Raw genomic sequence first — 461,373 nt, 5'->3', positions numbered from 1 at the left:
GCAATTGGAAAAATTAATTAAGAACGTCACGTTAAATGGAGAGCGAAGTGACATAGTAATTGAAGATGGCAAGATAAAAGAGGTTACAACTGACAAGGTGGATTCTTCTTCAGATGTATATGACGCGAAGGGACTACTTTATTTGCCGACGCTAAACGATATGCACTGTCATCTGGATAAGCATCTTGTTGGTGAAAAATGGCGTTCTTTGCAGCCGTTTATAACGTTACCAGGGCAATTAACATTTGAAAAAAGCTTATTAGAAACAATGGAAAACTCTGTGCAAAAACGAGTAAAGATTATGGCGGAATTAATGTTGCAGCATGGCACAACGAAGATCCGTACTCATGTTGATGTCGATCCAGGTCTTGGGTTAAAACACCTCGAAGCTGTCACTTTGTTACGTGAAGAAATGCGTGGCAAGATGGAGATCGAAATTGTCGCTTTTCCACAACAAGGTTTGCTTTTATCGGATTCGGTAGCTGTGATGAAAGAAGCTTTACGAAATGGTGCTGATCTAGTTGGCGGCGTGGATCCAGGTGGTTTGGAGAAACGGTTGGATAGCAGTTTGGAAGCGATGTTTGATTTAGGGGCAGCATTTGATAAAGGAATCGATTTACATTTGCATGATCCGGGGCACTTAGGAAAGTACACGATAGACCGGGTTGCTGATTTAACAGAACAAACAGGGAAACAAGGGAAAGTGGCCGTCAGTCATGCCTACTGTTTAGGTATGTTAAGCGATGATGAATTAGAGGATACTTATCAAGCATTGCGAGAGAATGATATTTCGATAATTTCCAGTGTGCCAATCGACCGTCCGATGCCACGCCTACAATCGATGATCAATAATGAGCTCTCTTTTTTAGTAGGGACCGATAATATTCAAGATGCATGGTCACCTTATGGAGATGGAGATTTATTAAGAAGGGGATCGAGATTGGCTGAAAAAAATGGCTGGGTCACAGACGAACAGTTGATAGCAGCTTATTCCTATATAACGAGTCGTTCATTGGAACCAGTAATCGGGGAGAAAGCTGATTTTGTCTTAGTAGATGCGCAAAATATCCAACAGGCGATGGCAATTGTACCGAGAAGAGAAGCGGTTTTTGCAGGTGGAAATTTAATTGCTGAGAAGGGTGAATTACTGGATAATTGTCGTTAGAAAACTTTACGTACTGCAAGACATCGGAATGAAAGCAGCGTAAGCTAAAAGCAGCATATCAAGGTGTGATTTCTTAGCTGTCTCCTATCTGGTAAGACCGGTCATACCATTAAACCAATCGGGGGGATGACGATGATTGTAGTGAGTGAAACGGTACTAAAATTTTTGTTAGATTTTATTCGTAAAAAAGAACTGCAGGCTGGAGATAAATTACCTTCAGAGCGTGAATTGGTGCAATTGCTGGAGGTTGGCAGGTCTTCGGTCAGAGAAGCTTTGCAAACACTGGCTGAGCGCGGTATTGTGGAAAAGCAGCCGGGTAAAGGAGCGTACTTAAAAACCACGATACAGGACCAGGAACTAGATGAGTTAACAACCTGGATTCCTTCACTTGACGTGAACAAATCAATGGATCTTCTAGAATTTCGCAAAGGCGTGGAAGTGAAGATTACGTATTTGGCAGCAAAGAGAAGAAGTGAGGATGACCTGAGCAGGTTGGAGCAAGCTAACGAAGATTTGTTACGTTGTATTTCGAATGGTACGTCGATTATCGTTCCCGATTTGAACTTTCATGCTGCATTAGCATACGCTACCCATCATGATGTTATTGCCTCCGTCTATCACTCGGTCGTAGACAATTTTAAGAAAGTAAGAATGGAAATGGCGATTAATGACGATGTTGAGAATGCCCTTTACTATCATCAGGAAATTTTAAAAGCCGTAACAGAACAAGATTCGGAAAGAGCGGGATTATTCATGCAGCGGCATTTAGAAGATGTCCAATTTAACTACCGGAACATGTTATCAGAGTTGAATAACAAAGTGTTGCAAGAACAATAGCTTTTTAGTTTGTCATGACAATAGTGTGTGGGGGGATGAATCATGCTGGATCTGTTGTTTCATAACGTTACCATTCCTCACTCTTCAGAACGAATGGATGTAGGAGTTAGTGATGGAATCATTACGTATTTAGCGGAGACAGAGGATGAGGCTGCAATTGCCAAAGAAGTAATCGAAGCGGATGGAAATGTGCTTTTACCTGGTTTTGTAGAACCGCATATTCATTTAGATAAGGCCTATCTGTTAGATCAGATGGAGCAGGATGCTACTAATCTAACAGAAGCCATTCAATTTACAAGTGAATTAAAGAAATCTTTTACCAAAGAGGATATAAGAGAGCGATCAATTAAAGTGTTAGAGAAATGTATTGGATACGGTGTGACGCATTTAAGGTGTCATGTAGAAGTGGATCCAATTGTTGGTTTGAAGGGAATGGAAGTGTTATCAGATTTAAGGGAAACCTTTCGGGATCAATTGCAGATTCAGCTAGTAGCCTTTCCTCAGGAAGGGATTTTTAAGCAACCGGGGACGGCTGATTTAATGGAAAAAGCAATGTTGCTAGGTGCGGATGTTGTTGGTGGAATTCCTTACAATGATGACGATGCTGTGGAACATATTGATTTTGTGTTTGCATTAGCAGCTAAATGGAATAAACCTATTGATTTTCATGTTGATTTTTCAGATGATCCCACGCAGCTGGCGATTCGAGATATTGTGAAGCGGACGTTAGCATACGACTATCAAGGAAGAGTCTCAGTAGGACATCTGACATCACTCGCTTCAGTTCCTTATCATGAGGCCCAGCTGATAGCAGAAGATATAGCAGAAGCTGGCATCTCGGTGATGGCCTTACCGGCAACTGATTTATTCTTAAACGGCAGATCCGACCAAGAACGTGTCAGACGCGGTGTCACGCCCGTAAAGTTATTGATAGAAAAAGGAGTGAATGTCAGTTTCGGTACGAATAATATTCAAAATCCTTTTACACCATTCGGTACTGGTGATCCGTTAGATATTGCTTTATTGCTTGCACAGGTAGCCCAATTAGGAACCAAGCAAGATGCTGAATTATTGCTCGACATGGCCACAGTACATGCTGCCAAAGCGATTGGATTGGAGGAATATGGAATCGCACTGCATAACCAAGCCGATTTGATTCTCTTTGACACTACCAATCTCAGGCAGATTCTGTTAGAACGCCCTCCACGACAAACGGTCTGGAAGCGTGGAGTGAAACAAAGAGATAACAATAGTGATGAAAAAATGATTCATGTGGCACATGGAGCAGAGATTTAACATTCAAACGGAGATGTGGGCATATTGCACACATCTCCGTTTTTTATCACGGTGTTAACCGTTTATGATAGGGGGACGTTACTGCTAAAAAGCACCTGAGCCGCCGCCTCCACCACCGACTCCAGCTCCGCCACCTGCATTGCCACTACTTGTAGTAGCCGAAACGATGGTACCCGCTTTGTCAAATTCCTGGGTCATAGTACTAGCTATCAAAACTAACATCACTATGTCATTGGTTTGCGAGGTAGTGTCCGTTGTAGCGGGTCCGGTGAAGCTCTTGCTAAGGTGTTCGCTTTTCTTTTGCATTGCCTTATGTCCCGTACCAATCGCATAAATGTATGCCTGCATTTGCTGATCACTCATCCAGTCGTTCCACTCTTGTTCACTGATATTACTGTAATTGGAATGAAGTTGTTCCCATTGTTGTTTGATACGTACTCCTTCTACTGTTTTGGGCTGATAGATCATCGCGAACAGTATAAAGATGAGACTCAACATAATAGAGAAAACCATTGGCGTGAAAATAGAATGCACACCAAGAATGATACTGAATGGGATAAGGAAAAGACCGACAATTGCAGTCATCCAGCGCAAGCCTATCTGTTTGTCAATCAGCGCGTGTTTTTTTAGCTCTTTTTTTACAGCTTGGACCCACTTCTGATAATCACTGTGGTAGTCTGAGTGGTTGTGTTTATCTTGTACATAAGTGTCAAGAGCTGATAAGGAGAAAACACCATGATCACCTATTTTATGAAATAACCAATTTATTAAGATGCTTTCATGCTGGTAATCTTGCTTAGAATCGACACTGACAAATGTACGGTCACCATCTCGTTTGACATATCCTTTTCTAACAAGGTCTAGTAATGCCGCAACCAGCAAGTCACTTTTTGGCGACATATTTCTCATATAAAGTATGGTTGCAGGCAGACTCATGTTTGAATTTGGTAGAGATAGTAAAGAAGAAATGCTCCGTTCTGCTTCCAATAATCGACTTTGCTTTCTTCGCCACACCGTTATAAACAGCAGGAGTAAATATATCGTAACGCCACTTATTAAATATGGCGATATACGACTCAACATTTCCTTTCTATTTTCGTAGGCGGCCGCCTCTTCTGCTAATCTTATCTGATCAGCTTCCATCTCTTCGCGAATCGTGCCATCGAACATAGTGGAAGCAGCGAATAGTGATGCATCATAAGCTACTCGAATATCTCCATTTCTTCCGCTCGGCACTTCACCCATGGCGAAATGGACTACACCGTCTGGGGCGATAGTTGATGTTTCGTAAGCTTCATCATATCCTAAGGCGAGTGCGTCTCCAGTAGATTGGGGTGGATGAATGTAAATATCCATGTTGAGATAAGCAGACTCATTACTGTTGTCAAAGAATGGCCAGTAAAATTGTGCCAAATCCGTATATACTTCTACACCATTCGTAATCGTATAAGAAAGATCGATGCTAATCTTCTGGTCTGAACCACTTCGATAGATTTTATATAGATTTTCTTCCTGCTCCACCGTTAGTGCTGTGTTGTTCTCTGAAGCTTGGAAATCTATAATTTGTGTCTGTTCTTTCGGTATAAGTGCTCGGGTGATGCCATTAAACTCATCATCAAATTGATAGGTGTGCTGCTCGGTTACTTGCACATCACCGTTTTCCTGTAAGTAAGCGTTGATTTCAGTATTTTCTATCGAATAGTCCACAGCGAAGACGTGCTGTGGCAGTGCAAACATTGAAACAAGAATAGTCAGTAGTAACACCATTTTCTTCAAATCTTTCCAACTCCTCTCTCCTCTATATACGGACGAAAAGTATAAAAGGTTTCAACTGGTTGGTTCTGTCAGAATGTCATATAAGGCATTCCCATTTTTCATCACTAGATATGGGTCAACAGAACCGGTCACTATTCGATAAAGAAGCAACTAAGGTCTCTGGAATATTCTTATCATTATGATAAAATAGTGAGAATATTCTAGCTGTCAAGGAGTGATTCCATTGGTTTCTTTTGATGAGCAGTTAACGATATCTGAAAAAGAAAGCATGCACCACCATATTGTGGAATGTTCTTTTGAAACAACGGTCATTCATTCTGATCATACCATTCTCTACATAAATGAAGCTGGCGCTGAGTTTTTCGGCGGGAATAAAAAAGAAATAATTGGTGCGAATGTGGTGGAAGTATTTACCGAGGAATATCGGGATTTTATTGTACAGCGAATTTATAGAGGACAGGAAGATAAACAAGTTGGCAAATTAGTAGAAACAGCTGTGTACAGAATCGATGGTACCGTTGTCGAGGTAGAGCTTTTCTGTCATCCGGTTATGTATGGAGATACAGAAGCCATCCAATCAACGATTCGTGATATTACAGAGAAAAAACGGTTGGAAAAAGAATTGCACAAAGTGATGATGCCTTTTGTACCTGTCAAAGAAGGAATAGCTATTCTTCCACTTGTCGGTGAAATCGATGCTTTACGTTCTGCGTATCTTAAGGAAAATTTTTGTACATACTTTCAAAATGAAAAAGTGGAACATCTAATCATCGATGTTTCGGGAATATATGCGATGACGAGCGAAGTCATCGAACTTATGAATAAATTTGTAAAAATGTTAATGCTAATGGGAATAAAGACAATATGCACCGGAATCCGCCCGGAAATAGCCTGGAATATCGTGAGCACGAACTGCAATCAGTCCATGTTAAGCATTCCAACGATGGCGACTGTTAAAGAGGCTATTGACTATTTAGAATGAACAGCAAAAAAGCGCAAACTGCATGTGTGCAGTTTGCGCTTTTTTAGGATAGGGGGGATATCAATCTGTGTGGTGATGATTAATCGGAAAGGAATTAAAAGTGAGAAGCGTTGCACCGAGATTTGTCTTATTTAAAAAGAAAGGAGACAAATGTATGGTGTAGCCCGCTAGTTTTGTCTCCTTTTATAGAATCCGTACCATAGCGCATGTCAACTAGAATTGCGCAAGTCGTGGGGCACCACAGGAAGCGAAGAGATGGGGAGAAGGCATCTTCCCAGCATCACTCAGAATTCTTTTCTTGATTACGCAGGTTCTTATTCATTGATTCTTCTACCTTTTTATAATACCAATAGTAGCCAGTCCAAAATACTAGATAAATAATGATGAAAATGATAGTAGTCACTAGTATATCCGGTAGCTGCATCTTAATCCAGCCTGCGGAAAGTGCAATGATAAAATAGAAAAGGATGGACAGGGTGAAGTGAATAATCGTTTGCTGCAGTTGGCTCCAGCTATTATCTCCAAAAATAAACGAAGATAACCCAAAATAAATGCCTAAGATATACGAGCAAAGCATATAAAACCATATCTCTGAGACCGAAGTTTCCGTACCGGTCGACATGACAATGGTGATGGCAATGAACGTAATAATGCCTCCGAACGCTATTCCAACCATACTTCGTTTCAGTGCTTCTATAATCATCTTCTTACCCTCCCATAGCCAATCTATTTTTTATAGGTGTGACATATTTTCGTGAAATATATTCTTTACTTCCTGATTGAAAGTGAACACAGAGGTTGCCATTAAAGGACAACTCAAAGCTGACAATGTGATTAAGATTACCAATGACAGATTTAGAAAAACGCATAAAATTATAGGGGGCGAGAATCGATTCTATTTCGTAAAGTTTCATTCTGATTTCCAGTTTGCGATTTCCGATACATGCAAAAATCCGTCTGCTTTCGGCATACACAAATTCAATCTCACGCGGATCCAGCAGAACGGTTTGATCAGATTCGATTCCAAACAAACGTTTACGATTCCTGCCTTTAATGATTGCGATGATTTCTTCCAGTTCTTCTGTCCATTCATTCGTCTGAATCGTAATCAATGGTTCCGGATGATCTTCGTTAATATCGATATTTACTTTCATCATTCAGCCCCCTAATTAATTAACCTTTCGCTCTTTTTAAGAAACTTGGATAACCTAACCAAGCTATGATAAATCCAACTAAACTGAATCCCAGTAAAACAAGTAACGTTTGAAAAAGATCGAAAAGAAGAAGTGTGCCAGCCATTGCATCCTGAAATGCCTGATGCGCCCAATAATGTGGCAGGAATTGACTAATTTGCTGGATAAAAGCTGGCATCATCTCGATCGGAATCCAGAGGCCGCTTAGCACAGCCCCTCCCAGTGCGACTACTTGGGTTAACGCAATCCCCATATTCAGGCTTTTTACCAAGGTCGCCATTACTAATCCTGACCCGGTAACCATGATCGTTAAAAAAAGAAATAGCGTGACTAAATAAAGAGGTTGTTGTAATGGAATATCGTAAACTAATTTACCGAATATCGTTAATATCACGATTTGCAGCAAAACCAAAACCATATATGAAATCCATTTGCCCAGTAAGTAGAAATGAGATGGTAGAGAAGTACTGGCAATTCTTGCAATTATACCAATCTCACTATCTTTAATAAATGAATCTACCATGGAAATGATGATAAAAAAAACAAACATAATCGTATAGCCAGAGACAATAGAGACAATTACCTGTTGTTTCTCTGCTTCGGTCACTCCGGAAGTAAAAACGGAAATAAATAGTACCGTGAATATAATAGGTAGTAGTAATGTCCAAAATAACAAACCACGATCCTGAATGCTTTTCTTTAGTTCTTTCGTAATAATAGCATACATTTACATTCTCCTTTCGTTTTTGATAATAATTCCAATTATTTTTTCACAAAATCCAAATTCGTATTATACGTTCTTTTAGTTTGTAGAATTTATTTAATCTCTCAGTTGACTTCCGGTTAATGAGAAGAAAATGTCTTCCAAGCGTGGCTTTACTAGTTCAAGTCGTTCCAGTTCTCCGTGATGTCCCTGGCAGTTGCGGATGATTTGTTCTATTGAAGTGAGCGGGTTACTGGTCGTGATGACATAGCCGCCATCTTTCTCGATAACCGAATCTGTTTCGGAAAGAACAGCAGGTAAACATTCCTGTCCTTTTACATAAATGGATGGAACGGCATGTTTTTCAATTAAGCTTTCGATACGTCCTTTTTCGATAATTTCTCCATTGTCCATAAAGGCAGTTTCATCACATAGTTGCTCAATCTCTTCCATGTAGTGACTAGCGTATATAATCGTACATCCTTCCTTTTTTAATTGTTCGATCATGCTGAAAATATATCTTCTTGATTGGGGATCGATGCCGACAGTAGGTTCATCCATAATAATGAGGTTTGGTTGGTGGAGCAAGCCACAGCCAATATTTAATCTTCTTTTCATCCCTCCTGAAAAAGTACCAACCTTGTCTCTTCCTTGTTCGGTGAGTCCAATTTCGGATAAAACCTCATCAACCCGCTTAGTTAATCTTTTTCCTCGTAAGCCAGATAGTCTTCCGAAAAACAATAGATTGTCGTTTGCTGTTATTTTTTCTTCTAACGAAATTTCCTGGGGAATATACCCGATCCGAGTGTCGCTGCTGGCAAATTGAATGGCTCCGCTATAATTCTGAATAATGGAAGCGATAATTTTAAGCAAGGTTGATTTTCCAGCACCATTTGGTCCAACTAACCCATAGCAAGTGCCGCGAGGGATATGCATTGACACATTCGCTACAGCCTGATGTTTAGCATAGTATTTACTGATGTTATCTAACGTTAACAAAATCTGCACCACCTTTCTTATTTCTTTTAGTTTGCCAAAAGATTAATCGGAAAGGATCGGAATAAGAATAACATGTAGGGAATATTGCTTGAATTTGTATGTAGATGGTATGAAAAGATCTGGTAGTGTACATTATTTAAAAGAGTAACCGAAATGATTCGCCCATTGAATTTGTGATACACTTCAATAAGAAGTCAATCCTGGATTGTAAAAAGGCTAAGGAGTGAGAGAAAGTGAAGCTGATTCCTATCTATACAGAAAATATTAAAAATAGACGCAACCATACTATTTTCTTAGATTTAGAGAAACGAACAACGTATAAAGCATTACATAAAGAAGAAAAAACAAATCATACATATTATTGGATCGGCTTTTTCGTTGTGCTCGCAATTATGAGAGCTATAGAGAGTGTTCAACTTCATATTCCAACAGTAATATGTTTTGTAATAATCGGTATTGGCGTTATTTTAGGAGCGTGGGCAGGCAGGGTGTTTTACCAGAAATACATCTATGAAGAAATGACGGAGATTTATCTAACAGAGTCAATGGTCGAGCAATATATTGAACAAGGCAAAAAACTCTATCAATTTGAAATAGGAATTGTAGCTGGATGTTTTCTTGTGTTTTTAATTTTAGCGTTGGTTTTTATTCTGAATCAATCTTTGGTTGTCTTGTTTTTTTCGTTGTTTTTCTTTTTGATTTTTAGTGCCTATGTTTATCGCATGCCAATGGCAAGGATTAAACTTTATCACGGCGCTAACCGTCCGTAAATCTTCCACTGAATGAAGTCTCACTTTATAAACAGAAAGGAACGAACATGATGAAATTAGTAACAATCAGAAGTACTCTCCTCCATAGCAATGATCAACATTTGAAATGGAATAATTCATAATGCTAATACCAATATATCGAGAAGCGGATATTTACAGATTATTTTATGACCAGAAAGCAAACAGGCTTTATAAATTTTCTTATAGAAAAAAATCATCTGTTTTGTATATGGGACTTTTTCTTATTTTATTATACGGATCGAATGCTCTTAATAATTTATATCAACAGGCAGAGATTCCTTTAACAAATATTCTTTTGTGTTTGATCGCGCTGGCAGCTTGTTTTGGCATTGCAAAATATATGGATCACCAAACGTATGAACAAAGCAGCAAAAGTGGTTTGTATTTCGATAATGATACACTGAAACGATACGCGATAGAGGGTTTGCGACAATTCGAAATAGAATTATATGTTGGCATGTCATTGTCGGTTCTGATAATGACAGTTGGATTTAGTTTATTTCTGATTGTTAATCATTTAGTACTATTAGTTATCGGGTGTTTGGGATTAGTACGTGTTTGGATGTTTTTATTGACGAAGCCATTAAGACGATATCAGTTACTCCAGCAGTTTAAAGAAAAAGAAATCTATCTGTAAAAGATTTCGAGATGTATGTTGTGTGACAGCGTGGTAAAATAAAAGTAGAAACTTGATGGAGGTGGCGGTCATGGAATTCTCTACTTTATTTTTTACCCTTTTGTTTGTCTGTATCATGCAGATAGTGATTCCTTTCGTAGTGAAACGTACGGTGGTATTTGGCGTAACCATTCCATTAGAGGAAACAAGTAATCATACGGTGCGACAATATAAAAAACGGTATGCAGGTATAACCACTGTGATTGGACTTATAGTGCTTGCAAGCCTGATTCTGGTATTTCAAATGGAAGGTCTCAGTACAGATCAAATGGTACTGTTCGGCAGTTTTCTTCCTTTTGTCGTGTTGCTTGGAGGATTGTCACTTTATTTTTATTTCCATTTTAAAATGATGAAAGTAAAGAAAGCACGCAGTTGGTCCAAACAGTTAAAGCAAGCACAAATCGCTAATGATACAGAGCAGGCCACAGATGAAATGCTACCAGCTTTTGTGCAATTTATTCCGGTTATTGTTACGGCTGCAACGATAATCCTGACCATTCGATTATTTGATCAGCTTCCGGATCAGATTCCAACGCATTGGGGTCCGAATGGTCAGCCAGACGCATATAGTGATAAAACATGGCTGACAGCTTTAGGGTTGCCACTGATATTATTCGTGCTGCAAATAATGTTCTTCAGTATTCACACGTCCACCAGACGATCCGGGATGAAAGTGAATGCGGCACATTACACCTCTGCCAAACTGCGTCAATTACGATTACGTAAATATACCAGTTGGTTCCTCCTGGTGATCAATTTATTGATGACGATGCTGTTTACCTTTTTGCAATTGAATGTGTTGTATGAGAAGTTGTTCGGTAATATAGTGATGATATTGGTGCCACTAGGTTTTTTAATGCTTGTCTTGATCAGCACAATTCTTTTGGCAATCAAAGTAGGCAGTGTGGATTCTGATCTGGAAGGAAAAGTGCCGACTGATCAGAAGTCTGCTGATATTTACGACGATGATCACTACTGGAAAGCGGGTTTATTCTATTTTAATCCAAATGATAAATCGATATTTGTGGAAAAACGTTTTGGCATCGGCTGGTCGATCAATTTCGCCAATCCGGTCGGTTATTTGCTTGTGATCGTACCGGTTGTCATCATTTTAGTGGTATCTTTTTCGATGTAATACGATGTGAGAAGGGAGAGCAAATCATGCATAACTATATATATGATCTGTTTCGGATATGCTGTGATGCAGGTTCAGAGATAATGGATGTGTATGCAGACGATTTTGAAGTAGAAAAGAAGGATGACCAATCACCTTTAACGATGGCCGATAAACGGGCGCATCAAGTCATAGAAGAGGGATTGAAAAAATTAACAACAACGCTTCCTGTTTTAAGTGAAGAAGGGGAGCAGGTGCCATATGACACACGGAAAAACTGGGAGCAATTCTGGCTGGTGGATCCTTTGGACGGTACGAAAGAATTCGTCAAGAAAAATGGTGAATTCACTGTAAATATTGCGCTGATTGATAGGGGATATCCGCAATTGGGAGCCATCTATGCACCAGCCTTGGATACATTTTATTTTGGTGAAGAAGGCGTTGGTGCATATAAATTAGCTGATGCATCCAATGTCAAACCTGCTAATCTGGAGGAATTAATAAGTAAAAGCACTCCTCTCCCGGAAGTGCGCGATACGGAAGTGACTTATGTAGTGGCAAGCAGATCGCACATGTCGAAGGAGACAGAAGCTTTTATTGACAGTTTAGAAGGAGATGTGCAAGTGGTCTCTTCAGGCAGCTCGCTTAAATTTTGCCTGGTTGCAGAAGGAAAAGCGGATTATTATCCACGCTACGCTCCAACGATGGAATGGGATACAGGAGCGGGGCAGGCGATTGTCGAAGCAGCGGGTGGAACAGTAAAGCGTTTTGAAGATGATCAGCGATTTTACTATAATCGGGAAAATTTGCTGAATGGATGGTTCCTGGTAAGTAAATCATGATGGAGAAAAGGAGATGTCTATAGCAGGCATCTCTCTTTTAATGGATAATATTGAAGATCTACTTCCTTTGGCCTATAATGATAGTATTGTTATTTAACAACAAAGTATAAGGTAAGCTTTGGCATTCGTTAAAAAATGAAGCTTTTCTAATAAAACCGTTAAATAAAGTCAATAATTATCGTATTAATGTGAATAATGAAGGAGAATCCTTGTGAAAGAAAAGAAGAAAACACCGCTTTGGTTTAAAATTGTGATTGGTATATGCTTAATCTTTGTCCTTTCAATCGCTGGATATCTATATTCGATATATAGTAAAGCTCAGCAAACCGTCGATAATAAAGTACACCAGGAAGTGGAAACAATCGACACGAACTTGACTGAGAAAAAAGTGCAGGAACAGGAGCCACTAAACATACTTTTATTGGGTGTGGATGAAAGAAGTACGGACAGTGGACGCTCAGATGCGTTAATGGTACTCTCTTTGAAACCGGGTTCCAATGAAATGCAGCTCGTCAGTATTCCACGTGATACTCGAACAGAAATTGTCGGAAAAGGATATCAGGATAAAATCAATCATGCATATGCATACGGCGGCGTAGACACGTCAATTAATACAGTAGAAAATTTTCTCGATATTGATCTTGACTATTATGTTCAAATGAATATGGAAGGTTTATCGGATTTAGTCGATGCACTTGGTGGTATCACAGTAACGAATCAATTAGACTGGTATGATGAAGGTTATTATAAGGAAGGCTATCATTACCAAAAAGGTGAGATTCAAATGGACGGGCCTAAAACGATGGGCTATGTTCGCATGAGGCATTTAGACCAGAATGGTGATTTTGGCCGAACGGAAAGACAACGCCAGGTAATTAAGGCTATCATCGATAAAGGGGCAAGTTTTCAGTCAGCAGGTAAAATCAACGAATTGATAGATGTGCTTGGAAATAACGTGGTAACCAATATGAAATTTAATGATATGACGAATCTTTTTGCTAATTATCGTGATACGAGAAAGAAATTTGACAGTTATATGATGCAAGGACAAGGGACAAACATTGACGGTATATATTACTTGATTGTGGGTAGTGAAGAAGTCGAGAAGGTGCATGGTATGTTAGTGAAGGGTGGAGCATAAACCTATTATTATTTTGATAAATTTTAAAAATGTGATAACATGAGTTTGGTTATTTCATGATTTTTACATCACTGGAGGAATAAATATGAAAAAAGTCAGAAAGGCGATTATCCCCGCAGCTGGTTTGGGTACTCGTTTTTTGCCAGCCACAAAAGCAATGCCTAAGGAAATGTTGCCGATTGTGGATAAGCCAACCATACAATATATAATTGAAGAAGCAGTTGAATCTGGAATTGAAGATATTATCATTGTGACAGGTAAGGGTAAACGTGCCATTGAGGATCACTTTGATCATAATTTTGAATTAGAAGATAATCTGATGAAAAAAGGTAAATATGAATTATTAGAAAAAACTAAACAACCATCTAAAGTAGATTTACACTATATAAGACAAAAAGAACCTCTAGGATTAGGTCATGCTGTATGGTGTGCCCGTAAATTTATTGGTGATGAACCGTTTGCTGTTCTTCTAGGTGACGATATAGTAAAAGCGGAAAAACCCTGTTTACAGCAAATGATTGAGCAATATGAGCAATCTGGCGGTTCTATTCTGGGTGTGCAACAAGTACCTGAAAATGAAACACACCGTTACGGAATTGTAGATACGGCAAGTAAAGATGGTAATTTGTATGCTATAAATAATCTTGTCGAAAAGCCTGAAAAAGGTACAGCACCATCTAATTTAGCGATTATGGGTCGTTATGTCTTATCTCCGAAAATCTTCGGCTATTTAGATGCCAAGAAAATCGGAGCTGGCGGTGAAATTCAACTGACGGATGCGATCCAGCAATTAAATGAAAGTCAAAGTGTCTTTGCATACGATTTTGAAGGCAAACGCTTTGATGTTGGAGAAAAACTAGGTTTTATCCGTACGACTATTGAATTTGCGCTTGAGAATGAAGAAATTGGTGAAGATGTTTATCAAATACTTCAAGATTTAGTTCAGGAAAAAACGAAGTTATCATAAATAAAAAAACTTTCTTCTGTAACAGAGGGAAGTTTTTTTATTGTTAATAGACAAATGTGATACTATTAATAGAGTAAAACTCACTTGTTAATGTCATCAGGAATAATACTTATTCTTGAAAGGTGTGAAAAGATGAAAAAAGTTATGGTCGTTTTTGGGACAAGGCCGGAAGCAATAAAAATGTGTCCGTTAGTAAAAGAATTAGAGTCACGTAATAATTTGGAAACAATTGTATGTGTGACGGGTCAACATAAAGAGATGCTCCAGCAAGTGTTAGACGTGTTTGATATTGAACCTGACTTTAACTTGTCCATTATGAAAGAAAAACAGACACTGTTCGATGTGACAACGGCAATTTTGGACAAAATGAAAGCTGTACTGGACGAAGTGAAACCTGATGTTGTATTGGTACACGGTGATACATCCACGACATTTGTAACATCTTTAGCATGCTTCTATTCCCAAATCCCGGTCGGTCATGTCGAAGCTGGTTTAAGAACGTATAACATTTATTCGCCATATCCGGAAGAATTTAATCGTCAGGCGGTTGGGCTTGTAGCGAAATATAACTTTGCACCTACAGAAATGTCCCAAGAAAACTTGGTGAATGAAGGAAAAGATCCTGCTTCTATTTATGTAACAGGTAATACCGCTATTGATGCGTTACATACAACGGTACGTGAGGATTATAAGCATGAGCAGCTAGAATGGGCAAAAGACAGCCGATTAATCATGATTACTGCTCATCGACGAGAAAATCTCGGTGAACCGATGCGGAATATGTTTAGAGCGATTCAACGTATCATTGAGGAGCATGAGGATATCAAAGCAATCTATCCTATCCATATGAATCCGGTGGTCCGCGAGGCAGCTACTGAAATACTTGGAAATAATGATCGCGTTCGTATTATTGAACCATTAGAAGTTATAGATTTCCATAATTTCTTGTCGGCCTCCTACTTGATTTTGACAGACAGTGGTGGTATTCAGGAAGAAGCACCGAGTCTTGGAAAACCAGTACTTGTAATGCGTGACACGACAGAACGTCCAGAAGGTGTGGCAGCAGGTACATTAAAATTAGTTGGTACAGACGAAGAAAATATTTATAATAATTTTAAATTGCTGTTAGAGAATGATGAAGAATATCAAAAAATGAGCAAAGCCAGCAATCCGTATGGTGATGGTTATGCAAGTAAGCGTATTGCGGATATATTGGAAGTACATTAATTTTGAAAAAAAACCTGGGCTATTTTTAGTTAGCTCAGGTTTTTTTAGTCACTTGTCAAATGCAAGTAAATTTTTGTAAAATTACTTTTAAGATTATGTTAATATTCATCATAGCCAATAAAATTCCTCATAAAATAAAGTACAATGATCAGTAAGTAGTACTGGAGGGATGGAAATGAAGATCACCGTAGTTGGGATTGGGTATGTAGGCTTATCCAATGCTATATTACTTGCGCAACATCATGAAGTTACGGCGCTGGATATCAGTGAGGAAAGAGTGGGTCTGATTAATCTGCGAAAATCCCCTATTATAGATGAAGATATTGAATCTTACTTGGAAACAAAATCATTACAACTATTAGCAACAACTGATGAGAAGACTGCTTACAAGAACGCAGAAATCATCATCGTCTCAACGCCAACCAATTATGATCCTGATCGGAATTTTTTTGATACAAGTTCGGTAGAGAAGGTCGTTGCTGACATCATGAATATTAATGGAAATGCAACGATTATCATTAAATCAACTGTACCTGTTGGGTTTACGGCAGAGCTATGTAAACAACATCATACCGATAGGATTATTTTTTCTCCCGAATTCCTAAGGGAAGGACGGGCACTTTATGATAATTTATATCCATCTCGAATCGTGATTGGTGACAAGTCAGAGCGAGCGGAGATGTTTGCAACGTTATTAGTAGAAGGTGCTGAGAAAGAGGAGATTGAGGTACTGTATACCAATTCAACTGAAGCAGAAGCGGTTAAATTATTCGCGAATACGTATTTGGCGATGCGGGTTGCTTTTTTTAATGAATTGGATACATATGCGGAAGTGCGAGGACTCGACAGCAAACAAATTATTGAAGGGGTCAGCCTTGATCCGAGAATTGGCAACCATTATAATAATCCGTCGTTTGGCTATGGCGGTTATTGTTTACCAAAAGATACGAAGCAGCTGCTTGCCAATTATCAGGATGTGCCAAACAATATGATGCGGGCAGTAGTGGACGCGAACCAAACTCGAAAAGATCATGTTGCGAATCGAATAATGGAAAATCAACCACAAATCGTTGGTATTTATCGATTAACGATGAAAACTGATTCCGATAACTTCAGAGAATCTGCTATCCAAGGCGTGATGAGACGGATGTTGGAAAAGGGCATGCGAGTTGTCATCTATGAACCTACCATTGTGGAGAAACAGTTTTTTGACTGTGATGTCGAGCCTGATTTGGAACAATTCAAGGAATCGGTTGATGTGATCGTCGCCAATCGGGTAACAGAAGAACTGAAAAATTGTCTGAATAAGGTGTATACGCGTGATATTTTCTCACGCGACTAATGATGATCACTTTCTGTTGATGCGCAGAAAGTGATTTTCGTAGTGGGGGATAAACGTATGATAACTTCCTGATAAGTTTGACGTCTCACTTTATGGTAGAATCAAGAGAGAGTTGACGCAAGGAGATGGTTGGATGAAGTGTATCATTTTAGCGGCCGGATATGCCACAAGATTATACCCATTAACGAAGCATAAAGCAAAACCGTTGTTAGAAGTGGCAGGCAAGTCTATTTTGGAACGAATCATGGAAAAAGTCGAAGCAGTACCGGAAATTGATCAACTATATATTGTAACGAATGACAAGTTTGCCAAAAGCTTTCAAGACTGGACAAGTCATTATGATGGCAGGAAACCAATCAAGGTAATCAATGACAGAACGACCTCTAATGAAACTCGCCTCGGAGCCATCGGAGATATTCAATATGTCTTAGAGCACGAAGGGATAAAGGATGACCTATTGGTGCTTGCTGGTGATAATTTGTTTGATTTTCAATTAACAGATTTCGTCTCCTTTTTTATGGAGAAAGATAGCGATTGTATCAGCTGCCACGCACTTGACGATTTAGATGAACTCAAAAGAACTGGTGTTGTGGAAGTGTCAACGGATAGAAGGGTATTATCCTTCGAGGAAAAACCAAATATGCCAAAATCTCAGTTGGCAGCACCGCCTTTTTATCTGTATCGAAAAGAGACGTTGCCATTTTTTGTTACATATTTGCAAGAGGGAAATAACCCGGATGCACCGGGGCATTTTATTCCGTGGCTGATTGAGCATAAGGATGTATTTGCTTTTCAATTTGCGGGATATCGTTATGATATTGGTACGTTGGAGAGTTATGAGAAGGTGCAGAGGATGTTTGCTGAGTAAAGACAAGCGATCTTCCTCCTAAGGAGAAGATCGCTCTTCATCTATTTTTGGAAATTACTTAAAAAGGTGCTACTTTCTATTTAGATGAAGAAATAAATGCTGGTGTCATATGTTTAGAAAACAATCATTATATTGGAATTCCAAGCGCGGGTATTGATGTTAGCTAGAAAGACAAAGCGATGATTATATACGGAATGTAATAAGTGACTTTACAATATGAATAAATAAAGAAAGGGTGATTATATGCATAAGCTGAAAACCGCTATTTTATTCATGGTACTATGTATGGTTTTATTTGGTTGCAGCAATAATGAAAGCGCTTCTAATGAGGAGGGAGGTAACACAGGAGAAGGAAGTGAAGATTTAAATGAAATTACGATATATACGCCTCTGCACAGCGCAGAAACGCCTGATTCAAAAATGGAAGAGAAAATAGAAGAACTCACAGGTATTTCTCTTAATCTGCAATATATTCCCGCAAATAATTATCAGGATAGAATGAATACTTCATTTGCAACAGATAGTATGCCAGAGGTCGCAAACATTCCTATAGAGGGTATATATAAAGAGGCGATCCGAGACGGCCAATTTTGGGAGATAGAATCTTACTTAGATGAATTTGAGAATTTAAAAAAATTAAAAGAAGAAATTTTAGATAATACAAGAGTGGATGGAAAGTTATATTCTCTATACCAAGGTCGCCCTTTATCAAGACAAGGAATCATTTATCGTAAAGATTGGGCAGAAAATTTAGGATTAGATGCGCCACAAAGTACGGAAGAATTTTATGAAATGTTAAAACAATTTACTGAAAATGATCCTGATGGAAATGGTAAAGACGATACAATTGGATTAGCTGACAGAGGTGATTTGGCCTATGGATCTTTTAATACGATTGCGTCCTGGTTTAATACTCCGAATGAATGGGGAGAGAAAGATGGCCAATTATTACCTTCCTTTATGTTTCCAGAGTATCAGGAAACATTAGAGTTTATGAGAAAGCTGCATGAAAATGGATATATCAATCAAGATTTTCCTGTAACTAGTAAACCAGATCAACAAGATATGATTAAATCTGGTAAAGCAGGTGCCTATATTGGTTGTATGTGTGATGTAAGTGCTCTTCAAAGTGATGGTTCAGTTAATATTCCAAATATGAAATTAGATGTTTATAATCAAATAAAGGGCCCTAATGGAGAGTACCAAATATGGTCCATCCCTGGTTATAATCATCCTTATTTCTTTCCGAAATCTTCTGTGGAAACAGAGGAAGAATTAAAGGTCATCTTAGGATTTTTTGATAAATTAATGGAGCCTGAAATAGCGAACACTGTGTACTGGGGAATAGAAGGGGAACATTATGAAGTAGAAGATGGGAAAGCAGTGGCAATTGAGGATTCCGCGAAATTGGATAGGGAAGTCATTCCATATCAAACACTGGAGATAGGAGAACCTGAAACGAATGGAAGATATGAAGGGAGTTTTCCTTTAGAGGCAAGAGAGAAAGCAGATGATTTATTTAAAGATAATGAGGAGTATTTAATCAAGAATCCTACTATCACACTGGATTCTGAAACATATGATCTGAAGAGTGAAGAATTAAAAACGATTATGGTAGATGCAACTTTTAATTATATACTTGGAGAGATTGATGAAGAGGAATTTGATGAAGCTATCGAAAAGTGGAAAACATCTGGTGGAGAAGATGTGATAGAGGAATTTAACGTTTCATATAAAGAGAATTAATTTCATAAAATGAAAAAATAGCTGTGATAAGCAGCTATTTTTTTATATTTGAAGGGGAAGTGTGTACTTTTATGATAAACTGTTTTCATAAAGTTTATCCTGATGGGAGGCCAAGTATTGAAAAAAAGTTCCAAATTCTATATAAAACTTTTGTCATTTGCTTTGTTGCTTGGGATTATCCCTGTAGTAATAGTTGGGATTTTTTCTTATATTAATTCGGCGAACAGTATGCAAAAACAAGTAGAGAAAGAGAAATTACATAATGTCCTGCAGACACAATTGATGTATGAACAAGCTTTGAAACAAGTAGATCAATCATTAACAAACTTTGGCATGTCACTACTTAGTAACCAATTATTACAAGAGCCATTAGAACCCAATCAATTTCCATTGTACAGAAAATTAAAAACCGAAATGAATAATTTACAACGCTTTGATTCAGGTGTGACAGATATAGTTTTTATCAACAAAGATTATGAATGGATGGTTAGAAATAGAGGTTTAAAGCATTTGAATCAGAATGATCTTTCAGCTATTCAGGAAATGGAAGGACTTAATAGTACTTCAACCTGGTTACTTCAAGAAGAGCAACACTTAGGTGCAGAAGCACATGTTGCTACAAAATGTAAGCGTTATCTAGAAATGGTGAAAAGTTTACCTTTAAACAGTAGCCATGTAAAGGGATATGTTATTGCCATGCTTCCACTTTGTGAGTTGAATAAACGAATCTCTGTTGATGATGAGAAGGGCATGACTATCATAGTAAATGAGCAAAGTGAGGTTGTAATGTCTCATGGAGATGACAGTTTAGGTGAAACGTTTTTAAAAAATCAGTTATTAGAGAAAATAGATAGCCGCGATCAATCACAATTTTATATGCCATTGAATAAGAAAAGCTACTTAGTTACATATCGGAGGTCTAATTATAATAGCTGGATTTATATAAATTTGGTAAAGCTCGATGAAATAAAGGAATCATCTCACTCCATTGGTTTGTTTACATTAATGGTCTGTTTCATTATTTTGTTCGGATTAATTATTGTTGCTATTATTGGGTCTGGGAAATTGTACGCACCAATTGGGAGGGTAATTCTTTCATTGAAAGAAAAAACGGAAGATTCCACAGGTAGTAACTTTCGAGATGAGCTAGTAGAGATAGAAAATCATATTCAGTTGATTTCAGCGAAAAATGAAACATTGGAAGGTAAGATGAAATCTCAACATAGACAATTAAATCAGTTTTTCGTAAATAAGTTAATACAAGGTAAGGCCACTGAAAAAGAAATAAATGATAGAATGATAGAGGGTGAAAATGAGGAGTATACGGTTATAAGTATACGTATTGATTCATTTAAAGATACAGAGTTTATTCATCAGGATCAGGATATAATTCTTTTTGCTATTCAATCGATAGTGGAAGATGTAATCGATCAAAAACAATCATTACCTCCAGTAGTGATAGAGAATAAACAAGTAACAGTGTTAAGAACTACTGTTATGGAGGAATGTATCAAAAATGATCTAATCTGTTTTATCCAAGAAAAAATAAAATTGATCCTAAAAATACCGGTAAGTATAGGTGTAAGTAGTAGTTATCCAAATTTGAAAGAGTTACATATAGCTTACAAAGAAAGCGAGGTTTCACTTAGACAAACGTTAACCTTGGGGCAAGAAAAAATTATTTATTACGATACGATTCAGTCTTCTCCATTCGTAATAAACCTTTACCCTAAGCAGATTCAACATGAATTGTTTGATGCAATGAAGTCAAATAATAAACAATTAATAGATGAGAGATTAGCAGACATACTTGACCATATATTTGCTAGCAATATAAATGATGAACAGTATGAAATGGCAATTATTCGTCTTCTGAATAATTTATTCGAATTAGCAGAGAGTTTATTAATTGAAATGGATCTTAGAGATGAAAGTCACTCTCTGATTTATAAATTATACCAATTTAGTTCCAAAGAAGAAGTGGAAAGCTGGTTCAAAACGCATATGATTTATCCAATCATGGAAGCATTCAACCGAAGAGTTGGTGAGGAGTACCGTTCCATCTCAGATCAAGTTATCCATATTATTCAGACAGAATTTGATCAGGATTTAACTTTGGAAAGTGTAGCATTGCGCTTGCATTATAATACAAGTTATCTAAGTAGTTTGTTTAGAAAAGAAACGAATGTATCCTTTAGCGAATATCTTTCTCATTATCGGCTGGAGATGGCTAAAAAACTTTTGGAGGAGACTTCTATTTCTATTAAAGATATAGCAGAGCGACTACGTTATAATAATTCACAAAATTTTATACGATCCTTCCGAAAAAAAATAGGTGTTACTCCAGGGAAGTACCGAAAACAGAAAAAAGAAGTATAAAAATGAAAGAGCCCACCACTTATATGGATGGGCTCATATCATTATCCGTTATTCTGTTCCTTATAACCTTCTGTATACTCATCAATGACCTGTTGACCACCAGCTTCTTTCCAACGCTCGATCGCATCTTCAAAGCCTGCTTCGTCAAGTTGACCTAAGAAGTATTGGTAAGTTGCATCTTCCATGATTTGATTTAATGTTTCTGATTTTTCTGCCCATGTTGGTGATTCTAAGGAGGCGGTTGGGTCATGGACTAAGTGTTCATTGTTATCTTCATATAATTCATCGGCTTTTGCTCGTGGTTCATAGTCATAATAACCAGTGTAGCGGCCGTTTGTTTCAGGTTCACCAATTTCAAATGGTGTATATGGTCTAATTTCTAGATTGTACGCTTCTTCGTTATCTTCCTTCACTTTTGCAAAGCCATCCACCACTTCATAGTGTTCGCCTTCGACACCCCAGTATAGCAGGTTAGATCCTTCTGGTGTCATTAAGAAATCGAAGAAAGCGAGAATGCCTTTTAATTCTTCTTCTGTTTCTACTGACTGTTTAGGGAAAATCAGCATACTGCCATAGCCAGGAATTGAACGGGTGCGGTATTCGCCATCCGAACCTTCAATATGGTTGTGTACATCAAATTCTACATCTGGATTGATTGCAACGGCATCACTGTACATTGGCTCCACATCGCCCATCGTACCAATATAAACACCGGCTGTTCCATTTTTCAGAAGCTCCTGCTGGTCTGTTTTACTCGTTACAGGGGCATCTTTATTAATATAGCCCTTATCGAATAAGCTTTTGAAGTAATCCATCGCTTCACGGTATTCAGGGAACATGAACTGTGGCAGCAATTGCCCATCTTTTTCTCCCCACCTATTAGGGGCACCATGCCAGGTCGCGAAGTTTTCAAATGTTCCAAGGATTTCACGGTCTGTTAAACCGATCGTATCATCCTCTCCATTACCGTCTGGATCATCTTCGGTAAAGGCCCTCATCATTTCGTATAGTTCATCAAGATTTGTCGGGGCATCCAACCCTAGGTTATCTGCCCAGTCTTTACGGTAGATTAACCCTTGACGAGATAATGGACGTCCTGCGTAAAGCGTATAAATTTTGCCATCGATCATCGTATTTTTCAGAATATCTTTATTCAATTTATTTAAGTTAGGAAATTCCTCTAAATAGGGACCAATTTCCCAATACTGTCCATCGCGGACGGCATCTTTCTGTTGGTCAAGCGTGACATCTTTCAACAAAAACACATCTGGTAAGTTTCCAGTTGCGATCTGTGTGTTGAGCGTTTCTGCATAGTTGTTATCTGGTACCCATCGGATGTCTAACTCTGTATTTGTTTTCTCTTCTAACAGTTCTTCAAGACGACCGTCCGGGACTTCAGGGACGTGGAGGTTAAACATCATTGAAATTTCTTGTGGTTCATCGCTGCTGTTTTTTTCTGATTCATCTGTTGAGTCTGTTGAAGCGTTTTCATTTTTGGAACAAGCAAATAATAATACGGATAAACAAATTAATGAAAAGCAAAACATCATAACTCTTTTCTGTGTCATCCAAGGCACCCCTTTTTTTAAATATGAATTTATGAAAACGTTGTTAATAGTTTGGAGCGAAGAATCACTCCCCCTTTCCAGTATCCTTACTATATTTTATCAATCTGAAGCTTACATATTTTTACGATTTTCATCCAAAATGCTTACATTTTCTAATATATTACAATAGGCATAGGTCGTCTTTACCTTTCCATATCTTGGGCGATTCGGTATACTTAGAAGTAGATGAAGGAGGGATTGTGTTTGGCGCAAAAAGTGAACGTATCCTTGAGAAATCAGTCTTTTTATCTGGATTATTCCGGACCGCATAAAGCCGCGAAAGATATGCAGCATTTTCATCTTCACCAGGATTATGAGATTTTCTATATGCTGGAGGGGGAGAAGCTTTTTCTGATGGAAGGTGAACAGTTTATCGCTGAGAAGGATCAGATCGTGTTTATTGATAAAAACAGGTTGCATAAAACATTAATAACCGATCGCAATTATCAGCGGATTGTCATTAATTTTCGGGATAGTTTTCTATTAAAAGAAGATCAGTATTTACTAAAAGCACTGTTTAACAAAGGAGCCTTACTGTTGAAGGTGCCAAATGCGTCTATTTTCCGATTGCTTCTCGAGAGTATGGTGAAGGAGTATTACCTTGATAATCGGGACCGCCAGCGATATTTACAACTTTTACTAACACAATTCTTGATTGAATCCGAGCGTTTACTGCACATTCAACCTCAGCCTCAGGATAAACTGCGTCCTCATTCCCAGCAGCATGACACAGTCGATGCAATCATTACCTACATTAACGAACATTTTGCCGAAGATATTACCTTGTCGGTTCTTTCGGAGGAGTTTTTCCTGCACGAGCAATCGATCAGTAAATTATTTAAACAGACGATTGGATACCGCTTTACCGATTACTTGAATGCAGTAAGAATTTCGAATGCCAAGCAACTATTGATGGAAACCTCGATCAAGATCAATCAGATAACGAAGAAAGTGGGATATACCAACCATGTTCATTTTTGGCGTATTTTTAAAAAGATGACAGGCATGTCACCGAATGAGTTCAGGGAAGAGCATCAGGATAAATGTAAGCGTTTAATAGAGAAGGCATAAAAAAAGGTAATCTATCTGTTGTTAGAATGATAGTAACAATAGATGGAGGTGTCATATATGAAGAGTAATAAGCACTACAGGTGGCTGATCGTCGTAATTTTTGTTGTGATCATGTCCGCTGTGACTATGGAAGCAGTATACGCGCAAGCAAATGTACCTGCTTTTCCAGGAGCGGAAGGCGGTGGTAAATTCACATCTGGTGGTAGAGGATACGATGTATATGAAGTGACGACAACTGAAGATTACGGAGAAGGTGAAGCTGCGATTTCTGGTTCATTGCGGGAAGCTGTCAGTCAGGATAACCGGATGATAGTTTTTCGGGTGTCTGGCACAATTCAACTGGAACAGCCCTTAAATATTGCGAGAAAAAATATAACGATCGCTGGTCAAACAGCTCCTGGCGATGGGATTACAGTGGCAGGTTACGGGACTGAGATTAGTAATTCCGAAAATATAATCATCCGATATATGCGTTTTCGACCTGGAAGCACGAACCTGCATACCGAGTTTGACGCTTTTGGTGGCCGTGATATCAAAAATGCGATGATTGACCATGTGTCTGCCAGCTGGGGAATCGATGAGGCATTTTCTTTTTACCGAAATGAAAATACGACCGTTCAATGGAGTGTGATCAGTGAAAGTTTATTAATCTCAGGTCATACGAAAGGGAGACACGGCTATGGCGGGATTTGGGGTGGAGAAAATGCTACATTCGTAAATAATTTACTTGCCACTCATATTTCCCGTGTGCCGGCCCTAGGTAACACAGGGAATGAATTGCATCCTGTATCACATGCGGATATTGTAAACAATGTCATATACAACTGGGGCTTTAATTCAACCTATGGAGGGGAAAATCAGCAAAACAATATAATGAATAACTTTTATAAACCAGGTCCTGCGACATACGATAATGTCAGTCAGCGTATTATCAGTCCTGGTAGGGATGGACAGCCAGGATGGTTCTATATTGCAGACAATGTAATGGCTGGTAATAAGGCAGTTACCGAAAATAACATGCTAGGTGTCGAAAATATCAAAGAAGATGTTACGTTTGGAGAAAAGCCGTATCCTGTTGCTGGACATGACCAACTGGCTATTCGACCGGCAGAAACAGCTTATCAGGAGGTTCTGGATAAAGCGGGGGCAACATTGCCAAAGCGTGACCCGGTTGACGCGAGGGTTGTTCGTGATGTCAGAAATGGTACAGGACGTATTATTAATAATGAATGGGAAGTCGGTGGTTTTCCTGAGATGAAATCTTCGGAAGCACCAGTCGATTCCGACCATGATGGTATGCCTGATAAGTGGGAGAAAGCCAAGGGATTAAATCCTGATGACAGTGAAGATGGTAAAGCCATCACGTCTTCAGGCTATTCCAATCTTGAACTGTACTTGAATAGTTTAGCAGATATGGACCATGAAGCAGCCAATCCCGATGGTGTACTAGCTTCACCGCGAGCGCATAGTGTTCATAAGGCTGGTAAGGATATTCATTTTAATGTAAATCTAGAAAACAAGCATGAGATTGCTAGTGTTGAATATTATCGCAATGACGAGAAAATAGGGGAAGGTACAGGCAGATCGTTCGGCTTTACTTGGGAAGACGCACCGGATGGCACTTGGTATGTATCAGCCAAAATTACCGATAAGGATGGAAATGCTACACAAACCACTTCTGCTCCAATATACGTGAATACGATGCATCAGTCTGGCGAGTGGAAATCAAAGAATGTCGGTGACGTTGAAGTGAAAGGAAATGCAAGTATAGAAAATGGCCAATTGACGGTTAAAGGTACTGGACGAATAATCGAGGACAAGGATGCCTTCCAGTTCGCTTATCAGAAATTGAAAGGCGACGGCACGCTGACTGCAAGGATTTCCGATGTAACGAAATTAAATAATAATGCGATTTCTGGTTTAATGATTAGAGACGGGCTTTCGCCAGCTGCCAAAACCGCTATGATTAGTACTTCCGTAGTGAAAGCAGACCGACAGGATACGTTATTCGCTGTTCATTTTTCTTCCCGATCTGAGAAAGGTGGAACCATTATTGCACCAGGTGAAAATGATCGACCTGAAGAAAACGGTGTCCCGTCCCTGCTGAATACGACCATTCCCTATTGGCTCAAGATTGAACGAGTGGGAAATAGTTTAACCGGTTATGCATCTGAAGACGGTGAAGAATGGATAGAAGTTGGTACAAAGGAAATTGACATGAAGAAAAAGGTGTATATCGGTTTTGCAGTCGATGGCGCAAAGAATCCGAACGACTTGATTCATTATACGACTGCTACATTTAGTAATATTACGTTAGAAGAGGAATAAGGCGTTAAGGTTGGTCTTCGGTGTGGAGATCAGCCTTATTTTTTATCGGTTAAGAAAGAAAGTGCGGTCACAGCAGTAATCATATTGAATAGGAAGCTGATTCCCTATAATGTGGATTATGTCTAGCCATCGCTTCCAAGCATCCATATTGAGATATTTAATGTGCTGGGATACCGCTTCGGCCAACCACTCCTGCGGGGCACGGCTGAAGCCGTGCCCACAGGACGTGGAGCCTATTTCCGGAGCTTTGCAACGCAGGTAAAATATTTCAAAATGATCGTTTTGCTATACAGCCTTAGTTGACATAATCTATATTATAGGAGGTTGTTCATTAATGAAGTCAATTAGGACCGGGCGGGTTATGGCCGGTTTTTTTGTTTGCTATTTATTTTTCTTCATGCTTAAATGAAATGTGAACTTTTATTATTGGAGGAACAAATATGAGGGAACGCAATATAGCTCTTGCTTATATACTATGGTTTTTCCTTGGACAAATCGGTATTCACCGTTTTTACACGGGAAGAATTGCAAGTGGAATTACCCAACTTTTATTAGGTATCATTGGTTGGGGAACGACATGGCTCTTTATCGGCTGGATCCCACTCGTTTTCCTTTGGATATGGTTGTTTATCGATATTTTCCTGATACCGGGTATGTGTCGTCGACCGCGTTAAAAGCTATTGCTGTTATGCAATAGCTTTTTTTGTGAATAGAAAAAGTATATAAGTCTGACATTGTGGTGATTTTGATAGGTTTCATCAGCTTAGTAAAGTTCGGGAAGTATGACCCGCAGAAGTAGAGTGGTTAGACGGAGCGGTATTTCCGCACAGGAATCATTTCAAAATAAGCAGCTGACATAATCCGTATTAAAAAAAGTTGTATACACTTACGTTAGTGAAGACCGGGCAGGTGAAGAGTTTGTTTATGGTGGAAATTTATGTAACTTCTAGAAAGTGCTGTGGTACTTTTTTTTTGAAAGCAAGCTGATTAAAGGTGAGGAAGGTAAATCATTGACTGTAGATAGTGTATGTGAAGATTAATCCCTAAAGATTCATCTAATGGACAGAAATCTGGAGAAAAGTAAAAAGCTGTCCGTAAGAACGGATCTAACGGACAGAATTATGGAAAAAGGTAAAAAGCTGTCCATAAGAACGGATCTAACGGACAGAAATTCGGAAAAAGGTAAAAAGTTGTCCATAAGAACGGATCTAACGGACAGAAATTCGGAAAAAGGTAAAAAGTTGTCCATAAGAACGGATCTAACGGACAGAAATTCGGAAAAAGGTAAAAAGTTATCCATAAGAACGGATCTAACGGACAGAATTATGGAAAAAGGTAAAAAGTTGTCCATAAGAACGGATCTAACGGACAGAATTATGGAAAAAGGTAAAAAGTTGTCCATAAGAACGGATCTAACGGACAGAATTATGGAAAAAGGTAAAAAGTTGTCCATAAGAATGGATCTAACGGACAGAATCTTAGAAATAGGTAAAGAATTGTCCATTAGACCATTGCTTATTTTGTGCTCGCATTTTACATCTATCGTGCAGTGCCTGTGTTCCAACTTACCAGTCATAAATATAGCCGATCACGTCAAGCGCCTGATCAATTGTTTCGACGGTGACATTTGCTTTGTTAGACAATTCTTTTAATGGATGAATCAATGATTCCGGACGAATTAGAATAACAGGTTTGTTCATGGTGATTGCTGTGCTGGCATCCATCGCTGTGTTCCATTGTTTATAATTTTCACCGAATAATGCGATGACGATGTCGGATTTCTGCATTAAGACTTGTGTACGTAAATTGTTGATTGCAGAGGCGGCATCGTCTTTATAATAGTTGCCAGGCTGCTCTCCCAGTATATCTTCGCCAATGTTGTCGGATCGTTCATGGTTAGTTTGTGGGCCGACAAATGATAATGGTAATTCTTTTTGCTTTGCTCTTTTTTCTACTTCCAGGCGCCAGTCATCATGAATCTGACCAGCTAAATAAACAGTTAATTCCATCTGCTCACTCCTATTGAAAAAATTTCTTTCTTCTATCGTAATCAATATAAGCAATTACTTCAAAGAAAAGGGCTACGTTTAAAAAATACTTAAATCCCATTGCTTGGCTATGTGACGAATCAGTTTTATTCCTGCGATGCTATTACCTTGTTTATCAAGGGCTGGACCATAGACGCCAATGCCACACCCTTCAAGAAAAGGCAAGTTCTCTTCTCTTGCTCGTGGAGGAGCAATGGCAACAATCCCACCAGAGACACCACTTTTGGCAGGAATACCGACATATGCTGCGAACTTTCCAGAAGCATCATACATGCCGCACGTCAGCATCAATGACTTAGCTAAACGGGCAACCTGCTTGGGAATAAGTTCTGTCCCCGTTTTGGGATCCTTTCCGTCATTGGCTAAAATCATCCCTAAATGAGCCAAGTCTTTCAGCGAGATTTCGATCGAGCATTGTTTAAAATATGTTTCCAATGTCAATTCCAGCTGATCTGACTCGAGATAGCCCGTTTCAACAAGATAATAGCCAATCGCCCGATTTCGAATCGAAGTTTGCATCTCAGACTGAAAAACATCTATGTTTAAGGCAGGGCGGTAACCTAAAATATTTTCCAGCAGTTGAAGAAGAGGTTCTAGTTTCTCGGCAGATGTTTTTCCGGTTAATAGGGATGTCACGGTAATGGCACCAGCATTCACAAATGGATTAAACGGCTTCTTGATCTGCTTCATTTCTAAATGCATGATCGAATTAAATGCCTCGCCGGTCGGCTCTACGTCGACTCGATCGAGTACATAGGAAACACCTCTTTGCATACAAGCGACAATAAAGGTGAAAACTTTAGAAATACTTTGTATCGTAAAAGGAATATCGACATCGCCAGACTCAATGGTAACGCCGTTTGTTCCCATGATGGAAATGCCTAAGTGATTTTTATTTGCCTGCTGTAAAATGGGTATGTAGGAAGGGAGTTCTCCTTCTTTTGTATGTTTCCAATAAAACTTTACCCAGTCATCTACATAATTTTGCAGCCAGTCTTTTGTTAGTTTTGTATTTTGATTCATAGCTCCTTGGACCAAAAAATCACCTCATCTATTATTTACAAGTCAATGGAAAATAGTATGGTTTGTATCACTATTTTAACATTAAATTTAACTTATAAACTTGCGGGTCACTGTTTTCGAAAGTATTTTTTTACTTATATTTGGCGGCATTTCCTCCCTTTACTCCTATTTTTTATTTAAAAATAAAGAAACTAGCATTGATAAAAAGCAACCAAACATGGTATAAGTATAAAAGAAGCAAAGCTATCTTTGCTTCTATTTGAGTGGTTTGACCTGGCAACACAATGAGAGGATTGGAATATATGACAGATAATTTTTGGCGTGATTTACCGCGCCCGTTCTTTGTACTAGCACCAATGGAAGATGTGACGGATGTGGTGTTCCGCCATGTGGTGAGTGAAGCAGCCAGACCGGATGTATTTTTCACCGAGTTTACCAACACGGAGAGCTACTGTCATCCGGATGGAGAGGCTAGTGTACGTGGGCGCTTGACTTTTACAGAAGATGAACAGCCAATGGTGGCACATATATGGGGAGATAAACCCGAATTTTTTAGACAAATGAGTATCGGTATGGCGGAAAAAGGTTTTCGCGGTATTGATATTAATATGGGATGCCCAGCCCAAAATGTGGCAACAAACGGAAAGGGATGCGGTCTGATCAAACGTCCGGAAGTTGCAGCAGAGCTTATCCAAGCAGCAAAAGCAGGTGGATTACCTGTAAGCGTGAAGACAAGGCTAGGCTACACGGAGGTAGACGAATGGCACGACTGGCTCAAACACTTGTTGGAGCAAGATATCGTGAATCTTTCCATTCATCTCCGTACCAAAAAAGAAATGAGTAAGGTTGATGCGCATTGGGAACTGATTCCGGAAATTAAGAAACTTCGTGATGAAGTGGCGCCAGATACCTTGTTGACGATCAATGGTGACATCCCTGACCGTCAAACTGGTTTAGAGTTAGCGAATAAATATGGTGTCGATGGCGTTATGATAGGACGAGGTATTTTTACCAATCCATTTGCCTTTGAGAAAGAGCGAAAAGAACATACGAGTCAGGAATTGCTCGATCTCTTAAGAATGCATTTGGATCTCCATGATAAATACACAGAAATAGAGCCGCGTCTATTCAAACCGCTTCGTCGTTTCTTCAAAATATATGTCCGTGACTTTCGCGGGGCTAGTGAATTAAGAAATCAATTGATGGAGACAAAGTCAACCGATGAAGTACGCGCATTGCTCGATCAGTTTGAAACAAAATAATACGAATTTCTCATAATAGAAAAAAGAGCAGGGAATTCCCTGCTCTTTTTATGTTATATGTAGGAAAGCATAAAATTGCAGTCACAGCAGTAATCATATTGAACATGAAGCAGCGTTCCTATAATACGGATTATTATGTAAAGTACAGTTGTCTCACTTTGTGGCTATTTTGATAGTTATTATGTGCATAGCAAAGCTCCGGAAATAGGCTCCGCGTCCTGTGGGGTCGGGTTCAGCCTCCTCGCGAGCAGAAACCGCTCACTGCGGGGTCTTCACACACGACTGATCCCACGAAAGTCTCCGCCTATTTCCTACGCTAATGGGAAGTACTACAACGATTGGAACTGCTAGAAGCAGTGGTGCTAAGCAATGTAATTCATCAATTAAGGTGTAAATCTTGCAGATAGTGCATCATGTCCTAGCGGTCTTATAAATTGTGGAGCGGTATCCTAGCACATAAATTATTTCAAAATCTTACATAATCCATATTATAAGAAACTGTATATTATTTTGTGAGTTAGATCCGGTTGGGCTTTCCTGTTTTTTTTCTGAAAAAGTAGTTATCGAAGCTTTTTCTTCCCTTTCACGATAAATAATATCGTCACTAGAGGCAGGAGCGTCATGGCTATCATCCAGACAGAAGATGATTGGTCGTTTATATAATGTTTCGCCTCGTCCCCAATAAAGTAAATAAGAATCGGGATTGGAAAAAAACGAATGATCCGTCCGATGATAGAACCGATTAGAAACGGCAGGAAAGACATTTTTAAAGCACCGCCTAAAATCGCGAACACTTTAAAAGGGATCGGTGTAATACCAGCAATAATTAACGCGATGATCCCGTATTTATCGAATAACCTTTCTGCCTTAGTGATAGTCTTCTCGTTTATCCATCTGTGCAATAATGGTTTGCCGATATAGTAACCAAGCAGATAACCGAGCATAGCGCCTAAAATAGAGAAAAAAACGGTAATGCTTGCTAACCAAAAGGAGCTGTATGGATTAGTTCCTGATAATGGAATGAGGAATACGTCTGGTGGAATAACAAAAAAAGCTGATTCTGTAAATGCTGCAATAATGAGTCCCCATATTCCCAACTGTTCTAACATCTCCGTCATTTTTTGCAATGGCGATCCTCTTTTCTGAAATTACTACTTTAATAAAAACAGACCAAATCACATGTGATTTGGTCCGAGGATGTTTCTTCTGTTTATCACGGCGCTAATACCCGAACTTTATTTCTCCAGTTTTGCAATCCGGTCATCAAGTGGCGGGTGTGAAGAAAATAAGGAGAAAAAGCTGCTTTTGCTGCTGATTTTCATTGTTTGAACGGCAGAGTCATCCGAGTAATCTTTGACATTGGCACGGTCTACATGCATTTTTAATGAACGTAGGGCGTGGGCCATTTTGTCACGTCCTGCTAATGCTGCACCGCCATTGTCGGCATGATATTCACGATGACGGGAATACGCACTGACGACGAGACTGCCGAGAATCGAGAACAGAATCTGGAATACGATGATCGCAGCAAATTCGACGATCCATTGTAACTCCGAACGAACGAGACGAGAGACAGCGATCGCAATGATTCGAGAGAAAAAGACAACGAACGTGTTGACGATTCCCTGCAAGAGTGTCATCGTAACCATATCGCCATTCGACACGTGTGCTACTTCGTGAGCAATTACTCCTTCAATGGCATCATCATCCATGGAATGCAATAATCCACTTGAGACAGCGACGAGCGATCTTTTTTTCGATGGGCCGGTTGCGAATGCATTGACTTCCGGTGACTGATAAATGCCGACTTGCGGAGTGTGCCGTAATCCTGCTGCACGTGCTAGACGTTCTACTTTTTCATACACAATACGTTCTTCTGCATTTGCCGGACGATTTGGATCGATTACTTTCACTTTCATCATCATTTTGGCAATCCAACGGGACATAGCAAGTGAAATGAACGAGCCGGTGAAGCCGACTACCAGACTGAAGATCATCAGCGTTCCATAATCGATTTCGCCGTTTCCTAAACGGTAAGACCCGTTAATACCGGTGTATTGCGTGATGACAGACCAGACAATGACGATGGTAGTCATCACCAGAATATTCGTTAACAAAAACAATAAAAGACGTTTGCCCATTTATTATCCTCCCATTACAGCATAATTTGCTTCAATCATACCATATAAATAGAACATAAGCCTATTAGAATGGCTTTTTCTTTTGCCGATTTTACTATACGATTAGAGAAAGTAACATGCTGGGGGAATCGATCGTGATAAAAAAATGGCTGATCTTGATTATACCGCTTTTTATGCTTGTGATTTTTTTCTTTATCTTTTTTCAATTGCATCGGTTGCTCGTACTAGAACAATCACCGAAAAAGGTCGATGCCATAATAGTTTTGAGTGGTGGAACAGGAGACAGAGAAGCGGAAGCCGCAAAGCTCTATCATGAAGGATACAGTGATACGATTATTGTCACTGGTGCACTCGTTGGCTGGCAAACGTATACGTCAGATATTATGCGGGAGCATTTAATCAAGCTAGGTGTTCCGAATGATGCGATTTTTGATTATAAAGAAGTGACGAGTACCAGAGAAGAAGCGGAGCTGTCGATTCCGCTTTTACGAGAGCTGAGGGTGAACAGTTTGATGGTCGTGACCAATAAATATCATTCCGCACGGGCAACATGGATTTTTGAGCGAACATTGAAGAAGGAAGAGATCGAGGTTATCTCGGTACCGATTCGAGAGGATGTCTTTGACCGAAATTGGTGGAAGCAGCACGAGACTAGAAAACAAGGAGCTACCGAAGCATTGAAAGCTGTGTGGGAGTTGTTTCGCTTATAGAAAGAATATCTTATTTGAGAAATAGTGTCCTCTGTTACACGTTAGGATCACAGTTGAAAAAAAAAGCCAAAAGTGGGGAGCAGTGCTACAGCATTTGTATCGTTTAGCGAGAAAGGATCCAAAAATGGGAAGGAGTCACCCGAGATTTGTATCGTTTAGTGAGAAAGGAACCAAAAGTGAGAAGCTGTCACCCAAGATTTGTATTGTTTAGCGAGAAAGGAACCAAAAGTGGGAAGGTGTCATCCGAGATTTGTATCGTTTAGCGAGAAAGGATCCAAAAGTGAGAAGCGGTCACCCGAGATTTGTATCGTTTAGCGAGAAAGGAACCAAAAGTGGGAAGCTGTCACCCGAGATTTGTATCGTTTAGCGAGAAAGGAGCCAAAAGTGAGAAGCGGTCACCCGAGATTTGTATCGTTTAACGAGAAAGGATCCAAAAGTGGGAGCAGCTCAACAGGATTTTTAGCGTTAATATAGAAAGAAGACAAATGTTTGGTGTCGCAATTAGTATTTGTCTTCTTACAGAGCCATAGAGTTGGCCAACCACATTCCAGGCAGGACGAGAAGTGGTTGGCAGAAGGTGTGCAAGCACTCTTAGCGCAACAAGGATTCTGCTCCATCAATAAACATTTCTGTTCCGGTAATGTGACTCGCTTGTTCGGATGCGAGAAAGGTGACAAGGTCTGCTACTTGCTCCGGTTTTCCCGGGCCGTGCTCTAACGGTTTGTCACCTTCCGGGTATTCTACAGGGATGTTGATTTTTTCTAGTTCGGGTGTTTTCTCTGTGTTCTTGCCTATGTTCGTTTCAATTGCTCCGGGGCAAATAATATTGACCCTGATTTTGTATTGTGCCAATTCGAGCGCTGCCATTTTGCCGAAAGCCATTTGGCCAGCTTTTGACGTACTGTATGCAGCCATGCCGAAATTGGAGAAAATCCGGTTACCATTTACGGAGCTCGTGATGATAATACTTCCACCGCTATTTTTCATGAAGGGAATGGCATATTTTACGGTGTGGAAGGTTCCTTTTAAGTTGGTGTTAATGGTTTTGTCCCAATCTTCAGGTTTTAAGTCCTCGATTGGTGCTAGCACCCCGTTGATACCACCGTTGGCAAAAATAATATCAATCTGTCCCCAATGATCAGCCACTTCCTGCATTGCATCTGCTACCCGCTGATGATCCGATAGGTCTACATCTGCAATCATTGCCTCTCCGCCTAAGTCTGTGATGTCGTCTTTTACTAGTTCTGCCTGTTCTTCTTTCAGGTCCATTAGACAGACCTTCGCGCCTTCTTTCGCCAGTGCGATTGCTGAAGCACGACCGATGCCAGAACTTCCACCGGTAACTACAGCTACTTTGTCAGTAAAACGGTTATCCATTTTGCTTCCTCCTAGCTTTTTTCCATCCTATTCCCGATTATTTCGGATTTACACATATGTAGCACAGAAATAAAACCGGGGAGAAAAAAACTGCCCGGTTGTTATTGCATGATATTCTCGATTGCCTGTTTTTGCTGTTCGTAATCGCGTCGTACTAAATCCATTGCTCCCTCATCGTGCGTAACTTTTGCAGCTTGCTCAATCGAACGCTCTGCACGTTCCATCGAATGCCTGATTTGTTCTAAGATGTCATCATTAAGGTGACTTTGTGCTTGCTGGACGGCATGCTGTAGATGAAGAATGGATTGCTGTGCCTGTGCAAGCTGGTTCTGGTCCTGTAAACTGGAGATATTGTTTCCTTTTTCCAAGATGAATTCCTCCTTGATATAAGCGTACATTGTTTAATGTGCGATGGTGGAGGGATTTTATTCATCATTTGTCTAAATCATGAAGAGGGGTGTGATCACCATATTAACCAATCAACCATCATTTCTGATCCGAACTGCACGAGAAACAGATGCGAAGGAGTTAGTACAAGTCCGTTTGCAATTAGATGGCGAGACAGAAAATATGGATCGGCAAAAAGGGGAAGCGTATTTAGATGAAGCAGCGTTTACACAGCTGATTAGAGATGATTGTGAAAACGCACGCCATCTATTTTTAGTTGCTGAAAGGAATGGGATTATTGCAGGATTCTCGCGCTGTGAAGGTAATGAGTTAAAGCGCATGGCTCACAAGGTAGAGTTCGGAGTAGGTATATTAAGGGAATATTGGGGTTTTGGTATCGGCAGACAGCTTCTGGAACAATCGATTCAATGGGCCGGGGACCATGCAGATATAAAGAAAATGCAATTAAGTGTACTGCATACTAATGATAGAGCAATTGCCTTGTACAAAAAATTAGGTTTTGAAGTAGAAGGTGTATTGAAAAAGGACAAGCTGCTTTCGGATGGGAAGTACTATGATACTATATTGATGGGGAAATGGTTGAGATGAGTTAAAGGGTTGAACTTGTTTTGTTTCGATTAAAAACAAAGCAACCTGCCTCAGCAGGCTGCTTTGTCTAATTACTTATGATGGTTTTTATCACGCCCGAATAAGCGGTCGCCCGTTTCAATCGCTGGACGTGGTGCTTCTTGCATGTCATAACCTAGGAAGAAGCTTGTATGTGGCGGCTGATTGTAGCCGACATTCTGCCACGCAACGCCCATGCGGTAAACCGGATCGTGCATCAATGTGTAGATTTTTTCATCTGTTACATCTGTTGTCGTGTAAATCCGTAATGTTTCACTATCTCCTGACGGCCAGATCACTTCTTCGCGCCAGTCACCAAAAAGGTCCGCTTGAAGAGAAGGATTACCTTTCGTGTAATTGTTGGTCCGGGTTCCTTCAGGAGTTAACAGGTTGACGAGTTCATTTTTTTGATAATCCCATTTATCGATACGGCCAACGCCATATGGATCACTGCTGGAATCGAAGGTATGGTCAAGCAGTTCTCTGCCAAGATCGCCATCCCACCAGACCGCATGATTGACAGATCCTGGTGTTGATTCGGAGATGATATCACCATTAACCGCATGCAAGCCGGTTCCTTCACTTCCATCCCATGAGGCAGATGTCCAGAACTCTGCGCCTTGATAGCGCGGATCAATATCAGCAATTAAGCCCCTGCCGACATCTTTACGAACGTTGACGCCGTGAATTAATTCACCGGTTTCCGCGTCGCGAATCCCATAGCCGATCGGAATTTGCGTGTCTTCATGCGGCTGGAAAATTTCAAGCCCTGGACGATTGGGGTCAAAATCACTAGCATGCAGCGCATCACCATGGCCCCATTCAGTAGTGTAAAGCCCGGTGCCATCATCGTCGACAACCATAGCGCCATATATGATTTCGTCTTTACTGTCTTTATCAACATCCGCAATCGATAAACTGTGATTACCTTGTCCTGCGTAATCCTGGTTGCCCTCATCATCTGTATCAAATACCCATTGTCTGGTTAATTCGCCATCTCGCCAATTGTAGGCAGCGATCACTGTTCGAGTGTAATAACCGCGCGCCATAAGTATACTAGGGCGTTCGCCATCCAAGTAGGCAACTCCTGCTAAAAAGCGGTCTGCCCGGTTACCATAGTCGTCGCCCCAGTCGTTTAAGTTACCGCGCGGTGGATAATAATCTGTGGTTGTTAGTGCTTTCCCTGTTTCCCCTTCAAAAACGGTTAAATATTCCGGTCCTTGCAGCACATAACCACTGCTGTTACGCCAATCTGCATCAGCATCGCCAATTACAGTACCTTGTCCGTCAATAGTGCCATCTGCCGTTTTTAAAACCACTTCTGATTTGCCATTGCCATCAAAATCATAGACAAGAAACTGGGTATAGTGGGCACCTGCACGAATGTTTTTTCCAAGATCCATTCGCCATAATCTGGTTCCGTCTAATTCGTATGCATCCATGTATACATTTCCTGTATAGCCGGATTGTGAGTTGTCTTTTGAGTTGGACGGGTCCCATTTTAAAATAATTTCATATTCGCCGTCGCCATCGATATCACCAACACTGGCATCGTTGGCACTATACGTATAATCAACACCATCCGGAGTAGTACCGCCAGCTGGTTTATCCAGTGCTACACTTAAATAATTCTCTGACCAGACGTTTACTTCCTTGGTTATTTTGTCACCACTGCCTTTGATGATTTTCACTTGATAGGTAGAATCAGCAGTTCCATCTTCATCAAAAAAGTTGGTGCTGTCCTCGATTGGCTTTTTATTTACTTTCTTACCATCCCGGAAAAGGTTAAACTTGACGTCTGTCGGGTCGGTTCCAAGCATTTTCCAGCCAACATAAACGCCATCATCCGATTGTACGGCCACAAGTGCACGGTCCAATTGCTCCATTTGTCGTTTCTTCGCTTCTGTGACAGGAGATTCAACTGCATCAGTGTGATCGGAGATTCCTCCGGCATTGACTGCACGCACCTGATAATAATAGTGATTATAAGTCAAAATGGTGTCATCTGTGAAACTTGTTTCTGTGGTTGTTCCTATTTTTTCGAAATCAACCGTTGCTTCTGGATAATCATCAGGATTATATTTTGCTCGGTAAATATAATATAGCAGTGCGTCATCAGATGCTTCCCAGTCGACCGTTACTTGATCGATGGACGCATTTTCTACCGCCAGATTAGTTGGAGGTTGTGGTGCTGTTTCATTCTCTTTGATTAACGTGGCGGTAACTTCATTACTTTTATCCGATTCGATACCGGATGGATGAACGAGTGAAACGGCATAGGTGTATTCGTAACCGAGTTCAACGGAGGAATCAGTATACGTGTTTTCGCTTGTTTCATCGATTTTACTAAAGGAATCTTCATCTGCTGCCTTGCGATAGATGTTGTAGTGGCTCGCATTGTCATCTGCTTGCCATGACATGGTGACTGCACTATCTGCTGTATAGTTAATAGAATCAACGCTCAGGTTCTCTACTTGTGCTAATGGCACGATTTCCAGACCATTTATGCGACCATTCTCGCCAATATCAATCGTTAACTGGCCATCTGTAACCGTAATATTTTCAGTCAGCTCAGCGAATTCACCGCCACTGGATGTGATATTGCCATAATCTTCTCCATTGATCACGAAACTGGATCGATTAAAAGCAATCTCGTCCCCGGCAATGATTCTGACAAAATAGTCACCATTCGGAAGGTCCAGTTGGAAGGAATAGTCACTATTAATGACGAAGTCTCTTTTTAAGTCATCGGGATTACCACGGTCCCGAGTGTCAATGCTTTTACTTAAACCGTAGCCTCTGCTTTCCTCATAAACCGTGGTATTGGCAACTTGCGTATAGCCGTCTGCAACAGGACTGCCTTCTGAACCAAAGTCAAATAAATAGCTGTTGTCCTCTTCTGCTGCCTGGGACGGATTCACTGGTAAAAGTGCCGCAAGCAAAACGATAATAAGGATACTGGATATGTGTTTCATCTGATAAACTAACCTCCTAATTGATTTTTAGTTGCTGAGGGAACAGTGATGTTAGAGTGGAATGCACCTCCTTGTTAGAGAGAGTTGAAGTCATGGGACTAAAGTTTGATAACGCTTACATTTATGGGCGTGGAACCCATGACCTGCTTTTTGCTGCTGAGGGTCTGGATGCGATCATAGAGTAGGGCAGAAATAGAAAATAGTCAAGAGAAACACTGATATTTGAACGGAAAACACTGAAAATTGATGGTGAAGAACTTTGAAGTTTTATGGATGTGATAGAAATGTACTAAATATGGTTTAGGTTGTTTCGTGAGAGAGTTTTTGTGTTAAAAGAGTCATCATCCGCCTTAAAGAGATTTTTATCATGGTGCTAACCGTTTGTAAGACTCCCATTTCAAGCTTCGAGTATCACAGAGAAGCTAAGTGGGTGTAAACAGCCGCTAACCCCCTGATAAGCTTCACTTTATACAATTGATTACTTATGCATTTTCCAAAATAAAAAAAGTCCGGGCCATCAGAGGGAGATGGCTCGAACTTTAGGTGGTTGATGAACTTTAGCAATATAATTTTACTGAATCGATTGAAGTAATTGTTCCAAGCGAGGTCCTAAACCATCACCTGCTTCGATAGGATAGTCATATTCAATTACAAGCACATTTGCATCAATTTGTAATACATAGTAGCCGGTAGAAGATGAGTTGCTTTCAATGCTTTGAGCAATACTCGGATAAGGATATTCGTTATTCATATATTCTTGTTGTTCGTTAACATTTGTGTACTGTTCTTTATATTCAGTTTCGAGATTGTTTGCAATCTGGTCAATGGTGCTGTCTTCCATGACAGATAAAGTGAAGGATATAGGCATATCAGAATTATTGTTATGATGTCGTACTTTATTCCCTTCAATCGCATAATAATCTAATAATTCGGCGATTGAATAGGTGATACCATAAGGCTCCATTTGATAATTTTGTACCGAAATTTCACTTTCCATTCCTTCAAGCATAATCGTAGTAGTCTCTGTCCCAACCTGATCCACCTTAAACTCCTCAGGACTAACATTCTCTTCATCAGAGTCCGTATCCTCTTCTTCCGACTCTTGTTCTTCATCAAGAGTAGTCACATCTGCGGGATCTTTCCCTTCGTTTTCTCCGGGCTGACTTCTTTCGGATGAATGCTCTTCGGCCGGCATTGTTAAAGGTTGCTGTTGATTAATCATGCTGTAAACCAATATACCACACAGTAGAATCGCTGCTGCAGACGTAAACCAAATGATGGTGTGCTTTGCTTTGGAGCGGGCCTTCTTCTTTTTTGCATGTTTTTGCAGGGCCATTTTCATCTTCTCCTTTTGTGTATCATTGATTTTGGCATTTGATTTCAAGTCTTTTAACTCCTTTATTAAATCGTCTTCGTTATGACTCATAGTGAACCTCCTTTACATGCAATTTCAGTGCTTTTAATGCGCGGTGGAAAGTGACGCGTACTTTTGATTCGGTCCACCTCAGAATGCTGGCTGTTTCTGACACTGTCAATTCTTCGATGCCACGAAGGATAACCACATCACGGTAATCTTGTTTTAATTGGGCGATTGCCCGGTGCAACTCTAGTTTTCTCTCATTTAATAGATGTTTATCTTCTGGTGAGATATCTATTTTGTGTTCATACGTTTTGATTAATTTTCGCCAATCTTTGCGTTTTTGTTTTCTAGCTTCGTCGATTGCCAGATTTCGGGCGATCGAGATGAGCCAAGTTTTCGGACTGGCATCACCCTTGAATGAATCATAGCGGTCAATCGCTTTAATAAATACCTCTTGGACGAGATCTTCTACATCTGATGTGGAGGTGTAATAAATTAAAAAACGGTAGACATCATCTGCGTAAGCATCGAACCAATCGGTAATTAATTCTTCATCCATCTCTTAACCTCCTTGTTCTTTCATCTTCGCTGTTCTTACTTATTAGACGCATCAGGATTAGAAACATTACAGTTTTCGATAAAAATATCCGATATATTCGAAGTTAACGATAAACAAGTAGCTTGGTTGATCTATTAACATAATGATATGATACATAAGGAATCAATGGAAAGAGTAGGAGCGTTTATGATGAAAAAAACATCATTTTTACAAACATCAATGGAAACATTTCAATGGTTTATCTTTTTATTAGCAAGTTCAGTTGCCTTACCCATCGTAGTAGGAGCCATGTTTGAATTAAGTTTTCCGGAAATCGCTGGGTTGATGCAGCGGACCTTCTTTGTCGTGGGACTGGCTTCCTTTTTGCAGGCGATACTTGGTCATAAGATGCCGATTATGGAAGGACCTGCAGGGATCTGGATTAGTATTTTCTCAGTTATGGCTGCCACTGGCTTACAGAATGGAACAGCATATGGGGATACGTTACGTTTATTAGAAACGACCATGATCCTGACAGGGCTTTTCTTATTCTTGTTCGGTGCATTGAAGCTGACACAGTATGTCCTGCCAATCTTCACACCGTTAGTGACAGGTACTTTTTTCTTACTGTTAACCGTTCAGTTGAGCGGTACGTTTCTCGAGGGAATGCTCGGACTGCAAGGTGGATCCGAGAATATTCAAGTAAAAGAAGCATTGATTGCAACGTTAACGTTCATGATCGTGCTAGGATTATCGATTTTTTCAAAAGGATGGTTAAGTAATTATTCGATGATTATCGGTATATTTATCGGCTGGTTTATCTTCGTGATTGTCAACGGTGAGGCCCCGGTAGTGGGGGATGTGGCACTATTTGCATTGCCAGATGTGTTCGCATTTGGAATGCCGGAATTTAATATTAGTCTGATTCCGATAGCTTTTATTACAGCTGTTATTCTGCTTTCGAACATCGTCGCCTCTGTTGTGGCGGTTGATCAAATTTTAGGTAATAAAAATAACGATCGCAAAAAGGAGATTAATCGTGGAACGGTTGTCTTCGGACTCAATCACGGGTTAGCCGGCATGTTCTCAGCCATTGCCAATGTGCCACTGTCCACGTCTGCCGGTTTTATAGAATTGACTGGACAAAAACGGAAAACACCATTTATCTATGCATCTTTTCTATTAATGGTAATTGGATTCTTTCCGGTGATCGTCTCCTATATATCAAGCATTCCATCACCTATCGCTAATGCGGCCTTAATGGCATCGTTTATTCAGTTAGTAGGATTAGCGATCCGTAATGTTAACTACTATCCGCTTGATAACCGACGCGTCACGATTCTGGGGATTGCTTATCTGGTCGGGATGGGGACGATGTTTCTGCCAGCAGAGGTCTTCTCTGAATTACCGTTACTCGTACAGAATGTGATGAGCAATGGCCTGTTGGTCGGAACATTTTTAGTCATGATCATGGAGCAATTGTGGAAAGAAGAATCCAAATAGAAGCTCACAAAAAAAACAGGCCCTTTTTCGATCAGAAGGGCCTGCATTATAGCGCGTAGTGTTCGAATTTAGTAACGACTTAAAGTAAAAGCATTTCAATTGCCTATGGCTACTCTTCGAATCCAATCTTCTCTTTAAAATCATCCAAAGAATCGTCTGGTTTCACTTCTCTTCTGGGAATTTCATAGATGTTTGTGGTTCCAGGGACGACATCATCGGGATTGACGGTAAACGCCATATGAATACCGAGGTCTTTTAGTATACTGACCACTCTATTGTTGTATGCCCCGTATGGAGCGGCAAAGGCTTGTTTATTACCATCCAGATTGTAGATGCTAGTTGCAATATCTTTTTTGATAAGGTCGGAGGTCAAGGCGACTAAATAGGCTTTATCACGGTTGGTGCGTTTATGAAAATGATAAGTGTGGCTTTCGAACTCAAAAATGTCACAGCTGTTTTGCATATCTTCTAACGTGTAGTACTGATATTTACCGGGATCGTACTCGTAGTCCTCTTTTCTGACGGCGCCGGTTATGACAAAGCTTGCTGCATTAAATCCGTTGGCGCGAAGCGTAGGTGCCACCTCCAAAGTGTTTTCGATAAAACCATCATCGAATGTGAGGACAACACTCTTTTTCGGAATAGCCAACTTCCCAGCAATAAACATTTCTAATTCTTTTAACGTTAACGTCGTATATCCCTCTTCTTTTAAAAATTCAATCTGTTCCTGAAAATCGGACTGTAAAATCACTTCGGAAATTAAGTTTCCATTATACTGTTTATGGATTCTGCTGATGGAATCTTCCGGGACAATCCGATGATACATCAGGACTGTCACTTTCTCAGCTTTATCCTTCTTTGATACACCAAAATCACGAATTTCATCTGTCCAGCGTTGGCATTCATTGATATCAAAGGTTTCATTTCGTGGAAATAGCTCGCTGTCTGGCATAGCCATCGCAGGTTGACTGCATAGGAAGGACAATCCAATCATCATGAGAATCGTCTTTTTCATAGTGTTTGCTCCTTTTAACAAAGATGTAGCGATAGTTTCTGTAAAACAAACGTGTTTCATTCGAAATAAAAAATGCATGATTCCGGCAATGAACTGGAAACATTATCATGTTGTAAATTAGCTGTAAAAAGCTCTCTCATTTTATGGTAAAATAAAAGCTGAATAAAGGAGTGCATATCATGTTTAATGGAATTCATCACCTTGCAATTATTTGTTCCAATTATGCTGTTTCCAAGGATTTTTATATAAAAAAGCTAGGTTTTACTGAAATTCGTGAAGTATATCGTGAGGAGCGGAAGTCATACAAGTTGGATTTAGCGTTGAATGGGACTTATCTGCTCGAGTTATTTTCATTTCCGGATGCGCCTGAACGACCCAGTTATCCGGAAGCACAAGGTCTTCGTCATCTTGCTTTTACCGTGGACAACTTGGTAGAAACGGTGACACACCTGCAGAAACAAGGGATAGAAGTGGAAGGGATTAGAACGGACCCGATTACAGGGAAACGATTTACTTTTTTTCAAGATCCTGATCAATTACCTATCGAACTATACGAAAACTAGTCAGATACGTAGAAAAAGGAGGTGAAACTGTGCATAAAGAGATGAAAAAACTAGTAACGATACTGGTACTGATTACAGTTGTTTATTACATCCTGTTGACGTTGTTAGAAGGAGCTTCTTTTTGGCGGGAGATTGTGTCGACAACAGCACCGATAGTGGCAGTATGTATAAGTGGCAGATGGATTCATCAGGCCTACCGTCAGTCAGATCAAAGCCAGCAACGATTTTGGCTATGGATAGGTTTATCGATGGCAGCTTATGTGGTGGCCAACCTGACTTTACTTGCTGATATACTTTTGAGTGGGGGAAACAGTTTTCCGCTGCTGTCATTATTAGGTTGGTTTGTGACTTACAGTCTGTTATTGCTTGCCGTTTTACATAAGATTAAATTATTAGAAACAGATGTGTCGACGAGTCCGTTTTTGTTCAACATTTTCATCTTTATGATTTTTATCACAGTGATTTGTATACATTATCTTTTTCAACCGGTTATTTTCTACGCAGAACATTCGATTTTGATACAGGGAATTATTATTGCTTTGCAAGTTTGTTTATTAGTAATCATGTTCGGCATTACGACATTATACTATCTCATATTCTTCAGCAAACAAAGAGGAGCCATGGCATTTTTTATAGCAGGTGTATTTTTTCATATCTTGGCGATTATGTTTCTGGTGATTGCGGAAATGAATCAATGGCATGCTTGGTTTGATTTGATTGATGCAATATGGCTATTTTCCTTACTGTTGATTGGTACTTCAGGAAAACTGGTGCAACTTCAGCTGCCGACTGCAGATTGGAACTTCTTAAAAAACGAAGAACGGAAGGTTACGTTTTTCCCTTATTTGTCTGTGTTAGTACTGATGCTGTTCATGTTGCAGAGTTATCATTGGGAATGGAATGCACTAAGTCTCGGGTTAATGATTGTCTTTATCATGCTGGTAGCGAGGCAGCTGATGGTGATGAAAAAGAATACACAACTGGTTCGTGAATATCGTTATCTTGCTTATCACGATGCATTAACTGGACTGAAGAATCGTGTCAGTTTTACCGAAGAATCGAAGAAACTGCGTAAACAAGGGCAGCCGCTTGCTGTCCTGTTAATGGATCTCGATCGATTCAAGAACATTAATGACAGTCTGGGGCATCAAGCTGGTGACCAAGTTTTACTGGAAGCGGCAATACGTCTCCGTAAAGTTGTGACGGGAGGAGCGGAGGTATACCGGATTGGTGGTGATGAGTTTATTATGCTGGTTCCCGAAGCCTCCGTGGATAAAATGAGAGAAGTATCCAATGCGATATTGGCTGTCTTTTCCAGCCCCTTTCACCTGGAACAATATGAAGTTAGTTTAACTCCAAGTATTGGTATTAGCTTTTATCCGGAAGATGCGATGACGGAGGAACAGTTAATGAAGCATGCCGATGCCGCGATGTATCAGGCAAAGCGTCTCGGTAAGAATCGCTACTACTTTTTTGATGAAGTGTTGCATCGACGAATCATGCGTAAGCTGACCCTGGAAATGAAATTAGAAAAGGCGATCGTGGAAGAGCAATTTACAGTGGTATATCAGCCGATCGTCAGTCTGTCTTCGGATACGCCAGTTGGGGTGGAAGCACTGGTTAGATGGGTTCATCCGACAATGGGAGAAGTATCACCGACGGAATTCATCCCGATTGCCGAAGAAACTGGTCAAATACATAAAATTGGTGAATGGGTATTGCGCAAGGCATGTTACGATATAAAACAATTACATGAAGCAGGTTTTCATGACTTAACGGTGGCAGTCAATGTCTCGCCAAAACAATTGGAACGCCGTTTTGTAAAAACAGTGAAAACTGTCTTAGAAGAGACCGGATTACCCCCGCAATATCTCGAATTAGAAATCATTGAGAGCCTGATGCAAAACATTGATACGTCAAAAATGATTTTGCAGTCCTTACATGATGTAGGAATCGGCATTGTGATTGATGATTTCGGCACAGGATATTCATCCCTCTATCTGCTAAAAGAGCTGCCGATCGATAAATTAAAGGTCGATAAACATTTTATTAAAGGTGTAGAGGATAAAACCAGTTTAGCGATTGTTAAAACAATGATCGATATCGGTGCCAATCTTCATTTGAAAGTGGTAGCAGAAGGAATCGAAGCGGATTGGCAGCGAAATATTTTGCATCGGCTGGATTGTGATTATGGACAAGGGTATTATTACTCAGAGCCGGTATCTTTGATCGAACTAAAAAAGTATATCCGATCATAATAATGTAATCAAGTGGTTCTCGTTGTTATAATAGGGGTGGAGGGATTGGAAGTGAACTTCTTTAAACGCTTGTTCCAACCAAAAAAATGTGCAATGTGTGGCAAGAAACCAGTCAAACCGACTTATTATTATAACGATCAAGACCAAAAAGTGCCTGTCTGTTTCAAATGTGTGACGTATGCAGAGAGACGGGCTTTTCGAAAAGCGTAGAGTAGTGTAGCTCTACGTTTTTTTCCTTATACATTAGGAAATATAAAGTATTAGTGGACTAAGCTCTCGCTACAACACGAGGACTATAGTGAAGGAGGAATAGAAATGAAAGCAGTAATCGCAAAAGAACCAGGTGGAGCAGAGCAACTCACCTATGCTGAACAGAATGAGCCAACAGTAGCTCCAGGAGAAATGTTAATCGAAGTGCATGCAACAGCAATGAATCGTACCGATATTTTAAACCGTGAAGGGAAAATCGGTTATGCGGAGAATCCGATCATTGGTGTCGAGGTCGCTGGCGTTGTCATCAATCCGAATGGTCATGATCAGTTTACAGTAGGAGAACGGGTGATGGGATTAGTCAACGGTGGCGCCTACGCGGAGAAAGTAGCCATGCCTGTTGATCGGGCAATGAGTATTCCAGCCGAACTTTCGTTTGAACAGGCAGCAGCTATTCCGGAAGTGTTTTTGACCGCCTATCAAACACTTTATTGGATCGGAAAATTGCAGAAAGGTGAAACGGTTCTGATCCATGCCGGTGGAAGTGGCGTCGGTACGGCGGCAATTCAGTTAGCGAAGACACTGTCTGACGCGCGTGTTATTGTCACCGCTGGGTCGGAAGAGAAGTTGGCTGTTTGCAAAGAGCTAGGTGCCGATGTCGCAATTAATTACAAAACACAGTCCTTTGAGGAAGAAGTATTACAAGCGACTGACCAAAAAGGTGCCGATGTAATTCTTGACTTTGTCGGAGCGAATTATTGGCAGAAAAATTATCGCAGTATCGCTATCGATGGTCGCTGGGTGTTGATCGGCGTCTTAGGTGGCAGCAAAGTAGAATCGATTTCATTGATGGAACTGATGGCCAAACGGATTCAGCTTACCGGTACATTGTTAACGCCAAGAAGCGATCAATACAAAGCAGAACTATCCGATGACTTTCTGAAAAAGACAAGTGATTATTTTGAGAATAAGTCGATCAAACCGATAGTGGATCAAGTATTTCCAATAGAAGAAGTGGCAGATGCTCATCGCCATATGGAAGCCAACAAAAACATAGGTAAAATTATTTTAAAAGTACGATAAAGAGGAGGCTGCTGGTGTGACAGAATGTATGTTATGGAACCACGAGATAGTGGAAAGAAAGCCGGAAAATGCGCTCGTTTCGTTCGAGGACCGAGGCTATCAGTTTGGTGATGGCGTTTATGAAGTTATTCGGATCTATGATGGAAAGTTCCATGTGTTAGATTGGCATCTAGACCGCCTATTTTATTCGATGGAACAGCTAGCTATTCGTCCGCCTTTTACACGCACAGAGATCAAAGAGTTGTTGAAAAGATTGGTGGCGCAAAATAATTTTACAGCGGACGGCAAGTTGTATTTGCAAGTAACACGGGGGATGCAGCCACGTGATCACGTATATGACGAGGAACTGGATGCGATCTTTTATGCAACGGTGAACAAGTTCGATCAGCCGCTGGAAAAGTGGGAGAATGGCGTGCGTGTGACATTGCAGGAAGACATTCGCTGGCTCCGTTGTGATATAAAGTCACTGAATTTATTGGGAAATGTGCTCGCGAGAACGAAGGCACAGCGTAATGGATTTTACGAACCGCTTTTTTACCGTGATGGCATGGTCCGGGAATGTGGCGCGTCCAATTTTTACATGATAAAGGATGGAACGATTCATACTCACCCTGCTAATAACTATATCCTTGGCGGCATCACGAGGAAAAAAGTAATCAAGTTAGCGTCAGAGCTTGATATTCCGGTCGTAGAAGAAATGTTTAGTGTGGAGGAACTGCAAGAGGCAGATGAGTGTTTCCTGACTGCTACACCGATGGAAGTAGTGCCGGTGACACACATTGATGAGAATCAGGTTGGAAGTCATACGGTTGGACCTGTCACCAGACAGTTACAGCAATACTATCGCAAACGTGTCTATGACGATTTAGAATAATGTTCACAAAAAATGCCCACTTTTTAACAGAGTGGGCATCATTTTAAGGGAAAGTTTGTGATATAATGAACATATAAGAAAATAATGGGGTGAGCGTATGATGACGATGGTAGCTTTAACACCTATTTTGGCTGTTTTTCTATTTTTAGTATTGCTTCGAATGCCTGCGATGAAGGCGATGCCAATTAGTCTGGCAGTGACCGCTGTTCTTGCCTTTTTTTACTGGAAGGTTCCAGCCGTTCAGATTAGTGCATCCATTGTGGAAGGCGTTTTAATTGGTATTTCTATTTTATATATCGTGTTTGGTGCGATCTTATTGTTAAATACTTTACAGAAAAGTGGTGCCATTGATACCATTCGAGCTTTCTTTATGGGGGTCACACCGGATCGTCGCGTGCAGTTAATTCTGATTGCCTGGTTATTTGGCGCTTTTATTGAAGGATCTGCCGGATTTGGTACACCAGCGGCTATTGTGGCTCCCTTATTAGTCGTGCTGGGATTTCCACCATTAGCTGCCGTAGTGCTGGCCTTGATTGCAGACAGCAGTCCGGTTTCGTTTGGTGCGGTTGGAACGCCAATTATTGTCGGTGTTCAGCAAGGGTTAATGGAAGGCGGAGACATCGCTCCGTTAGCGGCTAATTTCTTAGGAGATACTTCGCTGGATACATACGCCAAAACAGTTGCCAGCCAGGTGATGCAGTTCGACCTAATCACTGGTACATTAATGCCTTTGATCATGGTCGTCATCCTCACCCGCTATTTCGGAAAAGAAAAATCATGGAAACAAGGCTTCGTGATCTGGCGTTTTGCTTTATTTGCTGGTCTAAGTTTCACTGTGCCAGCTTTTATCGTAGCGACCGTGATCGGTCCAGAGTTCCCATCTATTGTCGGTGGTCTGGTCGGATTGCTGCTTGTCCTTTTTGTGATTAAGCAAGGGTGGATGATGCCGAAATCGACTTGGGATTTTGCGGATCGGGGAACGTGGCCAGCTGGATGGTTAGGTGATCTGCCTATCGCTGATAAAGAAAAAACCGCTTCTATGTCGTTAGTAAAGGCGTGGGTTCCTTATGTTTTACTCGGTTTGTTATTAGTGCTCAGCAGGTTGAATGCACTTCCGTTTAAACAATGGCTGATAAGCGCTAAAATAGGTTGGGAAAATATTTTAGGAACGACGATATCGGCTGTCTTTGAACCATTATATTTACCTGGAACGATTTTTCTGGTTGTCGTTGCTGTCACCTTTTTTTATCACAAAATGAGTCTGAGCGCGTTCAGCCAAGCATTGTCTGTGTCTGGAAAAACGTTAATCGGTACGTCGATTACACTGTTCACCGCTGTTCCGATGGTGCGTATTTTTATTAATTCTGGTGTGAATCATGCTGGTTTGGAAAGCATGCCAGTCGAACTCGCCTATCAAGCGTCGGATTTATTAGGAGCCAGCTGGCCGTTAATGACGCCGTTTATTGGTGCGCTAGGTTCCTTTATCTCAGGTAGTGCGACCTTTAGTAACATGATGTTCTCCTTATTCCAGTTTTCCGTTGCCGATCATGCCGGCCTCGATCCGACCGAAATCGTCAGCCTGCAAGTTTTAGGTGCAAATGCAGGCAACATGATTTGCGTCGTCAATGTCGTGGCAGCAGCATCTGTCGTCGGATTAATCGGCAAAGAAGGTCAAATCATCCGCATGACACTCATCCCCATGGTGATCTATTCCGTTATCGCCAGCATATTGGCATTTCTCTGGTAAGCCTCACGAAAGTAGTGAGGTTTTGTTGTCAGTAAAGAAAGCAAAAAAGTGCAGTCACAGCAGTAATCAGATTGAAAATGAAATAGAGTTCCTATCATATGGATTATGTAAAGTGAAACTATCACACTTTGTGGTTATTTTGATAGTTATTATGTGCATAGCAAAGCTCCAGAAATAGGCTCCGCGTCCTGTGCGCACGGCTTCAGCTAGGCTACTACTTGAACAGCATCTGTGCTGCCTTGTGCCGAGGAAGCTCACTTCGAAGCGATACTTGCAGACGCAGGCACAAATGAAGTGGATCTTCAGCTCGTGCTGATTCCACGGGAGACTCCGTCTATTTCCTACGCTTTAGGGAAGTGCTACAACGTATGGAACAGCAAAAAGCAGTGGTTCTAGGCATAATGTTAATCACTCAGTTCCTGTTATATATACAGTGATCAACATGCTAGCTCTTACAAATGGTGTAGATTCCACATCCTAGCGTAGGCCAACCACGTAGACTCCCGCGGGATTATGCAGGCGCTGAAGATCCACTTTGTGAAGCGATCTTTCTTCACAAAGTTAGCTTCAGCCGTGCCCCGCAGGACGCGAAGTGGTTGGCTGGAGCGCTATGCCAGCACACGAAACATTTCAAAATGACGACTTCGAAGTTAGTTGACATAATCCATATTATAGGTAGTTGTAAAAATTAATTAGAACCGGGCGAGTTATGCCCGGTTTTTCTTTTTCTAATGAGGTAAGAATGCATAAAATAGAATAAGAAAAATCTATGCTAGCCATAAGAAAGCTTCTTCCTGTCCACTTGTTTTTGTATTACAATGTAAGAAAGTGTAAGATGTTGGAGGTTGCTATGGTTTGGATTCTTTGGGCTTTTTTATCAATCATAATGGTGACGACGCCTTTTCAAAATGGCTTGTATTTTGATACGGATTTTTACCCGATACATGTCATGATCTATTGCATGATGCTCGGATTGATCTTTCACCTGATTCGCACAAATCAACTCGCGGTTTGGCGATCATTCGCGTTTCTCTTAGTGATTCCGCTTTGTTATCTCGTGTCACTGATTCAGGCAGTCCATCCGCAAGGTGCCTTTGACATGCTGTTTCGCTGGACGATGTATATCAGTTTTTTTCTATTATTAATCTGGTGCATGAACAAAAGGCAAGCGCTGAAAACATTCATGCCTGTCATCTTCTATCTAACCGGGATCTTAATAATGCTGCATATGCTAGTCAATCATTGGGGACTGCTGCAAGGTCAATTCGTTACCTATCAGGGACGATTTGCGGGTGTATTTCAATATCCAAATACATTTGGCATGGTGATGGCTGCCTTTTATTTGTTCGGTCTGATCATGCTGTTGAAGCAACATCCTTGGTGGCTGGCATTATTATACGCGGTTCCTTTACCACTTTTTTTTGCTAGTTTTCTAGCATCGTACTCACGAGGGATGCTGCTTGTGTTTCCTCTGATTTGGCTGATTGGAATCTGCTTGCTTCCGTATCGGCAACAAGTACATTATGTGCTGGCATCCGTACTGACTATCGGCACAGGCTATCTGATATTCCCAACCTTCGATGTCATACCGGTACTGATCTTTTCCATTGTCAGTGGTCTGGTGTTAACACGGACAAAAACAATTCGAAAACAGTACCATCGTTTGCTTTTACCAGGACTCAGTATGCTGCTTCTCGTTCTGCTGCTAGCCGACTTGTCGAAAGAGGGCGTCGTGTACGAGCATCTTCCGGTTAACCTTCAGCAAAAGGTGACGAGTATCAGCAGCAGTTCCACTGCACAGGAGCGTCTGTTGATGTATGAGGATGCGCTCACTGCCAGTATGGATGCACCTCTGATCGGGCGTGGCGGTAATGCGTGGGAATCGATCTACCGCTATTATCAGCAAGTCCCATATCAAGCGAAAAAAATACATAATGAATACTTAGAAACGATAATAGATATAGGATATACAGGTTTCATTCTTGTCAGCATCATTTTTATATTTTTATTCATACAGATCTGGCAAAAACGGCATCAGGACCCACTTCATATTGCGGTGATTCTCAGTCTGTTAGTGATTTTTTTGCATAGTTTACTAGACTTTAACGCGGCATATGGCTTTATTGGGGTGATGGTCTGCTGGCTCGTTGCGATGGTACTTTATGATCTTAAAGTAAAGCATACATTGACTGTTCATCGACTAACCTTGATCATTTATATACTATTGCTAACCTTTACAACAGTATATAGTGCCCGCTTTTGGGTAGCAGAAAAAATCAATCCAGATACACCATCACGAGCGATTGCCCTTAATCCGTATCAAAAAAACTACTGGCTCGAGTTACGTACATCGTCGAAACAGGCGGCAGGATTGGTGAGAACCGAGCCAATGAATGCACAAGTCTGGTACCAGGCAGGGAAAATTCTAGAAACAGATCAGCAACGTGAACTAGCGCTCTCTTATTACCAAAAAGCGCTAACACTAGATCGTTATGATACATCGATTTATTATGCCATTATTTTTTTATCAGCCGAATTGGCATCAGATACGAATCAATCATTTTATGCACAAGAGGCGATCCAAACATACGAAAAAATGCAACAGGCAGTACAATATTTGAAAAATCATGATCAAGGAGAAGCGCATAACAATCGTGATTTTTTCATTACGGATGCTGTCAAAGAGGAAATAGAAAACCTGCAGTAAGTTAGTTATTGGTGGTATCATGAAACATGGAGGCAGACTCCATGATTTTTGCGTTTTAATGTAAGCGTTTTATAAAAAGGAGGTGATACACCATGAAAAGTCCTTTCTCATTTGATAATATCAGCTTAAAAAATCGGATTTCGCTCGTCTTTGCGATAAGTACTTTTTTGCTACTCATGTGTACCATCATTATTTCCTATCAGGCAATGTCGAATATTTTGACTAATAAATTACATGATACGTTCAGCAGCAATCTGAGACAAATACGACTTTCTATTGAGGACACGGTTGATGACCTGAATTATGTAGCCCAGCAAATTGCTTTTTCAGAAAATATCGGCTATAAACTGGAAAACTACTTACAATATCCGCCGTCCTTCGATAGAGTCAAAATGTATGAAGATATCAAAAACGAGATTAATGTTATTACTTTCAGTAACCCCGGGATTGGTCTGTCTTTACTGTATAACAAACAGCAGGATCATTACCTTTTTTATAATTATGGGGTCAAGCAGGAATTCTCGCTCAGTCATGATCCATTGCTGGCTGAGGGATATAACATGCATACCTATGGGCCGCATATCAGTATGGAAAAATACAAAGATAATTATGTGCTATCCACTTCACGACAATTAGATGTCCGTTTTTCGGACCAGATATATATTTATTTGGAGTCCAATCTGGATTTTACCAATGATTTATTGGAAGTTGGCAGTGTGATGAATAATGCCAATTACATGATGCTGGATGAGAATCATAACATTATATACAGTGAGAATGCCACATTTCCGCGAAACAGTACGTTTCCCAGTAACAAACAAGGCTTTGGAAAACAGAATGGATTCTACTGGTTCGAGGAATCTACGAAAAAAGGATGGAGTATTGTCGCTTTAATTCCAATTGCCGAATACAACCAGGAAATGAATCAATGGGCTATTCTTATGCTGTATATTGCGATTTTATTTGTACTTATCAGCCTCTTGGTGTCCTGGTTATTATGGAAGACATTATACAAACCAATGAATGAATTCCGTCACGAGATTAAATTAATGGGAGATAATAATTTTCATTCAGAGGTTGTAAATACGAAAATACCAGAATTCGTAGATTTAATTGATCATTTTCGAGATATGAGAGGCCAGATTGTCGCATTAATCCATGAGATTGAGAAAAAAGAAAGAATGCGTGCTGATTTGGAAGTGGAAAAGTTAAAACATCAGATCAATCCACATTTTTTAATGAACACATTGGATACGGCAAAATGGCTGGCGATTTCTGGTGATAAACAGGAGCTTACCAGTCTGTTAACGTCATTAAATAAACTGCTCCATTACAATATGGGGAAACTGGGGATACTCTCCACCTTACAAGACGAATTGGAGTCCATGCAGCAATACTTAGTGTTACAGCAAATAAGATATGATTTTGAATTTGAGACGTCGCTCTTTGTAAAAGAAGAAGTATTACAAGCACCTTTACCCCGCTTCATTTTGCAACCAATTGTTGAAAATGCTTTGTATCATGGGTTAGTAGATGAAGGCACGATTTCGATTACAGTAAAACTGGAGAGGTTACAGCTCGTCATAGACATTGCCGATGATGGCAAAGGAATGACACCACAACAAGTGGAAGAGCTGTTGCATAAGCAGACCATTAAGCAGACCAATCAAGGGATGGGCATTGGATTAAACTATGTCAAGCGAGTGCTGGAAAGGACGTACGGTGCTGATGCCAGGATGGAGATAGCCAGTCTTGTCGGAAAAGGGACGGTTGTAACATTACGAATACCATATATAAAGGGGGAGAAGGCGTGATTAACGTATTGATCGTCGAGGATGACAAGTTAGTGCGAAAAAGCTTTATTTCTGCTTTCAGGTGGCATGATTTTGATATGGAAGTGGTTGGGGATGCCAAGAACGGTAAAGTGGCCCTGGACTTTATCGAACAGCATGCGGTCGATTTAGTGATCACGGATTTGGCGATGCCGGTAATGTCCGGGATCGAACTAATTCGCGTTCTGCGGCAACAGTATCCGGACATATTTGTCGTGGTGCTTTCCTTACATCAGGATTTTGAATATATTCAAGAAGCGATGCGATTGGGTGCGATTGATTATATAGCAAAAATTGAGCTCGATGGGACAGATATGGACAATATTCTTGTTCGGATTCAGGATAGAATTGTACAGGAAACGCAGACTAGACACGGTGTTAAACAGCCATCTTCACCATCTTTCCGCAACGGTTATTTGATTCTCTCATACCAGCCACAGCTTGTATATGAGGTGTTGGAAGCTCAAATCCCTCAGGATCAAATGTATGCCTTGGAAGACGTTGCACTTGTCATTGACCAGCAGGCCATGTCATCAGCAGACATGCATCATCATTTATCTGCATGGAAGGGAAATTTGCCACCTGTCGTACTTATCTATCCCGAAAAATCATCACACAGATTGGATCTAAGAGCTACGAATTTGCAGCAGCTGCTCTTCTATGAAGTATCAGAGACAAAACGGCTAACGTCAAAAGCTTATCAGCAACTGCCAGTATTCGAAGCAATAACAGATCAGGAAATGGATCAATGGAAAGCACAATTACTGTCATGGGAATGGCTGACGGATCAAGAAGCCGTCCACGAGTTGCTTGGAGCGTTATATCAAGCTGCCCTGCCAAGCGCACAATTGCAGGAGCTCTTCCAATGGTTCGTTAGTGAAAGCAAGCGGCTTTACCGAGATATATTTCCGACGGACATCACAGCTCCTCATCCTGTTAATGCTTGGTGTGATATCGAGGCGTGGATGTACCAGGTCCAGCGTCAAATGTATACGACCGTATTTAGTCCGACTTATTCTGTTGAGACCAATCAATGTATTTTAAAGGCAGTTTCCATAATTGAGAAAGAGCTGGCTTCACCATTAACTGCTCAAGACGTTGCGTTACAGGTGAACATGAGCAGGAGTTATTTTTCCACCTGCTTTAAGGATATTGTCGGAGAGACGTTTCATGAATATGTCAGGATTGCCAGGATTAATAAAGCAAAGGATTATTTGATCTACACAAAGGAGAAAGTCGGTGTCATTTCAGAAAAAGTCGGCTATTCGGACATCAAATATTTTAGTAAAATGTTTCGCAAATCGACGGGGCAATTGCCAAGCGAATATCGAAAATGGCATAAAGTGAGACTTCAATCAGTGGGGGGGGATTGACCCCGCTGATTGCTAGTGAAACTTATCAGAAAGTTATCATCCGTGATAAAAGGGAGAAGGATGTTTCCTTCTAGTGTGGGAAATGTTGTTTCTGAAGTATGTGAAGTGAATGAAACAAAACATTTCCCCCCTTTTATTGAAAACATCCCTCTTATTGAATGCGTTTTCATTCGTGATATGATGAGGCTATGATCAAAAATAAATAGAAAAGAGGGGAAATGATGTTAAAGAAGATCTTTTTTTTATTATTATTTATTTTGCTGTTCACTGCTTGTTCGAATGAGGATGCCAGTAAGGATGAAACGGAGGATAAGGATCCATCATCTGACACACCTTCTGAGCCAGCGGATCCATTTGGGGTATATGAAGAGACGATCACAATTGCTATTGGTCAGGAAGTAGATCCGAGTGACACGAGCTTACAGGACGGTGACACACCGCTCGATAATCAATACACACGACATGTGAAAGAAAATCTGAATATTGAAGTCGAGCATGCTTTTACCGCCTCTCCTTCCAACTACGATCAGAAGGTAAGTTTAGCGATTGCCAGCAACGATTTGCCGGATGCGATGGTAGTGGGTCCTGTTGAATTAAGGCAATTAGTCGAGGCTGATCAAATTGCCGATTTAACCGATGTGTACGAGAATTATGCATCACCAGCTATTAAAGAGATTATCGACAGTTCTGGCGGGGTAGCACTAGAAAATGTCACATTTGATGGCAAGATCATGGCAATTCCTAATTCCCAGGCTAGTGCAGACGGTGTTCATAACCTTTGGATCAGACAAGACTGGTTAGATGAACTTGGCCTTGAGCCACCAAAAACGCTTGATGATTTGAAAAAGGTCGCAAAGGCATTTGTAGAAGAAGATCCGGATGGCAATGGGCAAGACGATACGATTGGTTTAGCCGGACCAGATACTTCCAACAAATTGTATGCAAACTTTTTAGAATCAACCAATAATTTATATGGGTTTGATGGGATCTTTTCTGCCTTGCATGCTTATCCAGGGTACTGGCTTGAAGGGGAAGATGGTGAGCTTGTCTATGGATCAACATTACCTGAAACAAAAGAAGCGTTGTCGTTTTTGCGAGATATGTACAGTGAAGGGCTGATCGATCCGGAAATTGGTGTAAGAGAAGATTCCGGTGAATCGGTGATTAGTGGAAATACAGGAATGTTCTTTGGTCCTTTCTGGATGCCATATGGTCCACTGACAGATGCCGTGACAAACAATCCTGATGCGAACTGGCAATCTTATGCACTGCCACTGGATGCGAATGGAGAATATACCCCGCATCTAAGCACAACGACGACGCAATTTGTAGTCGTGCGAAAAGATTACGAACATCCTGAAGCTGCGATGAAGATTTTAAATAATTTATTAGCAAATGAGTCTGAATTTGATCCAAGCATCGGTGGTCCTGGATTCTATCCGTTGCGTCTCGTATATGCACCGGCAGATGAGATGGAAGTAACAACGGTTGCGTTACGTGAAGTATTGGCAGGAACGAAGGAACCAGAAGATTTCTATGATATGCCAGCCTATAAACTGTTAAAGTCAGATGTCGATCATATTCATGAGATCAAACTGGAGCCATACGACAACATGGATATCGAGTATTGGGATCCACAAGCGAATTTAGGGCAATGGACGAGAGCGTATTCTGCCTTAGTAGGAACTGCACCGTTAGTGGATACAGAGATTAATGGCGTCAAGAGCGTGATCTATTCTCAAACGAAAACGATGGAGGATCGCTGGGTCAACTTGAAAAAAATAGAAGATGAAACCTTCCTGAAAATAATAATGGGTACCGAATCCTTAGATGCCTTTGATCAGTTTGTAGAAGACTGGAACAATCAAGGTGGCGAGCAAATTACAGAAGAAGTAGCAGACGTAGTAGCTAAATAAAGTGAGACTTTGATCAGTGGGGTGGGTTGACCACTGCTGATCATTAGCGAAACTTATCAGGGTATTAGCGTCTGTTTACTCCCACTTAGCCTCTTTGTGATAATCGAAGCTTGAAGTGGGAGTCATACAGACGGTTAGCACCGTGATAAATGGGAGCAAAGGCGTCGGATATACGGCGCCTTTTTATGAAAGGAGTACCTGGACATGAGAACGAAAGGATTTGCTAAACATTATTATTTGATGCTCTTACCCGGCTTTATATGGTTAATTTTATTTAGTATTGTGCCGATGTTCGGGATCGTGATCGCGTTTCAGAATTATAATCCGGGTCTAGGTGTATTTGGATCAGAATTCGTCGGTCTGGAAACATTTCGCTATATGTTTGAGCTCAATGATACGATGAATGTTTTTTTCAATACGATTTATATAGCCATTATGAAAATTGTCGGTAACCTCATTGTACCACTCGTATTTGCGTTAATGCTGAATGAAGTAAGGTACATGGGGCTAAAACGGTCGATTCAGACGATCGTATACTTACCACACTTTCTGTCATGGGTTATTCTAGGTGGCGTGCTGCTCGATATTTTTGCCTACGGTGGACCGATTAATCAGTTATTAGCTATGTTTGGTATCGATCCGGTTTTGTTTTTTGGCAGGGCTGATTTATTTCCGTTCCTTGTTGTCGGCAGTGATGTCTGGAAGGAATTTGGTTTCAATACCATCATTTACTTAGCGGCATTAACCGGCATAAATCCTGCATTATATGAAGCGGCGAGTATTGATGGCGCGTCCCGGCTGCGGCTGTTATGGCATGTCACATTGCCTGGCATCCGGACAACTGCTGTCTTGTTAGCGGTATTGAGTCTAGGAAACGTGCTGAATGCAGGGTTTGATCAAATTTTTAACTTATATAATCCGCTAGTGTATTCAAGTGGGGATATTATCGACACTTGGGTGTATCGTGCTGGCTTATTGAATTTGCAATATGAATTAGCGACTGCAGTAGGACTATTAAAATCAGTAGCAGGCTTTATGTTGATCAGTTTATCCTACTATCTCGCTTATCGATTTACGAATTACCGGATTTTCTAAGGAAGGAGGATGGATATGTTTAAGAGTAAGACGTTTTCTTCAAAAATGGTTGATATCATTCTAATTATTATACTAGTGGTGATCGCCATCACGTGTATATTGCCATTGTGGTATACCTTGGCATTATCATTAAGTTCGAAATCAGCGGCAGCAGCAGGGGCTGTCGGATTATGGCCGGTTGATTTTAATTTCAATTCCTATCAACAGCTGTTACAGGATAGTCAGTTTTTTAAATCGTTTTGGATTTCGGTTCAGCGGGTTGTGTTAGGTGCCGGATTAAATTTTATTATTGTGCCATTAATGGCGTACCCGTTATCGAAAACAGTTAAAGATTTTAAAGGTCGCAATGTCCTGATGTGGACTTTGATCTTTACGATGCTATTCAATGGCGGTTTAATTCCGTTATATTTGACCATCAAGGCATACGGTCTGATGAACAGTATTTGGGCGCTCGTGCTGGTCGGCGGGGCACAAACAATTGTCTTTAATATAATTTTAACGATTAACTTCTTTCGGAACCTGCCTTCGTCATTAGAAGAAGCGGCCTTGGTCGACGGTGCTGGCCCTTGGTATATTTTAACGAAGGTTTTTATTCCATTATCTGTACCCGTTCTTGCAACCATTTCGCTATTCAGCATTGTTTATCATTGGAACGAATTTCTCTACGGTTTGATTTTCATGACTAGAGAGGAATTTTATCCGTTGCAGACGTATATCCAGCAGTTAGTCGTCTCTGTTGACCCATCAACGATGACAGAGGATCAATATAAACGTTTAAGTGAATTATCCAATCGAACGTTGGATGCAGCCAAAATATTTATCGCGATGATTCCTGTTCTGCTCGTTTATCCATTTCTCCAGCGTTACTTTATTCACGGCATTACATTAGGTTCGGTAAAAGAGTAGGGAGGAGATATCGGTGGAACGACTTTATTACGCTAGTGTCTTTATACTGAGAATGGCTTACTTAAATGGATTGATGATCGTATTCAGTCTGATTGGCTGCGTAATCTTCGGTATTTTTCCAGCATTGACAGCTTTGTTTTTTATCGTGAGAAAATGGCAATTAGGCGACCATCACAGCCACACAGCCAGAACATTTTGGACTGTTTTTAAAGAAGAATTCCTGAGAAGTAATGCTATCGGATGGCTGTTCACGTTGATTGGCATGCTCTTGTATGTGAATTTGTCATTAGCAAATCTGCTGGAATCATCGCCGGTTCATCTCAGTTATTATCCGATTTTGACGGTGTTTATATTGTTTATCAGTATGTCTCTTCTGATTATTCCGGTTCATCTGCATTTCGAAGCATCGATGTGGGGGACTATTAAGCATACTTTTCTGTTTTTGTTTATTTCTCCAAAAAACACGATATTCGTGGCAGCAGCTTCCTTCCTGTTCTTTCTTGTGATGAGGACCATTCCAGGATTTATTCCGGTTGTTGGTGTCAGTGGATGTGCCTATATTATTATGTATTTTAGTCTTCGGATTTTTGACCAAGTGACATCGCTAACGGCAAATTCTTTAGAAAAAAAGGAAGCATAGATTATAAAGGGAAGAGAAGGTGATGGAAATCACCTTCTCTTTTTATTTATTTAGATGTTGTTGGCTGGAAATTTCGTTTTGTATTTTCTTTAACGTGCTTTAAGTCGTATTTCTTCTTCGGCATGGAAGTCCACTCCTTTGTGTTACTCCTCTCCTGTTTAGGTTGTGCAATAAAGATAAAATTATGAGAAACCTAAGAAATTTAATGAAAGCACTTACTTTTACTGCTGTTTTCGAGTAATCTGTAGTAAAGGATAAGTGTAGGAGAGGAGATAATGAAATGGTGAAAAGCAAAGACATTCAAATGAGAGACCCTTTTATTTATGTGGATCGTAAGAAGGGGAGATATTATTTATATGGCAGCACGGATAAAGATGTTTGGGGAAAGGGGACTGGATTTGACGTTTATACAAGTTCTGATTTAGAGAATTGGCAAGGTCCAATTGCTGCATTCCGTCCTGATTCTGACTTTTATTCGGAAGATAATTTCTGGGCACCAGAAGTCCATGAATATAAAGGATACTATTATTTATTTGCGACTTTTTTAGTAAAAGCAACGGGAAAACGAGGAACAGCGATTTTGAAGTCTGATTCGCTTACAGGTCCGTTTACACCTCATAGTCAAAACATTGTAACGCCTCACGATTGGTTTTCACTTGATGGCACTTTACATATAGATGATCAAGGAACACCATGGATGATATTCTGTCAGGAATGGATTCAAATTGGTGATGGAGCGATTTGTGCGGTTCGATTGAAGGATGATTTAACAGAAGCTGAAGGAGAGCCCATTACTCTTTTTAGCGCATCGGAGGCAAAGTGGCCGACCTCGTTTACAAAAGAAGAAGTGAATGCTCACGTCAATTATGTAACAGATGGACCGTATATTTACAAGGCATCCAACGGAGAATTGTTAATGTTATGGGCAAGCTTTGTCAAAAATGTGTATGCGCAAGGCGTTTCCCGTTCTGTTTCCGGCCTTATCACAGGGCCATGGAAACATGATGCAGACCCATTATTTACAAGTGATGGAGGTCATGGGATGTTATTTCATGATTTAGAAGGCACATTGCAATTGACCTTACACGCTCCCAATCAGACACCTGAAGAAAGACCGATATTTATAAAAATGGAAGAAAAGAATGGTGTGCTGCAGAAGTGCTAAAAATAATTCTACAAAGTTCAACGAATTATCGCAATTTTCCACAAAAAAATAATGACACACGATTCGAATATTGGTAAAATAGATGGTATGTTTTGAGGGAACAGTAATAGACTTTTGTTCTGTTGCTGTTTTTTTCTGCGTTTTTGGATAGGATAGATATTGTGGAGGTTATGATATGGAAGGAACGATATTTTCGCTGATTCCGGCAATATTGATGTTGGCATTAGTATTATTCACCAGAAGTATATTAATATCCTTGGGAACTGGGATTGTTGTCGGAGCGCTTCTTATACATGAATTTAATATTTGGAACAGTCTGCAACAGATTTGGCTTGTGTTTCGTGATATTTTCTATACGAGTGATGGTTTAAATTCAGGCAGTATTTACTTATTATTATTCTTACTTTTATTAGGGATCATGACGGTGATTATGACAGCATCTGGTGGAAGTAAGGCATTCGGTGATTGGGCAATTCATAAAGTGAAAACGAGAAGAGGCGCTCAGCTTGTTCCACCGATATTAGGTGTTATCATTTTTATCGATGATTATTTTAACAGCTTGGCGGTTGGACAAGTTTCGCGTCCTTTAACAGATCGTTATAAAATATCGAGAGCAAAGCTTGCTTATTTTATTGATTCAACTTCCGCACCGATCACGGTTGTGACACCAATTTCGAGTTGGGGTGCTTATATTATTGGTACGCTCGGTTCTATTTTTGCAGCGGCAGAGGTAACGAAGTTCCAGCCATTAGAGGCATTTGTCAAGATGATCCCTCTAAATATGTACGCATTCGCAGCATTGTTGTTGGTTTTATTAGTGGCACTGTTTAACATCAACATTGGGTCAATGCGTGTTCATGAACAGCGCGCGATCGATACAGGACATGTTACGGACCCGTTGAAGACAACGATGGCAGCAGATGTAGAAGAGAATGCAGTAATCAACAAAAATGGAACAATCGTCCATTTGCTAGTTCCGATTATTGTGTTGGTTGTTAGTACTATCGCTATGATGCTCTTCACTGGCTATCAAGCAACGGAAGGCAGTGCGACTTTATTGACTATGTTTGAAAATACCAACGTCAACCTATCACTGTTTACTGGGGGGGTAGTGGCAGTGGTGGTAGCTTTCGCGCTGTTTTTCACGCTAAAAGGAAAAAAATTATCGGCGATGAAAATTATCAAAGATGGTTCGATGTCCATGATGCCAGCTATTTATATTCTCGTGTTAGCCTGGATGATTGGCTCAATTATCGAAATCATTGATACGGGCGGTTACTTGGCATCACTTGTTGACCAAATTTCCTTTAACGTCGATTTCCTTGCCTTATTATTATTTATCATCGCTGGATTTATGGCACTAGCAACCGGTACTTCATGGGGAACGTTCGGTATTATGCTTCCCATTGCGGCACAAATTGCGATTGTCTATGATGTCGATCTTGTTTTACCAGCAATGGCAGCGGTGTTGGCAGGTTCTGTTTTTGGGGATCACTGTTCTCCAATTTCAGATACGTCGATTTTATCGTCCACAGGAGCGGGCGCCAACCATATGGACCACGTGCTCACACAGTTACCATACGCATTTATCAGTGCATGTGCAGCCGCAATCGGTTATCTAATTTATGGTTTAAGCGGTCTGACGTGGATCTCACTGCTGAGTACCTTAGTGGTAACTGTATTGGTAGCCATATTCTTTTTGTTCAGAATAAGAAAAAGTGAAATGGCATAGTCAAGCGATATAAGCAGTTATAATCTTAATAAAAGCCGAACCTGACACGAATAATGTTAGGTTCGGCTTTTTCTTTGTCAGTAAAGAAAGCACATAAGTACAGTTGCTGAATGGTCATTTTGAATTAGGTCCGGGTGGTTTATGCCCGTTTTTTCTTTAGGTTACGGTGGATGAATCAAAAACAGTCTTTTCTGTCTTCGCATTGATTTGTCGATGATGGATAGATAATGTACGCTTATTTTACTTTGTTGCTCTATATCTAATGTGTATCGGTTATCTTCAAGCGTAAGGTGCTTCGAAAGAGTGTGAACCGCCTGAAGTTTGGGCAAGTTCAAGTGTAAGCCGCATCGAAATAGAGTCAAACCCTTAAAGATCGAGCAAGTTCAAGCGTAAGGTGCATTGAATGAGCGTCAACCGCCTGAAGTTAGGCTATCTTCAAGCGGAATCCGCATCATCTCTCCATCAAACCTCTGAAGTCCACTCATCTTCATTCGAACAACTATCAAGTTTTGCCACGAACGCATAAAGGTTACTTTTCTTCATATAAAACGCTCCTCCACACATTCGGAAAGAATCCTTCACCTCTCATCATTTCAATTAATGATTATATTTTTTTCGCATCTGCACTGCCAAAGTAATGATACCAAGAAGAAGCAGAGATAATCCAAGTGACATCAAGTTGTACTGATTAGTAGCTGTATCGGGTAATCGATTTTGCTCTAAGTTGGTTGCATCAGTGGTCACTTGATCATTCGTGTCTTCATCTGTGTCAGTTAGATCAGTCGTTGTTTGAGTTGTTTCATTATTCATTTCGGAAGTGGTAGTCTGCTTTTGCTGATCGTTCTGCTCTTCTTCGGTTGTCTCATTCTCCTCCGTCGTTTCTTCTGTAGCAGAATTATCTGAAGGCGTTTCTGTTTCTTTCTCCGTATCATCAGTGCCTGCACCTGTATTATCTGTAACCGTTTCTTGTACAGACTGTACTTGCTCACCATTTTTTTCGATCGTATATTCGACAGTTTCTCCACTCCAGAAGTGGAAAGTCAAATTGGTTATACCGTCGTTCAATTCATTAAAGAAGTTATTTTTCAGTGTAATCGTTCCTGCGTCATAATCAGGAGAAAAAGTATATTCAAATTCTTTATAGGCAGTCCAATTTTGCGGACCAGCAATAGAGCCATCTTCGTAGTAAGCTTCCATCGTTGCTAATTTGTCACCGTTAAAGCTTGTCGGAATCTTCAAAGAAGCTGTTGTCCCTTCAGCGGACTGTAATTCTGGCTTTTGATAATTACGAACCTCAATATCCCAATTGTGTCCTTCATTAAAGGTAACGGAAATGGTAGCAGCATTGCCAAGTGAGTCGGCCGAAACGTATGTGCTTAGGAATTCGCTCGTAAACGTAATGCTGTTGTTGTTGATTTGATAGTCTGAGCCTTCCTGCAACAGCTGGTCATTCAGATATATGCCTTCAAACTGTTTGCCATGTAAATTAAAAGTAATGGTTCGATCTGTCACCGTTTCCTCTGGATTAAGATAAATAAAATTGTCATCAGGTACAGCAGAGCGAGTCGTCCAGCTTGTCTGGATCATATCAAAAAGAGCAGGGTCCGACCATGCAAGCGATTCACGTCCTAAGTGCTGTCCGTTATCCCAGAGCATATGAACAAAATCCTTCTGCTGGGCATAGTTCAACATATATTCGAAGAATTTTAATTTTTCCCCTTGTTGAATCACTTCTGTGTTTTGATCAAATCCAAGTAAGCCGTATTCGCCAATAATGACGGGGATACCGTTAGCGGTGAAGCTGTTGTGTACCCGGTCAAATACATCCTGAATTTCAGCTTTGGAATCCTCTTCAAAACGTGTGTAGCCGGCAATATTGACACTAAATGGCCAAAAGCCATAATAATGAACCGTTGCCATTATATTAGGATCCTCTAATTGTTGAATGAAACCGGACAAAGCATCCAACTTTTCCTGCTCAGCACCAGTGTTGATTGTCGGTAATACTAACGGTCGAACGTCATTGTTCCCACCAGAGGAACGGACAATTTCGTGAAAAGTGGTATTGAGTTCATCTAAATATTGCTGACTTTCTGTGGCGGTACCAGTGAATCTTGGTTCGTTAATGCTTTCGAACATAAGGTGGGTAGAATAATCTTTGAAGTGGTTGGCTAATTGGGTCCAGATTGCTTCATAACGAGCAACGGTCTGGTCATGATTGGATTGCATGCCGTACTCCATCCAAATCCAGGAGTCGTGATGGACATTAATCATTACGTATAGGTCTTCTTCTAATGCCCATTGCACAGTTTGATCGACGCGATCGAGAAAGTCTTGATCGATCTGATAGTCGCCATCTGTATCCATGCGTTGATCAAAAGTGATGGGGATTCGGATACTTTTAAATCCCTCTGCAGCAATTTTTTCAATCAATGCTTGCGAAACTAAAGGGTTTCCCCAGGCAGTTTCATCACTTCCGACCGCATCATAACTATTTCCCAAGTTCCATCCAGGCTGCATGTTCTCCGCATAGTTCTCCATATCGATACTTTCGGCTGCGTGTGTCTCTGCCATCGCGGTAATGGTGCAGACACTCCAGATGAGTACAGTTAAAATAGCTGTCTTCAAAAATAGATTCTTCAATAAAATTCCCTCCATCATTATATTGGAAAGCGCTTTCCTTTTAACAATGTATCATACTCACTATCAAACAAACACATCAAAATAAAGAGGTGTTTTACTGTGAAAATAAGACATTTTTTGAATGAAAATGAAATTTCGGGATAAAAGAACTAGTGAAACTGGAATTTTTTTCATGCATCAATAAATGCATCCTATCTGTTATATTTATAAATTTACAAAAAATTCACATAAACCACATAGTACATTAAAGGTGAAAATGTAGAATATAAGCTGAAAATGTAAAAAGGAGTGGAAAGATGAAGAAAACGTCGGTCTTATTATTAACAGCTATATTACTCATCATCAGTCCTGTCATAACTAGTGCCGCATCAAATATTACATACCATACAGAAAGTGATGAATCACTAGCGGTGGAATTACTTGGCCGTTATTCCAGTGGTGCGGAGATTGATGACGGAGGTACGGAAATCGTTGCCTATGATCCACACACGGCAAAAGCCTACTCTGTCAATGGTTCGGCGAAAACGTTAGACATTATTGATCTGTCGGTATTAGCGCAAGGAGATACAGAAATTCCGTTAGAAAAGCAAATTAAGCTTAGCGATTTTGGCGTTAATGCCGGAGATTTAACAAGTGTGGCAATTGATCCTGAGAGCAGATTTATTGCGATTGCTGTCCCTGCAGAAAATAAAGTAGATAACGGAAATGTCGTGATCATGTCTACGGATGGGGACGTCTTAACGACAGTGGAAGTGGGCGCGTTACCAGATATGGTGACGGTAACACCTGACGGCAATCATCTTTTGGTAGCGAATGAAGCAGAGCCTAGCGAGGATTATTCAGTTAACCCAGAAGGTTCTGTCACTATTATTGATGTGAGTGAGGGTGTAACACAAGGAGCAGTATTACCAACAAAGACCGCTTCTTTCTCAAATGAAATCGTAGAAGAGGGTGTTCGCAAGGTTCATCCTGATAGTACCTATGCACAAGATTTAGAGCCAGAGTACATTGTCGTTGATGATGCGAGCAACTATGCCTATGTCGTACTGCAAGAAGACAATGCGATGGCAAAGTTAAACATTGAAACAGGTGAATTTGTCACCGTTAAAAGTTTAGGTTATAAAGACTTCTCTGCTGGAGATAACAAACTGGATGCGTCGGATAAAGAGGACAAAATCAATATGCGTAATTGGCCAGTATTATCCATGTATCAGCCCGATGGAATGGATTTAATTGAAATGAACGGTAAATCATATATTCTTACTGCTAACGAAGGGGATGCTCAGGATTGGGATGGATTCTCTGAAGAAGCACGAGTAGAAGATCTTGTGGAAGATGACGCTTATCAATTAAATGCGGATCTTTATCAAGGATATACACAGAAAGAGCTAGATCAAATGGTAGAAGAAGGTTTGTTTGATAAAGAACAGCTTGGAAGATTAGGTACTTCCACTTCTCATCCTGTTAATGAAGACGGAAAATATGAAGCCATTTATGGATATGGCGCGCGATCCTTCTCTGTCTGGGATGCCGAAACGTTAGAATTAGTGTATGACAGTGGCTCTGAATTTGAAGAAAAAGTTGCTCAATTTATGCCGGAATATTTCCATAGTAACAATGATGAAGATTCCTTTGAGTCAAGAAGTGATGATAAGGGTGTCGAGCCCGAATCGGTGATTACCGGAGAAGTAGCAGGTACTACTTATGCTTTTGTTGGCTTAGAACGTCAAGGGGGCATCATGGTCTACGATATGACGAATCCAGCATCACCAAGCTTTGATAGTTATTTTTCTTCTCGAACATTCCAAGGACTTGATGCTGAAGTGGACGAGGCAAGTGGTGATGTAGCACCTGAAGGCTTAACGTTTATTAAAGCAGAAGACAGTCCGACAAATGAACCTATTTTGTTAGCTGCACATGAAGTAAGTGGAACAATTGCTGCTTATGAATTAGGTGTGTCTTCTCATGCAAGCTTACAAGAGTTAACCATTAACAATGGTGAATTAACGCCGGCATTTTCACCGGATCACTATGAGTATCAAGTAGAAGTAGGGCATGATGTAGATAGTATGCAAATCGCAGCAAGAACGAACTCTGCCGATGCCCATGTGTTGGTCAATGGGATGGATGCATCGGAGCCGGTAGCATTAGAGGACGGTGTGAATGCGATTAATGTAGATGTCGTAGCAGAAGACAGCTCCATCTCTACTTATCTGATTGTCGTCAATAAATTGATGGCACATAAAATCGAAGAGTTGAAAAAAGACGGTGACTGCTGGAAACTAGAAACCGATATTCAAACATTAGATGATAAGGCTACACTCGAATTGATCGTTCCGGATTCAGCAGAAACGCCAGATTTCATAACCTTTTCTGCTGAACAAATCCATCAGCTCAAGGAAAAAAACATTTCCGTAATGGTGAAAAAGTCTGATATACAACTGGCTTTCGATATGCTCTCATTCTCTTCCGAGGAAGCATTAACATTATCGATCGATAAAAAAGACGAAACTGCCTATAAAAATGGAGATCAAGCGCAAACAAATATAGTTGATTTGAGTTTCCAGCAATCTGGACAAGTCGTTTCTGAGTTTGTACATCCTGTTCAGTTGTCCTTTGCATTAGCTGAAAAAAAGAAAGACTCCGGAGTATATTATTGGGATGAGACAGCAGGTAACTGGTCATTAGAGGAAGCGGAATCGACTTATCACGATGGATGGCTGACAACTGTCGCGGAACATTTTAGTGTCTTTGCTGTCTTTCGTGCTTCTGATTTAGCAGAGGAACCGGCTGAGCCAGTCGATCCAGATGACAATGAAAACGAGCAGGTTGCAGAAGAACCAACTATCCCGCCAACTACAGATCATACAACGGATAACGAATTACCAGACACAGCTACAAATATGTACACGTTGATGGTTTTCGGAGGTATTTTGCTTCTGATAGGGATGGTTATTTTTGGAGTGAGATTGAAAAGAAAAAGTACACCATAATAAACAAAAGCCGTCACATGTTGTGTCGGCTTTTGTTTTTGAATGTAGGATTCTGTTTGTGAAAATAGAACTATTTATCCAGGACTAATAGAACAAAAGATTGTTAATAGCAATTCAGGAATATTTTTAGACCAATAATTCGTTATTCAAAAAGTGGGAATATATGCTATAATTCAAATTGAAAACGTTTTCTTTCATTAAATCGGAGGTGACCGGGTGATTGTAGAACAATTAGCAGCCGCTAAGCCATTTGTGGATGTACCAGCGTTTTCTATTCAACATAAAAGAGATAATCATACCATCAAAGAATTTCATTCACATCAAGGTTTTGAAATGGTTTGGGTCAAAGGAGGGGAAGCACAGTTTATATTCGAAGAGAAAGTCTTTCATCTGAAAAAAGGACATGTACTTTGCTTTAAAGGCAGTGAGCTTCATAAAGTACGATTACCTGATGACCAGGGCTATGAACGGGTAGTGATCATGTTTACAGATGATTTGTTTCCAGACACACAGCCAATTTATCAGGAATTTAAAGAGTTACTGGATAAACAGCCGACACCACATTTTTATCTTCAAATTGACACGCAAGGCTACGAAAGTTTTTCTCATATTATTCGGAAATTGCTGCAGGAAGAAATGTCACCAGAGAAATGGCAGCAACAACATGCATTGAATTTATATGTCACGGAATTATTATTGTTTTTAAGCCGTCGATTACATGCAGAAACAAATGAGATCAATCAACAACATCTTACCAATCCAATACAAACACAGGAAAAAATTTTAAGAGAAATTAATCTGATTTGGAATACAACCTGGCAACTGGAAGATTTAGCTGCAAGGCTCCATTTTAATAAATATTATTTGTGCCACTTTTTTAAAAAAGAATTTGGCATGACGATTCAGCAATACGTGCTGCAAAGAAGAATGTACGAAGCAAAAAAACTGTTAGTCGAAACCAATACGTCTATTGCGGACATTGCTGTACAAATTGGGTTTTCTACAGCATCTAACTTTATTAGATGTTTTAAGAAATATCAACAGGTCACACCAAAACAGTTTCGTAATCAGGGAAACTAGAAAGGAGGAAAAAGGAAGAAGTGTGACGGAAATTTGAGGAGGGAGACGAGAAAATGAACGTGAAACGAATAGGCAACATAGCGCTTATATGTATGTTATTAATAACAACGGTTTTTTCTTCAATGCCGGCAATGATTGTTAAAGCTGATGACAATTTTAACAACGTTGTTATCTATGAAGATAATTTTAACGAACAAACAACAGGTGAGGCACCAGAAGGACTTGAGCTAGGGGAGACTGGCGGTACAGTTACCATAGCAGAGGAGGAAGGAAATAAAAGTGTTCATTTAAATGACACGAGTGAAAGTGATTTTGTTTCTGTTTCGAAGTCATTTGAAGATTTAACAAATCAGGTGACAGTAGAAATGAAATTTATGCAGCCGGAATATACAAGTTCGACGAAAGTGATGCGCCTTAAAGGGGATAATACCGCTGTTATTCTCGAAACGAATAATAACCAGATTGGCTATCGCAATGGCGATAAATCTTATGACAATCTGGCTGAAGTGGAACCGGGGAAATGGTATAACATTAAGGTTGCTGTCGATTTAGCAAATAAGACAGCTGATGTAACTATTGACGGGGAGGCTGTGCTAGAAGGTGCTGAGCTTAATAGTGATGCAACTGTCATTAACTATTTCGAAACCTTTACTCCGGGAAGTAAAGCGTTAGGTCACTATATTGATGATCTTAAAATTTCTCATCTTGAACAAGAACAAGTAGAAGAAAAACCAGAAGCAGATGTTTCTCACTTATTCGATTTTAACAGTGATACTACAGGGGAAGCACCAGCAGACCTTACTGTGTCAGATGGTGGCGGGACGGTAAGTGTTGCTGACGTTCCTTCTGCTGAGAACAAAAGTGTGTTTCTGGATGATACCAGTGAAGAGACCAATGTGATTTTAAGTAAAAGCTTTGAGGATCTGGCTGGTGTAGTCACAGTGGAGGCAAACTTTATGCAGCCAAGCTATACAAGCTCAACTAAAGTATTGCGCATTAAAGGGGACGGAACACCAGTTATTATTGAAACAAAGAATAATAACATAACATATCGCACTGGTGATAATTATCAACCGTTAGTAGAGTTGCAGGAGAATACTTGGTATAAAGTAAAAGTGGAAATAAACGTAGATGAGCAGAAGGCAAATATCTATATTAATGATGAGTTAAAGTTAGAGAATGCGGAGTTAAATGAGCAGGTTTCTGTCGTTAATTTTGTAGAAAGTTTTACACCGAATAGTGGAACAGACGGTCATTATATCGATGACTTGAGCATTTCTGGTTTTTATCCGAAAGATCCGGAAGAACCAACAGATCCAGAGGAACCGACAGACCCGGAAGAGCCAACTGACCCGGAAACACCAGGTGAGAATGGTGCTGGTGACATTTATGAAGCAGAAGATGCAGAGCTAAGTGATGCGATTGTTGATAATCAGCACGTTGGCTTTACTGGTGATGGTTTTGTTGATTACAAACCAAATGCACCAGGTGGTTGGATTGAATGGGAGGTTGAGGTACCAGTTGCTGGAGAATATCGATTAGATTTCCGTTATGCACATGGTGGAACTGATCAGCGTCCAGCAGATATTAGTGTGAATGGAGAAGTAGTCGAAGAAGAGTTAGCGTTTGGGCCTTCAGGTGGCTGGACTACTTGGATCAATACGTCGACAAAAGTTCAGTTAGAAGCAGGCAAGAATGTTATTCGTGCAACAGGAGCAGGAGCAAGTGGTGGTGCGAATATTGATCATTTGCAAGTGTTGATGGAAGTAGATCAGACGTACGAAGCGGAAGATGCAACACTTGATACAGAGAAAGTTATTATTGACAACAAACATGTTGGCTTTACTGGAACTGGTTTTATCGACTTTAATCCGAATGCCCCTGGCAGCTGGGTAGAATGGACAGTTGATGTGCCGGTTGCAGGAGAGTATAACTTAGATTTTCGTTATGCACATGGTGGAACTGATCAGCGTCCGTCACAAATTAAAGTGAATGGTGAAGTAGTCGAAGAAGAATTAGCATTTGCCCCTTCAGGCGGATGGACCACGTGGGTAACTACCTCGACTAAAGCTGAACTGAATGCCGGTGAAAATGTCATTCGCGCAACAGGAGCAGGAGCAAGTGGTGGTGCCAATATTGACCATTTACGCGTTCACAATAAGAATGACGGTGGTAACGAAGGACCGATTGAGATAGAAGATTCAGAGGCAGAAGAAGTAGTTGGCGGCGTTCTGTTGAAGAAACTAAGGAAGTTAGGTATTGCTGTGGATCAGCTTCCGGGTGATGAGGAAGCCATAACAAGAATCGAATTTTTTGCACTTGTGAATCAAGCGTTAGGATATGTTCAGGAAGACCAGTTCAAAAATTTATCGAGTGATGAATCTGTTTGGGGTGTTTCTACGGATGAATGGTACGCATATGTACTAGAGTCTGCCAAAGCTTTAGGCTATGCCGATCAATTGGCAGCAGGTGACTCTATCCAAGCGGACAAGGAAATTACCGAACAAGAAGCAAAACAAATTATAGCTAATATACAGGATAATACGGCTGAAGCTGGATCTGAGCAAGCATTAACATGGGGAGAAGCGAAAACACTTGCTGCATCACTTCAATCGGAAAATGAAGATGCAACGGTTGAGATTGCTGGTGCTCATGCGATATCCAGTAACGTGTTAGCTGTTACGTTAAATGGTCATTTCGAAGATTTCACTTACTCTGATTTAGAAGTGGTCGTTCCTTCAAGAAAATGGGAACTGTTAGCGCCAGGGTTTGAAAATCTCCGCATTGATAAAGCAGCAAAAGTAACCAATCAATTTGGTCAAACGGTCATTTTGATGCACAGTCAGGATGAATGGAACGAATATGGGGAATATCCACAGGAATTTGAAGAAACAAGGTTTTCAGGCGATTTAGATACGGCCATTGAAGAAGCGGATAATTTACTGACATGGCAAATGGATCATGGTGGTTGGACGAAAAACTGGCCACATATTTATACACGTCCGTGGGATGGCGAAGAGTCCCGGTCTGAATGGGTAGAAGATGGTAAGGAACTTGGTACGATAGACAATGATGCAACCATTTCGGAAATTAAGTACATTGCACAGGTTTATCAGGAAACTAAGGATCCACGCTATAAAGAAAGTGTAGAAAAAGGACTAGAGTTTTTATTTGACTTGCAATATGACACAGGTGGATTTGCACAAGTTTTTCCACGTAGAGGAAATTACTCTGATTATGTCACATTTAATGACGAAGCAATGGTCAATGTGTTAGAGATGCTTGATCTGGTAGCACAGAAAAAATATCCATTTGATTCTGATTTAATCAGTGACGAGTATGTAATTAAATCGAAGGAATCGATTGAATCTGCAGTCGATTACATTTTGGAAGCGCAGATTGAGGTAGATGGCAAATTGACTGCATGGTGTGCACAGCATGATCCAGTTACGTATGAGGCAAGAGGAGCACGCGCCTATGAGCATCCATCGATTTCAGGTAGTGAATCGGTAGGGGTGATTCGTTATCTGATGTCCAGACCGCAAACAGAAGAGATTAATCAGGCAGTGGAAGCCGCATTAGCATGGCTGGATGAAGTGAAACTGGAAGATACACGATACATCAGTGGGGATCCAAACAACGAATATTTTGTAGAAGATGAGAACTCAACAGCTTGGTATCGTTTTTATGAGATCGGCACGAATGAACCAATTTTCTCTGGCCGTGATGGAGTCATCAAGCATGACATTATGGAAATCGAAGCAGAGCGTCGCAATGGCTATTCATGGGGTGGACATTGGGGTACGCAATTGCTGGAAACAGCACAACAGACAGGAAACTATGAGAATAAAGTTTTTGTACAGGTAAGCGGCACAGAATCCGCTACTGCTGATGGCAAAACGCTAGCACAGGATCAAGTGAAAACAGTGGAAGGTCAAACGAAACAAATTGGCGAAATTGACAGTGATCTTATCGTGGCAGAAGACGGATCAGGAGATTACGAAACTGTACAGGCAGCGATTGATGCCGTACCTGCTAACAACAGTAATCCGGTGACCATTTTTATAAAAGATGGCACATATAAGGAAGTTATCACGATTCCAGACAATAAACCATTCATCACACTATTAGGGGAAAGTGAAGAAAATACGATCCTTACTTACGATAATTATGCAGGTCGTGACAATGGTGTCGGTGGAACAATGGGTACAAGTGGAAGTGCCAGTATTTACTTAAGAGCGAACGATTTAATTGTCAAAAATATGACATTGGAAAATTCGTTTGATGAAAGCATTAATGTAGAAGGCAACCAGGCAGTTGCTGTCTATGCCAGCGGGGAACGTCAATATTTTGAAAATGTCCGGTTTATAGGTAATCAGGACACGTTATATACGCGTGATGGTACACAATATTACACCAATGTCTATATCGAAGGAGACGTAGATTTCATCTTTGGTGCAGCGAGTGTGGTAATCGAGGATTCCATTATTCATTCCTTGGATAGAGGATCTGATTCTAATAATGGTTATGTAACAGCTGCAAGTACGTTACTTGATGATGAATATGGAATGCTGATCAAGGATACGTCGTTCACGAGTGATGCACCTGATGGAACAGTCTATTTAGGCAGACCTTGGCCAGCAGGTGGAAATCCACAAGCTCGAGGCAGTGTGGTCATTATGGAAAGTGAATTAGGTGCCCACATTAAAGAAGAAGGCTGGACTTCGATGAGTGGACTCCAACCGGAAGAAGCGCGTCTTTATGAATATAAAAATGAAGGTCCTGGAGCAGTCATCAATGATTCACGTCGTCAGCTGACAGATGAAGAAGCAGAGATGTGGACTGTTCAAAACGTTCTGAAAGGCTGGGATCCATCCACAGTCGATCCGGATGACGGCGGAGACGGAGATGGCAACGGAGATGGAGACGGCAATGGAGATGGAGATGGCAACGGAGATGGAGATGGCAACGGAGATGGAGACGGCAGCGGAGACGGCAACGGAGATGGAGACGGCAACGGAGATGGAGACGGCAACGGAGATGGAGACGGCAACGGAGATGGAGATGGCAACGGAGATGGAGATGGCAACGGAGATGGAGATGGCAACGGAGATGGAGACGGCAACGGAGATGGAGATGGCAACGGAGATGGAGATGGCAACGGAGATGGAGATGGCAACGGAGATGGAGATGGCAATGGAGATGGAGACGGCAGCGGAGATGGAGATGACAGTGGAGATGGAAACGGCAGCGGAGATGGAGATGACAACCAAGCCGATAAAGAAATGACCGTCAATTTAAATGAAAAAACAGAAGTAAAGGCTGGTATGACTATAACTATTGCTGATTCAGCTACGTCAGTGAAGTTGCCAGATGACTTACCAGAAGGAACAACGGTAGTGATCCAAAAGGCTGACCCAGAGAAAACTGGTGATTTAGAAACAGCAGGTGATGTGTTTACCTTTGACTTTACGTTCCCGAAGGTTGCAGAAGATTATAGCGGAGAATTTGAATTATCTATGGGCTATGATGAAGCATCCTATCAAGCGGAGCAAGTCGCCGTTTATTACTTGAATGAATCGAATGGTAACTGGGAGGAAATTGGTGGAACAGTGAAAAATGGTCAGGTATCTGCGACAGTAAAGCATTTCTCTACTTATGGTGTGCTAGCTGAATTGGATGAAAGTAAAAATGATACAGGCAATAATAATGAAGAGGATGGCATGTTGCCTGATACGGCTACAAATATCTTTAACTGGATGTTGTCGAGTACCATTTTGCTCGCTCTCGGAATGGTTATATTGATCATAACTAGACAAAGAAAGAAAAATAAGATATAGTAATAAATAACTGTATATGGTGAATGTTTTCTAGGGTTCCGCAACGTACAGTTGGTCTGGTCCGAGAGAAAACTCACAGTATGATTACTGTGTCACGGAGGGATAAAAGCCTGGGAGAATTAATTTTCTCCCAGGTTTTTTATGGATTCAAGGAGGCGACAACATGTGGAAAGAGTGGTCTAAGATTATTGTAGCAGGTCTGTTTGAAGTAGGCTGGGTTATTGGTATTACACATGCAGGGACTGTATTGGAATGGACAGCGACAATCATAGCTATTGTGATTAGTTTTTATTTTCTGATTAATGCTGGAAAAGACATTCCGGTTGGTACTGCCTATGCTGTATTCGTCGGCTTGGGAACTGCAGGAACTGTCGTGTTAGATGTTCTGCTATTTGGTGCATCGATGTCATGGGCCAAAGGACTTCTGTTATTACTTCTATTAGCAGGTATAGCAGGATTGAAATTAGCTTCAGATGAAAAGGAGGTAAGTGACTGATGGCTTGGTTTATGTTAATAGCAGCAGGGCTTTTGGAGATGATCGCGGTAATTGGGATGAATCAGTGGCATAAAACGAAATCAAAGCTAAGCTTTTTCGTGATGATTTTCAGCTTCATCAGTAGCTTTTTCTTTCTTTACCTGGCATTACAAACGATACCGATGGGTGTAGGCTATGCTGTTTGGACTGGTATCGGTGCCGCTGGAGGGGCTTTGGTCGGCATGATTTGGTATAAAGAATCTGCCAATTTCAAACGAATCTTTTTCCTGATACTCATTATTGTAGCGGTTATTGGATTGAAATTAGTAGGTTAACCTCCGGTGGAAAGTGTCATATATCAGGTAGAAGCATAATTGGATAAGGTATAATAACGCTCAGATGAAAAATTCTGAGCGTTTTTTTGGGATAAAGTAAAGGGGGATGTACATAAAGCAAAAGCAGCATATTTCCATGTATTTTTCTCAATCGCCGATAAAGGAGCCAAAAGTAGAAGGAGAGCCCCTGAGATTTGTTGCGTTTCTCGATAAAGGAGCCAAAAGTAGAAAGAGAGCCCCTGAGATTTGTTGCGTTTCTCGATAAAGGAGCCAAAAGTAGAAAGAGAGCCCCTGAGATTTGTTGCGTTTCTCGATAAAGGAGCCAAAAGTAGAAAGAGAGCCCCGAGATTTGTTACGTTTCTCGATAAAGGAGCCAAAAGTAGAAAGAGAGCCCCGAGATTTGTTACGTTTCCCGATAAAGGAGCCAAAAGTAGAAGGAGAGCCCCTGAGATTTGTTACGTTTCCTCGATAAAGGAGCCAAAAGCAGGAAGAGTCCCGAGGATTTATCTCGTTCCTTTCTCTCATCACGAAACCAAACTATCGAAACATATCTACGCTTCAATACGAATAAAAAAGGATACGAAACCATGGATCGAATCCAGATTTCGCATCCTTTCTAATTGTCACGTCATTTATTCCACCGGCAATACATACAATAGTACAGCGAAAAAATGCATAATCGTACCGGCCAGCACAAACAGGTGCCAGAGGGCGTGATGGTATTTAAAGCCGCGCCATACATAAAATACAGCACCAACTGTATATAGAACACCGCCCAAGACAAGTAATCGTACACCGTTAGGGGCGAGCGTTTCTACGAGTGGATTCCAAGTGAATACGATAAGCCAGCCCATGATCACATACAGTATGGTAGAAAAGAAAAGAAATCGCTTGACGAAGAAAGCTTTGAACACCGTACCGCCAATCGCCAGTCCCCAAATGATCCCGAATAATGTCCAGCCTTCCCAGCCACGAACGATAACAAATAAAAATGGTGTATACGTACCGGCAATAAAAAAATAGATCGAGGAATGATCTAATATTTCAAACACATCTTTTGCCTTTCCTTTTGGTAAGCTGTGTAATAGGGTTGAAGATGTATAGAGTAATACCATGGTAACGCCGAATAAAGTGAAGCTGACGATATGCCATGGTGAGCCGTGTAAAGAAGAAAAGACGATTAAAAGCACCAGGCCGGCGATACTGAGTGCCATCCCGATTCCATGCGTAACGGAGTTAGCAATTTCTTCTTTTAGTGAAAATTCATGTGTGGAGCCCATTTGGACACGTTCCTTCCGTATAATTTCGAGTATATTCATATTATCAATTTTTTATTTTATAAATGCAAACGAATCACTTTGTTTTACCGTTGAACTTAGTTATAATGAAAGCGTAAACACACAATAGGGAGGTTGCAGAATGAAACAGGCATTAATTTTTCAAGGTGGTTGGCAAGGGCACGAGCCAGAAGATGTAGCTCATATTTTGGCAGGATTATTAGAAAAAGAAGATTATCAGGTGAAGATCACAGATACGTTACAAACATTGGCAGAAGATGATTTAACTCAGTATGATCTGATTGTGCCGAATTGGACACAGGGTACGATTGAGCAAGAGCAGCTTCAACCATTATTAAAAGCAGTGGAGCAGGGAACAGGATTGGCAGGACTTCATGGTGGAATGGGGGATTCCTTCCGGATGGAAGTCGATTATCAATTTATGGTTGGTGGCCAGTGGGTAGCGCATCCCGGCAATGATGGGGTGGAATATGATGTACATATTGTCGATGCGGACCACCCGCTTACTGAGGGAATGAAGGATTTTAAAGTCGTGTCTGAGCAATATTACATGCATGTCGATCCAGCCGTACAGGTACACGCAACGACAAGATTTCCAGTGGCAGAAGGACCCTACCAAACAAATGGTGAAGTAGATATGCCCGTTGTCTGGACGAAAAAATGGGGAAAAGGAAAGGTTTATTATTGCGGCTTAGGACACGTGGCAGAAATCGTCAAGATGCCAGAGGTATTGCAATTGATGAAAAACGGTTTTATTTGGGCCAGCAGATAGAGGAGGCGGAGGAAAATCATGAAAGTAGGTATTATTGGTTGTGGGAATATTAGTAAAATATATTTAGAAAATGCAACGCGATTTGCTAATTATTCGATTGAAGCGGTAGCAGATCTTGTACTGGAGAGAGCACAGGAACGTGCAGAACAATACCATATTCCGAAAGCGTATACAACGGAACAACTGTTAGATGACCCTGAAATTGATTTCGTCATTAATTTAACTATACCAGCTGTCCATGCTGAGATTGCAATCAAGGCATTAGAGAAAGGTAAGCATGTATATGGTGAAAAGCCGCTAGCTGTCTCATTAGAAGACGGCCAGCGCATGATCGAAACAGCGGAGGAAAAAGGGCTGATGATTGGTAATGCGCCAGATACTTTTCTTGGAGCAGGTATTCAGACTTCAAGAAAATTGATAGATGATGGATGGATTGGACGTCCGCTTTCCGCGACTGCGTTTATGATGATAGCCGGTCATGAACGCTGGCATCCCGATCCCGCATTTTACTATCAAGAAGGCGGGGGACCAATGTTCGATATGGGGCCTTATTACTTACATGCTCTCGTCAACTTATTAGGTCCAGTTGCCCGTGTCACCGGTTCAGCACAGATGGGCTACACAGAAAGAACGATTATGAGTCAGCCTAAATTCGGCGAATCGATAAAAGTAGAAACACCGACACAGATTAATAGTGTATTAGATTTTGAAAAAGGTCCCGTAGCATCCATGATCATGAGCTTTGATACCCATGCTCATCAGTTACCGCATATTGAAATATATGGAACAGAAGGTACATTATCAGTACCAGATCCGAATACGTTTGGTGGTCCCGTTTATCTAAGAAGACATGATCATAAGGAGTGGCAGGAGATTCCGTTATCACACGGTTTTTCTGATAACAGCAGAGGCTTAGGAGTAGCTGAAATGGTCGATGCCATTCAAGCTGGCAAATCAGCGAGAGCGAATGGTGATCTGTCCTATCATGTACTAGAAATTATGCATGGCATACTAAGCTCTTCTACAGAGGGGAAACACCAAGTGCTGTCAAGCAGCTGCGTACAGCCAGATGCCCTGCCAATAGGTTTTGATGAGAAACATTTTTTTTGTTAAATACCGGTAACAACGTGATTCACAACATAAATTATCAAAAATAAATCAATGAGGTGATGGATTGTGAAATTAGGTGTATTTGCGGTTCTATTTGGAGACAAATCATTGGAAGAAGCATTGGATAAGGTTCAGAATGCAGGATTAGAAACGGTAGAAATAGGTGCAGGAGGCTATCCAGGTAATGCACATTGCAACCCGGAGATTCTTCTGCAGGATGAACAAAAATTACAAGCATTCCAACAAGCATTTGAACAGCGGGGGATATCGATTAGTGCCTTAAGCTGTCACGGTAATCCCTTGCACCCAAATCAAGATATAGCATTACAGCATCATCATCAATTTGAACAAACGGTTTTATTAGCAGAAAAAATAGGCGTCGATACAGTAGTAACTTTTTCTGGTTGTCCGGGCGAATCGGAATATTCCCGTAATCCAGTGTGGGTGACAGCTGCCTGGCCAGATGACCATCCTGAAGTATTAGCATGGCAATGGGAAGAAAAGGTGATTCCATATTGGAAAGAGCAGCAAGCCTTTTTGCAGTCACATGGTGTAAGAGTGGCGATTGAGCCGCATCCAGGCTTTGTTGTTTATAATAACGAAACAGCATTAAAGTTGCGCGCATCTTGTGGCGAGCAAATAGGCGTCAATTTCGATCCCAGCCATTTGTATTGGCAACAAATGGACCCGGTAATCAGTATTAAAGAATTAGGTAAGCACAATGCCTTGTTTCATTTTCATGCAAAAGACACAGCTATTGATCCTGAAAATACGGCAGCTAATGGTGTATTGGATACAAAGCCATATAGTGATGAACTAAACCGTTCCTGGATTTTCCGTACGATCGGCTATGGACATGGTGAACAGGAATGGAAGCGAATCATTAGTGCATTGCAGCTCATCGGTTATCAAGGTGCAGTCAGTATCGAACATGAAGACAGCTTAATGTCAGTTGATGAAGGTTTTCAGAAGGCAGTTGATCTATTACAGAATTGCTTAATTAAAGAGAAGGTAGGTGAAATGTGGTGGGCGTAAAACCAAAGATCAGGATCGGAATGATTGGGTATCAATTTATGGGAAAAGCACATAGCCATGCGTATCGAGATTTGCCTTTTTATTTTGATAATCCGTTAGAACCTGAATTAACGGTGATTGCCGGTCGTAACGAAGAAGCAGTAAAAGAGGCCCAGCAAAAAATGGGCTGGTTAAGCTATGAAACAGACTGGCGTCGCGTATTAGAACGCGATGATGTAGACGTGATCGATATCGTAACACCGAATCATACGCATGCAGAAATCGCCATTGCTGCTGCTGAAGCGGGGAAGCATATTATTACAGAAAAACCATTGGCTTTAACGGTTGAGGAATCAGAAAGAATGCTCGAAGCAGTACAGAAGAATAACGTGAAGCATATGATTTGCCATAATTATCGCTTCGTTCCGGCGGTTCAAATGGCGAAGCAACTGATTGAGCAAGGTCGGATCGGACGAATCTTTCATTTCCGGGCCAATTATTTACAGGATTTTATTATTGACCCCAACTTCCCACTCGTTTGGCGTCTGAAGAAAGAAGTATCAGGTTCTGGTGCACTAGGCGACATCGGGGCGCACAGTATTGACTTAGCACGTTTTCTTGTAGGTGAGCTGAAGGAAGTAACCGCCATGATGGAAACTTTCATAAAAGAACGCCCTATCGGTGAAATGACAGGAGGTTTGAGTGCAAAAGGCGATAACTCCGAAATGGGAGAAGTTACAGTGGATGATGCAGTAGCGATCCTTGCCCGATTTGAAAATGGAACGTTCGGAACCTTTGAGGCAACCCGCTTTGCAGGTGGTAATCGCAACAAGAACAAATTCGAAATTAATGGTGAAAAAGGTTCGATTCGCTGGGATATGGAAAATATGAATAATCTCGAAGTCTACTTAGCAGATGATGAAACAGGTGTGCAAGGCTTCAGACTGATAAATTGTACCGAAGAAGTCCATCCTTATGCCGGCGCCTACTGGCCAGCTGGTCATATTATCGGTTATGAGCATACGTTTATTCATTTAATGGATGAATTTCTCAGAGGCATTCATGAGAACCGCCAACCTGTGCCAAACTTTGAAGATGGCGTCAAAAACCAGCGGATCCTGGCTGCAGTGGAACAATCTGCTCAGGAAAAGCGTTGGATAAGCCTATAACGAGCAAAAAAGTATTCCTCCGTGCTAGGGGAATACTTTTTTAATCAGACTAAAAAGTATAAAAGTGCAGTAACAGCAGTAATCATATGGAACAAGAAGGTGAGTTCCTATAATATGGATTATGTAAAGTAACCTCTTTATGCTTAGTAGTAATTTTGAAATGATTCATGTGCTGGGATACCGCTCCGGCCAACCACTTCGCGTCCTGCGGGCACGGCTGAAGCTAGGATACTACACGAATCACTTCTCTGCCGCCTTGCACCGAGGAAGCCTACTTCGAAGCGTTACTAGAAGACGCAGGTGCAGACGTTGTGGATCTTCAGCACCTGCCTGTCCCGCGGGAGTCTACGTGGTTGACCTACGCTAGGTTAGGGAATCTACAACTTCTGTAAGAGCTAGCATTTTGATCGTTGCATGTATAACAACACTTGAATGACTAAAATAATGCCTAGAACCACTGCTTTTTGATGTTCCATACGTTGTAGCACTTCCCTTAAGCGTAGGAAATAGGCGGAGACTCCTCATGCCTCAGCGCGAGCTGAAGATCCACTTAGTTTGTGCCTGCGTCTGAAAGTATAGCTTCGAAGTGAGCTTCCTCAGCACAAGGCAGCAAGGATGTAAATCAAGTAGTAGCCTAGCTGAAGCCGTGCCCACAGGACGCGGAGCCTATTTCCGGAGCTTTGCTAAGCAGATGATATCTATCAAAATTACCCACTATGTCAGACAGTGCTACTTTACATAATCCATATTATAAGAAGTTGTATACTACTCACATCAATTAGGACCGGCGAGTTATGCCCGGTTCTTAATATATTGTATCTTCTAAATATATTAAAAATTGCTAAAATATTCTATTAACATTAATCTATTTTACTCATAACTATGTTATAATGTGGAAGTGAAAGTAAGAATATAGAGATAGGATGTTGAGGGTGGAGACTAGATCGAATCGAAAGAAAATCAACAAAAAATGGTGGATATGGACACCAATTATAATTGTCGTTGTTTTGATTGCGGTTGTGGGAGGATATGCGTTATCGATTGTCAATAATGTAGAAGAGACATTTAATACGAAAATGCATGATCCGGTGGAATCTATTGATCAGGAGAAAGTAAAACAAAAAATGGATGCATCTGAGCCATTAAATATCTTGTTGTTAGGTGTTGACGAAAGAGGAAATGATGTCGGCAGATCTGATGCATTAATGGTATTAAATTTAAAACCTGAAACAGAAGAAATGCAATTAATCAGTATTCCACGGGATACTAGAACATTAATTGTCGGCAGAGGAGAACAAGATAAAATTAATCATGCCTATGCGTTTGGCGGTCCGGATATGTCGATTCAGACAGTTCAGCATTTTCTTGATATTGAAATTGATTATTTTGTTCGGGTCAATATGGAAGGATTACAAGAGTTAGTAGACGAACTAGGTACGATAACAGTCGATAATGAAATAGAATGGTCAGATGGTACATATCAATTTACCAATGGTCCAGTGGAAATGGATGGTGCGAAGACACTTGCCTATGTAAGAATGAGAAAGCAAGATCCAGCAGGTGATTTCGGCCGGACAGAACGTCAGCGGAAAGTGATCGAGGCGATCATTAATGATGGTGCTAATGTGGCAAATGTAACGAAGATTAACGAACTAATTAACATCATGGGCAATAATATGTCCACAAGCATCGATTTCAATGCGGTGAAGTCATTACTGGGCGGCTACACCAATACAAGAAAAAATATGAACAGTTATCAAATGCAAGGATCAGGAACGACCATAGATGGCATATACTACTATATTGTACCAGAAGAAGAAGTGGCAAAGGTACAAGCTATGATAAACAGCTAATACAGTACAGTATTAGCTGTTTTAGTTTTGTGTAAAGAATGTACGTCATGAAGGCGATTAAGAAAAGTTAAGTTGAAAGTAGGTTCTTATAATGCGAATTATGTTAGTGTTGCGACCATTTTAGTATATTGTTTCTGTTGGGATACGCTCCAGCCAACCATTCTGACGCCAACAATTTTTAAAGAGATTTACTAAGTAAATGAAATCTTTCAAAATGGCCATAATGTCAGCTAGTTCCACTTTACATAATCCGTATTATAGGAACTCAAACTTCATGTTTAATATGATTACTGCTGTGGCTATACTTATATACTTTTTGATAAAAAAAGTGAGGGGGATCCCTCACTTTTCCTCTTCATACTCATATTTTACTTCTTGTAAATCCTCATCAAATTCAACATGTAATTGATACCCTTTAAAATACCAGGCATCTGTATCCTCAATGAAAAATGTAATATTATCTATTTCTTTGGTCACCAAAGGCTCTTCGATTGGTTCATTTAATGCGAATGCAAGGGAGAATCCTTCGTGTATCGGGCTATAGCCACCGTATTTGGCTTGGAACTTAATCGTGCTTCCTTCTTTCACTTCTACTTCATCTTTGAACCATTGTAATGCTTTTTCAGATACTTTAATGTCCATGTTGATCCACTCCTTTGTCACTGACTCATTTTACACTCTTCCCTTTATGTACTAGATTTACACACATATAAAATATTTCCTGGGAAATTGTCGAAATAATAATAGATTGCAAAGTCTGTCGGATGATTGACAGTTTCACATTGAAGTGATTTTTGTTATACTAATGAAAGCAAAACATAAGACCGTGTAGCGGGGATGAATTTTAAGGGTGGTGTGAAGATGACAGTCCAATATACAAATTTTCGTGGTGATGAGTACTTTTTACACATGAAGAAAACTAGTGAAGGTAATCTTAATTATTACTTTAAAAAAGACGATCCGAATACTTCCGTTGACAGTATTCCTGAAGGATACGAAATATATGAACATCCAAATGGCCGTGTCTTTTTAACAAAGGAGAAAGAGCGGACCATTACTGATCAAGAAGTAAAAATTATTGAAGCAAGTATCAACAATTACAGTCCAATTAAAGATTGCAAACTTGATCCAAAAGGTGATAGTGTTTTTGTTTATACGTATGAAAATCCGGTACCATTCAATGAGAACCCATTAATTGTAGAGGCATTATCTGATCCGAAATACAAGACGTATGTCGAGCAATTATGCTTTACGATTATAAATAAAGAAACTAGAGAATTTATGGTGGAACGAAAATCCTATACGGGAGATAAGGGCCAGCATTGGCTATACTTAGAAGCTTCTACTGATTTGGAACATCTAACAGAAAAATATATGCAACACTTAGGTCAAGACAGTTACTTTGACTTAGATTCTATGTAAAGAAGAATGGGGCAAAAGGTGACCTAAACAAATCAATAGCCGAGCATAACACGAAATGTCATCAGACAAACGCGTTATGTTCGGCTTTTTCTTATGAACAAAGAAAGTATACACGTACAGTCATAGAAGTAATCATGCTAAATAGGAAAGTAGGATCTTATAATATGGATTATGTTAACTAGGGCTGTATGGCAAAATGGCCATTTTGATATATTTTATCTGCTTAGCAAAGCTCCGGAAATAGGCTCCGCGTCCTGTGGGGTCGGGTTCAGCCTCCTCGCGAGCAAAAATCGCTCACTGCGGGGTCTTCACACACGACTCATCCCACGGGAGTCTCCGCCTATTTCCTACGCTTAAGGAAGTTCTACAACGCATGGAACAGCTAGAAGCAGTGGTGCTAAGCAATGTATTTCATCAATTAAGGTGTAAATCTTGCAGATAGTGCTTCATATCCTAGCTGTCGCATAAATTGTGGAGCTATACATCAGCGGAGGCCAACCACGGAGACTCCCGCGGGATTGTGCAGGTGCTGGAGATCCACTTTGTGAAGTGTTCTTCTTCACAAAGTTAGCTCCAGCCGTGCCCCGCAGGACGCGGAGTGGTTGGACGGAGCGGTATCATACCACACATAATTTTTCAAAATGACCACTAAGCTGCTAGTTAACATAATCCATATTATAGGAAGTTGTTTATTAATGAAGTCAATTAGGTCTGGGCGGGTTATGCCCCGTTATCTCCTATTAGGATAGCACGAAATGTTGGGAAGTGAAGAAGTCTGATATAGAGACAATAAGTGTCACAAGTAGAAGAAATCAGCGGTTCTCTAATTTTGTAAACTTCCTAAGCCGCTAAACTGAGAATCTATGTTAAAATATGAAAGACATCACATATTCTCAGATAGCTAGTCAGACAAGGAGGTATTTCGATGGGAAAACAAGAATTTCGTAAAGCAATGGGGAAGTTTGCTACAGGGATTACCATTGTCACATCAGAATTTGGTGATGATGTTCATGGTATGACAGTCAATGCTTTTATGTCGGTATCCTTGGATCCGCAATTAATTACCATTTCTTTGGACCATAAAACCAACTTCTATAAAAACGCCGATAAAATTAAACGCATTGGTGTGAGTATACTGCGTGAGGAACAACAGGACGTTTCCATGATTTTTGCTAAACAGCTTGATCAATATTTTGATGATTTCACGAGACTCGATGGTATTCCGGTTATTAACAATGCACTCACTACATTAGCGTGTACAGTTGTGAACAATGTTGAAGCAGGAGACCATTTATTGCTGATTGCAGAAGTAGATGATATCAAGGTCGACGAAGGAAAACCAATTCTTTATTATAATAGTGGTTATCAGCGAATCGCAGAAGACTAGAAAGGTAACGAGTGAAAACAATGGGAATCTTATCAATTTTACGCAAAAGTGCAATCTTACCTAAAAAAGATGCGTTGTTCTGGCTGAATCGCGTCAGCATGAGAGATACGCTCGTTTATCTTTTTTTATTATTTTTTATTGTTTTTTTACCGAATGTTATTATTATGATCGCGGGCTATGAACAAGGGTATTCACAGGTTTCCTATAGTCAGTATTTGCTTCAGATCATCGTGTTTTATCCATTCTTTATGATGTTTTTAGTCGTTACAAGCATTTCGGCACTAGCGCTAGGCTCGCTGTTATTTCGCTGGATACTGCAACGGAAATTAGCGTATCAGCAGTTGTGGAAAATGACAGCATTCGCTTTATTATGGCCATTGCTCAGTTATCAAGTGCTCTACTTTATTTCGAAAGAACCGACGCTTGCTTTTCTCTTATGTGCAATACTTTTGTATATTATTGTCGTTAAGATGATTCTGAACTATCCAAAAAGAAAGAAATGAGGGAACTGCCTTGGCAAATAATGATTGGAAGATTAATCAAAGCACAACCACTCAGGTAGATCGGTTTAAGATTACCATTGATGAAGTGCTACTTGCTAATCAACAAACACATCAATTTTCTTATGTTCAATTTCGGGATGGTGTCTGTATTCTTGCTATAACGGAAGATGACCATGTCCTCATGCTGAAACAATATCGTCATCCTCTTCATTCCATTGAATTGGAATTTCCGGCTGGTATGATCGAGGAAGAGGAAGATCCGCTAATGGCAGCAAAAAGGGAATTGTTAGAGGAAACCGGCTATCAGTCCAATCAGTGGATTGCATTGGATTATTTTTATCCATCCGCTGGCTCGACAACGGAAAAGATCCATCTCTTCTTAGCTACGGATACGGTACGAATAGCGGAACAGGAATTGGAAGAATTAGAAGAGATTGAGCTGGAAAAAGTACCAATTGATCAATTTTACCAACTCGTCGAAAATGGGCAATTCCGACACGGAGCAGGACTCGCCTGCTGGGCACGATATTTGAGTATGGTGCGGAATTAAACAGTGAATAATGAAATTCAGAAAAAGAACCGGGCTTACATTCGCCCGGTTCTTTTTCTGAAAGCAGGAAAGTTTAAAAGCGCATTCACAGCAGTAATCATATGGAACATGAAGTTGAGTTCCTATAATATGGATTATGTAAACTAGCCATCGCTAGCCAAGCATCCATACTGAGATATTTAATGTGCTAGGATACCGCTCCGGCCAACCACTCCGTGCCCACAGGACGTGGAGCCTATTTCCGGAGCTTTACTAGTTAATGAAATCTATCAACATTACCACAATTTCAGACAGTTCTACTTTACATAATTTCATATTACAGCGATAGAAGGTATATGTTTACGAATAGCAAGAGATACTATCTAAAGTAATTTATATTAACATTAAATCGGGGCATTTCCGCAAATTTCGCTAAGTTCTATGTATAAATTTAACATAAGTTTACAAATGTTTTAACTTTGATTAATATTCATCTCCTATAGTTAATAGTGTACAAAAAAAGGAGGGAATAATGAATAATGGATCAAGGTCTTACAAGAAAGGTGTCTATTATACTTATATTCTTTTTAATATTCACCAACGTTTTCAGTTGCATACCAATCGCGAAGGCGAGTACGGAGCAAGTCCAGGTCGAACGTACAGATGAGCAAGTAACGGAAGATCAATCAGAAACAACGCCGAACAAAGAGGCTGAAGCTGTTGGAGAAGAACAAGAGAATAATGAACCTTCTGTTGCTGACTCAAAAGATTCAACAACAGAAAAAAGTGCAAAAACAGTAAACAAAGAAGAGAAAGTGACAAACGAAAATAAGGAAACTCCCCAATCAAGTGACAACCATACAAATCATGAAGCTTCCGATAACAAAGCAATAACCGAGGAAAAAGCCGAATCTACCACAGAGTCCACAGAGGAAAATGCTGCACAATCAGAAAATCCTGAAAAAGCCAATCAAGATGAAACGGTTACTAAACAAGCAAATAAGAATGAAAATCAGGTCACTAAAGAGGAAAAAACGAACGAAGTTCCAGTCGATACGATGGATTTTCAAACACTACCGGAACTCTTAATCACAGAAATAATGCCAAATAATAGTGGAACCGATCAATTTGAATATTTTGAAGTGTACAATAATAGTGATCAGACCGTGATGCTCGATTATTATACGATTGCACTACGGTATACAAACGAAGATACACCTGATAATCCGTTTACCTTCTCGGATGTCAGTATTTCACCCGGTCAAACACTCCTATTCTGGAATAATAATCATCATTTGACCATTGACCAGTTTAATGAACACTATCAAACAGATTTAACAGCCGACGATATAGTGATGTACAAAGGGACTAATCTTTACAATAATGGCCAACGAGGAATTGCATTAAAAGACGGAGAGGAAGATATAGTATCTGTCAGCTATTTAGCCGAGGATATAGCTTCTGGTAAAGTTGTAAATTATCAATATTCACCGGAGTCGACTGAAATGCTGAAGTATCAGAAGGTACAAGCACCGACACCTGGAACGATAGAATCTGCTCAGGTACCGGAACAAAAAGTGACCGTTGCGGAACATCAAGCACCTGTGATCGAACATACTCCTGTATCAGAAGCTGAACAAAGGCATGCACTGTCCATCGAAGCGAGTATAACCGATGATCAGGATAAGAGCGATGCTACATTATATTATCGAACTACGGGTGAGCCGACGTTTCAACAAATCAGTTTAGAATCAGAGGAAGATAATCGTTATTTAGCTGCAATCGAAGCGGAAAAGGTTACAGAAGGTGTTTTAGATTATTATATTTCTGTCACCGATTCCAATCACAGAGTGAGGATGCCGGAAGAAAAAGGACAAACTTTTCAAATGATGGTGGAATCAACTGAAGAAACAGAAGAAGATTTTCAAAACTATCCTCCACTATTAATCACAGAGATCTCACCCAATACTTCTGGTGGCGGAACCGATTACTTTGAATATTTCGAGCTTTATAACAATACGGATTCAACGTTATCTTTAAATCAATACGCCCAAATTTATTATTATACCGATTCAGGTAAAGAAGTATCCTTTCAAGTTCCATCTGTAGAAATGGATTCGAAGGAAATGCTCGTTTTTTGGAATAACAATGGCAATCATACATTGGCCGATTTTAATCAGCAATTTGCTACGAATTTATCGGAACAACAGGTGATCGAAGTGACTGATGAGAAGTTTCCAGGATTCTCTAATGGTGGAGAACGTGCTTTGATTATACGTGATGTCGATAATGAACAGGTAGTTTATGCCGATTATTTAGGTGAAGATAATGATAATAATGGTGGTGTCATCCAATACAAATATCCGAATCAAGGTACGGAGATGGCAAAGTGGGAATCATTAGCGAAAGCAACACCAGGTACAGTGAAAAAGCAACAAGTACCTGCCAATGTAGTAGAAGTAGCAGATAAAGAAGAAGACACGAACGCACTGGAAATTTCGCATGAACCTGTATCGTCGGCCGAAGCTTTTTCACCGGTTACTATTAAAGCAGCGATTTCTGACGATGAGGCGATCCCAAATGCGACCTTATATGTTAAAAATGCAACAACTGCTTATAAAAGCTTTGCAATGGAATCAAGTGCTACAGAACCAAATCAATATACAGCAACCATTCCCGGAGAACTGCTGGAAGGGGATGTGACCTATTATATTGAGGCTTCAGATGGCAGCAACCAAGAAACGACAGATGAATTTACGATTGCCGTACAGCAGCAAGAGGTAGATACGGAATCCTTACCTCCATTGCTCGTAACAGAGGTTGTTCCTGATTCTACTAATGTGGGCTCTGCGGATGGCTATGAGTATATAGAAGTCTACAATAATACGAATCAGCCTATTCCATTTGAACATTATAAACTGCAATATCGATATGGGACAGACCCTGAAAGTGATATTACCTGGCCATCTATTCCAGATAATCTAGTGATTCCAGCAGGTGAAACCCTTGTCTTTTGGATCATTAATGGTCAAAATAATGACAAAACAGTAGCAGATTTTAATGCGAATTATGGTTCTCAACTGGAAGAAGCCATCAATATCGTCCGGATAGAATCTGCAGGTATGGCCAATGGCAGCATGAGAGGATTAATTGTTGCTTCCAATGTTGGCAAAGAGCATGCCGTCGCCTATTATAACGATGAAGAAACAAATGACGATACAACGGCCAATAAAGGAATTGTCTATAAGTTTCCAACAGACAGTTCGAATCAAATGGAAAAAATAAGCTCCAACGAAAAAGATGCAACACCTGGTATGGTAGAAGCTTATCAAATTCCGTCTCAACCTGTATCTGTAGAAACAGACCAAACTGAGCCACAAATAAAGGACATTACCTATTTGGACTCTGTAACACAAACGGATGATTTGGATATAAAAGCAGAAGCTTCTGATCAAGAGGAACTTAAAACCGTTGCTGTCTATTATCGAACAGACGATGAAGCATTTAAAAAAGCTTTATTAGAAGAAGGCGACGAACAAGCTAAGTTTTCGCACCGCATTTATGCTCCGGAAATGATCGGTAAAAAAAGTGTTGATTATTATTTCGAAGCATCAGATGGAACGAATCTTGTTAAAACGGAAGTCAAAACGGTGACAATCGAAAATGATTTGGATACACGGCCAGTCCGTTTAAATGTTCAAGAGAATCAGGTTTTATCAAATACCTTCGTGTTAAAAGGGACTTCGACGACTGGTCAGCCAGATAATGTGCGAATGAAGATTGATGGTAACCAAGTAGAAAAGGATTTTCAAGCTGTTGAACATACTGCTTATTTGGCTTTTGAAGTAAGCGGTGTGAATACCTATTTCCAGAATGGTGTAACAATCGGCGACCAGGTTATTACGATTTTTGATGATTGGATTGCCCAGTGGGAAACGATTACTGTCCCTATAGATCCTTCCCATTTTGAAGTTGGCGACAATACCATTACAATCAGAGCAGGTAATAAAGCAAGTCCTTGGGAAGGTGATCCTGGCGAAAACCGTGATGACTACAATTTGCGTAATGTTCGCTTAGTTTTGGCAGATGGTACCGTGTTGACTGACGCAAATCATCAAGATCCAGAGCAAGTAATAGATATGGGAGACGATGGAACAGATCGGGTAGCAGAAGATTTTATCTTTACTGTTTCAGAAGAACATGCCCAATCTTTTGCATATGAATGGGATACTACAGAAGTAGCAGATGGTGAACATCAGATAGAAGTTGCTGATTCCAATCAGTCGTTAATGACTAAAGTACTTGTTGATAATACGGCTCCAATGATCAAAACGACGATTGAAAATAATCAAAGCTACAAAGGTGCGTTCACGATTGACGCCACGATAACGGATGAAGTAGCAGGAGTTGAAACGATCCGAACGATGCTCGACGGAAATGACATTACGCTACCATATGAAGCATCTACTGGAACATTGACACCAGGAGAACATGTGTTATCGGTCACAGCAACAGATAAAGCCGGAAATACGACGAATCGGGAAGTTACCTTTTTTACAGAGGATGAAAATCCAAACGATCCAACTGATGAATCAGTGATTGCAGATGGTGATCCCAAGCTGAAGGTTCGTGTCGAAGACCCTACTGGAGATAAAGTAGATGTCGGATTCTATCAAGGATATCAGTATACACCAGCAGATACAGACAATGTTACGTCTTATCTAGGTGCTGCACCGACAGAACCGCCGAATACGAATGATACATCAGATGCGAAAAAATTAGGCACAGCAGATATCGCATCGGTTTCAAAAAAAGATGGCGACTATTTAATAACAAATCATACAACAGCATTTCCATACCATCGTTTTGATGTCACGCTTGATGAGAGCATTGATGATAATGATACTGTTGAATTAGCTTGGACGGGACATTCATTAGAAGGTAGAAAAGTATCAATGTATGCCTGGAATGTCGAGACAGCACAGTGGGATTTGATTGATTATAAAATTGCTGGAGAAACAGACTTTGATTTGAAAGGGACGGTCAAGGTTTCATCTTACAGTGAAGATCATCAAATTCAAGTCATGATTCAAGATGAAATTCCTTCAACTAATGAGGAATATGATTATACGTTTGCCTGGTTGTCTGACACCCAGTATTATTCAGAGAGTTATCCTCATATTTATGATCGTCAAACGGATTGGATTGTCGAGAAACAAGAGGAAATGAAAATTGAGTATGTATTCCATAGTGGTGATTTGGTAGATGAAGCAGATAAGGAAGAACAATGGCTGAATGCAGATGGCTCAATGAAAAAATTAGACGATGCCAACATTCCATATGGAGTCCTTGCAGGGAATCATGATGTATTGCAAAAAACCGAAGATTACACAGAGTATTACAAATACTTTGGTGAAGACCGTTTTGCAGATGAATCCTATTATGGTGGCTCTTATTTAAACAATCGTGGACATTATGATCTTATTTCAGCTGGCGGCAATGACTATATCATGGTTTATCTAGGTTGGGGTATCGATGATGATGGTATTGCATGGGTCAATCAAGTGTTAAGTGAACATCCAGACCGAACAGCGATCTTAACATTCCATGAATATTTGCAAGCAACGGGAACAAGACATCCATTAGGGGAAAAAATATATCAGGAAGTAGTACTGCCAAATGAGAATGTCATAGCAGTTCTGTCTGGCCACTATCATGAAGCACAAACGTTAGTCGATGATATTGATGACGATGGTGATGGAGAAACAGATCGTCAAGTATACCAGATGTTAGCTGATTATCAAGCAGGTCCTGAAGGTGGACAAGGCTATATGCGGTTATTGCATTTTGATACGGATAATAATCGGGTACTGGTCAATACGTATTCCCCTTATTTAGATGATTATAATTATTATGATACAGACGAATATCCGAATAAGGATGAATTTGTGATTAATTTAGATTTAGAAGCAAAAGAGAAACAAGTAGCCACAGATTATTTTGCGGTTAATGTGTATACCGATAATGAAATTGATACGGTAGAAGATGTTGAAAGTGGTCAAACAGCGGAGGTAACTTGGACTGGGTTAACAGAAGGAGAACAATATTTCTGGTATGTCAATCTGAAAGATGGCTATACAGGCAGCACTCGTTCTTCCATATTCAGCTTTGTAAGAGGGGAGGATACTGGTGGTGAGATTGAACCAGAGCCAGATCCTGATACAGATCCTGATCCGGACCCAGATCCCGAACCAGAACCAGATACAGATCCTATTCCTGACCCGGATGACAATGGCGGGAATGATAACGGTGAGAGGGAACAAGAAGATCAACAGGACGCGAATGAAACAGATGATCGTGACGACAACGAACAAACAGAAATAGATACTGGCAGCGATTCCGGTTCTAACACAATTACCCCCTCCATGCCAGAAACAGCAACAAATATCTATAACTATCTCGTATTCAGCACTTTGCTGCTGATGATAGGAACAGCCTTACTCTGGCTGACAAGAAGAACGACAAAAGCATAACAAGAAAAACTGGTCCTAAATGAACCCACCGATTCACATTAGGACCAGTTTTTTTCCTCAGTCAAGATAGTATAAAAGTGCAGTCACAGCAGTAATCATATGGAACATGAAGTTTAGTTACTATAATATGGATTATGTAAACTAGCCGCTTTATGCTTAGTGGTAATTTTGAAATGATTCATGTCCTGCGGGGCACGGCTGAAGCTAGGCTACTACTAGAATTGCTTCTCTGCTGCCTTGCACCGAGGAAGCCTACTTCGAAGCGTTACTAGTAGACACAGGTGCAGACGTTGTGTATCTTCAGCGCCTGCCTGTCCCGCGGGAGTCTCCGTGGTTGGCCTACGCTAGGGATCAATGCTCTACAACTTTTGTAATTGCTAGCATATTGATTGCACCATAAATATCTGCTTTTGAATAACATTATGCCTAGAACCACTGCTTCTAGCTGTTCCATGCGTTGTAGAACTTCCTTAAGCGTAGCCTATTTCCGGAGCTTTGCTAAGCAGATCAAAAAAACAAAATGACCATTCTGCCATACAGCCCTAGTTTACATAATCCGGCAGTATAGCTAGTTGTATATAGTTTGTTAGTTAGGACTAGTTGGCCTTTTCCGATTTTTCTTCTACTTGGTACATACTAAAGTTTCCAACGGTAATAAAAAAGAAACCAAATGATTGATTTGGCTTCTTTTTGCTACTTATTGTCATACGATTAAATGTAAGCGCCCAATACTCAAGTATATAGAAAAATACCCAACACTGAGCTAAACTTAGACTTGAGATAGGTTAGCGAATGTGTTGGGTATGTTCATTTCGTTTCAGTTTCCTATTTTTTTGGCAGCGAGCTTGTACTGTCGGATGCCATGGCAAATAAGCTTCCAATTTCCCAGAATCGGCAAGGATATCTCGGTTTGGTAGTTCTTCAAGTAAATATGTAATATAGGTTTCCGGAATCAGGTTGTTTTGTTTCGCTGTTTCGATGAGACTCATGATAACGGCTGCTGCCTTTGCTCCTTCAAAGGTAGCGCTAAACAACCAATTTTTCCGACCTGTCACGAAAGCTTTCATCGCACGTTCTGCTCGATTGTTATCAAGCACTAATCGATCATCTTTTAATACCGTGCGGAAAGTAGCTTCATATTTCAGTGCATACTCAATGGCCGTTCCTAATTTACTGCCAGAGAGGACGGGTTGTGCACGCAACCAATCGAAGAAGTTATCCATTTCTGGTTGAAGGACTTCTTCTCGCTTTTTCAGCCGATCGTTCGGTGATAGCGATTCCCACGATCGTTCATATCGAAAGAACCGATCACAAGCTTCTACCCCTTGTCGACTTACCGCATCGGCCGGACAATCTTTCGGCATCGCTTCCCAGAATTTACGGCGTACATGCGCCCAACAGCCAGCTAATTCTGTCTTCTCTAAGGCTTGATAAGCGGACCACATATCACAATGGACATACCCCTTATAATGGGAAAGGAAGTCTTTGGCGACATGCGATCCCCGACTTGCATCATGATGATAAAGGGTGATGGGGTGCTCGCTATGTTTACCACTTAAAAAAGTCCAGTAATACGTCTTTTTTGTATCACTTTCCAATACGCGATAAGAGGTTTCATCCGCATGTAAGATATCTTGTTCCACCAGCTTTTCTTTTAATACCTGATAAAACGGTTCTAAGTAATATTGAGAGACTTTGATATGCCAGTTGGTAATATGTTGTCGCGTAATCGGTAGCCCCATCCGATGCCAATCCTCTTCTTGGCGGTACGCGGGTACTTTTAACGAAAATTTCTGATGAATGGTTTGGGCAATAATAGAGGCAGAACCCAAGCTATTATCCATCGGGGCTTTCGGAACAGGCGCTTTGACAATCTTATCAGTCATTCCTTTTTGAGAACAACCCTCACATTTATAGGCGTGTTGGTAGTGGACATGCCGGTTGAGCTCAGCTGGGATATAGACCAGTTCTTCTCGCACGGGATAACTTCCTATCTCTTTCATGGTTGTCTCACAAGTTGGGCATGCACAAGCATCCCCAACCAGTTCATGATGAACAGGATGTTCCGAAAATTGATGTAAAATAGTTTGTTTTCTGCCTTTAGACTTTTTTCGATGATATGTAATGGTTTCCTTTTCTTCTTCCAAGGGGACCGGTGCTTCCGGTGCGTCAAATAACGAAAGCTGGTTATCATCTGTGGGAATGGATTCTTTTGACTTTCCAAATAGCTTTTGCGTTAAGTACTCTGCTTGTTCACGCAACAATTTCATCTCATTCGCTTGATGAGCGAGTTGAGCCGTTAATTGGTCTATTTGTTTCGCTTGCGCTTGGATGACTTGCGTTAAAGCATCGACGGAACTCATACACGTTTCTCCCTCTTTCCATTGATACGTATAGTATATCAAAGGAAAGGAAACAAGGCGACCCAAACGTTAATAAAAGACACGGTTAGACGCCTCTTTTATCGGTGGATCTATAGCGAAGCCTCGCAGTAGCCAATCCACTTGTTGGGCCGTTAATGATCTCGCTTCTCTTATGGTTCGAGGCCATTTTAATTGGCCGTTCTCAAACCGCTTATACAGTAACCAAAAACCCTCCCCATCCCAATAGAGTGCTTTAAAGCGATCTTGTTTGTTCCCACAAAAGAAAAACAAAGCATCCTGGAATGGATCTAAGTCAAACTGTGATTGGACGGTATAAGCTAATGAATCAATGCCATAGCGCATATCCGTTTTACCACATACGATATAACATCTTTTCGCATCCTCTACATTTACAATCAATCCAAAACCTCCTATACAATTGTCTTAAGATAAGTGTATAGGAGAATGATTGGTTCTTATAGATACTTCGTTATTGGGCGCTTACGATTAAATGTAATACAATTTAAAGTTAATATCCTGATCATGGTTACCGAATTCGCGGCCAAATAATGTGACACCGCCAATGTTTTCGGCATCTTCTTTTACTTCTACACGAAACTTCCAGCCCTCGGAAGACGTATCTAAATCATGGATCGTGATATCTGACATTGGTTCACCATCCATATAGGTACCGTGTGACGTAATCCGGATGGTTTTTAACAAACCATATTGATTAAGATTATGCGGCCACCAGTCCGGATTATATTTTCCTCTGGTATCGGCAAAATCTCCTGGGCTTTGCCATGTACCCAGTTCCATATCATTCAGCGTGAAGGTGATATCAGATGGCCAAACCTCATTGGAAAATGGGAACTCAGATGATATTTCAAAGCTGATATCCATTTGTTGCAACTGATCCTCTTCATTCAAATAATTAGGCGTTTTATATTCGAGAAAACCTTGCGTAAACCACAGGATGCGTGCATCCATCCGTTGTGGGTCCATGAAAAATTTCGTCTGGTCTACAGGTCCGATGAAATCCTTCGTCGTTGCTAAGCCGCATGTAGGAACAACGTGATAGTCTGTATAGTGACCGACCGGAATCGCTGTCTCGTATGTAGCAAAGGAATGATAAATCTTTTTTGGGAAATTGATTTCAATATGGTCTACTTTTAAAATCGAGATTCGCTGCAGACCAGATTTACCTGGGATTTTTTCTGTTCGGATAATACCAGCTCGTTCTAATTTCTCAATATGTTTCGTAACAATCGGACTACTGATCCCCAATGCACTGGAAAGATCTTTGATATTCATTTTGTTCTTTGATAATAACTGGATGATTTCCAGTCTGACTTGACTAGCTAATGCTTCATATACGGGTAAGGATGATTGATCTATTTCTAATTGCATAAGTATCACCAACTACTTTCTACGTACTAAATTACAATATGTTAATTATCACACATAATGCGTTATATTTCTATCATAATATATTATGTCATATTTTGTAATGGTTTTCACGCCTTTCTCTAAAAATTCTTGTCTTATTCCTGTTTATTTTGGGTATAACAAAGGTAGGTATACAAAAAACGAGGTGATTATTTGGTATTATCCTTCATTATTTTAATTGTATTAATACTCATCAATGCATTTTTTGCCGCATCTGAAATCTCCTTAGTAGCATTAAATGATAATAAAATAAAAAAGAGAGCAGAGCAAGGCGATAAAAAATCAGAAAAGCTTCAAGCGTTGTTAGCAGAGCCTGGTCGTTTTCTAGCTACGATTCAAATTGGTATCACATTGGCAGGTTTTATGGCCAGTGCCTTCGCAGCAGACAGATTCGCAGGTCCATTAGCAGAATGGCTCGTTGATATCGGTGTTCCTGTATCCTTATCCTTGCTTCAGTCGATCGCGGTGGTAACCATTACGATTCTTTTGTCTTACTTTACACTCGTCATCGGGGAATTAGTACCAAAGCAATTGGCACTGCAAAAGGCCGAAGCGATTGCCTACAAAACCATCACACCACTTTCGATATTATTTAAAGTCAGTTTTCCTTTTGTCAAAATCCTGAATGTTTCCACCAATCTGATTGTGAAGATGTTTGGTGTCGACCCGAATGCGAAACAGGAAGAAGCGAACGAAGAAGAAATTCGGATGTTAGTCGATATTGGTGGGGAAAGAGGAACGATCGAGAATGACGAAAAAAGAATGATCCATAATATTTTTGAGTTTAATGATAAGACCGTTTCAGATGTAATGACACATCGAACCGATATTTCGGCGATAGATAAAGAAGATAGTACAGAAGAAATATTAACGATTATCAACGAAAAGCGATATACACGTTTTCCTGTTTACGATGGTGACATTGATCATATTGTCGGGATATTACATATCAAGGAGATGTTTACTTTTCTTCAGACAAAAGAAAACTCATGGCATCATCTCTTGCGTAAACCTTATTATGTGATGGAATCACAGCCAATTGATACGGCTTTCCAAGACATGAAAAAACATAATATCCATATTGCGATCGTCGTCGATGAATATGGTGGAATTGATGGATTAGTCACGATTGAGGATATGGTCGAAGAAATTGTCGGAGAAATATTAAGCGAACATCACCTGCCTGGTGAGGATGAATCAAGCAGCTTGAAGAAAGTGAATGAGCATCAGTATGAAGTAGAAGGAACAACGAATCTCTATTTATTAGAAGATGCCTTTCACCTGGAGTTACCATCTGAAGAATTTGAAACCGTTAATGGATTTATGGTAAACCAGCTAGGTTATATTCCAAAATTGGAAGAGCGACCGACGATTACGTATAAAAATGTCACCTTTAAAACAGTAGAGATGTCTGATTATCGAATTGAGAAAGTGTTGATTACGTTAGATGCAGGAGGGGAAAAAACGTGAGTACTTACCAAAAGTCCAAGCAAGAGATTTTGGAGAAATGGGAGGTTGAGCCTTCTTCAGGTTTATCAGATAATGAAGCCAGTAATCGGCTGGAGCAGGAAGGCTACAACGAAATTGCAGATAAAGAAAAAGTCCCGACATGGAAACTCTTTTTAGAAACATTTAAGGATGCGATGGTTGTCGTTCTCTTAATTGCTGCCATCGTTCAGCTTGTATTAGGAGAAATTATTGAGTCACTCATTATTTTTATCGTCATTTTGCTGAACTCTGTCATAAGTGTGGTGCAAACGAAAAAAGCAGAAAGTTCATTAGAAGCATTACGTGATATGTCAGCACCGGAAGCGAAAGTCATCCGAAATGGAACCAATCAGACAATTATGGCGAGAGAACTTGTTCCTGGAGATATTGTGTTGCTCGAAGCTGGTGATTATATTCCGGCGGATGGGCGTTTGATTGAAGCAGAATCGTTAAAAATAAATGAAGGTATGTTGACAGGGGAATCTAATGCCGTTGATAAAATGACTGAACCAATTACAGAAGAAGTGTCAATTGGTGATCAGACAAATATGGTTTTCTCCAGTTCATTAGTTGTTAATGGCCGTGGAACGTTTGTTGTAACAGCAACAGGGGAGAAGGCGAAAATCGGTAAAATTGCGGAAATGATCGAAACCGCTGAAGCGAAGGAAACACCGTTACAAAGAAAGCTGGATGACTTTAGTAAAAAGCTCGGCATTGTGATTTTGTTACTCTGTGTACTGATTTTTGCCGTTCAGGTTGGCCGATTATTCTTTAGTGATGCTGACGTCGATATGACGCAAGCTGTCCTCGATGCCTTGATGTTCTCGGTGGCGATAGCTGTTGCGGCGATTCCAGAAGCGTTACAATCAATTGTCACGATCGTATTATCGGTTGGTACCAACAAAATGGCAAAACAGCATGCAATCATTCGTCGTTTACCAGCTGTTGAAACTCTAGGCTCCACCAGTGTAATCTGTACAGACAAAACCGGTACACTGACGAAAAATCAAATGACGGTTACGGAAGCCTATCTCCCTGGAGTGAAAGACGCGTTTGATGGGGAGAAATGGACGAAGGCAGAGCAATTGCTGGTTCAAACGGCAGCATTATGTAACGATTCGTATATTAATGAAGACAATAACGAGATTGGTGATCCGACTGAAATTGCGCTGATTCGACTCGCGAATGAACAGAATGAGCCATATAAAGCATTGCGCGAAAATCATAGCCGTGAAGCAGAACTGCCATTTGATTCTGACCGGAAGATGATGTCCACGGTTCATACCATCAATGGAGAACGACTGATGCTGATCAAGGGTGGGCCAGATGTGATGCTCGACCGTGCCAGTTATTTGCTCTCAGGTGATGAAGAACAGTCACTAACAGATGAATGGAAAACAAAACTCGAGGAGCAGAATGAGAATTATTCCAGACAAGCATTACGTGTGTTAGCCTTTGGTTACAAAAAACTGGAAGAAGGGCAATCCATCTCATTAGACGATGAACAAGATTTTACCTTAATTGGCTTTACTGCCATGATGGATCCACCTCGTGACGCTGTTTACGGATCGATTAAAGAGGCGAAAAAGGCAGGAATTAAGCCTGTTATGATTACAGGTGATCATAAAACAACAGCAGAAGCAATCGGTAGAGATATCGGGTTGATGGGAGAAGATGATTTTGCTGTTACAGGTAAAGAGCTTGATAACATGTCTGAACAAGAATTAACGGAGAAATTAGAGCACATATCTGTCTATGCACGGGTTTCGCCGGAGAATAAAATCCGCATTGTGAAAGCATGGCAACAAAAAAATCAGATTACCGCCATGACAGGGGACGGAGTCAATGATGCACCCGCCTTAAAACAAGCCGATATTGGAATCGGAATGGGTAGTGGAACCGACGTGGCAAAAGATGCGGCAGCAATGATTTTAACCGATGATAACTTCGTATCGATCGTGAAAGCAGTCAGTGTCGGACGAACAGTGTTTGATAACATTAAGAAGTCAATCGCATATCTATTTGCTGGAAACTTAGGTGCTATCATTGCTATTCTGTTCGCAGTTATCATGAATTGGGCGAATCCTTTCACCGCCTTACAATTACTTTTTATTAATCTTGTCAATGATTCGTTACCAGCCATTGCGTTAGGGATGGAAAAATCAGAACCGAATGTGATGAAGCGAAAACCTCGAAAAATTGATGAGGGTATATTTGCAGGCGGCACAATGCGCTCTGTGATCATTCGTGGTTTGCTCATTGGTGTGGCGGTTATTATCTCACACTATATCGGTCTGCAGCATTCTGAAGAAATGGGCGTGGCGATGGCCTTTACAACACTTATTTTATCTCGTACGCTGCAAACCTTCCCGGCTAGATCCAACGTACAGACAGCATTTGGCGCTGGATTTTTTGAAAATAAGTATGTACTTGGTGCCGTCTTGGTTGGCTTTGTTTTATATGCCATTACGATCATGCCGTTCGCTAGAGATGTCTTTCATATTCCGGGAAGCTTCGGATGGAGTGAAATAGCTATTGCGACAGGCTTAGCCTTAGCGAGCGTAGTGCTGATGGAAGTAGTTAAGATGTTCCGAAATAAATAAGAACGAGAAGAAACAGACATCATTTCCTAGGTGTCTGTTTCTTTCGTCCCACAAACTTTCAAAATATGTTAAAATAAATGTAAAGGTTTTCATTTGTAGGAGTGGTGAATCGATGAAAGTGTTAGTGACCGGTGCGAATAGAGGTTTAGGATTGGCGTTAGTTCAACAGGGACTTGCACAAGGACATATTATGTTTGCAGCTGTCCGCTCGGTAGCGGACCAGCATATTAAAGGTTTACAGCAGTTAAAAGCTTCCTTCGAAGGCCAGCTGCGTATTCTCCATATGGACGTTACCAATGAAAAATCGATTAAACAGGCAGCAGATGCGGTAAAATGGACGGATCAATATTTAGATGTGGTCATCAATAATGCCGCTGTATTAAATGAACGTGAAGCCAAGATTGAGGAATTGGATATCCAGGCATGTTCGCATGCGTTCGACGTCAATACGCTTGGTCCCTTGCGTGTCGTTAAACATTTTCTGCCTTTGTTGAAAGTGGGCTTAGAAGAGCGAGTATCCGACACACAGGCAATTCTGAATATCAGCTCTGAAGCAGGCAGCATAACGAATACTGGACCTCTCGATTATCCATACGGAATGAGCAAAGCGGCATTAAATATGCTCACAGAAAAACTAAAACGTTATTTACAGCAAGACGACATTACCGTAATTTGCATCCATCCTGGCTGGATGCAAACCGATATGGGTGGAAATCAAGCACCAAAAGACCCAAACGAAACAGCAGCAAACCTCTATAACCTGCTGGTAAGAAGCAGGAATACCGAACCATACTCCTTTGTAGACGATTTAGGGCAGCAAATGCCACTGTAATAGGAAAAACATTAATAGGAGATACTAACACCTCAACATCGTAGTTGTGGTGTTTTTTTATATTAGGAAAATGCTTTTTCGAAATACGGTTCCCATATCTATTTAAGCTATCAGAGCGTGGGTTAGTGAATTTGACAATTTTCCCTGATTCGCGCATAGTTACATGGCTCTTTTCATAACTAAATATATATCCTTTCAATTCATTGAAGGAAAATAGTATAATGAGACTAAACAGAGAAAGGGGTAGTCATCATGATGCGTGCTTTAGTTTTACAATCGGATTTCGGAATAGAGGATGGTGCGGTTAGTGCCATGAAGGGTGTCGCACACGGTGTAAGTAAGGTCATCCCGATTTATGATAATACACATGATATACCACCATTCGATATTTGGGCAGCCTCTTATCGCTTGTTGCAGACTGTGGCTTATTGGCCAGTTCATACCGTTTTTGTATCTGTCGTAGATCCTGGAGTTGGTTCAGAACGAAAAAGTGTGGTGGTCAAAACGAACAGTGATCAGTTTATCGTAACGCCAGACAATGGCACATTAACACATATCGCCAAAAAAGTAGGGATCCAGGCAATTCGTGAAATCGATGAGAATGTCAATCGCTTGCCACAATCTGGCGCTTCTCATACCTTCCATGGTCGTGACATTTATGCCTATACTGGTGCTAGGTTAGCGGCAGGTGTCATCACATTCGATGAAGTAGGACCTGAATTACAAGTAGAAAATGTCGTCAACTTACCACTATATGAACCACAATGGAAAGAAGACAGTATATTAGGAACGATCGATATATTGGATGTGCGATTTGGTAATTTATGGACTAATATTCCGCGAGAGCTCTTTTTACAATTAGGAGTTGATTATGATCAAGCGGTGGAAATCGAAATAGTCAATAATGCCAGAAGTGTGTATCGTAATAAGATGACATTTGGTCGCTCTTTTGCAGCGATTCAGCTGGGAGAACCAGTGTTATATGTGAATTCTTTAGATAATATGGCAATTGCGATTAATCAAGGCTCATTTGCGAAAGCCTATAATATCGGAACCGGTTCGAATTGGAGAATTAATATTAAGAAAAAGAGTTAAGGGGATCAATCGATGTTCAGCTTTTTAACAGAATTAAAATACTTATTTAAAAGATTTGTCCTCATAGCTAATGTATTACCTGCGCTGTTAGGTTTTATCATTGCAGCTAAATATTATGACATTTCATTTATAGATTACCTGCTTCCTTTTGGTTTATTACTTGTGGGAAGCGGGATGCTGGTAGCCGGTGCATTAACGTTAAATAATTGGCTAGAGGCAGATGTCGATAAATTAATGGAACGAACAAAACAACGTCCAACTGTAACGGGTTCGTTATCATTAAAGACAATATTGGGGCTTGGGATAGCCCTGAGCATTATAGGACAAGCTATTTTATTTTTTATTAACTTGGAAGTAGCGATATATGGCTTTATTGGCTGGTACACATACGTTGTCGTCTATACCGTCTGGACAAAAAGAAAAGTGACATGGAATACACATGTCGGAAGTCTGTCCGGAGCCGTTACGCCGTTGATGGGATGGGCGGTCGTGGATAGCGCGATGCATCCGATTCCGCTCAGTCTGTTCGCGGTTATGTTTTTATGGCAAATGCCGCATACGTATGCGATCGCCATTCGCAAATATGATGATTATGCGAGAGCGGGATTAAAGATGCTCCCTGTCGTGAGAGGATATGATGTAACTGTAAGACGGACAAATATTTATCTTGGCTTACTCCTCTTGACCCCATTATTCGTGTCAGGGTTCAGCCTCATTTTTTATATCCTCCTCACGGTCGTTAATATCAGCTGGCTAGTCATTGGCTTAAGTGGATTTAAATGGTTACCGATTAAGAAATGGGCAAATCTGTTGTTTGTTAGTTCGCTTGCTTATTTACTAACGGTGTTTTTGCTATTTGTGCTATTTGTATAGATTTTGCTTAAGTGGCCATAAAACAGCTAAAAGTGGCCATAAAGTGAATGAAAGTGGCCATAAAACGTCAAAGAGTGGCCATAAAAGTATTCAAAGTGGCCATAAAACACTAAAAAGTGACCATAAAAAAACCGGAGCGTAATTAGCTCCGGTTTTTCTTATCAATCAAGAAAATATAAAAGTGCAGTCACAGCAGTAATCATATTAGACATGAAGTTGAATTCCTAAATATGGATTATGTCAACTAACAGCTTAGTAGTCATTTTGAAATATCTCATTTGATGGGATATCGCTCCGTCCAACCACTTCGCGTCCTGCGGGGCACGGCTGAAGCTAACTTTGTGAAGAAGGGCACTTCACAAAGTGGATCTCCAGCGCCTGCCTGTCCCGCGGGAGTCTACGTGGTTGGCCTACGCTAGAATTGTTACGCTACAACTGTTGTAAGAGATAGCATATTGACCGCTGTGTAATAGCAATTGTATGAATAACATAATGCTTAGAACTACTGCTTTTAGCTGTTCCATAGTTTGTAGCACTTCCCATAAGCGTAGGAAATAGGCGGAGACTCCTCATGCCTCAGCGCGAGCTGAAGATCCACTTCATTTGTGCCTGTGTCTGCAAGCATTGCTTCGAAGTGAGCTTCCTCGGCACAAGGCAGCACAGATGTAATTCAAGTAGTAGCCTAGCTGAAGCCGTGCCCACAGGACGCGGAACCTATTTCCGGAGCTTTGCTAAGCAGATAAACGATATCAAAATGACCTTTTTGCAATACAGCCTTTGTTTACATAATCCATATTATAGGTAGTTGTATAATTATTTTGTCAATTAGCTTAGGTTTTTCTTAATCATCATTATCTTTACGTGAGATGGAAATTATATCGCCGGTATAACCGTCAATTTCCAGCTCTACTTTTTCATTATCAGTAGTACGGATTTCAATTTCGTAATAGGTTTGCCCGTCGTCTTCATCCAATTCAAATTCAATAATCTCACCATCATATTCCTCTAATGCAATCGTTCTTGCTTCGTCGCTAGATATTAACGTTTGCTGGTTGGTAGACTGAGCAGTGTCATCGGAGGATTGATTGCTTGTTCTATCACCTTTTGAATCATCAGATGATTGGGTATTCGAGTTGTTTTCATCCGTATCATCAGCTGCGTCATCCTGTGATTGAGCATTGTCAGCTGTTGATTGATTGTTTACCATTTTTTGATCTAATTCCAGAATTTCTCCCGTTTCAGCATCAATGGTTAAATCGTAGTGACGATCCGTTCCTTCTATATCAATTTCATATACTTTTCGGTTATTCTCTTCTTCTAACTCAATTTCTTTGATTGTGCCAGAGAACTGGCTGGTTGCTTTTTCTTTCGCTTCATCCTCTGACAAATAAGCGCTTGCCTGATTGGATGTGAATTGAAGAATACCAAGGACAGTACCGACTACAACTAAACCTGTAAGAATAAAATAAAATGTTTTGTTTTTCATAACTCATCTCTCCTTTTCTTTGTTAGTTATAGTCTATCCAATCACGATGAGTTCAACGTGAGAGGAAAATGAGAATTTGATGAGAAAATGAATAGTGTTTTCTTATTTAGGAAGCTCTATTGTAAAGGTTGAACCATTGCCAGGTTGACTGTCCAACCTGATATTGCCACCGTGTAATTGCACGATCTGATGACAAATCGCAAGCCCCAATCCAGTACCGCCTGCTTGCCTGCTTCTTGCTTTATCAACACGATAAAATCGTTCAAATATCTGCTTTTGCTCCTCTTCTGCTAATCCTTCTCCTTGATCTGTAATCGAAAGGTATATATGGTCATCTGTCTCCTTAAGCAGAACAAGAACTTCCTCATCACTGTATTTACAAGCATTATCCATCACGATATAAACGGCCTGTTGAATTTTGGGCCGATCTGCACTGATCGTAATATCATTCGTAGTATGCTGGCTAAACTTCATTTCACGCTGATACGCCGTTGATAGCGAACGGACAACCTCCCGTGTCATTTCACTTATATTGATGGGTGTCATGTAGATGCTTTCCTGCCCCTGATTCTTTGCCAGAAGAAGCATTTGCTCAGTCAGATGTTTCATTCGTTCTGCTTCAGACAAAATCGCACCAGTCGCCTCATCAAATATTTCTGGTTTATCTTTTCCGCGTCGTTGTAATAATTCAGTGTAGCTCGTGATGACGGACAGGGGGGTACGTAATTCATGAGAAGCATCGGAAACAAACCGGTCTTGATTTTCGATATTTTCATTGATTCGTTCAATCATGGCATTATAAGCTTGCTGCATCTGGCTGATTTCATCGTTGTTTTTTTGATGGAGGGTTAACTTTTCCCATTTGCCATGATGAGGATTCTGCTTCATTTCAGTTGTAAGAGATTGTACCGGTTTTGTCACTAATCTGGCTAGATAATAGCCCGCAATAAGTGCAGGGATTAGCATTAAGCCAGCAGATAAATAGAGGACAATACGTAAAATGGACAAGCCATCCTCCATAGCGTATAATGCTTCACTGACTTGTAACGTCACTATTGAGCCGTCTGTCCAAATCAGAGGAACAGCAATTTGTGCATAAGGAACGCCATCTGCACCAGTCGCCAAACGTTGTTCCTCCGTTTTTGTATAATGGGAAGGCCAATCAAGAAATGACGTTTCTTTAGCTTTCTCATCTATCATCTCACCTTGTTCATCAATGATCCGAATCATGCTGTCAGCAGGAAGCAATGCTTGCAATAGTCTATCGTTTTCAATATTTGCTGTCTTATTTCTAGCAATGGCTTCCATAATATTTTCCACATCATTGTGAACTCGGTTTAATTCATTTTCGCTAACCCTGTTCTCATAAAGTAGATAGACGGCACTATTAATAATCAAAATCACAATTACGAGGAACATGGTTAAAAAGATTTGAATTTTTGTACGTAGTTTCATGATCTTGCATCCTTTATCGTATAACCTACGCCACGAATTGTCTGAATGGTATTTTTGTGAAAAGGTTTGTCGATTTTGTTGCGAAGGTAACGGATATACACATCAACAACATTGGTATCCCCTGCATAATCAAACCCCCATACGTGCTCAAGTAATTGTTCTCTCGTTAATACTTGATTTTGATGCTTTAATAAAAATACCAACAAATCGTATTCGCGTGGCGTCAGTTCGATTAGCTTTGTACTGCGCGTCACATCTCTTGCCTGCAAGTCGATCGATAAGTCGTCAAATCCCAGCAGATGTTCTTCGGTCTGATCTGGAACGGATTGTCGTAATTGAGCGCGAATTCTTGCTAGTAATTCTTCAATTTGAAAAGGTTTCGTTATGTAATCATTTGCGCCCAGGTCAAGACCAGACACTTTATCATGCACTTCACCTCTTGCCGTTAATAACAGAATAGGTGTCGTACTGTTCGTTTTCCGGTATCTTCGTAAGATCTCCAGTCCACTCATTCCCGGAAGCATAATATCTAACAAAAGTAAATCATAAGTATGTTGTTGCAACAGTTGGAAAGCAGACTGGCCGTCAAGCGCAGTAGTCGTTTGATAATTCTCATAGCCCAGCTCTAATTCCAGCACACGTGCCAGCTTTTCTTCGTCTTCCACGATAAGAATGTGGGTCATCCGTTCAACCTCCTTTTCCCCTAAATATAGCATATTTTTGGCTGTTTACCTATCGAGGCAAATCTTTTTCGTATTTTTTTCGTAAAGCGCTTAGATGTTCCAGGCGCGCGATATTTTGTTCTTTTTCTTTCATGCTGAGACTGAGGATCATATTTTCTATTAGAAGTGTTGGTGCCACCATCGAATGAAACTCGTTCGTATCCCCTCTGCTGGCAAACAAAGTAATGGTGGCAAGCGAGGTAAAGTCGGCAATTAATTGGTCTGTGATCATGATTGTCTGATAGTGGATCTCCCGTTGGTATTCGAGGACAATCTTTTCCTCAGGCAATAATCTTCCGAAGGCGAATAATACAACGACATCTTGATTGGTCAAATGGAGCAAGTCCTCTAGTATTTCATTACCATGATGTTCAATCAGGTGAATGGAGATTCCAAATCGCTTAATGCGGTAGACGAATAATTCGCCTAAACCTTTCGACGGACCGGTGGCAAGTACATACACTTTCTTCGCGCGAAACAAGCTGTCGATTGCTTGCTGGAATTTATCTGGCTGCAGGTTGTCGAATGTCTCCTGCAACAAGGAAATGCTTTTTTCCATCGTCAAGTACGTCTTTTGCTGGACAGGAGTGGACGAAATTCCTCTTATTTTTCGGGCAGGGGATACTTCTAATTCCTTTTTCATCTGTTGTTTAAAAGCTTTTAAATTCTGATAACCAATAACCGGCCAGAAACGAGAGACAGAGGCAATGCTGATACCAATTTCTGATGCAATTTCTTTCTCTGTCGAAAGTAATACTTGTTGCAGGTGCTTGGAGATGTAATTAGCAATTTTGATTTGATTTTGCGTTAAATCGGCTTTATCGACTTGTAACGGTACCATTCAAACCGCTCCTTTATCCTTAGTAAATAGTGTTTGCAACCAATTAGCTGCAATCATTGTAGCAAACAATCAAGTCTGTCAGAGCTTAATGATAAAAAATTTACACAATGATAATAAAAGTTAACAAATTTACATTCCCTTAACTTTTTTTGAATAGTAGGTTAATAATACAAGTCTACAATGAAAGTAACCAAATAAAGGAGGTAAGATCAATGGCTACATTAAACAAGCGTTACACACTAACACAGTCCCAGAAAATGATGGTATTTATTTTGTCGATGTCGTTGTATGGTTTATCGAACATGATTACAGAACTGGTGCCTAGTGCAAATCTTGGGCCAATTGAGTTTTCCATTGAGTATTTTGCATTTATCCCTTTGACCTTATGTATTCTGTTTCATCCTCTTTATGCTGCAATTGGAGCATCGCTTGGTGAAATAATTTTCGGAGAATTGATGCTCGGACAATTCGGCGGGTTTGGTGAGTTAGAGAAATTTATCGCCTTTTCCTTAGCCATGTATGTGGCGGGGACATTTGTCCGTGATCCGAAAAATCTCAAGCAGGTTGGAACAGCGGCGATGCTCGGTGTCGTTATTCATCAGGCGATCAGTTGTACCGTTGATATTATGAAAGTATGGGTCGGGGTAGAAGAATTAGAAGCCGTACCAGGACTAGCGGAAAGTGTTGTCGTGATTGAAGGGGTTTCTTTCTTAAATGATGTGTTATTTTCAGGGATCCTGTTCGCCCTGCTGCCAACATTATATTTAGTCCCTCGTTTATACGGAAAAATCGAGCCATTATTAGGAATGAAACCGAGAGATCGTCATGATCGTTATCCATTGAAAGAAGTAATGGGACCGCGCCTTGTTGCAACTGGAATTATTTTAGCGTGTGCTGCATTCCTTTTTGAATACTTATCAGAGGCAGGTTTCAATGTGGAGTGGGAAGCAGATTTTCTGGAAATGTACGGTGAAGGTTTCATTTGGATAAGCCTTGGTGCTGCTCTCCTTGTTGCGGTCATCACCATTAGCATTATGTTAAAGAAAAAATCTAACGTATCAGATCAACAGGAGGAAAAGATCCCATCATGACACATCAAATAGAAATAAAGGATGTTACGTTTCAATATCCGGGTGCAGAGGAGCCGGTATTACATAACGTAAATCTGACAATAGAAGAAGGGGATTTTGTAGCGGTATTAGGAGGCAATGGCAGTGGGAAATCGACCATGTGTAAATTGTTGAACGGTTTGATTCCTCATTATTATGTTGGAGACTTTTCCGGTGAAGTGTTAGTGGATGGCTTAAAAACAACAGATTATAAAGTCGCTGATCTTTCCCGTCATGTCGGCTATGTCTATCAGGATTTTGAAAATCAGATTGTCAGTCCACGAGTGTTGGAGGATGCCTGCTTTGCTCCTCTGCACTATGGACTTGCAGATTATCGTGAGCGTGCTTTGCATGCTCTCGATATTGTAGGGTTAACTGATTTGCAGGATTCATTTATCTGGCAGCTAAGTGGCGGTCAAAAGCACTTGCTCGCATTAGCTAGTATCTTGTCCTTAAATCCGGATATCATCATCATTGATGAACCGGTAGCACAGCTGGATCCCCGTCATGCAAAAGACATATATGATATTTTAGCAGAACTGAATCAGGTTCATGGCAAAACGATTATTGTGATTGAGCACCATACCGAATTTGTTGCGTCCTATGCAAAAAAAGTTGTGCTTCTGGAGAAAGGGACGGTCCATTTCGACTTGCCGGTAGAAGAGGCTTTGAACCAGGTAGAGACATTATTGAAGCATCAAATCTATCCGCCACAAGTAACACAAGCAGCTAACCTGACAGGAATGCAAGACACATTGCCGGTTACGTTAGATGGATGTGACAGCTGCTTCACTGGTCAGGAGCTTGCAATCGAATCGGTACCAGCTGATGTACCGAGGAAAAAAACAATTGTCACATATGATCATGTGTCTTTTGCCTATAAGACGATTACACGGGAAAAAAGACAAGTGCTTCACGATGTTAATTGTACGATTCATGAAGGAGATTATATTGCATTAGTCGGTAACAACGGCGCAGGGAAATCATCATTAATGCGCTTGATGACCGGTCTCGTCAAGCCAGCTGATGGTCAAGTCATGATTGATGGTGAAAATACGAGATCATTGCCGCCTGAATTTTTGGCAGAGAAGATCACTTATATTCATCAGAATCCTGAGCAAATGTTTATCGATGATTGTGTCGAAAAAGATGTAGCGTTCTATATGAAATCACGAAAAATCAAGGGCTATCAAGATTACGTACAATCGCTGCTCGAGCAATTTGAATTGACAGAGCTAAGAGAGCGGGACAGTCGTTTGTTAAGCGGTGGACAGCAACGTCGTGCATCCCTGGCGATTGGTGTCGGTATGCATCCGGAGATCATGCTGCTGGATGAACCGACTGCGAATCTGGATATCGCGACGAGAAAGCATATTACCAGATTGCTGGACGAATTAAAATCCCAGTTGAAGGCTGTTGTGATTGCAACACACGATATGCAATTAGCTTGTGAGTTTGCTAATCGAATCATTGTCATGCACAATGGCAGGATTATCCATGATGGGGACCGGGCGTCTGTATTTGAGAATTTTCGACTGTTAGAAAAAGCAGGTCTTGAAGCACCACAAATTTTTTCGTTATCTCAGCAGCTTGGTTGGCAACAGCCGGCCTATACCGTAGAGGAATTTGTCAATCGCTATCAGAGAGAGGAAGTTAGCAATGGAATATACGCGTAAATTTGCTGATAAATTATCGGTTGAACAAATGAAAATAGAGTTATTAAACACGGCATATGGTAATGATCATACTTTCCTGGCGAGATTAGATCCCAGAACCTTGTTTATCTGGTATCTCTTCTTCGGCATTGTCCCTTGGTTTCTCCATGATGTGAAGGTGCTGATCGGCATGTGTGCGTTTATGATCATCACCACGTATATGGCGAAGATCAGCCCGCTGATCATTTTTATTTTGTGTTTAGGTTTATTGGGCCAGGGTGGTTATCTTTTAATTGTTTCTTTCTTTTTTGGCGGGGATTTATCAACGATTCTACCATTGCTAGTGCTGACGCTTAAGTTATCGACGATTTCTTTGGCTAGCATCACGGTATTTTGTTCGATGAATCCAGATAAATTGAGTGATGGTTTGCTGAAAATTAAAGTGCCTGGTCAGGTTTCATTCAGTATCGCATACGGATACCGAATGCTCCCTACGTTACTTGAGGAATATCACCACGTGTTTCAATCGTTTCGTCTGCGTGGAAAAGCTCCGGAAAAACGTGGTTTCTTCTATATTAATTCGATTAGCTATTTTGTTAAAATCGCGATGTTTTCCTTTTATCCGTTGTTATTATCGACGGCTAAACGGGCTAGGACAACGGTGGAAGCATTAGAAACAAAAGGCAGCATGTATGGCTTTAATCATCCCGAAGTTCGCAAATTGAAGCTGGCTGCACTGAAGATGAAAAGAAATGATTATTTCTTTTTATTCGGATCAAGTGTGTATGTTTTCGCATTATTTATTTTACTATAGGAAGGTGTTTACAGATGATTATCGATTTTCACAGTCATGTTAAGATTTCAAAAAAATCAACATTTATGCCGGATTATTTTCGTGAAATGATGGCAGAAGCCAAACAGAATGGTTTAACGGCATTAGCTTTAACCGAACATTTTAATACGAGTCGTTTCATGGATATATATGATTTTTTGGATGCTAATTATACGTATATAAATGGTTATTATGATGTGGATGATTTAAAATTGTTTCCTGGAGTCGAAGTGGATGTCTCTGAAACGGGGCATATTCTACTGATAGGGAGCCGAGCAAATGTTATCGCAGTTCGTGAGGATTTAACAGGCAATTTGAAAAAAGATCAATTCATCGCTTTTGATCAATTGATGGATCTTGCTGATCAGTATGAGTTGCTGAAAATTGGCGGACACCCTTACCGTGACAGCACACCGCTAGCTCGAAATGTGTCACGCTCCCAGTTACAACGATTGGACGCGCTCGATTTAAACGGGAAGGATTTGTATGCAAAAGGCGTGGAGGCATGTAAGCAGGAATTACAGCAATTAGCTGATGAAATTGCACTGCCAATTGTAGGAGGCAGTGATACCCATCAGTTCTTACAATATGGCAGTATCCTCAACCACTTTTCTGCCGAATGCGAAACGAGCGAACAACTTAAAAGTGCGATCCAGCAAGGTCAATACCAGGTCCAGATTTCGGAACAATTACCTTTGAAAGTAAAATCAGCAACATTAGTAAAAAAATATATGAAGAAATATTTAAAGGAAGCGGAAGAAACAGTATCTATGTAACAAGTATGGGGCACAGGACAACTCTTGTGTCCTTCTGAATAAAACGAGTTGGAAACGCTGTCATTAATGAGAAAAGAAAAGGAACCAAAACTGGTAAGTAGAGCCACGAGATTTGTATCGTTTAACGAGAAAGAGAACAAAAGAGGGGAGCAGTCCGCATAGATTTGTATCGTTTAACGAGAAAGGGAACAAAAGAGGGAAGCAGTCTGCATAGATTTGTATCGTTTAACGAGAAAGGGAACAAAAGAGGGAAGCAGTCCGCATAGATTTGTATCGTTTAGCGAGAAAGGGAACAAAAGAGGGGAGCAGTCTGCATAGATTTGTATCGTTTAACGAGAAAGGGAACAAAAGAAGGAAGCAGTCCGCATTAGATAGTGCTTCATATCCTAGCTGTCGCATAAATTGTAGAGCTATAAATCAGCGGAGGCCAACCACGGAGACTCCCGCGGGATCAAGCAGGTGCTGAAGATCCACTTTGTGAAGCGCCCTTCTTCACAAAGTTAGCTTCAGCCGTGCCCCGCAGGACGCGGAGTGGTTGGTGGAGTAGCCGTCAAGGCTAAGAATCTAATGGAGTGAAAGTCTCCTGTCGTCAATTTGCCGATTCAGACGACTAGCATATCCAATGCGTGGGAAGGTAACGACCCACGTTCTGCTTGGAAGTAAACGCCACGGCGGCCTGTATTACGCAGAGAATACAAGGTCGGAACAGCCTGTGTGGCAAGCAAACCTAGAGGCCAAAAGGCTTTAACGAATACTGCAGCCCCGAAAATTCGCGCCTTTCTGAAGCTGTTGAAGGGATAAATGTTTTGCGCCGACCTGTTGCCAACTTGGGGAAGGCTGATATTCTATAGGAAGAAACGGTAATGAGCACTATAGAAGCAACCGGGGTAGGGGTTTTAGCATCTAGGGAAAGATTCTTAGAGATAACGACGGGAAGGTCCTACTTCTAGCAGGGACTAGCAACAACCTGCAAAGACCAATCCTTATAAGTTAACAGCGAAATAGGAATGGAAGATTTAGGATCGGCGGATGAGTCCGTAGTAGCAAAGAATGAAGGGTAATGCCTTCAGAGATAGAACAAGATTCTATCCCTGTCAAGGGTAACACCCAAGATAGGGCAAAGGGGCTCTGGATACTTGGCGGATTGTCTGGCAAAGTTGAACGCAGAGTCAACACAAAAAAAAAGCCTGAGACATTCACGTAGATAAGTAAACTCATTTAGTAATGGGTGAATGTTGGCTAGAACTTAAACCTAGATTAAATGAGGAAGGCATATTTATGATAGAGCCAAGGTCAGAACCGGACTCGGGAAATCCGACCGTCCGGGATCGTGGGGGGGCTACAGGAAACGTGATTCTACATGAATGCGCGCGCCTGTTTTCTACCCGACCGAAGCGGTATCCCAGCACATAAAATATCTCAACATGGATGCTTGGCTAGCGATGGCTTGTTTACATAACCCATATTATGGGAAGTTGTTTATTAATGAAGTCAATTAGGACCAGGCGGTTTATGCCTGGTTTTTCTATATAGTCAATTGATGTAAGTGAGCCAGAAGAATTGCTCCTATGTTTTATTACAAAAGTCTGCTATGCTATGGATAAAAAAGGAGTAAACATAAGGATGTCTCAATTCCCTAAAGTTGTTGCCTATTATTATAAACACTGGCATGAGTTTGAAATGTCGTTGCATCAGCATCAGGCGATGGAAATTATGTATGTGATCGATGGCAAATGTCAGGTGGAAGTCGATCAGCGTACGGTACAAATGCGGAAAGGCCAGTATATTTTTATTCAGAGTCAAGTAAAGCATCGTTTGATCATTGACAGGTCGCACCCGTGCAGGATGCTAAACATAGAATTCATTATTGAGGAAAGAGATGAAAGTTATATTTCTTTTGAGAAACTAGCGGGACAGTTGAATGGCCTTTGGGAGGCGAACAGAAGTCATTTACTTCTTAAGGATAACGAGTCAGTATTTTTCACCTTGCGTCAGTTAGTTCTCGAATTAGATCATCAATCTTCCGAAAACGAGCTCTTGATCGATAACTTGATCATCCAGCTCTTGATGTGGATGGCCCGCAATCAACGCGAGCTGGAAAGTGATGCGGATAACCAATATATTAAAAAAGCGTTAACGTTTATTCACGAATCATATGATACGGAAATAACGGTAACAGACATAGCCAATGTAACGCATCTTCACCCTAATTATCTCCATCGCATTTTTAAGCAATCACTGGGAAGTACGATTAATCAATATATCACTAAAGTCCGCATGGATAAGGCGAAAATGCTGTTAATTAATACAGGAATTCCGGTAACAGATATTGCAAATTATGTTGGGATGAATACCAGTCAGTATTTTAGTAGTACGTTTAAACGAAACACAGGATTATCACCATCGGCATATCGTGATCACTTTCGAGAGATCTAAAAGTTAGAATTTTATACATATTTACTGTAATACATTTCAAAATTTAAATCGCTTTCAACTTTTTCGTGCTAAGCTAACGGTAACGATAAAAAAAGGAGGAAGCAGTTATGTCTTTTAAAATTGCTTTTATAGGAGCAGGGAGTATTGGTTTTACAAGAGGATTACTGCGAGATGTATTGTCGGTGCCTGAATTTCAAGGAATCGATGTTGCTTTCACTGATATAAACGAACAAAATTTGGATATGGTAACGCAGCTGTGCCAACGGGATATTGATGAAAATGGCTTAGCTGTATCGATCAAGGCGACAACCGATCGAAAGGCTGCCCTGCAGGATGCTAAGTATATTTTTAACGTGGTCCGCATTGGTGGACTAGAGGCATTCGAGTATGATGTTGAAATTCCGTTGCAGTATGGCATTGATCAATGTGTGGGAGATACATTAAGTGCAGGCGGGATCATGTACGGGCAACGTGGAATTGCGGAAATGTTAGAAATTTGCAAAGATATTCGTGAGGTGGCTGCGGACGATGTGCTGCTGTTGAATTATGCGAATCCAATGGCGATGCTGACGTGGGCTTGTAACAAATACGGCGGTGTTCGGACAGTTGGTCTATGTCATGGTGTGCAAAATGGTCATAAACAAATTGCGGAAGCATTAGGCAGAAAGAAAGAAGAAGTAGATATTATTTGTGCTGGTATTAATCATCAAACCTGGTATATCGATGTCAAGACAGATGGCGCGGATCGCACGAATGAATTATTGGAAGCATTCGAACGTCATCCGGAGTATAAGCATACGGAAAAAGTAAGAATCGATATGCTAAAGCGGTTTGGTTATTTCAGTACCGAGTCGAATGGTCACTTAAGTGAATACCTACCCTGGTACCGAAAACGTCCGGAGGAAATCAGCGAATGGATTGATCTGAGCAGCTGGATCAATGGCGAGACTGGCGGTTATTTGCGTGTCTGTACGGAAGGACGTCATTGGTTTGAAACTGACTTTCCAAACTGGCTGCAGGAACCGGCGTTTGAATATAAGGCTGAAAATCGCGGAGAAGAGCACGGTTCCTATATTTTAGAAGGATTAGAGACTGGTCGTGTCTATCGTGGTCACTTTAATATGGTCAATAACGGCATTATTTCCAATTTACCAGATGATGCAATCATTGAAGCACCAGGATATGTAGACCGTAACGGGATCAACATGCCGGTAGTAGGTGAATTGCCGCTTGGGCCAGCAGCTGTGTGTAACAATAGTATCTCGGTTCAGCGACTGGCCGTTGAAGCAGCTGTTCATGGCGATGATTACTTGTTACGACAGGCAATGATGTTAGACCCATTAACTGGTGCGGTGTGTAATCCGAAGGAAATTTGGCAGCTAGTAGATGATATGCTGATCGCCCAAAAACAATGGCTTCCGCAATATCAAGCAGCCATTCAAGCAGCAGAACAACGAAAGCATTCTCAAGAGCGGATCCCAACAAAAAATTATCAGGGGGCAGCACGCTTAAAAGTTAAATCGGTAGAAGAAATGGCCCAAGATCGAGTAGCCGCCAATCAAAATGCCGGAGAAGCGGATAAAGGTAATTTTTGATTAACCATTGAAAAATAGGTATAGTGAAACCATCAGGAATGCCTGGTGGTTTTTCCTTTTGTTAAGGTTCCTATATGGATTATGTTTTAGCGGTCATTTTGAACTATTATGTGTGGTATAATGCTTTCTACCAACCACTTCGCGTCCCACGGGGCATATTTCCAGAGCTTTGCCAAGTAAATGAATCTTTCAAAATGATCGCAAAGTTGACATAAGCCATAGTACAGGCATTATTCAAGTTAGCTAGGATAAAGAAAATGCTTATTTTTAGCTGAAAGGAGACTGGAGATGAACATTATTCCGCTTGGTATTTGGGGAGGCTATCCAAAGGCGAACAGTGCCACTTCATCTTTCTTAATAGAGGAGGACGGCTTTTATTTATTGTTTGATTGTGGCAGTGGCGTGTTAAGCTCTTTGCAAAATCATGTTAACATTCAGCAGCTCGACGCAGTGATTATTACTCATTATCACCATGACCACATTGCCGATATCGGAGCCCTGCAATACGCGAAATTAATTCAAAATCAATTAGCAGGCAAGCCAAAAACGTTACCGGTTTATGCTCATAATCAGGATGAGCACTTTCAAACAATAACCTTTAAAGAACATATGAAAGCAGTGAACATTTCACATGCAAATCAAATAGGACCTTTTGCTATAGAGACAATCAAAACCAATCATTCCGCATTTTGCTTAGCTGTCAGAATTGAGGTTAACGGGAAATCCGTTGTATTTACAGCGGATACGGGGTGGGAGCCTGCCTTAATTGAATTCTCAAAAAAAGCAGACATGCTCATTTCCGAAGCAAATCTTTATTTGCCGTATGAAGGGCAAATTCCAGGTCATATGACAGGAAGACAGGCAGGTTTACTAGCGAAAGAAGCAGGTGTAGAGCAATTACTGTTAACCCATCTTCCGCATTTTGGAGAGACAGAGGACCTTGTTAAGGAAGCGCGACAGCATTTCACTAAACATGTGTCCTTGGCAGAACCGGGAAAGAATTATGTATTAGCATAAATAAAAGAAGTCACGCACCAGTTTGCATGACTTCTTTACATTATGGCAAGACCACAGGTTTCTTTTATCGCGGTGCTCTCAGTTGATGCCCGCCCAGTTGCTACGTTTCTATGCGAGCGTTTGGGGCTTTTCCTAAATTATTGTTTTGCTTCATAGCCAGCAGCGAAGATAGCAACCAGAAATGTAACACTTACACCTATTACTAATGCAAGACCCATGTGTATCCTCCTTTTATCAGATTATTATGTACGATTATTCTTCCCTTATTATAGCGAATCCCATTCCATTTGTGAAGGTTTTTAAATGATGGTTGCCCAATCTGGACATTTTAGCTGACATAGAGTGTCCAATTCTTTTTCGCGCATGTATTGATAAGAACTGGCATCTTTTAAATCCTGATCGACGTAGCCAGGATGGGTCATTACTTCGATGGTCGATGCTTCGCTTTGCCGGAGTTTTTCAAAAATGTCTAGACTGACCCCTTCTCCATAAAAATTAGTATACAAATCCGCTGTTAACAAAATCTCAGGAGTTGCACGCAATGATGGCACATATCTAACGGGAACTTGATAGTACTGCGCTAATTCCAGTATGATCGGTTGTAACGGTTCCCAGCCGTGAATATGATGATGACTGTCAAGATGGTGGAGTGGTAATCCTGTCTGCAAAAAAGCTTCGATTTGTGCCTGCCATTCAAGCTTAATGGCGTCTTGATCTGTAAGGCTTTCCTGAAGAAAAAATTTGCTATACTTGAAATCTCCATTAGATTTAGTCAGCCCAAGCAGATCATTTCGCAACGGCTTTCCCCAAGTTAATACTAAGTGAAGTCCAACGTTAAGCGAAGGCGTCTGTTTTGCCAATGTGACCGCATATTCGGTAGCCTTCGTGTTCATCATTAATGTAGTGGAGGAGACGACCCCATTTAAGTGAGCTTCAACTATTCCGTCAGTTACCCCTTTGGATAAGCCGAAATCATCCGCATTAAATAATATATCCATCACTACACCCTCCCTCAGATTATGATTCTTCTTTGTCCGGGTAATACCGTTCAATGACAAAATTGGTCTTATCTCCTCTGAAGTAGGATTGTGAGTATTCGATTTTTTTGCCTTCCTTATCCTCAGCAATCGTTTCAATATAAAAGCAAGGTAAGCCTGTTTCAGACTCTAAATAATAAGAGGTGCTTTCATCAGACAGTGTAATTTCTATATGCTCTGTTGTTTTGGCGATGTTTACCTTAAAATCCTTTTTTAATGCATTATATAATGAAGTTTCTGCTTGTTCTTTGGTTATACCAGGCGCAACATTCCAAGGAATATACGATATTTCATATTGAGTCGGGCTGTTGTTTGCCTTCCTGATCCGCTCAATCTTTTGGATGGGGTCATTTAATGGCACATCTAACGCTTGCTGCATGGTGGCATTGGCAGGAATAACAGATAATTGGTGTAAAACGATTTCTGCTGTTTTACCCTGAATTTCTAATTGATCTACGTACCTTTTGACTGTTTGCGATAGCGTTTGGCTCACTTTCTTATCAGCTACAAAAGTACCTCGTCCTTGAACTCTTTCCAAATAACCTTCAATGGTTAACTGGTTTAATGCTTCTCTGACCGTCGTTCGACTTACATCAAAATCGTTGCATAGCTCTAACTCAGTCGGGATTTTTTCTCCTTTTTGATACAATCCACTCTTTATGCGGGTAAGCAATTCATTTTTTATATAAGCATGTAAAGATTGTTTTTTCTCCATAATGTTCTCCTTCGAATTAATACAGTTACAAATAGTGTACTAGAAACAAATTTGTATGACAAGCAATAAAAGATCATGACAAATATTTTGTTTTAATAAGTTATATTTACGTTTTTTAGTTTGTATGATACATTTGTTTTAAAAAGTAGGTATAAATTCCATGAAGAAGAAAGGGTTTTTGTCATATGACGTTGAAATTAGTAGTAATAGGGGGAGGTTCCAGCTACACTCCCGAAATAATCGAAGGTGTGTTGAAACGTCATCATCAGTTACCTTTTACAGAAATTGTATTAGTAGATATTGAAGAAGGTAAAGAAAAGGTAACGATTATTGCCGAATTAGCAAAGCGAATGATCAAAGAAGCGAGAAATAATATAAATGTATGCTGGACGTTAGATTTGGAACATGCCTTGCAAGATGCAGACTTCGTTACCACTCAAATACGTGTCGGTGGACTCGATGCAAGAGAACGTGATGAACGAATCCCGTTAAGTCATGGTTTTATTGGCCAGGAGACTAATGGTGCAGGTGGGATATTAAAGGCTTTTCGGACGATTCCGGTAATGATACAAATTGCCGAAGCGGTTCACCGAATTTGTCCCCAAGCATGGATGATAAATTTTACGAATCCTGCTGGTATCATCACAGAAGCATTGTTGCAACATTCTCCCCACAAGAAGGTAATCGGTGTTTGCAACATTCCGTATCATATGAAGCAATCAGCAGCAGAAATATTGGAGGTAGATGCTGCTCAGGTTTCTCTCGAATTTATTGGATTGAATCATTTTGTATTTGGTCGTTGTGTGCAGATAAATGGCATAGATTATACAGAAGAACTAACCAAAAAATTAGATGATAATCATGTCACTTATTCACCCGCTAATATTATTCAATTAGATTGGTCTCAATCATTTATACGTAATATGAAACTGATACCGAACCCTTATCATCAGTATTATTATCAAACAAGGGACATGTTGGCAACGGAATGGAGAGCATACGAGAACGGAGAAACAAGAGCAAAAGCCGTGAAACAATTAGAAAAACAATTATTTTCCATTTACAAGGACCCTGCTTTAACGAAGAAACCTGAGCAACTAGAGGAAAGGGGCGGAGCTTTTTATAGTGAAGTGGCTTGTAGATTGATGGATTCCCTATATAATAATAGAAAAGACATTCAAACGGTAAATACCTTAAATAATGGTGCGATTAAAGAATTACCGGATAATGCAGTAATTGAAATTAATTGTAAGATAACCAAGAATGGTCCGAATCCCGTTGCGATAGGATCTTTGCCTGCTGCTGTAAAAGGTGACATTCTGCAAATGAAAGCTTTTGAGGAATTGGTAATTGCAGCAGGTATCTCAGGGAATTATCAGCAAGCATACCAAGCATTCCTTGCCAATCCGTTAATTAAAGATGAAAAGAGGACAAAAGCATTGTTAGACGAAATGCTTGCAGCGAATCTTAAGGAATTACCGCAATTTACGATTGGGGGTTAGAGAGATGAAGCGTTCCAAGAAGCAAGCTTTTATAGAGATAGCTGGAAAAATTGGTTCGCAACGACATCTGGTGGCTGTTCGAGATGGATTTGTTGCAGTGATGCCACTGGTTATTATCGGTTCATTGGCCATTTTAATTAATAATTTTCCGCCATTTGGAGACTTATCTCTGGTAGCTGGACTTAACACGATATTTGGAGAAGGGAATTGGCAACAAATTGGAGGAACAATTTGGAACGGAACTTTTGCAATACTAGGATTATTGGTAACGTGTACAATTGCCTACCATTTAGCGAAAAGCTATAATATAGATAGATTATCGGCATCGCTTATTTCTGTTGCCTGTTATATTATGCTTGTTCCAATAACGGATGATTTTGGACTGGATATGAATTGGCTCGGTACGCAAGGTTTGTTTGTTGGCATTATTGTTTCTTTAACGATAACAGAGTTATTTCGGATTTTGGTCACGAATTCGAAGTTTATTATCCGGATGCCGGAAGGAGTACCACCTGGAGTTACAAAGTCTTTTCGTGCTTTGGTTCCTGCTCTGATTATATTTAGTATCGTAGGATTGCTGCAAACTTTGTTAACAATATTGGCAGAAACGACGATTTTTGAAATTATCTATGCTGCTATGCAACAACCGATTCAAGGTTTAGGAAACTCGCTACCTGCTGCTATTTTTATTGCACTTTTAAATCAATTATTATGGTTTTTTGGTCTGCATGGTACGAATATAAGTGGTGCTATCACAGAGCCGGTATACATATCACTGGTAGAAAGAAATATTGCTTTATTCCAGACAGGTGTCTCTGCCTATGAGGTGCCGAATATTGTGACGAAGCCTTTTTTAGATTCCTTTATTTATATGGGGGGAATCGGTACAACGTTAGCCTTGCTTATAGCGATTTTTATTGTCGTACGTCATGAAAAAAAACATCCGTATCGTGAGATTGCAAAGGTTGCAGCACCTGCAAGTCTTTTTAATATCAATGAACCGGTTATCTTCGGTTTACCTGTTGTGTTGAACCCGATTATGTTCATTCCATTTATTCTGGCGCCGGTCGTGCTGACGATTATCTCTTATTTCGCCATGTATACCGGAATGGTGCCAAGGACGGTTGCCATTTTACCTTGGACGACGCCACCCGTTATTAGTGGCTATTTGGTAACAGGCGGCAGCTTGCGTGGTGTTATGTTACAACTAGTTAATTTAACAGTCGCTGTCTTTATTTATATACCTTTTTTAATGGCAGGAGTCAGAGCATATAAACAAAGGATGGAGGGATGATGTTGCTCGATGTACATGGACAAATGGAAAAGATAGCCTTTACGATCATTCTGCATGCTGGAAATGCCCGTTCGCTAGCGATAGAAGCTATTAAGCTAGCAAAAACAAATCAGTTGGCAGAAGCGGAAGACAAAATAAGAGAAGCAGAAGCGGAATTTATCAAAGCACACAATCAACAAACGATACTTCTGCAACAAGAAGCGGAAGCGGGATATAATCAACTGCCTCTAGTTCTGATTCACGCACAAGATCACTTGATGATGGCGATGACTGTAAAGGATTTAGCGGTAGAATTTATCGATATGTATCAAAGACTACATCATTTGGAGGGCGAGAAATGAAATTACTCTTAGTATGCTCAGCAGGAATGTCAACTTCGATCTTAGTAACTAAAATGCAACAGGCAGCTGCTGAAAAGGAAATGACAGCAGATATCCAAGCGATAGCAGAATCGGAATTGCAGCAGCATGTGGAAGGGGCTGATGTCGTATTAATTGGCCCACAAGTCCGCTATCTCGAAAAAAACATCCGACAAACAGTAGAACCATTCGGTGTGAAATGTGACGTCATGGATCAGTCAGCCTTCGGAATGATGAGAGGCGACCAACTTCTCGAACAAGCTCTGCAATTAATGAAATAAATGGATAGGGTGGTGATCGAGATCAATAGCAAAGAAGTCATATTAGATCAATTTAAAGCTTGTTACAACACTGACACTTGGTTTGTATCTTTGCAGACAGCTTTACAAGGACTATCTGCAGAACAAGCCTGTGATTATAGTAATATCTCAGTCCATTCTATCTTTGAAATTGTCAATCATCTATCTTTTTATAATGAACTGGAATTCAATCGTTTTAAGGGATTAGAAGATAATGTACAGATCTCTGGCAATAAGATGACATTTGAACCTTTGCCTGAAAAAAGTTGGGAACTGCTTGTAGAGGAATTATTTCAAACAATGGAACGTTGGCAGTCGGCAATCGAACAATCTGATGAGAAATATATCGAAAAAAATGCCGAAAGTTTGACGTACATCAATCTGCACAATGCCTATCATATTGGACAGATCGTATTTATTCGTAAAAGTCTAGGAAGATGGAATGAAAGCCAGGGTTTTGATTATAATGTTTGATTGACTTTGAGAGTAAGCAAAGCTTCTGAAAATTCTGTGGAACGCGGCTTGAGCCGTGCCCCGCAGGACGCGAAGTGATATCATTCCATAAATAATATTTCACATGATAATTGCTGTGAATGCATCTATATACTTTCTGGCAAATGAAAAAGCACAGAAATCCCGTGCCTTTTATCAGTTGTTATTCTGTTCTGACAATAATAGAATAGCTTGTTTCACATGTCCGCTAGTCTGGCTTAAAGCATTTTTCGCTTCTTCCAAGCTACAGCCTGTCTTAGCAATTAATAAGGAAAGCTTAATATCCTGATTCGTTTCCGCCATCAGTTGCTGTACTTCGTTTTCGGGAAGCATCGTGAGGTCTGCGAGCATAGCTTCAGCACGTTTCACCAGTTTCTTGTTTACTAATTGCATGTCTACCATTTCGTTCTGATATACCTTTCCAAGTCGTACCATAACAGCTGTTGATATCCTATTGATCACCATTTTTTGAGCGGTTCCGGCTTTCAATCTTGTAGAACCCCTGATGATTTCAGGTCCAACTACTAATTCGATAGCAATGTCACTGATTTCAGAAGATATCGTTTCATGGTTGCAGCTGATGGAGATAGTGGAAGCTCCTATATGCCGAGCGTATGTTAAGGCAGATACAGAGTATGGGGTGGACCCGCTTGCGCTGATACCAATAACCACATCTTTACTGTTAAAGTTGTAATGTTCTAAGCTGTTAATTAGATCTGTTTCACTATCCTCATGCTGTTCAAGTGGTTCCCACATTGCTTGTTTTCCGCCGGCAACCAAGGCAATCCAACGATCCGGATCAACGGAAAAAGTCGGCCCAAGTTCCACTGCATCCAGAACCCCGATTCTCCCGCTTGTCCCGGCACCAGCGACAAAAACCCTGCCACCTTTATGCCACTTTTCTACGATTAAATCAACAGCATCGGCAACCTGATTTAATGCTTGTTCGATCCCTTTATGAATCATCAGGTCCTCCTGGTGCATCAATTTTACAATATCCAATGCTTCCATTTCGTCTATATGGACAGATTGTTGATTTTTCTGTTCTGTGATTCGTTCAGCCAAGGGATAGCCTCCTTTATCATCAACTTATAAAAAAATAGATGGTTAAACGTAGATTATGTCGATTCACTTGAAAAAATTATTCTGGCTAGCCGCTTCGCATCTGGCTGGTGCAAATAATCAGCGCTCCAAATCAAGCATAAATTTATAACGATCAGCACGATAGGAGGATTTCACCACTTCAAATGGGATGCCATTTTCTAATTGTGTGGTTCTTTTCATGAAAAGAACAGGTGATTGATCGGCAATTTCTAAGTATTCAATCTCTTCTTCATTTGCAAGTGTTGCTTCGAATAATTGGCTGGCTTTGCCGATTTTTAGTCCTAATTCATTCTCAATATATTGATAGAGGGAAGATTGCACAATGTGATCCGTTAAACCTTTAATCAGATTCGCTGGTATATACGTTCTTTCCAATGCCATTGGGATTCCTTCCGCTAAACGAATACGCTTTATTTCATAGACTGGCGCATGTTCAGCGATGTGTAGCTGATCAGCTAGACTTTGCTTGGCAGGAATAATTTCAAAGTTAATCAGTTTATTGCTAGGCTCCATGCCGCGAGCTCTCATATCCTCGGTAAAGCTAGTCAAACCATTCAGATTTTGTTCCAGTTTTTGTTCCGTAATGAATGTCCCTTTACCTTTGATTCGGTGTAAATAACGTTCATTTACTAAGTTTGTGATAGCTTGTCGCACTGTCATTCTGCTGATGTTCAATTGTTCTGCGTATTCCCGTTCTGATGGAAGTGCGTCTCCTGGTTTATATTCCCCATTCTCAATCTTGGCCTTAATTTGTTCCTCCAGCTGATGATAAATGGGAATAGGTGATTGTTTATCGATCATGTCTCGCAAACTCCTTTCCTGTCAATAATTCAACGTAACAGAATAATTCAAGCGCCTATCGATAGGCGCTATTACTTTGCATCATATCTTTTTCCATTATAGCATCTTCATCAGCTATTATGGTAACATTCTTATGACGTTGCAGGATAGAAGCAGGAAATTGTTGATCGACGTCACCATGAAGCAGTTTATGCAATGCTTCATGTTTCTCTTTACCTGATACTAGTAAAAGGATTTCTTTACTCTTCATAATTGATCCTATTCCCATCGTAATTGCTTGTGTTGGGACATCGTCAATGGAATCAAAGAATCTAGCATTGGCCTCGACCGTTGATTCGGCTAGCGTGACGATATGGGTCTGTTTATCGAAAGGGGTTCCCGGTTCATTAAAACCAATATGACCATTATGACCAAGTCCAAGTATTTGTAAATCTATTCCATCATGCTCGTCAATGAGCTTATCATAATCGACACATTCCTTTTCTAAATCTGTTGCCAAGCCATTCGGAATAAATGTTTGATTTGCAGGAATATCAATGTGACGGAATAAGTGTTTATTCATATAAAAATGGTAACTGTTAGGATTCTCATTGGATAAGCCAATATATTCATCCAGGTTAAAGGTAGTCACATGCTGATAGGACGTATGATTCTTCTGATGATCCTGTATCAGGTTCTGATAAGTAGTGACGGGTGTTCCTCCTGTAGCTAAACCTAACTTGAATGTTGACTTGGATTTGATCTTGTCTAAGATAAACTGAGTTGCTTTCTCACTCATATCCTGATAATTTTTCGTTTGAATTACATTCATTATTCTCTTACTTCCTTTCGTATGCAATTTCTCCTCGGCACAGAGTAAGCAATATGTCATGATTTTCATCTAACAAAACGATGTCAGCGTCTTTTCCGGTAGCTAGTGAACCTTTTCTATCTGTCATACGTAATTCTTTGGCGGCATTGGAAGAAGACATGCAAATCGCTTCTGGCAAGGAGCAGCCGCTGAATGCCATGATATTTTTGATCGCGTCATTTAGCTTTAACGTGCTCCCTGCCAGAGTTCCATCTTCTAGTGTGGCTTTGTTTTCTTCTACAAATACTTTTTGGCCACCTAATTCATATTCGCCACCTTGTAAGCATTTTGCTCTTATCGCATCTGTGATCAGCAGTAAATTGTCTTTGCCGATTAAGTCATAAGCGGTTTTGACAGCGTAAGGAGTGGAATGAACGCCGTCTGCAATCATTTCAACCATTAGCTGTTTGTGTTGCCATGCTGCTCCTACTACCCCAGGTTCACGGTGATGGAAACCGCGCATTTGATTATACAAATGGGTGATATGGGATAAACCTTGGTCCATTGCCTGTTCTATTTCTGCTGCAGTAGCATCTGTATGTCCTGCTGAAGCGATAATACCGTGCTCTGCTAGATGGCGGATAAGTGGTTCCGCACCAGCTATCTCTGGTGCAAGCGTTACTAGCTTAATGTTCTCTGCCGCAAGCTCATTCCATTTTTTAAATAATGATACATCCGGTTCTAAAATGTGATCTTCCGGTTGTGCACCTTTTCGGACTTTATTGATGAAAGGACCTTCTAAATGGATGCCTAATATTTCTGCTTGCGTGCTAGGTTGCTGCTCGATATAAGCTGCTGTATTTTCAAGCGCTTTTTCGATATTTTGCTCGCTTTGGGTCATCGTAGTAGCGAGAAAAGAAGTAGTACCTTCCATTGGTAATGCTTGAGCCATTGTGTCTAATGCCTCTGCTGTTGCATCCATGACATCGGCGCCGTTAGCTCCGTGGATATGGACATCAATTAGTCCTGGTATCGCACATCCTGTTGTAGCAGAATAATCGAGAATGCGGTATCCCTCATCATCTTTTAGCATGTCTAATTCAGCTATTTCTTCTATTTTGCTGTTACTTATTTTGATATAACCGTTGTCGATCGATTTATTTTCTGTATAGATTGTTATATTTTTTAACAATAGTTTTTGTCCACTCATTTCGTTCACACCTTATCCATTCAAATGTTAGTTATAGATTAACAGTTTGTAGTATGGTTGTCTATACCTTTATCGTTATTTACATAAAATTTACAAAAGTATATACCAGCTCCATTTTTGATTACCACAGGTATTCCAGTCTGCCTACTAATAGAGGAAAGTGCAGTCACAGCAGTAAACAGATTGAACATGAAGTTGAGTTCCTATCATATGGATTATGTAAAGTAGCCATCGCTAGCCAAGCATCCATATTGAGATATTTAATGTGTTGGGATACCGCTCCGTCCAACCACTCCGCGTCCTGCGGGGCACGGCTGAAGCTAGGCTACTACTTGCGTTACTTCTTTGCTGCCTTGCACCGAGGAAGTCTACTTCGAAGCATTACTAGTAGACACAGGTGCAGACGTTGTGGATCTCCAGCGCCTGCCTGTCCCGCGGGAGTCTCCGTGGTTGGCCTACGCTAGAATAGGGACTGTACAACTTTTGTAAGAGGTTGCATATTGATCAATGTATCCATAACAGGAATTGAATGAATAACATAATGCCTAGAACCACTGCTTTTAGCTGTTTCATACGTTGTAGCACTTCCCTTAAGCGTAGGAAATATGCGGAGACTCCCGTGGAATCAGCGCGAGCTGAAGATCCAATTTTGTAAGAAAAGAATTTTCTTACAAAATTTAGCTGAAGCCGTGCCCACAGGACGCGGAGCATATTTCCGAAGCTTTGCTAAGCAAATGAAATCTATCAACATTACCACTATGTCAGACAGTTCTAGTTTACATAATCCATATTATAGGTAGTTAAATAATAAAATACAGGGCTCCTCTCTAACTGAAGCTCCACTTAGTCTGTGCCGCAAACATTGCTTCGAAGCAGTTTCCTCGGCATCATTCTGTCATTAGTTATTCTCGTCAATAGGATAGATTGTTAAACATCCCTACAATCAGCAGGGTGAGCCTGTCATATGATAAAGTTGTTTGATTAAGATCATAACCTTTTCTGATCACATGTTAAATTTGTAACAACTTATCATAAAAATAGTCCCAACATAGTAAACTGTGAAAAATAACAAAAATATAAAAAATCGCTATCTTTTTAACAAATGAATGGTATGATGATAAAAAATATTTATTTTGTCATAACAAATAATTGTTAATATAACAATAAATAGAGCGATTACATAACAGATACTTAAAAAAGATAATAACCAATAAAACATTTTCGTTAAAATGTATTGACATTAGTTAACCTGCTAGCTATATTAGGTATAGACAACTGTACAAAGTTGTTCAAATATTTTACAGAAAAGGGGTAGTTGGTTTGAGGAAATTCAAGTGGAGTTTGTTGTTAGCTTTATTATTCGTTGTCATTGGGTTAGCGGCTTGTGGTAATGACGAAACAGGTTCTAATGCGGATGATACGGAGAATACGTCAGACAATGGCGAAGATACTTCTGCAGATGAGACAGAACAAGAAGAAGTGAATCTTAGAGTTGTTACGACAATGGCAGGTACCGATCCGGCAGGTGAAGTATTCCAGCAGGTGCTAGATGATTTCCAGGAAGAAAATCCGAACATCAAAATTGAAAACGATTCACAATCAGCGGATGCTGGAACGATCCGTACAAAAGTAAATACGGATTTTTCTTCTGATAATGAACCGGACCTTATGTTCTACTTCAATACAGTTGATGCTGATGGGCTAATTGAAGAAGGAAAAGTGGTCAATTTAGAAGAGGCTGAAGGTGTCGATTTATCAGGTTATAACTCCATGCTGGAACAACAAAGACGTGAGGATGGGAATATTTATGCTGCGCCACAATCTGGATTCTATGAAGGATTATTCGTAAACAAAAAACTATTTGAAGAACATGGCGTAGAAATACCGACTACATGGGAGCAATACGAAGCGGCAATTGAAAAATTTGCCGAAACTGATATCGTTCCGATTGCTGCATCAACAGAGGATTCTTATTACGTAGTAGAACATTATATTTTGGCGGCAGGCGGTATGGAAAATTACACAGCAGATCTTGCTGATAAAAAGGAAGCATGGTCAGAAGGTTTGAATAACATTAAAAAACATGCTGATATGGGTGCATTCACACCGGATGCAGCAACGATCGATTTAGCGTTAGCGCAGGAATTGTTTAAGCAGGAGCAGGCTGCAATGATCTTTGAAGGATCTTGGTTCTGGGGACAATTAGAGGAAGCTGGTATGGGTGAAGATGTCACTGTATTACCGATGCCTGTCTATGCAGAAGGTGGAGAGACTGGTGAACTTGTTGGTGGTGCATCACAAGGATGGTTTATCAGTACGAAATCATATGAAGACGAAGCGAAGAAAGATGCAGTTGTCAGTCTATTTAACTACTTAACTTCTGAAGAAACGATTGTGAAAATTGCAGAAGCAACTGGTCAGCCGCCTGCAAAAGGTGAGCTTAGTGATTTACCAGATTACTTGAAAGCAGGGCATGATTTAGTGAAGAACGCACCATCCGTAGCTTTACCAATCAATGACCGTATTTATCCAGAATCATTTACACACCTTCGTACGAGTGTACCTGAGATTGTAAGTGGAGATAAAACGGGAGAAGAAGTATTAGAAAAAGCGGTCGAAATGGCAAAATAATAGAATAATAGATGACGAGAGAGGTTGTCCCGCTATTGTTGGGTCAGCCTCCTTGCACATCTGGATTGGAGGACACATGAAAGGCGATAAACTATATATATTCCTCTTTCTTGCCCCAGCATTTGCTGTAACAGGAGTCTTTTTATATTATCCATTTGTTGAAAATATTTTGCAAAGTTTCTATAAAACAGATGGATTCTTTAATTCTACTTTTGTAGGCTTGGAGAATTATGTTCGATTATTAAATGATGAAATAGCCAGAGGTGCTTTATTTAATTCGTTGGAATTAATGCTTTATGTCACGATATTTCAAGTTGGTATCGCACTTATTCTGGCAATTATGGTTAATTCGATTACGAAAGGTGCGGGTTTTTTCCGTACAACCTTTTTCTTCCCGATTGTTATCTCGGGTGCAGCAATCGGGTTGTTATTTACATTGATTTATAATTATCGCAATGGATTGTTAAATGAAATGTTAGTCAATTTAGGGTTTGAAAGAGTGCTTTGGTTAACAGAACAGTCTTCATTATATATGGTGGCGATTCCGACGATTTGGAATTATGTTGGTTTCTACTTCGTTATCTTGTTAACCGCCATCCAAAAAATTCCGAACGATTTTTATGAAGCAGCTCAGCTAGAAGGTATTACCGGTATGCAAAAGATGTTTAAGCTGACCATTCCGCTTATTGTGAGTGATTTGAAGACATGTATTGTGCTGGCAATTACCGGAACACTGAAGATTTTTGAATTAGTTTATATTATTACAAAAGGTGGTCCAGCCAATTCCTCAGAAGTACTGGGAACGTATATGTACCAGAAAGCATTTCAGGATTCTGCGATGGGGTATGGGGCAACGTTAGCAGTGTTGATAGTTGTATTAGGGTTAACCTTAGCTTTTGTTACCAATAAATTATTGCAGAAAGATGAAGTTACGTACTAAGGAAAAGAGGTGTCAGATAGATGTATTCACATACAGAGGAACGCTTAACCTTTTGGGAGAAATTCCAGGAAAGGTATTTCATGAATTCAAAAGCAGGAAAAATTTTTGTCTATGTTGTCCTGACGTTATGGTCGATGACAACAATTTTTCCGTTAGCATGGGTGCTGCTTAATTCTTTTAAAGAATCAAGGGAGATCATTACCGGTACTTTTAACGTTCCGTCAGATCCAACTATGCAAAATTATATAAATGCATTTGAGACGGTCAATATCGGCAAAAGCTATCTCAACAGTTTTATTATTTCTGGTTCTGTTGTGCTGCTTGTTTTATTCCTGGGAGGGCTTGCTGCATTTGCGATGGCCAGAATGCAATTTAAATTAAGAGGTTTGCTGCAAGCTTTATTAGTAGCTAGTTTATTAATTCCAGCCTTTGCCACAATTGTACCTGTTTATCGTATGATGATCGGGATGGATTTGGTTAATACGTATCTGGCTTTAATCATCCCGCAAACTGCTGGTAATTTACCGTTTGCGATTCTGGTCATTAGCGGATATATGGCGACCATTCCGAAAGAGTTGGAAGAGGCGGCACATATGGATGGTTGTGGACGATTTAAAATGTTCACGAAAGTCTTTTTGCCGATTTCATTACCATCGTTTTCTACCGTAGGAATTTTTGTATTTCTATGGTCGTATAATGATTTATTTTCTTCACTCGTGCTTGTATCACATGAAAAAGTGGCGCCAATTGTTGTGTTATTATCGAACGTCAGCTCGCAATATGGAACAGATTATGGTTTGATGACGGCAGCTATTGCCATGACAATCATTCCGGTACTTATATTCTATTTGTTTGCTCAGAAGACATTCGAAAAAGGGGCAACTTCCGGTGCGGTTAAAGGGTAAGAATCTAACTTTTCGGACAAAGGATGATACAAAATGGATATTACGTTGAAAGGCAACTATCAACCCTTTTTGTACGGGTTGCAGGAGCTTGCGAAGGAAAAGGGAGTAACGATCAGTCAGTTGGGAGTGCCAATCACAATTGAACAGAATGATGAAGAAGAAACGGCTATCTCTTATCAAAATGGTCAAGGAAAGATTCGTTATCAACATGACTATCATGTTTACCGAGCGTTTGGTTTAATAATCCAGCATGCTGTTACCGGGGAAGATTTTAATCTTGAGGAGCAGTCGCAGTTTAAGACGATTGGACCAATGTTTGACTTGTCGCGAAATGCTGTGATGAAAGTGGATCAGTTCAAGTCCATGTTTAGAAAACTTTCATTAATGGGCTTTAATGCGGCGATGTTGTATATGGAAGATACGTATGAGGTGAAGGGTTTTCCGTATTTTGGTTATATGCGTGGCCGTTATTCCCAGCAGGAATTGAAAGAATTAGATGACTATGCGTTTCAGCTAGGAATCGAATTAATCCCGTGTATTCAAACACTTGCTCATCTGGAAGAATTTTTGAAATGGGATGCGTCAGCACATTTGAAAGACACTAGAGGTGTCCTGTTAGCTGAACAAGAAGCTACTTATCAGTTTGTGGAGAAGATGATCATGGCTGTGACAGCTCCATTCCGAAGCAAGCGGCTCCATATTGGAATGGATGAAGCAGAAGAGTTAGGAAGAGGGATTTATTTAAATAAGTATGGCTATAAAGATCGGCTGGAATTAATGACGGAGCATTTGCATCGAGTGACAGAAATTACGGATGACCTGCAACTAGAAGTCATGATGTGGAGTGATATGTTTATTAAATTAGCTTCGGATTCTGGAGATGATCAGTATGATATGGCAACGGAAATATCGGAGGAAATGCAGCAGTTGATTCCGAGTAATGTGACATTGATGTATTGGGATTATTTCCACACGAAGAAAGAGGACTATCATACGTTAATTGATAAACATAAACAGCTGGGTCAGACGCCTGCATTTGCTGGTGGTATCTGGGTTTGGAATACGTTTGCGACAAACTACGGTCTATCCTTGCAAACTAGTGAAGCAGCTCTGCAGGCGAGTAAAGAAGCGAATATTCAGGATGTATTTGTGACGCTTTGGGGCGATGATGGCTATGAAAATAATTATTACGCAGCGATGCTAGGCTTGCAGCTGTATGCTGAGCACCAATACCATTCAACAGTCGACCGGCAAGATTGGTACAAACGAACAAAATTCTGCACGGGTCTCGACCCGCGGGCCTACTTACAACTAAATGAGCTTGATGCGATTCCGGGAGTAGCAGTGGAGAATAGCGATCAAACGAATCCGTCCAAGTTTTTATTGTGGCAGGATGTGTTACTTGGTCTTTTTGACAAACACATTGAAGGGTTAGCGATTGCTGAGCATTATCAACAGCTGGAACAAACGTTTAAGCAAGTTAGAGATTCGCAAGCTGAATTAGATTTTATTTTTGATGTACCAGAGAAGTTATCTGCTGTCCTAGCGAGGAAATCTACGATTGGCCTTCAATTAAAAGCAGCTTATGATGCAGGTGATGCAGATAAATTAAAAGCGATTGCGAATGTGGAGCTGCCTGAAATTATTGAACGAGTGAGAAGGTTGCGTGCTGCTCATAAAGCGCAATGGTTCCATATGAATAAGCCGTTTGGCTGGGAAGTCATCGATATTCGTTATGGTGGATTGATAGCTAGATTGGAGACAGCAATCGAGCGTATTTCATCATATAGCAATGAAGAAATCGATTTTATCGATGAACTTGAGCAGGAACGGTTACCGTTTAATGCGAATGTTGATCAATCAACAGGATTGGGATGGTCTAGCTATTATTATCGAATGGCATCTCCGAATGTGTTTTTTCACGTATTACCGATCTATTAAAAAATGAAGGAGTTTCCTGTTCATATGATAAGAAATTATAACATGTTTGTTGGAGGCTATGGCAGTAAAACAGAAGAAGCGATTCACTATGTCAGGTTTGATTCGGAACAGCAATCCTTTCACAAGTTAGACGCCATTACTGGAATAGATGCTCCCTCATTTTTAGCGCTACATCCTGATCAGAACAATCTCTATGCTGTTAGTGAGGTTGAGGAAGGAGAACTGGTCAGTTATCAAGTAGGTGATCAGTTAATCGAAACAAGCAGGATTAAAACAGGCGGGTCCAGTCCTTGCTATCTCCATATCACAGATGATGGTCGATATAGTATAGTGACCAATTATGGAGATGGTAAGCTGTCGCTTCATCCGTTAGAAGAAGATGGGAAGGTGCAATTACAAGCAGATCTTCATTTGTTTCAGAAATCTGGTGAAGCTTCCCATCCCCATATGTGCTATCCACTTGGCTACGATCATATGTATATCGTAACAGACTTGGGTCAGAACAAACTTTTTCTATTTCAATTACAATCAGATCATCAGCAACTGGAACTTCAAGCATCTTTTCCGTTAAAAGATGGCTCTGGCCCAAGACATATCGAAGTGAATAAGGCGAAGAACTGTCTATATATCACCAATGAATTCAGTTCGGTAGTTGCTGTCTATCACTTCAATAAGTCATTCACTAACTTACAACTTGCCCAGGAGATACCGACTATCCCACCAGATGAAGTGCAGGATAACTTTTGTGCAGATATTCATTTTTCACCTGATAAATCGTTGCTTTTTGTCTCGAATCGAGGCAGGGATAGTATTGTAGTATATCGTGTGCAAGCAGATGGTCGTTTGCGCTTCGTTGATGAAGCAGCAGCTTTGGGTGAGTGGCCACGTCATTTTGCTATATCTCCAGATGGAGAATATTTGTTCATTGCTAACCAGCACAGCGATCGTATCACAGTATTGCGTGTGCAAGCAGATGGGCGATTACAAGCATTAGCGTGTCATTATAAGATAGCTTCACCAGCGTGTGTGGTGATGTTTAGGCAAGGGTGAGGAGGGATTAAGTGGCAGACATGTATGTAAATCTATACCATTTGCCGCAAGTATATCAAAAACAACAGCAGGACTGGGTTATTAGAAGAGCGCTGCCTTTGGAGAAAGATCGAATTATTGATTGGGTACAAGCACACTTTCCGCAATGGAAAAACGAATGTGAAGTGGCATGTTCCGCTTTACCGGCAAATTGTTTGATAGCTGTTAAGAATAAGGATATACTGGGTTTTGCTTGTTATGAAACAACATTCAAGAACTTTTTTGGTCCCACCGGTGTCATTGAGACTGCAAGAGGAAAAGGTATCGGCTATCAATTACTTATACATAGTTTACATGAAATGAGGCATCTTGGTTATGCTTATGCTATTATTGGTGATGCCGGTCCGGTCGACTTTTATAAAAAAGTAATTGGGGCAGACGTGATCGACCGTCCTTCGGTATTAGAGGAGTGGACACCGCTGTCAAAATAACAATGTATGACTTTGAGAATATGTATAGACAACTGATCCTCTGTGTGTTATTATTTTTATGAATATGGATCGTTTAATTTAATATAGGCTCACATGTTACTAACTAGATTAGGCATGGAGAAATCGAAAGGGTAAACAAACGAAATCCTTCTTATTTCTTCATGCTTTTTTTTAGTTAAGAAAGATAACATTTTAACGAGGAAGTAATGCTTAGAAGTCGGCTTTGTTAGTTAGACCGGGCGCTTTTCGGTTTTTCTAATACGTCAAGAAAGTATAAATTTTGGGCTATATGATGTTTGCTGATAGAAACGGCCACGTCCGGCTCCAGCGCCCAGAGACTAGGCGACTTCGCGAAATCGCCCTACGATAAGTCATCATCGATTCGCAAGCTCACCGTGATTCCTTTATCTCAGTTGATTCGCTCCACTCGCTACGTCTCTAAACGGGCGCTTGCGCCTTTGTTCACTTCTCAGGAAAGGAAATCACAAATGTTTAAAAAATTATTTAACAAATCAAAAAAAGTTGAACTGTTAGCACCATTAACTGGTAAAGTTGTAGCTTTGGAGGATGTACCAGACCCTGTCTTTGGTCAGAAAATGATGGGGGAAGGGATTGCGATCACTCCAGAAAACGGAAAAGTAGTAGCACCAGTAGATGCAACAATTGTACAAATTCCCGAAACAAAACACGCAATCGGTATGAGAACGAATGATGGAGTAGAAATACTGATCCATGTTGGCTTAGAAACAGTTGGCTTAAAAGGTGAGGGGTTTAATATATTAGTTAAAGAAGGAGAAAAAGTTGCCGCGGGTCAAATAGTAATGGAATTTGACTTGAATTATATCCGTGAAAATGCTGAGAATACGGTGACACCGATGGTTATTACGAATAGTAAAGAGCTTGATCAGTCTATTCAACTAACAAATGAGAAACAATGCGAAGCTGGGAAAACAAGCCTTTTGACGCTTAGCTAAAATTATCCGGTTCTGTAAGGGGATGGTTAACATGCGATTGAAGAAAATTTTGAATAACAATGCAGTACTTGTCATAGATAATCAACAAGAAAAAGTAGCAATTGGAACTGGTATAGCATTTGGCAAAAGAAAAAACGATCGTATTAACCCGAGTAAGGTAGAGCAATTGTTTGAAATGAAAGAAAATGAAAAATTGCAGCAGCTGTTAAATAGAATTCCTGAAGAACATTTCATCATTTCAGAAGAAATCATTTCATATGCTGAGGACTATTTAGGTTCAAAGTTAAGTGAACACATCCATATTGCTCTTACAGATCATGTTTCGTTTGCCATTGAAAGGATAGAAGATGGTATACATTTGCAAAACAAATTATTGAATGAAATTAAGATACTCTACCGCAATGAGTTTGAAATCGGGCTGTGGGCTGTGCGTCATATTCGGGAGAAATTAAATATAGATGTTCCGATAGACGAAGCAGCTCATATCGCTCTTCATGTTCATACGATGAAACTTCAAGGAGGTGATTATCAGCAAACGATTAAGCATACAGCCATTGTACGAGAGATGATTCAGTTATTTTTAGAGAAGTTGGACATGAATATTAGTGAAGACGATTTATCTTATCAGCGCCTTGTTACACACTTGCATTTTGCTTTGTCGCGAGTGAGTCATTATCAATTGCATGAAATGGATGAAGAAATGTTAGGCATGATTCAACAAAAATTTTCTGATTCGTATCAAGTAACAAGAACAGTCACGTCATGTATAACGGAGAAGTATGATATCGCATTTCCATCGTCAGAACTTGGTTATATAACTATTCATATACAAAGGCTAAAAAAGGACTAATATATTTTAACTTATGCGTTATGAAGAATGAGAAAAGCTCGACGCAGCTACTATTTAGAGTGTACCAAAATAAGAAAAACTACGGTATGAATGACGAATTTTTTTATGTTGTTCATACATTGGAGGAGGAAATAAAATGGTAATGAAATATCTTCAAAATATCGGTAGATCCTTGATGTTACCGGTTGCAGTTCTTCCTGCAGCAGCAATTTTGATGGGACTGGGCTACTGGCTTGATCCGGAAGGCTGGGGGGAAGCAAATGTAGTTGCAGCCTTCTTAATCAAGGCGGGTGAATCGATTGTATCAGGACCGAGTATGTCGATTTTGTTCGCGGTCGGTTTGGCCTTTGGGATGTCCAAGGATAAAGATGGTTCCGCTGCACTTAGTGGTCTCGTATCCTACCTAGTTATTACGACACTATTATCAACAGATTCCGTTGCTCTGCTGCAAAGCGCGGATCCGGAAAATGTGAATGCAGCTTTTGGCAATATTGAAAACCAATTCATTGGTATTATTTCAGGTATCTTAGCATCGGTCATGTACAATCGTTTTAGCCATGTGAAATTACCCGATGCATTGGCATTCTTTAGTGGAAAACGATTAGTACCCATTATGACAGCAGTATCCAGTTTAATTGTTGCTGCTATTCTATTCTTAGTATGGCCATTTATTTATTCAGGGTTAGTTTCATTCGGTAAAGCAATCATCGATCTAGATGCGATTGGTGCAGGTTTATACGGCTTCTTTAACCGTTTATTAATTCCAACTGGTTTACACCATGCTTTAAACTCGGTATTTTGGTTTGATGTTGCTGGTATTAATGATATTGCTAACTTCTGGAATGGAGAAGGAGAAAAAGGTGTTACAGGTATGTACCAGGCAGGTTTCTTCCCGGTCATGATGTTCGGTCTTCCAGCGGCAGCATTAGCGATGTACCATACCGCAAAAACGAAGAAAAAGAAAACAGCAGCTTCTCTATTAATGGCAGCGGCTTTTGCTTCTTTCTTCACTGGTGTAACAGAACCGCTTGAATTCTCTTTCATGTTCTTAGCGCCAGCATTGTATGTAGTACATGCTGCCTTAACAGGTTTATCCTTAGGGATTGCAGCTGCATTTGACTGGACAGCAGGCTTTGGATTTAGTGCTGGTTTAGTAGACTTTATCCTAAGCTCACGACTTCCATTGGCAAATCAGCCATATATGTTGATTGTACAAGGTCTTGTATTTGCTGTGATTTATTATGTGCTATTCCGTTTCTTGATTACGAAGTTTAATTTGAAAACGCCTGGTCGTGAAGATGATACAGAAGAACAAGTAACAACAAAAGAAGAGGATTCAGACGCTGGCAAGCAAGATGATATTTCAGTAATGGCAAAAGAAATCTACGCTGGATTAGGCGGAGATGACAATGTGTTAACATTAGATAACTGTGTCACAAGATTACGTCTCGAAGTTAAAGACTTAGCGGCAGTTGACAAGCAACGCATTAAGAATACCGGTGTTCCTGGTATCAAAGAAGTAGGGGAAAATGGTATTCAGGTCATTGTCGGTACACAAGTGCAATTTGTAGCAGACGAAATGAAAAAACTGAGAAAATAGAAAAAAGCATGACTGTGTAAGCAGTCATGCTTTTTTACTGTATTATTAAGCGTGGTACAAGAAATGATAGTACTCTAGTAGAAGTTAATCATGCTAAATAGGAATGTAGGTTCTTATAATATGGATTATGTCCAACAAAGGCAGTATATCGAAATGATCATTTTGATATACTTTATCTGCTCAGTAAAGCTCCGGAAATAGGCTCCGCGGGACGCGAAGTGGTTGGACGGAGCGGTATCCCAGCACATTAAATATCTCAATATGGATGCTTGGCTATTAACAGTTGCTGACACATCTGGATTGGCGGTTATCCGGAAAAGTTGATAGGCGTATGAAGATGATGACGAACTTTATGGCAATCGGATGCGAAAGGCTGCCAAATGCAAGAATATGAAGAACTTTAGGCAAAAGAGTGTTACACGAAGTCTCCAATACATGAACAGCAGTGGACTTCATGTGTTGGTTGGTGCAAGAGAACGCCGAACGCATGAAGAAGAGGTAACTTCAGGCGAAAGGAGAAGCAAGAAAACGTCCAATGCATGAAGAAGAGCAATCATTATCTGTCAGTACATAGAAAAAGCCTAAAGCTAATAGCATCAGCCTTCTTTTTTATACGATAGGAAACCCTAAAGTTTACAAAGATGAATCCTGGCGTAGTGAAAATTTAGGTGTACCAACAAGTATAAGAAAAAATACGGCACTCGCTAAAAGACGAAGAGAATGCCGTATTTTTCTAATTTTTCTTTTAGCTGACAACTGCCCATACATCGCTGGAACCTGGGGTGTCGCCTCTTGTCCACCATTTGGCCTCATACTGGCTGCCGTTGTAAAGGACTTGATCACCGCCGCTGTAGGCTTTACTCGCGTCCCATTCGAGTACATCTGTATTGCCAGAATCAGCTCCGTCTTCACTAACTAATTCCCATGCATCAGATGAGCCTGGTGTATCACCTTGCGTCCACCATTTCGCCTGATAAGTAGCACCGTTATATGTGACCTGGTCACCACCTAAATATACGCTATCAGCATTCCATTCAGGTGTATCAACAGGTTCTTCAGGATCTTCAGGGTCTCCTGGATCACCTGGTTCAACAAATTCTCCGTCAAAGTTCGCATCAATTACCTGATAGAATGCGTTCGCTGTATCTGCTACTTCCCAATAAGCTAGAATAACATGATAGCCCTCGCGCTGTGGGATTTCACAGTCATGTGTGGTAGTAAAGTCAGGTCGTTGACCATTATCATTGTAAGTACAAAATAATTCAAAATCAGATCGTTCTAATGGAGAGTTGGGATCCCATCCCTCTTTTGTAATGTAGTAATTCCAACTTTTAGTAGCATGAGCTGCAGTTAAAGACCATTCAAACGTGAAGGCACCACTAGACATTGGCACTTGTGCCCAGCGCGTTTCTGACTGTTCATCCAATTTCGGAAAAACACCGCCAGCACTTGCTATTTGTCCATCTGCGACACCTGCTTCAGGGAAATTGCCTGGCCCTTCTAAGCTTTGCGGTTCGTATACAACTGCTCCACAATCCGTATTTACACCCTCTGAACAAAGTAACGAACGGCTTTCAGGATTGCTGACATATCCATGAGCGGATACCATTGAAGCGAATACTAATGACATCACTAATAAAACACCTAGCATAAAGACTGTTCTCATCATTTCTCTACCAGTTACTTTTACAGACATATTCATCCTCCTTGTAATCTAGAGGTCTATACCTCAAGCGTTAAAAATAATATAAGAGTTTAATAGAGTAGCAGCCTCCCTTCTGGATCAATTAACTCTTATACTTTTTATTCTAAGGAAAGTGCTTACGTAATTCAACATCTTTTTCTATTAATTAGAATAGTTAGTAATAATTAACTATTTTTAATGGAAAATATAGGTTTTGGATTGTTTGTCTGCACAGTTGTATATAAGTTTAGGTCTGCCAGGTTATGCCTTGATTTTCTATTATCAGCCTTATTGAAATGTAGAAAAAATAAATGTTAAAAATTTCATGTTCTATATTGACACCTTTGATAGAGTTGGATAATCTTGTATAGAGGTATAGTCATCTTATCTATAAAATAGATTGCGTTTACATCGGTCAGGATTCTATTAATCAAGTAAAAGGAGTGGAGAAAACGGTGACAGAAAGAAAGAATCTTCCGAGAGGTGTAAAAGGTTGGGTGTTGGGAGCGATTGCTCTCCTTATGTTTTCGATTAGTTTATCGATAGGCACGACAGTACAAACGAGCGCAGCAGAGCAGGATGATGAATATAGAGTGGTCGGATATTATACGCAATGGTCTACGTATGGAAGGGATTATCAAGCTGTAGATATTGATGCCAGTAACCTGACACATATTGTTTATGCCTTTGCGGATTATTGCTGGGATGGTGCAGGACATGCAGCCAGCACTCAGTGTGAAGGCATAGAAAATGGTACGGTTGTGTCAGCTGATCCTTGGGCAGATTATCAGAATCCAAATGTAATAGGCCTGGAAGAAGGAGAGGAGTGGAATAGAGATTTTTATGGTAATTTAGGTGGGCTGGCAAAGCTTAAAGATCAAAATCCTGGATTAAAAACATTACTCTCGATAGGTGGCTGGACATTCTCTAAGAATTTTTCTAATGTTGCTGCTTCTGAGGAAACGAGGCAGACATTCGCCGCATCTGCGGTAGAGTTTATGAGAACGTATGAAATGGATGGGGTTGATATTGATTGGGAGTATCCGGTTGCAGGCGGTTTGGAAGGAAACATTCATCGGCCCGAGGATAAAGAAAATCATACGTTATTGTTACAAACAATCCGTGATGAGTTGGATAAAGCGGAGCAAGAAGATGGGAGACAATATGAGTTAGCCATTGCATCCAGTGCCAATCCTTCCTATTTAGAGCACAATGAATTAAACAGAATAGCGGAGATTGTCGATTTTATTGATATTATGACATATGATTTTAACGGAAGCTGGCAGAAGACAAGTGCACACAATGCGCCGTTATTTGCGGATCCTCAAGCTAAAGAAGCAGGAGTCTCAAGTACAGAGGTGTTTAATGTAGCTACTGCGATCCAGGGTCACTTAGATGCAGGAGTCCCGTCAGATAAATTAGTAATGGGCATGCCTTTCTATGGTCGTTCATGGGGAGGTTGCGATTCGGATGGAGATAGCCATAATGGCGGTTACTATCAGAATTGTGAAGGAGCAGGAAATGGTACGTGGGAAGCGGGTGTCTATGATTATGATGATATTATCAAAAATAAATTAACAGATAACCAATTCACTGCTCATTGGAATGACGCTGCAAAGGTTCCATATTTATATAATGAACAAACAGGGGAATTTATCAGTTACGATGATAAACGATCGATTGCTGCAAAAGTCGCCTATGTCGAAAACCTCGAGCTTGGCGGTGCTATGATTTGGGAACTAAGTGCAGATCGTGAAAGTCAATTATTGGGCTTGATCAAGCAAGAGTTTTCTAACGGGACTGTGCCACCGGCGCCAATTCCGCCTGATGACGGAACGGTTACTAGTATCGATGATTTAGAGGTTGATGGTGAGGAATATAAATATTCCAATCAGGAGAATAAAGAGAGTGTAGTATTTCAGGCAACACTTATCGATGAATTGCCCGAAAATGCGAAGTTGACGATTTTGTATCATGATCTTAAGATTTCTGTTCCTGTATCTAATGTAAAAACTGGTGCCAACATTACAATTAAATTCACTCCATTTGACGGAGAGGTTAAAGAGAAACAAGACCGACTGATTAGTAATTTGTACACTTTGCAGATATTAACGGGCGAAGACAGTTTAACAGACTTTACTGAGAACCCTGTCACTTTAACCTATGGAGTAAACGCAGAAAAAGTAGAGAATTGGGACGAGCTCGCACTTTATTTATTAGATGAAACAGGAAAGAAAACGAAAGAATTTCCTGTCACTGCCAATGAAGAGAAGGCTACAGTTAGTGGAGAAGTTTCACATTTTAGTATATATGGCGTTTTTCAAAATATAATGGAAGAGGATACAACGGAAGAGGATGAAAATGAAACAGGTTCTGATAAGGACGCTGACGATACGGATTTACCGGAAGAGGAGACGAAAGAAGAACCAACGGAAGAGGAGCCTGGGGATAATACAGACGAGAAAACAAATTCGAATGATACAAAAAATCAAGCGAAATCCGATCAAGGAAATCAGGAGGGTACCAGGCAATCCGAAACCAATTTAGAAGAGGATGCAGAAGGACAGCCATTACCGGATACGGCCACCAATCAGTATAGATCCCTGCTTGCTGGATTTTTATCCGTAATTACTGGGGGATTAGTTCTGTTTTTTTCACGCTTGCGCAAAGGATAATGACATGCAGAGTAGCTATGAATCAACATAGCTACTCTTTTTTTAGTCGCGTGCCCAGCAAGCCGTTAATTGCTAGTTGGTGAAAGTCCAACCCGAGTAAGTACCAAGACGCTCGGTAGCTGACGGGCAATTGGTGGAGAAATCCTAAGGTTGAAGCCCCGTGACAAAGTACTCTACGTAGTGCGAGCAACTTAACAGGTTGTAACATCAAGTGAATCTTGCAGCCTCGTCAATTACAACCCTCACAAGAGGAACAAGGGAAGTCGAGTTTGTGACTGATAAGCGAAGACCATGGAAGGTGTGAAGAACTTGGAATATCAACACCGAAGAATCCCTCGGGGTATGGAGAGCGACATGTTAAGAAAGTAAATAACGGAACTGGGGATATCCTCCTCGGTCACTTCAGAAAGGAAGTAAAACAGACACCTATAAGCGTATCGTGAAATGGTGGATGGGCTGAGAGGAAGTCGGAGGGGGTCATAGTACCAGAGATGATCATGACAACATAACGTGATCTAGGGAAGGACGGCAGAAGCCAGAACCCTGCTTCGTTCACATGTTGGAAGGAGGTAAGAGTGAGTGAATGCTAAATTAGCTAACTACACCAATCAAGTAAAAGCTCGACAACTTCAACGAACATTATACCTTTGTGCCAAGGGAAGTCAGACACGGCGGTTTCATGCCTTGTATGATAAGATGTATCGCCCAGATATTTTATGGGAAGCGTGGCGACGAGTGAAAAGAAATAGAGGAAGCAGTGGGGTAGACAACCAAACTTTGGAAGATATCAGTGATTATGGAGAAAAGAAATTTTTGAATGAACTCTATATAGAACTGAAGGAAAAGAACTACCATCCACAACCCGTACTGCGAACGTATATACCGAAAGATGATGGAAAGAAACGACCGTTAGGCATTCCTACGGTGAAAGACAGAATCGCACAAATGGCTATGAAAATTGTCATCGAGCCCATTTTTGAGGCGGACTTTCAAGGAAGTTCGTATGGATTTCGCCCGAGACGAAATGCCCATCAAGCGATTGCGAAAATCCGCAAAGAAAGTAAACGAAAGTATTGGGTGTTAGACGTCGACATCCAAGGATACTTTGACAACATCAACCATGAAAAGTTGATGAAATTGGTAGAACAGCGCATCAGTGATCGACGAGTGCTTAAGGTCATGCGCAAATGGTTAGAAGCAGGGATTATGGAGGATGATTCGTTAGAACAATCCCTCATAGGTGCTCCACAAGGCGGTGTTATTTCTCCGTTATTGTCGAACATCTATTTAAATGCGATGGACACGATTTGGGAAAAGCAGTTTCGCCACTTAGGATCGCTTATTCGGTATGCGGATGATTTTGTCATTATGTGTAAAACCAAGCAACAAGCGCTCGAAGGCATTCGTGTGATCCAAGGCATCATGAAGAAGTTAGATTTAACACTACACGAGGGCAAATCAAAGCTTGTCCACATTTGGGATGATCGTGACGGATTTGATTTCTTAGGTTTTCATCATCGTAAGTTCCCGGTACGAAAGAAGGGTGGACACCTCTTCTATTTCATGTATCACATTCCCAGTAAGAAAGCGATGAAGAAGATGCGCAAGAAAATTAAAGCATATACATCACCACGATCTAAATTACATGTAGAAATAGGAGAATTAATAGATGGTTTAAACCGCAAGTTACAAGGGTTTAAGAATTACTATCAACTTTCTCCCATGTCCAAGCGATGGTTAAATCATATCGATTGGTATGTATTAGAGCGTCTAAACATCTTTCGTAACAACAAAAAGAATAGGCAATATAAGCATGCTTATCTACAAGAAACGGCTAGAGAAGTCCATTACAGACTTGTGAAATTAGCTGTATAACCCGTAAAGCCAAAGGATGAAGAACGTCGGAAAGCCGTATGAGGGAAAACTTCACGTACGGTTTGATGAGGGGAAATAGGAGGAGGATAGTACCCTCGAGTCTGGCTTAGTAAGGTGGAACACCCTGAAACCCGAAGACAAGAAGGTAATATCTAATTCCTGTTTTCTACTCTACAAGAAAGTATATAAGTTTGGTCACATCAGTAATCATATTGAACATGATTGGAGTTCCTATTATATGATTATGTTAACAAAAGTTGTATTGCAGAATGGTCATTTTGATATAATTTATCTGCTTAGCAAAGCTCCGGAAATAGGCCTCGCAGGACGCGGAGTGTTCTCAAAATGGATGCTCGGCTAGCAATGGCTAGACATAATCAATATTATAGGTAGTTGTATATCATTTATCTCAATTAGGACTGGGCGGGTTATGTCCGTTTTTTCTGGTAAGCAAAGAAAGTATATAAGTACAGCCGTAGAAGTAATCATGCTGAATAGGAAGTTGTTTATTAATGAAGTCAACTAGGACCGGGTGGTTTATAACCGGTTTTTCTTATAAGTCAAGAAAGTATAAATTTTGGGCTATATGATGTTCGCTGACAGAAACGGCCACGTCCGGCTCCAGCGCCCAGAGACTAGGCGACTTCGCGAAATCGCCCTACGATAAGTCATCATCGATTCGCAAGCTCACCGTGATTCCTTTATCTCAGTTGATTCGCTCCACTCGCTACGTCTCTAAACGGGCGCTTGCGCCTTTGTTCTAACCGTCTGTAAGACTCCCGCTTCAAGCTTTGGGTATCACGAGAGGGAGTAAACAGCCGCTAACACCCTGATAAGTTTCGCTAATGACGGTGGGGCAAGAACCCTCGCCGATCAAAGTCTCACTTTATATTCATTTTTTACGGTGGGTGTACATACATTTAAAAATAACAACATTTGAATCTACTATCTTGTTTGTCCTGAGGGGCAACAGAAGATTTACTTAACTGGGAGGTCATGGAATGGATATTTTACGGAAGGTGCAAGAATATAGAACAACCCAGCATGCACTAAAATGGGAAGGCACTTTTTCACAGTATTTGGAGTTGTTGAAAGAAAAGCCTTATCTTGCTCAGTCAGCACACTCTCGAATTTATCAAATGATAAAAGATCAAGGTGTGACAGATGACAATGGAGTAAGGGAATATGCCTTTTTTAGTGATCAATTATTCGGATTAGAAGAAGCACTAGAGAAATTAGTGGAAGAATATTTTCATCCAGCTGCTAAACGATTAGATGTCAAAAAAAGAATCTTGCTGTTAATGGGACCTGTCAGTGGTGGTAAATCCACATTAGTAACATTGCTTAAAAGGGGACTGGAGGAGTACTCCTTAACGGATCAAGGAGCAGTTTATGCTATAAAAGGCTGTCCGATGCATGAAAATCCTTTGCATCTTATTCCGCAGCACTTAAGAAAAGATTTTGAAGAAGAATACGGCATTCGTATAGAAGGAAATCTGTCACCACTTAACCGTTTACGATTAGAAGAGGACTATGATGGCAGAATAGAAGATGTGATGGTAGAACGTGTCTTTTTCTCTGAAGATAATCGAGTTGGCATTGGTACATTCAGTCCATCTGATCCAAAATCACAGGATATTGCTGATTTAACAGGTTCGATTGATTTCTCCACGATCGCAACGTACGGATCGGAATCAGATCCTCGCGCCTATCGTTTTGATGGAGAATTGAATAAAGCCAACCGCGGTCTGATGGAATTCCAGGAGATGCTAAAATGTGATGAGAAGTTTCTCTGGCATTTACTTTCTCTTACACAGGAAGGGAATTTTAAAGCGGGACGATTTGCCTTGATATCAGCCGATGAAATGATTGTGGCGCATACGAATGAATCAGAATACAGGTCGTTCATCGCGAATAAAAAGAACGAAGCACTGCATTCCCGTATGATTGTGATGCCAATTCCTTATAATTTGAAATTAGATCAGGAAGAACGAATTTACGAAAAAATGATTAAAGAAAGTGATATTAAAGAGGTGCACATTGCTCCTCACACACTAAAAATTGCAGCAATGTTTACGATTCTGACACGACTGAAAGAATCGAAGCAAAGTAATATCAGTTTGCTGAAAAAATTATATTTGTATAATGATCAGGACGTAGAAGGCTTTAGTGATCAGGATGTCAGTGCTTTGAAGAAAGAATATTCGGATGAAGGGATGACGGGTATTGATCCTCGTTATGTTATTAATAGAATCTCTTCGACGATCATTCGTAAAGAAATGGAAGCCATTAATGCACTGGATGTACTCCGCTCCTTAAAAGATGGCTTAGATGACCATCCGTCCATTACGAAGGAACAGAAGGAAGATTATCTTGATTTTATTTCAGTAGCGCGTAAAGAATATGATGAACTTGCGAAAAAAGAAGTACAGAAAGCATTTGTGTATTCGTACGAGGAGTCTGCCAAAACGTTAATGAATAATTACCTTGATAATGTGGAAGCTTTCTGTAATAAAACAAAAATCGAGGATCCATTAACTGGGGAAGAAATGCATCCGGACGAAAAGTTAATGCGTTCCATTGAAGAACAAATCGGTATTTCCGAAAATGCCAAAAAAGCATTCCGTGAAGAAATCCTTATTCGTATTTCTGCCTATGCAAGAAAAGGCAAAAAATTCGATTACCAATCCCATGAACGTTTACGCGAAGCGATTCAGAAAAAACTGTTTGCAGATCTGAAGGATGTCGTAAAAATAACGACTTCCACGAAAACACCAGATGAGCAGCAACTGAAGAAAATGAACGAAGTAGTTGCAACCTTAGTCGAAGAATATGGCTATACATCTCAATCTGCTAATGATTTATTACGCTATGTTGGAAGCTTGTTAAATCGCTAAACTTAAAAAACATCCCGCAGTCCTGTGTGTGCAGGCTGGGGATGTTTTTGTTTTGGTGTATGTTCACTGTAGAAAAGTATAAACTTTTAGCAATGAAGAAGCGCGACGAACTTATGCGAGTGAATCGGAAACTGTTTGTTTATCCTTCACGCTGTAGCTTGCTAGTACGTATGCGATTAAGGATAGTATGATGGATGATACAACAGAGTGCATACCGAATGGCTGTGGATAAAATGCCTGGAATGCGATATAAGATATCATACCAGTTATAATCGCAGCGATTGCGCCGTATTTATTGCCTTTCTTCCAATAGATCCCCATTACTACCGGCCAAATAAACGCAGCTTCTAAACCGCCAATAGTATACAGGTTTAACCAGATGATTAAATCAGGCGGGTGGATTGCAATTAAATACACGATTACGCCTAGTATAGCTGTTACAGTCATGCTGATTTTTCGAATTCTGTTCACTGGCGCTTTGGGCTGGATATAATTACTGTAAATATCTTTAACAATCGTCGAACTGACCAATAAGAGTAAAGAATCGACGGTGGACATAATGGCTGCCAATGGAGCGGCTAGTACAATACCTGCCAGCCAGCCAGGTAATACTTCGAGTGCAATTAACGGAATAACCGTATCCGCCACTTCAATATCAGGCAAGATCGGACGAGCAAATACACCGATTAAGTGCATATTTAACATAATTACCCCAACAACGATTGTTCCAATGACAAGCGCCCGATGAAAGGCTCTCGTATTTTGATAAGACATTGCTCGTACTACTATTTGCGGTAATGCGACAATCCCTACACCGACCAAAATCCAAAACGATGATACGTATAACGGTGACAAGGTACCGTCCGCACCATAAGGGGTGATCAGGTTCGGGTTTTCAGTTTGTAAATCATTCATGATAGCTGAGATACCACCACCAGAAATAATGATGGCAATTAACAGAATAATGGTACCGACAACCATAATACTTCCTTGAATAGAATCGGTTAAAGTAACAGCGCGAAACCCACCGAGTGTAACATAGAGAAGCACAGTCACCACGAATATAAGTAAAGCCGTATGATAGGATAATCCTGTAATCGATTCAATTAACCGTCCAGCACCAATCCATTGTGCCGCCATCGTGGAAAATAAAAAAATAACAATACTGAATGAGGACAATAAGACGACCCATTTCGATTGATATCGATGTTTCAAAAAATCAACCATCGTAATGGCCTTATATCTTTTAGCAGTAATGGCAAATCTTTTTCCTAAAATCATTAAGGTGAAATAACCGGTAGCCACCTGGATCACAGAAAGCAGTACCCAGCCCAGTCCTTCGTTATATGCAACACCAGGCCCTCCGATAAAACTGCTCGCACTTCCGTATGTGGCAGACATCGTCATCGCAAGGACAAATCCGCCTAAACGACGTCCTCCCAAGTAATAGTCCTCCATAAAGGAAGTGTTGCTTTGATTGCTTCTGCTCACCAATAACCCTGCCAAAAATATTAAGGCAAGTGCACCGAATAATGTAATAGTTGCTGCAAGATTCATAACCGATCATACTCCTCATCATCTAACGAAAAATCCTTAAAGAAAAATGTCACCACAATACTAACCAGTATCATCATCAGGATAACCCCAACGATACAGCTGTAAAAAAACCAAGCCGGAAAACCTAAAATAAATGTATATTGTTCAGGCTCTTTGCTGCCTAGTCCATAGGCAAAAGCAAACCACCAGATGAAATTAAACAGAACTAAACATATACCAATGATGGCTTCACGATTTGCGATTTTAAATCGATTATCCAAGTCATGTTTCATCAAAATACCCTCCCTGTAAACAATACCTATCCTAAAAAGTAAACCATAATCGACGTTATGTGACAAGACAGCCGTTATCATTCACCTTTGATTATACTAGCAGATTGTGCTGTATCGTGGTAGCCTATTTATAAACCTAATTTAAGATGTGTGCAAAGGAGTAAGTCATGTGTTAAAGAATTTTTTACAACAATCATCTGCAAAATACATAACAATGAAGCAAATATATTATTTTTTGCATCAGCATGGTTCATCTACGAAAGCGAACTTGGTAGAGCAGTTAAAGATGAAACAGACAACAGTTTCCCGTCATTTAGAGCAATTGCTTTCAGAAAAAATCATTAAATTCAGGACCTTTGGAGCGTCATCTGGCGGAAGGCCTCCCGCTGTATTTGAGGTAAATCCGGATGCGGGCTACATTATCGGTATCGACCTGTCGCGTACGAAAACTACGTTAACGCTGGCCAATTGCAAATTTAGTGATATTGATCACTATTCTTTTAAAATGAACGATAAACATACACCGGCATATACAATTTCACTATTAGCGAAACAAATAAAGTATTTATTGGATAAACATGATATTTCCAATGACATGGTGCTCGGGATTGGAATCGGTACTGTAGGGCCGATCGACAGAATAGAAGGAATGATTCTGGAACCGGATGCTTTTATTGCAGAGGGGTGGCATCATATACCTTTAGTTAGTGAATTAAGGAAAAAAGTAAATATTGATACAATCCAGATCGAAAATGGTGCGAATTTAGCTGCGTTGATGAGTGGACAAAACTGTCAGGATACGATTTTGTATTGCATTAGTGGCAGAGGTTTACGCTGTGGTGTAGTATCCAACGGCTCGATGATTCATAACAGAACAGGTGATGCAAGCTCTTTTGGTGAAATGATTATAGATGTACAAAACGGGACTTCCCTTGCAACGTTGATTTCCTATGACTATTTGCTAAAAGAAGTGAACCGCCGCTATCAGGAATACCATGGCCGGGCATTTCTGGACACTGACAAAAAAAAAGATACCATGGATCAATTGTTAGTGGCGTTGGAGCAAGGAGACACGATAGTTCAAGCGGCTGTTTCTGATTCCGCTTTTATGTACGGAATAGGAATTGCGAACATGGTCAATGTTTTACATCCAGATAAAGTGGTATTGAATAGTGAACTCACCATACACTATCAACCGTATTATCAAAAAATCATAGAAACGGCGAAGCAGCATATTAAAAGGTTCGAACGAGAACCTGTAACGTTTACGATGGAAGAGCAACGTGACCAGGTCATTTCCTTGGGGGCTTGCGCGCTCGTTTTTCAAGGTTATTTTTCCTAGCTATACTGTCTGGATAATTTGATTCTTTTAAACGACCGGATTGTATTATTTAACGCAAAATCACGCTTATTTCATGCAATTATGGTAGAATGATAAACTTTTCCAAAAAGAATTGAATTTATCCGGACTTATATGTTGTTTCCCTACCTAAAATAGGTTATATTTATTGGTGTAATGATTTAATCATTACAAGATTTGGATGGGAGTTAAGTTAAGTAGGAGAAAGTGACTTCTAATGGGGGTATAAGACGTGACACAGCAGGAATCCAGTGAGAGATTCTGGAAAAAGTTTTACGGCCCAAACATGGGTTACGTACAAGAACAGTATGAGCTTTATTTGGAAAACAAAGACTCAGTTGATCCATCCTTGAAAGAAATGTTCGATGAATACGGCGCACCAACCGAAATTACAGAAGGTCAACAAGCAGAGGTAGCAAGTGGAAAGAGCTTATCGTCTGAAATAAGTGCCAAACATTTAACCTCAGCAATCAAACTTGTTGAGGCCATTCGTCGTTATGGACATTTGAAGGCAGAAATCTATCCCGTAGGCTCTGGTATCCATACGGATAGTTCGCTGGTCGACCCGAAACATTACAATCTTAGTAAAGACGTTTTGGAAGCGATTCCGGCAGATTGGGTATGGGATCAGAATATCCAAGGAATTACGACGGCTCAAGATGTAGTCGAACATTTAACGAATCAATATGCAGGAACGATTTCGTTTGAATATGATCATGTGAATAATGATCTTGAACGTTTATGGTTCCAAGAAAATATTGAGTCAGGTAAATATCGTTTTCCGTTCTCAGATGAAGAAAAGAAACAATTATTAGGGAAAATTGTCGATGTTGAAGGCTTTGAGAATTTCTTAGCCAAGACATTTGTTGCACAGAAACGTTTTTCAATTGAAGGTTTGGAAATGATGGTGCCAATTTTAGACCGCATCGTACAGAATTCCTTTTATGATGAAACAGAAGAGATTTTAATGGGAATGGCGCACAGAGGAAGATTAAGTGTATTAACTTCTATTCTGGGTAAACCATACGACAAATTATTCTCAGAGTTTCATCCATCAGCAGATAAGGAATTAGTACCATCTTCACCAGGATCCAGAGCCATTACATATGGTTGGACGGGTGATGTTAAATATCATTTTGGTGCAAAACGCGATGTCGGTGAAGAGAAGCCATCTCCAACTAAAATAACATTAGCACATAACCCTTCCCACTTGGAGTTTGTTAACCCGGTTGTGGAAGGTTTTACAAGAGCAGCGCAAGATTTTCGTTTCGAAAAAGGAAAACCTGAACAGAACGTCGATAAAGCATTTAGTATATTGATACACGGAGATGCTGCATTTATTGGCGAAGGTGTAGTGGCAGAAACCTTTAACCTTAGTTCGCTAGCTGGTTACAGCACAGGTGGAACACTTCATATTATCGCAAATAACCTGGTAGGGTTTACGACAGGTCAGCGTCAAGGTCGTTCTACCAGATATGCCAGTGATTTAGCGAAAGGCTTTGAAGTGCCAATTATTCACGTGAATGCAGATGACCCGGAAGCGTGTATTTCTGCAGCTATGCTAGCGTATGATTACCGTAAAAAATTCAGAAAGGATGTATTAATTGATTTGGTTGGTTATCGCCGATACGGTCATAATGAAATGGATGAACCACGTGCGACACAGCCGAAGTTATACAAATCAATTGATAAGCATCCTACTTGTGCATCGGTTTATGCCAATCGTTTACAAGAACAAAATATCGTCACGAAACAAACTTTTGAAGAAATGCAAGAAGCTGTTTTCAATAAATTGCAGGGTATTTATGATGATATGACGGAAAGTGTCAATGAAAATCCGGAAGCAATGCCGGTACCGCAAGCATTGCGTCAAGGTTTGAGTGACATTGAGACAGCCGTACCAAAGGATTTACTATTATCTTTGAATAAAGGTCTTTTGAAAAGGCCAGACGGTTTTCAATCCTTTAAGAAGCTCGAAAAAATCCTATCAAAGCGTCATAATACGTTTGAGAAAGAAGCCAAAGCAGATTGGGCTGTAGGAGAGGCTTTAGCTTATGCATCGATTTTACAGGATGGAATCCCGATCCGTATGACGGGACAGGATTCTGAACGTGGTACATTTGCTCACCGTCACCTTATGTTACACGACGTAGACAGCAGTGATACGTATTGTCCAATGCATGGGCTTGATGAAGCGAAGGCTACGTTTGATATTCATAACAGTCCTTTATCAGAGGCGGCAGTATTAGGCTTTGAATATGGATATAGTGTAAAAGCACCGAAAACGCTTGTTATTTGGGAAGCGCAATTTGGTGACTTTGCCAATGCAGGTCAAGTCATTTTTGATCAGTTTATTGCAGCAGGACGTGCGAAATGGGATGAACGTTCGAACATGGTGATGTTGTTGCCGCACGGTTATGAAGGGCAAGGACCCGAGCATTCCAGCGCAAGAGCGGAAAGGTTCTTAACAATGGCAGCAGAAAATAACTGGATTGTTGCCAACGTCACAACCAGTGCTCAGTTCTTCCATCTGTTAAGACGTCAGGCAGCATTAGTGGATAGTGAAGCTGCAAGACCGTTAGTAGTCTTAACGCCGAAAAGCTTACTGCGCAGTCCCCGTGTAGTATCGAAGATCGAAGAATTTACGAACGGAAAATTCGAACCAATGATTCCACAGCCTGGTTTAGAATTAACATCGAAAAAAGCAAAGCGACTTTTAATCGGTACAGGTAAAGTGATGGTTGATATTGAAGAGAAAATGAGTTCAAATCAGGATCAATATCAGGATATTCACGTCATTCGTCTCGAACAAATCTATCCGTTCCCTGAAAAGAAAATTCAGGAAGTGATCGATGGTTGTCCGAACCTTCAAGAAATTGTGTGGGTACAGGAAGAACCAAGAAACATGGGTGCATTTAATTTCGTCAAAGAGCTTCTTTTCCGAATGGTGGAAGATACAGAACTTGCATTGCACTATGTTGGGCGCTGTGAGCGTTCTTCGCCATCAGTTGGTGATCCACATATTCATAAAACAGAACAAAGACGCATCATTAAAAGAGCATTAGAGCTATCTGAAGGAGGAGAAACCAATGAAAGAAGTTAAGGTCCCAGAATTAGCAGAATCCATTACAGAAGGTACGATCGCAGAATGGCTTGTCAGTGAGGGTGATTCCGTTGAAAAAGGTGACCCGATCTGTGAGTTGGAAACAGATAAAGTAAATGTGGAAGTAAACGCAGACTTTTCAGGTGTTATTGCTGAATTTGTAAGAGAAGAAGGCGACGATGTAGAAGTAGGAGAAGTCATCGCCAAAATCGATGAAAGCGGAGATGCATCTGGTAAATCTGAGGACGCTCCGAAAGAAGAAGAGCCTGCTAAGGAAGAACCAAAGCAGGAAGAAAAGCAGGAAGCACCGAAGCAAGAAAAGAAACAACCTGCGTCTGATTCAGGAAAAGAAAGTAAAAAAGGTGAGGTTGTAGCATCTCCTGCTGCAAGAAAACGTGCCAGAGAATTAGGTATTGATCTGCAGGAAATTAGAGCTGCTGATCCACTTGGCCGTATTCGCCCTGAAGATGTGGAAAAAGCAGCGAAAGCAAAAGATAGCAAGAAAAATGCTGATAAAAAACCAGCCGCTTCCAATTCTAATCAAAAACAAGAGTTTGATAAGCCAGTAGAACGAGAAAAAATGACTCGTCGTCGTCAAACGATTGCTAATCGTCTAGTCGATGCACAACATAATGCGGCAATGCTGACAACCTTTAATGAAGTAGACATGACAGCTGTTATGAAACTTCGTGGCGAACGTAAGAATAAATTTCAAGAAAAACACGGCATTAAACTAGGCTTCATGTCATTCTTTACGAAAGCTGTTGTCAGTGCATTAAGAGAATTTCCATACTTAAATGCTGAAATTCAAGAAAATGAAATTGTGAAGAAGAAATTCTATGACATCGGTATTGCGGTTTCTACTGATGATGGACTTGTTGTACCAGTTGTTAGAGATGCCGACCGTTTAGATTTCGCTGGTATCGAATCACAAATTGCTGATCTCGGAACAAAAGCGAAAAATAAAGAATTACAAATTAGTGATCTACAAGGTGGTTCTTTTACAATCACTAATGGTGGTATTTTTGGATCGTTATTATCGACTCCAATTCTAAATGCACCACAGGTTGGTATCCTTGGAATGCATAGCATCCAAAAACGCCCAATGGTAATGCCTGACGATTCCATCGAAGTTCGTCCGATGATGTATATCGCGCTATCTTACGACCACAGAATCGTAGATGGTAAAGAGGCAGTACAATTCCTTGTACGCGTGAAACAATTACTAGAAGATCCATATGATTTATTGCTAGAAGGTTAATACCAAGCACTTACCTGTTTAACAGGTAAGTGCTATTTTTATAGTGTAAAAGTGCAGTCACAGCAGTAATATGTTGAACATGAACTTAGTTCCCTAATATGGATTATGTAAACAAAGACTGTATTGCAGAATGGTCATTTTGATATATTTAATCTGCTTAGCAAAGCTCCGGAAATATGCTCCGCGTCCTGTGGGCACGGCTTCAGCTAGGCTATTACTTGAATTACTTCCATGGTGCCTTGTGCCGAGGAAGCTCACTTCGAAGCGATACTTTCAGACGCAGGCACAAATGAAGTGGATCTTTAGCTCGCGCTGAGGCATGAGGAGTCTCCGCCTATTTCCTACGCTTAAGGGAAGTACTACAACGCATGGAAAAGCAAAAAGCAGTGTTTCTAGGCATTTTTCAATAACTATTATATATGTATACGATCAATATGCTAGCTCTACCAAAAATTGTAGAGTCCCAATTCTAGCGTAGGCCAACCACGGAGACTCCCGCGGGACAGGCAGGCGCTGAAGATCCACTTTGTGAAGTGCCTTTCTTCACAAAGTTAGCTTCAGCCGTGCCCCGCAGGACGCGGAGTGGTTGGCCGAAGCGGCATCCCAGCACATTAAATATCTCAATATGGATACTTGGCAAGGAATGGCTAGTTTACATAATCCATATTATAGGTAGTTGTATATTATTTATGTTAGTTAGGACCGGATGGATTAATTAATAAGTGTGAATTAATTTAAAACAACTGATAATACGGTTTATGCAATACAGCCTATGATCCAGTTGTAAAAGTGTAAGAAGTACATAGATTGCAAGTGGTTTGGTAGTTAATCTATCAATGAATCAACAGTGCCTAGTATCTAACAAAAATATTCTCACACTACAATTTAGAGAGAATACTGCTCTGTAGCGCGCAATACGCTTAATTATACCAATGCTTATGTAAATATTATTAAAAATTTCTGACAAAAATACTTAATCATTCTCCTATTGCTTGCATACAATAAAATAATACAAGCGAGGAGGGGATTTAATGGCTGATGTAAACTTTGTAATTGCTGAGGAAGATTGGTCCCTCCATCGAAAAGGGTTTGATGACCAGAAACGACATCAAGACAAAATAAAAGAAGTTATCAAAAAGAAGCTGCCAGATATTGTGAGTGAAGAAAACATCATTATGTCTCGAGGAAAAGAAATTATCAGAATCCCGATTCGATCCCTTGACGAATATAAGATTCGTTATAGTCAGTCCAAAAATAAACATGTCGGGCAAGGAGACGGAGAAAGCGAAGTAGGAGATGTCGTTGCACAAGACCCACAACAACAACAGCAAAAGGGACAAAAAGGTGAGAAAGCAGGAGATCAGCCTGGAACTGACTATTATGAAGCGGAAGTAGACTTTGAGACAGTAGAAGAGACATTTTTTTCACAATTGGCATTACCCAATTTGATGGAGAAAGAACAGGATAATATTACGATTACAGATGTTGAATTTCGTGATATTCGTAAAAAAGGTCTCATTGGAAACATTGATAAAAAAAGAACAATGCTCGCGTCCTACAGAAGAAATGCATTAGAAGGAAAACCTTCTTTTAATCCGATTTTTCCAGATGATTTACGTTTTAAAACATGGGATAACATCGAAAAACCGGAGTCAAAAGCAGTTGTGCTTGCGATGATGGATACGAGTGGTTCCATGGGTCAGTTCGAGAAGTATGTAGCACGCAGTTTTTATTTCTGGATGGTCCGATTTTTACGACAAAAATATGAAACAGTGGATGTAGAGTTTATTGCTCATCACACCGAGGCGAAAGTTGTCGATGAAGAATCATTTTTTACAAAAGGGGAAAGTGGCGGAACAATTTGTTCTTCTGCTTATCGTAAGGCATTAGATTTGATAGAGAAAAAATATCCTGCTAGTCGATATAATATATATCCATTTCACTTTTCAGATGGTGATAATCTAACTTCTGATAATAGAAGATCGATAGAGGCTGTGCAAGCATTATTAGAAGATTCGAGTATGTTCTGCTATGGAGAGGTTAATCAATATAATCGTTATTCAACACTTATGCAAGCATTTAAAGATGTCGATCACCCGCGGTTCAAACAATATGTTCTGCGTAGCAAAGAAGATGTATTCTACGCAATGAAACATTTCTTCCATAAAGAAAACGTCGATGCTAAATAGCATCGACGTTTTTTTGTGATAAGACGAAAAAGTATATAATCATTGTCATGAAGATGAATAACGGAAGTAAATAAAGGTCTAAAATAAAATTGGTTCTTATAATATGGATTATGTATACTAGCCATCGCTAGCCACGCAGCTATATTGAGCTATATAATGTGCTGGGATACCGCTTCGGCCAACCACTCCGCGTCCTGCGGGGCACGGCTGAAGCTAACTTTGTGAAGAAAGGCACTTCACAAAGTGGATCTTCAGCACCTGCATAATCCCGCGAGAGTCTACGTGGTTGGCCTCCGCTCGGATTGGGACTCTACAATTTTTGTCAGAGCTAGCATATTGATTTCCTGCATATATATTAGCTATTGAAAAATGCAAAGAACCACTGCTTTTTGCTGTTACATAAGTTATTACACTTCCCTCAAGCGTAGGAAATATGCGGAGACTCCCGTGGAATCAGCGCGATCTGAAGATCCACTTGGTCTGTGCCTGTGTCTGCAGGTATCGCTTCGAAGTAAGCTTCCTCGGCACAAGGCAGCAAAGATGCTGTTCGAGTAGTAGCCTAGCTGAAGCCGTGCCCACAGGACGCGGAGCCTATTTCCGGAGCTTTGCTAAGCTGATAATATATATCAAAATGACCATCTTGAAATACAGCCTTTGTTAACATAATCCATATTATAGGAAGTTGTTTATTAATTAAGTCAATTAGGACCGGGTGGTTTATGCCCGGTTTTTCTTATACGTAACAACTGTCATGGAGGGAAATTGAAATTATAGCAGTATTTATTTTATGAACTGTATTATTTCAAACGTCATAAGACATATTAATAGCAAGATGCTAAAAAAATTAGATGATTTAAGAATGTAAGCCCAATTAATCAGAAATAGATGTTATAATCAAAGCGGAAAGAACACATATTATGTAAAAAGAAGGAAATGACTGAAACTTTTTGTCGAGAGCTATCGTCTAATATATAACAAGAAACCTAATTATGGAGGAAGACAAGTATGAAATATTGGCTATACACAATGACAGCAATGATGACTTTTTTTCTGCTAATTGGCTGTAATGCCCAATCAGCGGTACCTGAAGGATACTATACATATGAGAAAGACAAAGTGGAACAAGCTGTTCAATCGTTGAATTTTAATCCCGAATTACCTTCTTTTGTGCCGATAGTAGCCGATATACTTGTTACCGACAGTTTCTATTTTAAAGATCTGAATAACCAAGCTTTTGATATCACAATTTTTACGAACGCTAATGATATCTTTACCATACAACTGATAAATGGTGAGTTGAAAGAGGCGGAAGCTGATTTTGAATCCGTTGCACTGAATGATTCATTAGAGGGTTATTATCAGGATCACTCTTATTCCAAAACGTTAAAATGGGAAAAAGATGATATTACGTACCAAATTATTTACCGGCCAAGTGAATCTAATATTTCTAAGGAGCAGTTAGTTAAAGTAGCCCAATCTTTTGATGCCTTATAATTCCTAAAAACAGTTGCAACAACTACATGATTTATAGTACTATCACTGATGGGTTAATTATTCATTATCAATAGGAAATATTAGATTAATATTTATTCTTAAGGGTAATGTAAACATAATAAGACAAACATAAGGGAGGAAATGGTGTGGGGATTGTACTGGGACTAATTGCTATTGCACTTGTACTGGCTATCGCATTTGCTATGTCGAATAATCGTAAAGATATTAATTTTAAAGGCATCGGCATCATGCTGTTGGCACAATTAGTTACAACTTGGTTTATGTTTAAAACACCGATCGGTGAGGCAATTATTAACTTTATTTCGGATGTGTTTAATAAACTAATCGAATTTGGGATGGAAGGTGTTAACTTTGTAGTGGGTGGTATTTCAATTGAAGAAAATTCTACCGTGTTTTTCTTTAATGTACTGCTGATCATTATTTTCTTTGCCACTCTTTTATCTGTACTTACTTACTTAAAGATACTACCGCTCATTATTAAATACTTCGGCTGGGCTTTATCCAAAATTACCGGTCTGCCGAAAGTGGAATCATTTAACGCGGTAAACAGTATGTTTTTTGGCCAATCAGAAGCATTGTTAGCAATTAAATCACAGTTTCATCATTTAAACAACAATCGCTTATATATTGTAAGTGCGTCGGCGATGGGGTCTGTGTCCGCATCTATTATTGGTGCTTATTTACAGATGCTGCCTGCGCAGTATGTATTAGTTGCTGTGCCATTAAATATGTTTAGTACTTTAATCATTGCTTCGATGATTGCACCGGTCAAAATTGACAAAAAAGACGATAATGTTGATATTCAAGACGTATCGGAAGCAAAAAGTCTGTTTGAAGCTATGGGGAATGGTGCATTGGACGGTGGCCGAATTGCCTTAATCGTAGCAGCAATGCTTATCGCATTTATTGCAGCACTGGAATTAGTGAATTGGGTATTCGCTGCTGTATTTGCAGGAATAACATTACAAGAGGTATTAGGTTATGTGCTGTACCCGTTAGGATTTCTGATGGGAATTGCACCAGGTGAATTGTTACAAGCAGGAAGTATTATGGGAACGAAAATTATTACCAATGAATTCGTGGCAATGCTTGAGTTACAGCCGCTTGTCGGAGAGCTTTCTGAAAAAACAGTAGGTATCGTTACTGTATTTTTAACTAGCTTTGCTAACTTCAGTTCTATTGGAATTATTGCCGGTACCGTTCAGGGGATCGACAGTGAAAAAGGTGCAACCGTATCAAAATTCGGTATGAAGCTGTTAGTAGGTGCCACATTAGGTTCCGCACTATCAGCTACAATGGCTGGCTTATTCTTATAATATAGTGAAAAATCAGGTGTTTATTTCAACACCTGATTTTTTTATCACTTAAGAAAGCATATAAGTGTAGTCACAGCAGTAATCTTATAGAGTTTGAAGTTGAGTTCCTATAATATGGATTATGTAAACAAACGGCCTTAGCAATACGGTGATTTTGAAATGTTTCAAGTGCTGGCATACCGCTCTGGCCAACCACTTCGCGTCCTGCGGGGCACGGCTGAAGCTAACTTTGTGAAGAAGAACGCTTCACAAAGTGGATCTCCAGCACCTGCCAGTCCCGCGGGAGTCTACGTGGTTGGCCTACGCTTGAATGAGGGCTCTACAACTTTTGGAATTGCTAGCATATTGACCGCATTCATTTATAACAGGAATTGAATGAATAACGTAATGCCTAGAACCACTGCTTTTAGCTGTTCCATACGTTGTAGCACTTCCCATAAGCGTAGGAAATAGGCGGAGACTCCTCATGCCTCAGCGCGAGCTGAAGATCCACTTCATTTGTGCCTGTGTCTACTAGTATCGCTTTGAAGTAGGCTTCCTCGGCACAAGGAAGCAAAGATGCTATTCAAGTAGTAGCCTAGCTGAAGCCGTGCCCACAGGACGCGGAGCCTATTTCCGGAGCTTTGCTAAGCAGATAATCTATATCAAAATGACCATTTTGCAATACATTTTATGTTTACATAATCCATATTATAGGTAGTTGTATATTATTTGTTGGTTAGGACAGGGTGGGCTTTCCTGGATTTTCTTATATGTTAGCAATTTGGCATATAGAGTGTGACTTGCAAAGCCCCGGGATATTTTCCAAGTTAGGCTACTTTTGAACTTTTGTATCTAGGAAGCTAAGTGCGTAGCGTTACTGCTGTATGATTTGAATGAGATTGCCACATGTATCGTCAAATACGGCTAACGTGATATCGCCCATATCTGTTGGTTTCATTGTGAACGTCACACCATTTTTTAGTAAACGTTCATACTCCTCTTGAATAGCTTCTACGCCAAACATCGTTACAGGGATGCCGTCTGCGAATAGTTTCTCTTGATATTCTTTTGCAGCTGGGTGTCCATTAGGTTCGAGTAAGAGCTCTGTACCGTTTTGTTCATTTGGTGAAACGACAGTAATCCATCTTGCCCCTCCAGCAGGAACGTCATGTTTCTTTACAAAGCCGAGGGTTTCCGTATAAAAATTCAGTGCTTTGTCTTGATCCTCTACGAATATACTGGTAACAATAATATCCATATAATAGTTGCCTCCTTTAGTGTATAATATCAAATTTTAAGGATTATCAGCTTTCGTGTAACTTAATCCACCCACCTATCTAATAAATTTTTAAGTGGTTCATTGTTAAAGATAATGACTCGATATTTTCCCTGTCGTTTTGATATAACGAGTCCAGCATCTTCTAATACAGCAAGGTGTTTTGCTATTGCTTGTCTCGAAATGGATAGATCGTGCTTCATTATAAGACGTGCTGTAAGTTCATACAATGTCAGTTCGTTACGTTCGGATAATTCGTCTAATATTAGTCTTCGAGTTGAATCACTAAGTGCTTTGAAGATAGAGTCCATGTTCCCATTCATAGCTCAATTATAAGCAACTGATTGGTTGCGTGTCAAGGTTAAGTAACCAATTAGTTGCATGAAATAATTTCCTTATAAAAAGATATTATTAATTAAAAATTGACCTTGTTTATAAAATATCAAAAACACTTAGTATAACGGTTATACTTTGTGGCCGATTCATGCTATACTGTATCCAGAGTTAATAAAACGCTTTCAAGGGTGGGTGGTATGTTTATGAAAATACAAAATCCAATTTTAACCGGTTTTAATCCAGATCCAAGTATTTGCCGCGTTGATGATGATTATTACATTGCGGTGTCAACGTTTGAATGGTTCCCTGGAGTAGGAATTTATCATTCCAAAGATTTAAAGAACTGGCGATTAATTGCACGACCATTGAACAGAGTCAGTCAGTTAGACATGAAAGGCAATCCAGACTCAGGGGGTGTTTGGGCGCCACAATTATCGTATCATGATGGCCTATTTTATTTAATTTATTCTGATCTGAAAGTAGTGAGTGGTTCCTGGAAGGATGGCCATAATTATTTAGTGACGGCGACCGAGATTGATGGGGAATGGTCGGAACCGATTTATTTAAACAGTTCAGGTTTCGATCCATCCCTTTTTCATGATGATGATGGTAAGAAATACCTTGTTAACATGAAATGGGATCATCGTGATGGTAATCATAGTTTTAATGGTATTGTGTTACAGGAATATAATCCTGAAGAAAAAAGGTTAACAGGTAAACCGCAACTTATTTTTAAAGGAACAAATAGAAAATTAACCGAGGCACCTCATTTGTATAAATGGAATGGTTATTATTATTTATTAACAGCAGAAGGTGGTACCAGATTTGAACATTGTGCAACGATAGCACGTGCAAGCGAATTGACGGGTCCATACGAAGTTCATCCTGATAATCCATTAATCACGTCATGGCCATATCCTGAAAATGATTTACAAAAAGCAGGCCATGCCTCGATTGTTCATACCCAGACAGATGAATGGTTTCTGGTGCATTTAACTGGGAGGGTATTACCCAAGGATGATCAGCCATTACTCGATCCGAGAGGTTTTTGCCCATTAGGGAGAGAAACAGCGATTCAACGACTGGAGTGGAAAGGTGATTGGCCGTATGTTGTGGGAGGAAATCAGCCTTCTGTCGAAATTGATGGTCCGCAGCTGGAGGAAGTAATGTGGGAGCCCGATATTCCAGTAAAGGATGATTTTAATGAAACACAATTAAATCTCCATTTTCAAAGTTTGCGAATTCCATTAGAAGGAAAGATTGCTAGTTTGACAGAGAGGCCTGGGCATTTGCGTCTGTATGGCAGGGAATCATTAACCTCTTTGTTTACCCAGTCCTTCATAGCAAGAAGATGGCAGCATTTTACATTCCAAGCAGAAACAAAGCTATCATTTCGACCAGATGATTTTCAGCAATCAGCTGGTCTCGCTAATTATTACAATACTGGCCATTGGACAACTTGTCAGTTAACCTGGCATGAAGAAAAAGGGCGAATGATAGAGTTGATGACATGTGACAAAGGTAATATGACGCAACCGTTAAAAGGTAATGAAATACTTGTTCCAGACAAGGTGGATTATGTATACTTGCGCGTGAATGTCAACGTTCATACATATCGGTATGCGTATTCGTTTGACGGAGAAACATGGAATGACATTCCTGTAGATTTATATGCCTACAAAATTTCTGATGATTATATAGAGGGTGGTGGCTTCTTTACAGGAGCGTTTGTCGGGATGCATTGTCAGGATTTAACCGGACAGAATAAGTATGCTGATTTCGACTATTTTATTTATCAATCATAAGAAAATGAAAAGGTGCAGCTATTTAATAGCTGCACCTTTTGCTAATTTATGTTGTAAATAATACATCCGTCCAAATAAAGTGATGGCTCCCGCTGATAACCCGACAATTAATCCGAGCCAGTAGCCAAATGCATCGAGTCCGGTGTAATTGGCAAATAGCCAACCACTTGGCAAGCCGATCAACCAGTAAGAAACAAGTGACATCCAGAAGGTAATGTTGACATCTTTATATCCGCGTAAAATACCTTGAACAGGAGCTCCGACCGCATCTGCGAATTGAAAGAATATCGCATAATAAAGGAACTGCTTCGTTAAAGAAATGACTTCCGCTTGATCACTATAAAGGCTTGCCACTTGATCATCAAGCAGATAAATAATCCCACCTGCGAGAAAAGCAATGACGATACCAGATAGAATTCCCATATAAGAATAGGTGCGCGCATCGCGGAAACGTTTGGCACCTACCTCAAAGCCGACTGCAATCGTTAAAGACATAGCTATACTGAGCGGAATCATATATAGAAACGAAGCAAAATTAATAGCAGCCTGGTGTGCAGCAATCGTATTGGTGCTGTATGCACTCAGCATAAAGGTTACCGCTGAAAAAATACTGACTTCGAAAAAGATGGAAAATCCAATTGGAATTCCTATTCGTAATTGTGAGGCCCACTCTGATACAGAAGGTTTTACCAGCTTATGAAAGATCCGGTGATCACGAAACGGACGGACATAATGGACAATCCATATCGATAGAATAAGATTGACCAGAAAAGTTAAAGCAGATGCAATACCCGCTCCAATGCCGCCGAACTCTGGGACACCAAATTTACCAAAGATAAAAATATAATTTAGCAAAATATTGACCGGTAAAGAGACTAGTACAATCGCCATTGAAATTCTTGTATGTCCTAAGCCGTCGATGTATGATCGAATAAGGTTATAGACGAATAACGGAATCATACCCGTCCCTATAGTAAGAATATAGTATTTAGCTACATGTTGAACACGGGATTCTAAATCCATTAAAGATAAAATAGGATCAATTAGAAACAATCCAACAACAGTGACAATGATACCAAGGCCAATTGCGAGGTAAATTCCCTGTTGCACGGTGAAAGGTATCTTTGCTTCTTCCTTAGCACCTGTTAACTGTGCTACGATAGGGGACATCGCCATCAGGATACCGACAATCGCCATTTGTACCGGTACCCACAAGCTTGATCCGATTGCCACTCCTGCAAGATCGCTGGCGCCTGCCTGACCAGACATAATCGTGTCAAAAAAATTCATCGCATACATACTTACTTGCGTGATTAGAATCGGAATCAGTATAATCATAAAGAGTCTTATTTTTTCTTTAAAAGTAGTCGTTTGATGCATATTTTCATTCTTCCTTTGTTTTAAGCAATACGAGGATTATAACATATAATGTGAAGAGAGAGGTCGGTTTATTTATGACAACGAAGCAAATTATTTTTACAGGCGGCGGAACGGCAGGACACGTAATGGTGAATCTTGCTATTATTCCAGAGTTTTTGAAAGAAGGGTGGACGATCGATTACATAGGATCGAAAAATGGTATTGAAAGAGAATTAATCGAGCCACTTGAAGGCGTGAACTATCATGCTATTTCTACGGGGAAATTACGTCGCTATTTCTCTAAGGAAAATTTTAAAGATCCGTTTAAAGTATTAAAAGGAACGTGGCAGGCCCATCGAATAATTGGCAAGAAAAAGCCGGCTGTCATTTTTTCAAAAGGTGGTTTTGTCTCGGTACCTGTACTGGTAGCAGCTCGGATGCGCGGGGTGCCAGCAGTTATCCATGAATCGGATTTCACACCAGGTTTGGCAAATAAATTGGCGATTCCATTCGCAAAAAAAGTATTAGCAACTTTTCCTGAAACGATCGATTATTTACCAAAAGAAAAAGCAGAATGGGTCGGTGCAGTCGTCCGTGAAGAGCTATTTACCGGGAACCGGGAAAAAGGATTAACTGTTACCGGATTTAAAAACAACAAAACAGTGCTATTAGTAATGGGCGGGAGTGCAGGATCCCAAAAGATTAACAAAGCAGTACGTGAAGCTCTGGATACGTTGTTACCAGATTTTAATATCATTCACATTTGCGGGAAAGACAATCTGGATGAGGAAATAGACAGAGAAGGTTATGTCCAATATGAATATGTGCAGGAAGAATTGCGAGATCTATTGGCACTTACTGATTTAGTATGCTCACGAGCAGGAGCAAACGCCATCTTTGAATTTTTGGCACTCAATAAACCGATGCTGCTGATTCCTTTGTCAAGGCAGGCAAGCAGAGGGGACCAGATCGTTAACGCTCATTCTTTTGAAAAACAAGGATATGCTCACGTTCTAGAAGAAGAACAACTGTCGACAGAATCGTTAATTACAGCGGTTGAACAGCTTAAGAAAGAAAAAGTCACGATTAAGGACAAAATGACCAAGTACCGTTCCAGTGAAGCAAAAGAAAAAGTAATCGAATTGATCAAAGAGCAAGCACAGTAAGCAGTTTTCTTTAGCTCATCTTATCTTTTCATTAGAATAGAAGTAGATTGAAAAATAAAGGAGGCGTTGGAGAATGAGCTTACGTACAACCAGGAAATTGAATAATGGAACAGAGATTCCTGCGATTGGCTTAGGTGTATATAAAGCTGAAGCAGGGGAAGAAGTCTATCAAGCTGTTAAATCTGCCTTGGAGTTAGGATACCGTCATATCGATACCGCTTCTTTATATGGTAATGAAGAAGGTGTTGGCCAGGCGATTAAAGACAGTGATGTACCACGCGAAGAAATTTTTGTCACGACAAAGGTTTGGAATGATGAGCAAGGTTATGAGAAAACTAAAGCAGCCTTTACTCACAGTTTAGAACGTCTGCAAATGGATTACGTCGATCTTTATTTAGTGCACTGGCCAGTACCGGGAAAATTTAAAGAGACCTATCAAGCGTTAGAGGAAATTTACCGTGACGGCAAGGCAAAAGCAATTGGCGTTAGTAACTTCGAACCTCACCATTTAGAAGAATTGCTCGAAACAGCTGAGGTAAAACCTGTCGTCAATCAAGTGGAATTGCATCCGCAGCTGCAGCAACAAGCCGTACGAGAATTTTGTGACAAACACAATATTCTTGTGGAAGCCTGGGCACCTTTAGGTAAAGCGCGCTACTTCGATCATGAAGTATTGCAGAAACTAGCAAACAAATATAATAAAAAGCCTTCACAAATTATTGTCCGCTGGCAATATCAGAGTGGTATCATTACGATACCGAAGTCTGTACACAAAGAACGCCAGCGCGAAAACGTTGATATTTTTGATTTTGAATTAACAGAACAAGATATGAACGCAATGAAAACGATCGATGCCAACAATCGCCTTGGAGCACATCCAGACGAATTTGATTATGGCGTATAAACAAAAAGCCCGATTCCTCCTCGCGAGAAATCGGGCTTTTTTCATTGTATGGAACATGAAGTGGAGTTTCTATAATATGGATTATGTAAACAAACGTCCTTAGTAATACGGTGATTTTGAAATATTTCAAGTGCTGGCATACCGCTCCGTCCAACCACTTCGCGTCCTGCGGCGCACGGCTGAAGCTAACTTTGTGAAGAAGGGCACTTCACAGAGTGGATCTTCAGCGCCTGCCTGTCCCGCGGGAGTCTGCGTGGTTGGCCTCCGCTGATGTATAGCTCCACAATTTATGCGACAGCTAGGATATGAAGCGCTATCTGCAAGATTTACACCTTAATTGATGTAATACATTGCTTAGCACCACTGCTTCTAGCTGTTCCAATCGTTGTAGTACTTCCCATTAGCGTAGGAAATAGGCGGAGACTCCCGTGGAATCAGCGCGAGCTGAAGATCCATTTAGTTTGTGCCTGTGTCTACTAGTATCGCTTTGAAGTAAGCTTCCTCGGCACAAGGCAGCAAAGATGCTGTTCGAGTAGTAGCCGAGCTGAAGTCGTGCCCACAGGACGCGGAGCCTATTTCTGGAGCTTTGCTAAGCAGATAAAAAATATCAAAATGACTATTTTGCAATACAGCCTTTGTTTACATAATCCACATTATAGGTAGTTGTATATAATGTATTTATTTCAAAAAGGACCGGGCGGGGGTGCCCGGTTTTTTCTGATGTAACATATTATCATGGACCAGTAATCCACTCCCCATCCTATGGGCATGGCAGAAGCTAGTCCGCGTTTAAAGTAGCTTTATTGAATTATTAATACCCTTTTTTGACTAGATCCAGTTTTCCTGTTGCTGGGTCGATGACAAGGCCGTGAACGGGTACATCTTCTGGTAATAGTGGGTGATTTTCAATAATGCGTACGGATTGTTCAACATTAGCATTTACGTCGTTAAAGCCGGTTAACCAATCTTCTGGTGCTTTCTCTAAGCTGTCAATCGCTTTTTGGTCGATGCCTTTATCCTTCATTACATCGACAAACTGATTGGTATCAAATCCATTCATTCCACAACGATGGTGAGCGATAACAAAGACTTCATCTGCTTGTAATGCATGAATCGCTACCAAGATACTTTTCATTGCACTGTCATACGGATCATTTAAGATCGCACCTGCATTTTTAACCATCTTGACATCACCATTTTTCAGATTCAGTGCATTTGGCAAGAGTTCTACCAGCCGAGTATCCATACAAGTAAAAATGACTGCACGTTTATTTGGAAATTTATCGGTTTCAAATCGTTCAAACCCTTTTTCATCTACAAACTTTTCATTAAATTCTAGTATTTCGTCTAATAACATCATGCCACTCCCTTTTTTTCTACTAGTATCTAATATAAAACAATCTGGTGATTCCTTCAAACAAAATGTTATAATGATATTATCAAACACGTGCGATAATGAGGTGTGACATGAAGCGTTCAGACCGTGAAGATAGAGATATTATTGACGAAGATTTATATGAAGATTTAGAGCCTGAAGAAATGTATGAGCTGGTGCAGGAAGAGCGTCAAAAATTAAAAGAAAAAGAACGTCTAGCTTCAGAAGAGCAGAAGAAATCGATTTTTCCGAAATGGGCGTTTTGGCTGATTGCCGTAGCGATGTTTATTCAAGTAATCGCGATAATACCGCAGACCTTCTCGATACCGGCAATTGAATTTATCCAAACATCTGCTAAGGTAATGCAAGATGAACAAGTACAACAGTATCGTGAAGCTGTTGTGGTGATTGAAGGTGCCGATAATAAAGGCACAGGTTTTGCCATTTCAGAAGATGGGTATATAGTGACGAACTATCATGTGATTGAGGACCAGAGAACGATTACAGTTGCTTTCGAAGAACAGGGTCTTTTCGATGGTGAAGTTGTAGAGACCTATCCAGATATAGATTTAGCTCTAATTGACGTCGAAGCAGAAAACGTACCTCATCTGGAAATAGCAAACGGACAACAACCAGCTGAGATCGAAAATGTATTGTTCATTGGCAATCCGCTTCGCTTCAATGGTATTGCCAATAAGGGAGATATCATCGGGCAGACAACATTATCATCCTGGGAGCAATCCGTTTATCTGCTGGACGCTCCGGTGTATCGTGGCAATAGTGGCAGTCCGGTAATCAATGAGTCGGGAAAAGTGATCGCAGTTGTGTTTGCAACTCAAAAGAATGATGAGCATGGCAGAGTAGGTTTAGCGGTGCCGATATCTTATATTGAATTCGAAAATCTCCAGTGATAGCTGGAGATTTTCTGTGATCAGTCAAAAAGTAATTATGATTGCTTAGCAAAGCTCTGAAAATATGCCCCGCAGGACGCGAAGTGGTTGGACGGAGTGGTATTCCAGCGCATGAATCATTTCAAAAGAGACACTAAGCTGACATATTTCGTATTATAGAAAGCTGTTAATTAAGATCGGCTTGGTTATGCCCAATTTTTCTAAATAACGTTTCTTTGGAGTTATCAATAAATAGGCGTTTAATCTTTTTAAAACTAGGGTAAATAAGGTTCGTTAAGAAATTTGAAGAAAAGGAAGTCTATTGACCTAATGGAACATATTTCCTGTCTGTGTCTTTTGTATCACAATAAGTAAATATAACTATTTATTGAAAATAAATTTTAATGAAATGTAATTGAAATATGGTAGATAGAAATATTTTTTTCTTATACTCTGTAGAAAGTGACAAAATTAAACTGGTGATTGGTGAATTATTTTTTCTAATACAGACAAAAAAGCTTTCATATAAAACGAAAATTGTAAAGGACTGGTGGTGCTGAATATGTTAGAAAGCCAGTTAATCGATAGAGAATATAGATTAGAAGACGATATTGAACGGATACAGCGGGGTGATGAACGCTTACGAAACGAAATAATTAAAGCATACCAACCGTTTATTGCAAAGTGTGTATCAGAGGTCTGCAAAAGATATATTAAGCGACAAAACGATGAGTTTAGTGTAGGAATGATCGCGTTCAATGATGCAATTGGAATGTATTCACGGGAGAAAGGTGCTTCGTTTTTAGCATTTGCACAAGTCATTATCAAACGAAAAGTAATCGACTACATAAGAAAAGAACAAAGACAATATATGTACCCGTCTTTGGATGCGAATGATGACGAAGAACTTGAAGAGACGCCGATTCAAATCTCCGAGGCGAAGAAAATATTTCAATTGGAACAGGAATCGTGGTATCGTAAACAGGAAATCATGGAATTGTCGAAACAGTTGCAAGATTATAAAATATCATTTGCAGAATTAACGGTCATTTCTCCGAAACACCGTGATGCACGTGAGTCGGCAGTAAGTGCAGCGAAGATTTTAGTAGATGATGATACGTTAAAAGAATATGTGTTACGCAAGAAAAGAGTGCCAATTAAAAAATTGCTAAAAGTAGTACCTGTGAGTAAAAAAACGTTAGAACGTAATCGTAAGTATATTTTAACCGTTTTTATCATTCTTACGGGTGATTATATCTACTTAAGAGAATACCTTGAGGGGGTAGATCTGTGAAAAAAGGAATTGTTGTGGAACATCGATCACGTTATACAATCGTGATGGACAAGCATGGGGTGTTCCACAAAGCAGTACCAATTAAGCAAATAGAAATTGGTATGGAGACCTTTTTCCATGAAAAAAAGTCTTTTTGGCATCAAGTTTGTATGTTGTTTAAAGGATCAAGATGGAAAATAGCGCCAATGGCATTGGTCTGTTTGCTGCTATTAAGTCCTTTATACATATTGGTTACAGAAGATCAGGCATATGCCGTAGTAAGTATTGATATTAATCCAAGTTTGAATGTAACAATCGATGAGAATTATCGGATTATAGATGTCGATCCGATTAATGATGATGCCAAACAACTAATGCAAAGTTTAAATGTGGAAAACCATACCATTACATCATTAACAGATGAAATACTTGATGCGATCAAGCAAACAGGTGGGGAACTTGAGACGGGACGCCCGATGCTGATGGCTGTCAGTTTCTATAATGGGAAAGCGGATGAACAATTTGAAGCTCAGTTAAACAATCATTTTCAATCATTGGGTTATCAGGTTGCAATCTATGAAGTGCCAGAAGCACTGCGGACAGAGGCGGAATCTGAGCATGTCTCGATGAATGAACTAGCAGCCAAGACTATTACTGCCGGAAGCGATTCTGATGATAACGTTGACACAGTTGATTCGGAAAAAGACATATCTGCGTCCTCTATCGATGAAGATGAGAAACAAATCATTGAAAATTATTATAATGAAAATAAAGCGGATACGACTGAAACGGATGATGAATCGACTGGAACTACTCAAGAGAAGCAAACGGAAGTCGAAGATATGGATGCAACAGCTAAGCAGGAAGAGGTAGTAATAAGCGTACCCGAAAGTAAAAGTGACGAAGAAGAGCAGGAACAAAAGAAGCAGGAAGAAGAGCAAAAAGATGAAAAACAACTAGAAAAGGCTAAAGAAAAGGCACAAAAACAGCAAGAGAAAGCTAAGGAAAAAGCCGAAAAGCAGCAGGAAAAGCAAGAGGAAAAATGGCGAAAACAGCAAGAAAAAGAAGAGAAGAAAAGGCAGCAACAGACTAAAAAGCAGTCCAAAAAAGAAAAAGATTTTTCTGAAAAAGAGAACTATTTCAACAATAATAAATCCGATCAATGGAAGAAGAGGAATTATTGGAAAGAGAAACAAGAAGATAATAAGAACAAATGGCAAGATCGTTCAGAATCTAAAAAAGAAAAAGGTTATAGAGAAAAGCGCAATCATTTTAATTATAAGGAACATCATAAACAATAAGATTCATTCATAAACTGTCACCTCGTTCTAATTACAGGTGACAGTTTTTTTGCGATAACAAATCTCTATTAAGTCGACTCGCTAATATTTCAAAAAGCACATTTCAAATGTCAAAATTCCGTATTATAGATAGTTGTATGCAGTTTTTTTGCCCGGTTTTTTCTTATTTGAGCATACTAACAGAAGTGATGGAGACAAGCGTGAGGAAAGAGAATTCTTCTGAAGTAAGGTATAATTTACGTAACAGCGACAAGAAAGGGTGGCACATACATGTCAAAGATTGATTTATCCAACTTTGAAAAGAAAATAGTTGTACGGAACCTGACACATAAAGATTTTGATCAAATTTTTGAATTACAACAGAAATGCTTTCCTAATATGGAACCTTGGAAGAAAGCACATTTGGAAAGTCATCTCAGCATTTTTCCAGAGGGACAATTTTGTGTGGAATATGACGGTCAGATTATTGGCAGCTGCTCCAGTCTGATTATTAATTTTGACGAATATGATGATCAACATACATGGGACGATATTACAGATCAAGGATATATAACAAATCATAACCCAGAAGGCTATAACTTATACGGAATTGAAGTAATGGTGGATCCCTCTTTTCAAGGGATGAAGATCGGCAAAAGATTGTATGAAGCACGTAAAGACCTGGCGCATCGTATGAACTTGAAGAGTATTATCATCGGAGGCAGAATTCCAAATTATCACCAATATCAGGACAAGCTGACACCGAGAGAATATGTCGAAGAAGTCACCTATAAAAATATATATGATCCGGTATTAACCTTCCAGATTATGAACGGCTTTTCCGTCATGCGTATTAATCCTAAATATTTACCAGATGATAAGGCATCTGCTCAGTATGCAACGTTGATGGAATGGAACAATATTGAGTACCATCCGAAAACAAAACGTCACTTTAAGACTGCTTTTCCGGTAAGGATTACGGTGATTCAATACATGATGAAACGAATTGAATCATTTGAAGAGTTTGCTAAGCAAGTCGAATATTATGTAGATGTAGCTTATGACTTTGGTTCTGATTTTGCTGTGTTCCCGGAGATTTTCACAGCTCAATTGATGTCTTTTATAGATGAAAAGGTACCGTCACAGGCGATTCGAAAACTATCTGAATTTACCGAGGACTATATTGCATTATTCACGGATTTAGCGGTGAAGTATAATGTCAATATTGTTGGCGGCTCTCATTTCGTAGAGGAAAACGATCACATTTATAATATTGCCTATTTGTTTCGCAGGGATGGAACAATTGAGAAGCAATATAAAATTCATGTTACGCCAAATGAAAAGAAGTGGTGGGGGATTCAGCCTGGTGACCAGGTAGGGATTTTTGATACAGATTGTGGCAAGATTGCCATTCAAATCTGCTATGATATCCAATTCCCGGAGTTAACCAGATATGCCGTTGATCAAGGTGCAAATATCATTTTTGTGCCATTTTGTACAGATGACAGGCAAGGTTATTTACGAGTGCGATATTGTGCACAGGCTCGAGCTGTTGAAAATCAAGTGTATACAGTAATAGCAGGTACGGTGGGTAATTTAACGCAAGTGGAAAATATGGATATTCAGTATGCACAGTCTGGCATATTTACTCCATCGGACTTTGAGTTTGCTCGGGATGGTATTGTAGGAGAATGTAATCCAAATATTGAAACAGTTGTTGTTGGGGATGTTGATTTAGAAATTCTAAGAAGACAACGCAAATCAGGTACTGTAAGGCAATTACGCGACAGACGTCATGACTTATTTGAAATCAATTACCGGGGAAATAATTGATCAGCAACTGGAGTGTAATCCAGTTGCTGTAATCTGATTTATCACGGTGCTAACCGTCACTAAGACACTAAGTGGAGTAAACAGACGCTAACATCCTGATAAGTTTCGCTAATGATCAGTCGGGGTCAAAAACCCATCTGGTCAAAATCTCACTTTATTGTGTTTGAGCTAACAGCATTTGACTGACTAATGCATGGTCAATATAATGCATTAGTTCTTCATGTGTATTCATTAAATAGTCACGTGAACGGGGGTAATGGTAGGCATGTAAAAACTGCTCAATTTTCTTTGACAGCAAGTCATCATTGGTCCGTACCATTAATACTAACAAATCGTCCCATTGTCCCCACAACATATAAAACAAGGCTTTATCATAATCGATACTTGTCAAAATTCTGATCCCCCTTTTTCAATTAGAGATAGGTAACACAAAACGAGTTGGGGAATTACAAATATTATTTGCTCAAATTAGTTAAATACTCGGGTGAACTGTTGGTGTTACTGCCAAAAATTAAGCAGGATAACAAGAGACATTTCCTCCAAAACTATGGGTGATCCCATATTAAAAAGGAGGGAAAAGCATGAAGCTGTCAAAATCAGCAATGGCGCTAACATTTGCAGCTACTGTGTCACTTGTTGCTTGTGGCGCTGACGAATATGGTCAGGAAAATGGCGAATACAATGGTAATACAGTCCGTCCGATTGGCTATAATCAAACATCTAATGATCCATCTACAGATCGTGAAAATAATAATGAACAGGCCAGACAAATTAATAATAACGATAAATATATGTTTGATGACCGTACCAATCGCGGTGATAAAAAGAATGCAGATGTAAAGAATAATTATGATGTTGCAGATAAAGCAGCGGATCAGATTGCAAGTAAAATTGAAGGTATAGATCGTGCTTATGTGATTACAACCGATAATAATGCTTATGTTGCAGCAACTTGGGATAAAGAAAATAAAGGTGAATTAACCGACGAAGTAAAGGATAAAATTACAAAAACAGTTAAATCTGTCAATAAAGATATCGACAACGTCTATGTATCCACCAACCCAGATTTCTTTGAACTAGCAGGACAATATTCGAATGATTTGGAAAGTGGCCAGCCAGTAGAAGGATTCTTCGATCAAATGGGCAACATGATTGAACGAATTTTCCCTGCAAACGAAGAATACACCGATAACCGATAATAGTCTGTGTACTTCCACTTAGTTTTTTTGTAATAATCGAAGTTTGAAGTGGAGTTAGCACCGTGATAAAGTATATGCCGCATGCAATCGAGTTGACATCGATTGCATGCGTTTTTTTTGTCAGGTCAAGAAAGTAAATAAGTCTGGTCACATCAGTAATCATATGGAACATGATTAGAGTACCTATAATATGGTTTATGTCAACAAAGGCTGTATTGCAAAATGCTCATTTTGATAGATTATATCTGCTTAGCAAAGCTCCGGAAATAGGCTCCGCGTCCTGTGGGCACGACTTCAGCTAGGCTACTGCTTAAACAGCATCTTTGCTGCCTTGTGCCGAGGAAGATCACTTCGAAGCGATACTTGCAGACACAGGCACAGACTAAATGGATCTTCAGCTCGCGCTGATTCCACGGGAGTCTCCGCCTATTTCCTACGCTTAAGGGAAGTACTACAACTTATGGAACAGTTAAAAGCAGTGGTTCTAGGCATTATGTTATTCATTCAATTGTTGTTATATATATACAGTGATCAATATGCTATCTCTTACAAAAGTTGTAGAGTCCACATCCTAGCGTAGGCCAACCACGGAGACTCCCGCGGGATTGTGCAGGTGCTGGAGATCCACAACGTCTGCACCTGTGTCTTCTAGTATTGCTTCGAAGTAGGCTTCCTCGGTGCAAGGCAGCAAAGGAGTATTTCTTGTAGTAGCCTAGCTTCAGCCGTGCCCCGCAGGACGAAGTGGTTGGCCGGAGCGGTATCATACCACACATAATTTTTCAAAATGGCCACAAAGATGCTAGTTTACATAATCCACATTCTGGGAAAAGTTTTATAAATAGTGCTGAATAATTCAATAATCTTCTCTAATCATTTTTCCTGAATTTGGAGCGTGAAATAACAGTTCAGTTTTTTGCAAGAAGACGGTTTTTATGCTATATTAGTGTCAATTCCGATAAAACAGAGTAAAATAGTATGGATTAACATAAATGGAGGAATGAATCTATGGGGAGAGAATTTCTGGATGTGTTCGAAGAATGGGCTTCGTCCTATGATGAAGCCGTAACAGGACACGATCCTCAATATAGAGATGTGTTCGAACGATATGATACAATATTAGGTGAGGTAGCCCAGTTGGCAGAAGGATCTGTACTGGAATTTGGTGTTGGTACAGGGAATTTAACAGAGAAGATTATCGAAAAAGGCCAGCACGTAATTGGAATAGAACCATCAGAGCCAATGCGCGAGCTGGCAGAGAAAAAAATACCAAACCTTCCTTTATTTGAAGGGGATTTTCTATCCTTCCCAACTTTAGATGAACCAATTCATTCCATCGTTAGTACGTATGCCTTTCATCATTTAACAAAAGAGGAAAAGCAGCAAGCAATTGCTAATTTCTATTCGTTGTTAGAGGAAGGTGGTAAAGTAATCTTTGCAGATACAGTCTATGAGAATGAGCAGGCAGAACAACAAATCAAACAGGAAGCAAAAGAAAAAGGCTATCTTGATTTACTGGAAGATTTGAATCGAGAATATTATCCACAATTGCAAGAAATACGTCAGTTATTCACGGAAAGTGGCTTTCATTTTGAAGCCACACAGCGAAATAAATTCGTTTGGATTTTGGTAGCAGAAAAACAATAAGAGGAGGATATCTCATGACTAAAAAAATGAATGTAGAAAGCTTTAACTTAGACCATACGAAGGTAAAAGCGCCTTATGTCCGCTTAGTAGGTGTCACAACAGGACAAAATGGTGACAAAGTGTACAAATATGATATTCGCTTCTGCCAGCCAAATAAGGATCATATGGACATGGCAGGTTTACACTCCATTGAACATCTAATGGCAGAGAACATCCGTAATCATCTGGACAACGTGTTAGATATCGGACCAATGGGGTGCCAGACTGGCTTTTATTTAGCTGTTCTCAACAATGACAGCTTTGACGACATTACAGAAGCCTTGGAGAAGACGTTGGAAGATGTAACAAAAGCAACTGAAGTTCCTGCATGTAACGAAGTGCAATGTGGATGGGCAGCTAACCACAGCTTAGAAGGTGCAAAAGACATCGCTAGAAATATGTTAGCAGGTAAAGATGAGTGGCATATCGTTTTTGCTGAATAAGAAGAGGGAGATTACCATTGGCACTTTATAAAAATATACAAGAGCTAGTTGGAGGTACACCGTTGATGGAGTTGAGTCATTTCTCACTCCCGGACGGTGTACGACTTTTTGCAAAATTAGAATATTTCAACCCGGGTGGCAGTATTAAAGATCGCCTCGGAATCAATCTGATTCAGACAGCTATTAAATCAGGTGAATTAAAACCTGGTGGTACTATTATTGAACCAACAGCAGGAAATACCGGTATTGGCATTGCATTAGCAGCTGTAAATCAGGGTTTTCGGGTAATCTTTGTTGTTCCGGAACACTTCAGTCGGGAGAAACAGATATTAATGCGTGCATTAGGTGCAGAAATCGTACACACCCCGAAAGCTGAAGGAATGAGTGGCGCGATAGAGCGAACGAAAGAACTGTTAGCAGAAATTCCAAATAGCTATGCAGCCCAACAATTTGAAAATCAAGCGAATCCCGATACGTATTATAAAACGATTGCGCCAGAGATTGAAAAAGATTTAGGTGGTAACGTTTCTGTGTTTGTCGCTGGTGCCGGAACCGGTGGTACATTTATGGGGGCTGCCCGTTATTTCAAAGATCAGAATGCAGATACGAAGACGGTTATCGTTGAACCAGAAGGATCTGTCATTGCTGGGGGTCCAGCAGGTTCACACCGTACAGAAGGCATTGGAATGGAGTTCTTGCCAGCTTATATGGATCGTCAACTATTTGACGACATTTATACAGTGGAAGATGAGAAAGCATTTGAGATGGTGCAACTCTTAGCAAAAAAAGAAGGACTGCTTGTAGGTAGTTCTTCAGGTGCCGCGATGGTGGCTGCGTTAAAAGAAGCGGAAAAGGCAAAGCCTGGCAGTAATATCGTAACCATATTTCCAGACAGCAGTGAACGTTATTTAAGCAAAGATATTTATACGTTTGATGATTAAGGAGGTAATCAGATGAAACGAAAAACAAAAATGGTACATGGCGGTATAACCGGTGATGAAAAAACAGGCGCTGTTTCTGTACCCATTTATCAAGTAAGTACGTACCGTCAGCCTGAAGCAGGTAAACATACTGGTTATGAATACTCACGAACTGGTAACCCAACTCGACATGCATTGGAAACAGTGATTGCAGAATTGGAGAATGGTAAAGCAGGTTTTGCATTCGCCTCTGGTATGGCTGCTATAACTTCGGTGATGATGTTATTGAAATCGGGTGATCATGTTGTATTAACGGATGATGTATACGGTGGTACCTATCGCTTAACAACAAAAGTATTAGATCGAATTGAATTAGGTCATACCTTTGTAGATACGAGTGATGCAGACGCTGTAGAAGCAGCTATTCAGCCTAATTCTAAAATATTGTATATTGAAACACCAACCAATCCATTATTAAAAGTAACGGACCTTAAGAAAATGAGAGAGATTGCCGATAAGCATGATTTATTGCTCGTCGTTGATAATACTTTTGCAACGCCGTATTTCCAGACACCACTTGATGCAGGAGCGGATATCGTCTTACACAGTGCCACTAAATATATTGGTGGCCATAGTGATGTAGTGTCAGGACTTGTCGTAGTAAATGATGAATCATTAGCAGAGGAAATTCATTTTATTCAAAATTCTGTAGGAGCTGTATTAGGACCCCAAGACAGCTGGTTGTTAATGCGCGGGATTAAAACTTTAGGTCTGCGTATGGAAGCTATTGAAAAGAATGCGAACAAGATTGCAGCTTATTTAGATGAACATCCGAACGTGACAAAAGTATATTACCCTGGCTTACCTGCACATCCTGGTCATGAAACGACACAAGAGCAAGCGGAAGGATTTGGCGGAATGATCGCTTTTGACGCAGGTAGCGGAGAAAAAGCAGACCAAGTCTTGAGCAAGGTGGAATACTTCACATTAGCAGAAAGCCTAGGCGCTGTAGAAAGTCTTATCTCAATCCCTGCCCGCATGACACATGCCTCTATTCCAAAAGAGCGCCGAGAAGAACTAGGCATCACAGACGGCCTAATCCGTATCTCAGTTGGTATTGAAGATGTAGATGATCTAATAGAAGACTTAGCAAAAGGTTTAGAATAAATACAAAAAAGCACTTATCTGAAGAAGATAAGTGCTTTTTGTATGATAGGTAAACTAAATGGATCTTCAGCTCGCGCTGATTCCACGGGAGTCTCCACCTATTTCCTACGCTTATGGGAAGTGCTACAACGTATGAAACAGCTAAAAGCAGTGGTTCTAGGCATTATGTTAATCATTCAATTCCTGTTATATATGCATGCAGTTAATATACTGGCTCGGATAAAGTTGTAGAGTCCCTATCCTAGCGTAGGCCAACCACGTAGACTGATATGAACGAAACTGTCAAGTCCCTGTCGCAAACAATGGAAAGTTTCTAATTTTGGGCAACCTTAAGCTAAGAGTCCATGTTGGCTCTTTTTTTATTAAATACTATTCAATAAGCAGAGATATGCAGAATATCTCCTTCTTCTTAGCTTACCAACTTCTCCTCTCCTATCAAAAGGATTGTCAAGTGTTCTCCTTGACGATGCTTTTAATAGGAGAGACACTTATGCAAAGCTAAGAAATAATGAGATTCACCCTTCCTTTTCAGTTATAAAGGAGGTGAACACACGGCATGAAGGCAAAAATTCTCTGCTCCGATTATATCCGTGGGTTCTCACATTTTATCTTTCCGTTTCAGGATCTGTCACGAACTCCTGGCGTGCGTTCACTATTAAAACATAGCTAGCACAAGTCTACGTCGTGCGTTATCCTTTACGGTTTTTATCTTTGCCTTCAAGCCCTATATTCATTTCCTTTTATTGCAGATCACTTCTTCCTTCTATTCGCGCATGCCTACTTTAATGATTACGTAAATTCATTAGTTGGTTCGTTGGCAATTGCCCATATGAAACCTGCCAACTCTCTCCCAATAGCTGTGATAACTTTACCACTTTCTTTTCCTCGTTGCATTAGTCGGAAATACTTCTTATGCAAGCGTTGTTGGGCATTCCACGAAATAGTTGTAACATTAGCTGGTTGTCCTTTTTGTCTCTTTGCCAACTCTCCTTTCACGGCAGGTGAATAACGATAACTCCATGCAGCCTCAATCAAAAGCCTTCGAACATGTCTATTTCCTGTTCTCGTTATATTACCTTGCTTTCGTATATACCCGCTGGAACTTTCCATCGGCACCAAACCTGTGTAGGACATAAATTGGCTGGCTTTTTGAAAGCGTTCAAATGAACCGACTTCTGCCACTAAACTAGTTGCGGTGATTAAGGCTACACCTCGAAGTGACATAAGTTTTTGGATCATGGGGGCATGTACACCATTTTCGGCTTCTTCTTTAATAATCTTTTCTAATCGCTTTAATCGTTGTTGAGATTCCCTAAGTAGTTGCACATATTCTTGGAATATGCTCCTTGATGTTAATCGCTTAAATGTTAAGGTGTGAAGCCATTCCCAATATCTCACACTCCATTTTCTGACTCCTTCCGGTTCTTTTCTTCCATTTCTAAGAAGAAAATGGTTTACTCTATGTTTGGCTCTTTTTTCATCTTCCTTCACATCTTCACGTCCCCGAACTAAATCACGTAAAGCCTCATCATCTTCTGTGGGGACAAAAATCGGTGTTAATTCCCCTGCGCGATAAAGGGTTGCCAGATTTAAAGCATCTCGCTTATCGGTCTTCACCTTATTACCAGGTTTCTGAGGGATTAAGGATGGCGCAATAACTTCGCAAGGGATATCCAAATGTGTAAGCAATCGATAGAGTCCATACCCAACAGCTCCGGCCTCATAACAAACTTGAAGCTCTGCGGATTCTCCTAATTTCTTCATTATCTTATCAATGGCTTCTACTGTATAGTCAATCATCCCAATATACCTTGGTTTAGAACGTCCTTCATCCGCAACGGCTACTGCAATTTTCTCTTTCGATACGTCCAATCCTACATATTTTGTGTTATACTTCATGGTACTAGCTCCTTTCGTATTTTAGCTCTGATTTGGGTTTTCATTTCACTTACGCTATACCCGGATTAACCTTCGATAATACGAGAAGGGGCTAGTTTCGTTCATAATAACTCCCGCAGGACGCGAAGTGGTTGGCCGGAGCGGTATCCTACCACACATAATATTTCAAAATCACCACTAAGCTGCTTGTTTACATAATACATATTACAGGCAGTGGAATGTTATTTTGTTAGATAAGACCTGCTGGGGTTCCTGGCTTTTCTTATGTGCCAGAATATCCCTCCAGCATATTTCTAGTTTTAGTCAAAGCGCTGTTGCTTAGAACCGATGACCATCTACGGTAAAAACGTTTATAATGAATGAATCCCACGTTTTATGTTAAACTATCAATGGGAAACCATGGAAAGGAATGGGGCAAATGAAAGAAGTATTAGCATATTTGGAAAAACATAAAGAAACACATCTCGAAGAACTGAAGAAATTTTTACATATTCCTAGTGTAAGTACAGATTCCTCACATAAAGACGATGTGAAAAACGCGGCAGAATTCGTGGCAGATTATATAAAAGAAGCAGGCTTTGATAAAGTAGAAGTGCAGCAAACAGCAGGTCATCCTCTTGTTTATGCAGAGTGGATGGAAGCGGGGCCGGAAGCGCCAACAGTCCTTTTTTACGGGCATTACGATGTACAGCCACCGGATCCGCTGGATTTGTGGGAAAGTGAACCCTTCCAGGCTGACATAAGAGATGGACGCATTTACGCAAGAGGGGCAAGTGATGACAAAGGGCAAGTGTTTATGCATCTTGTTGTGTTAAAAGCTTTTATGAAAACAAATGGCTCCTTACCACTTAATGTGAAAGTGTGTATTGAAGGGGAAGAAGAAATTGGCAGTGCTAATTTGTACGAAATACTTCACCAGCAAAAAGAAAAATTTGCAGCAGATTTTGCTGTGATCTCTGATTCAGGGATGGTAGCAAATGATCAGCCAACCATCTTGTATGGGTTAAAAGGATTTACCGGATTAGAATTTACCTTGAAGGGACCAGATAATGATCTGCATTCAGGTCTCTACGGAGGAGCAGTGAAAAATCCAGCAATGGCAATGGCTCAGTTATTAGCGACCATGAAAGATGAGCAAGAAGTTGTGCAAGTCGCTCATTTTTATGATAAAGTTGAACCGTTGTCAGAGGAAGAGCGTACGTTAATAAAGGATGCGCCAGGTGAAGATTATCCTGCTTCTACTGGAATATCACGTACTGTATCAGAAGCAGGCTATTCGGCAAAAGAACATACAATGGCAAGACCAACATTAGAAATCAATGGCTTGTATAGTGGTTATCAAGGAGAAGGAACCAAAACAATTATCCCATCGACTGCTACCGCCAAATTGACATGCCGTCTCGTCCCAGGTCAGGATCCGACGGAAATTCAAGATTTATTGGTGAAGCATTTAGAGGAACATGTTCCGGAAGGTGTAACCCTGTCGATTAAGCGGGAACCTTTATCTGCCAAGGCATATAAAGTTGATCCAGATCATGAGTTGATTGAGAAGGCTGCTGAAAGCTTTGCGGAAACGTTTGATAAAGAAGCAGTGTATGTAAGAATGGGTGGATCGATTCCTGTTGTAGAATGGATAGATGCTATTTATCACATACCAGTTGTCTTGCTCGGATTTGGCACACCTGATGACCGGCTGCACTCACCGAATGAGAGCTTTCCGGTTGCCCATTTTGAAAAAGGGATGAATACCTTAGTTCACTATTGGCAAAAAGTAAAAGATTATCAACAATAATGATGATTCAAAAGGTTGACAATATACTAACGCAGGTATAACCTGTTAACAGGCTTTGTCACTCACTTATAGAAGTAATATAGGACAGACGTCAATTCTGAGCTTCATCATGGAAAATGGAGGATGCTATAACATGTCGATCTTTTGGATGGCAGTCATCATAGCTTTGCTAGTGATTGCGCGAATGATTTATACACGATATGCGCCGATTTCAGGAGTGCCGTGTGTGGATCCGAAAAAGCAGCAAAACAATCAAACCATCACTTTAGATATTAGAGACTACCAGGAAGCAGATAATGATAAGTTTGATGATGCGCTTGTTATTCCCATTGCTTATTTAAAAAGGTATTATCACGAAATTCCATCACGATCTATTTACATCGTGGCATCCAGCCATTTAGAAAAAAATATAGCTATTCGCTTTCTTAAGCATAAAGGATTCCATATTATCGGATATACGCTTACAACCTGTAAGTGTAAAGATAAAGTAACGGGATTGGTATAAATGACCAAATAACCTATACAAAAGTACTAACTTTTGTGTAGGTTATTTTATTTAATCTAAAAGTACTATAAAATGTAATAAAATAACAACAAAAGGAGTCCTTTATCATGGCAATTTTGTTTAAGAAGCGAGATAAGGTTTCAACACATTTGGAAATAGATCCATCTAATGCTCTGTTAGATGTGGAAAGTGGCAGTGAATTGGAAAAGCAAATCCAAATCATAAACTTAACTGAATTGGATTTAGCGGTATTACAGCAAATAAAACCATGGTTAGATGAACGAATAGACGAGATTGTGCATGAATTTTACCGGAATTTATTCTATGAAGACTCTTTGGTAGCTATTATTGAAACAAATAGTTCTGTTGAAAAGTTACAACAATCGTTAAAGCCTCATATTAAGGAAATGTTTAATGGAATTATCGATTCGACCTATTGTGAGAAACGTGTACGAATTGCGGAAGTACATTATCACATTGGTCTAGAGCCCAAATGGTATTTGGCTGCATTTCAAGGGCTGCAGAACCAGCTATTAATTATTTTGCAAGAAGAGATTACCGATAGAACATTTTTTCATCAGGCTGTTTTAGCAACCGGAAAAATTATCAGTCTAGAACAGCAATTGGTATTATACGCCTATCAAGTAAAAATACAAGATGTACACGAACAGCAAGAGATAGAAAAGCAACGTATTCGTGATAAGATACAGGAAACATCGGAACGTATAGCTGCTATTTTTCAATCTTCCAAATCGTCTGCTGCATCCTTGTCACAGCAAGTAGAGACGATTCTGAAATATGCACAGGAAGGAACGATTACATCAGAACACGTAGAGAGTTCATCGATTGACCGAAGGAACGACCTGCAATCACAAGAGGTGCAAATCGGCCAGATTGAGGAAAAAATGCACGGAATCAAACGGGAAAGTACAAGCCTTTCTGACATCTCTAATCAAATTGAAACGATTGTAAACATGGTGACTGATATTGCAGAACAGACTAATCTGCTTGCATTGAATGCAGCAATTGAAGCTGCTCGGGCAGGGGAGGAAGGGAAAGGTTTTGCGGTGGTTGCTGATGAAGTCCGAAAACTTGCAGAACAGACAAAGCAATCTGTTAGTAATGTAACAGGGCTTATAGATAAAACCAATACACAGGTTGCCAAAGTAACCAATTATGTAGATGAGGTGCAGCTGTCAGTAACTAACAGTAGCGATAACATGAAACAGATCTCACGCTTTTTTGAAGAATTAATGGTGAATATGCACGATGCAAAAGGACATAACAATACAATCGAAACCGAAATTGAACAATTCGCGCAGCAATTGGACAGCGTCAATCAAAGTTTTGAGAAGATATCCATCACTATAGAGGAACTGATGGAAATGACAGCAGAAAAGTGAAAAACCGGACATCCATTTTAGTAATGGGTGTCCTATTTTTATTTGCCAACTCATATAGTGTAGTGGAGGTGTTTCGTTTGAAAGTAGATGAAAGAAAAAAACTAGAAAAAGCAATTCAGGAAATTACCGAAATTGCCGAAGGATTTGGCCTCGACTTTTATCCAATGCGCTATGAAATATGCCCACCTGAAATTCTATATACGTTTGGCGCTTATGGAATGCCGACCAGGTTTTCGCATTGGAGCTTTGGGAAACAATTTCACCGAATGAAACTTCAAAATGATCTTGGTTTAAGTAAGATTTATGAATTGGTGATTAATTCTAATCCATGCTATGCATTTTTGCTCCACTCCAATAGTCTGGTTCAAAATAAATTGATTGTCGCACACGTGTTAGCACATTGTGATTTCTTTAAAAATAATGTTCGTTTTCAGAATACGAAACGAGATATGGTCGAAAGTATGGCTGCGACTGCCGATCGTGTCGCCAAATATGAAAAACAATATGGAATTAAAGAAGTGGAAAAGTTTCTGGATGCCGTGCTGGCCATACAGGAACATATTGATCCAACCCTTTTAAAGGCACGACTGGATTGGCAAAAGGACGATGATGAAGAAACACCAAAACAGGCCAGACGAACAGAATTTGATGATTTATGGGAATTGGATGGACCAGTATCTTCGAAATCAGATCAATCGATAAGAAAGAAAAAGCCTTTTCCGCCGAAACCAGAAAAAGATATCCTATTATTTATCGAACAACATAGTCGTGAGCTGGATGATTGGCAACGCGATATTTTAACCATGATGCGCGAAGAAATGCTTTATTTCTGGCCACAACTAGAAACAAAGATTATGAATGAAGGATGGGCGACATTCTGGCATCAACGGATTATGCGAGAATTAGACTTGTCGAGTGATGAAACCGTAGAATTCGCCTCATTAAATGCTAGTGTTGTTCAGCCATCAACTACCCAAATCAATCCATATTATCTAGGGGTTAAGATGTTTGAGGATATTGAAGAGCGTTATAATAATCCCACAGAAGAAATGAAACGCTTTGGTGTAGAAGCTGGCACAGGCCGTGAAAAAATCTTTGAGGTAAGAGAAATAGAATCAGATATTTCTTTTATGCGGAATTATTTAACGAAAGACCTAGTGGAACGCGAGGATATGTATCTTTTTCAGAAGCAAGGCCATCAATACAAAATCGTCGATAAACAATGGGAAGATGTCAGGGATCAATTGATTTCGAGCAGGTTGAATGGTGGTTTTCCATATTTAACAGTAGTGAATGGTGATTACTTACGAAATGGTGAGTTATACCTCCGTCATCATTTTGAAGGAGTGGAACTGGATGTCCGTTATTTAGAGAAAACACTTCCGTATATTTATCAATTGTGGGGAAGAGATGTTCATATAGAAACAATAATGGAAGAGAAGGAATGCTTATTTTCTTGTAATGGTGCGAAAGTATTAAAAAAATATTTATCCTAGAAAAAACGAAGCCAGGCGATGATGTCATTGCCTGGTTTTCTAATAAGTCAAGAAAGGAAAGTATAAATTTTGGGCTATATGATGTTCGCTGACAGAAACGGCCACGTCCGGCTCCAGCGCCCAGAGACTAGGCGACTTCGCGAAATCGCCCTACGATAAGTCATCATCGGTTCGCAAGCTCACCGTGATTCCTTTATCTCAGTTGATTCGCTCCACTCGCTACGTCTCTATACGGGCGCTTGCGCCTTTGTTCTAAGCAAAGAAAGTATATATGTACAGTCGCAGAAGTAATCATGCTGAATAGGAAGACAGGTTCTTATAATATAGATTATGTTAACAAAGGCTGTATTTCAGAATGATCATTTTGATATATTTTATCTGCGTTGCAAAGCTCCGGAAATAGGCTCCGCGTCCTGTGGGCACGGCTTCAGCTAGGCTACTACTTGAACAGCATCTTTGCTGCCTTGTGCCGAGGAAGCTTACCTCGAAGCGATACTAGAAGACACAGGCACAAATGAAGTGGATCTTCAGCTCGCGCTGATTCCACGGGAGTCTCCGCCTATTTCCTGCGCTTGAGGGAAGTACTACATCATATGAAACAGCTAAAAGCAGTGGATCTAGGCATTATGTTATTCATTCAATTGCTGTTATATATATACAGTGATCAATATGCTATCTCTTACAAAAGTTGTAGAGCCCATATCCTAGCGTAGGCCAACCACGGAGACTCCCGCGGGACAGGCAGGCGCTGAAGATCCACTTTGTGAAGTGCCTTTCTTCACAAAGTTAGCTTCAGCCGTGCCCCGCAGGACGCGGAGTGGTTGGACGGAGCGGTATCCCAGCACATGAATCATTTCAAAATTACCACTAAGCATAAAGCGGCTAGTTTACATAATCCATATTATAGGAAGTTGTTTATTGATTAAGTCAATTAGGACAGGGTGGTTTATCCCGGTTTTTCTAATAAGTAAAGAAAGTATATAATCCGCGGTATCAAAGGATTTTGAACTGTGATAAGGTGTTTGTATGGAGACAAATATACTAAAAGAAATGCTATTTGATGATCATCAACATTGGGAAACCTTCAAGGAAACGTATGGAGATAGAATCCGCCCTGTCGTGATCAAGGAGGTAGAAAAATTTAGAGACTGTGGGGATATGAAAAAAGGATTTAAGCTCTTTGTTTGTGAAGGTTGCCATGAGACAAAGCACGTTCCCTATCGATGTAAAGGACGCTTCTGTACGACTTGTGCTGTGGGGGAAAGTGAAGAGTGGAGTCGTTTATTAAGCGAAGATGTGTACCAAGTGAACCATCGCCATGTGATTCTCACTATTGATGAAGATTTACGAGATATATTCCTGTTGCACCGAGAGTTGTTAAAACCATTGATGGACGAAGGGGTACGATTGATTCGTGAATTCTTTGAAGAAAAAAGCAAGGTAACTCCCGGCATTATCGCTGGACTCCATACGTTTGGTTCCACATTGAATTTCAATCCACATGTACATATGTTAGTAACCATGGGCGGGATAACGAAACGGGGAGCGTGGAAAGTGTATGACTATATTCCTTATACAAGGTTACGAAAGCAATGGCAAACTGTTGTGTTAAAAATGATTCGTGCTTATTTGTCTCCAAAAGAAAAGAAGAAAGTCCAAGGACGATTACAGAAGGCGTATCGTGCTAATGGAGATGGTTTTTATGTGTACGCACCGAAAAATCGAGGAAATGTAACCGAACAGTTACGCTATATCGGTCGTTATATGCGACGACCTGCGATTGGTCTGAACCGGATTGTGGCATATGATGGTGATTTTGTGACGTTTACATATATGGATAAGAAAACAGGGGAAGAAGAAACCGAAACCATGATGGTAGAAGAGTTCATCAAGTGTCTCATTCGGCATATTCCGGATGAACAATTTAAAGTCATTCGTCATTATGGCATCTATTCACGCAGAAGTAAATCTATATGTAGAAAGCTTATCGAAAAGTGGCAGGAGAGAGTGAATCGCATCCTCTTGAAAGTAAAAAAGACCCTTCGTCGTCAAACATGGAGAGAGCGCGTAATCGCTAGTGGTGGGAAAGACCCTATGGTTTGTCGTCATTGTGATAATTATTATGAATATATGGGAGAAGTATGTCTCGATAACGAGCAGTTAGACATAAAAGTAGCCATCAATCAAGAAGCCCAAGCCTATTTAGAAAGGATGATACGTTATCTCACGAGTACCGAAAAACCAAAAAAAGAAAAAACAGAAGAAACAAAAAGGAAGAGATCATTTACAGCCATCCAAAAGCCAACAAGCCGTCAACTATCATTGTTTGACTTGTCATGAAGAAGAAAAAATCCCGTACAGTGTGGTACGAGATTTCGATATCATGGATGGAGGAGATCCAAGTGTTCCCCCACAGTTTAGTTGTGAAAAGTGCGGAGGAGAAATGTATCCGGAGTATTACAAAGGCTTTCGAGGTCAGGAATACAGACTTTCGGATGTCCTCTCATCTTGACAAAGGACCGGGTGGGCTTTCCCGGTTTTTCTTATCGGTCAAGAAAGCAAAAAGTACAGCCGCAGGATTAATCATATTTAATATGAGAAAAGGAGTTAAAGTGGAAAGCAGAGGGAGAAGTTTGTATTGTTTATCTAGACAAGTGCCCAAATTAACATGGACAAATTACCCAATTCCACCTCTTGCACATATAGTGTAGTGACAGGAGGTTATCTTTGTGGAACAATTCTATCCGAATAATTATGATTACATGTATGATCAATATGGCAATATGTATCCTCAGGACCGACAAGTATTCTTCTTCCCATTATTTCCAGGATCCGGTTCAGGAGGAGGTCAATGGAATCCATGGGGGCCAGGTCCCGGAGGTCCAGGTGGTCCCGGAGGTCCCGGAGGTGGTCCTGGAGGTCCACCACCAACAGGACCACCAGGATCTGGGGGTGGAGGCGGAATGCCACCAGGACCGCCACCACAACATGTACCAGCTCCACCTAATCAATTAGGTGATGGTCCGCAGCTTTATGCGGTTGATCCTGGATCGATCCGCGGCTGTCTCTATCGTTATACGTATATTTGGTTAAATCGCTTTAACTCCTTCTGGTTCTATCCAACCTATGTTGGCAGACAGTCCGTATCAGGCTATCGCTGGACTGGTTTTAATTGGGTCTATTTTGGTATTGATCTAGACAGAATTAACTCGTTCACCTGTGTATAAGAAATTTGCAGAACGCCATGCATTAAAAAAAACTTCGGCACTGAGCTTCGTTTTTACGAGTGCCGAAGTTTTTTCTTATTAGCAAAAAAGGTATATAAGTACCGTCATAGAAGTAATCATGCTGGACAAGTAGGTGGGTTCTTATAATATCGATTATGTTGACTGCTTAATAGTCATTTGAAATGTTTCTTGTGCTGGGATACCGCTTCGATCAACCACTTCACGTCGTGCGGGGCACGGATGAAGTTAACTTTATCTTTACATGATCCAAATATTAAAGAAAGCACACATCTAACAAGGATAGAGCGATTGCTATTAATGATGCGTCGCGTGATCAATTGATTGTTGAAGAATCCGCATGACGTGTTCATCGTCTTGTGAATAATAAATTGTCTTACCATCTCTTCTGTACTTTACGAGCCGCAAATTTTTCAGGAACCGCAATTGGTGAGACACATTGGACTGGTTCAAATCCAGCTTCTCTGCAATATTGGAAACTGATAATTCTCCTTCAAATAGTAAGTGAAGGATCTTAATTCTTGTTGGGTCAGCTAATGCCTTAAATGTCTGTGACACTAAAAAGAGCGTTTCTTCATCTAATGACTGATATGTTTCATCTGTCATGTTTTTTCCCTCCAAACTAATTACAGCAATCTTCCTCTTTTTCTAAATCTGAACCGGCGCCTTCCACTTGAATCGTCGTATGATGTATGCCGAATTGATCATGTAACAGGGTGGATGCCTGTTTCAATAACTGATCTCGGTCAGTCTCTTCTTTTACAACGATATGGCAGGTTAACGATGGGAAATCAGATGTGATCGTCCAAACATGTAAATCGTGTATATTCATAACCCCATTCAGCTGGACAAGTTGGTTTTCGATTTCCTGATAGGATAAGTTATCAGGTGTTCCTTCCATTAAAATATGAAACGAATCTCGTGTAACACGATAACCACTCACTAAAATTAATAAGGCTACAATGATACTTGCAATCGGATCAGCCAGATTCCAATCAAATAACATAATTAAAATACCTGCTACAATCGCACCTACCGAACCTAACAGATCACCTAATACATGGAGAAATGCACTGCGCATATTCAAATTATCCTCGGTATCACCGCTGTACATTAAAATAAAGGCTACGATGATATTGACAACAAGACCAGTTACGGCAATCCACAGCATGGCAGGACTTACATTCGGTGGTTCAAGAAAACGATGGTAAGCCTCATAAAAAATATAAATGGAAATCACCAAGAGGGTAACGCCATTAATAAATGCAGCTAAAATTTCAAACCGCTTGTAACCAAACGTTTTCTGATTATTGGCTGCTTTTTCACTCAATTTAAAAGCGAATAAACTTAACCCCATTGCGAATGCATCGCTTAACATGTGACCTGCATCAGACAAAAGAGCTAAACTGTTCGTCAAGAGTCCTCCCACGACTTCGAGAATCATAAAAGCAGTAATTAGTATAAAGCTGATTAGTAGTGCTTTTTTGTTATTGGTATGGTGATGATGATGTCCGTGGCCATGGCTGTGTCCATGGTCATGATCGTGATGATGTGCCATAAACTACCTCCTTGAAATTTATATATGAACATATATTCATATTATAAATTGTATGTAGGTTTTGTGCAAATATTATTAGGTTATTTACTATTTTTTATGAGTGTAAGATTATTCAATACGTGAGGAAATATAATGCTGATTTACTGCAGTACATAACCCTAATTCGATCAAAAACGATCTCCATGAAGAGTATTATGAACAAAAAAGCACTATTCGTCCATTACTCCATTCTTCAGTGGTTGATATGGTCGAATAGTGCCCCATTCGTATTTAAAAAAACAACTGCTTGCATGAAGCATGGAACAACTAGTGCAGGATGTTTATTTCATCCAGAGCTGATGTATCCGGTCAAACCCGTCATTTAATGCTAAGAAGATTTCACCGTTCTTAAAATTTAATCACATAGATCATGACGGCTAAAATGATAATGACAAGGCTGACGGCGATTAACGCATAGGTTTTGGAAGTATTGGCTACTTGGATTTTTTGCCATTTGTTCGGTTGAATGCCAATGGTCCAAAACACGACAATTGCCGAAAAGAGAATGGCGCTAATATTGACCATCAGTAACAGAAATGGGGTAATGGCTGCTTCCCAGGAGAAGTCACCGAGCATCATGCCTAGTACGACAGCGGGTGGTAGTAAAGCAACGGATACCATTACGCCAACTAACGCTTCAGATACACGTTTGGCGAAGGATAAGGCGCCGGCTGTCCCTGCAGCAAGTGCTACAATAATGTCCATAAACTCAATATTTGTTCGAGCAAGAAATTCGTCACTATGTAGCGGTAATGGAAAAAGAAAACCAAATAAGACTGCAATAGATATCGGAATAGCAAGACCGAACAATGAAGTAAGAGCAGAGCGTTTCATCAGGTGATAGTCGCCTAGAATAGCAGCGAAGGAGAGTGCGGTGAAAGGACCAATTAATGGGGCAATCACCATAGCTCCAATTACAATGGCGGCGCTGTCCTTCACAATGCCTGCAGTGGCAACTACAGCCGATAAGACAAGCATCCAAATGAAATTAACACTTGCTCTACTAGAAGATTGCACAACATTATATAATTCATGCCGGCTTGCCCTTGTGATCTCATTTTCCCTTTCTTCGGGATCCTGTTCATTTTCTTTTTGTTCGTCCTCCTCCATACGAGGAATATACGTTGAAATATTATAAAGTAATGCACGGATTTCTTCTTCTCCCCGATCGTTCATCTCGAGAAAATCAAGAATTTTCTCCGTGTTTTTCTTTTCCATTAAGATCTTTACCAGTTGTTGTGATTCCGACACTGGTGTATGCCACTTTTCAATAAAATCAAAATCCTGTATTTCGATTAAAAATTGATCGAAGCGATTGCTGGGAATATATACTTCTATCAGCTGCAATTCCATGTTTTTCGTCCTTTCGTTAATGTTCGTAAATCATTTTTCTGGTCATGCCACCATCAATCATCAGATTTTCTCCATTAATGAAAGTATTAGACGGATCGGTTAAAAATAAACATGCTCTTGCAACATCTTCAGGCTTTCCTACTCGCTTGGAAGGGTGCTGCTGGTGATCTATATCTCGTAATGCATGATAATCCTCCGTTTGTATCCAACCAGGACTAATCGCATTACTGGTAATGTGATCGTCCTGTAAAGTCATTGCAAGTGCGTGTGTCAGAGAAAACAAACCACCCTTGCTGACAGAGTAGCACTCCGTATTGGCTTCTGACATGAATGCTCGAGTGGAAGCAATTTGGATTAGGCTGCCGGCGATGGATTGCTCTTTCATGATTTGTGCTGCCTGTTGAGCACAGAAAAAAGCGCCACGTAAATTCGTGTTTATGACGTTTTCCCAATCTTCTATACCAATGGTAAAAAAATCCTTGAATTTCGATACGCCAGCATTATTAATCAAGATATCAAGACGTTGATAATGTTGGCGAATATGCGTAAATAAACGCTCCACTTCATCCATTTTGCTTACATCTGTTTTTATAAATACTGCTTGTTTATCGGAAGGGACTTGGGTATCTGCGATAATCACTTGAGCCCCTTCTGCAAGATATGCCTGTACAATTGCAGCACCGATACCATTGGCTCCGCCCGTAACGAGCACAACTTTATTTTGATAACGCATGGTTCTTTGCTCCTTTCTTAGGAAACTGCAGGGTAACAGAGGTTCCTTGATTTACTTCACTGTCAACGTGAATTTCACCATCATGCATTTCGACTAAATTTTTGACAATAGCTAGGCCTAATCCTGTACCACCATTTGCGCGAGATCGCGATTTATCTACCCGATAAAAACGTTCAAATAAGTAAGGGATATCTTCCTTCTTAATGCCGATCCCAGTATCTTTGACTCGAATCATGACTTGGTTAGGCTCCTCTTTCAGCTGCAGATGTATTTCCCCTTTTTCTGTATATCGAACCGCATTTTCTACTAAATTGGTCAACACTTGATCGAGCCTGCTCTTATCTGCAAATAGATACACGTTATGCTTAGGAGCGTCCAACTTCATTTTTAAGCCTTTTTCTGCCGCTCTGAATTGAGACCGTTTGATCATTTCTTCTGCCAGTCTGTTCACATTGATTTCTTCTTGATTCAAGTCGATTTTTCCTTCTTCTATTTTAGAGAGGTCTGTTAAATCATCCATCAGATTGCTGATATGATCGGTTTCGTTTTCGATAATCTCAAGGAACTCATCGCGTTCCTCTTTGTTTTGGTACATTTGATGTCGGACTGCATTCGCGTAACCTTTTACATAAGTGAGTGGTGTTTTTAATTCATGTGTAATATTAGAGAAAAATTCATTACGGTTGGTTTGGTACCGTTCTAATGTTTCCGATAAATGATTGATTGCACCTGCCAGCGAGCCAATCTCATCATTTGCTTTATAATCTACACGTAACGAAAAGTTTTTCTTCTCGGCAATCTGTTTGGCGACCTTCTCCATTGCAATGAGAGGCCCACCTATTTTCTTTGAAATAAAAAAAGTAAAGCCGATCGCTAACCCGACAGCTCCGAGACTTGCAAGGATGACCAGCACAATAATATTATGAATGGAATTGCTAATAAGTCCGAATGATGAAAATAAGACAACACTGCCAACGGAAGCATCATTACTGATAATCGGCTGAGCAACTTTCAAATAGGTATTTCCTTCAAAGGTATATTCTTTGACGATCGATTCACCTTCCTCCAGTTGTTTGAGCTCAGGATTTTCTAGTACATTATCAGAAATATCCTCTTCCCAATTAGTCTTTAATAGCATTTCCCCATTTTCATCGAGAATGACGGCGCTTGTGTCTGTCATCTCTGTTAAGTGCTCCAATAATTGGACATTGTCCGGGTCTTCCACACTGTTTACCTGCTCGGCATATTTCTCTGAAAGTTGAACTAGTTGTGTTTCTGTCTGGTTAATCGAATAATTCAAAATCAACTGTAAGATGATATACCCTAGCGGTATCAGAATAATGAGCTGCAGAAATAAAATCGTTGCCCCAAGCTTAAAAACCACACTATTCAGCTTCATGTTTATCCTCCCAATCAAATTTGTAGCCAACTCCCCATACTGTTTCGACAGGTTGCTTCGATATGCCAGCTTTTTTTAGCTTGTCTCGGACATAACGAACATGGGAATCCACAGTCCGGATATCGACCACTTCATCTAATCCCCAAATAATATCTAATAATTGCTCTCTCGTGTAGACACGGTTTGGATGAGCTGCTAATAAATAGAGTAAATCGAATTCTTTTGGGCTGTACTTGATCTCTTTGCCTTTCACCATTACTTCGTGTGAGGAAGGATCAATCGTTAATTCATGATAAATTAATCTGTTACTCGATGATTCATTTTTTTCATAGTGCCGGAATTGTACGTGAATTCGTGCTAATAATTCTTCAGGCTCAAAAGGCTTGACCATGTAATCATCTGCACCAATCATCAGTCCTTCCACTTTTTGAGAGGTTTCGTTCAGCGCAGTAAGCATAATGATTGGCACATCTGACTTAATGTTCTTCATCTGTTTACATGCTGCGATTCCGTCCAGTTTCGGCATCATGACATCTAATAGGACAAGATCGATTTCATTCTCCTTAAAAATACGTATTGCTTCCTCACCGTCAACCGCTTCATAGAGCTTGAAATCATTCCGCAAATAGAGCGTCAACATCATTCTCATTTGTTGTTCGTCGTCCACAATTAAAATCTTCTTCATACTTATCCCTCTCAAACGTGTTATATTCCTTATCTCAAATAGTATAGAAAAAAACGACATTAGTAAAATAGATTGTGTTATTTTGAACAATTTATGACAAAATTGATTCCATCATATTTTCATCACATTTAGCTGTCACAATAAAAGACAGTTGTGGTCTGAACTTCAGACTAAAGGGTATAGAACTAATAGAAACAAATAGTAACAATTGGGAGAGGAGAAACACCATGAAGGCAATGAAGAAGCTCACATATATCTTTACTTTATTGTTGATTCCTGTATTACTGGCAGGATGTGATTCAAAGCTGATTGTCTTTGATCCAAAAGGGCCGGTAGCGCGTAATTTGTCTGATTTGATCGTGTACTCGATTATATTCATGGCGATTATTGTATTAATTGTTTTTGTGTTATTCGGGTTTATCATCTGGAAATACAGAGCAAGAAAAGATGACGGTGATTTTGAACCGGAAGAAGAGGAAGGAAATCATTTACTGGAAGTTATCTGGTTTGTAATTCCGATTGCCATCGTAATTGCCTTGATGATCCCTACAGCTAAGACAATTTATGAAGTAGAGGATATCCCGCAAGGTTATGAGGAAGAAGAGCCGATCGTGATCCATGTCACATCTGCTGACTGGAAGTGGATTTTCAGTTATCCGGAACAAGGAATTGAAACAGTAAACTATCTCAATATTCCAGCTGATCATCCCGTACAATTTAAAATGACTTCTGCAGGTACGATGCAATCGTTCTGGGTGCCAGAATTAGGCGGTCAGAAATATACGATGGCAAACATGCAGACGAATCTGTTCCTTGTAGCAGATCAGGAAGGTTCTTTCTACGGTAGAAACACTAGTTTTAATGGTAGAGGTTATGCACACATGGACTTCGAAGTCCAAGCAATGTCAAATGATGACTTCAATGAATGGGTGCAGGATGTGAAGAATACAGCCAATGATTTAACAGAAGACGAATATAGTGAATTATTAAAGCCTACTGTCATTGGGCGTAAAACATATAACGGTACACACTTAGAATGGATCGACCATGCACACGGCGGTTCAGAGCAATACATCGATTCTGACTTGTATGAGATCCATCACGGAGAAGAAGATAGCTCTGGTGAACAGGAACAAGCAGAAGATACAGAACAAGAAACGAATGATAATGCCGAGCAAGAGTCAGAACAATCTACTGATTCTTCTACACACGAGGATCATTCACATCATTAATTTATAAGGCGGTGAAAAGCATGTCATTAGATAAACTTTTGGTAACAGGTGACCCACTGATCCTGTTCTCTCAAATCGCCATTGGCTTGACAATGGTAGGTCTTGTTGCGTTAATTACGTACTTAAAAAGATGGAAATGGTTATGGAACGAATGGTTCACTACCGTTGATCATAAAAAAATCGGGATAATGTATATTATTTCAGGCGTCTTGATGTTCTTTAGAGGTGGCGTTGATGGTCTCCTTATGAAAGCTCAAACATCTAGACCTGATATGGAATTCCTTGATGCACAGCATTACGATGAGATCTTTACAACACACGGCGTCATTATGATTCTATTTATGGCGATGCCTATGCTTATCGGGATTATGAACGTTGTCGTGCCATTACAAATCGGTGCACGTGACGTAGCATTTCCAAAGTTAAATGCATTAAGTTTCTGGTTATTCTTTGCAGGTGCAATGTTATTTAACTTATCTTTCGTTGTTGGTGGTTCACCAGATGCTGGTTGGACTTCGTACTTCCCGTTAGCGGGTAAAGAGTTTACCCCAGGAGTCGGAAACAACTATTACGCGATTGCCTTGCAGATTGCAGGTATCGGTACGTTAGCTACAGGGATTAACTTTGTAGTAACCATTACTAAGATGCGTGCACCAGGTTTGAAATGGATGAGATTGCCGATCTTTACCTGGTCGACATTCGTAACATCTATTATCATTGTGGCAGCATTTCCAATTTTAACAGTTGCTTTAGCTTATATGTCATTGGATCGTTTATTCGGTACCCACTTCTTTACGGTGGCTGCAGGCGGGGACCCGATGCTATGGCTGAACTTATTCTGGCTATGGGGACACCCGGAAGTTTATATTGTCGTCCTGCCAGCGTTCGGTATGTTCTCTGAAATTATTGCGACATTCGCAAGAAAAAATCTATTCGGTTATAAATCAATGGTATTTGCCGTTGTCGGTATTGCTTTCTTAAGTATGCTTGTATGGGTACACCACTTCTATACGATGGGGAACAGTGCCGCTGTTAACTCGATCTTCTCGTTAACAACGATGATGATTGCCATACCAACCGGTGTAAAAATATTTAACTGGCTGTTTACGTTACGAAAAGGTCGAATTGAATTTACTAATCCGATGCTATGGTCGTTAGCATTTATCCCATGTTTTACAATTGGTGGGGTAACAGGTGTTATGCTTGCGATGGCAGCAGCAGATTATCAGTACCATAATACGATGTTCCTAGTGGCGCACTTCCACTATGTATTAATTCCAGGTGTTGTATTTGCAGTATTCGCTGCAGTATACTACTGGTGGCCAAAAATGTTCGGTTTCAAATTGAATGAAAAAATCGGTAAATGGCATTTCTGGTTATTTGTGATTGGATTTAATTTCACATTTATGCCAATGTTCTTCGTTGGATTAGACGGAATGTCTCGTCGTATGTACACGTATTCCGAAAGTACTGGATGGGGTGCATGGCTCGGATTCTCTGCAATTGGTTCACTAGTAATGGCAGCAGGGTTTGCAGCATTTTGTTACAACATTTACTGGAGCTTCCGTTACGCAGAGCGTAATGTAGGGAATGACCCTTGGAACGCACGTACGTTAGAGTGGGCAACAGCTTCACCTGCACCACACTATAACTTTGCGAAAGTACCAGAGGTAGATAGCTTAGATGATTTCTGGTATAAGAAAAAAGCTGGAAAACTAGGATTGAAAAAATCAGATATTAAACCAATTCATATGCCGAGCAATAGCTGGACACCGATTTTCATCAGTGTGGCGTTCGGAATTGTAGGATTCTTCCTCGTATTTGAATGGTTTACATTAGCGATCATTTCATCCGTCTTAATCATCATTGGTTTAATTGCCAACACGTTTGATTATGATGACGGATATCATATACCTGCTGAAGAAGTAGAAGAAGAAGAACGAGAGTGGAGAGGTGAGTTAGAATGACACAAGCAAATACGCCATTAGAGTATCGCTCACAACAACATCAAATGAATATTTTCGGATTCTGGGTATTTTTAGGTGCTGAAATTGTGCTGTTCTCCACATTGTTTGCTTCTTATTTTGTGTTGGAACACAATACAGCTGGGGGCCCAGCAGGTCAAGACATCTTTATCTTAAAAGATGTCTTGATCGAAACTTTCTTATTATTGACAAGTAGTTTCACTGCAGGTCTTGCTATTCACTCGATGCGGAGTATGCAAAAGCGAAACCTGATCATTTGGACGATTGTCACCCTATTACTAGGTGCAGGTTTCTTGTATATGGAGATTAATGAATTTATCCATTATGTACATGAAGGAGCAAGTATTCAAACAAGCGGGTTCACAGCAGCATTCTTCACGTTACTGGGAACACACGGTGCTCACGTTACCTTTGGTATTTTTTGGATCAGTTTATTGCTCGTTCAGATTGCTAGACGCGGCATTACAGAAAAAACTGCTAGTAAATTCTTTATTGCCAGTCTATACTGGCACTTCTTAGATGTCGTTTGGATCTTTATCTTTACATTCGTGTATTTGAAAGGAATGATGTAAAATGAGCGCACATTCTAGTCGTTTTCCTTGGAATCACTTAATCGGCTTTGTCCTTTCGATCGCATTAACGCTAGCTGCTGTGTTTTTAAGCTTATACACGGATTTCTCATACGGCGTTAAGCTTTGGTCGATTGCCATCATGGCACTTTTCCAAATGATAGTTCAATTGTTTATGTTCATGCATATCACAGAAGGAAAAGAAGGTCCGATTAACGTTTTCAACATTATCAACAGTATTATTTTAGCTTTAATTATTGTATTCGGATCGATTTGGGTACTAACCTCAGGTCACGCATCCCATATGCATTAATAATCAAAAGGATTGCTTCCACTAGCGAAGCAATCCTTTTTTTACGATCAAAGAAAGTAGATAAATACAGTCATAGAAGTAATCATGCTAAAGAGGAAAGTGGGTTCTTATAATATGGATTATGTCAACAAAGGATGTATTGCAGAATGATCATTTTGATATATTTTATCTGCGTTGCAAAGCTCCGGAAATAGGCTCCGCGTCCTGTGGGCACGGCTTTAGCTAGGCTACTACTCGAACAGCATCTTTGCTGCCTTGTGCCGAGGAAGCTTACTTCGAAGCGGTACTTGCAGACACAGGCACAGACTAAGTGGATCTTCAGCTCGCGCTGATTCCACCGGAGTCTCCGCCTATTTCCTCCGCTAATGGGAAGTACTACAACGATTGGAATAGCTAGAAGCAGTGGTGCTTAGCAATGTATTTCATCAATTATGGTGTAAATCTTGCAGATAGTGCTTCATATCCTAGCTGCCGCATAAATTGTGGAGCTATACATCAGCGGAGGCCAACCACGGAGACTCCCGCGGGATTGTGCAGGTGCTGGAGATCCACTTTGTGAAGCGTTCTTCTTCACAAAGTTAGCTCCAGCCGTGCCCCGCAGGACGCGGAGTGGTTGGACGGAGCGTTATCATACCACACATAATTTTTCAAAATGACCACTAAGCTGCTAGTAAACATAATCCATATTATAGGAAGTTGTTTATTAATTAAGTCAATTAGGCGCATGCGGGTTATGCGCGGTAAAATATTAGCAGAAACAGCGAGGCGTGAGCATATGGGTGTTGACAAATCACAGTATAGGTAGTTTACCTGTACGGATCTGCTCTTATTGATACGTATGTAGAAAATCAGTCACTTTATTGATCCATTGTTGATCAGCTTTGGCGTGTATGGTATGCCAGCCTAGTGCTTTTGCTGGTTCTAGGTTTTCTTGTTTGTTATCAACAAATAAAACAGTCTTACCTGAAGGTAACTGATCCATACAATGCTGATAGATGGTTTGTTCCGGTTTTGCGGCTCCGACTAATGATGAAATGGTAATAGTTTGTAAGATTGGTCTGATCGGATCTAATACAGGTTGTAACCATTCAGAGCGATGGTTGCTTAAGATATGCAAATCAGCAAGCTTGTTCCATTCAGTAAGGTGATTCATCCCTTGCAACGTATATAAACTATTAGTTAGTGCTTTTTTTAAAGAATGGATTTCAATCGTTGGAAACGTATCATAGAGCCAGCTCCAAAACTCATGCTCTTCAATCTGTCCTTGCCAAAGCGCTTCTCTAATCTCTTGTCGGTATGTTTGTCTAACCTCTTCATAAGGCATTTGTGCCTGTTCTGTTAATTCGGACCAGAATAGATCTAAATCAGTGGCAAGCACACCACCGACATCCAGTACCAGTTGTATATTTTTCATGATAGCTTGTCCCTTTCATTGATGGAATATCTTCTATCATAGCATGGATGTCATCACAGTTGAATAAGGATATCCGTGTAAAGGATCAAGCAATAAAAATTCGCCCTTAAACTTTACACGGAATAGCAAGTCTTTTAAGGCATCCTTTCCGGTCATTATCATAAGAACAAACATAATGGACTCGGAGGTGCTAGATAAACCTTTGGGTCATCTTCTAGTGCGTAATTTGTTTTTAATGCTGTAATAATTTCTTTTAAATGCGTCCGGGTATGCTTTTTACAAAAAGAAATACGGTCTAACTTTTTGTCGATTTTTTTAATTAATTCCTTAATGTGACAGATGGCATATTTTTGTTTTAAGTGTGGATCGTTGTAGTTTTTATTTGCTAATTTACAATAAATAGTCATGCGATAGTGATAGGAGAGGTCTACGTTGTAGCATTGTCTCATTAACGATAATATATCTTCTTCCATTTTCGCTTTTTCCTTGACTCCTAAATCATACGTTATCAATGTGTCGTGAAAAAATTGCAGAAAGGAATTTAAAAATTCAGAGTGATTTTTATTTATATCGTCTATGAGTTTTTTAATATCCTGGTAATTATCATTCATTTTATTCATTCCTTTCCTTTACATGATTTATGCTAAGGAACATCAATCTCTAATAAAGTGTATTCAATATTAACAATCATCGCATGGATCATTATCTCTGCAATCATCACAATCACATGGGTGAAACTCTTTACAGTCATGTTTCTTATGGTGGTCTTCGCAACAGTCGTCACATTTGCATTTACTTGACTCGTTGAGAATGAGTACGTCATCTAATTTCATTTCTAATAATAATTGGGAACGAGTAATCGACTTCATCGTTTGGTGGATACTTTTATTTATTTGTAAATATTCGTGCAAGTGACAAGGTTGGGTCTTTAGGAAAAATTGAAGCTTTTCACCTTCAGCATTCAATATATGTGATAATGACATTTCCTCCATTGCGATAGAAGCTAAAATTAAATCGATCGCTTCGCATCTGTCAAAGGTTACGTCAGGAGTAATATTGGGGATGTTTGGCATTGACATTCGTATTAATCCTCCTTCTGTTTTTTCCCATTTTCCAAAAATAGTGGTTTCAATATGCAATATATGCACCCAGATTTAATGGGTGTCAAAACGCCCATTATTGATTTTGAAGTAAACAATAGATATAAAACGAATATCGATTTTGTCCCACTAATACAATGATATAGTTAGCTTTTATGATCGGAGAAATTGAAAGCTTGGTTGTTATTACAGTTTGACAGAAGGAGCGAACAACATGCCGACAAGTTTTTATCAGGCGATTCCGGAAATTATGGATCATATAATCATTGATGCACCTAAATCTATACTTGATATAGGTGTTGGTTTTGGTAAGTATGGGGTTTTGTTACGGGAGAAACTTGATATTCCACAGCAACGATACAGCAAAGAAAGCTGGACTTTAAAGCTTGAGGGAATAGAAGGATTTGAAGGGTATCGCAACCCTATTCATGATTATGTTTACGATAAAATACATTATGGTGAAATTGGGGAAGTGATGGATTCCTTGGGAAATTATGACACAATTATTCTAATTGATGTGCTGGAACATTTCGAAAAAAAAGAAGGAATAAAGATCATTCAGCAAATTTTGGAACACACTAATAAGTCACTGATTATATCCACGCCTCTTTACCCAGACCCTCAAGGCAGCTATTTATCTAATTCTCTCGAAACACACAAAAGCAAATGGAATATCATCGATTTAACAGCTTTTGATTTTAATCATAAGTTGGTGGAAATAGGTGAGAATGGTGCGCAAATTTTTAAAGTATATCCCACTTCTGCCGAGAAAAAGCAGAATAGTCTTTCTGAGAAGCCCGGACAGTCGCAACAATTGATGAAGATAGGTTTTATTTTGCCGCATTTACAATTAACAGGTGGCGTCAAATCGTTATTGCAGCAAATGGAACAATTAAGGAAAAGAGGGCATAAAGTTTACCTTTTTTATAAAGGACCGGATGAAAGCCATTTGTCTCCAGATTGGTATGATATCGAGGTAGATGGCAAAATACATGTGCCGCCTGATGAGCCCATTACCGATTACCTGGATGATTGTGACATTGTTGTATTGGGATGGATCTTTCAGCATTCAGAGTTATTAGATTATGAGGGGAATTTGTTGTATCTGGAGCAGGGACATGAATGGTTGTTTGGTGATATACCTAATTTGTTTCAGTCATTATATTTAAGACTTAAGATGAAAAGCATCTATACATCTGGCATTCCCATCATAAGTATATCGAAATTTGTAGCATCGGTATTGGAAGTTAAGTTTCAAGTGAAAACAGATGTCATACCGATTGGCATTGATACCGAATTCTATTATCCAACTCAAGATAAAAACAATACCTCACCTGTTATTCTGCTGGTCGGCAATCCACAGCTTCCATTTAAGGGATTTGATACAGCAATTAAAACACTAAACAACGTCTATCGGCAAGGTTACTCTTTTCAAGTGAAATGGGTTTGTCAAACAGAACCACATACCGATCATGCGGTGTTCCCGTTAGAGACAATTATCTCACCAGATCAGAAAAGTCTGAGTGAGTATTATCGCCAATCCGACTTATTTCTATTTACGTCATTATATGAAGGGTTTGGCATGCCGCCTTTAGAAGCAATGGCATCAGGATTACCTGTTATTACAACTAAATGCGGTGGTGTGATGGAATATGTGACGGATGATAATTGTATCCAGGTAGAAGTGGGTGATATCGAAGGAATGACAGATGCGGTGGCATCGCTGCTTGATGATCCGTCCAGAAGGGTCGAGTTAGGAAAACGAGCCAGAGAAACAGCTTTGACATTCGATTATAAGCTAGCTATCCAGCCAATGGAAGCATATATGAGAAAAATTGTGTATCAGAATTAAATGTATGTGTGGAAAGAAAGGAGCTTGGTTTGATGAATAAAAACCGAACGTTGTCCCTTTGTATGATTGTGAAAGACGAAGGGAGCCATTTAGGACGATGTTTGGAAAGTGTCGATAAGTATGTTGATGAAATGATTATTGTAGATACAGGTTCGACTGACAATACAATTGACATTGCAGAGTCTTATGGAGCAAGAGTGTTTCGCCATCAGTGGACAGAGGATTTTAGTGAAGTACGAAATTACGGATTAGACAAAGCGACAGGAGATTGGATCCTCTGGCTTGATGCTGATGAAGAAGTGGATGCAGAGGAAGGAGGACAACTGAGAAAGGTGCTATCATTAGACAAAGAACAACTTGCAAGTATAACATTAGTAAATTATATTGGCGAAGATCCTCCAAGTGAACATAGAGCGTATGTACTGCAGCAGCATCGGCTGTTTCGTGCCGGCATTGGTCTGCGTTTTGTGGGAAGTATTCATGAACAACTCAATGTCAAAGATGTGTTAGATGATAAAATTGAATTAAAGTCATTGCCCGTCACCGTCTATCATTATGGATATCTTAACAGCTACACCTCTGAAAAAAACAAAAATGAGCGAAATCTTAACATGCTAGAAAAAGAAAAAGAGAAGGCCGAATACAGTCCATGGGTGGATTATCATGTTGCTAGTGAATACTATCGCATGGGAGAATACGAGGAAGCATTTGATGCAGTGAATGATGCACTTTATCATTTTATTGAAGCTGGTCAACTTCCACCATCGCTTTTGTATAAGCTAAAATATGAAACAATGCTGATGACAGGGAGCTATGATGGTGCTTATCCCTCCATTGATAAAGCCATCATGTTGTATGAAGATTATGTGGATCTGCATTTTTATAAAGGGGTAATTCTTTTTCAAATGGAGGAATATCATAAAGCATTATCTACGTTTAAACATTGTCTCGAATTGGGAGAAGGTAATACACACCATTTGATTTTAAGAGGGGTGGGAAGCTTCCACGCCTGGTATTGGATCGGCCAGTGTTATGAAAATCTCGATATGCCGTTAGATGCAGTATCTAGCTATCAACAATGTCTAAGTCAAGACCCGGAACACAAAGAAGCAAAGGACGCACTTCATGTACTCCAGCAACAACAACCTCAGGTAACTACCAGTCAGTCCAGTGATGAAATTACGATAAGTTTATGTATGATTGTAAAGAATGAAGAAGATAGTATTGAACGTGTCTTGCAATCGGTTCACGATATTGTAGATGAAATAAATATTGTGGATACTGGTTCTACAGATAGTACGAAACAACTCGTTAACAAATTCAACGCAACAATATATGATTACGAATGGCACGATCATTTTGCGGATGCACGTAATTTTGCTTTTAGTAAAGCAACGAAAGAGTACATCTTATGGCTGGATGCAGATGATGTTGTATTAGAAAAAGATCGTGGACTGTTTAAACAACTAAAGAAAACTCTGCCACGAGATGTTGATACCGTGACAATGCCTTATCATCTTGCATTTGATGATGCAGGTAATGTAACTTCTTCCTTACGAAGGAACAGACTGGTGAAGCAATCTCGTCAGTTCCAATGGTTTGGTGCAGTGCACGAATACTTGGCGGTAAATGGAAAAAGTTATCATAGCGATGTAGCAATAACTCACCGGAAAAATAAAGTATACACAGATAGAAACTTAAAAATTTATCGCAAAATGCAAGACGAAGGGAAAGAATTTTCCCCGCGGGAGCTTTACTATTTTGCTAATGAACTTCGCGATCATGGAATAAATCAAGAAGCGATCGAAACTTATCAGAAATTTTTAAACGGAAAAAGGGGCTGGATAGAGGATAATATTCAAGCATGCTTGAAAATGGCATATTGTTATGGGAAATTAGAAAATTACGAAGAACAGTATCTTTCGTTGTTTCGTTCCTTCCGATTTGATAAGCCGAGGGCAGAAGTATGCTGTGAGATTGGCAGAATAAAAATTAATGAGAAATTATTTCATCAGGCTATATATTGGTTCGAACAGGCACTTAGACTGCCAGATCCACCTGAGCGCATGTCAATGAGTAATCAGGCACATTGGACGTGGTTACCACATCTCCAGCTGTGTGTTTGTTATGATCAAATCGGACTGCCTGAAAAAGCGTATGAACATAATGAATTGGCTAAATCGTACAATCCAACTCATCCTAGTATTTTATTCAATCAAAAATATTTCAGCAATGCATATGGTGATCGGTTCAAACCTTCTGAATAAGGATTAGAAGCCATACGTAAAGATCTGCTGAAATGCATTTGTGTATAATGGGAATATTTTAAAATGAAGCTTTGCGAATTATAAGAACTGTCACTTCTTCTGTATGTGATTCTGCGAATCGACATACAATAGTACTTCACATTATCTATAGTATCAGAACCTACCTTCATGTTTAGCATGAAGGTTTTTTGTGGTTAAAGTGAAAGGGTAATTCCCCTATTATTGGGAATGTTTACATAATTCCGCATATGAACAAGCAATGATACCTTGAATGCATAATGTATTATGTATTCCAATTAGAAAGGGGTTTGTAAATGTCTCAGTCCAATATTCCTAATATAACACCAGAAATAACTCTCACGAGAGATGATGCGATAAATTTATTGCTATCTTCTATTGCTTTTGAAGAGCTCGGTTTAAGTCATATTATTAATGCTGAAGGAGAGAAGTTACAATATGCACTTGGAACATTGCCAGGTGTTACTTCTATCGAAACAGCATCAATCAGCGATTTGTTAGCAATGAACGAGAGTGTTCGTGATACGCTGGGTGCCATTACAAAGAAAGAATTTTTATTGGATAGTAAACTGGATAGTATCCTATCAACGCCTATTTCAGTAGGTCCAACTGGTCCAACCGGCCCAACAGGTCCGACAGGTGGTCCATCAGGCGCTACCGGTCCAACCGGCCCGACTGGCCCAACAGGTCCAACGGGAGCAGACGGTGCAACCGGAGCAACAGGACCAACAGGAGCAGACGGTGCGACCGGAGCAACAGGTCCAACGGGAGCAGACGGAGCGACTGGAGCCACAGGTCCAACAGGGGCAGACGGAGCGACCGGCCCAACAGGTCCAACGGGAGCAGATGGAGCGACCGGAGCAACAGGACCAACAGGGGCAGATGGAGTAGACGGTGCGACCGGCCCAACAGGACCAACAGGAGCAGATGGAGTAGACGGTGCGACCGGCCCAACAGGACCAACAGGAGCAGACGGAGCGACCGGCCCAACAGGTCCAACGGGAGCAGATGGAGCGACTGGAGCCACAGGACCAACGGGAGCAGACGGTGCGACCGGAGCAACAGGGGCAACAGGTGAAATTTTTACCGATCAAGGATTCTCTGCTTTTGCTGGCCAATTAACGGTTTCCGCTTCTCAACAAATTACGGGTTGGTCAACTACTTCACCATATTATACAGACCCGAACTTTAATGCGGCTACGGGATTATACACGGTTCCCGAAACTGGCAGATACGCACTTTCCGCTACCATTAATTATGAAACTACCGCAGCGCTTTCAGTAAGCTTGAGTGCTGGTGTTGATCCAGCATTCAGCATAAGACGAACCAATACGGCTACTGATTTGCTTACTGGATTGTTCCCAATATTAAACGTTAACGTTGCAATATTAACGTTACGAGCAATTTTGGGTAATGGAACTGTAACATTAACTGGAGATGTAGCATTAAATGCAGGGGATACCATTGGGTTATTCTATATTGCTGATGGATTAACTGTGGAATTAGATCTAGGTGGCGGCCAAGAAGGAATTGTCTGGTCTATTCATCGATTGTCATAGTAATTTGGAGCCGGGGATGCTTAGACGTCCCTGGCACTTTATATTATAAGCTATAAGTGCAGTCATAGCAGTAAGCATATTATAGGTAGTTAGATAAAAGTTATACCAAATAGGACCGGGCGGATTATGCCCTGTTTTTTTAAATGATATGTATGCTTCGTATGTAACATAAAAAGCTTCCTATCTATATGAACGATAGGAAGTTTTTTATAGGATAAATACCATTTACTATCATAGTTTTGCTTGCTCTTTGATAAATATGAGAACAGTCAATTAATTTAGTAAATCTAGTATATTTTCTAACTTGTTCTCTAAAATCCATTCTTTCTTTGTAAGTGTCTTGATAGTTTGGTTCACGCTGTTGTTCATATTAAGCACATCACTAATCGTTGCTTGAGGTGAAGAAACACCTGGTAATGTACCTAATACATATTGCAGTTTTTCACCTTCCGCGTTAATAATGTGAGCTAAACCTAATTCTTCCAAAGCGATGGAAGCGAGTAATAAATTGATGACATCTTCACGGTCGATCGTAATATCTGGAGTAATATTTGGAATATTGGATTGTGACATATACCATCTTCCTTTCTGTACAGTAATTTTTCAATACAATTTATAGTATGAATTTGTTTAGAAATTGACTTTGATTTTGAAAAATAAAACAATATTGAGAAAGTAACCTATAATAGATGCATATACGTAATGTGACAAACAAAATTTTAGACATTGGAATAACTAGCTGCATCCGTTTTCTTTGGAATATTTGTTGTTCTATTTATGGCAAAAACATACTATTAAATAATTTGTCGAAAACATTTTACTTCCTTGTGTAATTCCGTTAGAATGAGCATTATAGACGAAAGAGGCACTTTGTTGCTAGAAATGGGGCGTTACTCGTGAAGAAGATAGCATGGATTACAGACAGCTCATGTGGACTTTCAAAGGAATTCGCAGAAAAACATCATATTCACATAGTTCCTTTGAATGTAATTATCGGCGGAAAAACATATAAAGAAGATGTTGATATAACGAAAGATGAATTTTATGCATTGATGAAACAACATGGAGACGATGCCAAAACAAGTCAGCCGGCATATGGTGATTTTGTTACATTGTATGAGAAGTTAAAAACAGAATATGATTTTGGTATTGCGCTTCACGCATCCAGTCAGTTGACCGGTACGTATCAAAGTTCTGCATCCGCTTCAGAAATGGTTGGTTTTCCTGTTGAAGTAATTGACTCTAAGATTGGCGATTATGCTTTAGGAAGAATGATCGAACGCGGTATTGAAATGGTGGAAGATGGTTTGGAAACAGAAGAAGTGATCAAGCAGCTTCATACGTTTCCAGAACGTGCACAAATGTATCTGATGCCACAAAATTTTGAACAATTACGAAGAAGTGGCAGGGTAAGCAAAGCACAATCGCTTTTTGCCTCACTGTTAAATATTCATGTCATCTTAGGGTTTGATGACGGAAAAGTGGTTGTGAAGGACAAAGTAAGAATTAAAAAACGTGCTAAACAAAAAATGTTCCATTTCCTGGACGAGGCAATGGAAAAATATCAATTAAAAGAACTGTGTATTCAGCATGCGGGGGTTTTAGATACCGCGATGGAGTGGAAAGAAGAAATTCAAAAGAAACACCAGGCTGTCAAAGTGAAAGTTCAGACACTGGTACCAGTAGCTGGAGTGCACACGGGACACGGTACATTATGTTTTTCTTATCTTAGAGATTAATGGAAAGTCAGAAAATTGTTTTTAGGCAATTTTCTGACTTTTTTCTTTAAAATGATGGTGCCTTACGTTAAAGTATATATAGATAGACAGAAAGGAAGATTAGAATGGGACATCGATTTGATACTAAATCTGTACACGTAACGATGAAGCGAAATGGGGGGATACCAGCGAAGGTTACTCCAATTCATCAGACTTCTGCTTTTACATTTGAGAATTTGGCAGATATAGAACATTTTTTTGAAGGGGAACGAAATTATTTATATACAAGAGTCGGTAATCCGAACACAGATGAATTAGGACAGGCTGTTGCCGATTTAGAAGAAGCGCCAAGTGGTTTGGCAACATCATCCGGACTCTCTGCAATTATGGTGGGTGTTCTGGCAGCAGTAAAACCAGGAGAGCATGTGCTTGCTTCCAATGATCTATATGGTGGTACATACGAATTATTGGCAAATGAATTAACATCCTTTGGGATTGAAGTGAGTTTTGTCTCCTTTGAAGATGACATGGAGCCATATATACAAGATAATACGGTATTATTATATACAGAGTCCTTAACAAATCCATTATTACGAGTGGAAGATTTAACGAAAGTGGTAGCCACAGCGAAGAAACATAATATCAAAACAATGGTCGACAATACGTTTGCTACACCGTACATCGTTCGTCCTTATACCAAAGGGGTAAATCTTGTGGTGCACAGTGCAACGAAGTATATTGGCGGACATAGTGATATTACCGCAGGGGTACTCGTTGGTGATGAGGATTTAATTGCTGCCGCCAATACAAAGTGTGTCAATCTTGGTAGTAATTTAAGTCCTTTTGAAGCATGGCTTACGGTAAGAGGTCTGAAGACGTTGGCAGTCCGTATGGAGCGACACGTACAAAATGCAAAGCAGGTTGCGGAAGCATTGACTAATCATCCGGCTGTAGATAAAGTGTATTACCCTGAATTCATCTCTGAAAAAGGAAACGGTGCAATCGTCTCGATTGATATTACGGAAAATGCCAATATTGAGCAATTTCTTGAATCATTGGACTGGATCAAAATCGTAGCAACATTAGCAGGTGTGGAAACGTCTGTATCCTATCCGTTAGCTACGTCACACAGAAGTTTACCGCCTGAATCGCAGAAAGAATTAGGAATAACGAAAGGTTTAATTCGTATTTCTGTGGGAATTGAAGAAGCAGAGGATATTATCCAAACATTAAAACAAGCCTTGGATATTGCGCGAAAGTAAGGGGATGAAATGATGAAATATGCTGTCATTACAGGTACATCGAAAGGTTTAGGAGCATCAATTGCGAAACAGTTAATGGAAGCATCCTATCATGTAATTGGACTGGCAAGAAGTGAGAATCATGACTTGGCAACAGCAGAACTTCCCGGCAGTTACACTCATTATCAAGTAAATCTGGCGGACCTGTCTGCTACTCAATCAACGTTCCAAGACATTATTGCTGATTTACAACAGAAAAAGCTTACTGAATTGCTGCTAGTCCAGAATGCGGCTCTTGTACAGCCTATTGAACAAGCTGGAAAACAGGAAGCAAAACAATTAATGGATCACGTCCATGTAAATTTACTTGCACCAATGATTATAACCAACCTTTGGCTTGATGCTTGGCGTGAATCTGGTATTCCGCTTATTATGGCAAATGTGACTTCAGGTGCAGCACAAAGATCTGTGTATGGTTGGAATGCTTACTGTAGTACAAAAGCAGGGCTGGATCGATTCACGGAAACAGTAGCGTTAGAGCAGGATGAATTAAAAACAGGTCATAAAATATTCTTGTTTGACCCAAGTATCATGGATACGGATATGCAAGGCGAAATTCGCAGCTCAGACCCATCACAGTTTAAAGATGTTGAGAAGTTTAAAGACTACAAAACATATCAGAATTTACGAAATACCGATACTGTGGCAAACGTATTAGTTGAAAAATTAGTAGCACCGGAGCGCATTAAAAACGGTGAGTACTATAGTGTGAAAGATATTTTTCGTTAGGTTAACACCCAATTTTGATAAATGATGGACCAAATGCCCCTCTCTTACATACGTTATAAGTGTAAGAATTAAGGGAGGGATAAAGATGGGTGCACAACAATGTGGAGGTTACGGTTCAGGTTTTGCGCTAATCGTCGTACTGTTTATTTTATTGATCATCATCGGTGCTTCATGGGGATACGGCGGTTACGGTTACTAAATCAAACTTAAGAAACTGACAAAGGATACGTCCTTTGTCAGTTTTTCGTTTTTATAGGTACATAAAGTAAAAAAATTTAAGATATCCCCTGCTTACTAACAGGAACAACCAATTCCACGCATGGCCCAGAAACAAGGCGAATTCCTGCATCGCCCTGCGTAAAAAAAGAAGAAGTTGAGTTCCTGTAATATGGATTATGTCAACAAAGTCTGTATTACAGAATGATCATTTTGATAGGTTTCATCTGCTTAGCAAAGCTCCGGAAATAGGCTCCGCGTCCTGTGGGCACGGCTTCAGATAGGCTACTACTTGAAATAACATCTGGGCTGCCTTGTGCCGAGGAAGCTTACCTCGAAGCGATACTAGAAGACACATGCACAGACCAAGTGGATCTTCAGCTCGCGCTGAGGCATGAGGAGTCTCCGCCTATTTCCTGCGCTTGAGGGAAGTACTACATCATGTGAAATAGCTAAAAGCAGTGGATCTAGGCATTATGTTATTCATTCAATTGCTGTTATATATATACAGTGATCAATATGCTATCTCTTACAAAAGTTGTAGAGCCCATATCCTAGCGTAGGCCAACCACGGAGACTCCCGCGGGACCAGGCAGGTGCTGAAGATCCACTTTGTAAAGTGACCTTCTTTACAAAGTTAGCTTCAGCCGTGCCCCGCAGGACGCGGAGTGGTTGGACGTAGCGGTATCCTAGCACATTAAATATCTCAATATGGATACTCGGCTACCAATTGTTAGTTAACATAATCCATATTATAGGTAGTTGTTTATTATTTGTCGTAGTTAGAACCGTAGTTTTCCCAGGGCGAAAGATTAAAGCTTATCGTTACATACTAGGCTAAATTATTAAAGCCAGTAATGAGTTATTTGTTGCACATCTTTTTCGCAAAATATGATAAACTTTAAAGAGACGAAATTTAGGTGTTGGGTTTAGAAAGGAAGTATTACATGATTACACGAAAAAGCAAACGTGAAATAGAAATGATGCACGAAGCAGGTAAGTTACTAGCTCGTTGCCATAAGGAGATTGCCAAACGAATCGTTCCTGGCGTGACAACGAAAGAGATTGATGTTTTTGTTGAGAAGTATTTAGCGGAGCACGGCGCAACGCCAGAGCAAAAAGGATATAATGGTTATCAATTTGCAACATGCGCCTCCATTAATGATGAGATTTGTCATGGGTTTCCAAGAGATGAAAAACTCGTAAAAGGTGACCTGGTGACGATTGATATGGTTGTGAATTTAAATGGCGGCCTAGCTGACAGTGCTTGGACTTATGTTGTAGGCGAACCAGATGAAAAGACTGCAAGATTATTAGAGGTTACCAAAACTTCATTATATAAAGGGATTGAACAAGCAATGCCCGGAAATCGAATCGGTGATATTGGCCACGCCATTCAGCAATATGCCGAAGCGGAAGGTTTCTCTGTAGTACGAGAATTTACAGGTCATGGAATCGGACCAACTATTCATGAAGATCCAAAAATCCCGCATTACGGGTTAGCTGGCAAAGGGCCTCGATTGAAAGAGGGCACAGTGATTACAATTGAACCAATGATCAATGAAGGTGCCTGGCAAAGTAAAATGGATGATAACAATTGGACGGCTCGAACAATTGATGGAGAACGATCTGCCCAATTTGAACATACGTTGGTGATTTCCAAAGAAGGTCCTATTATTCTGACAGATCAGGATCATTTGGAAGATTAACAAATTGGTTAGAAGCCGATGCAGTTAGAAAACAAAAATCAGATTACCATGCAAATCCGAGATGGCGTCATTGCTGGTTCACCAATCGTGATTGGCTATTTACCAATTGCTATTGCGTTTGGGGTTCTGGCGCGACAAGCAGGGATTTCCTTATTAGAATTAACGAGCATGAGCCTTCTCGTTTTTGCTGGAGCTGCTCAATTTATGGCAGCTGGTATGATTGGCTTAGGGGTCAGTGCAATAGAGATTATTATTGCTACCTTTGTTCTTAACCTGCGACATTTTGTCATGGCATTATCATTTGTACACCAGTTGCAGCATATTCCGTTAAAATGGAAAGGAACTTTGTCGATTGGGGTGACAGATGAAACATTCTCCGTCTCCTCTATTTATAAACATAAAGCAGAGCAAGCATATTGTCATCTGTTTTACGGTACGATTATCCTTACTTCATATGCGTCATGGGTGTTTGGTTCATTTTTAGGTGGTGTTTTGGGAGATGTCATTCCAGAACAATTAACACAAAGTATGGGTGTGGCACTTTATGCCATGTTTATTGGCTTACTAGTTCCATCTGTGCGAAAATATAAGCGCATTGCCGTCGTTAGTGTCTGTGCAATGCTGATTAATTACCTGCTTAGTCCGTTGATCGGACAAGGATGGGGAATCGTTGCAGGTACGATATTGGGTGCAGTAGTTGGCATCTTCGTACTGGAGGAAGAGAAAATATGATTTGGTTGATTATTATTGGAATGGCTGTTGTTACCGTTTTACCACGGGTTGTTCCAGCGTATATCGTTGATTTCATCCAATTTCCTAGTTGGATGAATAAATGGTTGAAAGCGATACCATTTGCGGCATTGGGAGCTTTGATTTTTCCAGGTATTATGACAGTCATCCCCGAGAAGCCGTATGCAGGTGTGTTTGCTGGACTTGTTGCAATATTAGCAGCATGGTTTCGAGTTCATGTGATCGGTGTAGTGGCCATTGCGATTATTACTGTATATCTTTTTACCATATAATAAATGTTAGGGTGTTGACCATGTATGAGATTAGAAAAGCACGACCAGAAGATGCGAAAGCAATAGCAGAAGTTCATGTACAGAGTTGGAAGGCTACCTATCAGGAATTATTAGATGAACAGGATATATCTAATACAACGATAGAGCATCGTCAAATATTATGGGAGACGGTATTGAAATTGCCTCGCAAGCAGCAGCCGGTTACGGTAATAGAAGAAAATGGTTCGATCGTCGGTTTTATTTCAGGCGGTAAAGAACGAACAGATCGATTTGGTTATGATGGTGAAATCTATGCGATATATTTATTACCAACCCATCAGAGAAAAGGTTTGGGTAAACAATTATTAACAGCATTTACTGAAGAAATGAAGGAATTAGGTTATCATTCTTTATTAGTTTGGGTGTTAACGAAAAATCCAACCCATCAATTCTATCTGCAACTTGGCGCTCAACGGATTGAGCAAGAACAGACAACAATCGGCCAAGGTACTTATCAGGAAACCGCTTATGGCTTTAACAGTCTAAACGGCTTACTAGCAGCGTTAATGACGAAAGAAAGACAGTAGTGACGTTCACTACTGTCTTTCGTCTTCATATGGTTCAATATGAATGTGGGCATGTGGCACATCGTGTTTTTCTTTTAATTCTTCTTCAATATGATCGGTTATTTCATGACTTTGCTCCACGGTCATCAGTGGATCAACATAAATAGTTGCTTCGATCAACGCCTGATTGCCGTGCAGGCGACCTTTGACATCTTTAATATCCATTACGTCTGGGTGGGTATCGATGCTTTCTTTAATTTCATTCAGTTCATTGGGATGGAATCCATCTGTTAAAGTATGAGTTGCTTCTCTAAAAATATCCCAAGCGGTTTTACAAATGATTAATCCTACAATTGCGCCGGCCAGGGGATCGAGCCAATAGAGATGGAACTGTGCTCCGATAATACCAATAAAGGCACCGATACTTACAAGTGCATCCGACTTATTATCTTGGGCTGCGGCTTGTAAGGCGGAACTGTTAATTTTCTTCCCTAATCGCAAATTATATCGATAAACGAACAGCATCACGATAGCTGCACCTAGTGCTGTCCAGGCAGTTAACATATCTGGCTGGGAAAAATCTTGTGCGATTATACTACGTACGGTATCGATTAACACTTGTATGCCGATGGTGATCATGATAAAGGATGCAATGAGCGATGCGATCATCTCTGCTCGAAAATGTCCATAATGATGATCATCATCGGGTGGTTTTCTGGAAATCTTTAATCCGACCAGAACAGCAACGGACGCGATGACATCCGTTGCGTTATTTAAACCATCAGCACGTAAAGCGGAAGAATCCCCAATGGAAGCAACCACTAATTTACTGATCGCGAGAAGGATATAGGTAAAGATGCTAAGCCATGCCCCTTTTTCTCCTTCTTTATATTTTGAATATGGGTCCATAATTTTCCTCCGTTGCTACTGCTTGTATGAATACTTTATCAAATAAAAGTGGATAACGTCTACTTATAAGTGTCCCCCTAAATGAAAAAAAGTTACCTAAAATGAGAATGGACAGGTTTATTTTACCCATTTTTAGGGAAAATGTTAAATAACCTATTAACATTCTTAACATTTCATCATAAAATGTTATTTAAATAGAGTAAAAAGGGAGGCGTGCTCCATGAAGAAACATAAGGTAAGTTATCAATTGAAAGTGTTTAGCATGAATCAGAAACAGGTACTTAAAGCCAAACGAGAAATACCTTTCGAAATTCAGTTAGCATCTCAGTTAGTTTTAGACGATCTTTGTTTTAGTTGGAATAAGGCACGCTTAGAAGAGAAGATAAATCAATCTATTGACGATAACGATAAAGAAGCTTTTGACGTATTGAGTAAGGCCTATAGCAGTTATATATGGGAATCATAGTATATCCTCCCCGTTGTTTTGAATGACGGGGAGTTTTTCTGTCATAGGTCTCTGCATCTATATAGAAATAAGCGAAGATATGTTATAGTAAAGAAGGTGTTTTTTTAAAAAGAAAGGGTAATATGGATGAGAAAATACATTATTTTATTATTGCTGATTGCATTTGTCACTGTTGTCAGTGGTTGCCAGCAGGAGCAGTACTCAGCAGAAAATACGGACAAGTCGACTATTAATACGGAGCACAAAAGTGAGCCAGTATCACTGATGGAAGAAGAAGATAATGAGCAAGAAAATGATTCCTCGTCAGAAGAGGACAATGAAGCTGATAATCAAGATGCATTAGAAGTAGTTGATAATCCTACAAGTGTTTCCATAGTAGTGAATAAGCAGCGAAAATTACCAGATGGTTATGAACCACCAGACTTAGTGGAAGCAGATGTATCCTATTATGCACCAGAAGGAGATCCGAAGCGCTTAATACGCGAGGAAGCTGCCGGTGCGTTAGAATCATTATTCGCAGCTGCGAAACAGGAAGGTCTAGAGTTGGTCGCTGTTTCTGGCTATCGCTCTTACCAGCGTCAAAAAGTCATTTACGAAAATAATGTCGCAACAAATGGCCAGGAACATGCCGATAAATTTTCTGCAAGACCAGGAACAAGTGAACATCAAACAGGATTAGCTATGGATGTTGCTTCTGCAGCCTTAGTATCTGTTTTAGAACAAAGCTTTATCGAAACAGATGAAGGACAATGGCTGGAGGATCACGCACATGAATACGGCTTTATCATCCGTTATCCGGAAGGTAAAGAAGACATAACAGGCTACAGCTATGAACCATGGCACCTGCGTTACGTAGGAAAAGACATAGCCTCCGACATTTACCAGGCCCAATCAACTCTAGAAGAACATTTCGGCTTACTACCTTAACCAAGAAGTTAACGCTTCTTGGTTTTTTTGTTATAAGTAAAGAAAGTCATAGAAGTAATTATGCTAAATAGGAAAGCAGGTTCTTATATTATAGATTATGTTAAGTGGAGCTGTGTTGCCAAAAGGTAATTTTGATATAGATTTTCTGCAAGCTAGCATTACATATTCCATATGAAAAGCACTTCATAAGTTTTTAAGTAATATCCTATTTACTAAGTGATTTTGCACGATGCTGCTTAGGCAATCACCAAAACGACTGTTGTCACATAGCCTATTATTAGTAATGGCTAAATGGGGTGATTTGGTGAGATTGATGACAGGAATGCTTGTAACTAGATATTCTCATGATCACGATATTGTGTTCCGAATTAAAAATATAAACGGTGAAAAAGTTTTATTACATGGTGAAGATTTAAGGCTGGAGGCGGACGCGCCCGTTGACGATGTACGTGTGTTACCAGAAGAAGATATACGAAAGAGACAGGAAGAGATTAAAGAACAAGAAGAATATTCCTATCGCCTTTTTCGTCAGGATTATCAATTGATGAAGGAAAAAAAAGACGTAGAACATAAAAAGGAAGAGCCGCGCAATGTCCAACGGTTTCAATTGCCTGTTAAAGTTTTGCATATTGACGGGGACCGATTATATTTAAAAAAGTGTATTGAATTGTATCAGAGACTAGGATTACAGGTGCATGGCATGTATATTCCCGAAAATGAATTGCCAATCGAAATGGAAAAATTAATAAAAAAAATCCAGCCTGAAATTCTTGTCATTACTGGTCACGATGCCTATTCAGAATCCAAAGGCAGTAAGAAAGAAATTGCAGCTTATCGTAATACTCGATATTTTGTGGAAGCAGTTCGACAGGCGAGAGCATGGGCACCTAATTTAGACCAGTTGATTATTTTTGCCGGTGCCTGCCAATCACATTTTGAATCCTTAATACGTGCCGGTGCCAACTTTGCAAGTTCGCCTGATCGTGTCAACATACATGCGTTAGATCCTGTGTACATTGTGGCGAAGGTGGCGTATACCCCTTTTATGGAGAAAGTGAATGTTTATGAAGTGTTGAAAAATACATTTACAGGTGAAAAAGGATTAGGCGGGATGGAAACGAAAGGTCTGTATCGAACCGGCTTACCTTATGTAGAGACAAATTAAAATTTGTCTCTATTTTTTATGGCGAAATCGATGGTTATCAATGCGAATCAGTTAGATTTTTTGTTACAATAGAAGGGAATTACCAATCATTTTTACATAATGGAATTTAAGGGGGAGAAAGTGAATGGATTACCGTATTGAACGCGATACAATTGGCGAAATAAAAGTAGCAAGTGATAAATATTGGGGTGCACAGACACAGCGAAGTAAAGAAAATTTCCCAATTGGTAACGAAACGATGCCGAAAGAAATCATTGAAGGGTTCGCCATTTTAAAAAGAAGTGCCGCTGTCGTTAACAGTGAGCTAGGATTAATGGACAAGGTGAAAGCGGATGCGATTAAGCACGCTGCTGATCGTATTTTGGCTGGGGAATTATATGATCATTTTCCATTAGTTGTATGGCAAACCGGAAGCGGTACACAGTCGAATATGAATGTTAATGAAGTAATTGCTTTTGTCGGAAATGAATGGTTGGAAGCACAGAATAGTGATGTTACCCTTCACCCGAATGATGATGTCAATAAATCACAAAGTTCGAATGATACGTATCCAACTGCTTTACATATTGCCGCTGTCAGAAAAGTTGAAGAGGTTGTATTACCTGCTTTAACGACATTAAAGGAAACGTTAAAAGAAAAGATGGAAGCGTTTGACGATATTGTAAAAATCGGTCGTACGCACTTGCAAGATGCAACACCATTAACTCTAGGTCAGGAAATTAGTGGCTGGCACCGCATGTTAGAAAAAACAGAAGCCATGCTAAAGGATAGTATTCCATATGTGAAGGAATTAGCAATTGGCGGAACTGCGGTTGGTACAGGTCTTAATGCACATCCGGAATTTGCTGAACGAGTAACGACTCAAATCAGTGAATATACTGGTAAATCATTCGTATCCGCACCGAATAAATTTCACGCACTGACTAGCCATGATGAATTGGTTTATGCACATGGTGCGTTAAAAGGACTTGCAGCTGACTTAATGAAAATTGCTAATGATGTTCGTTGGCTTGCAAGTGGTCCGCGTTGTGGTATCGGTGAAATTAACATACCTGCTAATGAACCGGGAAGCTCAATTATGCCAGGTAAGGTCAACCCAACACAGAGTGAAGCCATTACGATGGTAGCAACACAGGTGATGGGAAATGATGCAGCGATAGGTTTTGCTGCTAGTCAAGGTAACTTTGAATTAAATGTATTTAAACCTGTGATTGCATATAATTTCTTGCAATCTGCACAACTTTTAGCAGATAGTATGCTATCCTTTAATGATCGTTGTGTCGTAGGATTAGAACCGAATCATGAACAAATTGAGAAAAATTTAAATGATTCCTTGATGTTAGTGACAGCATTAAATCCACATATCGGCTATGAAAATGCTGCAAAAATTGCGAAGAAAGCTTTTGCTGATAATACAACGCTAAAAGAAGCAGCAGTTGAACTAGAGCTGTTAACAGAGCAACAATTTGATGAATGGATCAATCCAGAAGAAATGACATATCCGAAGTAAGAAGTGCATGTGATGGATTACTAAAAATTACTAAGAAATTTAAAGCATATAGATCACTTTTTTGTCCACAATATTGTGTACAGGAGGTGATCAACGATGGCAACTAACCAATCAAATCAACTAGTTGTTCCTGGCGTAGGGCAAGCACTAGACCAAATGAAATATGAGATTGCTCAAGAATTTGGCGTAAGTTTAGGTGCAGATACAACTGCTCGTGCTAACGGTTCTGTTGGTGGTGAAATCACTAAACGTTTAGTAACAATGGCAGAACAACAATTCGGTGGAACACCAAAATAATAAGTAAAGAAACAAAAAGGGGAGACGCTTTGATGAAAGTGTCTCCCCTTTGTATCTGTCAAAGATCTCAAAAAATATCTCTTCGGAGGATGAAAATGTACATTTGCTATCTCTGTAATGGGTTAGAGAAAATGTCATATGATTGTGCAGTTTGTGGTGCACATATGTTAGATGGAGGAAAAATCGTCGATTATTATGGTGACTATTCACCGTATATGGAAATAGAGGATGCACAACTGGTGGATGGTGTACCGAATTCATCAGAATCGCATCAATGTGTTCATGTAGGGGTATGTTCAGCTTGTAATCATATGGAAGAGATTATGATAAACGAAGAAACATTTCATCAGTAATTGAATATTCCGATAAGAAAAACTTCGCCACGTCTTTTCGAGAGTGTCGAAGTTTTTCTAATCAGTCAAGAGTAGTAATCATGATGAGCTTAGTTCCTATAATATGGATTATGTCTAGCCGCTTTATGCTTAGTGGTAATTTTGAAATGATTCATGTGCTGGGATACCGCTCCGTCCAACCACTCCGCGTCCTGCGGGCCACGGCTGAAGCTAGGCTACTACAAGAAATACTCCTTTGCTGCCTTGCACCGAGGAAACCTACTTCGAAGCAATACTAGAAGACACAGGTGCAGACGTTGTGGATCTTCAGCGCCTGCATAATCCCGCGGGAGACTACGTGGTTGGCCTACGCTAAGATGTGGACTCAACAACTTTTGTAAGAGATAGCATGTTGATCACTGTATATATAACAGCAATTGAATGAATAACATAATGCCTAGATCCACTGCTTTTAGCTGTTCCATACGTTGTAGCACTTCCCTAAAGCGTAGGAAATAGGCTGAGACTCCTCATGCCTCAGCGCGAGCTGAAGATCCAATTAGTCTGTGCCTGTGTCTACTATTATCGCTTTGAAGTAAGCTTCTTCGGCACAAGGCAGCAAAGATGCTGTTCAAGTAGCAGCCTAGCTGTAGCCGTGCCCCACAGGACGCGGAGCCTATTTCCGGAGCTTTGCTACGCAGATATGTCATTTCAAAATTACTCCAGCAGTTATAAAGAGCTCCATTTTACATAATCGATATTATAGGTAGTTATATATTATTTATGTCAATTAGTATCGGTGTGTTATTCTCATAATGTAAAAAAGCGCATAGCTCAAGGAGCTATGCGCTTTGGCGTGAATTATTATTGAATACGTGCTTCAGAATCTTTATCAAAGAAGTGCGATTTGTGCATGTCGAAAGCAAGATCGATTTTTTCTCCACCGTTAATATCAGTACGAGAATCAACACGTGCTACGAATTCCTGACCATTTAACTGAGAATATAGATAAGACTCAGAACCCATTAATTCAGAAACATCGATTGTAGCAGTGATTTTCTTACCAGGGTTTGCATCTAAGAATACCGGCTCATCATGAATATCTTCCGGACGAACACCTAATACGATTTCTTTTCCGATATAACCTTGTTCACGAAGTGTTTTCATTTTGCCTTCTGGTACTTCTACTTTTGTATCACCAAGAACAATTTGTCCATCTTCTAATGTACCGTTGAAGAAGTTCATTGCTGGTGAACCGATGAAACCACCAACGAAGATATTGTTCGGTTTGTCATATACTTCTTTAGGAGCACCAACTTGCTGGATAAGACCGTCTTTTAATACAACAAGACGAGTTGCCATTGTCATCGCTTCTGTCTGATCGTGTGTAACGTAGATAGTTGTTGTTTGCAGACGGTGGTGTAATTTTTGGATTTCCGCACGCATCTGTACACGTAGTTTTGCATCAAGGTTGGATAAAGGCTCATCCATTAAGAATACTTTCGCATCACGAACGATTGCACGTCCTAAGGCAACACGCTGACGCTGACCACCGGAAAGTGCTTTTGGTTTACGATCTAAATATGCTTCAAGACCTAGGATACGAGCTGCTTCTTTTACACGACGTTCGATTTCATCTTTCTTGAACTTACGAAGTTTAAGACCGAAAGCCATGTTATCATATACGTTCATGTGTGGGTATAGTGCGTAGTTTTGGAATACCATCGCGATATCGCGGTCCTTAGGAGCAACTTCATTCATTAATTTATCATCAATGTAGAATTCTCCACCAGAGATTTCTTCAAGTCCAGCAATCATACGAAGTGTAGTTGATTTACCACAACCAGATGGACCAACGAATACGATGAACTCTTTGTCTTTAATTTCAAGGTTGAAATTGTCTACCGCTTTCCCTTCATCTTTGTTATAAACTTTGTCGATATTACGTAATGATAATTCTGCCATTATATATTCCCTCCTAAATTTTGAAAACGTTTTATCTATGGGTATAAGTTTACAGATAAAAGACAAATCCGTAAATAGAAACCGTGCACAAAAAAAGCGATTTCATTTGTGCACGGTTACAAAAGCTTGTTTACTTTATCAAAAAAGAATAGTGAACACCTCTATGAAAAACAGTAAAAGCTGATCTGGCAATAGCTGTTCGCTCTATTTGTTTCGCATCAGCAGACATAAGTATACCGCGATAGCACCTTCGAATTGCTTCACATCGATTGCTGTTTTTTCGATGAATTTGTCGACGCGATATTGCAGACTGTTACGGTGCATATACATTTTTTTTGCTGCAAGTGTTGTATTAGAGTTCGATTCTAAGAAAACTTGTACGGTTTTTAACAGTTCTTCATCGTCTCGTACTTTATGTAAAATCGAATATGTCATCAGTTTTTGTTCATTTTCTGAAATGTTTTTAGAATAAAGGTATGGAATCGCTTTGATATAATGTAGCGCTCCATGATTATATCTGCTCGTATGATGGTAGCATTTTTTGATCCATTGATATAAATCATAAGCATATTGAATATCACGAATGGTCGGACCGATAAACAATTTAATATTTATATAGAAGTCTGTCGTTAATACTTCAATAATTTCAGAATAGGATACGGCATCATCACTTGATGGTATGTCTTCCCGGATGATGACTCCTTCATGATTATTCTCCCAGAGAATCGAAGTGTGCCGCGGGAATAAACCATCGATTGCTTCGCGGAACGATTCAGGATCGACGGATTCATCTGATAAGGAAAAATAAACGAAATGGAAGGAAGCCATTTTTTCTTCGACCATTTGCTTAGGAATCTCCTGATGAAACAAGATGTCCATCCATTGTTGTTCACGGTCTGTGGTAGGAGGTTGATTTGCCTTATAGGGACTAAGCAAGATATCCAAAAGCTCAAGCTCGCGTTTCGTCAATTCTTCTTTTGGCAATCCAATAATGTCATTGTCTGGTGTCACATACCAGTTATAGGTTAGCGTATTCAATGTAGGTTCGTCATGATGGGTAATAAGATTAGGAAACATTTGCTGTAATTGTTCTAACATGTCAAAGCCTCTCTCATACATTTTTCTTCTATTATAACAAACAAAAAGAGAACTATATATGAAAACGAGACCGAGAATATATTCATGCTGCAGCTAAAAGTAAACGAAGGCCTCATGTAGTCATGAGACCTTGCTGTTTGGACCATTTTATTCAAAAATATTTCTAACGGGCAAGAATCAAAAGCAAGCCAAGTCATGGAGATTCATCTGATTCACTTGGAAATGGCTCATTTTCTTTCGGTAATTCTCGTGATTGTTCAATCTGCATTCTTCCGTGGATCGAATAGGTTGTTCCGCCAGCCATTCCCTCATTTATCATTCTGTCTACATCAAGTTCATATTCTTCTCTAGGGTCTTTTTCTTTATCGGATTTAGGCTTTGTCATTGTTGATTCCTCCTTTATTCATAGCATAGTCCAAAAGAGGAAAATCATTCAGAACGTGGTATGACCGATAAAGTATAACCAAATAATGCCGTGAAATAAGCTTGTGCTTTAGCTGCGAATGCCGGATGGTCAAACACGGACCAGCTTGGTTTGGCATGAACCTCGAGAAGCCAAAGCCTTTGTTCATTGTCAAATCCGATATCAAATCCTAATTCGCCAATTTCTCCATTTAATTTGTTCTCTAACACTTTAGCTAACGTCAGCACTACTTTCTTAATTTTCTGAGACATGTTTTTGTCAAGGATTTGATGAACAGGTATAAGTGTATTGGTTCGCGCGTCTTTACCATACAATAAAGTTAATTGCCAAGTGCGACCAAGCTGAACATAAGCACGTAGATAGGTGGGGTTGTGCTGGTAGTGTTGCAGATCAATCGCGTCTTGCACCACATAACGAGTTAGTCCATCACGAAAATGTTGTTTGCACAGCTTGGTCAAGTCAGAAAAAGTCGTCTGTTTATTGTCATGAGAAACAAGGAATTCCGCTTCTGCTACTTTTTTTAAATAAACTGGTTCAGACGTATTTTCCTGATAGGCTTGGACGTAAACAGGATGCTGTTCAAGTTTCTGCTCCAGTGTCTCTATCGAAGGGTGAAACGTGGTGTCAGGTAACAGATAGTTGACGCGATCATCACTGATTAACGATTCGTATATTTGCCATTTGTGAAAAAAATCAGGATTAAATATAATAGAAGTTGTGGTTAAATACTGCTTAACGTGTTTCACCATCACGTGTGCTTCTAATTTGCGGTTAGGAATGCGATTGTAGATGACAGGTGGAATTTCTGTGTGCATTGGTTTCCATTGATTTTTCCATACAAAACCGGTCAAACTTTTAGAAGTGGATGCGACTTGCTGATAACTGAACAAAATCGTTTCAAAGCCTAATGTATGCCCAATTCGTGCCATTTCCTGAAATAACCGTTCATTGTTGAGCTGTTGTGGAGCCCGGTGGACAAAGACACCAAGTGGATAATAGAGAAATAATTCCGTCATATCCATATCGATCATCATTTTACTATGTTTCCTGATATGGAAGTGTTCCATGATCGCAGAGGATAAATATATCGTATGATCATTACGTTGATGACTTAAGATGTCACAGGGAATTTTTTGCATACCATGTTGGAGAGTGGTGCAATCTTTAATAGAAGCATAGAACTGTTTCGGCACAATCAGACGGTTTTTATTATTTGGATAAGACTTCATTTCAAATAAAGAACGCACGGTTGGCACCTTCTTTCGTCAATCTGCAAAAGTTAATTCATTATATGCGGCAAATAACTGTACTATACATAAGCGAAAAAGGGTATTATTCGGAATGGATACTATTTTTTGGAGGGTGTACGACATATGAATACAACCATTAAAGCACTTGTCTTCGATGTTTACGGGACATTATTTGATGTATATTCTGTAGAAGCAAAATGTGATGATATATTTGGAGAGAAAGGGAAAGAAGTGAGTATTCTTTGGCGCAGAAAGCAATTGGAATATTCATTTCTTCGACAACTAATGGGACAGTACCAGCCATTTAAGCAGATTACGGAAGAGGCATTGATCTATGCTGTACAGTATTATGATCTGGAATACAATGACCGCCAGATTCAAGAATTGATGGAGGCTTATACAACCTTAAAGCATAATCCGGAAGTCATCGATGTACTGGAAAAAATGAAGGATAAGCAGCTGGCCGTTTTTTCGAATGGCTCAAGGGATATGCTAGAGCCTCTTATTGAGCAAGCCGGTTTATCAAATTATTTTGATGCGATTATAAGTGTGGATGACATCAAACAATATAAACCAACTCCGGCTTCTTATACGTATGCACTAAATGTATTAGGTGTGGAGCGGGAAGAAGTATTGTTTATGTCATCAAATGGCTGGGATATTTCCGGAGCGAAAAATTTTGGTTTTCAAACCGCATGGATTAATCGGGGGCATACGCCGGCTGAAGTATTGAACTTAGCCCCAGATCGAGAATATGATGATTTGCGCGGTATTCTTGAATGGAGAGAATGAGAAAGGTGGTAAAACAGATTGGATGATATCATAACGATTGTTGTGATGGTTGTTATCGGTGCATTTATCGGTGGTTTGACGAACTCTATCGCTATTAAAATGCTGTTTCGACCATACGAAGCAAAATACATTGGTAAGTGGAAGGTTCCTTTTACACCAGGCGTTATCCCGAAAAGACGAGATCAATTAGCGAAACAGCTTGGTGAATTAGTAGTAAAGCATTTGCTGACGAGAGAGAGCATCGAATTAAAGTTAACTGAACCTGAACTAAAGCAACAAGTACAACGCAAATTAGAAAAAGAATGGGATCGTTTCATGGAGAAAGAACAGTCTGTGCATCAGCTGGCGGAGAGGTACAATCTGCCTGTCGACGATCACCAGATAAAAACAGTTATTGCGGATAAGGTTGTGGACCAGCTGGACTGGTTTTTGCAGGAAAATAAAAAAAAGCCACTAAAAAATTGGCTAGCATCAGCTGTCTCTGACCAAGACGTTGATGCTGCAGCACGGTTACTGCGTATCAAGGTGATGGAGTTATTAAATAAAGAAGAGACACAGGAGAAGATGGAATCGATTATTAAGCAATATGCTGCTTCGAAAGGGTTTCTGGGAAATATGGTATTATCGATGTTTTCGAGTGATGAACTCGCCGTCAAAATCCAGAGGCTGGTGACCGAATACTTGCAATCGCAAGATGGAGCGCAATGGCTAAAGCAGGCTGTTGCGAAAGAATGGGAAGTATTGTTGGACAAAGAATTAGAAATCATTGAACCATTTTTTGCAAAAGCCGATACACAGCATGTCATAAAGGGATTAATTATCGACAATATACCTGCTGAAGAATGGCTGGATCAGCCTGTTCAAGTTTACCTGACTCCTTTTTCAAATCAGATAAAGGAAAAGGTGTTACCGGTACTTGTGGAACAGCTTTTTGTGAAATTGGCAGAGGGCGTTCCGTCTATGCTTTCTCAACTGGGTATTGAAAAAATGGTGGAACAGCAAGTAGCATCGTTTCCAACAGCAAGATTAGAGGAAATTATTCTATCCATCTCACGAAAAGAATTTAAATTAATTACGTATCTGGGTGCCCTTCTAGGTGGTTTTATTGGGTTATTTCAGGCCATTCTCTTTATCGTGTTTTAAAACTCTGTTATAGTGGTAAAGAAACATGTAAGAGTTTTTGCATGAAGGCAACTTAATTAGGAGGATTTCAATTTATGTCAAAAGTTTATGACACAGCACACGAACTAGAAAAAGCTATTGCAGAAAGCGAAGAGTATCAGGATTTAAAAGCAGCTTACGATAAAGTAATGAGTGATCCAAACTCTAAGCAAATGTTCGATAATTTCCGTAACACGCAATTAGAATTACAGCAAAAACAAATGCAAGGTATGGAAATTACCGAAGAAGAAGTAGAAAAAGCAAAGCAAGTAGTAGAACTTGTTCAACAACATGAAGATATTTCTAAGTTAATGGAAGAAGAACAACGTGTGAACGTGTTAATTAACGATCTTAGCAGAATCATTACGAAACCACTAGAAGAACTTTATGGTGCCAACGAGCAACAATAAATAGTACAAAAACTGCAGCAAAGCGCTGCAGTTTTTTTTGACTGGTGAAAAGTATAAAAGTATAGTCACAGCAATAATCCAGTGAAGATGAAGCTGAGTTCCTATAATATGGATTATGTAAAGTTGATCTGTGTTGCCAAATGGTAATTTTTATATAGATTATCTGCTTAGCAAAGCTCCGGAAATAGGCTCCGCGTCCTGTGGGCACGGCTTCAGGTGCGACCGAGCGTAGGTCGCAACATATAGCGGGTGGGATTCCCGTCAAGTAAGAACTAACCATTCACTTGTATCGAGTCTTGGAGGGTTATGTGGCAACACATGCCTTTAAGCGTAGACAGTGAGGTAACGGGCCGAAAACCATAGTGTTGAAGGGATAGAGCTTCGAAATGTGCCCAAAATCGAGAAGGTCGATGTGTTCTGAAGCACAGAAGACAACATTATCATCCACGTTAGAGGTGAGAGGATGATAACTTCTCCGGAGTCGGTGACCTTGGCACGTTACACATGGATATGTTGCGGCAACTCGGGAGATCCTTTAGGTCTCTCTGAACGGAAATACTTCAGAAGAGTAATGACGAACAAGCGATAATAAAGTGAGGGCTGTCAAATGCTTAAGGGAAGTCGGATAACGGTATAGTACCAATGAAATCGGGTAATGCCGATGGAGGAAAGCCCGTTACCTGTCATCAACCTTGCGAGGGAAACATGATCCATACACAGAGGTGGAATTATTATGGAAACGAAACTTAATAGGATAACAGAATCAGCGAAAAAGGATAAGAACTTTGCATTCACATCCTTAGTACATCTGCTTAATGAGAACAATCTCAAACAATGTCACGATCAACTACCCAAGGACAAAGCAGTAGGTGTGAGAGAAGTGACAAAGGGCGATTATGAAAGACAATTGGATCGTAATATTGAAAACTTAGTGGATCGCTTAAAGAAAATGGCTTATCGACCAGTACCAGTTAAACGCACGTATATTGATAAGCCAGGTTCGAAGAAGAAAAGACCTTTAGGTATTCCAGACCACGAGGACAAAATCGTTCAAAAGGGAATCACTAGAATACTAAACGCTATCTATGAGAATGACTTTCTGGATTGTTCTTTTGGCTTTCGCCCGCAGAGAAACTGTCATGATGCATTAAAGGTACTTAATGTATATATCGAGAAGCGCAAGACCAATTATATAGTAGATGCAGATATTAAGGGATTCTTTGATAATGTAAGTCATGATTGGATGATGAAATTCCTTCAACATCGTATTCAAGACCCGAAACTTCTACAAATTATAGCTCGATTCCTAAAAGGCGGCTATATGGAGGAAGGGAAATACTTTGATGCGGAAAAAGGAACACCACAAGGTGGCGTCATCTCTCCGATATTAGCGAACGTATATTTACATTACGTCCTTGATCTTTGGTTTGAAAAGACCGTCAAGAAGCAATGTAGGGGACAAGCCTATATGGTGAGGTTTGCGGATGACTTTGTTTGTTGCTTTCAATACAGAGAAGATGCCGAACGATTTTATGGAGCGCTCCTTCATCGACTGCATAAATTTGACTTAGAAGTAGCAGAGGAGAAAACGAAGATTATTTCGGTTGGTCCCTATGCGATGAGAGATGCGAAGCGTAAAGGCAAGAAAAAGCCGTCCACGTTCGATTTTCTTGGTTTTACCCATTACTGCGGAAAGAGCAAGAAAGGCAACTTTCGCGTAAAGAGGAAAACTAGTAACAAGAAGGTGCGATCCAAGCTGAAGAAACAAAAAGCTTGGCTGAAAGCACATCGAACGATGGACATCAAAGACATCATGTATAAAATGTACCAATCACTAGTAGGGTATTACAATTATTATTGTATCACGGATAATTATCACACTGTGGAACAATTTCTATATAAAGTGGAACAACTGATATACAAATGGATGAATCGCAGAAGTCAGCGAAAATCCTTCAGTTGGGATAAATTTCAACTATTTCTACAGAAGTACCCGTTGCCGCTACCCACCATCAAGGTCAGTATCTATGACTTACGATCCCATATCAAGTATATTCTGTGAAAGATGATAGGAGGAGCCGTGTGCGTAAATAGCGCTCGCACGGATCTGTGAGGAGGGAGGAATACTCTAGCAAAGAAGGGTATTCCCGCTTACTCGACCTAACTTATGAAAGAAAATTCTTTTCTTTCATAAGTGGATCTTCAGCTCGCGCTGATACCACGGGAGTCTCCGCCTATTTCCTACGCTTTCGGGAAGTGCTACAACGTATGGAACAGCAAAAAGCAGCGGTTCTAAGCATTTTTCAATAGCTATTATATATGTATACGATCAATATACTAGCTCTTACAAAAATTGTAGAGCCCCCATCCTAGCGTAGGCCAACCACGGAGACTCCCGCGGGATTGTGCAGGTGCTGGAGATCCACTTTGTGAAGCGTTCTTCTTCACAAAGTTAGCTCCAGCCGTGCCCCGCAGGACGCGGAGTGGTTGGACGGAGCGGTATCCTAGCACATTAAATATCTCAATATAGATGCTTGGCTAGCGATGGCTAGTTTACATAATCCATATTATGGGTAGTTGTATATTGTTTTGTTAGTTAGGACCGGGTGAACTTTCCCGGCTTTCCTTAACTTCGGGGCAGGGTGGAAATGTTACAGACAAAGAATAAGAAGATGTGAATTATATGAAGTGGAACTGCATGTCGATGTGATTATTTTGCCAGATTATATACGTATCAAAGCTTCTGATAATTGCTCCGCATTCTGTAATTACAGTTTATTATCATTCCTTATGCTAGGCTATTATATACGTTGTATCGAGATTTGTATGGTTAAAAAAGAAAGGAGCCAAATGTATAGTGTTGCCTGGCTTTACGTCAAGTTTTTCTTTATGCGAAATCTAGCATATAATAAATTACAGAACCAAATGAAACTTTTTTAAGCGCTAAGTCGTATTACTAGTAGAAGGGAGAGAAGAGCGATGACATTAAAATTAGAGAATGTGACGAAGAGGTTCGGACAGTTTACGGCTGTTGATAACCTGTCTATCGAAATTCCGGAGAAGAATATCTTTGGTTTTCTCGGTGCGAATGGGGCCGGCAAAACGACGACCTTTCGAATGATTCTGAATTTGATTGATCAAACTTCAGGGAGCATTACATGGAATGGAGAAACGATTGATTACAGCAAAAGTGACGTAATCGGCTATTTACCGGAGGAGCGAGGTTTATACCCGAAGCTTAAGGTGCGCGACCAGTTAATTTATTTAGGTAAATTACGAGGTATGAACAAGAAGGACGTTCTCGAAGAATTGACGAAATGGTTAGATCGGTTAAAAGTGCCGCAATATCTCGATAAGAAAGTAGAAGAATTATCAAAAGGAAACCAGCAAAAAATTCAATTTATTTCTGCCGTTATACATAAGCCGAAATTGTTGATTTTGGATGAGCCATTTACCGGGTTAGACCCTGTCAATGTCGAAATGTTAAAAGAAGCAGTCGTTGAATTAAAAGAATCCGGTACCTCGATCGTCTTTTCTTCACATCGGATGGAACATGTGGAAGAGCTTTGTCAGCATTTATGTATGATGCAGCATGGTAAACCAATCCTGCACGGAAACATTCGCGAAATTAAGCGTTCATTCGGAAAGAAAAATTTAACCGTTCAAGCGGATTTTGATTTATCATTTGTTGAACAAATACCTGGTGTTGTAAAAGTTAAACATGTACACGACGGTGTTTGGTGCCAGATCGAAAACGAGGATGTCTCGCAGCGTGTGTTACAGGAAATCACCAACAAAGGTTTTGTACGTAAGTTTGAGTTGGATGAACCGAGTCTGAACGACATATTCATTGAGAAAGCAGGTGAGTCTTATGAATAAGTTTTGGACCGTATTTGGTCACACCTATTTGTCAAAAGTTAAATCGAAATCATTTATTATCACTACTGCTATTTTTCTTGTATTCATTGTCGCTTTTTCCAATATTCAATCTATCATGGAGATGTTCAACTCAGAGGATACAGATCGTGTAGCGGTTGTATCTGAGCAAACAGAATTGGTGGATGTCCTTTCTGAAAGATTGGAATCTGACGTAGAATTAGAATCGTTCGATGGCACATTAGACGAAGCGAAAGAAGCTGTAACGAATGAAGATTACACAGCTGCGTTAGTAATCGAAGAAACGGAAGATGGATTACCTGGCGCAACTTACTATAGTACAGATTATTCTAACCAAGCCCTGCAAGGTTCATTAGAAAATCAATTACAGCAGATTAAAGTAGAAATGGCTACTAACCAATCAGGCATTGATCCGACGATTATCGCTTCTATCTATGAACCCGTGCAGTTTGAGAATGAGTTAATTGCTACAGGTGATGGAAGTACTGATGATGTAAAAACGGAAGAAGAACTAAGCGGCGCACGTGGTCTGGTATATGTTATCTTATTTTTACTATACTTTGCGGTTATCACCTATGGAAATATGATCGCCATGGATATCGCCAACGAAAAAACGTCGAGAGTGATGGAAATATTAATTTCAAGTTCTTCACCCGTCAGTCAAATGTTTGCAAAGATTCTAGGTATTGGTCTCGTAGGTTTAACGCAAATTGTAGCATTTTTAGCAGTTGGTTATATTATGATTACGCAGAAACAAGATCAATTTGCCGGGGAATTTTTTGAAACCTTTGGCTTATCTGATATTAATATCGCGACTTTTGTGTACGCGATCATCTTTTTCCTATTAGGCTATTTCCTCTACGCTACACTGTCCGCGATGCTTGGTTCATTGGTAAGCAGAACGGAAGATGTGCAGCAATTGATGATGCCTGTTATTTTATTAATTGTAGCAGCCTTCATGATTTCGATGTTTGGCTTAAGTTCACCAGATTCAACGTTTGTAGTTGTTTCATCTTATATTCCATTTTTCTCACCGATGGCCATGTTCTTGCGAGTTGGTTTACTCGATATTGCCATATGGGAAGTGGGACTAAGCATATTAATTTTAATTGCTTCCATCATTATTTTTGCCGTAATTGGAGCAAAAATTTATCGAGGCGGCGTTCTCATGTACGGCCCATCGTCTTCTCTAAAAGACTTCAAAAAAGCATTACAGTTATCTAAAAAAGATTAATGAAGAGCTATTTCGCTGTTGCGAAATAGCTCTTTTCCCATTTAGGCGTCAATCCAAAAGCGGTGAATAATATTCCCGTCATTATCGACATAATCATCAGCTGCTTTCCCGCCATTGCGTAAAATCACTTTCTTAGACGCGACGTTTTCAGCATCACATGTAACGAGTGTTTCTTTAATACCTAATTCTTTTGCTTTTTTCAATGCTAATTGAAGCATGATGGTCGCATAACCTTTCCGTCGTTCACTTGGACGAATGCCATAGCCGATGTGACCACCTGATTCTAGCAAAAAATCATTTAAATAGTGTCGGATATTTACCACTCCGATCACGTTAGCTTCATCAACGAGCCAATACGTTGTGTCCGGTACCCAGTTCTGTGGGATATTTCCGCTATGATGATCATCATAAAATGCTAGCAATTTATCGATATCATCAGGAAATTGCGCAATAACCCATGGTATCATTTTTTCCTTGCTTTCATCCCATTCGAAATAGAATGATTGATAGGCAGAATACCAGTTTTTGTCAGGTTTGACTAATTGAAGCGTCATTGCTAAACACACCCCTTTTGTTTGGTTCATTTATATTTTTATTCTAGCATGAAAATCCATATTTGTTGGAATTCGCGAATAAAAAGGGGAGTTCGCGAATAAATTGCAGAGATCGCGAATAAAAGGAGTAATTCGCGAATAAATTGCAGAGATCGCGAATAAAAGGAGAGATTCGCGAATAAATTGCAGAGATCGCGAATAAAAGGAGTAATTCGCGAATAAATTGCAGAGATCGCGAATAAAAGGAGAGATTCGCGAATAAATTGCAGAGATCGCGAATAAAAGGAGAGATTCGCGAATAAATTGCAGAGATCGCGAATAAAAGGAGAGATTCGCGAATAAATTGCAGAGATCGCGAATAAAAGGAGAGATTCGCGAATAAATTACAGAGATCGCGAATAAAAGGAGAGATTCGCGAATAAATTGCAGAGATCGCGAATAAAAGGGGAGTTCGCGAATAAATTGCAGAGATCGCGAATAAAAGGAGGAATTCGCGAATAAATCACAGAGATCGCGAATAAAAGGAGGGATTCGCGAATAATCGCAGAGATCACGAGTGAAAAGAGCAATCCTCGTCAATAACGTGTTTTTACGAGCTGTGATACATGATGCTTTCTAGATGATAACATCTGTTCTTCTTATATCCTGAAAACTGCAGCTGGAGCAAAAGCATTAATCTTCTTACCACATGTATCGAATTGATTTCCAAAAAATAACGTGCTTGTTTATTGGTGATGGTGGGTCCGAAGATATAAGCCCAATCCCTTAATGCATGAATGTGCATGGTTTTGTCCTTTAAACCGCATTTTGGGCATTGCCACGTACCATGTATTCGCTTAGCCTTAACCTGCTGGCAATTTGGACAAAATACTCCCCTTATTACTTGTTTAGGAGGAATGCCAAATTTCTCGAGTGTGTTTACTTTGCGATCGCGGTGGTGCTTAGTTAAAAAGACTGCAATTTTTTTAAGGTGTGAAATTGAGTAAGATGAAGAATCTGAAGATCGTAATAAACTTTTCAATCGGATTGGTAATTGTTGAGCCGTTATCATATCTGGGTGCTGAAATTGGAGATTAGCCTTTGGATGCGTGAAGACAACAAGAGAATAGATAGGAGGGTGCTGGAGGTTGTGCATATGAAGTACTGCTTCTAGTTTTTGCTGTTGAACTTGTGCTTGGATCAGCGGATGGTCAAATACTTCGATCATATTCTCATCCACTTCCTGAACTAATTGATCAGCCTCGTTTAATGAAAGTTTCCCCTTCATATGTTTCACTTCTATAATAAATATCTTATTTAAGTAAATAGTCAGGCAATCGATCTGAAAAAAGTGGTCATGCCATGGAATGCGAAGTCCATATAATAGGATTTTCTCTTCAGAATCTAAAGAAAGGTAATAGGGAAGTTTGTTCTCTCCGATGTAACCTGACCGCTCTTTACCAAGGGCAGCGTCTAATTGTTGCGTGATATTCTGTAACTTAAGGCGATGTACTAAAGCTTCCAATTGCATCAGGTAGTAACTTTTCTGAACGGAATCATTTTTCAAAGCTAGATCTCCTTTATAATCAATTTATACCCTTATTCTAGCATAAAATTCCATATATAATAGAATCGAACGTGCATTCTGTTTTGTGCTCTGCTAAAATAGAGGTATAGGAGGGAAAGACATGGGGAAAGCAATCAAATTTATCCATTGTGCGGATTTGCATTTAGACAGTCCGTTTAAAGGGTTGAAGAATTTACCGGAGGAATGGTTAACTGACATAAGAAAGAGTACCTTTAAGGCATTAGATCGGCTGATCGAACAGGCAATAGATTTAGAAGTTGACTTTGTCATCATGGTGGGAGATCTTTTTGATCAGGAGCAGCAGAGTATGCAGGCCCACATGGCATTGCGCGATGCTTTTCAACGTCTGCAATCATACAATATTCACGCTTTTGTTTCCTTTGGTAATCATGATTTTCTGAGCAGTCAGACTTTTCCACGCAATTATCCGGACAATGTTCATGTTTTTGACTCAGAAAACGTAGCAGAGATACCTTTTTATAAAAACGATCAATTAATGGCAAAGGTGTATGGCTTCAGTTATCAGCATCGCGCCGTTCTTACCAATAAAGTGGAGGAATATCAGAAAACGAACGATGATTGCTTCCATATCGCAACATTACATGGCAGTTTAGGTAATGAGAACACGAATGAGCATGCAATATACGCTCCCTTTCAATTGTCAGATTTGAAACAGTCAGGGTTTGATTACTGGGCATTAGGCCATATACATAAACGAGAAATACTGGCTGAGGATCCGATGGTTGTTTATCCAGGTAATATTCAAGGCCGATCCACTAAGGAAACAGGTGCTAAAGGGTGTTACATCGTCACGATGGCAGATAATCAGACAAATCTGGAATTTATACCATTGTCACCGATTGAATTTAGAAAAATGAAACTAAATGCTAGTGATTGGACCGACATAACGAACATAACAGAAGAAATAGCAGAACGGCTTCAACTGCAGCAGCCACAGGAAAAAATACTGACCCAGTTGACTTTTGAGCAAGTACCGGAGCATGGTGAGCATTGGTTTACGCAAGGTTTTATCGATGAAATGATTGACTACCTTAATCAAACATCACACCAGAATTACGTCATCAACTATAAGTGGAATAAAGCAGCCAAGCGGTCGCAATGGATGCAAGGTGGCCGTTTCCTGGAAGAGTTAAACGATGCATTGCAAGAAACAGAAATCGACCAAATCAATCAGCCGTTATGGCAACATATTGACGGTCGTAAATGGCTAAGTAATCTGGATAAAGAAGACAAACAGGACATCGAGGATGAGGCAGCATTCTTACTTGATCAATTATTGCATGAAAAGGAGGTGTAGTAATGCGGATTGAACAGATAGAAATCTATGGATTCGGGAAATGGATCGATCAGCGTTTTTCATTTAATGATACTGCTTTTATCGAAATTGCTGGTGATAATGAGGCTGGGAAGTCGACATTGCGTCAATTTATCCTTTATGTAGTATTCGGAATGAAGGCGAAAGAACTGGAACGTTACATGCCTAAGCAAGGATCGGTTATTGGTGGCAGATTAACAATCGCTGGTTTGTCGGAACAAACCGTAACGATAGAACGGATACAGGGAAAGCAAAAAAATAAAGCTGTTATCTATGGTCATGACGGATTGAAAATGGATGAGGAATGGCTGGTCCACGCATTGCAAGGTATAGACAAAGAACAATTTCAGTCAATCTATGCGTTTGATGCCCATGATTTACAACAGGTTCAACAGATTGATGGCGATGCTTTGCATGATATATTGCTCGCGATCGGGATGACCGGATCTAACCGGATCTATTATGCTGAGAAGAATATAGAAAAACAGACGGCAGAGTTGTTTAAACCATACGGTAAAAAGCCAGCTCTTAATCAATTGTTTCAAGAATTATCGGTTCTGCAGCAGAAATGGGATGAGGCAAAAGCAAAAGAAGCAAAATACCGTCAACACTTAACAGAAATAGAAACTAGTGAAGCTAAACTGTACCAATGGAAACAAGAGCAGAACTTAGCCGATGAACAACTTGGGATGATAGAAAAAAGGCTGACTCATTATCCAATCATTTCGGAATATTATTTCGTGACGGCTGAATTACACAGATATGATCAGCAAGTCATATTCCCCGTTGACGGATTACATCGTTTTAACGAGTGGAAAGCATCTCTCTTACCATTGCAGAGTGAGGCGCAAGTTTTACAAAACAACATAGAAGAATTAAAGCTTCGGATAAGCAATACTACTCTTTTGCCAGCGGTTGAATTAGAAGAAATAAAGCAGGGGATACAGCTACAACAAGAACTTGCTGAAATCAAACAACACATCATAGAAAAAGAAAAGCTTCATGTTGCATTGGAGAAAGATATTACGAATAAGCTAACCAGTTTGCAAATACAGATAGACATTCCACAACTACAAGAAATTGAATTGCCATTTTATCTGGAGGAGGCTTGGTCTGATTTAGGTACACAACTAGACAAGCTTTCTGTTGAGAAGCAATATGTCGATTCCGACCTGGCATCAACTGCAAAATGGAAGCAAGAACGTCAGCAGGAAAAGGCAAGGCTGGAGCAATCTGCTCTTTCTGCTGGACAGATTGAGCAATGGGAACAGGAAGTACAACAAGCTGAACAACAGGAAACACACAATAAACAGCAGAAGAAATTTCAGAAATGGCAACAAGCATACGCTAAACAACATCAAACAGCTGGTATTGTGCTAATCGCAGGAATTTTGCTCGCAGCGATCTTGTTTTTCGCTTCATTGGTGAACAGTTCAGTTATGGTATTGATACTTTCGGTTGTGCAATATGGAGCTGTCCGTATTTATGGGAAAACATTTAGGAAATGGCTTCAACCTGAGCAGTCACACAGTATGAACTGGACACAAGACGATATAGTAGAGCGGAAAGAGGCACTTAACCAACAGAAAGAAATCAGTGAACTGCTGCAAAAAGTGGAAAAAGACATTCAGCACTATCAGTTAGAGCAACTAAAACTAGAAGAACGAATTCGTTTCATTGAGGAGAGAGTGCAGCAAGTCGAACAGAAAGTCGCTGACCATCAAGAGGATTATCCATTTCTCAAGCAAGTAGCCTTACCGTATTGGACGAGATTATATCAACAGCTTATCTTGCAAAAGGAAAACCTACAGACATGGAATGATCAGCAAAAAGAGCTTCAAGAATGGAAAGAGGTCCAAAAATCCAAACAAGAGGCATTGCAGCATCTATCTGAAAAAGCGGAGGACTTTTCCCGAACCCTCGCGAATCAGGAGGAGAAAGAGCAACAATTGCGAGAGTGGAAGACAAGGTTGGAAGAAATCTCATCACAGCTCGAAGCTGTAGAGAAAAAACAAGTGCCATACCAGCAAGAAATAGCTCACCTTCTTGCTAAAGCAGGCGTCGACACGGAAGAAGCATTTATCGAAAAAGGGGAATATTATGCAAAAGTGCAACATTTAATACAGCAATCCCAGCAGACTTATGATCGTCTGAAAGTACTGTTCACAGATGAGTCTATCACCTATTTTGCGGAGGGGTCATTTGAGGACGAGCATGTTCTGCAACAACAACGGGCAGAATTAATCAAAAAAAGAGACGCGCTTTCGAATAGTATAAATGAGGGACAATCACGTCTGAGTGATCAAAAAGCAAATGTTGCGCTGTTAGAACAAAATGAAGATGTTTCGGTATGGAAGCATCAAATCGCTTTAAAGAAGGAAGAAGCCGATTCGATAGCGAAGAAATGGTCTGTATACCAGCTTGCATGGAAAAGTTTGCAACAGGCAAAGTTGAGTTATTCTCAAAAGTATATGCCAAAAGTTTTTAATCAGGCTAGTATCTATTTTAAACAACTGACATTACAGCGATACTTGCAAATTTTAATCGAAGACAATCAAAGAATAATGGTAGAGGATAAGGATGGCTATTTGTTTTCGGTCGATGAATTGTCCCAGGCAACCAGGGATCAGTTATATATTGCATTACGCTTTGCATTAAGTCAGGTCATGTCAGAGACGTTAGCAATGCCCTTCTTAATTGATGATGGATTTGTTCATTTTGATAAAAAACGAAAAAAAGAAATGCTGGCGCTCATTAATCAGATAAGTCAAGATCATCAAGTGCTTTACTTCACAGCGAATGCCACGGAAAAAGCGAGTATAACTTTATAGAGGAGAGGGTTGACATGGAAAGGATCATATACAAGAGTGATGCCTTAATCACTCCTAAGCACTTAGCGGAAGTGTTTCAAGCATCCGGAATCAAAAGACCTGCAGATGATTTGGACCGTTTACAGCGGATGTTGGAGCATGCCAACATATTGATTACCGCCTGGGATCAGGAGTTGTTAGTCGGAGTTGCGAGAGGATTGACTGATTTTAGTTATTGCTGTTACTTGTCTGATTTGGCAGTGGACCAAGCGTATCAACATCGGGGGATAGGGAAGCAGTTGATCGAAGAAGTGAAACAGCAGATAAACGAGCAAGTAGCGTTAATTCTATTATCCGCACCGAACGCAATGGACTATTACCCGAAGGTAGGATTTAATCAGATCGACAATGGTTTCATTATCAAACGATCTAAATAATACAGAGATAGGAAAAGATCTGCATGTTAGACATTGTAGATCTTTTTTTATCAGCCAATATAAAAGTGCAGTCACATCAGTATTCGGAACATGAAGTTGAGTTCCTATAATGTGGATTTTGTTAACAAAGGCTGTATTGCTGAATGATCATTTTTATAGAGTTTATCTGCTTAGCAAAGCTCCAGAAATAGGCTCCGCGTCCTGTGGGCACGGCTTCAGCTAGGCTACAACTTGAACAGCATCTCTGCTGCCTTGTGAAAGCACACTTCGAAGCAATGCTTGCAGACACAGGCACAAATATAATGGATCTTCAGCTCGCGCTGATTCCACGGGAGTCTCCGCCTATTTCCTACGCTTAAGGGAAGTGCTACAACGTATGTAACAGCAAAAAGCAGTCGTGCTAGGCAATGTATTTCATCAATTAAGGTGTAAATCTTGCAGATAGTGCTTCATATCCTAGCTGTCGCATAAATTGTGGAGCTATACATCAGCGTAGGCCAACCACGTAGACTCCCGCGGGATTATGCAGACGCTGAAGATCCACTTTGTGAAGCGATCTTTCTTCACAAAGTTAGCTTCAGCCGTGCCCCGCAGGACGCGGAGTGGTTGGACGGAGCGGTATTCCAGCACATTAAATATCTCAATATGGATGCTCTGCTAGCAATGGCTAGTTTACATAATCCACATCTCTCCCTATTATTTCTCTTCATCTGCTTCCGTATTTTCATACCGGCTATCGAGATAATCTACTATATGAATAATGTAACCTTCTAGATTACCAGGTTTGCGGACGGCGCTGCCCCATTCTGGAAGGCCGTGGTGGCACAGAATGCAATGGCTCATCAGGTGAATGGCTTCCATACTAATCGAGATGTTCTCTTTTTCAATCAGCTGTGACAAAACAAGTACGCCGTAAGGGATATGGCCTACGGTTACGCCTAATGGATCCATTGCGATACCTGCCTGTTTCCGGTTGCTATTTTCAAATTCAGCAGTTGGAAATAGGAAGTGGAAAATATCGATGGATTTGCCGGCATAATCATATTCTGCCAGTTTTCCAATATCATGAAACAGTATACTTGTCATTAGAGCACCATAATTAATATCGTCATACTTATAGTCAGCCATTCCTAACAACATGTGATAGAGATGATCTATTGTATCTTTCCAAACGAAAGAAGGACGTGAATTGTCCTCTTTCAGGCCATTCCATATTTCTTGTTTATATTCAGTTTCTACTTTATGGATTAACTTCATTACTGCTCGAAATGGATTATCTGATTGCACTGTGATATACCGGCAGAAGCGCATTAAACCGATTGTGTGTTTCAACAGGCCACCAAGATAATTATGATGAAACCCTTTAGCAGCTGGACTGATACGAAAAGCTTCCCAGAGGCGCTCCATCGCTTTGATAGCAATATCCTGATACGGTTTATTTAATTCAAACAGATAGGCAAAAAGTTCTTCTGTTAATGCCTCGATATCTTGTTTCGTATACGCGAGGAGAGTGGATGGATCTATCTTTTCCTCACATGGTGTCATTTCGTATATGGTTACACTTTTGAAGCCATTGAATTCATCTACTTGTCCTCGGATATCAAAGACACCGACCTGTTCCAGTATTGGCAACATCTGCTCTACTTCACCATTGTTATCCCACATTTTGGCGGAAATGGTGCCTGATTGATCGCTAAATTGTAGTTTTAAAAAAGATTTATTTGTTTTTGTTTTTTTTACTTCAAATTCGTTTAATAATACTCGTGCTTTTACCGAGTTCCCTTTTGTTAGTTGATTCAATTGGACACCTTGAATTGCTTCAGGAAATGTAGGTGCAGGAAATCCGGTTGCGATCATTTGCTTTTGTTCATCTGTCAGTTCGTATGTAATATCGATCATATCATAAAAATAGTTCATTATTATCTATCCCATCTTCGTTCAGAATATCTTTAGCATAACATAAAAACCCCCATCTTCCATAGAAGATAGGGGTTGAAGTCTCACTTTATCTATTATTCAGATTGCTCAGAAGAACTGTCCTCGCTGCCAGAAGCGTCGTCTTGAGATGCTTCATCTTCAGTAGATTCTTCTTCAGAAGAGCTGTCTTCTTCTGTTGCTTCTCCTTCAGAAGAGGATTCATCGGTTGTGCTTCCTTCTTCAGATGTTGCTTCTTCTGTTGCGAATAAGTCTTTGAATTCATCAATTTTTACATCGATTTCTGCATTATCCATAAGCTCTTGGATTTTTGCTTGAACAGCAGCTTGGTCTACTTTAGTTGCTGCGATTTCACGTTTAATTTGATCTTGAACATCTTCTAATGGCTCTACATCTTCGTTTTCTACACGGTCTGATAATTTAATAATATGGAATCCGTAATCAGATTGTATCGGATCACTTACTTGGCCAACTTCCATGTCATATGCTGCATCTTCAAATGCAGGAACCATGTCACCTACACCAAATTCACCAAGTTCTCCACCGTTAGAAGCAGATTGTGTATCGGTAGAATATTCTTCTGCCAAGGCAGCAAAATCTTCGCCATTATCTAATTTTTCTTTTACTTCATTAGCTGTTGCTTCATCGTCAACAAGAATGTGACTTGCGACAAGGTTAGTCTGCATTCTGTCATAACGAGTTTGAATTTCTTCATCCGTTACTTCGATGTCTTCTGTAGCTGCTTTTTCTTGTAATAAGTTTACTTTTAAGTCTTCACGGAACGCATCTTCATCGGCATAACCGCTTTGTTGTAATACAGCTTCCCATTGATCACCGTATTGCTCTTTATATGTTTCAATTTCTTTGTTGACTTCTTCATCAGAAACATCATACTTATCTTCAAGAATTGTTTCTAATACCATTTGTTGAAGTACTTGTTCTCCACTGTTAGCTTTTAATTCTTCATAGAAATCTTCTTTGCTGATATTTCCTGATCCTGTTTCTACAACTGTTTCCGAATCGGAAGAGCAAGCGGAAAGTGCGAAAACACTTGTTGCAAATGCTGCTGTGATTAATAATTTCTTCATTTGACAAACACTCCTAATTGATTTGCTATTACTATTTTGTTTCCCTTGCAATAATATAACATACTTTCTTTTAAAATAAACCTCAAATATGCTTATTACATAGATTTTACTTATTTTACGTATAAATGACTTCAACATATGAAGAAATAAGTAAAATCGTAATTAAAACATTGATAGTACGGAAAACATTTGGCTGTTTTTCCTGTGACATTTCTGTTTGTAAACAAAGACGCATAGTAAGTGTGTTAAAGATAAACAGCACAAAAAATGCAAATATAACAAAAACGTAAAGCATTACGATGACCTCCTTCATTCCCTTTAAATACTTTAACAAAAAATTGAAGATTTGAACAGTCATTGCACATGATTCCTTGTATCGAAAGTATAAATTAGCCTAAATAATTAAATGAACCTGAAAAAAGAACCGCAAATTAGTAAAAAGAATACGGAGCGTACCAGTCATCATAACAAAAAACGGAAAAGTCACCCGTTCCTAACTAACAATATAATGTACAACTAACTATAATATGGATTATGTAAACAAAGGCTGTATTGCTGAATGATCTTTTTGAAATATTTTATCTGCTTAGCAAGCTCCGGAAATAGGAGTGGTTGGACGGAGAGGTATTCTAGCACATTAGATATCTCAATATGGATGCTTGGCTAGTAAAGCTTTGTTTACATAATCCATACCCATCTTCATTTTCTGGATCTTTACTTCCACAACTGTACGTATTTACTTTTCTTCACTCAAAAAATAGACCAGCATTATACTGGTCTATCGTTGGATTAGTATATCATAGCCTGTGTCATCATTAGAAATGACACATTTTCTTGGAGCTCTCCATAAGTGACGGATAAATAGAAAATCAATATAGGATAAGCTTAAGTTAATAGCACCGAATAACAGGAAATAAGGGTAATGAGACGGTGCGAAATAGCTGTAAATAATACAAGGGAGCGTAATGACAATCGTTGGTGTCAATAGCGCAACAAACAAAGTTGGTTTGTTTGTTTTCGTATTATTGCATACGCGAAAGTTAGGAAATATTCCTTTTTCTAATGTCCAAATTAGCTTTAATTGTTTGTTTATCAATAGTAATGGTACAACACGTAACATCTTGTGCAGTAAAGGTAATATCGCTAATCCTATCAAAAGTGGAATCATTCCGTGATCCTCTACAACGGCGCCCTTATGAATTAAATTGAAAGGTAGATATAGAAAAATAAAAGATAATAAGCCGAATAAAAAGGATAATATAATACTGCGATAAAAACCAAGTTGCTTTGTCACGTTAATTGAATCCCAACAATTCATGAGGATCACCCCTTTAATACCGAAATCATTTGTTAAATAACACTACATGAATATAGTATGATTTAGAGGAAAAATCAATAGTTTTTTTGTAAATTTTTTTAAATAATTTTCTGTAGCCTCATGTAAGCGATTTTTATTCTGATTTGCGCCGTTTAACTGCAAATTATTGCTTAAAAAAAGCACCTGCAATAGTAACATATTGTTAACCATTGCGGTGCGTTTGGATTTTTATACAATTTGGGCTTATTGCTCAGATTGTGTATTGGTTTTTTCTTCTAATTCTTTTAAGCTTTCTTCAATCTGGGTTAAGTACTTCTGAATATTTTTTTGGTGCGGTTCAACGGTTTTTTTCCATGATTCGATGGATTCTTTCACATCAGCAGAAAGGTCTTTTATGAGAGCAGCACCTTCTTTTGATGTTTTGGTGATCTGTTCTTTTAGATCTACGCCATCTGTTCGTAATTGGTTTACATAGCGTACTGCGTTGTCACTTTTAAGCTTGACATCTGTTCTCAGTTCTCTACCAGCCTTTGGTGTCGTGAAAAGTGTAGCAGCCGCACTTACGATTCCTCCGGCCAAAATCCCAATAAGTAAGGACTTACTGTTAATCATACCGAACACTCCTTTCATTATATATCATTCTCTTTTTTGTTCATTATCAAACCTTATTTTTGCACGTTAACGGAGATTTTTGACGCCACGTCTGCTAAATCATATTGCCCTTCATGGGTATTCCAGGTTGGCTGGAAACCATCCGTCTCATCATAACGAGGGATAAGGTGTAGATGAAGGTGAAATACGGACTGACCAGCTGCTTCTCCGTTATTATTTAGTATATTAATGCCTGCTGGTTCAAATGTTTCTTTTATGGCATTTGCAATTTTGGGTACACGTGCAAATAATGCAGAAGCGACTGCTTCATCTGTTTCATAAATGTTTTTCGTATGTTCTTTTGCTATCACAAGCGTATGGCCTTTTGTTACTTGACCAATATCCAGAAAAGCATAGACATCTTCATCTTCATATACTTTTGCAGAAGGAATGTCGCCAGCGATGATCTTACAAAAGATACAATCGTCATGTGTTGGCATCATGTATCGCTCCCTTATATGTATTTATTTTTATTATACATTATTTTCAGTTTACTTTAAAACGGTAACAGTGAAAATCTACGATATAAACTCTTTTTCTTAATAGATTACATAATTACAGCCCTCGAATAATATGCTAGATAGTAGAAATAGTATTTTTACTATGTACCTGCAAGCATAAGAAGAGAATCACTGCTTATCATTTGGTGACTTTTTGAACATCTACTATAATGAGGTAAAATAGTAATAGTGACTAAGAGAAGGGACGTTGGTGAATGGAGCCATTACTACATATAAACAATTTAGAAGGTGGATATACGCATAAAAATGTCCTTCATGGCATTTCATTTGATGTGAAGCCAAACGAAATCGTCGGACTAATTGGTCTTAACGGAGCTGGTAAAAGTACGACAATTAAACACATAATAGGTTTAATGCAAGCAAAAAAAGGGACCGTCTCGATCAATGGTAAAACATTTCAGGAAGCACCTGAACAATATCGTCAGCACTTTTCCTATATTCCGGAAATGCCTGTTCTGTACGATGAATTAACGTTAGAAGAGCATCTTCGACTGACAGCTATGGCATACCAGCTACCGGAAGATGTCTATCAGGCGAGAGTTCAGCCACTGTTAAAAGAGTTTCGCTTAGAAAAAAAATTAAAATTATTTCCGATCCACTTCTCAAAAGGGATGCGACAGAAGGTTATGATTATGTGTGCTTTTCTGGTAGAACCGGATTTATATATTGTTGACGAGCCATTTGTAGGTTTAGATCCACTTGGAATCCAATCCTATTTACAGCTTATGAACGAAATGAAGGACAGCGGGGCAGGGGTATTAATGTCTACCCATATTTTAGCGACGGCCGAAAGGTATTGTGATCGCTTCGTTATCCTTCATGACGGTGAGATTCGGGCAAAAGGTACACTGGCAGAATTACGGAAAGCTTTTCAACAGCCTGAAGCCACATTAGACGACTTGTATGTACAATTAACGAAGGAAGCCGATCAGCATGCTTGACGGAAAGAAATTATTTGTTGACCGACTCACTGCCCATATCAAAGAATTAAGTCGATATTTACGCTATATTTTAACAGGTCATATTGTAATTGCCATGGTGTTTATTATTTCTGCCATGTCTGTTTATTATCAAAAATTTTTAGAAAATATACCTGATCAGTTTCCGTCTGGTTTGGTGATTGCGCTAGTGTTAGGGTTGGCAACATTTCATAGTCCGATTCAGACGATGTTAAAGAAAGCAGATATGGTATTTTTGCTTCCCGCTGAACATGTGCTGACCGGCTATTTCACGCGGACATTAGTGTACAGCTTTGTCACACAGCTGTATGTGCTTATTTTGACTGCTGCGGCTCTTGCGCCATTGTATAGCACAGCCTTCGCGGGAGGGGTACCATACGGTTTTATCTTGCTTGTACTCTTGATTATAAAAGTGTGGAGTCTGACAGCCAATTGGTGGATGCTCAGGGTCAGAGACGGTGGCACGCGCAGGATGGATAAAATCGTCCGATATGCGTTAATAGTCTCTGTAATTTATTTCTTTTTGTTGCAGGAAATGCTGTTTCTTGCGATTGTGACGGCATTATTAATTGGCTTGTTTGTAACCAATTTTCAATTTGCCCAGAAACAAAAAGCATTAAATTGGGACTTGTTAATAGAAAATGATTATTTGCGAATGCGTTCCTTTTACCGTTTAGCTAACATGTTCACAGATGTACCGCATATGGAAACGCAGGTCAAGAAACGTCATTGGCTGGCAAGAATGCTGACTAGTGCAGTTCCTTTTCAGCAACAAAAGGCATATACGTACTTATATCGTTTGACAACAGTCCGAAGTGGAGAATATTTCGGTATCTATCTTCGCTTATTGGTCATTGGAGGACTGCTGATCTATTTCGTACCTAATCAATGGTTGAAGCTGATTTTTGCAATTCTCTTCATTTACATGGTTTTCCTGCAGTTATTGCCGTTGTGGAAGCATCATGTAACGATCGTCTGGTTAGACCTTTATCCAATTGGCCAAGAGCTCAGAAAACAGTCATTTGTAAAATGGCTCCAACAGCTTATTATGGTACTGGCTTTGATATTTACCGTGTTACTGCTACTGATCGGTAACTGGTTGATGGCAATTTTGATGGTAGTGGCAAGTATGCTGTTTGTCCAAATGTTCATCCCTTCTTATTTGGATAAAAAAATGGCACAGTAATGGATTGATGGATTAGTTAAATCAAAGGTAAAAACAATTCTAGAAGGATTGTTTTTACCTTTTTTTCAGTCAAGAAAGTATAAAAGTGCAGTCACAGCAGTAATCATATAGAGTTTGAAGTTGAGTTCCTATAATATGGATTATGTCAACTAACAGCTTAGTGGTCATTTTGAAAAATTATGTGTGGTATGATACCGCTCCGTCCAACCACTCCGCGTCCTGCGGGGCACGGCTGGAGCTAACTTTGTGAAGAAGAACGCTTCACAAAGTGGATCTCCAGCACCTGCACAATCCCGCGGGAGTCTCCGTGGTTGGCCTCCGCTGATGTATAGCTCCACAATTTATGCGACAGCTAGGATATGAAGCACTATCTGCAAGATTTACACCATAATTGATGAAATGCATTGCTAAGCACCACTGCTTCTAGCTGTTCCAATCGTTGTAGTACTTCCCATAAGCGTAGGAAATAGGCGGAGACTCCCGTGGAATCAGCGCGAGCTGAAGATCCATTTATGAAAGAAAAGAATTTTCTTTCATAAATTAGCTGAAGCCTTGCCCACAGGACGCGGAGCCTATTTCCGGAGCTTTGCTAAGCAGATGAAAACTATCATAATTAACTCCATGTAAGAAAGTTTCAGTTTACATAATCCATATTATAGGAAGTTGTTTATTGATTAAGTCAATTAGGACCGGATGGTTTGTGCCCGTTTTTCTTAAAAGTCAAGAAAGTATAAATTTTGGGCTATATGATGTTCAGTCATCATCGATTCGCAAAGCTCACCGTGATTCCTTTATCTCAGTTGATTCGCTCCACTCGCTACGTCTCTAAACGGGCGCTTGCGCCTTTGTTAATATAGTTGAAAAATAGTAGTGATATAGAAGAACGATGTAGTGAAAAGTTTAAATGTACCAGTATAAGAAAGACTGCGGCAATCGTTAATAGAAGGGGCGAGTAATTACTCTCATTAGCAAGATAAGAAAAAAAGTAGAAAGCGGTGCAACGAGATTTGTATCGGTAAGGAAGAAAGAAGACAAATGATGGTGTTCACGGCTGGTTTTGTCTCCTTAAATAGTCTCTACCATAAGGCTGGCCGGCACATAGGCTCCCACAAGATGTCTCAGCACATGTCATCAAATAATGTCTTAATCCTGTAAATACTAGTCATATGGATGTATGTCTATGTTGTAAATGCAACATAAATGCTGTAAGATAAAAGAGTGTTTTGTTGTATTTGCAATAAAAATAGGATGAGGAGTTTATCATGAAGGAGATTCTACGTGAAATTGGAATGATTGCAAGGGCTTTAGATTCTATAAGTAATATAGAATTTAAAGAGCATGATCTTACTAAAGGACAGTATCTATATATCGTGCGAATCTGTGAAAATCCAGGTATTATCCAGGAAAAACTAGCTGAAATGATAAAGGTAGACCGTACAACAGCAGCTCGTGCTATAAAAAAGTTGGAAAGCAATGGCTTTATCGTTAAGCAAGAGGATAAACATAACAAAAAAATAAAGAAACTGATACCAACAGAGAAGGGCGAAGCTGTTTATCCTTTTATTAAGAGAGAAAATGATTACTCCAATTCCGTTGCATTAGAAGGTTTTTCTCAAAGTGAAGAAGAAACTGTTTTTAAGCTTCTTCAAAGAGTAAGACAGAATATTGAGAAAGATTGGGAATTGGTGAAAAAGGGAAACAAGAGAGACTATTGATTCATGTAAAGGAGCTTCATATTGAAATGAATGTAAAAATAACAAAGTGTACCCAAAAGGATTTACCGTTACTTCAAGAAATAAGTATTGAAACTTTCCAACAAACATTTAAAGATCAGAATTCACCAGAAAATATGAAAGCTTATATCGAAAGCGCATTTGATTCTAATCAATTGGAAACAGAATTGGCTAATGCTTCTACAGCATTCTTTTTTGTTTATATTAACCAGGAAGTCGCTGGATATTTGAAAATAAACACTGATGAAGCACAGTCAGAAAAAATGGGGAAAGATTCACTTGAAATAGAAAGAATTTATATTCAAGATCCTTTTCAAAAACATGGAGTGGGCAGATCGCTGTTAAATAAAGCAGTAACTATTGCCAAAGAACGTAATAAATCTTTCGTATGGCTAGGTGTATGGGAAAAAAATGAAAATGCTATCTCTTTTTATAAGAGAATGGGCTTTATTCATACCAGTGAGCACGCATTTTATATGGGTGACGAAAAGCAAACGGACTTGATAATGACAAAAACAATTAAGTGATTTTTATATATGGAACGAATACTAGTGGTTTATGCAAACAAAACCGAACAGAATATACAATTACATTCTGTTCGGTTTTGATGTTCATTCTATTGCGATTTATTACTATGCAAAACAGCTGAAATTAGCGTCTTCGCGGCGATTTTCATTGCCCGTTCGTCGAAATCAAATAAGGGGTGGTGGTGTGGGACAAAGCCGTTTTCGATCTGTGCACCGGTGAAAAAGAACGCACCGGGTTTATTTTCTAAGTAATAGGCGAAATCTTCCCCTGTCATACTTGGCTGAATCATTTCCGCTGTTGTAACATCTGGTATGTCTTTAGCAAGCGCAATAATCATTTCGGCGTGCTCTGGATGATTGACAACAGGCGGGTAGCCATAAGCGTAGTCGAAGTGATAATCGACATCATAACCAAAACAGGTACCTTTGATGATCTTTTCCATTTCTTCAACGATATATTGCTGTACGTCAGGCTTAAATGTACGAACCGTTCCTTCAATCGTTGCGGTGGAGGGAATGACATTATATGCATTACCTGCATGAAACGAACCGATCGATAGCACAGCTGTTTCAAGAGGGTCGATTCGTCTTGATAGAATTTGTTGCAGGTTCGTAACGAGCTGAGAGCCGACAACAATCGGGTCTTTTGTCTGGTGGGGAATGGCGCCGTGGCCTCCAACACCTTGAATTTCTACTTTAAACCGGTCGGCTGCTGCCATAAAGTTATCGGGTGAAGTTTGGACAATGCCGTATGGTGTACTCGTCCAAAGGTGGGTTCCGTAAATTACATCTACATCATCCAAAGCCCCGGCATCAATCATCGGTTTTGCACCGCCTGGAGCAAGTTCTTCAGCATGCTGATGAATAAAGACGACCTTGCCTTTGAGCCGATGCTGGTATTTCTTTAATATTTTAGCCACTGCCAATAATGTCGCGGTATGCCCGTCATGACCACAGGCATGCATGACACCGTCTGTTTTTGATTTATAACTGGTTTCTTTTTCATCTTGGATTGGGAGCGCATCGAAATCTGCACGCAATGCGACCGTCAAGCCAGCCTCTGCACCTTGTAACGTGGCAACAATACCATTTCCTCCAACATTTTTTTGAAAAGGTATATCGAGTATGTTGTATTGTTCCTGGATAAAGGCCGCTGTTTTCTCTTCTTGAAATGAAAGTTCAGGATATTGGTGCAAGTATCTTCTCATTTCGATCATCTCGTCATATAATTGATCCACTTCAGCAAATAAAATATCCCTCATTACGTTCACCCCGCATTACATTTCTTTTCATTATATCATAGATAGCTAGACTTGACTGATAAGCCGTTTCGTGTCATAAGAAAAAGCGGGCAAAATCCGCCCGGTCCTATTTAAATTTTTTATAGGAACTCAACTTGATGTTTAATATGATTAATTCTGTGACTGTACTTTTTCTTTCATGGCTAATAAAATAAAAAACAGCTTCCACGATGGAAAGCTGTTTATCTATATAAAATAGGGGGGGTTATTTAAAAAAGCTAGTATCTGCCAAAAGTCGTTGTGTTTCTTCTTTATGTTTTGTCTCATCGGCAATCATATCGTCCAATTGGATAGAGAGCTCCGTTAAGCCAAGCTCTTCTGCTTGTTGTTTTCTTGTTTCATAACGTTCGATCGTTTCTTTCTCTGCCTTAAAGGTAGCTTCCAGCATGTCTTCTACTTTCGTATGCTGTTCTACTTTAGCAGGAGTAGTAGTCGGAGTACCACCTAGAGTTTTAATTTTGTTTGATAAATATAAAGCATGTCCCATTTCATCATTTATTTCATCTTCAAAGAATGGTTTAAGCAGTGAACGATATAAACCGGATACGACAGATGCGTGATACGTATACATGATCGTAGCTGCATATTCGTTCGCTAAGTCGACATTTAAGCCTTCAATTAGCTTTTCTAGCTTATCCTGATCTTTTGATCTTAGTTCTGATCTTATTTCTTGTATTTTTGCCATTAATTAAAACATCCTTTCTGCTGATTATCTTCTTAGTATAAATCTTCCCTCGGAGAATCATAATTAAACATCGAATTAAATAAAATGGTTGGATATTTTTAACCGATGTGTTATTATTACCCTGTAAATTAATCTCATATCGAAGAGCACTGGGGGAGCCAATTGGCTGAGACGAATCATTCGGACCCTTTGAACCTGATCTGGTTAACACTAGCGGAGGGAAGTGGTAGAGAAGCAGTTAATTGTTATCAATGCTTAGTACACATACCACTCGTCCATGCTGGATGAGTGGTTTTTTGCGTTATACGGAGGAAATAGACGAAGCGAATGTTTTTCTAATGTGTGATGTCAGGTCAGTTGGGATGATTGGCTATTAGCAGTTGCTGATACATCTGCTTTCATAGAAGTTTGATATCGGAATAGTTGAGATGAGTGAACTTCAAGCGAAAGGAGATGCATGAGATCGTCCAACGCATGAAGATGAGTGAACTTCAGGCGAAAGGAGATGCATGAGATCGTCCAACGCATGAAGATGAGTGAACTTCAAGCGAAAGGAGATGCATGAGATCGTCCAACGCATGAAGATGAGTGAACTTCAGGCGAAAGGAGATGCATGAGACTGTCCAACGCATGAAGATGAGTGAACTTCAGGCGAAAGGAGATGCATGAGATCGTCCAACGCATGAAGATGAGTGAACTTCAAGCGAAAGGTGGTGTATGAGATTGTCCAACGCATGAAGATGAGTGAACTTCAAGCGAAAGGAGATGCATGAGATCGTCCAACGCATGAAGATGAGTGAACTTCAAGCGAAAGGAGATGCATGAGATTGTCCAACGCATGAAGATGAGTGAACTTCAAGCGAAAGGTGGTGTATGAGACTGTCCAACGCATGAAGATGAGTGAACTTTAGGCGAAAGACTGTATATGAGATCGTCAACACATGAAAAGCTTCAGGCCTTCCTTTTAAATGAAAACTTATTAAGGAGCAGATTACATGACAACGCTTCATTTAGTCACAAATGGAAAAATAGCAGAAAAAGAATTAACCAAGATTGGCAGAATTGCTGAGAATATCGATTTTTTACATGTGCGAGAGAAACAATTACAGGCAAAAGATCTTTGTGTGCTGATTGAGAAAATAATCGCAGCAGGCTTACCAGCTAAAAAAATTATTATTAATGATCGAGCAGACCTTGCCAATATCTATCATTGCAAAGGAGTGCAACTAGCCTATCACAGCGCTCCTGTCCGGGAAGTGGTGCAAGCTTTTCCGGATTTGCAGGTTGGTAAATCTGTTCATTCCTTACCGGAAGCTGTCGAAGCTAAGCGAGACGGGGCTGATTTTATCTTGTTTGGTCACGTCTATCAAACACAGTCAAAACCAGGATTAGCTCCCAAAGGTTTATCGACATTAGAAACGATCGTATGCGATGTCTCGGTGCCGGTTATTGCCATCGGTGGAATAGATGTAACCAATCTAAAAGCAGTTCTTGCTGCAGGAGCAAAGGGGATCGCAGTTATGTCCACAATTTGGGACGCTGCAGAACCAGTTCAAGTCTCACAACAATTGCGAACAGTGCTTGATAACTGGAAGGAGGAACATGTTGAATAGAATAGTGGATGAAATTGTCGTAGGTGGCGGCGTTATTGGTGCTTCGATTGCTTATGAATTGAAAAAGAGGGGACATAGCGTATTATTGCTTGAAGCGAGTTCGATTGGGTCAGGAGCATCCAGTGCAGCTGCTGGAATGTTGGGTGTACAAATGGAATGGCAACAGTCTTCTCCCCTTTTTTCATTTGCGAAGGAGAGTTGTGCACTTTATCCGAGTCTGGCAGAGGAGCTGTACGAGCTAACCGGCATAAATGTACAGTATCTGAAACAAGGAGCAATGAAACTGATCGAACAGGAAGAACAAGTCGGAGAATTACAGAAATGTGCTGTGTTTCAAGAAGAGCAAGGAATGCGAGCAGAAGTACGTAGACCTGATCAATTCTTGGAAAAACATGTGGCAAAGGATTTTGCGGCGGCCTTGTATTGTCCGGATGAGGGGCAAGTATCTGCACCTCATGTAACGAAGGCCTTTGCAAAGGCAGCAGAACGATCTGGTGTAGACATCATTGAACATACCCCTGTTATCGATGTTTTAAAGGAAAACGGAAAGGCTGTTGGTGTTGTAACGAAACGAGGAGAACGTTTCTATGCGAAGAATGTTTTGGTAACGAGCGGTTTTCAAACGGCAGATTTGATTCCGAATCTGCCGAGATTGACACCAGTCAAAGGAGAATGCCTTTCTGTAAAAACAGATGAAGCCCTTTTTCAAACAACCTTATTTACAGAGGGATGTTACCTTGTGCCGAAACAAGGTAACCGAGTAATAATTGGTGCAACGACTAAACCGAATGAAACGAGCAGTGAGGTTGAAGCGGCCAGCGTGTTGGGATTGCTAACAAAGGCTGCAAGGATCGTACCGGAAATTAATCGAGCATCCTTGGAGAACGTCTGGTCAGGAGTTCGTCCTTTAACGAGAGACGGTTATCCATACCTAGGTGAAGTGCCAGAAGTACCTCATCTTTACATCGCTGCAGGTCACTATCGGAATGGCATATTGTTAGCACCTCGAACGGCAACGTATATGGCAGATGTACTGGAAAATAAGGTGGCCAGCAGAAGCTACCGGGATACCTTTAAGCAAAATAGAGTGAAGGGTGTGAGAGTTTGAAACTTGTCATTAATGGGGAAGCGATGCAGGTCAATGATAAGGTGACAACCGTAGAACAATTAATACGATCGTTGCAGTTAGAAAAGAAGTCACTAATAGTTGAACATAACCAAGCTATTTTGAAGAAAGAACATCACGCAAATACACTGGTCTCAGAAGGAGATCGTTTAGAAATTGTTCATTTTGTAGGAGGAGGCTAATTCATGTTAACAATCGGTAACTACCAGTTTTCATCACGCTTATTTCTAGGAACAGGAAAATATCCAAACTATACGATACAAAAGCAGGCAGTGGATCAGTCAGAAACAGAGGTACTGACATTTTCAGTTAGACGAATGAATATTTTTGATGCGGAACAGCCCAATTTTTTGGAGGAACTTGATTTGCAACGCTATCGCTTTTTGCCGAATACAGCAGGCGCAAAAAATGCAGAAGAAGCAGTCCGTATTGCAAAGCTAGCAGATGCTTCTGGATTGTGTGATATGGTGAAGGTAGAAGTAATCGGCTGTGACAAAACATTATTACCTGATCCTGTAGAAACATTGAAGGCAACAGAAATACTGCTGGAGGAGGGGTTTACCGTCCTGCCATATACGTCAGATGATGTGGTGCTCGCACGCAAATTGGAGGAACTGGGAGCACATGCGATTATGCCGGGAGCATCTCCGATTGGTTCAGGTCAAGGAATTATTAATCCATTACATTTACAATTTATTATCGAACAGGCAAAAGTTCCAGTTATCGTTGATGCGGGAATAGGATCGCCGAAGGATGCTGCCTTTGCGATGGAGCTTGGTGCGGATGGTGTGCTGTTGAATACGGCCGTTGCAGGTGCGCGTGACCCGGTTAAAATGGCAGAAGCGATGAAATTAGCCATCAAGGCTGGAAGGTTAGGTTATCAGGCCGGACGGATTGACAAGAAAGAATATGCAGTTGCAAGCAGTCCACTAGAAGGGGTAAGCGAACGTGGATAACCGCTACCATCGTCAGATGCTGTTTGAGCCAATAGGAGAATCGGGGCAAGAACAATTAGCAGCCAGTCATGTCGGGATTGTAGGAGCTGGTGCATTAGGCTCGAGTAATGCAGAGATGTTATCCAGGGCGGGAGTAGGTACAATTACATTAATCGACCGTGATTATGTAGAGCTGAGCAATTTGCAACGGCAGCACCTTTTTACCGAACAAGATGCAGAAAATCGAATTCCAAAAGCAATCGCGGCAAAAGAGAAGCTAAAACACATTAATAGCGAGACGAAGGTGCATGCTCTTGTAGAAGATCTAGGTGCCGAAGAATTGGAAAAGCTAATATCCGATTTCGATGTCGTTATTGATGCAACCGATAATTTTGAAACAAGGTTTATCATTAATGATTGCTGTCAAAAATATCAAAAGCCTTGGATCTATGGTGGCTGTGTCGGGAGTTACGGCTTAACATTCACCGTGATGCCAGAGACTTCGCCATGCTTACATTGTTTAATGGAACATATCCCGGCAGATGGTGCCACCTGTGACACGGTCGGTATAATCAGTCCTGCTGTCCACATGGTAGTAGCACATCAAGTAGCGGAAGTATTAAAACTATTAACAGGCAATCTGAAAGTACTATCGAAGAAATTAGTCGCGTTTGATATGTGGAGTAACCAGCGCTCTGAGATAAATGTAGAGAACCTGAAAAAAGAAGATTGTCCTTCATGCGGGAATCAGCAATACCCCTATTTATCTTATGATGCTCAATTAAAGCCTGCAGTTCTTTGTGGCAGAAATACGGTGCAAATCAGACCTGCCGCAGGTAAACAATTTAATTTAGCACAAATCAAACGTAATCTTGAAATGAACGAAGCACTAGAACCTGAAGCAAACCCATATTTATTGTCATTCAAGGTGCAGTCATGGAGAATCGTTCTTTTTCAAGACGGCCGCACGTTCATTCATGGAACAAAAGATATCCAGGAGGCCAAGAAACTCTACTTTCGATATATTGGTTGATGTCAAGCAACATGAGACAAGTGCTCATGTTGCTTTTTGTTATAAATAAGGATGAGTTGCTTTCGCCGGGGAAGCTCGCTTCGAAGCAATACGAAGACACAGGCACGGACTAAGTGGTGCCCCGCAGGAAATGTTTGACCGAAACGGAATCCTAGCAGACGATATAACACAAGACAGCTATCTATACATAATGTAATTAAAACCAAACGGATTTAGTCCAATTTTCATGTTTTGAAGAGTGGATTTTAAATGTCAAGAAACATTCATTTGTTTTTCCTGTATCAGTATGTATAATTAATGTGAAAGGAGAATGTAATGACATGGACAAGAAAAAAGAAACGTTACTATTTATTATTTGGGCGCAGACTCTCATTGCGACAATGGGAAGTTTGTTTTACTCAGAAATCATGAAATACATACCTTGTGAATTATGCTGGTTTCAGCGAATTCTCATGTACCCGCTTGTAATTATTTATGGGTACGCCGTCTATAAAAAAGATATCCGATATGCCTTCCCTGGAATGATTATGAGCGGCATCGGTCTGCTCGTCTCCGCGTATCATTACTTGATACAGCGTGTACCAAGTTTACATTCAACAGGTGAAGCGTGTGGTGTGATCCCGTGTAACACGATCTATGTAAATTATTTAGGATTTATTTCCATCCCTTTCCTAGCTTTTATAGCTTTTCTTGTCATCTTTAGTATACACTTATATTTAATCGTACAAAAAAGGAGAGCCTAATATTATGAAGAAAATGATCATTTTTGTATTATTGCTCGTTGTTATATTTGGAGCATTAATATTCGTTGTGCAATATCAAAACTCTCAAAAATTAGATGGGGTGGACAATCCCTATAATAAGTCAGATTTAGATCAAGCAACTATTGATCAACTAGAAGATCCAATATACCAGAATCAGATATTACCTGATGAATTACAGGAAAAGTTGGATAATGGTGAAGACATTACAGTGTACTTCTACAGTCCGACATGTATTCATTGTCAACGTACTACTCCTGTTGTCGTGCCGATGGCTGAAGAATATGGAGTGGACTTAGTAAAATTGAATTTGCTTGAATTCGAAGCAGCATGGAACGAATACAGCATAGAAGCAACGCCAACAATTGTCCGATATGAAGGCGGTGAAGAAACAGCAAGAATTGTAGGAGAAAACGAGCAAGCTGCCTTTGAGAATTTCTTTGAACAAGAAGTACTACATGAAGAATAAGTAATAAAAAAGCTGATCACGTATATACTGATCAGCTTTTTTTTTGGATTCGAATAGTTAGAGTGAAAGAGGATCTTGAATAAGCTAGAACGCCTGAAGATGGAACAAGTTCAAGCGGAAGGAGGTCACAAACGAGCTCGAACGCCTGAAGATGGAGCAAGTTCAAGCGGAAGGAGGTCACAAACGAGCTCGAACGCCTGAAGATGGAACAAGTTCAAGCGGAAGGAGGTCACAAACGAGTTCGAACGCCTGAAGATGGAACAAGTTCAAGCGGAAGGAGGTCACAAACGAGTTCGAACGCCTGAAGATGGAGCAAGTTCAAGCGAAAGGAGGTCACAAACGAGCTCGAACGCCTGAAGATGGAGCAAGTTCAAGCGGAAGGAGGTCACAAACGAGCTCGAACGCCTGAAGATGGAGCAAGTTCAAGCGGAAGGAGGTCACAAACGAGCTCGAACGCCTAAAGATGGAGCAAGTTCAAGCGAAAGAAGCTCCCAATCAATTCCAAGCGCCTGAAGATGCATCGAATAACACTTTAATGGACCTAATTATACACTGCACTACGAATCACACTAACGCAAGCATCCCCATCCCATACATGCGCCAACCCAAAACCACTCGCTCATCTCAAAGAACCTTCAATCCTCGGTTCCCACTCTAAAGCTTTCAGAATAAACAGAGCCTGTAACGTAGGAATTCTTTTTCTTGGAAGGTAATGGTTGTTGATCCTTCCATTTTTCGAAATCCTGAGGGTCTTTCCATTCGATTAAGAGAATATACTGATTACCATGAAAAGAACGCAACACTCGTGCTGCAATGATACCTTCGAGATCTTGAACGATTTGATTATATTCCATCTCAAATATTGGGCGCCCCTCTTCGGTTACAGGAACATGGGTCATACTGATATATCCCGTCTCGGTTAATTGACCGATTTGTGTAATTACCTGATAATTTCTGCTCGTTTCAAAAATCGAGGACGCAGTGTCTTCATAATACGCTACTGATTTGACTTGGTTATGCATTAGAATAAAGGGAGAAATGGAATGACTCTCCTTTATTTTCTCGAGAAATTCGTATGTTCCATTTGTCATATATCCATTCATTATTACCACTCCTTCTATATATCGTTTCCCGTCGTAGTTTTTACTAAACCGATTCTCCTGATGCGAATTGTAAAATATAAATGATTTGTTGAAAATTTTGTGAAGAATATATTGGAAATTCGTTTTATTCTAATAATAACATTCGTCGCTGTCAACTTTTCTATGATAAAATGGAACCATTGTCGAAATTTAAGAGGAAGGTGGTGTAACAGTTTGGATAAAGCAAAGCTGAAAGAATTCCTCCAAATGGTCTGGTCTGCGATGAAGCGCTATAAATGGCTCTCCATTATAATATCTACGATGATCGGCTTATCGATATGTGCGTATTTATTTTTAATTTTTGGAGGGCGGTTTGTCTTTGATGAACGCGCCGTTATATTGCCAACTGCTTCCAAGGTGGTAGCGGAAGACGGTACAGTTCTTGGCAAGCTTTATACAGAAAATCGTGACTATGTGACATTGGATCAAATCCCGGACCATGTTGAAGCGGCATTCTTAGCAGTGGAAGACCAACGATTTTATGAACATGCTGGTGTTTCCTTTCCTGCTGTTGCACGAGCAGTTTACCGTGATGTGTTAGCGATGAGTAAAGTCGAGGGCGGCAGCACGATTACCCAACAATTGGCTAAAAATTTATTTTTAGTTAATGATAAAACATGGATGCGTAAAACGAAGGAAGTTATGGCCTCTATTTATTTGGAGCAAAATTATTCGAAGTCTCAGATTTTAGAATTATACTTAAACGAAATCTACCTTGCACACGGCATACATGGTATTGGTACAGCTGCTACATATTACTTTGGCAAACCGATTCAGGAACTTTCGGTTGCTGAAGGGGCACTGCTTGCTGCTATGGTGAAAGCTCCAAATAGTTATTCACCATTTAATGATATCGAAAAAGCAAAAGAGCGCCGAAATCTCGTATTATCACAAATGGAAAGTACTGGCGATATTTCGACTGAACAATTACTGACGTATCAGGCAGTTACGATTAAAACAGCAGAACAAGATAAGGAAAGAGATCCATGGCTTGATGATTATTTTGCCTATGTATTAGAAGAACTAGAGAGTGATTACGACTTAAGCAGAGAAGCATTAAAACGTGGCGGTTACACTGTGGAAGTGGCGATGGATCCATCGATACAAAAAATCGCCTATGATCATATCCTGAACAATGACCATTTTCATGGATCCAATGATCAGGTAGAGGCAAGCTTTGTTTTAATGGATCAGCAAACAGGTAAACTAAAAGCATTGATTGCTGGCAGAGATTTTCAACTAAATAAAACGAATCATTTGCTTACCAATAAACAACCTGGTTCGGTAATGAAGCCATTAGCTGTTTATGGACCAGCGATGCAGCTCGGGGATTATCAGCCATATGATATGCTGCCAGACAAGAACATTGATTACGACGGATACCATGTCACCAATGCGGACGGCAATTATGCCGGGGAAGTGACGATGTATGATGCGGTGAAAGAATCAAAGAATGCGCCAGCCGTGTGGTTACTTGATCAGATCGGTATCAGTTACAGTAAATCGATTTTGGAAAAGATGAACATTCAGTTAAAGGATCAAGGCTTAGCGATTGCTTTAGGTGGATTAGAAAACGGGATCACACCAATTCAGGTGACAGAAGGCTTTCGAACCTTTATTCATCATGGGGAGTGGACGCGTGCGAGCAGTATAGAGACTGTTTATGATAAAGAACAAGAGCCTGTTCAACCAACAGAGCAGAAAACAGTCAATGTGTTTAACCCGCAAACAGCCTGGAATATGCTACGGATGTTAGAAGCAGTGGTAGAAGAAGGAACTGGCTCAAGCGGATCGTTTAGTAAAGCACTGGCAGGGAAGACTGGGACGACACAGCACCCTGTTGTGGATGGTGCGGTGAAAGACGCCTGGTTCGCTGGAATCACACCGTCTTATGTAGCGACAACTTGGATCGGATATGATGAAGCAACAGAAGATAATTACTTAACAGAAGGCTCATCTCAGGCGACAGCATTAACAAAATCGATCCTGACAGAAATCGATAAACGCACTCCAATGGAAGACGCTTTTCAACGGTCAGATGATGTCGAAGAGCTGCCGGAGCCGATCGTGTTACCGAGTCTTATTGATTTAGATGCATCCATGAAACTAGGTGGATTATCTATCCTTCAAGGGGAATTAACATGGTCAGCTGCTGAAGACAGCCGGATTATTTACCGAATATATGAGCAAGCTGAAGATGGAGCGCATATGATTGGAGAGGTAGAAGGTAAAGGTTCGTACACGATTAGCCCGATGAATGTATTTAAAACGGGAACATATTATGTCGTTCCGTATAATCCTTTGACAGAACAAGCAGGAGAAGCATCGAATCTCGCAACCTTAAAATTTGACTTTTAAGGAGTAACTATTTACAATTATTTTTTAGTTATAATAATTACAATTTAGTGAACGTTTTGTAAAAGTACTATACATGAAGTAGGAAATTTTCTATAGTAAAATGGAATGGGAAAAAAGGGTGAAATAGATGACAAAATTTAATGACACAATATTAAAAGCTTTCCGAGGGGAAGAGACGGACTATACGCCTGTTTGGTATATGCGTCAGGCTGGCCGCTCACAAAAAGAATATCGAGAACTAAAAGAGAAATATTCGTTGTTTGAAATAACACATCAGCCAGAGCTTTGTGCTTATGTGACCCGTTTACCTGTGGAGATGTATGATGTCGATGCAGCGGTACTATATAAAGACATTATGTCACCATTACCGGCGATTGGGGTCGATGTCGAGATCAAATCTGGTGTTGGACCGGTCATTGACAAACCGATCACGTCCTTGCGGGATGTTGAAAAGCTCGGTTCGATTGATCCCGAAAGTGATGTGCCATACGTACTCGATACGATTCGGTTATTAACGCAAGAGCAATTGAATGTGCCGTTGATCGGTTTTAGCGGTGCTCCTTTTACACTAGCCAGTTATATGATCGAAGGTGGACCTAGTAAAAATTATCATAAAACGAAAGCATTAATGTACAGTGATCACAAAGCATGGTTTACGTTAATGGATAAGTTAGCGGATATGACAATTACCTACGTGGAAGCACAAGTGAAAGCTGGTGCTCAGGCCATTCAGATTTTTGATTCATGGGTGGGTGCTTTGAACGTAGCAGATTATCGCACCTTTATAAAACCAGTGATGAACCGTATTTTTTCTGCCTTACGTGATTACAACGTGCCACTAATTATTTTTGGTGTTGGTGCCAGTCACTTAATAAACGAGTGGAACGACTTACCAGTAGATGTAATCGGACTAGATTGGCGCATGTCAATTGCAGAAGCTCGTCAATTGGACGTGACAAAAGCATTGCAAGGGAACCTTGATCCGGCCTTCCTTATGTCAGATTGGGAAGTTGTTGAGGAGAAAACAAAACAAATTATTGATGAGGGGAAAGCACATCCGAGTCACATTTTTAACCTGGGACACGGAGTTACGCCTGAAATCAGTCCTGAAAGATTGAAGAAATTAACTGCCTTTATACATGAATACTCAAAACGATAGGAAAGGATGTCACATCATGGCAAAGAAAAAAGTAGGACTACTAGTAATGGCATATGGTACGCCATACAAAGAAGAAGATATTGAACGATATTACACACACATCCGTCATGGACGCACACCATCGCAGGAAATGCTGGATGACTTAACAGAACGCTATCAGGCCATCGGTGGTATTTCGCCATTAGCGCGTATTACCAAAGAGCAAGCTGAAGCATTGGAGTCTCGCTTAAATGAGATGCATGACGATATTGAGTTTGTTTATTACTTAGGGCTAAAGCATATTGAACCATTTATCGAGGACGCAGTAGAACAAATGGCGAACGATGGCATTAAAGAAGCGATCTCGATCGTGCTTGCACCGCACTATTCAACATTCAGTGTGAAATCCTACAATGGCAGAGCGAAGGAAGAAGCAGAGAAGCACGGCATTGCAATTGAATCTGTAGAAAGCTGGTATGATGCGGAAGGTTTCATCAGCTACTGGGCAGATGCTATTCAGAAAGAATATGACAAAATCGAGAACAAAGAGAAAGCTGTCTTAATCGTGTCTGCACACAGTCTGCCAGAGAAGATTTTACAGAATGGCGATCCTTATCCAGATCAATTGAAGCGTACAGCTGATTTAATTCAAGAACAAACCGGTATTCACAATGTCGAAATCGGCTGGCAAAGTGAGGGAAATACACCAGATCCATGGTTAGGACCAGATGTGCAGGACCTAACACGTGACCTTCACGAACAAAAAGGTTTCGAATCATTTATTTATGCGCCGGTTGGTTTTGTCGCGGATCATCTCGAAGTATTATATGATAATGATTATGAGTGTAGGGTTGTATGTGAGGAGATAGGAGCAGCTTATTATCGTCCTCCAATGCCAAATGTTCATCAAACATTTATTCATACACTAGCAAATGTAGTATCAGAAAAACTGCAAAGTGATGATCAAGCATGAAAAAAATAACCATTATAGGCGGCGGTATAGCAGGACTTACTGCCGCTTATTACTTAGATAAGAAGATAAAAGAAGAGGAACTGGATTACGAATTAACCTTGTTAGAATCAACTAATCGACTAGGCGGAAAAATTAAAACAGAGCGACGGGACGGATTCACGATCGAAAGAGGTCCAGATTCCTTTTTGATCCGTAAGCAATCTGCTGAACGTCTGGCACGAGATGTAGGCATTGGTGACAAGCTGGTCAAAAATGGTACAGGCACCTCCTACATCTTGGTCGGCGAAGATCTACACCGCATGCCTCAAGGCTCTTTTATGGGAGTACCTACACAAGTGAAGCCGTTTCTATCTTCTGACTTGTTTAGTCTGACAGGTAAATTGCGAGCTGGTATGGACTACATTCTGCCGAAAGGTGAAGCCGCCGATGATCAATCATTGGGTAAATTTTTCAGACGCAGGTTAGGTGATGAAGTCGTTGAGAATTTAATTGAACCGTTACTGTCAGGTATTTATGCCGGTGATATGGATGATTTAAGTTTAATGTCTACTTTTCCTAATTTCTATCAACTGGAACAGGAGTATGGCAGTTTGATCAAAGGACTGCACAAGACCAATCAAGCACCGAAACCTACTACTGGAAAGAAGCCTAGCATGTTTTACAGTATAGATGGAGGGCTGGCTACATTGGTAGATGCAATAGAAGGATCATTATCAGAGGGAATTGTCCAAAAAAGAAAAGCAGTTCAAGGCTTGACGAAAACAGACAGTGGCTATGAGCTTACGCTGCAAAATGGTGAAAAGTTAGAATCAGATGCAGTGCTTGTCGCAACACCATATTCTGTGATGAAGCAGCTGATGAATCAATATGATGTGATCTCGGAGTTACCACATATGAAAGCTACGTCTGTTGCCAATGTCGCATTAGCCTTTGATAAAGAGGCGATTAAAGAAGACATCGATGGCACTGGCTTTGTTGTGTCGAGAAATAGTAATTACCGAATTACTGCATGTACGTGGACGCATAAGAAATGGCCGGAAACCACAACTCCAAAAGGGAAGGCACTGCTACGCTGTTACGTAGGTCGTCCTGGTGATGAAGATGTGGTAGATTTATCAGATGAAGCGATCGAAGATATCGTGTTACATGATATCAATAAAATTATGAAAATAGATGGAGATCCCATCTTTTCTGTTGTTTCACGCTGGAAGGATGCCATGCCGCAATATTCCATCGGTCACAAACAAGTAGTCGAGCGCTTAGAATCAGGGCTAGCAAACGAACTGCCAGGCGTATTCGTAGCAGGAAGTCCCTACCGAGGAATCGGAATCCCTGACTGTATCGATCAAGGCGAAGCAGCCGTAGAAAATATCTTATCGTTTTTAGCAGAGTGACAAGAAGTGCTCTGCTTTTTACTAGGCTCTTAGATGCGCCGTCCTGCATTATGATACAGACACTACTAGAAGAAGACAAAACCAGCCGGGCAACACCATCATTTGTCTCCTTTCTTTTTAAACACTACAAATCTTGTTGCGCTAGACCTCACATTTGTCTCCTTTTCCGCTAAACGATCCAAATCACTGTTGACTGCCCCCCACATTTGTCTCCTTTCTCGCTAAACGATCCAAATCACTGTTGACTGCCTCTCACATTTGTCTCCTTTCTCGCTAAACGATCCAAATCGCTGTTGATTGCCCCTACATTTGTCTTCTTTCTCGTCAAATGATACAAACCTTGTTTCACCACTTTCTGCTATTGGAACTTGCTTTTCTTGTCAGTCAAGAAAGTATAAAAGTGCAGTCACAGCAGTAATCATATGGAACATGAAGTTGACTCCCTATAATATGGATTATGTCAACAAACGGCCTTAGCAATACGGTGATTTTGAAATGTTTCAAGTGCTGGCATACCGCTCCGTCCAACCACTCCGCGTCCTGCGGGGCACGGCTAGAGCTAACTTTGTGAAGAAGAACGCTTCACAAAGTGGATCTCCAGCACCTGCACAATCCCGCGGGAGTCTCCGTGGTTGGCCTCCGCTGATGTATAGCTCCACAATTTATGCGACAGCTAGGATATGAAGCACTATCTGCAAGATTTACACCATAATTGATGAAATACATTGCTATACACCGCTGCTTCTAGCTGTTCCAATCGTTGTAGTACTTCCCATAAGCGTAGGAAATATGCGGAGACTCCCGTGGAATCAGCGCGAGCTGAAGATCCACTTGGTCTGTGCCTGTGTCTGCAGGTATCGCTTCGAAGTAAGCTTCCTCGGCACAAGGCAGCAAAGATGCTGTTCGAGTAGTAGCCTAGCTGAAGCCGTGCTCACAGGACGCGGAGCATATTTCCGGAGCTTTGCTAAGCAGATGAAAACTATCATAATTAACTCCATGTAAGAAAGTTCCAGTTAACACAATCCATATTATAGGAAGTTGTTTATTGATTAAGTCAATTAGGACCGGGTGGTTTATGCCAGAAAGAGGAAAAGAAACAGGAGGGACTTAAGAGATAAGGAATCTCATTCAATACCTTTGGTTAAGGGGTAACAAAAAGACATAAAAAAGAGCAGCTACTCTATTATAGCTGCAGGTGTCTGTCTTTTACTTATATCTTGATTAATTGGATGGGAATGTTCATCATCCTTGTTCAGCAGGATAAGAAGGATGAAAGAAACGAAAGATATGGTAAAAGACGTTAACAGGTTAGATGGCGGGATGATTGCAGTAAAGCAACATCATATCCGCTATTCCTTACACATTTTGAGAATAAGCCTATTCTCAAAAGTGCGTTGTATTCCTATTGTATTATAACAAATGAAAAAAATCAACACTTTGTATTAGTACAATTGCGAAAAAATTTACTTATGATTCTGATTCTTTTATACTAATAACAAATCAACCTTTGAAGGAGAGTAAACAGAATGAAATTTATTGATAATAAAGGCATTACTGATCCATATATTAATCTGGCGATCGAGGAATATGTCCTGAAGAATTTCGGTCAAGAAGATACGTATCTGTTATTTTACATAAATGGTCCTTCTATTATTATCGGAAAAAACCAGAATACCGTAGAAGAAATTAATACAGATTACGTTGACGAGAATGGTATTAAAGTTGTTCGTCGCTTATCAGGTGGTGGCGCTGTCTATCATGATGAAGGTAATTTGAATTTTAGTTTTATTACAAAGGATGATGGCGACAGCTTTCATAATTTTGCTAAGTTCACAGAACCAGTAGTAGAAGCATTACAGAAATTAGGCGTACCGGCAGAACTAAAGGGCCGTAATGATTTAGTTGCAGATGGTCGAAAGATTTCCGGAAATGCACAATTCACGACAAGAGGTCGTATGTTCAGTCATGGAACGTTAATGTATGATTCCGAAATTGAAAATGTCGTACGTTCATTAAATGTCAAAACAGAGAAAATCAAATCAAAAGGAATTAAATCGATTCGCAGCCGTGTCGTGAATATTTCTGAATTCCTTGAAGAAAAATTATCCATGGACGAGCTCAAAGCCCATATTTTAAAACACGTCTTCGCAGTAGATACCCTCGAAGATGTACCGCAATATGTGCTGACAGACGAAGATTGGGCTAATATTCATAAGCTGTCTGAAGAACGCTACCAGCAATGGGATTGGAATTTCGGTAAATCTCCGAAATTTAATATCCAGCATTCTCATAAGTTTGATGGCGGATTAGTCGATGTTCGTTTCGACGTTCATAAAGGCATGATCGATAACTGCACGATTTATGGTGACTTCTTTGGTGTTGGGGATGTCAATGAGTTAGAAGCAAAATTAAAAGGAGTACGCTATGATCGTCAAGCTATTGATGAAGTGTTAAGCGGCATTGATGTCTCCCACTACCTGGGAAAAATTAGCAAAGACGATTTCCTTGGATTAGTCTATTAATCCCAATCCTCTTATCAGAACAGATAAGGGGATTTTCTGTTAGAAAAATGATTAATATCGGACAAGTTAAGCATATAATGATAGTAATGAAAAAATATGGGAGTTTTGTCATGAAAAAAATCATCTTTGGTTACTGTCTCTTTACGATTTTAGTATTTATTTATTTCTATGATTGGTATCCGCTTATGTCCTATGGAGAAACCAGATATGGTGCATTAGCATTTGCTTTCTTTCTGGCGATGTGGCCATTGCAGCTGCTTACCTTGTATCTGTTAATGTCCAAAACAACACTGATCGAAAAAATCGAACAATTCACATCGCCAGTAAAGAAAACCCTTGTTTATGTCACCTTACTTATTTTGCTGGATTACCTTGTTCATTTTCCTTTCCGATTTGCCTGGTACCGTATTACATACAATGAAGGGATCCGGACTCAAGGTGTATTCTCCTGGCTCACCGAAGGTTTAATAAGTCAGGCATTATTCTGGCTGTCCTTATTCGTAATCGTAGTCGTAGCACGCAGCGTAATCAAGAAATGGCCTGACCGCTGGGGATTTATTCTTTGGCTGTTTGCTATCCCCGTCGTTGTCTTTGTCATGTTTATACAGCCGATTTGGATCGACCCGCTCTTTGACGATTTTCAGCCTTTGCGCAATGGGGAACTAAGAACGGAGATAGATTCATTGACAGAACAAGCCGGCATAGGTGATGCGACGTTACTCGAAGTCAATAAAAGTGAAAAGGTTTCGACCTTCAATGCCTATGTAACCGGGATATTTAATCATGCGAGAATTGTGTTGTGGGATACGACGATTAACGGCATGTCGACCAGTGAAATTCTTTTTATCATGGCACATGAAATTGCCCATTATATTTATCACCATGTTTATATTGGTATTGGTTTATATCTAGTGTTAAGTCTGGTGGTTTTACTCTTGTTACAGAATAGTACACGCCATTGGAAGGACAAGCATAAGCTTCCGGCGATGACAAGAATCTTAACCATCACAGTTGCGGTATTAATGCTCACACAGCCATTATCATTATGGATCTCACGTCAAATGGAATCCCAGGCGGACCGCTATGCCATCCAGCATACAGAAGATCTGGAACCAGCTTTAGCAAGCTATCATTTATTAGCGGAACAATCTAAAGCAGACATGTCACCTGCGTCCTGGCTGGTCTGGATGCGATCCAGTCATCCACCGTTAGCTACACGAATCGAGCGAATCGAACAAGAAATGGAAAATCGTGAAACCAATTAACCTCCTGTTTCGTATAGTTAATAGAGGTGATAGTAGTGGATGTTTTTTATCAAAAAATTGTAAAAGCACAAGAAGATAAACGGAGAATGAACCGGTTAACCCATCAGCGAAAAGAATTATCAGTAGCACTCGAATCGTTAACAGATCAGAAAGAATCTACTTTTGATCTGTTACAGAAGGAAAAGGTCGATGTCGAGAAATTGGAATCATTCAGTATTGCCAACTTGTTCTATTCGATAACAGGGCAAAAAGATGAAAAATTAGACGAAGAAAAACAAGAAGCAGCAAGAGCGCAATTGCGTTATCAAGAAGCGAAGGAATCAGTGACAGATATTGAGCAGGACATAGAAGCGTTAAACGATCAGATTCGGGCTTTAGGGGAACCGGATGTCCGTTATCAACACTTATTAGAAGAAAAGTACCATCATTTACTCGATGCCAATCATGAAAGTGGCCATCAAGCATTATCCTTGTTAGAGCAGCTTGGCGTGATGGAAGATGAGAAGTCCGAAATTGCCGAAGCGATTGCTGCAGGTGAAGATGTGAAACGTGCATTGTCGGAAGCCAGTGAATCATTGGAGAAAGCGAAGAACTGGGGGACAGCAGATATGTTTGGTGGCGGACTGATTTCAACGTCTCTAAAACATAGCCATATTGATGATGCGAAACGTTTCATCCACCACGCCCAACGGTTATTACGCAAGTTTTCTCATGAATTAAACGATATTGGTACATCGTTTCAAGCGGATCTATCGATTTCTGGCGGCTTAACTTTCGCCGATTATTTCTTTGATGGTTTGATCATGGACTGGTTCGTCCAGGACAAAATTAACCAGTCAGCTGAAAAAGTCGACGACATGTACAGCAGGGTGAGCGACACGATCCATCAGCTGAAAAAAATAAATTTAGAATTAAAAGAAACCATGACAAACGCACACAAACAATGGGAGTCCATTGTATATAATGCATCGTAGTGTATATTAGTAGTTCCGTTCTGAATCGGCATATTCTTAACGGGACTACTAATTTTTTGTGTTTCTATTCAAGGTGTGATATAACACAAGTAGTGGAGGTGCAAGGATGTCTGGACGAAAAACACCTGTTCATTTATGGCTGGTCGCTGTTATTTTTCTTTTCTTTTATGTAATTGGCTTGATTGACTATGTGATGTCAATGAGCTTAAACGAGTCCTATTTCAACTCGTTAGAATATAGCCAGCAGCAAGTAACATATTTTAGTAATTATCCCATTGTTCTTTCGATTATCTTCGGTATCAACGTCTTTGGTGGAACGGTCGCTGCTGTTTTGCTCTTTTTCAGAAATAAATATGCTGTAACCTTGACGCTTGTGGCATTGATTGCTAAAGTATTGCTCGATTTCACAACATTTCTGTTTCTGGATCGGTATGAAGTGTTTGGTCCGCAATCCTCCCTAACCGATTTATCGATGATCTTGCTAACATTACTCGTCTATCTGTATAGCAAGCATATGAAGAAAAAAGGAGTATTAAACGAATAAGAATTGCTTGCATGACGAATAATTTTGTTCTATACTAATTACAGATATTACATGTCTGTAATAGATGAATTGAAAGGGCAGTGGCAATATGAAATATTCAAAAGCAACCAACTATGCGCTGCATACGATGGTTTATTTAACAATGGTGCCTAAAGGTCAATCTGTAGGTGTAGAGTCATTAGCGAAGGTTCAAAATCTTTCTCCAACTTACCTTTCTAAGATTTTAACTAAACTTACCAAGGCTGGTCTGGTAGAATCAACGCCAGGGGTGAAAGGTGGTTATCGAATACGAAAAAAACGAGAATCGATCACATTTCTTGATGTCATTGAAGCCGTCGAAGGGCAACATGCTTTATTTTATTGTTCGATGGAACACGACGCTTTTACCAGAAACCATGACTGTCTCATTGAAGAAGTGATGAGTAATGCAGAAGAGAAGATGAAAGACGCATTAAGTCAGCAATTTATTGTGGATATCGCTGAAAAAATCGAGTATACACATCACGCAAACGTGTATTTAGGAAACGAATCATAAACAACAGGAGAACTTTTTGTGATAAGTTCTCCATCATTTTTGCGATAATTATAGACATTAAATATCCATAATATATTTAAAAAAGGAGAGATAATATGATTTTAGATTGTGCAGTAATAGGTGGTGGGCCAGCAGGTTTAAATGCATCACTTGTTTTGGGAAGAGCCAAGCTGCAGACCATTGTTTTCGATGATAATCAAGCGAGAAATAATGTTACACATGCGTCCCACGGCTTTATTACAAGAGACGGTATTGATCCAGCCGCATTTAAACAGGCAGGATTAACAGATTTAGCGAAATATCCGAATGTCGAAGTGAAGCATCAACGAATCAAAACAATTTCCCGTGCGAAAGATGTATTCCTCCTGGAAACAGAAAACAACGAATCGTTTTATAGTAAAAGAATAGTGCTGGCGACGGGTTTAAAGGATATCATGCCAGCTATTCATAGCATTACTTCTTTTTATGGAACAAGTATTTTCAGTTGTCCATTTTGCGATGGATGGGAGATGCGTGATAAACGGTTGGTCGTTTTAGCAGAAGACGAGCGAGCATTTCATATGGCAAAAATGGTGTTTAATTGGAGTCAGGATCTAATCGTATGTACCAATGGAAAACAGGTAGTCAGTGGCGAACAAAAACAAATTCTAACTAAACATGGAATCGATGTAATCGAACAGTCAATAAGTGAAATGAGTGGCGAAGACGGATACTTGCGTATAATTCATTTCACAAATGGCGGTGAAATAGATCGTGATGGAGGTATAGTTATGACAGGACTTCAACAAGCATCCCCATTAGCAGAACAGTTAGGGTGCACGCTTGATCATAATGGAGGAGTAGAATCCGATGAATTCGGTCGAACAGCCATACCAGGTGTATACGCTGCTGGAGATATGAAACTTACTGGTCCGTCTCAGCTGATTATGGCTGCTAGTGAAGGAAGTAAAGTGGCAGCTGCCATAGTGAGGGATATAGTAGAAGAAGGTTTCAGTAAATAAAGGAGGTAGATAGGATGGAATTCTGGGAATCCAGCTTTTTGGAAAAACAAACAATGTGGGGATTTGAACCTGCAGACTCTGCCATATGGACAAAGGACTTCTTTCTTGAAAAGGACGTGAATGACATACTTGTTCCAGGTATCGGTTATGGTAGAAACGCGAAGATTTTCACAGATAACGGCATCAATGTAACAGGTATAGAAATTTCGGGAACAGCGATTGATTTGGCTAGGCAAAATGGATTTGGTAGTCCAATTTTTCATGGATCGGTAGCCGATATGCCTTTTGATGATAAAAAGTATGACGGGATCTTTTGCTATGGATTGCTTCACTTATTGAATAAGCACGACAGAGAAAAATTTATTCAAGATTGCTATTATCAGTTAAAGCCCAATGGCTATATGGTTTTCACTACTGTTTCGAAAAAAGCACCGATGTATGGAAAGGGCAAGCAGTTAGCTGAGAATTATTTCGAGGTAATGGATGGTGTCAGTATGTATTTTTATGATACTGATTCGATTAAACAGGATTTCGGAAACTATGGGCTGATAGAGGTTTCGGAAATAAACGAGCCAAATAAACATAAGAAAACTGCCCCATCTATCAACTTTCTTATGATAATATGTAAGAAAAATTAACTGATAAATTGGTGCAGAACAGTAATTTTGAATCACCACATCTCAAAAGTGAAATAGGGATTTCGGTAGTAATAAAACAGTTCAGTAGGAATACGCATGACTCGATGGAGAGCATGCGTTTGTTTTGTGAAAAACAGAGAAGCAGTGAATTACGCTTAAGATTGAAAAAGCGAAAGTTGTCGCATAGAGTCAGCCCCCTCCAAAAGAAGCGTTCAATCGGACAAAACCGCGTGCGAAGAAGAGCGAAATGTCCGATAAGTATAATGAAAAAGCGGATTGCATTAATTGCTGGCAGGTTCTCATCTTAATGTTTCTAAACTGAAAAATTGTAATTTTATGTTAGAATATATGTTGAGTTTGCGAAGGGTGATCTTAACGGAAGTTTCACTCCAAAATTATGTTCTATTAGGGGATTGTTTATGAAAGGTTTCAAATCTTGGAAAGATCCAATATTATTGTTGTCTTCGATTGGTATTTCGAATATCGGTGATTTTATTTACTTAGTTGCCATTAATATTATCGTATTTCAACTTACTGGTTCAGCCACTGCTGTAGCAGGCCTCTGGATCATCGGGCCATTAACGAATATTGTCATGAAATTCTGGACTGGCAGTTTTATCGATTATCGGAGTAAAAGAAGAGTAATGATTGTTACGTACATCGTCAGAGCTGTTTTCATCTGCCTGATTCCATTTGCACCGAACATGACAGTGATTTATGGTATTTTAGTTGTCTTAAGTGTGGCAAAGGCTTTTTTCAATCCGTCCTCGATGACGTATATTGCTATTCTTGTGCCGCCAGAAAAAAGAAAACGTTTTAACTCGATTAGTTCATTTACGAGTTCAGGAGCATTTATAGTCGGTCCTGCAATTGGTGGTTCACTGATATTACTAACATCTGTTGAATTAACCTTATGGCTTACGTCCATATTCTTTTTCATCTCCGTGATTTTATTGTTATTTCTTCCTGAACACGAAAAAATTGATAAAGAAACGATACCGACATTGACGATTGCACAAGTGGTGCGAGATTTTACCGTCGTTCAGAAATTCATGCTGCATAATAAATATGTGTCGTTTGTTTATCTTGGTTTTATTATGGTGATGATCTTTACCTTTGCAATGGATGCACAAGAGGTTGTTTTTACTCAGCAAGTAGTAGGTCTTTCCGAATTTGATTACAGCTTATTAATTAGTATTACCGGAGTAGGTTCTGTTGCAGGAGCATTATTATTATCGTTTTTCTCAAGCAAATTATCGCTTAGATATATGATTACGATTGGTTTGATCATGACGACGATTGGTTATGTAATCTATGCTTTTTCATGGTCCTTTTCATCGATTGTTGGTGGTTTTGTCATCTTAGGTTTCTTCAATGTGTTCTTAAATGCAGGAATCATGACTTTTTATCAAAATAATGTCTCTATTGATATCATGGGCAGGGTTACGAGTATTTATCAGCTAATCCAAAGTGCGATGCAGGTTATCTTTCTTTTTGTTATCGGGGTTACTGCAGATCTTTTTTCCTTACGACTAACAATTGTTACGTTGGCGCTTGTTATGTTGGTTTTATCTATTATTTATTCTGTTTCGGTGTTGAAACCGAATAAGAAGAGTTTTTTTAGAGAAGATGATGTTAGTGGAGAAGGTTTGAATACATTAGGGAAAGTAAAGTGATTGCGTTAGCGAAATTTTGGGGTAATGGCATAGCCCCCACTAAAAAATGTATAGTGAAGCCTGTCTTAGTGGGTTTTTAAAAGCAAGTATGTATGAACAAATCCTCTTTTAGAAGAATACTAACCTTATCTAAAGGTTAATAGGATTGAGATAGTTTTATTTTATTATTACAAAATAATAAATGTTCGCAATTAGAGGACACAAAATTATTTTTTTTAGCCCAGGTCAGAAATTCCAGTTGTATCTATTCGTTTTCCTCTGTTGAAGTAAAGAAGCAGGAATATTGAATAGAATTTTATTTAAGATTTGCTAGGGGGGGAATAACAATGACTATGAGGTTAGAGTTTCCATTATTTATGTTCATTATGTTTTTACTTCTTGCTTTTAACTATTTTGAATTGTTCGAATCTTTAGGAATGTGGCAATATATAATAGGTCCTATCCCTTTAATGTTGTTAGGATGGATTTTATTCGACAAGTTAAAGCTTAACGAAAAGAGAGTTGGTAACGGAGTAGGAGTCATGATTATACTATCAGGTCTCTCAATTTGGATATTTTTTGATGCGTTTTTATTTACTAATTGACTTATTCAATTAACGGGTCGCTAATGTTTAAAAAGCAAGATTACAAACAAATCCAGTTGCTGCGCAGTATATCCATACTACGAATCAAAAATGACAAAACAGACGCTTTGACCTAAATCCTAGCGTCTGTTTTGTCATTGTTTTTTATTTTACCCGAGCTACAGTAATACCATCACCAATAGGAACGATAACCGCTTCTAATTCAGGGTGGTTGGCCACGTGTTGATTGAACTCTTGCATCATGCTTGTATACCGTTTCGGTTCTGCATCTTTATCTGCAACACTCCCTCTAGCCAGTACATTATCAATGGCAATAACAGCATTTGGAGATGCCAGCTTTATACAGTTCTCCAGATAATTCGGATAGTTACCTTTATCCGCATCAATAAAGAAAAAATCATAGCGTTTATTCTGTTGAACAAGTACTTCTAAGCTTTCCAGTGCAGGTCCTGTCAGATAATTTACCTGTTCACCAAACCCTGCTTTTGTTAGGTTTTGTTTTGCAAGGTCTGCATACTTCTGTTCTAATTCCAACGAAGTAAGCGAGCCATCCTCACCGAAACCTCTGGCAAGACAAATCCCGCTGTATCCACCAAGTGCTCCAATTTCCAATATATTTTTAGCACCTGAAATGCTGACGAGCATCGATAATAATTTTCCTGAAGAAGGTGAGACAGAAATATTCGGCATCCCGTTTTCTTTAATAGATTGCAGTACTTCTTCTAATAACTCGTCCTCTGTCTGGAACACTTCGTCAATATACTGATTAATTTTCTTCATGATTCACTCGCTCCTTTTTATCTTCTATTTCATCGAGCTTAAATAATTGCTTAAATTCATCTGTCACCATGTCGATTGCCTTTAACTCTCCAACTAATATTTGCTGAATGGATTGATATTCCGGCTGCTCCAATTGATGCTGGATAGTGGATCTTTTTTGCTCTAGGCGCTCAAGAAAAGCAAGCGCTTTACCGCGACGAAATGTTTTGGCACCACGTCCTTTGTGATGATGCATGTGGTCGTCATCAAATCTTTTATCTTTCATATAGATGCTCCTTTGCATTAATTAATTACATTGTATACATATGTATACAAATAGTCAAACATTACTTTTCGATATTTTTTCTGTGCAATTATGCTTTTTATGGTAAAATAATGTAAAAGATACGTATGTAAGGAAAATAGCTCTGCTTTAATAAGGCTTTTATTAAACAAACGAATCATTCTAGTACATTGGAATTCCCGGGTGGTGGTTTTATCCGTAACCTTAACCTTATTTGGATTATATTTTTTTGTTCCGAGTTTGGACGTTATATGTATTTTGTGATGGTTACTTGGCTCTTAATAGAATTGACGGGAGAAGCATTTTATACTGGTCTATTAGTGAGTGTGGGGTTCTTGCCGGGATTAGTGATGAACTTACTATTTGGTGTGATTGTTGACCGTTTTGATCGGCGTTTACTAACGCTTTGTTCAAGCTGGGTTAGTTTTCTCACTTTATGTAGTATGGCTTTTATTATATGGGGAGGATGGTTGACAGCACTCGTTATTATGTTAACCCATATGGTTATCCAGCTGACTGGATCTCTGTTCCGTCCAGCTATGCAAGCGTTCATTGCCGAAAACTTTACGAAGGAACGGTTGCCAAAAGTTTTTTCACAAACGAGTACAGCCGCTATCATTGGCGGGTTAATAGGTTCTTCGCTTGGTGGGGTAATTATCGGATTTCTTTCAGAGATTGCTGCTATTGGGATCGTTTGTGTTGCTTTTCTAGTTGCCAGCATTGCATTGTTTGGTATAAGAGGAATCCAGAACAATAAGTACACTGCCAAAAAATCGATTAAATCTGATTTTACTGAAGGCTTCCGTTATTTAAGAAGTAACCGTTTATTACTTCAATTATTCGGAGTCATGTTTATTGGTCAATTAGTTTTTCATACATGTATCGCTTTCTTGTCGCCTTACACGATAGAGTATTTAAACCAATCAGCACAAATTTATGGTTTGCTTGATGCATTTGTTTCTATTGGTGGTGTCATAGCGGGGCTGTTAGGTACCTGGTGGTGGAACAAAAGTAAAAACTATTTATCTGTCAGTTCATTACTAGTGGTGATAATTGGCTTATTAGCTATAGGTTCGGCACCTTCTCTGTTTTTTGCTTTTGCAGGGGCGCTGCTTATTGGTATTGGGACGACATGGATACGTGTTTTGCTTCAATCGGTTCAGCAAATTGCGACAGATAAAGCATTCCATGGAAGAATGTCCAGTTATCGCATGATATGTAATCAAGGGTCTGTCGTCATTAGTGGACCTATACTTGGATGGATAGCAAGTACATATGGTGCAAATATGGTCTACATTGCACTTCTCTTGCCTGTAGTGGCAGCCATTATATTTGCATTTAGACAATCAAAACACGAAGGATTTATACAGATTACAAAGAGAAAAACAGCGTAGGAGGAAGGGTATTCTTGATACGTCAATTTAGCTTGCAGGATATTCTGAATATTGTACCATTAATAGAGCAGTTAGGTTATACGGCTAATAAATGTAAGCTGGAAAAGAGGTTTTCTGCAATAATCAGCCAGTGCAGCTAGATTAAAGGATGATATTAAGAGAAAATCCTAGATTGAATCTTGTTGTAAGCGATTAACTTTAGCGGCGATTTCATAAAAGGAAGGGAACTGATCTCAATGATTTATCGTAGAAAAATGTACCATGTCGATCCATCTATTGTTAAAGATTTTAACGAACATTTTAACAAAACCCTTTTACCGACCCAGCTTAAATATGGTGCGCGATTAGTTGGCAGATGGATGACGGAAGATAAGGATGGAGTCATCGAGATTTTTGCGATATGGGAATATAGCAGCTTCGAGGACTATGAACAGATTGAAAGCAAAGTGAAAGGTGACGACCAGCACGTTAAGCGCGTTCAGCAATGGTTTGAAAAAATGGGACGGAAATATAATCTCAAAGAATTATTTTATAAGATTGATCAAGACTTCTTGAAAACAACAGTCCCAGTAGATAAATCATAGGTCAGGAAGGGGAATAGCAATGTTTAAATCAGCTATCGACGCAGAAAGTCATCTTGCTATTTTGGAGCCAAGACATGCTGCAGAATTATATCAATTAGTAGACGAGAGTCGTGATAGTATAGGAGAATGGCTTGCTTTTCCTAAGAAAACGAACAAAATAGAAGATTCGAAAATATTTATTGAAAAATCGTTGAAGCGATTAACAGAGAATAATGGCTACTGGGCTGGGATTTGGCATAAAGAAAAAATGGCTGGTTCCATCGGTTTCTTATACATGGATTGGAATACTAGAAAAACCGAAATTGGCTATTGGTTAGGTGATAATTTTAAAGGTAAAGGTTTAGCAACAAAGGCTGTTTCTCGCTTTATTCTCCATGCATTCCATAATCTTGACTTGAATAAAGTGGAGATAAATGCAGCTAGAACAAATGAAAAGATTAGAGCGATACCGGAACGACTTGGTTTTCAACAAGAGGGAATTATTCGAGACTATGAATATATAAATGGTGAATATCGCGACCGGGTTGTCTATGGTCTTTTAAAAGAAGAGTGGAGCGCACTGTCTGATCATTTGCGGAAAGGGTGACATCATGTTCGGTTACCTTCCAGAATTTCGTTCCTATTATAAGGGATTATTACATTTAGCTGCATTTGATAGTCAAGATAACACAAAAATAGATTTCTATTCGAACCAGTCAACAATAAAGAATTAATGCAACTAAAGGAAAAATACCATATAGCTGAAGTAGCTGGAAATAGTGATTTATGAACCGATAGATGTGCAAAAAATCACTATTTTAAAAAGTACTATAAGTTTAGAAATACTGATGAATTTTAAAAAGTACTTGTATAAGTTCAAATAAAGCTGTCCATTTTAAACTCTTATACAAGTTTTCATAGAATTGGATGATCAATTAGCTACATGTAATACCAAATATGACAAGGAGGAGACTACGTGAAAATAACTTTAGAAACGTTTCGATTTGCTTTGTTGTTAGTTTTGTTTGGAACTGTTTTAAGCTTCATTTCCTACATGTTATTGTACCCGATGATAGGAGAAAATGCAGAACGTTATTATAGTTGGGTTGCGACAATTGGATCTTTTGTTTTACTGTTATTTCTCTATCAAAAAAAGGTTGGGCTAAGGGTTATTTTAAGAAATCTATACTTTGGCTTTCCCTCGGTTTAGTCGTTTTATTAGCAATGTTTATTCCTGACTTATCTCCAGCCCATCATTACTCTAATGTTTTTGTTTATTCATATGGATTCCCTATTTCCTTTTTAACGGTTCGAAGTGAAGGCGGATCAAGCTTTCTTGCTACGAATCTGCTATCAGATAGCGATGTAAGTATGGATGTAGGAATAATATTCAACTTCCTTATCTTTTATTTTGTCTTACATTTTATCTTCACAAAAACAAAGCTATTAGAGAAGCGAAGATAAGTTTGTCTGTTGGAATAACCTTTTTGATAGTAATAGGCCTTATTTATGCTTTAACTTTTATAAAGAGAGGGGAACGATTGTGGCCATCTATTTAGTGCGTCATGCAAAAGATGATGAAAGCTTTCGTGGTGGTTGGAGTCAAAAAGGATTGATTAACGAAGGAATCCAACAGGCTACAAAAATAGGAAAATACTTACATGAAAATCAGAAGCACTTCCAAATAGATCGAATCATATCGAGTGATTTAACAAGAGCAAGAGAAACTGCAGCAAATATCGTGGAGAGTTTGCCGTTACCTGTTGAACACGCCGAAGAATGGCGTGAAATGAACAATGGCGATTTAGCAGGAATATCCAATATAGAAGCCGGTGAGAAATACCCAGGCTTGTATTTTAAGAGCTTAAGGATGGATGAAAGGTACCCCGGTGGAGAAAGTCCTATTGAATTCTTTAACCGAATAAAACAAGCATTTAACGAGACATGCGAAGAACAGTTAGAAAAAAATCACAAGGAAAACGTCTTAATTGTGACACATGGTGGAGTGATAAACATCATTTATCACTTGTTAAATGAAAAAGAATGGACTAATAAAAATAAGTCTTTTCCAATATTTTATACAAGTATTCATCAATTAGAATATATCAACGATCAATGGGAAGTTACGCAAGAAAATGTAATGGAGCATTTGAGCTCCTGAGAATACTGGAGGGAAATGAGAATTAAACAGTGAGGGGGAGTGTTGTTAAGATGCGGCTATTTAGAAAGTTTTTCTCTAAATACAAGCATTTGGCTTATACTGCTTTTGAAAATGAAAAGTATTTAGAAGTTGTTAGTAAATTAAAACAAGATGGAGTGATGTTTCGAACAGAGATAATAAGGAGCTTACATACTTCTGAAGTGATCGGTCACCATGATAATGCTCAGTATGAAATTTATGTGAAAGAGAGTGATAAACACAAAGCGCAGGCAGCCATTAATAAATAACAGGATAATATATCAGCTTTTGTTTTAGATTATCGTGAGTCTTATATATAACAATTGCTGAGGAAATTCTATCAAAAAGGGTGAATGCATTTGGGTCGTTATATAAGCATTTTTATATTCGCAATGTTGATGGGTGTTGGCTGCTTTTTCTTTATTATACCTGCTATATTCAGAATTTATAATTTCGATATTGCAGTAGGAATGATTGTCATTGTATTTGGTTCGATGATTATTACCCAATTATTTTTTGTAATAGATAAAGTCAAGGAAATCAAAAGATAATGTAATCATGTAAAGAAAGAGGTTGATCAGCTAATGGTATTCCGCTCAAAAGTTGATACATTTTTTGTTAGTTTTATATCGATTGCAGTACTTATTATTGGATTGGCCTGCTTTTTTCCTTTGTTTCTTGAAGGTGGAAGTGAACTGCCAGTAGCCGTAATACTAATATTGATATTCCTTATGGTAACAGGTTTTATTTTGTGGTGCGCCTTCTCAGTCAAATACGTCTTTTATCAGGAATACCTATTTATAAAAGGTGGACCATTTAAAAGCCGCATTTCCTATGAAAAGATCACAAAGGTTTCACCTACCAAAGATATTTTTACTGGCTATAGAGTATTATCATCAAGGGATGGGATAGAAATCTTTTATACTAAAGCGGTTTTAGGAAGTGTGAAAATATCACCTAAAGAAAAAAAGGAATTTATCACCGAATTAACAAAACGATGTCCGAGAGTACAGGTACAAGAATAACGATAGTTAGCCAAGCAATAAAATAACCATTCAATCAGAAAGATTTCTATTGGACCGCTTAATAAGGTGACACAGTTTTCGCTTGTTTATATGACACAAATATTTTCTAGTTGAAATCCTAACTATGCATATTGGCGAGGGTTGCAAAAGCAATGTAAATGATAGAATTACAAATATAAGGAAATGGTGGTTTACATATTAAAGAAGAAATTTCTATTCATCAAACGGAAGGCGGGAATAGTATGGACCAACAACGAATTACGATTGTCCCATTAACAACAGAAAATATAAAAGATGTGAACGTAACAAACGATTATTTTACGATCTTCGGCAAGCTCGTCCCAAGTTTTAAAGATGGAATATGGTCACATGGAGAGGAATTTTTTGATGAACCTAGAGAGACATGTTTCCCTGATGATGATTTGAATTGGCAAGCGTATATCGATAATAACAGTAAAGCGTTATTTCTAGCCTATTCAGACGGAAACTGTATCGGACAAGTCCGAATAATCAAAGATGTAAATCGCTTTTGCTACATTGAAAATATCGCGATCATTAAATCAGCAAGAAGACAGGGAGTTGGGAAGCTTCTTTTAGATAAAGCGGAGGAGTGGGCAAAGGTACAGAAACTTGTCGGGCTTTCACTGGAAGCACAGGATGACAATTTAGCTGCATGCAGATTTTATCTAAAGCATGGTTTTAAATTAGGTGGAATGGATACGTATAGACATTACATAAATCCTAATATTGATACCGCCTTATTCTGGTATAAACCTTTTGCATTATCTGATTAGTGTTTATTGACTCATTGGAATAGTAACGAATGATAATAATACCAACTCATTAAGGTGTGGTATAACATGCTCAGTATAATACTGCGAGGAATGGCGATGGGGATGACTGAAGCAGTTCCAGGAGTAAGTGGAAGTACAGTTGCAATGATTCTCGGTATCTATCAACGCCTGATATATTCATTAAGTATGCTAACGACAAATAAAAGAAAAGATGTAATTCCGTTTTTGCTTACTTTGGTTTCGGGATGGTAATTGGATTTGCTGCTGCTATCAAAATAATCGGTTATTTATTAGATCGCTATCATACGCAAACCCTTTTGTTTTTTCTAGGTGTTATTGTAGGGTTTCTGCCATATTTATGGTCAGAAGCTAAGACCTATACGAAATCGTCACTGCGATTCAACCATTATCTTATTATCATATTATGTATAGCTATTGTAATTGCTGGGCAAGTCTTGGGTGGGCTTCACCAGATTTATGTTAGTGACTTGTCCATGTCAGATTACATGTTTCTTGTTGCCTCAGGCTTTATTGCCAGTATAGCTCTCGTGCTGCCTGGTATCAGCGGGGCGTTAATACCACTATTCTGGGAATCTATGAATTGGCCACAGAATCACTATCATCATTCCACGTGCCTGTTATCCTTTCTATAGGTACTGGAGTTGTTTTAGGAGTTCTGCTTACGAGTAAATTAATTCACTATTTTTTAGACCATTATGCTGCGGAAACATATTCAGCTATGATCGGCTTAGTCGGTGGATCTATTTTTGCTATTTTGAATAATGTGGAAGAAGTTCTCACTGGTACTATTGTGATAACATCAATGATGACATTTATTGCTGGGGCAGCTTTTGTGTATTTCTTAAAACAGGAACAGAGGCGTTAATTTGTTTATGACAGCATCTACTTCATCGTACTGGTGGATGCTCCGTAAAACGTATAGGCAGAGATGCTTGAGGTAGAAGCTGTATTTCCATGTTGAAGTAAAGAAAGCTTTAATTATGTGATGTACTGAGCAAACTTGAATTTATAAAAATACCTAAAATACATTGAACCGCACATGATAATGTGGTAAAGTAGTATGGATACGCAATGTATAATTATATTAATTTAATATTATCCTTATTTTAATTATACATTGCAAACTATATTTTGTCAACTCTTTTTAAAAAAGTAAGGAGTGTTTGCCATGGGTTTGGATTATCAGCAGGAACAAAAGCGAGTCAATAGTGTAATGGAGACGATAAAAGAGGAAAAGAATCGGTTAGAGGAAGAGACCTCCAGGCGTAAGCACGAGGTGATCGATATCCGCAAACACTTCTGGGATGAAGTCAAGGTAAATACAGATACATTTGATGATTACCTTGAGACGATCATTGGTTTGAGGCAAGAAGCGCAAGCACTTTCTGTCAGTCAAAGCAGTCATCGACATGCAACCAAACGATTGTCACAGCTGCATCGTATGGAGGAGATTCCCTATTTCGGCCGCATTGATTTTACCGAAAAAGGTAGTTCTACACAGGAACAAATTTATATTGGTATCTCCACACTAAGTGATAGGAGTGGCGATAATTTTCTTATCTATGATTGGCGTGCACCTGTCTCGAGTGTTTATTACGATTATCAGCCTGGTCCGGCTAAATATGACACTCCTGGTGGTGTAATAGAAGGTACCTTAGAGAAAAAGTGGCAATATCTTATCCGACGAGGCGAGCTTCAATCAATGTTCGATACAAGTCTTACTATTGGTGATGAAATTTTACAGCAGGTTCTTGGTAAAGGTACGGATAAACAGATGCATAATATTGTCGCAACAATCCAACAGGAACAAAATCGGATCATCCGACATGACCAGGGCAGACTTTTGATTGTACATGGTGCGGCAGGAAGTGGTAAGACGTCTGCCGCCATGCAACGAATCGCTTACCTGCTCTATAAATACCGTGGGCATTTGAATGCGGATCAGATTATACTCTTTTCCCCGAATTCGATGTTTAGCAGTTATGTGTCCAATGTCTTGCCAGAGCTTGGCGAGGATAATATGCAGCAGGTTACTTTTCAGGAATATTTGATGCATCGGCTTGATAAAGATTTTCAAGTCGAAAATCCTTATGAGCAACTGGAATATGCGTTAACGGCAGCGAACACCCCGTCATACTCTTCGAGAGTTCAGAGTATGCAATTTAAGGCATCTATTCATTTTTTTAAGTCAATTCAATCTTACCGCCAGTCACTGGAATTATCAGGTATGGTATTTAAAAATATTACCTTCAGAGCAAAACCGCTTGTTACCGCACAGCAATTAACTGAACAGTTCTACCATTACGGTACTTCTCTTCGTTTTCCGAATAGGTTGGAGAAATTGAAGGATTGGCTGCTGAAGAAAATCAAGGAAGTCGAAAAGGCAGAGCGTGCGAAGCCGTGGGTACAAGAGGAAATAGAGCTGTTGAGTAATGAAGATTATCATAAAGCACATGCTTTTTTAGCGGAAAAAAGAGGCTATCAAAGAGAAGCAATTGCCGACTATGAAATGGAACCAAAAGCGCTTGCGCAATTGATTGTTTACCAAAAGTTAAAGCCGTTACGAAAGCGAATCAGCTCTTATCAGTTCATAGACTTTAAGGGAATATACAAACAACTTTTTACAGATCCGCTGCACATTAATAATTGGCTTGAGGTAGATGCGCCAGATGAGTGGGCGTCGATTTGCCAGGAAACACTTAACATGCTCGATAAGAATAAATTGTTTTATGAAGACGCGACGCCGTTTCTGTTATTGAAAGAGCTGATTCAAGGCTTTCAGATTAACAGTTCGATTAAACACATCGTTGTTGATGAGGCACAGGATTATTCGCCATTTCAATTTGAGTTCTTAAAGCGTTTGTTCCCGGCGACTAAAATGACAGTACTAGGTGATTTTAATCAGGCGATTTTTACACATGCAAGTGAGCAAGTTAATTTTGATACACTTACCAGTCTTTATGGGCCTGAAAAAACCGAGTTAATTAATATCAGCCGCAGCTACCGTTCCACCAAACCGATTATCGAATTTACCCGAAGTTTAGTTCCTAATGGAGCACAGATTATCCCTTTCGAACGCGACGGTGAACGTCCTGCTTTGAAAAAAGTAACGGATTACACAGAGCTGCATGACTCGATTGCCGAGAAAGTCAGAGCATTGCGGCAGGCTGATTATCACAGTATTGCGATCATCTGCAAATCCGCTGAGGAAAGTTATCGTGCCTATGAATCTCTAGCAATCATTGATGGGATAAAACTGTTGAAGACAACCTCTTCGGAATATGAACAGGGAGTGGTTGTTGTGCCATCCTATCTCTCCAAAGGGATTGAGTTTGATGCCGTGATTATTTATGATGCTTCGGAGCATATATATAATGACGAAAGCTTGCGCAGAATTTTCTATACTGCCTGTACGAGAGCGATGCATGATTTGCAGTTGTATAGTGTAGGGGAGCCGAGCAAGTTTATGCGAGATGCGTTGTGGGATGGTCTCGTCGAAACCTGTTAAAATCAATTCAGTCGGAAAGTGTCTCAATGGACTTACCGGAAAATGTTACTAGTAGATATTAGCAACTTTAAAGTTCTAGTAATTATCATGGCAAAAAAATTAATAGTTGTGATGTTTATTTATAGTATTGGTAAGAGGGTTTCATTCAATCTTCTTAAAATAAATTATCTAAAAAGACGATCAAACGGTGATCGTCTTTTTTAGTTGATAATTAACATATTTATGTAATTATATGATAAAATTGGTACGGAAGATCCTTTTCTAAGGTAGCAGTGTGAACTCAATTGGCAGAGGGAGTTCTGAGAATGATAAAAAGAAAACTGATAACACTCTTATTAGCCACTCCTATATCTTTATGTTTTATTTTTGCAATAATATTTGGTGAATGGAAACAGCCTCGCGAATTGATGGTGATGACTGGAGTATTCAGTTTGTGGACCTCACCAATTATATTAGTGTACGGGGTTCCGGTGACATTTTTGTCCGATTTTTTATGTAAACGATTTACCGGGAAGCTGCGGACTTGGTTTGCATTTCTTGTACATATCTTTTTTGGTATATTATTTGGATTGCTATTTCCAATGGGTGCAACACTGTTTTCTTTGTTAGTAATAGATATAAATTTTGTTACGCTCTTTGCCACTATTACAGCTATTTTCTTTTGGTTGATAGATGAAGTGATTAGAAGAGTGGTACGCTCAAAATAATTTACTAGTATTAAAATTATCATTATACATGGTAAATTAATGTATAGAGAATGATGAGGAAGGGATAGCCAAATATGGATTACATAAAACATGTAAGATCAATGGTCGGAAATGAAAAAATACTGATGGTAGTAGCAGGCGCCATTGTTTTTGATGAAGAAGGCAGCGTACTGTTGCAACAACGTTCGGATAACGGGCAATGGGGACTTCCGGGTGGATTTATGGAGTTAGGGGAAAGTGTTCAAGATGCCGCCAAAAGAGAGGTCTATGAGGAGACAGGGCTCCAATTAGGTGAGATGGAGTTGTTTGCGATATACTCTGGTCCGCAATATGACAAAACATTCTCGAACGGTGACCAGGTATCACCAGTTTTAATATCCTTTATTTGTAAGCGGTATAGTGGTGAACTCATCAGCAGTAACAGTGAATCCTTACAAAATAAATTCTTCTCATTGCAAGAATTGCCGGATAATATATTCACAGAACATAGGATGATTATCAATGATATATTATCAGACAAAAGGCTGCCGATTATAGGATAACGGGAGGTTATATATGAACGAGTGTATAACGTTAGATAAAGTATCCTTCGATCTTAAAGAAATACATAATTTTGACTGGTTAACTGCTATAGGAGAAGTTTTCGCTGTATTTGATGAGCAAGATTCAGGAAATATTTGCTTCGGCATTGAACAAGACGGGGTTAAGAGATTCGTGAAATATGCAGGAGCTAGAACAAAAGAATATAGCGGTCTACCGGAAGATGCTGTTACACGATTAAGAGATTCGATTGCAACTTATGAAAATCTACAGCACAAACACCTTGTGAAGCTGATTGATTATTTTGAAGTGGAACAAGGTTATGCATTGGTATTTGATTGGTTTGATGGTGAATGTCTACACTCTCCTTGGTCTTTTCCTCCACCAGATAAATATTCTCATCCTGATTCACCGTATTTCCGTTTTAAACAATTGCCGGTTAAACAACGATTAGCTGCCTTCCAAAACATCTTAGCATTTCATGTCTTTGTCGAAAAACAACAATATGTTGCAGTTGATTTTTATGATGGCAGCATTTTATATGATTTTGAAAATAATGTAACGAAAATTTGTGACATTGATTTATATAAACAAAAACCGTTCACAAACAACATGGGAAGACTGTGGGGATCCTCGCGGTTTATGTCACCAGAAGAATTTGAAATGGGTGCAGCTATCGATGAAAGAACGAATGTATTTAATATGGGGGCTGTTGCCTTTGGATTACTCGGTGGTGAACAGAACCGTTCCTTATCAAAATGGGAGGCAAGTCAAGAACTGTACGATGTTGCATGGAAGGCGGTTAATCCGGCCAGAGCTGAGCGGTACACAACAGTGGAGGAATTGTACAATGCTTGGCAGTTAACATCAGCATCTCGAAATGATTGAATCAGATTATTAGTGCGAAGGAGTTTTTAGTCATGCGAAAATGGTTCGGTGCGTCAGGTGTATGTATCAATGAAGAAAATAAATTACTTATGGTGTTACAAGGCAAGCCAGAGGAAGTTAAAAAATGGTCAGTACCATCTGGCGGACTAGAAATAGAGGAATCTTTTGAGGAATGCTGTAAGAGAGAAGTGAGCGAAGAAACAGGATTTATTGTTGAGATCGCTGATAAATTACAGGTGAAAAAAGGCGAAAATAAGGAAATTGGAATAGCGGTTGAAGTTCATTATTATTTAGTGAGCATTGTTGGTGGGGAAAGAATGATTCAAGATCCCTATCATTTAATTTATGATATTGACTGGAAAAGTATAGAGGACTTGAAGAAATTAGATTTAAGTTTTCCGGAAGATCGAGATTTTTTAATAGATTGTATCCAAAGGTTTAGAGCTGGGAAAGGATTACATTTAAGGAGTTAAGGATTATGGCTATTTATTATATAAATCCAAGTAAAGAAACGCTTCACGGTTCTTTTTCGAAAGACTTTAAGCCAGTACTTACGATAAACTCCGGAGACACGGTACGTTACGCCACCCTTGATGCCTTATGGGGCCTGGAACCATTCAAGGAGCAAAAAAGAAGAGTTTTTGAACCGAAAGATCCTATGGTTGATCAAGGTCATGCTCTCTGTGGTCCCGTCGCCATTAAAGGGGCAGAACCGGGGATGGTTCTCCAAGTGAATATAAACGAAATTCGTCCATCTTCATGGGGGTGGAGTTTTGCTGGCGGTCCAACCCATGTGAAGAAACGTCTCGGACTAGAAGAACAACAAGTGTATCACTTGAACTGGTCGTTAGATGTCGAACAAATGCTAGGTAGGAGCCAGGAGAATCACACGATATCATTAAGTCCTTTTATGGGGACGATGGGAATGCCACCAAACAAATCAGGCATACATTCTACCATTCCACCTCGGTTTTGTGGAGGTAATATCGACTGTAAAGAGTTAGTCGCAGGAAGCACCATATATTTGCCTATTCCTGTATCAGGCGGATTGTTTTCAGTTGGAGACGGTCATGCAGCACAAGGAGATGGAGAAATAAGTAGTCAGGCCGTGGAATGTCCGATGGATCTGGTCGATTTAACGTTCACGCTCTGCAAAGATAGAACGTTAACGATGCCTCGTGCGGAGACCCCAACTGGCTGGATTACTTTCGGTTTTCATGAAGATTTAGAGGAAGCGTGCATGATTGCGATAGATGGCATGTTAGATCTGATGGAGGAACTTTACGAATTGGAACGAAAAGAAGCTTATACGCTTGCCAGCATTGTAATGGACCTGTGCATTACTCAAATTGTTAATGGAGTGAAAGGGGTACATGCGGTATTGCCGCACGAGGCAATACAGAAGTGAATTTGTTTTGGAGGTGGAGAAGAAAATATGAAGCTAGCTGTTAATTATTCTGTAGAAGCTGAGAGGTTAGTAAGAGATTCTGTAATAGATATAGATTATTTTAAATGTCCAGACTTTAGTAATGAATTAATTGAAAATGCAGAAAAGACTAATCCATGCTACATACACTTCGGATTAAATGCTGGTGATGGACAAATGGACAAAGTAAATTGGAAAAACGTTAAAGAATTAAGAGAGCAGTCCAACACACCATACATTAATGTGCATGCCGTTGCATATGCGAAGGATTATCCGAATACAGACATTTTTTCATCAAGTCCTTCTTTAGTTAATAGAATTGTAGATGCAGCAGTAAAGGATATAGAAATTGTTGCCGAAAAAGTAGGGATTGAAAACGTGATAATGGAGAATATTGTTTGCAGAGGTCAAGGTGAGAATACGATGCAGGCAATAATAGATCCAGCAATCATCAGTGAAATTGTTGATCAGACTGGATGTGGACTTCTGCTCGATACAGCGCACGCCCAACTGACTTCCAAATGTCTTGGTTATGATGTGAAAGAATACATTTCGCAATTCCCTGTTAAACAGCTTAAAGAACTACATATCACCGGGATACAAGCAGATGAAAAGGGACGTCTTCGTGACAGCATGCCAATGACAAAAGATGATTGGGAGTTGGCTCGATGGGTTATGCAACGAGTAAAAGATGGAGACTGGCCAGAGCCATGGGTGGTATCGTTGGAATACGGGGGTGTTGGACCAAAATTCGAATGGCGGTCAGATCAGGATGTTCTAATCGAACAAGTGCCTATGTTGTGTGATTTGGTGAAATAAAAAGAGATTCTTAAATAATTCAACGTGCCAAGGTTATTAAAAATTGTGTGAGTTTTTGTGATGATTGGAGAGAGTTATGTTGGATTTGTTACGAAAGATCAAAAAACAGTTTGAAGAGCGAAATAAGACGTTTTTAGTTTTGGATATCTTTTTTAGCGGCTTAACGATATTTATTGCTCTTCGATTATTATTCGTCTCTATATCTGCTTTATCAAGGTCAGATGTGTCAATTGATCCTTCCACTTCATTGATGATTGGTATGCTCTTTTGCTTAGGGTTAACGTTTGTTGTACGGGTTGTTGAAATGATCGTAACTCGTAAGAAAGAATATTTCATATCACTCCTATTAACAACGGTTTTTATTCTCGCTGTAACTGTGTATATGTTTTTGCTTGAATACATTCTTTGATGAAGCCAAATTCGGAAAACATGATTGTAAATGGAACAATTTTTTAAGGAGAATAGCTATGCCTGTCATAATACATCACCAATTTATAGAAACATCGGTAGAAAGGTGCTTTGATCTAGCAAGAAATGTAGATATCCATACACAAACGACTCTGAAGACAAAGGAAAGAGCTGTTGGGGGAGTGACGGAAGGACTATTAGAACAAGGTGATACTGTTACTTGGGAAGCGGTGCATTTCGGTGTGAAGCAAAGACTGACAGCTAAAGTAACCGTAATAGAAAGGCCGCATCAATTTGTAGATGTTATGGTGAAGGGGATTTTCCACTCCTTTACACATACACACGAATTTATCGAGAAAGAAGACGGTGCTGTCATGATTGATCGTTTCCAGTATAAGTCATCACTTGGCTTCATCGGCGTTTTAGCTGACAAATTATTTTTAGAGAAATATATGCGCCGATTTATTGCAACTCGGGCAAGGGCACTGAAGAAGATTGCTGAATGTTCAAACATGTAAAAATTTTTGAAAGGTTGCGGTAGGATGGCTTTTGTTGTCGGGTATGGTGTTGCGATGCTGGGGGCCTTTGCGTATCTGCTGAGCGATACCAGGAATAATATCGATATTGTTTCCTATAGGGTTTGTATCAGGACTAATCATGCTTTTGGCAGAAATTTTTAAGAAGGAAAAAAGAGCGGAGCATTTTAGTACTATCTGGAATTGGAGCGGCTATATCCGGCATAACAGGATTTATGGGCAAATATTTAATGCGCAGGAAAACAAATAGATGATCAATACATTATCGAGATCATGCACTGATGATGTGGTACAGTAGGGTTGATAATCTATAACAAATTCTGTATGATTCTATCTATTATATAAACGTGTAAAAAGGATGAGCGCTCATGAAATTTGTTTTAGTATTCGGTCCCCAGGCAGTTGGGAAAATGACAGTAGGGCAAGAACTGACGAGAATAACCGATTTGAAATTATTTCATAACCACATGACCATTGATATGCTAACACCATTTTTTGATTTCAGCTCTGACATGTGGAGGTTATCAACGCTGTTCCGTGAAGAGATTTTTAAGCAGTATGCTAAAAGTGATAAGTATGGCATAATCTTTACGTATGTCTGGGCATTTAATGAAAAAGAAGATTGGGAGTTTGTTGAGAATATATGCACCATATTTAGCTCACAAGGTGCTGACATATATTTTGTAGAGTTAGAAGCAAATGTAGAAGAACGTCTTAAACGAAATAAAACACCTAACCGGCTGGAACAAAAGCCGACGAAGCGAAATATAAAACAATCAGAAGAAAATCTACTAAGCTCCTTGGATATACATCGATTGAATTCAGAGCAAGGAGAAATAAAACACGAAAATTATCTGAGGATAGATAATACTAACTTGAATGGTGATGAAGTGGCCCGCATGATAAAAGAGGAATTCGTATTATGAACAATTTAAAAGAAATAAAAGCTGTATTTCTAGATCGGGATGGCACAATTGGTGGGGACGACACTGTACATTATCCAGGGAAATTTAAGTTGTTTCCTTTTGCACAGGATGTGATCGGTAACTTAAAAGAGAATGGTATAAAGGTATTTTCGTTTACCAACCAGCCAGGGATTTCAGCAGGAAAAGCTGCTACGGAAGATTTTGTCGAAGAGCTAATCGCCTTTGGATTTGATGATATTTTTATTTGTCCGCATCACCCAAGCAAAGGTTGTTTTTGCAGAAAACCTAATACAGGTATGCTTCAAATGGCTACTGAAAAATACAATCTGCCACTAGAGAATTGTGTGGTGATTGGTGACAGGTGGAGTGATATGCTAGCTGCTTCGAAGGTTGGTTGTGTGAAGATCCTCGTCAAAACGGGGGCAGGACATGCAGCATTAAACGAACATTTTGACAAAATAAAAGACATTGAATTGGAATATATTGCAGAAGATTTGGAAGACGCAGTAGACTGGTTGTATCAGGAACATAAACGAACATAAGGAAGTGGTAAGAATGGAAATCTATCAAGCTACCATTGCAGATCTGGACGGAGTATCTGATTTGTTTAATTTGTATCGTGTTTTTTATCAGCAAACATCAAATGTAGAGGGAGCTCAAACATACATAAGACAACGTATCGAAAACAATGATTCTGTCATATTTGTTGTAAAAAAGGGTCAGCAGTATCTAGGATTTACTCAATTGTATCCTTCCTTTTCATCGATTTCTATGAGTAAAGCATGGATATTGAATGACCTGTATGTCGATGCAGAAGCGAGAAAACAAGGAGTAGGAGAATTGCTTTTGCATAAAGCGAAAGAACATGCAATCGAAACAGGAGCGAATAGCATTAGTTTAAGTACAGCGCTTAATAACACAGGTGCTCAGCGATTGTATGAAAAAAACGGATATGTACGTGATTCGCAATTTTATCATTATGAATTAAGTTTGGTTTAATTCATTTTCTCCAAGAAAAGCAAAGCCAAATCTCTCAGTAGAGAAAAGTGGCTCTGCTTTTAACAGGGTATACTTATTAATGGATAGGGGCGAATATTAATTCCTTTTCCAACCATGCCCATATTTCTTCTTCGCACTATATTCTGTCTTCAACCAATCCTTTGGTCCCTGATTAATTTTGTCAGCCCCAGCGTATTTCGTAACCGTTTCTACCACACGATCTAATGGAATAACATTATACGCATAAGGAAGCTGCTCCTCGTATTTATATTCAAACGTAAACGGCTCGGAAGGTGGATTCATTTTCTCCATATTTTCACTTCCGACAATATGAGAAGACCAGGCCCAATTGCCGATGGTTGATTTGTCATGCCAAGTAAATCCTGTTGTGAACAGGTTCTCACCATTGTTGTCCCAACTGCTTCCTGTATAGGTTCCATACTGGTTGGTTACTTTGGAGTTGACAATTAAATTTCGGTTATAGGCATTCTGGAAGAGCTCGGCCCACTGTTCATCCATGTTCTTTGTATCTAAACCTTGAATCTCTGCACCGATGATTGGTTCATTAATGTCATGGAATACAGAAGTGTCGGCCGCAATCGAAGCTCCATTTCTCGCATTAAGAGCTCGGGACAATTGATCTCTTCCATGTTCGTAAATAGCACTTACATTGTCTAGGACATCCTGATGGGTGGAGTTATCCAGATACAAATTGTATGCATGTCCAGTACCTTGACGGATCATGGGAACGCGCTGACCAACATTCGTATAACGGTTATATGCGAGAGTTAATCGGATGCGCTGATTACCATCTTTATAATTTGTTCCACTGCTGCTAACATAGTCGACATAATCTTTATCGCCTGATCCAGTTAAGTGTACCTTGCTGTGATAAGCAGCATATGCCATAATTTGCTCCTTCGTCGCACCATCATGACGCATGTTGTAGTATACACTGTCTTCATCAAGTTCATTTGATGTGTATTTCTCTTCCATATACTGAATCGATTGATAAATATCACTGTCTTTTGCTGGATGTTCATTGGCAGCTAAGCCAAATTCAGACCAGGAGATGGTAATATTAGAGCCACCATTCTCGGTATCAATTAATCCATCTGATGCTATCGAAAATTGACAATGGTCAATCCAAACATTGTTAGCCCCATTCACTTTGATAAAAGACCAGCCTACTTCCTTGTGCCTCCCGGTATCATCCCATTGCCACATGCCATCAAAATTTAGGTTTCGTATCACAATATCGTTAGATGACCGTTGTAAATTTATTTCCGCGCTTCTGACCGTTTTCCCTTTTTTAGAAAAGATCGTTAATCCTTCAACATTATTTACATCCAATTGTGAAACACCAGATGCAGCTAATTTTGGATTGGTAAATCCGTTTGTAGGGTCTCGATATTCTCTTATAAAGCGATATTTCTTCGTTTCTTCTTCAGTCAGATTTAATGCTTTCCAACCCAAGTTAAGATCCTTCGCTACTTCAATTACTTTAACGTCTCCATTTCCAGCATCCAGTAATGCTTGCAGGAAATCTCTTTCTGTCTTTACTTTGCGATAATAAGAAGTTCCCATATATTCACTTCGGTCATGGACCCCTGATGAGGCGTATCCTGTTACGGATAGGTAACTGTTGTCATAGTTTTTGACGTGTCTTTCTGTGTTCGGTATTGAATCAATTGCAGCTGCATTTACTACACTAGTCGCACTGAATAGGAATGGTGAAATAATCAATGATAGGAATAATAACCAAGTAAGTGATTTTTTTATCGTCATCTTTTTCCTCCTTCATATTGTGTACATGTAAGTCTCGGTCGGGATGGCTTGTATTGTTTTGGCGAGTATACAGTTGTCTTTTCTAATAGCACCTCCTTTTTGTAAGCCTTTTCATTTGTGCGATTGTCAATAACCTGCTATGTTCATTGTACCAATCTTTTTATTACATATTTTGTTGTTTTGTGGTGTAAAAGGTTACATTTTCTGCTTCAGTGATGGATAGCGGGAAGGCTTTATCCTGAACAGGAAACCTTCCTCGCCTGTGCAAAGTTTAGCTGCCGCTCCAAACATCTTTAGCCAATTGTCCATCTGCCTGAAGTGTTTCCAGCCACTGTATTGCTTCGTCTTCCTCTTTTTCGTGTATGAATTGATAACATTGTCTTAGTGTATCTTCGACATCTGGTGCCATTTTGTTTCCATCTCCACAAATATACAATCTGGCTCCTTGATCAAGCAGTGCGATTATGGTTGCGGCATTTGCTGTCATTAAATGCTGGACATATGTTTTCGATGTATCAGGTACTCGTGAAAAGGCAGTATGAAGCATCATTTCACCATTTTTTTCGTATTGCTTTATTTCATCCTGATAGATAAAATCTTTCTCATTTCTGCAACCAAAATAAAGGTGTGCATCCCCTAATGAGATTCCTTGTTTCATCAGAGCGGATCGGGCCTGAAGAAAACCTCGAAAAGGGGCAATGCCCGTTCCTGGACCAACCATAATAATGGGTGTTTCCTCCCTTTCTGGTAATTGGAAATGAGAGGCAGGCGTTCGGATGAATGCTTTCAGAGTATCTCCAGGTATACTGTTAGCTAAATAATGTGTTGCCACACCACGATAAATGCCGTTCTCATTTCGTGCAGGGCCTTCCACCACAGCAACGGTAATGCTCACATGCTCTGGATGAACACGAGATGAGCTGGAAATCGAATAATACCTTGGTTTTAACGGATGTAAAAGTGCTAAGCATTTTTCAAACGTAATGTCGCATGCTTCATATTTTTCTAACAAATCTAACATAGAGATGCGTTTTTCTAATATAGTAGATTGATAGATTTCGTCTTCCAATAGTGACTCGAGCTCTTTTTGGTGAGGAGGGCATGTTGTACAATCAGCAAGTTCCCGAATTTGTGCGCGGGTTGCCGGTTCCTGTAATTCCACATTGTAAGTAAGCAGGTTTTTCAGGCTGACCGGGCGATCCTGCGGCAAATGTACAGCGCTTCGTCCGCTCGCTTTTAAGATTACCAGTTTATCTTTAGTAAGCTTAAATCTGTTTAAAACACGGCTTACATTGTCGCTGCTATTAGCAGGGAGCACGCCGAGATGATCGCCTTCCTGGTAGCTTACCCCTTGTGGAAGTTTTATTTCGATATGGCGTGTGCTTCGACCACTGTCTGAAGCTTGTAATTCCCTGTTTTCTGCCATAGTAGCATCAAACGCTTGATATGTACGGGCGAGAGGGGATTCCTCATCCTCTTGAACATATTCAAGCATTAATGTATTTTTTGCTGTCTCTACTTTTTCGTCTAATGATAAATGGAACGTCTCCATCGCATCGGACCACATTCTTTCTTTCCATTTGTCCAGCAAATCTTCAAAATCGCCATTCACATCACCTTCTCCGCGCTGAGAAAAACGAACGGCTCCTTTTTTCGTCAATTGTTCATCAATCAATCGCGGAACGTCCTGATAGGTGCTGGGCCAATTACGGTCCCCGCAGCCAAATACTGCATAGGAAACACCCGTGAGCTCCTCTTGTTTTACTGTTTCCAGCCATTGCACAAATTGATCGGCATTGCTTGGCGGTTTGCCGTTATAAGAGGAAGTGACGATGATGACAGCCCCTTCTTTTGGAAGATTTCCTTGTCGGTTATTCAGTGCATCTACATCTGTTTCTATACCATAAAGGGAGGCAGTTTCCGCCAGTTCCCTGGCAACTCCCTCAGCAGTCCCGGTATCTGAACCGTACAAAACCAGTAAGGGGCGCTGACTAAGTCCTGAGATGTTAGGGGCTGGATCTGTTTTGTCGTCAATCGCACTTTCTGTTTGTGTGTTGGCATGGTTTGTTGCAACGGTATCACGTGGTTTTACTTTTATTCGGAAGTTGTTCGGTTTTAATGTTAAGGTTTGTTTTACATCAAGCTGGTAGTTTTGATAATCGATTAATTGAAAATGTTGAAGCAGCATCCCTAAGACAAGCGTCGCTTCATGCAAGGCAAATTGCATCCCAATACAAGCTCGCTGACCGTTACCGAAGGGCTTAAAGGCATGGGGCGCTATTTGATCGCGATCTTCAAAACGTTCTGGCTGGAACGTTTCGGCATTTTCTCCCCATGCTTCCACATCTCGATGCAATTGAGGAATGAGAACCGTTATTCTTTCTCCTTTTTGTATGGCATATTTTCCGCCAATGATCGTATCTTCTTTGGCGTAAAGGCTGAAGGCTGGGGCAGTTGGCCATAATCGCAGTGCTTCGTTCAATATCATGCGTACGTATTTAAGCTTTAGAACCTGTTTGTAGGTAGGCGTTGCTCCTGTTAACACTTGGTCTACTTCTTCTTAGGCCTTGTTCAGTTTATCAGGATTTTTTAATAAAAAGTAGAGCGTAAAAGATAATAAACCACTTGTCGTCTCATGTCCGGCAATGAGAAAAGTGATAATTTGATAGCGAATGTTTTCATCATCCAGCCTTTCACCTGTATCAGGATCTTTCGCGTGTAGCATGCGCGCTAGTAAATCATTTTCCTGTTGACTGCCATTGGCTTTACGGTCCGTAATAATGCCGTCAACTAACTGAAACATCTCCTGGATGTCTTGTTTGAATTGCCGTTGGGTTTTGTGCATAAGTTTAGTTTGTAAAAGGAATCGCTGGTTTTGGTGCATGGCTTCGTCCAGAGCACGTACCATACTGGTAATGAAGGGGAGAGGTGTTTCTCTGTAATAGCTGTTAAAACGGTAATTAAAAGCACACAGGCCGATAGTGTCTAAAGTGAGACGTGTCATATCATCAGGGACATCAATAGATTCATCCGGGTTAAGTCTGGTCCATTTTTGCACAAGTTGTTCGGCAATATCGGTCATGACTGTATGATAGCCTTTCATTGCGGGCTGGCTAAACGCCGACATCAGAATATTATGCGCCTTTTTCCAGTTAGGTTCGTGCGTCCAGCTTGTAAATAATCCATCTCCACCGAAGGCACGGACTTTGTCTAGGGGACCTTCAATGCTCTTGTCAAATCGTGATTCATCACAGATTTCTTCTACAAGTTTATGTCCAGAGACGATGATGGTCTCACTTGCAGGAGTTTGAAGGCGGTAAATGGGACCATGTTCTTCCGCTAATTCCATAAAGGATAATATAGGTTTATCTGTATCTATTAATGGTAGATTTCGGATCGGACCATATGTTTTAGGTTGTGGAATGGTTAAGGATTCTTCCATACTAAACACCCTTTCTTAATAATGAAATGATGGCGAGAAAGCAATTTCTGTTTGCAAGGAGCTGAAAATAAGACATGCTTTCACATTACGGTTATGACAATTCGGCTATATTCTAAATTATTTTATGAATATATCGCATTTGTCATGTGAAAAATCGTTAAATTTTTGGTTTGTGACGAACTGTGCAGTAAAAGATAATGCTCTCGAATGTCATTGTTATGTGTGTCGATGGTTACTCCGGTTTTACAGTGGTTACCAGTTGTTCCTGATCGGTAATATAAAAATCCATTTCTGGGCGTTCCTCGATTAATTTTAATTTTTCCAGCTTGAAGAAATTTACCTTGCGATAAGGATCATGATCAATGACGGGCAATTCATTGGTTTGGGCAATATATTGATCGACAGCATGCTGGATCTGATCCAAGGCCAGGGGAATATGTTTTTCCTCTTCTTCAAACAGGTCATAGGTTTCCTTGGACATATAGTAGTTCTTTTCTGGAATCCCCTTCAAGAACGGGGCAAGTAAGGAATAATCTAGTGATAAATCGTCTTTTGCGACTATTTTTAATGGAATATCTGCTGGCAGTTCTTTGCTGAATGCATGAATGGCATGGCGTACTTCTTCTAAAGAAATATCCTTAATCGGGTATGTTTTTTCTTTGGCTGTTTTCTTCTTTTTAAACCACATTCGTTTCACCTCATTATTTTCGAAAATTGTATAAAAAATGCTCGCTGAATGGTTACTTTTAGTTAAATTATAGCAAATTTTAGCTAAGAACACAGAATATTACTTTATTTTAGCCGAAAAACTGTCATTTCATATCCAAATTTATCAAAACTTGTTACATTATAAGCGAATACAAATCCAGAGGAGGAATGAAAATGGAAATGTTAATGGAGAAGGTACGAGAAATCAGTCCTAAGACACTCGCAATTGTCGGAAAAGAGGAAGATGGTCAATATTTTACAAGGGTGATTGAATATGAGGAAGCGGATGATTATGAAACAACCTGGAGTACACAAAAAGTGCTGGATTACACTTGCAGAGAGTTCGGCATCAGTCTTCGGGGGCTGATTGAAGGATCACGGATGTTAAGCAAAATCACGCATAAACCGCCAATTGCCATTGACCGGATCAGTGGTATGTATTTTTTCCCGATTGAATCTCCTCAAAGAAAGGCCTGTACCTGGATTGCACATTCCCATGTGCTCGAATTAGAAAAAATTGATCATGATTTAACAAGAATTGTTTTCAAAAATGGGCGTGACCTGATTCTGGATATATCGTATGCGACGATGATTAATCAACTCTATCGCACCGCACAATACCGTTACTTATTAAGTAATAAAATGGAACAGATTCTGGAGTCTGCCCAATTCGTGGCAGAAGCCAAATGGCATAAGCATTAATCGATGAACCGTTAAGACTGATGTCCAGACTTAACGGTTTTTTCATCATTCAAGAAAGTATCTAAGTGTAGTCACAGCAGTAATCATATGGAACATGAAGTGGAGTTCCTAATGTAAAATCGAACTATATTACAATGTGATAATTATATGCTTAGCAAAGCTCCGGAAATAGGCTTCGCGTCCTGTGGAGAACGGCTTCAGCTAGGCTACTACTTTGAACTACTCCTTTGCTGCCTTGTGCCGAGGAAGCTCACTTCGAAGTGGTATCCCAGCACATATATTATATCGAAATGATCACAACGCTTAACATAATCCATATTATAGGTGGCTGAATTTCCTCAAGGCTGGTTAGGGACGGATGGGGTTTAAGCCTGGTTTTGTTTATATTTATAATTTTACTTTTTCTTGAGCGGTAGATACTAAGGCGTTTGCCATTAATTCTTCTAAGATGACCTCTACTTTTTTTCGGATAGCTGGGTTGAAATAGTTGCGTTTTTCTTCTTTACCCTTACAGGTGAACAAATAAGAGGTAAAGGAATCGTTTTTATCTAAAGAGACGACTTGGATCTTTTCTTTGTACATTTCTTTGCGTAAAGTTCTTCTTTCTTCTGTTGCGTTTTTTTCTATTTTTTTTAATAATGCGATGTAAGGTTCGTTTATTTTAAAGGGTGAAAGCTGGTTCATCTTCTCTAAATCGTGTTTAATAACGGTTAAAGCCATTGATAAAAATAGAAAACGTGACGCTAATCTCCATTCATGTTCGTTTAAATATCTCATTTTCCATTTCCACCTCCATCAAGGGAACGTTTGTTCTAGTATATGCTTGATTTTAAAAAAATGCAACAAAATTATAAAAAATGCAGATAGAAAATCATGGAATTATTATGGTACTAAGTGTTCGTATGCGAAAAAAGGGTATAGGAGAAGGAGAGCGACCGATAACTATCTGATAAGTCTCGCTATCCATAAGCAAAAACCACTTATGGAAGTCTCGCTTTATGTGAATAATTAGGAAAATGGGGAAAAAAATATTAAAATGATAATAAGTTGTATTTTTAGTTGTTTGAAGGAGTTAAAGCGCTGATGCTTACATACAATATTAGTAATATCGATAACATTAATGTTGATCAAATAAAAGAATATATTGAAGCAAATGAATTTGGGCAATTGGTTGATTTTTTGCTGCAGAGTTATGAAAGTCTAGGTCCGCTTCCGGGTGTGCTGTTGCCTTTTTTAGAAGCCTTTTTACCTTTTTTACCATTAATTGTGTTTGTGATGACAAATGCAGCGGCATACGGACTGCTAGAAGGTTTTATCTTGTCATGGGCTGGCGGCAGTGCCGGGGCAATTGCAGTGTTTATGCTGGTACGCCGATTTAAGCATATCCGTTTGTTACGTTGGATCAGCAGAAATAAGCAGGTGTCGAAAGTTACGGAGTGGTTAGAGCGACACGGATTTGGTCCGTTATTTATTCTGTTATGTTTTCCATTTTCTCCTTCGGCAATTATAAATTTAGTGGCAGCTATTTCTGGTGTTGGATTTTACCAATTTGTTTTAGCGGTACTGTTAGGAAAAGGTGTCATGATCCTTACCGTATCATCGATTGGAGACAGTATCATTTCGTTTGCACAAAATCCGCTTAAAACGATTATATTACTAATAGGTATTTCGATTCTTTGGGTCGTTGGAAAATATATAGAGAAACGTCTGCAAACACGAGCAGATCAAAAAAACAGTAATTATACGGATTAAATTTTTCCAAATGGGGTAAATTAGTTAATAAAGAAAGTCCCTTTGGAGGGAAGCCAATGAATAAAAAAAGAATATGGTCAATCGTACGTATCGTTATTTTTGCAACAGTGTTGGCGGTTATTTTTCGTTCCTATTTATTTGCAAGCTATGTCGTGAACGGAAAATCAATGGAACCGACATTGCATGATGGAAACCTCTTAATGGTCAATAAAATGGTCTATGATTTAATGGATATACATCGTTTTGACGTGATTGTGTTTCATGCGAATGAACAGGAAGATTATGTGAAGCGTGTTGTAGGTAAACCGGGAGATCATATCGAATACCGGGATGATGTCTTGTATGTCAATGGTGAAGCTGTAGAGGAGCCTTACTTAGAACCATTTCGTCAGTCTGGTGAGATCCTCACAAAGGATTTCAGCTTAGAGGGTGTCACTGGTGAGAAAGTAGTACCCAAAGGCAAGCTGTTCGTATTGGGAGACAACCGGACCAAAAGCTATGACAGCAGAGAAATAGGCTTTGTTGATCAGGAGACGGTAGTTGGCAAAGTCGATATACGTTACTGGCCAATGTCGGAACTGAACTTTCAATTTATAAACTAAAAAGAAGAAAGCGCTTTAATTTTAAAAAGTCTAATTTGAGAATGTAATCATTCTTGAATTAGACTTTTTTATTGTTGGTTAATTAGAAAATAATGTTAAAAATGGTGCGGGGTTATGGTATGATGAATGAAGAAAAACGTGGCAAGAGTAACGGATGACTTTTGAAAGAAAAGGAAAGGTAGAGACGTATGCATGACTCCAAAAACCATTTATAAAGGAAGTACAGGGAAGCAGAAGATAGAAGCGAAATATGAAAAATATCTTGCTACTCTTCCATTTGAGGTTGAAAGGGATTATATCGATACAAGCTTTGGAACAACACATGTATTAAAAGCTGGTCCAAGGGAAGGTAAGCCGGTTTTTATTTTCCAAGGTGGGAATTGTATAAATCCTATGACATTGAGGTGGTTTTCCCAGTTAGTAAAGAAGTATAGAATATATGCACCTGATACAGTCGGTCATCCTGGATACAGTGCAGAAAGTAGAATATCAGCAAAGAATCAAGACTTCGCAAATTGGATACAAGAAATGATTCTACACTATCAAATCAAAAACTGTGCGTTTATAGGGCCTTCATATGGCGGAGGGATTATTTTACGATTAGCTACTTTTTTGCCAGAACTGATAAACTGTGCAGTTCTCGTGTCACCAGCTGGAATAACGCTAGGATCGAAATCGATCATGATAAAAAAAGTATTACTGCCGCTTATTAACTATCGCATCAATTCTTCTGATAAGCACTTAAATACCATTGCACATAATATGTCTGAAGGTACAATGAAACCGCTTGATAAAGAAATCATTGGAGATGTATTTCAATATGTCAAGCTAGAACAAGATATGCCAAAATTAACAAATCAAAAAGAATTAGAAAATTTTCTAGCACCAACATTAGTAATAACAGGGGCAAAAGACATCTTTTTCCCGGGAGACAAATTGGAAAAGAGTGCAAAGAAAATCATTCCTAATTTAATAAAACTACTAAACTATGATATGGGACACTTTCCATCGGAAACCCATTTAAAAGAAATAAATAAAGAAATAGAGCAGTTTTTGCGTATACATTATAAATAGGGAAGGAAGTCAATATGAATACCGCTGAATTGTGGCCAATGTTTTTTCTGAAGTTAATACTTATAATTGTCGGCTTGCTAGTTGTGATGTGGTGGCTTAATAAAAAAATCAGGAGAAAGTTGAATGTCGAAAAGTTACCTCCCAATCAGCATTTAAATAAGCAGCACGAACAATTAGACTGGACGATCCGAATAATCACAATCATGGTTATCGTGTTTGGTTTTCTCTTTAACAAAACAAGGGAATATGGTGATACGATCTGGTGGTTACAGCCTTGGATTCCACTTGCGGTTGGCGCACTGATAGGAGCTACAGCAAAGGCATATATGGAATGGAAATATGCAGAAAATCCAAGACAATATGTAGCAACCATCAGTGAACTGTGCTTAGCTGTTGTCTCAGTAATCGGTATCATCGCTGTTGGCTATTTTGACTTGATTTAGGGGGAGATTGCATATGAGGCAACGAACTGTAGGTATTTTATTATTCAATGAAGTTGAAGTGCTCGATTTTGCAGGTCCGTTTGAGGTTTTTTCATTAGCTGCTGATTTAGAAACGGGAGAGAATTTCTTTCGTGTAGTAACCATTACCGAAAAAGATGATGCGCTCCAGGCGCGAAATGGATTACAGGTGCTGCCAGATTATCATTTTGACAATCATCCAAAGCTTGATTTGTTAATAGTGCCCGGAGGATATGGAGCAGAGGAAATAGAAATACATAACCCTAATGTTATAGAGTGGATTCTCAAGCAACAATCCGAAGTCGATATTATTGCCTCAGTTTGTACCGGAGCATTGCTGTTAGCAAAGGCAGGCATGCTCGACGGTAAAAAAGCGACAACGCATTGGCTTGACCTCGATCGTTTAGCAAACGAATTCCCCAAAGTCGATGTCCTGCGTGGTGTGAAATTCGTGGATCAAGGAGTACTTGTTACTTCGGCAGGGATCTCAGCAGGGATTAACATGTCATTTCATTTGTTGGTACGCCTATGTGGAAAAGCAGTTGCTGAACAAACCGCCAAAAGGATGGAATATGATATTTCGTTTATGGGATAAAGCAGGATAGAACTGTGAAAATACTATAAGAACAGGTCTCGCGGACAAAATCCAGAGGATACAGCAAAAATATGTCATAAGAATGAACCTCATTGATAACCCGAAAGATGGCAGAGTTTGATTGCAAAGGAGAATGGCATGAGTACGCAGATGAAAGATTTCTTTGGTACAATCATCATTTGTATCATTGCATTTTTGCCATTTGGCAATTATTTCGACGGCGGAAACTACATAGAAACAACAGTCTATACGTTTGGAACAATTATTATTGGATTATTGTCTTATATCATCTCGTTCTTACGTCAATTACGAAGAGAAATGAGGAGAGAAGACGATTCATTATCTGAGGAGTGATCGGGTGTTAGGTGTTAATAAAGGAGAAGTAAAACTTGATCCACCTTCTGAAGATTGGAAAAGATTATATAAGAAAGAACAGCAACTGTTACACACGATTATCGGTAATGACATTGTAGAGTTGCAGCATATAGGGAGTACCTCCATTCAGCAGATCAGTGCCAAACCAATCATTGATATACTGATCGGAGTGGATGATTTATCGCGAATAGAACATTTTGACGAAACAAAATTAAACAATCATGGTTATTATCAGTTATCGAAAGTACATGTGGAGGGGAAAAGGGTTTTTGCTAAGTTTAGTAATCTGGAAAAACTGACAAAGACACATATTCTCCATGTTGTGAGATATCAGGGTCTGCTATGGAACCAGCTCACTTATTTTAGGGATTATATGAATGACAACCGAGAAAAAGCGAAAGAATATGAGACGCTCAAGCAGGAATTAGCAAGAAAACATCCTCATGATGAACGTTCATATACAATAGAAAAAAAGAAATTTGTAGATGGAATAATTAGAGATATCAACTAGAAAAAGAGGTGTAATCGATGTTTTACCACAAAATAGATGAAGAACTTTCTTTGAAATTAATAGAATTAAAAGATGCTGAAAGAGTATTTACCTTAACCGACAGTTCACGCGATTACCTGCGCAAATGGCTGCCGTGGCTTGATTTCACAACAAAATTAGAAGACACCAAAACGTTTATTAAGAATTCCTTAAAGGGCTATGCAGAAGGAGAGAGTCTCACAACATTTATTGTCTATCAAAATGAAATCGTAGGTACTGCAGGCTATAATTCTCTCGACTGGAGCAACAAAATAGCCTATATCGGCTACTGGCTTGGAGAGGACTATCAAGGGAAAGGCATTATGACACGAGTGGCAGGTGCGTTAACCGACTATGCGATAAACGAACTGAACATGAATAAAGTAGATATTCGAGCAGCAGCACAAAATCATAAAAGCAGAGCAGTCCCGGAACGATTAGGATATGTTCAGGAAGGAAGCGTCAGACAGGCAGAATGGTTATATGATCATTATGTTGATCATGTTATTTATGGCATGCTGGCGGAGGAATGGAAGAAAAAAGCCTGACCCTTTTCATCGTGCTCCTTGCGAAAATAAAAAAGAAATATACGCATATAGTGAAAAGATTAAATAGGCGAGGAGCGCGAGGTAATGGGAAACTTTCATTTGCTCAGTATGGTCAATGCAGTTCTTTTACTTGGTATGGCGACCGTTATTTTTCATCATACCTCTTTTATCACCAGTTTTCTCGCGTTAAATACGATCGCCAGCTTCGTCTCCCCCTAGCAAAAAAAAGAAAAGCTGGTGATGACACCAGTTGCCGGATTAGCCTTTCTATTGAGCTTTCCCATAATCTAATATTTACATAGTATTTCTTTCATCACTTTCCTTTACCATAGAACATTCGTTTGCTATAATAAGTAATAGAATATCAGACGTGTAAGAAAGTAGGTGTTTTCTGTTGTTGCGATTTTTAATGGGTAGTGCGACAGTGAATAAAAGCGAGCAATGTTTACAAGAGATCAGGCAAGAACTCAGGCAAGATCCCCAAGGTCCTTCCATTATTTATTTAGTCCCAGATCAAATGACATTCCAACAAGAATATGCGCTTTTAAACGGTGACGATGTAAATGGTTCGATTCGTGCACAGGTTTACAGCTTTTCACGATTAGCGTGGCGTGTTATGCAGCTGACAGGTGGTGCAACCAAGAAATATATTACATCCACTGGGATGCAAATGATGCTGAGAAAGATTGTCGAAGAGCGGACGGATGATTGGAAAGTCTTTCAAAAAGCAATTGAAAAGCAAGGTTTTATTGAACAGTTAGAGGAAATGATCACCGAATTCAAACGATATTGTGTGACACCGGATCTGATTACGGCACAATTAGGTGAAATGGATCGTTTCCAGCATAAAACGGTCAGCGAAGTAGCATTACATCATAAATTAGATGACTTATTATATATTTATCAGAGTCTTCAGCATGCATTGGCAGGGCATTATATGGATAGCGAGGATCAGCTGCAGCAATTAATAGAGAAACTTGAAGACACGGACTTTCTTGAGAATACGACGGTGTATATTGACGGTTTTCATCAGTTTACACCGCAAGAGCTGCTTGTAATCGATGTAATGATCAAAAAAGCGAAAAACGTGACAGTTACGTTAACACTGAATGAACTGAACAACGACGTGACGCCATTAGACTTATTCTACCAAACGAAAGAAACCTATTATCAGTTACAACAATTAGCTGAACAAGCATCGGTCGCGACGGAAATAGAGTATGCAGATCAGCATGGTGGGGAGAAAGATGCTTTTCTTCATTTGGATCATCATTTTGACAGCAGGCCTGTACAACCTTTTTCTGATCAAGCGCCAGTTCGTATTGCAGAAGCAGTACATCCACGTGCAGAAGTAGAGGGAACTGCTCAGGAAATTGTCCGATTAGTAAGAGATCAGGGCTATCGTTATCGTGACTTGGCTATTTTAATTCGCGAACCGGATGTGTACCATGATTTAATTACAACCGTTTTTCAAGATTATCAAATACCGATTTTCGTTGATGAGAAGCGTACGATGCTGAACCATCCTCTCATTGAGACCGTTCGCTCATTATTAGATGTAGTGGAAGGGAATTGGCGTTATGATGCCGTTTTTCGACTGTTAAAAGCTGGTTTTATTCCAAGAGGAGCCGGAGAATTCCGTTTGGATCAGGAAGCCATTGATGAGTTGGAAAATTATGTACTGGAATATGGTGTCCGGGGCAGAAGCAGATGGTTATCAGATAAAGACTGGATTTTTCAGCGATTCAGAGGGTTTGACCAATCTACCCAGACAGATCGGGAATTAGTAGCCCAAAAACGCATCAATCATTATCGGGATAAAATTGCAGAGGCACTGGCGGATATTGACACAAAGCTGCGGACATTACCAACGATCCGTCAAAAAACAATTGCCTTATTCGAGTGGCTTGAATCGATTGGTGCACCGGCGCAATTAGAACAGATGCGGGAAGATTTCGATAATCAAGGACGGGTAGAGAAAGGCCGTGAACAGGACCAGGTATGGGATGCGGTCATTCAGTTGTTAGAAGAAATAACAGAAGTAGCGGGTGAAGAGGAAATGTCACTCTCCACCTTCCGCAATGTATTAGAATCAGGGTTCGATGCCTTGCGGTTTTCACATGTGCCTCCTAGTATTGATCACGTTGTAGTTGGTTCCATTGACAGATCGAGAATGCATGGTATTAAAACAGCTTTCCTGTTAGGTGTTAATGAAGGAACCTGGCCAATGAAACCGGGTGGCGATGGACTGATTACAGAGGAAGAGCGATCAGTGTTACAAACACATGGTTTAAAGCTGGCGGAAGGTAGTAAACGTCAGTTACTGGATGATTGGTTCTACGTCTATTTAGCCTTTACCTTGCCAGCGGATAACTTATGGATCAGTTATCCAATCAGTAATGAAGAAGGAAACCAAAAGGCAGCTTCCTCTTTGATAAAAAGAATGGAAGAATTATTTCCTCATCAGCAAAGTCGATTATTCTTGCAGGATCCGGAGGAAATGACAGACGCCAATCGCTTTGTCACGACACCCAACAAAACACGAGGTGCGTTGACAGCACAATTGGCAAGAAAGCTGAGAGGTTATCCGATCGATTCAATTTGGGAATATGTGTTGAATTGGTTTATTGAACATTCGGACAAGCAGCAGATTCATCAGCAAGTATTAAAGAGCTTGTTTTATCAAAATAAACCAGTGGATCTGGATAAGGATACGGTACAAGCATTGTATGAGAAAGAAATCAACGCAAGTGTATCGAGACTGGAAATGTATCATCGTTGTTCCTATCAGCATTTTGCCAGGTACAGCTTAGGATTGGAAGATCGTCCAACCTACAAACTGGATGCACCCGATATCGGTCAATTATTCCATGAAGCGTTAAAACAAATTACCGAATGGATTCAGAAAGAAGGCAGGCAATTTGCAGATGTTTATGATCTGGATGCCAGGAAGTATGCAAATCGAGCGGTAGGTGAACTGGCGAATGTGTTGCAGCATCAGATTCTGCACAGTTCCAATCGTTATCAATATATCCAAAAGAAATTAGAAAGTGTCATTGCAAGAGCAACCTTTATATTAAGCGAACAAGCGCGTAAGACACACTTTGCCCCGGTAGGCTTGGAAGTTGGTTTTGGTTATCCGGATCAATTGCAGCCATTAACGGTTCCGTTACCGAACGATCATACGTTATTGTTACGTGGACGTATCGACCGGGTTGATCAAGCATTTGAAAATGAACAGTTATATTTACGAATAATAGATTATAAATCCAGTGCAAAAGGGTTAAATCTAACGGAAGTGTATTATGGACTTGCATTACAGATGCTGGCTTACTTAGATGTCGTATTGCAAAACGCAGAGGGCTGGCTTGGACATCCGGCCTCACCAGCAGGGGTGCTCTATTTCCACGTGCATAATCCGATGATTTCAGCAGACGACTTTTTATCGGAAGACAAAATTGAACAAGAAATCTTCAAGAAGTTCAAAATGAAAGGTCTGATGGTCGACCAGGAAGAGGTTGTCCGGATGATGGATACTACATTAGATTATGGTCGAAGTAATATTATTCCTGCTGGCTTCAGTAAAACAGGGTCCTTTTATAAAGGTTCACAAGTAGCAGAGCAAAATGTTTTTAACGAACTGCAAGGCTATATTCACCGGTTAATGGAGAATGCCGGCCTTGCGATTACAGAAGGAAAAGTAGACCTTAATCCGTTCCAGCAACAGCAATTAACAGCCTGTACGTTCTGTGATTTCCGTTCTGTCTGCCAATTTGATCCGACACTTGCTGAAAATAATTATCGTAAATTAAAAGAAATGAAAGACGAAGAAGTAATCGAAGCAATCAAGCGGGGTGAAGCATAATGCCGCAATGGACAAAAGAACAAGAAGATGCTATCTACCAATCCGGTAAGAATATTCTAGTGGCAGCAGCGGCAGGATCGGGAAAAACAGCGGTATTGGTCGAACGCATTATTCAAAAGCTGTTGCACGAAGAGAAACCGGTCGATATTGATACGCTGTTAGTCGTTACCTTTACAAATGCGGCAGCACAGGAAATGCGTAATCGAATTGGTGCTGCCATTGAAGCGTCATTAGAAGAAAATCCGCGTTCCACACATCTGAAAAAACAATTATCATTACTGCAGAGCGCGTCGATCTCGACCTTACACGCCTTTTGTATGGATTTAGTCCGTAAGTATGCCTATCAAATTGACATTGATCCCAACTTCCGGATTGCAGACAATATGGAAGCTGATCTGATCCGTCAAGATGTACTGGAAGAACTTTTTGAATCGTGGTATGGGGAAGAAGATGAAGAACAACAAGCTGCCTTTTTCTCCGTTGTTGACCGATTTAGTAATGATCGAAACGATTTAGAAGTAGAATCACTCATTTTAAAAATGTATGAATTTTCGATCCAGCATCCAAGTCCAGATGACTGGCTTGATCAAATGGCAACTATTTATCAAGTAGATCCAGAGACGAATGAGGAGGAGATTCCTTGGCTTCAATTGCTGAAACAAGAAGTGATTGAACAGCTGAATGTAATGGAAATGCTGGCAGATCAGGCGCTTGATATCACAAGAGCAAGTGATGGACCTTATCAGTATGCCGAAGCGATTGATGCGGATAAAGAAATGATCCAGCAAGCAAAAGGAGCGATCCAGATCTCATGGGATGAAGCTCGTTCTGTTTTTGCTGGAAGTAAATTTAAGGCGCTATCCCGTAAGAAAGTAGAATGTGATGAAGCCAAGCGAGACCAGGCCAAAGATTTACGCGATCAACTAAAGAAAAGGTGGGACAATATTGCGAAAAATTGGTTCACCAGAAGTTTACAGGCGCATATTACCGATATGCATGCTCTTTATCCGACAATTGTGAAATTAACGGACATGATCAAGCAATTTAAAGCAGGATACCAGGAAGCAAAAAAAGAAAAAGGCTTAGTAGATTTTGCAGATTTGGAGCATTTTGCATTAGATATTTTAATGAAGGATAAGTCATCGCAAGAGGCATCTTCAGTAGCAGTTGACCTGCAGCAGAAATATTCCGAGGTAATGGTCGATGAATATCAGGATACCAACATTGTACAGGAGACGATCCTCACACTTGTTTCTGATCAGCAATCTGACGGAAACATGTTTATGGTAGGAGATGTGAAACAAAGTATTTACCGTTTCCGCCATGCTAATCCAGCACTATTTATTGAAAAATATAACCGCTTTTCCAAACACGATGATCCCGGCTATCGAATCGATTTGGCACGGAATTTCCGAAGCAGAAAAGAAGTCTTGACATCGGCAAATTACATCTTCAGGCAGCTATTCGATCCTGATGTTGGTGACATTGAATATGATCAAGATGCCGAATTAATCTATGGTAACACCGATTATGAGAACGTCCCATTTCCTAATGTTGATACCGAATTGTTGGTCATAGACCAGGAAACGCAGGAAAGTGATCCGTCTGATGAGGAAATGGAGAATGAAGAAGACCTCGAAAAGGCCCAACTCGAAGCACGTGCCTATGCAACAAAGATCAAACAGTGGATCGGTGCGAACGAGGAAGAGGCAACTGAAATTATGGATAAGCAAACAGGACAGCCGCGTAAGGTAGAATATCGCGATATCGTCATTCTGTTACGCTCAATGACATGGGCTCCAACCATTATGGAAGAGTTTAAGAAACAGGGAATCCCTGTATATGCAGAGTTGTCATCCGGGTATTTTCAAGCTATCGAAATTCAGGTGATGATCAGCTTGCTGAAAGTACTGGATAATCCAAGACAAGATATTCCGTTAGCTTCTGTGTTAAAGTCGCCGATTGTAGGCTTGAATGAAAATGATCTGACTCAGATCCGCCTTGCCAAAAGAGGAGCACCTTATTACGAGGCGCTAAAGGCATATCTGAAAGCAAATCAACACGCGCCGCTGGAACGATTTATGTCCCAATTAACCTATTGGCGGAAAGAAGCGAGACAAGGGGCTCTTTCCACGTTGATCTGGGAGATTTTCCAAGAAACCGGCTATTACGATTTTGTCGGAGGTATACCAGGCGGTCGTCAACGACAGGCGAACTTACGAGCACTTTATGATCGGGCGAAAAGTTATGAGGCAACATCGTTTAGGGGGTTATTCCGTTTCTTACGATTTATTGAACGAATGGAAGAGAAGGGCGATGATCTTGGCGCTGCGAAAGCTCTCGGTGAACAAGAAGATGTGGTCCGTATCATGACCATTCACAAAAGTAAAGGGTTGGAATTTCCACTGGTAATTGTCGGGGCGGCGAATAAGCAGTTTAATCAGCAGGACATTCGGGAGAAGTATTTGTTGCACAAAGAACTTGGTTTTGCTTCGAAATATATTGATCCTGTTAAACGAATCATGTATCCGACTTTAATTTATCATGGGATAAAGAAACAAATACAACGTGAAATGCTTGCGGAAGAAATGCGTGTGCTGTATGTAGCGTTGACCCGTGCGAAAGAGAAAGTCGTACTGATTGGAACGGTTAACTCATTTGAAAAGAAGAAAAAGAAATGGGCGAATATCTTGTCTCATCAGGACTGGGTACTGCCTTCCTATTACCGTCTTGAGTCATTGTCCTATTTAGATTGGGTTGGTGCCAGTCTTGTCAGGCATCAAAGTGGAGAAGTACTTCGGGAACAAGACAATCCATTATATGTACCGAGTGATATAGCAGAGGACCTTTCTGTCTGGAAAATTGACCGAATCCACCAGAGTCAGTATCAAACGATTGATGAGAGCAATCAGGAAGAGGTTGAAGCTATTCAACAGGCTATTTACCAGTGGCAAGGCCTCGGATTAGAAGAGGAACAACAAGCACAACAGGTGAAGCGTCAATTGGAGTATCAATACCCATATCAGGATTCTGTCTTTTACCGTGCGAAACAGACTGTAACAGAAATGAAGCGTCAGCATGAGGTAAAGGACGACTACAGTGCACAGCAGATCATTGAACCATTTCGTGCGCCGATACGAAAGCGACCACGATTTATGCAGTCAGAAGAGAAATTAACAAGAGCAGAAATTGGTACTGCGATGCACACGGTTATGCAGCATATCCCGTTATCCTCGGACTGGACAGCCTTGTCTTTAGCGGAATATATTGCACAGCTGGAAGCGAAGGAAATACTGACTGCTGATGAAGCGTCCGTTATAGACGTTGAGGCAATAGTGGCATTCTTTCAAACGGATATTGGAAAACTGTTAGTACAAGCAGAACAGGTAGAACGTGAAATTCCTTTTAGTTTGACATTACCTGCCCAGGAAGTATATCCAAATTGGAATGAAGCACAACAGGAAAGAATCTTTTTGCAAGGGGTTATTGACTGTGTGATCAAGACGGAGCATGGCTGGTTATTATTAGATTATAAGACCGATCAGATAACAGAAGATCACTCAGATCAATTAGAACAGAAATTACACAACCGTTACAAAGTACAAATAGATCTTTATGCAAAAGCACTTGAAACTATTTGGAATCAGCCTGTAACGGAAAAGTATTTATATTTCTTTGATAAGGCATTATTGGTACATGCATAAGGAGTACAACTCCTTATGCATTACCCCCAATTACCTGGTCAACAGCATCCGGATCAACTGCATTGGTAATGTTAAAACCAGTATTGGTGTTAGAGAAATCACCATTATTATTGGCACCAGCACCACTTGCTGATTTTGATGCACTTTTCGGCGAAAGATAGAAACTGTCACCAAAATTAATAACACCACCACCAACGCTATTTATTTTAATTGGTCCTACGATAGAAGGCATTTTTTCACAACCTTTCTAATATATTTCATTAATGATTCTCACCCTTATTATTATCTGTTAGCATACGAATGTGTTTGATTTTCGATATTGCATTAATATGTTTGTTACTGCCTAACTGTACGACCCCAGATGAGGAAACCCCATTTATAAAAATAGAGGATACGGAAATGTTGGGGTGGTGATTGCAGTGCTCACCTGTTACGGTTTCATGATCTTGCAGAGGATAGAGTTCCGTGTTGAAAATCGGATATTGCTCTAATTCGAAACCTTTGTCAGACGAAATACCGCCTTCTTTTTGGACTGCCAGTACGTCTGCCCTAGGTTCAATTTCCTTAGCATCACCGATTTGAAAGATCGAACTATACGATAAACTCTCCATTTTTAATTGTTTAACTCTAGTCATTCGCGGGAACATCTGTAATCAACTCTTCATTTCTCCTAGTCGTATTGTCCACACCAACGACATAGGATTCCGGAGGTGTATCGAATAAAGATGCCAGATGAATTTCATGGCTGTCACCCACAATAAAAAGTGAGGAAGCAGATACCCCGAGTATGGAAATGTTCCCGACACCAATATTCCAGTTGTTGACTTGATAATGCATACTTATTACCCCTTTTGTTGATTTTCGAACCATCTTCTTAATCCTGTCTGCAATTCCTGTTGAACATTTGATAAGATATGCTGTGGCATCTGATCTGGTGGCACCTTGGCCTGTTGATAATGGGCGATGCGACTAGTCAATTGTTGCTTTAAGTCCTTGAGTAATGTTTGACGGTAACTCTCATCTAATGGATATTGAAATTGCTCCTCTAACGATTGAATGTATGGAGGTAAGTCTTGATTTACATAGTGTTCTAATGTCTGATGAACTGACGGCATTGGGCTGCCTGTTGCCTGAGGGATAGAGAAGTCCTCCATCTGTTGTAGATCTTCTGGCGTTACCCCAATGTGCAGGGAGCCGTCTAGCCGTTCGATCTTTAACTGGTCAAAATGATATTCTAACTTTTCAATATTTGTTTTCGGACCGGTTTGTTGCTGTTCAAGCTGCTGGATGCGATTCTCTAAGGAGTTGATCTGTTGAGATTGTTGCTGCACTTGCTGCTGCAGTTGATGAATGTAATAAGACATCATGTGATAATCCATATTGATTACTCCTCTCTGAGAATGTTAAAAAGGTGTTAATGGTACCAGTGGTTCTGTAACGCCTAGGGGAACAGCTTCTTCTGCTGGACCCTCAAATTGCCCCGTATTATATAGCTGAGACATGGCTTGCATTTTTCCGGTACTCCCGATTTGTAATACAGAGGAATTACTGACACTGCCAACTTTCAAAAAATGAATATAAATCGATTGGTTAACTGTGAGATGCAAAAGAATCACCTGCTAAATGCCCGAAATATTTTGATCAAATTGGTCATCATCGACCATTGTTGTCTGGGCGTTCTCTAAATGAACACGAATGCCATCACCAGTATTAAACGAGCCTCCTCCAGCAAAGGTTTTTGCCTGTGTATAAGGCTGAATCCGGTAAACATCCCCGATATGAAAAATACTGGAGGAACCAATGTTAATTACTTTAACAGCACCAACAATCGCTGGCATAAACATCATCCTAACATTGATACATCATTCTTTATTTAGTTTATGAATCTAGACCCAGTTTGTGAAACGAGTGTAAAAAAAACTTCGAAATACGAGTTTCTGCCATATATAAGATAAAGTGAGACTTCAATCAGTTAGGGTTTTAAACCCCACTGGTTGTTAGCGAAACTTATCAGGAAGTTAGCGTCGTGATAAAATAAATATAACTATTATGTAATAAAGGGGGAAAATTAATGAATCAAGCTACACCGTTACAGGATTCAAACAGACTACCTTGGATTGATACTGCAAGAGGCTTCGCTATTTTTGGTATCTTTATGGTTAACTTAGCTTCTTTTCATGCGCCATACTTTATGTACGGGAACGGACATAACTATTGGGGGACAGGAGAAGCAGGAATATGGCAAGTCATCTTGGACATCTTCTTTCAGGCAAGTTTTTATTCCTTGTTTTCATTTTTATTTGGATTTGGTGCTCAAATTATATATGAGAATCTACAAAAGAAACAGGTAGCATCACCTCGTAAATGGTTGATCCGAAGATTTGTAATATTACTGGTAATTGGACTGCTTCATGCGTTTTTAATCTGGTATGGTGATATTCTTATTACATATGCCGTCATTGGTTTTTTACTGTTATTATTCCTTCGTCGCAGTAATCGTACCATACTGGCGTGGAGTATTTCGGTATTGTTGATTCCAGTCTTGTTATATTCCGGTTTGTTGTTTCTAGTGAGCTTAATCGAAAATCTTGAAAATCTTTCTGATCAGGCAGCAATTGCTGCAGCTTTTCAGCATTACGGTGCTGGAAGCTGGACTGATATACTCAGCCAAAATGCGACAGACTGGTTTTACGGTAATTCACCAATGAACTTTTTCTTTGTTCTGCTCAACATTTTACCCATTTTTCTTCTCGGCTTAGTTTTTGCCAGAAATAAGTGGCTACATGATATTGATCAAAATCAGAAAGTACTTAAGCGTTGGTGGATTGGATCTTTTGTTATCTTTATGCTTTGTAAAGCAGGACCGTATGTGCTGGGTAATCCCATTTGGCTTTCTTTGATACAAGATGAATTTGGTGGCACTGCGTCTGCTATTTTCTACATGATTACCATTGCATTTAGTTATCGCTATGCAAAACAGCTGTTTGATTTAATCGGTTATGTCGGAAAAATGGCACTTACCAATTATATTTTACAGTCTTTGATTGGCGTCATGCTGTTCTATTCCATCGGTTTTGGTTTATATGGTGAATTGTCACCATGGCAAACGTTCTTCGTTGGTATCATTGTATATCCGTTACAGGTGTTGTTTAGTTATCTATGGCTGAAGCGGTACAAAAGAGGGCCAATCGAGTGGCTATGGAGAAGTCTCATCTATCAGAAGAAATTAACGAATAAACGATCTGCTGAAGATAGCCAGAAAGAGGAACAGACAGTAAACAGCTAAGAAACAATGAACTGGCTGGATAACAATTACTATTGTGCCTTAGGAGCGGAAGAAGTTTATGACAATTGAGTGAATAGATAGATGAAAAATGAAATCTAATCGATTACATGATATGATGAGTTTGATAAATATATTTTGGGGGTGTACAAAAGATGACACACTTACACATTACAGCATGGGTGTTAGCATTAATTCTGTTATTTGTCTCCTATGCGATGTACAAAAAAGGGAATAAAGCAGGGAAAATCTTACATATGATCTTACGTCTGGATTATCTGCTTCTACTTTATTCGGGTGGAGATCTATTCGCACAGTATATGGACGGAGGATTTTCGACATATGCTGGTGAGTTAATCATTAAAGCGTTAGCTGGCTTGTGGGTAATCGCAGCCATCGAAATGATCCTCGTCAAAACGTCAAAAGGAAAATCAGCCAAAAGCTTTTGGATTCAGTTAGTAATAGCTGCTGTTATTGTACTGGTATTAGGATTTGGACGTTTACCAATGGGTGTTAAATTGTTTTAATAAAAAGCCGCGGTATTATATCCGCGGCTTTTTTCTGTTGTAAAAGTATATAGATAGTTACTTTCATTAAGGTAATTAGCTGTAGGAAGCTGGAAGACTGCTCCGACCGGCTACTTCTCTTACTGACCATCGGCAGTACGAAACCTGGTTCATTTTCCTAGGGCACTTGCATACATTATTAAGAGCTACTAAGAAAGGGAAAGGTGTGTCGATACAGTATGTGTGGGATTACAGGATGGATCGATTTTACCCGCAGCGTTGAGCAAGAGCAACAACAAGTCTATCAGATGACGAAAGAAATTGCCGATCGTGGCCCCGATCAGAATGGCTTTTATTTTGAAACACATGTTGGATTTGGCCATCGCCGTTTAATCGTAGTCGATCCAGCAGGTGGAAAGCAGCCAATGATTAATGAGAAAAATGGTAATAAATATATTCTCGTGTATAATGGGGAGCTTTATAACACAGAAGATATTAGAAGTGAATTATTAAAGGCAGGATGGCAGTTTGATTCCCATTCGGACACGGAAGTTTTATTGAAAAGTTATATGGAATGGGGCGAGGACCACGTTGATAAGTTGAATGGAATTTTTGCCTATGCCATATGGGATCAGCAAAAACAGCAGCTATTCATGGCCCGTGATCGATTAGGTGTAAAACCATTATTCTATTCGTTGCATCAAAGTGGATTGATATTCGGTTCTGAGATTAAAGCGCTACTTGCCCACGATGAAGTAGAGCCTGTTATTACGGAAGAAGGTTTGTCCGAAATATTTGCACTTGGTCCCTCACGTACACCTGGTCATGGTGTTTTCGATGGCATCCATGAATTGAGAGCGGCACACGTTGGTATCTTCGATCGAAATGGCTGGAAAACCAGGCGTTATTGGAATGTGAAAAGTAAACAACATACACATTCTGTAGAAGAAACTGCTGAACACGTCCGCGCATTGTTCATCGATGCAGTGGAAAGACAGCTCGTCTCTGATGTTCCACTGGGAACTTTTTTGTCAGGAGGGGTTGATTCCAGTGCGATTACAGCAATTGCTACGAACTACTTGAATAAGCACAATAAAGATCCTCTTCAAACTTTCTCAATTGATTATCAAGAAAACGAAAAGTATTTTAAGAAAAGCAGTTTCCAACCAAATCGAGATAATGAATATATTGACAAAATGGTAGAACAATTTGGTACGGTCCATCACAATTTTGTGATTGATAATCTGACTTTAGTAGATTTATTGAAAGATGCGGTTAAATATCGTGATTTACCTGGAATGGCAGATGTTGATTCTTCCTTGTTATGGTTTTGTCAGCAAACCAAACAGAAAGTGACGGTAGCATTGTCTGGTGAATGTGCTGATGAAATATTCGGCGGATATCCGTGGTTTTATCGGGAGGATGACTTAAATCGAGAAGGTTTTCCTTGGATTCGATCTTCCGAAGTACGACAAAATTTACTTCGAGATGACATGAATCACAAACTTAACTTGGCTAATTATACGCAAAAAAGGTATGATCAGACCATTAACGAAGCACCATTGTTAGATGGGGAAGATGCAGAAGCTACTGCTAGACGTCAAATGTTTTATCTTAATATGCATTGGTTTATGCCTACACTGCTGGATCGCAAGGATAGAATGAGTATGGGCGCTAGTTTTGAAGCGCGCGTACCTTTTAGTGATCACCATTTAGTAGAATACGTTTGGAATATTCCCTGGGAAATAAAAACCCACGATAACCGTGAAAAAGGCATACTTCGAAAAGCATTAGAGGGAATTCTTCCAGATGAAATTCTTTATCGTAAGAAAAGTCCGTATCCAAAAACACATCATCCAGCATATACGAAAGCTGTCGTAAATTGGATGGAAGAGATTATTGCTGATAAAGATGCACGATTATTCGAGATTTTAGATAGGGAAAAGGTGAAGGAGTTAGTTGCACAGAAAGCCTCCAATATTAGTGCACCGTGGTTTGGCCAATTAATGACAGGTCCACAGCTGTTGGCACACATTTGCCAGATTGAACATTGGTTAAAGCTTCATAATGTAAAAATCAAGGTGTAAGCTGAAAAATTTAGAAAGTAGTGAGGGTTATGATAAGAAAAAAGTTGCTGATAAGTATACTGCTTCTTTTATGGATCCCGACCTCTCTATATGCATTAACATGGGCATACCCTTTTGTTGTTTTAGACGGACGTGTATATGAAGTAACCTCAGACCAAGTAGACCCTTCCGATGTAGGGCTGTTGCTCGGTCAAGTTACGAAGGTTGCTAATGAACAGACAGGGAGTTTTCATGGTAATGCTTCTAACCAGTACCCGGTTGGAACGAAGTATTTCAAGATGGATAAAGTGGACGAAAAAGATGCGATCGCAGTAAAGGCTGATCAGCTCTATTATAAAGCAACATTTATCAAATACATGCCATTTCACTGGCGAAATATCCTATCATTCATCATCCCAATGCTTTTTTTAATCAGTTTAATTTTTTTGTACCGTACGCGGGAAAATTTGAAAAAAAGATATAAGCATGCAATAGAGCGTTAATGAAAAAAGATAGATGAGGCAGGAGCCGTTCTGTTTCTATCTATCTTTTATATGAAAAAAAGTTTTTGCGTATATGTTCTTAGTCAAAAGGGAGTATAAAAGTGCAGTAACAGCAGTAATCATATTGAGCATGAAGTTTAGTGCCGATAATATGGATTATGTAAAGTAGAACTGTCTGACATTGTATTAATTTTGATAGAAGTCATTTGCTTAGCAAAGCTTCGGAAATAGGCTCCGCGTCCTGTGGGAACGGCTTCAGCTAGGCTACAACTTGAACAGCCTCTCTGCTGCCTTGTGCCGAGGAAGCACACTTCGAAGCAATGCTTGCAGACACAGGCACAATAGATCTTTAGCTCGCGCTGAGGCATGAGGAGTCTCCGCCTATTTCCTACGCTAATGGGAAGTACTACAACGATTGGAACAGCTAGAAGCAGTGGTGCTAGGCAATGTACTTCATCAATATATGGTGTGAATCTTGCAAATAGTGCTTCATATCCTAGCTGTCGCATCAATTGTGGAGCTATACATCAGCGTAGGCCAACCACGTAGACTCCCGCGGGACAGGCAGGCGCTGAAGATCCACAACGTCTGCACCTGTGTCTACTAGTAACGCTTCGAAGTAGGCTTCCTCGGTGCAAGGCAGCAGAGAAGTAATTCTAGTAGTAGCCTAGCTTCAGCCGTGCCCCGCAGGACGTGGACGTGGTTGGACGGAGCGGTATCCTAGCATATTAAATATCTCAATATGGATGCTCGGCTAGCAATGGCTAGCTACATAATCCATATTATAGGTAGTTATATAAAATTCAAATCAAATAAGACCTGGCGGGTTATACCCGATTTTTCGTTAGGATTCACAAAAAATTCATAAGAAATTACCTAACGGGTATTTGACTTTCTGTAATTGTCTAGGATAATAGAGGAGGAATCTATTGAGAAAAGGGGAGCAATATGTATTACATAAAACGAATACTAGCAATCTCCGTGCTGTTACTTTTGATCATGCCAAGTATTTCTGTAATGGCAGAGGAGCAGCCTAGTGAACAAATCTATTACCTTCTGGTAGATCGATTTGTAAACGGAGACAACAGTAATGATATCAATATTAATATCGATGATCCTTCTGCCTATTATGGGGGCGATTTGCAAGGGGTAACGGATAAATTAGATCACTTTAATGAGCTGGGTATCTCGATGATTAACCTTAGTCCAATTATGTCAGCACAATCTTACCACGGTTTTGATACCAGCGATTTTCAAACGGTAAATGAGCAATTTGGTGATATCGCTGATTTACAAAACTTAGTCAAAAAAGCACATGAACAGGATATCGAAGTCATTCTGGATTTGCCATTAACACATGTTGCGACGACACATCCGTGGGTTCAGGAACCTTCTGACTGGCAATCCGGCAATACAGTAGATGTCTTTGGTCAATCCTTGCCAGGGTTAGATTTAACAAATGATGATTTGCAGAACTACTTTATCGAAACAGCAGTACATTGGTTAACGAGTGCTGATATTGACGGTTTTCATATTTATGTTGATCAGGATACACCAGCATCTTTTATTGAAGAATTGCGCGCTCGTCTTCAGCAAGAAAACGAAGATGTGACATTGATAGTGGATGGAAGCGAAACAGAATCTGCTATGAATCATTCTTTCAAGTCGGAAGCAACAGAAATTCTCAAACAGCCAGGTGAATCGTTGGAATCGTTAGTAACGAGTGATTCCGGTGGGGTACATTATATGGAATCTGCTTTTACCAATCGTTTTACTCATGAAGCAGTACAAGCAGGATTTCATCCAGTAACAAGATGGAAATTAGCTTCTACGTTACTATACACATTGCCTGGATCTTCCTTACTTTATCAAGGGATAGAAGTTCCGATGGACAATGGTAAGGCAGAACCGGATCACCGGATGGCGCAAGTAAATAATAATGATGAAGAGCTAATGCAGCATCTTCAAAAATTAGCACAAATAAGAAGTCAATCTTCGTCTTTACAACAAGGTGATCTGGAAGTTGTCGGACAACAAGGAGCGATGATCGTATATAAACGAAGTGATCAAAATGAAACGATGTACATTGCTATCAACAATGACACGGAAACCCAATCGGTTTCACTAGAGGGACTTGGGGACGATATGCAGCTTCGTGGTTTGTTAGACGACAATATTGTGCGAAAACAGGAAGATGGTACCTATAGATTAATACTGGATCGTGAAACGAGCAATATCTTTGTTTTAGAAGAAAATACAGGATTTAACTGGATTTTCATCGCGATGATGGTCTTCATTTTTGGTGGTTTTATTTCATTTATTGTGGCCGTTAATCGCAGAAGTAAGAAGAACAAACAAGCAAATTAACTTAAATAAAAGTAGTTCAGTTTTGGAAAGTGCTAACTGAACTACTTTTTATTTTCATCAGACAAGAGAGTACAGCCAAAGCAGTAATCATATTGAGCATGAAGTTTAGTGCCGATAATATGGATTATGTCAACTAACAGCTTAGTATTTATTTTGAAATGATTCATGTGCTAGGATACCGCTCCGGCCAACCACTTCGCGTCCTGCGGGGCACGGCTGAAGCTAACTTTGTGAAGAAGGGCACTTCACAAAGTTAGCTTCAGCACCTGCCTGTCCCGCGGGAGTCTACGTGGTTGGCCTACACTATGGCTTTGCTCTACAACTAATAATACAGCTAATATTTTGAGCGGTATCCTATAGTGTCTATACCTCATCTTTAATATGGATAATGTCTAGCACTGTCGCTTTTCACTGTTACATAAGTTGTAGCACTTCCCTCAAGCGTAGGAAATAGGCGGAGACTTCCGTGGAATCAGCGCGAGCTGAAGATCCACTTCATTTGTGCCTGTGTCTGCAAGCATAGCTTCGAAGTAAGCTTCCTCGGCACAAGGCTGCAAAGAAGCATTTACAAATAGCAGCCTAGCTGAAGCCGTGCCCACAGGACGCGGAGCCTATTTCCGGAGCTTCGCTAAGCAGTTAAAATATATCAAAATGACACATTCTGCAATATAGCCTTTGTTTACATAATCCACATTATCGGTAGAGTGAACCGTGTTATTCATTTTGTTCATCACGAATAAACACATTTCTGGTCCAGACACGTGATTTCCAGCGTCGCCACATTAAAATCCCCCGTAACCATTCATCGGCGATATACCCGATCCAGACGCCTAGTAGACCTAGTTCAAGATAGATACCGAAGAACCAGGCGAAGGTAACACTGATACCCCACATTGAAATAATGCCGACGACCACCGGGAATTGTACATCCCCGGCAGCACGCAAAGAATTAATCAAGACGAGATTGAAGGCACGACCAGGTTCTAGTATGATGGTTACGAGTAGTAACGTCATTCCCATTTCGATAATAGTTAAGTCATCCGTGAAAAATTCTAGCAATGTTGAACCAGTGAAATAGAAGAGAATAGCAGCTAATGTGCTGATGACAATCGCTATTTTTAAGCTTTTTACGCCACGTTTATAAGCTTCTTCAATCTGGCCGGCCCCCATCATGTGTCCAATCAATATTTGTGTTCCTTGTCCGATCGCAATGGAAAACAGCATGAGGAACAGCATTGAATTCTCTACGTATACGCGAGTGGTAATAAATAAGGTTCCCATTTGGGCAATAAAAATTGTAATTACCATTTGACTGGCGTTATAGGATAATTCTTCACCGGCAGATGGCAGACCGATTCGTAATAAATCTTTGATATGATTTTTTTCGTATTTATATAAAGAAGTAAGTGGCAAGTGTTTGCCATTACGCCACAATAGAATTACTAATAAGATGATAAAACCAACGAAGCGGCTGATCATCGTCATATAGGCTACTCCTTCGACGCCGAATACAGGCAAGCCAAATGGTCCGAATATCATAAAGTAATTACCTGCTGCATTGATGATGTTCATCAGAATCGTGACATACATCGTATCCTTCGTGTAACCATAGCTTCGTAAAATGGCGGAGACAGTCATGATTAACGCTTGCACAAAAATGAAGCCACCAACAATATTGAGATAAGTCGAAGCTTCCCCCATTAGTTCTGCTGGTATATTCATGAAGTGAAGGATACCATCACTGAATAGAAACAACAACAGACTTAATGATAAGGAGAATATCAGATTTAAACTTAAGGAAGATACTGCGATTTTTCCAGCTGTTGTCGGTTTTTCGGCACCAAGATTTTGAGCCACCAGTACGGAAACCCCCGCTGCTACGAAACCAAACATAACAATCACGACGGAAAGGATTTGATTGGCTACTCCCACCGCGCCAACAGAATGGTCGGAATATTGGCTGAGCATTAACGTATCAATATTTCCCATTAACATATGTAACATAATTTCGATAAAAATCGGCCAAGTTAGCGCATACAAACTTAATTTTTTAGTGTTCTGCTGATTCATTATTAAACTTCCTTCTCTGTAGTCTACTAAGTTTAAACTCTACACTATTTAGGCTGAAAAGGGAATGGCAGTGAACTGGATGACGATTGAAAGATAAGCTTACAAAGTGAAACATTTATTTTGCCTGTTCGTATATAATGTAGAGAAGGGAGCGCTTATTATGGTAGAAAATCAAGCTTCATCGTGTCCAAAGTGTGGAGAAACTGAATTAGGAATTGGCAAGCAGAATGGCTATGCTGCCGTTGTACCAGTGAATAAAATGAGTTTTGGATCTGATATAGAATATCTGTTGTGTACAAATTGCGGTTTTATTATTGAAAGCTATGTAACGAAACCAGATAAGTTTAAAGGAACGATACTTTAATTGAGGTGACCTGCTATGTTGCAAGTTCCATCGTTACTATTTTGGCTGTTTTTAATATGTAGCAGTATCAGCTTTTTATATGGCTTACGAAAAAAGTCAGTAAAAGCTTTTATCGTAAGTGCTCTTCTATTATGTGTTCCGATGTTTTATTACAGTACAGTGGATAATGCTTATCAGTTATTTGTTTTTACACCAGTTGTTCCGCTTATATTTGCCTTTGTGATAAGACGAAAGCAGCAACTATCCTGAAAGCCTGGTTGATTACCATTTCAGTTAATCACTTTTCGTCTTGCAGGGAACGGCTAATGTTAACGATGCCCTGCAGGACGAAAAGGATAAGTTTTTCTAAGCATTTAAAATAATAATGCTACATTCTACTGTATATAATCCAAATTAGCACAACATTGTCTGCTATACGATCTTTCCGCCATTTACATGAATGGTTTGTCCGGTCACATAACTGCCATCGTTGCTTGCTAAATACACATAGGCGGGTGCTACTTCACAGGGCTCGCCTGGTCTTCCCATTTCTGAGTCAGAGCCAAAGGTAGCTACCTCATTTTCATCAAAGCTGGCAGGGATTAATGGTGTCCAAATTGGTCCAGGTGCGACACTGTTTACACGAATGCCTTGTTTGACAAGTGACTTTGCTAAAGACTTCGTGAACGTAGTAATCGCACCCTTCGTACTTGAATAATCAATTAGATTCTCACTTCCTTGAAAAGCGGTGATAGAAGAGGTGTTGATAATCACACTGCCTTGTTTCAAATAGCGGAGGGCAGCTCTTGTTAAGTAAAAATAAGAAAAAATATTGACACGAAATGTCTTTTCTAGTTGATCATCAGTAATGTTTAAGAAATTCTGTTGTGGGAATTGCATGGCGGCATTATTGACAACGATATTTATTTTGCCATGTTCTGCAATTACTTTTTCCACTACCTCATTACAGAAAGCACTGTCAGATATATCTCCTCTGAATAAGCTGCAAGAAACACCGGCTGCCTCTACTGCCTTCTTTGTTTCGTTAGCATCTTGATCTTCATCGTAATAGATTATGGCAATATGAGCACCCTCTTTTGCATAATGTACAGCAACCGATCGACCGATGCCACTGTCTCCACCGGAAATAATCGCTACTTGATCTTTTAATTTTCCACTACCTTGATAACTCTCTTTTATATACTTAGGGAGCGGGTGCATCTTATATTCGAAGCCAGGCTGGCGATCTTGATGCTGTTTTGGTAAAACTTCAGTCTTTTGATTATTAGCCATTTCTGTACACTCCTAGATACTTTTTATATCTAGTATGGCGTATCTTGATCCTGATATGCGAAAAAAACTCCCACTATCAGTAGGAGTTTTGTTTGTTTTATTCATTTAAGAAAAATAACGCAATCGTACCAGGTCCGGCATGGGCACCGATAGAAGAGCCAATCATATTAATTTTTATCTCTTTTACTTGCCATTTTTCCCGGATCATTGCTGCGATTTCTTCTGCAGTGTCGATTGCATCACCGTGGCTGATACCAATGGTTTGCTGCTCAAAATTCGCCCCGCGTTCCTCCATTAACTCTAGCATTCGCTTGTACACTTTTTTGGAACCGCGTATTTTTTCAAGTGGAATTAACTTGCCATCTTCCATGTGTAACAATGGTTTAACCTTTAATAACGTGCCGACAAAGGCAGCAGTTTTACTAACGCGTCCACCTCGATATAAATACTCGAGGTCATCAACAGTAAAAATATGCTCCATATGCTGATAGCTATGTTTGCTCGCCTTGATAATTTCATCAACACCAGCGCCCGATTGAGCAAGTTTAGCGGCTTGCAGGACGACTAGCCCATATCCTAATGAGGCACATTTCGTATCTAGGACATGGAGATCTGCTTCCGGAAATTCCTCTTTGATTCCTTGCTCCATCAACTTCCCAGCCTGATATGTACCCGACAATTCCGAGGAAAAGGCTAAATAAATAACGGGAGTATTACTTTCGGCATATTTTTGAAATGTATCTTTAAACAATTGAGGACTTACTTGTGCTGTTTTGGGCGCTTTTCCCTCTCGCATTGCGTCGTAAATCTTTTTGGAAGAAATCGAAATGCCATCTTCATATTCGCTGCCATCTAATTGAACAGTTAAGGGAAGCTTTTCAATTCCGTATTGTGCACAATCTTCTGCTGTCAGATCGCAAGCAGAATCTGCAATTATTTGTACTGACAAGGGTACCCCTCCTTTTTTCCAAAATCATGAATGAATAATCTTGATTACGTTTAATATAAGTGTAAGCGTAACGGTGGGTTACGTCAAAAAAAAGCCATACAAAAATTTTGACAAAACACTTGGTTTCTCGTTCGAAATTTAGTATAGTGAATCATTGTCTGCTTAGTCGTCGTACATAATCAATGATTAAGCAACGTTGAAAAAGGGTATGGAATCATGTGAATTCCGTGAACAGGAGGAATGACAGTGTTTTTAATGGAGACAAAACGTATTGCGATTGTGTTTATTGGTGCAATTCTCAACGCAATTGCGCTTAATTTTTTCTTTATAAGTGCGCATGTATATGCCAGCGGATTTACCGGTATTTCACAAATTTTGGCGACTGTTTTTTCAGAGTATCTAGGCATTCAACTTGCCAGTACAGGTATTATCTTATTTATTCTCAATATACCAGTCGCGATCCTTGGCTGGTTAATGGTTGGAAAAGGGTTCACGATTTACAGTTTTCTTTCCGTCCTTGCGACTTCTATCTTTCTTGAAGTATTACCGATTGTTACCTTATCAGAGGATATAATGCTGAACGCAGTATTTGGTGGTGTAATTGCTGGTGTAGGTATTGGGATTACATTGAAGTGGGGGGCATCGACGGGCGGTTCTGATATTATCGCTATGATCCTGTCCCGGTTAAAGGATAAGCCGATCGGCAGCTATTTAATGCTTATTAATGGGTTAATTATTGTAATTGCCGGTCTGTTAAATGAACCAGAGAACGCATTGTACACACTGGTAGGTCTGTATGTATCTACTCGTGTGATTGATGGTATTCATACTCGTCATGAGAAAGTAACTGCTATGATCGTCACCAAAAAAGCAGACGAACTGCAACAGGCAATCCATGATACCATGGTTCGCGGGATCACGATTCTTCCGGTTAAAGGTGCTTACACGAAGGAAGATAAGCATATGCTTTATTTAGTAATCACCAGGTATGAATTGTATGATTTAGAACGTATTATACATGAAGTCGATGAGAATGCCTTTACGAATGTGATTGAAACAGCAGGTGTGTATGGTTTCTTTAGAAAAAATGAATAAATAGAAAAAGAGAAGGAGCCGAATAGTCCTTCTCTTTTTTATAAGGTGCGTGCTAAAATTTTTAATATCCGTACTTTGCGATAACTTCTTTCACGTTATCAGTAAGCTCGTCCCATTCTACATCCATTTTTTTGTTAACGGTAATAAAATGCTGGAAGCCAAATACATTGTCTACACCTTCTAGTGTCATTAATTCGTTTAAAATATCATATTCACTTGTTTGTCCGGGCATGACAGAGACACTGCCATTACCTTCAAAAATCATACTGTCACTAGTGAATTTCATTGCATTTGGATTTGGTGTTGCTTCAACATGAATACTCATGGTTTTCCTCCTAGGTTGCGTACTTTAACAACATGATATCAAACTATAGCGATTTATGAAAGAAATTCAATGGTCGAACAATAAGGAGGAGAGGATAAGATGAAAAAGGATTGGCAACACGTGCTGGTTATTGGCACGATAGCAGGTATGGTATTGGGCGTATTTTTGTTGGTTGTGGAAAGCATTACAGGGGAAAAGGTATATACGTTATTATTAAATGTCGATTTTGTTCCTTTTTTGCAGAATAGAACATCTGTGTTACTTGAATGGTTCTTTCATTTATTAATTGCATGGATGATTACCTGGGTTTATGTCACGTTTACAAATAGAAGGATGTCTACCGTTCTCTTCATTAGTTGCGCAGCTGCACTTACCTATTTTCCTCTGACAATCATTGCTGTCCAGTCAACACCAGCAGTGTCCAATGGTATGGCAATTTTGTATTGGTTTATCGGTCATGGTCTTTTTGGTATCACCTTGTATTATTTGGATAAATGGTTACATTAAGAAAGAGAAGGCATACACAGGGTATGCCTTCTGTTAGAGGAGCTTATTTCAGTTCGTTCTGTTGTTTCAACTGTTCTTCAAGTTGGCGAAGTTCTTGCTGTTCTTCAGCAGTAGCATTCGTGTATGCTGATTGAATGGCATCTTGCGCGGCTTGCTTATCTGCATCTGAGAAGTTTCCGTTCTGGCGATTCATCATGCGATTGACCGCATTTTTGGCTTGTTCGAACATTTGGTTTTGCATTGGTAAATCCTCCTGTTTGTAGAATCACTAGGTTTATCTTTTGGATGACCGTCATGATTCATTTCAGTAGACTTATGAGTGAGATGGCGGCTGCAAAGGAAAACATGTCATCAAACCGGATATCCTGCTTTTTCCTTTTCTGACTTTCATCCAGTTTTATCATGCCTTCCTTTGGTATACCTCTATCTAAGCCGCCACCAAAATCAGAAGCTAAAGGAAAAAGCATGAACATCAATCTGATGTTCATGCCTTATTATGAGTCATTGAGCTGATTTTATACTGTGAATCACTTGGAAATTTCCGGGTTCGAACTAAGCTTTAAATAATTAGCGAGAAAGCTGCCAATACCGTCTTCTTCATTCGTTTTTGTTTGGTAGTTGGAGATTTGCGTTAATTCGTCAATCGCATTACCCATCGACACACCGACACCTGCGAATTCAATCATTTCTAAATCATTATCTTCATCACCAAATGCAATAATGTTTTCTACCGGAATATGATAATAATGGGCAATTTTCTTTAAACCGACAGCTTTGTTTATTCCTTTTCTTACGACTTCAATAATATCCCAAGGCACACCCCATTTTCGGTGTTCAATAATGGAAGCATGTTTATCATTTAGATACTGTCGTAACTCTTCTACATGATGTGGCTTCGGATGGATTAATAATGAAGTTGGATCTTCTGTCAGATGATTTTTTAAACTTCCCACAGTAATCAAATCTTCTTGTTCAGGCTCAGTAAAAATGTCGAGGAATTGCTGGTCAAACCGATCAAGGTACATATTATCTTTTATTTCTGCAAAAATATTCTCCACTTCAAAATCATAACAGGTTTGGATAATCTTCTTAGCAGTCCGATTCGGCAATGGTGTGTGCAGTACATCCCATTTGTTGTCTGTCGGGTGATGTATTAGAGCACCATTGAAATTTACCATCGGCGTTTCTAGCCCAAGCTGATGATAATATGAAATACTTGCTCGATGTGGACGTCCTGTTGCAATGACAACTATATGTCCTTCTTTCATGGCTTGTTGCACCATTGATTTTGTATACGCACTTATTTCTTTCTCGTCGGTTAGCAAAGTTCCATCTAAGTCTAACGCGATTAAATGTCGATTGGTTGGCATATCATCATCACCTCACTAATGTAATTATAGTCTATAGTTGTTTTCTGTTATTGTAAAGGAATGCTTCTAACAGAATATGATCAGGTATGTTACCAATATGCTGCAGTAATTCCAGATATGCCTTTGGAAATTAGCATTTGTAAAGATTTTGTATTGTTTCATTTCTATTTTTTGCATGATTAGGTCAGAAGTTATATCATTAAAGTATGACAAAGTTTTTGCAGAAAGGATTGTACTGATGATAGCAATTAGCAAAGAATATTGGGATGGCGTGCCAATCCTTCATGTGGTCGATCAGGACAAAAAGGATAAACCGTTACCAACATTAACCTACATACATGGATACACCAGTGCAAAGGAGCATAATTTGCCGTTAGCTTTTTTGATGGCAGAGAAAGGCTATCGTGTTCTATTGCCGGATGCGATGTTGCACGGCGAAAGGGAAGAGGATATTTCGTCATCTGAAAGAGAAATGCGCTTCTTTGATATTGTTAAACAAAATTTAGACGATATTGAAGCTATTTATGAAGAGCTAGTAGCAAGACAATTACTGGACGGGAACCGATTCGGATTGGCTGGAACGAGTATGGGTGGTATTACCACAGCTGCTGCATTAACCCAATTTTCCTGGATTAAATCAGCAGGGATTTTAATGGGCTCACCAAAAATATCTGCCTTTGCCGAACGATTAATTGGAGCAATGAAAGCAGAGCATAAAGAATTACCAATTCCTGATGAACAATTACACCAGCTGATGCAAGAATTAGCTGAAATGGATTTATCCATGCAAGTAGAAAAACTATTCGGTCGCGCCTTGTTCTTCTGGCATGGTGAAGCCGATCAAGTGGTACCGTTTGATCATGCATACAGTTTCTATGAAGAGGCAATCGATCATTATAAAAACCCGGAAAATATTCGCTTTTTAAAGGAAATTGGCAAGGGACATAAGGTTACCCGCTTTGCGATTACCGAATTTGTAAAATGGTTAGAATATCAGTTATAATACAAATCATTTAAAAAGTTGTCTAATTGTTTTATAATAGGGACAATAGCTTTGAAGGAGGGATACAGAATGGATCAAGCATTAGAAGAAAATTTAATGGGAGCACTGGAAAACGTGATTGACCCAGAGCTTGGTATAGATATCGTAAACTTAGGACTTGTTTATGGCGTCGATTTAGATGATGAAGGGATTGCTACTGTAACAATGACACTTACAGCTATGGGGTGTCCACTTGCAGGTCACATCGAACAAGATGTGAAACGTGTGATGGAAGACATTCCAGAAGTAAGAGATACAGAAGTAAATATTGTCTGGAACCCGCCATGGTCCAAAGACCGTATGTCCAGATATGCAAAAATTGCATTAGGCATTCCGGATTGATAAGAAAAAAGCGTCCCGTAAAGGAGACGCTTTTTTATTTGCAAAGTCAGAAAGTATAAAAATGCAGTCACAGCAGTAATCATATGGAACAAGAAGCTGAGTTCCTATAATATGGATTATGTAAAGTAGCCATAGCTAGCCGAACACCCATATTGAGATATTTAATGTGCTAGGATACCGCTCCGTCCAACCACTCCGCGTCCTGCGGGGCACGGCTGGAGCTAACTTTGTGAAGGAGGGCGCTTCACAAAGTGGATCTCCAGCACCTGCATGTCCCGCGGGAGTCTCTGTGGTTGGCCTACGCTAGAATAGGGACTGTACAACTTTTGTAAGAGGTAGCATATTGATCACTGTATATATAACAGCAATTGAATGAATAACATAATCCCTAGATCCACTGCTTTTAGCTGTTTCATATGATGTAGTACTTCCCTAAAGCGTTGGAAATTGGCGGAGACTCCCGTGGAATCAGCGCGAGCTGAAGATCCACTTCATTTGTGCCTGTGTCTGCAAGCATTGCTTCGAAGTAAGCTTCCTCGGCACAAGGCAGCAAAGAAGCATTTTCAAGTAGTAGCCTAGCTGAAGCCGTGCCCACAGGACGCGGAGCCTATTTCCGGAGCTTTGCTAAGCAGATGATATCTATCAAAATTACCACTATGTCAGACAGTGTTACTTTACATAATCCATATTATAGGTAGCTATATACAAAAGGTAATAAGGACCGGGCTGGTTTTTCTTATTGAAAAAAGGGTAAAAGATGTTCATAAGAATTAAAAGTATGACCACCTTGTAGTTCACAAATCCGATTTCTTCTGGGAATGCATCAGGAATAGCTTTTATAAATGATATCTTTCACAAAACTTATTAAAAAATCTTCTGCCTCATAGATCTACAAGAAATGGAACTGGCGGTCTTAGTGCCAATAAAAAATCGAGCATAGAAGTTCTCTACACTCGATTTCATCTTACTAATTTAAGAAAATAAACGCTAGAATACCGACAATAAAACAATAAAATGCAAAGTACTTCAGGTTCCCTCTGGCCATGACATTCATAAACCAGCGTAATGAATAATACGTCGCGATTAATGACGCAACAAAGGCAAGCACATATGGAATCCATAATGTATTAAATTCCGGGTCATTTATCACATCTCCGACTGATAATGCCATCGTTCCGACACTGACCGGAATAAATAGTAAGAAGGAAAAACGTAAAGCCGTTTCCTGTTTCATACCGAGCAGCATGGCGGCAACAATCGTTGCACCGGAGCGGCTGATTCCTGGGATAAGCGCTACTGCTTGCGCGAAACCGACGATTAATGCATCCTTCATTGTCAATTGCCCGTCGTTTTTGTCTCCACGTATGTTTCGAATAATCCATAGTGCGATACCTGTAATAAACAGCGTAATACCAATCATTTTGGCATTGCCGGCAAACGTACTGGAGATCAGGTCTTCGAATAATAAGCCAATTATAGCTGCAGGTACAGTCGCTACTACTAAATAAACAATAAACATAAAGTCATCATAATAGGTTTTGTCTTTTGTCGTCATATAGGATATACCATTTTTTGCGATTTGGACAATGTCCTTCCAGTAAACAATTAAAACAGCAAGCAATGATCCAAAATTCACCAGTACTTCAAATGACATGTTGTCTTTTATACCAACTTCAAACAGTTGCTGTACCATTACTAAGTGACCACTGGACGAAATCGGAATCGGTTCTGTAAACCCTTGGAGCAACCCTAAAAATAAATATTTAATCAAAATCAGAAGATCTTCCATTATGTATCCCCCTAAACCTTTCTAAGATAAAGATAACCCTTGTCACAATATTGATGACAAGGGTTATCGGTTAAGTCTAATGTGCTTTCTATTCTTCTTCTTTTAAGAGACCGTCTCCTAAAACAATAGCGGCAATGGCAAAAATTGCGCCGATAGAAATAACAGAGCCGAAGTTGAATGCTTCTCCACCCATACTCGTTAATACATATGATACAACAGTTAAAATAATGACTGACCAAAAAATCGTTGCGAAATATTTCATCGTGTCACCTCTCTATCTTTATATGTAGCTTGAACAAAAGTTTTATAATTGATGTATACCCTTACGCTAGATCGCCATTATAGTGTATCAAATTTTTTATGTAAAATAAACAAAAATCTTGTCCAATCAGTAATTTGTCATGATACTGTAAAAAGTTATATGCAGTTGTTGAATGAATCTACTGTAAAAGTGATTCGGTTATGAAAAAGATTTTAAGTCGGTCTGAAGTTTGCATTGCTTGAATAATAGGCTTTTGCAGCATGGTTGTTTGCCTTTGTAATCAATTTGTAATGTTTTCTTGGTTTACGGACATGTAGCAAAACGATAAAATAGTCCTAAGTGAAGGGCTCGTGGATAAGGGGTGCAGATGATTGAAAAAATTTATCGTGATGCTTTCATCTTTTATATGTTTGCTTTCATTTTTAACCGCTTGTCAGGCTGGTGGAAATGGAGAAAAAATAGAAAGAGTCGGTATGCTGATTGAGCATACGGTTCATGACCAGACGTGGGGCAATAAAGGCTATCGCGGATTACTCAACATTCAAGAAGAGTATGATACAGATGTCTATTTTCAAGAAGGCGTTCAGACGCAGCAGCAGGTGAATGTTGCTGTCGAAGAATTTGCCAGTAAGGGGGTCCAGGTAATTATCGGACACAGCAGTATCTATGGAGAAATGTTTAACCAAATTCATGCCTCCTATCCTGATATTCAATTTATTTATGTCAACGGTGGTTATTCTGCTGATAATTTAATTAGCTTAAATTTCAATGCACAAGCGATGGGCTTTTTTGCTGGTATGATAGCAGGTGAAATGACGGAAACCAATCGTGTGGGAATAATTGCAGCCTATGAGTGGCAGCCAGAGGTGGAGGGGTACTATGAAGGGGTGCTCTATGAAAATCCTGATGCCAATGTGGACATTCAATATGTGTATGACTGGGATGGACAGGAGTTAGCGATGGAACATTATCAGGCCATGCGTGAACAGAATACCGATATTATTTATCCGGCAGGAGATGCGTTCAGTGTATCAGTGGTAGAAGCAGCTAAAAATGATGGTATTTTTACCATTGGCTATGTCAATGATCAGCAGCCGACTGGTGGTTCTTCCGTGTTAACGAGTACCATTCAGCATATTGACAAGCTCTATGTATATGCTATTGACCAATTAAAAGATGGAGATTTGCCAGGTGGGATCTATAATTTTGGTTTTGATGAAGATGTGATTACAATGGGACCTTATAGCAAACAAGTACCTGAACGTTTTGTTAATCAGGTCAGTGAATCCATTAACGAATATAAGGAAACAGGCTTATTACCACATCAAACGGAAAAATAGCTGTCGATGCCGTCGACAGCTATTTCTTTGAGGATTTTCCGAATAAGTCTTTAAGTGGAGATAATTTCTGATACGTATCACTTAGTAACTGAAAGGTATCAATTAAATCGAATGTCTCGTCGGTTTCTTCAGAAGCTGGGTCTTCTTTTTCTTCTTCTTTTTTGCCAAACATCAGTCGATCAAAACGATTATCTTTGTCTTGCGCCAACAATATCCCTCCCGTATTTATCCTATGTTCGAGCAGCTTTTCTGTATGGACATTATCCCTAATTTTTGACTTTGTGGAAGAAAATAAACTTGAAAAAAAAAGGTAGTTATTATAAAATTAGTACCAAGTCTTAATAATTGATAATAATTCCTTTGAGAGGAAGGATAACTATGAAAGCAGGCGTATTAGGTACGGGTCACTATGTACCCGAGAAAGTTTTGACGAATAAAGATATGGAACAAATCGTGGAAACCAACGATGAATGGATTCGTACACGAACTGGTATAGAAGAACGCCGAATTGCAGCAGATACGGAAGATACGTCCGATATGGCATATAATGCAGCAGCGCAAGCATTAGCTGAAGCAGGAATAACAGGAGAGGATTTAGATTTAATCCTGGTTGCAACGGTAACCCCTGATCAGCCTTTTCCAACAGTATCTTGTAAATTACAAGAACGTTTAGGGGCAACAAAAGCAGCGGCAATGGATATTAGTGCAGCTTGTGCCGGATTTATGTATGGGATGATCACTGCTCAGAAATTCATTGAAACGGAATCATATAAACATATTTTAATTATTGGAGCAGAAAAACTGTCGAAAATAACAGACTGGTCTGATCGAAATACTTGTGTGTTATTTGGTGATGGAGCGGGCGCAGCAGTTATGGGGCCTGTGAGTGATGAACGAGGTATTCTTTCATTTGAACTAGGTGCCGATGGAAGTGGCGGTCAATATTTAGCACAAAACGAAGATTATATCTTTATGAATGGTCGGGAAGTGTTTAAATTTGCAGTTCGCCAAATGCCAGAATCCTCTGTAAATGTTGTGGAAAAAGCAGGTTATGCTAAAGAAGATGTCGATTATCTCATTCCACATCAGGCAAACATACGTATTATGGAAGCTGCCAGACAACGATTGGGCATTGACGTGGACCGAATGGCCGTAAATGTTAATAAATATGGTAATACTTCAGCGGCTTCAATACCTATTGCTTTGTCTGAAGGAGTAAAAAACGGTAAAATAAAGGATAATGATTTAATTGTCTTAGTAGGCTTCGGTGGAGGTCTAACATGGGGCGCTGTCGCGTTAAAGTGGGGCAAATAAAGAAATGGAGGAATCATAATGACTAAAAATAGAGTTGTGATAACTGGTATGGGTGCGGTCACGCCATTAGGAAATACCGTAACTCAATTTTGGGATCAGATTCAATCAGGTACTTCTGGAATAGATTATGTGACAAAGGTAAATAAAGATGATTTTCCTGCGAAAGTAGCAGCGGAAGTAAAAGAATGGGATCCTACCCTGTACATGGAGAAAAAAGAATCCAAGCGAATGGATTTATTTACACAGTATGCAGTAGCAGCTGCTAAAATGGCAGTGGAAGATGCAAAGCTAGATATTAATGATGAGATTGCTCACCGTGTAGGTGTATGGATTGGTTCAGGAATCGGTGGTATGGCCACATACGATGAGCAATTCCGTCGATTCATGGATAAAGGCTATAAAAGAGTAAGCCCATTTTTCGTACCGATGCTTATTCCTGATATGGCGGCAGGCCAAGTATCGATCCAATTAGGAGCAAAAGGAATTAACAACTGTTCCGTTACAGCTTGTGCTTCGGGTGCTAACTCAATCGGTGACGCATTTAAAGTAATCGAACGTGGTGATGCAGATTATATGATTACTGGTGGAGCAGAAGCGCCATTGACAGATATGTCTTTTGCTGGTTTCTCTACTGCAAAAGCATTGTCGTTCAATGATGATCCGAAAACAGCCAGCAGACCGTTTGATAAAAATCGTGATGGTTTCGTTATGGGTGAGGGAGCAGGCATCCTGGTAATTGAGTCATTAGAATCCGCTCAAAAACGTGGGGCAACAATTTATGCTGAGATCTTAGGATATGGTGCTTCTGGAGATGCTTATCATATTACATCACCAGCACCAGAAGGCGAAGGAGCAGCACGTGCAATGCAACAAGCAATTGATGATGCTGAGATTTCTCCAGAGCAAGTAGATTATGTCAATGCACATGGTACAAGTACAGCATATAATGATTCCTATGAGACGGCTGCGATTAAATCTGTGTTCAAGGATCATGCTTATCAATTTAATGTGTCTTCTACCAAGTCCATGACTGGTCACTTATTAGGGGCTGCAGGTGCGATTGAATCGATTATCTGTGTGAAATCGATTCAGGACAGCATTGTACCGCCAACGATTAATTATGAAACGCCAGACGAAGCCTGTGATTTAAACTATGTTCCAAACAAAGCGATCGAACAAGATGTCAACATCGCTATTACCAACTCATTAGGCTTCGGTGGTCATAATGTAACATTAGTCTTTAAGAAATATCAATAATTGAAATAGCAGGTAACTCCACTTATCATAAGTGGAGTTTTTTTATGCTTAGAAGCAAAATTACAGTTACATTTTTTTATACGAATAATGCTACCTTAGTGGCAATTTTGAAAGTTGTATTGGTATGAAACGGACAACAATCCTATTATAGAGAGAAAAAACCTTGCATAACGTTCCTATCATTTGTAATAGATAGAAGGCTTGTACATATACATGTATAAACCGGTTAAGGAGCGGATTAGGGTGGTATATGTATTTATTTTTTTAATAGGATTTGGCTTTTCTATCTCCGGTGGTATTTCAATCATCCTCTATTTAAATTTCATTCCTGCAGGATTATCTTTCATTGATTATTTGTCGATTGTTCAGACAAAAATGGAGTGTTATTTTTTGATTGTTGGCATTATTTTGATGGGCTTTTCCTTGCAGAAGATCTCGATGTTTTCTGTTAAATAATAACAAGAAAAGAATAAATTATCTCGTAATGGTCATACTGTTTGATAAACAGATTAGCAAAAGTGAGGGTTCGTAATATGTTGTATTTGCATGATGTATGGGTGAACTGGTTTGAAGGTGAAGAAAATGGCTACAATGTATGTCCTTTTCATGAATGGAGAAAGGCTGACGGTATAGAAATTCTCGATCAAGCTCCAATACTCTTCATTGACAACAAAACCTTTGATTACATTGAAAATGACTTACAAGATATTCCTCAAGAGATATTGGACAAAATTTATCAACGTGCGTATGTCCGCAAAAATCAGGAAAGAAAAGCGTTAGATTATGCTTGTATTGTAACAAACGGGACCGCCATCCTGGCATTTGATACAATGGGGTATCATATCCCAATTAGAAAAAGTCGGTTAATTCCTCGCCAGGAGCGTTTAGTGGCAGACCTTATTGAGGGAAGAACGGCTGCAAACTATTCGCTAAGTAATACAACAAATAAAGAATTTCATATCTTATCATTGCCAACCAATTATATGGTCGGATTAACTAGAAAAGAACGTCAATTAAAGCAATTATTAATGATTGCATTGGACCAGTTGAATGTTGGACAATGTTTAGAAGAAGTACGTTATTGGTTGACGGAATGGTCGCCGGAACGCTATCAGACGATTAAAGAAATGACGTTCCAGCATGCATGGCAAACTCTTTATCAAGAGGTAGTGGAAGGCTGGAGTATCCAACATGAAGAATTCTGCAAGCAAATTATTAAAGGACAAGCCTTCTATGAAGATATTTGGGAGCGCGAGCAGGATACTTATTCTACAAAATCATTACGATCATAATAAAGCACATAAAAAAGATTCCGATAGTCACTACAGATATCGGAATCTTTTTTTAGTAAAGTGGATAGTGTTTATGACTTTAAAGGGTTTGTTATAATATGGATTATGTAAAAAGGTACTGTCTGATATTGTGGTAATTTTGATAGACTCCATCTGCTTAGCATTGCCCTGGACATATGATTAGCGTCCTATGGGAGCGGGGTCAACTTTCTCGGAAAGAAAACCTTTTTCCTAAGTTAGCACCCCCACAGGACGCGAAGTGATTGGCCGGAGTGGTATCCAGGCACATGGATCATTTCAAAATTACCACTAAGCTAACATAATTCATATTATAGGTAGTTTTGTATAGTATTTAGTTAGTAAACTCGCTTATTTTTTCTTCTTCACTCTTCCAAGCCCCATTGCTTTTTTCGCCTTACGAATCATTTTAGTAGCAGCAAAGTTAGCTTTGTCGGCGCCTTGGTCAAGCAAATCGTCTAATTCGTCAGACTCAATTAACTGATAATAGCGTTCCTGAATAGGGCGTAGGGCGTCGATCACAGCATTAGCTGTATCTTGTTTAAACTCACCATAATTTTTTCCTTCATATCGAGCTTCGACTGCTTCAATGGTTTCTCCTGTACAGCTTGCAAAAATAGTAAGCAAGTTGCTGATTCCCGCCTTATTCTCTTTATCAAATTTCACAATACCGTCAGAATCGGTTACAGCACTTTTAATTTTCTTCTCGATTTGTTTTTCGGTATCAAGCATAAAGATAGACGCTTTTTGATTATCATCAGATTTACTCATTTTTTTCGTCGGTTCCTGCAAGGACATAATTCTTGCTCCGACCTTCGGAATGCTTATTTCCGGAATAGTAAAAATGTCATTAAAGCGATAGTTGAACCGCTGAGCGAGATCACGTGTTAATTCAAGATGCTGTTTTTGATCCTCACCAACAGGTACGATATCGGTATTATAAAGCAGAATATCGGCAGCCATTAATGGCGGGTAGGTTAACAAACCGGCTGACACGGCTTCTTTTCCGTGTGATTTGTCTTTAAACTGTGTCATGCGCTCTAGTTCACCAATGTAGCTGACCGTTTGTAACATCCAGCCTAACTGTGTGTGGGCAGGGACTTCGGATTGGATGAACAATACTGATTTATCAGGGTCAATACCTGATGCAATATATAAGGCCGCAAGTGATTTTATATTGTCACGCAGCTTCAGTCGATCCTGTGGAACGGTAATGGCATGTTCATCTACAACACAGAAATAGCAATTATTCTCTTCCTGTAATGAAACAAAATGCTTCATCGCTCCTAAATAATTTCCTAATGTAAGACTTCCACTCGGTTGAATACCTGAGAATATAGTTTTCATTTTTTCACCTCTACTGATTTTTTGCATTAAAAAAAGCCCACTCTGTTCCCTAATAAAAGGGACGAATGAACCGCGGTGCCACCCTCGTTATCACTTTGTAAGTGATCACTTTCATACTAGCTATGCCTAGTAACATGGAATATGTGTTAAGAAAATCCCATTTCCCTTTTCCCTTAGTACCTATTTACAGCATCCATAGGCTCTCTTTAAGCTAGCGGAGAAAAAGTACTTCTATCTTCTACATTCCAGACTATATGATTTGATTGAATTATATAAAATGTAGCAAGATTTTTCAAGCATAATTCAAGTTATCCGTAATATATTACAAGTAATACCATCATTATGATCAATAGGCCACTTCCCTGTATAATAAAAAATCGAAGGGCATTTATACTGACCCGTTCAGATGGGGGCGTTCTGTAACAATAGTACTTTCCCATTGTTTATGTTTACTAGTTTTTGTAAAGACCTTCTGAAAACTTGCTGCCGTTATATCGAAAAAACGCTTAGCTATAACGTATAATAGCAGTCCTGCCATTAAGTAGCCTCCACCGAAGTAAAACAAGATATTAATATAAGACAAAAGTATGAACTGTTTCATAAATACAAAAACTAAAGCTAGGCATAATAGAAGGTGTATAGCAAAAAGAGTCGTTTGCTTTGTTATCTGTGTCATGAATCGTTTCTCCTTTCAAGCTAATTATGCAGTATGATAACCTTAAAATCAATTATCAGAATAGTCAAAAAATAAAGAAAACTCACAATATTCCAAATATAATCAAGAAAATAAGACTAATATACCATTTTTTCGCGCAAATCGGTCTATTTTATTAGTTTTTTTAACAAAATGTATAAAAATTTAGTGAATTGTGTGAAAATTCCTTGTATAATAAGAGTTGTTAAATTTGTCTTCATAATAAATTAATAAAACTAGGGGGTTTAATTAATGAGACAAAACAAATGGTTATTGCTGGTAGTAGCTCTGCTTTTAGGACTAGTACTTGCAGCATGTTCAACAACAGGAAGTGATTCTGAAGAAGGATCAGAGGACGAAGGAAGTACTACAGAATCTGAGAGTACGCAATCAGATGAAGAGAAAGTCTTAAATATTGCGGCTACTGCGGATATTCCTACAATGGATCCGATTATGGCTGAAGATAATGTATCTTTCCAATATGTTTCAGCTGTCTATGAGGGGTTATATCGTATAGCAACTGGTGGTGAAATTGTATCAGGTGTTGCAAATAAAGACGAAACAGAAATTAGTGAGGATGGTTTGACTTATACTTTTCATTTGCGTGAAGATGCAACATGGGAAAATGGAGAACCTGTAACAGCACAAGACTTCGTTTATGGTTGGCAACGTGCCATTAATCCAGATAATGGTTCTTTTTACGCTAACTATCTAATGAGTGGTAAGATTAAAAATGCAGCTGAAATCTATGCTGGTAATATGGAAGCTTCTGAATTAGGAGTAAGTGCTCCTGATGATTATACATTTGTAGTAGAATTAGAAAAAGCAGTACCATATATGGATTCTTATGCAGCATTTATGACGTTCTTCCCATTAAATCAAGAATTTGTTGAAGAGCAAGGTGAAGATTTTGCTTTAACACCTGAAAATATGCTATCAAACGGTCCGTTCAAAATGACTGAATGGAACACAGAAGCAGGATGGGTTTTAGAAAAGAACACAGAATATTGGGATGCTGAAAATGTAGCATTAGATGGTATTAACGTAAAAGTAGTAAAAGATGCAGATACAGGTCTTTCTAACTATGAAGTTGGTGAATTAGACCGAGTATCTTTACAAGGTGCACAAGTAAAAGACAATCAGACAAGCCCAGAATTTAAATCCTTAACAGAAACAAGTGTTTTCTGGTTAAAGATGAATCAGGCGTCAGCTGAAAAAGGTGAATATATGCAAAACCTTAACTTCAGAATGGCACTTGCAAAAGGTTTCGATAAACAATCGTACATTGATGTAGCTTATGGTAACGATTCTGAACCCGTTAACTATTTCGTGCCTTCTGGTTTTGTAGAACACCCAGAAACCGGTGAAGACTTCCAAACAGGCAGTGACGTATTAGCGTTTGATGTGGAAGCAGCGAAAGAATACTGGAATAAAGCAAAAGAAGAATTAGGTTTTGAAGAAGTAACGATCAGTTTCTTAAGTGGTGACACTGATGTGTCAAAATCAATCAGTGATTACATGAAAACAGAATTAGAGAAAAATTTAGAAGGACTTACACTTGAAACAGTTAACGTACCATGGGCGCAACAGCTTGAATTAATGCGTACACATGAATATGAATTAGCGGTTTCTGGATGGGGTCCAGACTATAAAGATGCCATTTCTTTTGTAGACCTTTGGATAACGGATGGAGAGAACAATGATGTTGGTTATTCTAACGAAGAATACGATGCACTTGTAGAATCTGCAAAAGGTGAACTTGCTACAAAACCTGTTGAGCGTTTTGAAGCATTGCAACAAGCAGAAAAAATTGCTTTAGACGATGCAGCCATTGCACCGATCATGCAACGTAAAACATCCGTGCTTTCTAAAGACTATGTAAAAGGTATGGATACCTTGAATCCATTTGGTAATGATTACAGCTTTAAATATGTAGATATTCAAAAGTAAGCTTATCTAATATCAAATAATGGAAAAGAGAGTATAGCCAATGATTAGATGAGCTATACTCTCTTTTATCCTTTCCAGCTAATAGTGTGAATATTTTGTCAATTATAAAATTATTTAGCGAAATAATAGGAGGTGGATGCGATGGCCAAATATATACTGCAACGACTTATATACATGATCATCACGTTATTCATCATAGCAACAGCAACATTTTTTCTAATGAAGATGCTTCCGGGCTCTCCTTTTGACGCAAATGCGCAAAAAATGTCGGAAGAACAGTATCAGTCAATGCTGGAACACTATGGTTTGGATGAGCCGGTGCCGGTACAGTATGTCAAATATATTACTGGTATGGTGCAAGGTGATTTAGGCGTGTCGTTTCAATATGATAATCGAGCGGTTACAGACGTAATACTAGATCGACTTGGTCCATCTGCACAATTAGGAGCACAAGCATTAATTATTGGGGCAATATTGGGGATTATTTTAGGTATGATCGCTGCGATCCGACATAATACATGGGTCGATTATACGTCAAATGTTATTGCGGTAATAGGGATTTCGATTCCGTCCTTTGTATTTGCAGGCATTTTGCAGTATTATTTAGCGGTTCAGTGGAGATTATTCCCGCCATCTTTCTGGGAAACACCGATCCACACGGTCTTACCGACGATTGCATTAATGATATTCCCATTGGCCATCTGTGCACGATTCATGCGTACAGAAATGCTTGAGGTATTAGGGTCTGATTATATTGAATTGGCGCGCGCCAAAGGGGTATCCAGTAACAGTATAATGTTTAAACATGCAATGCGAAACGCATTAATTCCGGTTATCACCGTATTAGGACCGATGACGGTTAGTTTGATGACCGGTACATTAGTAATTGAACAAATCTTTGCGGTACCGGGTATTGGGGAACAATTCGTAAGCTCAATCAACACGAAAGATTATCCAGTTATTATGGGTACTACGATGTTATTCTCTATTTTATTCATTGTGGTTATTCTAATTGTTGATTTATTGTACGGATTAATTGATCCACGTATCCGTATTTCGGGAGGGAAGAAATAATGGACAACCATTCAAACAAGAAAATTAGCCCGGATAAGTTTAAACGAGTCCATTTAGCGGAGGAACGTGGTGAAGAACTGACGCGTCCTCAGCTCTCCTACTGGAAGGATGCCTGGATCAGGTTAACCAAAAATAAAGGGGCAATTTTTGGATTAATCGTATTAGTATTTATCATATTTATGGCATTAGTAGGACCGTTCTTTAATGACTATGACATAGAAGAGGCGAATTACGATGCAGCATATCTGCCACCGAAGATTCAAGGCTTGGGGTGGTTAGGCTTTGATGGTTATCAAACCTATGAAGTACAAGGTGCTACAGAAGAAGAGGCCATCCAACGTGGAATGGAAGGCTATGAGCTAGAAGAGCAGTATGTTCGTAGTAAAGAAGTAGTTTTAACGCCAGAAGAAAGTGACGATGGCTATTATACCGTTGCGATTGATGCAAATGCCTATGCTGCTCAAGGCTTTGAAGATGAATACTTCTGGTTCGGTACCGACAAAATGGGCCGAGATTTATGGACAAGGATTTGGAAAGGTACTCAAATCTCCTTGTATATCGGTTTCTTAGCAGCGATGATTGATATGGTCATAGGGGTTCTTTATGGCGGAGTTTCCGGTTACTATGGCGGACGTACAGATAATATTATGCAACGAATTATTGAGGTATTATCTGGTATTCCGAACTTGGTAATTGTTATCCTGATGATTATCTTGCTGAATCCAGGCTTACTGGCGATTACGATTGCCTTAACTATTACCGGCTGGATCGGTATGGCGAGGATTGTTCGTGGTCAAGTATTGAAATTGAAAAATCAGGAGTTTATTTTGGCAGCTCGTACGTTAGGTGCGAATGACAGCAGAATTCTTATGAAACATTTAATACCGAACGTCATCAGTGTTATTATCATTAACACGATGTTTACGATCCCGAGTGCGATTTTCTTTGAATCGTTCTTAAGCTTTATCGGTTTAGGACTTCAGCCACCAATCGCATCACTCGGTACCTTAATTGACTCAGCATTTGACAGCTATCGAGTATATCCATATATGTTATTATTCCCAGCTGTTATTATTTCGTTACTAATGATTGGCTTCAATATTTTAGCAGACGGTCTGCGGGATGCGTTAGATCCTAAGATGAGAAAGTGAGGTGGAGCATATGGATCCAATTTTAGATGTTCGTAATTTACATGTAACGTTTGATACGTATGGTGGTAGTGTTCAGGCTGTACGAGGCGTAAATTTTCAATTAAATAAAGGGGAAACCTTGGCTATTGTAGGGGAGTCCGGTTCAGGTAAGTCGGTAACTACGAAAGCTTTGATGGGACTTGTAGCAAAACCAGCAGGACGTATACCAGAAGGTGAGATCCTGTTTGAAGGAAAAGACTTAGCGAAACTATCCAATAAAGAAATGCAAAAAATCCGTGGGAAAGATATTTCAATGATTTTCCAGGATCCGATGACTTCATTGAACCCAACCATGAAAATCGGTAAACAGATTATGGAAGGTTTAATTTTGCATCAAAAAATGTCAAAAGCAGCAGCAAAAAATCGTGCAATTGAATTATTAGAACTAGTAGGTATTCCGCAGCCGGATACTAGAATTAATCAGTTTCCGCATCAGTTCTCAGGTGGTATGAGACAACGGGTCGTTATTGCCATTGCACTGGCATGTAACCCAAAAATGTTAATTTGTGATGAACCAACTACTGCATTGGATGTTACGATTCAGGCACAGATTCTTGAATTAATGAAAGATATCCAGAAAAAAATGGATACGTCGATCATTTTCATCACACACGACTTAGGCGTAGTAGCCAACGTTGCTGATCGTGTAGCTGTTATGTATGCAGGAAAAATTGTCGAGACAGGAACCGTTGATGACGTCTTTTATAACCCGCAGCACCCTTATACATGGGGCTTATTAGGCTCGATGCCAACAGTAGATAGTACTGAGGAGAAATTAACGGCGATTCCAGGTACACCACCAGATCTTATGCATCCTCCTAAAGGGGACGCGTTTGCTGCACGTAATGATTATGCGTTACAAATTGACTTAGAGGAAGAACCTCCGATGTTCCAGGTTTCGGATACTCATTATGCCGCAACATGGTTATTGCATGAGGATGCGCCGAAAGTGGAACCGCCTGCGGCGGTAAAACTGCGCATGAAAGGTATGGCAAGACGAGATAGCTCAGCAGGGGAGGAAAACCCATCATGAGTCAGGAAAAAATTTTAGAAGTAAAAGATTTGAAACAGCATTTCCATACTGGCAGAAAAGGAATCGTGAAAGCAGTAGATGGTATCAGCTTTGATATCTATCGTGGCGAAACCTTTGGACTTGTTGGTGAGTCAGGCTGTGGTAAATCTACGACAGGAAGAACGATTATCCGTTTATACGATGCAACAAGCGGAGAGGTTAAATTTAATGGCATTGATGTCCATGGCAAGAAATCAAAGAAAGATTTAAAACAATTTAACCGTTCGATGCAAATGATTTTCCAGGATCCTTATGCTTCGCTTAATCCGCGAATGACGGTAAAGGAAATTATCTTAGAAGGTATAGAAATACATGGTTTGATAAAGAATGAAAAAGAGAAAACAAAGCGTGTAGAAGAGTTGCTGGATACTGTCGGTTTAAATAAAGAACATGCTACCCGTTATCCACACGAATTCAGTGGCGGTCAGCGTCAACGTATCGGTATTGCGAGAGCACTCGCAGTAGATCCGGAATTTATCATTGCAGATGAGCCTATTTCTGCACTGGATGTGTCGATTCAGGCGCAAGTCGTTAACCTGATGAAAGAGCTGCAAAAAGAACATGGCTTAACATATCTGTTTATTGCCCATGACCTTTCCATGGTGAAATATATCAGTGACCGGATAGCGGTTATGTATTTTGGCAGAATTGTTGAATTAGCAGATGCTGATGAATTATACAATAATCCACTGCATCCTTATACAAAGTCACTTTTATCTGCTATACCTCTGCCAGATCCTGACTTTGAACGGACGCGTGAGCGAACCTTATATGATCCTGCTAAGCACGATACAGATGGTTCTGAATTCCGTGAAGTCAAACCAGGTCACTGGGTATTATGCACAGACGCAGAATTTAAGAAAATGAAGGAATAGAGAAAACGAAAAAGCTCTTATCATGACGATAGGAGCTTTTTCCATCTATCATAAGGAAAAAGAACTAAATTGGAAAAAAGCAATTTTTTTTAGACATTTTTAACAAATCAAGACAAAAATTCTATATAATAATACTGTACATAAAGTGAGACTTCAATCATTGGGCGCGTTCCCCCATTGATTGCTAGCGAAACTTATCAGGAAGTTATCGATCGTTAATCCCCCACTTAGCTTCTTATTTATCTCTCTTGAAGTGGGAGTATTACGGACGGTTAGCGTCGTGATAAAATTTGTTGTAGGAGTTTGATAGAACATGCAGAAGTACATAAGATGGCCAGTCACCATGATATTGATGCTGGTAGTATTCGCAAGTATCACGCCTGCAGTAAGTGCAGCAGATGAAGAAGAAGAGCCGACGCTTAAGGCGACATCACACCAGAAGCATCAGTCAAAGTTAGCTAAACATGAAGTGCCTGAAGCTTTAGCTCGATTTTCATTTGTCTCGGACTTGAATTTTGAGTACCCTGATGCGGTCCGTGGAATTTATGTAACTGGAAATTCTGCAGGAGGCAGCCGGTTTGAGACATTAACCAAACTGATCGATAATACGGAGTTAAACAGTATGGTAATTGATATTAAAGAGGACAATGGTTATGTTACATACAAACCAGAAGAGGAATTACCATATGAAGGTGTAGCGAAGAACTACATGAAAGACCCGAAAGAAGTGTTAAAGGCCTTAGAAGATAAGGGTATATATCCGGTTGCGCGTATTGTTGTATTTAAGGATACCATGCTTGCAGAGGCACGACCTGACTTATCATTTACCGAAAGCGATGGGGAAGTATGGTCGAATGGTAAAGGGGAATCTTTCGTCAGTCCATTTAAAAAAGAAGTATGGGAGTACAATGTTGAAATCGCTAAACGAGCTGCTGAACTAGGCTTTAAGGAAATTCAGTTTGATTATGTCCGTTTTCCGGAAGGTTTCGAAAAACGTGATGATGAGTTACAATATGATTTAGGTGAGTATGCCGATGTTGACCTTGATAATGTCAAGAAACGTGTAAAAGCTGTAACAGACTTTGTGTCCTATGCAAAGAAAGAATTAGAATATTATAATGTCGATGTTTCTGTTGATATTTTCGGCTATGCGGCAACGATTGAAGAAACACCGGGAATCGGTCAGAATTTCTCGAAGATTTCTGATAATGTTGATGTGATATCTTCTATGATTTATCCAAGTCACTGGACGCCGTATTTTGGAATAGATAAGCCGGATACAGAGCCATATAAGCTTGTTAACGAATATGCGAAAGTAGAGAATAAAGTGTTAGAAGCTTTAGATAATCCACCAACATCCAGACCATGGATTCAGGATTTTGAAGCGCCATGGCTATATAGTGGTTCCACATTTCAGTATGGTGTAGATGAGGTAGAAGCACAAATTAAAGCATTAAATGAAAATGGCATTGATGAATTTCTGCTTTGGAATGCTGTAAACAGCTATACAGAAGGGGTGGACTACACACCACTGGATTAGACCTCGCACGAAGTGAGGCCTTTTCTCTGAGAGTAGAAAAATTTTTTGCCAGCTTATTTACGGAATAACGATTAATTTATAGGAAATAGGGTAAAATGTAAGTGATTCTATTTAACGATATAAATAAAAGGGGAGATAATAGATGAATTGGTATGAGAAACTGAATCAATATTTCCCTGTGGAGGAAATGAAATCAAAAGAACATATGGAGCTTTTACTTCAGGAGAAAGGCGATGTCTATCATAAGGACGAAGGAATACATCACGTATTAATGTACGCGGAGTTTCCAACATTCTTATTTATAGACTATGTTTATGTGTCTAATGAGTCCCGTGGTCGGGGTATTGGTCATCAGCTGATGGAAAGGTTAAAGCAAAAGGAAAAGCCGATTATATTAGAAGTAGAGCCGTATGATTATTCGGATAGTGATTCTACGAAGCGTTTGCGATTTTACCAGCGAGAGGGTTTTAAACATGCTGTAAAAATAGGGTACACACGTAAATCGCTTGCAACAGATGAGCATAATACACTGGAGATTTTATTCTGGTCGCCACATGGAGAGAACGAGGAAGAAATATATCAACAAATGAAAAAGATGTATGAAGACATCCACACGTACAAAGATGAAGAAATCTATGGCAGATCCTATCAGCATGTGGATGAAGTGCTAACTTATAATAACGAGCGAGAAGCAGATGATATATTTGAGGCACTTGACAGACAAAAAAATAATCAAAAAAAATAGAAGTAAAATGTTTAAGGATGGTTGAAAAGGGTATACTCAGTATAACGATAGCAATTGTGTAAAAAGTGAATAAAAACACATAATACCCTATCATTCCAACACAAGATATAGTATACTTAGTACATAGTTGGTAGATTAAAGTTATTTTAAAGTAATAAAAGATGTAAAGCAAAGTCATCTACAGTATAAATTAATCCATTGAGGAGTGAAGTTACATGGTAACACTTTATACCTCGCCAAGTTGTACATCATGTCGTAAAGCGAAAGCATGGTTAGAGGAGCATGAAATCCCATTCACGGAGCGTAATATTTTCTCAGAGCCGCTAACGCTTGATGAAATTAAAGAAATTTTGAGAATGACAGAAGACGGGACAGATGAGATCATTTCAACTCGATCTAAAGTATTCCAAAAACTGAATGTGAATTTGGATCAACTTCCATTAAAGGATTTGTTCCAGCTTATTCAAGATAATCCGGGGCTGTTAAGAAGACCGATCATTTTAGATGAGAAAAGACTACAAGTTGGCTATAACGAAGATGAGATTCGTCGCTTCTTACCTAGAACTGTACGTACGTTCCAACTTAGAGAAGCACAGCGAATGGTCAATTAAATGAAAGAGCAGATCTCTTACAGGATCTGCTCTTTTTACTAGATAGGAACAACCATCCACCATGAGTAGCAACAACTACTCATGTTAACTGCATTAGGTATACGTATCCTCTATTTTAATTATTATCCATGAAAAATAATAAGAGATAATACGAAGTTTGTCGCTAAAATTGACGAAAAAAACAATGGATATTTACTGCCATTTTCTTGAAAGGGAATTTCGTGTATTTTTCTGAAATATCAGCATATAACTAGTGACAAATAGGTTATAATAAGCTACAATCTATAATTAATACATGTCCAACGGTCCAATTTTAATTTTTTGAGTTTTTATGTTTTCAAATAAGCATTGTTTATCATACAATAGAAGAAACATCCTTTTTATATTTCTTCACGTATAGGAAGGTAAAGAAAAAGTGTAGTATAAAAAGGGGTTATATCCACCTAATTTTACTAACAGTATGATTATAATGTTATCTTTCATTGGCCATAGGGTATATGTATGTATAAGGGTTAAGATATACGAATAGTGATCCCTTCCCACCCAATCACTTATCAAGAAGGGAGAGTATAAGATGGAAATAGAAAGAATTAACGAAAATACAATTAAATTCTACATCTCTTACTTGGATATTGAAGATCGTGGCTTTGACAGAGAAGAGATCTGGTACAATCGCGAGAAGAGTGAACAGCTATTTTGGCAAGTAATGGATGAAGTCAATTACAATGAAGAAGACTTTCAGATCGATGGTCCATTATGGATTCAAGTTCAGGCTATGGAAAAAGGCTTGGAAATTGTTGTGACAAAAGCACAAATCTCGAAAGATGGTCAAAATCTTCAGTTGCCAACAGAATCTGGTAAAACGATTGACATGCCAGTCGATGATAAGATTGAATCTCTTCTTGAGGAAAAATTCGGACCAGCTGATAAAGACGAACCTGAGATCGAGCAATATGGGCAGGACTTCGTAGTGGTTGTCAGCTTTAAGGAATTAGAAGATATCATTCAATTAAGTCATGTTTTTGATACAACCATTGGTATGAGAGATGAGTTATATTATTACGATAAACAATACATGCTGGTTGCCCGCTTTGATGAGGATTATTTGACGGATGACGAACAAGAAGATTTAATTAGTCAGATTCTCGAATATGGGCAGGAATCAACAGTTACCGTATTTATCGTCGAAGAGTACGGTAAAGCAATCTTTGACGAAAATGCACTTTATCAAGTGAAAGAACATTTTAATCGTTAACTAAGTGTCTGCACAGATGCTTAGTTTTTTTCTTTGTAAGCAATGATAGTAAAGCCCAATATATAATTTTCCGCTTAAGAAAGTGTAGCTACCCATAATACGGATTTTGTCAGCAGTTAATGTCAAAATGACCACGCTGCCTTCGGTACTACATTACATAACCCCGTAATAAAGGACAGTTGTAAAACTTATAAATGTTAAAACATGCCGACTGAACGCCTGGTTTTTCTAATAAGCAAAAAAAGTATATACGTACAGTCATAGAAGTAATCATGCTAAATAGGAAAGTGGGTTCTTATAATATGGATTATGTAAACTAGCCATCGCTAGCCAAGCATCCATATTGAGATATTTAATGTGCTAGGATACCGCTCCGGCCAACCACTCCGCGTCCTGCGGGGCACGGCTGAAGCTAACTTTGTGAAGAAGACCGCTTCTCAAAGTGGATCTTCAGCGCCTGCCTGTCCCGCGGGAGTCTACGTGGTTGGCCTACGCTGATGTATAGCTCCACAAATTATGCGACAGCTAGGATATGAAGCACTATCTGCAAGATTTACACCTTAAATGATGAAATATAATACATTGCCTAGCACGACTGCTTCATGCTGTTACATACGTTGTAGCACTCCCCTCAAGCGTAGGAAATAGGCGGAGACTCCCGTGGAATCAGCGCGAGCTGAAGATCCATTTAGGAAAGAAAAGAATTTTCTTTCCTAAATTAGCTGAAGCCGTGCCCACAGGACGCGGAGCCTATTTCCGGAGCTTTGCTAAGCAGATAATCTGTATCAAAATTACCATTTGGCAACACAGCTCCACTTAACATAATCCATATTATAGGGAGTTGTTTATTAATTAAGTCAATTAGGACCCGGCGGTTAATGATTTGAAATTCGCATAAACTCAAATAATTTGAAGGCTTAATGGATATCATATAACCAATCTATTTGTGAAAAAATAATAAATTTATGCAATTATTTCGATTTACGAAATAAATTGTGTTAAGATATACTTTGTATGTTAAAAAGAGAAGGAAGGATTTTATGACACCAAACGAATCAATTAATCGTGTTCCGTTGATGATTGTGTTAATCTCCGGGGCATTTGTCGCGATATTAAATCAGACACTATTAGGTACAGCGTTACCGCATATTATGAAAGATTTAGAAATCGATGCAGCTACAGCACAGTGGTTACAATCGATTTTTATGCTTGTAAACGGGATTATGATTCCTGTTACGGCATTCCTTATTGAAAGATTTACGACAAGAGCGTTATTCTTAACAGCAATGGGAAGCTTTGCACTAGGTACATTAGTAGCTGCGATTGCACCGGACTTTACGGTATTGATGGCGGGACGAGTATTACAGGCTGCAGGGGCAGGTATTATGATGCCGTTGATGCAAACGGTCATGTTTTTAATTTTCCCAATTGAGAAACGTGGTTCTGCGATGGGAATGTTCGGACTGGTTATAGCCTTTGCACCAGCAATCGGACCAACTTTATCTGGTTGGCTAGTAGAGAATTTCCCTTGGAGAAGTTTATTTTATGTCGTATTGCCTATAGCAATCATTGATATTATTGTAGCTTACAAAATTTTAGTCAATGTCACCAAACAAACGTATCCGAAAGTAGATGTTCCGTCTATTATCCTTTCTACATTAGGTTTTGGAGGATTGCTTTACGGATTTAGTATGGCAGGGGATGCAAACTATGGATGGGGCAGCCCGATGGTTTATATCCCATTAATTGTAGGTGCAATCACCTTATTTATTTACATTCAGCGTCAATTAAAGTTACCAAAACCAATTTTGGAGTTCCGTATCTTCAAATATAGTATGTTTAGCTTAACTACAGCTATTGGGATGATTTCCTTTCTAGCGATGATTGGCGGGGCGATCGTCTTACCAATTATGATGCAGGATTATTTAGGATTCACTGCTTTTGAGTCAGGTTTAGCCTTATTGCCAGGCGCGTTGTTAATGGGGATTATGAACCCGATCACCGGACGTTTATTTGATAAGTTTGGAGCGAAATGGCTTGCAATCACAGGTCTCGCACTTGTAACGGTTACAACCTTAATGTTCTCCAACTTATCTCCGGAAACAACGTTCACCTATATCACAGTGGTGAATGCGTTCCGTATGTTTGGTATCGCAATGGTAATGATGCCAGTTACAACTGCAGGATTGAATCAGTTGCCAGGTAAATTTATTCCACACGGTACAGCAATGAACAACACGATGCGCCAAATGTCAGGTGCGATTGGTACGGCATTGTTAATTTCCATCATGTTGAATCAAGCAGTACCATCAGAAGGACTCACAGGTATGATAAAAGGTGTGAATGATTCCTTCCTCGTAGCTGGTATTATATCAGGTGTTGGATTTGTTTTAGCATTCTTCATTAAACATTCCCGCCCCGAAGTGGAAAATACCGCTTCTTAAAGCAGGAATTATCACCTTCATGTCGAATTATTGTACATGGAGGTGATTTTTTATGTTGCAAGCAGTTGATGACACAGGTCATTCTGTTACGATCTGGAATATGCCTCGAAGTGAAATACCGATCATCAGACAAAGAGCATTGTATTGTCCGGTTTGTAAAGAGTCTGTAATCGTCAAAGCAGGGTTACGAAATATTCCCCATTTTGCTCATTACCGTTCCAGCGAATGTGTCCACTCAGGAGAAGGGAGTTACCACGAACACGGTAAACTCGATCTATATCTTTGGTTAAAGCATCAAGGTTATCAGGTAAAACTGGAATATTATTTTTCAGAGCTTAACCAGCGAGCGGATATGTTGCTGCTTATTAAAGACAAAAGGATAGCAATTGAATATCAATGCGCAACGATTCCGATTGATCAAATTGTAAGCAGAACAAAAGGATATCTAGAAGCAGGTATTCTTCCCGTCTGGATCCTCGGTGCAACTAAAATGAAAAGAACAGGAAGCAATTCGCTTCACATCTCGACAACGGACCAATCCTTTCTGTATCAACCACATCCATCCCTTCCCATTCGTATTTTCTATTATTGTTCAGAAACGAAAAGAATGATTATTTACCAGGATCTGTTATTTCTAACGAATACGAAAACGGCCGGAACATTGCAAAGCTTCGCGCTCGAGCGACTGTCATGGAAAGACCTGTTCCGACCAAGGCCACTTCCTCGTAAGTGGTTTACAACATATTGGCAACACTACCGTAAAAAATGGCCACACCGTCCTGTGTCACCCTATCAGAAAAAAGAAACAGAATGGCGACAATGGTTATATCTCCGCAACCTGACCGTTCACTCCCTGCCTGATTACGTATACCTTCCCACACGGTTTCAATATTTATTGACGACTCCTCCATGGGTTTGGCAATCACTTTTATATGTTGATTTGTTTCAAAAAAAAGAGCGATTTACTCTGCCGCAAGCAACCTCGCTTCTCAAGCATCACATCCATCCACCTGCGTATTTTCCTTTAGTTTCGAACAGGAATGATCCGGTTTTTGAATATTTACAGTTGCTGGTGCGTATAGGTATTTTAAAGGATAACGACCAAAATCATTATGCTGTAAATCGTACTACTGTATGATCGCAGGGAAAGTAAGTTATAATAAGACTAATTCGGAAAATAAAGGAGGAATAGTGATGGCAAATCCACAGAAATCATTGCCGAAGCGAGATGAAATACCAGAGGAATTAACGTGGAAACTAGAAGATATTTATGCGAATGATGATGAGTGGGATAAGGAATGGCAGGCAGTTAAAGAGTTATTGCCGAAATTTCAGGATTATCAGGGAACATTAGATGAAAAAGCAAGCAATGTGTTTGAATTACTACAATTACAAGATGAAGTGTCTGATCGTCTGAGCACCTTGTATACATATGCCCATATGCGTTATGATCAGGACACAACGAATTCCTTTTATCAAGCAATGAATGGCAAAGCGGAGAACCTGATTACACAGGCATCGAGTACGATGAGCTTTATTACTCCTGAGATCCTCAAACTGGATGAACAGACGTTAAAGGCATATTTAAACGAACATGAAGGGTTGCAGTTATATCGCCACACTTTAGATGAAATAAACCGTCAGCGTCCTCATGTCCTTTCAGAAAAAGAGGAAGCACTTCTTGCTGAAGTTTCAGAAGTAACAGACAGTCCATCCCAAACTTTCGGAATGCTGAACAACGCTGATTTAACTTTTCCGGCAGTGAAAGATGAACAGGGGAATGAAGTAGATCTTACACACGGCCGTTATATCAACTTTTTAGAGTCGAAAGATCAACAGGTGCGTCATGATGCATTTAAAGCGATGTATGACACGTATGGCAGTCTTAAGAACACATTTGCTTCCACCTTACAAGGAAATGTCAAGAAAGATAATTTCTACGCAAAGATACGGAATTATAAATCAGCAAGAGAAGCAGCATTAAATCAAAACAACATACCTGAGAAAGCATATGATAATCTGATCGAAGCAATCCATGAGGGACTGCCATTACTTCAGCGATATGTTTCACTCCGTAAGAAAGTGCTCAACTTACAAGAATTGCATATGTACGATCTCTATACACCGCTTGTGAAAGATGTAGATATGTCTTTCAGCTATGAACAAGCACAGCAAACCGTAACAGAAGCGTTAAAACCATTGGGAGACGATTATCTGGAAGTGATGCAGCAAGCGTTCAGCAACCGCTGGATTGATGTTGAGGAGAATAAAGGGAAACGTAGTGGTGCTTATTCATCAGGTTCCTACAGTACGAATCCGTATATTCTGATGAACTGGCAGGATAACTTAAATAACTTATTCACATTGGCACATGAGCTAGGTCACTCTATGCATAGTTATTATACACATAAACACCAGCCATATCGTTACGGAAATTATTCGATTTTCGTAGCCGAAGTAGCTTCCACTTGTAATGAGGCATTGTTAAACAACTATTTAGTAGAGAAGACCAATGACAAAAAAGAAAAACTATTCTTATTAAATCATTTCTTAGAAGGGTTCCGCGGCACTGTATTCAGACAAACGATGTTTGCGGAGTTCGAGCATCAGATTCATGTAGCCGCTCAGGAAGGTGAAGCATTAACAGCTGATAAGCTTACTGAAATGTATTACGACCTTAATAAGTTATATTTTGGTGATGATTTAATTATTGATGAAGAAATCGGTCTTGAATGGGCGAGAATTCCTCATTTTTATTACAATTATTACGTGTATCAATATGCAACAGGTTATGCAGCGGCACAGTCTCTTGCTTCTCAAATATTGGAGGAAAAAGATCCTGCAGTTGAGCGTTATTTAGGATACCTGCAATCAGGAAGCAGTGATTATCCGATTGAAGTATTGAAAAAAGCTGGGGTAGATATGACGGAAAAAACACCAGTCCTAAATGCGCTAAAGGTATTCGAGCAAAAGTTAGAAGAAATGGAACAGCTCTTAAACGAAATAGAATAAGAAGAAGGCTACTATTATCGAATAGTGGCCTTTTGAAATCCTTTAAATTGCTTTTTATGATTGAAGAAGTAAACCGTGAAATAAATAGTGAGAAACAGAAGGGGGACGGTAATATAAGGCGGGATTAACCGCATTAATCCGAATATATTTAAGATAAATGCGAAAACAGGTATAAGTAACAGGAGTATTTTCACTTATGTACCTCCTTTCAAGAATATGATGAAGATAAAACTACACGTTTAAGGTTCATGCCTTATTATATGTAATCAGGCATTGGAGTAGAAGTGTGACACTTTTGTGAAATTGTGAACAAAGGTATTGTCAATTTTATTAATACTTGGTATAGTTATAGTAAGTTAAACAAACAACCCCTTTGTTTGACCTGAAACTTTCTCCCATCCCTTATCTTAAAGAATAGATAACAAAAAAGGACATGTGATGAACATGTCCTTACTTTGTATATTTCCAGAAGTAACCGAATTTGACTGGTACCTTCTCGACAATTTGCTTTAGTTGTAATTTTTTCATTTCTTTTTCTGCTTTTTCCATTGACCAATCGTAAACGACAGCAATTTCTTTTGTGCCCACAAAATCATAATGAGATAAAAAATCTAATAATTTCGGTTTCTTCGCAGGCAATGGCTCCTTCTGCAACATCTGCTTCAATACTTTAACATAGATTTCATAAGGATAAATTCCTGAAATCTTTAATCCAGCATCGTCTTCAGACTGATTAAAGAACACCATTGTCGGAATGTACTCAACATCCATTTCTTTCGTGATTTTTAAATCACATTGTAAGGCTTTTTTGGAGGAAGTGGAGTATAAGTCTTCACGAAACTCTTCAATATCGAGATGTACCGTCTTCGCGCAATCTAATAGAACTTCTTCTTGCGAGATATCCTTTTTCTCTAGAAAAGCCAGCTCTTGTAATTTGCGTAAAAATCGTTTGCCAGCTTTTTTGCCTTGCAACTCCGCAGCTTTGATCGCAATGGATGCAAGCCATGGATAATGAATAGGGTTCTCGATCCAAAGGTCACCATCACAGCTCATTCCCGTACGACTAGCCGTCTTTTCCCATATGTCTTTCAGCTTTCTCGGTTTTTCAAATTTGTCCTTGTGCAAGTTCGTTAATTGACCACTTAATACCGTCCGAATGGTAAAAAATCGACCATATTCAATGGATAATTTCTTTAAATACGGCTCTAATGACCAGCATTCCGGACAAAGTGGATCAATGAACACATAAATTTCGATCGGTTTTTTTAAAACATCAATAAAATGATAATGCGTTGTTTGGTTTCGATCCTGGTGTTGCCAAGATCCGGCAGAATTCCAATTCACCATGATTCTCCTTTCTCATCAGGCGTATTCATCATGTGATTGGCTGTGAGTGTGAGCCGTTCAAACATTGCACTACGGTACGGTTCTTCAATATTTGCTTCTTCTAGAGCACCTTTCATACAAGTAAGCCAGGCATCACGTCTCGTTGGCGTAATCGGAAAACGCAAATGACGCTTTCTCATCATAGGATGCCCATGTTCTTGAATATATAATGGAGGCCCACCAAAAAATTGAGTTAAAAATTGTGTTTGTTTTCTTGCTACTTCCGAAAATTCGTCTGGGAAGAGGGGAATTAGATCAGGATGTTTAGACACTCTCGCGTAAAAAGCCTCAACTAATTCCTCAATTTTTTCGTGTCCCCCAATAACCTCATAAATAGATCCTTCTGATTCTCTCATATCCTCCAAACCTTTCACCTTGTGGTACGTATTCCTTTATCTCTCTTTATGTTACTATATTGTAACAGGCTTTATATAGAACTAGCAACTTATGTGATTCAAGGTAAAATTCAATGAACTGTAAGGGTGAACTGTTATCATACAGCTATCACTGTGTTTACCATTCGTAAATACACCATTTAGTTTACAATTGTACGGTTTGATAAAAGCGTTCAATTTTATTAGCGGTTTGGCGTTTTGGGATTTGATGTGCTGCTAACAGTTTCTCAAATACTTGATTACCATGTGTTTCATCGGATGCTTCCAGTTCCAGTTCATAATCGGTGTGCCCGTTGTAATTACTTTTGTCCAGTACGATGGTACAAGCATTCAGTGTAAACTCTATTCGTTTCGTTTCTAACATTCCACCATATTTTAATTCCTGGATGTCGATATTCATTTGATTTAGCGCGTCCGTAATATCCTGCTTTGGTATAATATTCTCATCCATCCAATTATCAGCCTCTTGCTCTGTTATGGTACAATGTGTCTCCAGCAGTCCCGCTCCATTTGGGTTTGGCTGTTTAAGTGTGAGTTGATACGTGTTATTCTTTTCACGGATACGCAGTGCTGCATGATTTTGCTTTAAATGAAAATCTTTCGTCTCAAAATAATGATTTCGTTGTCGTATTGGAGATAGTTTCTCTGCACTGTAATAGTTCAGCAACTGTTCATACTCAGATTCTGTCAGCATGTTTTTAAATTCTATTTCAATTTCCTGTGTCATTTTTCTCCTCCTTTTGCATGTATATTTTGCAGCATTCGGAATAAAAAAGCAAAAATAACGATATAAGCTATGATTACTTCTTTCGTTAGGAATATGGTAAAATAATCATAGACAAAGATAACACAGGTGGTGCTAGACATGAATTGGCGAAACTTCTTGGCACCTTATGCACAGGTGGTTGAAGAACTAAAGGTGAAATTGAAAGGGATGCGTACTCAATTTGAATTCGAATCCAGTCATTCACCGATTGAATTTGTTACAGCCCGGGTAAAGCCGGTCTCCAGTATTAAAGAAAAAATGAAACGGAAAGATTTTCAGATTGATGACATCGAAGAACTTCAAGATATTGCAGGAGTTCGCGTTGTCTGTCAATTTGTCGATGATATATATGACATAGTGGACCGTTTAAAGACACGAAATGATTTTGACGTTATAGAAGAAAGGGACTATATTAACCACAAGAAAGACAGTGGTTATCGTTCTTATCACCTTATTATTTCTTATCCCGTTGAAACCATACATGGGGAGCGGAAGATCATTGCAGAAATTCAGATTCGAACATTAGCGATGAATTTCTGGGCAACAAATGAACATTCTCTAAATTATAAATATGAAGGGCGAATTCCGGAAAAGGTAAGAGCAAGACTGAAACGTGCAGCAGAAGCAGCTTTTAAACTGGATGAGGAAATGGCGAAAATTAAAGATGAAATACAAGAAGCTCAACGAGTGTTCCGCACAAATAAAAGCAACAATGACAAGTAAGGGGGTAACAGATGTGCGTTTTACAATACTTTCACGTGATGATAATAAATCCGAAGTAATCAAAGCTAGAATGAAACAATATTTAAATGATTTCTCTCTTGAGTATGATGAGGAGAAACCGGATCTGGTTATTTCTGTTGGAGGTGACGGTACATTTCTGGAAGCATTTCATACATACAGGCACCGGTTAAAGGATACCGCGTTTATCGGTGTCCATACCGGGCATCTCGGTTTTTATGCGGATTGGGTACCGGAAGAAGTAGAGAAATTAATTATTGAAATTGCGAAAAAACCTTTTGAAGTGGTGGAATATCCTTTATTGGATGTCAAAATACATCCAATTGGAGATGAATCCTATACCTCATTTTTAGCATTAAATGAGGTGTCGGTTAAGTGTGCTGATGCAACAGTCGCGATGGATGTTCATATAAAAGGGGCGCATTTTGAGCGCTTTCGTGGAGATGGACTCTGTGTATCGACGCCATCAGGAAGTACAGCATACAATAAAGCGCTAGGAGGAGCAATTCTGCATCCTTCCTTAAACGCTATGCAAATCACCGAGATGGCATCCATTAATAACCGCGTATACCGGACAATCGGATCGCCGTTAATTTTGCCTAGTCATCATGTTTGTGAATTATTACCGATCTATCACAATCGTAAGTTTATGATTACTGTAGATCATCGCACAGAAGAATACAATAATATTGATCGGATCGAATGTCGGGTGTCAGATGAGAAAATTCGATTTGCACGTTTTCGAGCCTTTCCATTTTGGAAAAGGGTACATGATTCCTTCATATCGGACGAAACAACATGATATAAATGTAGGTGGAACAAAGTGAAATGGAAAGTAGATCAAGACTACCATGAATTGTTATTACGTGATTACTTGCATCAGGCAAGGGGGATCTCACGCCGAACACTAACAGCAGTGAAATTTCGTGGTGGTAAATTATTAGTGAACAATCAGGAAGTAAATGTGCGGCATAAGCTTGCAGAAGGAGATATCGTAGAGGTAATATTCCCGCCGGAAACGAGGAGTGAGCTGCTAAAGCCGGAAGCTCTCCCTCTCGATATTGTGTATGAAGACGACGATGTATTAGTCGTCAATAAGCCGGCATACATTGCTACGATGCCATCCTATCATCATCAGCAGCATACTTTATCTAATAGAGTTATCGCTCATTATGATCAAAAGCAACTGCCATATACCGTCCATGTCGTAACAAGACTGGACCGTGATACTTCCGGATTATTGTTAATAGCCAAACATCGCCACAGTCATTCTGTTTTATTCCAAGATCAACATGAAGGGACGGTAAATCGTCGTTATCAGGCCATTGTATCGGGAAAAATGGAGGAGAAGAAAGGAACATTGGATTTAGCAATCGATCGTGCACCAGATTCTATTATTCGACGTGTTGTATCTCCTGATGGTAAACGGGCGATCACGCATTATCAGGTGGTAGAGGAACTCGACAATGTTTCGTTAGTAGAGGTCCGCCTGGAGACAGGCCGAACCCATCAAATCCGCGTCCATTTCTCTGCAGTTGGTCATCCGCTCATTGGGGATAGCTTATATCAAGGTGATACAACCTACTTGAATCGCCAGGCCCTGCATTGTCACCGGTTGGGCTTTTATCATCCGATGACAAGAGAACGCCTGCAATTCGAGATACCTTTAGCAGATGAGTTGGAGCAAACTTGGAAAGCATTGAAAAAGCAATAAAAAAGGACGAGGACAAAATCGTCCTTTTCTAATCAGTCAAGAAAGTATAAAGTGCAGTTTAGTAATCATATTGAACATGAAGTTCAGTTCCTATAATATGGATTATGGGAACTAAGCACTACTAGCCAAGCATTTATATTGAGCTATTTAATGTGCTGGGATACCGCTTCGGCCAACCACGTCCTGCGGGGCACGGCTGAAGCTAACTTTGTGAAGAAGGGCGCTTCACAAAGTGGATCTTCAGCACCTGCACAATCCCGCGGGGGTCTCCGTGGTTGGCCTACGCTAGGATGTTTGCTCTACAACTTTTGGAATTGCTAGCATATTGAATGCACCATATAAATATCAGCTTTTGATTAACATAATGCCAGAACCACTGCTTTTAGCTGTTTCAAATGTTGTAAAACTTCCCTTAAGCATAGGAAATAGGCGGAGCCTCCTCATGCCTCAGCGCGAGCTGAAGATTCATTTAGTTTCTGCCTGCGTCTGAAAGTATTGCTTCGAAGTGAGCTTCCTCGGTACAAGGCAGCAAGGAAGTAATTCAAGTAGTAGCCTAGCTGAGGCTGTGCCCAGGACGCGGAGCCTATTTCCGGAGCTTTGCTAAGCAGATAAAATATATTAAAATGATCATTCTGCAATACAGCCTTTGTTTACATAATCCATATTATAGAGGTAGTTATATAAAACTTGAATCAAATAGGACCGGGAGGGTTATACCCTTTTTTTCTTAGTATAAGCCGAACACAACATGAATCGTCATCTAACAACATTCACGTTATGTTCGGCTTTTTCTAATAAAGCCCATATTTTAACGTCCTGGTTCACGTCAAAATATGGACCAGATACCGCTTATTATAATCGGAATTTTTCTTCCACAAATGGCATGCTCGATGGTACGCTCACCGTTGTCTCTTCTGGGAGGCGAAATGCGGACAATTTGTTGCCAAAAACGCAGCCTGTGTCAATATTAACGGTTTTATGTACGAACCGAGGTTCTAATACAGGTGTATGTCCATAAACCACCCAGCGCTCACCGTGATATTGCTGGGCCCAATCTCTTCTTACTGGGCGTCCGTCGGGATGCTTTTCACCAGTTATGTCTCCGTAAAGTACAAAGGTTTTCACTTTTTTATCGTCTCTGCCAATATATTTTTCAGGTATCCCGGCATGTGCAATGACAACGTCTAGCTCATCGATCTTTTGATATAGAGGTGCTTGCTCATAAAGTGTCATCATCATTTTTTTCACTTCTGCTTGATCATCAGCCGACAATTGCTGATATTCAGCAACAGTTGTCTCCAGTCCGTGCTGGTGTGAGACATTATTGCCAAGAAAAAATCTGTATAACTTATTACAATGGTTGCCAGGCACATAAAAGGCGATTTTCTGTACGTGAACGAGTTGATATACAAAGCGTATTACTTCTACCGATTGCGGACCGCGATCAGTCAAATCACCGACAAAGGCGATGCGCCGTCCATCTGGATGATGAATGTGGTTCTTTTCTACCCGATAGCCTAACTGATCCAGCAGATTCATCAGTTCGTGATAACAGCCGTGAATATCCCCGATGATATCTAATTTCATATCCAAAACCCCAGTCTATTATTAGCTATTGTTTATAGTTAAGATTCGTCAAACATATAGGTTTTTATACGGAAGAATACATTTAAGACTATGCCAATAGCCATTAAATAGGTCAGCGTCGAACTTCCTCCATAGCTGATAAATGGTAACGGCAAGCCCGTAACAGGTAATAATTGAATCGACATGCCGATATTTTGAAATACTTGATAGGTAAACATACCGATAATACCTGTCACCATATAACTTGCGAATGGATCTTTGCTTTTTAGCGCAATAAAAATGAGCCGGTATATTAATAAAAAGTAAATTAATATTAACAAGCTTGCACCAAAGAAACCAAATTGTTCGGCAATGGTGGAAAAAATATAATCCGTCTGGTATTCCGGAATATCTGTCGCCTTTTCAAATGTGCCAATTCCCTTTCCGGATAACTGGCCGGATGCGATAGCAAGCATCGCCGTCAAGGTTTGGTAGGCACCTTCCTGGCTGAATTGATCTGGAAATAGCCAGCCTTGAAGCCGGTCCACAATATGACCCAATTCGTTGTCATACAAGAACTGGTTGACGGCTTCCGTGAAATTAAGGTAAATAAACAGTACCGTGGCTATTAAAACAAGACCAGTTCCTACAATAGTAAGAATAATTCGCCATTTGATTCCTGAAACTAACAACATACAGGCAGTAATCGACACTAATACTAACACGCCACCATAGTCAGGCTGTTGTGTCAGGAAAAAAATCGGTACCAGTGCTGCCACTGCCATCTTACAAAGTAGCCACAGATCCATTTTGACTGTATGTACTGGATATTTTTCGTTGTGGGCTACCATGATATGTGCTTGAAATATGATCAGAAACACTTTCATAAACTCGGCAGGCTGCAAGGTACCAAATCCAGGAATGGCGAACCAGCCCCAAGCTCCATTTACCTGTTTTGCGATTCCAGGTGGAAAATGAAAGAAGAGCATAAGTAATGCCAAAATTCCTAATCCATAAAGAATCCAGGAAACTTGTCGAAGACGGTCATAATCAAACATCATAATAACAGCGATTAGCATGGATCCTGCGATGTACCATACCATTTGTTTGATAAACAGGTTGTCATAATCAGCACCTTTCAAACTCAAATAAGGATCTAACGTATATAAAGTGAACACACTAATAATCCCAAAAATAATCACGATAAAAATAAGCGAGTAGTCTAGTTTTGCATTTGCATTCTGTTCAGGCATATTCTGTTAAACCTTTCTTTCTTGAAAAATTTAGTCCACATCTAGTATAGTGGAAAAATGATTTTTTGAGAATAAAAACATATCAATTCTTTCGATATTGTATCATTTTTTGATAATTAGAATGTGTAAAATTTGCGTATTTTTTAGCGAGATATGTTATTCTTTTAACATCTTCATAAAGTGAGACTTCAATCAGTGGGGGTTCTGCCCCGCTGATTGCTAGCGAAACTTATCAGGAAGTTATCGTCCGTTTACCCCTCACTCAGCTTCATATTTATATCTCGGAACATGGAGTGGGGTATTACGGACGGTTAGCGCTGTGATAAAGTGAGACTTCAATCAGTGGGGGTCTGCCCCCACTGATTGCTAGCGAAACTTATCAGGAAGTTATCGTCCGTTTACCCCTCACTCAGCTTCATATTTATATTTCGGAACATGGAGTGGGGTATTACGGAAGAATTGCGCCGTGATAAAAGTATGTCAAAAGATGATAGGAGGCGGACTAATGGAACACTTAGAGCAGCAAGAACGGATGGAAATGTGGGAGAAGATTCAGGAAACCTTAATCAATGAAAGAATTGATCAATTTCGGGCTGAATTCTTAGAATTACATCCGTATGATCAAGCTAAAATATTCGAAGAACAAGACGAAGACATCCGCTTCTTAATTTATTCCTATTTATCACCTGAAGAGATGGCAGAAGTTATTGAGCAAGTCGACCAAGACATCGTATCTGATTTTATTATCGAAATGGTACCGGCATTTGCCGCTAAAATTTTAGAATATATGTCGACAGATGACGCGGTAGATATCTTAAATGAATTAGATAAAAATAAAGTTGCCAGCTTTTTAACTATAATGGACAAACGTTCCTCTGAAGAGATCAAAGAGCTTCTCCATTATGAAGAAAAAACAGCAGGAAGTATTATGACGACGGAATTTGTCGTGATCCATACGACCATGACTGTAAAAGATGCAATGCGTCATTTGCGCAAGGAAGCGCCAGATGCAGAGACAATCTACTATATATATGTTGTCAATTCTTATAAGAAATTAGTCGGGGTTATCTCCCTGCGAGATTTAATTATTGCAGAAGGGGATTGGCTGATTGAGGAAGTCATGAGTGATCGTGTGGTATCTGTACCTGTGGGAGAAGACCAGGAAGATATTGCCCAAATGATGCGTGATTATGATTTCCTTGCATTGCCTGTTGTTGATTTTCAAGAACATTTACTCGGTATTATTACAGTTGATGATATTATGGACGTTATGGAAGAAGAAGCAAGTGATGATTACTCCAAACTTGCTGGTATCTCAGATGTAGAAAGTAGTGGGGATACAGCGATCTCTTCTGCAAAAAAAAGATTACCATGGCTTGTTATCTTGCTATTTCTAGGCATGTTAACGGCAAGTTTGATCGGTCGCTTTGAAGCAACGCTTGCGAAGGATCCGATCTTGGCCGTATTTATTCCGCTAATTGCCGGAATGGCTGGTAACACCGGAACACAGGCATTGGCAGTTGCTGTAAGAAGTATTTCAACAGGTGATATGAATAAAAAAGGAAAAGCAGCAGTAATCTGGCAAGAAGCTAAGACTGGCTTGATTACTGGTGTTTCATGTGGTGTGATTATTACGTTGTTAATTGCATTTTGGTATCATGATTTTTATCTTGGTATGCTAGTTGGTATCTCTATCATGGCAACCTTACTGGTGGCAACTATTTCTGGTGCTTTTATTCCACTTGTCATGGACCGTTTTAATATTGACCCAGCAGTTGCCTCAGGACCATTCATCACTACGTTGAATGATGTTATTTCAATCTTTATTTATTTTGGTTTAGCAACGACATTTATGAACTTTTTATTATAGAGAGGGGGACTGCACATGCACGGAGAATCAGTAAGTTCACTCGTCATCGTTATTATTGCAGCCTTTATAACACCTATTCTGTTGCATCGGTTCCGATTGAAGATGATTCCAGTTGTTGTAGCAGAAATTATTGTCGGCTTAATTATTGGCCATAGTGGTTTTAATTTAGTGGAAGACAGTGACTGGCTTGAAACATTGTCTACATTAGGTTTTATTTTTCTTATGTTTCTAAGTGGATTGGAAATTGATTTCACTATATTTTCGAAAAAAGGGCGTAAACAAAATGGTACAAAAAATATGCCTAATCCAGTCAAGCTGGCAACTCTCATATTTATCGGCATATTAATATTATCATTCGGTCTATCCTATTTATTTGTACTGTTCGGATTTATCGATAATATTTACTTAATGACGTTGATTATTTCAACAATTTCATTAGGCGTTGTCGTCCCTACTTTAAAAGAAGCGCAAGCTATGCAGACAACGGTTGGACAAACAATCCTCCTGATTGCTGTTATTGCTGATTTAGCTACGATGATTTTATTAGCTATTTTTGTTTCTTTTTATGGGGACGAATCCGGAAATATGTGGCTATTGCTCTTATTGTTCGGTGTCGGTGTCCTCTTATATTTCGTTGGGAAGTATTTCAGGAATCAATCGTTTATTGAAGCCATGTCTAAAGGTACGATACAGATCGGTACAAGAGCTGTATTCACTTTGATTATCTTCCTTGTAGCATTGTCCGAGTCCGTAGGGGCTGAGAATATCCTTGGTGCTTTCCTGGCAGGTGCGTTAGTGTCGCTATTAGCTCCTAACCAAGAACTTGTACAGAAGTTGGACAGCTTTGGCTATGGTTTCCTAATTCCGATCTTCTTCGTGATGGTCGGTGTCGATTTGGATTTGAAAGCATTATTCGGAGAACCAAAGATATTAGCGTTAATTCCGCTCTTGTTCTTTGCTCTGTTACTTTCAAAAGTTATTCCTGTTCTTCTTCTGAAAAAATGGTACGACACGAAGACTGTGATCGCATCCAGTATGCTATTAACGTCAACGCTGTCGCTTGTGATCGCAGCTGGTACGATTGGGGAGAGACTAGGCATTATTACAAGTGAAATGAATGGTGCACTCGTATTAGTTGCTGTTCTTTCCTGTATTATTACACCTGCTTTCTTTAAGAAATACTATGTGAATCAGGAAGAAGCCAACTACCAGCAAACCGTCTCTTTCATCGGTATTAATCAGGCGACCATACCTGTATTGCGTGAATTGGATCCGAAAGATTTCGAGACGCATCTCTTCCATACGAAGCAAGAGAATTTGGATGACAGCAAAAGTAGATCAATTTTTGACATTAATGAGCTTGAAAATTATGATTTTGATACACTGGAGAAGGCTGGTGTCTTCCATCATGATATTGTTGTAGTTACAACCGGTAATCTAGAAAAAAATGAAGAAATCGCAGCATACGCCAAAAAGCTTGGTGTAGAAAGGGTTATTGCCAGAGTGGAGAATCCGGTAATGGAAAAAAGATTGAAAGAGATCGGTGTTGATGTCTTCTCGATATTATTATCATCGAAAACATTATTGAAAGCATTGATCGAATCTCCGCATGTTGTTAACATTTTCACGGAGCAAGACAGTCAATTGTATGAGATTAACATGAACAATATAGGCTACGAGGGCACGGTGTTAAGGGAATTCCCATTCACCGGTGATGTCATTATGGTCCGCATCTTCCGGGGTAATGATTCAATCGTTCCTCACGGTGATACCGAGCTTCGGCTGAATGATCGCCTGATCGTTACAGGCTCATCAGAATATGTAGAAGAGTTACAGCAGCTGTTGGAATATGTATAAATACAAGAAAACCTCCGCTTTTAAAGCGGAGGTTTTTTATTCAGTAAAGGAAGTATAAAAGTGCAGTCACAGCAGTAATCATATGGAACAAGAAGCGAAGTTCCTATAAGATAGATTATGTAAAGTAACACTGTCTGACATAGTGGTAATTTTGATAGATATCATCTGCTTAGCAAAGCTCCGGAAATAGGCTCCGCGTCCTGTGGGGCGCGGCTTTATACTTGAACAGCATCTGTGCTGCCTTGTGCCGAGGAAGCTCACTTCGAAGCGATACTTGGAGACACAGGCATAAATATAAGTGAATCTTCAGCTCGCGCTGAGGCATGAGGAGTCTCCGCCTATTTCCTACGCTTGAGGGAAGTGCTACAACGTATGTAACAGTGAAAAGCAGCAGTGCTAGGCATTATTCATATTAAAGATGAGGTATAGACACTAAGGGATACCGCTCAAAATATTAGCTGTATTAATAGGTGTAGAGCAAAGCCATAGCGTAGGCCAACCACGTAGACTCCCGCGGGATTATGCAGGCGCTGAAGATCCACTTTGTGAAGTGCCTTTCTTCACAAAGTTAGCTTCAGCCGTGCCCCGCAGGACGCGAAGTGGTTGGCGGAGTAGCCGTCAAGGCTAAGAATCTAATGGAGTGAATGTCTCCTGTCGTCAATTTGCCGATTCAGACGACTAGCATATCCAATGCGTGGGAAGGTAACGACCCACGTTCTGCTTGGAAGTAAACGCCACGGCGGCCTGTATTACGCAGAGAATACAAGGTCGGAACAGCCTGTGTGGCAAGCAAACCTAGAGGCCAAAAGGCTTTAACGAATACTGCAGCCCCGAAAATTCGCGCCTTTCTGAAGCTGTTGAAGGGATAAATGTTTTGCGCCGACCTGTTGCCAACTTGGGGAAGGCTGATATTCTATAGGAAGAAACGGTAATGAGCACTATAGAAGCAACCGGGGTAGGGGTTTTAGCATCTAGGGAAAGATTCTTAGAGATAACGACGGGAAGGTCCTACTTCTAGCAGGGACTAGCAACAACCTGCAAAGACCAATCCTTATAAGTTAACAGCGAAATAGGAATGGAAGATTTAGGATCGGCGGATGAGTCCGTAGTAGCGAAGAATGAAGGGTAATGCCTTCAGAGATAGAACAAGATTCTATCCCTGTCAAGGGTAACACCCAAGATAGGGCAAAGGGGCTCTGGATACTTGGCGGATTGTCTGGCAAAGTTGAACGCAGAGTCAACACAAAAAAAGCCTGAGACATTCACGTAGATAAGTAAACTCATTTAGTAATGGGTGAATGTTGGCTAGAACTTAAACCTAGATTATATGAGGAAGGCACATTTATGGTAGAGCCAAGGTCAGAACCGGACTCGGGAAATCCGACCGTCCGGGATCGTGGGGGGGCTACATGAAACGTGATTCTACATGAATGCGCGCGCCTGTTTTCTACCCGACCGAAGCGGTATCCCAGCACATTAAATAGCTCAATATGGATGCTTGGCAACGATAGCTACTTTACATAATCCATATTATAGGTAGCTATATACAAAAGGTAAATAGGACCGATTGGGTTTTGTCCGGTTTTTCTTATCTGTCCATTTTTTGAGTATTTAACCGAATAGATGATAAAATAGAAGAAAGAGGTGTTGATATGAGACGAATTATTTTATTTGATGGCGTTTGTAACTTTTGCTCCAGCAGCGTGCAATTTATAATTCAACGAGATCCCGAGCGGAAATTCCATTTTGCGTCGTTACAGAGTGAGGTGGGACAGGATCTCGTACAACAGTATAACGTTCCAAAGGATATTGACAGCTTAATTCTTATCGATAACGATCAAATCTACACTAAATCCACTGCCGCATTAAATATAGCAAAACAATTGACCGGTGTTTATCGTTTTGCTCGTATCTTTTTAATCATACCGAAGCCAATACGGGATTTTCTCTATCAGATCATCGCGAAAAATCGCTATAAATGGTTCGGAAAGAAAGAGGCATGCATGATACCCAAACCAGAAGACAGACAACGGTTTATCGATTAAAAAAGGCTATCCCACCTCGGGATAGCCTTTTTGCTTAACCTTCTTCTCTTCTTCTTCTTTTTAGGGCGTATGTTCTTCCTTCTTCTTTAAATGCCTTGATCAGCGCAAACACAATCATGATCATGATAATCGCAAATGGGAATGCGGCGATAATCGAGGCGGTTTGTAATGCACCAAGTCCTCCTTGCCACAATAACACAGCAGCTGTACCAGATTGCACAATACCCCATGCTACTTTTACAGAAACATTTGGGTTTAGATCCCCGTTTGTCGTTTGCATACCAAGAACGAACGTTGCGGAGTCAGCTGATGTAATAAAGAATGTGCTGATTAACAGTACCGTCAACACTGCCATCACTGCTGTTAGCGGGAAGCTCTCTAACACTGTAAATAGAGCAGATTCGGTACCAGACTCATTCATAATGTTATATATATTGATGCCTTCGTTCATCTCCAAGTGAATAGCGGAACCGCCAAATACACTGTACCAAAGCGCACCAAAGATGGTTGGTACTAATAAGACACCAACGACAAATTCACGAACCGTACGTCCGCGGGATACACGTGCGATAAACATACCTACAAACGGTGCCCATGCAATCCACCAAGCCCAATAGAAGATTGTCCAGTTTTCCAGCCAATCTGCATTGTCCTGATTAAATGGTGCCATACGGAAGCTCATTTCCGGCAGATTGGAAATATAGGATCCTAACGTTGTTGTAAAGAAGTTCATGATAAAGTTAGTTGGACCTGTAAACAACAGAAAGACCATGAGTAAAATAGCTAATACAATATTAGTAGTACTCAGGATTTTTATCCCTTTATTCAAACCTGTTAAAGCAGATAGCATATATAATACTGTGACAATGGCAATAATGATTAATTGTAAGCCAACTGTATTTTCGATGTTTCCTGATACGAACTCAATACCACTACCAATTTGTTGTGCACCCAGTCCTAATGACGTTGCAACACCAAATACAGTTGCAAATACAGCAATGACATTGATCGTTGTACCGAAGCCACCGTTCATATTTTTACCGAATAAAGGCTTTAAGGTACTGCTTATTAGCCCAGGCTCGTCCTTTCTAAACTGGAAATAGGCTAAGGCCATCGCTAGTGTGGCATAGACTGCCCATGGATGGAGTCCCCAGTGGAAAAAACTGTGTTGCATCGCGACACGAGCAGCTGCTGCTTCAGTGTCGGTTGGATAAGGTGGGTCATGAAAATGTGAAACTGGTTCTGCTGCTCCCCAGAACACGAGACCAATCCCCATTCCTGCACTGAATAACATACCAAACCATGTCAAATAATTATATTCAGGCTTGTCTCCATCCTTACCAAGCACAATGTTTCCGTACTTCGAAACAATTAAAAAGATAGCAAAAATCACAAAGCTAGTTGTGACTAGTAAATAAAACCAGCCAAAACGACTAACTAGAAATTCTTGAATGTTGGTAGTTACCGTGTTCAGATTCCCTTCAGGTAACATATCCTTAGGAATAATCCCCCATGCAATAAAGAGAACTGTAATTGCGAGTGAAATGTAAAATACTTTAGATACCTTATGCATTCAAATATCCTGTCCCTTCTATATATAGTTTTTGTGTATGAGTGCACAATTTACCTTACCCTATTCTAAGGGGTAGTATTCCAAAAATCACGAAATACGCATTATTTTTCTCAATGTAAAGGCTTTAATCCTAATTATGTAAGAAAAAAGCCCTTCCAAGCCTAATAAGGTTTGGAAGGGAGATAGTATTAAAGTACTGAAACTGCTGGTAAGCAAGTAATCGCACAGAAACAATTTAAGTCAACAGTGATACAAATTCCAGTACGTTCTAAATCAGAAACTTGTTCGTTGTCTAGTTGTTCACATGGATCACCACAAGCATGCTCATCATCATCGAACACTAATAGTTCTAGTACAGCACAACCAGTGTCTTCATCTACATCGTTCACACGGAAGATAAAGCTGCTAAAGCATTCGAAACGAGCAGGTCCTCCGTGAGATTTTACTTCAGCACCGTACCCTTTGAAAGGTTTACCTTTTTTATCATATAGAATGAAAGGTACTGTATCTAACCCATTTGCTGTTGCTGGGGATACTAAATCACGAATTGATTGTGCACAGCTTATATCACAATGGTTGTCAACTACATTGTCTTGTGCTTCATCAATCGCAAGTACTACATCAAGTACACAGCTATTTCCAGCTCCACTTACTTCATCATGGCAATTTTTACCCATTATCTGACACTCCTTCAGAAAAAAGATTTCGTTAACACTAATAATCTATGTCATAGGAACGTTTGCGTATAGACGAGTGTCTCGGTTTTGAAAAAAAGCCTTTAATTTTTTGCTCACAACGACTAGGCGTTTTACATATACATACATTAGCAGCAAGTAAAGGAGGAATACTTTTGGAATCGAACAACACTAATAGAGAAATACCGAGAATGTATATTGCACAACCAAATCACGCGGAACCAAAACGGTCTATGCAAACTGCTTATCGTTCATCCAATTACAATAAATCAAAGCAATCAGCTAAACCGCAATCGAAGCCGAAACAAGTAAGACCGGCAAAGAAACGTCAAAAACAAGAAGCTGAAGCCCCAACGCCTACTATGGAGAAAAAAAAATTTAAAGATATGGATGTTAAAGAAAAAGTGATATATTTTGCTGATATGCCATTTCATGTTCCAAAAAATAAATGCCAAATTGTAACAGAAAGACGTAAATACACAGGTTTGATTGAAGATTTTCAGAATGACATGGTTGTTTTAAAGGTTGTGAATAAATCTCAACCCGTTTCGATCCCGTTAGAACAAATACAGGAAATCAATTTAGCTGGCTTTTAATAAACACTTATATAGGTCAAATGCATAAGATATAGTGTTCTTAGGCAAATAAGTTATTGCATATAATATTAAGGAGTGAAGAACGTGTCAGAAAAAAAGAAAGTAATTTATGTAAAAGATTTAGTGATCAAAGCGGATAACGTTCGTATCGAACCAACTCGCCGTCATGATCCATTCTTTGGCCCACGATCGGTAGAAGATGATCATGATGAGCTGCTTGAAGATGTAGCAGAAGAAAGAGAAGAACATCACGATCACGATGATCATAAAGATCACAAGGATGATAATGACCGTCCACCATTTTCTTGGATTTAAGTATAAAACAGATAGCTTTACTAATTGAAAGCTATCTGTTTTGCTTATTTGTATAAAAATAGGATTACATTCCGGTAAAAGGGGTATATCAATAGAAACATGCGAAGGAGGGATGCGAAATGGGTTATATTATGCCGGTAGAAAATTATCAATATCAGCAATACCATCAACGTGTTACGAAAGAAAAGCGTGACCCGTTTCCAATAGAGAAAGTGTATCCAGTCCAGCATGATACAACATATGAAGAGTCCCAAACAAATAGAGAGGAAGTGCTGCCTTATCCAGCGCAGGGAAATCATCGGCGTCTTGTCATGAATGAGCAACCTGAATCAAAACGCAAAGCACATATTTATGCACAAGTCACAGGAAAAGGCAAACATTTTCAAGCAAAAGTGTAGCCAGCGGTGAAATACGCCGGCTGCACTTTTCTTATATTACGGAAAATTGGATCAGATGGTATGCCTGGCTATTAGCAGTTGCTGACACATCTGGTTTGACAGTTTTCCGGAAAAGCTGATAGGCGCATGAAGATGATGACGAACTTTAGGGCAAGTGGAAGCAAAAGATTGTCAAATGAATGAAGATGGGGAAACTTCAGACGAAAGGAGTAACAAGAAAATGCTCAACGCATGAAGATGGGGAAACTTCAGGCGAAAGAATTCACAAGAGAACGCCCAACGCATGAAGATGTGGAAACTTCAGGCGAAAGGAGTAACAAGAGAACGTCCAACGCATGAAGATGGGATAACTTCAGGCGAAAGGAGTAACAAGAGAACGCCCAACGCATGAAGATGGGATAACTTCAGGCGAAAGGAGTAACAAGAGAACGCCCAACGCATGAAGATAGGGTAACTTCAGGCGAAAGGACTAGCAAGAGAACGCCCAACGCATGAAGATGTGATAACTTCAAGCGAAAGGAGTAGCAAAAAAACGCCCAACGCATGAAGATAGGGTAACTTCAGGCGAAAGGAGTAACAAGAAAACGCCCAAAGCATGAAGAAGAGCAACCTTCAAGCGAACCTGATAAACATCACCAGACATCATCTGGCAGTACATAGAAAAAGCCTGAAACTAATAAGCTTCAGGCCTTCCTTTTTTTATGAGGTAAGAAAGAAAATAATAAGTTGTCGTATCGCTTTCTAACATGGACGGCCATGTCCAGCTACAGCGCCCAAAAACTAGGCGACTTCCTGCATCGCCCTACGATAAGTCATCATCGGTTCTCAAGCTCACCGTGATTCCTTTATCTCAGTTGCTGCCGTCCAGTCGCTACGTTTCTAAACGGGCGCTTGCGCTTTTCAAAGATCCTATTAGTATCCTTGAATAAAAAGCGGTCGTTCTCGCGAATATTCTGCGTAGAACACTTCTTTAACGGAGGATACCTCTTGTTTTACTAACTCTTGTTCTAACCACTTTTCATCTTTACCAATCTCTTCAAGGCTGTCCCAAATAATTTCGCCATCGTTAATTAACATAAATGGCAGAACGACATCCTCTAGTGGTAAGTTTAAATCGTGTCGGGTAGGTTGCTGATAGGAAGTTTTTTTTAGAACAGACACAGTGCCGTCAGTTTCTAATATGGCATAGTCCACTTCTTGGACAGAAAAAGTGTCCTTCGATCGTAATAAGTGGAGCAATTGATTCATGTCCAGTTTTCCTTTTTTCATTTCTTCGCGCTGTAATTTTCCTTTGTGAATGATGATGGAAGGTCGTCCTTCAAGTATGGATCTCGTCTTTTTATATCGTTGCGTAATTAATTCGGTCACATATATTAACGTTCCCCATAATAAAACAGCAAAGCCAATATCCATGATCCCGACCTGATCGTCATATAAGGCGTTTCCGACAAGTTCCCCAAGTATAAGTGCAGAGATAAAATCAAAGGCCGTCAGTTGTTTAATCTGAGTCTTTCCAAGTACTTTCGCTAAGACAAACAACATCACAAAACCGAACAACGTCTCTACAAAAATTGAACCAAAGAGCATAGCTTTCTCCTATCTTTACATTATTTTTTATTAGGATAGACAAAATGCGCTCTCTGCATACTATCGACAAGTAATTTATCATATAAAAAAGCAGCCTGTTCAACAGACTGCTCGAAGCTTATAATGTTTTTGTCATGGTAACATGCGGAATTCCTGCGTCGAGAAATTCACCAGAAATAGTTCGATAACCAAGTCCTTGGTAAAAACCTACAGCACGAGTTTGGGCGTTTAATTTAGATTTCTTAAATCCTTTTGCATTCGCAACACTTTCCATATGCAAAAGAATGTCTTTTCCGTAACCCAAGCCGCGCGCTTCTTTCATCACACAGATACGTTCCATTTTGCCATAGCCATCAACGAAGCGTATTCTGCTTGCTGCCACGGGCTCGCCATTGGAATAACCAACGAAGTGGATTGCTTCCTCTTCTAGATCATCGATTTCCAGTTCTTCCGGTACATTTTGTTCTCGTACAAAAACGGTATAGCGTACATCGTAAGCGTCTTTTAGTTCTTTTTCTGTCTCAACAAGTTTAATATCCATTTTGTGCTCCTTATAGCATAGTGATTAATATATTTTTTAAATCCTTTTGCCAGTATGTCCAGGTATGATTTCCATCAAATTCTTCATAATGATAAACGGAGAGTTTGTCTTTTAGAATATCATGAAAGACACGATTAGGCGCCAGAAAATCGGAAATCTCTCCAGTTGTCGTATCAACTTCTGTCTCATCAAGTCCAATTGATTGATAAAGCTCTAATTGTGAACCGGCCGGTACGCGGTTCGCTTGTTGCATGACACGCTCGTTCATATAAGGGGATTGCATAATTGCAGTATGGAACGTGCTCGGGAATTGACTTGCTACCATAAATGCTAATGTACCTGCAAGTGAATCCCCCATTAAAATTCTTTTTACAGGTGTGATATGTAACGTTTCTTCTACAAAAGGGATCGCTTCTTTGACGAGAAAAGCAATGTAATCACTTTGCTGTTCACCGTCTGGATGATATTTTTCCTTGCGATCATATTTATCTTGATAATGAATGCCGACAAAGATAGTCGGTTCAATTTCCATTTCTTCGTGCAGCTGATCACTTAGCGTTGCTACACGGCCAATGCGAAAATAATCTTCGCCATCCTGCATGACACACAATTGATAATCCTGAAATGGTGTAAAACCTTCCGGAAGGTACCATTTTACTTCGATTTCTTTGTTTAAATAATCACTTTCTATACTAGCTGAATCCATGGACCCTTTACGTCCCATGATATCGCCTCCTTACATGTGGATATTTTAACACAAAAGCGAGAATGGATAGTAGTGACACATCCTAAAATATTAATTCCGGCATGTATGATTCCGACTATTCTATCCAAACTAAGAAAAAAAGGTGTGAGTAAATTGAAGAAAAGGTTAGTGATTTTAACGATTTGCTTCATGATGCCGTTCATAAGCTTATCTGTTGTAGCCGCAGAGCAAACCGCAACCGTATCAGATGAACTGTATGAAGAGATGGCTGCACTAAAATATCCAAAAGTCTCTGATGTAGCAGATGTGAAGATGGAGGATAAAATCAATAAAATATTTCAAAATTATATTACCGCTTCCTATAATGAATTAAAAGAAAATGAGAAGGAAGCCGCGCAACACGATTTCCCGGCAGAATACCAGACCGATTATGAAGTGAAATACAACCAATCTCCATTGCTCAGTATTCTAACAAGTAATTACATGTTCAGCGGAGGTGCACATGGAAACACAGTGGTCGAGTCTTTCAACTTTGATATAAGTAAAGAAAAGCGTGTCTTTCTGACGGATATTTTAACGAAAGAAGAACAAATCAAAGCAGTTCGGGATTACGTTTGGGAATACGCGATAGAAAGACCGGATATTTTTTACCCGGATTTAGAAAAAGATGATATTAAACTGTCCAATGAAACAGCTTTTTATTTCACGGACGATGGCATTACACTTGTGTTCCAGCAGTATGAAATAGCGCCATACGTTTCTGGAAACCAGGAGATAGCAATTCCTAAAAAAGTATATGAAAAAGTTTTAAAGTAATGAGAAGAAATTAGCTTATCTATAGTGCTGGAAGCTTCATATTTCTAACAAAAAAAAGAACCGGCAGAACCGGTTCTTTTTCTATTTCGCAAAGACATGATCACCAATTGTTACAGTAGTTTCACGTGAGAAAATCCAATCGCTTTGTGCTGTGTTCGGATTGTAGAAGTAGATCGATCCTTGGCCTTGGCCACGGAATGCAATTGCCTCTTTTGCAGCACGAACAGATTCGCTGTCAGCTTCTTTATTAATTTCACCGTTTGCTACTGGACTGAATGCATGGATCGCACCATTTGAATAAGTCTCATTAACGACTTCTGTAATTGTGTTTGGAAAATCAGCGTGATCGACACGGTTTAAAACGACAGTCGCCACTGCCACTTTACCAGCGTATGGTTCACCTTGTGCCTCTGCACGTACCAGACGAGCTAATAAATCAACTTCTTTGTCTGAAACACTGCTTGGTATCGTCAACTCTGCACCAGGATATAGCATAGATGAAGAGTAATTGTTGACATTCATTAATTCATTAGTAGATACATTATAGTTCTGTGCAATTTTCCAGAATGTATCTCCTTGTTTGACGGTATAAGCATCTGCAAATCCAGGCAGTACTGTTAAACCTGTCACAACTAGTAAACTACTGATGAGTATTTTCATTTTATTTTTCATACGTTTCCCTCCTGTTGCATTACTAGTTAATAGATTAGCAGATGTAATATAAAGTTTCGCTATGTTATTTTTTCCAATGATGAAAGTGGTTGCTATAACAGGAAGAGAAAAGTTTACCAATTGTTGATTTGCTGGATAAAGTTGGCGTTATTAGTAAATGTGGCTAGTATTATGACAGATGTTAAGTAGTTGTAACATTGATGGCATAGGGATGAGGGCGATTTCAGTTGCTGATAATGTTTGTTATTTATCCTTTGATCATCATGTTGCGAAAATTTTATTTTGGTCGGCTGAAGTGGATAATAGAATAAATTAATAGATAGCGACTAAAAATAAATAGATGAATTTAGGCAAATATTATTGACAGATTGTACATTCTTTCTTATATTATTAATTACCCACTAATTTTATATCATGATTCCGTAGCTCAGCTGGGAGAGCGCTACCTTGACAGGGTAGAAGTCGTTGGTTCGAGTCCAATCGGAATCATATAAGTAAAAGCCTGTTCGTACCTAATCTTAAGGAGAACAGGCTTTTTTATTTGCACACATAACACCTTCATTGAGTCGAAGTGAATCCCGTATTATTTATGATAACTAGTTTTATATGGAGGCATTTACTTGTTGTTGCCTGAAAATCGATATGATTTGTATTGAAATTGATGTCTGTTCTCTTAAAATCATTTTCAAGTTACATGATAATTCTAAAAAAGACAATACTACGTCATAACGTTAGCATTAGTAGGAGGAAATTATATGAAACAACGTTATGTCGTATTTTACATATCATTATCGATACTCTTATTGCTCGTAATTGCTGGAGCGGCTCTACCTGATCAACTAGATCAATTAACTGCAAATATTCAAACCTTCTTTTCAGACGCATTTGGATGGTATTATTTAATACTGGTTGCTATCGTGCTGATAATCTGTCTTTACCTATTGATTTCTCCATTTGGACGTATCAGACTTGGAAGTCAAGATCAAAAACCGGAGTTTTCCAGACCGACTTGGGTTGCGATGTTATTCAGTGCCGGTATGGGGATCGGTCTTGTATTTTATGGAACATCAGAACCTATCAGTCATTATGCGATCAGCTCTCCGACCGGTGAAGTGGGTACCGATCAGGCGATAAAGGATGCATTACGGTTTACTTTTTTCCATTGGGGCATTCATGCTTGGGCTATTTATGCGATTGTCGCTCTTGCAATTGCTTATTTCCATTTTAGACATGGTAAGCTCGGGTTAATTAGTGCGACATTGCATCCTATCTTCGGCGATAAGGTAAATGGCGTCACTGGAAAAGCAATTGATATCTTTTCTGTATTAGCGACTGTACTTGGTGTTGCAACCTCACTTGGGTTTGGTGCAGTTCAAATAAACGGTGGCTTGAAGTATCTCTTTGATGTGCCTGCTACGATTTGGATCCAATTTATTATTATTGCGATTGTTACCGTCCTCTTTTTAATCTCTGCCTGGTCTGGTTTAGGGAAAGGGATAAAAATATTGAGTAATGCCAATATGATATTAGCGGGCGCTTTATTTTTGCTAATGTTTATATTTGGACCGACGCTTTTTATTCTTAATTTATTTACTAATACGATTGGAACCTATATCCAAACATTACCACAGATGAGTTTTCGAATCGCGCCATTAAATGAAGACATTCGCGGTTGGATTAACGGCTGGACGATTTTCTATTGGGCATGGTGGATTGCCTGGGCACCATTTGTCGGTATTTTTATCGCCCGTGTGTCGAAGGGAAGAAGTATTAGAGAATTCGTCTTTTTTGTTCTTCTCATTCCATCCCTGGTCGTCTTCTTATGGTTCTCGACCTTTGGTGGTTCTGCTATATCTTTGGAGCACAATGGAATTGCTGATATCTCTAGTCTTTCAGCAGAAGAATCATTATTTGGCATGTTCTCTCATTATCCGATGTCGCTGGTGATGTCCATTACAGCAATGATTCTGATCGGGTCATTTTTTATTACATCTGCAGATTCGGGGACCTATGTATTAGGGATGATGACTACCAATGGCTCGCACCATCCTGGTAATAAGATAAAATTTACTTGGGGGATATTGCTCTCTGCAATCGCACTGGTTCTGCTTTACACAGGTGGGTTGCAGGCGCTCGAGAATATGATGATCATTGCAGCATTACCATTTTCCATCATCATTGCGTTAATGGCGATCAGTTTATTAAAAGCGTTGAAAGAGGAAGCAAAAGAGCTGGGTATTGGTCGGATTAAAAGAAGAAAAGTATAAGTATTTTTTATAGCGGTTCAGCTAAAAATCTTTGTTAAAATAAAAACCTAACATAACAAGCAAATTGCCTGTTATGTTAGGTTTTTTGTTGTCAAGATTAGCCTGCGCTATGGAATTTTGGTATATAACTGATGCGAAAGATAGTATATAGAGCGCTATCTGCAACGACATTTACCGCTAATTGCGCATTAGCATTCTTTCTGGATGTTCTCTAACTACAGTAAAAAAGTTGTAGCATATTCTTTGTTTTCACATCCGAAACTTTTTTCTCTTTCACTAATTTTTTTGGTTAATTAGGAGTAATTATAACTCTTCTGCAAATAACTAAAGCAAGAACAAATTCAGTGGGACAGTAAATATTTGCAGAGGTGTACGACATATGAAAGAAACGAAGCAAGTAAGTAAGCATGCAATTGTTACCGTGTTATTGATAGGTACTTTTATTGCCATTTTAAATCAAACTATAATGACGACAGCATTGCCGCATTTAATGGAGGACTTATACATTACAGAGAATACTGCGCAGTGGTTAACGACAGGTTTCATGTTGGTAAATGGGATTATGATTCCGGTAACCGCATTTTTAATTCAAAAATATACAACTCGCACTTTATTTTTTACAGCGATGATTCTCTTTACAGCGGGTACATTTATCTGTGCTCTTTCCGTCAACTTCTTTACATTACTTGTTGGGCGAATCGTTCAAGCTTCTTGCGCTGGGATTATGATGCCATTAATGCAGACTGTTTTATTCACACTTTACCCTGTAGAAAAACGTGGAAGAGCAATGGGAGTGTTTGGGTTGGTGGTTGCTTTTGCTCCGGCAATAGGTCCAACATTATCGGGATGGATCATCGACAATTTTGACTGGCGTGTTTTATTTCAGCTCCTTCTGCCTGTCTCGGTATTTATTCTGATTGCAGGTTACTTTCTTTTGAAAAATGTAACGGAACGTACCTCTCCTGTATTAGATGTGCTTTCGGTGATGTTATCAACAATTGGATTCGGTGGTTTACTGTTAGGGTTTAGTATGGCAGGTAGTAATGGCTGGGGCAGCTACCAGGTTATCTTCCCATTACTAATCGCGGTGGTTGGCTTGTACTGGTTTATCCAGCGTCAATTAAAGCAAGAACAAGCAATGCTTGAATTTAGGGTTTTTAAATATAAGATGTTTTCTCTATCCTTAATACTTGTTATTATCGTATTTATAACCTTTATTGGCGGGATGACGATATTACCGATTTATATGCAAAAGATGATGGGCTACACAGCTTTTGAGTCTGGTCTTGTGTTAATGCCTGGAGGTATTGTCTTGGGTGTCCTGTCACCAATTACAGGAAGAATTTATGATAAGGTTGGTTCTAAGTGGCTGGCATTTACCGGTCTCTCGTTGGTGACTTTTAGTGCTTTTTTGCTAACGGATATCAGTGCGCAAACAACATTCATTTATCTAATGATTGTTCATGCAGTAGCAATGGTCGGTAATGCGATGGTGAAAATGCCCCTTACTACTGCAGCATTAAATGCACTTCCTGAAGAATTAATCCCACATGGAACAGCTATGAATAATACGATGCGACAAGTAGCAGGCGCATTAGGAACAGCGGTACTTGTTACAATCATGACAAACAGTGAACAAGACACGACAGTATATGGGGTAGCAGGAGCAGTGCATGGAGTTTCAGTTGCGTTTATTGTAGTAACATGTATTGGCATAGGTGGCATGTTCCTGTCTTTATTTATAGAGGGTAACCGCTCTAAATAGGAATCAAATATTATCAAATAAGTTACCCATTATTTTTCCTGCACCTCTAAACAGCCAGAAGATAATACGAAAAGGCAGAAAAAGAATCTCAGGAATCCAAATCAGCATATCCAGCAAAAACTCCCAAAAAGTGTGTGGTTTATTCTTCTTTGGATTTCTTTTTGTTTTGTTCCACCATTTTTTCATTACGATCTCTCCATTAATAAAATGAGCTGATGCTAATTAGTAGAAAAAATAACAAATTTCTACGGCAATAGTCATAGCAATCAAAGTTAGCGTGTCGAAGTGATCTAAATTTGTCTTATTCAGAAAATACGCGTCATCATTCAATAACGTTTCTTTAATGGATGAATAAACAATAGAGCGTCTTCTGATTGAGGGAACCGATTGATTCGATGTGCAATCTGTTATGTTGAAATCTGTTCCTCCGTATCCGCCAATAGCATGTAACAAACATGGTACATCCTCCTGTTTTTCCCTTCTATTATGATAACGATTGAGCAGGCGCTCAGGTTTCAATTTACTCCCAATAACCTGCACAACTAAGGATCAAAACGAAAAATTTACATAGTTAACCTGCGTTTGAAGTGATTCCCAATCTGTTTTTTGTTACATTAATCTTAAAACGGAAGGAGCGGATCAATTTGAAACATGTAACCTTATTTTTTGTAACGATGATTTTTCTGATGACAGGGTGCACAGACAATGAGCAACAAAATACTGGAGAAGAAGAGAACGCCAGCTCGAATAATCAGGAAAATAAGGAAGTCGAAGTAGTAGCAGAAAACCTTGATGTGCCGTGGTCAATCGAAAAATCTCAGGATACTTTTTATCTGACGGAAAGACCAGGAAATATTGTCAAAATTGAAAATGGAGAAGTAGAACGGCAAAGCGTTGAACTGAAGAAAGAAATTGCGACAGCGGCAGAAGCAGGGTTGTTAGGATTTGTGCTAGATCCTGATTTTTCAGAAACAAATCTTGCTTATGCGTATTATACTTATCAGGACAGTGCTGGCCAATTTAATCGTATTGTCACACTTCGCTTGCAGGATAATACTTGGATAGAAGAAGACTTACTTCTTGATAAGATCCCAAGTGGTTCGTATCATCATGGCGGTCGCTTAAAGATTGGACCGGATGGAAAACTGTATGCAACTGCAGGTGATGCCAGTCAGGAGGATATCGCGCAAGACCAGGAATCGTTGGGTGGTAAGATATTACGATTGAATCTTGACGGCACAGTACCAAATGATAACCCATTTTCTAATTCCTACGTATTTAGCTATGGACACCGTAACCCACAAGGCATGACCTGGTCGTCTTCAGGTACTTTCTATGCCACTGAACACGGTAACAGTGCCAATGATGAAGTAAATAAAATAGAAAAAGGTAACAATTATGGATGGCCGGTGATAGAAGGTCGTCAGGAGCAGGAGGGTATGGTTTCTCCTTTATTTACTTCCGGTACTGATACTACCTGGGCTCCATCTGGTATGGATTTTTATCAACAAAAATTGTACGTCGCTGCATTACGAGGAGAAGCTGTTTTAGAGTTTGATCTTGAATCGGAGGAGTATCGTCAAGCAGTGAGCGGGTTAGGAAGAATTCGCGATGTGCTGGTTGAAGAGGACTCTCTATATTTTATCAGTAATAAAACAGATGGTCGAGGTAATCCCGATGAGAATGATGATAAGCTTTATCGAATGTCACTTAGTGAAACAGATTAGATCTCAGTAGTAATTTATCACAGTGCTAACCGTCTGTAAGACTTCCGCTTCAAGCTTCGAGTATCACCAAGAAGCTAAGTGGGAACAGACGCTAACACCCTGATAAGTTTCGCTAATGATCAGTAGGAGTCAAAAACCCCCACTGACTAACTTTATCCGCAGAAAGCAGGTTTTTATGACAAATGGATGTGGTCTTTTGTACCTTATGTCCTTTACTCAAAGTTGTTAGAATGGAAATGGATAACTGCTGAGAGGATGAATTTGATGGAATCGAAACAAATAACACCGGAACAAGAAGTTTTAGGAGTGCTAGGTGGTAAAATTAACAGGGATCCTTTCGCTGTTTTTGAGGATTTACGAAACAATGGATCTGTTCGGCCGATACCGATGCCGATGGGGGATCCTGAAAATCAAACATGGATTGTCACACATATGGATCAGGCTAAACAAGTATTGAAAGACCAGGCAACATTTTGTGTCGACCCTTCTACTATTGAGAAAAGCAGTTATACAAAAACATCATTAATTAATAGTTCGGAGGAAGTGAGCTCAAATCTATTTCTTTCTAACTCATTAAATGCATTAGATGAGCCGGATCATCGACGTTTACGACGATTAGTATCGAGGGCATTCACTCCAAAATATATGGAAAGTTTACGACCAAGTGTACAGAAGATAGCAGATGATTTACTTGATCAGGTCCAAGATAAAGGAGAAATGGATATAGTAGTAGATTATGCTTATAAACTGCCAATCAATGTTATTTCAAACATGATCGGAGTTCCTGAATCTGATCGTGAACAAATTTATCATTGGTCAGAAGTAATTGCTAGTGGATTGGGTGTAGGTAGCGTTAACGAAGATGTGGTGAAGAGTCTGGAAGCATTTGGTGATTACTTCAAACAGCTTATTGACGAAAAACGATACCAACCTGGGGAAGACTTAATCAGCGAACTGATAGCAATAGAAGAAGAAGGAGATAAGTTAACGGAAAAGGAACTGCTTTCAATGGTTCAACTGTTAATCTTTGCAGGGCATGAGACTACTTCAAATTTAATCTCAACCGGTACCTTAATGCTGCTGGATCATCCTGAACAATTAAAGCTGCTTAAAGATGATCCTGACCTTGTTCCAAATGCTGTAGAGGAATTATTGCGTTATCACGGTCCATCTACAACTGCTGGTCCTCGTTATGCCAGAAAAGATACAGAATTAGGCGGACAGCAAATAAAAAAAGGTGACATACTTTTTCCGCTATTGAAATCAGCAAACCGTGATGAACAAGTCTTCTCAGATTCAGAAGATTTAGATGTGTCACGAGATCTGAAGCGACATCTTGCATTTGGACAAGGGGTACATATGTGTTTAGGCGCACCACTTGCCAGAATAGAAGGGGATATTGCGTTTACTACATTATTAAAAAGAATGCCAGATATCAAATTAAGTATTCCAAGAGAACAAGTGCAGTGGCAATTTAAGTTGGCTGCACAAGGATTATCTAGTTTACCAGTGTCTTTCTAAAACGTTCTATAAATAAGCATTACACCCCAAAATTCGTTTTGGGGTGTAGTTGTATTGTAGCGAATATTTTTTATATGTTATGAAAACAGTTCGATGTAGTGAAAATTTAAAGTGTAAAAAGTATATAAATACAGTCATAGTAGTAATCATGCTGAATAGGAATCTGGGTCTTATAATATGGATTATTGTAATAAGGTTGTATTGAAAAATGGTCATTTTGATATATCTAATCTGCTTAGCAAAGCTCCGGAAATAGGCTCCGCGTCCTGTGGGTACGGCTTCAGCTAGGCTACTAATTGAAAAGCTGCTTTGCTGCCTTGTGCCGAGGAAGCTCACTTCGAAGCGATGCTTGCAGACACAGGCACAGACTAAATGGATCTTCAGCTCGCGCTGATTCAACGGGAGTCTCCGCCTATTTCCTACTCTTATGGGAAGTGCTACAACGATTGGAACAGCTAGAAGCAGTGGTGCTTAGCAATGTATTTCATCAATTATGGTGTGAATCTTGCAGATAGTGCTTCATATCCTAGCTGTCGAATAAATTGTGGAGCTATACATCAGCGGAGGCCAACCACGGAGACTCCCGCGGGATTGTGCAGGTGCTGGAGATCCACTTTGTGAAGCGTTCTTTTTCACAAAGTTAGCTCCAGCCGTGCCCCGCAGGACGCGGAGTGGTTGGACGGAGCGGTATCATACCACACATATTTTTTCAAAATGACCACTAAGCTGCTAGTTTACATAATCCATATTATAGGAAGTTGTTTATTGATTAAGTCAATTAGGACAGGGCGGGCTTCCTGGTTTTTCTTAACGCCCCTTCTTTTTCAATTCAACTTCATACGTAAATGGTACAGGGTTTTTGTCATCAGCAGGAGCTGCATACGACGTAATCATCCGATTGGTACCTTTTTTAAATAATTGTCGTAATTGTAGAGCATTTTCATCTGTCACATTAAATGGATCGACTGTGATCACTTTGTATTTAGTCTTATGCTTCAATTCCCGTTCGTTAATAAATGTCACAGTATAGTTTACATAAGTCTCCGTTAATTCCTGGAATGACGTGAAAGGTTCCGTTGAGGATCCGTCCTGATAATAGTCTATTTCTTGAATAGCGATATTATCAATGTACCAGCCATCATTAGTTGTTCCCCAGTCTGTAAGGTAACGGAAAGAGATCAGAATCTCTTGACCAGAATAGTTTGATAAGTCAAAGGATTCCTGCTGCCAGTTTTCAAAATGTCCAGTAAATCCAGGAACATTCTCTTTAATTTTTGGATAGCCTTCCTCTACTACATCACTTCTTGTGTTTTCATTTGCTAAACTTTCCCACGTTTCACCGCCATCCGTAGAAACTTGCACGACGCCAAAGTCCCATTGTTCTTCAATATCAATGAAATGATCAAATTGCAGTGTAGCGTTTGACAGTGAGGTAAGATCTGCTTCGAAAACAAGCTCATTGTCCGCTTCATCCGCTTTGCCACCCCAAAGTACTTTCTCACCAGAACCTAGGGGATCATTAACAGAGGTCCATGGTGTGGAACGAAAATCAATCCCGTCGAAATGAATCGTATCGATCTTCTCATCGAAATCTAACGTTTTGAAATCACCACCCCATGCAGGCACACCATCTTTCTCATAAGTTAAAGCTTTTTCATAATCGACTGTTATGCCACGTGGTGTTCCTTCATCATCAACTGGCAGATTGCGCAGGTCAATACTTTTAAAATTATATTTGTCATCGTCTATTGCGAGTGTCGTGATAAAGTCCTGGTAAACATCTGTGAAGTTCTTTTTCGAACCGTATTCTTTAAGTACTTCGTTCACACTTGATAGACCCTGTGACGTATTCTTGGCCAAATCACGAATGAATTCCTGTCCGAATTGTTCATTCATAAATAGTGTGAACAGATAGACTTGCCCATAGTCTGCAATTGTTTCCGGACCAGTCTCTGCAGACACGTGTTCATCCCAGTTTACTAAGGAGTTTTCCGGGTGATCTAAGTAAAAGTTAATCGAACCTGCGTCATGCCCGTAGCCACCTAAGTATTCAGAGAAGGTGGACATCCCTTCATTTAACCATGACTCCTCGGCGCCATCATTATCAGCATGGATTAAATGCTGCAGCTCATGTATAGTTGTTGCAAAAAAAGTAGATTCTAAGCGGGTATCCCAGTTAGAGCTGTCGATCGTTACGATATTTCGATCAATATAATTTTCAATCGTTTGCCAGAAGAAGCCTGCAACGAAAAAAGGATATTCCGGATCCTCATAATTGTCATCCTGGATATTATCAACGAGGATGATTACTTTATCACTGCCTTCATAGTAATCTTCAGGAAGTCCGACCATTTCAGGTAAAGGCGCATTACTGCCATCTAAGGTATCAGGCATGCCAAAAAATGCGGTGTCTTTTGGATAAATATTGGAATCGAATTCATCACGCAGCTTATCTACTTGTGGTTGTGTCACAACATGGTCTGGTCTTGTATCACCTTCAGGAAAAGATAGATCGTCGGCAACCCAAATTTCGACATTTTCACCGACACTGCGTAATGTATAGGTTTTTAAGGATAAATTACGATTTAAGAAATATTTGGTACCACCGTCATAGGAGAAATTAGCGTCTGAAGCAGTTTGTTTTGTGGCGTTTTTTTCAGATAAAGGAAGTTTTTTTGCCTGTTTTTTTAGATTTTGTTCGGTTTGTCTGATGAAATTTTCATTTTTAGAAAGCTTGTTTAATTTAGCGTCTATATCTATTCTGTCCCCGTAACGTTCTGCATCCCAATTAGAAATATCACTAGATGCTGCGAATAGATTTGGTGTGACAAACAGAGCGGCTAGAAATACTATGAAACTAGTAAGTAAAAACTTCAATGAATCGTTTTCTCTCATCAATCATTTCCCCTCTCATCATATAAAATTGCATTTATTCTATCATGAGATCATGAGAGAGGGTATATCTATCACCGAAATTCATACAAAATAGCTAGAAAGTGTAAGGAAATCGAGCAATAAGTTGATTCATATATCCTGCTTCACATTCTTGTATCGTTGGAAGAGGTGGTCTCTCCTGCAGAATCGCATGCAGTATTTTAATGCCGATTTAACCGGGTTTTCCCAAACGCCTTCCGGTATTCAGTAGGTGTCATTTTTTCATACTTTTTAAATAAACGCATGAAGTATTTTTCATCTTCTATTCCTATACTTTTTGCTATCACTTTTAAATTCTGACGGGTACCTACCAGTAAATCTTTCGCTTTTGAGATCCGTAACGCATGGATATAGGACTGCAATGTTTTTCCGGTTTTTCTCTTGAAATAACGTGACAGGTATTCCTTGTTGTAACTGAAACGATCTGCTACCGTCGAAACAGAAATTCCGTTAAATGCATGAATGCGTGTCCATTCTAAAATATGGTTAATGTTCATGTCTCTTTCATTAAAAGTAGATGCTTGTACAGAGGAATGGACAAAAGTTTGTTCGGAAAACTCGATCAGCAGGGCAGTCATTAAGTAATTTACGCTCATACGTGAGTAATAGTTGGAATTATCTACATCAAGTAATTGATTGGCTAAAATATTGAGACGGTCAGCAAACATTAATGGTGAAAATTTAGGGAAATAAATACTTTTTATTTTTCTGCCTGCTTCTGGATTGGTACGAATGTGTAAGACCATATCATCGTTTATCGTGCAGGCGGTCGAAATACTATTACATTCAAAATGGAACCAGTAAAAGGAAACGTGTTTATTGCAAATCTTATAGCCATTATGCACTTTATCTGGAAACAAAAACAGGACATCTCCTGGTTGAACGTCATATTGCACGCCGTCCTGTTCAATAAACAGCGTTTCATTCACGCCAATAATCATTTCGTAGTTATCGATTATTCGCCTCTTATGAGACCAGTGTTGATCGGTTTCAAATAGTCCACCTGAAATGTAGTTAACCGGTGTTTCTATATCTAGTTTAATAAACGTCATATTTCACGGGCCTCACTCTCTGATTCTTTGTTTCATTATACCTTTTACAGCGTCTGTCTGAATAGTTAAAAGCATGAATGTTTTTATATCACGTTAAGAAAGCATAAGATTTTAGCAATGTAGTAGTGAAAATGTTAGTTGTATCAAGTATAAGAAATATTACGGTGCATGCTAGGAAGTGTGAATGCTAAGTTTTTCTAATATCGAGTCAGAAAAGTCCACCTTTTGTTTGAAATACACTACTTACGTGATTCCTGAATAATGCTAAACTATTGTAAGCGAAACCAAATAAGAAACTTCATTTCATCGAAATCAGTAAAGGGAGTGGATTTAAATGAGAACTAAAGAACATACACTAGCTAAAATGAAGCCAATTTCCCTAAAAAAGGTATCGATTCATGATCCATTTTGGGACCCTTGGCAAAAGCTTGTTAAGCAATCGATCATTCCTTACCAATGGGACGCTTTAAATGATCGTATTCCCGGAGCAGAGCCAAGCCGAACTATTGAAAATTTTGAAATAGCTGCGGGTCGTAAACAAGGTACACATTATGGCATGGTCTTTCAGGATAGTGATCTGTATAAATGGATGGAAACCGTCGCTTTCTCCTTGCAAGACGATCGAGATCCACATTGGGAAAAAATAATGGATGAGGTCATCGAATTGATACAGGAAGCGCAAGAGGATGACGGGTACCTACACACTTACTTTTCTGTCAATGATCCAAATAGGAAGTGGACAGACTTAAAAGAGGCACATGAATTGTATTGTGCTGGTCACTTGATTGAAGCTGCTGTAGCTTATTATCAGGCAACGGGCAAAAAACGAATCATTGATATAGTCAGTAAATTAGTGGATCATATCTCTGTCGTATTGGGGGATCAACCTGATCAAAAGCGCGGATATCCGGGGCATCCAGAGATTGAACTGGCACTAATGAAGCTGTATAACATAACAGAAGATAGAAAATATATTGATTTGTGTCAATATTTCATCGAGGAAAGAGGAAAGCGAAACCCTGTTCATTACTATGATCAAGAATTGGAGCAAAAAGGTGTCGATGAAAAATTAGATTATCGAAATTATGATTATTATCAGGCTCATTTACCGGTCAGAGAACAAACTACTGCAGAAGGCCACGCCGTAAGAGCAGCCTATCTATATAGTGGGATGGTCGATTTAGCAAATGAACTGGAAGATGAAGCGTTATTAGAAGTGTGCCGGGTCTTATGGGACAATACCGTCAATCGGCGAATGTATGTAACCGGTGGGATAGGATCTTCTTCTTATGAAGAGCGGTTTACAGTAGATTATGATTTGCCTAATGACCGTGCCTATACGGAGACATGTGCTTCCATTGCTTTGATCATGTGGGCGCATCGCATGGTCCAAATCGAAGCGGATCATCAATACACTGACATTCTAGAACGAGCTTTATATAATGGGGCATTGAGTGGCATATCATTAGATGGAAAGGGATATTTCTATGTGAACCCATTGGAAGTCTGGCCGCATACAGCAAATTGCCGTCATGATATGGAAACAGTCAAAACGACAAGACAACAATGGTTTGGCTGTGCATGCTGCCCACCCAATATAGCGAGATTATTAGCATCGCTTGGAGAATATATTTATTCAACCAATGATAGCGGAATATTTGTCCATTTATATATAGGTGGTGATACATCCTTTGAGATGGATGGACAGCATATTCGATTGGAACAAACATCAGCATATCCATGGGATGGCAAGGTTACTTTCACTATCTCAACAGATAGCGCCACAGCCTTTTCCTTGTCACCGCGAATTCCAGGCTGGTGCAGCAATGCTAAAATCGTCGTAAATGGGAAAGAGGAGAAAGTCTCTGTTAGCAAGGGATATGCCTGCATTACACGAGAATGGCAGGATGGAGATACTGTTGAATTATTATTTGAAATGCCAGTAGAAGTAGTGCGTGCACATCCGGATGTTCGTAATAATGCGGGAAAAGTAGTATTACAGAGAGGGCCTGTTATCTATTGTTTAGAAGAAAATGATAACGGTTCAAATCTTCAGGATATACAAGTGAAAACCGATCAACCATTTACTGTTCAGTATGAACCAGACTTATTAAACGGTGTCCATGTCATTATCGGAAGTGCTGTACAAACGGTGAGAAAATCAGTAGAAAATGAGCTTTATACGACAAAAAGATATCCAGTTACAGATAGAAGCATAACCGCCATTCCATACTATGCATGGAGCAACCGCGGAGAAAATGAAATGACGGTCTGGATACGAGAGTTTCAATAATATAGAGTCAAGAACGGTTCCTTCGATATTTTACGAAGGAACCGTTCCTATTTTGTGAGCAAAAACGTATAGCATTCATTAAGAAAATTGTAAAAAGGAATTACAGAAGTGACTCAACAATTTTTGTAAGAGCTAGTATATTGGCCTCATGTATATAAACAGCCATTGAATAAATGATGGATTATTTGTTAGTTAGGACTAGGTGGGCTTTTCCATTTTTTTCTTATCAGTCAAGAAAATATATAAGTCTGGTCACATCAGTAATCATAATGAAGATGATGTGGAGTTCCTATAATGTGGATTATGTAATGCTAAGGCTGTATGGCAAAACGGTCATTTTGAAATATTTTATCTGCGTTACAAAGCTCCAGAAATAGGCTCCGCGTCCTGTGGGCACGGCTTCAGCTAACTTATGAAAGAAAATTCTTTTCTTTCATAAGTGGATCTTCAGCTCGCGCTGATTCCACGGGAGTCTCCGCCTATTTCCTACGCTAATGGGAAGTACTACAACGATTGGAACAGCTAGAAGCAGTGGTGCTAGGCAATGTATTTCATCAATTATGGTGTAAATCTTGCAGATAGTGCTTCATATCCTAGCTGTCACATAAATTGTGGAGCTATACATCAGCGGAGACCAACCACGGAGACTCCCGCGGGATTGTGCAGGTGCTGGAGATCCACTTTGTGAAGCGTTATTCTTCACAAAGTTAGCTCCAGCCGTGCCCCGCAGGACGCGGAGTGGTTGGACGGAGCGGTATCATACCACACATATTTTTTCAAAATGACCACTAAGCTGCTAGTTTACATAATCCATATTATAGGAAGTTGTTTATTGATTAAGTCAGTTAGGACCGGCGGGTTATGCCCGGTTTTTCTGGTGTTGCATAAAATTTACGCATTGAGGGAAAACAAGGATGAACTACTATCTTAGATAATTGAGGGATTACTTATGGCACGAGCGTCATTGTTTCAACGTTTGAAGACCAGAAAACAAACCACAAAAAGCTCAGAAAAAAAAGTGATTTTTAGTTCACTTAGTCCTAACTTAGACGAAAATCTGCAAAATATGAAGCGAATCCTTGGTGAGTCCAGTGATTTAATAGTGAGAGAACTGCTGATTGGAAATCTAAATCAACGAGCAGCTATCATTTATCTCAGCGGGATTACGGACGAAAGAAGGATTAACAATAATATTCTGCAAATGATTCAATCTAATGTCAAATCGTTTGAAAATAACTTGTTAGATGATATTGAAAAGGAAGTAATCTCCGTTACTGATACTCATCAGTCAGATGACCTGGATGACATCTCCTTCAGTATTCTTAATGGTAATACTGCGTTTTTTATGGATGGAATAGAACGTGTATTATTAATGGGTACGGCTGGCGGGAAAGAACGGGCGATTGAACAGCCGGATTCGGAAACATTGATTCGTGGACCAAGAGAAGGATTTGTGGAAAGTATTCAAACGAATTTAGCCTTAATCCGCCGTAACATTAAGGATCCGAATCTTCGTTTTAAAGAATTTGAAATTGGAGAACGATCAAAGCAGAAATTAGTGCTTTGCTATATAGAAGGTATTACAAATGAAAGTATTATTACAGAAGTAAACAGAAGATTAGATACAATCGATATTGATTATGCCTCAGACTCCGCTACTGTGGAGCAATGGATTGAGGACAGTTTTTTATCGCCCTTTCCACAGCTTTTAGATACGGAACGTCCCGATCGAGTGATTTTTGAATTAATGCAAGGGAGAATAGCTATCGTTGTTGATGGTTCTCCGTTTGCGTTAATCGGACCTATTTCAATTGCTGATACCGTTCATTCTATGGAAGATTACAACCAGCGATGGTTGACTTCAAGCTTACTGCGGCTATTACGATTTTTGACCGTTATTATATCACTAATCTTGCCAGCATTATACATTGCGCTTGTATCCTACCATCCTGGCATGATTCCGATAACGTTAACCTATTCCATTGCGGCTACCAGAGAAGGGGTAGCATTCCCTACAGCAGTAGAAGCTATATTGATGGCTGTTACATTTGAGATTCTGCATGAGGCAGGGGTACGATTACCGAAAATTATCGGTCAGACAATTGGTATTGTTGGCGGTTTAGTAATTGGTGAATCAGCCGTTAGTGCAGGGATTGTCAGTCCGATCATGGTAGTTGTAACAGCACTGACCGCCATTTCTTCCTTCAGTATTCCGATTTACAGTGCGACAGCTTCTTTCCGAATCCTGCGCTTTGCTTTTATGATAGCTGCCTCTTTTCTAGGGTTGTATGGAATTGCTTTAGCTTATATTATGGTGAATATTCATTTTGTCAATTTAAAGAGCATTGGCATGCCTTATTCTGTCCCATTTTCGCCAGTCTTTTTTAAAGATTTGAAAGATGTTGTGATACGTGCGCCAATTACAAATTTAACACGACGTCCACGTTATTTAAAGCCGTTCGATAATCAATCGAAAAACACTAACCTTAAAAAAAGGAATTAACGTCAATGAACACCTTTAAATATGCAGATGAGAAAATTAAAAGTAGCGATATATTGATTGCTATACCTGCTGTGGTGATAGGGATTGGCATACTACCCTTTCCCCGTACACTTGCGAAAGAGATGACCACTTCAGATGGATGGATCCCTATTCTAATTGCTGGAATTATAGTGATTGGAATTGTCTGGGGACTTGCAAAACTAGCCTCACAATTTCCTAATCAGTCCTTTATGAACTATGCATCTTCGTTAGTGTCAAAACCGGTAGCAAAAATTTTAACTGTTCTCTATTTTATATTTGGTATTACCTTAACCAGTTTAGAGCTTCGTTCGGTAGCGGACGTATCTCATCAATATTTATTTGATCGTACGCCGATGGAAGTAATTATACTTACATTTCTTTTCGTAGTGGTATATGCTGTTTCTGGTTCAAGGGCAGGGTTATTTAGACTCAATGCTTTGTTTTTACCATTTATATTTTGTGTGACAGCTATTTTAGTTTTGCTCTCAATTGGATATATGGAAGTCAAAAATCTATTACCTGTTTTTAAAACAGATATGAAAGGTTATCTCAAAGGTATTTCTGATAGTGGTTTATCATTTACAGGTGTAAGTCTTTTGCTTTTTTATATCGCGTTTGTGAAAAATCCAAAGAAAGCTCCAAAAATGGCTGTATTAGGAATGTCTTCGGTTGTTGCGTTTTATATTGTAGTTTACATAACATGTATAGCTGTATTCGGTGACAGAGCAACAGAAGTGATGCGTTTTCCAATTATAGAAGTAGCGAAGACAATTGAGGTACCTGGTGGCTTTTTTGAACGAGTGGAATCGATCTTTTTTGTCATTTGGTTAATGTCTTTATTTACTACAACTGCTATAGCTTACGATATTGCCGTTCTGACAATGAATGCTGTTTTTCCAAAAGTTAAAAAAGTTAAGATAGTGTTTATACTATCTCCTATTGTTTTTTTCATTGCTACCATACCCGATAGCTTCATGGAAATTGTCAATTTTGCAGGTTGGATTTCTTATTATAGCTGGGGTCTAAATTTGCTAACTCTATCATTATTATGGATCGCTTATTGGATAAAAGGGGGCAAGCAACATGAAACATAAATGTATTACCATATTTATTGGTGTTATCATGTTGACGCTGCTTACGGCTTGCTGGGATACTATTGAGCTGGAGGATAGAGCATTTGTAGCTGGACATGCTTTGGATATAGCGGAGCAACAAGAACAAGGTGATCAAACTACCTTTGAAATGACAGAACAATTAGTAGTTCCCTCTGGTTTAGGGACCATTCTTCGGCCAGGAGGAGGTCCTGCATTTCGAAATATATCAGAAGTAGGTAAAAGTTTATATGATATTGATACCAAAATTTCCAGGCAGATAAATCGGATTAGCAATATTGAGCATTTAGAAATATCTTTGATTTCAAAGGAAATTGCGGAAATAGAAGGTTTATTTCCAAAAGTACTAGACGTTTTTACGAGGCACCAGAAAATGAGAAGAGGACTATTAATAGCCATTACTGAAGATAAAGCGACAGACTATTTAACTATTCAGCCGGAGCATGTGAAACTGCCCGCCCGTTATCTAAGTGAGCTGCTGGAGAATAAACGGGTACCCGTCACAACGGGACCTGTTCGTATGGGGGATGTTCAGGAACATCTTCTAAATAATCAGAGCTTTGTTATCCCGGTTCTACAAATAGTCTCTGATAAAGTAGTCGAATATAAAGGGCTAGGAGCATTTCGTGGGCAGTCAGGTCAGATGGTTGGCGTTCTCGAGGAAGAAGATGCGAAAGGTCGGAACATCATTGTAGGTGAAAATCAACAGGGGACTATTACAACAACTTTACTCAAAGAACCTATTACGTATTACGTAGACAATGGATCTAGTAAGTTTACATTAACCAATATAAATAAAGATAATTTACATATTACTGTGGAGATCCAATTAGAGGCTAGAATTGCTGAATACTTTGGATCAATAGAAATGTACAGTAAAAAAAATCAAAAAAAATTAAAAAAGGCACTGGAAAATAGAATCGAAACATTAGTTCAAGCAGCGGTAACTAAAGTGAAGGACGATTTACAAGTAGATATTTTTACTTTTGATGATTACCTTCGTATCCATCACTACGATTTTTGGCAAGAGGTTAAACAGAATTGGGATACAGGAGAGAATTATTTCTCTAAAAGTACGATAACGTTTAAGGTAGATGCCGATATTGAACAACCAGGGAACACCTATCAAGTGAAAAACAAGAAAGAAAGGGATTAAAATGTGGAATGTAATTTCTGAAAGAATACCAACCTTGTTCACAATTGTCTGTACACTCTTAGCATATGCAGTTCCTTATCTTGTATATAAGATCAACCAGCAAATCCACAAAGCATTGGATCCTCCATGGAAGAAAGAAGAGAACAATAAGCCGGATCAATAAATATAGCTAGGGAGAAGTTCATGATGGATAAACTACCTGATTCATTATCTTACATTAGAAAAAATTCAACAATGAAAAAGGTCGTCGTAGTAAAAAAATTAGAGTGTACTAAGTATAAGGAAAACTCGGCACCCGCTCGAAGACGAGACGAATGCCGAGTTTTCTAATTATTGTCACTATCCTACATAGGAAGTTCCAACAATGATAAGAAGAATAAATAACACAACGATGAGGGTAAAGCCTTGACCGTATCCTTTTTCTTCACTCATTTGCGATTCCTCCTTTCAACTATAATTAGTATAGTTTATGTTGAAGGAAGTGTGCCGATTGTACATTTAATAATTAAAACGCCTAATTTTATATTAAAGTAAAAACAGAAAATCAGAGAACGCACTCTGATATCAAAAAACAGTATACACATATCAAAATAAACAATTATGAGATCTAACATCGTCAAATACAATAACATACAAGAATTAAAGATTTTTGTGTCATTGGCTAAAGTGATTAAAAGAAAGGGAGGAGAAGGATGAAAACAAAATTTTTCAGTCTGTTTTTTTTAGTGTTATTAGTATTAGTCAGTTGCAGCAATAATGAAAGCGCTTCTAATAATGAAGGGGGTGACAACACGGATAGTGAAGACAGTCCAACGATTCATTTTATGACCAATTTATTAACACCGAATGTGCCGAATGAAAAGATTCTAACAAAGGTTGAAGATGCTACTGGCTATAATTTAGAAATCGATTGGGTACCTGACAATAATTATAATGAAAGACTGAATACTGCTTTTGCAACAAACTCTCTGCCAGATGTAGTCGGGATTGGGTTTCAACAGATTGATCAGTTTAAAGAAGCAATTCGTGATGGTCAGTTCTGGGAGATTGGACCATATTTAGAGGACTATGAGAATTTAAGTAAATTAAAAGACGAAATAATTGATAACTCAAAAATAGATGGAAAAGTTTATGGAATATACCAGGGAAGACCTTTGTCAAGATCTGGTATCATCTATCGTAAAGATTGGGCCGATAATCTTGGACTTTCAGCACCTACTACAACTGATGAATTCTTTGAAATGGCGAAGGCTTTTACCGAAGAGGATCCGGACGGTAATGGAGAAGATGATACTATTGGGCTGACGGATCGAAGTGATCTTATTTACGGTTCCTTCAAAACTATCGCATCCTGGTTCGGGACACCAAACTATTGGGGAGTCAAAGATGATGAAATATTACCTCAGTTTATGTTTCAGGAGTATGTGGATACGATGGATTTTATGAAGGAATTACGTGATAATGGTTACATGAACAAAGATTTTCCAGTGACTAGTAAAGAAGATCAGACAGAGATGTTTAAAAATGGAACAGCAGGGCTCTATGTTGGTTCGATGTCTGATGTGAAGTCTATGTATGAAGATGCATCAAAAATTAACCCCGATGTAGAATATGATGTACAAAATTATGTGGAAGGTCCTGATGGCGAATACGGGGTTTGGTCCATTCCTGGCTATGGTAGTTTAATGTTATTTCCAAAGTCCTCAGTTGAATCCGAAGAAGAACTGAAAGATATTCTGACATTTTATGATTATTTAATGACACCTGAAGTTGCTAACTTAGCATTATGGGGAGAAGAAGGAGTGCATTATGAATTAATTGATGGTCAGGCAAAAGTGATAGATCAGGACAAATATGATGCAGAGGTACGACCTTATAAAATATTTGAAATTGGAGAACCAGAAACAAGTGGAAAATATGAAGGTTATAATGATTATGAACCAGCACTTAAAGCCAAAGAATTAGAAAAAGATAATGAAAATTATTTAATCGAAAATCCAACCGTTACCCTAGATTCAGAAACTTATGCTGCAAAAGCAGGAGAATTAGATCAAATTATGACCGATGCAACCTATCAATATATTCTTGGTGAAATGGATGAAGAAGGATTTGAAGCGGCTATCGAGAAGTGGAAAGAAGCAGGAGGCCAGGAAGCATTACAAGAATTCAATGAGAGCTATCAGAAGTAAATAAACAATGCTTTGATAAAATTTCACTCGGACATAACAAGTAGCTTCAGCTAACCACATAAATGTTATGTCCGGTCCCTTGCTCGTTTTGAAATACAGAAGATATTTGTTAGTTTATGGATTGCTTCTTCCTGAATTCTGATGGTGTCATGCCTGCATATTTCTTAAATGTTCGGTAGAAATGCGGCGTACTTTCAAATCCGGTTTTTTCTGCTATGAAGGAAATTGTATGATCAGTATGTAAAAGTAATTCTTTGGACTGGAGGATTCGTTTTTTATTAATATATGCTGTCGGGCCCATTCCCGTCAATTGTTTAAACACTCTGCTGAAGTGGGCAGGACTTACTAAAGACTCTTTAGCCAAGCTTGACAGGGAAATGTTCTGGTTTAAGTTTTCTTCAATGTATACGAGTATATGTTGCATCCAGTCATAAGGCATGCTTGCTTCTTCAAGCTTATCATGACTCTGGTTTGTTTTAATTCTTGTCAGCTCTAGCAGGATGTGCTGAGTGAACAACAAAGAAGCGTGAATGGATCCGATTTGTTTGGAAGATAATTCTTGTTGGATATTACGTAAGTGATCCTCTAATATTAATTGCTCTTCTTCAGTGAGCTGTATCTTGAAATTTTGTTCTTTTTTAACTTTCTCAATTAGGTACAAATAGGAAAAAGACTCATCAATGGCATTGGTATGAACCAAAGCTGAACTAAAAAAAATGACAGAAGAAGTGATTAAGTCATGCTTGTCAGGCTTGGCGTGATGTAAGGTGTCCTTCGGGATAATAAACACATCGCCTTTGTTCATTTTATAGAGGGTGTTGTGGATGAAGAATAACCCTTGTCCTGCATGAACAAAGATTATTTCATGAAATGAATGCATATGGTCCGGCAGTTCATTTTGCGGTTTTTTACTGTTTTTATAGGTGAACGAGTATGGAAATAACTCATTAATTCTTGAAAGTTCAAAAGTAGACTTCATCTGATCACCTTCCCATTAATGAATAATGATTTGAAACACAATAGGTTAAGTAGTATTTATTTGATTATACCAAAAATGTTATCGGTTACATATAGATTACTTGGAAATATAGGTGTAATCGATTAATCGAGCTAACCAAATCGGAGCAAGGATCAACCCAAAAAATAGATTGGCACTTTGCACCTCAAGAATTTAGTGAAGAAATCGAGTAAAGAATGGGGGCAGTTAGGATGGAATGTATAGTATGTGACCAACCAAATAAATTAGTGAAAACGAGCAGAACGGCACCGTCGAAAGAAAAAGGTCAAGCGATAATTACTATCGAACGGATAGGTGTTTGTGGAACAGATTTTCATGCATATAACGGAAATCAGCCATTCTTCCAATATCCGCGAGTGTTAGGTCATGAATTGGCTGGAACTGTGGAATGGATCGATCCAGATGTTTCTAATATAAAAAAAGGGGATCGGGTTAGCATTATTCCCTACCTCGAATGTGGAACATGTACAGCTTGCAGACAGAATAAGCCTAATTGTTGTAGAAATCTTAAGGTTATTGGTGTTCATGTGGACGGTGGGATGTGTGAACAAATGTCAGTTCCCGTTGACCATTTGCTTATAACAAATGATATTTCTTTCGATGAGGCAGCAGTACTTGAGCCACTTAGTATTGGTGCACATGCTATCAAGCGTTCCAGGCTGATTGCCGGTGACACGGTGCTTGTTATAGGCGCAGGACCAATTGGTCTAGGGGTGATGGCCTTCGCAAAAAAAGAAGGTGCTAACGTTATTGCAATGGATGTTAATAGAAATAGATTGAAATTCTGTCGCGACTGGGCACAAGTGGACCATGTTATTGATGCTATGGATGCGCCAATGGATACTTTGGATGATTTAACGGATGGGGATTTACCATCGATAGTGTTCGATGCAACCGGGAATCGTGATTCCATGAAGAAGGCATTTCATTTTACTGCTCATGGTGGTGAATTGATCTATGTAGGCTTAGTAAAAGACCAGATTACTTTTTTTGATCCGGATTTTCATGAGAAGGAACTTTCACTGCTAGCGAGTCGCAATGCAACGAGATCTGATTTTGAATATGTTAAGAGATGTATCCAATCGGGTCAAATAAATATTGATAACTATATTACACACCGTACAGCATTTGCAGATACAGTAAAAACGTTTAGCGAATGGCTAGATTCTGAAGCAAATGTGATAAAAGCAATGATTGAAGGATAAGTGCTTAACGGATTAGATGGAGAGGAAGGTTTTGAAGATGAGAATAGATGCACATCAGCATTATTGGAAGATTAATCAACATGATTATGGCTGGATAACACCAGAGATTCCTATACTCTACCGTGATTTTCTGGAAGAGAATTTAATTCCTCATTTGCGGAAACATCAGATCGACAGAACGATTGTTGTTCAGGCAGCACCAACTATTGAAGAAACTGAATTTATCTTATCTCAAAGTGAAAAATCGGACATCATTGCGGGAGTAGTTGGGTGGATAGATATTGAGGACCCATCTTACAAAAAGCAACTTGAATTATTTTTAAATCATCCTCAGTTTGTCGGTATACGGATTATGGTACAAGACATGCCTGACGAAAACATTATCTTAAAACGAAAATACCTCGATGCATTTGAATATTTTGGAAAAATAGATTTGCCGGTTGATTTATTAGTACATGCAAATCAACTGGCAGCGGTGGTTAAGCTACTTAATCAAGTGACGATCCGAGGTGTGATTGACCATATTGCGAAACCATCAATAAAAGAAGGTGCAATAGAACCATGGAGAAGTTATATGTCAGAAATAGCGAAGCATCCGACCATATATTGCAAGTTATCAGGAATGGTGACAGAAGCTGATCATGTTCAATGGAAGTCGGAGGACTTCGTTCCATATGTACAACACATTGTGAAGATGTTTGGAGCAGAGCGCCTGTTGTATGGCAGTGACTGGCCAGTTTGTCTACTGGCAGCAGACTATGATGAAGTTATCCAGCTTATAGAGAATGTGTTACCTGAAAATCTGACGGAATCAGACAAGGCAAGGATTTTTGGTGAAAATGCGAAAATCTTTTATAAATTAGATAGGTAATGACCATGTACTTTCCGGGAGTGGATATCCATGAAGTATCGAAAACTAGGTTCTACAGATTTAGATGTTTCCGTGTTAAGTTTTGGTGCCTCGTCGTTAGGCTCTGTATTTAGAAAAGTGAATGAGCAGGAAGGAATAAATACGGTGCATCGAGCGTTTGATGGTGGAATTAATTATTTTGATGTGTCTCCATATTACGGTTTGACCAAAGCTGAAACGTTATTAGGTAAAGCGATGAAAGGTATGCCAAGAGATCAATTTATTTTATCAACGAAAGCAGGTCGGTATGGCGAGAATGAATTCGATTTTTCTAAACAAAGAATCATACAAAGCGCAGAAGAAAGTCTAACCCGGCTGCAGACAGATTATATTGATATGATGTTCTTACACGATATTGAATTTGGCAGCTATGCAGAGATCATCGAACAAGGAATTCCAGCTCTTCAACAGCTTAGGGAAGAAGGGAAAATTGGTTATTTTGGTGTTTCGGGACTCCCGTTATCTGTATTCGAAAAAATGGTAGAAGGAGCAGATTTAGATGTTATATTATCCTATTGTCATTATTCGTTAAACGATTCGTCCTTATTACATCTAGTCCCATTATGTGAACAGAAAAAAGTGGGTATTATCAACGCATCACCGATTTCAATGGGTCTGTTAAATACACGTCCGGTAGCTGATTGGCATCCAGCAAGCGAGGAAATTATCTCAGTATGTAAGCAAGCTGCATCTTTCTGTGCTAAACAAGGTGAGGATTTGGCCAAACTTGCTATTCAGTTTGCCGTCCAAAATGAAAAAATAGCTACAACTTTAGTTAGTACGGCAAGCGAAGATAATATCGCCAATAATATGCGGTGGATGGAAGAGCCGGTTGATCAGGACCTATTAGAAAGTGTGTTAGACATATTACAGCCTATTCATAACAAAACCTGGACGAGTGGCAGAAAGGAATGGCGTTAACTAAATGGCGCTTTCGTAAAAGTTTAAGCGATCTATTTATCATTAAACTAAAATTGAGGTGGTTAAATTGGATACTAAGACTAACTGTTTATGGTACAACAAGCCAGCTGATAACTGGAATGAGGCTTTGCCGATAGGAAACGGGCGATTAGGTGGGATGGTTTTCGGTCATGTTTCAAACGAAAAGATTCAACTGAATGAAGATTCGGTCTGGTATGGAGGGCCAAGGGACAGAATTAATCCGGATGCGCTTTCTAATGTGAATAGAGTTCGAGAGTTACTGGCAGATGGAAATTTAAAAGAGGCAGAAGAGCTGGCTAAATGGAGTATGTCAGGTGTCCCGAAGTCGCAAAGGCATTATGAACCATTAGGGGAAATAAAGATGGATTTTAATGAACTAAATGAATATAAGCATTATAGCAGAGTGTTAGATTTAGATACCGCTATAGTAAATACGTCATTTGTCACCGATAACATTTCCCATCAACGAGAAGTGTTTACCAGTTATCCGGATCAGGTGATGGTTATGAGGTTGACAGCAGCGGAACAACAACCGATATCCTTTCAAGCTAGTTTAGACCGTGGCAATACTAGAAACTTAGATACAACTGAACAGCTGTCTTCTTCAAGTATTTTGATGAGTGGAGAAACCGGTGGAAAAGACGGCATTGCGTTCACTGCGGTATTAAAAGTAATCGCTGAGGAAGGGGATGTCAACACACTCGGCAATCAAATATGTGTAAATCAAGCAAGTGCCGTGACTATTTTGTTAACTGCCGCAACATCTTATCGATTCGAAAAACCAAAAGAACAATGTCTTCATACGATTTCTTGTGCTGCTAGAAAAGGATTCAATGACTTAAGAAAAACACATATAGAAGATTATCAGTCGTTATTTCAACGGGTTGAATTAACGATTTCGGAGCCGTCCACTGTGGGAGAAGAATTACCGACAGATGAGCGGCTGAAACAATTGCAACAAGGAGAAGAAGATCTGGGACTTATTGATACATATTTCCATTTTGGTCGTTATCTGATGATTGCATCAAGCCGTCCTAATTCCTTACCGGCAACGTTACAGGGGATTTGGAATGATTTAATGCTGCCACCTTGGGATAGCAAGTATACGATCAATATTAATGCACAGATGAATTATTGGCCTGCAGAAGTGTGTCATTTATCCGAATGTCACATGCCATTATTAACGCATATCGAAAAAATGAAAGAATCAGGCAGAGTGACAGCAAAGAAAATGTATAATTGCCGAGGTTTTACTGCTCATCATAATACGGATATTTGGGGAGATACAGCTCCACAGGATATTTATCCCCCGGCAAGTTACTGGCCAATGGGAGCTGCCTGGCTCTGTTTGCATCTCTGGGAGCACTATCAATATACAACAGATGTGACATATCTAGAGCAGGCATACGAAACGATGAAAGAAGCAGCTTTGTTTTTTGTGGATTTTCTAATGGAAAATAAAGATGGCTATCTGATTACTACTCCTTCTGTTTCTCCAGAAAACACGTATATATTACCTGATGGGGAAAGGGGCAGGTTATGTGAAGCACCTTCTATGGACAGTCAAATCATCCATGCACTTTTTTCCAACTGTATAAAAGCAAGTGATATATTAGCAGTAGATAAAGCGTTCTCGCAACAACTGTCAGACTTAAAAGATAAATTACCTCCCATTCAAATTGGAAAACATGGTCAAATAAAAGAATGGCTTGAGGATTATGATGAAGCTGAGCCTGGTCATCGTCATATCTCTCATTTATTTGCCTTGCATCCTGGTAATCAGATATCTCCGATTACGACACCAGCATTAACGAAAGCAGCAGAAGTTACCCTTAAGAGAAGGCTTATGCATGGTGGTGGGCATACGGGTTGGAGCAGGGCATGGATTATTAATATGTGGGCCCGGTTACATCAATCTGAAGCTGCATATGACAATGTAGTAGAGCTGTTAAAATCGTCTACGTTGCCAAATTTATTTGACAATCATCCGCCATTTCAAATTGATGGAAACTTCGGTGGGACAGCTGGAATAATAGAAATGATTGTTCAGAGCCAAAATGATGAAATTCACCTTCTTCCTGCTATACCGAAAGCATGGAAGAATGGGTATGTGAAAGGGATAAAGGCAAGAGGTGGATATGAATTAGAGTTCGAATGGAAACAGCATCAAATACAGTATGTGAATATTGCTGCTGTACAAACTGGCACAGTATGTATTCGGGTCGATGCACCTGTAAAAGTCGACAACCAACTAGTCATACAACAAGCGGACAATGTGTATGAGGTGGTAGTAGAAGCTGACCAGACTTCCCATATTTCATTTAATACCGTTAGCAAAATGTAATGAAAAGAAAGCAGGTGGATCAGTCCAGCAGACCGCCGTTCCCTGTGGGCACGACTTTAGCTAGGCTGCTACTTGTAAATGCTTCCTTGCTGCCTTGTGCCGAGGAAGCTTACTTCAAAGCGATATTAGTAGACCAGGCACAAACTAAGTGGATCTTCAGCTCATGCTGATCCCACTGGAGTCTCCGCCTATTTCCTACGCTAAAGGGAAGTACTACAACGTTCGGAACAGCTAGAAGCAGTGGTTCTAGACATTTTTCAATAGCTATTATATATGCATACGATCAATATGCTAGCTCTTACAAAAATTGTAGAGTCCCAATTTTAGCGTAGGCCAACCACGGAGACTCCCGCGGGATTATGCAGGCGCTGAAGCTAACTTTGTGAAGCGATCTTCTTCACAAAGTTAGCTTCAGCCGTGCCCCGCAGGACGCGGAGTGGTTGGACGGAGCGGTATCCCAGCACATTAAATATCTCAAAATGGCTGCTTGGCTAGCGATGGCTAGTTGACATAATCCATATTATAGGAAATTGTTTATTAATTAAGTCAATTAGGACCGGGCGGTTTATGCCTGGTTTTCTTAATGTTTATTCAGGAAACGAGGTGACGCCTATGAATATTGAGAATGGTGGTTTAATTTTGCCTGTTGTTAGAATGCTCCCTCGGCTAATAACAAACTAGCTATTATTTCACTCAATGAATCAAAAAAGGACAGCCTATACCGCTTCCAAATAAGACGGAGTTGGAATATAATGTACATATAATCGTTTTAAATTATCTTTTTTAGTGATACACTATAAAATAGAATAACTATCCATTAGAAAAGATACGGACAAATTGGGTTCGTTTTCTTTTCAGTAAATCTTATCTAGTAAGGAAGGTAGAAATGAGCGACTCACATATGAACACAGACGTGATTTTAATTGGTGCTGGAATTATGAGTGCGACGTTAGGATCTATATTGAAAGAACTGGATCCTGATATGGATATTGCCGTATTTGAAAGACTCGACAAAGCAGGGGATGAAAGCTCGAACGAATGGAATAACGCAGGTACCGGGCATTCTGCTTTGTGTGAGTTAAATTATACGAAGGAGAATACAGATGGTACGATTGATATATCGAAGGCTTTGAAGATAAATGAACAATTTCAAGTTTCTAAACAGTTCTGGTCTTACTTAGTTAACAATCAACGCCTTACAAATCCTAGTGAATTTATCGAGCCGTTACCTCACATGAGTTTTGTTCGAGGTGAGAACAATGTCAGGTTTTTGAAAAAGCGTTTTGAAGCGCTTTCTGAGAACCCTTTATTCGAAGGTATGGAGTATTCGGATGATCCGGAAAAATTAATGGAATGGACACCATTAATGATGAAGGAAAGAAAAGGTTCGGAACCAATTGCGGCAACAAAGATTGATACCGGAACAGATGTTAATTTTGGCGCTTTAACAAGAAAGATGTTTGATCAGCTAGAGGAACAAAATGTAACAGTCCAATATAAGCAAAGTGTAGATGATATCAAACGAACAAATGATGGCGGATGGGAATTAAAGGTCCGCAATGTCGACAGTGGAGAAGTTGTACGTCATACAGCTAAGTTTGTCTTTATAGGAGCAGGAGGCGGAAGTTTACACCTGTTACAGAAAACAGGAATACCAGAAGGCCGTAATATCGGCGGTTTCCCTGTCAGTGGTTTGTTCATGGTTTGTAAAAATCCTGATGTAGTGTCACAGCATCATGCCAAAGTATATGGAAAGGCAAAAGTTGGCGCACCACCAATGTCGGTACCACATCTGGATACCCGATTTATCGAAAACAAAAAATCATTATTATTCGGTCCGTTTGCCGGATTTTCACCTAAGTTCCTAAAGACGGGTTCTTTGTTTGATTTGATAACATCAGTGAAGCCTGATAACTTGTTTACGATGTTAGCGGCAGGTGCAAAGAACATGTCCTTAACAAAGTATCTTATCGAGCAAGTAATGTTGTCAAAGGAAAAACGAATGGAAGAGCTAAGGGAATTTGTTCCTGGTGCCAAAAGTGAAGACTGGGATATTGTGATTGCAGGTCAACGCGTTCAGGTTATTAAAGATACGGATGCAGGGAAAGGGACACTGCAGTTTGGAACAGAAGTCGTCCATTCTGCTGACGGAACCATTGCTGCTTTACTTGGTGCATCACCAGGTGCTTCTACAGCAGTATCAGTCATGTTGCAAATCATTGAAGAGTGCTTCCCGCACAAAAAAGATGATTGGGAATCAAAGCTGAAAGAAATCATCCCATCCTACGGTGAAGCATTACTAGAAAATCCAGAATTAATTGAAGAAATAAAAACAACTACAGCAGAAGCTTTACAACTAAATGAAAAACCCAAGGAGAACGATGTTTTACAAGAAGTATAACTTGCTATTATAGCAAGTTATATTTTTTTGTGAGTATAGAAAGTTTATAAGTACAGTCACAGCAGTAATCACATTGAACATGAATTTTAGTTCCTATAATATGGATTATGTTAACAAAGGCTGTATTTCAAGATGGTCATTTTGATATATATTATCTGCTGAGGAAAGCTCCGGAAATAGGCTCCGCGTCCTGTGGGCACGGCTTCAGCTAATTTATGAAAGAAAATCCTTTTCTTTCATAAATGGATCTTCAGCTCGCGCTGATTCCACGGGAGTCTCCGCCTATTTCCTACGCTTAAGGGAAGTTCTACAACATTTGAAACAGCTAAAAGCAGTGGTTCTAGGCATTATGTTATTCATTCCATTCCTGTTATATATACACTGATCAATATGCTATCTCTTACAAAAGTTGTAGAGTCCACATCCTAGCGGAGGCCAACCACGTAGACTCCCGCGGGACAGGCAGGTGCTGAAGATCCACTTTGTGAAGTGCCTTTCTTCACAAAGTTAGCTTCAGCCGTGCCCCGCAGGACGCGAAGTGGTTGGCGGAGTAGCCGTCAAGGCTAAGAATCTAATGGAGTGAAAGTCTCCTGTCGTCAATTTGCCGATTCAGACGACTAGCATATCCAATGCGTGGGAAGGTAACGACCCACGTTCTGCTTGGAAGTAAACGCCACGGCGGCCTGTATTACGCAGAGAATACAAGGTCGGAACAGCCTGTGTGGCAAGCAAACCTAGAGGCCAAAAGGCTTTAACGAATACTGCAGCCCCGAAAATTCGCGCCTTTCTGAAGCTGTTGAAGGGATAAATGTTTTTGCGCCGACCTGTTGCCAACTTGGGGAAGGCTGATATTCTATAGGAAGAAACGGTAATGAGCACTATAGAAGCAACCGGGGTAGGGGTTTTAGCATCTAGGGAAAGATTCTTAGAGATAACGACGGGAAGGTCCTACTTCTAGCAGGGACTAGCAACAACCTGCAAAGACCAATCCTTATAAGTTAACAGCGAAATAGGAATGGAAGATTTAGGATCGGCGGATGAGTCCGTAGTAGCGAAGAATGAAGGGTAATGCCTTCAGAGATAGAACAAGATTCTATCCCTGTCAAGGGTAACACCCAAGATAGGGCAAAGGGGCTCTGGATACTTGGCGGATTGTCTGGCAAAGTTGAACGCAGAGTCAACACAAAAAAAGCCTGAGACATTCACGTAGATAAGTAAACTCATTTAGTAATGGGTGAATGTTGGCTAGAACTTAAACCTAGATTATATGAGGAAGGCATATTTATGGTAGAGCCAAGGTCAGAACCGGACTCGGGAAATCCGACCGTCCGGGATCGTGGGGGGGCTACATGAAACGTGATTCTACATGAATGCGCGCGCCTGTTTTCTACCCGACCGGAGCAACATCCCAGCACATGAAACATTTCAAACTCACCACTAAGCAGCTAGTTGAGTTGTATATAATTTTCTTAGTTAGGACCGGGTGAACTTACCCGGTTTTTCTCACACTTATGAGCTGGTCCTTATCTGAAGCCTGAAAAAATATAGCTGGCAAATTAGGATAATAAATAGATGAATTTCGTTATAGGTATTCTTTGCAGTTTTAGTACAATAGAGGTATAGCAGAGCATCTTCCGCGAGTTAACAATAATAGGAGGTATCGTAATGAATTTGGACATGTTTCATCCAGCTGATCAATTAATGATGTTTATGGAAAGAATTTATCAAAGTGGCCTGACAACGACATCAGGAGGCAATATTTCGATTAAAGATGATGAAGGCGATATATGGATTACACCTGCAGGAGTGGATAAAGGAAGCTTAACTAGAGATGATATGGTGTGCGTCAAACCAGATGGAACAAAGAAAGGACTTCATAAGCCATCCAGTGAATTTCCTTTTCATCAACTTATATATCAAGCGAGACCAGATTTGAAAGCGATTGTACATGCACATCCACCAGCACTAGTGGCCTTTAGCATAGTACGAAAAGCACCGAACACAAAAATTATGGCGAATGTATATCAAACGTGTGGCGAAGTGGCAATTGCCAAATACGGATTACCAGGCAGTAACGATCTAGGAGAAAAAATTGCTGCTGAATTCAAGAAGGGCTACCAATCTGTTATTTTAGAGAATCATGGGGTGGTGGTAGGAGATGACAATCTGTTTGATGCTTTCAAACGTTTTGAAACACTGGATTTCTCAGCACGTATTGAAGCCGAGGCTAATCGAATGGCTCCTGCCAAAGGACTGGATACCGAGACAATTGCCAAACATCAAAACCAAAGTGAACTAGAAGAATTTGTTCCTGAATCGTACAGCATTAAAGAACGAGAGTTGCGTGCGAAGATGTGTTCATTAATTCATCGTGCTTATAAGCAAAAACTATTTACAAGTACACAAGGTACGTTCTCTCAACGATTAACCAATGAGTCATTTTTAATAACACCATATGATATCGACCGTCATTATCTAGAGCCAAGTGATATTGTAAGGATTGAGGATGGAAAAAGAGAGCGTGGCAAGGTGCCTAGTCGATCTGCTCGTTTGCATCAGTATATTTATGAAAAGCATCCGCATATTGAATCAATCATTCTGGCACATCCACCACATGTAATGGCATTTGCCGTGACAGATGCTGAATTGGATTCAAAGACGATTCCGGAGAGTTATATTTTAATGCGTGATATTCCCAAATTACCCGCGATTTCACCACATACTGATCCCGAAAAAGTAGCGGATGTATTTACTCCCGCAACACCCATTGCTATCGTAGAGAATGAATGTGTAATTGTAACAGGATCTGATTTATTAAACGCCTTTGACCGTTTAGAAGTAGCAGATTACAGTGCTCGTGCATTAATAGCTTCTAAGGATTTAGGAGATATTGTTCAGATAGACGATCAAAGCATTAGCGAACTGGAGCAGGCATTCGGGTTACCCAAATAAATAGAAAAAAGCGATTTTTCGATCCGCTCGGACGAAAAATCGCTTTTTATTTATTCGTTTATTCTATCGTTGTTGAATCTTCATTTGCAGAGTCTTCGATTGGTTCAGCTAAACCAAGTTCTGACTTCAATTGTTGTGATGCAGTCATTAATCCTTCTTCTGTTGGAACAAAGTAATAAGAACCACCAATTACTTGATCCGATCCATCTATTTCGTAAGTTTTAATGCCAGAAGCATTCATAGAAGAGTAGGATTGTTGTAATTGATAAATCTCCGTCGCACTTAGACTGGTTGTGATGTTCTTACCTAGAATATCGGAAATTTCGCCAACCTTGAACAGAGTACCAGCAGAGATCGCCTGATCAATGGATGCCTGAATAAATTGACGCTGTCTTTCCTCACGTGAATAAATTGCATTGACATCACGTTTTCTCATTCGAACAAAGGCTAGTGCTTCTTCACCATCTAATTTTGCAGTTCCTTCTTCAAAGTAAATACGTGCGTCATTATCGTAAAAGTTTTTCTCCCAGAATGGTTCTTTAATATCTACGGTAACGCCACCTAAAGCATCAACAATTTCTTTGAATCCATCAAAGTTTACCGTTACATATTCATCAATTGGTATATCAAGTACTTCTTCGACTTTTTCGACGGTTAATTTATTAGCGCCGTAACCTGTGATAGAACCATATGTGTAAGCCGCGTTAATCTTGTGAGAGCCAGCGTATTGACCAGCTTCTTCCTCAGTAAATTCAACTCGCGTGTCACGAGGAACAGTGGTCATTGTCATCTGATTTGTATCCGGGTTCAGTGTCACAACAATCTGTGTATCGGCACGACCATTTTTACCATCTGTTTCATAGTCTTCCACACCGATTAACAAAATCGAAATCGGATCATCTCCGATCGTTACAGCTTCTTCCCTTTTCTCAGACTTACCTTCAGGTCGATTCAATTCTTCATGAGAATCTTGTGCTGCTCCAAATACATTCGTTAAAATATAAACTCCAAAAGCGATAACTACAAGGACAATGAATAGTAAAAACCACAGGATTCTCTTTTTCCATGACTTTTTCTTTTTGCGTCTTTCAGTTCTAAATTCAGCCAAATTACATACCTCACTTACAATCTCTTATAATATGAATTGCTTTTTTTAGTAGAAACGTGCTTAAGTATACGCAAAATACGTAAACAAATCAAGCTATTCCACAATAATTCTACAATATTGTAATAAAGTTTCCACTAATTATTCGACGAAATACTACGAAAAAGGTTACAGTTTTACATAAAATAATTCTCTTTATATATAATTAGCTCTTTCGTTTAGCGGATTGGGGGTGTAATCATCTATTTTTGTCAAAATTTGTCCGAATAACGAATGGTGCTGTATCTCGCAACTAGTTGTAAAGTGTCTATTTGGGTGTGTAAACGGTAGTGAAAACTATTTGAATGTCGTCATTTTTATTTAAAAGCATACGGAACCATGGTAGAATAAAGTATATTATTCTCACTTGTATAAAAGCAGGGATATGGCCTGCGTGTTTCTACCGGATTACCGTAAATAATCTGACTATAAGTGAGCGATGTCGATAACATGGTAAAGAACCTGAAGAACATTGCTCATCCTATGTCGAGAGCACTGTTTTTTAGGTTTTTATTTTTGGAGGAGTGACAACAATCGAATTATTGCAAAAGAAAATTTTAGAAGAAGGTATTGCTTTGTCTGATACCGTATTAAAGGTGGATAACTTTTTAAATCACCAGATTGACCCAAAATTAATGAATGAAATTGGAAAAGAATTTGCTGCACGTTTTAAAGGAGAAGGTATCACGAAGATTGTAACACTTGAATCTTCTGGGATTGCTCCGGCAGTTATGGCAGGATTAGTACTGAATGTACCGGTGATTTTTGCGCGTAAAAAGAAGTCATTAACACTGACAGAAGGCTTGATTACTTCACAGGTGTATTCTTATACAAAGCAAGAAACGAACGATATTTCGATTGCGGGCAAATTTCTGAATGATAAGGATCATGTTCTGATTATTGATGATTTCCTGGCAAATGGACAGGCTGCTCTGGCACTGGCTGATATCGTACAAAAAACAAATGAATCGGTAGCAGGAATTGGAATTGTTATCGAAAAAGCTTTTCAAGATGGTGGTAAATTACTGTCAGAGAAAGGGTATCGTGTGGAGTCACTTGCTCGAATTCAATCATTAACCAATCAAACAATTGAATTTGTAAATCAGAAAACATCGGTGAAATAGCAAGCTATCCATGGATTTGAAAAATAGTACTTGAATTGTTGATTACGTCAACTAGCAGCTTAATGGTAATATTGAAATAATTTATATACTAAGATAGCGCAAGCCAACCACTACGCGTTCTGTGGGGTCTACGTGGTTGGCCTGCGCTATATGCAACTAATATTTGTGGTAGTATATTTTCTGCTATCTTAAAAGTGAGCAGTTATATTATCAGCTTTAATTTTAAATACGGAGTATGTTTCCGAGGCTTCGCTCCCCTCAGTGAACTAAGAAATAATTTTTCCTGGTGCTGGTGCCGTTGGATATGGTGGCACAAATTGAGACAGAATATATTGATAAATGGCTTCTGAAACTGTAGTTTTTTCATTTCGTAAACCTTGATTGCCGAACAATACATTAAACTCGAGAATATAGTAATTGCCGTTGCTGACGATTACGTCAAAACCGGCATGATTAATGGATAATGATTTGGCAACGGAAAGCACTAAATCAAGAGCATCATCAGGTATAAAATCATTACAAATTTCTCCGCCTTTTGCAACGTTATGCAAAAATGCTCCCTCTGCTCCTACGCGCCAATAAGCAGCGTGGATTTGGTCACCAATAACACAAACGCGTAGATCTTTACCGTCATTTGGTAAGTATTCTTGGACGTAAAGTGCATTATTTTGCTCTGCATAGGAACGGAATTGTGCTTCACTTTCAATCAAAAATACGCCTTGACCCATTGAGTTCTTTGCTTCTTTCGCAACGAACGGGAATGGGAATGTTTCTAGGATATCTATTATATTTTGCTCTGTACTTGCCAGTATTTCTGTATAAGGAACATGCTGTGGAGTGATGGCTTGTAGTACTCTGGTCATTTCTATTTTGTTTTCGCCAAGTAACATGGTTTCCACATTAGGAAAGATAGCTTTCTTTAAACCGTAAACAAGTGTCGGCACTTGCCAGGTTTCTGGAAATAATAATATATCAGCATCTTTGATTACTTCTATTTCTTTAAACATATGATCAGGTTTAATATAAGTGACACCTGGTATACCAATTGTACGAAAAGCGTTAAACGATACTAATTTCATTTTGTTCTCTCCATCTCTTTCACTTTATCAATCTAATAGTAGCATGTTTTTGAAAAAAAGCTAGATGTAATTATGATATATTTGTAAATTTTGTGTGGTGCTTTGTAGAATGAGGTGACGGCATATAACTGTAGCATCACTTTCTAAAATGGTTGAAATTATATATAATAAACTGTTGTAGATATTACCTGTTTGGAGTGAAGTACTTGGTTAATGAACGATGGAACAAAAATGAGGAAGCAATCGGTATTTCCTTACCGGAACAAATTGCAAAATACATACTAAAAAAAATCATGGAAGGAGATCTTGTACAAGGAGACAAAATTGTAGAAGAATATATTGCTTCGGAGCTCAAGACCAGTCGTGCCCCGGTCAGAGAGGCATTATATCTGCTGCAGGTTGATAATATTGTAGAGCGTATCCCTAGAAGAGGGACAATCGTCAAATCATTCACTGAAAAAGAAATAAAAGAATATGCAGAGGTAATGGCCGGATTAATTCAAATGGCTTTTGATATGTCTAAAGATCAATGGATACAATCAACTGTTGTCGCTGGCGTTGATCAAAAACTAGAGGCGTTAGATGAGGTCTTTGCCGAACGGAAACTGATAGAATATCAACAGAAAGCAAACGTATTAACCGGCTATTTCTTTGAAGTAGCAGATAATAAGGCATTAAATAAATTTTATCATGAGTCTGTTTATATTCTGAATGTATTCGCACAAGTAAAATGGAAAGTTGAAACGATGGAACATTTCCATCCACAGATCAACCGTATTGTCGCTTTACTAAAGGACCAAAAAATTGAAGAAGCCAAAGCGATTGTACCGAATTTGTTAATGGATACATTAGAGTAGGAGAGGTTTACAGCCTCTCTTTTTTTGTGAGTAGCGTGCCCAGCAAGCCGTTAATTGCTAGTTGGTGAAAGTCCAATACGAGTAAGTGCCAAGACGCTCGGTAGCTGACGAGCAACTGGTGGAGAAATCCTAAGGTTGAAGCCTCGTGACAAAGTAACTCTTTAGGGAGTGCGAGCAACTTAGCAGGTCGTAACATAAAGTGAATCTTGTAGCCTCGACAATTACAACCCTCTAAGAGGAACAAGGGAAGTCTAGCCTCTTGCTCATAGGTGAAGACCATGGAAGGTGTAAAGAACTTGGATAGACAACACCAAAGAATCCCTCGGGGTATGGAGATCGACATGTTAAGAAAGTAGTTAACGGAACTGGGGATATCCTCCTCGGTCACTTCAGAGAAGAAGTAAAACAAAAACCTATAAGCGTAATGTGAAATGGTGGATGGGCTGAGAGGAAGTCGGAGGGGGTTATAGTACCGAAGAAAGCCATGACAACACAACGTGGCTGAAGGGAAGGACGGCAGAAGCCAATACCCTACTTCGTTCATATGTTTTAAGGAGGTAAGAGTGAGTGAATGCTAAAATAGCTAACTACACCAATAATGTAAAAGCTCGACAACTTCAACGAACATTATACCTTTGTGCCAAGGGAAGTAAGACACGGCGGTTCCATGCGTTATATGATAAGATGCATCGACCTGATATCCTATGGGAAGCATGGCGAAGAGTGAGAGAAAATAGAGGAGGTAGCGGGGTCGATCAACAAACACTGGAAGATATCAGTGATTATGGAGAAAAGAAGTTCTTGAATGAGCTCTACGTGGAATTGAAAGAGAAAGACTATCAGCCTCAACCCGTGCTACGAACCTATATACCGAAAGATGATGGAAAGAAACGACCACTAGGCATCCCAACGGTGAAGGACAGGGTTGCACAAATGGCAATGAAGATTGTAATCGAACCCATTTTTGAGGCGGACTTTAAAGAAAGTTCGTATGGGTTTCGTCCAAAGCGAAATGCTCATCAAGCGATTGCGAAAATTCGCAAAGAGAGTAAACGAAGCTATTGGGTGTTAGACGTCGACATCCAAGGTTACTTTGACAACATCAATCATGAAAAGTTGATGAAATTGGTAGAACAGCGTATAAGTGACCGGAGAATTCTCAAGTTAGTCCGTAAATGGTTAAAAGCAGGTATTATGGAAGACGGTTCGTTACAAGAATCGGAATGGGGTGCTCCGCAAGGCGGGGTCATTTCACCATTACTATCTAATGTTTACCTAAATGTCATGGACACGATATGGGAAAAGCAGTTTGGTCATTTGGGAACGCTGATTCGATATGCGGACGATTTTGTCATTATGTGTAAAACCAAGCAACAAGCACTAGGGAGTATACGTGTGATTCAAGGAATCATGAAGAAACTGGATTTAACGTTACACGAAGGCAAATCAAAGCTTGTCAATATCTGGGATGATAATGAAGGGTTTGATTTCTTAGGTTTTCATCATCGAAAGTTTCCTGTACGGAAGAAAGGCGGTCACGTTTTCTATTTCATGCATCATATTCCTAGTAAGAAAGCGATGAAGAAGATGCGAAAGAAAATAAAAGAATATACATCACCACGTTTTAAATTACATGAAGACATGGAAGAATTAATAGAAGGCTTAAATCGCAAATTACAAGGATTTAAGAATTACTATCAACTCTCTCCAATGTCCAAAAGATGGTTAAATCGAATTGATTGGTATGTATTACAGCGACTAAACATCTTTCGTAACAACAAGAAGAATAGGCGGTATAAGCATGGTTATCTGCAAGAAACAGCCAAAGAAGTAAGTTACAAACTAGTGAAACTGGCTATATAACCCGTAAAGCCAAAGGAAGAAGAACGTCGGAAAGCCGTATGAAGGAAAACTTCACGTACGGTTTGATGAGGGGAAATAGGAGGAGGATACTACCTTTCAGTCTGGCTTAGTAAGGTGGAACACCCTGAAACCCGAGGACAGAAGACAATATCCAATTCCTGTTTTCTACTCTACAAGAAAGTATATAAGTACAGTCACAGCAGTAATCACTTTGAACATGAATTTTAGTTCCTATAATATGGATTATGTCAACTAGCCGCTTTATGCTTAGTGGTAATTTTGAAATGATTCATGTGCTTGGATACCGCTCCGTCCAACCACTCCGCGTTGATAACCTCCCTTTAGGGTAGACAGCTTAAATAAAAAAATAAACTGTTAAAGGGAGGAAACAAATTGTGGGACGTCCATATTATTCAACAGAATTCAAATGGAAAGTGGTTCAAGAATATAAAAATGAAGGCCGTGTGTTGGAGAAGATGACGAAAAAATACGGTGTGCATCATTCTACCGTTAAGAAATGGGCCAAAATCGTAGAAAAAGAAGGGAAACAAGGTTTAAATAAACAAGGTGAGATTCAATATTATTCGAAGGAACGGAAACGTAAAGCCATCCGAGATTATTTATCTGGGAACTATTCAGTTCGAGAAGTGACAGAAATGCATGATATATCAGATGCATCGGTTTTAAGGAATTGGTTGAAAAAGTATAATCGGTATAGGGAGAGACAAGCACGTGCTGAAGAAAGGGGATTCTCTATGACGGTTAAAAGACGACCAACAGCGATGACAGAACGCATTGAAATCGTGAAATTTGCGTTATATCATGATAAGGATTACCAATACACCGCTGACATGTATGGTGTTTCTTATCAACAGGTATATCAATGGATACGGAAATATGAAGCTAAAGGCTGGGATGGACTTCAGGATCGACGTGGAAAACCAAAACCATGGGCTGATTTAACGAAAGAGGAGAAACTAAAGCGTGAAAATCGAGAAAAAGATAAGGAAAATGAAAGATTGCGTGCAGAGGTGGCTTTCTTAAAAAAGTGGGACGAGCTAGGAGAGGAGGTGGTCACGACGATAACTAGAGTACGTCATGAGCATCTCTATCAGGTGATTCAACAACTACAAAAAGAAACGGCCTTTTCAATTTGTCTATTGTGTGAGGTGGCAGGGGTTAATCGTGGTGCCTATCACAGGTGGCTAATCCGAGAAGATACAGAGGAAGATCAGTTTAATCGAGAATTGTTACAAGAGATACGTAAGTTGTACGATGAATGGGATCAAGCAATTGGTTATCTGCGAATGACTAGCGAGTTAAAAAGAAAATTTGAGCATCCGATCAATCACAAGCGTATCTATCGATTAATGGATATTGAAGGGATAAAAGCAGTTATACGACGAAAAACCAGATCCTATATACCATCAAGACCTGAGCACACAGCAGCGAATATCTTAAATCGCGAGTTTCACGCAGATAAGCCGAATGAGAAATGGTTAACAGATGTGACAGAATTTAAGTACGGAAAAGGGAACAAAGCTTATTTAAGCGCCATATTAGATTTAAACGAAAACCGAATTGTGGCATTTAAGATAAGAAGAGCGAATAACAATGAATTGGTATTTGATACGTTGATTGAGGCTTTAAACGAGTTATCAGACGGCGAGCACCCTCTCATTCACACGGATCGAGGCGTACAATATACCTCGTATGGATTTAAACGAATCGTGGAGAATGCAGGACTACAACATAGTATGTCGCGTCCAGGGAAATGTATTGATAATGGACCGATGGAGGGCTTTTGGAGTTCATTAAAATGCGAAAAATATTATCTACATCAACAAGAATATCAAACCTTTTCTCAATTAGTACAAGCCATTACGGAGTATATTCACTTTTACAATTATGAACGTTTACAACTAACATTAAATGGTTATACCCCGATGGAATGTTTTGAAAATACAGTAGCTTAGTCTTTTATTATTTTAGTTGTTTACTTGACAGGGGGAGGTCCACGTCCTGCGGGGCACGGCTGAAGCTAACTTTGTGAAGAAGGGCGCTTCACAAAGTGGATCTTCAGCGCCTGCATAATCCCGCGGGAGTCTCCGTGGTTGGCCTACGCTAGGATGTGGACTCTACAACTTTTGTAAGAGATAGCATATTGATCACTGTTGACATAATCCATATTATAGTAAGTTGTTTATTGATTAAGTCAATTAGGACCGGGTGGGTTATGCCCAGTTTTTCTTATGAGTCAAGAAAGTATAAATTTCAGGCTATATGATGTTCGCTGACAGAAACGGCCACGTCCGGCTCCAGCGCCCAGAGACTAGGCGACTTCGCGAAATCGCCCTACGATAAGTCATCATCGATTCGCAAGCTCACCGTGATTCCTTTATCTCAGTTGATTCGCTCCACTCGCTACATCTCTAAACGAGCGCTTGCGCCTTTGTTCTCAGCCAAGAAAGTATAAAAGTGCAGTCGCAGAATATTCAGCCGTTCCCCCGCATGACGCGAAGTGGTTGGTAGAAGGTATCCCCGCACATGAAACATTTCAAAATCACCACTAAGCAGATAGACATATAGTTATTACAGGGAGTTGTAAATTATTTATATCAGGTAAATAACTGACACAAACAAAATTGTCGACAATCTACAAAAAATAAGATAAAATAGTACTTGTTTTAATAAAGGAGATGAGGAAATGGACTTCAAGGGGAAAGTTGTATTAATTACTGGAGCAGCTGGTGGAATAGGGATCGCTGCTGCGAAAGCCTTTGCAAATCAAGGTGCTAAACTAGCATTGGTAGATTTATCGAAAGAGACGATCGAAGCGAAACTTACGGATCTTCATACAGAAAATTTGATATTTCTGTCAGCAGACGTTACGAAGGAAGCAGATGTTATCCAATATGTAGAAGAGACAAAAAACAAATTTGGAAGCATTGATGTATTTATCAACAATGCCGGAATTAATGGAGAATTCGGCAATTTAGACGAACAGACAGAGGAAAATTTTCAGGCAGTATTTGGGGTTAATGTGTTAGGCGCATTTTTGGGCTTAAAACATGTGTTGTCTGTGATGAAACAACAGGAGAGCGGTGCGATTGTTAACACAGCATCTAATGGTGGCTTGTTAGGTGCACCAGGAATGGGGATTTATGCAGCTTCCAAACATGCGGTCATTGGATTAAACAAAACAGCAGCATTAGAAGCAGCATCCTTCGGTGTTCGTGTGAATGCGGTTGCGCCATCAGGAGTAGATACACAAATGATGAGATCGATTGAAACCAATGCGATGCCAGGAAGCGAAGGAAATGCCAGAACGCAATTTGAAGCGAGCGTACCGATGAATCGTTATGCAACTGCGGAAGAAATTGCAGATTTAATGGTGTTTCTGGCATCTGATAAAGCATCCTTTATTTCTGGTGCATATTATCGAATCGACGGTGGCCAAGGCGCTACATCTGTATAAATGTAAATTAAATGATAGGGAGAGAGTATAGGATGATTCAATTAGAGGGAAAAGTTGCGATTGTTACTGGAGGAGCATCTGGTATCGGATTAGCGGCTGTAAAGGCTTTTATTAACAAGGGGTCTAAAGTTGTTATTGCAGATTTTAATGAAAAAGGCGGAAAGAAAGCAGAGCAGGAATTAAAGGAACAGGGGCAAGATGTATTATTCGTTAAAGTAGATGTGGCAGAGGAAGCTTCTGTTGAGAATATGATCGCTGAAACGGTTAATGCATTTGGAACAGTAGATGTACTGGTGAATAATGCTGGTTTTGGTTCTATGAGTGCTTCACACGAGAGAACGTACGAAGATTACTTAAACATTGTGAATGTCAACCAAGGTGGTGTGTTCTTAGGATCAAAACATGCGATTAAAGAAATGCTGAAAAATGGTGGAGGCTCTATCATTAATACTGCATCGGTTCTTGGCTTTGTGGCTCAACCTGAAGCACTTCCATACAACGCGGCAAAAGGTGCAGTTGTCACGATGACAAAATCGTTGGCAGCGGAATATGCCGATAAGAATATCCGTGTTAATGCGGTAGCACCAGGTTTTGTGGAGTCAGGAGCTGTGAACAAAGAGGCGCTTGGTGATTTCTACGATGGATTAGTCGCTAAGCATCCAATTGGACGTCTTGGTAATCCAGAGGAAATTGCCCATGCGATTATTTTCTTAGCAGAGAATGAGGTTGTAACAGGTACAACTGTAACAGTAGATGGTGGATATACTGCTATTTAATAAAGAAGAAGGGTCTGATTTTAGTCAGCCCCTTTTTATTACTATATAATTTTTGTGTTGAAGATGTTCAAGGTGGTAAACATTTAGTGTGTAACAGGTAAAAAATTCTACTTTAAATAGGATAAAGCGACCTTGACATCAATATGTTTCGCAGTTATGACTGCGAAACATATTGATGTCTGTTTTACTCCACACTTAATTGCCATTGCACCCCGAATTGATCTACTAATTTTGCGAAATACTTTGTCCAAAAGGTTTCCTGTAACTCCATTTCGATCTGGCCATTCTGCTTCAAAATGTTATAAGCATGTGTAATGAAATCTGCATCACTGCTAACGAGTGTTAAGTTTATATTATTACCTTGCACAAAGGAACTATCGGGCATTACATCAGAGATCATAATTGGCGTACCATCCACTTCAATTCTGGCATGTAAAATGAGAGCATTTGCCTCAACAGGGATATTACTTGTTTCACCAGGCATATCACCGTACGTTTGCACCGAATCAGCTTTCGTTTGAAAAGCTTCTTCATATAAATGTATAGCTTCACGTGCGTTACCATTTAACATCAGATAAGGATTAATTGGCATATGAGTTTCCCCCTCAATAAAGTCTTCTTTAAAAATATCATAATACAGGCCAATTAACTAATTTTTATAATAGCATTTTTTTGAAACCAATAATCTAAATATTTCGTACCTGCTAATAAGTGAATGATTTTAATGAAGGAGTCGTCTGCATGATTGATGTAATGATCATTACCGTAGCACTGTACCTTTTGGTAACCCTTATTGCTGTGCCGTTTCAATATCGTTATTTGGAAGGGGTGCTGGAAGAACAGCAAAGGCTGAATCAATCAACAATCGAATATTACGACAACAAAGAATTCAGGGAACAACTTCTTCATGTCAATGCCCAAAGCGGTTTCCTCTTTTCTGCAAATTTGATTGCTTATCTGATTTTTAAAAAGAGAAAGCTGCTTTAAATCAGCGGGTTAATGTATCTTGGCATTGACGCCTTTGTGGATAAACATATCGATCATCTCAGCAATTTGCTTTGGAGTTTGTTGCGTGTTGTTGGTAAGCCAGTCTTTAATAACCTGCATTGCACCACTAATTAAGAAGGAACTTAAATAGGCAGCTTCTTCTGACCGCATATTAATTTTATGATCCATTACAAATTGTCTGGCAATGATGATAATACGATTCTCAAATTTTGTATCAGAATGCTTATTTAATAACGTTTGGCACATGTTTTTTCGATCTTTTATATATTCTAATAATTTTTCCAGTGTTTTTAATGCATCGTCTTCTGATTCAACGCTAAATGCATCAAGATAACGATGTAAATCCTCCATAAACTCCTCTTCAATCTGCGTTAATAAATCAGTTTGGTCCTGGTAGTGTGTATAAAAAGTGGAGCGGTTAATATCCGCTTTTTCACAAATTTCTTTCACAGTTACTGAGCTAATTGGTTTGTATTGAAGCAAGTTGATCAAACTATCCTTCAGGACCATCCGTGTATATTTTTTTCTTCTATCTAATTTCTCTGTCACGTTTGAACCTCCTCTAATTGTGAATTTTTTGTAACATTCCAACAAATCCTATAAAATGTGTTGTCAATTGTACGTTTTTTCCAAAGTTGTTTGTTGAATATCCAACACAGTGTCTATATAATATTAAAATGGACAATTGAATTTTGCAAGAGAGGATGAGCTATGATTGACCTTTCAACAAAGATAATACGTTATAAAAAACCTATCGTAATTATTTTCTTTATCCTTACGATAATCAGTGCCGTGGCTACATTAGGTGTTTCGATCAATTACAATATGGCTGATTATCTTCCAGAAGACTCACCTTCAATGAATGCAGTTGATTTAATGGATGCAGAATTTGATTCGGGAGTCGAAAATGCACGTGTCTTACTGAATGATGTGACCGTGCAGGAAGCATTGGATTACAAGAAACAATTAGAAGCAATTGATGGAGTAAACGAAGTGATGTGGCTCGATGATGCCATTGATCTTAAAAAGCCACTTGAAATGGCTGATGCTGATACAGTAGAAACCTACTACAAAGATAGCAACGCATTAATCTCCTTACATATTCGCGAAGGAGACGAAGTAGCGATTACTGATAAGATTTATGAATTAATAGGTGATGACAATGCCTTAGCTGGAGAAGCTGTAGATACTGCTTCTTCACAAAAAATGGCGGGTCAGGAGTCTGCCTATGCAGCGATGTTACTTGTGCCTATTATCATTCTTATCCTGATTGTATCGACCAACTCTTGGATGGAACCAGTATTCTTTCTAACCGCAATTGGGGTATCGGTACTGATTAACCTTGGAACAAATATTTTTCTTGGTGAAATATCATTTGTGACCCAATCCGTCGCACCAATATTACAACTGGCCGTCTCGCTCGATTATGCGATCTTCCTGTTACACAGTTTTTCTGATTTCCGTGATAGAGGCGAAGAACCAACGACGGCTATGCGCTTAGCAATGAAGCAATCATTCTCTGCGATTACTGCCAGTGCTTCCACTACCTTCTTTGGTTTTATTGCACTAACCTTTATGAATTTTGAAATTGGGGCAGATTTAGGAGTTAATCTAGTAAAAGGTATTGTGCTCAGCTTTATTAGTGTTATGGTCTTCTTGCCAGCATTAACGTTAACCTTTTATAAATGGATTGATAAAACACAGCATAAAGCAATCATTCCTCGTTTCAAAAATGTCGGAAGTCGTGTGCTGAAACTAAGAGTACCTGTGTTACTGTTCGTTCTGTTATTGATTGTTCCTGCTTTTTTGGCACAAAGTAATACCAGCTTCATTTACGGAACAGGAACGCAACCGGAAGACACACGGATTGGTCGAGATGATGCGATGATTGAAGATGTCTTTGGTAAAATGACGCCAATGGTATTACTGGTACCACGTGGTGATGTTGCGAAAGAGGAAGAGCTTGTACAAGAATTGAAAGGATTAGATGAGGTATCAAGTGTAATGGCTTATGTTAATACAGTTGATCCAGCCATTCCGCCTGATTATTTAGGAGAGTCTGTCACAAATCAGTTTTACTCGGAGAATTATGCCAGAATTATTTTGAATACCACAACAGATTCAGAAGGTGACGAAGCATTTTCCTTAATTGAAACAGTAAGGTCAGAGATGGAAAGTTTTTATAACGGAGAAGGCTATTTACTCGGCGAGAGCGTGACACTGTATGATATGAAAAACGTCGTTCAAAAAGATAATGTAGTGGTTAACTTGTTAACCGTCATTTCCATTGCGATTGTCTTGTTAGTCACCTTCCGTTCCTTAACAATTCCGATCGTCTTGCTGTTGACGATCGAAGCAGCTGTATGGATTAATTTAGCCGTTCCTTATTTTATGGATACATCATTGGTTTATGTCGGCTATCTGATTATTAGTACAGTCCAGCTTGCGGCAACGGTTGATTACGGTATTCTCTTAACAGAAGCCTATAACGGAAATCGAAAGAAGATGCCAGCATTGCAGGCTATTAAGAAGACCATTAATGAGAAGATTTTCTCTATCTTAATTTCTGCATCGATTTTATCAAGTGTTGGCTTTATATTATGGGCAACTTCCACTAATCCAATTGTATCGTCGATCGGCTTGTTGCTTGGACGTGGCGCATTACTGGCGTTTATTATGGTCGTATTCTTCCTGCCAGCGATGCTAGTTATTTTTGACAAAGTGATTAAAAAAACAACATGGAAATCAAACTTTTATGAGGGGGAAGATAAATAATGAAAACAAAACGACTGGCTGTAATTGGTATGGCGACGCTATTAGTTCTTCCTGTCTCTCCCGTACATGCACAGGACAATGTTGAAAAAGAAGAAGTTGTTTATGCAACATTGGATCCAACTGGCAGTCAGAACGATATGTATGTCGTTAACAGCTTCGAATTAGCTGAGCCTAGTGATATAACAGATTATGGTAACTATACTAAAGTACAAAATTTAACAGACCAGACAGAGATTACGAAAGACGGAAACGAAATGGCATTTTCTACTGAGAAGGATCAATTTTATTATCAAGGTGACCTCGAAGACAAAGCATTACCTTGGAACTTTGATATCTCTTATACGCTAGATGGTGAATCGATTAAACCAGATCAATTACTAGGCAAGAATGGTCATGTAAAGATTGAAATAACCCCATCTGTCAACGAAGAAGTTAATCAGGTATTCAGTGAAAATTATTTATTGCAAATTTCAGTAACGGTAGATGCTGCATTATATCAAAACTTACAAGCACCTGAGGGTACCTTGGCAAATGCAGGGAAAAATAAACAAGTATCGTTTACGATGATGCCAGACCAGGCAAAAAGTTTTGTTCTTGAAGCAGATGTCGAAAATTTTGAATTAGAAGCCATTGATATTTCGGCTGTACCATCGTCTATGTCGATAGAATCACCCAATATGGATGATGTGACCAAAGATTTCAAATCATTAGCAGATGCGACAGCAGAAGTGAATGATGGAGTCGGTGAGCTCTCGAACGGGATCAGTGAACTGAACAATGGTGTTGTACAACTGGAAGATGGCTCCGCAGAGTACAAAAGCGGAATAGCTGAGCTGGATAATGGCTCTGATCAACTTGTGAATGGTTCTGCTTCGATTAAGGATGCGTTAAGCACAATGAAAAACTCCTTAGATGTAGAGCTAGGTGGAGCTGACTTTAGTGAACTGCAAAGTGGTTTAGAAGATATTGCAAAGGGATTGGACGAAGCAGCTGGTGGATTGACAGACTTACAAGAAAATTATCAAAAGGCGTATAATGCGCTGGATGAATCGATTAATGCTATTCCGTCTAACAACATCTCAGAAGATGAAATGAAAGCTCTTCAAGCCGCTGTACAAGACAATGAACAAAACGCCGCGGCTTTAAATAAATTAGTAAAAACGTATGAAGCAGCGCAAACAGCTAAAGGAACATACGATCAAGTGAACAAAGCTTTCGCAGCTGTCAGTCCGACACTTAATGAAGTGGATGGTTCATTAACAAAAATGGCAGAATCCATAAGAACGATGGCTTCTGAAATGGCAAAAGCAACGGAAAATATGAATATCGAATCATCGATTAATCAATTGACAGAGGGAATAACCCAGCTCTCTAATCAATATAATGACTTCCACTCTGGATTGGTTGAGTATACGAATGGTGTTGGTGAATTATCAAGTGCATACGGAGAAGTGCATAGCGGGATTACGGATTTAGCTGATGGCACTCAAGAATTAGAAAATGGTGCTAACGAATTACACGATGGTACAACAGAATTAGCTGATTCTACAAGTGATTTACCGGACCAGGTACAGTCGGAAATTGACGATATGATCAACGAATACGACAAGTCTGACTTTGAAGCCGAATCATTCGTATCCGATAAAAATGAAAATGTGAAATCTGTTCAATTCGTTATCAAAACCGAAAGTATTACATTTGATGATGAGAATGAAGAGGAAGATAGCGGAGAGTCAGAAGAAAAGAAAGGTATATGGCAGCGATTTTTAGATTTGTTCAGATAAATGAGCTAACTGAACTAAGAAAGCTGTAAGAGGATTATCCTAACATAAAGCACCGATCGTTATATTGACGATCGGTGCTTTTTCGTAAAGAAAGTGTATAAGTACAGCTAAGGTATTAATCATACTGAATATGAGGATCGGTTCTTATAATACGGATTATGTCAGCTAGTTGCGAAGTGTTTTTTTGAAATGATTCATGTGTTAGGAGACCCTCTACCGACCACTCCTCGTTCGGCAGACAAGGCTTCAGTTAACTTCGGTCGGAAGCCCGCTCAGAAAGGTGCCAAACGCATGAAGATGCCCTCACTTCAGGTGGAAGTTCGCTCAGAAAGGTGCCGAACGCATGAAGATGCCCTCACTTCAGGTGGAAGTTCGCTCAGAAAGGTGCCGAACGCATGAAGATGCCCTCACTTCAGGTGGAAGTCCACTCAGAAAGGTATCGAACACATGAAGAATCCCCAACTTCGGTCGAAAGCCCGCTCAGAAAGGTGCCGAACGCATGAAGATGCCCTCACTTCGAGTGGAAGTCCGCTCAGAAAAGTATCGAACGTACGAAGAATCCCCAACTTCAAGCGGAAATCAGTGCATAAAGTCATCAAACACTTGAATACACCTCTGCCTCAGTGTATGGATAAGAAACCCATATCTCACAAAAGAATAATCTAATTTTAGTAAGCTAATTGGTTTTCTGTAAGAACGTTTCCCGATACACTATAGGAAAGGAGCGTTGACACAATGAAACTAAGCGTATTAGATCAGGCACCAATCTCAAGAGGGGAAACACCGGAACGTACTCTTGCACATACACTTGAACTGGCGAAGTGGACAGAAAGTCTCGGATTTCATCGTTATTGGGTTGCAGAACATCATAATACCAACGGATTAGCGAGTTCTTCACCTGAAATTTTAATGACTAGGATTGCATCTGTAACCACTACGATTCGTGTAGGTTCTGGGGGAGTTCTCTTACCCCAATACAGTCCGTATAAAATCGCAGAAAATTTTAAGACGTTAGAAGCGTTTTTTCCAGGCAGGATTGATTTAGGAATAGGACGTTCGCCAGGAGGATCGCAACTGACACGTTCAGCTCTGACAGATAATCAGAATAAAAGCATGAATGAATTTCCCCGGCAATTAGCTGATCTGCAAGGATTCTTACATAATGCATTACCGAAAGAGCATCCATTTCGTCTAGTGAAAGCCGGACCAAGAATAGATCATTTTCCGCCGATATGGGTGTTAGGTCTATCAGAAAGAGGAGCCATTAATGCAGCGGAGATTGGAGCAGGATTTGTCTTTGGCCATTTTATTAATCCGCAAAATGGACAAGCAGCCATCGAAAGTTATAAAAAGCATTTCCAAGCTTCAGAAACAATGCCCGATCCTACTGTGATAGTTTGTGTGTTTGTCGTATGCGCCGAAACAGAAGAAGAGGCAGAAGAATTAGCAATGACTCAGGATAAATGGTTGTGGAGTGTAGGTAAAGGAGCAGATACAAAAGTACCTTCTCTAGATGAAGTGAAGAAAAAAGCTTTTACAGAAGAACAGATCACTATTATTCGTCAAAACCGGGAACGATGCGTGATCGGTACACCTGATCAAGTAAAATCAGCATTACAAGAGTTACAGGATAAGTACCAAGCCGATGAAATAATGGTGATCACTAACATCCACGATTTTGAAGCGAAAAAGAAATCGTATCAATTAATAGCGGAAGTTGTTCAGCCTTCATAACTCCGTAGCTCTGGTAAAGCCGGATACTCGAACAGTTTCCCTTCATAAATTAGTTCAAGCCGGTCATGTCTGCGAAAATGGTCCGGTGTAACCATCGCAGGTAAAGTGTCCCACAATTGAATGCCGGACCGATTAAGGATATCAGCGACAAATTGGGAACAAAAATAAGAATTACTGAATTCAATCGGTTCTTTTAAAGACACACCAAGAACACCCAAAATATTGTATAGAAATTTCTGGTCTTTTTTAATAAACACGTCCAGTATTCGTTTCATTTTAGAAAGTTCTCGTTTCGTTACTTTTAGTCGATAGATCACACAAGTCGTATCAGGATAGCGACTATAAGTACCTGTGAATATATCTTCCTTTACAAATCCGCCATGCAAAGGATTTGCAGGTTTTTTCCGTCCGAAACTATACATTTCCTTTAAATCAGGATCGAAGGAAAGCGAAGCATGATTATACGGCGCCTTTGTATAAGTTTTAATGACATTTGTAAAAAGCGTCCCTGTATTAGATAACATAATATACACATAGTGTTGTTCCGTCATTATAATCACCAGCTTTTTGAAATTTCTAGTCTTTTCATTATAACGTAAATACTGTAAAATGAATGCAGTTTTTAAAAAAATAGGTGATCATTTTGAGTGAAACGTATTGGATATTAATTGTAATAGGCTTGATCATGCTGGTGGCTACCTTTGTGTTTCATTTCATAACGAAGTGGCAAGCTGCAAAGGATTTCTCATTAATTCGTTTTCGTATCAAAACGTGGTGGGGCATGTTTGGAATTTTTTGTGTGGCGACGTTATTTAATACGACGATTTCTTTATGTGCGATTATGGTGCTTAGTTATTTCGCTCTGAAGGAATACTTTTCCATGATGAAGACAAGAAAATCAGATCGACGACTATTTTTATGGGCGTATCTCACTATTCCAGTACAATTTTATTGGATATTCATTGGCTGGTATGGCATGTTTATTGTTTTTATTCCGATTTATGTTTTTTTATTTCTGCCATTACCAAGAATCATTGGAAAAGGAACAATTGGCTTCTTACGGTCTGTTAGTGTGACGCAATGGGGGCTCATGCTGATGGTGTTTGGTCTAAGTCACCTTGCTTTCTTCACGGTAGCAACTCCCGAATATGGTGCCAATCTGGTATTGTACTTAATTATTTTGACTCAAATAAATGATGTCGTTCAATATTTAGTTTCTTTATATTTTGGCAAAAGAAAAGTAGCACCAACAGCAAATCCTTATATTACCTGGGAAGGTCTTGCGGCCGGTATTATAGTAACGATGTTGACTGCTTATTTTATTTATCGTTATGTAACACCATTCGATCCTACTTTCGCTATTCTTACCGGTTTATTAATAAGTGTAGCCGGCTATTTTGGCAGTCTGACTATTTCTGTTTTAAAGAGGGATTTACTGATCGGCAACAGGGAGAGAATGGAGAAGTTAGAAGGAAGGTATCTTCATCGCATTGACAGCTTGGCGTATACAGCGCCTGTTTTCTTTCATGTCGTACGTTATTTTTTTGATTTTATGTAATACTTTCTATACGCAAAAAAGGCATTGCTTTTGGTCAATGCCTTTTTTGCACGGTAGGAAAGTATAAAATTTTAGCAATGAAGAAGTTCGACGTAGTGAAAATTAGTATGTACCAAGTATAAGAAAAACTTCGGCACTCGCTAATAGACAAGGCGAATGCCGAGTTTTTCTAACAAGCGAAAATAGTATATAAGCACAGTCATAGAAGTAATCATGCTGAACATGAAAGTGGGTTCTTATAATACGGATTATGTTAGCGTTATTGCCATTTTGATAAGGGATACCTTCTACCAACCACTCGGCGTCCTGCGGTATATTATTATGTTAGTTTGGGACGGAGAACTATTTTAATGAACCATTTTGAAGCTGCTAGGATATGTAAGCTGATTTTTCACATTATTGATGGTAGCTTCCGGATCAGGTCCTTCAACGATAATCTGCATTTCATTTCCTTCATTTAATAAAAGTGAGAAGGATACTAATTCAGTTAAACTCTTCAGTTCTACCATTTCATGATTGGCTAATAAATAGATGTTACCGTCATAGTCTTTTTGATAGGAGTGTAACGATAGTGCCTCATTCACCGTTAATTTTTCCTGAAGTTGTAATTTTTCTGATAAAAATTCTTTCATGGTGTTTCCTCCTAGATAATTTGATAGTTAGTTATAACCTTTTTTTCTTATGTTAAAACATACAAATTAATAAGGATGAACATAAGCCGATTATTATAAAAATGTCGACAGTTACTATATAATAGTATCTTAGTGATAAGGAGTGATATGTATTAAAGAACAAGCATTACATAACCCAACAGGAAAACAGCGGCTAGGTCTTGCATTGCTTCTGGGTATGCTCGCGATGATGGGCCCTTTTAATATTGATATGTATTTACCGAGCTTGCCGCAAATAGCGGATGATTTAGATGCGCGTACGTCGGTCGTGCAATTAAGTTTAACAGCTTGTCTAGTCGGTCTGGCACTGGGCCAGTTAGTTATCGGGCCAATCAGTGATGCACAGGGACGAAGAAAACCAATTTTGTTTTTTATTTCGTTATTTGCAGTATTTTCATTAGTTTGTGCTATCGCACCAAATATTTATGTGCTGATCGGTGCAAGGTTTTTGCAAGGCTTTACCGGTTCTGCGGGTGTTGTTCTTTCACGAGCTGTCGTGCGCGATATATTTGATGGAAGAGCACTGACACAATTTTTCTCATTATTAATGGTCATCAATGCGACAGCTCCTATGATTGCACCGATATCAGGCGGAGGTGTCTTGTTACTGCCTAATGCGACTTGGCATACCATTTTTATTTTCTTATGTGCGCTGGGGATCGTGATGGTAACTATTACTGCGTTTAAATTACCGGAAACATTACCTGCAGATAAGCGTTCACCTAGTTCTATTTTACAATCGGTGAAAACAATGGGGATGCTGTTGAAAGATAAATCGTTTATCGGGTATGCAATTGTTGTATGCTTCGTACAGGGTGGGACATTTGCCTATGTATCTGGAACACCATTTATCTATCAGGATTTATATCATGTTTCTCCGCAAGTATTCAGTCTTTTATTTGGTGTAAATGGTTTGGCCATCATTCTTGGAAGCTTCTTAGTAGGTCGGTTAAGTGATCATATTTCTGAAAGAAGTCTATTAAGGACAGGGGTTATCATTTCACTATGTGCCAATTCAGTCTTGTTACTGGCAACTATTTTTCTATGGCCATTGTATATGATAGTTATTCCACTATTCTTCCATTTGAGTTCAGTTGGTATTATTTTAACAAGCAGTTTCTCACTGGCTATGGCGAAACAAAAACAACGAGCAGGTACAGCCAGTGCGTTATTAGGTATGCTGCCTCTGTTAATGGGAGCGTTGGTATCACCTTTAGTAGGACTTGATGAAACAACGGCAGTGCCAATGGGGGCAGTATTATTTACGAACTCCTTTATTGGTGCGATAATTTTCTTTGCGTTTACGAAAGCAGATTAGCAATACGTGGTATTCGCATTCTCTTATAGTAAGTGCGATAATTAGGTTATTAGTGTAAAAAAACGGAGTTGATTACAATCAACTCCGTTTTTTTTAGTCAAGACAGTATAAAAGTGCAGTCACAGCAGTAATCATATTGAACATGAAGCTGAGTTTCTATAATGTGGATTATGTAAACTAGCCATTGCTAGCCGAGCATCCATATTGAGATATTTAATGTGCTAGGATACCGCTCCGTCCAACCACTCCGCGTCCTGCGGGGCACGGCTGAAGCTAGGCTACTACTTGAATCACTTCTCTGCAGCCTTGCACCGAGGAAGCCTACTTCGAAGCGTTACTAGAAGACGCAGGTGCAGACGTTGTGGATCTTCAGCACCTGCCTGTCCCGCGGGAGTCTCCGTGGTTGGCCTACGCTAGGATTTTGGCTCTACAACTTTTGGAATTGCTAGCAGATTGATTGCACCATAAATATCAGCTTTTGAATAACATAATGCCTAGAACCACTCCTTTTAGCTGTTCCATGCTTTGCAAAGCAGATAAAATATATCAAAATTATAGGTAGTCATATAAAAGTTAAATCAAATAGGACCGGTGGGTTATGCCCTGTTTTTCTAATATTCCTAGTATTCTATTTTGTCTATTTTAGTATCCCATAATTCGAAAGGTTGCTTTTCACTGTTTACATCTATTTTTCTCATGTCCAAATTTCTACTGTCAATATCTAGTGCTATTTGATCGTAAATATATTGATCATCAAAACCAATTTTGGCGGCTTCTTCTCTTGTATTATAATAATAGACTACTTTAGGACGAGCCCAATAAATGGCTCCTAAACACATCGGGCAAGGTTCACAGCTGGTATAAATTTCACAGTCTGTTAATTGATAATCGTTTAGGTTTTTACATGCATCTCGAATCGCACTAATCTCCGCATGTGCTGATGGGTCTTTCGTAGATGTAACAACATTCGTACCTTCTCCAACGATTACGTTATTTTTGACGACAACTGCTCCAAAGGGACCTCCTTTATTGGCTTCTACACTTGCGAATGCAATTTCTAAGGCACGTCTCATAAATTCTTGTTTCATCGTTTCTCCCCCTTAATCTATCATCATACTAAACTACTTATTATCATTATATGAGTCGTTTGTAATAAATTCTGACATAAAAATATCCAAAAAAAGCGTAATCTAATAATATTTCATTAGATTGATCACGGCACTTATTAGAGTTATTTACATAAGTCGACATATAGCTTATACTAAAAGAAAAAAACTTCAGAAAAAATTAGAAAAATGTAGAAATTCTTATTCCGACATAGTATAATATATGCAGAAAGGACCTAGCAATGAGAAATATTTATAGGTACGCAAACCTACTCAATGAAGAGAAAAGGACTACAGTTTGGTTTTTGTGGTTATTTTATATCATGTATTTTGGATATGAGATTTTAAACTACTACATTTTAACACAATTTCCTTGGGGAACTGTACTGAGCGAGGAAAAAAATTCATTAGAACTATACCTTTATATTGTAATTTTAGGCATATTACCTGTTGCATTTGTTTTGTTGAAAAAGAATCGTCCTACTCAAGTAAAATATATTGTATTTAGTGTTTTTACATTAACAAATTTAATATTCGAACTTGCATTCTATCTTAGTACAGGTTATACATATGCAAGTGGGAATATAGCGGAAATAGTAATTATTATCTTTTCTCCTATCTTTGTAAGTAAACGATTCTTTTATTTGGTGACATTTGGAACGATAGCTAAATTTATAATAGTTGGAGTTGTTTTACAAGATTTAGTTGTTATAAATCCAATATTACTCGTTGGTCTGTTTTCTATAGTTGCATTCATTATATTAGTTAGATTTCTTGGCTATGTTGAGGCTTTCAGAGATACTTATGATAATCAACTAGAAGGAATTGTAAAAGGTGTAATAGCGACTCTGGAATTAAAAGATCCATACACTAGAGGGCATAGTGAAAGAGTAGCAGAGTACGCTTATATTTTAGTGAAAGCTATTAAGACGAATAATAATACTGAATTAAAGCATTTTTATTTCGCTTGTCTTCTACATGATATAGGAAAGATTCATATACCTGATTCTATATTGACAAAACCTGATAGATTGACCAAGCAAGAGTATGATGTTATTAAAGAACACCCTACTGTCGGAGCTGAAGCAGTTAAAAAAGTAGAAGGTATCGGGGAATATATTGAAGTAATAGAACAGCACCATGAGAGATGGGATGGAAATGGGTATCCATTTGGTTTGAAAGGTGAGAATATCGATTTTCTAGCAAGAGTAACATCAATTGCTGATGCCTTTGATGCAATGACTTCCTCTAGATCTTACCGAGCCGCTATGCCATTAGAAAAAGCGTATCAGAATATTGTTGAGGGTAGTGGAACTCAGTTTGACCCAGATTTAGTGGAGGTCTTTAAAAGGGTTTACCCAGACTGGGTTCGTTATCATACAAGTTATCATGAGTCAAACGATTAATTATTACCTAAAAAAGGGGGTATTTAGCATGAAAATCAAAAAATTGCGTAAAGTTAAAGCAACTTGTTGGTGGTGTTTCTGGACAACATAATGAATTTTAAAAAAGGATGCTTCGATAGCATCCTCTTTTATTTAAAAGGATGATAAAATATGAAACTATCATTTGATTCAAAAATAGTGTTGCATGAACTTCATTACCGTAAAGAGAAGAAACATTTTATCGTGGAGAAAAACAGTACAGGTGATTTTTATGAGATGCCTGAACTATGTATAGAAGCGATTGAAAAGATTAAGCAGCACCAATCACTTAAACAAATTGAAGAAGAACTGAGTATGGCATATCCCCAGGAAGAAGTAGACATGCTTTCCTTCGTACAACAGCTCATTGAACTAGAACTTGTGAAAGAGTTGGATGGCGAAGAAGTCGTTCAAAACGAAACGGACCAAGCGGTAAAAGGGTTTACCTGGTTGCCAAGTAGTTTTGCAAAAATACTCTTCAATAAAGTAACTATCCCATTACTCCTGCTATTATTTCTTACCAATTTATTATTACTTATAACGAATCACCGGTTATTGCCTCATTATACTGATATATTCTTGTTCCAATCGATGATATCAAATATGGGATTGTATATGCTTATTTCTCTTGTATTAATTATTTTGCATGAACTTGGTCATATTCTTGCTATTCGTTCTTATGACTTACCGGCAAGTGTGTCAATTGGGCATCGGATGTATATTCTGATCGTTGCTGAAACAGATTTAACGGCAGCCTGGAAACTAGAAGCACCGCAACGCTATCGATTATTTTTGGGTGGTATGTTTATGGATCAGTTGCTGTTACTGACAGCACTTCTTATTAAACTGACTATGCCTGCAGGGGAAGTACTTTTCACTGGCATTATTTCTATCGTTATATTAGATATCTTCATTAAAACAATATATCAATGTTCCATTTACATGAAGACGGATCTTTACTACGTTTTGGAAACTGCAACAGGTTGTTATAACTTAATGGAAAATGGAAAAAACGATTTAGCAAAATGGATTCCTTTTTTAAAGAATGATTCGACTACTGCTACTTTTGAAGGGGAAGACAAGATCGTAAGGGTCTATGGCATATTTTCTTTAATAGGTGTCTTATGTACCTTTAGTTTATTTGTTTTTTACTTTATACCTCAAGTAAGTTATATGTTGAAGACGACATTGCCACATTTACATGAACCAGTGGATAATCCTTACTTTTGGGATGCTGTTGCCATCGTTCTGCAGCTGTTAATAATGATGAGTTTATTAATTTTTACCATTATTAAATCAAAAAAATCATCTTCCGCTTAGACGAACATAAGTTACTATTTTCTTGAACTTGAATCTACTGTAGTAATGAACAGTAGAGGAGGGGGAAAATGGATATTGCGAGAATCACCCCATTCCGAGTAAAAACCAAATTGGACCGGATTGACAGAATTCCAGAGGGAATAAAAATGATCCATGCACCCGCTAAATGGAAGAAGGGGTATAAAGGGAAAGGAATTGTAACAGCTGTTATTGACACAGGATGCCATACATCGCATCCGGATTTAAGTGGCAGAATTATTGGAGTACGGAATTTTACAAAAGATGGTGACAATCGTGATGTCAGCGATTATATGGGGCATGGCACACATGTTGCTGGTACGGTTGCTGCTAATTTTAATAAAATAGGTGTTGTCGGCGTGGCCCCGTTATCACGACTATTGATTCTTAAAGCGTTTGATAATAATGGGAATGGCAGGCTGGATGACATGGTCAATGCGATAGAATATGCGATTCATTGGCGTGGTCCGAGAAATGAAAAAGTTCGTATTATTTCTCTGTCATCGGGTACAACAGTCAAAGATGCTAGATTGTATCTTTCCATTCGAAGAGCAGTTGCTAATAATATTATGGTTATTTGTGCTGCAGGTAATGAGGGAGATGGTTACGTTAGAACCGATGAAAAAGTATATCCCGGTTATTATAGTGAAGTAGTGCAAGTAGGTGCGGTAGATTGTAATGCAAATATGGCAGGATTTACGAATACTAATGACCAAATAGATCTTGTTGCTCCTGGTGTAGATATTGTCTCGACGTATTTAGATGATAAATACGCAGCTCTATCTGGAACCTCAATGGCGTCCCCGCATGTAGCAGGTGCAGCTGCACTATTGATTGAACAGATGGAAAATGAATTTGGACGGGCGCTCTCAGAACCAGAAATATACGCACAATTAGTAAAATCGACGATGTCCCTGCGATACAGTAAAAGAGTGGAAGGTAATGGCCTTATTATGTTAGATGTAGAACAGGAAGATTATTATCCACATTAGAAAAACTCAGCATTCGCCTTGCCTTTTAGCGAGTATAGAGCCTCGCATTCTTATCGCGTTACGCTACTTCACTTATAAAATGCATGTACTAAAAAAATCGAGCAATAACTGCTCGATTTTTTCTTTATAATACCACTTCATTAATAACTTTCATTTCTTCGTGTTCTAACAAGTTTTTCGGCACAACATCCGTAACTTCTTTGCTCATATTCTCAATTAGATCATCAGCTTCTTCTTTTTTACCAACGATAAAGATATTTTGCCAGTTGCGATTTTTGGCTACCTTGTCCAGTGTTGAACCAATGCTCTTATACCAGCGATATCGGTTGGCTTCAAAGCGTGATTCGAATTGTTCCTGCTGGTTATTCTTACCACCCGACCCCATGGATGCACCTGCGGCATGTGGTCCGGTATGTTCTCGCCAATCTTCAGTATCTAAATCTAGTTCATATAACTTCGTATCCTTTAATGTACCTAGTTCTGTATCTAGGATTTTTATAGACTGCATTTGTGTTAAGATAGTGCCAGTTTCAGGGAACTGGTTATACATTTCTTTTAATTGATCTAATTTCGGCTGTTCTTCCCAGCTGAACTCTGTTTTTACTGGCATTTGGAATTTCTGAGCGAACCAGACTGATTCATCTCCAGTAGCGATAATTACTACACTTTTGGCCAAATCCTGTTCATTATCATGCATGAATCGTTCTACTTTTTCCTTCACTGCCCAATAATTTCTTTTCTCATCAGAATCGCCATCTTCTTGTAAATAATTCTCAAAACTATTTAAGCCATTTTTTAAATGTATCTTCCATTCGCCACCTTGCTGATCAGGGTCGGAAGGATCTGTATTTAAATACATCGTAAATACACGGTGTGGTTTTTCTAAATAAATATTTTCTAATTTTTTGATCTCTTTATTGATGTCCATCTTTCGAGCACTCTCCTTTAATTTTGTTAAGTTGTACTAGTGCTCTAACCGTTCTCTGCAAAAGTAAAACATACATCCGTTTAAATGAGTATTTTTACCTATACAGCTGAAATTATTTCCTTGGAAATGCTTAAAAGTTTTGATACACTTTATCACGACGCTAACCGTCTGTAATACCCCACTCCAAGATTCTAAAGATAAATAAGATACTAAGTGGAGAAAACGGACGATAACTTCCTGATAAGTTTCGCTAGCAATCAGCGTGGGTCAAAACCCTCCACTGAATTGAAGTGTCACTTTATCTAATTTAGACTGGAATTGATCAAGGTGTACAAATCTTGCCTCACGCAAGTATTCTTTTCCGTTCACGAATAATAATAATACGGGAGCGGTAAATATGGAGAACTTACTTGCGAGGGCAGGTATTTCATCCACGATAACTTGGCGTGACACTATGCGAGGGTATCTTTCCATTATTGGTTCTAATTGAGGCAGTAAGCTGTGGCAGACACTGCAATTGTATTTCGAGATGTATAGAAAAAATAAGTCTTCATTTTGTAAGAAATGGTTAATATCTTGTTCGTTTTTTAAAAGTTCAAACATACGACTCACCTCGTTGCTAAGTGTAGCATAGTGATTTAATAATTGGAAAAGGAAGTGATCCAGATGTGTGGCAGATTCACTTTGGAGACATCAAAGGAAGTAATTGAGAGTGAATTAGGTATTGAACTGTCTGATTATATCCCAAGCTATAACATTGCACCAACTCAGCAAGTATTAGCACTGGTTGGTACAAATCAGGGAAATAAAGCAGGATACTTACAGTGGGGGTTAATTCCGAGCTGGTCGAAAGATCCGAAGATTGGAAGCAAAATGATTAATGCAAGAAGTGAAAGTGTAGATGAAAAACCTTCATTTAATCGATTATTAACTCGAAGGCGTTGTTTAATTGTTGCGGATAGTTTCTACGAATGGAAAAAAGACGGGGGAGAAAAACAACCTTATCGAATTACAGTTAATGACGGAGGCTTGTTTACTTTTGCCGGGCTGTGGGACAGATGGCAGCAACAAGACCAAACGTTAGTAACTTGTACGATATTGACGACAAAGCCGAATGCATTAATGGACTCCCTGCATCACCGAATGCCAGTAATCTTGGAGGAGCAGGCAAGGAACGACTGGCTTAACCCCCGTGTCGAGGATAAAAACTATTTGAAGAGCTTATTACAGCCATTCGAAACTTCAAAAATGGCAGCACATCCTGTCTCAAAGCGAGTCAATAATCCGAGAAATAATGATCATGCATTAATCGAACCAGTTTCATGAAGACCATCAAATCCAAACGAAAAACTTGGTATTTTACCAAGTTTTTTTATTAGCGAAAATGTATAAAGAGCAGTCACAGTAGTAATCATATTGAGCATGAAGTTGAATTCCTATAATATGGATTACGTCAGCCATAGCTAGCCGAGCATCCATATTGAGATATTTAATGTGCTAGGATACCGCTCCATCCAACCACTCCGCGTCCTGCGGGGCACGGCTGAAGCTAGGCTACTACTTGCGTTACTTCATTGCTGCCTTGCACCGAGAAAGCCTACTTCGAAGCGTTACCAGTAGACGCAGGTGCAGACGTTGTGGATCTCCAGCACCTGCCTGTCCCGCGGGAGTCTCCGTGGTTGGCCTGCGCTAGAAGTGTTACTCCACAACGTTTGTAAGAGATAGCATATTGATCACTCATCACTATATATAACAGGAATTGAATGAATAATAACATAATGCCTAGAACCACTGCTTTTAGCTGTTCCCTGCGTTGTAGCACTTCCTTAAGCGTAGGAAATATGCGGAGACTCCCGTGGAATCAGCGCGAGCTGAAGATCCAATTTTGTAAGAAAAGAATTTTCTTGCAAAATTTAGCTGAAGCCGTGCCCACAGGACGCGGAGCATATTTCCGGAGCTTTGCTAAGCAGATAAAAAATATCAAAATGACCATTCTGCAATACAGCTTTTTTTTACATAATCCATATTATAGGAAGTATTAAAGCACTAACCAACCATATAGAAACTGTTTACTTGACTAATAATACATTAGGGGGGTATAGTATAAATATAAACGCAAAGGATGTGAGTATATGGCAGATTCGTTGCATCAGCACCCAAGCAAACCAAGGACTAAAGATGAAAAGCAAGCGGTAGTGAACCGTTTGAAACGTATAGAAGGACAAGTTAGGGGTATACAAAAAATGATCGACGAGGATCGCTATTGTGTAGATATTCTCGTGCAAATAAGTGCAATCAACGCTGCACTAAAAAAGGTTGGGTTCTCGATCACAGAACGACATATCAAACATTGTGTCAGCGATGCCATACTTTCTGGTGAAGGCGATCAAACGATTGAAGAACTGATGGATGTTATGAAGCAATTTTCTAAATAGGGGGGGGATAAGTTCATGTCTGACAAACAAGAGCTCCGTTTCGCAATAACTGGAATGACATGTGCGGCTTGCTCCAATCGAATTGAAAAAGTACTCAATAAAATGGAAACAGTAGAGGCTCAAGTCAATTTGACAACGGAGCAAGCAGCCGTTTCTTATAATCCTGAAACAGTTAGCTTCGAGGATATACAAGCAAGAATCGAAAAAATAGGTTATGGAGTTAAGTGGGAACAGGTAGATCTGGCAGTTGAAGGCATGACATGTGCAGCATGTGCCAATCGAATTGAGAAAGTATTAAATAAACAGCAAGGTATTCAAAAAGCAACAGTCAATTTAGCAACAGAAAGTGCATCTGTACTATACCAGCCTTCGGTTACGGATGCAGCTCATATGATCAGTCGGATTCAGAAACTAGGATATGACGCAAATCTAAAAGAGACCAATTATGACCAAAACTCGCAGAAAGAAAAAGCGCAACAACGATTAAAAATGACATTAATTTTATCTGCTGTATTGACTTTGCCACTATTCGCGACGATGCTGGTTCATTTATTTAATATACCTTTACCAGGTATATTAATGAATCCATGGTTTCAATTAGTCCTTGCCACTCCTGTCCAATTTTTCATAGGCTGGCGTTTTTATCGAGGAGCCTATAAAAATCTTCGTAATAAAACGGCGAACATGGATGTGCTGGTGGCATTGGGAACAAGCGTAGCCTATTTTTACAGTTTGTATGAAACCATACAGACGTTGAGAAACTCACAATATGAACCACATCTTTACTTTGAAACGAGTGCCGTGATTATTACCTTAATTCTATTAGGGAAATACTTAGAAACAGCGGCAAAGAGCAAGACGACGACTGCTCTTAAATCCTTGCTGGAATTGCAGGCAAAGGAAGCAAGAGTTATTAGAGGAAATAAAGAACAAATGATTTCAGTCAGTGAAGTAGTGGTTGGGGATCATATCGTCGTGAAACCAGGCGAAAAAATACCTGTGGACGGTACCATTATCAAAGGGCATACATCTATCGATGAGTCGATGATAACTGGTGAGTCGATTCCAGTAGAAAAAAGCGGTGCAGATAACGTGATCGGATCTACCATTAATAAGCATGGATCGATTTCGATCGAGGCAACAAAAGTGGGGAAAGACACAGCGTTAGCCTCCATCATTAAAGTAGTGGAAGATGCCCAGGGATCAAAAGCACCAATACAAAGGTTGGCCGATGTGATTGCAGGTTACTTTGTTCAAATCGTCGTGGCTATCGCTATCGTGACATTAGGCATTTGGTTACTATTTATTACGCCGGGTGAGACAGAACCAGCATTACTGGCAATGATTGCGGTACTGGTGATTGCTTGTCCATGTGCATTAGGTTTAGCCACGCCAACTTCTATTATGGTAGGGACAGGAAAAGCAGCAGAGCTTGGAATTCTCTTTAAAGGTGGAGAGCATCTGGAACGAACGCATCAACTGGATGCAATTATATTTGATAAGACAGGTACGTTAACCAATGGCCGACCTGAAGTGACGGATTATCAAGGTGATCGCCAAACATTGCAATTATTGGCAAGTGCGGAATATTACTCTGAACATCCTTTAGCAGAGGCAATAGTAAGTTATGCCAACCAGCAAAATGTAACCTTATCTGAGCTGGATTCTTTTGAGGCGATACCAGGAAGAGGTATCCAAGCGGAAATAGAAACGAAAAAAATATTGGCAGGAAATCGAAAATGGTTAGAGGAAAATGGTATTCCGATTGATTCGTTGGACGATACTGTAAAGAAATATGAAACCAATGGAAAAACGGCGATGCTCATTGCAATTAATGGTTCCTTAACAGGCGTAATCGCTGTTGCTGATACAGTAAAAGACTCGGCGTCAGAAGCGATTGACAGTCTGCATGCACAAGGATTAGAAGTCATGATGCTTACAGGTGATAATCAGACGACAGCTAAGGCAATTGCTGATCAGCTTGGCATTGAGCACGTATTTGCAGAAGTCTTACCTGAGCAAAAGGCTGAGAAAGTGAAAGAAGTACAGTTATCAGGTAAATCCGTTGCAATGGTAGGGGACGGTATAAATGATGCACCTGCATTAGTAGTTGCGGACATCGGTATTGCAATTGGAACAGGTACTGAAGTCGCGATAGAAGCTGCAGATGTTACCATCCTTGGCGGTGACTTATTATTACTTCCAAAAGCTGTTCATCTGAGCCATGCAACGATTCGCAACATAAAGCAAAATCTATTTTGGGCATTTGCCTACAACAGTGCCGGGATACCGATTGCAGCTGCTGGCATTTTAGCGCCATGGATTGCAGGCGCAGCCATGGCATTCAGTTCCGTCAGTGTAGTGACGAATGCACTTCGACTAAAACGAGTAAAAATTTAATTTCGTAATAAGGAGAGATAATTAATGGAACAAACAACATTGCAAGTACAAGGAATGACATGTGGTCATTGTAAAGCTTCTGTGGAAGGGGCTTTAACGGAATTAAAAGGTATTACCACAGCAGAGGTTGACCTTGATAAAGGGACAGTGGACGTATCTTTTGATGAAAAAGAGGTAAGTGTAGAAGCCATGGAAGATGCCATTGAAGAACAAGGATATGATATACAATAAAGAAGAAGCTGAACCATTGATTTGGTTCAGCTTTTTATCATCAGTCGAGAAAATATAAGTGTCGTCACAACAGGATTTATCTGGAACATGAAGTTACGTTCCCTTAATATGGAGTATGTTAACTGTGTAGTGTTTGTATCATGTGCTGGGTACCGATCCGTCAAACTACCCCGCAGGACGCGGAGTATATTTTCGGAGCTTTACTATGCAGATGATATCTATCAACATCACCACGATAAGACCGATCTACTTTACATAATCCATATATTTAAAATCTGACTTTGTCCTTCACTGTTCAGCAAGCATTTCTTTTATAGCAAAGCCGACGCCATTTTCCAGATTAGATTTGGTTGTATGTGTGCAAGCTTTTTTTATGTCATCATCAGCATTGCCCATCGCTACACCACGACCAGCCATCTTTAGCATGGACAAATCATTATAATTATCCCCGATAGCCATTATCTCCTCCAAATCAACGTTTATCTGTTCAGCGTAGGTTTGTAAGGCTAATCCTTTTTGGGCGTTGACATCGTTAAATTCCAAGTTGGAGTGGCCTGAGGAAGTAATGGTAAGTGTCTGTTCCCCTTGTAATTGATTTGCCACTTTATCTAAATTCTTTTGTTCTAATGAGAAAGCTAAAACTTTATAAATCTCTATGTCAGAACGATTAAACAATGTTTCAAAATCATCTGTCATGATCATCTCTTCTTCTTGAAAGCGGTCTGTCGCACGCTTTCGTAATGCGTCGGTATCAAGGTTAGGGAATGCAGATTTGTTAATATCCACCATAACTTCAATGAATTGATCACGGCTTTTAGAGAATCCCCCCTGATTCGTAAATACTTCAAAATAAATACCTTGAGCTTCGCAGGCTTGTTGAATGACCTTGCAAATCCCTTTATCTAATGGGGCAGTTGATAGAACTTCCCCAGCTTTGTTATGCACCTTGGCCCCGTTAAGACAAATGATTGGACATGACAGGCCGGCGCTTTCTAACGGTTTCTTGGCTGCATTATAAGATCTTCCGGTGGCGACAATAACTTCTACACCATTTTCTTTTGCCAATTGAATTGCTTCGATGTTTTCTTTGCTAATTTCATGTAGATCATTCAGTAACGTTCCATCTAAGTCTGTTGCGATTAATTTCATAGTATGTCCCCTAACTTTTTTTATACAATTATCATACTAGAGTAATGAATGGATGTCTTGTGTATTGTCTTCATCATGTTTTGAATAGAGAAGGTCAGAATGTGAAACTAACCTCAGGTTAACAAGCTTGAGTTGTTTTTGTCAGAAAGGATAAGCGCTCTGCTGCTATGAATGGTTTGTACAATTGGTGCCTTTGGAACGGTATCTATAACCGTTCTATACTATTACCATTTTCCATAAAAAAGCCGAATATAACATCCATCGCGTTATGCTCGGCTTTAATTGAACTAAATAGCTTTGTTATTCGACTCAATCCCCATTGAAAATGGAGTTCTTCACAACAACGTAATCAACAGTTCCGATCGCTTTAAGTGAAGTTCCACCTGCGTAGGAAATAGAAGATTGCAGGTCTTGTTCCATTTCTGTTAAGGTGTCCTGTAAATTTCCTTTATATGCAACTACGATTTTTTTACCTTCGACGTTTTTCTTTTCACCTTTTTGAAATTCAGAAGCGGAACCGAAATATTCTTTGAAGAGTTTACCATCTTGTTCGACCGTAATACCAGGTGATTCTTCATGACCAGCGAATAATGAACCAATCATAACCATAGAAGCTCCAAAACGAACAGATTTGGCAATATCACCGTGTGTACGAATACCGCCATCAGCGATAATGGGTTTTGTTGCTGCTTTTGCACACCATCTTAGGGCTGCCAGCTGCCATCCACCTGTACCGAAGCCTGTTTTTACCTTGGTAATACATACTTTACCTGGTCCAATACCAACTTTCGTTGCATCAGCACCAGCATTTTCTAATTCACGAACAGCTTCAGGTGTACCAACATTTCCAGCAATGACAAAGCTGTCAGGTACGTGTTTTTTAATATGCTGTATCATGTTAATCACGGCGTTCGAATGACCGTGAGCAATATCAATTGTTATATAATCAGGAATCAAGGATTCGTTTGCTAATTCTTCAATAAAACTATATTCTTCTTCTTTCACACCAACACTAATGGAACTGATTAAGTTTTTCTCTTGCATCTTTTGAATGAAAGCTTTTCTTGTTTCAGGTTCAAATCGATGCATGATATAGAAGTAACCATTCTCTGCTAGATATAGTGCAATGTTTTCATCAATAATGGTTTGCATATTTGCAGGGACAACTGGTAAACGGAATGTATGTTTTCCAAATTGAACAGAAGTATCACATTCACTTCTGCTGTTCACGATACATTTTGCGGGAATTAGTTGAATATCTTCGTAATCAAATACATTTTCCATGTAATTCACTCCTAAAGGCGAACTTTAATTATTGTCATTACTCAAACATTCGCCTTTAGTAATATAATATAATTCGAGGTAAAAGTCAAATCAAAAAACGCAAAAAAAGGTAAGCGGTAACATTTGGTTGGATTGCTTAACTAGTAATCATCGTTCTCGGATGATAAAATGGTAACATTGTAGTGAGTTTTATAGAAGGAGTCGAATTATGTATATTGTACATTCCATTTTTGATGTACCTGCCGAAAAAGCAGATGAAGTTATTCACATATATAAGAAGCGTTCGAGAATGGTAGATAAGTGGCCAGGTTTTATAGATTTTCAGCTATTGCAAAATGATCGCAAGCCTGGTGAACTGACAGTGCAAATAAGCTGGGAATCGAAACAAGCATACCTTGACTGGGTTACCAGCGAAGAATATCAGCGAATTCATGATCTTGAGAAGAAATATCCCGATAAGGAATTAGCGAATATTGTTCCGAAAGTATATAAATATAAGGTGGTAGCACAATGAGTGGAGATCTAATTGATAAACGATTAATAATCGAAGACGCTGTTGAAAAGATTTATCAAGCTTACCCGAATCTAATTGAACAGTATGGAGAAGCAGGGGTGGAAAGGTGCAGAGAAGATAATATGCACCATTTAGAACACCTGGATACGGCATTTCAACTGAATAATCATATGATATTCATTGATTATACAAATTGGCTGAAAGAATTATTAGTTGCCAGAGGTATGTCAACGGAACATATCGAATTTAATTTCGAGGTGTTGAGACAGTGGATGGGCAATCATCAATTAACGTTCTATGAATTATGTTTAGAAAAGGCAATCGAGACATTAAGAGAAAGTAACTAAAGAGGAGGATCACATGCAGGATTATCAACAATTCGCCAAGTTGCTGTTAGATGGTGACGACAATAGTGCGTGTGACTATCTTTTCGCGCAACAGTCGGATGTGATCGATGTATTTGCTGACTTGGTTACACCTGCTATGCAATATATTGGAGAACTTTGGCAGCAGAATAAAATAACAGTAGCAGATGAGCATTTGGCTACCAGTGTTTGTGAGTATGCTTTAACACAATATATTCATCAGCGAAAACCACAAGGGATTTCAAAGAAAGACAGAAAGATGATGCTTTTCTGTATCGAAGAAGAACAGCATGCGTTAGGAATGAAGATGATAGCGGCAGTAGCCAGGAATCAAGGATGGGATGTCCGGCAATTTGGCGCAAACCTTCCATTACAACATGTGTTAAAAAGTGCGGCCGAGTGGCAACCAGATGTAATTGGTATGTCTGCAGCTATTGTTCACCGAATACCCACCCTGGTAAAATATGTAGATGCTTTTCAAAGCCTCTCTTTTCAACCGGAGATTGTGGTTGGAGGAAGAGTAACGAATATACTCGATGTAAAACAACATGTTAACAAAAAAAAGATACATGTTAGTACAAGTATTCGTGATTTCATCCACTGGCTGGACCGTGTAGACAAAGGAGTAGATATAGGTGGGGCAAGTTAAGACATTACCATTACCTTATTTCGAAATTGATCAGCATTATACAATATTAGATCTTTCCCAAAAGGCAAAAGATATCTTTATTCATAGTGATCATTTTTTATCTTTGGTAGACGTGGGTAGTAAAGAAAAGGCGGAACGTTTTTTGTCTCCTACGGCAGAAATAGAGAGTGTGGAATTGAACCTCAAAACAAAAGGAAATCCATTCGCTGCATTTGATGTATCGATTAGTTGGATGGACGGAACTGGTCAAATTATCTGTCAGCCAGTGAATCATCATATTGAAAAATTAGCAGAACAACTAAGTGATCTCCGAGGACGATTAGATCAGACAAATATAGATCTTCTCAACAAAAAAGAGGCATTAGAATCTAGTCAGAAACGGGTCAATCATTTGTCAGGTCCGTTAATTATGCTTAGTGAACGATTGGCCTTTATCCCGCTATTCGGAGATTTAACAGAGGAAAAGCTGGAAGTACTGACTGACAGGTTATTACAACAGCTAAACCAATCAGATTATCAACACTTGCTCATAGATTTTACTGCGGTCGATGAAATGGAAGCTGAAGGGCTGCGGAAACTGACCGACTTTATTCAAATGGTGGAGCTTTTAGGTCCTGAGCCGGTGATCTCAGGTTTATCTCCAAACCAAGTCCAAATGGTCAATGGGTATGAAGGGTTCTCATCCATTCGAAAAGTGAATAGTGTACAAAGTGCTATTAAACGATTTTATCTTATGTAATGTGTCAATTATTTTTCTATGTTATACTAATTACTAAATACTATAGAAATCTGAGGATTCAGGAGAGGTTCTAGCTACACCCTCTATAAAAAACTAAGGAGAATCATACCTGCCTTAGGTATGATTTTTTTATTGTTTAGGGGTGTATTATTCTCTCTTTTAATAGAAAGGGGATTTTTTTATGGAAAAAAATAATCGAGCAGTAGTTGTGTTCAGTGGGGGACAAGATAGTACAACTTGTTTGTTTTGGGCTATGAAACAATTTGATCATGTGGAGTTGGTTACTTTTGATTACCAACAGCGACATCATGCTGAAATAGAGATTGCGAAAGAGATTGCTAACGAGCAAGGTTTAACACATCATGTCTTAGACATGGCGTTACTCAATCAATTAGCACCTAATGCACTTACGAGAAATGAAATAGAGGTTTCCAATGAGACGGGAGAAGATTTGCCGAATACGTTTGTACCTGGTCGTAACCTGTTATTTTTATCCTTTGCCGCGATTCTTGCTAAACAGATAGATGCTAAGCATATTGTGACAGGGGTTTGTGAGACAGATTTCAGCGGATATCCGGACTGTCGTGATGTCTTTGTGAAGTCTTTAAATGTAACACTTAACTTATCGATGGATGATCAATTTGTCATCCATACGCCGTTAATGTGGCTCGATAAGGCAGCAACATGGGAGCTGGCCGATCAATTACATGTATTGGAATATATCCGTGAAAGAACATTAACTTGCTATAATGGTATTAAAGGCAGTGGCTGTGGTGAATGTCCAGCCTGTCAATTAAGACAGAGAGGTTTAGATAAATATTTGCAATCGACAGATGGAGTGAATAAATAAATGTTTGGATTTCGAATTGTAGAAGAATTACAGAAAATAGATCAAGATATTAAGCGAGAACAATTAAAATATCATCGTAAACGCGTGATGGTTAGCAAAGAATTCACATTTGACGCTGCTCATCATCTCCATTGCTATGAAGGTAAATGCAAAAATTTACATGGACATACATATAAAGTGATTTTTGGTATAAGTGGCTATGTCAATGAAATTGGTATTGTCATAGATTTTGGTGATATAAAGAAAATGTGGAAGGAACAAATAGAAGTTTTTCTAGATCATCGTTACTTAAATGAAACCTTACCAAAGATGAATACTACAGCCGAGAACATGGTAGTCTGGATATTCGAAAAAATGGAAGAAGCATTGGCCGATGATGCTAACGAGTGCAGAGTAGAATTTGTTCGTTTATTTGAAACGCCAACAAGCTATGCAGAAGCTAGACGGGAGTGGATGATAAGTGAATAAAATACCTGTCCTCGAAATTTTTGGTCCAACGATTCAAGGGGAAGGGATGGTTGTTGGCAGGAAGACAATGTTCGTCCGGACCGCCGGTTGTGATTATAGTTGTGCCTGGTGTGATTCAAAATTTACTTGGGACGGCAGTGCAAAAGAGGACATAAACCTGATGACAGCAGATGCCATTGTTCAACGATTGAAAGAGTTAGGCAACAACACGTTTGACCATGTCACGATCTCAGGGGGGAACCCTGCGTTATTAAAAAGTATAGATGGTCTAGTCGATCTTCTTCATGAAAATAAGATAGAGGTGGCGCTTGAAACCCAAGGCAGCCGCTGGCAGGATTGGTTTGTCAAAATAGATGATTTAACGATCAGTCCCAAGCCGCCAAGCTCGAAAATGGAGACGAATTGGACTGTATTAGATGACATTATTCTACGATTAAATCAACACCATCGTCTCAGTCATACCAGCTTGAAGGTAGTTGTTTTTGATCAAACGGATTTGCGTTTTGCTGAAGAAGTGCATCAATGTTATTCTTCGATTCCTTTTTATTTGCAGGTAGGAAATGAAGATGTAGAGGAAGCGGGGGTTGATCAGGTTGCCAATCGTCTGCTAAAGAGCTATCAATGGCTAATCGATCAGGTGATGACAAACGACCGGCTAAATCGTGTTCGTGTCCTTCCCCAACTTCATGCACTAGTGTGGGGGAATAGAAGAGGTGTTTAGATAGTATGTGGAAGTGATATCAGATAGTGCTACTTAAAGCGGAAGGTCCATTGAAAAAGCTGTGAACGTCTGAAGGTAGTCCAACTTCAATCGAGAGGGCAGTTGGAAAAATCTTAAACGTCTGAAAAGAGCACAATTCAACTATACGACCGTAAAGACGAGCAGAATGGAAACAAAAGAAGTGCCTGAATGCAATGCATTCAGGCACTTTTTCAATTAGCGGGATCGAAATCGGTAAAGGTCGTACCTCTCTGCTGTGGATATATGGTTTTACCAGCTATCTCATTGATGATTTGGATATTTCGATCGACTGCCAGACCCAAATTTGTCGCACCAGTACCGTGGGAATGTTCTAAATTCGTTAACGTATAAAAATGATGATCACGTTGGTGTTCATCTTTGAAGGCAAGCTTAAATTGCTGGTTTACTTTATAGCGTTTATCATCTTCCCAGATAACTTTTTCTCCAAATCTTTTGTAAAACCAGTCAGGAATATTCGGTTTATAGCCGGTGGCTAAAATTAATTTTTCTGTAGAAAATGTAAATGATTGATCCTTTTGCCAATGATGAGCTTTCACTTTTACACCGAATCCTTCATTTTCTACATTCTGAACTTCCGTTAACGGTTGTATAGTGACAGGTAATTTCTTGTTACCGACAGAGCGGTGATACAATAATTCATGAATCTTATGTAATGTTTCACCATCAATTCCTTTTCGCAATGTTCCAAGATGATCCAGCGAATCCACACGCTCTTTATAGGAAAGATGATGAAAATAATCGACATAGTCAGGAGTGAATACTTCCTGCCCAAGCTTCGAATTATCGAGCTGAAGAAAACCAGGTGAACGTGTATACCATGACAAATGATAATCAAAATGGTCCTGCAGCTTTAATAAATCGTAAAAAATTTCTGATGCACTTTGTCCCGAACCAACCACTGTAATATGCTTCGCTTTGATGGTGTGCTCTTTGTGATAGAGATACTGACTGGAGTGATACGCTTTTTCTATTTCTATCTGATCAAGATCAACAGGTATAACAGGTTCGGCACCTGTTCCCATCACAACATGCTTCGCATAGTATGATTTTGTCTGTTGTTGCCCCAGTGATTCACAACCACTTCGTAATGATCGCCATGATCGATCACATCTATTATTTCGGATTGGAAATGACAGTTTGGCAGCTGAGTTGCCACCCATTTTAAATAATCCGCATATTCCTTACGAGGCATCTCAAATTTATGAAAAAAGAAAAATTTATATAAACGGTTTTGTTCATGTAAATAGTTTAAGAACGTATACTTACTAGTGGGATTTGCCAACGTCACTAAATCAGCCAGAAAGGACACCTGTAAATCTGTACCGTTGATTAACATTCCTGGGTGCCAAGCAAACTCACCATTCTGATCAAAGAATATTGTCTTTAAATCTGATCGTTCTGTCGTTAATGTTGCAAGTCCGAGATTGTACGGGCCAAGGCCGATCCCGATAACGTCATATTGTTGCATATAATTACCTCATTTATGTTAGTTTCCTCATATTATATACGGTATAAAAAAAATAATCTAATAATAGATATAATACAGCTTATAGATCAATAAAAGAGGAGGTGAAAGGAATTGAGCAGTAATGATGAACGATTGTTTGCCATGTTAATCTATTTACTTAGTTTCTTTACCGCAGTTCTCGGACCATTAATTATCTGGCTGGTGAAGCGAGATGAATCTGATTTTATTGACTATCATGGGAAAGAATATTTTAACTTCTTTATTTCATTTTCTATTTATGGGATTATTAGTGGCTTATTAGTTTTTGTAGTGATAGGGGTAGCGCTTCTTCCTCTTATCGGAATTGCCGCTTTTGTGTTAACAATTATCGCGCTTATTAAAGCATATAATGGAGAAAAATACGCTATACCTTTAGTTATTCGTTTTATTAAGTAAGATAAGAAAAACCGGGCATAAACCGCCCGGTCCTAATTGACTTCATTAATAAACAACTTCCTATAATATGGATTATGTCAACTGCTTAGCAGCACGGTCATTTTGAAATATTTTAACTGCGTTGCAAAGCTCCGGAAATAGGCTCCGCGTCCTGTGGGGCACGGCTTCAGCTAGGCTACTACTTGAACAGCATCTTTGCTGCCTTGTGCCGAGGAAGATCACTTCGAAGTGATACTTGCAGACACAGGCACAGACTAAGTGGATCTTCAGCTCGCGCTGATCCCACGGGAGTCTCCGCCTATTTCCTACGCTTAAGGAAGTGCTACAACGTATGGAACAGCTAAAAGCAGTGGTTCTAGGCATTATGTGTTATTATTTATTCAGTTCTTGTTATATATAGTGATGAGTGATCAATATGCTATCACTTACAAAAGTTGTAGAGTCCACATCCTAGCGGAGGCCAACCACGTAGACTCCCGCGGGACAGGCAGGCGGTGAAGATCCACAACGTCTGCACCTGCGTCTTCTAGTAACGCTTCGAAGTAGGCTTCCTCGGTGCAAGGCAGCAGAGAAGTGATTCGTGTAGTAGCCTAGCTTCAGCCGTGCCCCGCAGGACGCGAAGTGGTCGGCCGGAGCGGTATTCTATCACATAAAAAATCTCAATATGGATGCTTGGCTAGTAATGCTTAGTTTATAGAATCTACTTTCCTATTTAGCATGATTACTTCTATGACTGTACATATATACTTTCTTTACTTATAAAAAAGGTTCCTCTTCGTCGATAGCTGAACGGAACCTTTTTTGCCAGATAATTACTGATTCTGTATTATTCGCTTACTTCCACTTCTGTTTCTGTGTGTTCATGCAGTCCGTCCTCATCATTGACGTGAACAGTCATATCATATGTGCCTGCTTCAGGAAAGGCAAAGGTTCCTTTGTATTCCCCGCTGCTAACTTCTTCTGCATCAATCCATTCGTGCTTTTCGCTGCTTATTACAATTTCATACCGAACTCGAGCACCTTCGTAAGCTGTTCCATCAGACAATAATTGTACCGTTATTTCCTTATCTTCATTCGCAGTAACATCATTCAAAGGAGCTACATTGATTTCAAAGCCACTGGAATGTTGATGCTCATGGGACGTTTCTTCTTCAGTCATTTCCTCATGATCTTCTGATTCCTGCTCAGAATTTAACGCCTCTCCAGTTATCGAAATTGCTTTTTTCGGCATAGAGTGAATGCCATTAGCAGTAGTGTGCGCATAACTTTCGTAATCTCCAGGTTCAGAAAATGTAACCTCTGCAGTATATGTACCATCTTCATTATTAGTTGATTCTACCATTACCGTATTTTCTTCATCTTCAATATTCCAATATTCGAACATCATCTCTTCTGCATCCGTCACCTTTTCACCGCTTGTAGTTGTTACTGTAGCCGTTAGTGTGACTGCTTCGCCGGTTTTAGCTTGTTCAGGTAATGTAAAATTGACCTTAATTCCCTGTAATTCATCTTCTTCAGCGGAATCCTCAGTGTTGGAATTATCTGCACATGCGGTAAGAACTATGATTGCGCTTAACATTAACCAAAATAATTTTTTCATGCTTCAACCTCCGTCATTAAAAAGCTTATTCAAAATTACTATACGCTTTTTGAAAACGATATTCAATGAAAATTGTATGACATTGAAAAAATAAATCGTAATTATTACTATTTACAAAAGGTAAAGAATAGACTATAATAACTTATGATGTAAAAAGTTAAGACACTTCGTTTTATAAATCGTAATGATTATTATTTGTTTTAGTTGGAGGAATAGTTTGATGAAAAAGTTAACGGCTTTATTATTTTTAATGGGATTAGTCTTAATAGGATGTAATACGGAAACCTCTGAATCAACAGGAGATAATGCTTCTTCTGAGGATAAGACGATTAAAATATATGCGACATTATATCCTTTAGCGTATTTTGCTGAGGAAATCGGTGGGGAGCAAGTGGAGGTAGAGACAATACTTCCCGCTGGAGCTGATCCGCACAGTTATGAACCGACATCTAAAATGATGGTCGATATAGCGGCAAGTGATATCTTTTTGTTTAATGGTGCTAATCTAGAATCTTATGCTGGTGCCATTCAAGAAGCACTTAGTGATGAAGATGTCCTAATGGTGGAAGCTGCAGATGGTGTAACAACAATGGAACACAGTCATTCACACGAAGAAGAATCAGAGCATGACCATGAGCACGATCATGAACATGAGGAGTCTGAAAGTAGTGAAAGCACAGAAGATGGACATTCTCATGGTGATGTCGACCCGCATTTATGGCTTGATCCGGTTCGTGCAATAGAGATGGCGCGTAATATTAAAGATGCTTTGGTATCTCAGGATCCTGCTAATGAAGATCTATATACAGATAATTTCAGTCAGTTAGAAACAAAGCTAACAGAATTAGATGAATCTTTTCATACGCAAATAGAAGAAGCAGCCAGTCATCAGATATTGGTCACTCATGCTGCATATGGTTATTGGCAAGAAAGCTATCATATTGAACAAATTGCTTTAACCGGTTTATCCCCGTCTGAAGAACCATCACAAAAAGAATTAGAGCAGATTATTGATCATGTAAAAGAAACTGATATTAACTATTTGCTGTTTGAGCAAAATGTCGAACCGAAAGTAGCGCAGGTTATTCAGTCAGAGACAAATTTGGAATCATTGGAACTGCACAACCTTTCTGTTTTGACAGAGGAAGATGTTGAAAACAATGAAACATATTTTACATTGATGGAACGCAATTTAGATGTTTTAACCAAAGCATTAAACAATTAACGAAGTGGAAACACTTCGTTTTTTTTGTGTAGAAAAACGAAGCCAACTTTGTAAAGAAGACCGCTTTGTCTGTGCCACCTGCACAGTTCGTAGCAGACTTTCAAGGCACAGGGTAGCATTTCAAGTAGTAAGCCGTGCGCATACTTCTGGAGATTGGCTAAGCAAATTCCATATACCAAATTAATAATGTTTACTTTACATTATCCAATACTTAACTTACATAAATTCCAAGGATTTATGTAGTTTTTCTTCGTGGCAATTATTATATTTTCCTGTGGTTAGTGACGAAACGTACGTTGATGATTCAGATATGTTACGAAATGTATGTTTTTTTGTAACTATTTAACCATTGGAGACGACAAATTATACAAAAACAATGGAGGTAGATAATACATGAAATACTTAATTTATTCACTAATGGTTCTTGTTCTGGTAGCTTGTGGGACTGCGAGCAATGGCAGCAATGCCAGTGAGGAGACAAAGACGCCGGCAAATCAAAACAAAATGACTGGATATGTTGCCAAATATGAGAACGGCAAAGTGTTGGTGGCAGAGAATTATATTGCACCTCAAGAGGAAGAGATACCGGTTCAAGAGTTATATGAAAAGGCAGGAAATGCTATCTATTTCAACTTGGAAAACATCGATGAAAAAGTGACTGAGTCATTGGCAATCGGTGAAAAAATTGAAGTAACGCACGGACCAATCGCAGAATCTTATCCAGCACAAAGTAGTGCAACAGAAATCGTGCGGGTGAAAGATTCGAACCATGATTTGGTCGAGACACATGGTGACTATGAAAATCTGATTAAATTGGAAACATTCAAACAAGCGGTTCAAGACCAGCAAGTCAGTCACTTACGCTTCATTCGTTATACGACAGAAGGTGATCCGATTTTTTATAATATTTCTTATAATGGCAGTGAATTTAATATTTCGAGTGATAGTCGACAAGACAGCTATACTGGTACAGGTGATAAATGGAACAGTTTTACTTGTAAGCAAATGGAGAATACGTTAACAGAAGAAAATAACATCAGCTTTGACTTTACGAATTGTGAACAGCAAGAAGATCTATCGTTTGAGGTGCCATATGAGAAGGTGATTGTTCCAGAGCAAACTTATCAAAGTCTGGAAATAATCGTAGGTGACCAACATATTCTGAAGAGCGAAGACGAGGAAAAAATCAATGAAGTGATCGAGCAAATTAGAACAGGCACTCCAAAATCAGCTATGATCATGACGAAGATGGCACCGGCAGGCGAATTGGTGTTAAAAGGAGAAAAAACAACCATTCGTTTTGATTTTTATAAGGATGGTAATCTGCTTCGTTATAACACATTCATCGAAGCAGGAATAAAAGTTGAATAAGGGCAACGATTCTTTTTATATGATAATGCTCGAAAAGTTTTTGCTATCGTGTAATTAGATCTAACTTGAGCTAACCATTTGCTACAGAAGATTTAACCGTGTTAAGATTCTAATTATCTCAGAATCAAGATATTGTATAATTCCACATGAATCTGGGAAAATTTCAAATGGAATCAATACATCGAGAAGGGAAGTAGAGAAGTGGTTAAAGTAGCAGTTATTTATTATAGTTCAACAGGTACTAATTATCAGCTGGCGAATTGGGCAGCAGACGCAATAAAGGAAGCCGGAGCAGAAGTAAGAGTTGTTCGTGCACAAGAAACAGCTCCAAAGCCTGCAATTGCATCAAATTCGAAGTGGGAGCAACACCTGCAAGATACCGAGCATGTTCCAGAAGCAAGCTCTGATGATATTGAGTGGGCAGATGCAATTATTTTCAGCATGCCAACTCGATTCGGTGGTGTGCCATCACAAATGAAGCAATTTATTGATTCACAAGGTGGTTTATGGGCCGCTGGTAAGACAGCTAATAAAGTGGTAAGTGCGATGTCTTCTGCATCTAACCCGCACGGTGGTCAAGAAGCAACGTTGTTGAATTTTTATACATCGATGATGCACTGGGGAGCTATTATTGTGCCACCAGGGTATACAGATCAATCAGCCTTTACTTCAGGTGGAAATCCTTATGGAAACAGTGTCACACATACACCAGATGGTGATTTTGTCGAGGATGTAGAAGATGCAGTGAAGCATCAAGCTAAACGTGTTGTCGAAGTCGCAACGAAGATTCACGGATAATGTATAACCTAAAGACGAATTTCTATGTTTATAGAGATTCGTCTTTTTAATACGTTTGTACAGGTAAAGCAAGGATATGCCCGTTATCTTTAGAGTTATCATTTTTTAAAGTGTTAACTCGACACTGAAATCCAGAATAGTAAATAAAACTTGATGAAATGACAGAATTATGTCAAAGTAGAGGATGGAAAAAATAAATAGGACATGTAGGGGGACCGGTGTTGCCGGTTGAGAAAGTTGCCGTTAGTTGCTTGACCCTTAGAACCTGATCTGGTTAGTACCAGCGTAGGGAACATATAAGATAACCGAATCTATATGCACCCTAGGCTTTCGAGTCTAGGGTGTTTCTTGTATGTTCCCCCAGAAAAAGAAAAAGGGGGATTTTTTATGAAAAAAATAATGGTCGCACTACTTGCAGTGTGTATCGTGTTGGTGGGGTGTGGAGAAGAAAACAGCTCCTCAGATAAAATGGAGGAGGTAACACTTGTCTTAGACTGGACACCTAATACTAACCACACTGGATTATATGTTGCCGAATCGAAAGGGTATTTCGAAGAACAAGGATTAAATGTAGAAATTGTAATGCCAGGTGAAGCAGGTGCAGATCAAACAGTTGCTTCAGGAAAAGCTGAATTTGGCATAAGCTACCAGGAGTCTGTCACAGAGGCAAGAGTCCAGGATATCCCATTAGTATCCATCGCAGCCGTGATCCAGCATAATACATCAGGCTTTGCTTCCCCGGTTGATAAAGAAATTACGTCACCAGCCGACTTTGCCGGGAAAACTTACGGTGGCTGGGGAGCGCCCGTAGAGTCTGCTGTAATTGATTCATTAATGAAACAGGAAGATGCATCGGTAGAGGATGTTGACATCGTCAATATGGGGAATACTGATTTCTTTACGGCGGTCGAAAGAGATGTCGATTTTGCCTGGATTTACTATGGCTGGACAGGTATCGAAGCAGAATTGCGCGGCAAAGAGTTAAATATGCTTTACTTAACTGATTATTCGGAGAAGCTGGATTACTATACACCAGTTATTACAACCAATGAAAATATGATAGAGAAGAATCCGGAAACGATTAAAAAATTCATAGCAGCTGTAAGCAAAGGTTATCAATTCACAATCGATAACCCGGACGAAGCTGCCGATATTTTAATTGAGGAAGTACCTGATCTTGATGAAGAGTTAGTACATGCCAGTCAGCAATGGTTGTCTCCAAAGTATCAAGATGATGCTGCTCAATGGGGTGAACAATCACAAGACGTATGGCAGAACTATGCTGATTTCATGTATGAGAATGATTTGCTCGATCGAGAACTAGACGCAGAAGCAGCCTTTACCAATGAATTTTTACCTGAATAGGAGGATTAAATATGGCAGAAGCATTAGTAAGTGTTCAAATGATACCGAAAACCCTGAATGGAGAAGACTCTATTCCCTATGTAGACGAAGCAATTGCTGTAATCGATCAATCGGGAGTTAATTACCATGTTGGACCATTAGAAACAACGATGGAAGGGGAGTTATCTGAATTGTTTGCTGTCATTGAAAAAATGAATCAGCGCATGCATCAGTTAAATTGTCCCAGCGTAATCTCGCAAGTCAAAATTTATTCGCGACAGGATCGTAAGGCATCCATGACAGAATTAACGAAAAAATATCGATAAAGTTGAAAGTGGCCATAAAATGGACGGAAGTGGCCATAAAAGTCTTATAAGTGGCCATAAAATAAGCAAAAGTGACCATAAAAGTACAAAAAGTGGCCATAAAACACTTGAAAGTGGCCATAAAAAATTGAGGTAGGTTTTATGTGGAGAAAGGTATCATTACCAGTAATTATGATTATTAGTATTCTACTGATTTGGGAAGGTTCCAGCAGGTTATTACAAATACCTAGCTGGATTCTGCCTGCACCAACAGAAATAATTACAGAAGCTATCCAAGGATGGGCGAATTTTCAACAGCATGTTTGGGCAACGGTAAGTCTCACAACTGGTGGATTTATTATAGGTACCTTATGTGGTCTGATAATAGCAATGCTGCTTCATGTATTGCCAAGGGTAAGAGAAGCGGTATATCCATTGTTGATCTTGTCACAAAATATACCAATCATTGTTCTTGCTCCACTTCTTGTAATTTGGTTTGGTTTTGGCATTACACCAAAATTGTTGATTATTACATTAGTTTGCTTTTTTCCCATTGCTGTTTCCACATTGGATGGATTTAACCAAACGGATGCTGAATTGATCCATTATATGAAAATGGCTGGTGCGACCAAAAAACAAGTGTTTACCAAATTAGAATTACCACACGCTGTTCCGCAGATTTTTTCTGGTTTAAAAATATCCGCTACTTATAGTGTGATGGGAGCAGTGATTTCTGAGTGGCTTGGTGCCAATAAGGGAATTGGTGTATATATGACATTGGCATCTTCTTCGTTTAGAACAGATCGAGTTTTTGTAGCTATATTTATCATCATGTTATTATGTTTTATTTTCTTTTCGATTATTATTGGCTTAGAAAAAATAATTTTAAAATGGCGTCCATCTAAGGGGGAGTCATCATGACTACGTTAGAATTAGTCAACATAAGTAAGAAGTTTCAGTCACAACCAGTGCTTACTGATGTCAATCTGAAAGTTGGAAATGGTGAGTTTGTGTCGCTGTTAGGACCTTCCGGGAGCGGAAAAAGTACCATTTTTCATTTGATTGGCGGGCTGTATTTACCTGATCAAGGAAGCATCCGTTTAGATGATCAGGAAATAAACGGTCAAAAAGGTTCGATTAGTTATATGCCGCAGACATCATCCTTATTCCCATGGCGAACGGTTTTAGAAAATGTTATGTTGGGGGCAGAATTGCATCAGAAACCAGATAAACAAAGAGCGCAGGAAATGCTTCAACGTGCTGGATTACACGCATATAGTGAAGCATATCCACATGAGTTATCAGGTGGTATGCGGCAACGAGTGGCTTTTGTGCGGAGTATGTTAAGTCCGCAGTCATTCCTCTGTTTGGACGAGCCTTTTTCCGCACTGGATGAATTTACGAGATTGGACATGCAAAAATGGTTATTATCGATTTGGGAAGAGGAGCGTCCATCAGTATTATTTGTTACACATAATATTGAAGAGGCGATTTTTCTATCTGATCGAATTCTGGTTTTAGGTGCAAAACCTGCCCAAGTGAAAGCGGAATTCACTGTTGATTTTGCACGTCCCAGAAAAGAAGAAGTGATGTTAACAACAGGATTTTTGCAATTGAAAAAGGATATTTATCAAACATTGCGTGGTGAATTAGATGATTGATAGCCATATTCATCTGGATTGGTATAAGGAAGAAGAACAGAAACAAATACTGATGAGCAACTCTATTCAAGGATTAATTGCGGTATCAAGTGACTTGGAAAGTTGTAGAAGAGTGGCAGAATTAGCTGATCAGAATAGGCTGGTCTTTCCAGCCTTTGGATGGCATCCCGAACAGCCTCTTCCGCATAAAAAGGAATTACAAATGATCTTTCAATTAATTAGAGAACGTGCTGATCAGATTGTCGCAATTGGAGAGGTTGGTCTGCCTTATTACAGTAAGAAAGAGAACCCAGCTCTTCCGATCGACTCGTACCTCTCGATTTTGGAACGTTTTATTATCATTGCCAAAGAACTCCATCTTCCTATCGTATTACACGCTGTTTATGAAGATGCTGACATCGTTTGTGATCTCTTAGAAAAACATCATATGGAAAGCGCACATTTTCATTGGTTTAAAGGTTCAGCTGCCACCATGAACAGAATGATAGATAACGGATATTATATTTCAATTACGCCTGACTGTCTCTATGAAGAAGAAATACAGCAAATTATTCAATATTATCCTTTGCAATTAATGATGATTGAAACAGATGGACCTTGGCCATTTGAAGGTCCATTTGCGGGTCACATGACACATCCTGAAATGATGAAAAACTCTCTTGATATCATTGCTGCAATTAAACAACTTCCCTTAGACGAAGTGGAAGAAACGATAGAAAGAAATACACGGACATTTTATTGTCTTAAATAAGTTGGGTATCTATTGACAGCAATCATCTTACATTGATGATTGCTGCTTTTTTAATGGATGAAATGTTACTGGATTCAAAAGGAAATGACAGTGACAATACGCCGAACACCTGAACAAGCAGCAACTTCAAGCGAAAGATACAATATCCGACTGCCCAACCGTGAATAAGGCAGACCTTTTGCGGTGGGAGGTCTTCGAAGCACTTCTCCTCTAAACTTACTAACTTATTCACCAAAACAGCAAAACTGGCTCCTCTACAAATTACTAAAATGGGTATCTTTTTCAGCAAAGTCTGAAATCATTCACATGCGACACCATCAAGATCTCGATCCAAATGTTTTCCATATCCTTTATCTCCTTCGTATAAAGGAGTTACTCCTGCTGATTTTGCCTCTGAGCAACTTTCGTATATATTTGCACTGGGATCTGATTCTTCTTCGTGACGAAAACCATCCTCCTTGACATAACCATCTATACTCCAAATGCCTAGTTGATCAGCTTGAGCTTCTTGCTCTGCCTGTTCCATTTCTGTTTGATGGGTATAGGGTGGATCATACACATACGCGTATCTGGCAAGACCGTTTTTTAACAATAGTTGATTGAAGTTTTCTCCATCTATCCAAATATAACCGAGCAGACGATCATATTTATCTCGTTTAGGCCCGTCGAATTCAACTTGAACA

Annotated in this window: 402 protein-coding genes, 1 tRNA gene, 4 pseudogenes, 5 riboswitches and 1 other annotated feature (1 of these 413 only partly in view); of the genes and pseudogenes, 284 read left to right on the top strand and 123 right to left on the bottom strand. The window is 39.6% G+C overall.

All coding sequences use genetic code 11. The features are described from left to right. Nucleotides 1–4 precede the first annotated feature (4 nt). The 3 genes from MUN87_RS07920 (at nucleotide 5) to MUN87_RS07910 (ending at nucleotide 3,298) form a co-directional block, all read left to right on the top strand. Entirely contained in the window at nucleotides 5–1,165 is a 1,161-nt protein-coding gene (locus MUN87_RS07920) for an amidohydrolase family protein (RefSeq protein WP_244747171.1), read from the top strand. 132 nt (nucleotides 1,166–1,297) lie between these two features. Continuing rightward, complete coding sequence (locus MUN87_RS07915; protein WP_244747170.1) at nucleotides 1,298–2,002, top strand: FadR/GntR family transcriptional regulator; 705 nt, start codon at nucleotides 1,298–1,300, stop codon at nucleotides 2,000–2,002. Nucleotides 2,003–2,044: 42 nt separating this feature from the next. Further along, nucleotides 2,045–3,298 carry an amidohydrolase family protein gene (locus MUN87_RS07910; protein ID WP_244747169.1) on the top strand — a complete coding sequence of 418 codons (1,254 nt, stop codon included), beginning with the start codon at nucleotides 2,045–2,047 and terminating at the stop codon, nucleotides 3,296–3,298. An 84-nt stretch (nucleotides 3,299–3,382) separates the two neighbouring features. On the opposite strand, the gene MUN87_RS07905 is transcribed toward MUN87_RS07910, so the two are convergent. Continuing rightward, the gene (locus MUN87_RS07905; RefSeq protein ID WP_244747916.1) at nucleotides 3,383–5,065 is read right to left on the bottom strand and encodes a DUF2207 domain-containing protein; all 1,683 of its coding nucleotides are present in this window, start codon (nucleotides 5,063–5,065) and stop codon (nucleotides 3,383–3,385) included. Nucleotides 5,066–5,297: 232 nt separating this feature from the next. Between MUN87_RS07905 and MUN87_RS07900 the strand changes: the two genes are divergently transcribed. Next, nucleotides 5,298–6,056, top strand: coding sequence for a PAS domain S-box protein (locus MUN87_RS07900; protein WP_244747168.1), 759 nt, complete (start codon nucleotides 5,298–5,300; stop codon nucleotides 6,054–6,056). Between the two features lie 280 nt (nucleotides 6,057–6,336). Here the strand turns inward: MUN87_RS07900 and MUN87_RS07895 are convergent, their stop codons facing one another. From MUN87_RS07895 to MUN87_RS07880, 4 genes are all read right to left on the bottom strand, one after another. Further along, entirely contained in the window at nucleotides 6,337–6,759 is a 423-nt protein-coding gene (locus tag MUN87_RS07895; RefSeq protein ID WP_244747167.1) for a DUF3021 domain-containing protein, read from the bottom strand. A 4-nt stretch (nucleotides 6,760–6,763) separates the two neighbouring features. Next, nucleotides 6,764–7,213 (bottom strand): LytTR family DNA-binding domain-containing protein, encoded by a 450-nt coding sequence (locus MUN87_RS07890; RefSeq protein ID WP_244747166.1) that lies wholly within the window; start codon nucleotides 7,211–7,213, stop codon nucleotides 6,764–6,766. 16 nt (nucleotides 7,214–7,229) lie between these two features. After that, nucleotides 7,230–7,976: an ABC transporter permease gene (locus MUN87_RS07885; protein ID WP_244747164.1), complete on the bottom strand. Its 747-nt coding sequence runs from the start codon at nucleotides 7,974–7,976 to the stop codon at nucleotides 7,230–7,232. Nucleotides 7,977–8,069: 93 nt separating this feature from the next. Then, complete coding sequence (locus MUN87_RS07880; RefSeq protein ID WP_369414023.1) at nucleotides 8,070–8,960, bottom strand: ABC transporter ATP-binding protein; 891 nt, start codon at nucleotides 8,958–8,960, stop codon at nucleotides 8,070–8,072. A 224-nt stretch (nucleotides 8,961–9,184) separates the two neighbouring features. Here MUN87_RS07880 and MUN87_RS07875 point away from each other — a divergent pair, with 224 nt between their 5' ends. The 11 genes from MUN87_RS07875 (at nucleotide 9,185) to MUN87_RS07825 (ending at nucleotide 22,044) form a co-directional block, all read left to right on the top strand. Next, nucleotides 9,185–9,721, top strand: a complete 537-nt coding sequence (locus MUN87_RS07875) for a hypothetical protein (protein ID WP_244747161.1) — start codon at nucleotides 9,185–9,187, stop codon at nucleotides 9,719–9,721. A 121-nt stretch (nucleotides 9,722–9,842) separates the two neighbouring features. Further along, nucleotides 9,843–10,379 carry a hypothetical protein gene (locus MUN87_RS07870; RefSeq protein WP_244747160.1) on the top strand — a complete coding sequence of 179 codons (537 nt, stop codon included), beginning with the start codon at nucleotides 9,843–9,845 and terminating at the stop codon, nucleotides 10,377–10,379. Nucleotides 10,380–10,449: 70 nt separating this feature from the next. Further along, the gene (locus MUN87_RS07865; RefSeq protein WP_244747159.1) at nucleotides 10,450–11,553 is read left to right on the top strand and encodes a DUF1648 domain-containing protein; all 1,104 of its coding nucleotides are present in this window, start codon (nucleotides 10,450–10,452) and stop codon (nucleotides 11,551–11,553) included. Between the two features lie 26 nt (nucleotides 11,554–11,579). Beyond that, nucleotides 11,580–12,374: a 3'(2'),5'-bisphosphate nucleotidase CysQ gene (gene cysQ / locus MUN87_RS07860; RefSeq protein ID WP_244747158.1), complete on the top strand. Its 795-nt coding sequence runs from the start codon at nucleotides 11,580–11,582 to the stop codon at nucleotides 12,372–12,374. A 211-nt stretch (nucleotides 12,375–12,585) separates the two neighbouring features. Then, nucleotides 12,586–13,515 (top strand): LCP family glycopolymer transferase, encoded by a 930-nt coding sequence (locus MUN87_RS07855; protein WP_244747156.1) that lies wholly within the window; start codon nucleotides 12,586–12,588, stop codon nucleotides 13,513–13,515. Nucleotides 13,516–13,600: 85 nt separating this feature from the next. Beyond that, nucleotides 13,601–14,482: a UTP--glucose-1-phosphate uridylyltransferase GalU gene (gene galU, locus MUN87_RS07850; protein WP_244747155.1), complete on the top strand. Its 882-nt coding sequence runs from the start codon at nucleotides 13,601–13,603 to the stop codon at nucleotides 14,480–14,482. A 132-nt stretch (nucleotides 14,483–14,614) separates the two neighbouring features. After that, nucleotides 14,615–15,709, top strand: coding sequence for a non-hydrolyzing UDP-N-acetylglucosamine 2-epimerase (gene wecB / locus MUN87_RS07845; RefSeq protein ID WP_244747154.1), 1,095 nt, complete (start codon nucleotides 14,615–14,617; stop codon nucleotides 15,707–15,709). Nucleotides 15,710–15,884: 175 nt separating this feature from the next. After that, a complete protein-coding gene (locus MUN87_RS07840; protein WP_244747153.1) occupies nucleotides 15,885–17,051 on the top strand; it encodes a nucleotide sugar dehydrogenase in 1,167 nt (388 codons plus the stop codon). A 133-nt stretch (nucleotides 17,052–17,184) separates the two neighbouring features. After that, complete coding sequence (locus MUN87_RS07835; RefSeq protein ID WP_244747152.1) at nucleotides 17,185–17,919, top strand: nucleotidyltransferase family protein; 735 nt, start codon at nucleotides 17,185–17,187, stop codon at nucleotides 17,917–17,919. Between the two features lie 243 nt (nucleotides 17,920–18,162). Beyond that, a complete protein-coding gene (locus tag MUN87_RS07830; protein ID WP_244747151.1) occupies nucleotides 18,163–19,665 on the top strand; it encodes an extracellular solute-binding protein in 1,503 nt (500 codons plus the stop codon). 117 nt (nucleotides 19,666–19,782) lie between these two features. Continuing rightward, nucleotides 19,783–22,044: a helix-turn-helix domain-containing protein gene (locus tag MUN87_RS07825; protein WP_244747150.1), complete on the top strand. Its 2,262-nt coding sequence runs from the start codon at nucleotides 19,783–19,785 to the stop codon at nucleotides 22,042–22,044. 41 nt (nucleotides 22,045–22,085) lie between these two features. Here MUN87_RS07825 and MUN87_RS07820 read toward each other — a convergent pair whose 3' ends face one another. Continuing rightward, a complete protein-coding gene (locus tag MUN87_RS07820; RefSeq protein ID WP_244747149.1) occupies nucleotides 22,086–23,612 on the bottom strand; it encodes an extracellular solute-binding protein in 1,527 nt (508 codons plus the stop codon). Nucleotides 23,613–23,855: 243 nt separating this feature from the next. Here MUN87_RS07820 and MUN87_RS07815 point away from each other — a divergent pair, with 243 nt between their 5' ends. The 3 genes from MUN87_RS07815 to MUN87_RS07805 all read left to right on the top strand — a co-directional run bounded on the left by MUN87_RS07815 (nucleotide 23,856) and on the right by MUN87_RS07805 (nucleotide 27,724). Then, nucleotides 23,856–24,722 carry a helix-turn-helix transcriptional regulator gene (locus MUN87_RS07815; protein ID WP_244747148.1) on the top strand — a complete coding sequence of 289 codons (867 nt, stop codon included), beginning with the start codon at nucleotides 23,856–23,858 and terminating at the stop codon, nucleotides 24,720–24,722. Between the two features lie 57 nt (nucleotides 24,723–24,779). After that, nucleotides 24,780–27,050: an Ig-like domain-containing protein gene (locus MUN87_RS07810; protein ID WP_244747147.1), complete on the top strand. Its 2,271-nt coding sequence runs from the start codon at nucleotides 24,780–24,782 to the stop codon at nucleotides 27,048–27,050. Nucleotides 27,051–27,490: 440 nt separating this feature from the next. After that, complete coding sequence (locus tag MUN87_RS07805) at nucleotides 27,491–27,724, top strand: TM2 domain-containing protein (RefSeq protein WP_244747146.1); 234 nt, start codon at nucleotides 27,491–27,493, stop codon at nucleotides 27,722–27,724. An 891-nt stretch (nucleotides 27,725–28,615) separates the two neighbouring features. On the opposite strand, the gene MUN87_RS07800 is transcribed toward MUN87_RS07805, so the two are convergent. Together MUN87_RS07800 and MUN87_RS07795 are read right to left on the bottom strand one after the other, a co-directional pair. Next, nucleotides 28,616–29,059 carry a YtoQ family protein gene (locus MUN87_RS07800; protein WP_244747145.1) on the bottom strand — a complete coding sequence of 148 codons (444 nt, stop codon included), beginning with the start codon at nucleotides 29,057–29,059 and terminating at the stop codon, nucleotides 28,616–28,618. 78 nt (nucleotides 29,060–29,137) lie between these two features. Next, the gene (locus tag MUN87_RS07795) at nucleotides 29,138–30,136 is read right to left on the bottom strand and encodes a glutaminase (RefSeq protein WP_244747144.1); all 999 of its coding nucleotides are present in this window, start codon (nucleotides 30,134–30,136) and stop codon (nucleotides 29,138–29,140) included. A gap of 287 nt (nucleotides 30,137–30,423) precedes the next feature. On the opposite strand from MUN87_RS07795, the gene MUN87_RS07790 reads away from it, so the two are divergent. Beyond that, complete coding sequence (locus tag MUN87_RS07790; protein WP_244747143.1) at nucleotides 30,424–31,383, top strand: tRNA dihydrouridine synthase; 960 nt, start codon at nucleotides 30,424–30,426, stop codon at nucleotides 31,381–31,383. Between the two features lie 560 nt (nucleotides 31,384–31,943). On the opposite strand, the gene MUN87_RS07785 is transcribed toward MUN87_RS07790, so the two are convergent. Further along, nucleotides 31,944–32,501: a YqaA family protein gene (locus MUN87_RS07785; RefSeq protein ID WP_244747915.1), complete on the bottom strand. Its 558-nt coding sequence runs from the start codon at nucleotides 32,499–32,501 to the stop codon at nucleotides 31,944–31,946. A 117-nt stretch (nucleotides 32,502–32,618) separates the two neighbouring features. Next, nucleotides 32,619–33,524: a protease HtpX gene (gene htpX / locus MUN87_RS07780; protein WP_244747142.1), complete on the bottom strand. Its 906-nt coding sequence runs from the start codon at nucleotides 33,522–33,524 to the stop codon at nucleotides 32,619–32,621. 134 nt (nucleotides 33,525–33,658) lie between these two features. Here htpX and MUN87_RS07775 point away from each other — a divergent pair, with 134 nt between their 5' ends. Then, nucleotides 33,659–34,234 (top strand): YdcF family protein, encoded by a 576-nt coding sequence (locus tag MUN87_RS07775; RefSeq protein WP_244747141.1) that lies wholly within the window; start codon nucleotides 33,659–33,661, stop codon nucleotides 34,232–34,234. A 591-nt stretch (nucleotides 34,235–34,825) separates the two neighbouring features. Here MUN87_RS07775 and MUN87_RS07770 read toward each other — a convergent pair. Next, nucleotides 34,826–35,611, bottom strand: a complete 786-nt coding sequence (locus tag MUN87_RS07770; RefSeq protein ID WP_244747140.1) for an SDR family oxidoreductase — start codon at nucleotides 35,609–35,611, stop codon at nucleotides 34,826–34,828. A 101-nt stretch (nucleotides 35,612–35,712) separates the two neighbouring features. Then, nucleotides 35,713–35,979, bottom strand: a complete 267-nt coding sequence (locus MUN87_RS07765; protein ID WP_244747139.1) for a hypothetical protein — start codon at nucleotides 35,977–35,979, stop codon at nucleotides 35,713–35,715. Nucleotides 35,980–36,070: 91 nt separating this feature from the next. Here MUN87_RS07765 and MUN87_RS07760 point away from each other — a divergent pair, with 91 nt between their 5' ends. Beyond that, complete coding sequence (locus tag MUN87_RS07760; RefSeq protein ID WP_244747138.1) at nucleotides 36,071–36,607, top strand: GNAT family N-acetyltransferase; 537 nt, start codon at nucleotides 36,071–36,073, stop codon at nucleotides 36,605–36,607. A 71-nt stretch (nucleotides 36,608–36,678) separates the two neighbouring features. Here MUN87_RS07760 and MUN87_RS22365 read toward each other — a convergent pair whose 3' ends face one another. The 3 genes from MUN87_RS22365 to MUN87_RS07745 form a co-directional block, all read right to left on the bottom strand. Next, the gene (locus tag MUN87_RS22365; protein ID WP_305037447.1) at nucleotides 36,679–39,600 is read right to left on the bottom strand and encodes a rhamnogalacturonan lyase family protein; all 2,922 of its coding nucleotides are present in this window, start codon (nucleotides 39,598–39,600) and stop codon (nucleotides 36,679–36,681) included. A 571-nt stretch (nucleotides 39,601–40,171) separates the two neighbouring features. Beyond that, entirely contained in the window at nucleotides 40,172–41,026 is an 855-nt protein-coding gene (locus MUN87_RS07750; protein ID WP_244747137.1) for a hypothetical protein, read from the bottom strand. Continuing rightward, complete coding sequence (locus MUN87_RS07745; protein WP_244747136.1) at nucleotides 41,016–41,519, bottom strand: RNA polymerase sigma factor; 504 nt, start codon at nucleotides 41,517–41,519, stop codon at nucleotides 41,016–41,018. The genes MUN87_RS07750 and MUN87_RS07745 overlap by 11 nt, the downstream gene beginning before the upstream one ends. Nucleotides 41,520–41,705: 186 nt before the next feature. Here MUN87_RS07745 and MUN87_RS07740 point away from each other — a divergent pair, with 186 nt between their 5' ends. Next, on the top strand, nucleotides 41,706–43,001 hold the full coding sequence (locus MUN87_RS07740; RefSeq protein ID WP_244747135.1) for a purine/pyrimidine permease: 1,296 nt from the start codon (nucleotides 41,706–41,708) through the stop codon (nucleotides 42,999–43,001). A gap of 109 nt (nucleotides 43,002–43,110) precedes the next feature. On the opposite strand, the gene MUN87_RS07735 is transcribed toward MUN87_RS07740, so the two are convergent. Next, entirely contained in the window at nucleotides 43,111–44,016 is a 906-nt protein-coding gene (locus MUN87_RS07735; RefSeq protein WP_244747134.1) for a polysaccharide deacetylase family protein, read from the bottom strand. 179 nt (nucleotides 44,017–44,195) lie between these two features. Here MUN87_RS07735 and gloA2 point away from each other — a divergent pair, with 179 nt between their 5' ends. From gloA2 to MUN87_RS07665, 14 genes are all read left to right on the top strand, one after another. After that, nucleotides 44,196–44,579: an SMU1112c/YaeR family gloxylase I-like metalloprotein gene (gene gloA2 / locus MUN87_RS07730; protein WP_244747133.1), complete on the top strand. Its 384-nt coding sequence runs from the start codon at nucleotides 44,196–44,198 to the stop codon at nucleotides 44,577–44,579. Between the two features lie 29 nt (nucleotides 44,580–44,608). After that, nucleotides 44,609–46,837 carry a putative bifunctional diguanylate cyclase/phosphodiesterase gene (locus MUN87_RS07725; RefSeq protein WP_244747132.1) on the top strand — a complete coding sequence of 743 codons (2,229 nt, stop codon included), beginning with the start codon at nucleotides 44,609–44,611 and terminating at the stop codon, nucleotides 46,835–46,837. 315 nt (nucleotides 46,838–47,152) lie between these two features. Continuing rightward, nucleotides 47,153–48,130 (top strand): NAD(P)H-quinone oxidoreductase, encoded by a 978-nt coding sequence (locus MUN87_RS07720; protein ID WP_244747131.1) that lies wholly within the window; start codon nucleotides 47,153–47,155, stop codon nucleotides 48,128–48,130. Nucleotides 48,131–48,146: 16 nt separating this feature from the next. After that, nucleotides 48,147–49,004 (top strand): D-amino-acid transaminase, encoded by an 858-nt coding sequence (dat, locus tag MUN87_RS07715; RefSeq protein WP_244747129.1) that lies wholly within the window; start codon nucleotides 48,147–48,149, stop codon nucleotides 49,002–49,004. Between the two features lie 97 nt (nucleotides 49,005–49,101). Then, nucleotides 49,102–50,751: an L-lactate permease gene (locus MUN87_RS07710; protein ID WP_244747127.1), complete on the top strand. Its 1,650-nt coding sequence runs from the start codon at nucleotides 49,102–49,104 to the stop codon at nucleotides 50,749–50,751. Nucleotides 50,752–51,601: 850 nt separating this feature from the next. After that, entirely contained in the window at nucleotides 51,602–53,458 is a 1,857-nt protein-coding gene (locus MUN87_RS07705) for an O-antigen ligase family protein (RefSeq protein WP_244747126.1), read from the top strand. Nucleotides 53,459–53,550: 92 nt separating this feature from the next. Then, complete coding sequence (locus tag MUN87_RS07700; protein WP_244747124.1) at nucleotides 53,551–55,272, top strand: sensor histidine kinase; 1,722 nt, start codon at nucleotides 53,551–53,553, stop codon at nucleotides 55,270–55,272. Next, on the top strand, nucleotides 55,269–56,663 hold the full coding sequence (locus MUN87_RS07695) for a response regulator transcription factor (protein ID WP_244747123.1): 1,395 nt from the start codon (nucleotides 55,269–55,271) through the stop codon (nucleotides 56,661–56,663). Before MUN87_RS07700 ends, MUN87_RS07695 begins: the two co-directional genes overlap by 4 nt. A gap of 221 nt (nucleotides 56,664–56,884) precedes the next feature. Further along, a complete protein-coding gene (locus tag MUN87_RS07690) occupies nucleotides 56,885–58,579 on the top strand; it encodes an extracellular solute-binding protein (protein WP_244747913.1) in 1,695 nt (564 codons plus the stop codon). A gap of 204 nt (nucleotides 58,580–58,783) precedes the next feature. Beyond that, nucleotides 58,784–59,674 (top strand): ABC transporter permease, encoded by an 891-nt coding sequence (locus MUN87_RS07685; protein WP_244747122.1) that lies wholly within the window; start codon nucleotides 58,784–58,786, stop codon nucleotides 59,672–59,674. Between the two features lie 15 nt (nucleotides 59,675–59,689). Beyond that, entirely contained in the window at nucleotides 59,690–60,580 is an 891-nt protein-coding gene (locus MUN87_RS07680; RefSeq protein WP_244747121.1) for a carbohydrate ABC transporter permease, read from the top strand. Nucleotides 60,581–60,593: 13 nt separating this feature from the next. Continuing rightward, entirely contained in the window at nucleotides 60,594–61,220 is a 627-nt protein-coding gene (locus MUN87_RS07675; RefSeq protein ID WP_244747120.1) for a YesL family protein, read from the top strand. Nucleotides 61,221–61,500: 280 nt separating this feature from the next. Further along, nucleotides 61,501–62,385, top strand: a complete 885-nt coding sequence (locus MUN87_RS07670) for a glycoside hydrolase family 43 protein (RefSeq protein WP_244747119.1) — start codon at nucleotides 61,501–61,503, stop codon at nucleotides 62,383–62,385. A 175-nt stretch (nucleotides 62,386–62,560) separates the two neighbouring features. Continuing rightward, on the top strand, nucleotides 62,561–64,117 hold the full coding sequence (locus MUN87_RS07665; RefSeq protein WP_244747118.1) for a Na+/H+ antiporter NhaC family protein: 1,557 nt from the start codon (nucleotides 62,561–62,563) through the stop codon (nucleotides 64,115–64,117). 597 nt (nucleotides 64,118–64,714) lie between these two features. Here the strand turns inward: MUN87_RS07665 and MUN87_RS07660 are convergent. Further along, entirely contained in the window at nucleotides 64,715–66,760 is a 2,046-nt protein-coding gene (locus MUN87_RS07660) for a cellulase family glycosylhydrolase (protein WP_244747117.1), read from the bottom strand. Between the two features lie 296 nt (nucleotides 66,761–67,056). On the opposite strand from MUN87_RS07660, the gene MUN87_RS07655 reads away from it, so the two are divergent. The 5 genes from MUN87_RS07655 to MUN87_RS07635 all read left to right on the top strand — a co-directional run bounded on the left by MUN87_RS07655 (nucleotide 67,057) and on the right by MUN87_RS07635 (nucleotide 77,483). Next, nucleotides 67,057–69,753, top strand: coding sequence for a choice-of-anchor I family protein (locus MUN87_RS07655; RefSeq protein WP_244747116.1), 2,697 nt, complete (start codon nucleotides 67,057–67,059; stop codon nucleotides 69,751–69,753). A gap of 216 nt (nucleotides 69,754–69,969) precedes the next feature. After that, nucleotides 69,970–70,833 carry an AraC family transcriptional regulator gene (locus MUN87_RS07650; protein WP_244747114.1) on the top strand — a complete coding sequence of 288 codons (864 nt, stop codon included), beginning with the start codon at nucleotides 69,970–69,972 and terminating at the stop codon, nucleotides 70,831–70,833. Between the two features lie 53 nt (nucleotides 70,834–70,886). Further along, on the top strand, nucleotides 70,887–76,673 hold the full coding sequence (pelA, locus tag MUN87_RS07645; RefSeq protein WP_244747113.1) for a pectate lyase: 5,787 nt from the start codon (nucleotides 70,887–70,889) through the stop codon (nucleotides 76,671–76,673). A 19-nt stretch (nucleotides 76,674–76,692) separates the two neighbouring features. Continuing rightward, nucleotides 76,693–76,792: riboswitch (guanidine-I (ykkC/yxkD leader) on the top strand. 44 nt (nucleotides 76,793–76,836) lie between these two features. After that, entirely contained in the window at nucleotides 76,837–77,169 is a 333-nt protein-coding gene (locus MUN87_RS07640) for a DMT family transporter (protein ID WP_244747112.1), read from the top strand. Then, a complete protein-coding gene (locus MUN87_RS07635; RefSeq protein ID WP_305037446.1) occupies nucleotides 77,169–77,483 on the top strand; it encodes a DMT family transporter in 315 nt (104 codons plus the stop codon). Before MUN87_RS07640 ends, MUN87_RS07635 begins: the two co-directional genes overlap by 1 nt. Before the next feature lie 632 nt (nucleotides 77,484–78,115). Here the strand turns inward: MUN87_RS07635 and trhA are convergent. Further along, the gene (trhA, locus tag MUN87_RS07630) at nucleotides 78,116–78,763 is read right to left on the bottom strand and encodes a PAQR family membrane homeostasis protein TrhA (RefSeq protein WP_244747111.1); all 648 of its coding nucleotides are present in this window, start codon (nucleotides 78,761–78,763) and stop codon (nucleotides 78,116–78,118) included. Nucleotides 78,764–78,902: 139 nt separating this feature from the next. Between trhA and MUN87_RS07625 the strand changes: the two genes are divergently transcribed. The 5 genes from MUN87_RS07625 to MUN87_RS07605 all read left to right on the top strand — a co-directional run bounded on the left by MUN87_RS07625 (nucleotide 78,903) and on the right by MUN87_RS07605 (nucleotide 84,699). Further along, nucleotides 78,903–79,553: a ThuA domain-containing protein gene (locus MUN87_RS07625; RefSeq protein ID WP_244747110.1), complete on the top strand. Its 651-nt coding sequence runs from the start codon at nucleotides 78,903–78,905 to the stop codon at nucleotides 79,551–79,553. Nucleotides 79,554–79,571: 18 nt separating this feature from the next. Then, a complete protein-coding gene (locus MUN87_RS07620; protein WP_244747108.1) occupies nucleotides 79,572–80,666 on the top strand; it encodes a Gfo/Idh/MocA family protein in 1,095 nt (364 codons plus the stop codon). Nucleotides 80,667–80,729: 63 nt separating this feature from the next. Further along, nucleotides 80,730–81,698 carry a sugar phosphate isomerase/epimerase family protein gene (locus MUN87_RS07615; protein WP_244747107.1) on the top strand — a complete coding sequence of 323 codons (969 nt, stop codon included), beginning with the start codon at nucleotides 80,730–80,732 and terminating at the stop codon, nucleotides 81,696–81,698. Beyond that, nucleotides 81,689–82,846, top strand: coding sequence for a Gfo/Idh/MocA family protein (locus MUN87_RS07610; protein WP_244747106.1), 1,158 nt, complete (start codon nucleotides 81,689–81,691; stop codon nucleotides 82,844–82,846). Before MUN87_RS07615 ends, MUN87_RS07610 begins: the two co-directional genes overlap by 10 nt. Before the next feature lie 923 nt (nucleotides 82,847–83,769). Then, nucleotides 83,770–84,699 (top strand): LCP family glycopolymer transferase, encoded by a 930-nt coding sequence (locus MUN87_RS07605; protein ID WP_244747105.1) that lies wholly within the window; start codon nucleotides 83,770–83,772, stop codon nucleotides 84,697–84,699. 342 nt (nucleotides 84,700–85,041) lie between these two features. On the opposite strand, the gene MUN87_RS07600 is transcribed toward MUN87_RS07605, so the two are convergent. After that, entirely contained in the window at nucleotides 85,042–85,341 is a 300-nt protein-coding gene (locus MUN87_RS07600) for a HesB/YadR/YfhF family protein (protein ID WP_244747104.1), read from the bottom strand. A 219-nt stretch (nucleotides 85,342–85,560) separates the two neighbouring features. Here MUN87_RS07600 and MUN87_RS07595 point away from each other — a divergent pair, with 219 nt between their 5' ends. The 5 genes from MUN87_RS07595 (at nucleotide 85,561) to MUN87_RS07575 (ending at nucleotide 95,073) form a co-directional block, all read left to right on the top strand. Then, nucleotides 85,561–86,121, top strand: coding sequence for a hypothetical protein (locus MUN87_RS07595; RefSeq protein WP_244747103.1), 561 nt, complete (start codon nucleotides 85,561–85,563; stop codon nucleotides 86,119–86,121). A gap of 925 nt (nucleotides 86,122–87,046) precedes the next feature. Beyond that, nucleotides 87,047–87,508 (top strand): flavin reductase family protein, encoded by a 462-nt coding sequence (locus tag MUN87_RS07590; protein ID WP_244747102.1) that lies wholly within the window; start codon nucleotides 87,047–87,049, stop codon nucleotides 87,506–87,508. Between the two features lie 20 nt (nucleotides 87,509–87,528). Next, nucleotides 87,529–88,011, top strand: coding sequence for a DUF1189 domain-containing protein (locus MUN87_RS07585; RefSeq protein ID WP_244747101.1), 483 nt, complete (start codon nucleotides 87,529–87,531; stop codon nucleotides 88,009–88,011). 10 nt (nucleotides 88,012–88,021) lie between these two features. Beyond that, nucleotides 88,022–88,561, top strand: a complete 540-nt coding sequence (locus tag MUN87_RS07580) for an NUDIX hydrolase (RefSeq protein ID WP_244747100.1) — start codon at nucleotides 88,022–88,024, stop codon at nucleotides 88,559–88,561. A 518-nt stretch (nucleotides 88,562–89,079) separates the two neighbouring features. Then, the gene (locus tag MUN87_RS07575) at nucleotides 89,080–95,073 is read left to right on the top strand and encodes a lamin tail domain-containing protein (RefSeq protein ID WP_244747099.1); all 5,994 of its coding nucleotides are present in this window, start codon (nucleotides 89,080–89,082) and stop codon (nucleotides 95,071–95,073) included. Nucleotides 95,074–95,858: 785 nt separating this feature from the next. Here MUN87_RS07575 and tnpC read toward each other — a convergent pair. The 3 genes from tnpC to MUN87_RS07560 all read right to left on the bottom strand — a co-directional run bounded on the left by tnpC (nucleotide 95,859) and on the right by MUN87_RS07560 (nucleotide 98,846). After that, a complete protein-coding gene (tnpC, locus tag MUN87_RS07570) occupies nucleotides 95,859–97,436 on the bottom strand; it encodes an IS66 family transposase (protein ID WP_244747098.1) in 1,578 nt (525 codons plus the stop codon). Nucleotides 97,437–97,505: 69 nt separating this feature from the next. Then, nucleotides 97,506–97,856: an IS66 family insertion sequence element accessory protein TnpB gene (tnpB, locus tag MUN87_RS07565; protein ID WP_244747097.1), complete on the bottom strand. Its 351-nt coding sequence runs from the start codon at nucleotides 97,854–97,856 to the stop codon at nucleotides 97,506–97,508. 87 nt (nucleotides 97,857–97,943) lie between these two features. Beyond that, nucleotides 97,944–98,846, bottom strand: a complete 903-nt coding sequence (locus MUN87_RS07560) for an ArsR/SmtB family transcription factor (protein WP_244715049.1) — start codon at nucleotides 98,844–98,846, stop codon at nucleotides 97,944–97,946. A gap of 192 nt (nucleotides 98,847–99,038) precedes the next feature. Here MUN87_RS07560 and MUN87_RS07555 point away from each other — a divergent pair, with 192 nt between their 5' ends. The 5 genes from MUN87_RS07555 (at nucleotide 99,039) to cyoE (ending at nucleotide 105,776) form a co-directional block, all read left to right on the top strand. Continuing rightward, nucleotides 99,039–100,355, top strand: a complete 1,317-nt coding sequence (locus MUN87_RS07555; RefSeq protein ID WP_244747096.1) for a hemolysin family protein — start codon at nucleotides 99,039–99,041, stop codon at nucleotides 100,353–100,355. After that, nucleotides 100,352–102,976, top strand: a complete 2,625-nt coding sequence (locus MUN87_RS07550) for a cation-translocating P-type ATPase (RefSeq protein WP_439649647.1) — start codon at nucleotides 100,352–100,354, stop codon at nucleotides 102,974–102,976. The genes MUN87_RS07555 and MUN87_RS07550 overlap by 4 nt, the downstream gene beginning before the upstream one ends. Before the next feature lie 112 nt (nucleotides 102,977–103,088). Next, the gene (locus MUN87_RS07545; RefSeq protein ID WP_244747095.1) at nucleotides 103,089–103,808 is read left to right on the top strand and encodes an SDR family oxidoreductase; all 720 of its coding nucleotides are present in this window, start codon (nucleotides 103,089–103,091) and stop codon (nucleotides 103,806–103,808) included. 249 nt (nucleotides 103,809–104,057) lie between these two features. Further along, nucleotides 104,058–104,903, top strand: a complete 846-nt coding sequence (locus MUN87_RS07540) for an SAM hydrolase/SAM-dependent halogenase family protein (protein ID WP_244747910.1) — start codon at nucleotides 104,058–104,060, stop codon at nucleotides 104,901–104,903. 12 nt (nucleotides 104,904–104,915) lie between these two features. Further along, nucleotides 104,916–105,776 carry a heme o synthase gene (cyoE, locus tag MUN87_RS07535; protein WP_244747094.1) on the top strand — a complete coding sequence of 287 codons (861 nt, stop codon included), beginning with the start codon at nucleotides 104,916–104,918 and terminating at the stop codon, nucleotides 105,774–105,776. Between the two features lie 841 nt (nucleotides 105,777–106,617). Here the strand turns inward: cyoE and MUN87_RS07530 are convergent. From MUN87_RS07530 to MUN87_RS07515, 4 genes are all read right to left on the bottom strand, one after another. Next, nucleotides 106,618–107,262 (bottom strand): PepSY domain-containing protein, encoded by a 645-nt coding sequence (locus MUN87_RS07530; protein WP_244747093.1) that lies wholly within the window; start codon nucleotides 107,260–107,262, stop codon nucleotides 106,618–106,620. Nucleotides 107,263–107,364: 102 nt separating this feature from the next. Continuing rightward, nucleotides 107,365–108,717 carry a sensor histidine kinase gene (locus tag MUN87_RS07525; RefSeq protein ID WP_244747092.1) on the bottom strand — a complete coding sequence of 451 codons (1,353 nt, stop codon included), beginning with the start codon at nucleotides 108,715–108,717 and terminating at the stop codon, nucleotides 107,365–107,367. Then, nucleotides 108,714–109,400, bottom strand: a complete 687-nt coding sequence (locus MUN87_RS07520; protein ID WP_244747091.1) for a response regulator transcription factor — start codon at nucleotides 109,398–109,400, stop codon at nucleotides 108,714–108,716. Before MUN87_RS07520 ends, MUN87_RS07525 begins: the two co-directional genes overlap by 4 nt. Before the next feature lie 49 nt (nucleotides 109,401–109,449). Beyond that, on the bottom strand, nucleotides 109,450–110,280 hold the full coding sequence (locus MUN87_RS07515; protein ID WP_244747090.1) for a MurR/RpiR family transcriptional regulator: 831 nt from the start codon (nucleotides 110,278–110,280) through the stop codon (nucleotides 109,450–109,452). Between the two features lie 212 nt (nucleotides 110,281–110,492). Between MUN87_RS07515 and MUN87_RS07510 the strand changes: the two genes are divergently transcribed. From MUN87_RS07510 to MUN87_RS07480, 7 genes are all read left to right on the top strand, one after another. Next, nucleotides 110,493–111,371, top strand: a complete 879-nt coding sequence (locus tag MUN87_RS07510) for a DUF8171 family membrane protein (RefSeq protein WP_244747089.1) — start codon at nucleotides 110,493–110,495, stop codon at nucleotides 111,369–111,371. After that, nucleotides 111,368–113,065 (top strand): ABC transporter ATP-binding protein, encoded by a 1,698-nt coding sequence (locus MUN87_RS07505; RefSeq protein WP_244747088.1) that lies wholly within the window; start codon nucleotides 111,368–111,370, stop codon nucleotides 113,063–113,065. The genes MUN87_RS07510 and MUN87_RS07505 overlap by 4 nt, the downstream gene beginning before the upstream one ends. Continuing rightward, the gene (locus MUN87_RS07500) at nucleotides 113,049–113,858 is read left to right on the top strand and encodes an energy-coupling factor transporter transmembrane component T family protein (protein ID WP_244747087.1); all 810 of its coding nucleotides are present in this window, start codon (nucleotides 113,049–113,051) and stop codon (nucleotides 113,856–113,858) included. The genes MUN87_RS07505 and MUN87_RS07500 overlap by 17 nt, the downstream gene beginning before the upstream one ends. A 14-nt stretch (nucleotides 113,859–113,872) precedes the next feature. Further along, entirely contained in the window at nucleotides 113,873–114,652 is a 780-nt protein-coding gene (locus MUN87_RS07495; protein WP_244747086.1) for a PHP domain-containing protein, read from the top strand. A 1,623-nt stretch (nucleotides 114,653–116,275) separates the two neighbouring features. Continuing rightward, on the top strand, nucleotides 116,276–117,088 hold the full coding sequence (locus MUN87_RS07490) for a helix-turn-helix transcriptional regulator (protein ID WP_244747085.1): 813 nt from the start codon (nucleotides 116,276–116,278) through the stop codon (nucleotides 117,086–117,088). Nucleotides 117,089–117,195: 107 nt separating this feature from the next. After that, complete coding sequence (locus tag MUN87_RS07485; protein WP_244747084.1) at nucleotides 117,196–118,683, top strand: alpha-glucosidase/alpha-galactosidase; 1,488 nt, start codon at nucleotides 117,196–117,198, stop codon at nucleotides 118,681–118,683. Nucleotides 118,684–118,971: 288 nt separating this feature from the next. Next, the gene (locus MUN87_RS07480) at nucleotides 118,972–119,700 is read left to right on the top strand and encodes an MBL fold metallo-hydrolase (RefSeq protein WP_244747083.1); all 729 of its coding nucleotides are present in this window, start codon (nucleotides 118,972–118,974) and stop codon (nucleotides 119,698–119,700) included. 299 nt (nucleotides 119,701–119,999) lie between these two features. Here the strand turns inward: MUN87_RS07480 and chbG are convergent, their stop codons facing one another. Together chbG and MUN87_RS07470 are read right to left on the bottom strand one after the other, a co-directional pair. After that, complete coding sequence (gene chbG, locus MUN87_RS07475) at nucleotides 120,000–120,698, bottom strand: chitin disaccharide deacetylase (RefSeq protein ID WP_244747082.1); 699 nt, start codon at nucleotides 120,696–120,698, stop codon at nucleotides 120,000–120,002. 19 nt (nucleotides 120,699–120,717) lie between these two features. Continuing rightward, complete coding sequence (locus MUN87_RS07470) at nucleotides 120,718–121,452, bottom strand: GntR family transcriptional regulator (protein WP_244747081.1); 735 nt, start codon at nucleotides 121,450–121,452, stop codon at nucleotides 120,718–120,720. 185 nt (nucleotides 121,453–121,637) lie between these two features. Here MUN87_RS07470 and MUN87_RS07465 point away from each other — a divergent pair, with 185 nt between their 5' ends. Genes MUN87_RS07465 through MUN87_RS07445 form a run of 5 tightly spaced genes read left to right on the top strand, consistent with a single transcriptional unit; the run spans nucleotide 121,638 to nucleotide 125,380 of the window. After that, a complete protein-coding gene (locus tag MUN87_RS07465) occupies nucleotides 121,638–122,954 on the top strand; it encodes a 6-phospho-beta-glucosidase (RefSeq protein WP_244747080.1) in 1,317 nt (438 codons plus the stop codon). A 4-nt stretch (nucleotides 122,955–122,958) separates the two neighbouring features. Further along, a complete protein-coding gene (locus MUN87_RS07460; protein WP_244747079.1) occupies nucleotides 122,959–124,248 on the top strand; it encodes a PTS sugar transporter subunit IIC in 1,290 nt (429 codons plus the stop codon). Next, nucleotides 124,245–124,589, top strand: coding sequence for a PTS lactose/cellobiose transporter subunit IIA (locus MUN87_RS07455; protein ID WP_244747078.1), 345 nt, complete (start codon nucleotides 124,245–124,247; stop codon nucleotides 124,587–124,589). The genes MUN87_RS07460 and MUN87_RS07455 overlap by 4 nt, the downstream gene beginning before the upstream one ends. Continuing rightward, on the top strand, nucleotides 124,586–124,888 hold the full coding sequence (locus tag MUN87_RS07450; protein WP_244747077.1) for a PTS sugar transporter subunit IIB: 303 nt from the start codon (nucleotides 124,586–124,588) through the stop codon (nucleotides 124,886–124,888). Before MUN87_RS07455 ends, MUN87_RS07450 begins: the two co-directional genes overlap by 4 nt. A gap of 12 nt (nucleotides 124,889–124,900) precedes the next feature. Next, nucleotides 124,901–125,380 (top strand): DinB family protein, encoded by a 480-nt coding sequence (locus tag MUN87_RS07445; RefSeq protein WP_244747076.1) that lies wholly within the window; start codon nucleotides 124,901–124,903, stop codon nucleotides 125,378–125,380. 174 nt (nucleotides 125,381–125,554) lie between these two features. Here the strand turns inward: MUN87_RS07445 and murQ are convergent, their stop codons facing one another. The 4 genes from murQ to nagA form a co-directional block, all read right to left on the bottom strand. After that, a complete protein-coding gene (gene murQ / locus MUN87_RS07440; protein ID WP_244747075.1) occupies nucleotides 125,555–126,463 on the bottom strand; it encodes an N-acetylmuramic acid 6-phosphate etherase in 909 nt (302 codons plus the stop codon). Nucleotides 126,464–126,580: 117 nt separating this feature from the next. Further along, nucleotides 126,581–127,303, bottom strand: a complete 723-nt coding sequence (locus MUN87_RS07435) for a GntR family transcriptional regulator (protein WP_244747074.1) — start codon at nucleotides 127,301–127,303, stop codon at nucleotides 126,581–126,583. 55 nt (nucleotides 127,304–127,358) lie between these two features. Then, nucleotides 127,359–128,114, bottom strand: a complete 756-nt coding sequence (gene nagB, locus MUN87_RS07430; RefSeq protein ID WP_244747073.1) for a glucosamine-6-phosphate deaminase — start codon at nucleotides 128,112–128,114, stop codon at nucleotides 127,359–127,361. Between the two features lie 7 nt (nucleotides 128,115–128,121). Further along, nucleotides 128,122–129,303 (bottom strand): N-acetylglucosamine-6-phosphate deacetylase, encoded by a 1,182-nt coding sequence (nagA, locus tag MUN87_RS07425; protein ID WP_244747072.1) that lies wholly within the window; start codon nucleotides 129,301–129,303, stop codon nucleotides 128,122–128,124. A gap of 1,320 nt (nucleotides 129,304–130,623) precedes the next feature. Here nagA and MUN87_RS07420 point away from each other — a divergent pair. From MUN87_RS07420 to nagE, 9 genes are all read left to right on the top strand, one after another. Next, entirely contained in the window at nucleotides 130,624–131,934 is a 1,311-nt protein-coding gene (locus tag MUN87_RS07420) for an ABC transporter substrate-binding protein (protein WP_244747071.1), read from the top strand. 76 nt (nucleotides 131,935–132,010) lie between these two features. Then, nucleotides 132,011–132,874: a carbohydrate ABC transporter permease gene (locus MUN87_RS07415; protein WP_244747070.1), complete on the top strand. Its 864-nt coding sequence runs from the start codon at nucleotides 132,011–132,013 to the stop codon at nucleotides 132,872–132,874. Between the two features lie 20 nt (nucleotides 132,875–132,894). Next, the gene (locus MUN87_RS07410) at nucleotides 132,895–133,779 is read left to right on the top strand and encodes a carbohydrate ABC transporter permease (protein WP_244747069.1); all 885 of its coding nucleotides are present in this window, start codon (nucleotides 132,895–132,897) and stop codon (nucleotides 133,777–133,779) included. Between the two features lie 33 nt (nucleotides 133,780–133,812). After that, nucleotides 133,813–135,720: a beta-N-acetylhexosaminidase gene (locus MUN87_RS07405; protein WP_244747068.1), complete on the top strand. Its 1,908-nt coding sequence runs from the start codon at nucleotides 133,813–133,815 to the stop codon at nucleotides 135,718–135,720. Nucleotides 135,721–135,744: 24 nt separating this feature from the next. Beyond that, on the top strand, nucleotides 135,745–136,770 hold the full coding sequence (locus MUN87_RS07400; protein WP_244747067.1) for a lactonase family protein: 1,026 nt from the start codon (nucleotides 135,745–135,747) through the stop codon (nucleotides 136,768–136,770). A gap of 20 nt (nucleotides 136,771–136,790) precedes the next feature. Beyond that, entirely contained in the window at nucleotides 136,791–137,240 is a 450-nt protein-coding gene (locus MUN87_RS07395) for a GNAT family N-acetyltransferase (RefSeq protein WP_244747909.1), read from the top strand. Between the two features lie 488 nt (nucleotides 137,241–137,728). Then, complete coding sequence (locus MUN87_RS07390; RefSeq protein ID WP_244747066.1) at nucleotides 137,729–138,214, top strand: PTS sugar transporter subunit IIA; 486 nt, start codon at nucleotides 137,729–137,731, stop codon at nucleotides 138,212–138,214. 31 nt (nucleotides 138,215–138,245) lie between these two features. Beyond that, nucleotides 138,246–139,064 carry a PRD domain-containing protein gene (locus MUN87_RS07385; RefSeq protein WP_244747065.1) on the top strand — a complete coding sequence of 273 codons (819 nt, stop codon included), beginning with the start codon at nucleotides 138,246–138,248 and terminating at the stop codon, nucleotides 139,062–139,064. A 136-nt stretch (nucleotides 139,065–139,200) separates the two neighbouring features. Further along, on the top strand, nucleotides 139,201–140,664 hold the full coding sequence (nagE, locus tag MUN87_RS07380) for an N-acetylglucosamine-specific PTS transporter subunit IIBC (RefSeq protein ID WP_244747064.1): 1,464 nt from the start codon (nucleotides 139,201–139,203) through the stop codon (nucleotides 140,662–140,664). Between the two features lie 745 nt (nucleotides 140,665–141,409). Here the strand turns inward: nagE and MUN87_RS07375 are convergent. After that, nucleotides 141,410–142,360: a lytic polysaccharide monooxygenase gene (locus MUN87_RS07375; RefSeq protein ID WP_244747063.1), complete on the bottom strand. Its 951-nt coding sequence runs from the start codon at nucleotides 142,358–142,360 to the stop codon at nucleotides 141,410–141,412. Between the two features lie 443 nt (nucleotides 142,361–142,803). Here MUN87_RS07375 and MUN87_RS07370 point away from each other — a divergent pair, with 443 nt between their 5' ends. The 3 genes from MUN87_RS07370 to MUN87_RS07360 all read left to right on the top strand — a co-directional run bounded on the left by MUN87_RS07370 (nucleotide 142,804) and on the right by MUN87_RS07360 (nucleotide 149,795). After that, entirely contained in the window at nucleotides 142,804–145,023 is a 2,220-nt protein-coding gene (locus tag MUN87_RS07370; protein WP_244747062.1) for a glycoside hydrolase family 18 protein, read from the top strand. Nucleotides 145,024–145,602: 579 nt separating this feature from the next. Beyond that, a complete protein-coding gene (ltrA, locus tag MUN87_RS07365; RefSeq protein ID WP_244747061.1) occupies nucleotides 145,603–146,898 on the top strand; it encodes a group II intron reverse transcriptase/maturase in 1,296 nt (431 codons plus the stop codon). A gap of 1,001 nt (nucleotides 146,899–147,899) precedes the next feature. Next, a complete protein-coding gene (locus MUN87_RS07360; RefSeq protein ID WP_244747060.1) occupies nucleotides 147,900–149,795 on the top strand; it encodes a PrkA family serine protein kinase in 1,896 nt (631 codons plus the stop codon). 111 nt (nucleotides 149,796–149,906) lie between these two features. Here MUN87_RS07360 and panF read toward each other — a convergent pair whose 3' ends face one another. Both panF and MUN87_RS07350 read right to left on the bottom strand, forming a co-directional pair. Further along, nucleotides 149,907–151,352, bottom strand: a complete 1,446-nt coding sequence (gene panF, locus MUN87_RS07355) for a sodium/pantothenate symporter (protein WP_244747059.1) — start codon at nucleotides 151,350–151,352, stop codon at nucleotides 149,907–149,909. Continuing rightward, nucleotides 151,349–151,624 carry a YhdT family protein gene (locus MUN87_RS07350; RefSeq protein WP_244747058.1) on the bottom strand — a complete coding sequence of 92 codons (276 nt, stop codon included), beginning with the start codon at nucleotides 151,622–151,624 and terminating at the stop codon, nucleotides 151,349–151,351. The genes panF and MUN87_RS07350 overlap by 4 nt, the downstream gene beginning before the upstream one ends. Nucleotides 151,625–151,793: 169 nt before the next feature. Between MUN87_RS07350 and MUN87_RS07345 the strand changes: the two genes are divergently transcribed. The 6 genes from MUN87_RS07345 (at nucleotide 151,794) to MUN87_RS07320 (ending at nucleotide 162,368) form a co-directional block, all read left to right on the top strand. Beyond that, on the top strand, nucleotides 151,794–152,966 hold the full coding sequence (locus tag MUN87_RS07345; protein ID WP_244747057.1) for an ROK family transcriptional regulator: 1,173 nt from the start codon (nucleotides 151,794–151,796) through the stop codon (nucleotides 152,964–152,966). 250 nt (nucleotides 152,967–153,216) lie between these two features. Further along, nucleotides 153,217–156,087 (top strand): 2-oxoglutarate dehydrogenase E1 component, encoded by a 2,871-nt coding sequence (locus MUN87_RS07340; protein WP_255840639.1) that lies wholly within the window; start codon nucleotides 153,217–153,219, stop codon nucleotides 156,085–156,087. Then, nucleotides 156,074–157,348, top strand: a complete 1,275-nt coding sequence (odhB, locus tag MUN87_RS07335; protein WP_244747056.1) for a 2-oxoglutarate dehydrogenase complex dihydrolipoyllysine-residue succinyltransferase — start codon at nucleotides 156,074–156,076, stop codon at nucleotides 157,346–157,348. The genes MUN87_RS07340 and odhB overlap by 14 nt, the downstream gene beginning before the upstream one ends. 1,031 nt (nucleotides 157,349–158,379) lie before the next feature. Next, nucleotides 158,380–159,537, top strand: a complete 1,158-nt coding sequence (yhbH, locus tag MUN87_RS07330) for a sporulation protein YhbH (protein WP_244747055.1) — start codon at nucleotides 158,380–158,382, stop codon at nucleotides 159,535–159,537. 1,005 nt (nucleotides 159,538–160,542) lie between these two features. Beyond that, nucleotides 160,543–161,031: a DUF4367 domain-containing protein gene (locus MUN87_RS07325; RefSeq protein WP_244747054.1), complete on the top strand. Its 489-nt coding sequence runs from the start codon at nucleotides 160,543–160,545 to the stop codon at nucleotides 161,029–161,031. A 146-nt stretch (nucleotides 161,032–161,177) separates the two neighbouring features. Then, the gene (locus tag MUN87_RS07320; RefSeq protein ID WP_244747053.1) at nucleotides 161,178–162,368 is read left to right on the top strand and encodes a NupC/NupG family nucleoside CNT transporter; all 1,191 of its coding nucleotides are present in this window, start codon (nucleotides 161,178–161,180) and stop codon (nucleotides 162,366–162,368) included. Between the two features lie 856 nt (nucleotides 162,369–163,224). Here the strand turns inward: MUN87_RS07320 and MUN87_RS07315 are convergent. Together MUN87_RS07315 and MUN87_RS07310 are read right to left on the bottom strand one after the other, a co-directional pair. Beyond that, nucleotides 163,225–163,608, bottom strand: coding sequence for a VOC family protein (locus tag MUN87_RS07315; RefSeq protein WP_244747052.1), 384 nt, complete (start codon nucleotides 163,606–163,608; stop codon nucleotides 163,225–163,227). Between the two features lie 62 nt (nucleotides 163,609–163,670). Then, nucleotides 163,671–163,949 (bottom strand): ArsR/SmtB family transcription factor, encoded by a 279-nt coding sequence (locus tag MUN87_RS07310; protein WP_244747051.1) that lies wholly within the window; start codon nucleotides 163,947–163,949, stop codon nucleotides 163,671–163,673. Nucleotides 163,950–164,165: 216 nt separating this feature from the next. Between MUN87_RS07310 and MUN87_RS07305 the strand changes: the two genes are divergently transcribed. Next, nucleotides 164,166–165,767, top strand: a complete 1,602-nt coding sequence (locus MUN87_RS07305) for a glycoside hydrolase family 43 protein (protein ID WP_244747050.1) — start codon at nucleotides 164,166–164,168, stop codon at nucleotides 165,765–165,767. 18 nt (nucleotides 165,768–165,785) lie between these two features. Here the strand turns inward: MUN87_RS07305 and MUN87_RS07300 are convergent, their stop codons facing one another. After that, nucleotides 165,786–167,147 carry an MATE family efflux transporter gene (locus tag MUN87_RS07300; RefSeq protein WP_244747049.1) on the bottom strand — a complete coding sequence of 454 codons (1,362 nt, stop codon included), beginning with the start codon at nucleotides 167,145–167,147 and terminating at the stop codon, nucleotides 165,786–165,788. Between the two features lie 74 nt (nucleotides 167,148–167,221). On the opposite strand from MUN87_RS07300, the gene murG reads away from it, so the two are divergent. Both murG and MUN87_RS07290 read left to right on the top strand, forming a co-directional pair. After that, nucleotides 167,222–168,292, top strand: coding sequence for an undecaprenyldiphospho-muramoylpentapeptide beta-N-acetylglucosaminyltransferase (gene murG / locus MUN87_RS07295; protein WP_244747048.1), 1,071 nt, complete (start codon nucleotides 167,222–167,224; stop codon nucleotides 168,290–168,292). 73 nt (nucleotides 168,293–168,365) lie between these two features. Continuing rightward, on the top strand, nucleotides 168,366–169,196 hold the full coding sequence (locus MUN87_RS07290; protein ID WP_244747047.1) for an aldo/keto reductase: 831 nt from the start codon (nucleotides 168,366–168,368) through the stop codon (nucleotides 169,194–169,196). An 811-nt stretch (nucleotides 169,197–170,007) separates the two neighbouring features. On the opposite strand, the gene MUN87_RS07285 is transcribed toward MUN87_RS07290, so the two are convergent. Further along, nucleotides 170,008–170,556 carry a beta-class carbonic anhydrase gene (locus MUN87_RS07285; protein WP_244747046.1) on the bottom strand — a complete coding sequence of 183 codons (549 nt, stop codon included), beginning with the start codon at nucleotides 170,554–170,556 and terminating at the stop codon, nucleotides 170,008–170,010. 107 nt (nucleotides 170,557–170,663) lie between these two features. Here MUN87_RS07285 and MUN87_RS07280 point away from each other — a divergent pair, with 107 nt between their 5' ends. The 4 genes from MUN87_RS07280 (at nucleotide 170,664) to MUN87_RS07265 (ending at nucleotide 175,847) form a co-directional block, all read left to right on the top strand. After that, nucleotides 170,664–171,482: a S1C family serine protease gene (locus tag MUN87_RS07280; protein WP_244747045.1), complete on the top strand. Its 819-nt coding sequence runs from the start codon at nucleotides 170,664–170,666 to the stop codon at nucleotides 171,480–171,482. Between the two features lie 541 nt (nucleotides 171,483–172,023). Further along, on the top strand, nucleotides 172,024–172,755 hold the full coding sequence (gene sigI / locus MUN87_RS07275) for an RNA polymerase sigma-I factor (protein ID WP_244747044.1): 732 nt from the start codon (nucleotides 172,024–172,026) through the stop codon (nucleotides 172,753–172,755). Next, nucleotides 172,752–174,035: an anti-sigma-I factor RsgI family protein gene (locus tag MUN87_RS07270; RefSeq protein WP_244747043.1), complete on the top strand. Its 1,284-nt coding sequence runs from the start codon at nucleotides 172,752–172,754 to the stop codon at nucleotides 174,033–174,035. The genes sigI and MUN87_RS07270 overlap by 4 nt, the downstream gene beginning before the upstream one ends. Before the next feature lie 270 nt (nucleotides 174,036–174,305). Next, nucleotides 174,306–175,847 carry a bifunctional GNAT family N-acetyltransferase/carbon-nitrogen hydrolase family protein gene (locus MUN87_RS07265; protein ID WP_244747042.1) on the top strand — a complete coding sequence of 514 codons (1,542 nt, stop codon included), beginning with the start codon at nucleotides 174,306–174,308 and terminating at the stop codon, nucleotides 175,845–175,847. A 154-nt stretch (nucleotides 175,848–176,001) separates the two neighbouring features. On the opposite strand, the gene MUN87_RS07260 is transcribed toward MUN87_RS07265, so the two are convergent. Continuing rightward, the gene (locus MUN87_RS07260) at nucleotides 176,002–176,238 is read right to left on the bottom strand and encodes a YhdB family protein (RefSeq protein WP_244747041.1); all 237 of its coding nucleotides are present in this window, start codon (nucleotides 176,236–176,238) and stop codon (nucleotides 176,002–176,004) included. A 190-nt stretch (nucleotides 176,239–176,428) separates the two neighbouring features. Here MUN87_RS07260 and MUN87_RS07255 point away from each other — a divergent pair, with 190 nt between their 5' ends. The 5 genes from MUN87_RS07255 to MUN87_RS07235 all read left to right on the top strand — a co-directional run bounded on the left by MUN87_RS07255 (nucleotide 176,429) and on the right by MUN87_RS07235 (nucleotide 181,259). After that, entirely contained in the window at nucleotides 176,429–177,046 is a 618-nt protein-coding gene (locus MUN87_RS07255) for a YhcN/YlaJ family sporulation lipoprotein (protein ID WP_244747040.1), read from the top strand. Between the two features lie 1,005 nt (nucleotides 177,047–178,051). After that, complete coding sequence (locus MUN87_RS07250) at nucleotides 178,052–178,690, top strand: class I SAM-dependent DNA methyltransferase (protein WP_244747039.1); 639 nt, start codon at nucleotides 178,052–178,054, stop codon at nucleotides 178,688–178,690. Nucleotides 178,691–178,704: 14 nt separating this feature from the next. After that, entirely contained in the window at nucleotides 178,705–179,172 is a 468-nt protein-coding gene (locus tag MUN87_RS07245) for an S-ribosylhomocysteine lyase (RefSeq protein WP_244747038.1), read from the top strand. 65 nt (nucleotides 179,173–179,237) lie between these two features. Continuing rightward, nucleotides 179,238–180,113 carry a PLP-dependent cysteine synthase family protein gene (locus tag MUN87_RS07240; protein WP_439649665.1) on the top strand — a complete coding sequence of 292 codons (876 nt, stop codon included), beginning with the start codon at nucleotides 179,238–179,240 and terminating at the stop codon, nucleotides 180,111–180,113. 12 nt (nucleotides 180,114–180,125) lie between these two features. Next, nucleotides 180,126–181,259 carry a bifunctional cystathionine gamma-lyase/homocysteine desulfhydrase gene (locus MUN87_RS07235; RefSeq protein WP_244747036.1) on the top strand — a complete coding sequence of 378 codons (1,134 nt, stop codon included), beginning with the start codon at nucleotides 180,126–180,128 and terminating at the stop codon, nucleotides 181,257–181,259. 789 nt (nucleotides 181,260–182,048) lie between these two features. Here the strand turns inward: MUN87_RS07235 and MUN87_RS07230 are convergent. After that, nucleotides 182,049–183,158 carry an IS110 family RNA-guided transposase gene (locus MUN87_RS07230; RefSeq protein WP_244747035.1) on the bottom strand — a complete coding sequence of 370 codons (1,110 nt, stop codon included), beginning with the start codon at nucleotides 183,156–183,158 and terminating at the stop codon, nucleotides 182,049–182,051. A 409-nt stretch (nucleotides 183,159–183,567) separates the two neighbouring features. On the opposite strand from MUN87_RS07230, the gene MUN87_RS07225 reads away from it, so the two are divergent. The 6 genes from MUN87_RS07225 (at nucleotide 183,568) to MUN87_RS07195 (ending at nucleotide 191,581) form a co-directional block, all read left to right on the top strand. Then, complete coding sequence (locus MUN87_RS07225; RefSeq protein WP_244747034.1) at nucleotides 183,568–184,950, top strand: dipeptidase; 1,383 nt, start codon at nucleotides 183,568–183,570, stop codon at nucleotides 184,948–184,950. Between the two features lie 133 nt (nucleotides 184,951–185,083). Next, entirely contained in the window at nucleotides 185,084–185,455 is a 372-nt protein-coding gene (locus tag MUN87_RS07220; RefSeq protein WP_244747033.1) for a rhodanese-like domain-containing protein, read from the top strand. Nucleotides 185,456–185,562: 107 nt separating this feature from the next. Next, entirely contained in the window at nucleotides 185,563–186,858 is a 1,296-nt protein-coding gene (locus MUN87_RS22360) for a globin-coupled sensor protein (protein ID WP_305037445.1), read from the top strand. 77 nt (nucleotides 186,859–186,935) lie between these two features. Then, complete coding sequence (locus MUN87_RS07205; protein WP_244747032.1) at nucleotides 186,936–188,354, top strand: SpoVR family protein; 1,419 nt, start codon at nucleotides 186,936–186,938, stop codon at nucleotides 188,352–188,354. A 1,026-nt stretch (nucleotides 188,355–189,380) separates the two neighbouring features. Next, a complete protein-coding gene (locus MUN87_RS07200) occupies nucleotides 189,381–190,694 on the top strand; it encodes an IS91 family transposase (RefSeq protein WP_244747031.1) in 1,314 nt (437 codons plus the stop codon). Nucleotides 190,695–191,137: 443 nt separating this feature from the next. Next, on the top strand, nucleotides 191,138–191,581 hold the full coding sequence (locus tag MUN87_RS07195) for a hypothetical protein (protein WP_244747906.1): 444 nt from the start codon (nucleotides 191,138–191,140) through the stop codon (nucleotides 191,579–191,581). 315 nt (nucleotides 191,582–191,896) lie between these two features. On the opposite strand, the gene MUN87_RS07190 is transcribed toward MUN87_RS07195, so the two are convergent. The 6 genes from MUN87_RS07190 to MUN87_RS07165 form a co-directional block, all read right to left on the bottom strand. Further along, a complete protein-coding gene (locus tag MUN87_RS07190) occupies nucleotides 191,897–192,205 on the bottom strand; it encodes an ArsR/SmtB family transcription factor (protein WP_244715216.1) in 309 nt (102 codons plus the stop codon). Between the two features lie 16 nt (nucleotides 192,206–192,221). Further along, a complete protein-coding gene (locus tag MUN87_RS07185) occupies nucleotides 192,222–193,157 on the bottom strand; it encodes a cation diffusion facilitator family transporter (protein WP_244747030.1) in 936 nt (311 codons plus the stop codon). A 387-nt stretch (nucleotides 193,158–193,544) separates the two neighbouring features. Next, nucleotides 193,545–194,549, bottom strand: coding sequence for a TIGR00341 family protein (locus MUN87_RS07180; RefSeq protein ID WP_244747029.1), 1,005 nt, complete (start codon nucleotides 194,547–194,549; stop codon nucleotides 193,545–193,547). 16 nt (nucleotides 194,550–194,565) lie between these two features. Continuing rightward, nucleotides 194,566–195,282, bottom strand: coding sequence for an SDR family NAD(P)-dependent oxidoreductase (locus MUN87_RS07175; RefSeq protein WP_244747028.1), 717 nt, complete (start codon nucleotides 195,280–195,282; stop codon nucleotides 194,566–194,568). Next, nucleotides 195,266–196,681 carry an ATP-binding protein gene (locus MUN87_RS07170; RefSeq protein WP_244747027.1) on the bottom strand — a complete coding sequence of 472 codons (1,416 nt, stop codon included), beginning with the start codon at nucleotides 196,679–196,681 and terminating at the stop codon, nucleotides 195,266–195,268. Before MUN87_RS07170 ends, MUN87_RS07175 begins: the two co-directional genes overlap by 17 nt. Further along, complete coding sequence (locus MUN87_RS07165; protein WP_244747026.1) at nucleotides 196,668–197,366, bottom strand: response regulator transcription factor; 699 nt, start codon at nucleotides 197,364–197,366, stop codon at nucleotides 196,668–196,670. Before MUN87_RS07165 ends, MUN87_RS07170 begins: the two co-directional genes overlap by 14 nt. 227 nt (nucleotides 197,367–197,593) lie before the next feature. On the opposite strand from MUN87_RS07165, the gene qoxA reads away from it, so the two are divergent. Genes qoxA through qoxD form a run of 4 tightly spaced genes read left to right on the top strand, consistent with a single transcriptional unit; the run spans nucleotide 197,594 to nucleotide 201,465 of the window. Next, entirely contained in the window at nucleotides 197,594–198,598 is a 1,005-nt protein-coding gene (gene qoxA, locus MUN87_RS07160) for a cytochrome aa3 quinol oxidase subunit II (protein WP_244747025.1), read from the top strand. 20 nt (nucleotides 198,599–198,618) lie between these two features. After that, entirely contained in the window at nucleotides 198,619–200,565 is a 1,947-nt protein-coding gene (gene qoxB / locus MUN87_RS07155; protein ID WP_244747024.1) for a cytochrome aa3 quinol oxidase subunit I, read from the top strand. Then, nucleotides 200,562–201,155, top strand: a complete 594-nt coding sequence (qoxC, locus tag MUN87_RS07150) for a cytochrome aa3 quinol oxidase subunit III (protein ID WP_244747023.1) — start codon at nucleotides 200,562–200,564, stop codon at nucleotides 201,153–201,155. The genes qoxB and qoxC overlap by 4 nt, the downstream gene beginning before the upstream one ends. A gap of 1 nt (nucleotide 201,156) precedes the next feature. After that, a complete protein-coding gene (qoxD, locus tag MUN87_RS07145) occupies nucleotides 201,157–201,465 on the top strand; it encodes a cytochrome aa3 quinol oxidase subunit IV (protein WP_244747022.1) in 309 nt (102 codons plus the stop codon). A gap of 826 nt (nucleotides 201,466–202,291) precedes the next feature. Here qoxD and MUN87_RS07140 read toward each other — a convergent pair. The 4 genes and pseudogenes from MUN87_RS07140 to MUN87_RS22555 all read right to left on the bottom strand — a co-directional run. Further along, nucleotides 202,292–202,879: an HAD-IA family hydrolase gene (locus MUN87_RS07140; protein ID WP_244747021.1), complete on the bottom strand. Its 588-nt coding sequence runs from the start codon at nucleotides 202,877–202,879 to the stop codon at nucleotides 202,292–202,294. 158 nt (nucleotides 202,880–203,037) lie between these two features. Beyond that, complete coding sequence (locus MUN87_RS07135; protein WP_244747020.1) at nucleotides 203,038–203,490, bottom strand: hypothetical protein; 453 nt, start codon at nucleotides 203,488–203,490, stop codon at nucleotides 203,038–203,040. A 32-nt stretch (nucleotides 203,491–203,522) separates the two neighbouring features. Then, nucleotides 203,523–203,702, bottom strand: coding sequence for a hypothetical protein (locus MUN87_RS07130; RefSeq protein WP_244747019.1), 180 nt, complete (start codon nucleotides 203,700–203,702; stop codon nucleotides 203,523–203,525). Between the two features lie 46 nt (nucleotides 203,703–203,748). Then, a pseudogene (locus MUN87_RS22555) lies at nucleotides 203,749–203,862 on the bottom strand (alpha-helical endospore appendage domain-containing protein); the annotation flags it as partial. Between the two features lie 331 nt (nucleotides 203,863–204,193). On the opposite strand from MUN87_RS22555, the gene MUN87_RS07125 reads away from it, so the two are divergent. The 4 genes and pseudogenes from MUN87_RS07125 (at nucleotide 204,194) to MUN87_RS07115 (ending at nucleotide 209,675) form a co-directional block, all read left to right on the top strand. Further along, a complete protein-coding gene (locus MUN87_RS07125; protein ID WP_244747018.1) occupies nucleotides 204,194–205,831 on the top strand; it encodes a glycosyltransferase in 1,638 nt (545 codons plus the stop codon). 32 nt (nucleotides 205,832–205,863) lie between these two features. Further along, nucleotides 205,864–206,922: pseudogene (locus MUN87_RS22510) on the top strand (glycosyltransferase); the annotation flags it as partial. Between the two features lie 105 nt (nucleotides 206,923–207,027). Then, the gene (locus MUN87_RS22505) at nucleotides 207,028–208,098 is read left to right on the top strand and encodes a glycosyltransferase (protein ID WP_439649664.1); all 1,071 of its coding nucleotides are present in this window, start codon (nucleotides 207,028–207,030) and stop codon (nucleotides 208,096–208,098) included. Between the two features lie 314 nt (nucleotides 208,099–208,412). Next, complete coding sequence (locus MUN87_RS07115) at nucleotides 208,413–209,675, top strand: alpha-helical endospore appendage domain-containing protein (protein ID WP_244747016.1); 1,263 nt, start codon at nucleotides 208,413–208,415, stop codon at nucleotides 209,673–209,675. Nucleotides 209,676–209,948: 273 nt separating this feature from the next. Here MUN87_RS07115 and MUN87_RS07110 read toward each other — a convergent pair whose 3' ends face one another. Further along, nucleotides 209,949–210,248, bottom strand: coding sequence for an alpha-helical endospore appendage domain-containing protein (locus MUN87_RS07110; RefSeq protein ID WP_244747015.1), 300 nt, complete (start codon nucleotides 210,246–210,248; stop codon nucleotides 209,949–209,951). A gap of 323 nt (nucleotides 210,249–210,571) precedes the next feature. On the opposite strand from MUN87_RS07110, the gene MUN87_RS07105 reads away from it, so the two are divergent. From MUN87_RS07105 to MUN87_RS07070, 8 genes are all read left to right on the top strand, one after another. Continuing rightward, a complete protein-coding gene (locus MUN87_RS07105) occupies nucleotides 210,572–211,414 on the top strand; it encodes a DegV family protein (RefSeq protein ID WP_244747014.1) in 843 nt (280 codons plus the stop codon). A 104-nt stretch (nucleotides 211,415–211,518) separates the two neighbouring features. After that, nucleotides 211,519–212,655, top strand: coding sequence for a trans-sulfuration enzyme family protein (locus tag MUN87_RS07100; RefSeq protein WP_244747013.1), 1,137 nt, complete (start codon nucleotides 211,519–211,521; stop codon nucleotides 212,653–212,655). A 9-nt stretch (nucleotides 212,656–212,664) separates the two neighbouring features. Further along, nucleotides 212,665–213,423: an SDR family NAD(P)-dependent oxidoreductase gene (locus MUN87_RS07095; protein WP_244747012.1), complete on the top strand. Its 759-nt coding sequence runs from the start codon at nucleotides 212,665–212,667 to the stop codon at nucleotides 213,421–213,423. A gap of 85 nt (nucleotides 213,424–213,508) precedes the next feature. After that, nucleotides 213,509–213,622, top strand: coding sequence for a YjcZ family sporulation protein (locus MUN87_RS07090; protein ID WP_244715238.1), 114 nt, complete (start codon nucleotides 213,509–213,511; stop codon nucleotides 213,620–213,622). A 964-nt stretch (nucleotides 213,623–214,586) separates the two neighbouring features. Beyond that, complete coding sequence (map, locus tag MUN87_RS07085; RefSeq protein ID WP_244747011.1) at nucleotides 214,587–215,348, top strand: type I methionyl aminopeptidase; 762 nt, start codon at nucleotides 214,587–214,589, stop codon at nucleotides 215,346–215,348. Between the two features lie 18 nt (nucleotides 215,349–215,366). Beyond that, a complete protein-coding gene (locus tag MUN87_RS07080) occupies nucleotides 215,367–216,080 on the top strand; it encodes an AzlC family ABC transporter permease (RefSeq protein ID WP_244747010.1) in 714 nt (237 codons plus the stop codon). Next, entirely contained in the window at nucleotides 216,077–216,370 is a 294-nt protein-coding gene (locus MUN87_RS07075) for an AzlD domain-containing protein (RefSeq protein WP_244747009.1), read from the top strand. Before MUN87_RS07080 ends, MUN87_RS07075 begins: the two co-directional genes overlap by 4 nt. 20 nt (nucleotides 216,371–216,390) lie before the next feature. After that, nucleotides 216,391–216,936: a GNAT family N-acetyltransferase gene (locus tag MUN87_RS07070; RefSeq protein WP_244747008.1), complete on the top strand. Its 546-nt coding sequence runs from the start codon at nucleotides 216,391–216,393 to the stop codon at nucleotides 216,934–216,936. Between the two features lie 9 nt (nucleotides 216,937–216,945). On the opposite strand, the gene MUN87_RS07065 is transcribed toward MUN87_RS07070, so the two are convergent. Then, nucleotides 216,946–217,824: a cation diffusion facilitator family transporter gene (locus MUN87_RS07065; protein WP_244747007.1), complete on the bottom strand. Its 879-nt coding sequence runs from the start codon at nucleotides 217,822–217,824 to the stop codon at nucleotides 216,946–216,948. A gap of 220 nt (nucleotides 217,825–218,044) precedes the next feature. Here MUN87_RS07065 and MUN87_RS07060 point away from each other — a divergent pair, with 220 nt between their 5' ends. The 6 genes from MUN87_RS07060 (at nucleotide 218,045) to MUN87_RS07035 (ending at nucleotide 222,542) form a co-directional block, all read left to right on the top strand. Then, entirely contained in the window at nucleotides 218,045–218,290 is a 246-nt protein-coding gene (locus MUN87_RS07060) for an IDEAL domain-containing protein (protein WP_244747006.1), read from the top strand. A 126-nt stretch (nucleotides 218,291–218,416) separates the two neighbouring features. Next, entirely contained in the window at nucleotides 218,417–219,217 is an 801-nt protein-coding gene (locus tag MUN87_RS07055; protein WP_244747005.1) for a M15 family metallopeptidase, read from the top strand. Between the two features lie 304 nt (nucleotides 219,218–219,521). Then, entirely contained in the window at nucleotides 219,522–220,382 is an 861-nt protein-coding gene (yabG, locus tag MUN87_RS07050) for a sporulation peptidase YabG (protein WP_244747004.1), read from the top strand. Between the two features lie 124 nt (nucleotides 220,383–220,506). Continuing rightward, on the top strand, nucleotides 220,507–221,892 hold the full coding sequence (gene fumC, locus MUN87_RS07045) for a class II fumarate hydratase (RefSeq protein ID WP_244747003.1): 1,386 nt from the start codon (nucleotides 220,507–220,509) through the stop codon (nucleotides 221,890–221,892). A gap of 96 nt (nucleotides 221,893–221,988) precedes the next feature. Further along, nucleotides 221,989–222,189: an alpha/beta-type small acid-soluble spore protein gene (locus tag MUN87_RS07040; RefSeq protein ID WP_244747002.1), complete on the top strand. Its 201-nt coding sequence runs from the start codon at nucleotides 221,989–221,991 to the stop codon at nucleotides 222,187–222,189. Between the two features lie 95 nt (nucleotides 222,190–222,284). Then, entirely contained in the window at nucleotides 222,285–222,542 is a 258-nt protein-coding gene (locus MUN87_RS07035; RefSeq protein WP_244747001.1) for a hypothetical protein, read from the top strand. 843 nt (nucleotides 222,543–223,385) lie between these two features. Here the strand turns inward: MUN87_RS07035 and MUN87_RS07030 are convergent. The 4 genes from MUN87_RS07030 to MUN87_RS07015 all read right to left on the bottom strand — a co-directional run bounded on the left by MUN87_RS07030 (nucleotide 223,386) and on the right by MUN87_RS07015 (nucleotide 227,255). Continuing rightward, nucleotides 223,386–224,486, bottom strand: coding sequence for an ABC transporter ATP-binding protein (locus MUN87_RS07030; RefSeq protein WP_244747000.1), 1,101 nt, complete (start codon nucleotides 224,484–224,486; stop codon nucleotides 223,386–223,388). A 204-nt stretch (nucleotides 224,487–224,690) separates the two neighbouring features. Then, a complete protein-coding gene (locus MUN87_RS07025) occupies nucleotides 224,691–225,584 on the bottom strand; it encodes a PucR family transcriptional regulator (RefSeq protein ID WP_244746999.1) in 894 nt (297 codons plus the stop codon). 193 nt (nucleotides 225,585–225,777) lie between these two features. Continuing rightward, nucleotides 225,778–225,969 carry a hypothetical protein gene (locus tag MUN87_RS07020; protein WP_244746998.1) on the bottom strand — a complete coding sequence of 64 codons (192 nt, stop codon included), beginning with the start codon at nucleotides 225,967–225,969 and terminating at the stop codon, nucleotides 225,778–225,780. Nucleotides 225,970–226,013: 44 nt separating this feature from the next. Beyond that, nucleotides 226,014–227,255 carry a YheC/YheD family protein gene (locus tag MUN87_RS07015; protein WP_244746997.1) on the bottom strand — a complete coding sequence of 414 codons (1,242 nt, stop codon included), beginning with the start codon at nucleotides 227,253–227,255 and terminating at the stop codon, nucleotides 226,014–226,016. Between the two features lie 126 nt (nucleotides 227,256–227,381). On the opposite strand from MUN87_RS07015, the gene MUN87_RS07010 reads away from it, so the two are divergent. The 6 genes from MUN87_RS07010 (at nucleotide 227,382) to MUN87_RS06985 (ending at nucleotide 234,752) form a co-directional block, all read left to right on the top strand. Beyond that, nucleotides 227,382–228,050, top strand: a complete 669-nt coding sequence (locus MUN87_RS07010; protein ID WP_244746996.1) for a haloacid dehalogenase type II — start codon at nucleotides 227,382–227,384, stop codon at nucleotides 228,048–228,050. Nucleotides 228,051–228,068: 18 nt separating this feature from the next. Continuing rightward, nucleotides 228,069–229,193 carry a DUF445 domain-containing protein gene (locus MUN87_RS07005; RefSeq protein ID WP_244746995.1) on the top strand — a complete coding sequence of 375 codons (1,125 nt, stop codon included), beginning with the start codon at nucleotides 228,069–228,071 and terminating at the stop codon, nucleotides 229,191–229,193. Nucleotides 229,194–229,267: 74 nt separating this feature from the next. Then, nucleotides 229,268–229,621, top strand: coding sequence for a YlbF/YmcA family competence regulator (locus MUN87_RS07000; protein WP_244746994.1), 354 nt, complete (start codon nucleotides 229,268–229,270; stop codon nucleotides 229,619–229,621). Between the two features lie 733 nt (nucleotides 229,622–230,354). Next, nucleotides 230,355–231,683, top strand: coding sequence for a group II intron reverse transcriptase/maturase (ltrA, locus tag MUN87_RS06995; protein WP_244746993.1), 1,329 nt, complete (start codon nucleotides 230,355–230,357; stop codon nucleotides 231,681–231,683). Between the two features lie 917 nt (nucleotides 231,684–232,600). Further along, complete coding sequence (locus MUN87_RS06990) at nucleotides 232,601–233,500, top strand: ABC transporter ATP-binding protein (RefSeq protein ID WP_244746992.1); 900 nt, start codon at nucleotides 232,601–232,603, stop codon at nucleotides 233,498–233,500. Next, a complete protein-coding gene (locus MUN87_RS06985) occupies nucleotides 233,493–234,752 on the top strand; it encodes an ABC transporter permease (RefSeq protein ID WP_244746991.1) in 1,260 nt (419 codons plus the stop codon). The genes MUN87_RS06990 and MUN87_RS06985 overlap by 8 nt, the downstream gene beginning before the upstream one ends. Nucleotides 234,753–234,793: 41 nt before the next feature. Here MUN87_RS06985 and MUN87_RS06980 read toward each other — a convergent pair whose 3' ends face one another. Continuing rightward, nucleotides 234,794–235,306, bottom strand: a complete 513-nt coding sequence (locus tag MUN87_RS06980) for a GNAT family N-acetyltransferase (RefSeq protein ID WP_244746990.1) — start codon at nucleotides 235,304–235,306, stop codon at nucleotides 234,794–234,796. A 589-nt stretch (nucleotides 235,307–235,895) separates the two neighbouring features. Beyond that, entirely contained in the window at nucleotides 235,896–236,852 is a 957-nt protein-coding gene (locus MUN87_RS06975) for an NERD domain-containing protein (protein WP_244746989.1), read from the bottom strand. Between the two features lie 121 nt (nucleotides 236,853–236,973). Here MUN87_RS06975 and MUN87_RS06970 point away from each other — a divergent pair, with 121 nt between their 5' ends. Genes MUN87_RS06970 through MUN87_RS06960 form a run of 3 tightly spaced genes read left to right on the top strand, consistent with a single transcriptional unit; the run spans nucleotide 236,974 to nucleotide 241,456 of the window. After that, on the top strand, nucleotides 236,974–238,191 hold the full coding sequence (locus MUN87_RS06970; RefSeq protein ID WP_244746988.1) for a metallophosphoesterase family protein: 1,218 nt from the start codon (nucleotides 236,974–236,976) through the stop codon (nucleotides 238,189–238,191). Between the two features lie 2 nt (nucleotides 238,192–238,193). Continuing rightward, nucleotides 238,194–241,040: an AAA family ATPase gene (locus tag MUN87_RS06965; protein ID WP_244746987.1), complete on the top strand. Its 2,847-nt coding sequence runs from the start codon at nucleotides 238,194–238,196 to the stop codon at nucleotides 241,038–241,040. A gap of 14 nt (nucleotides 241,041–241,054) precedes the next feature. After that, entirely contained in the window at nucleotides 241,055–241,456 is a 402-nt protein-coding gene (locus tag MUN87_RS06960) for a GNAT family N-acetyltransferase (RefSeq protein WP_244746986.1), read from the top strand. Between the two features lie 696 nt (nucleotides 241,457–242,152). Here MUN87_RS06960 and MUN87_RS06955 read toward each other — a convergent pair. The 6 genes from MUN87_RS06955 to MUN87_RS06930 all read right to left on the bottom strand — a co-directional run bounded on the left by MUN87_RS06955 (nucleotide 242,153) and on the right by MUN87_RS06930 (nucleotide 246,888). Beyond that, on the bottom strand, nucleotides 242,153–243,373 hold the full coding sequence (locus tag MUN87_RS06955; protein WP_244746985.1) for a hydrolase: 1,221 nt from the start codon (nucleotides 243,371–243,373) through the stop codon (nucleotides 242,153–242,155). A gap of 95 nt (nucleotides 243,374–243,468) precedes the next feature. Further along, the gene (locus MUN87_RS06950) at nucleotides 243,469–244,479 is read right to left on the bottom strand and encodes a peptidylprolyl isomerase (protein WP_244746984.1); all 1,011 of its coding nucleotides are present in this window, start codon (nucleotides 244,477–244,479) and stop codon (nucleotides 243,469–243,471) included. Nucleotides 244,480–244,594: 115 nt separating this feature from the next. Next, complete coding sequence (locus tag MUN87_RS06945; protein ID WP_244746983.1) at nucleotides 244,595–244,774, bottom strand: hypothetical protein; 180 nt, start codon at nucleotides 244,772–244,774, stop codon at nucleotides 244,595–244,597. A gap of 483 nt (nucleotides 244,775–245,257) precedes the next feature. Next, on the bottom strand, nucleotides 245,258–245,797 hold the full coding sequence (locus MUN87_RS06940; RefSeq protein ID WP_244746982.1) for a DUF3267 domain-containing protein: 540 nt from the start codon (nucleotides 245,795–245,797) through the stop codon (nucleotides 245,258–245,260). 243 nt (nucleotides 245,798–246,040) lie between these two features. After that, the gene (locus MUN87_RS06935; RefSeq protein WP_244746981.1) at nucleotides 246,041–246,409 is read right to left on the bottom strand and encodes a YtxH domain-containing protein; all 369 of its coding nucleotides are present in this window, start codon (nucleotides 246,407–246,409) and stop codon (nucleotides 246,041–246,043) included. Nucleotides 246,410–246,462: 53 nt separating this feature from the next. Beyond that, complete coding sequence (locus tag MUN87_RS06930) at nucleotides 246,463–246,888, bottom strand: HIT family protein (RefSeq protein ID WP_244747905.1); 426 nt, start codon at nucleotides 246,886–246,888, stop codon at nucleotides 246,463–246,465. Between the two features lie 275 nt (nucleotides 246,889–247,163). Between MUN87_RS06930 and MUN87_RS06925 the strand changes: the two genes are divergently transcribed. The 4 genes from MUN87_RS06925 (at nucleotide 247,164) to paiA (ending at nucleotide 251,374) form a co-directional block, all read left to right on the top strand. Then, a complete protein-coding gene (locus MUN87_RS06925; RefSeq protein WP_244746980.1) occupies nucleotides 247,164–247,910 on the top strand; it encodes an ABC transporter ATP-binding protein in 747 nt (248 codons plus the stop codon). Further along, complete coding sequence (locus MUN87_RS06920) at nucleotides 247,903–249,114, top strand: ABC transporter permease (protein ID WP_244746979.1); 1,212 nt, start codon at nucleotides 247,903–247,905, stop codon at nucleotides 249,112–249,114. The genes MUN87_RS06925 and MUN87_RS06920 overlap by 8 nt, the downstream gene beginning before the upstream one ends. A 1,262-nt stretch (nucleotides 249,115–250,376) precedes the next feature. After that, nucleotides 250,377–250,829: a MarR family winged helix-turn-helix transcriptional regulator gene (locus tag MUN87_RS06915; protein WP_244746978.1), complete on the top strand. Its 453-nt coding sequence runs from the start codon at nucleotides 250,377–250,379 to the stop codon at nucleotides 250,827–250,829. Nucleotides 250,830–250,855: 26 nt separating this feature from the next. After that, nucleotides 250,856–251,374, top strand: a complete 519-nt coding sequence (gene paiA, locus MUN87_RS06910) for a spermidine/spermine N(1)-acetyltransferase (RefSeq protein ID WP_244746977.1) — start codon at nucleotides 250,856–250,858, stop codon at nucleotides 251,372–251,374. 89 nt (nucleotides 251,375–251,463) lie between these two features. Here paiA and MUN87_RS06905 read toward each other — a convergent pair whose 3' ends face one another. Together MUN87_RS06905 and MUN87_RS06900 are read right to left on the bottom strand one after the other, a co-directional pair. Continuing rightward, a complete protein-coding gene (locus MUN87_RS06905; RefSeq protein WP_244746976.1) occupies nucleotides 251,464–252,636 on the bottom strand; it encodes an amidohydrolase in 1,173 nt (390 codons plus the stop codon). Nucleotides 252,637–252,880: 244 nt separating this feature from the next. Beyond that, nucleotides 252,881–253,360, bottom strand: a complete 480-nt coding sequence (locus MUN87_RS06900) for a ferritin-like domain-containing protein (protein WP_244746975.1) — start codon at nucleotides 253,358–253,360, stop codon at nucleotides 252,881–252,883. Between the two features lie 141 nt (nucleotides 253,361–253,501). Continuing rightward, nucleotides 253,502–253,599, top strand: a riboswitch (TPP riboswitch). Nucleotides 253,600–254,355: 756 nt separating this feature from the next. Here MUN87_RS06900 and MUN87_RS06895 point away from each other — a divergent pair. The 7 genes from MUN87_RS06895 to MUN87_RS06865 all read left to right on the top strand — a co-directional run bounded on the left by MUN87_RS06895 (nucleotide 254,356) and on the right by MUN87_RS06865 (nucleotide 259,297). Beyond that, nucleotides 254,356–254,973 (top strand): thiamine phosphate synthase, encoded by a 618-nt coding sequence (locus tag MUN87_RS06895; protein ID WP_244746974.1) that lies wholly within the window; start codon nucleotides 254,356–254,358, stop codon nucleotides 254,971–254,973. Next, nucleotides 254,963–256,081, top strand: a complete 1,119-nt coding sequence (thiO, locus tag MUN87_RS06890) for a glycine oxidase ThiO (RefSeq protein WP_244746973.1) — start codon at nucleotides 254,963–254,965, stop codon at nucleotides 256,079–256,081. Before MUN87_RS06895 ends, thiO begins: the two co-directional genes overlap by 11 nt. Continuing rightward, on the top strand, nucleotides 256,078–256,281 hold the full coding sequence (thiS, locus tag MUN87_RS06885) for a sulfur carrier protein ThiS (protein ID WP_244746972.1): 204 nt from the start codon (nucleotides 256,078–256,080) through the stop codon (nucleotides 256,279–256,281). Before thiO ends, thiS begins: the two co-directional genes overlap by 4 nt. A gap of 3 nt (nucleotides 256,282–256,284) precedes the next feature. After that, nucleotides 256,285–257,055, top strand: coding sequence for a thiazole synthase (locus MUN87_RS06880; protein ID WP_244746971.1), 771 nt, complete (start codon nucleotides 256,285–256,287; stop codon nucleotides 257,053–257,055). Beyond that, nucleotides 257,048–258,067 carry a MoeB/ThiF family adenylyltransferase gene (locus MUN87_RS06875; RefSeq protein WP_244746970.1) on the top strand — a complete coding sequence of 340 codons (1,020 nt, stop codon included), beginning with the start codon at nucleotides 257,048–257,050 and terminating at the stop codon, nucleotides 258,065–258,067. Before MUN87_RS06880 ends, MUN87_RS06875 begins: the two co-directional genes overlap by 8 nt. Nucleotides 258,068–258,387: 320 nt before the next feature. After that, nucleotides 258,388–258,810 carry a disulfide oxidoreductase gene (locus MUN87_RS06870; protein WP_244746969.1) on the top strand — a complete coding sequence of 141 codons (423 nt, stop codon included), beginning with the start codon at nucleotides 258,388–258,390 and terminating at the stop codon, nucleotides 258,808–258,810. A gap of 4 nt (nucleotides 258,811–258,814) precedes the next feature. Continuing rightward, nucleotides 258,815–259,297, top strand: a complete 483-nt coding sequence (locus tag MUN87_RS06865) for a thioredoxin family protein (protein ID WP_244746968.1) — start codon at nucleotides 258,815–258,817, stop codon at nucleotides 259,295–259,297. Nucleotides 259,298–259,932: 635 nt separating this feature from the next. Here the strand turns inward: MUN87_RS06865 and MUN87_RS06860 are convergent. Further along, the gene (locus MUN87_RS06860; RefSeq protein ID WP_244746967.1) at nucleotides 259,933–260,400 is read right to left on the bottom strand and encodes an antibiotic biosynthesis monooxygenase family protein; all 468 of its coding nucleotides are present in this window, start codon (nucleotides 260,398–260,400) and stop codon (nucleotides 259,933–259,935) included. Between the two features lie 213 nt (nucleotides 260,401–260,613). On the opposite strand from MUN87_RS06860, the gene MUN87_RS06855 reads away from it, so the two are divergent. The 13 genes from MUN87_RS06855 (at nucleotide 260,614) to MUN87_RS06795 (ending at nucleotide 275,457) form a co-directional block, all read left to right on the top strand. After that, complete coding sequence (locus tag MUN87_RS06855) at nucleotides 260,614–262,797, top strand: transglycosylase domain-containing protein (RefSeq protein ID WP_244746966.1); 2,184 nt, start codon at nucleotides 260,614–260,616, stop codon at nucleotides 262,795–262,797. A gap of 127 nt (nucleotides 262,798–262,924) precedes the next feature. Beyond that, nucleotides 262,925–263,956 (top strand): uroporphyrinogen decarboxylase, encoded by a 1,032-nt coding sequence (gene hemE, locus MUN87_RS06850; RefSeq protein WP_244746965.1) that lies wholly within the window; start codon nucleotides 262,925–262,927, stop codon nucleotides 263,954–263,956. 16 nt (nucleotides 263,957–263,972) lie between these two features. Further along, nucleotides 263,973–264,908: a ferrochelatase gene (gene hemH, locus MUN87_RS06845; RefSeq protein ID WP_244746964.1), complete on the top strand. Its 936-nt coding sequence runs from the start codon at nucleotides 263,973–263,975 to the stop codon at nucleotides 264,906–264,908. Beyond that, nucleotides 264,905–266,302, top strand: a complete 1,398-nt coding sequence (gene hemY / locus MUN87_RS06840) for a protoporphyrinogen oxidase (protein ID WP_244746963.1) — start codon at nucleotides 264,905–264,907, stop codon at nucleotides 266,300–266,302. Before hemH ends, hemY begins: the two co-directional genes overlap by 4 nt. A 1,269-nt stretch (nucleotides 266,303–267,571) precedes the next feature. Further along, a complete protein-coding gene (locus MUN87_RS06835; RefSeq protein ID WP_244746962.1) occupies nucleotides 267,572–267,718 on the top strand; it encodes a hypothetical protein in 147 nt (48 codons plus the stop codon). 110 nt (nucleotides 267,719–267,828) lie between these two features. Continuing rightward, entirely contained in the window at nucleotides 267,829–268,824 is a 996-nt protein-coding gene (gene lplA / locus MUN87_RS06830; protein WP_244746961.1) for a lipoate--protein ligase, read from the top strand. 110 nt (nucleotides 268,825–268,934) lie between these two features. Next, nucleotides 268,935–270,089 carry a M48 family metalloprotease gene (locus tag MUN87_RS06825; protein WP_244746960.1) on the top strand — a complete coding sequence of 385 codons (1,155 nt, stop codon included), beginning with the start codon at nucleotides 268,935–268,937 and terminating at the stop codon, nucleotides 270,087–270,089. 35 nt (nucleotides 270,090–270,124) lie between these two features. Beyond that, complete coding sequence (locus tag MUN87_RS06820) at nucleotides 270,125–271,063, top strand: hypothetical protein (protein WP_244746959.1); 939 nt, start codon at nucleotides 270,125–270,127, stop codon at nucleotides 271,061–271,063. A 106-nt stretch (nucleotides 271,064–271,169) separates the two neighbouring features. Beyond that, complete coding sequence (locus MUN87_RS06815; protein ID WP_244746958.1) at nucleotides 271,170–271,607, top strand: hypothetical protein; 438 nt, start codon at nucleotides 271,170–271,172, stop codon at nucleotides 271,605–271,607. 88 nt (nucleotides 271,608–271,695) lie between these two features. After that, entirely contained in the window at nucleotides 271,696–272,142 is a 447-nt protein-coding gene (locus MUN87_RS06810) for an Rrf2 family transcriptional regulator (protein ID WP_244746957.1), read from the top strand. A gap of 95 nt (nucleotides 272,143–272,237) precedes the next feature. Next, nucleotides 272,238–273,143, top strand: a complete 906-nt coding sequence (locus MUN87_RS06805; RefSeq protein WP_244746956.1) for an NAD(P)/FAD-dependent oxidoreductase — start codon at nucleotides 272,238–272,240, stop codon at nucleotides 273,141–273,143. A gap of 14 nt (nucleotides 273,144–273,157) precedes the next feature. Next, nucleotides 273,158–273,781 (top strand): class I SAM-dependent methyltransferase, encoded by a 624-nt coding sequence (locus tag MUN87_RS06800; protein WP_244746955.1) that lies wholly within the window; start codon nucleotides 273,158–273,160, stop codon nucleotides 273,779–273,781. Between the two features lie 419 nt (nucleotides 273,782–274,200). Beyond that, complete coding sequence (locus MUN87_RS06795; RefSeq protein ID WP_244746954.1) at nucleotides 274,201–275,457, top strand: MFS transporter; 1,257 nt, start codon at nucleotides 274,201–274,203, stop codon at nucleotides 275,455–275,457. 728 nt (nucleotides 275,458–276,185) lie between these two features. Here MUN87_RS06795 and MUN87_RS06790 read toward each other — a convergent pair. Together MUN87_RS06790 and MUN87_RS06785 are read right to left on the bottom strand one after the other, a co-directional pair. Next, nucleotides 276,186–276,821 (bottom strand): O-methyltransferase, encoded by a 636-nt coding sequence (locus MUN87_RS06790; protein WP_244746953.1) that lies wholly within the window; start codon nucleotides 276,819–276,821, stop codon nucleotides 276,186–276,188. Next, nucleotides 276,808–277,086: a hypothetical protein gene (locus MUN87_RS06785; RefSeq protein WP_244746952.1), complete on the bottom strand. Its 279-nt coding sequence runs from the start codon at nucleotides 277,084–277,086 to the stop codon at nucleotides 276,808–276,810. The genes MUN87_RS06790 and MUN87_RS06785 overlap by 14 nt, the downstream gene beginning before the upstream one ends. 269 nt (nucleotides 277,087–277,355) lie before the next feature. On the opposite strand from MUN87_RS06785, the gene MUN87_RS06780 reads away from it, so the two are divergent. From MUN87_RS06780 to MUN87_RS06670, 24 genes are all read left to right on the top strand, one after another. Further along, a complete protein-coding gene (locus tag MUN87_RS06780) occupies nucleotides 277,356–278,498 on the top strand; it encodes an MFS transporter (RefSeq protein WP_244746951.1) in 1,143 nt (380 codons plus the stop codon). A gap of 236 nt (nucleotides 278,499–278,734) precedes the next feature. Continuing rightward, nucleotides 278,735–279,082 carry an NIPSNAP family protein gene (locus MUN87_RS06775; RefSeq protein WP_244746950.1) on the top strand — a complete coding sequence of 116 codons (348 nt, stop codon included), beginning with the start codon at nucleotides 278,735–278,737 and terminating at the stop codon, nucleotides 279,080–279,082. A gap of 19 nt (nucleotides 279,083–279,101) precedes the next feature. Next, a complete protein-coding gene (locus tag MUN87_RS06770) occupies nucleotides 279,102–279,668 on the top strand; it encodes a GNAT family N-acetyltransferase (RefSeq protein WP_244746949.1) in 567 nt (188 codons plus the stop codon). Nucleotides 279,669–280,037: 369 nt separating this feature from the next. After that, nucleotides 280,038–280,271 carry a hypothetical protein gene (locus MUN87_RS06765; RefSeq protein ID WP_244746948.1) on the top strand — a complete coding sequence of 78 codons (234 nt, stop codon included), beginning with the start codon at nucleotides 280,038–280,040 and terminating at the stop codon, nucleotides 280,269–280,271. 333 nt (nucleotides 280,272–280,604) lie between these two features. Next, nucleotides 280,605–281,222 (top strand): histidine phosphatase family protein, encoded by a 618-nt coding sequence (locus tag MUN87_RS06760; RefSeq protein WP_244746947.1) that lies wholly within the window; start codon nucleotides 280,605–280,607, stop codon nucleotides 281,220–281,222. Between the two features lie 50 nt (nucleotides 281,223–281,272). Continuing rightward, the gene (locus tag MUN87_RS06755) at nucleotides 281,273–281,509 is read left to right on the top strand and encodes a hypothetical protein (protein ID WP_244746946.1); all 237 of its coding nucleotides are present in this window, start codon (nucleotides 281,273–281,275) and stop codon (nucleotides 281,507–281,509) included. 90 nt (nucleotides 281,510–281,599) lie between these two features. Then, on the top strand, nucleotides 281,600–281,791 hold the full coding sequence (locus tag MUN87_RS06750) for a hypothetical protein (protein WP_244746945.1): 192 nt from the start codon (nucleotides 281,600–281,602) through the stop codon (nucleotides 281,789–281,791). Nucleotides 281,792–281,824: 33 nt separating this feature from the next. Then, nucleotides 281,825–282,265 (top strand): PH domain-containing protein, encoded by a 441-nt coding sequence (locus MUN87_RS06745; RefSeq protein ID WP_244746944.1) that lies wholly within the window; start codon nucleotides 281,825–281,827, stop codon nucleotides 282,263–282,265. Nucleotides 282,266–282,507: 242 nt separating this feature from the next. Further along, the gene (locus tag MUN87_RS06740) at nucleotides 282,508–283,059 is read left to right on the top strand and encodes a GNAT family N-acetyltransferase (protein WP_244746943.1); all 552 of its coding nucleotides are present in this window, start codon (nucleotides 282,508–282,510) and stop codon (nucleotides 283,057–283,059) included. A gap of 66 nt (nucleotides 283,060–283,125) precedes the next feature. Next, nucleotides 283,126–283,311 carry an undecaprenyl phosphate translocase family protein gene (locus MUN87_RS06735; protein ID WP_244746942.1) on the top strand — a complete coding sequence of 62 codons (186 nt, stop codon included), beginning with the start codon at nucleotides 283,126–283,128 and terminating at the stop codon, nucleotides 283,309–283,311. Next, nucleotides 283,305–283,712: an undecaprenyl phosphate translocase family protein gene (locus tag MUN87_RS22550; RefSeq protein WP_244746941.1), complete on the top strand. Its 408-nt coding sequence runs from the start codon at nucleotides 283,305–283,307 to the stop codon at nucleotides 283,710–283,712. Before MUN87_RS06735 ends, MUN87_RS22550 begins: the two co-directional genes overlap by 7 nt. Then, the gene (locus tag MUN87_RS22545; RefSeq protein WP_369414022.1) at nucleotides 283,691–283,945 is read left to right on the top strand and encodes an undecaprenyl phosphate translocase family protein; all 255 of its coding nucleotides are present in this window, start codon (nucleotides 283,691–283,693) and stop codon (nucleotides 283,943–283,945) included. Before MUN87_RS22550 ends, MUN87_RS22545 begins: the two co-directional genes overlap by 22 nt. A gap of 303 nt (nucleotides 283,946–284,248) precedes the next feature. Next, a complete protein-coding gene (gene helD, locus MUN87_RS06725; RefSeq protein ID WP_244746940.1) occupies nucleotides 284,249–286,588 on the top strand; it encodes an RNA polymerase recycling motor HelD in 2,340 nt (779 codons plus the stop codon). A 305-nt stretch (nucleotides 286,589–286,893) separates the two neighbouring features. Next, nucleotides 286,894–287,295, top strand: a complete 402-nt coding sequence (locus MUN87_RS06720) for a hypothetical protein (protein ID WP_244746939.1) — start codon at nucleotides 286,894–286,896, stop codon at nucleotides 287,293–287,295. Nucleotides 287,296–287,369: 74 nt separating this feature from the next. After that, on the top strand, nucleotides 287,370–287,837 hold the full coding sequence (locus MUN87_RS06715; RefSeq protein ID WP_244746938.1) for an NUDIX hydrolase: 468 nt from the start codon (nucleotides 287,370–287,372) through the stop codon (nucleotides 287,835–287,837). Nucleotides 287,838–287,850: 13 nt separating this feature from the next. Continuing rightward, the gene (locus tag MUN87_RS06710; RefSeq protein WP_244746937.1) at nucleotides 287,851–288,723 is read left to right on the top strand and encodes a protein kinase domain-containing protein; all 873 of its coding nucleotides are present in this window, start codon (nucleotides 287,851–287,853) and stop codon (nucleotides 288,721–288,723) included. 32 nt (nucleotides 288,724–288,755) lie between these two features. Continuing rightward, nucleotides 288,756–289,196, top strand: a complete 441-nt coding sequence (locus tag MUN87_RS06705) for an NUDIX hydrolase (RefSeq protein WP_244746936.1) — start codon at nucleotides 288,756–288,758, stop codon at nucleotides 289,194–289,196. 5 nt (nucleotides 289,197–289,201) lie between these two features. Further along, the gene (locus tag MUN87_RS06700) at nucleotides 289,202–290,131 is read left to right on the top strand and encodes an acetamidase/formamidase family protein (protein ID WP_244746935.1); all 930 of its coding nucleotides are present in this window, start codon (nucleotides 289,202–289,204) and stop codon (nucleotides 290,129–290,131) included. 27 nt (nucleotides 290,132–290,158) lie between these two features. Beyond that, nucleotides 290,159–290,968, top strand: coding sequence for a multinuclear nonheme iron-dependent oxidase (locus tag MUN87_RS06695; protein WP_244746934.1), 810 nt, complete (start codon nucleotides 290,159–290,161; stop codon nucleotides 290,966–290,968). A gap of 76 nt (nucleotides 290,969–291,044) precedes the next feature. Beyond that, nucleotides 291,045–291,377 (top strand): hypothetical protein, encoded by a 333-nt coding sequence (locus tag MUN87_RS06690; RefSeq protein WP_244746933.1) that lies wholly within the window; start codon nucleotides 291,045–291,047, stop codon nucleotides 291,375–291,377. Nucleotides 291,378–291,435: 58 nt separating this feature from the next. Next, on the top strand, nucleotides 291,436–291,894 hold the full coding sequence (locus MUN87_RS06685) for an SRPBCC family protein (RefSeq protein ID WP_244746932.1): 459 nt from the start codon (nucleotides 291,436–291,438) through the stop codon (nucleotides 291,892–291,894). A gap of 386 nt (nucleotides 291,895–292,280) precedes the next feature. Further along, nucleotides 292,281–292,838: an AAA family ATPase gene (locus tag MUN87_RS06680; RefSeq protein ID WP_244746931.1), complete on the top strand. Its 558-nt coding sequence runs from the start codon at nucleotides 292,281–292,283 to the stop codon at nucleotides 292,836–292,838. Further along, nucleotides 292,835–293,380 (top strand): HAD-IIIA family hydrolase, encoded by a 546-nt coding sequence (locus MUN87_RS06675; RefSeq protein ID WP_244746930.1) that lies wholly within the window; start codon nucleotides 292,835–292,837, stop codon nucleotides 293,378–293,380. The genes MUN87_RS06680 and MUN87_RS06675 overlap by 4 nt, the downstream gene beginning before the upstream one ends. A 13-nt stretch (nucleotides 293,381–293,393) precedes the next feature. Next, complete coding sequence (locus tag MUN87_RS06670) at nucleotides 293,394–293,837, top strand: GNAT family N-acetyltransferase (protein WP_244746929.1); 444 nt, start codon at nucleotides 293,394–293,396, stop codon at nucleotides 293,835–293,837. A gap of 96 nt (nucleotides 293,838–293,933) precedes the next feature. On the opposite strand, the gene MUN87_RS06665 is transcribed toward MUN87_RS06670, so the two are convergent. The 3 genes and pseudogenes from MUN87_RS06665 to MUN87_RS06655 form a co-directional block, all read right to left on the bottom strand. Further along, nucleotides 293,934–295,625, bottom strand: coding sequence for a pectate lyase family protein (locus tag MUN87_RS06665; RefSeq protein ID WP_244746928.1), 1,692 nt, complete (start codon nucleotides 295,623–295,625; stop codon nucleotides 293,934–293,936). A gap of 271 nt (nucleotides 295,626–295,896) precedes the next feature. Further along, nucleotides 295,897–299,067 (bottom strand): annotated as a pseudogene (locus MUN87_RS06660) (bifunctional cytochrome P450/NADPH--P450 reductase). A gap of 232 nt (nucleotides 299,068–299,299) precedes the next feature. After that, nucleotides 299,300–299,755 (bottom strand): DUF3939 domain-containing protein, encoded by a 456-nt coding sequence (locus MUN87_RS06655; RefSeq protein ID WP_244746927.1) that lies wholly within the window; start codon nucleotides 299,753–299,755, stop codon nucleotides 299,300–299,302. A 194-nt stretch (nucleotides 299,756–299,949) separates the two neighbouring features. Between MUN87_RS06655 and MUN87_RS06650 the strand changes: the two genes are divergently transcribed. Next, a complete protein-coding gene (locus tag MUN87_RS06650) occupies nucleotides 299,950–300,477 on the top strand; it encodes a competence protein ComK (RefSeq protein ID WP_244746926.1) in 528 nt (175 codons plus the stop codon). A gap of 387 nt (nucleotides 300,478–300,864) precedes the next feature. Here MUN87_RS06650 and MUN87_RS06645 read toward each other — a convergent pair whose 3' ends face one another. After that, nucleotides 300,865–301,254, bottom strand: a complete 390-nt coding sequence (locus MUN87_RS06645; RefSeq protein WP_244746925.1) for a YhjD family protein — start codon at nucleotides 301,252–301,254, stop codon at nucleotides 300,865–300,867. A 306-nt stretch (nucleotides 301,255–301,560) separates the two neighbouring features. On the opposite strand from MUN87_RS06645, the gene MUN87_RS06640 reads away from it, so the two are divergent. The 11 genes from MUN87_RS06640 to addA all read left to right on the top strand — a co-directional run bounded on the left by MUN87_RS06640 (nucleotide 301,561) and on the right by addA (nucleotide 313,982). Then, nucleotides 301,561–302,229, top strand: coding sequence for a TVP38/TMEM64 family protein (locus MUN87_RS06640; protein ID WP_244746924.1), 669 nt, complete (start codon nucleotides 301,561–301,563; stop codon nucleotides 302,227–302,229). 56 nt (nucleotides 302,230–302,285) lie between these two features. Beyond that, the gene (gene lepB / locus MUN87_RS06635) at nucleotides 302,286–302,831 is read left to right on the top strand and encodes a signal peptidase I (RefSeq protein WP_244746923.1); all 546 of its coding nucleotides are present in this window, start codon (nucleotides 302,286–302,288) and stop codon (nucleotides 302,829–302,831) included. Between the two features lie 192 nt (nucleotides 302,832–303,023). Further along, a complete protein-coding gene (locus MUN87_RS06630) occupies nucleotides 303,024–303,905 on the top strand; it encodes an alpha/beta fold hydrolase (protein ID WP_244746922.1) in 882 nt (293 codons plus the stop codon). Between the two features lie 14 nt (nucleotides 303,906–303,919). Then, nucleotides 303,920–304,348, top strand: a complete 429-nt coding sequence (locus MUN87_RS06625; protein ID WP_244746921.1) for a DUF4181 domain-containing protein — start codon at nucleotides 303,920–303,922, stop codon at nucleotides 304,346–304,348. Nucleotides 304,349–304,361: 13 nt separating this feature from the next. Then, nucleotides 304,362–304,961 (top strand): DJ-1/PfpI family protein, encoded by a 600-nt coding sequence (locus MUN87_RS06620; RefSeq protein ID WP_244746920.1) that lies wholly within the window; start codon nucleotides 304,362–304,364, stop codon nucleotides 304,959–304,961. Between the two features lie 138 nt (nucleotides 304,962–305,099). Further along, nucleotides 305,100–305,315 carry a hypothetical protein gene (locus tag MUN87_RS06615; protein ID WP_244746919.1) on the top strand — a complete coding sequence of 72 codons (216 nt, stop codon included), beginning with the start codon at nucleotides 305,100–305,102 and terminating at the stop codon, nucleotides 305,313–305,315. Nucleotides 305,316–305,319: 4 nt separating this feature from the next. Further along, nucleotides 305,320–305,847: a GrpB family protein gene (locus tag MUN87_RS06610; protein WP_244746918.1), complete on the top strand. Its 528-nt coding sequence runs from the start codon at nucleotides 305,320–305,322 to the stop codon at nucleotides 305,845–305,847. Nucleotides 305,848–305,864: 17 nt separating this feature from the next. After that, nucleotides 305,865–306,413, top strand: coding sequence for a GNAT family N-acetyltransferase (locus MUN87_RS06605; protein WP_244746917.1), 549 nt, complete (start codon nucleotides 305,865–305,867; stop codon nucleotides 306,411–306,413). Between the two features lie 84 nt (nucleotides 306,414–306,497). Then, the gene (locus tag MUN87_RS22275) at nucleotides 306,498–306,632 is read left to right on the top strand and encodes a hypothetical protein (protein WP_255840638.1); all 135 of its coding nucleotides are present in this window, start codon (nucleotides 306,498–306,500) and stop codon (nucleotides 306,630–306,632) included. Between the two features lie 172 nt (nucleotides 306,633–306,804). Then, complete coding sequence (gene addB, locus MUN87_RS06600; protein WP_244747904.1) at nucleotides 306,805–310,278, top strand: helicase-exonuclease AddAB subunit AddB; 3,474 nt, start codon at nucleotides 306,805–306,807, stop codon at nucleotides 310,276–310,278. Further along, nucleotides 310,278–313,982, top strand: coding sequence for a helicase-exonuclease AddAB subunit AddA (addA, locus tag MUN87_RS06595; RefSeq protein ID WP_244746916.1), 3,705 nt, complete (start codon nucleotides 310,278–310,280; stop codon nucleotides 313,980–313,982). The genes addB and addA overlap by 1 nt, the downstream gene beginning before the upstream one ends. 13 nt (nucleotides 313,983–313,995) lie before the next feature. On the opposite strand, the gene MUN87_RS06590 is transcribed toward addA, so the two are convergent. The 6 genes from MUN87_RS06590 to MUN87_RS06565 are packed head-to-tail and all read right to left on the bottom strand — an operon-like array spanning nucleotide 313,996 to nucleotide 315,820. After that, nucleotides 313,996–314,214, bottom strand: coding sequence for a spore germination protein (locus MUN87_RS06590; protein ID WP_244746915.1), 219 nt, complete (start codon nucleotides 314,212–314,214; stop codon nucleotides 313,996–313,998). A gap of 28 nt (nucleotides 314,215–314,242) precedes the next feature. Further along, nucleotides 314,243–314,617 carry a spore germination protein GerPE gene (locus tag MUN87_RS06585; protein WP_244746914.1) on the bottom strand — a complete coding sequence of 125 codons (375 nt, stop codon included), beginning with the start codon at nucleotides 314,615–314,617 and terminating at the stop codon, nucleotides 314,243–314,245. Next, a complete protein-coding gene (locus tag MUN87_RS06580; RefSeq protein WP_244746913.1) occupies nucleotides 314,610–314,819 on the bottom strand; it encodes a spore germination protein GerPD in 210 nt (69 codons plus the stop codon). Before MUN87_RS06580 ends, MUN87_RS06585 begins: the two co-directional genes overlap by 8 nt. Before the next feature lie 5 nt (nucleotides 314,820–314,824). Next, complete coding sequence (gene gerPC, locus MUN87_RS06575) at nucleotides 314,825–315,361, bottom strand: spore germination protein GerPC (protein ID WP_244746912.1); 537 nt, start codon at nucleotides 315,359–315,361, stop codon at nucleotides 314,825–314,827. A 24-nt stretch (nucleotides 315,362–315,385) separates the two neighbouring features. Further along, nucleotides 315,386–315,589: a spore germination protein GerPB gene (locus MUN87_RS06570; RefSeq protein WP_244746911.1), complete on the bottom strand. Its 204-nt coding sequence runs from the start codon at nucleotides 315,587–315,589 to the stop codon at nucleotides 315,386–315,388. 12 nt (nucleotides 315,590–315,601) lie between these two features. Then, nucleotides 315,602–315,820: a spore germination protein gene (locus MUN87_RS06565; RefSeq protein WP_244715478.1), complete on the bottom strand. Its 219-nt coding sequence runs from the start codon at nucleotides 315,818–315,820 to the stop codon at nucleotides 315,602–315,604. A 233-nt stretch (nucleotides 315,821–316,053) separates the two neighbouring features. On the opposite strand from MUN87_RS06565, the gene MUN87_RS06560 reads away from it, so the two are divergent. The 5 genes from MUN87_RS06560 to MUN87_RS06540 all read left to right on the top strand — a co-directional run bounded on the left by MUN87_RS06560 (nucleotide 316,054) and on the right by MUN87_RS06540 (nucleotide 322,707). Further along, nucleotides 316,054–317,268 (top strand): DUF418 domain-containing protein, encoded by a 1,215-nt coding sequence (locus tag MUN87_RS06560; protein WP_244746910.1) that lies wholly within the window; start codon nucleotides 316,054–316,056, stop codon nucleotides 317,266–317,268. A gap of 152 nt (nucleotides 317,269–317,420) precedes the next feature. Next, nucleotides 317,421–317,792 carry a YisL family protein gene (locus tag MUN87_RS06555; RefSeq protein ID WP_244746909.1) on the top strand — a complete coding sequence of 124 codons (372 nt, stop codon included), beginning with the start codon at nucleotides 317,421–317,423 and terminating at the stop codon, nucleotides 317,790–317,792. A gap of 218 nt (nucleotides 317,793–318,010) precedes the next feature. Next, the gene (asnB, locus tag MUN87_RS06550) at nucleotides 318,011–319,858 is read left to right on the top strand and encodes an asparagine synthase (glutamine-hydrolyzing) (protein WP_244746908.1); all 1,848 of its coding nucleotides are present in this window, start codon (nucleotides 318,011–318,013) and stop codon (nucleotides 319,856–319,858) included. A gap of 29 nt (nucleotides 319,859–319,887) precedes the next feature. Further along, nucleotides 319,888–320,340, top strand: coding sequence for a hypothetical protein (locus MUN87_RS06545; protein ID WP_244746907.1), 453 nt, complete (start codon nucleotides 319,888–319,890; stop codon nucleotides 320,338–320,340). A 948-nt stretch (nucleotides 320,341–321,288) separates the two neighbouring features. Beyond that, nucleotides 321,289–322,707 (top strand): alpha-amylase family glycosyl hydrolase, encoded by a 1,419-nt coding sequence (locus tag MUN87_RS06540; protein WP_244746906.1) that lies wholly within the window; start codon nucleotides 321,289–321,291, stop codon nucleotides 322,705–322,707. A gap of 714 nt (nucleotides 322,708–323,421) precedes the next feature. On the opposite strand, the gene MUN87_RS06535 is transcribed toward MUN87_RS06540, so the two are convergent. Beyond that, nucleotides 323,422–324,777, bottom strand: coding sequence for an MATE family efflux transporter (locus MUN87_RS06535; protein WP_244746905.1), 1,356 nt, complete (start codon nucleotides 324,775–324,777; stop codon nucleotides 323,422–323,424). Nucleotides 324,778–324,937: 160 nt separating this feature from the next. Here MUN87_RS06535 and MUN87_RS06530 point away from each other — a divergent pair, with 160 nt between their 5' ends. Then, nucleotides 324,938–325,141 (top strand): transcription initiation factor TFIIIB, encoded by a 204-nt coding sequence (locus MUN87_RS06530; RefSeq protein ID WP_244746904.1) that lies wholly within the window; start codon nucleotides 324,938–324,940, stop codon nucleotides 325,139–325,141. Between the two features lie 411 nt (nucleotides 325,142–325,552). Here MUN87_RS06530 and MUN87_RS06525 read toward each other — a convergent pair whose 3' ends face one another. Both MUN87_RS06525 and MUN87_RS06520 read right to left on the bottom strand, forming a co-directional pair. Further along, nucleotides 325,553–326,413: an SDR family oxidoreductase gene (locus tag MUN87_RS06525; RefSeq protein WP_244746903.1), complete on the bottom strand. Its 861-nt coding sequence runs from the start codon at nucleotides 326,411–326,413 to the stop codon at nucleotides 325,553–325,555. 97 nt (nucleotides 326,414–326,510) lie between these two features. Beyond that, a complete protein-coding gene (locus tag MUN87_RS06520) occupies nucleotides 326,511–327,362 on the bottom strand; it encodes a DegV family protein (RefSeq protein ID WP_244746902.1) in 852 nt (283 codons plus the stop codon). Nucleotides 327,363–327,608: 246 nt separating this feature from the next. Between MUN87_RS06520 and MUN87_RS06515 the strand changes: the two genes are divergently transcribed. Then, a complete protein-coding gene (locus tag MUN87_RS06515; RefSeq protein WP_244747903.1) occupies nucleotides 327,609–328,457 on the top strand; it encodes a YitT family protein in 849 nt (282 codons plus the stop codon). Nucleotides 328,458–328,518: 61 nt separating this feature from the next. Here MUN87_RS06515 and MUN87_RS06510 read toward each other — a convergent pair whose 3' ends face one another. Continuing rightward, complete coding sequence (locus MUN87_RS06510; protein WP_244746901.1) at nucleotides 328,519–328,782, bottom strand: NifU N-terminal domain-containing protein; 264 nt, start codon at nucleotides 328,780–328,782, stop codon at nucleotides 328,519–328,521. Between the two features lie 99 nt (nucleotides 328,783–328,881). Here MUN87_RS06510 and MUN87_RS06505 point away from each other — a divergent pair, with 99 nt between their 5' ends. After that, entirely contained in the window at nucleotides 328,882–329,289 is a 408-nt protein-coding gene (locus MUN87_RS06505) for a hypothetical protein (protein WP_244746900.1), read from the top strand. 43 nt (nucleotides 329,290–329,332) lie between these two features. Here the strand turns inward: MUN87_RS06505 and MUN87_RS06500 are convergent, their stop codons facing one another. Both MUN87_RS06500 and MUN87_RS06495 read right to left on the bottom strand, forming a co-directional pair. Next, on the bottom strand, nucleotides 329,333–329,530 hold the full coding sequence (locus MUN87_RS06500; RefSeq protein ID WP_244746899.1) for a DUF3813 family protein: 198 nt from the start codon (nucleotides 329,528–329,530) through the stop codon (nucleotides 329,333–329,335). A 286-nt stretch (nucleotides 329,531–329,816) separates the two neighbouring features. Then, nucleotides 329,817–330,659 carry a Cof-type HAD-IIB family hydrolase gene (locus MUN87_RS06495; RefSeq protein ID WP_244746898.1) on the bottom strand — a complete coding sequence of 281 codons (843 nt, stop codon included), beginning with the start codon at nucleotides 330,657–330,659 and terminating at the stop codon, nucleotides 329,817–329,819. Between the two features lie 238 nt (nucleotides 330,660–330,897). Here MUN87_RS06495 and MUN87_RS06490 point away from each other — a divergent pair, with 238 nt between their 5' ends. Both MUN87_RS06490 and MUN87_RS06485 read left to right on the top strand, forming a co-directional pair. Then, nucleotides 330,898–331,662, top strand: a complete 765-nt coding sequence (locus MUN87_RS06490; protein ID WP_244746897.1) for an alpha/beta fold hydrolase — start codon at nucleotides 330,898–330,900, stop codon at nucleotides 331,660–331,662. 69 nt (nucleotides 331,663–331,731) lie between these two features. Then, nucleotides 331,732–332,043 carry a metal-sulfur cluster assembly factor gene (locus MUN87_RS06485; RefSeq protein ID WP_244715514.1) on the top strand — a complete coding sequence of 104 codons (312 nt, stop codon included), beginning with the start codon at nucleotides 331,732–331,734 and terminating at the stop codon, nucleotides 332,041–332,043. A 967-nt stretch (nucleotides 332,044–333,010) separates the two neighbouring features. Here MUN87_RS06485 and MUN87_RS06480 read toward each other — a convergent pair. Both MUN87_RS06480 and MUN87_RS06475 read right to left on the bottom strand, forming a co-directional pair. Then, nucleotides 333,011–333,832, bottom strand: coding sequence for an undecaprenyl-diphosphate phosphatase (locus MUN87_RS06480; RefSeq protein ID WP_244746896.1), 822 nt, complete (start codon nucleotides 333,830–333,832; stop codon nucleotides 333,011–333,013). Nucleotides 333,833–333,920: 88 nt separating this feature from the next. Next, nucleotides 333,921–334,094: a DUF2929 family protein gene (locus MUN87_RS06475; RefSeq protein WP_244746895.1), complete on the bottom strand. Its 174-nt coding sequence runs from the start codon at nucleotides 334,092–334,094 to the stop codon at nucleotides 333,921–333,923. Between the two features lie 371 nt (nucleotides 334,095–334,465). Between MUN87_RS06475 and MUN87_RS06470 the strand changes: the two genes are divergently transcribed. Further along, nucleotides 334,466–335,434, top strand: coding sequence for a BMP family ABC transporter substrate-binding protein (locus MUN87_RS06470; protein WP_244746894.1), 969 nt, complete (start codon nucleotides 334,466–334,468; stop codon nucleotides 335,432–335,434). Nucleotides 335,435–335,453: 19 nt separating this feature from the next. Here MUN87_RS06470 and MUN87_RS06465 read toward each other — a convergent pair whose 3' ends face one another. After that, nucleotides 335,454–335,642, bottom strand: a complete 189-nt coding sequence (locus MUN87_RS06465; RefSeq protein ID WP_244746893.1) for a hypothetical protein — start codon at nucleotides 335,640–335,642, stop codon at nucleotides 335,454–335,456. Between the two features lie 170 nt (nucleotides 335,643–335,812). On the opposite strand from MUN87_RS06465, the gene MUN87_RS06460 reads away from it, so the two are divergent. The 4 genes from MUN87_RS06460 (at nucleotide 335,813) to MUN87_RS06445 (ending at nucleotide 339,297) form a co-directional block, all read left to right on the top strand. Next, nucleotides 335,813–336,748 (top strand): beta-ketoacyl-ACP synthase III, encoded by a 936-nt coding sequence (locus MUN87_RS06460; RefSeq protein ID WP_244746892.1) that lies wholly within the window; start codon nucleotides 335,813–335,815, stop codon nucleotides 336,746–336,748. 18 nt (nucleotides 336,749–336,766) lie between these two features. Further along, on the top strand, nucleotides 336,767–338,005 hold the full coding sequence (gene fabF, locus MUN87_RS06455; RefSeq protein WP_244746891.1) for a beta-ketoacyl-ACP synthase II: 1,239 nt from the start codon (nucleotides 336,767–336,769) through the stop codon (nucleotides 338,003–338,005). A 243-nt stretch (nucleotides 338,006–338,248) separates the two neighbouring features. Continuing rightward, on the top strand, nucleotides 338,249–338,461 hold the full coding sequence (locus tag MUN87_RS06450; protein WP_244746890.1) for a YuzI family membrane protein: 213 nt from the start codon (nucleotides 338,249–338,251) through the stop codon (nucleotides 338,459–338,461). A gap of 77 nt (nucleotides 338,462–338,538) precedes the next feature. Beyond that, the gene (locus MUN87_RS06445) at nucleotides 338,539–339,297 is read left to right on the top strand and encodes a DUF3603 family protein (protein ID WP_244746889.1); all 759 of its coding nucleotides are present in this window, start codon (nucleotides 338,539–338,541) and stop codon (nucleotides 339,295–339,297) included. A gap of 369 nt (nucleotides 339,298–339,666) precedes the next feature. Here MUN87_RS06445 and trpS read toward each other — a convergent pair whose 3' ends face one another. Further along, nucleotides 339,667–340,662 (bottom strand): tryptophan--tRNA ligase, encoded by a 996-nt coding sequence (gene trpS / locus MUN87_RS06440; protein ID WP_244746888.1) that lies wholly within the window; start codon nucleotides 340,660–340,662, stop codon nucleotides 339,667–339,669. 54 nt (nucleotides 340,663–340,716) lie between these two features. Beyond that, nucleotides 340,717–340,907 (bottom strand) — a binding site (T-box leader). A gap of 143 nt (nucleotides 340,908–341,050) precedes the next feature. Next, the gene (locus tag MUN87_RS06435; protein WP_244746887.1) at nucleotides 341,051–341,338 is read right to left on the bottom strand and encodes a DUF3899 domain-containing protein; all 288 of its coding nucleotides are present in this window, start codon (nucleotides 341,336–341,338) and stop codon (nucleotides 341,051–341,053) included. Nucleotides 341,339–341,608: 270 nt separating this feature from the next. Here MUN87_RS06435 and MUN87_RS06430 point away from each other — a divergent pair, with 270 nt between their 5' ends. The 12 genes from MUN87_RS06430 to pepF all read left to right on the top strand — a co-directional run bounded on the left by MUN87_RS06430 (nucleotide 341,609) and on the right by pepF (nucleotide 357,124). Then, entirely contained in the window at nucleotides 341,609–343,306 is a 1,698-nt protein-coding gene (locus MUN87_RS06430; protein ID WP_244746886.1) for a peptide ABC transporter substrate-binding protein, read from the top strand. Between the two features lie 141 nt (nucleotides 343,307–343,447). Then, entirely contained in the window at nucleotides 343,448–344,380 is a 933-nt protein-coding gene (gene opp3b, locus MUN87_RS06425) for an oligopeptide ABC transporter permease (protein WP_305037444.1), read from the top strand. Then, nucleotides 344,380–345,531 (top strand): oligopeptide ABC transporter permease, encoded by a 1,152-nt coding sequence (opp3C, locus tag MUN87_RS06420; protein ID WP_244746884.1) that lies wholly within the window; start codon nucleotides 344,380–344,382, stop codon nucleotides 345,529–345,531. The genes opp3b and opp3C overlap by 1 nt, the downstream gene beginning before the upstream one ends. Nucleotides 345,532–345,541: 10 nt before the next feature. After that, nucleotides 345,542–346,603: an ABC transporter ATP-binding protein gene (locus MUN87_RS06415; protein ID WP_244746883.1), complete on the top strand. Its 1,062-nt coding sequence runs from the start codon at nucleotides 345,542–345,544 to the stop codon at nucleotides 346,601–346,603. Further along, nucleotides 346,600–347,517 carry an ABC transporter ATP-binding protein gene (locus tag MUN87_RS06410; protein ID WP_244746882.1) on the top strand — a complete coding sequence of 306 codons (918 nt, stop codon included), beginning with the start codon at nucleotides 346,600–346,602 and terminating at the stop codon, nucleotides 347,515–347,517. Before MUN87_RS06415 ends, MUN87_RS06410 begins: the two co-directional genes overlap by 4 nt. A 313-nt stretch (nucleotides 347,518–347,830) precedes the next feature. Next, nucleotides 347,831–349,057 (top strand): putative glycoside hydrolase, encoded by a 1,227-nt coding sequence (locus tag MUN87_RS06405; RefSeq protein ID WP_244746881.1) that lies wholly within the window; start codon nucleotides 347,831–347,833, stop codon nucleotides 349,055–349,057. Nucleotides 349,058–349,199: 142 nt separating this feature from the next. Continuing rightward, the gene (locus MUN87_RS06400) at nucleotides 349,200–349,802 is read left to right on the top strand and encodes a GNAT family N-acetyltransferase (RefSeq protein ID WP_244746880.1); all 603 of its coding nucleotides are present in this window, start codon (nucleotides 349,200–349,202) and stop codon (nucleotides 349,800–349,802) included. 215 nt (nucleotides 349,803–350,017) lie between these two features. After that, a complete protein-coding gene (spxA, locus tag MUN87_RS06395) occupies nucleotides 350,018–350,413 on the top strand; it encodes a transcriptional regulator SpxA (protein ID WP_244715551.1) in 396 nt (131 codons plus the stop codon). Between the two features lie 574 nt (nucleotides 350,414–350,987). Further along, nucleotides 350,988–351,668, top strand: a complete 681-nt coding sequence (gene mecA, locus MUN87_RS06390; protein WP_244746879.1) for an adaptor protein MecA — start codon at nucleotides 350,988–350,990, stop codon at nucleotides 351,666–351,668. Between the two features lie 1,040 nt (nucleotides 351,669–352,708). After that, nucleotides 352,709–354,112, top strand: coding sequence for an MDR family MFS transporter (locus MUN87_RS06385; protein ID WP_244746878.1), 1,404 nt, complete (start codon nucleotides 352,709–352,711; stop codon nucleotides 354,110–354,112). Nucleotides 354,113–354,164: 52 nt separating this feature from the next. After that, nucleotides 354,165–355,250: a competence protein CoiA gene (locus tag MUN87_RS06380; protein WP_244746877.1), complete on the top strand. Its 1,086-nt coding sequence runs from the start codon at nucleotides 354,165–354,167 to the stop codon at nucleotides 355,248–355,250. Between the two features lie 56 nt (nucleotides 355,251–355,306). After that, complete coding sequence (gene pepF / locus MUN87_RS06375) at nucleotides 355,307–357,124, top strand: oligoendopeptidase F (protein WP_244746876.1); 1,818 nt, start codon at nucleotides 355,307–355,309, stop codon at nucleotides 357,122–357,124. 14 nt (nucleotides 357,125–357,138) lie between these two features. Here the strand turns inward: pepF and MUN87_RS22540 are convergent, their stop codons facing one another. The 4 genes from MUN87_RS22540 to MUN87_RS06355 all read right to left on the bottom strand — a co-directional run bounded on the left by MUN87_RS22540 (nucleotide 357,139) and on the right by MUN87_RS06355 (nucleotide 359,632). After that, nucleotides 357,139–357,258, bottom strand: a complete 120-nt coding sequence (locus MUN87_RS22540; protein ID WP_500796464.1) for a hypothetical protein — start codon at nucleotides 357,256–357,258, stop codon at nucleotides 357,139–357,141. Nucleotides 357,259–357,574: 316 nt separating this feature from the next. Then, nucleotides 357,575–358,468: a ClpXP adapter SpxH family protein gene (locus MUN87_RS06365; RefSeq protein ID WP_439649663.1), complete on the bottom strand. Its 894-nt coding sequence runs from the start codon at nucleotides 358,466–358,468 to the stop codon at nucleotides 357,575–357,577. Next, nucleotides 358,465–358,866, bottom strand: coding sequence for a globin domain-containing protein (locus MUN87_RS06360; RefSeq protein WP_244746873.1), 402 nt, complete (start codon nucleotides 358,864–358,866; stop codon nucleotides 358,465–358,467). The genes MUN87_RS06365 and MUN87_RS06360 overlap by 4 nt, the downstream gene beginning before the upstream one ends. Nucleotides 358,867–359,050: 184 nt before the next feature. After that, a complete protein-coding gene (locus MUN87_RS06355) occupies nucleotides 359,051–359,632 on the bottom strand; it encodes a CYTH domain-containing protein (RefSeq protein WP_244746872.1) in 582 nt (193 codons plus the stop codon). 138 nt (nucleotides 359,633–359,770) lie between these two features. On the opposite strand from MUN87_RS06355, the gene yjbM reads away from it, so the two are divergent. Genes yjbM through MUN87_RS06340 form a run of 3 tightly spaced genes read left to right on the top strand, consistent with a single transcriptional unit; the run spans nucleotide 359,771 to nucleotide 362,126 of the window. Further along, nucleotides 359,771–360,394: a GTP diphosphokinase gene (gene yjbM, locus MUN87_RS06350; RefSeq protein ID WP_244746871.1), complete on the top strand. Its 624-nt coding sequence runs from the start codon at nucleotides 359,771–359,773 to the stop codon at nucleotides 360,392–360,394. 13 nt (nucleotides 360,395–360,407) lie between these two features. Next, nucleotides 360,408–361,214 carry an NAD kinase gene (locus MUN87_RS06345; protein WP_244746870.1) on the top strand — a complete coding sequence of 269 codons (807 nt, stop codon included), beginning with the start codon at nucleotides 360,408–360,410 and terminating at the stop codon, nucleotides 361,212–361,214. Between the two features lie 21 nt (nucleotides 361,215–361,235). Then, the gene (locus MUN87_RS06340; RefSeq protein WP_244746869.1) at nucleotides 361,236–362,126 is read left to right on the top strand and encodes an RluA family pseudouridine synthase; all 891 of its coding nucleotides are present in this window, start codon (nucleotides 361,236–361,238) and stop codon (nucleotides 362,124–362,126) included. An 852-nt stretch (nucleotides 362,127–362,978) separates the two neighbouring features. On the opposite strand, the gene prpE is transcribed toward MUN87_RS06340, so the two are convergent. Both prpE and MUN87_RS06330 read right to left on the bottom strand, forming a co-directional pair. After that, nucleotides 362,979–363,713: a bis(5'-nucleosyl)-tetraphosphatase PrpE gene (prpE, locus tag MUN87_RS06335; protein ID WP_244746868.1), complete on the bottom strand. Its 735-nt coding sequence runs from the start codon at nucleotides 363,711–363,713 to the stop codon at nucleotides 362,979–362,981. 38 nt (nucleotides 363,714–363,751) lie between these two features. After that, nucleotides 363,752–364,945 carry an FtsW/RodA/SpoVE family cell cycle protein gene (locus MUN87_RS06330; RefSeq protein ID WP_244746867.1) on the bottom strand — a complete coding sequence of 398 codons (1,194 nt, stop codon included), beginning with the start codon at nucleotides 364,943–364,945 and terminating at the stop codon, nucleotides 363,752–363,754. Between the two features lie 505 nt (nucleotides 364,946–365,450). On the opposite strand from MUN87_RS06330, the gene mgtE reads away from it, so the two are divergent. The 3 genes from mgtE (at nucleotide 365,451) to MUN87_RS06315 (ending at nucleotide 370,717) form a co-directional block, all read left to right on the top strand. Next, nucleotides 365,451–366,815: a magnesium transporter gene (mgtE, locus tag MUN87_RS06325; RefSeq protein WP_244746866.1), complete on the top strand. Its 1,365-nt coding sequence runs from the start codon at nucleotides 365,451–365,453 to the stop codon at nucleotides 366,813–366,815. A gap of 15 nt (nucleotides 366,816–366,830) precedes the next feature. After that, a complete protein-coding gene (locus tag MUN87_RS06320) occupies nucleotides 366,831–368,672 on the top strand; it encodes a monovalent cation:proton antiporter family protein (protein WP_244746865.1) in 1,842 nt (613 codons plus the stop codon). Nucleotides 368,673–370,324: 1,652 nt separating this feature from the next. Next, nucleotides 370,325–370,717, top strand: a complete 393-nt coding sequence (locus tag MUN87_RS06315; RefSeq protein ID WP_244746864.1) for a thiol-disulfide oxidoreductase DCC family protein — start codon at nucleotides 370,325–370,327, stop codon at nucleotides 370,715–370,717. A 34-nt stretch (nucleotides 370,718–370,751) separates the two neighbouring features. Here the strand turns inward: MUN87_RS06315 and MUN87_RS06310 are convergent, their stop codons facing one another. Next, nucleotides 370,752–372,290: a glycine betaine uptake BCCT transporter gene (locus MUN87_RS06310; protein ID WP_244746863.1), complete on the bottom strand. Its 1,539-nt coding sequence runs from the start codon at nucleotides 372,288–372,290 to the stop codon at nucleotides 370,752–370,754. 188 nt (nucleotides 372,291–372,478) lie between these two features. Further along, entirely contained in the window at nucleotides 372,479–372,967 is a 489-nt protein-coding gene (locus tag MUN87_RS06305) for a CotY/CotZ family spore coat protein (protein ID WP_244746862.1), read from the bottom strand. Between the two features lie 173 nt (nucleotides 372,968–373,140). On the opposite strand from MUN87_RS06305, the gene MUN87_RS06300 reads away from it, so the two are divergent. From MUN87_RS06300 to MUN87_RS06290, 3 genes are all read left to right on the top strand, one after another. After that, on the top strand, nucleotides 373,141–373,581 hold the full coding sequence (locus MUN87_RS06300; RefSeq protein WP_244746861.1) for a CotO family spore coat protein: 441 nt from the start codon (nucleotides 373,141–373,143) through the stop codon (nucleotides 373,579–373,581). Nucleotides 373,582–373,665: 84 nt separating this feature from the next. Continuing rightward, nucleotides 373,666–373,896: a hypothetical protein gene (locus MUN87_RS06295; protein WP_244746860.1), complete on the top strand. Its 231-nt coding sequence runs from the start codon at nucleotides 373,666–373,668 to the stop codon at nucleotides 373,894–373,896. A 119-nt stretch (nucleotides 373,897–374,015) separates the two neighbouring features. Further along, the gene (locus tag MUN87_RS06290) at nucleotides 374,016–374,294 is read left to right on the top strand and encodes a hypothetical protein (RefSeq protein ID WP_244746859.1); all 279 of its coding nucleotides are present in this window, start codon (nucleotides 374,016–374,018) and stop codon (nucleotides 374,292–374,294) included. Nucleotides 374,295–375,206: 912 nt separating this feature from the next. Here the strand turns inward: MUN87_RS06290 and MUN87_RS06285 are convergent. The 3 genes from MUN87_RS06285 to MUN87_RS06275 all read right to left on the bottom strand — a co-directional run bounded on the left by MUN87_RS06285 (nucleotide 375,207) and on the right by MUN87_RS06275 (nucleotide 377,146). After that, nucleotides 375,207–375,881, bottom strand: coding sequence for a DUF421 domain-containing protein (locus MUN87_RS06285; RefSeq protein WP_244746858.1), 675 nt, complete (start codon nucleotides 375,879–375,881; stop codon nucleotides 375,207–375,209). A gap of 118 nt (nucleotides 375,882–375,999) precedes the next feature. Next, a complete protein-coding gene (locus MUN87_RS06280) occupies nucleotides 376,000–376,422 on the bottom strand; it encodes a GNAT family N-acetyltransferase (protein ID WP_244746857.1) in 423 nt (140 codons plus the stop codon). Between the two features lie 10 nt (nucleotides 376,423–376,432). Further along, nucleotides 376,433–377,146, bottom strand: a complete 714-nt coding sequence (locus MUN87_RS06275; protein WP_244746856.1) for an alpha/beta hydrolase — start codon at nucleotides 377,144–377,146, stop codon at nucleotides 376,433–376,435. Between the two features lie 126 nt (nucleotides 377,147–377,272). On the opposite strand from MUN87_RS06275, the gene MUN87_RS06270 reads away from it, so the two are divergent. Then, nucleotides 377,273–377,944: a DUF3298 and DUF4163 domain-containing protein gene (locus MUN87_RS06270; RefSeq protein WP_439649662.1), complete on the top strand. Its 672-nt coding sequence runs from the start codon at nucleotides 377,273–377,275 to the stop codon at nucleotides 377,942–377,944. 81 nt (nucleotides 377,945–378,025) lie between these two features. Here the strand turns inward: MUN87_RS06270 and MUN87_RS06265 are convergent, their stop codons facing one another. Beyond that, on the bottom strand, nucleotides 378,026–378,616 hold the full coding sequence (locus tag MUN87_RS06265) for a cell wall hydrolase (RefSeq protein WP_244746854.1): 591 nt from the start codon (nucleotides 378,614–378,616) through the stop codon (nucleotides 378,026–378,028). 416 nt (nucleotides 378,617–379,032) lie between these two features. On the opposite strand from MUN87_RS06265, the gene MUN87_RS06260 reads away from it, so the two are divergent. The 3 genes from MUN87_RS06260 to MUN87_RS06250 all read left to right on the top strand — a co-directional run bounded on the left by MUN87_RS06260 (nucleotide 379,033) and on the right by MUN87_RS06250 (nucleotide 382,648). Continuing rightward, nucleotides 379,033–379,105: transfer RNA gene (locus MUN87_RS06260), tRNA-Val, on the top strand. Nucleotides 379,106–379,371: 266 nt separating this feature from the next. Continuing rightward, on the top strand, nucleotides 379,372–380,883 hold the full coding sequence (locus tag MUN87_RS06255; RefSeq protein WP_244746853.1) for a glycine betaine uptake BCCT transporter: 1,512 nt from the start codon (nucleotides 379,372–379,374) through the stop codon (nucleotides 380,881–380,883). A gap of 379 nt (nucleotides 380,884–381,262) precedes the next feature. Next, complete coding sequence (locus MUN87_RS06250) at nucleotides 381,263–382,648, top strand: MDR family MFS transporter (protein ID WP_244746852.1); 1,386 nt, start codon at nucleotides 381,263–381,265, stop codon at nucleotides 382,646–382,648. Between the two features lie 3 nt (nucleotides 382,649–382,651). Here MUN87_RS06250 and MUN87_RS06245 read toward each other — a convergent pair whose 3' ends face one another. Both MUN87_RS06245 and MUN87_RS06240 read right to left on the bottom strand, forming a co-directional pair. Next, nucleotides 382,652–382,834 carry a hypothetical protein gene (locus MUN87_RS06245; protein WP_244746851.1) on the bottom strand — a complete coding sequence of 61 codons (183 nt, stop codon included), beginning with the start codon at nucleotides 382,832–382,834 and terminating at the stop codon, nucleotides 382,652–382,654. 36 nt (nucleotides 382,835–382,870) lie between these two features. Further along, nucleotides 382,871–383,101, bottom strand: a complete 231-nt coding sequence (locus MUN87_RS06240; protein ID WP_244746850.1) for a hypothetical protein — start codon at nucleotides 383,099–383,101, stop codon at nucleotides 382,871–382,873. Between the two features lie 221 nt (nucleotides 383,102–383,322). On the opposite strand from MUN87_RS06240, the gene MUN87_RS06235 reads away from it, so the two are divergent. Together MUN87_RS06235 and MUN87_RS06230 are read left to right on the top strand one after the other, a co-directional pair. Beyond that, complete coding sequence (locus tag MUN87_RS06235) at nucleotides 383,323–384,375, top strand: PQQ-dependent sugar dehydrogenase (RefSeq protein ID WP_439649661.1); 1,053 nt, start codon at nucleotides 383,323–383,325, stop codon at nucleotides 384,373–384,375. 264 nt (nucleotides 384,376–384,639) lie between these two features. Next, nucleotides 384,640–385,896 (top strand): cytochrome P450 family protein, encoded by a 1,257-nt coding sequence (locus MUN87_RS06230; RefSeq protein WP_244746849.1) that lies wholly within the window; start codon nucleotides 384,640–384,642, stop codon nucleotides 385,894–385,896. Nucleotides 385,897–386,703: 807 nt separating this feature from the next. Here MUN87_RS06230 and MUN87_RS06225 read toward each other — a convergent pair. Together MUN87_RS06225 and MUN87_RS06220 are read right to left on the bottom strand one after the other, a co-directional pair. Beyond that, complete coding sequence (locus tag MUN87_RS06225) at nucleotides 386,704–388,791, bottom strand: M6 family metallopeptidase (protein ID WP_244746848.1); 2,088 nt, start codon at nucleotides 388,789–388,791, stop codon at nucleotides 386,704–386,706. A gap of 200 nt (nucleotides 388,792–388,991) precedes the next feature. After that, nucleotides 388,992–389,882: an AraC family transcriptional regulator gene (locus MUN87_RS06220; protein ID WP_244746847.1), complete on the bottom strand. Its 891-nt coding sequence runs from the start codon at nucleotides 389,880–389,882 to the stop codon at nucleotides 388,992–388,994. 334 nt (nucleotides 389,883–390,216) lie between these two features. On the opposite strand from MUN87_RS06220, the gene MUN87_RS06215 reads away from it, so the two are divergent. The 5 genes from MUN87_RS06215 to MUN87_RS06195 all read left to right on the top strand — a co-directional run bounded on the left by MUN87_RS06215 (nucleotide 390,217) and on the right by MUN87_RS06195 (nucleotide 397,130). Beyond that, nucleotides 390,217–392,175 (top strand): glycoside hydrolase family 127 protein, encoded by a 1,959-nt coding sequence (locus MUN87_RS06215; RefSeq protein WP_244746846.1) that lies wholly within the window; start codon nucleotides 390,217–390,219, stop codon nucleotides 392,173–392,175. A gap of 949 nt (nucleotides 392,176–393,124) precedes the next feature. Further along, nucleotides 393,125–394,678, top strand: coding sequence for a spore germination protein (locus MUN87_RS06210; protein ID WP_244746845.1), 1,554 nt, complete (start codon nucleotides 393,125–393,127; stop codon nucleotides 394,676–394,678). A gap of 5 nt (nucleotides 394,679–394,683) precedes the next feature. Next, nucleotides 394,684–395,793 (top strand): GerAB/ArcD/ProY family transporter, encoded by a 1,110-nt coding sequence (locus MUN87_RS06205; protein WP_244746844.1) that lies wholly within the window; start codon nucleotides 394,684–394,686, stop codon nucleotides 395,791–395,793. After that, nucleotides 395,783–396,967: a Ger(x)C family spore germination protein gene (locus MUN87_RS06200; protein WP_244746843.1), complete on the top strand. Its 1,185-nt coding sequence runs from the start codon at nucleotides 395,783–395,785 to the stop codon at nucleotides 396,965–396,967. Before MUN87_RS06205 ends, MUN87_RS06200 begins: the two co-directional genes overlap by 11 nt. Before the next feature lies 1 nt (nucleotide 396,968). Continuing rightward, a complete protein-coding gene (locus MUN87_RS06195; protein ID WP_244746842.1) occupies nucleotides 396,969–397,130 on the top strand; it encodes a hypothetical protein in 162 nt (53 codons plus the stop codon). Between the two features lie 176 nt (nucleotides 397,131–397,306). On the opposite strand, the gene MUN87_RS06190 is transcribed toward MUN87_RS06195, so the two are convergent. Further along, entirely contained in the window at nucleotides 397,307–397,399 is a 93-nt protein-coding gene (locus MUN87_RS06190; RefSeq protein WP_244746841.1) for a YjcZ family sporulation protein, read from the bottom strand. A 260-nt stretch (nucleotides 397,400–397,659) separates the two neighbouring features. On the opposite strand from MUN87_RS06190, the gene MUN87_RS06185 reads away from it, so the two are divergent. Next, complete coding sequence (locus tag MUN87_RS06185) at nucleotides 397,660–399,156, top strand: extracellular solute-binding protein (protein ID WP_244746840.1); 1,497 nt, start codon at nucleotides 397,660–397,662, stop codon at nucleotides 399,154–399,156. A gap of 109 nt (nucleotides 399,157–399,265) precedes the next feature. Here the strand turns inward: MUN87_RS06185 and MUN87_RS06180 are convergent, their stop codons facing one another. Continuing rightward, the gene (locus tag MUN87_RS06180) at nucleotides 399,266–400,135 is read right to left on the bottom strand and encodes a helix-turn-helix transcriptional regulator (protein WP_244746839.1); all 870 of its coding nucleotides are present in this window, start codon (nucleotides 400,133–400,135) and stop codon (nucleotides 399,266–399,268) included. A 230-nt stretch (nucleotides 400,136–400,365) separates the two neighbouring features. Between MUN87_RS06180 and MUN87_RS06175 the strand changes: the two genes are divergently transcribed. The 6 genes from MUN87_RS06175 (at nucleotide 400,366) to MUN87_RS06150 (ending at nucleotide 410,928) form a co-directional block, all read left to right on the top strand. Beyond that, nucleotides 400,366–401,379, top strand: coding sequence for a zinc-binding alcohol dehydrogenase family protein (locus MUN87_RS06175; RefSeq protein ID WP_244746838.1), 1,014 nt, complete (start codon nucleotides 400,366–400,368; stop codon nucleotides 401,377–401,379). A gap of 37 nt (nucleotides 401,380–401,416) precedes the next feature. Beyond that, nucleotides 401,417–402,250, top strand: coding sequence for an amidohydrolase family protein (locus tag MUN87_RS06170; protein ID WP_244746837.1), 834 nt, complete (start codon nucleotides 401,417–401,419; stop codon nucleotides 402,248–402,250). Nucleotides 402,251–402,280: 30 nt separating this feature from the next. Further along, nucleotides 402,281–403,210, top strand: a complete 930-nt coding sequence (locus tag MUN87_RS06165) for an aldo/keto reductase (RefSeq protein ID WP_244746836.1) — start codon at nucleotides 402,281–402,283, stop codon at nucleotides 403,208–403,210. Nucleotides 403,211–403,268: 58 nt separating this feature from the next. Further along, on the top strand, nucleotides 403,269–405,575 hold the full coding sequence (locus tag MUN87_RS06160; RefSeq protein ID WP_244746835.1) for a glycoside hydrolase family 95 protein: 2,307 nt from the start codon (nucleotides 403,269–403,271) through the stop codon (nucleotides 405,573–405,575). A gap of 826 nt (nucleotides 405,576–406,401) precedes the next feature. Continuing rightward, nucleotides 406,402–407,976 (top strand): malate:quinone oxidoreductase, encoded by a 1,575-nt coding sequence (locus MUN87_RS06155; protein ID WP_255840647.1) that lies wholly within the window; start codon nucleotides 406,402–406,404, stop codon nucleotides 407,974–407,976. Nucleotides 407,977–409,641: 1,665 nt separating this feature from the next. Further along, a complete protein-coding gene (locus tag MUN87_RS06150; protein ID WP_244746833.1) occupies nucleotides 409,642–410,928 on the top strand; it encodes a class II aldolase/adducin family protein in 1,287 nt (428 codons plus the stop codon). 58 nt (nucleotides 410,929–410,986) lie between these two features. On the opposite strand, the gene MUN87_RS06145 is transcribed toward MUN87_RS06150, so the two are convergent. Further along, nucleotides 410,987–412,036: an LCP family protein gene (locus MUN87_RS06145; RefSeq protein ID WP_244746832.1), complete on the bottom strand. Its 1,050-nt coding sequence runs from the start codon at nucleotides 412,034–412,036 to the stop codon at nucleotides 410,987–410,989. Nucleotides 412,037–412,419: 383 nt separating this feature from the next. Then, nucleotides 412,420–412,521: riboswitch (purine riboswitch) on the top strand. A gap of 84 nt (nucleotides 412,522–412,605) precedes the next feature. Here MUN87_RS06145 and MUN87_RS06140 point away from each other — a divergent pair. After that, the gene (locus MUN87_RS06140; RefSeq protein ID WP_244747901.1) at nucleotides 412,606–413,196 is read left to right on the top strand and encodes a xanthine phosphoribosyltransferase; all 591 of its coding nucleotides are present in this window, start codon (nucleotides 412,606–412,608) and stop codon (nucleotides 413,194–413,196) included. A 266-nt stretch (nucleotides 413,197–413,462) separates the two neighbouring features. Here the strand turns inward: MUN87_RS06140 and MUN87_RS06135 are convergent, their stop codons facing one another. Then, entirely contained in the window at nucleotides 413,463–414,275 is an 813-nt protein-coding gene (locus MUN87_RS06135; RefSeq protein WP_244746831.1) for an ATP-grasp domain-containing protein, read from the bottom strand. Between the two features lie 206 nt (nucleotides 414,276–414,481). On the opposite strand from MUN87_RS06135, the gene MUN87_RS06130 reads away from it, so the two are divergent. The 5 genes from MUN87_RS06130 (at nucleotide 414,482) to MUN87_RS06110 (ending at nucleotide 421,249) form a co-directional block, all read left to right on the top strand. After that, nucleotides 414,482–415,132 (top strand): GntR family transcriptional regulator, encoded by a 651-nt coding sequence (locus tag MUN87_RS06130; protein WP_244746830.1) that lies wholly within the window; start codon nucleotides 414,482–414,484, stop codon nucleotides 415,130–415,132. 567 nt (nucleotides 415,133–415,699) lie between these two features. Beyond that, nucleotides 415,700–416,995 carry a group II intron reverse transcriptase/maturase gene (ltrA, locus tag MUN87_RS06125; protein WP_244746829.1) on the top strand — a complete coding sequence of 432 codons (1,296 nt, stop codon included), beginning with the start codon at nucleotides 415,700–415,702 and terminating at the stop codon, nucleotides 416,993–416,995. A gap of 395 nt (nucleotides 416,996–417,390) precedes the next feature. After that, a complete protein-coding gene (locus MUN87_RS06120; RefSeq protein WP_244746828.1) occupies nucleotides 417,391–418,971 on the top strand; it encodes an IS3 family transposase in 1,581 nt (526 codons plus the stop codon). Nucleotides 418,972–419,702: 731 nt separating this feature from the next. Further along, nucleotides 419,703–420,473 carry an SDR family NAD(P)-dependent oxidoreductase gene (locus tag MUN87_RS06115; protein ID WP_244746827.1) on the top strand — a complete coding sequence of 257 codons (771 nt, stop codon included), beginning with the start codon at nucleotides 419,703–419,705 and terminating at the stop codon, nucleotides 420,471–420,473. A 32-nt stretch (nucleotides 420,474–420,505) separates the two neighbouring features. Continuing rightward, nucleotides 420,506–421,249, top strand: coding sequence for an SDR family NAD(P)-dependent oxidoreductase (locus tag MUN87_RS06110; protein WP_244746826.1), 744 nt, complete (start codon nucleotides 420,506–420,508; stop codon nucleotides 421,247–421,249). 184 nt (nucleotides 421,250–421,433) lie between these two features. On the opposite strand, the gene MUN87_RS06105 is transcribed toward MUN87_RS06110, so the two are convergent. Continuing rightward, nucleotides 421,434–421,841 carry a VOC family protein gene (locus MUN87_RS06105; RefSeq protein ID WP_244746825.1) on the bottom strand — a complete coding sequence of 136 codons (408 nt, stop codon included), beginning with the start codon at nucleotides 421,839–421,841 and terminating at the stop codon, nucleotides 421,434–421,436. A gap of 149 nt (nucleotides 421,842–421,990) precedes the next feature. Here MUN87_RS06105 and MUN87_RS06100 point away from each other — a divergent pair, with 149 nt between their 5' ends. Further along, nucleotides 421,991–422,236 (top strand): DUF3949 domain-containing protein, encoded by a 246-nt coding sequence (locus MUN87_RS06100; protein WP_244746824.1) that lies wholly within the window; start codon nucleotides 421,991–421,993, stop codon nucleotides 422,234–422,236. A gap of 9 nt (nucleotides 422,237–422,245) precedes the next feature. Here the strand turns inward: MUN87_RS06100 and MUN87_RS06095 are convergent, their stop codons facing one another. After that, entirely contained in the window at nucleotides 422,246–422,806 is a 561-nt protein-coding gene (locus MUN87_RS06095; RefSeq protein WP_244746823.1) for a TetR/AcrR family transcriptional regulator, read from the bottom strand. Between the two features lie 162 nt (nucleotides 422,807–422,968). On the opposite strand from MUN87_RS06095, the gene MUN87_RS06090 reads away from it, so the two are divergent. From MUN87_RS06090 to MUN87_RS06080, 3 genes are all read left to right on the top strand, one after another. Then, nucleotides 422,969–425,032, top strand: coding sequence for an efflux RND transporter permease subunit (locus tag MUN87_RS06090; protein WP_244746822.1), 2,064 nt, complete (start codon nucleotides 422,969–422,971; stop codon nucleotides 425,030–425,032). Beyond that, nucleotides 425,032–426,816, top strand: a complete 1,785-nt coding sequence (locus MUN87_RS06085) for a methyl-accepting chemotaxis protein (protein ID WP_244746821.1) — start codon at nucleotides 425,032–425,034, stop codon at nucleotides 426,814–426,816. The genes MUN87_RS06090 and MUN87_RS06085 overlap by 1 nt, the downstream gene beginning before the upstream one ends. A 735-nt stretch (nucleotides 426,817–427,551) precedes the next feature. Beyond that, nucleotides 427,552–428,550 carry an LLM class flavin-dependent oxidoreductase gene (locus MUN87_RS06080; protein ID WP_244746820.1) on the top strand — a complete coding sequence of 333 codons (999 nt, stop codon included), beginning with the start codon at nucleotides 427,552–427,554 and terminating at the stop codon, nucleotides 428,548–428,550. Here the strand turns inward: MUN87_RS06080 and MUN87_RS06075 are convergent. Then, complete coding sequence (locus MUN87_RS06075) at nucleotides 428,538–429,101, bottom strand: hypothetical protein (protein ID WP_244746818.1); 564 nt, start codon at nucleotides 429,099–429,101, stop codon at nucleotides 428,538–428,540. The two genes, MUN87_RS06080 and MUN87_RS06075, sit on opposite strands and share 13 nt — an antisense overlap. Nucleotides 429,102–429,193: 92 nt before the next feature. Between MUN87_RS06075 and MUN87_RS06070 the strand changes: the two genes are divergently transcribed. After that, nucleotides 429,194–430,108 carry a phosphatidate cytidylyltransferase gene (locus tag MUN87_RS06070; protein ID WP_439649646.1) on the top strand — a complete coding sequence of 305 codons (915 nt, stop codon included), beginning with the start codon at nucleotides 429,194–429,196 and terminating at the stop codon, nucleotides 430,106–430,108. A gap of 347 nt (nucleotides 430,109–430,455) precedes the next feature. Here MUN87_RS06070 and MUN87_RS06065 read toward each other — a convergent pair whose 3' ends face one another. After that, nucleotides 430,456–430,740 (bottom strand): hypothetical protein, encoded by a 285-nt coding sequence (locus tag MUN87_RS06065; RefSeq protein WP_244746817.1) that lies wholly within the window; start codon nucleotides 430,738–430,740, stop codon nucleotides 430,456–430,458. Between the two features lie 217 nt (nucleotides 430,741–430,957). Here MUN87_RS06065 and MUN87_RS06060 point away from each other — a divergent pair, with 217 nt between their 5' ends. Next, nucleotides 430,958–432,097, top strand: a complete 1,140-nt coding sequence (locus MUN87_RS06060; protein ID WP_244747898.1) for a Bcr/CflA family efflux MFS transporter — start codon at nucleotides 430,958–430,960, stop codon at nucleotides 432,095–432,097. Nucleotides 432,098–432,717: 620 nt separating this feature from the next. On the opposite strand, the gene MUN87_RS06055 is transcribed toward MUN87_RS06060, so the two are convergent. After that, the gene (locus MUN87_RS06055; RefSeq protein ID WP_244746816.1) at nucleotides 432,718–433,185 is read right to left on the bottom strand and encodes a nucleoside deaminase; all 468 of its coding nucleotides are present in this window, start codon (nucleotides 433,183–433,185) and stop codon (nucleotides 432,718–432,720) included. A gap of 260 nt (nucleotides 433,186–433,445) precedes the next feature. Here MUN87_RS06055 and MUN87_RS06050 point away from each other — a divergent pair, with 260 nt between their 5' ends. The 3 genes from MUN87_RS06050 (at nucleotide 433,446) to MUN87_RS06040 (ending at nucleotide 436,957) form a co-directional block, all read left to right on the top strand. Continuing rightward, a complete protein-coding gene (locus tag MUN87_RS06050) occupies nucleotides 433,446–434,609 on the top strand; it encodes an HD-GYP domain-containing protein (RefSeq protein WP_244746815.1) in 1,164 nt (387 codons plus the stop codon). Between the two features lie 150 nt (nucleotides 434,610–434,759). Further along, nucleotides 434,760–435,947: a peptidase gene (locus MUN87_RS06045; RefSeq protein ID WP_244746814.1), complete on the top strand. Its 1,188-nt coding sequence runs from the start codon at nucleotides 434,760–434,762 to the stop codon at nucleotides 435,945–435,947. 68 nt (nucleotides 435,948–436,015) lie between these two features. Beyond that, nucleotides 436,016–436,957 carry a S8 family peptidase gene (locus MUN87_RS06040; protein WP_244746813.1) on the top strand — a complete coding sequence of 314 codons (942 nt, stop codon included), beginning with the start codon at nucleotides 436,016–436,018 and terminating at the stop codon, nucleotides 436,955–436,957. A 124-nt stretch (nucleotides 436,958–437,081) separates the two neighbouring features. Here MUN87_RS06040 and MUN87_RS06035 read toward each other — a convergent pair whose 3' ends face one another. Then, nucleotides 437,082–437,885 carry a VLRF1 family aeRF1-type release factor gene (locus MUN87_RS06035; RefSeq protein WP_244746812.1) on the bottom strand — a complete coding sequence of 268 codons (804 nt, stop codon included), beginning with the start codon at nucleotides 437,883–437,885 and terminating at the stop codon, nucleotides 437,082–437,084. A 267-nt stretch (nucleotides 437,886–438,152) separates the two neighbouring features. Then, nucleotides 438,153–438,488 carry a thioredoxin family protein gene (locus tag MUN87_RS06030; RefSeq protein ID WP_244746811.1) on the bottom strand — a complete coding sequence of 112 codons (336 nt, stop codon included), beginning with the start codon at nucleotides 438,486–438,488 and terminating at the stop codon, nucleotides 438,153–438,155. Between the two features lie 63 nt (nucleotides 438,489–438,551). Here MUN87_RS06030 and MUN87_RS06025 point away from each other — a divergent pair, with 63 nt between their 5' ends. The 4 genes from MUN87_RS06025 (at nucleotide 438,552) to copZ (ending at nucleotide 442,951) form a co-directional block, all read left to right on the top strand. Beyond that, nucleotides 438,552–439,211, top strand: coding sequence for an SOS response-associated peptidase (locus MUN87_RS06025; RefSeq protein WP_244746810.1), 660 nt, complete (start codon nucleotides 438,552–438,554; stop codon nucleotides 439,209–439,211). An 806-nt stretch (nucleotides 439,212–440,017) separates the two neighbouring features. Further along, nucleotides 440,018–440,320 carry a metal-sensing transcriptional repressor gene (locus MUN87_RS06020; RefSeq protein WP_244746809.1) on the top strand — a complete coding sequence of 101 codons (303 nt, stop codon included), beginning with the start codon at nucleotides 440,018–440,020 and terminating at the stop codon, nucleotides 440,318–440,320. A 15-nt stretch (nucleotides 440,321–440,335) separates the two neighbouring features. After that, complete coding sequence (locus MUN87_RS06015; protein WP_244746808.1) at nucleotides 440,336–442,720, top strand: heavy metal translocating P-type ATPase; 2,385 nt, start codon at nucleotides 440,336–440,338, stop codon at nucleotides 442,718–442,720. A gap of 24 nt (nucleotides 442,721–442,744) precedes the next feature. Beyond that, nucleotides 442,745–442,951, top strand: coding sequence for a copper chaperone CopZ (gene copZ / locus MUN87_RS06010; protein WP_244746806.1), 207 nt, complete (start codon nucleotides 442,745–442,747; stop codon nucleotides 442,949–442,951). Between the two features lie 288 nt (nucleotides 442,952–443,239). Here the strand turns inward: copZ and MUN87_RS06005 are convergent, their stop codons facing one another. Further along, entirely contained in the window at nucleotides 443,240–444,100 is an 861-nt protein-coding gene (locus tag MUN87_RS06005) for a Cof-type HAD-IIB family hydrolase (RefSeq protein ID WP_244746804.1), read from the bottom strand. A 309-nt stretch (nucleotides 444,101–444,409) separates the two neighbouring features. After that, the gene (gene guaC, locus MUN87_RS06000; RefSeq protein WP_244746803.1) at nucleotides 444,410–445,384 is read right to left on the bottom strand and encodes a GMP reductase; all 975 of its coding nucleotides are present in this window, start codon (nucleotides 445,382–445,384) and stop codon (nucleotides 444,410–444,412) included. 208 nt (nucleotides 445,385–445,592) lie between these two features. Here guaC and MUN87_RS05995 point away from each other — a divergent pair, with 208 nt between their 5' ends. The 7 genes from MUN87_RS05995 to queE all read left to right on the top strand — a co-directional run bounded on the left by MUN87_RS05995 (nucleotide 445,593) and on the right by queE (nucleotide 449,690). After that, nucleotides 445,593–445,898, top strand: a complete 306-nt coding sequence (locus MUN87_RS05995; RefSeq protein WP_244746802.1) for an antibiotic biosynthesis monooxygenase family protein — start codon at nucleotides 445,593–445,595, stop codon at nucleotides 445,896–445,898. After that, on the top strand, nucleotides 445,895–446,245 hold the full coding sequence (locus MUN87_RS05990) for a globin family protein (RefSeq protein ID WP_244746801.1): 351 nt from the start codon (nucleotides 445,895–445,897) through the stop codon (nucleotides 446,243–446,245). The genes MUN87_RS05995 and MUN87_RS05990 overlap by 4 nt, the downstream gene beginning before the upstream one ends. A 13-nt stretch (nucleotides 446,246–446,258) precedes the next feature. Beyond that, a complete protein-coding gene (locus tag MUN87_RS05985; RefSeq protein WP_244746799.1) occupies nucleotides 446,259–446,912 on the top strand; it encodes a cobalamin B12-binding domain-containing protein in 654 nt (217 codons plus the stop codon). Beyond that, nucleotides 446,899–447,651: an STAS domain-containing protein gene (locus tag MUN87_RS05980; protein WP_244746797.1), complete on the top strand. Its 753-nt coding sequence runs from the start codon at nucleotides 446,899–446,901 to the stop codon at nucleotides 447,649–447,651. Before MUN87_RS05985 ends, MUN87_RS05980 begins: the two co-directional genes overlap by 14 nt. Before the next feature lie 58 nt (nucleotides 447,652–447,709). Next, nucleotides 447,710–447,754, top strand: a riboswitch (PreQ1 riboswitch). 78 nt (nucleotides 447,755–447,832) lie between these two features. Next, nucleotides 447,833–448,501 carry a 7-cyano-7-deazaguanine synthase QueC gene (queC, locus tag MUN87_RS05975; protein ID WP_244746796.1) on the top strand — a complete coding sequence of 223 codons (669 nt, stop codon included), beginning with the start codon at nucleotides 447,833–447,835 and terminating at the stop codon, nucleotides 448,499–448,501. Continuing rightward, nucleotides 448,502–448,969 (top strand): 6-carboxytetrahydropterin synthase QueD, encoded by a 468-nt coding sequence (queD, locus tag MUN87_RS05970; RefSeq protein ID WP_244746794.1) that lies wholly within the window; start codon nucleotides 448,502–448,504, stop codon nucleotides 448,967–448,969. Beyond that, nucleotides 448,962–449,690, top strand: coding sequence for a 7-carboxy-7-deazaguanine synthase QueE (queE, locus tag MUN87_RS05965; RefSeq protein ID WP_244746793.1), 729 nt, complete (start codon nucleotides 448,962–448,964; stop codon nucleotides 449,688–449,690). Before queD ends, queE begins: the two co-directional genes overlap by 8 nt. Before the next feature lie 212 nt (nucleotides 449,691–449,902). On the opposite strand, the pseudogene MUN87_RS05960 reads toward queE, so the two are convergent. Continuing rightward, nucleotides 449,903–451,200, bottom strand: a pseudogene (locus MUN87_RS05960) (lysine N(6)-hydroxylase/L-ornithine N(5)-oxygenase family protein). A 111-nt stretch (nucleotides 451,201–451,311) separates the two neighbouring features. Here MUN87_RS05960 and MUN87_RS05955 point away from each other — a divergent pair. After that, nucleotides 451,312–451,635, top strand: a complete 324-nt coding sequence (locus MUN87_RS05955) for a DUF4870 domain-containing protein (protein ID WP_244746792.1) — start codon at nucleotides 451,312–451,314, stop codon at nucleotides 451,633–451,635. 826 nt (nucleotides 451,636–452,461) lie between these two features. On the opposite strand, the gene MUN87_RS05950 is transcribed toward MUN87_RS05955, so the two are convergent. Then, nucleotides 452,462–453,235: a FixH family protein gene (locus MUN87_RS05950; RefSeq protein WP_244746783.1), complete on the bottom strand. Its 774-nt coding sequence runs from the start codon at nucleotides 453,233–453,235 to the stop codon at nucleotides 452,462–452,464. Between the two features lie 220 nt (nucleotides 453,236–453,455). Between MUN87_RS05950 and MUN87_RS05945 the strand changes: the two genes are divergently transcribed. The 8 genes from MUN87_RS05945 to MUN87_RS05910 all read left to right on the top strand — a co-directional run bounded on the left by MUN87_RS05945 (nucleotide 453,456) and on the right by MUN87_RS05910 (nucleotide 460,690). Further along, nucleotides 453,456–454,460 (top strand): metal ABC transporter solute-binding protein, Zn/Mn family, encoded by a 1,005-nt coding sequence (locus MUN87_RS05945; RefSeq protein ID WP_244746781.1) that lies wholly within the window; start codon nucleotides 453,456–453,458, stop codon nucleotides 454,458–454,460. Between the two features lie 393 nt (nucleotides 454,461–454,853). Further along, nucleotides 454,854–455,831 (top strand): DUF4362 domain-containing protein, encoded by a 978-nt coding sequence (locus tag MUN87_RS05940; RefSeq protein ID WP_244746779.1) that lies wholly within the window; start codon nucleotides 454,854–454,856, stop codon nucleotides 455,829–455,831. A gap of 201 nt (nucleotides 455,832–456,032) precedes the next feature. Further along, nucleotides 456,033–456,629 carry an NAD(P)H:quinone oxidoreductase gene (gene wrbA / locus MUN87_RS05935; protein WP_244746777.1) on the top strand — a complete coding sequence of 199 codons (597 nt, stop codon included), beginning with the start codon at nucleotides 456,033–456,035 and terminating at the stop codon, nucleotides 456,627–456,629. A 198-nt stretch (nucleotides 456,630–456,827) separates the two neighbouring features. Next, nucleotides 456,828–456,938: riboswitch (TPP riboswitch) on the top strand. A gap of 78 nt (nucleotides 456,939–457,016) precedes the next feature. Then, complete coding sequence (locus MUN87_RS05930) at nucleotides 457,017–457,994, top strand: ABC transporter substrate-binding protein (protein ID WP_244746776.1); 978 nt, start codon at nucleotides 457,017–457,019, stop codon at nucleotides 457,992–457,994. A gap of 11 nt (nucleotides 457,995–458,005) precedes the next feature. Beyond that, nucleotides 458,006–458,299: an MTH1187 family thiamine-binding protein gene (locus MUN87_RS05925; protein WP_244746775.1), complete on the top strand. Its 294-nt coding sequence runs from the start codon at nucleotides 458,006–458,008 to the stop codon at nucleotides 458,297–458,299. 141 nt (nucleotides 458,300–458,440) lie between these two features. Next, nucleotides 458,441–459,199: an ABC transporter permease gene (locus MUN87_RS05920; RefSeq protein WP_244746774.1), complete on the top strand. Its 759-nt coding sequence runs from the start codon at nucleotides 458,441–458,443 to the stop codon at nucleotides 459,197–459,199. Then, nucleotides 459,196–459,939, top strand: a complete 744-nt coding sequence (locus MUN87_RS05915; RefSeq protein WP_244746773.1) for an ABC transporter ATP-binding protein — start codon at nucleotides 459,196–459,198, stop codon at nucleotides 459,937–459,939. The genes MUN87_RS05920 and MUN87_RS05915 overlap by 4 nt, the downstream gene beginning before the upstream one ends. After that, entirely contained in the window at nucleotides 459,932–460,690 is a 759-nt protein-coding gene (locus MUN87_RS05910; protein ID WP_244746771.1) for a TatD family hydrolase, read from the top strand. The genes MUN87_RS05915 and MUN87_RS05910 overlap by 8 nt, the downstream gene beginning before the upstream one ends. 298 nt (nucleotides 460,691–460,988) lie before the next feature. Here the strand turns inward: MUN87_RS05910 and MUN87_RS05905 are convergent, their stop codons facing one another. Continuing rightward, on the bottom strand, nucleotides 460,989–461,373 hold the 3' portion of the coding sequence (locus tag MUN87_RS05905) for a thermonuclease family protein (RefSeq protein WP_244746770.1). Its footprint extends 284 nt past the window's final position; only the last 385 of its 669 coding nucleotides appear in the window; its start codon lies beyond the right edge, outside the window; it ends in the stop codon at nucleotides 460,989–460,991.

Origin of the sequence: Gracilibacillus salinarum (genome assembly GCF_022919575.1) — a bacterium.
Lineage (GTDB): Bacteria > Bacillota > Bacilli > Bacillales > Amphibacillaceae > Gracilibacillus > Gracilibacillus salinarum.
Note: the sequence above shows the minus strand (reverse complement) of the source record. Positions and strands in the feature narration are given on the sequence as shown.

What these genes read in the sequence shown, in the direction of transcription:
- MUN87_RS07915 (WP_244747170.1), top strand. Translation starts at nt 1,298, where the DNA reads ATGATTGTAGTGAGTGAAACGGTACTAAAATTTTTGTTAGATTTTATT.
- MUN87_RS07910 (WP_244747169.1), top strand. Translation starts at nt 2,045, where the DNA reads ATGCTGGATCTGTTGTTTCATAACGTTACCATTCCTCACTCTTCAGAA.
- MUN87_RS07905 (WP_244747916.1), bottom strand. Translation starts at nt 5,065, where the DNA reads ATGGTGTTACTACTGACTATTCTTGTTTCAATGTTTGCACTGCCACAG.
- MUN87_RS07895 (WP_244747167.1), bottom strand. Translation starts at nt 6,759, where the DNA reads ATGATTATAGAAGCACTGAAACGAAGTATGGTTGGAATAGCGTTCGGA.
- MUN87_RS07890 (WP_244747166.1), bottom strand. Translation starts at nt 7,213, where the DNA reads ATGATGAAAGTAAATATCGATATTAACGAAGATCATCCGGAACCATTG.
- MUN87_RS07885 (WP_244747164.1), bottom strand. Translation starts at nt 7,976, where the DNA reads ATGTATGCTATTATTACGAAAGAACTAAAGAAAAGCATTCAGGATCGT.
- MUN87_RS07870 (WP_244747160.1), top strand. Translation starts at nt 9,843, where the DNA reads ATGCTAATACCAATATATCGAGAAGCGGATATTTACAGATTATTTTAT.
- MUN87_RS07865 (WP_244747159.1), top strand. Translation starts at nt 10,450, where the DNA reads ATGGAATTCTCTACTTTATTTTTTACCCTTTTGTTTGTCTGTATCATG.
- cysQ (WP_244747158.1), top strand. Translation starts at nt 11,580, where the DNA reads ATGCATAACTATATATATGATCTGTTTCGGATATGCTGTGATGCAGGT.
- galU (WP_244747155.1), top strand. Translation starts at nt 13,601, where the DNA reads ATGAAAAAAGTCAGAAAGGCGATTATCCCCGCAGCTGGTTTGGGTACT.
- wecB (WP_244747154.1), top strand. Translation starts at nt 14,615, where the DNA reads ATGAAAAAAGTTATGGTCGTTTTTGGGACAAGGCCGGAAGCAATAAAA.
- MUN87_RS07840 (WP_244747153.1), top strand. Translation starts at nt 15,885, where the DNA reads ATGAAGATCACCGTAGTTGGGATTGGGTATGTAGGCTTATCCAATGCT.
- MUN87_RS07835 (WP_244747152.1), top strand. Translation starts at nt 17,185, where the DNA reads ATGAAGTGTATCATTTTAGCGGCCGGATATGCCACAAGATTATACCCA.
- MUN87_RS07830 (WP_244747151.1), top strand. Translation starts at nt 18,163, where the DNA reads ATGCATAAGCTGAAAACCGCTATTTTATTCATGGTACTATGTATGGTT.
- MUN87_RS07820 (WP_244747149.1), bottom strand. Translation starts at nt 23,612, where the DNA reads ATGACACAGAAAAGAGTTATGATGTTTTGCTTTTCATTAATTTGTTTA.
- MUN87_RS07810 (WP_244747147.1), top strand. Translation starts at nt 24,780, where the DNA reads ATGAAGAGTAATAAGCACTACAGGTGGCTGATCGTCGTAATTTTTGTT.
- MUN87_RS07805 (WP_244747146.1), top strand. Translation starts at nt 27,491, where the DNA reads ATGAGGGAACGCAATATAGCTCTTGCTTATATACTATGGTTTTTCCTT.
- MUN87_RS07800 (WP_244747145.1), bottom strand. Translation starts at nt 29,059, where the DNA reads ATGGAATTAACTGTTTATTTAGCTGGTCAGATTCATGATGACTGGCGC.
- MUN87_RS07790 (WP_244747143.1), top strand. Translation starts at nt 30,424, where the DNA reads ATGACAGATAATTTTTGGCGTGATTTACCGCGCCCGTTCTTTGTACTA.
- MUN87_RS07785 (WP_244747915.1), bottom strand. Translation starts at nt 32,501, where the DNA reads ATGACGGAGATGTTAGAACAGTTGGGAATATGGGGACTCATTATTGCA.
- htpX (WP_244747142.1), bottom strand. Translation starts at nt 33,524, where the DNA reads ATGGGCAAACGTCTTTTATTGTTTTTGTTAACGAATATTCTGGTGATG.
- MUN87_RS07770 (WP_244747140.1), bottom strand. Translation starts at nt 35,611, where the DNA reads ATGGATAACCGTTTTACTGACAAAGTAGCTGTAGTTACCGGTGGAAGT.
- MUN87_RS22365 (WP_305037447.1), bottom strand. Translation starts at nt 39,600, where the DNA reads ATGAAACACATATCCAGTATCCTTATTATCGTTTTGCTTGCGGCACTT.
- MUN87_RS07750 (WP_244747137.1), bottom strand. Translation starts at nt 41,026, where the DNA reads ATGAGTCATAACGAAGACGATTTAATAAAGGAGTTAAAAGACTTGAAA.
- MUN87_RS07745 (WP_244747136.1), bottom strand. Translation starts at nt 41,519, where the DNA reads ATGGATGAAGAATTAATTACCGATTGGTTCGATGCTTACGCAGATGAT.
- MUN87_RS07740 (WP_244747135.1), top strand. Translation starts at nt 41,706, where the DNA reads ATGATGAAAAAAACATCATTTTTACAAACATCAATGGAAACATTTCAA.
- MUN87_RS07735 (WP_244747134.1), bottom strand. Translation starts at nt 44,016, where the DNA reads ATGAAAAAGACGATTCTCATGATGATTGGATTGTCCTTCCTATGCAGT.
- gloA2 (WP_244747133.1), top strand. Translation starts at nt 44,196, where the DNA reads ATGTTTAATGGAATTCATCACCTTGCAATTATTTGTTCCAATTATGCT.
- MUN87_RS07720 (WP_244747131.1), top strand. Translation starts at nt 47,153, where the DNA reads ATGAAAGCAGTAATCGCAAAAGAACCAGGTGGAGCAGAGCAACTCACC.
- MUN87_RS07710 (WP_244747127.1), top strand. Translation starts at nt 49,102, where the DNA reads ATGATGACGATGGTAGCTTTAACACCTATTTTGGCTGTTTTTCTATTT.
- MUN87_RS07705 (WP_244747126.1), top strand. Translation starts at nt 51,602, where the DNA reads ATGGTTTGGATTCTTTGGGCTTTTTTATCAATCATAATGGTGACGACG.
- MUN87_RS07700 (WP_244747124.1), top strand. Translation starts at nt 53,551, where the DNA reads ATGAAAAGTCCTTTCTCATTTGATAATATCAGCTTAAAAAATCGGATT.
- MUN87_RS07690 (WP_244747913.1), top strand. Translation starts at nt 56,885, where the DNA reads ATGTTAAAGAAGATCTTTTTTTTATTATTATTTATTTTGCTGTTCACT.
- MUN87_RS07685 (WP_244747122.1), top strand. Translation starts at nt 58,784, where the DNA reads ATGAGAACGAAAGGATTTGCTAAACATTATTATTTGATGCTCTTACCC.
- MUN87_RS07680 (WP_244747121.1), top strand. Translation starts at nt 59,690, where the DNA reads ATGTTTAAGAGTAAGACGTTTTCTTCAAAAATGGTTGATATCATTCTA.
- MUN87_RS07670 (WP_244747119.1), top strand. Translation starts at nt 61,501, where the DNA reads ATGGTGAAAAGCAAAGACATTCAAATGAGAGACCCTTTTATTTATGTG.
- MUN87_RS07665 (WP_244747118.1), top strand. Translation starts at nt 62,561, where the DNA reads ATGGAAGGAACGATATTTTCGCTGATTCCGGCAATATTGATGTTGGCA.
- MUN87_RS07655 (WP_244747116.1), top strand. Translation starts at nt 67,057, where the DNA reads ATGAAGAAAACGTCGGTCTTATTATTAACAGCTATATTACTCATCATC.
- pelA (WP_244747113.1), top strand. Translation starts at nt 70,887, where the DNA reads ATGAACGTGAAACGAATAGGCAACATAGCGCTTATATGTATGTTATTA.
- MUN87_RS07640 (WP_244747112.1), top strand. Translation starts at nt 76,837, where the DNA reads ATGTGGAAAGAGTGGTCTAAGATTATTGTAGCAGGTCTGTTTGAAGTA.
- MUN87_RS07635 (WP_305037446.1), top strand. Translation starts at nt 77,169, where the DNA reads ATGGCTTGGTTTATGTTAATAGCAGCAGGGCTTTTGGAGATGATCGCG.
- trhA (WP_244747111.1), bottom strand. Translation starts at nt 78,763, where the DNA reads ATGGGCTCCACACATGAATTTTCACTAAAAGAAGAAATTGCTAACTCC.
- MUN87_RS07625 (WP_244747110.1), top strand. Translation starts at nt 78,903, where the DNA reads ATGAAACAGGCATTAATTTTTCAAGGTGGTTGGCAAGGGCACGAGCCA.
- MUN87_RS07620 (WP_244747108.1), top strand. Translation starts at nt 79,572, where the DNA reads ATGAAAGTAGGTATTATTGGTTGTGGGAATATTAGTAAAATATATTTA.
- MUN87_RS07605 (WP_244747105.1), top strand. Translation starts at nt 83,770, where the DNA reads ATGTTGAGGGTGGAGACTAGATCGAATCGAAAGAAAATCAACAAAAAA.
- MUN87_RS07600 (WP_244747104.1), bottom strand. Translation starts at nt 85,341, where the DNA reads ATGGACATTAAAGTATCTGAAAAAGCATTACAATGGTTCAAAGATGAA.
- MUN87_RS07595 (WP_244747103.1), top strand. Translation starts at nt 85,561, where the DNA reads ATGACAGTCCAATATACAAATTTTCGTGGTGATGAGTACTTTTTACAC.
- MUN87_RS07590 (WP_244747102.1), top strand. Translation starts at nt 87,047, where the DNA reads ATGGGAAAACAAGAATTTCGTAAAGCAATGGGGAAGTTTGCTACAGGG.
- MUN87_RS07585 (WP_244747101.1), top strand. Translation starts at nt 87,529, where the DNA reads ATGGGAATCTTATCAATTTTACGCAAAAGTGCAATCTTACCTAAAAAA.
- MUN87_RS07575 (WP_244747099.1), top strand. Translation starts at nt 89,080, where the DNA reads ATGGATCAAGGTCTTACAAGAAAGGTGTCTATTATACTTATATTCTTT.
- tnpC (WP_244747098.1), bottom strand. Translation starts at nt 97,436, where the DNA reads ATGAGTTCCGTCGATGCTTTAACGCAAGTCATCCAAGCGCAAGCGAAA.
- MUN87_RS07560 (WP_244715049.1), bottom strand. Translation starts at nt 98,846, where the DNA reads ATGCAATTAGAAATAGATCAATCATCCTTACCCGTATATGAAGCATTA.
- MUN87_RS07545 (WP_244747095.1), top strand. Translation starts at nt 103,089, where the DNA reads ATGAAAGTGTTAGTGACCGGTGCGAATAGAGGTTTAGGATTGGCGTTA.
- cyoE (WP_244747094.1), top strand. Translation starts at nt 104,916, where the DNA reads ATGTTCAGCTTTTTAACAGAATTAAAATACTTATTTAAAAGATTTGTC.
- MUN87_RS07530 (WP_244747093.1), bottom strand. Translation starts at nt 107,262, where the DNA reads ATGAAAAACAAAACATTTTATTTTATTCTTACAGGTTTAGTTGTAGTC.
- MUN87_RS07525 (WP_244747092.1), bottom strand. Translation starts at nt 108,717, where the DNA reads ATGAAACTACGTACAAAAATTCAAATCTTTTTAACCATGTTCCTCGTA.
- MUN87_RS07520 (WP_244747091.1), bottom strand. Translation starts at nt 109,400, where the DNA reads ATGACCCACATTCTTATCGTGGAAGACGAAGAAAAGCTGGCACGTGTG.
- MUN87_RS07515 (WP_244747090.1), bottom strand. Translation starts at nt 110,280, where the DNA reads ATGGTACCGTTACAAGTCGATAAAGCCGATTTAACGCAAAATCAAATC.
- MUN87_RS07510 (WP_244747089.1), top strand. Translation starts at nt 110,493, where the DNA reads ATGGCTACATTAAACAAGCGTTACACACTAACACAGTCCCAGAAAATG.
- MUN87_RS07505 (WP_244747088.1), top strand. Translation starts at nt 111,368, where the DNA reads ATGACACATCAAATAGAAATAAAGGATGTTACGTTTCAATATCCGGGT.
- MUN87_RS07500 (WP_244747087.1), top strand. Translation starts at nt 113,049, where the DNA reads ATGGAATATACGCGTAAATTTGCTGATAAATTATCGGTTGAACAAATG.
- MUN87_RS07495 (WP_244747086.1), top strand. Translation starts at nt 113,873, where the DNA reads ATGATTATCGATTTTCACAGTCATGTTAAGATTTCAAAAAAATCAACA.
- MUN87_RS07490 (WP_244747085.1), top strand. Translation starts at nt 116,276, where the DNA reads ATGTCTCAATTCCCTAAAGTTGTTGCCTATTATTATAAACACTGGCAT.
- MUN87_RS07485 (WP_244747084.1), top strand. Translation starts at nt 117,196, where the DNA reads ATGTCTTTTAAAATTGCTTTTATAGGAGCAGGGAGTATTGGTTTTACA.
- MUN87_RS07480 (WP_244747083.1), top strand. Translation starts at nt 118,972, where the DNA reads ATGAACATTATTCCGCTTGGTATTTGGGGAGGCTATCCAAAGGCGAAC.
- chbG (WP_244747082.1), bottom strand. Translation starts at nt 120,698, where the DNA reads ATGGATATATTATTTAATGCGGATGATTTCGGCTTATCCAAAGGGGTA.
- MUN87_RS07470 (WP_244747081.1), bottom strand. Translation starts at nt 121,452, where the DNA reads ATGGAGAAAAAACAATCTTTACATGCTTATATAAAAAATGAATTGCTT.
- MUN87_RS07465 (WP_244747080.1), top strand. Translation starts at nt 121,638, where the DNA reads ATGACGTTGAAATTAGTAGTAATAGGGGGAGGTTCCAGCTACACTCCC.
- MUN87_RS07460 (WP_244747079.1), top strand. Translation starts at nt 122,959, where the DNA reads ATGAAGCGTTCCAAGAAGCAAGCTTTTATAGAGATAGCTGGAAAAATT.
- MUN87_RS07455 (WP_244747078.1), top strand. Translation starts at nt 124,245, where the DNA reads ATGATGTTGCTCGATGTACATGGACAAATGGAAAAGATAGCCTTTACG.
- MUN87_RS07450 (WP_244747077.1), top strand. Translation starts at nt 124,586, where the DNA reads ATGAAATTACTCTTAGTATGCTCAGCAGGAATGTCAACTTCGATCTTA.
- MUN87_RS07435 (WP_244747074.1), bottom strand. Translation starts at nt 127,303, where the DNA reads ATGATCGATAAACAATCACCTATTCCCATTTATCATCAGCTGGAGGAA.
- nagB (WP_244747073.1), bottom strand. Translation starts at nt 128,114, where the DNA reads ATGAATGTAATTCAAACGAAAAATTATCAGGATATGAGTGAGAAAGCA.
- nagA (WP_244747072.1), bottom strand. Translation starts at nt 129,303, where the DNA reads ATGAGTGGACAAAAACTATTGTTAAAAAATATAACAATCTATACAGAA.
- MUN87_RS07415 (WP_244747070.1), top strand. Translation starts at nt 132,011, where the DNA reads ATGAAAGGCGATAAACTATATATATTCCTCTTTCTTGCCCCAGCATTT.
- MUN87_RS07410 (WP_244747069.1), top strand. Translation starts at nt 132,895, where the DNA reads ATGTATTCACATACAGAGGAACGCTTAACCTTTTGGGAGAAATTCCAG.
- MUN87_RS07405 (WP_244747068.1), top strand. Translation starts at nt 133,813, where the DNA reads ATGGATATTACGTTGAAAGGCAACTATCAACCCTTTTTGTACGGGTTG.
- MUN87_RS07400 (WP_244747067.1), top strand. Translation starts at nt 135,745, where the DNA reads ATGATAAGAAATTATAACATGTTTGTTGGAGGCTATGGCAGTAAAACA.
- MUN87_RS07395 (WP_244747909.1), top strand. Translation starts at nt 136,791, where the DNA reads ATGTATGTAAATCTATACCATTTGCCGCAAGTATATCAAAAACAACAG.
- MUN87_RS07390 (WP_244747066.1), top strand. Translation starts at nt 137,729, where the DNA reads ATGTTTAAAAAATTATTTAACAAATCAAAAAAAGTTGAACTGTTAGCA.
- MUN87_RS07385 (WP_244747065.1), top strand. Translation starts at nt 138,246, where the DNA reads ATGCGATTGAAGAAAATTTTGAATAACAATGCAGTACTTGTCATAGAT.
- nagE (WP_244747064.1), top strand. Translation starts at nt 139,201, where the DNA reads ATGGTAATGAAATATCTTCAAAATATCGGTAGATCCTTGATGTTACCG.
- MUN87_RS07375 (WP_244747063.1), bottom strand. Translation starts at nt 142,360, where the DNA reads ATGTCTGTAAAAGTAACTGGTAGAGAAATGATGAGAACAGTCTTTATG.
- MUN87_RS07360 (WP_244747060.1), top strand. Translation starts at nt 147,900, where the DNA reads ATGGATATTTTACGGAAGGTGCAAGAATATAGAACAACCCAGCATGCA.
- panF (WP_244747059.1), bottom strand. Translation starts at nt 151,352, where the DNA reads ATGAATCTTGCAGCAACTATTACATTATTCGGTGCACTTGCCTTAATA.
- MUN87_RS07350 (WP_244747058.1), bottom strand. Translation starts at nt 151,624, where the DNA reads ATGAAACATGACTTGGATAATCGATTTAAAATCGCAAATCGTGAAGCC.
- odhB (WP_244747056.1), top strand. Translation starts at nt 156,074, where the DNA reads ATGAAAGAAGTTAAGGTCCCAGAATTAGCAGAATCCATTACAGAAGGT.
- yhbH (WP_244747055.1), top strand. Translation starts at nt 158,380, where the DNA reads ATGGCTGATGTAAACTTTGTAATTGCTGAGGAAGATTGGTCCCTCCAT.
- MUN87_RS07325 (WP_244747054.1), top strand. Translation starts at nt 160,543, where the DNA reads ATGAAATATTGGCTATACACAATGACAGCAATGATGACTTTTTTTCTG.
- MUN87_RS07315 (WP_244747052.1), bottom strand. Translation starts at nt 163,608, where the DNA reads ATGGATATTATTGTTACCAGTATATTCGTAGAGGATCAAGACAAAGCA.
- MUN87_RS07310 (WP_244747051.1), bottom strand. Translation starts at nt 163,949, where the DNA reads ATGAATGGGAACATGGACTCTATCTTCAAAGCACTTAGTGATTCAACT.
- MUN87_RS07305 (WP_244747050.1), top strand. Translation starts at nt 164,166, where the DNA reads ATGAAAATACAAAATCCAATTTTAACCGGTTTTAATCCAGATCCAAGT.
- MUN87_RS07300 (WP_244747049.1), bottom strand. Translation starts at nt 167,147, where the DNA reads ATGCATCAAACGACTACTTTTAAAGAAAAAATAAGACTCTTTATGATT.
- murG (WP_244747048.1), top strand. Translation starts at nt 167,222, where the DNA reads ATGACAACGAAGCAAATTATTTTTACAGGCGGCGGAACGGCAGGACAC.
- MUN87_RS07290 (WP_244747047.1), top strand. Translation starts at nt 168,366, where the DNA reads ATGAGCTTACGTACAACCAGGAAATTGAATAATGGAACAGAGATTCCT.
- MUN87_RS07285 (WP_244747046.1), bottom strand. Translation starts at nt 170,556, where the DNA reads ATGATGTTATTAGACGAAATACTAGAATTTAATGAAAAGTTTGTAGAT.
- MUN87_RS07280 (WP_244747045.1), top strand. Translation starts at nt 170,664, where the DNA reads ATGAAGCGTTCAGACCGTGAAGATAGAGATATTATTGACGAAGATTTA.
- sigI (WP_244747044.1), top strand. Translation starts at nt 172,024, where the DNA reads ATGTTAGAAAGCCAGTTAATCGATAGAGAATATAGATTAGAAGACGAT.
- MUN87_RS07265 (WP_244747042.1), top strand. Translation starts at nt 174,306, where the DNA reads ATGTCAAAGATTGATTTATCCAACTTTGAAAAGAAAATAGTTGTACGG.
- MUN87_RS07255 (WP_244747040.1), top strand. Translation starts at nt 176,429, where the DNA reads ATGAAGCTGTCAAAATCAGCAATGGCGCTAACATTTGCAGCTACTGTG.
- MUN87_RS07250 (WP_244747039.1), top strand. Translation starts at nt 178,052, where the DNA reads ATGGGGAGAGAATTTCTGGATGTGTTCGAAGAATGGGCTTCGTCCTAT.
- MUN87_RS07245 (WP_244747038.1), top strand. Translation starts at nt 178,705, where the DNA reads ATGACTAAAAAAATGAATGTAGAAAGCTTTAACTTAGACCATACGAAG.
- MUN87_RS07240 (WP_439649665.1), top strand. Translation starts at nt 179,238, where the DNA reads ATGGAGTTGAGTCATTTCTCACTCCCGGACGGTGTACGACTTTTTGCA.
- MUN87_RS07235 (WP_244747036.1), top strand. Translation starts at nt 180,126, where the DNA reads ATGAAACGAAAAACAAAAATGGTACATGGCGGTATAACCGGTGATGAA.
- MUN87_RS07230 (WP_244747035.1), bottom strand. Translation starts at nt 183,158, where the DNA reads ATGAAGTATAACACAAAATATGTAGGATTGGACGTATCGAAAGAGAAA.
- MUN87_RS07225 (WP_244747034.1), top strand. Translation starts at nt 183,568, where the DNA reads ATGGGGCAAATGAAAGAAGTATTAGCATATTTGGAAAAACATAAAGAA.
- MUN87_RS07220 (WP_244747033.1), top strand. Translation starts at nt 185,084, where the DNA reads ATGTCGATCTTTTGGATGGCAGTCATCATAGCTTTGCTAGTGATTGCG.
- MUN87_RS22360 (WP_305037445.1), top strand. Translation starts at nt 185,563, where the DNA reads ATGGCAATTTTGTTTAAGAAGCGAGATAAGGTTTCAACACATTTGGAA.
- MUN87_RS07200 (WP_244747031.1), top strand. Translation starts at nt 189,381, where the DNA reads ATGGAGACAAATATACTAAAAGAAATGCTATTTGATGATCATCAACAT.
- MUN87_RS07195 (WP_244747906.1), top strand. Translation starts at nt 191,138, where the DNA reads ATGTATCCTCAGGACCGACAAGTATTCTTCTTCCCATTATTTCCAGGA.
- MUN87_RS07190 (WP_244715216.1), bottom strand. Translation starts at nt 192,205, where the DNA reads ATGACAGATGAAACATATCAGTCATTAGATGAAGAAACGCTCTTTTTA.
- MUN87_RS07185 (WP_244747030.1), bottom strand. Translation starts at nt 193,157, where the DNA reads ATGGCACATCATCACGATCATGACCATGGACACAGCCATGGCCACGGA.
- MUN87_RS07180 (WP_244747029.1), bottom strand. Translation starts at nt 194,549, where the DNA reads ATGGAATTGCAGCTGATAGAAGTATATATTCCCAGCAATCGCTTCGAT.
- MUN87_RS07175 (WP_244747028.1), bottom strand. Translation starts at nt 195,282, where the DNA reads ATGCGTTATCAAAATAAAGTTGTGCTCGTTACGGGCGGAGCCAATGGT.
- MUN87_RS07170 (WP_244747027.1), bottom strand. Translation starts at nt 196,681, where the DNA reads ATGAAGCTGAATAGTGTGGTTTTTAAGCTTGGGGCAACGATTTTATTT.
- MUN87_RS07165 (WP_244747026.1), bottom strand. Translation starts at nt 197,366, where the DNA reads ATGAAGAAGATTTTAATTGTGGACGACGAACAACAAATGAGAATGATG.
- qoxA (WP_244747025.1), top strand. Translation starts at nt 197,594, where the DNA reads ATGAAGGCAATGAAGAAGCTCACATATATCTTTACTTTATTGTTGATT.
- qoxB (WP_244747024.1), top strand. Translation starts at nt 198,619, where the DNA reads ATGTCATTAGATAAACTTTTGGTAACAGGTGACCCACTGATCCTGTTC.
- qoxC (WP_244747023.1), top strand. Translation starts at nt 200,562, where the DNA reads ATGACACAAGCAAATACGCCATTAGAGTATCGCTCACAACAACATCAA.
- qoxD (WP_244747022.1), top strand. Translation starts at nt 201,157, where the DNA reads ATGAGCGCACATTCTAGTCGTTTTCCTTGGAATCACTTAATCGGCTTT.
- MUN87_RS07140 (WP_244747021.1), bottom strand. Translation starts at nt 202,879, where the DNA reads ATGAAAAATATACAACTGGTACTGGATGTCGGTGGTGTGCTTGCCACT.
- MUN87_RS07135 (WP_244747020.1), bottom strand. Translation starts at nt 203,490, where the DNA reads ATGAATGATAATTACCAGGATATTAAAAAACTCATAGACGATATAAAT.
- MUN87_RS07130 (WP_244747019.1), bottom strand. Translation starts at nt 203,702, where the DNA reads ATGACGTACTCATTCTCAACGAGTCAAGTAAATGCAAATGTGACGACT.
- MUN87_RS07125 (WP_244747018.1), top strand. Translation starts at nt 204,194, where the DNA reads ATGCCGACAAGTTTTTATCAGGCGATTCCGGAAATTATGGATCATATA.
- MUN87_RS22505 (WP_439649664.1), top strand. Translation starts at nt 207,028, where the DNA reads ATGATTGTAAAGAATGAAGAAGATAGTATTGAACGTGTCTTGCAATCG.
- MUN87_RS07115 (WP_244747016.1), top strand. Translation starts at nt 208,413, where the DNA reads ATGTCTCAGTCCAATATTCCTAATATAACACCAGAAATAACTCTCACG.
- MUN87_RS07110 (WP_244747015.1), bottom strand. Translation starts at nt 210,248, where the DNA reads ATGTCACAATCCAATATTCCAAATATTACTCCAGATATTACGATCGAC.
- MUN87_RS07100 (WP_244747013.1), top strand. Translation starts at nt 211,519, where the DNA reads ATGGGACATCGATTTGATACTAAATCTGTACACGTAACGATGAAGCGA.
- MUN87_RS07095 (WP_244747012.1), top strand. Translation starts at nt 212,665, where the DNA reads ATGATGAAATATGCTGTCATTACAGGTACATCGAAAGGTTTAGGAGCA.
- MUN87_RS07090 (WP_244715238.1), top strand. Translation starts at nt 213,509, where the DNA reads ATGGGTGCACAACAATGTGGAGGTTACGGTTCAGGTTTTGCGCTAATC.
- map (WP_244747011.1), top strand. Translation starts at nt 214,587, where the DNA reads ATGATTACACGAAAAAGCAAACGTGAAATAGAAATGATGCACGAAGCA.
- MUN87_RS07080 (WP_244747010.1), top strand. Translation starts at nt 215,367, where the DNA reads ATGCAGTTAGAAAACAAAAATCAGATTACCATGCAAATCCGAGATGGC.
- MUN87_RS07075 (WP_244747009.1), top strand. Translation starts at nt 216,077, where the DNA reads ATGATTTGGTTGATTATTATTGGAATGGCTGTTGTTACCGTTTTACCA.
- MUN87_RS07070 (WP_244747008.1), top strand. Translation starts at nt 216,391, where the DNA reads ATGTATGAGATTAGAAAAGCACGACCAGAAGATGCGAAAGCAATAGCA.
- MUN87_RS07065 (WP_244747007.1), bottom strand. Translation starts at nt 217,824, where the DNA reads ATGGACCCATATTCAAAATATAAAGAAGGAGAAAAAGGGGCATGGCTT.
- MUN87_RS07060 (WP_244747006.1), top strand. Translation starts at nt 218,045, where the DNA reads ATGAAGAAACATAAGGTAAGTTATCAATTGAAAGTGTTTAGCATGAAT.
- MUN87_RS07055 (WP_244747005.1), top strand. Translation starts at nt 218,417, where the DNA reads ATGAGAAAATACATTATTTTATTATTGCTGATTGCATTTGTCACTGTT.
- fumC (WP_244747003.1), top strand. Translation starts at nt 220,507, where the DNA reads ATGGATTACCGTATTGAACGCGATACAATTGGCGAAATAAAAGTAGCA.
- MUN87_RS07040 (WP_244747002.1), top strand. Translation starts at nt 221,989, where the DNA reads ATGGCAACTAACCAATCAAATCAACTAGTTGTTCCTGGCGTAGGGCAA.
- MUN87_RS07035 (WP_244747001.1), top strand. Translation starts at nt 222,285, where the DNA reads ATGTACATTTGCTATCTCTGTAATGGGTTAGAGAAAATGTCATATGAT.
- MUN87_RS07030 (WP_244747000.1), bottom strand. Translation starts at nt 224,486, where the DNA reads ATGGCAGAATTATCATTACGTAATATCGACAAAGTTTATAACAAAGAT.
- MUN87_RS07025 (WP_244746999.1), bottom strand. Translation starts at nt 225,584, where the DNA reads ATGTTAGAACAATTACAGCAAATGTTTCCTAATCTTATTACCCATCAT.
- MUN87_RS07020 (WP_244746998.1), bottom strand. Translation starts at nt 225,969, where the DNA reads ATGACAAAGCCTAAATCCGATAAAGAAAAAGACCCTAGAGAAGAATAT.
- MUN87_RS07010 (WP_244746996.1), top strand. Translation starts at nt 227,382, where the DNA reads ATGAATACAACCATTAAAGCACTTGTCTTCGATGTTTACGGGACATTA.
- MUN87_RS07000 (WP_244746994.1), top strand. Translation starts at nt 229,268, where the DNA reads ATGTCAAAAGTTTATGACACAGCACACGAACTAGAAAAAGCTATTGCA.
- ltrA (WP_244746993.1), top strand. Translation starts at nt 230,355, where the DNA reads ATGGAAACGAAACTTAATAGGATAACAGAATCAGCGAAAAAGGATAAG.
- MUN87_RS06990 (WP_244746992.1), top strand. Translation starts at nt 232,601, where the DNA reads ATGACATTAAAATTAGAGAATGTGACGAAGAGGTTCGGACAGTTTACG.
- MUN87_RS06985 (WP_244746991.1), top strand. Translation starts at nt 233,493, where the DNA reads ATGAATAAGTTTTGGACCGTATTTGGTCACACCTATTTGTCAAAAGTT.
- MUN87_RS06980 (WP_244746990.1), bottom strand. Translation starts at nt 235,306, where the DNA reads ATGACGCTTCAATTAGTCAAACCTGACAAAAACTGGTATTCTGCCTAT.
- MUN87_RS06970 (WP_244746988.1), top strand. Translation starts at nt 236,974, where the DNA reads ATGGGGAAAGCAATCAAATTTATCCATTGTGCGGATTTGCATTTAGAC.
- MUN87_RS06965 (WP_244746987.1), top strand. Translation starts at nt 238,194, where the DNA reads ATGCGGATTGAACAGATAGAAATCTATGGATTCGGGAAATGGATCGAT.
- MUN87_RS06960 (WP_244746986.1), top strand. Translation starts at nt 241,055, where the DNA reads ATGGAAAGGATCATATACAAGAGTGATGCCTTAATCACTCCTAAGCAC.
- MUN87_RS06955 (WP_244746985.1), bottom strand. Translation starts at nt 243,373, where the DNA reads ATGAACTATTTTTATGATATGATCGATATTACATACGAACTGACAGAT.
- MUN87_RS06950 (WP_244746984.1), bottom strand. Translation starts at nt 244,479, where the DNA reads ATGAAGAAATTATTAATCACAGCAGCATTTGCAACAAGTGTTTTCGCA.
- MUN87_RS06945 (WP_244746983.1), bottom strand. Translation starts at nt 244,774, where the DNA reads ATGCTTTACGTTTTTGTTATATTTGCATTTTTTGTGCTGTTTATCTTT.
- MUN87_RS06940 (WP_244746982.1), bottom strand. Translation starts at nt 245,797, where the DNA reads ATGAATTGTTGGGATTCAATTAACGTGACAAAGCAACTTGGTTTTTAT.
- MUN87_RS06935 (WP_244746981.1), bottom strand. Translation starts at nt 246,409, where the DNA reads ATGATTAACAGTAAGTCCTTACTTATTGGGATTTTGGCCGGAGGAATC.
- MUN87_RS06930 (WP_244747905.1), bottom strand. Translation starts at nt 246,888, where the DNA reads ATGCCAACACATGACGATTGTATCTTTTGTAAGATCATCGCTGGCGAC.
- MUN87_RS06925 (WP_244746980.1), top strand. Translation starts at nt 247,164, where the DNA reads ATGGAGCCATTACTACATATAAACAATTTAGAAGGTGGATATACGCAT.
- MUN87_RS06920 (WP_244746979.1), top strand. Translation starts at nt 247,903, where the DNA reads ATGCTTGACGGAAAGAAATTATTTGTTGACCGACTCACTGCCCATATC.
- MUN87_RS06915 (WP_244746978.1), top strand. Translation starts at nt 250,377, where the DNA reads ATGAAGGAGATTCTACGTGAAATTGGAATGATTGCAAGGGCTTTAGAT.
- paiA (WP_244746977.1), top strand. Translation starts at nt 250,856, where the DNA reads ATGAATGTAAAAATAACAAAGTGTACCCAAAAGGATTTACCGTTACTT.
- MUN87_RS06905 (WP_244746976.1), bottom strand. Translation starts at nt 252,636, where the DNA reads ATGAGGGATATTTTATTTGCTGAAGTGGATCAATTATATGACGAGATG.
- MUN87_RS06900 (WP_244746975.1), bottom strand. Translation starts at nt 253,360, where the DNA reads ATGGCAAAAATACAAGAAATAAGATCAGAACTAAGATCAAAAGATCAG.
- MUN87_RS06895 (WP_244746974.1), top strand. Translation starts at nt 254,356, where the DNA reads ATGACAACGCTTCATTTAGTCACAAATGGAAAAATAGCAGAAAAAGAA.
- thiO (WP_244746973.1), top strand. Translation starts at nt 254,963, where the DNA reads ATGTTGAATAGAATAGTGGATGAAATTGTCGTAGGTGGCGGCGTTATT.
- MUN87_RS06880 (WP_244746971.1), top strand. Translation starts at nt 256,285, where the DNA reads ATGTTAACAATCGGTAACTACCAGTTTTCATCACGCTTATTTCTAGGA.
- MUN87_RS06870 (WP_244746969.1), top strand. Translation starts at nt 258,388, where the DNA reads ATGGACAAGAAAAAAGAAACGTTACTATTTATTATTTGGGCGCAGACT.
- MUN87_RS06865 (WP_244746968.1), top strand. Translation starts at nt 258,815, where the DNA reads ATGAAGAAAATGATCATTTTTGTATTATTGCTCGTTGTTATATTTGGA.
- MUN87_RS06860 (WP_244746967.1), bottom strand. Translation starts at nt 260,400, where the DNA reads ATGAATGGATATATGACAAATGGAACATACGAATTTCTCGAGAAAATA.
- hemE (WP_244746965.1), top strand. Translation starts at nt 262,925, where the DNA reads ATGACAAAATTTAATGACACAATATTAAAAGCTTTCCGAGGGGAAGAG.
- hemH (WP_244746964.1), top strand. Translation starts at nt 263,973, where the DNA reads ATGGCAAAGAAAAAAGTAGGACTACTAGTAATGGCATATGGTACGCCA.
- hemY (WP_244746963.1), top strand. Translation starts at nt 264,905, where the DNA reads ATGAAAAAAATAACCATTATAGGCGGCGGTATAGCAGGACTTACTGCC.
- MUN87_RS06835 (WP_244746962.1), top strand. Translation starts at nt 267,572, where the DNA reads ATGAAAGAAACGAAAGATATGGTAAAAGACGTTAACAGGTTAGATGGC.
- lplA (WP_244746961.1), top strand. Translation starts at nt 267,829, where the DNA reads ATGAAATTTATTGATAATAAAGGCATTACTGATCCATATATTAATCTG.
- MUN87_RS06825 (WP_244746960.1), top strand. Translation starts at nt 268,935, where the DNA reads ATGAAAAAAATCATCTTTGGTTACTGTCTCTTTACGATTTTAGTATTT.
- MUN87_RS06815 (WP_244746958.1), top strand. Translation starts at nt 271,170, where the DNA reads ATGTCTGGACGAAAAACACCTGTTCATTTATGGCTGGTCGCTGTTATT.
- MUN87_RS06810 (WP_244746957.1), top strand. Translation starts at nt 271,696, where the DNA reads ATGAAATATTCAAAAGCAACCAACTATGCGCTGCATACGATGGTTTAT.
- MUN87_RS06805 (WP_244746956.1), top strand. Translation starts at nt 272,238, where the DNA reads ATGATTTTAGATTGTGCAGTAATAGGTGGTGGGCCAGCAGGTTTAAAT.
- MUN87_RS06800 (WP_244746955.1), top strand. Translation starts at nt 273,158, where the DNA reads ATGGAATTCTGGGAATCCAGCTTTTTGGAAAAACAAACAATGTGGGGA.
- MUN87_RS06795 (WP_244746954.1), top strand. Translation starts at nt 274,201, where the DNA reads ATGAAAGGTTTCAAATCTTGGAAAGATCCAATATTATTGTTGTCTTCG.
- MUN87_RS06790 (WP_244746953.1), bottom strand. Translation starts at nt 276,821, where the DNA reads ATGAAGAAAATTAATCAGTATATTGACGAAGTGTTCCAGACAGAGGAC.
- MUN87_RS06785 (WP_244746952.1), bottom strand. Translation starts at nt 277,086, where the DNA reads ATGAAAGATAAAAGATTTGATGACGACCACATGCATCATCACAAAGGA.
- MUN87_RS06780 (WP_244746951.1), top strand. Translation starts at nt 277,356, where the DNA reads ATGTATTTTGTGATGGTTACTTGGCTCTTAATAGAATTGACGGGAGAA.
- MUN87_RS06775 (WP_244746950.1), top strand. Translation starts at nt 278,735, where the DNA reads ATGATTTATCGTAGAAAAATGTACCATGTCGATCCATCTATTGTTAAA.
- MUN87_RS06770 (WP_244746949.1), top strand. Translation starts at nt 279,102, where the DNA reads ATGTTTAAATCAGCTATCGACGCAGAAAGTCATCTTGCTATTTTGGAG.
- MUN87_RS06755 (WP_244746946.1), top strand. Translation starts at nt 281,273, where the DNA reads ATGCGGCTATTTAGAAAGTTTTTCTCTAAATACAAGCATTTGGCTTAT.
- MUN87_RS06745 (WP_244746944.1), top strand. Translation starts at nt 281,825, where the DNA reads ATGGTATTCCGCTCAAAAGTTGATACATTTTTTGTTAGTTTTATATCG.
- MUN87_RS06740 (WP_244746943.1), top strand. Translation starts at nt 282,508, where the DNA reads ATGGACCAACAACGAATTACGATTGTCCCATTAACAACAGAAAATATA.
- MUN87_RS06735 (WP_244746942.1), top strand. Translation starts at nt 283,126, where the DNA reads ATGCTCAGTATAATACTGCGAGGAATGGCGATGGGGATGACTGAAGCA.
- MUN87_RS22550 (WP_244746941.1), top strand. Translation starts at nt 283,305, where the DNA reads ATGGTAATTGGATTTGCTGCTGCTATCAAAATAATCGGTTATTTATTA.
- helD (WP_244746940.1), top strand. Translation starts at nt 284,249, where the DNA reads ATGGGTTTGGATTATCAGCAGGAACAAAAGCGAGTCAATAGTGTAATG.
- MUN87_RS06720 (WP_244746939.1), top strand. Translation starts at nt 286,894, where the DNA reads ATGATAAAAAGAAAACTGATAACACTCTTATTAGCCACTCCTATATCT.
- MUN87_RS06715 (WP_244746938.1), top strand. Translation starts at nt 287,370, where the DNA reads ATGGATTACATAAAACATGTAAGATCAATGGTCGGAAATGAAAAAATA.
- MUN87_RS06710 (WP_244746937.1), top strand. Translation starts at nt 287,851, where the DNA reads ATGAACGAGTGTATAACGTTAGATAAAGTATCCTTCGATCTTAAAGAA.
- MUN87_RS06705 (WP_244746936.1), top strand. Translation starts at nt 288,756, where the DNA reads ATGCGAAAATGGTTCGGTGCGTCAGGTGTATGTATCAATGAAGAAAAT.
- MUN87_RS06700 (WP_244746935.1), top strand. Translation starts at nt 289,202, where the DNA reads ATGGCTATTTATTATATAAATCCAAGTAAAGAAACGCTTCACGGTTCT.
- MUN87_RS06695 (WP_244746934.1), top strand. Translation starts at nt 290,159, where the DNA reads ATGAAGCTAGCTGTTAATTATTCTGTAGAAGCTGAGAGGTTAGTAAGA.
- MUN87_RS06690 (WP_244746933.1), top strand. Translation starts at nt 291,045, where the DNA reads ATGTTGGATTTGTTACGAAAGATCAAAAAACAGTTTGAAGAGCGAAAT.
- MUN87_RS06685 (WP_244746932.1), top strand. Translation starts at nt 291,436, where the DNA reads ATGCCTGTCATAATACATCACCAATTTATAGAAACATCGGTAGAAAGG.
- MUN87_RS06680 (WP_244746931.1), top strand. Translation starts at nt 292,281, where the DNA reads ATGAAATTTGTTTTAGTATTCGGTCCCCAGGCAGTTGGGAAAATGACA.
- MUN87_RS06675 (WP_244746930.1), top strand. Translation starts at nt 292,835, where the DNA reads ATGAACAATTTAAAAGAAATAAAAGCTGTATTTCTAGATCGGGATGGC.
- MUN87_RS06670 (WP_244746929.1), top strand. Translation starts at nt 293,394, where the DNA reads ATGGAAATCTATCAAGCTACCATTGCAGATCTGGACGGAGTATCTGAT.
- MUN87_RS06665 (WP_244746928.1), bottom strand. Translation starts at nt 295,625, where the DNA reads ATGACGATAAAAAAATCACTTACTTGGTTATTATTCCTATCATTGATT.
- MUN87_RS06655 (WP_244746927.1), bottom strand. Translation starts at nt 299,755, where the DNA reads ATGTGGTTTAAAAAGAAGAAAACAGCCAAAGAAAAAACATACCCGATT.
- MUN87_RS06650 (WP_244746926.1), top strand. Translation starts at nt 299,950, where the DNA reads ATGGAAATGTTAATGGAGAAGGTACGAGAAATCAGTCCTAAGACACTC.
- MUN87_RS06645 (WP_244746925.1), bottom strand. Translation starts at nt 301,254, where the DNA reads ATGAGATATTTAAACGAACATGAATGGAGATTAGCGTCACGTTTTCTA.
- MUN87_RS06640 (WP_244746924.1), top strand. Translation starts at nt 301,561, where the DNA reads ATGCTTACATACAATATTAGTAATATCGATAACATTAATGTTGATCAA.
- lepB (WP_244746923.1), top strand. Translation starts at nt 302,286, where the DNA reads ATGAATAAAAAAAGAATATGGTCAATCGTACGTATCGTTATTTTTGCA.
- MUN87_RS06630 (WP_244746922.1), top strand. Translation starts at nt 303,024, where the DNA reads ATGACTCCAAAAACCATTTATAAAGGAAGTACAGGGAAGCAGAAGATA.
- MUN87_RS06625 (WP_244746921.1), top strand. Translation starts at nt 303,920, where the DNA reads ATGAATACCGCTGAATTGTGGCCAATGTTTTTTCTGAAGTTAATACTT.
- MUN87_RS06620 (WP_244746920.1), top strand. Translation starts at nt 304,362, where the DNA reads ATGAGGCAACGAACTGTAGGTATTTTATTATTCAATGAAGTTGAAGTG.
- MUN87_RS06615 (WP_244746919.1), top strand. Translation starts at nt 305,100, where the DNA reads ATGAGTACGCAGATGAAAGATTTCTTTGGTACAATCATCATTTGTATC.
- MUN87_RS06605 (WP_244746917.1), top strand. Translation starts at nt 305,865, where the DNA reads ATGTTTTACCACAAAATAGATGAAGAACTTTCTTTGAAATTAATAGAA.
- MUN87_RS22275 (WP_255840638.1), top strand. Translation starts at nt 306,498, where the DNA reads ATGGGAAACTTTCATTTGCTCAGTATGGTCAATGCAGTTCTTTTACTT.
- addA (WP_244746916.1), top strand. Translation starts at nt 310,278, where the DNA reads ATGCCGCAATGGACAAAAGAACAAGAAGATGCTATCTACCAATCCGGT.
- MUN87_RS06590 (WP_244746915.1), bottom strand. Translation starts at nt 314,214, where the DNA reads ATGCCTTCTATCGTAGGACCAATTAAAATAAATAGCGTTGGTGGTGGT.
- MUN87_RS06585 (WP_244746914.1), bottom strand. Translation starts at nt 314,617, where the DNA reads ATGACTAGAGTTAAACAATTAAAAATGGAGAGTTTATCGTATAGTTCG.
- MUN87_RS06580 (WP_244746913.1), bottom strand. Translation starts at nt 314,819, where the DNA reads ATGCATTATCAAGTCAACAACTGGAATATTGGTGTCGGGAACATTTCC.
- gerPC (WP_244746912.1), bottom strand. Translation starts at nt 315,361, where the DNA reads ATGGATTATCACATGATGTCTTATTACATTCATCAACTGCAGCAGCAA.
- MUN87_RS06565 (WP_244715478.1), bottom strand. Translation starts at nt 315,820, where the DNA reads ATGCCAGCGATTGTTGGTGCTGTTAAAGTAATTAACATTGGTTCCTCC.
- MUN87_RS06560 (WP_244746910.1), top strand. Translation starts at nt 316,054, where the DNA reads ATGAATCAAGCTACACCGTTACAGGATTCAAACAGACTACCTTGGATT.
- MUN87_RS06555 (WP_244746909.1), top strand. Translation starts at nt 317,421, where the DNA reads ATGACACACTTACACATTACAGCATGGGTGTTAGCATTAATTCTGTTA.
- asnB (WP_244746908.1), top strand. Translation starts at nt 318,011, where the DNA reads ATGTGTGGGATTACAGGATGGATCGATTTTACCCGCAGCGTTGAGCAA.
- MUN87_RS06545 (WP_244746907.1), top strand. Translation starts at nt 319,888, where the DNA reads ATGATAAGAAAAAAGTTGCTGATAAGTATACTGCTTCTTTTATGGATC.
- MUN87_RS06540 (WP_244746906.1), top strand. Translation starts at nt 321,289, where the DNA reads ATGTATTACATAAAACGAATACTAGCAATCTCCGTGCTGTTACTTTTG.
- MUN87_RS06535 (WP_244746905.1), bottom strand. Translation starts at nt 324,777, where the DNA reads ATGAATCAGCAGAACACTAAAAAATTAAGTTTGTATGCGCTAACTTGG.
- MUN87_RS06530 (WP_244746904.1), top strand. Translation starts at nt 324,938, where the DNA reads ATGGTAGAAAATCAAGCTTCATCGTGTCCAAAGTGTGGAGAAACTGAA.
- MUN87_RS06525 (WP_244746903.1), bottom strand. Translation starts at nt 326,413, where the DNA reads ATGGCTAATAATCAAAAGACTGAAGTTTTACCAAAACAGCATCAAGAT.
- MUN87_RS06510 (WP_244746901.1), bottom strand. Translation starts at nt 328,782, where the DNA reads ATGAGTATTCATGTTGAAGCAACACCAAATCCAAATGCAATGAAATTC.
- MUN87_RS06505 (WP_244746900.1), top strand. Translation starts at nt 328,882, where the DNA reads ATGAAAAAGGATTGGCAACACGTGCTGGTTATTGGCACGATAGCAGGT.
- MUN87_RS06500 (WP_244746899.1), bottom strand. Translation starts at nt 329,530, where the DNA reads ATGCAAAACCAAATGTTCGAACAAGCCAAAAATGCGGTCAATCGCATG.
- MUN87_RS06495 (WP_244746898.1), bottom strand. Translation starts at nt 330,659, where the DNA reads ATGCCAACCAATCGACATTTAATCGCGTTAGACTTAGATGGAACTTTG.
- MUN87_RS06490 (WP_244746897.1), top strand. Translation starts at nt 330,898, where the DNA reads ATGATAGCAATTAGCAAAGAATATTGGGATGGCGTGCCAATCCTTCAT.
- MUN87_RS06485 (WP_244715514.1), top strand. Translation starts at nt 331,732, where the DNA reads ATGGATCAAGCATTAGAAGAAAATTTAATGGGAGCACTGGAAAACGTG.
- MUN87_RS06480 (WP_244746896.1), bottom strand. Translation starts at nt 333,832, where the DNA reads ATGGAAGATCTTCTGATTTTGATTAAATATTTATTTTTAGGGTTGCTC.
- MUN87_RS06475 (WP_244746895.1), bottom strand. Translation starts at nt 334,094, where the DNA reads ATGAAATATTTCGCAACGATTTTTTGGTCAGTCATTATTTTAACTGTT.
- MUN87_RS06460 (WP_244746892.1), top strand. Translation starts at nt 335,813, where the DNA reads ATGAAAGCAGGCGTATTAGGTACGGGTCACTATGTACCCGAGAAAGTT.
- fabF (WP_244746891.1), top strand. Translation starts at nt 336,767, where the DNA reads ATGACTAAAAATAGAGTTGTGATAACTGGTATGGGTGCGGTCACGCCA.
- MUN87_RS06445 (WP_244746889.1), top strand. Translation starts at nt 338,539, where the DNA reads ATGTTGTATTTGCATGATGTATGGGTGAACTGGTTTGAAGGTGAAGAA.
- trpS (WP_244746888.1), bottom strand. Translation starts at nt 340,662, where the DNA reads ATGAAAACTATATTCTCAGGTATTCAACCGAGTGGAAGTCTTACATTA.
- MUN87_RS06435 (WP_244746887.1), bottom strand. Translation starts at nt 341,338, where the DNA reads ATGACACAGATAACAAAGCAAACGACTCTTTTTGCTATACACCTTCTA.
- MUN87_RS06430 (WP_244746886.1), top strand. Translation starts at nt 341,609, where the DNA reads ATGAGACAAAACAAATGGTTATTGCTGGTAGTAGCTCTGCTTTTAGGA.
- opp3b (WP_305037444.1), top strand. Translation starts at nt 343,448, where the DNA reads ATGGCCAAATATATACTGCAACGACTTATATACATGATCATCACGTTA.
- opp3C (WP_244746884.1), top strand. Translation starts at nt 344,380, where the DNA reads ATGGACAACCATTCAAACAAGAAAATTAGCCCGGATAAGTTTAAACGA.
- MUN87_RS06415 (WP_244746883.1), top strand. Translation starts at nt 345,542, where the DNA reads ATGGATCCAATTTTAGATGTTCGTAATTTACATGTAACGTTTGATACG.
- MUN87_RS06410 (WP_244746882.1), top strand. Translation starts at nt 346,600, where the DNA reads ATGAGTCAGGAAAAAATTTTAGAAGTAAAAGATTTGAAACAGCATTTC.
- MUN87_RS06405 (WP_244746881.1), top strand. Translation starts at nt 347,831, where the DNA reads ATGCAGAAGTACATAAGATGGCCAGTCACCATGATATTGATGCTGGTA.
- MUN87_RS06400 (WP_244746880.1), top strand. Translation starts at nt 349,200, where the DNA reads ATGAATTGGTATGAGAAACTGAATCAATATTTCCCTGTGGAGGAAATG.
- spxA (WP_244715551.1), top strand. Translation starts at nt 350,018, where the DNA reads ATGGTAACACTTTATACCTCGCCAAGTTGTACATCATGTCGTAAAGCG.
- mecA (WP_244746879.1), top strand. Translation starts at nt 350,988, where the DNA reads ATGGAAATAGAAAGAATTAACGAAAATACAATTAAATTCTACATCTCT.
- MUN87_RS06385 (WP_244746878.1), top strand. Translation starts at nt 352,709, where the DNA reads ATGACACCAAACGAATCAATTAATCGTGTTCCGTTGATGATTGTGTTA.
- MUN87_RS06380 (WP_244746877.1), top strand. Translation starts at nt 354,165, where the DNA reads ATGTTGCAAGCAGTTGATGACACAGGTCATTCTGTTACGATCTGGAAT.
- pepF (WP_244746876.1), top strand. Translation starts at nt 355,307, where the DNA reads ATGGCAAATCCACAGAAATCATTGCCGAAGCGAGATGAAATACCAGAG.
- MUN87_RS22540 (WP_500796464.1), bottom strand. Translation starts at nt 357,258, where the DNA reads ATGCGGTTAATCCCGCCTTATATTACCGTCCCCCTTCTGTTTCTCACT.
- MUN87_RS06360 (WP_244746873.1), bottom strand. Translation starts at nt 358,866, where the DNA reads ATGAGAGAATCAGAAGGATCTATTTATGAGGTTATTGGGGGACACGAA.
- MUN87_RS06355 (WP_244746872.1), bottom strand. Translation starts at nt 359,632, where the DNA reads ATGACACAGGAAATTGAAATAGAATTTAAAAACATGCTGACAGAATCT.
- yjbM (WP_244746871.1), top strand. Translation starts at nt 359,771, where the DNA reads ATGAATTGGCGAAACTTCTTGGCACCTTATGCACAGGTGGTTGAAGAA.
- prpE (WP_244746868.1), bottom strand. Translation starts at nt 363,713, where the DNA reads ATGAAATTAGATATCATCGGGGATATTCACGGCTGTTATCACGAACTG.
- MUN87_RS06330 (WP_244746867.1), bottom strand. Translation starts at nt 364,945, where the DNA reads ATGCCTGAACAGAATGCAAATGCAAAACTAGACTACTCGCTTATTTTT.
- mgtE (WP_244746866.1), top strand. Translation starts at nt 365,451, where the DNA reads ATGGAACACTTAGAGCAGCAAGAACGGATGGAAATGTGGGAGAAGATT.
- MUN87_RS06320 (WP_244746865.1), top strand. Translation starts at nt 366,831, where the DNA reads ATGCACGGAGAATCAGTAAGTTCACTCGTCATCGTTATTATTGCAGCC.
- MUN87_RS06315 (WP_244746864.1), top strand. Translation starts at nt 370,325, where the DNA reads ATGAGACGAATTATTTTATTTGATGGCGTTTGTAACTTTTGCTCCAGC.
- MUN87_RS06310 (WP_244746863.1), bottom strand. Translation starts at nt 372,290, where the DNA reads ATGCATAAGGTATCTAAAGTATTTTACATTTCACTCGCAATTACAGTT.
- MUN87_RS06305 (WP_244746862.1), bottom strand. Translation starts at nt 372,967, where the DNA reads ATGGGTAAAAATTGCCATGATGAAGTAAGTGGAGCTGGAAATAGCTGT.
- MUN87_RS06290 (WP_244746859.1), top strand. Translation starts at nt 374,016, where the DNA reads ATGGGTTATATTATGCCGGTAGAAAATTATCAATATCAGCAATACCAT.
- MUN87_RS06285 (WP_244746858.1), bottom strand. Translation starts at nt 375,881, where the DNA reads ATGCTCTTTGGTTCAATTTTTGTAGAGACGTTGTTCGGTTTTGTGATG.
- MUN87_RS06280 (WP_244746857.1), bottom strand. Translation starts at nt 376,422, where the DNA reads ATGGATATTAAACTTGTTGAGACAGAAAAAGAACTAAAAGACGCTTAC.
- MUN87_RS06275 (WP_244746856.1), bottom strand. Translation starts at nt 377,146, where the DNA reads ATGGGACGTAAAGGGTCCATGGATTCAGCTAGTATAGAAAGTGATTAT.
- MUN87_RS06265 (WP_244746854.1), bottom strand. Translation starts at nt 378,616, where the DNA reads ATGAAAAATAAAATGAAAATACTCATCAGTAGTTTACTAGTTGTGACA.
- MUN87_RS06255 (WP_244746853.1), top strand. Translation starts at nt 379,372, where the DNA reads ATGAAACAACGTTATGTCGTATTTTACATATCATTATCGATACTCTTA.
- MUN87_RS06250 (WP_244746852.1), top strand. Translation starts at nt 381,263, where the DNA reads ATGAAAGAAACGAAGCAAGTAAGTAAGCATGCAATTGTTACCGTGTTA.
- MUN87_RS06245 (WP_244746851.1), bottom strand. Translation starts at nt 382,834, where the DNA reads ATGAAAAAATGGTGGAACAAAACAAAAAGAAATCCAAAGAAGAATAAA.
- MUN87_RS06235 (WP_439649661.1), top strand. Translation starts at nt 383,323, where the DNA reads ATGATTTTTCTGATGACAGGGTGCACAGACAATGAGCAACAAAATACT.
- MUN87_RS06230 (WP_244746849.1), top strand. Translation starts at nt 384,640, where the DNA reads ATGGAATCGAAACAAATAACACCGGAACAAGAAGTTTTAGGAGTGCTA.
- MUN87_RS06225 (WP_244746848.1), bottom strand. Translation starts at nt 388,791, where the DNA reads ATGAGAGAAAACGATTCATTGAAGTTTTTACTTACTAGTTTCATAGTA.
- MUN87_RS06220 (WP_244746847.1), bottom strand. Translation starts at nt 389,882, where the DNA reads ATGACGTTTATTAAACTAGATATAGAAACACCGGTTAACTACATTTCA.
- MUN87_RS06215 (WP_244746846.1), top strand. Translation starts at nt 390,217, where the DNA reads ATGAGAACTAAAGAACATACACTAGCTAAAATGAAGCCAATTTCCCTA.
- MUN87_RS06210 (WP_244746845.1), top strand. Translation starts at nt 393,125, where the DNA reads ATGGCACGAGCGTCATTGTTTCAACGTTTGAAGACCAGAAAACAAACC.
- MUN87_RS06205 (WP_244746844.1), top strand. Translation starts at nt 394,684, where the DNA reads ATGAACACCTTTAAATATGCAGATGAGAAAATTAAAAGTAGCGATATA.
- MUN87_RS06200 (WP_244746843.1), top strand. Translation starts at nt 395,783, where the DNA reads ATGAAACATAAATGTATTACCATATTTATTGGTGTTATCATGTTGACG.
- MUN87_RS06195 (WP_244746842.1), top strand. Translation starts at nt 396,969, where the DNA reads ATGTGGAATGTAATTTCTGAAAGAATACCAACCTTGTTCACAATTGTC.
- MUN87_RS06190 (WP_244746841.1), bottom strand. Translation starts at nt 397,399, where the DNA reads ATGAGTGAAGAAAAAGGATACGGTCAAGGCTTTACCCTCATCGTTGTG.
- MUN87_RS06185 (WP_244746840.1), top strand. Translation starts at nt 397,660, where the DNA reads ATGAAAACAAAATTTTTCAGTCTGTTTTTTTTAGTGTTATTAGTATTA.
- MUN87_RS06180 (WP_244746839.1), bottom strand. Translation starts at nt 400,135, where the DNA reads ATGAAGTCTACTTTTGAACTTTCAAGAATTAATGAGTTATTTCCATAC.
- MUN87_RS06175 (WP_244746838.1), top strand. Translation starts at nt 400,366, where the DNA reads ATGGAATGTATAGTATGTGACCAACCAAATAAATTAGTGAAAACGAGC.
- MUN87_RS06170 (WP_244746837.1), top strand. Translation starts at nt 401,417, where the DNA reads ATGAGAATAGATGCACATCAGCATTATTGGAAGATTAATCAACATGAT.
- MUN87_RS06165 (WP_244746836.1), top strand. Translation starts at nt 402,281, where the DNA reads ATGAAGTATCGAAAACTAGGTTCTACAGATTTAGATGTTTCCGTGTTA.
- MUN87_RS06150 (WP_244746833.1), top strand. Translation starts at nt 409,642, where the DNA reads ATGAATTTGGACATGTTTCATCCAGCTGATCAATTAATGATGTTTATG.
- MUN87_RS06135 (WP_244746831.1), bottom strand. Translation starts at nt 414,275, where the DNA reads ATGAAATTAGTATCGTTTAACGCTTTTCGTACAATTGGTATACCAGGT.
- MUN87_RS06115 (WP_244746827.1), top strand. Translation starts at nt 419,703, where the DNA reads ATGGACTTCAAGGGGAAAGTTGTATTAATTACTGGAGCAGCTGGTGGA.
- MUN87_RS06110 (WP_244746826.1), top strand. Translation starts at nt 420,506, where the DNA reads ATGATTCAATTAGAGGGAAAAGTTGCGATTGTTACTGGAGGAGCATCT.
- MUN87_RS06105 (WP_244746825.1), bottom strand. Translation starts at nt 421,841, where the DNA reads ATGCCAATTAATCCTTATCTGATGTTAAATGGTAACGCACGTGAAGCT.
- MUN87_RS06100 (WP_244746824.1), top strand. Translation starts at nt 421,991, where the DNA reads ATGATTGATGTAATGATCATTACCGTAGCACTGTACCTTTTGGTAACC.
- MUN87_RS06090 (WP_244746822.1), top strand. Translation starts at nt 422,969, where the DNA reads ATGATTGACCTTTCAACAAAGATAATACGTTATAAAAAACCTATCGTA.
- MUN87_RS06085 (WP_244746821.1), top strand. Translation starts at nt 425,032, where the DNA reads ATGAAAACAAAACGACTGGCTGTAATTGGTATGGCGACGCTATTAGTT.
- MUN87_RS06080 (WP_244746820.1), top strand. Translation starts at nt 427,552, where the DNA reads ATGAAACTAAGCGTATTAGATCAGGCACCAATCTCAAGAGGGGAAACA.
- MUN87_RS06075 (WP_244746818.1), bottom strand. Translation starts at nt 429,101, where the DNA reads ATGACGGAACAACACTATGTGTATATTATGTTATCTAATACAGGGACG.
- MUN87_RS06065 (WP_244746817.1), bottom strand. Translation starts at nt 430,740, where the DNA reads ATGAAAGAATTTTTATCAGAAAAATTACAACTTCAGGAAAAATTAACG.
- MUN87_RS06060 (WP_244747898.1), top strand. Translation starts at nt 430,958, where the DNA reads ATGCTCGCGATGATGGGCCCTTTTAATATTGATATGTATTTACCGAGC.
- MUN87_RS06055 (WP_244746816.1), bottom strand. Translation starts at nt 433,185, where the DNA reads ATGAAACAAGAATTTATGAGACGTGCCTTAGAAATTGCATTCGCAAGT.
- MUN87_RS06050 (WP_244746815.1), top strand. Translation starts at nt 433,446, where the DNA reads ATGAGAAATATTTATAGGTACGCAAACCTACTCAATGAAGAGAAAAGG.
- MUN87_RS06045 (WP_244746814.1), top strand. Translation starts at nt 434,760, where the DNA reads ATGAAACTATCATTTGATTCAAAAATAGTGTTGCATGAACTTCATTAC.
- MUN87_RS06040 (WP_244746813.1), top strand. Translation starts at nt 436,016, where the DNA reads ATGGATATTGCGAGAATCACCCCATTCCGAGTAAAAACCAAATTGGAC.
- MUN87_RS06035 (WP_244746812.1), bottom strand. Translation starts at nt 437,885, where the DNA reads ATGGACATCAATAAAGAGATCAAAAAATTAGAAAATATTTATTTAGAA.
- MUN87_RS06030 (WP_244746811.1), bottom strand. Translation starts at nt 438,488, where the DNA reads ATGTTTGAACTTTTAAAAAACGAACAAGATATTAACCATTTCTTACAA.
- MUN87_RS06025 (WP_244746810.1), top strand. Translation starts at nt 438,552, where the DNA reads ATGTGTGGCAGATTCACTTTGGAGACATCAAAGGAAGTAATTGAGAGT.
- MUN87_RS06020 (WP_244746809.1), top strand. Translation starts at nt 440,018, where the DNA reads ATGGCAGATTCGTTGCATCAGCACCCAAGCAAACCAAGGACTAAAGAT.
- MUN87_RS06015 (WP_244746808.1), top strand. Translation starts at nt 440,336, where the DNA reads ATGTCTGACAAACAAGAGCTCCGTTTCGCAATAACTGGAATGACATGT.
- copZ (WP_244746806.1), top strand. Translation starts at nt 442,745, where the DNA reads ATGGAACAAACAACATTGCAAGTACAAGGAATGACATGTGGTCATTGT.
- MUN87_RS06005 (WP_244746804.1), bottom strand. Translation starts at nt 444,100, where the DNA reads ATGAAATTAATCGCAACAGACTTAGATGGAACGTTACTGAATGATCTA.
- guaC (WP_244746803.1), bottom strand. Translation starts at nt 445,384, where the DNA reads ATGGAAAATGTATTTGATTACGAAGATATTCAACTAATTCCCGCAAAA.
- MUN87_RS05995 (WP_244746802.1), top strand. Translation starts at nt 445,593, where the DNA reads ATGTATATTGTACATTCCATTTTTGATGTACCTGCCGAAAAAGCAGAT.
- MUN87_RS05990 (WP_244746801.1), top strand. Translation starts at nt 445,895, where the DNA reads ATGAGTGGAGATCTAATTGATAAACGATTAATAATCGAAGACGCTGTT.
- MUN87_RS05985 (WP_244746799.1), top strand. Translation starts at nt 446,259, where the DNA reads ATGCAGGATTATCAACAATTCGCCAAGTTGCTGTTAGATGGTGACGAC.
- queC (WP_244746796.1), top strand. Translation starts at nt 447,833, where the DNA reads ATGGAAAAAAATAATCGAGCAGTAGTTGTGTTCAGTGGGGGACAAGAT.
- queD (WP_244746794.1), top strand. Translation starts at nt 448,502, where the DNA reads ATGTTTGGATTTCGAATTGTAGAAGAATTACAGAAAATAGATCAAGAT.
- MUN87_RS05950 (WP_244746783.1), bottom strand. Translation starts at nt 453,235, where the DNA reads ATGAAAAAATTATTTTGGTTAATGTTAAGCGCAATCATAGTTCTTACC.
- MUN87_RS05945 (WP_244746781.1), top strand. Translation starts at nt 453,456, where the DNA reads ATGAAAAAGTTAACGGCTTTATTATTTTTAATGGGATTAGTCTTAATA.
- MUN87_RS05940 (WP_244746779.1), top strand. Translation starts at nt 454,854, where the DNA reads ATGAAATACTTAATTTATTCACTAATGGTTCTTGTTCTGGTAGCTTGT.
- MUN87_RS05930 (WP_244746776.1), top strand. Translation starts at nt 457,017, where the DNA reads ATGAAAAAAATAATGGTCGCACTACTTGCAGTGTGTATCGTGTTGGTG.
- MUN87_RS05925 (WP_244746775.1), top strand. Translation starts at nt 458,006, where the DNA reads ATGGCAGAAGCATTAGTAAGTGTTCAAATGATACCGAAAACCCTGAAT.
- MUN87_RS05920 (WP_244746774.1), top strand. Translation starts at nt 458,441, where the DNA reads ATGTGGAGAAAGGTATCATTACCAGTAATTATGATTATTAGTATTCTA.
- MUN87_RS05915 (WP_244746773.1), top strand. Translation starts at nt 459,196, where the DNA reads ATGACTACGTTAGAATTAGTCAACATAAGTAAGAAGTTTCAGTCACAA.
- MUN87_RS05910 (WP_244746771.1), top strand. Translation starts at nt 459,932, where the DNA reads ATGATTGATAGCCATATTCATCTGGATTGGTATAAGGAAGAAGAACAG.